The sequence below is a fragment of the Herminiimonas aquatilis genome, from assembly GCF_042665175.1.
Lineage (GTDB): Bacteria > Pseudomonadota > Gammaproteobacteria > Burkholderiales > Burkholderiaceae_D > Oxalicibacterium > Oxalicibacterium aquatilis.
The window spans coordinates 806632-1268004 of the sequence record NZ_JBHTCC010000001.1; the positions used below are offsets into that span (position 1 = coordinate 806632).

405 protein-coding genes, 8 tRNA genes, 6 rRNA genes, 3 pseudogenes and 1 riboswitch (2 of these 423 cut by a window edge) are annotated in these 461373 nt (G+C 52.4%); of the genes and pseudogenes, 193 read left to right on the forward strand and 229 right to left on the reverse strand.

What is annotated here, in order from left to right; genetic code table 11:
* Positions 1-631, reverse strand: the 5' portion of a protein-coding gene (gene alaS, locus ACFQO0_RS03700) for an alanine--tRNA ligase (RefSeq protein WP_382232682.1). The gene continues 2024 nt to the left of window position 1, outside the view; only the first 631 of its 2655 coding nucleotides appear in the window; the start codon lies at positions 629-631; the stop codon falls past the left edge of the window.
* Positions 632-825: 194 nt separating this feature from the next.
* A complete protein-coding gene (gene ugpQ / locus ACFQO0_RS03705; RefSeq protein ID WP_382232683.1) occupies positions 826-1596 on the reverse strand; it encodes a glycerophosphodiester phosphodiesterase in 771 nt (256 codons plus the stop codon).
* Positions 1597-1972: 376 nt separating this feature from the next.
* Between ugpQ and ACFQO0_RS03710 the strand changes: the two genes are divergently transcribed.
* The 6 genes from ACFQO0_RS03710 (at position 1973) to ACFQO0_RS03735 (ending at position 10133) form a co-directional block, all read left to right on the forward strand.
* The gene (locus tag ACFQO0_RS03710; protein ID WP_382232684.1) at positions 1973-3571 is read left to right on the forward strand and encodes a gamma-glutamyltransferase family protein; all 1599 of its coding nucleotides are present in this window, start codon (positions 1973-1975) and stop codon (positions 3569-3571) included.
* Positions 3572-3760: 189 nt separating this feature from the next.
* Entirely contained in the window at positions 3761-4306 is a 546-nt protein-coding gene (locus tag ACFQO0_RS03715; RefSeq protein ID WP_382232685.1) for a DUF2569 domain-containing protein, read from the forward strand.
* A 434-nt stretch (positions 4307-4740) separates the two neighbouring features.
* Complete coding sequence (locus ACFQO0_RS03720) at positions 4741-5460, forward strand: YoaK family protein (RefSeq protein WP_382232686.1); 720 nt, start codon at positions 4741-4743, stop codon at positions 5458-5460.
* A 319-nt stretch (positions 5461-5779) separates the two neighbouring features.
* A complete protein-coding gene (locus tag ACFQO0_RS03725) occupies positions 5780-7537 on the forward strand; it encodes a glutamine--tRNA ligase/YqeY domain fusion protein (protein WP_382232687.1) in 1758 nt (585 codons plus the stop codon).
* A 75-nt stretch (positions 7538-7612) separates the two neighbouring features.
* Positions 7613-9649: an AIPR family protein gene (locus ACFQO0_RS03730; RefSeq protein WP_382232688.1), complete on the forward strand. Its 2037-nt coding sequence runs from the start codon at positions 7613-7615 to the stop codon at positions 9647-9649.
* Positions 9650-9677: 28 nt separating this feature from the next.
* Positions 9678-10133 carry a DUF2214 family protein gene (locus tag ACFQO0_RS03735; protein WP_382232689.1) on the forward strand — a complete coding sequence of 152 codons (456 nt, stop codon included), beginning with the start codon at positions 9678-9680 and terminating at the stop codon, positions 10131-10133.
* 130 nt (positions 10134-10263) lie between these two features.
* Here ACFQO0_RS03735 and ACFQO0_RS03740 read toward each other — a convergent pair whose 3' ends face one another.
* On the reverse strand, positions 10264-10662 hold the full coding sequence (locus ACFQO0_RS03740) for a hypothetical protein (RefSeq protein WP_382232690.1): 399 nt from the start codon (positions 10660-10662) through the stop codon (positions 10264-10266).
* A 226-nt stretch (positions 10663-10888) separates the two neighbouring features.
* Between ACFQO0_RS03740 and ACFQO0_RS03745 the strand changes: the two genes are divergently transcribed.
* Positions 10889-11272 carry a glutaredoxin family protein gene (locus ACFQO0_RS03745; RefSeq protein WP_382232691.1) on the forward strand — a complete coding sequence of 128 codons (384 nt, stop codon included), beginning with the start codon at positions 10889-10891 and terminating at the stop codon, positions 11270-11272.
* A 158-nt stretch (positions 11273-11430) separates the two neighbouring features.
* Complete coding sequence (locus ACFQO0_RS03750) at positions 11431-11805, forward strand: VOC family protein (RefSeq protein WP_382232692.1); 375 nt, start codon at positions 11431-11433, stop codon at positions 11803-11805.
* Positions 11806-11870: 65 nt separating this feature from the next.
* On the opposite strand, the gene ACFQO0_RS03755 is transcribed toward ACFQO0_RS03750, so the two are convergent.
* Positions 11871-12071 (reverse strand): hypothetical protein, encoded by a 201-nt coding sequence (locus tag ACFQO0_RS03755; RefSeq protein ID WP_382232693.1) that lies wholly within the window; start codon positions 12069-12071, stop codon positions 11871-11873.
* A gap of 178 nt (positions 12072-12249) precedes the next feature.
* Entirely contained in the window at positions 12250-12564 is a 315-nt protein-coding gene (locus tag ACFQO0_RS03760; protein WP_382232694.1) for a hypothetical protein, read from the reverse strand.
* A 310-nt stretch (positions 12565-12874) separates the two neighbouring features.
* Between ACFQO0_RS03760 and ACFQO0_RS03765 the strand changes: the two genes are divergently transcribed.
* The 7 genes from ACFQO0_RS03765 to ACFQO0_RS03795 all read left to right on the forward strand — a co-directional run bounded on the left by ACFQO0_RS03765 (position 12875) and on the right by ACFQO0_RS03795 (position 28231).
* The gene (locus tag ACFQO0_RS03765; RefSeq protein WP_382232695.1) at positions 12875-13669 is read left to right on the forward strand and encodes a ParB N-terminal domain-containing protein; all 795 of its coding nucleotides are present in this window, start codon (positions 12875-12877) and stop codon (positions 13667-13669) included.
* A 770-nt stretch (positions 13670-14439) separates the two neighbouring features.
* Positions 14440-15144, forward strand: coding sequence for a PAS domain S-box protein (locus tag ACFQO0_RS03770; protein ID WP_382232696.1), 705 nt, complete (start codon positions 14440-14442; stop codon positions 15142-15144).
* Between the two features lie 320 nt (positions 15145-15464).
* On the forward strand, positions 15465-18281 hold the full coding sequence (locus tag ACFQO0_RS03775) for a jacalin-like lectin (RefSeq protein WP_382232697.1): 2817 nt from the start codon (positions 15465-15467) through the stop codon (positions 18279-18281).
* A gap of 255 nt (positions 18282-18536) precedes the next feature.
* A complete protein-coding gene (locus tag ACFQO0_RS03780; protein ID WP_382232698.1) occupies positions 18537-21374 on the forward strand; it encodes a jacalin-like lectin in 2838 nt (945 codons plus the stop codon).
* A gap of 277 nt (positions 21375-21651) precedes the next feature.
* Entirely contained in the window at positions 21652-24402 is a 2751-nt protein-coding gene (locus ACFQO0_RS03785; RefSeq protein ID WP_382232699.1) for a jacalin-like lectin, read from the forward strand.
* An 84-nt stretch (positions 24403-24486) separates the two neighbouring features.
* Positions 24487-26457, forward strand: coding sequence for a secretion protein (locus ACFQO0_RS03790; RefSeq protein WP_382232700.1), 1971 nt, complete (start codon positions 24487-24489; stop codon positions 26455-26457).
* A 397-nt stretch (positions 26458-26854) separates the two neighbouring features.
* Positions 26855-28231, forward strand: coding sequence for a putative bifunctional diguanylate cyclase/phosphodiesterase (locus ACFQO0_RS03795; RefSeq protein WP_382232701.1), 1377 nt, complete (start codon positions 26855-26857; stop codon positions 28229-28231).
* Between the two features lies 1 nt (position 28232).
* On the opposite strand, the gene ACFQO0_RS03800 is transcribed toward ACFQO0_RS03795, so the two are convergent.
* Positions 28233-29216 (reverse strand): LysR family transcriptional regulator, encoded by a 984-nt coding sequence (locus tag ACFQO0_RS03800; protein ID WP_382232702.1) that lies wholly within the window; start codon positions 29214-29216, stop codon positions 28233-28235.
* A gap of 122 nt (positions 29217-29338) precedes the next feature.
* Between ACFQO0_RS03800 and ACFQO0_RS03805 the strand changes: the two genes are divergently transcribed.
* The 8 genes from ACFQO0_RS03805 to ACFQO0_RS03840 all read left to right on the forward strand — a co-directional run bounded on the left by ACFQO0_RS03805 (position 29339) and on the right by ACFQO0_RS03840 (position 35988).
* Positions 29339-30550 carry an MFS transporter gene (locus ACFQO0_RS03805; RefSeq protein ID WP_382232703.1) on the forward strand — a complete coding sequence of 404 codons (1212 nt, stop codon included), beginning with the start codon at positions 29339-29341 and terminating at the stop codon, positions 30548-30550.
* A 175-nt stretch (positions 30551-30725) separates the two neighbouring features.
* Positions 30726-31118 carry a cupin domain-containing protein gene (locus ACFQO0_RS03810; RefSeq protein ID WP_382232704.1) on the forward strand — a complete coding sequence of 131 codons (393 nt, stop codon included), beginning with the start codon at positions 30726-30728 and terminating at the stop codon, positions 31116-31118.
* A gap of 46 nt (positions 31119-31164) precedes the next feature.
* Positions 31165-32058 (forward strand): class A beta-lactamase, encoded by an 894-nt coding sequence (gene bla, locus ACFQO0_RS03815; protein ID WP_382232705.1) that lies wholly within the window; start codon positions 31165-31167, stop codon positions 32056-32058.
* A gap of 226 nt (positions 32059-32284) precedes the next feature.
* Positions 32285-32662, forward strand: a complete 378-nt coding sequence (locus ACFQO0_RS03820; RefSeq protein ID WP_382232706.1) for a Rossmann-fold NAD(P)-binding domain-containing protein — start codon at positions 32285-32287, stop codon at positions 32660-32662.
* A 126-nt stretch (positions 32663-32788) separates the two neighbouring features.
* Complete coding sequence (locus ACFQO0_RS03825; RefSeq protein WP_382232707.1) at positions 32789-33346, forward strand: type VI secretion system tube protein Hcp; 558 nt, start codon at positions 32789-32791, stop codon at positions 33344-33346.
* A gap of 244 nt (positions 33347-33590) precedes the next feature.
* A complete protein-coding gene (locus ACFQO0_RS03830) occupies positions 33591-34727 on the forward strand; it encodes a mechanosensitive ion channel family protein (protein ID WP_382232708.1) in 1137 nt (378 codons plus the stop codon).
* Positions 34728-35049: 322 nt separating this feature from the next.
* Complete coding sequence (locus ACFQO0_RS03835) at positions 35050-35451, forward strand: DUF2721 domain-containing protein (protein ID WP_382232709.1); 402 nt, start codon at positions 35050-35052, stop codon at positions 35449-35451.
* Positions 35452-35592: 141 nt separating this feature from the next.
* Complete coding sequence (locus tag ACFQO0_RS03840; RefSeq protein ID WP_382232710.1) at positions 35593-35988, forward strand: DUF2237 family protein; 396 nt, start codon at positions 35593-35595, stop codon at positions 35986-35988.
* Between the two features lie 86 nt (positions 35989-36074).
* Here the strand turns inward: ACFQO0_RS03840 and ACFQO0_RS03845 are convergent, their stop codons facing one another.
* Positions 36075-36533, reverse strand: a complete 459-nt coding sequence (locus ACFQO0_RS03845; RefSeq protein ID WP_382232711.1) for a DUF3617 domain-containing protein — start codon at positions 36531-36533, stop codon at positions 36075-36077.
* Positions 36534-36822: 289 nt separating this feature from the next.
* Between ACFQO0_RS03845 and ACFQO0_RS03850 the strand changes: the two genes are divergently transcribed.
* From ACFQO0_RS03850 to ACFQO0_RS03885, 8 genes are all read left to right on the forward strand, one after another.
* Complete coding sequence (locus tag ACFQO0_RS03850) at positions 36823-37962, forward strand: GGDEF domain-containing protein (RefSeq protein ID WP_382232712.1); 1140 nt, start codon at positions 36823-36825, stop codon at positions 37960-37962.
* A 198-nt stretch (positions 37963-38160) separates the two neighbouring features.
* The gene (locus ACFQO0_RS03855) at positions 38161-38481 is read left to right on the forward strand and encodes a hypothetical protein (protein ID WP_382232713.1); all 321 of its coding nucleotides are present in this window, start codon (positions 38161-38163) and stop codon (positions 38479-38481) included.
* Positions 38478-39350: an HDOD domain-containing protein gene (locus ACFQO0_RS03860; protein ID WP_382232714.1), complete on the forward strand. Its 873-nt coding sequence runs from the start codon at positions 38478-38480 to the stop codon at positions 39348-39350. Before ACFQO0_RS03855 ends, ACFQO0_RS03860 begins: the two co-directional genes overlap by 4 nt.
* A gap of 13 nt (positions 39351-39363) precedes the next feature.
* On the forward strand, positions 39364-40332 hold the full coding sequence (locus ACFQO0_RS03865) for a GGDEF domain-containing protein (RefSeq protein ID WP_382232715.1): 969 nt from the start codon (positions 39364-39366) through the stop codon (positions 40330-40332).
* 74 nt (positions 40333-40406) lie between these two features.
* On the forward strand, positions 40407-41840 hold the full coding sequence (sbcB, locus tag ACFQO0_RS03870; RefSeq protein ID WP_382232716.1) for an exodeoxyribonuclease I: 1434 nt from the start codon (positions 40407-40409) through the stop codon (positions 41838-41840).
* A 180-nt stretch (positions 41841-42020) separates the two neighbouring features.
* A complete protein-coding gene (locus ACFQO0_RS03875) occupies positions 42021-42410 on the forward strand; it encodes an MAPEG family protein (protein WP_382232718.1) in 390 nt (129 codons plus the stop codon).
* Positions 42411-42447: 37 nt separating this feature from the next.
* Positions 42448-42717, forward strand: a complete 270-nt coding sequence (locus ACFQO0_RS03880; protein WP_382232719.1) for a hypothetical protein — start codon at positions 42448-42450, stop codon at positions 42715-42717.
* A gap of 74 nt (positions 42718-42791) precedes the next feature.
* Positions 42792-43013: an RNA-binding S4 domain-containing protein gene (locus tag ACFQO0_RS03885; RefSeq protein ID WP_382232720.1), complete on the forward strand. Its 222-nt coding sequence runs from the start codon at positions 42792-42794 to the stop codon at positions 43011-43013.
* 113 nt (positions 43014-43126) lie between these two features.
* On the opposite strand, the gene ACFQO0_RS03890 is transcribed toward ACFQO0_RS03885, so the two are convergent.
* Positions 43127-45226 (reverse strand): methyl-accepting chemotaxis protein, encoded by a 2100-nt coding sequence (locus ACFQO0_RS03890; RefSeq protein WP_382232721.1) that lies wholly within the window; start codon positions 45224-45226, stop codon positions 43127-43129.
* A 207-nt stretch (positions 45227-45433) separates the two neighbouring features.
* Between ACFQO0_RS03890 and ACFQO0_RS03895 the strand changes: the two genes are divergently transcribed.
* Both ACFQO0_RS03895 and ACFQO0_RS03900 read left to right on the forward strand, forming a co-directional pair.
* The gene (locus ACFQO0_RS03895) at positions 45434-46033 is read left to right on the forward strand and encodes a 3'-5' exonuclease (protein WP_382232722.1); all 600 of its coding nucleotides are present in this window, start codon (positions 45434-45436) and stop codon (positions 46031-46033) included.
* Positions 46034-46123: 90 nt separating this feature from the next.
* Positions 46124-46768: a DsbA family protein gene (locus tag ACFQO0_RS03900; protein WP_382232723.1), complete on the forward strand. Its 645-nt coding sequence runs from the start codon at positions 46124-46126 to the stop codon at positions 46766-46768.
* 40 nt (positions 46769-46808) lie between these two features.
* Here the strand turns inward: ACFQO0_RS03900 and phbB are convergent, their stop codons facing one another.
* From phbB to pepN, 9 genes are all read right to left on the reverse strand, one after another.
* Positions 46809-47549 (reverse strand): beta-ketoacyl-ACP reductase, encoded by a 741-nt coding sequence (phbB, locus tag ACFQO0_RS03905; RefSeq protein WP_382232724.1) that lies wholly within the window; start codon positions 47547-47549, stop codon positions 46809-46811.
* Between the two features lie 47 nt (positions 47550-47596).
* Positions 47597-48772 carry an acetyl-CoA C-acetyltransferase gene (locus tag ACFQO0_RS03910; protein ID WP_382232725.1) on the reverse strand — a complete coding sequence of 392 codons (1176 nt, stop codon included), beginning with the start codon at positions 48770-48772 and terminating at the stop codon, positions 47597-47599.
* A gap of 489 nt (positions 48773-49261) precedes the next feature.
* A 5S ribosomal RNA gene (rrf, locus tag ACFQO0_RS03915) occupies positions 49262-49374 on the reverse strand.
* Positions 49375-49543: 169 nt separating this feature from the next.
* Positions 49544-52418, reverse strand: a 23S ribosomal RNA gene (locus tag ACFQO0_RS03920).
* A gap of 301 nt (positions 52419-52719) precedes the next feature.
* A tRNA-Ala gene (locus ACFQO0_RS03925) sits at positions 52720-52795 on the reverse strand.
* A gap of 20 nt (positions 52796-52815) precedes the next feature.
* Positions 52816-52892 (reverse strand) — tRNA-Ile (locus tag ACFQO0_RS03930).
* A 116-nt stretch (positions 52893-53008) separates the two neighbouring features.
* Positions 53009-54541, reverse strand: a 16S ribosomal RNA gene (locus ACFQO0_RS03935).
* The 16S, 23S and 5S rRNA genes sit together here with 2 tRNA genes alongside, the layout of an rRNA operon.
* A 556-nt stretch (positions 54542-55097) precedes the next feature.
* A complete protein-coding gene (locus tag ACFQO0_RS03940) occupies positions 55098-56102 on the reverse strand; it encodes a class 1 fructose-bisphosphatase (protein ID WP_382232726.1) in 1005 nt (334 codons plus the stop codon).
* 115 nt (positions 56103-56217) lie between these two features.
* Entirely contained in the window at positions 56218-58866 is a 2649-nt protein-coding gene (gene pepN, locus ACFQO0_RS03945; RefSeq protein WP_382232727.1) for an aminopeptidase N, read from the reverse strand.
* 342 nt (positions 58867-59208) lie between these two features.
* On the opposite strand from pepN, the gene ACFQO0_RS03950 reads away from it, so the two are divergent.
* The gene (locus tag ACFQO0_RS03950) at positions 59209-59754 is read left to right on the forward strand and encodes a DUF4136 domain-containing protein (RefSeq protein WP_382232729.1); all 546 of its coding nucleotides are present in this window, start codon (positions 59209-59211) and stop codon (positions 59752-59754) included.
* A gap of 86 nt (positions 59755-59840) precedes the next feature.
* Here the strand turns inward: ACFQO0_RS03950 and ACFQO0_RS03955 are convergent, their stop codons facing one another.
* The 5 genes from ACFQO0_RS03955 to ACFQO0_RS03975 form a co-directional block, all read right to left on the reverse strand.
* Entirely contained in the window at positions 59841-60011 is a 171-nt protein-coding gene (locus ACFQO0_RS03955) for a hypothetical protein (protein WP_382232730.1), read from the reverse strand.
* Between the two features lie 9 nt (positions 60012-60020).
* Positions 60021-60995: a quinone oxidoreductase family protein gene (locus tag ACFQO0_RS03960; RefSeq protein ID WP_382232731.1), complete on the reverse strand. Its 975-nt coding sequence runs from the start codon at positions 60993-60995 to the stop codon at positions 60021-60023.
* Between the two features lie 115 nt (positions 60996-61110).
* Positions 61111-62022: a DMT family transporter gene (locus ACFQO0_RS03965; RefSeq protein WP_382232732.1), complete on the reverse strand. Its 912-nt coding sequence runs from the start codon at positions 62020-62022 to the stop codon at positions 61111-61113.
* A 138-nt stretch (positions 62023-62160) separates the two neighbouring features.
* Positions 62161-62799 carry a GTP cyclohydrolase II gene (gene ribA, locus ACFQO0_RS03970; RefSeq protein ID WP_382232733.1) on the reverse strand — a complete coding sequence of 213 codons (639 nt, stop codon included), beginning with the start codon at positions 62797-62799 and terminating at the stop codon, positions 62161-62163.
* Positions 62800-62884: 85 nt separating this feature from the next.
* Positions 62885-63499 (reverse strand): FMN-dependent NADH-azoreductase, encoded by a 615-nt coding sequence (locus ACFQO0_RS03975; RefSeq protein ID WP_382232734.1) that lies wholly within the window; start codon positions 63497-63499, stop codon positions 62885-62887.
* A 203-nt stretch (positions 63500-63702) separates the two neighbouring features.
* On the opposite strand from ACFQO0_RS03975, the gene ACFQO0_RS03980 reads away from it, so the two are divergent.
* Positions 63703-64602: a LysR family transcriptional regulator gene (locus tag ACFQO0_RS03980; RefSeq protein ID WP_382232735.1), complete on the forward strand. Its 900-nt coding sequence runs from the start codon at positions 63703-63705 to the stop codon at positions 64600-64602.
* A 184-nt stretch (positions 64603-64786) separates the two neighbouring features.
* Here ACFQO0_RS03980 and ACFQO0_RS03985 read toward each other — a convergent pair whose 3' ends face one another.
* Entirely contained in the window at positions 64787-66292 is a 1506-nt protein-coding gene (locus tag ACFQO0_RS03985) for a helicase HerA-like C-terminal domain-containing protein (protein ID WP_382232736.1), read from the reverse strand.
* A gap of 91 nt (positions 66293-66383) precedes the next feature.
* Between ACFQO0_RS03985 and ACFQO0_RS03990 the strand changes: the two genes are divergently transcribed.
* From ACFQO0_RS03990 to rng, 8 genes are all read left to right on the forward strand, one after another.
* Positions 66384-67112 (forward strand): YebC/PmpR family DNA-binding transcriptional regulator, encoded by a 729-nt coding sequence (locus tag ACFQO0_RS03990; RefSeq protein ID WP_382232737.1) that lies wholly within the window; start codon positions 66384-66386, stop codon positions 67110-67112.
* Between the two features lie 77 nt (positions 67113-67189).
* Positions 67190-68461, forward strand: a complete 1272-nt coding sequence (gene purD, locus ACFQO0_RS03995; RefSeq protein WP_382232738.1) for a phosphoribosylamine--glycine ligase — start codon at positions 67190-67192, stop codon at positions 68459-68461.
* A 160-nt stretch (positions 68462-68621) separates the two neighbouring features.
* On the forward strand, positions 68622-69527 hold the full coding sequence (hemF, locus tag ACFQO0_RS04000) for an oxygen-dependent coproporphyrinogen oxidase (RefSeq protein WP_382232739.1): 906 nt from the start codon (positions 68622-68624) through the stop codon (positions 69525-69527).
* A 7-nt stretch (positions 69528-69534) separates the two neighbouring features.
* Positions 69535-70212: a nicotinate-nucleotide adenylyltransferase gene (locus tag ACFQO0_RS04005; protein ID WP_382234003.1), complete on the forward strand. Its 678-nt coding sequence runs from the start codon at positions 69535-69537 to the stop codon at positions 70210-70212.
* Complete coding sequence (gene rsfS, locus ACFQO0_RS04010; protein WP_382232740.1) at positions 70212-70874, forward strand: ribosome silencing factor; 663 nt, start codon at positions 70212-70214, stop codon at positions 70872-70874. Before ACFQO0_RS04005 ends, rsfS begins: the two co-directional genes overlap by 1 nt.
* Before the next feature lie 28 nt (positions 70875-70902).
* On the forward strand, positions 70903-71373 hold the full coding sequence (gene rlmH, locus ACFQO0_RS04015; protein ID WP_382232741.1) for a 23S rRNA (pseudouridine(1915)-N(3))-methyltransferase RlmH: 471 nt from the start codon (positions 70903-70905) through the stop codon (positions 71371-71373).
* Positions 71374-71379: 6 nt separating this feature from the next.
* Positions 71380-72000 carry a Maf family protein gene (locus tag ACFQO0_RS04020; protein ID WP_382232742.1) on the forward strand — a complete coding sequence of 207 codons (621 nt, stop codon included), beginning with the start codon at positions 71380-71382 and terminating at the stop codon, positions 71998-72000.
* On the forward strand, positions 71997-73460 hold the full coding sequence (gene rng / locus ACFQO0_RS04025) for a ribonuclease G (protein WP_382232743.1): 1464 nt from the start codon (positions 71997-71999) through the stop codon (positions 73458-73460). The genes ACFQO0_RS04020 and rng overlap by 4 nt, the downstream gene beginning before the upstream one ends.
* 124 nt (positions 73461-73584) lie before the next feature.
* On the opposite strand, the gene ACFQO0_RS04030 is transcribed toward rng, so the two are convergent.
* From ACFQO0_RS04030 to dnaE, 4 genes are all read right to left on the reverse strand, one after another.
* Positions 73585-74349, reverse strand: coding sequence for a glycosyltransferase (locus tag ACFQO0_RS04030; protein WP_382232744.1), 765 nt, complete (start codon positions 74347-74349; stop codon positions 73585-73587).
* 76 nt (positions 74350-74425) lie between these two features.
* Positions 74426-75220, reverse strand: coding sequence for a glycosyltransferase family 2 protein (locus ACFQO0_RS04035; RefSeq protein ID WP_382232745.1), 795 nt, complete (start codon positions 75218-75220; stop codon positions 74426-74428).
* A 94-nt stretch (positions 75221-75314) separates the two neighbouring features.
* Positions 75315-77051: a lipid A export permease/ATP-binding protein MsbA gene (msbA, locus tag ACFQO0_RS04040; RefSeq protein ID WP_382232746.1), complete on the reverse strand. Its 1737-nt coding sequence runs from the start codon at positions 77049-77051 to the stop codon at positions 75315-75317.
* 74 nt (positions 77052-77125) lie between these two features.
* Positions 77126-80587, reverse strand: a complete 3462-nt coding sequence (gene dnaE, locus ACFQO0_RS04045) for a DNA polymerase III subunit alpha (protein ID WP_382232747.1) — start codon at positions 80585-80587, stop codon at positions 77126-77128.
* 230 nt (positions 80588-80817) lie between these two features.
* On the opposite strand from dnaE, the gene ACFQO0_RS04050 reads away from it, so the two are divergent.
* Together ACFQO0_RS04050 and kdsA are read left to right on the forward strand one after the other, a co-directional pair.
* Positions 80818-81699 (forward strand): sulfurtransferase, encoded by an 882-nt coding sequence (locus tag ACFQO0_RS04050; protein WP_382232748.1) that lies wholly within the window; start codon positions 80818-80820, stop codon positions 81697-81699.
* Positions 81700-81714: 15 nt separating this feature from the next.
* The gene (gene kdsA, locus ACFQO0_RS04055) at positions 81715-82560 is read left to right on the forward strand and encodes a 3-deoxy-8-phosphooctulonate synthase (RefSeq protein ID WP_382232749.1); all 846 of its coding nucleotides are present in this window, start codon (positions 81715-81717) and stop codon (positions 82558-82560) included.
* A 70-nt stretch (positions 82561-82630) separates the two neighbouring features.
* On the opposite strand, the gene ACFQO0_RS04060 is transcribed toward kdsA, so the two are convergent.
* Genes ACFQO0_RS04060 through ACFQO0_RS04090 form a run of 7 tightly spaced genes read right to left on the reverse strand, consistent with a single transcriptional unit; the run spans position 82631 to position 88911 of the window.
* Positions 82631-84037 (reverse strand): ATP-binding protein, encoded by a 1407-nt coding sequence (locus tag ACFQO0_RS04060; protein WP_382232750.1) that lies wholly within the window; start codon positions 84035-84037, stop codon positions 82631-82633.
* Positions 84034-84699, reverse strand: a complete 666-nt coding sequence (locus ACFQO0_RS04065; protein ID WP_382232751.1) for a response regulator — start codon at positions 84697-84699, stop codon at positions 84034-84036. The genes ACFQO0_RS04060 and ACFQO0_RS04065 overlap by 4 nt, the downstream gene beginning before the upstream one ends.
* A 15-nt stretch (positions 84700-84714) precedes the next feature.
* Positions 84715-85365 (reverse strand): tetratricopeptide repeat protein, encoded by a 651-nt coding sequence (locus ACFQO0_RS04070; protein WP_382232752.1) that lies wholly within the window; start codon positions 85363-85365, stop codon positions 84715-84717.
* A 20-nt stretch (positions 85366-85385) separates the two neighbouring features.
* The gene (locus tag ACFQO0_RS04075) at positions 85386-86171 is read right to left on the reverse strand and encodes an SDR family oxidoreductase (protein ID WP_382232753.1); all 786 of its coding nucleotides are present in this window, start codon (positions 86169-86171) and stop codon (positions 85386-85388) included.
* Positions 86168-86848 (reverse strand): TenA family transcriptional regulator, encoded by a 681-nt coding sequence (locus ACFQO0_RS04080; protein ID WP_382232754.1) that lies wholly within the window; start codon positions 86846-86848, stop codon positions 86168-86170. The genes ACFQO0_RS04075 and ACFQO0_RS04080 overlap by 4 nt, the downstream gene beginning before the upstream one ends.
* A 1-nt stretch (position 86849) precedes the next feature.
* Positions 86850-88313: an AMP-binding protein gene (locus ACFQO0_RS04085; RefSeq protein WP_382232755.1), complete on the reverse strand. Its 1464-nt coding sequence runs from the start codon at positions 88311-88313 to the stop codon at positions 86850-86852.
* The gene (locus tag ACFQO0_RS04090; protein ID WP_382232756.1) at positions 88297-88911 is read right to left on the reverse strand and encodes a thermostable hemolysin; all 615 of its coding nucleotides are present in this window, start codon (positions 88909-88911) and stop codon (positions 88297-88299) included. The genes ACFQO0_RS04085 and ACFQO0_RS04090 overlap by 17 nt, the downstream gene beginning before the upstream one ends.
* 191 nt (positions 88912-89102) lie before the next feature.
* On the opposite strand from ACFQO0_RS04090, the gene ACFQO0_RS04095 reads away from it, so the two are divergent.
* The gene (locus tag ACFQO0_RS04095) at positions 89103-89657 is read left to right on the forward strand and encodes a cytochrome b (RefSeq protein WP_382232757.1); all 555 of its coding nucleotides are present in this window, start codon (positions 89103-89105) and stop codon (positions 89655-89657) included.
* A 58-nt stretch (positions 89658-89715) separates the two neighbouring features.
* On the opposite strand, the gene ACFQO0_RS04100 is transcribed toward ACFQO0_RS04095, so the two are convergent.
* The gene (locus ACFQO0_RS04100) at positions 89716-90417 is read right to left on the reverse strand and encodes a pirin family protein (protein WP_382232758.1); all 702 of its coding nucleotides are present in this window, start codon (positions 90415-90417) and stop codon (positions 89716-89718) included.
* A gap of 136 nt (positions 90418-90553) precedes the next feature.
* Between ACFQO0_RS04100 and ACFQO0_RS04105 the strand changes: the two genes are divergently transcribed.
* Both ACFQO0_RS04105 and gluQRS read left to right on the forward strand, forming a co-directional pair.
* Entirely contained in the window at positions 90554-91471 is a 918-nt protein-coding gene (locus ACFQO0_RS04105) for a LysR family transcriptional regulator (protein ID WP_382232759.1), read from the forward strand.
* Between the two features lie 12 nt (positions 91472-91483).
* Complete coding sequence (gene gluQRS, locus ACFQO0_RS04110) at positions 91484-92362, forward strand: tRNA glutamyl-Q(34) synthetase GluQRS (RefSeq protein WP_382232760.1); 879 nt, start codon at positions 91484-91486, stop codon at positions 92360-92362.
* 61 nt (positions 92363-92423) lie between these two features.
* Here gluQRS and ACFQO0_RS04115 read toward each other — a convergent pair whose 3' ends face one another.
* Positions 92424-93992, reverse strand: a complete 1569-nt coding sequence (locus tag ACFQO0_RS04115) for a DEAD/DEAH box helicase (RefSeq protein ID WP_382232761.1) — start codon at positions 93990-93992, stop codon at positions 92424-92426.
* Positions 93993-94027: 35 nt separating this feature from the next.
* On the opposite strand from ACFQO0_RS04115, the gene ACFQO0_RS04120 reads away from it, so the two are divergent.
* The 4 genes from ACFQO0_RS04120 to ACFQO0_RS04135 all read left to right on the forward strand — a co-directional run bounded on the left by ACFQO0_RS04120 (position 94028) and on the right by ACFQO0_RS04135 (position 96992).
* Positions 94028-94249, forward strand: a complete 222-nt coding sequence (locus ACFQO0_RS04120) for a hypothetical protein (protein ID WP_382232762.1) — start codon at positions 94028-94030, stop codon at positions 94247-94249.
* Positions 94250-94397: 148 nt separating this feature from the next.
* Positions 94398-95048, forward strand: a complete 651-nt coding sequence (locus ACFQO0_RS04125; RefSeq protein ID WP_382232763.1) for a histidine phosphatase family protein — start codon at positions 94398-94400, stop codon at positions 95046-95048.
* 105 nt (positions 95049-95153) lie between these two features.
* The gene (locus ACFQO0_RS04130) at positions 95154-95531 is read left to right on the forward strand and encodes a hypothetical protein (protein WP_382232764.1); all 378 of its coding nucleotides are present in this window, start codon (positions 95154-95156) and stop codon (positions 95529-95531) included.
* A 111-nt stretch (positions 95532-95642) separates the two neighbouring features.
* Entirely contained in the window at positions 95643-96992 is a 1350-nt protein-coding gene (locus tag ACFQO0_RS04135) for an HD domain-containing phosphohydrolase (protein ID WP_382232765.1), read from the forward strand.
* A 30-nt stretch (positions 96993-97022) separates the two neighbouring features.
* On the opposite strand, the gene ACFQO0_RS04140 is transcribed toward ACFQO0_RS04135, so the two are convergent.
* The 20 genes from ACFQO0_RS04140 to nirB all read right to left on the reverse strand — a co-directional run bounded on the left by ACFQO0_RS04140 (position 97023) and on the right by nirB (position 121331).
* Positions 97023-98702 (reverse strand): methyl-accepting chemotaxis protein, encoded by a 1680-nt coding sequence (locus tag ACFQO0_RS04140; protein ID WP_382232766.1) that lies wholly within the window; start codon positions 98700-98702, stop codon positions 97023-97025.
* 296 nt (positions 98703-98998) lie between these two features.
* Positions 98999-99442 carry a cyanase gene (cynS, locus tag ACFQO0_RS04145; protein ID WP_382232767.1) on the reverse strand — a complete coding sequence of 148 codons (444 nt, stop codon included), beginning with the start codon at positions 99440-99442 and terminating at the stop codon, positions 98999-99001.
* 72 nt (positions 99443-99514) lie between these two features.
* Positions 99515-100378 carry an ABC transporter ATP-binding protein gene (locus tag ACFQO0_RS04150; RefSeq protein ID WP_382232768.1) on the reverse strand — a complete coding sequence of 288 codons (864 nt, stop codon included), beginning with the start codon at positions 100376-100378 and terminating at the stop codon, positions 99515-99517.
* 10 nt (positions 100379-100388) lie between these two features.
* Positions 100389-101252, reverse strand: coding sequence for a nitrate ABC transporter permease (gene ntrB / locus ACFQO0_RS04155; RefSeq protein WP_382232769.1), 864 nt, complete (start codon positions 101250-101252; stop codon positions 100389-100391).
* The gene (locus ACFQO0_RS04160) at positions 101252-102631 is read right to left on the reverse strand and encodes a CmpA/NrtA family ABC transporter substrate-binding protein (RefSeq protein ID WP_382232770.1); all 1380 of its coding nucleotides are present in this window, start codon (positions 102629-102631) and stop codon (positions 101252-101254) included. Before ACFQO0_RS04160 ends, ntrB (ACFQO0_RS04155) begins: the two co-directional genes overlap by 1 nt.
* A 194-nt stretch (positions 102632-102825) precedes the next feature.
* The gene (locus ACFQO0_RS04165; protein ID WP_382232771.1) at positions 102826-103461 is read right to left on the reverse strand and encodes a response regulator; all 636 of its coding nucleotides are present in this window, start codon (positions 103459-103461) and stop codon (positions 102826-102828) included.
* Positions 103458-104654, reverse strand: coding sequence for a sensor histidine kinase (locus ACFQO0_RS04170; protein WP_382232772.1), 1197 nt, complete (start codon positions 104652-104654; stop codon positions 103458-103460). The genes ACFQO0_RS04165 and ACFQO0_RS04170 overlap by 4 nt, the downstream gene beginning before the upstream one ends.
* 208 nt (positions 104655-104862) lie before the next feature.
* Positions 104863-106077, reverse strand: coding sequence for an HD-GYP domain-containing protein (locus ACFQO0_RS04175; protein WP_382232773.1), 1215 nt, complete (start codon positions 106075-106077; stop codon positions 104863-104865).
* Between the two features lie 190 nt (positions 106078-106267).
* Positions 106268-106346 (reverse strand) — tRNA-Ile (locus ACFQO0_RS04180).
* Positions 106347-106362: 16 nt separating this feature from the next.
* Positions 106363-108849, reverse strand: coding sequence for an RNA polymerase sigma factor RpoD (rpoD, locus tag ACFQO0_RS04185; RefSeq protein ID WP_382234005.1), 2487 nt, complete (start codon positions 108847-108849; stop codon positions 106363-106365).
* Positions 108850-109055: 206 nt separating this feature from the next.
* Entirely contained in the window at positions 109056-110864 is a 1809-nt protein-coding gene (dnaG, locus tag ACFQO0_RS04190) for a DNA primase (protein WP_382232774.1), read from the reverse strand.
* Between the two features lie 48 nt (positions 110865-110912).
* Positions 110913-111362 (reverse strand): GatB/YqeY domain-containing protein, encoded by a 450-nt coding sequence (locus ACFQO0_RS04195; RefSeq protein ID WP_382232775.1) that lies wholly within the window; start codon positions 111360-111362, stop codon positions 110913-110915.
* A 210-nt stretch (positions 111363-111572) separates the two neighbouring features.
* Positions 111573-111785, reverse strand: coding sequence for a 30S ribosomal protein S21 (rpsU, locus tag ACFQO0_RS04200; RefSeq protein WP_011870001.1), 213 nt, complete (start codon positions 111783-111785; stop codon positions 111573-111575).
* 142 nt (positions 111786-111927) lie between these two features.
* A complete protein-coding gene (locus tag ACFQO0_RS04205) occupies positions 111928-112341 on the reverse strand; it encodes a VOC family protein (RefSeq protein WP_382232776.1) in 414 nt (137 codons plus the stop codon).
* A 75-nt stretch (positions 112342-112416) separates the two neighbouring features.
* Entirely contained in the window at positions 112417-113613 is a 1197-nt protein-coding gene (locus ACFQO0_RS04210) for a BaiN/RdsA family NAD(P)/FAD-dependent oxidoreductase (protein ID WP_382232777.1), read from the reverse strand.
* A gap of 100 nt (positions 113614-113713) precedes the next feature.
* Positions 113714-114523 carry a uroporphyrinogen-III C-methyltransferase gene (gene cobA, locus ACFQO0_RS04215; protein ID WP_382232778.1) on the reverse strand — a complete coding sequence of 270 codons (810 nt, stop codon included), beginning with the start codon at positions 114521-114523 and terminating at the stop codon, positions 113714-113716.
* Positions 114507-115502 (reverse strand): DNA-binding protein YbiB, encoded by a 996-nt coding sequence (ybiB, locus tag ACFQO0_RS04220; RefSeq protein WP_382232779.1) that lies wholly within the window; start codon positions 115500-115502, stop codon positions 114507-114509. The genes cobA and ybiB overlap by 17 nt, the downstream gene beginning before the upstream one ends.
* 88 nt (positions 115503-115590) lie before the next feature.
* On the reverse strand, positions 115591-118440 hold the full coding sequence (locus ACFQO0_RS04225) for a nitrate reductase (RefSeq protein ID WP_382232780.1): 2850 nt from the start codon (positions 118438-118440) through the stop codon (positions 115591-115593).
* Positions 118437-118790 carry a nitrite reductase small subunit NirD gene (gene nirD, locus ACFQO0_RS04230; protein ID WP_382232781.1) on the reverse strand — a complete coding sequence of 118 codons (354 nt, stop codon included), beginning with the start codon at positions 118788-118790 and terminating at the stop codon, positions 118437-118439. The genes ACFQO0_RS04225 and nirD overlap by 4 nt, the downstream gene beginning before the upstream one ends.
* A 102-nt stretch (positions 118791-118892) precedes the next feature.
* On the reverse strand, positions 118893-121331 hold the full coding sequence (nirB, locus tag ACFQO0_RS04235; RefSeq protein ID WP_382232782.1) for a nitrite reductase large subunit NirB: 2439 nt from the start codon (positions 121329-121331) through the stop codon (positions 118893-118895).
* A 273-nt stretch (positions 121332-121604) separates the two neighbouring features.
* On the opposite strand from nirB, the gene ACFQO0_RS04240 reads away from it, so the two are divergent.
* Together ACFQO0_RS04240 and ACFQO0_RS04245 are read left to right on the forward strand one after the other, a co-directional pair.
* The gene (locus ACFQO0_RS04240) at positions 121605-122819 is read left to right on the forward strand and encodes a nitrate/nitrite transporter (protein WP_382232783.1); all 1215 of its coding nucleotides are present in this window, start codon (positions 121605-121607) and stop codon (positions 122817-122819) included.
* A 54-nt stretch (positions 122820-122873) separates the two neighbouring features.
* The gene (locus ACFQO0_RS04245; protein WP_382232784.1) at positions 122874-124589 is read left to right on the forward strand and encodes a protein kinase domain-containing protein; all 1716 of its coding nucleotides are present in this window, start codon (positions 122874-122876) and stop codon (positions 124587-124589) included.
* Positions 124590-124611: 22 nt separating this feature from the next.
* Here the strand turns inward: ACFQO0_RS04245 and ACFQO0_RS04250 are convergent, their stop codons facing one another.
* The 5 genes from ACFQO0_RS04250 to ACFQO0_RS04270 form a co-directional block, all read right to left on the reverse strand.
* Complete coding sequence (locus tag ACFQO0_RS04250) at positions 124612-125298, reverse strand: methyl-accepting chemotaxis protein (RefSeq protein WP_382234007.1); 687 nt, start codon at positions 125296-125298, stop codon at positions 124612-124614.
* Positions 125299-125433: 135 nt separating this feature from the next.
* Positions 125434-126243, reverse strand: a complete 810-nt coding sequence (locus ACFQO0_RS04255; protein WP_382232785.1) for an ABC transporter ATP-binding protein — start codon at positions 126241-126243, stop codon at positions 125434-125436.
* 86 nt (positions 126244-126329) lie between these two features.
* Positions 126330-127247 carry a nitrate ABC transporter permease gene (gene ntrB / locus ACFQO0_RS04260; RefSeq protein ID WP_382232786.1) on the reverse strand — a complete coding sequence of 306 codons (918 nt, stop codon included), beginning with the start codon at positions 127245-127247 and terminating at the stop codon, positions 126330-126332.
* A 9-nt stretch (positions 127248-127256) separates the two neighbouring features.
* Positions 127257-128480: a CmpA/NrtA family ABC transporter substrate-binding protein gene (locus tag ACFQO0_RS04265; protein WP_382232787.1), complete on the reverse strand. Its 1224-nt coding sequence runs from the start codon at positions 128478-128480 to the stop codon at positions 127257-127259.
* 324 nt (positions 128481-128804) lie between these two features.
* Positions 128805-129452, reverse strand: coding sequence for an ANTAR domain-containing response regulator (locus ACFQO0_RS04270; protein ID WP_382232788.1), 648 nt, complete (start codon positions 129450-129452; stop codon positions 128805-128807).
* A 150-nt stretch (positions 129453-129602) separates the two neighbouring features.
* On the opposite strand from ACFQO0_RS04270, the gene tsaD reads away from it, so the two are divergent.
* From tsaD to ACFQO0_RS04290, 4 genes are all read left to right on the forward strand, one after another.
* A complete protein-coding gene (gene tsaD, locus ACFQO0_RS04275) occupies positions 129603-130631 on the forward strand; it encodes a tRNA (adenosine(37)-N6)-threonylcarbamoyltransferase complex transferase subunit TsaD (RefSeq protein WP_382232789.1) in 1029 nt (342 codons plus the stop codon).
* A 778-nt stretch (positions 130632-131409) separates the two neighbouring features.
* On the forward strand, positions 131410-132786 hold the full coding sequence (locus tag ACFQO0_RS04280; protein WP_382232790.1) for an Nramp family divalent metal transporter: 1377 nt from the start codon (positions 131410-131412) through the stop codon (positions 132784-132786).
* Between the two features lie 162 nt (positions 132787-132948).
* Entirely contained in the window at positions 132949-134202 is a 1254-nt protein-coding gene (locus ACFQO0_RS04285) for a putative Na+/H+ antiporter (RefSeq protein ID WP_382232791.1), read from the forward strand.
* A gap of 104 nt (positions 134203-134306) precedes the next feature.
* The gene (locus ACFQO0_RS04290) at positions 134307-134840 is read left to right on the forward strand and encodes a hypothetical protein (protein WP_382232792.1); all 534 of its coding nucleotides are present in this window, start codon (positions 134307-134309) and stop codon (positions 134838-134840) included.
* A 351-nt stretch (positions 134841-135191) separates the two neighbouring features.
* Here the strand turns inward: ACFQO0_RS04290 and plsY are convergent, their stop codons facing one another.
* Positions 135192-135797 (reverse strand): glycerol-3-phosphate 1-O-acyltransferase PlsY, encoded by a 606-nt coding sequence (gene plsY / locus ACFQO0_RS04295; protein WP_382232793.1) that lies wholly within the window; start codon positions 135795-135797, stop codon positions 135192-135194.
* Positions 135798-135900: 103 nt separating this feature from the next.
* Entirely contained in the window at positions 135901-136392 is a 492-nt protein-coding gene (gene ybaK, locus ACFQO0_RS04300) for a Cys-tRNA(Pro) deacylase (RefSeq protein ID WP_382232794.1), read from the reverse strand.
* A gap of 35 nt (positions 136393-136427) precedes the next feature.
* Between ybaK and ACFQO0_RS04305 the strand changes: the two genes are divergently transcribed.
* Positions 136428-137438, forward strand: coding sequence for an endonuclease/exonuclease/phosphatase family protein (locus ACFQO0_RS04305; RefSeq protein ID WP_382232795.1), 1011 nt, complete (start codon positions 136428-136430; stop codon positions 137436-137438).
* Positions 137439-137476: 38 nt separating this feature from the next.
* Here the strand turns inward: ACFQO0_RS04305 and ACFQO0_RS04310 are convergent, their stop codons facing one another.
* The 7 genes from ACFQO0_RS04310 to ACFQO0_RS04340 form a co-directional block, all read right to left on the reverse strand.
* Complete coding sequence (locus ACFQO0_RS04310; protein ID WP_382232796.1) at positions 137477-137761, reverse strand: hypothetical protein; 285 nt, start codon at positions 137759-137761, stop codon at positions 137477-137479.
* Positions 137762-137907: 146 nt separating this feature from the next.
* A complete protein-coding gene (gene xerD, locus ACFQO0_RS04315; protein ID WP_382232797.1) occupies positions 137908-138906 on the reverse strand; it encodes a site-specific tyrosine recombinase XerD in 999 nt (332 codons plus the stop codon).
* A complete protein-coding gene (locus ACFQO0_RS04320; protein WP_382232798.1) occupies positions 138906-139403 on the reverse strand; it encodes a methylated-DNA--[protein]-cysteine S-methyltransferase in 498 nt (165 codons plus the stop codon). Before ACFQO0_RS04320 ends, xerD begins: the two co-directional genes overlap by 1 nt.
* A 548-nt stretch (positions 139404-139951) precedes the next feature.
* Positions 139952-141454 (reverse strand): tripartite tricarboxylate transporter permease, encoded by a 1503-nt coding sequence (locus ACFQO0_RS04325; RefSeq protein WP_382232799.1) that lies wholly within the window; start codon positions 141452-141454, stop codon positions 139952-139954.
* A gap of 13 nt (positions 141455-141467) precedes the next feature.
* Positions 141468-141968 (reverse strand): tripartite tricarboxylate transporter TctB family protein, encoded by a 501-nt coding sequence (locus ACFQO0_RS04330; protein ID WP_382232800.1) that lies wholly within the window; start codon positions 141966-141968, stop codon positions 141468-141470.
* A 144-nt stretch (positions 141969-142112) separates the two neighbouring features.
* Complete coding sequence (locus ACFQO0_RS04335; protein ID WP_382232801.1) at positions 142113-143090, reverse strand: tripartite tricarboxylate transporter substrate binding protein BugD; 978 nt, start codon at positions 143088-143090, stop codon at positions 142113-142115.
* A 412-nt stretch (positions 143091-143502) separates the two neighbouring features.
* On the reverse strand, positions 143503-144522 hold the full coding sequence (locus ACFQO0_RS04340; RefSeq protein WP_382232802.1) for a DctP family TRAP transporter solute-binding subunit: 1020 nt from the start codon (positions 144520-144522) through the stop codon (positions 143503-143505).
* A 146-nt stretch (positions 144523-144668) separates the two neighbouring features.
* On the opposite strand from ACFQO0_RS04340, the gene ACFQO0_RS04345 reads away from it, so the two are divergent.
* The 6 genes from ACFQO0_RS04345 to ACFQO0_RS04370 all read left to right on the forward strand — a co-directional run bounded on the left by ACFQO0_RS04345 (position 144669) and on the right by ACFQO0_RS04370 (position 150446).
* Entirely contained in the window at positions 144669-144860 is a 192-nt protein-coding gene (locus tag ACFQO0_RS04345; protein WP_382232803.1) for a hypothetical protein, read from the forward strand.
* The gene (locus ACFQO0_RS04350) at positions 144829-146763 is read left to right on the forward strand and encodes a sensor histidine kinase (RefSeq protein WP_382232804.1); all 1935 of its coding nucleotides are present in this window, start codon (positions 144829-144831) and stop codon (positions 146761-146763) included. Before ACFQO0_RS04345 ends, ACFQO0_RS04350 begins: the two co-directional genes overlap by 32 nt.
* A gap of 128 nt (positions 146764-146891) precedes the next feature.
* Positions 146892-147482, forward strand: coding sequence for a response regulator transcription factor (locus tag ACFQO0_RS04355; RefSeq protein WP_382232805.1), 591 nt, complete (start codon positions 146892-146894; stop codon positions 147480-147482).
* A 151-nt stretch (positions 147483-147633) separates the two neighbouring features.
* Positions 147634-148524 carry an AEC family transporter gene (locus ACFQO0_RS04360; protein ID WP_382232806.1) on the forward strand — a complete coding sequence of 297 codons (891 nt, stop codon included), beginning with the start codon at positions 147634-147636 and terminating at the stop codon, positions 148522-148524.
* 171 nt (positions 148525-148695) lie between these two features.
* Entirely contained in the window at positions 148696-149181 is a 486-nt protein-coding gene (gene tsaE, locus ACFQO0_RS04365; RefSeq protein WP_382232807.1) for a tRNA (adenosine(37)-N6)-threonylcarbamoyltransferase complex ATPase subunit type 1 TsaE, read from the forward strand.
* Positions 149145-150446, forward strand: a complete 1302-nt coding sequence (locus ACFQO0_RS04370; RefSeq protein WP_382232808.1) for an N-acetylmuramoyl-L-alanine amidase — start codon at positions 149145-149147, stop codon at positions 150444-150446. Before tsaE ends, ACFQO0_RS04370 begins: the two co-directional genes overlap by 37 nt.
* 74 nt (positions 150447-150520) lie before the next feature.
* Here ACFQO0_RS04370 and ACFQO0_RS04375 read toward each other — a convergent pair whose 3' ends face one another.
* Complete coding sequence (locus tag ACFQO0_RS04375) at positions 150521-151174, reverse strand: VTT domain-containing protein (RefSeq protein WP_382232809.1); 654 nt, start codon at positions 151172-151174, stop codon at positions 150521-150523.
* Positions 151175-151307: 133 nt separating this feature from the next.
* Between ACFQO0_RS04375 and mutL the strand changes: the two genes are divergently transcribed.
* From mutL to ACFQO0_RS04390, 3 genes are all read left to right on the forward strand, one after another.
* Positions 151308-153146 (forward strand): DNA mismatch repair endonuclease MutL, encoded by a 1839-nt coding sequence (mutL, locus tag ACFQO0_RS04380; protein WP_382232810.1) that lies wholly within the window; start codon positions 151308-151310, stop codon positions 153144-153146.
* Between the two features lie 60 nt (positions 153147-153206).
* The gene (gene miaA, locus ACFQO0_RS04385) at positions 153207-154157 is read left to right on the forward strand and encodes a tRNA (adenosine(37)-N6)-dimethylallyltransferase MiaA (protein ID WP_382232811.1); all 951 of its coding nucleotides are present in this window, start codon (positions 153207-153209) and stop codon (positions 154155-154157) included.
* 164 nt (positions 154158-154321) lie between these two features.
* Positions 154322-154398, forward strand: a tRNA-Met gene (locus ACFQO0_RS04390).
* Between the two features lie 92 nt (positions 154399-154490).
* On the opposite strand, the gene ACFQO0_RS04395 is transcribed toward ACFQO0_RS04390, so the two are convergent.
* The gene (locus ACFQO0_RS04395; protein ID WP_382232812.1) at positions 154491-154664 is read right to left on the reverse strand and encodes a hypothetical protein; all 174 of its coding nucleotides are present in this window, start codon (positions 154662-154664) and stop codon (positions 154491-154493) included.
* 198 nt (positions 154665-154862) lie between these two features.
* Complete coding sequence (locus tag ACFQO0_RS04400) at positions 154863-155381, reverse strand: Dps family protein (RefSeq protein ID WP_382232813.1); 519 nt, start codon at positions 155379-155381, stop codon at positions 154863-154865.
* A 320-nt stretch (positions 155382-155701) separates the two neighbouring features.
* On the opposite strand from ACFQO0_RS04400, the gene ACFQO0_RS04405 reads away from it, so the two are divergent.
* The 11 genes from ACFQO0_RS04405 to ACFQO0_RS04455 all read left to right on the forward strand — a co-directional run bounded on the left by ACFQO0_RS04405 (position 155702) and on the right by ACFQO0_RS04455 (position 167053).
* On the forward strand, positions 155702-156079 hold the full coding sequence (locus tag ACFQO0_RS04405; RefSeq protein ID WP_382232814.1) for a hypothetical protein: 378 nt from the start codon (positions 155702-155704) through the stop codon (positions 156077-156079).
* A gap of 27 nt (positions 156080-156106) precedes the next feature.
* Positions 156107-157459: a tRNA (N6-isopentenyl adenosine(37)-C2)-methylthiotransferase MiaB gene (miaB, locus tag ACFQO0_RS04410; protein WP_382232815.1), complete on the forward strand. Its 1353-nt coding sequence runs from the start codon at positions 156107-156109 to the stop codon at positions 157457-157459.
* Positions 157460-157499: 40 nt separating this feature from the next.
* Complete coding sequence (locus tag ACFQO0_RS04415) at positions 157500-158561, forward strand: PhoH family protein (RefSeq protein ID WP_382232816.1); 1062 nt, start codon at positions 157500-157502, stop codon at positions 158559-158561.
* Positions 158548-159018: an rRNA maturation RNase YbeY gene (ybeY, locus tag ACFQO0_RS04420; protein ID WP_382232817.1), complete on the forward strand. Its 471-nt coding sequence runs from the start codon at positions 158548-158550 to the stop codon at positions 159016-159018. The genes ACFQO0_RS04415 and ybeY overlap by 14 nt, the downstream gene beginning before the upstream one ends.
* A 128-nt stretch (positions 159019-159146) precedes the next feature.
* Positions 159147-160037: an HlyC/CorC family transporter gene (locus ACFQO0_RS04425; RefSeq protein WP_382232818.1), complete on the forward strand. Its 891-nt coding sequence runs from the start codon at positions 159147-159149 to the stop codon at positions 160035-160037.
* Between the two features lie 45 nt (positions 160038-160082).
* Positions 160083-161639, forward strand: coding sequence for an apolipoprotein N-acyltransferase (lnt, locus tag ACFQO0_RS04430; protein ID WP_382232819.1), 1557 nt, complete (start codon positions 160083-160085; stop codon positions 161637-161639).
* Between the two features lie 71 nt (positions 161640-161710).
* Positions 161711-162628: a glycine--tRNA ligase subunit alpha gene (gene glyQ / locus ACFQO0_RS04435; RefSeq protein WP_382232820.1), complete on the forward strand. Its 918-nt coding sequence runs from the start codon at positions 161711-161713 to the stop codon at positions 162626-162628.
* Between the two features lie 14 nt (positions 162629-162642).
* Entirely contained in the window at positions 162643-164757 is a 2115-nt protein-coding gene (gene glyS, locus ACFQO0_RS04440; protein ID WP_382232821.1) for a glycine--tRNA ligase subunit beta, read from the forward strand.
* 36 nt (positions 164758-164793) lie between these two features.
* Positions 164794-165351, forward strand: coding sequence for a D-glycero-beta-D-manno-heptose 1,7-bisphosphate 7-phosphatase (gmhB, locus tag ACFQO0_RS04445; RefSeq protein WP_382234009.1), 558 nt, complete (start codon positions 164794-164796; stop codon positions 165349-165351).
* A gap of 28 nt (positions 165352-165379) precedes the next feature.
* Positions 165380-166135 (forward strand): lysophospholipid acyltransferase family protein, encoded by a 756-nt coding sequence (locus ACFQO0_RS04450; protein WP_382232822.1) that lies wholly within the window; start codon positions 165380-165382, stop codon positions 166133-166135.
* 15 nt (positions 166136-166150) lie between these two features.
* On the forward strand, positions 166151-167053 hold the full coding sequence (locus tag ACFQO0_RS04455) for a M48 family metallopeptidase (RefSeq protein ID WP_382232823.1): 903 nt from the start codon (positions 166151-166153) through the stop codon (positions 167051-167053).
* A 107-nt stretch (positions 167054-167160) separates the two neighbouring features.
* Here the strand turns inward: ACFQO0_RS04455 and gloA are convergent, their stop codons facing one another.
* The 5 genes from gloA to ACFQO0_RS04480 form a co-directional block, all read right to left on the reverse strand.
* Positions 167161-167562, reverse strand: coding sequence for a lactoylglutathione lyase (gloA, locus tag ACFQO0_RS04460; RefSeq protein ID WP_382232824.1), 402 nt, complete (start codon positions 167560-167562; stop codon positions 167161-167163).
* Positions 167563-167650: 88 nt separating this feature from the next.
* Positions 167651-168418 (reverse strand): 16S rRNA (adenine(1518)-N(6)/adenine(1519)-N(6))-dimethyltransferase RsmA, encoded by a 768-nt coding sequence (gene rsmA / locus ACFQO0_RS04465; protein WP_382232825.1) that lies wholly within the window; start codon positions 168416-168418, stop codon positions 167651-167653.
* A 51-nt stretch (positions 168419-168469) separates the two neighbouring features.
* Positions 168470-169501, reverse strand: coding sequence for a 4-hydroxythreonine-4-phosphate dehydrogenase PdxA (pdxA, locus tag ACFQO0_RS04470; protein ID WP_382232826.1), 1032 nt, complete (start codon positions 169499-169501; stop codon positions 168470-168472).
* Between the two features lie 24 nt (positions 169502-169525).
* Positions 169526-170947, reverse strand: a complete 1422-nt coding sequence (locus ACFQO0_RS04475) for a peptidylprolyl isomerase (RefSeq protein ID WP_382232827.1) — start codon at positions 170945-170947, stop codon at positions 169526-169528.
* A 17-nt stretch (positions 170948-170964) separates the two neighbouring features.
* On the reverse strand, positions 170965-173187 hold the full coding sequence (locus tag ACFQO0_RS04480) for an LPS-assembly protein LptD (RefSeq protein WP_382232828.1): 2223 nt from the start codon (positions 173185-173187) through the stop codon (positions 170965-170967).
* Between the two features lie 100 nt (positions 173188-173287).
* On the opposite strand from ACFQO0_RS04480, the gene ACFQO0_RS04485 reads away from it, so the two are divergent.
* From ACFQO0_RS04485 to ACFQO0_RS04500, 4 genes are all read left to right on the forward strand, one after another.
* Positions 173288-174325 (forward strand): aminoglycoside phosphotransferase family protein, encoded by a 1038-nt coding sequence (locus ACFQO0_RS04485; RefSeq protein ID WP_382232829.1) that lies wholly within the window; start codon positions 173288-173290, stop codon positions 174323-174325.
* An 80-nt stretch (positions 174326-174405) separates the two neighbouring features.
* On the forward strand, positions 174406-175116 hold the full coding sequence (gene murU, locus ACFQO0_RS04490) for an N-acetylmuramate alpha-1-phosphate uridylyltransferase MurU (protein ID WP_382232830.1): 711 nt from the start codon (positions 174406-174408) through the stop codon (positions 175114-175116).
* A gap of 1 nt (position 175117) precedes the next feature.
* A complete protein-coding gene (locus tag ACFQO0_RS04495; protein ID WP_382232831.1) occupies positions 175118-176461 on the forward strand; it encodes an aminopeptidase P N-terminal domain-containing protein in 1344 nt (447 codons plus the stop codon).
* Positions 176462-176466: 5 nt separating this feature from the next.
* On the forward strand, positions 176467-177606 hold the full coding sequence (locus tag ACFQO0_RS04500) for an FAD-dependent monooxygenase (protein WP_382232832.1): 1140 nt from the start codon (positions 176467-176469) through the stop codon (positions 177604-177606).
* Between the two features lie 200 nt (positions 177607-177806).
* Here the strand turns inward: ACFQO0_RS04500 and ACFQO0_RS04505 are convergent, their stop codons facing one another.
* Positions 177807-178136 carry an HAD family hydrolase gene (locus tag ACFQO0_RS04505; protein WP_382232833.1) on the reverse strand — a complete coding sequence of 110 codons (330 nt, stop codon included), beginning with the start codon at positions 178134-178136 and terminating at the stop codon, positions 177807-177809.
* A 348-nt stretch (positions 178137-178484) separates the two neighbouring features.
* On the opposite strand from ACFQO0_RS04505, the gene ACFQO0_RS04510 reads away from it, so the two are divergent.
* Positions 178485-179813, forward strand: a complete 1329-nt coding sequence (locus ACFQO0_RS04510) for a D-amino acid dehydrogenase (RefSeq protein ID WP_382232834.1) — start codon at positions 178485-178487, stop codon at positions 179811-179813.
* Between the two features lie 20 nt (positions 179814-179833).
* Here the strand turns inward: ACFQO0_RS04510 and ACFQO0_RS04515 are convergent, their stop codons facing one another.
* The 7 genes from ACFQO0_RS04515 to oxc all read right to left on the reverse strand — a co-directional run bounded on the left by ACFQO0_RS04515 (position 179834) and on the right by oxc (position 192322).
* Positions 179834-180670: a formate dehydrogenase accessory sulfurtransferase FdhD gene (locus tag ACFQO0_RS04515; RefSeq protein ID WP_382232835.1), complete on the reverse strand. Its 837-nt coding sequence runs from the start codon at positions 180668-180670 to the stop codon at positions 179834-179836.
* A gap of 197 nt (positions 180671-180867) precedes the next feature.
* Positions 180868-183711: a formate dehydrogenase subunit alpha gene (gene fdhF, locus ACFQO0_RS04520; protein ID WP_382232836.1), complete on the reverse strand. Its 2844-nt coding sequence runs from the start codon at positions 183709-183711 to the stop codon at positions 180868-180870.
* A 31-nt stretch (positions 183712-183742) separates the two neighbouring features.
* Positions 183743-185446, reverse strand: coding sequence for an NADH-ubiquinone oxidoreductase-F iron-sulfur binding region domain-containing protein (locus ACFQO0_RS04525; protein ID WP_382232837.1), 1704 nt, complete (start codon positions 185444-185446; stop codon positions 183743-183745).
* 182 nt (positions 185447-185628) lie between these two features.
* Entirely contained in the window at positions 185629-186771 is a 1143-nt protein-coding gene (locus tag ACFQO0_RS04530) for an ABC transporter substrate-binding protein (RefSeq protein WP_382232838.1), read from the reverse strand.
* Between the two features lie 449 nt (positions 186772-187220).
* Positions 187221-188471: a formyl-CoA transferase gene (gene frc / locus ACFQO0_RS04535; RefSeq protein ID WP_382232839.1), complete on the reverse strand. Its 1251-nt coding sequence runs from the start codon at positions 188469-188471 to the stop codon at positions 187221-187223.
* Between the two features lie 616 nt (positions 188472-189087).
* Complete coding sequence (frc, locus tag ACFQO0_RS04540; protein ID WP_382232840.1) at positions 189088-190347, reverse strand: formyl-CoA transferase; 1260 nt, start codon at positions 190345-190347, stop codon at positions 189088-189090.
* 259 nt (positions 190348-190606) lie between these two features.
* Positions 190607-192322 carry an oxalyl-CoA decarboxylase gene (gene oxc, locus ACFQO0_RS04545; protein WP_382234011.1) on the reverse strand — a complete coding sequence of 572 codons (1716 nt, stop codon included), beginning with the start codon at positions 192320-192322 and terminating at the stop codon, positions 190607-190609.
* A gap of 270 nt (positions 192323-192592) precedes the next feature.
* On the opposite strand from oxc, the gene ACFQO0_RS04550 reads away from it, so the two are divergent.
* Positions 192593-193201 carry a Crp/Fnr family transcriptional regulator gene (locus ACFQO0_RS04550; RefSeq protein WP_382232841.1) on the forward strand — a complete coding sequence of 203 codons (609 nt, stop codon included), beginning with the start codon at positions 192593-192595 and terminating at the stop codon, positions 193199-193201.
* Positions 193202-193512: 311 nt separating this feature from the next.
* On the opposite strand, the gene ACFQO0_RS04555 is transcribed toward ACFQO0_RS04550, so the two are convergent.
* The 8 genes from ACFQO0_RS04555 to ACFQO0_RS04590 all read right to left on the reverse strand — a co-directional run bounded on the left by ACFQO0_RS04555 (position 193513) and on the right by ACFQO0_RS04590 (position 202190).
* The gene (locus ACFQO0_RS04555; RefSeq protein ID WP_382232842.1) at positions 193513-195042 is read right to left on the reverse strand and encodes a tripartite tricarboxylate transporter permease; all 1530 of its coding nucleotides are present in this window, start codon (positions 195040-195042) and stop codon (positions 193513-193515) included.
* A gap of 76 nt (positions 195043-195118) precedes the next feature.
* Complete coding sequence (locus tag ACFQO0_RS04560) at positions 195119-195640, reverse strand: tripartite tricarboxylate transporter TctB family protein (RefSeq protein ID WP_382232843.1); 522 nt, start codon at positions 195638-195640, stop codon at positions 195119-195121.
* Between the two features lie 110 nt (positions 195641-195750).
* Positions 195751-196776 (reverse strand): Bug family tripartite tricarboxylate transporter substrate binding protein, encoded by a 1026-nt coding sequence (locus ACFQO0_RS04565; RefSeq protein WP_382232844.1) that lies wholly within the window; start codon positions 196774-196776, stop codon positions 195751-195753.
* 609 nt (positions 196777-197385) lie between these two features.
* Positions 197386-198396, reverse strand: coding sequence for a 2-dehydropantoate 2-reductase (locus ACFQO0_RS04570; protein ID WP_382232845.1), 1011 nt, complete (start codon positions 198394-198396; stop codon positions 197386-197388).
* 18 nt (positions 198397-198414) lie between these two features.
* A complete protein-coding gene (locus tag ACFQO0_RS04575; RefSeq protein ID WP_382232846.1) occupies positions 198415-199182 on the reverse strand; it encodes a fumarylacetoacetate hydrolase family protein in 768 nt (255 codons plus the stop codon).
* Positions 199183-199377: 195 nt separating this feature from the next.
* Positions 199378-200253, reverse strand: a complete 876-nt coding sequence (sucD, locus tag ACFQO0_RS04580) for a succinate--CoA ligase subunit alpha (RefSeq protein ID WP_382232847.1) — start codon at positions 200251-200253, stop codon at positions 199378-199380.
* A gap of 2 nt (positions 200254-200255) precedes the next feature.
* Positions 200256-201422: an ADP-forming succinate--CoA ligase subunit beta gene (sucC, locus tag ACFQO0_RS04585; protein WP_382232848.1), complete on the reverse strand. Its 1167-nt coding sequence runs from the start codon at positions 201420-201422 to the stop codon at positions 200256-200258.
* 432 nt (positions 201423-201854) lie between these two features.
* A complete protein-coding gene (locus tag ACFQO0_RS04590) occupies positions 201855-202190 on the reverse strand; it encodes an HAD family hydrolase (protein ID WP_382232849.1) in 336 nt (111 codons plus the stop codon).
* A gap of 147 nt (positions 202191-202337) precedes the next feature.
* On the opposite strand from ACFQO0_RS04590, the gene ACFQO0_RS04595 reads away from it, so the two are divergent.
* The gene (locus tag ACFQO0_RS04595; RefSeq protein WP_382232850.1) at positions 202338-203309 is read left to right on the forward strand and encodes a LysR family transcriptional regulator; all 972 of its coding nucleotides are present in this window, start codon (positions 202338-202340) and stop codon (positions 203307-203309) included.
* Between the two features lie 78 nt (positions 203310-203387).
* Here the strand turns inward: ACFQO0_RS04595 and ACFQO0_RS04600 are convergent, their stop codons facing one another.
* The 9 genes from ACFQO0_RS04600 to gcl all read right to left on the reverse strand — a co-directional run bounded on the left by ACFQO0_RS04600 (position 203388) and on the right by gcl (position 214429).
* On the reverse strand, positions 203388-204365 hold the full coding sequence (locus ACFQO0_RS04600; protein WP_382232851.1) for an NAD(P)H-quinone oxidoreductase: 978 nt from the start codon (positions 204363-204365) through the stop codon (positions 203388-203390).
* 172 nt (positions 204366-204537) lie between these two features.
* Positions 204538-205338, reverse strand: a complete 801-nt coding sequence (locus ACFQO0_RS04605) for a thiazole synthase (protein WP_382232852.1) — start codon at positions 205336-205338, stop codon at positions 204538-204540.
* 76 nt (positions 205339-205414) lie between these two features.
* Positions 205415-205621 (reverse strand): sulfur carrier protein ThiS, encoded by a 207-nt coding sequence (gene thiS, locus ACFQO0_RS04610; protein WP_382232853.1) that lies wholly within the window; start codon positions 205619-205621, stop codon positions 205415-205417.
* Positions 205622-205629: 8 nt separating this feature from the next.
* Entirely contained in the window at positions 205630-207543 is a 1914-nt protein-coding gene (thiC, locus tag ACFQO0_RS04615) for a phosphomethylpyrimidine synthase ThiC (RefSeq protein ID WP_382232854.1), read from the reverse strand.
* 114 nt (positions 207544-207657) lie between these two features.
* Positions 207658-207765: riboswitch (TPP riboswitch) on the reverse strand.
* A gap of 195 nt (positions 207766-207960) precedes the next feature.
* Positions 207961-209376, reverse strand: a complete 1416-nt coding sequence (pyk, locus tag ACFQO0_RS04620) for a pyruvate kinase (RefSeq protein ID WP_382232855.1) — start codon at positions 209374-209376, stop codon at positions 207961-207963.
* A 76-nt stretch (positions 209377-209452) separates the two neighbouring features.
* Positions 209453-210718, reverse strand: a complete 1266-nt coding sequence (locus ACFQO0_RS04625) for a glycerate kinase type-2 family protein (RefSeq protein WP_382232856.1) — start codon at positions 210716-210718, stop codon at positions 209453-209455.
* Positions 210719-210879: 161 nt separating this feature from the next.
* Positions 210880-211767 carry a 2-hydroxy-3-oxopropionate reductase gene (gene glxR / locus ACFQO0_RS04630; protein WP_382232857.1) on the reverse strand — a complete coding sequence of 296 codons (888 nt, stop codon included), beginning with the start codon at positions 211765-211767 and terminating at the stop codon, positions 210880-210882.
* Between the two features lie 132 nt (positions 211768-211899).
* Positions 211900-212679 carry a hydroxypyruvate isomerase gene (hyi, locus tag ACFQO0_RS04635; RefSeq protein WP_382232858.1) on the reverse strand — a complete coding sequence of 260 codons (780 nt, stop codon included), beginning with the start codon at positions 212677-212679 and terminating at the stop codon, positions 211900-211902.
* A gap of 1 nt (position 212680) precedes the next feature.
* Entirely contained in the window at positions 212681-214429 is a 1749-nt protein-coding gene (gene gcl, locus ACFQO0_RS04640; protein ID WP_382232859.1) for a glyoxylate carboligase, read from the reverse strand.
* Positions 214430-214536: 107 nt separating this feature from the next.
* On the opposite strand from gcl, the gene ACFQO0_RS04645 reads away from it, so the two are divergent.
* The gene (locus ACFQO0_RS04645; RefSeq protein ID WP_382232860.1) at positions 214537-215442 is read left to right on the forward strand and encodes a LysR family transcriptional regulator; all 906 of its coding nucleotides are present in this window, start codon (positions 214537-214539) and stop codon (positions 215440-215442) included.
* A gap of 114 nt (positions 215443-215556) precedes the next feature.
* Here the strand turns inward: ACFQO0_RS04645 and pntB are convergent, their stop codons facing one another.
* The 3 genes from pntB to panD all read right to left on the reverse strand — a co-directional run bounded on the left by pntB (position 215557) and on the right by panD (position 219057).
* Positions 215557-216963: a Re/Si-specific NAD(P)(+) transhydrogenase subunit beta gene (gene pntB / locus ACFQO0_RS04650; RefSeq protein WP_382232861.1), complete on the reverse strand. Its 1407-nt coding sequence runs from the start codon at positions 216961-216963 to the stop codon at positions 215557-215559.
* Between the two features lie 10 nt (positions 216964-216973).
* On the reverse strand, positions 216974-218572 hold the full coding sequence (locus tag ACFQO0_RS04655) for a Re/Si-specific NAD(P)(+) transhydrogenase subunit alpha (protein ID WP_382232862.1): 1599 nt from the start codon (positions 218570-218572) through the stop codon (positions 216974-216976).
* Positions 218573-218697: 125 nt separating this feature from the next.
* Complete coding sequence (gene panD / locus ACFQO0_RS04660) at positions 218698-219057, reverse strand: aspartate 1-decarboxylase (protein WP_304934260.1); 360 nt, start codon at positions 219055-219057, stop codon at positions 218698-218700.
* A gap of 394 nt (positions 219058-219451) precedes the next feature.
* Here panD and ACFQO0_RS04665 point away from each other — a divergent pair, with 394 nt between their 5' ends.
* The 9 genes from ACFQO0_RS04665 to ACFQO0_RS04705 all read left to right on the forward strand — a co-directional run bounded on the left by ACFQO0_RS04665 (position 219452) and on the right by ACFQO0_RS04705 (position 225908).
* Positions 219452-219937 carry an NUDIX hydrolase gene (locus ACFQO0_RS04665; protein WP_382232863.1) on the forward strand — a complete coding sequence of 162 codons (486 nt, stop codon included), beginning with the start codon at positions 219452-219454 and terminating at the stop codon, positions 219935-219937.
* Positions 219930-221057 carry a tRNA 2-thiouridine(34) synthase MnmA gene (gene mnmA / locus ACFQO0_RS04670; protein ID WP_382232864.1) on the forward strand — a complete coding sequence of 376 codons (1128 nt, stop codon included), beginning with the start codon at positions 219930-219932 and terminating at the stop codon, positions 221055-221057. The genes ACFQO0_RS04665 and mnmA overlap by 8 nt, the downstream gene beginning before the upstream one ends.
* 189 nt (positions 221058-221246) lie before the next feature.
* Positions 221247-222875, forward strand: a complete 1629-nt coding sequence (locus ACFQO0_RS04675) for an FMN-binding glutamate synthase family protein (RefSeq protein ID WP_382232865.1) — start codon at positions 221247-221249, stop codon at positions 222873-222875.
* Positions 222876-223121: 246 nt separating this feature from the next.
* Positions 223122-223316, forward strand: coding sequence for a hemin uptake protein HemP (gene hemP / locus ACFQO0_RS04680; protein WP_382232866.1), 195 nt, complete (start codon positions 223122-223124; stop codon positions 223314-223316).
* A gap of 103 nt (positions 223317-223419) precedes the next feature.
* Entirely contained in the window at positions 223420-223746 is a 327-nt protein-coding gene (locus ACFQO0_RS04685) for a hypothetical protein (RefSeq protein WP_382232867.1), read from the forward strand.
* Between the two features lie 96 nt (positions 223747-223842).
* On the forward strand, positions 223843-224058 hold the full coding sequence (locus ACFQO0_RS04690; RefSeq protein WP_382232868.1) for a (2Fe-2S)-binding protein: 216 nt from the start codon (positions 223843-223845) through the stop codon (positions 224056-224058).
* A gap of 8 nt (positions 224059-224066) precedes the next feature.
* Positions 224067-224753 (forward strand): energy transducer TonB, encoded by a 687-nt coding sequence (locus ACFQO0_RS04695; RefSeq protein WP_382232869.1) that lies wholly within the window; start codon positions 224067-224069, stop codon positions 224751-224753.
* A 13-nt stretch (positions 224754-224766) separates the two neighbouring features.
* Positions 224767-225495, forward strand: a complete 729-nt coding sequence (locus tag ACFQO0_RS04700; protein WP_382232870.1) for a MotA/TolQ/ExbB proton channel family protein — start codon at positions 224767-224769, stop codon at positions 225493-225495.
* On the forward strand, positions 225495-225908 hold the full coding sequence (locus ACFQO0_RS04705) for an ExbD/TolR family protein (RefSeq protein WP_382232871.1): 414 nt from the start codon (positions 225495-225497) through the stop codon (positions 225906-225908). Before ACFQO0_RS04700 ends, ACFQO0_RS04705 begins: the two co-directional genes overlap by 1 nt.
* A 34-nt stretch (positions 225909-225942) precedes the next feature.
* Here ACFQO0_RS04705 and ACFQO0_RS04710 read toward each other — a convergent pair whose 3' ends face one another.
* Positions 225943-226113, reverse strand: coding sequence for a hypothetical protein (locus ACFQO0_RS04710; protein WP_382232872.1), 171 nt, complete (start codon positions 226111-226113; stop codon positions 225943-225945).
* 99 nt (positions 226114-226212) lie between these two features.
* Between ACFQO0_RS04710 and bfr the strand changes: the two genes are divergently transcribed.
* The gene (bfr, locus tag ACFQO0_RS04715) at positions 226213-226686 is read left to right on the forward strand and encodes a bacterioferritin (RefSeq protein WP_382232873.1); all 474 of its coding nucleotides are present in this window, start codon (positions 226213-226215) and stop codon (positions 226684-226686) included.
* 116 nt (positions 226687-226802) lie between these two features.
* Here bfr and ACFQO0_RS04720 read toward each other — a convergent pair whose 3' ends face one another.
* Positions 226803-227411 (reverse strand): glutathione S-transferase N-terminal domain-containing protein, encoded by a 609-nt coding sequence (locus ACFQO0_RS04720; RefSeq protein ID WP_382232874.1) that lies wholly within the window; start codon positions 227409-227411, stop codon positions 226803-226805.
* 202 nt (positions 227412-227613) lie between these two features.
* On the opposite strand from ACFQO0_RS04720, the gene purB reads away from it, so the two are divergent.
* The 5 genes from purB (at position 227614) to ACFQO0_RS04745 (ending at position 231506) form a co-directional block, all read left to right on the forward strand.
* Complete coding sequence (purB, locus tag ACFQO0_RS04725; RefSeq protein ID WP_382234013.1) at positions 227614-228981, forward strand: adenylosuccinate lyase; 1368 nt, start codon at positions 227614-227616, stop codon at positions 228979-228981.
* 140 nt (positions 228982-229121) lie between these two features.
* Positions 229122-229646 (forward strand): cytochrome b, encoded by a 525-nt coding sequence (locus ACFQO0_RS04730; RefSeq protein ID WP_382232875.1) that lies wholly within the window; start codon positions 229122-229124, stop codon positions 229644-229646.
* Positions 229647-229673: 27 nt separating this feature from the next.
* Positions 229674-230261, forward strand: coding sequence for a YceI family protein (locus ACFQO0_RS04735; RefSeq protein ID WP_382232876.1), 588 nt, complete (start codon positions 229674-229676; stop codon positions 230259-230261).
* Positions 230262-230375: 114 nt separating this feature from the next.
* The gene (locus ACFQO0_RS04740; protein ID WP_382232878.1) at positions 230376-230945 is read left to right on the forward strand and encodes a YceI family protein; all 570 of its coding nucleotides are present in this window, start codon (positions 230376-230378) and stop codon (positions 230943-230945) included.
* A gap of 111 nt (positions 230946-231056) precedes the next feature.
* The gene (locus tag ACFQO0_RS04745; protein ID WP_382232879.1) at positions 231057-231506 is read left to right on the forward strand and encodes a MarR family winged helix-turn-helix transcriptional regulator; all 450 of its coding nucleotides are present in this window, start codon (positions 231057-231059) and stop codon (positions 231504-231506) included.
* 71 nt (positions 231507-231577) lie between these two features.
* Here ACFQO0_RS04745 and secF read toward each other — a convergent pair whose 3' ends face one another.
* The 5 genes from secF to queA form a co-directional block, all read right to left on the reverse strand.
* Positions 231578-232522: a protein translocase subunit SecF gene (gene secF / locus ACFQO0_RS04750; protein ID WP_382232880.1), complete on the reverse strand. Its 945-nt coding sequence runs from the start codon at positions 232520-232522 to the stop codon at positions 231578-231580.
* 130 nt (positions 232523-232652) lie between these two features.
* Positions 232653-234512: a protein translocase subunit SecD gene (secD, locus tag ACFQO0_RS04755; protein ID WP_382232881.1), complete on the reverse strand. Its 1860-nt coding sequence runs from the start codon at positions 234510-234512 to the stop codon at positions 232653-232655.
* 81 nt (positions 234513-234593) lie between these two features.
* Positions 234594-234872: a preprotein translocase subunit YajC gene (gene yajC / locus ACFQO0_RS04760; RefSeq protein WP_382234015.1), complete on the reverse strand. Its 279-nt coding sequence runs from the start codon at positions 234870-234872 to the stop codon at positions 234594-234596.
* A 178-nt stretch (positions 234873-235050) separates the two neighbouring features.
* Positions 235051-236178 (reverse strand): tRNA guanosine(34) transglycosylase Tgt, encoded by a 1128-nt coding sequence (tgt, locus tag ACFQO0_RS04765; protein WP_382232882.1) that lies wholly within the window; start codon positions 236176-236178, stop codon positions 235051-235053.
* Positions 236172-237197 (reverse strand): tRNA preQ1(34) S-adenosylmethionine ribosyltransferase-isomerase QueA, encoded by a 1026-nt coding sequence (gene queA / locus ACFQO0_RS04770; RefSeq protein ID WP_382232883.1) that lies wholly within the window; start codon positions 237195-237197, stop codon positions 236172-236174. Before queA ends, tgt begins: the two co-directional genes overlap by 7 nt.
* An 8-nt stretch (positions 237198-237205) precedes the next feature.
* Between queA and ACFQO0_RS04775 the strand changes: the two genes are divergently transcribed.
* From ACFQO0_RS04775 to ACFQO0_RS04800, 6 genes are all read left to right on the forward strand, one after another.
* Positions 237206-237451 (forward strand): hypothetical protein, encoded by a 246-nt coding sequence (locus ACFQO0_RS04775; protein WP_382232884.1) that lies wholly within the window; start codon positions 237206-237208, stop codon positions 237449-237451.
* 1 nt (position 237452) lies between these two features.
* Positions 237453-239621: an ATP-dependent DNA helicase RecG gene (recG, locus tag ACFQO0_RS04780; protein ID WP_382232885.1), complete on the forward strand. Its 2169-nt coding sequence runs from the start codon at positions 237453-237455 to the stop codon at positions 239619-239621.
* A gap of 73 nt (positions 239622-239694) precedes the next feature.
* Complete coding sequence (locus ACFQO0_RS04785; RefSeq protein WP_382232886.1) at positions 239695-240642, forward strand: LysR substrate-binding domain-containing protein; 948 nt, start codon at positions 239695-239697, stop codon at positions 240640-240642.
* A 56-nt stretch (positions 240643-240698) separates the two neighbouring features.
* Entirely contained in the window at positions 240699-241553 is an 855-nt protein-coding gene (gene ubiA / locus ACFQO0_RS04790; protein WP_382232887.1) for a 4-hydroxybenzoate octaprenyltransferase, read from the forward strand.
* Between the two features lie 15 nt (positions 241554-241568).
* Entirely contained in the window at positions 241569-243044 is a 1476-nt protein-coding gene (locus ACFQO0_RS04795; RefSeq protein WP_382232888.1) for an MFS transporter, read from the forward strand.
* Positions 243045-243577: 533 nt separating this feature from the next.
* Entirely contained in the window at positions 243578-245194 is a 1617-nt protein-coding gene (locus tag ACFQO0_RS04800) for a putative bifunctional diguanylate cyclase/phosphodiesterase (RefSeq protein WP_382232889.1), read from the forward strand.
* An 11-nt stretch (positions 245195-245205) separates the two neighbouring features.
* Here ACFQO0_RS04800 and ACFQO0_RS04805 read toward each other — a convergent pair whose 3' ends face one another.
* The 3 genes from ACFQO0_RS04805 to ACFQO0_RS04815 all read right to left on the reverse strand — a co-directional run bounded on the left by ACFQO0_RS04805 (position 245206) and on the right by ACFQO0_RS04815 (position 248577).
* Entirely contained in the window at positions 245206-246648 is a 1443-nt protein-coding gene (locus ACFQO0_RS04805) for an RAD55 family ATPase (protein WP_382232890.1), read from the reverse strand.
* A complete protein-coding gene (locus ACFQO0_RS04810) occupies positions 246648-247064 on the reverse strand; it encodes a hypothetical protein (protein ID WP_382232892.1) in 417 nt (138 codons plus the stop codon). Before ACFQO0_RS04810 ends, ACFQO0_RS04805 begins: the two co-directional genes overlap by 1 nt.
* 103 nt (positions 247065-247167) lie before the next feature.
* Positions 247168-248577 (reverse strand): hybrid sensor histidine kinase/response regulator, encoded by a 1410-nt coding sequence (locus ACFQO0_RS04815; RefSeq protein ID WP_382232893.1) that lies wholly within the window; start codon positions 248575-248577, stop codon positions 247168-247170.
* 199 nt (positions 248578-248776) lie between these two features.
* Here ACFQO0_RS04815 and ACFQO0_RS04820 point away from each other — a divergent pair, with 199 nt between their 5' ends.
* The 3 genes from ACFQO0_RS04820 (at position 248777) to ACFQO0_RS04830 (ending at position 252341) form a co-directional block, all read left to right on the forward strand.
* Positions 248777-249739, forward strand: coding sequence for a TIGR01777 family oxidoreductase (locus ACFQO0_RS04820; RefSeq protein WP_382232894.1), 963 nt, complete (start codon positions 248777-248779; stop codon positions 249737-249739).
* 158 nt (positions 249740-249897) lie between these two features.
* Positions 249898-251700: a sensor domain-containing diguanylate cyclase gene (locus ACFQO0_RS04825; RefSeq protein ID WP_382232895.1), complete on the forward strand. Its 1803-nt coding sequence runs from the start codon at positions 249898-249900 to the stop codon at positions 251698-251700.
* A gap of 230 nt (positions 251701-251930) precedes the next feature.
* Entirely contained in the window at positions 251931-252341 is a 411-nt protein-coding gene (locus ACFQO0_RS04830; protein WP_382232896.1) for an RcnB family protein, read from the forward strand.
* A 192-nt stretch (positions 252342-252533) separates the two neighbouring features.
* Here the strand turns inward: ACFQO0_RS04830 and proC are convergent, their stop codons facing one another.
* On the reverse strand, positions 252534-253358 hold the full coding sequence (gene proC, locus ACFQO0_RS04835) for a pyrroline-5-carboxylate reductase (protein WP_382232897.1): 825 nt from the start codon (positions 253356-253358) through the stop codon (positions 252534-252536).
* Positions 253348-254052: a YggS family pyridoxal phosphate-dependent enzyme gene (locus ACFQO0_RS04840; protein WP_382232898.1), complete on the reverse strand. Its 705-nt coding sequence runs from the start codon at positions 254050-254052 to the stop codon at positions 253348-253350. Before ACFQO0_RS04840 ends, proC begins: the two co-directional genes overlap by 11 nt.
* Before the next feature lie 131 nt (positions 254053-254183).
* On the opposite strand from ACFQO0_RS04840, the gene ACFQO0_RS04845 reads away from it, so the two are divergent.
* The 3 genes from ACFQO0_RS04845 to ACFQO0_RS04855 all read left to right on the forward strand — a co-directional run bounded on the left by ACFQO0_RS04845 (position 254184) and on the right by ACFQO0_RS04855 (position 256961).
* The gene (locus ACFQO0_RS04845; RefSeq protein WP_382232899.1) at positions 254184-255227 is read left to right on the forward strand and encodes a type IV pilus twitching motility protein PilT; all 1044 of its coding nucleotides are present in this window, start codon (positions 254184-254186) and stop codon (positions 255225-255227) included.
* A 90-nt stretch (positions 255228-255317) separates the two neighbouring features.
* Complete coding sequence (locus ACFQO0_RS04850) at positions 255318-256454, forward strand: PilT/PilU family type 4a pilus ATPase (protein WP_382232900.1); 1137 nt, start codon at positions 255318-255320, stop codon at positions 256452-256454.
* A gap of 3 nt (positions 256455-256457) precedes the next feature.
* Positions 256458-256961 carry a glutathione peroxidase gene (locus tag ACFQO0_RS04855; RefSeq protein WP_382232901.1) on the forward strand — a complete coding sequence of 168 codons (504 nt, stop codon included), beginning with the start codon at positions 256458-256460 and terminating at the stop codon, positions 256959-256961.
* Between the two features lie 80 nt (positions 256962-257041).
* Here the strand turns inward: ACFQO0_RS04855 and glcF are convergent, their stop codons facing one another.
* The 4 genes from glcF to ACFQO0_RS04875 all read right to left on the reverse strand — a co-directional run bounded on the left by glcF (position 257042) and on the right by ACFQO0_RS04875 (position 262130).
* Complete coding sequence (glcF, locus tag ACFQO0_RS04860; protein ID WP_382232902.1) at positions 257042-258274, reverse strand: glycolate oxidase subunit GlcF; 1233 nt, start codon at positions 258272-258274, stop codon at positions 257042-257044.
* Positions 258275-258370: 96 nt separating this feature from the next.
* Entirely contained in the window at positions 258371-259432 is a 1062-nt protein-coding gene (gene glcE / locus ACFQO0_RS04865; RefSeq protein ID WP_382232903.1) for a glycolate oxidase subunit GlcE, read from the reverse strand.
* A 15-nt stretch (positions 259433-259447) separates the two neighbouring features.
* Entirely contained in the window at positions 259448-260998 is a 1551-nt protein-coding gene (locus ACFQO0_RS04870; RefSeq protein ID WP_382232904.1) for an FAD-linked oxidase C-terminal domain-containing protein, read from the reverse strand.
* Between the two features lie 238 nt (positions 260999-261236).
* A complete protein-coding gene (locus ACFQO0_RS04875; RefSeq protein WP_382232905.1) occupies positions 261237-262130 on the reverse strand; it encodes a LysR substrate-binding domain-containing protein in 894 nt (297 codons plus the stop codon).
* Positions 262131-262247: 117 nt separating this feature from the next.
* Between ACFQO0_RS04875 and ACFQO0_RS04880 the strand changes: the two genes are divergently transcribed.
* Positions 262248-262805 (forward strand): cob(I)yrinic acid a,c-diamide adenosyltransferase, encoded by a 558-nt coding sequence (locus ACFQO0_RS04880; protein ID WP_382232906.1) that lies wholly within the window; start codon positions 262248-262250, stop codon positions 262803-262805.
* A 176-nt stretch (positions 262806-262981) separates the two neighbouring features.
* Here the strand turns inward: ACFQO0_RS04880 and folE2 are convergent, their stop codons facing one another.
* The 5 genes from folE2 to ACFQO0_RS04905 form a co-directional block, all read right to left on the reverse strand.
* Positions 262982-263788 (reverse strand): GTP cyclohydrolase FolE2, encoded by an 807-nt coding sequence (gene folE2, locus ACFQO0_RS04885; protein WP_382232907.1) that lies wholly within the window; start codon positions 263786-263788, stop codon positions 262982-262984.
* A 75-nt stretch (positions 263789-263863) separates the two neighbouring features.
* A complete protein-coding gene (gene dxs / locus ACFQO0_RS04890) occupies positions 263864-265735 on the reverse strand; it encodes a 1-deoxy-D-xylulose-5-phosphate synthase (RefSeq protein ID WP_382232908.1) in 1872 nt (623 codons plus the stop codon).
* A 1-nt stretch (position 265736) separates the two neighbouring features.
* Complete coding sequence (locus tag ACFQO0_RS04895; protein ID WP_382232909.1) at positions 265737-266627, reverse strand: polyprenyl synthetase family protein; 891 nt, start codon at positions 266625-266627, stop codon at positions 265737-265739.
* Positions 266624-266875 (reverse strand): exodeoxyribonuclease VII small subunit, encoded by a 252-nt coding sequence (locus tag ACFQO0_RS04900; RefSeq protein WP_382232910.1) that lies wholly within the window; start codon positions 266873-266875, stop codon positions 266624-266626. The genes ACFQO0_RS04895 and ACFQO0_RS04900 overlap by 4 nt, the downstream gene beginning before the upstream one ends.
* 67 nt (positions 266876-266942) lie before the next feature.
* Positions 266943-267098 carry a hypothetical protein gene (locus ACFQO0_RS04905; RefSeq protein WP_382232911.1) on the reverse strand — a complete coding sequence of 52 codons (156 nt, stop codon included), beginning with the start codon at positions 267096-267098 and terminating at the stop codon, positions 266943-266945.
* A 143-nt stretch (positions 267099-267241) separates the two neighbouring features.
* Here ACFQO0_RS04905 and ACFQO0_RS04910 point away from each other — a divergent pair, with 143 nt between their 5' ends.
* From ACFQO0_RS04910 to ACFQO0_RS04920, 3 genes are all read left to right on the forward strand, one after another.
* The gene (locus tag ACFQO0_RS04910) at positions 267242-268342 is read left to right on the forward strand and encodes an aromatic ring-hydroxylating oxygenase subunit alpha (RefSeq protein ID WP_112992789.1); all 1101 of its coding nucleotides are present in this window, start codon (positions 267242-267244) and stop codon (positions 268340-268342) included.
* A gap of 87 nt (positions 268343-268429) precedes the next feature.
* Positions 268430-269359: a DMT family transporter gene (locus ACFQO0_RS04915; RefSeq protein WP_382232912.1), complete on the forward strand. Its 930-nt coding sequence runs from the start codon at positions 268430-268432 to the stop codon at positions 269357-269359.
* A gap of 40 nt (positions 269360-269399) precedes the next feature.
* Complete coding sequence (locus tag ACFQO0_RS04920; protein ID WP_382232913.1) at positions 269400-270254, forward strand: sulfurtransferase; 855 nt, start codon at positions 269400-269402, stop codon at positions 270252-270254.
* Positions 270255-270278: 24 nt separating this feature from the next.
* Here the strand turns inward: ACFQO0_RS04920 and ACFQO0_RS04925 are convergent, their stop codons facing one another.
* From ACFQO0_RS04925 to polA, 3 genes are all read right to left on the reverse strand, one after another.
* A complete protein-coding gene (locus ACFQO0_RS04925) occupies positions 270279-271073 on the reverse strand; it encodes a ZIP family metal transporter (RefSeq protein WP_382234017.1) in 795 nt (264 codons plus the stop codon).
* 145 nt (positions 271074-271218) lie between these two features.
* Entirely contained in the window at positions 271219-272103 is an 885-nt protein-coding gene (locus tag ACFQO0_RS04930; RefSeq protein ID WP_382232914.1) for a dienelactone hydrolase family protein, read from the reverse strand.
* Positions 272104-272211: 108 nt separating this feature from the next.
* Positions 272212-274971 (reverse strand): DNA polymerase I, encoded by a 2760-nt coding sequence (polA, locus tag ACFQO0_RS04935; protein ID WP_382232915.1) that lies wholly within the window; start codon positions 274969-274971, stop codon positions 272212-272214.
* A gap of 298 nt (positions 274972-275269) precedes the next feature.
* Here polA and ACFQO0_RS04940 point away from each other — a divergent pair, with 298 nt between their 5' ends.
* The 3 genes from ACFQO0_RS04940 (at position 275270) to ACFQO0_RS04950 (ending at position 277543) form a co-directional block, all read left to right on the forward strand.
* A complete protein-coding gene (locus tag ACFQO0_RS04940; RefSeq protein ID WP_382232916.1) occupies positions 275270-275677 on the forward strand; it encodes a DUF2782 domain-containing protein in 408 nt (135 codons plus the stop codon).
* Between the two features lie 121 nt (positions 275678-275798).
* Positions 275799-276767 carry a homoserine kinase gene (locus ACFQO0_RS04945; protein WP_382232917.1) on the forward strand — a complete coding sequence of 323 codons (969 nt, stop codon included), beginning with the start codon at positions 275799-275801 and terminating at the stop codon, positions 276765-276767.
* Positions 276767-277543, forward strand: a complete 777-nt coding sequence (locus ACFQO0_RS04950) for a BPSS1780 family membrane protein (protein ID WP_382234019.1) — start codon at positions 276767-276769, stop codon at positions 277541-277543. Before ACFQO0_RS04945 ends, ACFQO0_RS04950 begins: the two co-directional genes overlap by 1 nt.
* Before the next feature lie 55 nt (positions 277544-277598).
* Here ACFQO0_RS04950 and ACFQO0_RS04955 read toward each other — a convergent pair whose 3' ends face one another.
* From ACFQO0_RS04955 to thiS (ACFQO0_RS04970), 4 genes are all read right to left on the reverse strand, one after another.
* A complete protein-coding gene (locus ACFQO0_RS04955) occupies positions 277599-279887 on the reverse strand; it encodes a UvrD-helicase domain-containing protein (RefSeq protein WP_382232918.1) in 2289 nt (762 codons plus the stop codon).
* 218 nt (positions 279888-280105) lie between these two features.
* On the reverse strand, positions 280106-280717 hold the full coding sequence (gene thiE, locus ACFQO0_RS04960; RefSeq protein ID WP_382232919.1) for a thiamine phosphate synthase: 612 nt from the start codon (positions 280715-280717) through the stop codon (positions 280106-280108).
* 48 nt (positions 280718-280765) lie between these two features.
* Positions 280766-281566 carry a thiazole synthase gene (locus ACFQO0_RS04965; RefSeq protein WP_382232920.1) on the reverse strand — a complete coding sequence of 267 codons (801 nt, stop codon included), beginning with the start codon at positions 281564-281566 and terminating at the stop codon, positions 280766-280768.
* A gap of 78 nt (positions 281567-281644) precedes the next feature.
* On the reverse strand, positions 281645-281848 hold the full coding sequence (thiS, locus tag ACFQO0_RS04970; RefSeq protein ID WP_382232921.1) for a sulfur carrier protein ThiS: 204 nt from the start codon (positions 281846-281848) through the stop codon (positions 281645-281647).
* 322 nt (positions 281849-282170) lie between these two features.
* On the opposite strand from thiS (ACFQO0_RS04970), the gene ACFQO0_RS04975 reads away from it, so the two are divergent.
* Positions 282171-285080 (forward strand): valine--tRNA ligase, encoded by a 2910-nt coding sequence (locus tag ACFQO0_RS04975; protein ID WP_382232922.1) that lies wholly within the window; start codon positions 282171-282173, stop codon positions 285078-285080.
* 131 nt (positions 285081-285211) lie between these two features.
* Here the strand turns inward: ACFQO0_RS04975 and ACFQO0_RS04980 are convergent, their stop codons facing one another.
* The 12 genes from ACFQO0_RS04980 to tyrS form a co-directional block, all read right to left on the reverse strand.
* Positions 285212-286054, reverse strand: coding sequence for a 2-keto-4-pentenoate hydratase (locus ACFQO0_RS04980; protein ID WP_382234021.1), 843 nt, complete (start codon positions 286052-286054; stop codon positions 285212-285214).
* Positions 286055-286235: 181 nt separating this feature from the next.
* Entirely contained in the window at positions 286236-286691 is a 456-nt protein-coding gene (locus ACFQO0_RS04985) for a YaiI/YqxD family protein (protein ID WP_382232923.1), read from the reverse strand.
* Between the two features lie 60 nt (positions 286692-286751).
* On the reverse strand, positions 286752-287810 hold the full coding sequence (gene ruvB / locus ACFQO0_RS04990; RefSeq protein WP_382232924.1) for a Holliday junction branch migration DNA helicase RuvB: 1059 nt from the start codon (positions 287808-287810) through the stop codon (positions 286752-286754).
* A gap of 96 nt (positions 287811-287906) precedes the next feature.
* The gene (gene ruvA, locus ACFQO0_RS04995; protein ID WP_382232925.1) at positions 287907-288485 is read right to left on the reverse strand and encodes a Holliday junction branch migration protein RuvA; all 579 of its coding nucleotides are present in this window, start codon (positions 288483-288485) and stop codon (positions 287907-287909) included.
* A 76-nt stretch (positions 288486-288561) separates the two neighbouring features.
* Entirely contained in the window at positions 288562-289104 is a 543-nt protein-coding gene (ruvC, locus tag ACFQO0_RS05000) for a crossover junction endodeoxyribonuclease RuvC (protein WP_382232926.1), read from the reverse strand.
* Positions 289105-289161: 57 nt separating this feature from the next.
* On the reverse strand, positions 289162-290739 hold the full coding sequence (purH, locus tag ACFQO0_RS05005; RefSeq protein ID WP_382232927.1) for a bifunctional phosphoribosylaminoimidazolecarboxamide formyltransferase/IMP cyclohydrolase: 1578 nt from the start codon (positions 290737-290739) through the stop codon (positions 289162-289164).
* 223 nt (positions 290740-290962) lie between these two features.
* On the reverse strand, positions 290963-291196 hold the full coding sequence (locus ACFQO0_RS05010) for a Fis family transcriptional regulator (RefSeq protein ID WP_382232928.1): 234 nt from the start codon (positions 291194-291196) through the stop codon (positions 290963-290965).
* A gap of 98 nt (positions 291197-291294) precedes the next feature.
* Complete coding sequence (dusB, locus tag ACFQO0_RS05015) at positions 291295-292311, reverse strand: tRNA dihydrouridine synthase DusB (protein WP_382234023.1); 1017 nt, start codon at positions 292309-292311, stop codon at positions 291295-291297.
* A 163-nt stretch (positions 292312-292474) separates the two neighbouring features.
* Positions 292475-293119: a histidine phosphatase family protein gene (locus ACFQO0_RS05020; RefSeq protein ID WP_382232929.1), complete on the reverse strand. Its 645-nt coding sequence runs from the start codon at positions 293117-293119 to the stop codon at positions 292475-292477.
* A 12-nt stretch (positions 293120-293131) separates the two neighbouring features.
* Positions 293132-293785 (reverse strand): YbhB/YbcL family Raf kinase inhibitor-like protein, encoded by a 654-nt coding sequence (locus ACFQO0_RS05025; RefSeq protein ID WP_382234025.1) that lies wholly within the window; start codon positions 293783-293785, stop codon positions 293132-293134.
* 75 nt (positions 293786-293860) lie between these two features.
* Positions 293861-294310, reverse strand: coding sequence for a D-aminoacyl-tRNA deacylase (dtd, locus tag ACFQO0_RS05030; RefSeq protein ID WP_382232930.1), 450 nt, complete (start codon positions 294308-294310; stop codon positions 293861-293863).
* A 40-nt stretch (positions 294311-294350) separates the two neighbouring features.
* A complete protein-coding gene (gene tyrS / locus ACFQO0_RS05035) occupies positions 294351-295592 on the reverse strand; it encodes a tyrosine--tRNA ligase (RefSeq protein WP_382232931.1) in 1242 nt (413 codons plus the stop codon).
* A 170-nt stretch (positions 295593-295762) separates the two neighbouring features.
* On the opposite strand from tyrS, the gene ACFQO0_RS05040 reads away from it, so the two are divergent.
* A complete protein-coding gene (locus ACFQO0_RS05040) occupies positions 295763-297133 on the forward strand; it encodes a M23 family metallopeptidase (RefSeq protein WP_382232932.1) in 1371 nt (456 codons plus the stop codon).
* 108 nt (positions 297134-297241) lie between these two features.
* A complete protein-coding gene (locus tag ACFQO0_RS05045; RefSeq protein ID WP_382232933.1) occupies positions 297242-298375 on the forward strand; it encodes an anhydro-N-acetylmuramic acid kinase in 1134 nt (377 codons plus the stop codon).
* A 124-nt stretch (positions 298376-298499) separates the two neighbouring features.
* Here the strand turns inward: ACFQO0_RS05045 and erpA are convergent, their stop codons facing one another.
* The 6 genes from erpA to rplM all read right to left on the reverse strand — a co-directional run bounded on the left by erpA (position 298500) and on the right by rplM (position 302175).
* The gene (gene erpA / locus ACFQO0_RS05050; RefSeq protein ID WP_382232934.1) at positions 298500-298850 is read right to left on the reverse strand and encodes an iron-sulfur cluster insertion protein ErpA; all 351 of its coding nucleotides are present in this window, start codon (positions 298848-298850) and stop codon (positions 298500-298502) included.
* A gap of 52 nt (positions 298851-298902) precedes the next feature.
* On the reverse strand, positions 298903-299307 hold the full coding sequence (locus ACFQO0_RS05055) for a bactofilin family protein (RefSeq protein WP_382232935.1): 405 nt from the start codon (positions 299305-299307) through the stop codon (positions 298903-298905).
* 12 nt (positions 299308-299319) lie between these two features.
* Positions 299320-300078 carry a DUF6776 family protein gene (locus tag ACFQO0_RS05060; RefSeq protein ID WP_382232936.1) on the reverse strand — a complete coding sequence of 253 codons (759 nt, stop codon included), beginning with the start codon at positions 300076-300078 and terminating at the stop codon, positions 299320-299322.
* Between the two features lie 29 nt (positions 300079-300107).
* A complete protein-coding gene (argC, locus tag ACFQO0_RS05065) occupies positions 300108-301145 on the reverse strand; it encodes an N-acetyl-gamma-glutamyl-phosphate reductase (protein ID WP_382232937.1) in 1038 nt (345 codons plus the stop codon).
* A gap of 199 nt (positions 301146-301344) precedes the next feature.
* Complete coding sequence (rpsI, locus tag ACFQO0_RS05070; RefSeq protein ID WP_011869816.1) at positions 301345-301737, reverse strand: 30S ribosomal protein S9; 393 nt, start codon at positions 301735-301737, stop codon at positions 301345-301347.
* Between the two features lie 9 nt (positions 301738-301746).
* Positions 301747-302175 carry a 50S ribosomal protein L13 gene (gene rplM / locus ACFQO0_RS05075; protein WP_112992763.1) on the reverse strand — a complete coding sequence of 143 codons (429 nt, stop codon included), beginning with the start codon at positions 302173-302175 and terminating at the stop codon, positions 301747-301749.
* 285 nt (positions 302176-302460) lie between these two features.
* Between rplM and ACFQO0_RS05080 the strand changes: the two genes are divergently transcribed.
* Positions 302461-302907: an OsmC family protein gene (locus tag ACFQO0_RS05080; RefSeq protein WP_382234027.1), complete on the forward strand. Its 447-nt coding sequence runs from the start codon at positions 302461-302463 to the stop codon at positions 302905-302907.
* 162 nt (positions 302908-303069) lie between these two features.
* Here the strand turns inward: ACFQO0_RS05080 and coq7 are convergent, their stop codons facing one another.
* On the reverse strand, positions 303070-303696 hold the full coding sequence (gene coq7, locus ACFQO0_RS05085; protein WP_382232938.1) for a 2-polyprenyl-3-methyl-6-methoxy-1,4-benzoquinone monooxygenase: 627 nt from the start codon (positions 303694-303696) through the stop codon (positions 303070-303072).
* Between the two features lie 276 nt (positions 303697-303972).
* Between coq7 and ACFQO0_RS05090 the strand changes: the two genes are divergently transcribed.
* From ACFQO0_RS05090 to ACFQO0_RS05105, 4 genes and pseudogenes are all read left to right on the forward strand, one after another.
* Positions 303973-305070 carry a porin gene (locus ACFQO0_RS05090; protein WP_382232939.1) on the forward strand — a complete coding sequence of 366 codons (1098 nt, stop codon included), beginning with the start codon at positions 303973-303975 and terminating at the stop codon, positions 305068-305070.
* A gap of 376 nt (positions 305071-305446) precedes the next feature.
* Positions 305447-306577 (forward strand): porin, encoded by a 1131-nt coding sequence (locus tag ACFQO0_RS05095; protein WP_382232940.1) that lies wholly within the window; start codon positions 305447-305449, stop codon positions 306575-306577.
* Positions 306578-306752: 175 nt separating this feature from the next.
* A pseudogene (locus tag ACFQO0_RS05100) lies at positions 306753-306818 on the forward strand (SEC-C metal-binding domain-containing protein); the annotation flags it as partial.
* A 117-nt stretch (positions 306819-306935) separates the two neighbouring features.
* Positions 306936-307328, forward strand: a complete 393-nt coding sequence (locus tag ACFQO0_RS05105) for a hypothetical protein (RefSeq protein ID WP_382234103.1) — start codon at positions 306936-306938, stop codon at positions 307326-307328.
* Positions 307329-307387: 59 nt separating this feature from the next.
* Here the strand turns inward: ACFQO0_RS05105 and ACFQO0_RS05110 are convergent, their stop codons facing one another.
* The 7 genes from ACFQO0_RS05110 to ACFQO0_RS05140 all read right to left on the reverse strand — a co-directional run bounded on the left by ACFQO0_RS05110 (position 307388) and on the right by ACFQO0_RS05140 (position 314789).
* On the reverse strand, positions 307388-308182 hold the full coding sequence (locus ACFQO0_RS05110; protein WP_382232941.1) for a DUF3025 domain-containing protein: 795 nt from the start codon (positions 308180-308182) through the stop codon (positions 307388-307390).
* Between the two features lie 61 nt (positions 308183-308243).
* On the reverse strand, positions 308244-309296 hold the full coding sequence (gene pyrC, locus ACFQO0_RS05115; protein WP_382232942.1) for a dihydroorotase: 1053 nt from the start codon (positions 309294-309296) through the stop codon (positions 308244-308246).
* A gap of 214 nt (positions 309297-309510) precedes the next feature.
* Positions 309511-310236 (reverse strand): amino acid ABC transporter ATP-binding protein, encoded by a 726-nt coding sequence (locus ACFQO0_RS05120; protein ID WP_382232943.1) that lies wholly within the window; start codon positions 310234-310236, stop codon positions 309511-309513.
* Between the two features lie 11 nt (positions 310237-310247).
* On the reverse strand, positions 310248-310934 hold the full coding sequence (locus ACFQO0_RS05125; protein WP_382232944.1) for an amino acid ABC transporter permease: 687 nt from the start codon (positions 310932-310934) through the stop codon (positions 310248-310250).
* Complete coding sequence (locus ACFQO0_RS05130; protein WP_382232945.1) at positions 310927-311658, reverse strand: amino acid ABC transporter permease; 732 nt, start codon at positions 311656-311658, stop codon at positions 310927-310929. The genes ACFQO0_RS05125 and ACFQO0_RS05130 overlap by 8 nt, the downstream gene beginning before the upstream one ends.
* A 99-nt stretch (positions 311659-311757) precedes the next feature.
* Positions 311758-312675, reverse strand: a complete 918-nt coding sequence (locus tag ACFQO0_RS05135; RefSeq protein WP_382232946.1) for a transporter substrate-binding domain-containing protein — start codon at positions 312673-312675, stop codon at positions 311758-311760.
* 248 nt (positions 312676-312923) lie between these two features.
* Positions 312924-314789: an ABCB family ABC transporter ATP-binding protein/permease gene (locus ACFQO0_RS05140; RefSeq protein ID WP_382232947.1), complete on the reverse strand. Its 1866-nt coding sequence runs from the start codon at positions 314787-314789 to the stop codon at positions 312924-312926.
* A gap of 180 nt (positions 314790-314969) precedes the next feature.
* On the opposite strand from ACFQO0_RS05140, the gene ACFQO0_RS05145 reads away from it, so the two are divergent.
* Positions 314970-315386, forward strand: coding sequence for an acyl-CoA thioesterase (locus ACFQO0_RS05145; RefSeq protein ID WP_382232948.1), 417 nt, complete (start codon positions 314970-314972; stop codon positions 315384-315386).
* Between the two features lie 106 nt (positions 315387-315492).
* On the opposite strand, the gene ACFQO0_RS05150 is transcribed toward ACFQO0_RS05145, so the two are convergent.
* Together ACFQO0_RS05150 and ACFQO0_RS05155 are read right to left on the reverse strand one after the other, a co-directional pair.
* The gene (locus ACFQO0_RS05150) at positions 315493-317175 is read right to left on the reverse strand and encodes a long-chain-fatty-acid--CoA ligase (protein WP_382234029.1); all 1683 of its coding nucleotides are present in this window, start codon (positions 317173-317175) and stop codon (positions 315493-315495) included.
* A gap of 109 nt (positions 317176-317284) precedes the next feature.
* Complete coding sequence (locus ACFQO0_RS05155; RefSeq protein WP_382232949.1) at positions 317285-318430, reverse strand: aminopeptidase; 1146 nt, start codon at positions 318428-318430, stop codon at positions 317285-317287.
* A 231-nt stretch (positions 318431-318661) separates the two neighbouring features.
* Here ACFQO0_RS05155 and ACFQO0_RS05160 point away from each other — a divergent pair, with 231 nt between their 5' ends.
* Entirely contained in the window at positions 318662-319855 is a 1194-nt protein-coding gene (locus ACFQO0_RS05160) for a M20 aminoacylase family protein (RefSeq protein WP_382232950.1), read from the forward strand.
* 213 nt (positions 319856-320068) lie between these two features.
* On the opposite strand, the gene ACFQO0_RS05165 is transcribed toward ACFQO0_RS05160, so the two are convergent.
* The 3 genes from ACFQO0_RS05165 to ACFQO0_RS05175 all read right to left on the reverse strand — a co-directional run bounded on the left by ACFQO0_RS05165 (position 320069) and on the right by ACFQO0_RS05175 (position 323838).
* Entirely contained in the window at positions 320069-320824 is a 756-nt protein-coding gene (locus tag ACFQO0_RS05165) for a DUF3047 domain-containing protein (RefSeq protein ID WP_382232951.1), read from the reverse strand.
* 138 nt (positions 320825-320962) lie between these two features.
* Entirely contained in the window at positions 320963-322753 is a 1791-nt protein-coding gene (locus tag ACFQO0_RS05170; protein ID WP_382232952.1) for an ABC transporter ATP-binding protein/permease, read from the reverse strand.
* Positions 322754-322872: 119 nt separating this feature from the next.
* Entirely contained in the window at positions 322873-323838 is a 966-nt protein-coding gene (locus ACFQO0_RS05175) for an NAD(P)-dependent oxidoreductase (protein ID WP_382232953.1), read from the reverse strand.
* Positions 323839-323907: 69 nt separating this feature from the next.
* Between ACFQO0_RS05175 and ACFQO0_RS05180 the strand changes: the two genes are divergently transcribed.
* Complete coding sequence (locus ACFQO0_RS05180; RefSeq protein WP_382232954.1) at positions 323908-324798, forward strand: SMP-30/gluconolactonase/LRE family protein; 891 nt, start codon at positions 323908-323910, stop codon at positions 324796-324798.
* 16 nt (positions 324799-324814) lie between these two features.
* Positions 324815-326311 carry a glycerol kinase GlpK gene (gene glpK / locus ACFQO0_RS05185; RefSeq protein ID WP_382232955.1) on the forward strand — a complete coding sequence of 499 codons (1497 nt, stop codon included), beginning with the start codon at positions 324815-324817 and terminating at the stop codon, positions 326309-326311.
* A gap of 165 nt (positions 326312-326476) precedes the next feature.
* On the opposite strand, the gene ACFQO0_RS05190 is transcribed toward glpK, so the two are convergent.
* From ACFQO0_RS05190 to apaG, 11 genes are all read right to left on the reverse strand, one after another.
* Positions 326477-326980 (reverse strand): universal stress protein, encoded by a 504-nt coding sequence (locus tag ACFQO0_RS05190; RefSeq protein WP_382232956.1) that lies wholly within the window; start codon positions 326978-326980, stop codon positions 326477-326479.
* A 49-nt stretch (positions 326981-327029) separates the two neighbouring features.
* Entirely contained in the window at positions 327030-327740 is a 711-nt protein-coding gene (locus tag ACFQO0_RS05195; protein WP_382232957.1) for a TerC family protein, read from the reverse strand.
* 635 nt (positions 327741-328375) lie between these two features.
* Positions 328376-328451: transfer RNA gene (locus ACFQO0_RS05200), tRNA-Thr, on the reverse strand.
* Between the two features lie 401 nt (positions 328452-328852).
* Positions 328853-328965, reverse strand: a 5S ribosomal RNA gene (gene rrf, locus ACFQO0_RS05205).
* Positions 328966-329134: 169 nt separating this feature from the next.
* A 23S ribosomal RNA gene (locus ACFQO0_RS05210) occupies positions 329135-332009 on the reverse strand.
* Between the two features lie 301 nt (positions 332010-332310).
* Positions 332311-332386, reverse strand: a tRNA-Ala gene (locus tag ACFQO0_RS05215).
* 20 nt (positions 332387-332406) lie between these two features.
* Positions 332407-332483: transfer RNA gene (locus ACFQO0_RS05220), tRNA-Ile, on the reverse strand.
* A 116-nt stretch (positions 332484-332599) separates the two neighbouring features.
* A 16S ribosomal RNA gene (locus tag ACFQO0_RS05225) occupies positions 332600-334132 on the reverse strand.
* 534 nt (positions 334133-334666) lie between these two features.
* Complete coding sequence (locus tag ACFQO0_RS05230; protein WP_382232958.1) at positions 334667-335443, reverse strand: enoyl-CoA hydratase; 777 nt, start codon at positions 335441-335443, stop codon at positions 334667-334669.
* A 41-nt stretch (positions 335444-335484) separates the two neighbouring features.
* Complete coding sequence (gene mltA, locus ACFQO0_RS05235; RefSeq protein WP_382232959.1) at positions 335485-336693, reverse strand: murein transglycosylase A; 1209 nt, start codon at positions 336691-336693, stop codon at positions 335485-335487.
* Between the two features lie 164 nt (positions 336694-336857).
* Positions 336858-337232: a Co2+/Mg2+ efflux protein ApaG gene (gene apaG, locus ACFQO0_RS05240; protein WP_382232960.1), complete on the reverse strand. Its 375-nt coding sequence runs from the start codon at positions 337230-337232 to the stop codon at positions 336858-336860.
* Positions 337233-337436: 204 nt separating this feature from the next.
* On the opposite strand from apaG, the gene rpe reads away from it, so the two are divergent.
* The 6 genes from rpe to trpC all read left to right on the forward strand — a co-directional run bounded on the left by rpe (position 337437) and on the right by trpC (position 343006).
* On the forward strand, positions 337437-338102 hold the full coding sequence (gene rpe / locus ACFQO0_RS05245) for a ribulose-phosphate 3-epimerase (protein WP_382232961.1): 666 nt from the start codon (positions 337437-337439) through the stop codon (positions 338100-338102).
* Between the two features lie 29 nt (positions 338103-338131).
* Positions 338132-338806 (forward strand): phosphoglycolate phosphatase, encoded by a 675-nt coding sequence (locus tag ACFQO0_RS05250; protein ID WP_382234031.1) that lies wholly within the window; start codon positions 338132-338134, stop codon positions 338804-338806.
* Positions 338807-339020: 214 nt separating this feature from the next.
* Positions 339021-340517 carry an anthranilate synthase component I gene (gene trpE, locus ACFQO0_RS05255; protein ID WP_382232962.1) on the forward strand — a complete coding sequence of 499 codons (1497 nt, stop codon included), beginning with the start codon at positions 339021-339023 and terminating at the stop codon, positions 340515-340517.
* The gene (locus ACFQO0_RS05260) at positions 340518-341081 is read left to right on the forward strand and encodes an aminodeoxychorismate/anthranilate synthase component II (protein ID WP_382232963.1); all 564 of its coding nucleotides are present in this window, start codon (positions 340518-340520) and stop codon (positions 341079-341081) included.
* Between the two features lie 41 nt (positions 341082-341122).
* Positions 341123-342157, forward strand: a complete 1035-nt coding sequence (trpD, locus tag ACFQO0_RS05265; RefSeq protein ID WP_382232964.1) for an anthranilate phosphoribosyltransferase — start codon at positions 341123-341125, stop codon at positions 342155-342157.
* Between the two features lie 48 nt (positions 342158-342205).
* Positions 342206-343006 carry an indole-3-glycerol phosphate synthase TrpC gene (gene trpC, locus ACFQO0_RS05270; protein ID WP_382234033.1) on the forward strand — a complete coding sequence of 267 codons (801 nt, stop codon included), beginning with the start codon at positions 342206-342208 and terminating at the stop codon, positions 343004-343006.
* A gap of 67 nt (positions 343007-343073) precedes the next feature.
* On the opposite strand, the gene ACFQO0_RS05275 is transcribed toward trpC, so the two are convergent.
* The 3 genes from ACFQO0_RS05275 to ACFQO0_RS05285 all read right to left on the reverse strand — a co-directional run bounded on the left by ACFQO0_RS05275 (position 343074) and on the right by ACFQO0_RS05285 (position 347006).
* Positions 343074-344864 (reverse strand): M61 family metallopeptidase, encoded by a 1791-nt coding sequence (locus tag ACFQO0_RS05275; RefSeq protein WP_382232965.1) that lies wholly within the window; start codon positions 344862-344864, stop codon positions 343074-343076.
* A 133-nt stretch (positions 344865-344997) separates the two neighbouring features.
* Positions 344998-345717 (reverse strand): DsbC family protein, encoded by a 720-nt coding sequence (locus tag ACFQO0_RS05280; protein ID WP_382232966.1) that lies wholly within the window; start codon positions 345715-345717, stop codon positions 344998-345000.
* 86 nt (positions 345718-345803) lie between these two features.
* Positions 345804-347006: an FAD-dependent monooxygenase gene (locus ACFQO0_RS05285; RefSeq protein ID WP_382232967.1), complete on the reverse strand. Its 1203-nt coding sequence runs from the start codon at positions 347004-347006 to the stop codon at positions 345804-345806.
* A 157-nt stretch (positions 347007-347163) separates the two neighbouring features.
* Between ACFQO0_RS05285 and ACFQO0_RS05290 the strand changes: the two genes are divergently transcribed.
* Together ACFQO0_RS05290 and ACFQO0_RS05295 are read left to right on the forward strand one after the other, a co-directional pair.
* A tRNA-Phe gene (locus ACFQO0_RS05290) sits at positions 347164-347239 on the forward strand.
* Positions 347240-347580: 341 nt separating this feature from the next.
* Entirely contained in the window at positions 347581-347901 is a 321-nt protein-coding gene (locus ACFQO0_RS05295; RefSeq protein WP_382232968.1) for a PsiF family protein, read from the forward strand.
* Positions 347902-348085: 184 nt separating this feature from the next.
* Here the strand turns inward: ACFQO0_RS05295 and ACFQO0_RS05300 are convergent, their stop codons facing one another.
* A complete protein-coding gene (locus tag ACFQO0_RS05300; protein WP_382232969.1) occupies positions 348086-348262 on the reverse strand; it encodes a hypothetical protein in 177 nt (58 codons plus the stop codon).
* A gap of 406 nt (positions 348263-348668) precedes the next feature.
* Here ACFQO0_RS05300 and ACFQO0_RS05305 point away from each other — a divergent pair, with 406 nt between their 5' ends.
* From ACFQO0_RS05305 to prmC, 7 genes are all read left to right on the forward strand, one after another.
* Positions 348669-349358 (forward strand): response regulator transcription factor, encoded by a 690-nt coding sequence (locus ACFQO0_RS05305; RefSeq protein ID WP_382232970.1) that lies wholly within the window; start codon positions 348669-348671, stop codon positions 349356-349358.
* 31 nt (positions 349359-349389) lie between these two features.
* The gene (locus tag ACFQO0_RS05310; RefSeq protein WP_382232971.1) at positions 349390-350802 is read left to right on the forward strand and encodes a FecR family protein; all 1413 of its coding nucleotides are present in this window, start codon (positions 349390-349392) and stop codon (positions 350800-350802) included.
* Between the two features lie 19 nt (positions 350803-350821).
* The gene (locus ACFQO0_RS05315) at positions 350822-353212 is read left to right on the forward strand and encodes a CHASE2 domain-containing protein (protein ID WP_382232972.1); all 2391 of its coding nucleotides are present in this window, start codon (positions 350822-350824) and stop codon (positions 353210-353212) included.
* 102 nt (positions 353213-353314) lie between these two features.
* Positions 353315-354604, forward strand: coding sequence for a glutamyl-tRNA reductase (gene hemA / locus ACFQO0_RS05320; protein WP_382232973.1), 1290 nt, complete (start codon positions 353315-353317; stop codon positions 354602-354604).
* Between the two features lie 118 nt (positions 354605-354722).
* Positions 354723-355805, forward strand: coding sequence for a peptide chain release factor 1 (gene prfA / locus ACFQO0_RS05325; protein WP_382234035.1), 1083 nt, complete (start codon positions 354723-354725; stop codon positions 355803-355805).
* Positions 355806-355875: 70 nt separating this feature from the next.
* The gene (locus ACFQO0_RS05330; protein WP_382232974.1) at positions 355876-356352 is read left to right on the forward strand and encodes a disulfide bond formation protein B; all 477 of its coding nucleotides are present in this window, start codon (positions 355876-355878) and stop codon (positions 356350-356352) included.
* A 31-nt stretch (positions 356353-356383) separates the two neighbouring features.
* The gene (gene prmC / locus ACFQO0_RS05335) at positions 356384-357220 is read left to right on the forward strand and encodes a peptide chain release factor N(5)-glutamine methyltransferase (RefSeq protein ID WP_382232975.1); all 837 of its coding nucleotides are present in this window, start codon (positions 356384-356386) and stop codon (positions 357218-357220) included.
* 37 nt (positions 357221-357257) lie between these two features.
* Here the strand turns inward: prmC and ACFQO0_RS05340 are convergent, their stop codons facing one another.
* From ACFQO0_RS05340 to ACFQO0_RS05370, 7 genes are all read right to left on the reverse strand, one after another.
* Positions 357258-357791: a TlpA disulfide reductase family protein gene (locus ACFQO0_RS05340; RefSeq protein ID WP_382232976.1), complete on the reverse strand. Its 534-nt coding sequence runs from the start codon at positions 357789-357791 to the stop codon at positions 357258-357260.
* A gap of 115 nt (positions 357792-357906) precedes the next feature.
* On the reverse strand, positions 357907-359877 hold the full coding sequence (locus tag ACFQO0_RS05345; protein ID WP_382232977.1) for a M48 family metallopeptidase: 1971 nt from the start codon (positions 359875-359877) through the stop codon (positions 357907-357909).
* An 85-nt stretch (positions 359878-359962) separates the two neighbouring features.
* On the reverse strand, positions 359963-360553 hold the full coding sequence (locus tag ACFQO0_RS05350; protein ID WP_382232978.1) for a LemA family protein: 591 nt from the start codon (positions 360551-360553) through the stop codon (positions 359963-359965).
* A 98-nt stretch (positions 360554-360651) separates the two neighbouring features.
* Positions 360652-361305 (reverse strand): BON domain-containing protein, encoded by a 654-nt coding sequence (locus tag ACFQO0_RS05355; protein WP_382232979.1) that lies wholly within the window; start codon positions 361303-361305, stop codon positions 360652-360654.
* Entirely contained in the window at positions 361298-361894 is a 597-nt protein-coding gene (locus tag ACFQO0_RS05360; protein ID WP_382232980.1) for a phosphoheptose isomerase, read from the reverse strand. Before ACFQO0_RS05360 ends, ACFQO0_RS05355 begins: the two co-directional genes overlap by 8 nt.
* 55 nt (positions 361895-361949) lie before the next feature.
* The gene (locus ACFQO0_RS05365; RefSeq protein ID WP_382232981.1) at positions 361950-362324 is read right to left on the reverse strand and encodes a YraN family protein; all 375 of its coding nucleotides are present in this window, start codon (positions 362322-362324) and stop codon (positions 361950-361952) included.
* Between the two features lie 7 nt (positions 362325-362331).
* Positions 362332-363621: a penicillin-binding protein activator gene (locus ACFQO0_RS05370; protein WP_382232982.1), complete on the reverse strand. Its 1290-nt coding sequence runs from the start codon at positions 363619-363621 to the stop codon at positions 362332-362334.
* 12 nt (positions 363622-363633) lie between these two features.
* On the opposite strand from ACFQO0_RS05370, the gene rsmI reads away from it, so the two are divergent.
* Positions 363634-364605 carry a 16S rRNA (cytidine(1402)-2'-O)-methyltransferase gene (gene rsmI, locus ACFQO0_RS05375; RefSeq protein ID WP_382232983.1) on the forward strand — a complete coding sequence of 324 codons (972 nt, stop codon included), beginning with the start codon at positions 363634-363636 and terminating at the stop codon, positions 364603-364605.
* On the opposite strand, the gene ACFQO0_RS05380 is transcribed toward rsmI, so the two are convergent.
* The 6 genes from ACFQO0_RS05380 to ACFQO0_RS05405 form a co-directional block, all read right to left on the reverse strand.
* Positions 364602-365642, reverse strand: a complete 1041-nt coding sequence (locus tag ACFQO0_RS05380) for a septal ring lytic transglycosylase RlpA family protein (protein WP_382232984.1) — start codon at positions 365640-365642, stop codon at positions 364602-364604. The genes rsmI and ACFQO0_RS05380 overlap by 4 nt on opposite strands.
* A 61-nt stretch (positions 365643-365703) precedes the next feature.
* Positions 365704-366807 carry a rod shape-determining protein RodA gene (gene rodA, locus ACFQO0_RS05385; RefSeq protein ID WP_382232985.1) on the reverse strand — a complete coding sequence of 368 codons (1104 nt, stop codon included), beginning with the start codon at positions 366805-366807 and terminating at the stop codon, positions 365704-365706.
* Between the two features lie 117 nt (positions 366808-366924).
* Complete coding sequence (gene mrdA / locus ACFQO0_RS05390; RefSeq protein WP_382232986.1) at positions 366925-368832, reverse strand: penicillin-binding protein 2; 1908 nt, start codon at positions 368830-368832, stop codon at positions 366925-366927.
* A 33-nt stretch (positions 368833-368865) separates the two neighbouring features.
* Positions 368866-369381: a rod shape-determining protein MreD gene (gene mreD, locus ACFQO0_RS05395; protein ID WP_382232987.1), complete on the reverse strand. Its 516-nt coding sequence runs from the start codon at positions 369379-369381 to the stop codon at positions 368866-368868.
* Entirely contained in the window at positions 369378-370373 is a 996-nt protein-coding gene (gene mreC, locus ACFQO0_RS05400) for a rod shape-determining protein MreC (RefSeq protein WP_382232988.1), read from the reverse strand. The genes mreD and mreC overlap by 4 nt, the downstream gene beginning before the upstream one ends.
* A 150-nt stretch (positions 370374-370523) precedes the next feature.
* Positions 370524-371567, reverse strand: a complete 1044-nt coding sequence (locus ACFQO0_RS05405; protein WP_382232989.1) for a rod shape-determining protein — start codon at positions 371565-371567, stop codon at positions 370524-370526.
* Positions 371568-371877: 310 nt separating this feature from the next.
* Between ACFQO0_RS05405 and gatC the strand changes: the two genes are divergently transcribed.
* The 3 genes from gatC (at position 371878) to gatB (ending at position 375291) form a co-directional block, all read left to right on the forward strand.
* Positions 371878-372180: an Asp-tRNA(Asn)/Glu-tRNA(Gln) amidotransferase subunit GatC gene (gatC, locus tag ACFQO0_RS05410; protein WP_382232990.1), complete on the forward strand. Its 303-nt coding sequence runs from the start codon at positions 371878-371880 to the stop codon at positions 372178-372180.
* A gap of 104 nt (positions 372181-372284) precedes the next feature.
* Positions 372285-373739 carry an Asp-tRNA(Asn)/Glu-tRNA(Gln) amidotransferase subunit GatA gene (gatA, locus tag ACFQO0_RS05415; RefSeq protein WP_382232991.1) on the forward strand — a complete coding sequence of 485 codons (1455 nt, stop codon included), beginning with the start codon at positions 372285-372287 and terminating at the stop codon, positions 373737-373739.
* A gap of 91 nt (positions 373740-373830) precedes the next feature.
* A complete protein-coding gene (gene gatB / locus ACFQO0_RS05420) occupies positions 373831-375291 on the forward strand; it encodes an Asp-tRNA(Asn)/Glu-tRNA(Gln) amidotransferase subunit GatB (protein ID WP_382232992.1) in 1461 nt (486 codons plus the stop codon).
* Positions 375292-375395: 104 nt separating this feature from the next.
* On the opposite strand, the gene ACFQO0_RS05425 is transcribed toward gatB, so the two are convergent.
* On the reverse strand, positions 375396-376019 hold the full coding sequence (locus ACFQO0_RS05425) for a DUF4124 domain-containing protein (RefSeq protein WP_382232993.1): 624 nt from the start codon (positions 376017-376019) through the stop codon (positions 375396-375398).
* A 28-nt stretch (positions 376020-376047) separates the two neighbouring features.
* The gene (gene pyrE / locus ACFQO0_RS05430; RefSeq protein WP_382232994.1) at positions 376048-376713 is read right to left on the reverse strand and encodes an orotate phosphoribosyltransferase; all 666 of its coding nucleotides are present in this window, start codon (positions 376711-376713) and stop codon (positions 376048-376050) included.
* 177 nt (positions 376714-376890) lie between these two features.
* Between pyrE and ACFQO0_RS05435 the strand changes: the two genes are divergently transcribed.
* The 3 genes from ACFQO0_RS05435 to ACFQO0_RS05445 all read left to right on the forward strand — a co-directional run bounded on the left by ACFQO0_RS05435 (position 376891) and on the right by ACFQO0_RS05445 (position 381194).
* The gene (locus tag ACFQO0_RS05435) at positions 376891-377670 is read left to right on the forward strand and encodes an exodeoxyribonuclease III (RefSeq protein ID WP_382232995.1); all 780 of its coding nucleotides are present in this window, start codon (positions 376891-376893) and stop codon (positions 377668-377670) included.
* Between the two features lie 177 nt (positions 377671-377847).
* Complete coding sequence (locus ACFQO0_RS05440; RefSeq protein WP_382232996.1) at positions 377848-379830, forward strand: PhoX family protein; 1983 nt, start codon at positions 377848-377850, stop codon at positions 379828-379830.
* A 209-nt stretch (positions 379831-380039) separates the two neighbouring features.
* A complete protein-coding gene (locus tag ACFQO0_RS05445) occupies positions 380040-381194 on the forward strand; it encodes an MFS transporter (RefSeq protein ID WP_382232997.1) in 1155 nt (384 codons plus the stop codon).
* Between the two features lie 2 nt (positions 381195-381196).
* On the opposite strand, the gene ACFQO0_RS05450 is transcribed toward ACFQO0_RS05445, so the two are convergent.
* The 3 genes from ACFQO0_RS05450 to ACFQO0_RS05460 all read right to left on the reverse strand — a co-directional run bounded on the left by ACFQO0_RS05450 (position 381197) and on the right by ACFQO0_RS05460 (position 384150).
* On the reverse strand, positions 381197-382366 hold the full coding sequence (locus ACFQO0_RS05450) for a putative sulfate/molybdate transporter (protein ID WP_382232998.1): 1170 nt from the start codon (positions 382364-382366) through the stop codon (positions 381197-381199).
* A gap of 104 nt (positions 382367-382470) precedes the next feature.
* A complete protein-coding gene (locus tag ACFQO0_RS05455; RefSeq protein WP_382232999.1) occupies positions 382471-383493 on the reverse strand; it encodes a DUF6352 family protein in 1023 nt (340 codons plus the stop codon).
* Between the two features lie 12 nt (positions 383494-383505).
* Complete coding sequence (locus tag ACFQO0_RS05460) at positions 383506-384150, reverse strand: SAM-dependent methyltransferase (RefSeq protein WP_382233000.1); 645 nt, start codon at positions 384148-384150, stop codon at positions 383506-383508.
* A gap of 219 nt (positions 384151-384369) precedes the next feature.
* On the opposite strand from ACFQO0_RS05460, the gene ACFQO0_RS05465 reads away from it, so the two are divergent.
* Positions 384370-385338 (forward strand): chemotaxis protein, encoded by a 969-nt coding sequence (locus tag ACFQO0_RS05465; RefSeq protein ID WP_382233001.1) that lies wholly within the window; start codon positions 384370-384372, stop codon positions 385336-385338.
* Positions 385339-385525: 187 nt separating this feature from the next.
* Positions 385526-386884: an AmpG family muropeptide MFS transporter gene (locus ACFQO0_RS05470; protein ID WP_382233002.1), complete on the forward strand. Its 1359-nt coding sequence runs from the start codon at positions 385526-385528 to the stop codon at positions 386882-386884.
* Here ACFQO0_RS05470 and metW read toward each other — a convergent pair.
* Together metW and metX are read right to left on the reverse strand one after the other, a co-directional pair.
* Positions 386881-387492: a methionine biosynthesis protein MetW gene (gene metW / locus ACFQO0_RS05475; RefSeq protein WP_382233004.1), complete on the reverse strand. Its 612-nt coding sequence runs from the start codon at positions 387490-387492 to the stop codon at positions 386881-386883. The two genes, ACFQO0_RS05470 and metW, sit on opposite strands and share 4 nt — an antisense overlap.
* Positions 387489-388646, reverse strand: a complete 1158-nt coding sequence (gene metX, locus ACFQO0_RS05480) for a homoserine O-succinyltransferase MetX (RefSeq protein WP_382233005.1) — start codon at positions 388644-388646, stop codon at positions 387489-387491. The genes metW and metX overlap by 4 nt, the downstream gene beginning before the upstream one ends.
* A 546-nt stretch (positions 388647-389192) precedes the next feature.
* On the opposite strand from metX, the gene ACFQO0_RS05485 reads away from it, so the two are divergent.
* The 5 genes from ACFQO0_RS05485 (at position 389193) to ACFQO0_RS05505 (ending at position 393558) form a co-directional block, all read left to right on the forward strand.
* Positions 389193-390002, forward strand: a complete 810-nt coding sequence (locus ACFQO0_RS05485; protein ID WP_382234037.1) for a glycosyltransferase family 2 protein — start codon at positions 389193-389195, stop codon at positions 390000-390002.
* Complete coding sequence (locus ACFQO0_RS05490; protein ID WP_382233006.1) at positions 389989-391293, forward strand: O-antigen ligase family protein; 1305 nt, start codon at positions 389989-389991, stop codon at positions 391291-391293. The genes ACFQO0_RS05485 and ACFQO0_RS05490 overlap by 14 nt, the downstream gene beginning before the upstream one ends.
* 7 nt (positions 391294-391300) lie before the next feature.
* Positions 391301-392272, forward strand: a complete 972-nt coding sequence (locus ACFQO0_RS05495) for a glycosyltransferase (RefSeq protein ID WP_382233007.1) — start codon at positions 391301-391303, stop codon at positions 392270-392272.
* Positions 392273-392359: 87 nt separating this feature from the next.
* Positions 392360-392977: a chromate transporter gene (locus ACFQO0_RS05500; protein WP_382233008.1), complete on the forward strand. Its 618-nt coding sequence runs from the start codon at positions 392360-392362 to the stop codon at positions 392975-392977.
* Positions 392974-393558, forward strand: coding sequence for a chromate transporter (locus ACFQO0_RS05505; protein ID WP_382233009.1), 585 nt, complete (start codon positions 392974-392976; stop codon positions 393556-393558). Before ACFQO0_RS05500 ends, ACFQO0_RS05505 begins: the two co-directional genes overlap by 4 nt.
* A gap of 32 nt (positions 393559-393590) precedes the next feature.
* Here ACFQO0_RS05505 and ptsP read toward each other — a convergent pair whose 3' ends face one another.
* The 8 genes from ptsP to ACFQO0_RS05545 all read right to left on the reverse strand — a co-directional run bounded on the left by ptsP (position 393591) and on the right by ACFQO0_RS05545 (position 401450).
* A complete protein-coding gene (gene ptsP / locus ACFQO0_RS05510) occupies positions 393591-395339 on the reverse strand; it encodes a phosphoenolpyruvate--protein phosphotransferase (protein WP_382234039.1) in 1749 nt (582 codons plus the stop codon).
* Positions 395340-395445: 106 nt separating this feature from the next.
* Complete coding sequence (locus ACFQO0_RS05515; RefSeq protein WP_382233011.1) at positions 395446-395715, reverse strand: HPr family phosphocarrier protein; 270 nt, start codon at positions 395713-395715, stop codon at positions 395446-395448.
* A 32-nt stretch (positions 395716-395747) separates the two neighbouring features.
* On the reverse strand, positions 395748-396155 hold the full coding sequence (locus tag ACFQO0_RS05520) for a PTS sugar transporter subunit IIA (RefSeq protein ID WP_382233012.1): 408 nt from the start codon (positions 396153-396155) through the stop codon (positions 395748-395750).
* Between the two features lie 66 nt (positions 396156-396221).
* Positions 396222-397175 carry a glutathione synthase gene (gene gshB / locus ACFQO0_RS05525; protein ID WP_382233013.1) on the reverse strand — a complete coding sequence of 318 codons (954 nt, stop codon included), beginning with the start codon at positions 397173-397175 and terminating at the stop codon, positions 396222-396224.
* Between the two features lie 136 nt (positions 397176-397311).
* Entirely contained in the window at positions 397312-398610 is a 1299-nt protein-coding gene (gene gshA / locus ACFQO0_RS05530; protein WP_382233014.1) for a glutamate--cysteine ligase, read from the reverse strand.
* Between the two features lie 203 nt (positions 398611-398813).
* Positions 398814-400337: an ammonium transporter gene (locus ACFQO0_RS05535; RefSeq protein ID WP_382233015.1), complete on the reverse strand. Its 1524-nt coding sequence runs from the start codon at positions 400335-400337 to the stop codon at positions 398814-398816.
* Between the two features lie 10 nt (positions 400338-400347).
* Positions 400348-400686: a P-II family nitrogen regulator gene (locus ACFQO0_RS05540; RefSeq protein ID WP_112990278.1), complete on the reverse strand. Its 339-nt coding sequence runs from the start codon at positions 400684-400686 to the stop codon at positions 400348-400350.
* A gap of 26 nt (positions 400687-400712) precedes the next feature.
* Complete coding sequence (locus tag ACFQO0_RS05545; RefSeq protein WP_382233016.1) at positions 400713-401450, reverse strand: TorF family putative porin; 738 nt, start codon at positions 401448-401450, stop codon at positions 400713-400715.
* 232 nt (positions 401451-401682) lie between these two features.
* Between ACFQO0_RS05545 and ACFQO0_RS05550 the strand changes: the two genes are divergently transcribed.
* The 4 genes and pseudogenes from ACFQO0_RS05550 (at position 401683) to ACFQO0_RS05565 (ending at position 404734) form a co-directional block, all read left to right on the forward strand.
* On the forward strand, positions 401683-401937 hold the full coding sequence (locus tag ACFQO0_RS05550) for an accessory factor UbiK family protein (RefSeq protein ID WP_382233017.1): 255 nt from the start codon (positions 401683-401685) through the stop codon (positions 401935-401937).
* A gap of 149 nt (positions 401938-402086) precedes the next feature.
* Complete coding sequence (locus ACFQO0_RS05555; protein ID WP_382233018.1) at positions 402087-402440, forward strand: aminoacyl-tRNA synthetase; 354 nt, start codon at positions 402087-402089, stop codon at positions 402438-402440.
* A 40-nt stretch (positions 402441-402480) separates the two neighbouring features.
* Positions 402481-403627: pseudogene (locus ACFQO0_RS05560) on the forward strand (YifB family Mg chelatase-like AAA ATPase); the annotation flags it as partial.
* A 597-nt stretch (positions 403628-404224) separates the two neighbouring features.
* Positions 404225-404734, forward strand: a complete 510-nt coding sequence (locus ACFQO0_RS05565; protein ID WP_382233019.1) for an HAD domain-containing protein — start codon at positions 404225-404227, stop codon at positions 404732-404734.
* Between the two features lie 136 nt (positions 404735-404870).
* On the opposite strand, the gene ACFQO0_RS05570 is transcribed toward ACFQO0_RS05565, so the two are convergent.
* From ACFQO0_RS05570 to ACFQO0_RS05595, 6 genes are all read right to left on the reverse strand, one after another.
* A complete protein-coding gene (locus tag ACFQO0_RS05570) occupies positions 404871-405371 on the reverse strand; it encodes a hypothetical protein (protein WP_382233020.1) in 501 nt (166 codons plus the stop codon).
* A 142-nt stretch (positions 405372-405513) separates the two neighbouring features.
* Positions 405514-406506 (reverse strand): DUF4238 domain-containing protein, encoded by a 993-nt coding sequence (locus ACFQO0_RS05575; protein WP_382233021.1) that lies wholly within the window; start codon positions 406504-406506, stop codon positions 405514-405516.
* A gap of 501 nt (positions 406507-407007) precedes the next feature.
* Positions 407008-410718 (reverse strand): SIR2 family protein, encoded by a 3711-nt coding sequence (locus ACFQO0_RS05580; protein WP_382233022.1) that lies wholly within the window; start codon positions 410716-410718, stop codon positions 407008-407010.
* 292 nt (positions 410719-411010) lie between these two features.
* Complete coding sequence (locus ACFQO0_RS05585; protein ID WP_382233023.1) at positions 411011-411577, reverse strand: phospholipase D family nuclease; 567 nt, start codon at positions 411575-411577, stop codon at positions 411011-411013.
* Between the two features lie 16 nt (positions 411578-411593).
* On the reverse strand, positions 411594-412877 hold the full coding sequence (locus ACFQO0_RS05590; protein WP_382233024.1) for a Y-family DNA polymerase: 1284 nt from the start codon (positions 412875-412877) through the stop codon (positions 411594-411596).
* Positions 412858-413421 (reverse strand): LexA family protein, encoded by a 564-nt coding sequence (locus ACFQO0_RS05595; RefSeq protein ID WP_382233025.1) that lies wholly within the window; start codon positions 413419-413421, stop codon positions 412858-412860. Before ACFQO0_RS05595 ends, ACFQO0_RS05590 begins: the two co-directional genes overlap by 20 nt.
* 282 nt (positions 413422-413703) lie before the next feature.
* Here ACFQO0_RS05595 and ACFQO0_RS05600 point away from each other — a divergent pair, with 282 nt between their 5' ends.
* The 8 genes from ACFQO0_RS05600 to ACFQO0_RS05635 all read left to right on the forward strand — a co-directional run bounded on the left by ACFQO0_RS05600 (position 413704) and on the right by ACFQO0_RS05635 (position 424322).
* Positions 413704-414036, forward strand: coding sequence for a helix-turn-helix domain-containing protein (locus tag ACFQO0_RS05600; RefSeq protein ID WP_382234041.1), 333 nt, complete (start codon positions 413704-413706; stop codon positions 414034-414036).
* Positions 414037-414198: 162 nt separating this feature from the next.
* Entirely contained in the window at positions 414199-414951 is a 753-nt protein-coding gene (locus ACFQO0_RS05605; protein WP_382233026.1) for a hypothetical protein, read from the forward strand.
* A 21-nt stretch (positions 414952-414972) separates the two neighbouring features.
* Positions 414973-416964, forward strand: coding sequence for a Mu transposase C-terminal domain-containing protein (locus tag ACFQO0_RS05610; protein WP_382233027.1), 1992 nt, complete (start codon positions 414973-414975; stop codon positions 416962-416964).
* 4 nt (positions 416965-416968) lie between these two features.
* Positions 416969-417964, forward strand: coding sequence for a TniB family NTP-binding protein (locus ACFQO0_RS05615; RefSeq protein ID WP_382233028.1), 996 nt, complete (start codon positions 416969-416971; stop codon positions 417962-417964).
* Positions 417965-418410: 446 nt separating this feature from the next.
* Positions 418411-419385 (forward strand): hypothetical protein, encoded by a 975-nt coding sequence (locus tag ACFQO0_RS05620; protein WP_382233029.1) that lies wholly within the window; start codon positions 418411-418413, stop codon positions 419383-419385.
* 2 nt (positions 419386-419387) lie between these two features.
* A complete protein-coding gene (locus tag ACFQO0_RS05625; RefSeq protein WP_382233030.1) occupies positions 419388-420923 on the forward strand; it encodes a TniQ family protein in 1536 nt (511 codons plus the stop codon).
* A 236-nt stretch (positions 420924-421159) separates the two neighbouring features.
* Positions 421160-422779 (forward strand): ATP-dependent nuclease, encoded by a 1620-nt coding sequence (locus ACFQO0_RS05630; RefSeq protein ID WP_382233031.1) that lies wholly within the window; start codon positions 421160-421162, stop codon positions 422777-422779.
* 97 nt (positions 422780-422876) lie between these two features.
* Complete coding sequence (locus tag ACFQO0_RS05635) at positions 422877-424322, forward strand: S1 family peptidase (protein WP_382233032.1); 1446 nt, start codon at positions 422877-422879, stop codon at positions 424320-424322.
* 40 nt (positions 424323-424362) lie between these two features.
* Here the strand turns inward: ACFQO0_RS05635 and ACFQO0_RS05640 are convergent, their stop codons facing one another.
* The 5 genes from ACFQO0_RS05640 to ACFQO0_RS05660 form a co-directional block, all read right to left on the reverse strand.
* Positions 424363-426024 carry a non-canonical purine NTP pyrophosphatase gene (locus ACFQO0_RS05640; RefSeq protein WP_382233033.1) on the reverse strand — a complete coding sequence of 554 codons (1662 nt, stop codon included), beginning with the start codon at positions 426022-426024 and terminating at the stop codon, positions 424363-424365.
* Positions 426017-426991, reverse strand: a complete 975-nt coding sequence (locus ACFQO0_RS05645; protein WP_382233034.1) for a beta-ribofuranosylaminobenzene 5'-phosphate synthase family protein — start codon at positions 426989-426991, stop codon at positions 426017-426019. The genes ACFQO0_RS05640 and ACFQO0_RS05645 overlap by 8 nt, the downstream gene beginning before the upstream one ends.
* On the reverse strand, positions 426991-427632 hold the full coding sequence (locus ACFQO0_RS05650; protein WP_382233035.1) for a hypothetical protein: 642 nt from the start codon (positions 427630-427632) through the stop codon (positions 426991-426993). Before ACFQO0_RS05650 ends, ACFQO0_RS05645 begins: the two co-directional genes overlap by 1 nt.
* A gap of 102 nt (positions 427633-427734) precedes the next feature.
* Positions 427735-428943, reverse strand: coding sequence for a DNA adenine methylase (locus ACFQO0_RS05655; protein WP_382233036.1), 1209 nt, complete (start codon positions 428941-428943; stop codon positions 427735-427737).
* A gap of 248 nt (positions 428944-429191) precedes the next feature.
* Positions 429192-429887 carry a hypothetical protein gene (locus ACFQO0_RS05660; protein ID WP_382233037.1) on the reverse strand — a complete coding sequence of 232 codons (696 nt, stop codon included), beginning with the start codon at positions 429885-429887 and terminating at the stop codon, positions 429192-429194.
* A 137-nt stretch (positions 429888-430024) separates the two neighbouring features.
* On the opposite strand from ACFQO0_RS05660, the pseudogene ACFQO0_RS05665 reads away from it, so the two are divergent.
* A pseudogene (locus ACFQO0_RS05665) lies at positions 430025-430417 on the forward strand (magnesium chelatase subunit ChlI family protein); the annotation flags it as partial.
* A 97-nt stretch (positions 430418-430514) separates the two neighbouring features.
* Positions 430515-432071 carry an amidase family protein gene (locus ACFQO0_RS05670; protein WP_382233038.1) on the forward strand — a complete coding sequence of 519 codons (1557 nt, stop codon included), beginning with the start codon at positions 430515-430517 and terminating at the stop codon, positions 432069-432071.
* Positions 432072-432180: 109 nt separating this feature from the next.
* On the opposite strand, the gene ACFQO0_RS05675 is transcribed toward ACFQO0_RS05670, so the two are convergent.
* The 3 genes from ACFQO0_RS05675 to ACFQO0_RS05685 form a co-directional block, all read right to left on the reverse strand.
* Positions 432181-432480 (reverse strand): hypothetical protein, encoded by a 300-nt coding sequence (locus ACFQO0_RS05675; protein ID WP_382233039.1) that lies wholly within the window; start codon positions 432478-432480, stop codon positions 432181-432183.
* Between the two features lie 78 nt (positions 432481-432558).
* Entirely contained in the window at positions 432559-432804 is a 246-nt protein-coding gene (locus ACFQO0_RS05680; RefSeq protein WP_382233040.1) for a hypothetical protein, read from the reverse strand.
* 51 nt (positions 432805-432855) lie between these two features.
* Entirely contained in the window at positions 432856-433641 is a 786-nt protein-coding gene (locus ACFQO0_RS05685; protein WP_382233041.1) for a 5'-3' exonuclease, read from the reverse strand.
* A 158-nt stretch (positions 433642-433799) separates the two neighbouring features.
* Here ACFQO0_RS05685 and ACFQO0_RS05690 point away from each other — a divergent pair, with 158 nt between their 5' ends.
* From ACFQO0_RS05690 to trmB, 9 genes are all read left to right on the forward strand, one after another.
* The gene (locus tag ACFQO0_RS05690) at positions 433800-434348 is read left to right on the forward strand and encodes a hypothetical protein (protein WP_382233042.1); all 549 of its coding nucleotides are present in this window, start codon (positions 433800-433802) and stop codon (positions 434346-434348) included.
* 119 nt (positions 434349-434467) lie between these two features.
* Entirely contained in the window at positions 434468-434812 is a 345-nt protein-coding gene (locus ACFQO0_RS05695; protein ID WP_382233043.1) for a DUF1840 domain-containing protein, read from the forward strand.
* Positions 434813-435193: 381 nt separating this feature from the next.
* Positions 435194-436510, forward strand: a complete 1317-nt coding sequence (gene rsmB / locus ACFQO0_RS05700) for a 16S rRNA (cytosine(967)-C(5))-methyltransferase RsmB (RefSeq protein ID WP_382233044.1) — start codon at positions 435194-435196, stop codon at positions 436508-436510.
* A 51-nt stretch (positions 436511-436561) separates the two neighbouring features.
* Entirely contained in the window at positions 436562-437146 is a 585-nt protein-coding gene (locus tag ACFQO0_RS05705; RefSeq protein ID WP_382233045.1) for a DUF4390 domain-containing protein, read from the forward strand.
* Positions 437143-439446 carry a sensor histidine kinase gene (locus ACFQO0_RS05710; RefSeq protein WP_382233046.1) on the forward strand — a complete coding sequence of 768 codons (2304 nt, stop codon included), beginning with the start codon at positions 437143-437145 and terminating at the stop codon, positions 439444-439446. The genes ACFQO0_RS05705 and ACFQO0_RS05710 overlap by 4 nt, the downstream gene beginning before the upstream one ends.
* A gap of 59 nt (positions 439447-439505) precedes the next feature.
* Positions 439506-440222, forward strand: coding sequence for a response regulator (locus tag ACFQO0_RS05715; protein WP_382233047.1), 717 nt, complete (start codon positions 439506-439508; stop codon positions 440220-440222).
* Positions 440219-440584 (forward strand): GTPase, encoded by a 366-nt coding sequence (locus ACFQO0_RS05720; protein ID WP_382233048.1) that lies wholly within the window; start codon positions 440219-440221, stop codon positions 440582-440584. The genes ACFQO0_RS05715 and ACFQO0_RS05720 overlap by 4 nt, the downstream gene beginning before the upstream one ends.
* Before the next feature lie 193 nt (positions 440585-440777).
* Positions 440778-441035, forward strand: coding sequence for a BTH_I0359 family protein (locus ACFQO0_RS05725; RefSeq protein WP_382233049.1), 258 nt, complete (start codon positions 440778-440780; stop codon positions 441033-441035).
* 118 nt (positions 441036-441153) lie between these two features.
* A complete protein-coding gene (trmB, locus tag ACFQO0_RS05730) occupies positions 441154-441849 on the forward strand; it encodes a tRNA (guanine(46)-N(7))-methyltransferase TrmB (protein WP_382233050.1) in 696 nt (231 codons plus the stop codon).
* Between the two features lie 21 nt (positions 441850-441870).
* Here trmB and ACFQO0_RS05735 read toward each other — a convergent pair whose 3' ends face one another.
* Positions 441871-443082 (reverse strand): alpha-D-ribose 1-methylphosphonate 5-triphosphate diphosphatase, encoded by a 1212-nt coding sequence (locus ACFQO0_RS05735; RefSeq protein WP_382233051.1) that lies wholly within the window; start codon positions 443080-443082, stop codon positions 441871-441873.
* A 253-nt stretch (positions 443083-443335) separates the two neighbouring features.
* Here ACFQO0_RS05735 and ACFQO0_RS05740 point away from each other — a divergent pair, with 253 nt between their 5' ends.
* The gene (locus ACFQO0_RS05740) at positions 443336-444103 is read left to right on the forward strand and encodes a class II glutamine amidotransferase (protein ID WP_382233052.1); all 768 of its coding nucleotides are present in this window, start codon (positions 443336-443338) and stop codon (positions 444101-444103) included.
* Positions 444104-444222: 119 nt separating this feature from the next.
* Here ACFQO0_RS05740 and metH read toward each other — a convergent pair whose 3' ends face one another.
* The 3 genes from metH to def all read right to left on the reverse strand — a co-directional run bounded on the left by metH (position 444223) and on the right by def (position 449842).
* Positions 444223-447999 carry a methionine synthase gene (metH, locus tag ACFQO0_RS05745; protein ID WP_382233053.1) on the reverse strand — a complete coding sequence of 1259 codons (3777 nt, stop codon included), beginning with the start codon at positions 447997-447999 and terminating at the stop codon, positions 444223-444225.
* Between the two features lie 251 nt (positions 448000-448250).
* Positions 448251-449204: a methionyl-tRNA formyltransferase gene (fmt, locus tag ACFQO0_RS05750; protein WP_382233054.1), complete on the reverse strand. Its 954-nt coding sequence runs from the start codon at positions 449202-449204 to the stop codon at positions 448251-448253.
* A 104-nt stretch (positions 449205-449308) separates the two neighbouring features.
* On the reverse strand, positions 449309-449842 hold the full coding sequence (def, locus tag ACFQO0_RS05755) for a peptide deformylase (RefSeq protein WP_382233055.1): 534 nt from the start codon (positions 449840-449842) through the stop codon (positions 449309-449311).
* Between the two features lie 175 nt (positions 449843-450017).
* Between def and ACFQO0_RS05760 the strand changes: the two genes are divergently transcribed.
* From ACFQO0_RS05760 to ACFQO0_RS05785, 6 genes are all read left to right on the forward strand, one after another.
* Positions 450018-451118: a LysM peptidoglycan-binding domain-containing protein gene (locus tag ACFQO0_RS05760; RefSeq protein ID WP_382233056.1), complete on the forward strand. Its 1101-nt coding sequence runs from the start codon at positions 450018-450020 to the stop codon at positions 451116-451118.
* A gap of 122 nt (positions 451119-451240) precedes the next feature.
* Positions 451241-452359: a DNA-processing protein DprA gene (gene dprA / locus ACFQO0_RS05765; protein ID WP_382233057.1), complete on the forward strand. Its 1119-nt coding sequence runs from the start codon at positions 451241-451243 to the stop codon at positions 452357-452359.
* 264 nt (positions 452360-452623) lie between these two features.
* Complete coding sequence (locus ACFQO0_RS05770; RefSeq protein ID WP_382233058.1) at positions 452624-453100, forward strand: Smg family protein; 477 nt, start codon at positions 452624-452626, stop codon at positions 453098-453100.
* A gap of 275 nt (positions 453101-453375) precedes the next feature.
* On the forward strand, positions 453376-456027 hold the full coding sequence (locus ACFQO0_RS05775) for a DNA topoisomerase III (protein ID WP_382233059.1): 2652 nt from the start codon (positions 453376-453378) through the stop codon (positions 456025-456027).
* Between the two features lie 200 nt (positions 456028-456227).
* Positions 456228-456572, forward strand: a complete 345-nt coding sequence (locus ACFQO0_RS05780) for a DUF4870 domain-containing protein (RefSeq protein WP_382233060.1) — start codon at positions 456228-456230, stop codon at positions 456570-456572.
* A gap of 75 nt (positions 456573-456647) precedes the next feature.
* Entirely contained in the window at positions 456648-457445 is a 798-nt protein-coding gene (locus ACFQO0_RS05785; RefSeq protein WP_382233061.1) for an alpha/beta hydrolase, read from the forward strand.
* A 71-nt stretch (positions 457446-457516) separates the two neighbouring features.
* On the opposite strand, the gene ACFQO0_RS05790 is transcribed toward ACFQO0_RS05785, so the two are convergent.
* Positions 457517-458368 (reverse strand): NmrA family NAD(P)-binding protein, encoded by an 852-nt coding sequence (locus ACFQO0_RS05790; protein ID WP_382233062.1) that lies wholly within the window; start codon positions 458366-458368, stop codon positions 457517-457519.
* 117 nt (positions 458369-458485) lie between these two features.
* Here ACFQO0_RS05790 and ACFQO0_RS05795 point away from each other — a divergent pair, with 117 nt between their 5' ends.
* Complete coding sequence (locus ACFQO0_RS05795; RefSeq protein WP_382233063.1) at positions 458486-459397, forward strand: LysR family transcriptional regulator; 912 nt, start codon at positions 458486-458488, stop codon at positions 459395-459397.
* 158 nt (positions 459398-459555) lie between these two features.
* Here ACFQO0_RS05795 and ACFQO0_RS05800 read toward each other — a convergent pair whose 3' ends face one another.
* Positions 459556-460047, reverse strand: a complete 492-nt coding sequence (locus tag ACFQO0_RS05800; protein WP_382233064.1) for a methylated-DNA--[protein]-cysteine S-methyltransferase — start codon at positions 460045-460047, stop codon at positions 459556-459558.
* Positions 460048-460131: 84 nt separating this feature from the next.
* Positions 460132-461373 carry the 3' portion of a DNA-3-methyladenine glycosylase 2 family protein gene (locus ACFQO0_RS05805; RefSeq protein ID WP_382233065.1) on the reverse strand. The gene runs 261 nt beyond the window's last position, so 1242 of the gene's 1503 nt are visible here — the last part of the coding sequence; its start codon lies off the right edge, out of view — the gene reads right to left on this strand; it ends in the stop codon at positions 460132-460134.

Here is a 461373-nt window from a genome sequence, read left to right on the forward strand (position 1 = left end):
CGTTGTTCCAGATTTCGATGAAGCGATCGCCGTCTTCATCCGGGCTGCCCGGAGGACCGCCGGCGATATGCGGGCCGTGATCGTAGAAAATTTCCGAGCAAGGGCCGCAGGGGCCGGTGTCCGCCATCATCCAGAAATTGTCCGACTTGTAGCGTCCGCCCTTGTTGTCGCCGATGCGGATTACGCGTTCAGGCGGCAAGCCGATTTCCTTGGTCCAGATGTCGTAGGCTTCCTGATCTTCAATATAGACCGTGGCCAGCAGCTTCTCGCCCGGAAGGCCGTAGACCTTGGTCAACAGTTCCCACGACCACATCAGCGCGTCGCGCTTGAAGTAATCGCCGAAGGACCAGTTGCCCAGCATTTCGAAGAAAGTATGGTGACGCGCGGTATAGCCGACGTTTTCCAGATCGTTGTGTTTGCCGCCAGCGCGCAGGCAGGCTTGCACCGACGTCGCACGCACATACGGGCGCTTGTCTTCGCCCAGAAACACGTCCTTGAACTGGACCATGCCCGAGTTGGTGAACATCAGGGTCGGGTCGTTGCCAGGAACCAGCGGGCTGGACGGCACGATGGTGTGGCCTTTGGACTCAAAGAACTTCAGGAATTTTTCGCGGATTTCGGACGAGTTCATGTTGTGGCTAATGTAAGGAAATTGGCGTTGCAAAGCGGCGATTATACGGTATATGCGTCTGCGATAAGCGCATAACAAGCCCCGGCTTTGTGCTTGAAACAACAGTAAAACAGCAGCAGGGCCGGAGCAAAAGAGCAGGCAAATATGACCCGCTGCGCCAATTTTCAGATGGATTCAAACCGGGCAAGCGGGTTTCAGCGCAGCACCGTCGCTGCGCCGCTGAAGTTGGGGCCGATCACATCAATGCGATCGGTGCAAAAGCCATCCACGCCCCAAGACAGGATTTCCGTCGCGCGTGCCGCGTGGTTGACGGTATAGCAAAACAGCCCGAAACCGGCATCCTTCACCGCGCGTGCCAGCAGCGGCGTCAGGTTCTTGTGGCTGGTCATCAAGGCGATCGCACCCAGCGCCAGCAAGCGCTCGTGCCAATCGGGCGGAATTTCATCGACCAAAAACCCGCGTGGAATATCCGGCGCCGCCAGTTGCGCCGCCTGCAAAGCCTCAAACGAAAACGAAGATAGTAGCGGCAAGGTCGCGGATGACCTGTCCAGCACCGATTCAAACAAGCGCCGCGTCGTCTGCGCCACCACCCAGCCGGTCTGGTCCTCGAAGCCGGGGACAGGCTTGATCTCGATATCCATCCAGATCGCGTTGTGCATGCAAAAAGCGGCAACCTGCTCGAAGGTCGGCACCGGCTCGCCTATGAATTCTTCGCCAAACCACGCGCCCGCATCGCGCGCCGCCAGCTCCTGCGCCGTAAAGTCGGCGACACAGCCCTCGCCCGCAATCGTGCGGCCAAAGTTCGGATCGTGCATCACCACCGGCACGCCATCCTTTGCCAGCATCACGTCGAATTCAACCGCATGGAAGCCATGATTGAGTCCGCAGCGCATCGCCGCAATCGTGTTTTCCGGTGCCAGCACACCGCCACCGCGATGCGCCACAATTTTTGGATAAGGCCACATACATCGTTCCCGTCATCAAGTCTGTCTTCAGTTTATAACAGCGTGCGCGACTCGCTATAGAATGTGCAAGTCTTGCGCAGCCGTACCTCGTGTTACCTGTTGCGTCTGCCTGTGTTGCCGGTGTTGAATGATGGCGCTGCACATTACCCATATCACGCATATCAATGACAATATCCATCATCCGCATACATGACAGACACGCGCAAGCCGATTAAATTCATTCAGGTTGCCGTAAGCTTCCTGATAGTTAATACATGCTGACTTAAACATGCTGACTTAAATTCATGGCCGACTTGATACTCCGCCGCAAATAGAGAGCCGCCAGTACGACGCCGTGAGCCAATTCACTTTACCCATCACAGATCAGGACCACACCATGCCGTCATTTGACTGGAACAATCCCTACCCATCGATACGCCAACCCTTGTTCGCGCGCAATACTGTCGCGACCTCGCAACCGCTGGCGGCACAAGCCGGCCTGCGCATGCTGCTCAAGGGCGGCAATGCCGTTGATGCCGCCATCGCAGCAGCAGCGGCGCTGACCATCGTGGAGCCGGTATCGTGCGGTCTCGGCAGCGATGCCTTTGCGCTGGTGTGGGACGGCAATCAGTTGCACGGCTTGAACGGCTCCGGCACCTCACCTGCCGCATGGAACGTCGATTACTTCAAGCAAAAACACAATGGTGTATTCCCCGAACGCGGCTGGGATACGGTCACCGTTCCCGGTGCGATTGCGAGCTGGGTCGCGCTGTCGGATAAATTCGGCAAACTGCCTTTCGCCGATCTACTGGAACCGGCGATCGAGCTGGCTGCACGCGGTCACATGGTGTCGCCGGTGGTGCAAAAGAAATGGGGCAACGCGATCCCGATCTTGCAAAATCAACCTGGCTTCGCGCAAGCTTTCATGCCGCACGGCCGCGCCCCGCACGTCGGTGAAAACTTCGTCTTCGCCGATGCTGCAGAATCCCTGCGCAAAATTGCAGAAACCAAGGGCGAAGCCTTCTATCGCGGCGAACTGGCCCACGCCATCGTCAACTATGCGAAAGAACATGGTGGCGCAATGACCTTGGCTGACCTCGCCGGCTTCAAACCAGAATGGGTCACGCCTATCCAGAAAAATTACGCCGGCCACACCGTGCATGAGATCCCGCCTAACGGCCAGGGCATCGCCGCATTGATCGCGCTCGGCATCCTCGACAAGCTCGACGTCGCGCGCTTCCCGGCCGATTCGGTCGAAGCGCAGCACCTGCAAATCGAAGCGATGAAACTCGCCTTTGCCGACACCTATAAATGGGTCGCCGATGAAAAGTACATGACGCAAGTCAGCGTCAAGGATTTGCTCGACGATGCGTACCTGACCGAACGCGCAAAAATGATCGATCTGCAACAAGCCAATCGCTTCAGCTACGGCACGCCGCCAAAGGGCGGCACCATCTATTTAACAGCCGCCGATGAAAACGGCATGATGGTCAGCTTCATCCAGTCCAATTACATGGGCTTCGGCTCCGGCGTGGTGGTTCCCGGCACCGGCATCAGCTTGCAGAATCGCGGCCACAGCTTCAACCTCAGCGCCACGCATCCGAACTGCGTCGCACCGAACAAGCGTCCTTTCCACACCATCATCCCGGGCTTCCTGACTAAAGATGGTCAGCCGCAAATGAGCTTCGGCGTCATGGGCGGCAACATGCAACCGCAAGGCCATGTGCAAACCCTGATCCGCATGCTGTCGTATAACCAGCAGCCGCAAGCAGCCTGCGATGCACCGCGCTGGAAGGTCAACGTCGGCATGTCGGTCGATGTCGAAGAAGCGATGGCACCGGACGTGCGCGCCGCCCTGCTCGCACGCGGCCACAAGATAGAGAACATCGCCGACAGCTATATGGATTTCGGTTCCGGCCAGTTCATCTGGAAAACCGAAAACGGCTACATCGCTGCCAGTGATCAACGCCGCGACGGGCAGGCCGTCGGGTATTAGGTTCAGCATTAAATCCAGCATCAAGTACATTAGCAAGTTGGCTAGTCGCCGGGTATTTTTTGGCCACCAACATCGGCAGCGGCGACTAAAATAAACATGATGTCGCCGCACTGATATCCCATGTTTATGGGGGTGTCTGCGAAGAAACTTTGGGTTCTAATGGAAGCCGTCTTCCATGAAAGGATTCTTATGTCTGACGTCGCGGCATCCCCGGCATTATCTGAAGCCCCGCCATCCGAGCCATGCGGCATAGGCGGCTGGCTGCTGCTGCCGGCGCTGGCGATGGCGCTCAGCCCGCTGCGCATCGCCTACGACTTTTATCAAAACTTTTTCCCCATCCTCAGGCCCTCGCTATGGCTCGCGCTGCTGAGCACCAAGTCGGGCATGTACAACCCGCCTTTGGCCTTGCTGCTATCGTGGGAAATCATCGTTAATATCCTCCTCTTAGCTCTCACGCTGTGGCTTGCATTCCTGTTTTTCAAAAAGCAAAAACAGGTTCCAACACTGTATGTAGGCTGGCTGGTCCTTATCTGCATACTGCAAATGGCCGATATATTTTTCGCCTCGTTTGTCCCCGCGCTAGCGCAACAACAAAATGGCAGCTTATACGTCGAGCTGATAAAAACCTTGATCGCCAGCGCGATCTGGATACCTTATTTCCTCAAATCGAAGCGCGTCAAAAATACCTTTGTGAACGATGCTGAAATCAAGTGGCCGGGATCGACCTGGCCTTGATGCGATCATGGCGCACATCGCTAACTGAATAGCCTGCAGTCGCGCAGTTATTTCGCTTACTGCATAAGCGACATTCATCAAATGAATCTCTCGCCGACAAAGCGTTGTCGGCGCGTTGCAATCCTCCGACATCGCAAACGCATTCATCAGAATATTCCCGAATTCTTCGCGGAATTCACGTTCTGGTAACAACGCCGTCATGGCTTTGTGAGAACATCAATTTTGATGTGACCCGCGATGTGGTCCGCGATGTGACCGGCTATATGAACTGCAAGCGTCGTGCGCACGAATCCTGCTTATGCATGTTGTGCAATCGTTGTGCAATTTGTTCGGGTCCTCGTCCATCAAACATGGCGCTCATCCAGCAAGCTCATATAGCACGATGATGCAGCGCGGTCATGCAGGATTTTCATGCATCAGAAATTGGAGAATCAATGAAACGCAGTGAAGTTCGCCACAAGATCCAAAACACCAGTCTCGGCTTCCTCGCCGGTTATGTAGATACCCTCGGTTTCGTTGCACTGTTTGGATTATTTACTGCACACGTAACGGGCAACTTCGTACTCATCGGCGCAGAAATGGCGCATCCTCAGGGCGGCCCGCTGCTGCTCAAAATTCTCGCCTTCCCTGCCTTCATTTTCGGCGTCGTGTTCACGCGCCTGATGATTGCCGCGCTGCTCAAATATAACTTCCATGCGCTGTGGTACTGCTACATCCTCGAACTGCTGTTGCTGATCGCCTTCATGGTCGCCGGCATCAAGGCCAGCCCGATTGGTGCGGAGCCGACGCTGATGGCAGAAATCGCCGGCCTCATCGGTGCCACCGCGATGGGCTCGCACAGCGCCTGCGGTCGCTTGCTGCTGTCGCACCTGGCACCGACCGCCATGATGACCGGCAACGTCACGCAACTGGTCATCGACGCGGTCGATGTCGTACGCGGTGCCGCCGACAACATGGTCAAGCAGCGCTTTATCAAGTTTCTGTGGCCGGTCATTGCCTTTGCCGTTGGCGCAGTCGGCGCGGCGTTCGCCTATCAGTTCGCCGGTTTCTACGCGCTGTCGCTGCCTATCGTGATTCTGATGTTCCTGATGTACGTCGAGCGCGGCGCAATGCACAGGACCCAGAACATGCCCAAAGTCGTGCCCAAGGCCTAGTTCAGATCGGGGCAAAAACTGGCGGCGGATGCATTCCGCCGCCAGTTGCGCTCCTGACGCCTTGCTCTGAGCCGTTCCGTATCGCCTGCTGCGCCTTCTCCAGCACTGCCTATATGGCTGCTTAATCGCTGCCTAATCGCTGCCTACATCGCTGACGCCACCTCGCCGTCACCGCGCACAGCCGCCCGTTTCAACCCCGCTCGCCGTGCAATCCGGGATCATATCCAGACAGCCCGCATATAGTGCGCAAGCACAGCGGGCGCTACGGTAAAATGCCCGTTACTTCTTAATTTGCGCACCCAGCAAGGCACAAGCATCCATGAGCAACGATTCAAAAAACGGCAACAACACTGCATCGCCTAACCCGGCCAGCTCCAATTTCCTGCGCGGCATCATCGAAGCCGATCTCGCCGCCGGCAAACATGACAAACGCGTAGGCAAGGACGGCCAGCCGCTGCCTAGCGTCATCACCCGCTTCCCGCCGGAGCCTAACGGTTACCTGCACATCGGCCACGCCAAATCGATCTGTCTCAACTTCGGCCTGGCGCGCGATTACGCCGGCCGCTGCAACCTGCGCTTCGACGATACCAATCCGACCAAGGAAGAACAGGAATACGTAGACACCATCATCGACAGCGTCAAATGGCTGGGCTTCGACTGGAAGGAAGGCGACAAGGAATACCTGTACTTCGCCAGCGACTACTTCGACCAGTTGTATGCAATGGCCGAATACCTGATCACCGCCGGTCACGCCTACGTCGATAGCCAATCCGCTGAAGACATGCAGAAGAATCGCGGCAACTTTGGCGAACCGGGCAAGAACTCGCCGTTCCGCGATCGCCCTGCTGCAGAATCGCTGGACCTGTTCCGTCGCATGAAGGCGGGCGAATTCAAGGATGGCGAACACATCCTGCGCGCCAAGATCGACATGGCCTCACCGAACATGAACATGCGCGACCCTGCGATCTATCGCATCCGTCACGCACATCACCATCGCACCGGCGACAAATGGTGCGTCTACCCGATGTACGATTACGCGCATCCACTGGAAGACGCGATTGAAAACATCACGCACTCGATCTGCACGCTCGAATTCCAGGATCACCGTCCGTTCTACGACTGGATCCTGGAACGCACAGCCGAAGGCGGCTTCTTCAGCAAACCGCTGCCGCATCAATACGAATTCGCACGCCTCAACCTGACCTACGCCATCACCAGCAAACGCAAGCTGCTGCAACTGGTCGAAGAAAACATCGTCGACGGTTGGGACGATCCGCGCATGCCAACCATCGTCGGCATCCGTCGCCGCGGCTTTACGCCAGAATCAATTCAACTCTTCGCAGAACGCATAGGCGTCGCCAAGGTAGATAGCTGGATCGACATGAGCACGCTCGAAGGCGCACTGCGCGATGACCTCGACGAGAAGGCACCACGCGCCATCGCCGTCCTGCGTCCGCTCAAACTGATCATCGACAATTTCCCGGAAGGCGAAACAGTCGAATGCAGCGCGCCCGTCCATCCGCATCATCCGGAACGCGGCAACCGCACATTCCCGATCAGCAAAGAACTGTGGATAGAACAAGAAGACTTTATGGAAGTGCCAAGCAAAGGCTACTTCCGCCTCTTCCCCGGCAACAAGGTACGCCTGCGTTACGGCTACGTAGTTGAATGCGTGGGCGCGGACAAGGATGCAGACGGCAACATCACCGCCGTCCATTGCACCTATTTCCCCGACAGCAAATCCGGCACCGAAGGCTCCGCCAATTACAAAGTCAAAGGCAATCTGCACTGGGTCAGCGCCGCCCACGCGCTCGAAGCCGAAGTACGTTTATACGACCGTCTCTTCACCGACCCGCAACCCGATGCAGGCGGCAAGGACTTCAAGCTCGCATTGAATGCGAACTCAAAAGAAATCGTCAAAGCATTTGTAGAACCGGGCGTCACAGCGGTGCAGCCGGATGAGAAACTGCAGTTTGAACGTCACGGTTATTTTGTGGCGGATCGCATGGACAGCAAGGCTGGGAAGCCTGTGTTTAATCGGGTAGTGACGTTGAAGGATAGTTGGGGCAGCAAGTAATTCGAACATCTCTAAAAATAGGCACCGAAGGGTGCCTATTTTTTTCAATCTAGTTAATGGATAAAAGGAGAATATATGGCAAAGAATGATGCTGTTCTGCTAGATGGAATTATTCAAGATCGAATGGCTCTCGATATGTTGGATCGCGGAGAAGCATTTGAGATGTTCTCATTTCAACAAATTCTAAAAAGCTATGACTTAACAAGAGATGAAATTGAATCTGGTTGGGTAGACGGTAAAGATGACGGTGGGATTGACGGTTTCTATATTTTCGTAAATGGAGTTTTATTACGAAACCTAAACAATCAAGTATGGCCTAAGAAAAACGCCGAAATAGACATCTGGATTATTAGCTGCAAACATAAAGATTCATTCAAACAAGTTGCGCTAAATACTTTATTTCCTACAATTGAAGAGCTTTTAGACTTTAGTAAGGCTCCGTCCGAATTTGAAGGTCATTATTCAGAACGTCTACTCAAAGCACGGCAAACAGCGGTCCAAGCGTATCTTTCAACGGCAAGCGCTTTACCTTCATTAAATTTTTATTTTGCGTATGCGTCTAGAGGCGATTTAACCGAATTAAGCTCAAATATTGAGGCACGCGGAAAGCAGATTAAAAGAATCGTTAATGACTATTTCAGTGCAGCGACGGTCTCCATTGAATATTTTGGGGCCACAGAACTAATCGCACTTCATCGAAAAGCAAGAGTAATCCTTGAACTTCCCTTTATAAAAGAATTGAGTCAGGAACAAAATGCATATGTATTGCTAGTTCCCATCGACGTCTACGCAGATTTCGTCAGCGATGAACATGGTCAATTAAGAAGATATCTTTTTGATTCCAATGTCCGTGATTTCTTAGGTGACAATCGCGTTAATCAAGATATCGCAAACTCATTAGACAACAGCCAGTCTCCAGATTTTTGGTGGTTAAATAATGGCGTCACAATCTTGGCTACAAACGCGATGCCTCTCGGGCGGACAAAAGCAGGTAATGCTATTCAATTACATGATGTGCAAATTGTTAATGGTTTGCAGACTACGCAGTCAATTTTTAATTACTTTAAATCAGCCGAAGCCAATGCCAACGGGAGATGCGTTTTAGTTAAAGTAATTATTTCGGAAGATGACATCGTACGAGATTCGATTATTCAAGCAACCAATAATCAAAGTCTGGTGGAGTTGGCGGGTTTAAATGCTACAGACAAAATTCAAAGAGACATTGAAGAAATTTTGGAGAGAAACGATCTCTATTACGAGCGCCGCAAGAATCATTATAAAAACATAGGCAAACCGATAGAGAAGTTTGTTACCCCTCTGTTGTTAGCAGTTTCTGTTGTCGCATTAGTTAAAAAGTCACCAAGTAAAGCTGGTTTATTGAAAACTAGATTTATGAGAAACCCTACAAGTTACGAAGAGATTTTCTCGGAAAAATTTCCAATTGAACTTTGGCCCAAGCTTGCTGGAGTTATTAAGGCTGTGGAAAATGGAATGATTGCTACCGTTCCCAAATTAAAGGCGACAGGTAATCGTGTACTTGGAAATTGGAGAGGCGCAGTTGCTTTATGTGTAATGGCGAAACTACATGGAACTTTCAACTTCAACCAAAAACATATTTTGGAAACAGAAATTGATTCAATTTCGCAAGATTTTGTCGAGTCCGTTTTCGTTAGCCTACGTAAATTGCGCTCTTTTAAAGAAGATGAAATACGCGTCACAAACACCGACAAATTGTGTCAAATATTTTGTCGGCAAGAAGACCTTGCTGGCATAGAAGTTATCGGCTGCTGGAACATGCCTAGCGGCACAAAAAATCGCTGGCTGGAACGAAATACTCAACTTGCGAATGAAGCCCCCATAGACCCAGAGACGCTTATTCTTATAGGTAATTCTCTTCCTAAGCAGCCTTGGCCGCCAGGCGTTCACGTAGATATTTCAAGAAAATTAGATCTTGATAAAAAATTTATTCAGAAAGCAATTAATCAACTAATTAAAGCAGGAGTACTTGAGCATCAATACGACGGCGTCGTTGTGAACTCCAATGGCTATGTAACTGCGATAGACAAGAAGCGGGCCGATCCAAGATATAAAATCGGCGATAAATATGGTTGAGTACCAAATTCTTTGACAGGGCACTCCTATGGATGTTTTTATCGCACTCCTTCATCACCTCGCATTCGTAGCAATTATGTTGATTCTTTCGGCAGAAATGCTGACGCTCAAGCAACCACTAACACTAGCCTCCGCAAGAAAAATCCAGATCTACGACGCCATCTACGGCGTATCCGCCATCCTGATTTTGATCATCGGCGGTTTGCGCGTGATGTATTTTGAAAAAGGCGCGGACTACTATCTGCACAGCGCGCCCTTCATCGCGAAGATGATTCTGTTCGTGATCGTCGGCGTGATCTCCATCCATCCGACTGTCACCTTCATCAAATGGGGCAGGTCACTGAAGCAAGGCATGGTCCCTGAAGTGAGCGATGCGCAGAAACGCAAAATCCGCCTGATCATCCATGTGGAACTGACCTTGCTGGCGCTGATGATATTGTGCGCGGCCATGATGGCAAAAGGGATAGGTTATATGGGTAGCTAGCAGCGGCCACTAGCCACGCCGCTACTGACCTGTGCCATAAAAAAGCACGCAGACCGCCTGACGGTTGCGTGCTTTTTTCTTGCCGCTCGTTTTCTTTATTGGTGGTTCACCTGCCGCGCTGTGCCCGCGCTTACTTTATCTTGATGTTCAAGGTGTACTTGGCGACTTCATCGCGCCTTGCCGCGTTACGCATCATGTACACGCGTATCGTGTAGACGCCGCTGGATGGCATAACGCCTTGGTAATCATTGCCGGAAGTCGAGCCGATAAACATGGCTTGATCCGCACCGGCAGCGGTGACGTTGAAATAGCTGGAAGTGTTGCTGGTGTCTAGATGGACGGTCAGCGTCTGTCCCGCCGCCACTTGCACATTGTGGTCTGCACTTTGGTAGCCGGTGATCGTGCCCTGGATGGTTTGTGCGCTTGCGAGCTGGTTGGTCTGAACGGTGACGCTACGCACCTCGTCCGCCGCCATGACGGGCATGCTGAGCAGCAAGGCGATGAGGGGGGCAATAGATTGAGTCCGCATGATTTTTCTCACCTTTGCGTTGGACAATATGAACTGGGTTGGCCGATATTTTTGCGCTGCCACCATCATACCGAAACACAGGCGGGGCACGAATGGCTTACCATGCGCTTTCTGATATTGTGCCTGCCACTAGAAAGTGGCAAGGTACTCTCCCCCAACCCGACTGCCTGATTGAAGTTTTCAATCACCTTCTCAAGCCCGGCACTCGAACCACATGAAGGCATGCATGAAATATTTTTTTAGACTGGTACGCCTGATTCTTGGCCCTTTTATGCTCGCATATGAGCAGATGACCAAGCCGAAGGGCGTGGTGCGCGCCGCTGGTGATCAGGCGCGCGTCGATGCTGAATGCCGGCAACTGGCCTTGTATCAATTCCGCACCTGTCCGTTTTGCATCAAGGTGCGGCAAGAGATGCGCAGGCTGTCGCTGGAGGTGGAGCAACGCGATGCGCAGCATTCGACAGAGAATCGCCAGGCGCTGTTGACGCACGGCGGCAGCAGCAAGGTGCCGTGCCTGCAAATCACCGACGCGGACAGCAACAAACGCTGGCTGTACGGCTCGCGCGAAATCATTCCCTATCTGCAGCAGCGCTTTGCCGTCACCGCATAGGCGCTGATCCAGATTGCAGCAGCGTTGCAGGGCTGCATCGATTTGTATATGGACGGCGATGCGCTGAAGTTGGCCGGATAAAAACAATCGATGCTGCCCTCGCCTCACCAGCCTCACCCATCGCCGGCAAAGTCTGCCGTCAGCATTAAAATAGCCGCATGAAACTAGATCACGCCACCGTCGTCACGCCCGAGCTCGACGCCGTCAAACACTTCTTCTGCGACATCGTCGGCCTGACCGATGGCGAGCGCCCGCCTTTTCGCTTTGACGGTCACTGGCTGTATCACGATGGCAAAGCCATCATCCATTTAATCAAGGCCAATTCCAGTCATCCGTCGGCCAAGGTGTCGTCGCGCATCGATCACATTGCATTCAGGGTGGAGAGCGACGACGAATGGAAGCAGCTGATCGCCAAACTGCAGGCTGGCAATATTGCCTATCAAGCGTCGGAAGTACCTGCGACCGGCGAGCGACAATTGTTTGTCGCGCCGGTACCGGGTGTCATGATTGAATTTGTGACCTCGAGTTTGTGAGGTCGAGTCGTAAGGTAGAGTTGTAACGTCCCGTTGCGACGGCTGGTGACCTATCAGCCGTACAACTACTCTTGATCAGCGGTGTGAAACCCCTCAGTGGGATTCAACTTTCCGAGCATGGCCTTGGCTTCTTGCGCAGCGTTTTTGCTCAGGTCCGGGCCATCTCTTCCATACATGGCCTGGTAAGTATCTCTCGCCGTACTGGGACTGAAACCCGCATCGATCAAAGTGTTGATCCACTTGTCTCGCCATTCGATACGCATCATGTTGTTCACCTCCTTGATTTAACAAATTTTACATCATGCGTAACAATTTTCCAGCGCTATTCGCCGAGTATAAAAATTTTTTATTCTCAAAAATAGTTACAGTTTTCTATTGCCAACTTTTTTGTCACAAGAAAATGAAGGAGAGAATTTTGAATGTCGATGGGCATTACGCGCGCGGCTAGTTCGCGATGGATGCTGAAGGGACGCTTGCCGGTTTATCTGCAATGAGCGTCGCATAGGTTTCGCTGATGTGCTTCGCCAGGCTGCCTGCGTTCAACACAAGGTCTTTAATCAGGTGCGTGCCCATGTGAACATGGCGATACATTATTTCCACCATCTGTTGGTCAGCAGGCGTGACCTCTCCCGCGCTTTGCAAACAAGCGGTAACGTCTTGTTGCCCAAATCGGGAGTGAAGTAATTGCGGCCCGCAAATGAGGGACCATTTGTATTCCGTGCGTTGCTCTCGAACAATAGAAATCAGCGGTACTGACATAGGCGTTCTCCAAGTAATACTGTCGGAGTCAGCCAGAATAAAATGGTTCATTAAACAACTGTTACATCCATAAACAGTCGGGGATACAGTTGCTTGATGCGACGCTGCGGATGAATGCAATTGCCTTTGATTGGAATCGTGCTCAAGCCATCAATGCGCGTAGCAATTCGAGTAGCAAATCTTCGATCGTCCGGGGTATGACGCGAACGAGGCCGATTCGACGCGTCTTTCCAACAGTGTTTATTCAATCTGATGCGACATCACTGTGTACACTGTCGCCTTACTATTTTTCGCCTGACTTCCCTGACACATGACCATCACCATCAACCAAGAACTGCAAGCGTATATCGATCCACTGACCCCTGACGAACATGCAGCGCTGGAACGCAGCCTGCTCGCCGAAGGCTGCCGCGACGCGCTGGTGCTGTGGGGCGATCTGCTGATCGATGGACACAATCGCTACGGCATCTGCCAGAAGCACGACATCGCCTTCAACACGGTGCAGAACGAATCATTCAAGTCGATAGACGATGTGCACTTGTGGATGATCGACAATCATCTGGGGCGCCGCAGCGTGTCGGATTTTCAGCGTGGCGTGCTGGCGCTGCGCAAGAAAGAGATCCTGAGCGCGCGCACCGCGCAAGCGTCACCTGACACTTCGGAAGCAGCAGCCACTACGCAAGCGATGGAAGAACGCGCATTGACGCGTGACGTGATCGCGAAGGCAGCACGCGTGAGTCCGGTGACACTGGGCCAGATTGAAAAAATCCAAAAGACGGCTGCACCGGAACTGGTCAGCGCAGTGAAAGCGGGCATCGTCTCGATCAATGCGGCAGCGGCGATCTCGTCGCTGCCTAGCGACAAGCAGATTGAAGCGGTCGCCGGCGGCAAGAAGGAATTGCGCCAGGTCGCCCGTCAGGTGCGCGAAGCCAAACTGCCACCCAAGCCTGAGCCGGTTCCGCCGCCGGCCGATGCGACACCCGATCAAATCACGATTCACAAATTGAATCTGCTGATTACCGAACTCAATGAAGAACGTGATCAACTGAAAAAGAAAGTTCAGCACCTGACCATTGCACTGAGCGAGGCGCGCGCCGCGCAATAACAAGCCATGGCGAGCGCCGACCAGCGCTCGCAATTCATTGCGCTTGCTTGCTGATTTCTTGCGGGGTCATTGATTGCTGCTTGAATCTTGATTGAATCTTGATTAAATTTTGATTGAATTTTGCTTGGAGACTGCTTGATTGCGGCTGTGCCGGACTCTCAAGAATAGAGCGGAATAAAGCGAAAAATGGCGGCCCACAAACAAAAAAGCCTGCAACCAAAAGGTAGCAGGCTTGATATGAGGGTTTCGCCAGTCCTATAGTGGAAAGTGCAAAACCGAGGGCGAGTTACCTCACCGCGAACAGATAATGACTGCATTCGCCAAAATTTGCAAGCGTTTATTTTTACGGCCATTTCCTCCGCTTTTTCTTGCACCAGATTAAGTTGCTGCATCTTCAACATACGTGCAGTGTCGATCGATTACTCCATTGCAATTTAACCAAGCAGTTCCGCCAACACCAGCTTGTGCGCACTCTTTCGGCACGCGATTGCGCCACACAATGGCCTGCTCACCGCCAAGTTTTCTACTCTACGCATGACAAGTTGTAATGCTTGCTGCAAGCATCCGCGTGATTCCGTAAAATGCAGTGGTTTGCCCTATATGCGGCCACGACTCAAAACGAATCAATAAGGTTTGGGTCGGCCCGATATTTGCTCCTATCGACGCATCACTGGTCACACGCAGGCGGCAGTTTGACACCAGCCGATGTTTAAAACCAAATACCTTGCATGACGAACGACGCAGGACATATTTTGTTGAGAGAGCACTAGATGGAAAAAGAAAGCGCCACCCCGAAAAGCGATTACGGCGACTTCGTGCTTGATGCGATTTTTGCAGTAGACACACAAGGTATATGCGTATCGGTAACCGGAGCGTGCGAGCGCATCTTTGGCTATACCGCGGAAGAGATGGTCGGCAAATGCATGCTGGATATGGTGCATCCCGACGACCTGGGAAGAACCTTGCAATCGATAGATCGGGTAATGACCGGTTACCTGCAACGCTATTTTGAAAATCGCTATATCCGCAAGGATGGCAAGGTGGCTTACATCAGTTGGTCTGCAACGTGGTCCGAGGATCATCAATTGAGAATCGGCGTGGCACGCGACATCACTGAGCGCAAATACGATGATCATCAACTGGTCGCGCGCGAGCTGCTTCCTGAGGGGCCGTCCTACTGGCAACTATCCGCGTCGCCAAGGCGATTGATTGCACCGGATGGCGCGATCATCGCACTGTCGCACCAGGATCATATTGTTTTGCTGACGCTGATGACGGGCGGCGAAAGCGTTACGCGCAGAGCCATCGTTGAAGCACTGGGCGAAGACTTTCTTGAATATGATCAGCGTCGCCTGGACACGCAAATGCGTCGTTTGCGAAACAAGGTCAAGGAAGTGTGCAGCACCCCGCTGCCGGTCAGTACCTTGCGCAGCGTCGGTTATCGCTTTTACGAAGCCACCAAGATCCTGCGCTAAGCGCGCACATGCGCTCGCACAGGTCATGCCCTGTGCGAGCGGCCGGATAACAAACCCAACAAACATCACAAACACGCGGCGACGTGCATGATCAATGATGCTATTGAATCTTCGCTGTCGAATCAAGATACGAGCACCTGCATGCCGGTCACAAGCATTGCGTCACACAATTGCGCGCGGATTGATTGAGGCATTCATATTGGGCAAGTCGTATTGAGTAAGGTGCAATGCGCAATACGCCATTTGCTCAGATTTGCTCATGAAATTGCCCTCTGGAAATGTCTACACTCATAGCCTTCCAGGTGAATAGGGTTGTGAACATGATCTCTTCCGTATCTGCAGCGCGCTTTTCGGTTTCCGGCGCACTCAAGAAAACATTAATCCACGCGGGCTTTTTGCTGCTCGGCAGCATGGCACTCCATCAATCGGCACAAGCCAGCGACGCCCCCGATATCAAGCCCGCTCTGAAAAAAATGCTAGGCGGCCTGGCGCTGGACGCCAAGGATGAGCTGCAAAAGATGGTCGGCGACTTGAAAAAAACCACTTGCGGCGGCGGCCTGACCGGCTGCTACCAGACCAAGTCGGGACCACTCCAGCTGTATTTCTTCACCAGCAATAACGTTCAGCAAACCTTCATCATCGTGGTCGACAAGAAGATTGCCATGCCCAAGCTGTTCGGTAGCAAGGTGCAGAACGTGATGGGACAAACTTCGCTACGCTCGCTGATGATCTCGATTTCCACCAGCGACTTCGACTTGACCACCGCGAAAATGCCGCCTGACCTGAAGAAGGTTGTGAACGACAGTTACTTCGGCGTGGGTTCAATCAACTTCGTCGCCGGTGCACAGATGGCGGCACGCGCAGATTTGGGCGGCCCTATCAAACTGACGATGGAAGCCCTTGGCGTTCGCGGTGATCAACTGACGATGCGCGGCGCGGTCGTGGTACCGATTCCGATGGACATCTCCAGCGGCGCGGGTACCGCTACCGATATCGCGAGCGCTGCGGCCGATGGTGCGACGATGAAGAAAGCCAGCCTCGACGCATTGAAGCCGGAGGGCTTCATCGAATTCCAGTTCGCGCCCAACTCAAGACTGCCGATGCTGCTGCCGCCGGTCACACTGACGGACGCGACCTTCTTTATCAACAATAGCCTCACCTTCGGCTACAAGGGCAATGCCCAATTCCAGGGTGTGGGCGACAAGAAAATTCTGCTGCATTTCCAGACGCCGTTGACGCCAGCCGGCGCGATGGATTTCCTCGATTTTGAATTCCAGATGGCGACACCTGCTTCGTTCACGCTGGAAGATGCCGCGCGCGTCATGATCACTATGGCCTCACCAGATGCACGTCTGGCCAAATACGGCGGCGGTTTCATCAAAGGTATTGGTTCGTTCAAGGACCCGCTTTTGACGATGGTCAAACCGCTGTCGATGTTCAAGATGAAAAATCCTAATCCGCCGCCTGAATACAAGTTTGGCGATCCATTGCACCCATGGCCGGAAGACAAGAAGTACTACAACCTCGCGATCTATGGACCACTGGCATCAGGCGGGCCGTACTTCCACGGCGGCGGCCAGGTCGCGGCCTTTGGTCAGACCTTGGGCTGGACCGACGTGAGCGCCGGCATGGACGGCTTTTACAATGGCGCAGGTGCAGATGTATCTCTGAAGCTGGGCCCATTGGGCAAGGTGCCATTCAAGCTGTCGGCAGAAAACCGCATCGGCGTACTCCGTCAGGACATGACCTTCAAAGGCAATCTGGCCGGCCAAAAAATTTCCGTGACAATGGGCTATACCAAGATGGCGATCGAGGTGAATGCCAGCTGTATCAACCCGTTTGAAATCAAGGCTTCGGCCGAAATCACACCATCGCTCGATCTCGCCCAATTATTCGATGCACAAGGCGGCGTCAACGTTGATCCATCCAAAATCACCGGTTGTATCGGCAAGGAACTGGAAGCGGCTTATCGCAAGATTGCCGGCGAATACAAAAACCTGAGCGGCTACACCGCTGACATGGCCAACAAGGAATTGAAAAAGATTTCTGACGCGGCCTTGGTAGCAACAAAGGCAGCTGAAGATGCAGCGAACAAGGCCGCAGCTGAATCGAAGAAGGCAGCTGAAGATGCTGCCAAAGCCACACAAAAAGCTGCCGACGACGCGCGCAAGCAATACGAAAGCACCAAAAATGCTGCACGCAATGTCGCCAGCAAAGCGAGCAATGGCGCCAACAAAGCCTTCAATGACGCTGGCAACGCCTTCAAGAAAATAGGCAAGAAAAAGAAACACAAGAAAGGACCTGACCCGAAATTTGCGGCATCGGTATTTGACTGGGATTATTACTACGATCACGCCCCCGATGTTGTGAAGGCGCAAGTCGACCTTGCGACCCACTGGCAAAACAACGGATTCAATGAAGGCCGCCAAGGCAGTCCCGAATTCAGCGCCAGCTATTACTGGAACCGTTACACCGATGTGCAGGCGGCATGCCCGACTCCGTCTACCAAATTGCAATGCGCATTGCAGCATTGGCTGGATGATGGCTTCGAACTGGGCCGTCAAGGCAGCGCAGATGTCAGTATCGCGAGTTACCTCAATCGCTATCCCGACCTGCAAAACGCATTCGGTATTGATAACTACGATGCCGCATTCGACCACTGGATGAACAGCGGTGAAGACGAAGGTCGCAATGCACGTCCGGACAGCAATTTTGCCGGGCCTGTCAGTGGCCCGAAACGCGCAGGTGGCGGTGGCGGTGGCGGCTGGAGCGACGCGGCGCAATGCAAGAACCAGCATGTGGTCGCTTTCAACGTCAGCAGTGGCAAACGCCTGGATGGTATTCAGTTCCTGTATGCGAACGGCCAGTGGGGCGGCGTGCATGGCAAGCTGAAGAACCAGAAAACCTACGGGCTGCCGGCCGGACAGTACATCGTGCGCGTTGATTATCGCAGTGGCGGCAGCATGGATGCAGTAGGCTTTACGACGAATACGGGCCAGAGCTATGGCCCGTTTGGCGGCGGTGGCGGCTCGGCCGGCACCTACACGGTGACCCCAGGGCAGAAGCTGGGTTGCATGGCCGGACGTTCCGGCAGCGAGGTCGATCAACTGATCTTCTCGTCGACAGGACCACGCTAAGACCTGACTAAGACTTGACATGAATGGCCCCGAAAATTCGGGGCCATTTTTCGTTTATACCCACAGAACTATTGTCTGTTCTTTCGCATGCGTCATCACCACGAACACAATGCACAACCCTTTGCGTACCGCATCCGGGTACGCAAATCATTGACCGCATCGCGGCAAATAGTCCGATTTGCTCAGGTTTGCTCATGAAGTTGCTACCGGGAAATGCCTACACTCGGGACATTACCCGTGAACAAGGCAGTGAACATGAACTCGTCCATAACAGCAGCACGCCTTTCTGTCTTCAGAACCATCAAGAAAACCTTGATCCACGCGGGCTTTTTACTGCTCGGGAGCGTGGCGATCCAGCAATCGGCGTATGCCAGCGACATTCCTGATATCAAGCCTGCGCTGAAAAAAATGCTCGGCGGCCTGGCAATCGATGCCAAGGACGAGCTGCAAAAGATGGTCGGCGACTTGAAAAAAACCACTTGCGGCGGCGGCCTGACCGGCTGTTATCAAACCAAGTCGGGACCGATCCATCTGTATTTCTTCACCAGCAACAATACCCAGCAAACCTTCATCATCGTGGTCGACAAGAAAATAGCGATGCCCAAGCTGTTCGGCAGCAAGGTGCAGAACGTGATGGGACAGACCACGCTGCGTTCGCTGATGATCTCGATTTCCACGACCGACTTTGACCTGACCACCGCGAAAATGCCGCCCGATCTGAAGAAGGTTGTGAACGATAGCTACTTCGGCGTGAGTTCGATCAATTTCTCCAGCGGTGCACAGATGGCAGCACGCGCAGATCTGGGCGGCCTGATCAAGGGCACGATGGAAGCGTTCGGCGTGCGCGGTGATCAACTGACCATGCGTGCAGCGGTTGTGATGCCGATCCCGACGGATATTGCCGGCGGTGCCGGAGCCGGAGCCGGCATGGCGAGTGATGTAGCCGACGGCGCCACTATGAAAAAAGCCGGTGCTGATGCAACCAAACTCGAAACCTTCGTCGAATTTCAGTTCGCGCCGAACGCCAAGTTGCCGCTGTTGCTGCCGCCCATGAACCTCAGCGATGCGACTTTTTATATCAATAACAACCTCACTTTCGGTTACAAGGGCAATGCGCAATTCAAGGGTGTGGGCGACAAGAAAATCCTGATCCAGTTCAAGACGCCGCTGACGCCGCTCGGCGGCATGGATCTGCTTGATTTCGAATTCCGCATGGCGACACCGGCCTCGTTCACGCTGGAGGATGCCGCCAATGTCATTTTCGCGATGGCAACGCCGGATCCGCGGCTCGCCAAATACGGCGGCGGCTTCATTCGCAATATCAATTCCTTCAAGGATCCCCTGCTGACAATGGTGAAGCCGCTGGCCATGTTCAAGGTAAAGAATCCGAATCCGCCACCTGAATATCGCTTCGGTGATGCAACCAAACCATGGCCAGACGACAATAAGTACTACAACATTGCGCTGGTGGGACCACTGGGACAGGGAGGTCCGTATATGTCGTCCGCCGGTGAAGTCGCGATCTTCGGGCAGACGATGGGCTGGATGGAGATGTCCGCCGGCATGAACGGTTATTACTCTGGTGCGGGACGCGAGCTGACACTCAGATTAGGACCGTTGGGCAAGGTTCCCTTCAAGATGTCATCAGAAAACCGCATCGATCAGCGCGGTCAGAACATGACCATGATGGGGAATTTTGCCGGACAGAAGATCGCGGTTGTGATGGGGATGACTCAGATGAGTATTGAAGTCAATGCCAGCTGCGTCAATCCGTTTGAAATCAAGGCCTCTGCCCAAATCAATCCCACCACTGACCTAGCCAAGTTGTTTGAGTATGAGAGTGGCGTCAACGTCGATCCATCCAAAATCACCGGCTGCATCGGCAAGGAACTGGAAGCGGCTTACAAGAAAATTGCCGGCGAATACAAAAACCTCAAGGGCTATACGGCTGACATGGCCAACAAGGAATTGAAAAAGATTGCCGATACAGCGGCAGTAGCGGCGAAGGCTGCGGAAGACGCAGAGAAGGCAGCTGCGGCAGAAGCGAAAAAACAATATGAGAACACCAAGAATGCTGCGCGCGACATCGCAAACAAGACTAACAATGCCGCCAACAAAGCCTTCAACGACGCCGGCAACGCCTTCAAGCGCATAGGCAAGAAAAAGAAACACAAGAAAGGACCGGATCCGAAGTTTGCCGGCTCAGTGTTCGATTGGGATTACTACTACGACACCAATCCCGATTTGCAGCGTCCTGGCACTGACTTGACCGCGCACTGGAAAGACAGCGGCTTCCGGGAAGGTCGTCGCGGCAGCCTCGAATTCTCGGCCCAGTACTACTACAACCGGTATCCCGATGTGCAACAGCTGTGCAAAGGCAATATGGACTGCGCACTGCAACACTGGCTGGACAACGGCATCGAGTTGGGTCGTCAGGGTAGCCCGGACTTCAACGTGGTGGACTACATGAATCGTTACGGCGATGTGCCGCGTACCCTGGCACCGGAAGATGATCCTGACGCCCTGGAACATTGGCTCACCGTCGGTGCTGATGCCGGTCGCGACGGTAGCCCTGCATCGAATGCGACAGGTGCATTCTCTCCACCAACGCGGGCCGGCGGCGGTGGCGGGAAGCCCTGGAACGATGCGGCGCAATGCCAATGGAACTACGTCATCGGTTTTCGCATCAGTGTTGGCGATCGCCTGGACGGCGTGCAGTTCCTTTATTCCAATAATCAATGGGGAGCTGTCCACGGCACGATGAAAAACGCTACCGCGGATGTAACGCTGCCGGCAGGCCAGTACATCCAGCGTGTTGATTATCGCAGCGGCGAATCTGTAGACGCAGTGGGCTTTATTACCAACACTGGCAAGACCTACGGTACATCCGGTATCCCCAGCGCGTTTGGCAAGGTCGGCAAATCCAAAATGCCCGGCATGCCTAGCACGTCCAGCATGCCGGACCTGTATGGCGGCACTGGCGGCACTTTTGCCTCATACACCGTGACTCCAGGCGAAAAACTCGGCTGCATGACCGGGCGCTCCGGCAGTGAGATCGATCAGCTGATCTTCTCATCGACAGGGCCGCGCTAAGAGCGGACTAAAACTCGGCCTAATACCTGGTCTAAGTCCTGACAATAATGGTCCCGAATTTTCGGGGCCATTATTCGTTTACAGCCACAGAACTACTGTCCGTTCTCAGGCATGCCTCATCACCACGAACACAGCTTTGCGTACCGCATCCGGGCACGCAAATCATTGATCGCATCGCGGCAAATGGTCCGATTTGCTCAGATTTGCTCAGGTTTGCTCATGAAGTTTCTAGCTGGAAATGTCTACACTCGTAGCTTTCAGGCGAACAGCAATGACCATGAGCTCTTCACGCGTAGCGCCGTTATCGATTGCCCCTTTCAAAAAAATACTATGCAACGCCGGCATGCTATTGCTCGCCACCTGTGCGCTGCCGATGGCGGCGCAAGCAAACGCGCCGGAAATCACGCCCAGTCTTCAGAAGATGCTGGGCGGCCTGCCGATCGCCGGCATCAAGGACCAAGTACAAGGCATGGTCGGTGCGCTGCAGAAAACCAGTTGCAGCGGCAACCTGACCGGTTGTTATTCCGCGCAATCGGGGCCTTTGCAGTTGTACTTTTTCACCAGCGGACAAGCGCAGCAAACCTTGTTGCTGGTAGTCGACAAGAAGCTGACCATGCCGCGCTTGTTGGGCGACAAGGTGCAAAAAGTCATGGGCGACACTGCCTTGAGCTCACCGATCATCTCGCTCTCTACCACCGATTACGCGCTGGATATCATCCGGATGCCACCTGCGTTGCAGAAGGTCATACGCGACAGCTACTTCAACGTCAGCTCGCTCGCTTTCTCCAGCGGTGTGCAACTGGCGGCCCGCGCTGATCTGGGCGGCGCCATCAAGCTGGCAATGGAAGCCTTCGGCGTGCGCGGCAACGAGCTCACCATGCGTGCAGCCATCGTCATGCCTATCCCTACCGATCTGGCTGGCGCTGCGGGTGCCGGCGCCGGTGCAGCCGAGGCCGTGAGTCATGGCAACACGATTAAGAAGGCAGGCGCCGATGCCATGAAGCCCGAGGCTTTCGTGGAGTTTCAGTTCGCGCCGAATGCCAAGTTACCGTTGAAAATGCCGGCGATGAACCTGACGGACGCCACCTTCTTCCTCAACAATGCGCTGACGTTCGGCTACAAGGGCAACGCGGCTTACAAGGGTGTCAGCGACAAGAAAATCCTGGTTCACTTCCAGACCTTGCTCGATCCGGCCGGCGTGATGGATCTGGCAGATTTCACCTTCCGCATGGCCACGCCGGCCAACTTCACGATGGAAGATGCCGCCCATGTGATGGTGGCGATGGCCACGCCCGATGTGCGGCTGGCCAAATACGGCGGCGGCTTCATCAGTAACATCGAGTCGTACAAGAACGCTTTGCTCACTGCGACAAAACCGCTATCGGTATTACAATTCCGCAATCCTAATCCTGCACCGGAGTACCGCTTCGGCGACAGCAGCAAACCCTTCCCCGAGGATGGCAAGTACTTCAACATCAGCTTGCTGGGTCCGGCGGTCAAGGACGGCCCGTATATGCGGCTCGCCGGCGAAGCCAATATTCTGGGACAAAAAATGGGCTGGCTGGATGCCTCTGCCGGGCTGGACGGACTGCAAGGCACGGCGGGTGAAGCGATCAACCTCAAGCTAGGTCCGCTGGGCCGGGTCAAGATCAAGATGGCGGCTCAGGCCAATGTCGATCCTAAATCTCAAAACATCAGCCTCAAGGGCAACTTCGTCGGTCAGGTAGTCAATGTGATTTTGAACGGCAGTACGCTAACCATTGATGTGCCCGCCAGCTGCGCAAACCCGTTCGAGATCAAGACCTCGGTGGCGATCCAGGCCAGCACTAACATCGCCGATGTGTTCGAGGGCCAGGGCGGTGCCAACGTCGATCCTAGCAAGATAAGCGGCTGCATAGGCAAGGAACTCGAAGCCGCGTACAACAAGATTGCAGGCGAATACAAGAACCTCAGCGGTTATACCGCCAGCGCGGCCAATGCGGAGTTGAAGAAGATCGGCAACGCCGCAGCCGATGCGTCCGCTGCCGCTGCTGCCGAGGCAAAGAAGCAGGAAGAAGCCGCCCGCAAGCAATACGAAAAGACCAAGAACGCTGCGCGCAATGTTGCCAACCAATCGTCGAACGCCGCCAACAGTGCCTTGAAGGCGGCCGACAACGTATTCAAGGGCTTCGGCAAGAAGAAGCGACACAAGAAGGGACCGGACCCCAGGTTTGCGGCGTCGGTATTTGACTGGGACTATTACTACGACAACAGGCAGGACGTCGTGAAGCGAGGTATTGACCTGTCGACGCATTGGCGCGATACCGGCTTCCAATATGGTGGGCGCGGCAGTCCTGAGTTCGACGTCAAATATTACCGAGCCCGCTATCTGGACGTGCAAAAACTGTGCACTGTCGCCGATTACAACTGCGCGCTGCAGCACTGGCTGGATTATGGGATCGAGCAGGGCCGCCAGGGCAGCCCGGACTTCAGCGTAGCGAGTTACGTGAACCGCTATTCTGATCTGCGACGCCGTTATGGCACATCCGATTACATCGGCGCCTTCGAGCACTGGTTTGAAAACGGCGAAGAAGCAGGCCGCAATGGCCGTCCCGATTCGGCGTCGCCTGGCCCGATTGCGGGCACCCTGCACATCGGTGGCGGCGGTGGCGGCGCGTGGAGTGACGATGCGGTGTGTGCCGGACAGTATGTAATCGGCTGGCGAATAGCCGCCGGCCGTACAGTAGACCGGGTGCAATTCCTGTATCCGGACGGCTGGGCGCCTGTGCAGGGAGGTAGTGCCGACTTTACGTCCAGGATCGCGTTGGCGGCAGGCGAGTACATCGTGCAAGTTAACTATCGCAGCGGCGGCAGCGTCGACAGCCTGAGCTTCAAGACCAGCAAGGGTAGAACCTTTGGCCCGTATGGCGGCGATGGCGGCAGCCCCGGCACCTACAACGTGACGCCAGGCGAAAAACTGGGCTGCGTGAAGGGACGCTCAGGCAAGTCCACCGATCAACTGGTCTTTTCATCGACAGGGCCGCGCTAGTCTCTGACGCTGATGGTTTCTGCAGCAGGAAGCCAACAGCAGCTTACAACTTACATCAATATTTTTTGGAACATACCTTCGCTTATGAACAAGATTACCCACAGCATGCGCCTGAGCAAAATCGCGGCAGCCTTGACGATGGCGCTCTGCCTGACGTCACCCGCACACGCCGATGAAACTGCAAAATCTTTTGCCGAGATGTTGAAAGCTGTGCCGCTGATCCCGGCAGGATCATACGATTCAGAGATGCTGGCCAAGGTCACTAACGCCGTCAATTTCATCAAGCAACAGGACTTGCCGCAGGCGCAGTTGGCGATTAACGAAGCCTTGCAACTCGATGCACGTAACTCGCATCTGCATTTTCTGAATGGCTTTGTCTATCATCTGCAAGCGCGGCAAGGCGATACGCAAAAAGCGGAGATGGCGCTGGAAGGCTACCAGCAAGCACTGCGTATCGATCCGAGTAACTGGATCGCCAAAGAATTCCTGGGCCTGGCGTATATGGACCTGAAGCAGTTCGATAACGCCAAGCTGGCATTCTCGGACGTGTTGTTGCTGACGCCGGAAAGCTCGGTATCGATTTACGGCTTGATGGTGTCGTCGTATCTGACCGGCGACGCACGCACAGCGTGCGCAATGGCGGATCAGTTTCAGAAGACGTCAATGTCAACGACAGCAAATCGTGGCTTCATTCGCTCCAGTGTTTCGGTCTATGCATCGTGCGGAAATTTTGCGCAAGCCGACCGCATGCGTGACAACTTGAGCAAGCTCACCAACAGCGGGCCCGAGGTCGAACGTGTTGATCGACGACTGGCGCAATGGAAATCTTTTTATCTGAAGCAAGAGCAAACAACAGCCAATACGAAAACTCCTGCCGGCGGCATGATGAAAACAAGTTTGTCCGACTACCCGGTCAACGGCCGGCCTGTACAACTTGCACAGGCGTTTACGTCGTCTGCTCCCGCCTACAGACCGCCACCAAGACAAGAAGATCCGGTCGCTGATAACCAGGCATCTGCCGCTGAACCTTTAGCTGTACCAGTGGCGGCAACGCCTGTCGTTACAGCTGCCGCAGATGCGGCTGGCAGCGGCCCCCGCATGCTGCTCATCGATGTCGTGCTGCTGTCGACACAGGAGCTGATGGCCACATCCAAAGGCATCAATTTGCTCAATGCATTGACGTTGCAACTCGGCTCAGGGACTACTGCGGCCTATTCTCGCATCGTCACGTCGAACAGCCTCAACGGTGCAACACCAGATGTCAGCACCGCCATCACGCGCGCCGTGTCGATCCCGGCACTGTCTTATTCACTGAATATTGCCAACGCCAACAGCTCGGTGAATGAAGTATTGGCACGACCGACTCTGGCTGCGATAGAAGGTCTGCCCTCGGAATTTTTCTCAGGTACCAACCTGAGCGCGGGCCTGGTGTCGACCAGTCAGCAAGGCGGCACCACGATCGTGCCTTTGGACAAACGCTTTGGCATCAAGCTGTCTGTCACGCCGACATTCCTGCCGCAAGGGCGGGTGCAACTCAAGATCGAGGCGCAACGCACCGCGCTGAATGCCAGCTCAGAGACTTCAAGAGTGGCATATCAGATCGAGATTGGTGAACTGACCGCCAACGCGAACGTGGTCATGAATCTGGGTGAAACATTGCTCTTGAGTGGATTGAGCGAGAAGACCAGAACCAGCACACGTGACGGCGTACCAGGGCTGCAGGATGTGCCGGTAGTGCAGTATCTGTTTTCGAACAAGAAGACGAATGATCTGCAAAGATCAGCGCTGATTCTGATCACGCCGCGAGCGCCGATTCAGATTGCCGATGATGCCGCAAACGAAAGCCGTTCGATGGCACTGCGCATGAAAGAATTGCGTGAAAAGTTTGGCTTCGCCAACAACAATCCCGCCAATATCGAAGCGGTAATGACACAGCTTCAGTCGAACCAGTTCTTCCGCGAGTTTCGTCAAGGCGATGTCGCGATGGAACGTTGGGATCGCATGCGCACTACCGGTGATCGTCTGGAAGAAGCTCTGAGCTTTCTCTACTATTAAGTAGCGGAGCTGCATTAGTCGGGCTGCATTGAATAGCCGGCCTGCATATTGCAGCTGGTCCGCAACATCCTGATCATGCACGTCGCCTTGCCATCAGTCCTGCTGGCAAGGCGACGTAGTCATGTTGAATTAAGCACGCACCAGAGCCACCGTTTTTTGACGATGCCGTCACAAGCGGCGGGGCCATCCATATTGCGACCTTCGCGCATGAATCATGCAAAGTGTCATGCGACTCCGACGCGCCAATCAGCGCCCTTAGGTTCCTGCAGACCAGCTTCAACCACGGTTTATTTCTCCCCAGTACAGTTTTCCTTGCTGCGAATTAACCCTGAGCGTAGAATTTTTTTAACTCAAGGTAATTAAATTTGCTTGCTGGCACTGACTAAGGGCTATATCCATGGACATGGTGGCAAACCTGAATAGCAAGCAGTCGCTACGCATGCGCCGCGCCCTTCTGCTCAGCGCCATCGTGCTGGGAGCGACTTCCTTGTTCTGGGGTGTGTACTTCGTGGCCCAGGATAATTGGAGCATGTTCCCGATCAACCTGATCTCCATCATCGTTGCGGCAAGCACTGCCTGGCTGACAGTGCAGCGGCACATACGCGCTGCCTCTATCGTCCTTTTTTGGTACGTCTATCTGGTGTTGTGCATATTTTGTGCGCTACTGGATATCCCGACGCTGGAAGCACCGCGGTCCAATCACAATTATTTCTTGGTGATCGCGCTGTTCGCCTGGCTGGTGTTCAAGGGCGACAAACCCTGGCTCAGACACAGCCTGACGCTGGCCGCCCTGCTCGGCTTTATCTTCTTTTCCAGCACCACGTGGGCACTGAGCTCCAGCTATGCGCTGGGTGATGATGTGCGGGTGGTCGGCACATGGATACACAATATTATTGTGACCGTTCTTTTATGGACGCTGCTGTGGGTGATGCAAGCCAATCTGTCCGAGCGCAGCGTGATGGAATCCGACTTGCGCAAGGCGATGTCCGAGAATCAGTTGGTGCTGCATTACCAGGCGCAAACCGGTGATGACGGTCGCATCGCCGGCGCGGAGGCGCTGCTGCGCTGGCAGCATCCGGTCAAAGGCCTGGTGTCACCGGCGGATTTCATCCCGCTGGCAGAACAGACCGGCTTGATCATGCCGATAGGGCATTGGGTATTGGGTGCGGCGTGTGCGCAGTTGATGCTGTGGGCAAAAAATCCAGCCACCGCACACCTGAGTCTGGCGGTCAATGTCAGCGCACTCCAATTCAAGCAACCCGATTATGTGAGCCAGGTCATCTCGGTCCTGGATCGCTCGAACATCGACCCCACACTCCTCACGCTGGAACTGACAGAAAGCATGCTGGTCAATGACGTCAACGACATCATCAGCAAGATGAATGCGCTCAAGGCCAAGGGCGTGCGGCTGTCGCTGGACGACTTTGGCACCGGTTATTCGTCGCTCAACTATCTGAAGAAATTGCCGCTGGATCAGCTCAAGATAGACCAGTCCTTTGTACGTGACATGCTGACCGACTCGCACGACGTGACCATCGTGCGCACCGTGGTGGAACTGGCGCACGGCATGAAGTTGCATGTGATCGCAGAAGGCGTGGAAACAGAAGATCACCGGCAATTCCTGGCCGATCTGGGCTGCCATTCCTATCAAGGCTATTTGCTCAGCCGGCCCGTGCCGAATAGCGACTTTGAAGAGGTGGTCCGGGCGCACAACGCTGCGGCTGACGCCATCGAGGAAGTCGCCTGTGAGGCACTGCTGGCGACAACAACTTGACTTAGCGCGAACGCTTGTTCTTGCTGGCAAGCACCGCCGACGTCTTTTCATCTATCAGCGGCATCATGGAACGTATGGTTTCTATAAAGAAGCGCAATCGCGCCGGATAAAAACGCGCATACGGATAAACCAGATAAACCGGCAACGGTGCGGCCCGCCACTCGGGCGCAAGATGCAGCAAACGTCCCTGTGCAATATCATCAGCCACCATCCAAGCCGATACGATGCCGACGCCCAGACCGGACAATGCGGCATTACGCACCGCATACAAACTGTCGGTACTCATGCGCGGCTTGATCGCAAAGCGATGCTCCTCGCCATCCGATTGCCGCGTCAGTGTGACGTCATCGCGATAAAAGGTACGCAATGCAAGCCACGGCATATTGTGCAAATCGTCCACCTGTAAAGGTATTGATTTGCCTTCCACATGCTGCGGCGCGGCCACCACGATGCGCGGAATATCGAACAGTTTGATCGCAATCACGGAAAGATTGTCGACCGCACCAACCTGGATCGCGCAATCTATGCCCTCTGCAATAAAGTCCGGACGACGGTCGTGCAATAACCATTCGACCGCCACGCGCGGATAGCGATTCAGGTAATTGGTCAGCGGCGCGATCAACTGATCCTGCCCGAACGCATGCGGCACCAGCACGCGCAAAGTGCCTTCCGGCTCATCCTGCGTGCCGCGCAGGTCGGCCTCCATCGTCTTCCAGTTATCCAGCAAATCCTTGGCATGCGCGAAGCAGCGCTCGCCATCCTCCGTCAGCTTCATCACGTGCGTGGAGCGTTGCAGCAGACGCAAACCCAGCGTGCGTTCCAGTGTCTGCAGGCGTCGGCTGACTGTGGGCTGACTGGTTTTCAGCTGCTCCGCGGCGGCCGACAGGCTGCCCGTTTCGACGATACGCACGAAGGTTTCCATCAGCTCTATGCGGTCTACGCCGGGATTGCCGGATGGCTTATTGGCTTGTTTATTGGCTTGCATATTTTCTTGTTTAACTAGCTTCGTCATACGTTAAGCGTATAACAAATCTACGAACAAGGCCACTACCCAGCCTCAATCACCAAGAGGAAAATCCTATTCATCGTCAATACCGGAAATTCATCATGTTGGTTATTCAATCTACAAATACAAGCATCTCCAAACCCGCACTACCGGCCTCGCTCATCCTGCTGCTGGCAAGCGCAGCCGGCTTGAGCGTGGCTTCGCTTTATTACAGCCAGCCTATGCTGGCCGTGCTGGGTGCGGATATACATGCCAGCGATCGCATGATCGGGCTGGTGCCCACGCTGACGCAACTGGGTTATGCGCTGGGCATTCTGTTACTGGCACCTTTGGGCGATCGCTACGACAGGCGCACCATCATCCTGGTGAAAGCGAGTTTGCTGGCACTGGCCTTGTTGTTCAGCGGCCTCGCGCCTAATGTCACGTGGCTGCTTGCGACCAGCCTGGTCATCGGACTGACGGCAACGATGGCACAGGACATCGTGCCAGCAGCGGCAACGCTGGCACCCGACCAGCATCGCGGCAAAATTGTCGGAACCGTGATGACAGGCTTGTTACTCGGCATCCTGCTGTCGCGCGTGATCAGCGGCCTGGGCGCGGAAGAATTTGGCTGGCGCGCAGTCTATATTGCTGCCGCCGTCAGCGTTGCCTTGGTGGTCGTTGCCATATGGCGTGGATTGCCGCGCTTCCAGCCAACGACGCAGTTGGCATATGGCGCGCTGCTCGGCTCCATGATTGATCTGTGGCGCCGCCATGGCACGTTACGCCAGGCTGCATATGCACAAGGTTTGCTGGCGGTAGGCTTTAGCGCTTTCTGGTCAACCCTGGCTGTGATGTTGCACGGCGCGCCCTTTCATCTCGGCAGTGCTGCCGCTGGTGCATTCGGCCTGGCTGGCGCTGCCGGTGCACTCGCCGCACCGCTGGCCGGTCGCCTTGCCGACAAGCGCGGCCCCGAACTGGTGACACGTCTGGGTGCCGGCCTGGCGGCCATCTCGTTCGCCGCCATGTGGCTCGCACCACTGGTGCCTCCGCATGTGCAACTGGCCTTGATCGTGGTCAGCGCAATCGGTTTCGACTTTGGCATACAGGCGACCCTCGTCGCACATCAGACCGTCGTATTCGGCATCGATCCAGGTTCACGCAGTCGCTTGAATGCGCTGCTGTTCACGGGCATGTTTGTCGGTATGGCCAGTGGCGCAGCTTTGGGCAGCCTGATGTTGTCGCAATGGGGCTGGGCTGGTGTGGTGACGCTGGCAACGGCTTCTTCGTTGGGCGCATTGGCGGTGCGCATGCTGGGTAACAGAAAGCATTGAAGTTGCCGGTAGCCCACCTGCAGTGTCATGCACGGCTGAATGAAGTGAGCGTCACTATGCGTTAGGATAGCAGCTAAACCCTTGCAGTCGATATCGTCGCCAGCCGAATGTCTGCTATTGGAAAATAGTGACATTCGGCTTTTGCATACGCTGCCTACCCTTACTACACAACACCATGACCACATTCAAACACATCGTTCTCTACACCGACACCGACGGCTTCGCGAAATTTCGTGAAGAAGCGATTGCCTTGCCGGGCGGTTCGCCCAAGGCCTTGCTGTCCGAACTCTTGCCATCGAATGGCTTTCAGGTGCGGCAAAGTCCGCCGGGTGTGAGCAGCGATTTTCATTGCACGACCACGGCACAATGGCTGGTGGTATTAAGCGGCGAAATGGAAATTGGTTTGCGCGATGGCACGGCGCGCATCTTCAGGGCCGGCGAACATTTCTTCTCGAATGATTTGTTGCCGGAAGGCGCAGAGTTTGACCATCAATTGCATGGTCACCGCAGCCGCGTGGTTGGCGATGCGCCGCTGCAAACCTTGTTTGTCCGTACCGGCGGCTTATGATCTGCAGCGCCGTATTAAACTAACCATTCCATTTTCAAAGAGATTCATGCCCGATTTCGCACGCAGACGCACACTGGTACTCGCGACCATCGCCACTCCTTTTGCAGGTAACTATATGTCTGCCTTCGCAAGCAATCAACAGACTATTTCCGTCAATGCCACGCTGGCAAAACTGGAAGCCTCGGCGAACGGGCGTCTAGGTGTCGCAGCGATCGATACCGGCAAGGGTATGCGCGTGCAGTATCGCGCTGATGAGCGCTTTCCTTTTTGCAGCACATTCAAGACCATCGTTGCCGCAGCCATCTTGAAGCAATCGGAATCCGATCACGGACTGCTGGATAAACGCCTGCATTACAACAAGGATGACATCACGCAATCAGGCTACGCACCGGTTACACAAAAGCATATTGCCGACGGCATGACGATTGCAGAATTATGTGCCGCCACTTTGCAGTACAGCGACAACGCAGCCGTAAACTTCCTGATGAAGGAACTGGGCGGACCAGCGGCTGTCACCACTTATGCGCGTGCTATCGGCGACGATACCTTCCGTCTTGACCGCTGGGAACCGGAATTGAATTCCGCCATTCCTGGCGACGAGCGCGACACAACGACACCAGCAGCAATGGAACGGAGTTTGCAAAAATTGATGCTGGGCGACGCCCTGGCGTCGATGCAACGTGCACAACTGGTTGCGTGGCTGAAGGGAAATACGACCGGCGGCAAACGCATGCTGGCAGGTGTACCAACAGGCTGGATCGTAGGCGACAAGACCGGCACCGGCTCGTACGGCACGACTAACGATGCCGGCGTGCTGTGGCCCGTGCACGGCGCACCCATCGTTGCCGTCATCTACTTTACGCAAAATGACAACGAGGCTAAGCCTCGCGACGACGTCATTGCCGCAGCCACCCGCGTCGTGGTCCGCGCACTCAGCTGACCTGATTTCAGCCCTATTGTTTATGCCACAGCTGCCGTTCCGGATTGGCCGCTGATGCCCTCCCTTCTTGTCCGTATCTACAATCTGCAACACATGATTGATAAATCTCGTGCGCTCCGTAATTCGGCCCGACGTTTGGGCTTATAGTCATGTGCACCGGTGTTGCGGCATTCAAAGCTGACGGCACTGGATAAAAAAGAAATTACATAAAGACTATGGAGAAGACATGAGTAAACAAACGATTGCAATCGTCGGTCTGGGCAGAGTTGGTTCAGTCTTTCTGGCTGAATTGCTGCGTCGCCCCAACAAGGATATTGAAGTGGTCGCCGTGGCAGAGAATGGCGACACCAGCGGCAAAATCCTGGCCAAGTCGCAAGGCATCGCGGTTCTCGATACCGATGCCTTGATTGCAATGGGCGAAAAGATCGACATACTTTTCGACCTGACCGGCGTACCCGCTGTACGCAGGGATTTACGCGAAAAGCTGATGGCTGCCGATAATCGCCACACAATTATTGCGACCGAGACGATTGCCAAGTTGATCTGGTCATTGGTTGCCAGCGATGTTGCCTTGCCGAGTGTGCACGGAAAAACCGGTTACTGATACTGCGAAACATCAGACCTGCTTGCAGGATCAGCGATCTATTTGGGATAACAAAAACCGAGGGCGGGAAAAGTTGGCAACGCCAGCCTATCCTGCTCTCGGCGATTAGAAATGACGTAGGCATCCATGGATCTGATTCTGCTACAACCCGGCAACCCGACATTTTTCGACGAGGGCAATTGGAGTGCTGGCGGCACATTGATCAACAATCATCTGCAGGACGCACGCCTGAATGCCGGTCCTTGCATAGAATTGGTATCTCTGCATCAGGGCATGCTGCAATCCTTCACCACCAACAAAGCGGCACCGGGCACCAATCATCCGGTGATTACCGAACTGAGCTGCGTTAAATATGTGGATCAGATTTCCGGCAAGCTTCTAGACTATTGCCTGCGCACAGAACCACTGGGGCGCGGCAAGGATCAACCGACTATCCTTTACATCTTGCGCAACAGTGGCGATCAGCTCATCAATGTCATGACGATCACTTTGCGTGATGCCCTCATTACCGAGATGCAAATGCAAGCACATGCTGACGACATGCCGACGGAACAATTCAAACTCAACTTCACAGAAGTTTTGTGGAGCTACAGCGCGCAGCTCAGTGCCAGCCATGTAGCAGACAAGGTTGCAACCGGCTGGAACAAGGAGCGCCGTCACACCATCACCGCCTTTACTGATTGAGAGACTGAAATTTTTCTCTGAAATTATCTTGGTCGCGTTTTGATTGAAATTTACATTCATCAAAAACAAGAACGCAAGAATAGTGCTCTCCGGTCGCGTCAGAAGTTCTTCACTTTATCCATTCGCTCGATATTCTTCCCGCATATATCGCCCACACTTGCTTTCATGCAAGTACGGAGATTTGGCATTGCACGTCGATGAACGTAAAATGACGATTGATCAATGTCGGATGCTGGGAGAATAGATGTCTTTTGTAATTGAGTTACTGAATACATTCAAGGTGCAGTCCGAAGATATGCGCCTCTTCATACAAGTTTTTTCCATTGTCTTCTGTACCCTGCTGCTGAATTTCGTCAGCGCAGGAATTCTCAGGCGCCTCCACAAAAAATCCAAGCTCACCACCACTCCGTGGGACGAGGCCTTGATCGACGCGATACGCAAACCCGCGACGGTGTTGATCTGGGTTGTCGGCATTGCATTTGCGGCGAAGGTATTGCATCAGAATACCGAATCGGTAATTCTGGAATCCGTGCCCACGGTGCGCGACATCGCCATCATCCTGTGTGTCGGCTGGTTCTTGCAGCGCTTTATCGCGCGAGTCGAAGCAAATTTACTGAAACGCAGTCCGGAGAACGGCAAGCACGTCGATCAAACCACGATAAACGCAATCGGCAAGCTGCTGCGCATATCCGTGATGATCACGATAGGTTTGATTATCCTGCAGCAGCTGGGCTTCAGTATTTCCGGTGTACTGGCCTTTGGTGGCATAGGCGGTGTTGCTATCGGTTTTGCTGCCAAGGAGTTGCTGTCCAACTTCTTCGGCGCACTGATGATTTACATGGATAGGCCATTCGCTGTCGGCGACTGGATACGTTCGCCGGATCGCAATATCGAAGGGACTGTCGTCGATATAGGCTGGCGCATCACAACGATTACCACCTTCGACAAACGCCCTCTCTACGTGCCGAATGCCACGTTTACGTCTATCGCAGTCGAAAATCCATCGCGCATGTCGCATCGCCGCATCAATGAGGTTATCGGCGTACGTTACGACGACGGCAGCAGATTGCCGGCGATCGTGGCGGATGTGAAAGCAATGTTACTGGCGCATGAAGAAATCGATCAGGACGAAACGCTGATGGTCAACTTCGACAAGTTTGCCGCGTCTTCGCTCGACTTTTTTATCTATACGTTCACGCGCACAACCAACTGGGTACGCTATCACGAGGTCAAACAGGATGTCCTGTTCCAGATCATGCAGATTATCGAACAGCACGGCGCAGAAATCGCCTTCCCAACCTCGACCATTCATGTTCCTGGGTCCTTGCGCCTGGCTTCGGAAAATGGGCCAGACCCGGTGGAGATGCCGACATCTGCCTGAGACGGCCGTGCTGTCATTTCAACAATGGAGATGACAGCACACCCCGGATTAACGCCGCCAACGTTTTTTCATATCCCCTGCCGCGTAATCCTGTAGTCAGCCTTGGTCTTTACAATGGTGCCGCGACGACATCTTGCTTGATGCCGTCGCAAGCAACCCTGCTCCTCCTGACGCGCCTATCCTCGCATCCATTGTGGCCGTCGTACATAGCAGGCGCGCTTCTTGCGTTTTTCGCTTCTTGAATTTTTCTTGCACCATAGGCATGCCTGCGCCACAAGCGTAGTCATGCATTTTTCTAGCCCAACCCTTACTAGATGACATCATGGATCTGACCACACCCGCTTTACTCTTTCCCGCCATCTCTTTGCTGCTGCTGGCTTATACCAATCGCTTCCTGGTAACGGCACAATTGATACGGCAGTTGCACGTCAAATATCAGGACGGCGCGCGTGACGAAGTCACGCGACAGATATCCAATTTGCGCCAGCGCGTACTGCTGATCCAGCGCATGCAGGCAATGGGCGTAGTGTCATTTTTGCTGTGCGCACTATCGATGCTACTTGTTTTTATTGAGCTGATTTCGATCGCGAAAGTGATTTTCGGTCTGAGCATCTTCATGCTGGTCTTGTCCTTGCTGGTTTCCCTGCATGAGATCACCATCAGTACCAGGGCGATCGAAATCGAGATGGAAGATATGGAGCAGAGCCTGCAAAAACACGATTGAAGTCGTGCCGATGTTGCGAACTGAAATCATGTCTGCGAGCAAGCAAGGTTCGCAACATTCCAGCTGCCTTGCATGCAGATTTGGGCGTATAGTTGCATCCTCTGACGCAACGTTTTCACGCCTTTCTGGCGCACCTATCTTATGCCGCAAGTGACTCTTCCCATCGCAAAAAACGTATTCGGCGAACCGCTGGTACCGTGCTCTTTCAAACCCGTGACCGGCTACTTTCGCGATGGTTGTTGCAAGACCAATGAAGATGATGTGGGTACCCATATAGTCTGTACCGTGATGACGGCCACCTTCCTGGAGTTCAGTCGCGGCTGCGGCAACGACTTGTCAACCCCGCGTCCGGAATGGAATTTCCCGGGCTTGAAGCCGGGCGATCAATGGTGTTTGTGCGCAAATCGCTGGGTAGAAGCATGGCGCGCAGGCGTCGCGCCCAAGGTAGTACTGGAAAGCACCAACCAAAAGATTTTGGAAATCGTCAGTCTGGACGATTTGCGTGAGTACGCTTACGCCATGCCGGAAGAAGAATAGGATTTTCTGTAAAAGAACAGCGGACTATCGGTATGCTCCCACATCACCATCCTCGCAACGTCATTCACTCAATCGACTATCCTGCATTACTTGCCCGGTAGCGCCTCCGTAATCGGGCGCACCGATCCGCAGTCCGCGCTCAGCCATTTGCCACTGGTGTCGGTGCGATCGTTGACCTGCACGCCCTGCATCGTGCCCTTGAATTCGGAAGTCGTGCTAAAGCTGCGGTCGCTGGCAAGCACCGTCCTGACGGTACCCTTGCCCTTCATCTGTGCACCATCACAAACCATGCCCATCGTATAGCCGTCGCTGGTGCGCTGTTGATTCTTCATCTCGCAGCCGGATTCCTTGTGATTCATTTGCGGCAAACTTTCGCGAGCGGCCATTTCCTTCGTGATACAGATCCTGTTGACAATGGCGCCGCCCTGCAACTGCGACATATCAACACCCATTTTCCGCATTTTCTCGATCTGCTCGGGCGAAATCTTCGGCACGTTTTTCATCGAACTCGATTGCAGTGTCATTTCCCACAAACCGGGTTGCATGCTGCCAGCAGCAAAGGAAGGGGCTGCACACACAAGCGCGGCAGCAACGCAAAAAACAATAGATTTATACATGACAGATCTCCATCGAATATGGAACGCTCCTTGCATCGTACATTCGCTTTTTGCGCATCGCAATATGCAATCGGCGCTTTTCCGGATGGTCCGAATATAAATGCTTGATGAAGCCGAATAGTTAACAACATTTCCACAAAGAATCAACTAAACTTATAATTGAGCAACTAAATCCCCAACAGTTGCATTGATCGAGTCTCGTACTCATGGACTCCTCATGGATTCACTAACCGCCGGCATCATATTGATCCTGTTGCAATTTTGCATTGCACTGGTGATGGCGGGCGTTTTCTTTGCGGCTCCTACAGAAAATAGCACCCGCTACTGGGCCATAGCAGGAACCTCTATCGCGATAGGCGCGTTGATCGCGATACTAAATAATCGCGAACCACGCGTATTTGTGTTGCTGACCGGTTCAGGGCTGATCATTGGTGGACTGATTTATCAATGGTTCGGCGTCCTCGCCTTCTACAAAAAACCAAGGCCTGCATGGGCGTGGTCAATCTGCATAGCCTTTCTGTTGTCGCTGGCAATATTGATGAGTGCGGATGCACCGCAACCCACGCGCACGCTGCTATTTGGAATCACGACCATGCTGCTGCACGCATTGTGCATGCGATCGGTATGGCAAGGCCAAGAGGGTCCGCCCCAAACCTTTGTCCAGCGTCTGGTGCAGGGCGCCCTGCTGCTGCTGTTGATCGGTGATGTCCTGAAACTCTGGATCGCTGGCGCACACCTTATGGACGGTTCAACGATCAGTCGCTCGACTTTGGAAGTGGTCACAACCTATGTCATACCAACCGTGGGCACAGTGCTGTTTTCCATCGGCTTGCTGCTACTATATTTTGAACGGACGATAGAAGAAAATCGTCATCTTGCCACCCATGACGAGTTAAGCAAATTACTGAATCGACGCGCCATTGTGGCGGCAGGCGAGCGTGAGCTGGAGTTATCGGTGCGCTTGCAACGCCCGTTGACGCTGGCATTCATCGATATCGATCTGTTCAAGCGCTTCAACGATCAGTTCGGCCATGCTGCCGGTGACACCGTTCTGATAGAAGTCGCCGACATCCTGCAAAAAACCTGCCGTTCCATTGATCTGGTAGGCCGTTATGGCGGCGAGGAATTCCTGGTCGTATTGCCGGGCGTCGATATCAACGGTGCTGCAGTAATCGGCCAGCGACTGGTCAATGCCATTCGATCCTATCGCTTTCGCGGCGAACATCCGGTCACCATCAGCGTTGGACTGGCTACGCTGCCGCTGGATGGTAATTGCTCATGGGATCAACTGATACGTCGCGCGGATGCTGCGCTTTACGAAGCCAAGGATATGGGCCGCAATCGCTTTTGCGTATAAATCTGCGCACGCTGGGGTGCCAGGTTAGCAAGGAAGAATCTGCAGACATTGACGCAATTCGGTCCGCCTTCAATTCGTCTTGTTTCGACTGTTTTTCGACAAGACGCTTGCATATACAACATCCCTCTATTTCTCGATAGATACATCCTGCGCCCAGTGGTAAGCTAAGCTCACGAAAAATGAACAGAGAGGGCCCAGATGACCGCAATCAGCGCGCAATTTGCATTGACCGACGTCACGCCGGACATGGTCTTGTCAGATGACCTGCTTGATCCGCAAGGGCAGGTTCTGCTGCCCAAAGGCGCAACGCTGACCGAACATACGATCGAATCATTGCACAGACATAATGTGGTCTCCGTCAGAATAGCCATGGGCGAGCTGACACCTGAGGAAGATGCAATACAGCGCGCACATTTTCAAAACCGTCTGACACAACTTTTCCGCAAATCGGATGACGATAATGCAAACGGCCTGTTGCATCGCTACATTCGCCATTTCCGGCTGGGAGACGAAGCATGACCCATACCCTGCCCGAACCTAACATTACCAAAGTACATTTCGATCAAGTGCTGGAGCAAATCCGCGATTTGCCTGCATTGCCGGCCATCGTCCAGGATTTGATGGCGAGCGTCGGACCCGACGATATCGATATCAACGTCATTACCCGCAAAGTCATGCTCGATCAGGCACTTGCAGCCAAGACCCTGCGCTTTGCCAATTCATCTTTTTACGGCACGCAGACCAAGGTCACCACGATTCAACAGGCGATCACGCTGATAGGTGTGAACTCAGTGCGCCATGTGGTGACGGCCACAGCGCTGACTGGTTACTTCCCGGCCAATAGTTGCGCCGGACTCGATTTCATTTCACTGTGGCGCCACGCAATTGCGACCGCAGTCTGTGCTCGCGTGCTGGCACGCCATCTGCACGTGAATCAGGATTACGCATTTACGGCAGGGTTGTTGCACGACATAGGACGCCTGGTACTGGCGACCTATTTCAGGCGCGAATATGAGGCGGTCGTCGCGTATCGCAAGCTGCATGATTGCCAATGGCTGCAGGCCGAACGGGATGTCATGGGTGTGGATCATGCGATGGCGGGCGAAGCGCTGGCGGCGCATTGGCATTTTTCCGATACGATTCGGTTTGCGATTGCAGGTCATCACCAGCCGGAGGACCAGAAGGTGCATTCCCTCGCCTCGATCGTGCATGTCGCGAATGCGATCACGCATGCGCTGGATATGTCCGGCGTAGAGGATGATCTGGTGCCACCGGTTTCACCAGCGTCGTGGGAAGGACTGGGATTGAGCGAGGAAATTTATCAGCATGTATTCCTCGAAACAGAATTGCAATTCGATGAAGTTAGCCGCGTGCTGCTATCAGAATAATAGAAAGAAGAAGTTGAAAGAAATTGCGACCTTCGGGGAATCCGGACATACGATCAGCAAGCTGCATTTATTTGACGGCGTCACCGATGATGGTGTCGACGCCATGCTGGCTTCATGCACCGTGCTGCGCATTGCGGCGGAAGAAGAACTACCGAATATGCACGGCACGGAAGCCTGCGTCTATGTGGTATTGCGTGGTGCCCTGATCAATTTTCTGGTCGCCGACAATAGCCAGCAGCGACGCACCGACAAGATTCTGCCAGGCGAAAGCATAGGAGAATTGTCAGTACTCGACGAAGCCGTGCCTTCCAACACCATGACAGCCGTGGAAGAAACCGACCTGCTGATCATCCCGTCGCGCCTGATGTGGAAACTGATTGATGAAGTGGATGGCATCGCGCGCAACCTCCTGCGGCAATTGTCATTCCGCCTGCGCGCAGCGAATGCGCAATTGCGCCGGCGCGAAAAGGTCGGCGAATTTTATCGCCAGTTGTCACTGATTGACGGTCTGACCAGTTTGTATAATCGTGCCTGGATGAATGACAGGCTGCCGAACCTGATCGAAGAAGCACATGCAGCTGAGCGCCCGCTTTCATTGATCATGATCGATCTGGATTACTTCAAAAAATTCAACGATGAATACGGCCACGTGGTCGGCGACAATGCACTTCGCGTAGCTGCAGGTGTTTTGAGCGCTGCACTGCGCCCCAGCGATTTCGCGGTACGCTACGGCGGTGAAGAATTGACCGTCATCTTGCCGGACAGCGATGCCAGCGCAGGCAAGATGGTTGCGCAACGCCTGTGCGAGCGCATGCGCAACGCGATTGTATTTGAAGACATGCATCTTCCGCTGCCGCACGTCACTGCCTCGTTCGGCATTGCGACACTCGATGCACATCATGGCGCGGAAGACCTGATCACCAGAGCCGATGCCGCCCTGTATCGCGCCAAGGAAGCCGGACGCAATCAGATTTCATTCTAGGCTATCGATTCAATGCTGCGCCCTGTTTGCAAGCACTTTCGATTCAGTATTTCCTGACCTCACCATTTTGCACGATGTCCAACCACACCTTCCTCTGGCACGACTACGAAACCTTCGGCATCAATACGCGCCGCGATCGTCCGGCACAATTTGCCGCGATACGGACCGATGCAGAACTCAATGAAATCGGTGAGCCGGTCATGCTCTACTGCAAACCGGCCAACGATTTTTTACCTGATCCACAGTCATGCCTCATCACGCACATCACGCCGCAAGTCTGCCTCGAACGTGGCATACCCGAATATCAATTCGCGGCAGAAATCGAAAAGCTGCTGTCTGAAACCGGGACAATCGGCGTCGGTTACAACACCATACGCTTCGATGACGAAGTCACGCGCTTCATGTTCTGGCGCAATCTGATCGACCCGTATGCGCGCGAATGGCAAAACAGTTGCGGGCGCTGGGATATCCTTGATGTCGTGCGTACCGCCTATGCTTTGCGTCCGGAAGGAATCAACTGGCCGCGCCACCCGGATGGTCGCCCCAGCTTTAGACTGGAGCAACTGACCGCAGAAAACGGCATCGCCCATGAGGCAGCGCATGATGCCTTGTCCGATGTGCGCGCGACCATCGCCATGGCGCGCCTGATACGCGATCGCCAACCCAAGCTGTTCGATTTCTGTTTTGCCTTGCACAAGAAAGACAAGGTCGCGACGGAAATCGGCTTGCCCATGAAACGCCCTTTCCTGCACATCACCGGTATGTTCCCGGCCGAACGCGGTTGCATCGGTATTGTCTGGCCACTGGCCATACATCCGACCAACAAGAACGAAGTCATCGTATGGGATCTGGCTGCCGATCCGAGCGAACTCGCATCGCTGGATGCGGCGACGATACGCACGCGCATGTTCAGCAGAACGGACGCCTTGCCGGAAGGGGTCAGCCGCCTGCCGATCAAATCCATCCATTTGAACAAGTCGCCGATCGTCATCAACAACCTGAAAACCCTGTCTGCGGAAATGACGGAAAAGTGGGGCCTAGATATCGCCACCGCTTTGCGCCATGCAGATATCGCCGCCCTTACACCGGATATGACGGCGATCTGGCAAGATGTTTTTCATAGACCGCCAGAAGCGACGCCTGATGTGGATGAGGATTTATACGGTGGCTTTGTCGGCAACAACGATCGACGTTTGTTGCAAGAACTGCGGGCCTTGTCGCCGGAGGCATTGGCGAAGGCGCAACCGAGTTTTACAGATCTGCGTCTGGAAGAATTGGTATGGCGTTATCGTGCGCGTAATTTCCCGCACACGTTGTCCGCTGACGAAGCGCAACGCTGGGAAGAACATCGTGCAGCCAGACTGTTCGATGGCGAAGGCGGGGTCCGTACGATAGAACAGCTGTTTTCTGAAATCGACCAGTTATCAGAAACTACCGATGAGCATGGTGAAGAAATACTCGGCGCCTTGTATGATTATGCAGAATCGATCGCGCCAGTACGTGACTGAAGGATGGTATCGCTGAACGTCCTGCTCAGTGAATTAACAGTCAGATCATACGCGTCGATGCACATGCCGCAACCTGGAACAGGCTGGCACACATACTCCGTTGGAAGTGACAGTATAATTGTCGCGCATGTCTGTCCGTGCACTGAAAATCAATGACGTCGCTTTGCTACCGGAATCAACATGAATCTTTCTTATTGGTGCGTATTGGCGGCGGGCATCATGCCTGTGGCGACAATTGCGATTGCAAAATGGGGACGCCGCGATTTCGATAATTCGGAACCCCGGCGCTGGCTGGAACAGCAAAGCGGCATAAGACGCCGTGCCGACTCTGCACATCGCAATCACTTTGAGGCATTTCCATTTTTTGCTGCCGGTGTGCTGGTTGCGCAGCAATTACACGCCACGCAGGATTCAATTGATATGCTGGCAATCGCGTTCATCGCTTCGCGCATTGTCTACACCGGGCTTTATCTGTCGGATAGATCAACGCTACGCTCTGTCGCGTGGTTGATCGGCTATCTAGCCGTCATCGGCCTGTTTTTAATCGCGGCGTTTCCAGGCAGTCGATAAACGACGCGCAGCATTTTTATTTCACTTTTCATTGCTCATGTCACACGATCAAACATTTCAAATCCTGCACGACTCACTCAATGCCGTGCGTACAGACAAACTGGGCATTGCCGAGTTCTGCCAATTATGGCGTGCGCAATCGGCATTGCTGGCGTCACTTCCCTCTCGCTATAAAGAGGTCATGGAAGACTTGTTGAGCCGCCTGGAAGCAGGAAGTTTATTTACTGAAGAAAGCTGTTCGTTCAGTCAGATTGACCTGTTGGCGACTCTCGACGTCTGGCTGGAAACAGCGCGTCAGTCAAAATAAATTGATCTACTAAATAACGGCAAGCGAATTGATGACAACCGCAAGCTCTTCCTACTATTCACAAGCAGAATGCCATGCAACAACTTGAATTTGAATTGAACGACGACTATGTCGAATTGAACCAATTACTGAAACTGGTCGGTGTCTGCGATAGCGGAGGTGCCGGAAAAATGATCGTTGCCAGCGGCAAGGTCAAAGTGGATGGACAAACCGAATTGCGCAAGACCTGCAAGATTCGTTCTGGACAAGTCGTGGCGCTCGGCGATGTGCGGATCAAGGTTATCGCAGCTGCCTGAGTAGTTGGTCCTGCACGTCCTGTGTGCATGGCTCGCGCAGGACGTTCGGTCTTGCGCCATATATCATCGTTATCACGACAATTTGTGTCGCGCCGTGACGCCCTCTGCAACCATCATCGGCGACCGTTGGCAACCGCCAATACCTGCTTCGAAAAATGTCCCGGCAGGCTCGCTTTCATCTCATCATGTGATGCATTCATGACACGTCTGGGCAATGGCGTGACATTGTTGTGCGCACCATGATGCTCGACCAGAGCAATGCCAGCGCGACTGTCATCAGCTAATTTGAAAACAGCGACTGTCTCTGATAAGGCCAGCGTTTGTTCGCGCATGCTTTCGGCCGCCGCCGCAGCTTGCTCAACCAGTGCGGCATTCTGCTGCGTGATGTCATCCATCTGACCAAGCGCCTGATTGATATGTTCAATGCCGGTCTGCTGTTCGGAACTGGCCGTCGTAATTTCTTCCATGATGGTGGTCACGCGACTGATGGAATCGACGATTTGATCCATCGTTTTGCCGGCGCTATCCGCTTGTCTGCTGCCGATTTCCACTTTTTCAACAGAGTCGGCTATCAAGGCCTTGATTTCTTTCGCTGCCGTTGCGCTGCGTTGTGCCAGATTGCGCACTTCCGCCGCGACGACGGCAAATCCTTTGCCTTGCTCACCCGCCCGCGCCGCTTCCACCGCAGCATTCAAGGCCAGGATATTGGTCTGGAAAGCAATGCTGTCGACGACACCAATGATGTCGCTGATCTCGCGCGATGATTGCTGAATCGCCTGCATCGTATGCACGACTTGCGATACAGCATCGCCGCCCTGCTCTGCGATGCTGGATGCAGTCTGCGCCAATTTATTAGCATGCTGCGCATGCGCAGCATTCTGCCTGACAGTCGTGGTCAACTCTTCCATCGCGGCAGATGTCTGTTCCAGTGAACTAGCTTGTTCTTCGGTCCGTGTGGACAAATTGAAGTTGCCGGTGGCGATTTCGTTCGAAGCCAAGGCAATCGTGTCACTTCCCCTCCGTACTTGTGACACCAGATGCGTCAAGCCGTCGCTCATGCCGCCAAAGGCATTCAGCAGTTGCGCAATCTCATCCTTCCCATGCGAGCTGGTTTTCTTGCTCAAGTCACCGGATGCCGCACGCTTGACCGCTGCCCCAAGACGTTGCACTTCGTTCGAAAACGATACATAGAAGCCGAGCAGAAAATAGGCTGCGATAAGCAAAATGGAAAAGATCGCCAGCATGATCATATTGAGGTGGAAGGCGTCCCTCTCCAACCTCTGTTGCAGCAATTGCATCATCACATTTGCCGAAGTATCGGCCGCTGTATACAAACCATCGATGCTGGCATGCCCTGCATCGGAAAATGCGTTACCCGAAGTTTGATCGACCGAATTCAATATCTCATTCTTGGCCCGATCCAGATAGGTGATTGCAGAAGGAATCGCTGCCTGCGCGCTCGCCATTTCCCGCGCAAGTTGCGGGCTCTCTTGCAGCAGCATATCTATCTTGCCCGGAATCGCGGCCAGATCGCGACGTGCCAGCAATACCGTAGAACCCAGCAGCACTTCTTCATTTGCTTCCATCAACCCGCTATCGATGTAGGCTGCACCGCGCCCCGCAATTTCCGACAAGCCCTCTGTCAGGCGCGGAAAATCCTTGCCGAACAACTCGGCCAGATAATAGGTTGTGCCCTCCGGGTCATGCGTAAGTTTGCTGCGATCAGCAATCAATGCATTGAGTCGATACAACTGCGCGATCAGCGCCGTATGTTCATCGTAGATTTTTCTATCTTTTGTACCTACAAGTTTTCCTTGCAAGGCGGTCCAGCCAGTTTGAATTTCCTTCCATGCATCGCCCTTGTACAAGGCCGGTTCTGCGCTACGCATTGCATCAAGCGCTGCAATTTCATTATTGATATTCTTTTGCGTCTGCTGCGCCTTTAGCTCCGCACCGGCATTGCCCATAATGAACATATGCTGGAATGCCCGATGTTTTTGCGTCAGCTGAATAATGTTCTGGATCTTCCGTACATGGCTGACACCCAGACGTTCCTGCTTGGTGAAAGCGATGGATTTATCCAGTTCGCTCAATAACAAAAAAGTCGCCAGCAACAAGGGCGTGACAAAGATCGCCGTCAGTACAACAAACTTGGGCAACAGCCGCAGGCGCTGCATTAATTTGACGGCAGGTGTCAGCAAGACATTTTTCATTGTGCACTTTCAGATGGTGATACAAAGTCATGTGCGGAGCGTCAGGGTGCAGAGGCCCATCCACCATGACAGCGATGGAATCGTCGCGGATGTTTTCCCTGCGGCAATTTTGAACGCGAAATATGACTGCTTGATGAATTGTATTTTTGTCCAGATAGCTGCGGAATCACGCGTGCCGAAGGGCTTGGCCATGGGACAATGTCGGCTATGAAGCCTTATGAAAAATTGATATTCGTCGATCTCGAAACTACCGGCGCAAACCTGGTCAACGATCGCATCACTGAAATTGGAATCGTCGCAGTGCATCCCGATGGCGCAGTAGAACGCTGGTCCAGCTTTGTCAATCCCGGCCGACCGATACCGTCTTTCATCCAGGGGTTGACCGGCATCAGTGACGACATGGTTGAAGCCGCGCCCTCCTTCGATGCTCTGGCCAACGCAGTCCATGAACGGCTGGCAGACGGTCTCTTCATCGCGCATAATGCGCGCTTCGATTATGGCTTTTTACATCACGCGTTTGCACGCACTGGTCACGCCTTGCAGTCGGAAATGCTGTGTACAGTCAAACTATCACGCACACTCTTCCCTGAAGAAAAACGGCATAACCTGGACACCCTGATTGTGCGTCACGGCCTGATACCGGAAGCGCGCCATCGCGCCTTGGCTGATGCCGATTTATTGTGGCAGTTTTGGGGGAAATTGGTACGTGATATGCCACCAGATACAATCACACACGCGGTCAAAAAACTGCGGCAAAAATCTGGTTTTCTTTCCCCACCAGCCACTCCGCAGACAGAATCGAGTTAGCCCCGATTAGCGACGGAGTGCTATGCTTTGAACAGCAAAAGGTTGTGCCCCTCAACGACTGATTACAAGAAACAAGAAAGATTCGGACCAATGACAAAACTCATTTACATCGCCGACCCTATGTGTTCATGGTGTTACGGTTTCGGACCGGAGCTGAAGACACTGCTTGATGGCGTGCCCGAATTACGATTCGAAATTGTTCTTGGGGGCTTGCGTGCCTACAACAAGCAATTGATGGATGAGGCGTTAAAAACCACACTGCTATCCCATTGGGGAAAAGTGGAAGCGACAAGCGGCTTGCCTTTTTCCCAGGCGGCCTTGTCACACAAGGATTTTATTTACGATACCGAACCTGCCTGTCGCGCCGTCGTTGTCGCTCGTATGTTGGCACCAGAGACCGCACTCGATGTTTTTCACGCCATTCAGCATGGATTTTATGCAGAAGGCCTGGATACGACGCAAGGCGACGTACTGGCGAAGATCAGCGTAGCTGTTTTGAACAAAGCTGGAATAGACTTAAGTGCGCAGGATTTTTTGACGACGTGGTCATCGGAAGTAGCGATCACGACCACCAACGATGATTTCCTTCAGACGCAACGCTGGGGTGTAACCGGATTTCCTACGCTCGTTTTTGAGCGGGCCGGCGAACTGTATCTGGTGACTTCGGGTTTTGCACGCACCGAGGTGTTGGTGGAGCGCTTGCAGACATTGGTCGATCAGACTTCAGACTCATGATCAATGGATGGGCCGAGTCACACGGCCCATCCTGCCAAGCTCAATACATGTGTTGCCCGCCATTGATGGCGATATTGGCGCCTGTCAGAAATGCTGCTTCATCCGAAGCGAGATAGGCGACCAAACCGGCAATCTCTTCCGGCTTACCCAAACGCCCCATTGGAATTTGGGGGATGATTTTGGTATCCAATACTTCTTGCGGTATCGCCGTTACCATTTTCGTGCCGATGTAACCAGGTGAAATCGTATTGACTGTCACGGCTTTGCGCGCAACTTCAAGAGCTAGTGCCTTGGTAAAACCGTGCATGCCTGCCTTGGCCGCGGAATAATTGGTTTGACCGAATGCGCCCTTCTGGCCATTCACTGAAGAGATATTGATAATGCGGCCCCAGCCGCGTTCGACCATGCCGTCGCAAACCGGCTTGGTCATATTGAATACCGAATCCAGATTGGTCGCCATGACTTCATCCCAATCCAGCTTCTCCATCTTTTTGAAAGTGACATCGCGCGTAATGCCGGCATTGTTGACCAGTACGTCGACCGGCCCGATCTCTTTTTCGATGCTAGCAACGCATTGCCGTGCCGAATCGTAATCGGATACATCACAGGGATAAGCGTGAAAGTCGAAACCATTTTCCTTCATGCTTGCCAACCATTCGGAGGCTTTCTTGTTCCCCGGCGAATAAGTCGTTACGACATGATATCCAAGCGCTGCCAGCTTGATGCAAATCGCTTCTCCCAAACCACCCATACCGCCGGTTACCAGTGCGATGCGTGTCATTTTATTCTTCCTTGTCTCGTCTATTTTTGAGCCTGTTAAAACAGACTTCACCTCTCTACTGCAAGCGCTACCCCCATTCCACCACCTATACACAAACTGGCTAAGCCACGCTTCGCATCGCGTCGTATCATTTCATGTATGAGTGTCACCAGAATACGGCAGCCGGACGCACCGATAGGGTGACCAATCGCGATGGCACCGCCATTGACATTGATCTTGTTGGTATCCCAGCCCATTTCGCGATTTACAGCAATCGCCTGTGCGGCAAAGGCTTCATTGATTTCCAGCAGATCCAGATCCTGATGGGTCCAGCCGGCTTTTTTTAGACACAACTGTGCTGCAGGCACCGGCCCCATTCCCATCATCGCGGGATCTACCCCGGCAGAAGAATAAGCCTTGATTCTAACCAAGGGTTTCAGCCCGAGCTCTGTCGCTTTTTTTGCCGTCATCATGATGACGGCAGCTGCGCCATCGTTGATACCTGATGCATTACCCGCAGTGACTGTGCCGTCTTTTGAAAATGCCGGACGTAGTGCAGCAAGCGAATCCAGCGTGGTACCGTATTTGATGTATTCGTCAGCATCGACAATGACTGATGCTTTTTTGCCCGCAATTTCATAAGGAATGATTTCATCTTTGAACTTGCCAGCTTTTTGCGCGGCTTCAGCCTTATTTTGCGAAGCAAGCGCAAATTCATCCTGCTCCTGGCGTGAGATATTGAATTTTTTTGCGATGTTTTCTGCGGTTGTGCCCATGTGATACTGGTTGTACACGTCCCACAAGCCATCGACAATCATGGTATCGATCAGTTTCGCGTCACCCATGCGGAAACCTTCGCGCGAACCGTTCAGCACATGGGGTGAGGCACTCATGTTTTCCTGACCGCCGGCAATGATGATTTGTGCATCGCCACATCGTATGGATTGCGTGGCGAGATGCGTCGCCTTCAATCCACTTCCGCAGACTTTATTGATCGTGAACGCCGGAACCATATCCGGCAAACCGCCGCGAATGGATGCTTGCCGCGCTGGATTTTGTCCGCAACCTGCGGCCAACACCTGTCCAAGTATGACTTCGCTAATAGCATCGGGACTGATACCGCTACGTGTCAGCAGATTTTTAATTACATGCGCGCCTAAATCGGCAGCGGCTATTTTTGCAAAGGCGCCACCGAATTTTCCAACTGCAGTGCGCCCTGCAGCGACAATAACGACATCATCCATTTAACTCTCCATAAGGGATTGAAGAAACGAGTGTTGCGATATGCCAGAAAAATCAATGTCCTTGATTACTATTGAAGGACGTACGCAAATTCGCATTGACACGGCAAACATGTATTCACCCTATCCAAAATTTGTCAAAAATGCAATGACTCGCCGGTAAATTATCAAACTTTGTCGCAATGAGTTGATCTGCTTACGTACCAGCCTGGGAAATTAAGAGCGCGCACGCACATATTATCAAAGGCGTGAATAGTTAAGCATGCAAGGTCGAACAGAAACTGACTAGCGGCTATGCAGATAAGAGTTTTTCTGTTTTGAATTGATGCTGGTTGAAACGCCGGTATTAGCAGAAGCGATGTTAAGTTCAGTCGTTCGGTATTTGGCGGGTGTTTATGCGGAAGGGGATTTGAATTTATCGTGTGCGAGGAATATTTCGCGTAAAAGCAAAAACCCCCGACCAGATTACTGGAAGGGGGTTTTCTAATAAAAGCCTGACGATGACCTACTTTCACACTGGTTGCAGCACTATCATCGGCGCAAATTCGTTTCACGGTCCTGTTCGGGATGGGAAGGGGTGGTACCAAATCGCTATGGTCATCAGGCATAACTTGTAGCGTTCGCTGCCGTCGTCGTTATTCTGACGTCGTCAACAAACCAATCTGGAAGAAGTAAAGATCACACTGAGGTCATGGGTGATGACGACAGCGGTTTTGATTGCACGAATCAAATCGCACACACGTTACTTGTATGCCTATGACCTGCTAAGGTTATAGGGACAAGCCTTACGGGCAATTAGTACTGGTTAGCTTAATGCATTACTGCACTTCCACACCCAGCCTATCAACGTCCTGGTCTCGAACGACCCTTTAAAGAGCTCAAGGCTCTGGGAAATCTCATCTCAAGGCAAGTTTCCCGCTTAGATGCTTTCAGCGGTTATCTCTTCCGAACTTAGCTACCCGGCAATGCCACTGGCGTGACAACCGGTACACCAGAGGTTCGTCCACTCCGGTCCTCTCGTACTAGGAGCAGCCCCCTTCAAATTTCCAACGCCCACGGCAGATAGGGACCAAACTGTCTCACGACGTTTTAAACCCAGCTCACGTACCACTTTAAATGGCGAACAGCCATACCCTTGGGACCGGCTACAGCCCCAGGATGTGATGAGCCGACATCGAGGTGCCAAACTCCCCCGTCGATATGAACTCTTGGGAGGAATCAGCCTGTTATCCCCAGAGTACCTTTTATCCGTTGAGCGATGGCCCTTCCATACAGAACCACCGGATCACTATGTCCTACTTTCGTACCTGCTCGACTTGTCAGTCTCGCAGTTAAGCACGCTTATGCCATTGCACTATCATCACGATGTCCGACCGTAATTAGCGTACCTTCGAACTCCTCCGTTACACTTTGGGAGGAGACCGCCCCAGTCAAACTGCCTACCATGCACTGTCCCCGATCCGGATAACGGACCAAGGTTAGAACCTCAAACAAACCAGGGTGGTATTTCAAGGTTGGCTCCACGAGAACTAGCGTCCCCGCTTCAAAGCCTCCCACCTATCCTACACAGATTGGTTCAAAGTCCAATGCAAAGCTACAGTAAAGGTTCATGGGGTCTTTCCGTCTAGCCGCGGGTAGATTGCATCATCACAAACATTTCAACTTCGCTGAGTCTCGGGAGGAGACAGTGTGGCCATCGTTACTCCATTCGTGCAGGTCGGAACTTACCCGACAAGGAATTTCGCTACCTTAGGACCGTTATAGTTACGGCCGCCGTTTACTGGGACTTCAATCAAGAGCTTGCACCCCATCATTTAATCTTCCAGCACCGGGCAGGAGTCACACCATATACGTCCACTTTCGTGTTTGCATAGTGCTGTGTTTTTATTAAACAGTCGCAGCCACCAGTTTATTGCAACCCTTTCGTCCTCATGCAGTAAAGCAATCAAACTACAAGGGCGTACCTTATCCCGAAGTTACGGTACCAATTTGCCGAGTTCCTTCTCCCGAGTTCTCTCAAGCGCCTTAGAATACTCATCTCGCCCACCTGTGTCGGTTTGCGGTACGGTCTCGTATGACTGAAGCTTAGAGGCTTTTCTTGGAACCACTTCCGATTGCTTCGTGAACAAGTTCACTCGTCTCGACCCCTTGAATTACGCTACCGGATTTGCCTAATAGCCTTCTACAAGTCAAGAACAGGCTCTTCCAACCGCCTGACAACCTTCCGCGATCCGTCCCCCCATCGCATCATACGACGGTGCAGGAATATTAACCTGCTTCCCATCAGCTACGCATCTCTGCCTCGCCTTAGGGGCCGACTCACCCTGCTCCGATGAACGTTGAACAGGAAACCTTGGGCTTTCGGCGTGGAGGCTTTTCACCCCCATTATCGCTACTCATGTCAGCATTCGCACTTCTGATACCTCCAGCATCCTTTACAAGACACCTTCGCAGGCTTACAGAACGCTCTCCTACCATATGTGTAAACACATATCCGCAGCTTCGGTGACTGGCTTAGCCCCGTTACATCTTCCGCGCAGGACGACTCGATCAGTGAGCTATTACGCTTTCTTTAAAGGATGGCTGCTTCTAAGCCAACCTCCTGACTGTTTTAGCCTTCCCACTTCGTTTTCCACTTAGCCAATCTTTGGGACCTTAGCTGGCGGTCTGGGTTGTTTCCCTCTTGACGCCGGACGTTAGCACCCGACGTCTGTCTCCCAAGCTCGCACTCATCGGTATTCGGAGTTTGCAATGGTTTGGTAAGTCGCGATGACCCCCTAGCCATAACAGTGCTCTACCCCCGATGGTGATACTTGAGGCACTACCTAAATAGTTTTCGGAGAGAACCAGCTATTTCCAAGTTTGTTTAGCCTTTCACCCCTACCCACAGCTCATCCCCTAATTTTTCAACATTAGTGGGTTCGGTCCTCCAGTGCGTGTTACCGCACCTTCAACCTGGCCATGAGTAGATCACTTGGTTTCGGGTCTACACCCAGCGACTGAACGCCCTATTCGGACTCGATTTCTCTACGGCTTCCCTATACGGTTAACCTTGCCACTGAATGTAAGTCGCTGACCCATTATACAAAAGGTACGCAGTCACGGAACAAGTCCGCTCCTACTGTTTGTATGCACACGGTTTCAGGATCTATTTCACTCCCCTTCCGGGGTTCTTTTCGCCTTTCCCTCACGGTACTGGTTCACTATCGGTCGATATCGAGTATTTAGCCTTGGAGGATGGTCCCCCCATGTTCAGACAGGATTTCTCGTGTCCCGCCCTACTTGTTGCAAGCTTAGTTCCACACTGGTCATTTCGTGTAAGGGGCTATCACCCTCTATGGCTGCACTTTCCAGAGCATTCCACTATATCCAATGCTAAAACTTGCGGCTGCTCCCATTTCGCTCGCCACTACTTTGGGAATCTCGGTTGATTTCTTTTCCTGCAGCTACTTAGATGTTTCAGTTCGCCGCGTTCGCTTCACACACCTATGTATTCAGTGAGTGATGACCACAAGGGCCGGGTTTCCCCATTCGGAAATCTGCGGATCAAAGTGTGTTTGCTCACTCCCCGCAGCTTATCGCAAGCTACTACGTCCTTCATCGCCTGATATCGCCAAGGCATCCACCATGTGCACTTATTCGCTTGTCCCTATAACGTTAGCCTCTCAGTCGTTTGCACTTCCAAGAGACGGTCATAAGGCAAACAAGTACTACGTGTTTGCTTGTATTGGCACTAGATTGCTCTTTCGAACAACTGATCGCCAATACTATTTGATTTGATACAATCAAAACCCATCAGCGCATCTCAACAATGCTTGCGCATCATTGGTTTGCACCAATAAATCTTTACTTCTTCCAAATTGTTAAAGAACAAAAACAGCTAATGATCTATCTAAAAGATCAAACCTAAATTACGTCAGCTCTCACTGATCAACTTAGGTTTGACATCTTGGTGGAGGTTGACGGGATCGAACCGACGACCCCCTGCTTGCAAAGCAGGTGCTCTCCCAGCTGAGCTAAACCCCCGAAACCGGTCATACATATCTTGGTGGGTCTGGTTGGGCTCGAACCAACGACCCCCGCGTTATCAACACGGTGCTCTAACCAACTGAGCTACAGACCCGTTTGGATCAGTACCAACCAACCATACGCAAGCTTCTGCGTATCGCCGACATTCACTGTTCTTTTCTTATTAACTAGTCGATAAGTGTGGACGCTTAACTTTCACGCAAACTCTAGAAAGGAGGTGATCCAGCCGCACCTTCCGATACGGCTACCTTGTTACGACTTCACCCCAGTCACGAATCCCACCGTGGTAAGCGCCCTCCTTACGGTTAGGCTACCTACTTCTGGTGAAACCCGCTCCCATGGTGTGACGGGCGGTGTGTACAAGACCCGGGAACGTATTCACCGCGACATGCTGATCCGCGATTACTAGCGATTCCAACTTCATGTAGTCGAGTTGCAGACTACAATCCGGACTACGATACACTTTCTGGGATTAGCTCCCCCTCGCGGGTTGGCGGCCCTCTGTATGTACCATTGTATGACGTGTGAAGCCCTACCCATAAGGGCCATGAGGACTTGACGTCATCCCCACCTTCCTCCGGTTTGTCACCGGCAGTCTCATTAGAGTGCCCTTTCGTAGCAACTAATGACAAGGGTTGCGCTCGTTGCGGGACTTAACCCAACATCTCACGACACGAGCTGACGACAGCCATGCAGCACCTGTGTTACGGTTCTCTTTCGAGCACTCCCTGATCTCTCAAGGATTCCGTACATGTCAAGGGTAGGTAAGGTTTTTCGCGTTGCATCGAATTAATCCACATCATCCACCGCTTGTGCGGGTCCCCGTCAATTCCTTTGAGTTTTAATCTTGCGACCGTACTCCCCAGGCGGTCTACTTCACGCGTTAGCTGCGTTACCAAGACAATTAAGTCCCGACAACTAGTAGACATCGTTTAGGGCGTGGACTACCAGGGTATCTAATCCTGTTTGCTCCCCACGCTTTCGTGCATGAGCGTCAGTGTTATCCCAGGGGGCTGCCTTCGCCATCGGTATTCCTCCACATCTCTACGCATTTCACTGCTACACGTGGAATTCTACCCCCCTCTGACACACTCTAGCCGGGCAGTCACAAATGCAATTCCCAGGTTGAGCCCGGGGATTTCACATCTGTCTTACCAAACCGCCTGCGCACGCTTTACGCCCAGTAATTCCGATTAACGCTTGCACCCTACGTATTACCGCGGCTGCTGGCACGTAGTTAGCCGGTGCTTATTCTTCAGGTACCGTCATTAGTGATCTGTATTAGAGTCCACCGTTTCTTCCCTGACAAAAGAGCTTTACAACCCGAAGGCCTTCTTCACTCACGCGGCATTGCTGGATCAGGCTTTCGCCCATTGTCCAAAATTCCCCACTGCTGCCTCCCGTAGGAGTCTGGACCGTGTCTCAGTTCCAGTGTGGCTGGTCGTCCTCTCAGACCAGCTACTGATCGAAGCCTTGGTAGGCCTTTACCCCACCAACTAGCTAATCAGATATCGGCCGCTCCATGAGCATGAGGTCTTGCGATCCCCCACTTTCATCCGTAGATCGTATGCGGTATTAGCGCAACTTTCGCTGCGTTATCCCCCACTCTAGGGTACGTTCCGATATATTACTCACCCGTTCGCCACTCGCCACCAGGAGCAAGCTCCCGTGCTGCCGTTCGACTTGCATGTGTAAGGCATGCCGCCAGCGTTCAATCTGAGCCAGGATCAAACTCTTCAGTTCAATCTCTGTTTTATGTCATTGCTGACATGGTTCTTTCGAACCGGTCGCTCACTCAAAATACTGACAGGTACTTTCGTTTAACCGAAAGTATCTATATTTCTTTGTGAGCATTTAATATTTAAAGTTATGACAGCGAATAAATTCACTGCCGCGCTTCCATTAAACGCCCACACTTATCGACTGTTAATTTTTAAAGAACTTCTTGCCTGCTTCGCTGTTTCAGCGACGCTGCGAATCGTTTTGTTCGTCAGCAGCAGAGAGATGAGATTATGTGGCATGTCTTCGTTTTCGTCAACATCTTTTTAAGAAACTTTTTAAAAAGATTCGTTTTAAATTCCTTCAAAACGACTGACCAAAAACCCAACTACTACCACCTCTTCTACACCCCCATCACTTCTCAATTCAGCTCGCTACACTCTGCGTTTCGCTGCTTGTTCTGCGACGGGAGCCGAACTATAGCAAAGCATTTCAAACCTTGGCAAGTACTTTTGAGAAAATACTTTAAATCTTTTTAACAAGCGCTTTTATTAAAGCGATTTGCCTCTCTATAGAAGCCTTACTTTGCCTTGTGATAACTCGTTACCAGATCCACTTCATTCTTCGATCCTAGGAATACCGGCACACGTTGATGCAGCTTTTCCGGTTGAATATCCAATATGCGTTGCTGACCATCGGTTGCGGCACCACCAGCCTGCTCCACCAGGAATGCCATCGGGTTGGCCTCATACATAAGGCGTAGCTTGCCCGGCTTGTCCGGCTCGCGCGCATCCGCCGGATACATGAAAATACCGCCGCGATTAAGGATGCGATGTACATCTGCCACCATCGAAGCAATCCAGCGCATATTGAAATCCTTGCCGCGCGGACCTGTTGTACCGGCCAGCATTTCATCCACGTAGCGCTTGACCGGCGCATGCCAGTGGCGTGCGTTCGATGCATTAATCGCAAACTCCTTGGTGTCCGCTGGAATCTGCATATTCTTGTGCGTCATGACCCACGAACCCATTTCACGGTCTAGCGTGAAACATTGCACGCCATTACCGGTCGTCAGCACCAGCACCGTTTGTGGTCCATAGACAGCGTAACCGGCAACCACCTGCTTGCTACCCGGCTGCAGGAAATCCTGTTCTGTTGGTGCCTGCATGCCGTCGGCTGCCTTCAATACCGAAAAAATGGTACCGATTGATACGTTGACATCAATATTGCTGGAGCCATCCAGTGGATCGAACAACAAAAGGTATTCGCCCATAGGGTAGCGATTCGGAATCGGATGGATGGTTTCCATCTCTTCCGATGCCATGGCCGCCAGGTGACCGCCCCACTCATTAGCTTCCAGCAAAATATCGTTGGAAATAATATCTAGCTTCTTTTGCACTTCGCCCTGGACGTTTTCGCTTTCTGCCGACCCCATTACTTCACCGAGCTCACCTTTGCCCACCGCGTGGCTAATGGTTTTACAGGCGCGAGCGACGACTTCTATCAATAGGCGCAACTCAGCCGGGATAGTGTTGTGCAGCCGTTGCTCTTCAATCAGGTACTGGGTGAGACTGATGCGTTTCATGAGGTCCTTTAATCTTTTATTTGCTGACTTTAATCAAACTGCTAGGCCGTACTCTGCCGTTTTGACCGGCAATTGTAAGCTGCTCTATTACTTCTCTATCAATTAGCTCACTACATCAGGTGGCTGCGAGCGACTTTGTCACCACTTCCTTCGTGTCCTTCGACAACTTGGCAGCGGCCACCTGTTTCAGCGCTGCATGCATTTTTTCCTGCAATTCCGGCGCATATTTGCGCCAGCGATCCAGGCTGCGTGCCAACCGTGCTGCGACTTGAGGATTAATTGCGTCCAGTGCGATTACTTGCTCAGCCCAGAATACATAGCCACTCCCATCTAGGGCGTGGAAGCGTGACGGATTGCCATTACAGAAGCTGAATATCAGACTGCGCGCACGATTCGGGTTCTTGATAGAAAACGCCTTGTGCTGCATCAGCTTGCGTACGGCAGCCACATCGATAGTGCGTGCCATTGCCTGCAAGCTGAACCATTTATCAATAACCAAAGGCTCTTGCTCGAACTCGCTGTAAAACCTGGCCAGCGCCGCCACCTTGCCTGGGGCATGGCTGTTGGCCAATGCAGACAAGGACGCCATACGGTCGGTCATATTGTTAGCACTGTCATATTGGGCTTGCGCCAATGCATGCGCATCGGCGTCATCCAACTCCGCTATATAAGAGAGCGCCAGATTCTTCAACGCGCGCTTGCCGGACGATGTTGCATCCGGGCTGTAAGCACTTCCAGTTTGGTTGGCTTTATAAGCGGCCAGGAAATCGGCTCGCAAAGCCTGCGCCAAGGAATGACGCAAAAAGCGCCGCGCAGTGTGGATCGCCTGCGGATCAATGACATCCATTTGTTCTGCAATCACCGTTTCCGCCGGCAAAGTGAGCACCGTTTCGCGGAAAGCCGGATCGAGCTGCGCATCGTTCAATGTTGCGCGCAAACTGTCGCTCAATGCGGGATCGACGCTCAATGCATCGGATTGTTGCGAGGCCGAAGTCAATGCCAGCAAACGGCGCGTCGCCAGACGCTGGCCTGCCTCCCAACGATTAAATGGATCGCTGTCATGTGCCATCAGGAAAGCCAGCTCGTCTTCGCTGTAATCGTATTCCAGCACCACAGGCGCTGAGAAGTTACGCAACATCGACGGCACCGGCTTTTCATTGACTTCAGTGAAGCGGAAAGTTTGCTGCGCCGAAGTCAATTCCAGCACGACTGTACCTATCGCTGCCACTTCACCATCGAGCTTCAAAGTCATGTCTTTGCCGCTGCTATCGAGCAAACCCACCGCGACCGGGATATGGAAAGACAATTTCTTCGCCTGTCCCGGCGTTGCCGGACAAGATTGCGAAAGCGTGATGTCGTAGGTTTTGCTGGCGGCATCGTAAAATGTCTGGGCCGTGACGCGCGGCGTACCGGCCTGACTGTACCAGCGCTCGAACTGCGTCAGATCGCGACCATTGGCCGCCGACATCGCTGCACGGAAGTCATCGCACTCAACCGCTTGCCCGTCATGACGCTTGAAATACAGGTCCATGCCCTTGCGAAAACCATCGCGGCCCAGCAAGGTTTGGTACATACGCACGACTTCCGAGCCCTTCTCATAAATCGTGACTGTATAAAAGTTGCTGATCTCGACAAACGAGTCTGGTCGCACCGGATGCGCCATCGGGCCCGCATCTTCCGGAAATTGCGCCTGGCGCAATACGCGTACGTCATCAATACGTTTCACCGCGCGGCCGCTCTCAGTGCCCACCATGTCGGCCGAAAATTCCTGATCGCGGAAAACGGTCAGACCTTCTTTTAAAGATAATTGAAACCAGTCGCGACACGTCACGCGGTTGCCAGTCCAGTTATGAAAATACTCATGGCCGACCACGGCTTCGATATTGGCGTAATCGACATCAGTTGCGATGCGCGGATTGGCCAGCACATACTTGGTGTTGAAAATATTCAAACCCTTGTTTTCCATCGCGCCCATATTGAAGTCGCCGACGGCAACGATCATGAAGCGATCAAGATCCAGTTCCAGCCCAAAACGCTCTTCATCCCAGCGTATGCTGTTGATCAGCGAATCCATCGCGTGTTGCGTCTTGTCCAGATTGCCGTCTTCCACCCAAACCTGCAGCAAGGCATCGCGACCGGACTTGAGCTTGATCGTTTCTTGCTGGCAAACCAACTGACCAGCCACCAACGCAAACAGATAAGACGGCTTCTTAAAAGGATCTTCCCACAGCGCGTAATGACGACCGTCGCCCAGATCACCTTCTTCTATCAAGTTGCCGTTCGACAGCAACACCGGATATTTTTTCTTGTCGGCGCGCAGCATGACGGTGTACTTCGCCATCACATCCGGGCGATCCGGGAAATAAGTGATTTTGCGGAAGCCTTCGGCTTCGCATTGCGTGAAAAAATTCCCGTTCGATACGTACAAACCCATCAGGGACGTATTTTTGTCTGGCCGGATCAGCGTTTCAATGTCCAGCGTGATGGCATTTAAAGCCACAGGTATGCGCAATACGCCCGCTTTCACCGAGTAATCTCGCTTGGACAGGGCTTTGCCATTCAAGCGGATTTGCACCAGTTCCACTTCTTCGCCGTACAACACCACCACCTTTTCATTGCTGGCCGCATTGCGTTCCAGCGTAATGCGGGTCGCTACGCGGGTTGCAGACGGATCAAGGTCAAACCCCATCTGGACGGTGCGGACCCAATAGCTTGGTGGCGTGTAGTCTTTGCGATAAATCGCAGGGGAAGTGTCGGTGCGCATAAGAAGTGGCTTCGGTGGGAGTAAGGCAAAATACCATTTTACCAATCATGCGATTGAAAATGGTATCGACATGCAATCTGGACGCACAAGGCTGTTAACCGCAAGCAGGCGTGTAGTTGTTATACGGGAAAATCCAGCAAAACTCTTTCAACGCTGCACGCGGATCATATATGCAAGCGCAGGAAACAGCTTTGCTGCTTACAAAATGTAACTGCGCTTTTACGGATTACCGCTATCCTGTCTATGTCTACAAGGAGAATCAAATTGCGTCGCCGTTTATTGTTACTCATAGCCCTATCCAGCCTGTTTCTCAGTGGTTGCGCCTCATTTATACGAAATGACGTGATCGCATTTCATGAGTGGCCGGCTGATCTACAAAATAAAACCTATATTTTCGATCGTAAAACCGACCAGCAAAACGATCTTGAATATCGCAGTTATGAAAATCTGGTGCGCAATGAACTGGGCCGCCTCGGCTTTGCAGAAGCGCAAGATCCGCGCGGCGCCAATCTGAAGGTGGGTATCAACTACCGAATTGATATGCGCGATGTACAAACCGTACAACCTGTGATCGTCGACCCTTATTGGCCTTACTACCCGTATGGCCCTAGATGGCGTGGGTATTACGGCCCGTATTACGATCCGTTCTGGCACCCCGGACCCGTGACGCAGTATCAGGAAGTGCATTACCAGTTATTCCAGCGTCAACTCAACGTCCTGATTACGCGCAGCAAGGATGGAAAAAAACTGTATGACGTTACCGTCAACAGCGATGGTGCCAATGGTTCGCTGGCGTTCGCCATGCCGTATATGGTGCGCAGCGCTTTTTCAGATTTTCCGGGACCTAGCGGGGTGGCACGTCGCATGAAACTGGAAATCAAGGAATAAGCCGTTCGTTCCACATGCTCACGCAGCACTAACAAATAAAAACGGCGACCTGCAGGTCGCCGATTTTAATCCATCCTGGCTTGCCATCAAGGCATGTAATACGCTTGCGACCCAAACGTCAGCGCAACCACGATCGCCACGCCAAAGGCGAGCAATAGCAGCAAACGGCCAAATTTGGGATTGCCATCGGATTCCGCAGCGATATCCTCCACCTGCGGCTCGTCAGGCTTGATGCCATCTGTATTCAATTCTTGCATCACAACTCCTTAGGGAATCAAAATCGATGAACCTGTGGTTTTGCGGGACTCAAGATCGCGGTGCGCTTGTGCCACATTCTTCAGTGCATAACGCTGATTGATATCGATCTTGATCTTGCCGCTCTCCACCATGCCGAACAATTCTGCTGCCATGCTTTCCAGATCATCGCGCTTTGCCGTGTAATTGAACAGCGAAGGACGCGTGATAAATAAAGACCCCCGTGTCGCTAGCTCATTCAAGCCGAACGGCGGCACCGCGCCGGATGCACTGCCGAAATTGACCATCATCCCTAACGGTGAAAGGCAATCCAGCGAACCGATGAAAGTGTCTTTGCCAATCGAGTCATAAACTACCGGCACGCCTTTTCCGCCTGTGATTTCTTTCACGCGCTCAACAAAATTTTCCTTGTTGTAATTAATCGTATGTACGCAGCCGTTGGCTTTGGCCAAAGCAGCCTTTTCATCCGAACCTACCGTACCTATCATCGTCACGCCCAAAGCACGCGCCCATTGACAGGCAATCAGACCGACACCGCCTGCCGCTGCGTGGAACAGAATTGTTTCACCGCCCTGCAGACGGAATGTGCGGCGAAACAGATATTGCACGGTCAAACCCTGCAACATCATCGCGGCAGCCGTTTCAAAACTGATGGATTCCGGCAGCTTGACCAATATGTCTGCTGGCATCACGCGCGCTTCTGCGTAAGCACCGAGCGGTCGGCCGGCATACGCAACGCGATCGCCGACTTTGACATGCGAGACATTTGCCCCCACTGCCTCGATCACGCCCGCGCCTTCCATACCCAAAGCACCAGGTAAAGGCTGCGGATAGAGGCCGGTACGAAAATACACATCAATGAAGTTCAAGCCGCAAGCCATATGGCGTACCAGCACTTCGCCGGTACCTGGAGCGGGCAGATCGACGTCAATATATTCCATCACATCGGGAGCGCCGGTCTCTTTAATCCTGATTGCTTTTGTCATGCGTGGCTCGCTTATACATTTGGTTTATCGGTAGGGCAAATACCTAAGCGCAAGACGCCCACCTTCAGCACTTTTCTGCAATATCAAAGCGGGTGCCGGCTCTGCTGATACCTGCCTATGATTTCTTTTTGGACAAAAGATAAATTCCACACAATACCAATGCGGTGCCTGCCAATTGAATGCTGGTGATCGGCTCACCCAATATCCAGGCGGCCAGAAAAAGCGTGGATACCGGCCCGATCATACCCGCTTGCGATGCCGTCGCCGCGCCTATACGGTCCACCGCGATCATGGTCAAAAATACCGGCAGTACGGTACAAAAGAATGCATTGATCATCGACAGGCTGTATACATCCATAGGTTGTATCAACATCGACGCTGGACGCAAGACAAAAAATTGAGTTATGCAGGCAACACTGGATACGCACATTGCATAGGCGACCAGACGTAATGCGCCTACACGCCTGACCAGTTCACCAGAAGCCAGTAAATAGACCGCGTACGAAATCGCGCTACCCAGAACGAACAAGCCACCTATTGTGACATTCGCGCCCCCGATACGAACGTCATGCACGAAGACCAGCACTGTTCCAAGATAAGAAGTACCCAGCGCCGCCCATTCGATCGCCGTGATTTTTTTCTTCATCAAGAAAACGGAAATCAACAGCACGAACGAGGGTGTCAAAAATAAAATCAGGCGTTCCAGACCAGCAGAAATATATTGCAGGCCGAGGAAATCGAGAAAACTGGAAAGGTAGTAACCCAGCAAACCGAGTATCACGATCTGCCCTTTTTCCACCGTACTCAAAGACTGAGCCGTACGGGCTTTCCATATCGCGATCACGATGAAAAATGGCAGCGAAAACATCATGCGGAAAGCAATCAGCGTCACCGCATCAACGTTATAGCGGTAGATCAGTTTGGCGACTATGGCCTTGGTAGAGAACAGAACCGCGCCCACGATGGCGATCAGCAGACCAATCAGGAACAGCTTGCGCGGGGAGGAAGGTGAGGTTGCAACTGTCATGCCGCAATTGTAAAGGCTAAGCGCATTTCCGGCTTTCCGTCGCCGCAATCGTCATTGTGCATCGTTGCAGCGAGCATCCCAGATCGTATGCCCGCCTTGTCGGTTTGAGTAACCGGCTGCGGATAAATAGCAGGGAATTTAAAACAAGTGGCCGAGTTTGGCGGCCTTGGTCGTCAGGTAACGCTCGTTGAATGGATTGCGTGTAATCACCAGTGGTACGCGCTCCACTACTTTCAAACCGAGTTGTTCGAGTGCGGTGATCTTGCGCGGATTATTCGTCATCAGACGCAAGGTAGAAATCTGTAAATGCTGCAGCATCGGTTTGCACAATTTGTAATTACGTTGATCCGGCTTAAAGCCCAGTGCTTCGTTGGCTTCGACGGTATCAGCACCGGCATCCTGCAATTGATAGGCGCGGATTTTATTGACGAGACCGATGCCGCGACCTTCCTGCCGTAAATAAAACAAGGCGCCGCGACCTTCTTCCGCGATTTTTTGCAAAGCCGCTTCCAGTTGAGGACCGCAATCACAACGCAAGCTGAACAAAGCGTCCCCGGTTAGGCATTCAGAATGAATACGGGCCAACACCGGTTCGCCATTACCAACATCGCCCAAAGTGATGGCAACATGCTCCTTGCCGGTGGCCGGTTCGACAAACGCATGCAGGCGAAATGTCGCCCACGGCATAGGGAGTTCGCAAGAGGCGGCGTAATCGAGCTCAGATTCGGACGGGACAACCGCACTCACGGCGGTCGCAGTGGCAAGACTTGGATTCATGGTTTCAGCGCTAATCGATCAATCAACAAACGCAGCACATGTCTTTTTGACATGTACTGCGTTTTTTATCAGAAGACGAAGGATATCAGGCTGGGAGCAATTCGTTTATGGTGTTGCTCGTTTGCGCCAATGCTTTATCGACGCCGGCATCACCCATTGCCAGACCTTCACTATGAATAAAGGTTACATCGGTCAGACCGATGAAGCCCAATACTGCACGCAAATAAGTGCCGTGGAAGTCCATCGCTGCATAAGGGCCTTCGCTGTACACCCCACCGCGCGACGTGAAGACATAGACTTTTTTACCGGTCAATTGGCCGACTGGGCCCTTGTCCGTATATTTAAACGTCACGCCGGCACGTGCCACATGATCGATCCACGCTTTCAACCCAGAGGTGATCGAAAAGTTATACATAGGCGCGCCGATCACAATGACGTCTGCATCGAACAATTCCTGTACCAAGGTTTCAGACAGTTTGGCGATCTCTATCTGCTCTGGCGAGCGTTGTTCTGCAGGCGTAAAGAATGCGCCCAATGTTTGCTCGGTCAGATGTGGCAAGGGATGCGCCGCCAGGTCGCGATCGACAATCACGCTATTAGGCTCTTTGGCCTTCCATTTGGCCAGGAACTCGCTAGTTACCTTGCGCGAGATTGAATCACTGTTACGAACGCTGCTGTTGATATTGAGAATCTTGGTCATGATGAAGCTCGCTTTCTTGTCAATGTGGGGGCCGACCCGCGCGGCTACAGATTTCAGAGAATCCATGCGCGGGCATTCGACCTGACTGATTAATTAAAACTTGGGTTTTAAAATGTGTTTCTGTTTGCTTGCAATCATCATAGGAGAGGATTAGCATCAAGAAAACCCACATTGTTTAACTGATTAGCATCGATTTTTTAAATATGAGAGATCCCGGACTCCCTACGCTGGAGCAATTACGCGTATTTATCGCAGTCATAGACCAAGGCAGTTTTTCCAAGGCTGCGCGCGAATTACACCGTACACAATCGGTCGTCAGCTATACGATTGCCAATCTGGAGGCGCAGTTGAATGTCGCCTTGTTCGATCGCAGCAAACGCAAACCGACACTCACCGAAGCCGGTAAAGCCTTGCTGGCCGATGCGCGCACGGTGTCTATGAAAGTCGATGCGCTGCGGGCCCGCGCCAAGACCCTAGCGCAAGGTGTGGAAGCAGAGGTCTCGATCGCAGTCGATGTGATGTTCCCCAATTGTCGCCTGGTCGCGGCACTGCAGGCGTTCCAGCTTCAATTTCCAACGGTGGGATTGCGCTTGCGAATCGAGGCGTTGGGCGCCGTGATGCATTTGGTCAGCGAGCGCGTATGCCAGATCGGCATTACCGGACCGATGCTCGATTTTTCGGATGCTTTTCAAAGCCAGCCGGTCGGCTCCATCACGATGATTCCGGTTGCTGCACCTACGCATCCGCTGGCGCTGATAGACGGTATTATCTCCACCGAAATGGCGCGCGATTATACGCAACTGGTACTGACCGATCGTAGCCAGCTGACGGCGGGACAGAACTTCGGCGTGATCGCGGTGCGCGACTGGCGCCTGGGCGATCTGGGTGCCAAGCATATGCTGCTGCGCACAGGACTGGGCTGGGGCTCGATGCCGGAAGAAATGATTCGCGAAGATCTGGATCAAGGGAAACTGGTGCATCTGAAGCTGGCACACATGATCAGCCTCGAATATACGCTGCACATGATCAACCGGGTCGATGAGGCACCGGGACTGGCCGGGCGCTGGCTGATGCGGTATTTGCTGGATCACACACCGACATGATGCGACGGACCATTTTTATAGCCAGCTTGAAGCACACCGGTCGATATAAGAATGGCGCTCATATTTAACAAAAAAAAGCGCCTTAACAAAAAAGAGCGCCATTCGATTCAGCCGGAAGTGAAGGGAAAATTGAAGGGATCAGTCACCATCCGGGCCACATGGCAGCCGGATGATGCAAACCCATTTACTTTTTCATGATCGAGCCCAGCACGCCGCGTATGATTTCGCGGCCCACGGTAGAACCCATCGTGCGCACCGCAGATTTCATCATCGCTTCCACAATAGTGTCACTGCGCCGGCCGCTGGTTTTCTTGCCGCCGCCCAGTATGCTGCCCAGCACATCGGCAAAGCCGCCTTCGCTTTCCGCTTCGGCAGTCTTGGTAGCAGGCGCTTCCCTGGTCTGTGCTTTTTCTGTCACGCGCCCCTTGATTTTTTCGTAGGCTGACTCGCGATCGACGGTTTTTTCATATATGCCTGCCACTACCGAATTCGCCATCAAGGCCGAACGTTCGGCATCCGTGATCGGCCCGATTTGAGATGCCGGAGGCAAAACAAAGCCACGTTCAACAATCGTTGGCCGGCCTTTTTCATCCAGGAAGGACACCAGCGCCTCGCCCACACCCAGCTCGGTAATGACTTGCACGATATTCAGCGCGGGATTCGGGCGGAAGGTTTCTGCCGCTGCCTGCACCGCCTTTTGGTCGCGCGGCGTATAGGCACGCAAGGCGTGCTGCACGCGATTGCCAAGCTGGCCCAGCACGGTATCGGGAATATCCAGCGGATTCTGCGTGACAAAATACACCCCTACGCCTTTGGAACGAATCAGGCGCACCACTTGTTCGATTTTTTGCAGCAAAGGCTTAGGGGCTTCGGCAAACAACAGGTGCGCTTCATCAAAAAAGAAGGCCAGTTTCGGTTTATCCAGATCACCTACCTCGGGTAATTGTTCAAACAACTCGGACAACATCCACAGCAGGAAAGTCGAATACAGTCGCGGTGCATTCATCAGCTTGTCGGCCGCGAGTATATTGATGATGCCCTTGCCTCTGGCATCGGTTTGCAGCAAGTCCTCGATATTCAGCATGGGTTCGCCGAAGAACTGGTCGCCGCCCTGCTCCTCGATCCCGATCAAGCCGCGCTGAATGGCACCGATGCTGGCGGCGGAAATATTGCCGTATTCAGTCTGAAACGTCGCCGCATTGTCGCCAACCTGCTGCAGCATCGCGCGTAAATCCTTGATATCCAGCAGCAGCAAGCCCTGATCGTCGGCAATCTTGAATACCAGTTGCAGCACCCCTTGCTGCGTATCGTTCAAATTGAGCATACGCGCCAGCAAGAGCGGCCCCAGATCGGAAATCGTGGCCCGCACCGGATGGCCTTTTTCGCCATACACATCCCAGAAGGTCACGGGTGCGCCGGCCCAGACCGGCTCTGGTACTTCCAGCATGGCGTAGCGTTCCTTCACTTTGCCGCTCGATGTGCCAGCTTTAGCGATACCGGACAAATCCCCTTTGACATCCGCCATGAAAACCGGCACGCCGATATCCGACAAGGCTTGCGCAAATGTCTGCAATGTCACGGTTTTACCGGTACCGGTGGCGCCGGTAATACAACCATGCCGATTGGCAAGTTCAGGCAAGAGCCTGAGTTCGTGTTCTTTATTTTTTGCAATCAGCAGCGGATTCGGCATGTTTTATGTCCACAAAGGGTAAGGTTTGACGTGCAGGCGGTATGGTAAAATCCGCGCTTCATTATAGCTAACTCATCAGGAAAGATTCGTCATGGCAGGACATAGCAAATGGGCCAATATCCAGCATCGTAAAGGCCGTCAAGACGAAAAACGCGGCAAAATTTGGACCCGCCTGATCAAGGAAATCACCGTTGCTGCCCGCATGGGCGGCGGCGACATCGCAGCCAACCCGCGCCTGCGTCTGGCCGTCGACAAGGCAGCCGACGCCAATATGCCGAAAGACAATGTCACGCGCGCAGTACAACGCGGCAGCGGCGGTCTGGAAGGCGTCAACTATGAAGAAATTCGCTACGAAGGTTATGGCATCAACGGTGCCGCGATCCTCGTCGATTGCATGACTGACAATCGCGTGCGCACCGTGGCGGAAGTACGCCATGCGTTTTCCAAATTTGGCGGCAACATGGGTACCGAAGGCTCGGTCGCTTTCCTGTTCAAACACTGCGGCCAATTCTTTTTTGCACCCGGCACAGATGAAGACAAATTGATGGAAGCAGCACTCGAAGCCGGCGCCGAAGATGTCACGACGGATGAAGAAGGCGGTATAGAAGTGATTTGCCCGCCGCACGATTTTTCGGCCGTCAAGGATGCACTGGCAGCAGCTGGTTTCAAAGCCGAACTGGCGGAAGTCGTGATGAAGCCAGCAACCGAAACCGTGTTCGAAGGCGACGATGCAATCAAGATGCAAAAATTGCTGGATGCTTTGGAAAATCTCGACGACGTGCAGGAAATCTATACGAACGCCGTCATCAACCAGCAATAAATAAAGTAGCAACGATCACATAACCAGCGGCATCTGCTTCCTGATGGCGCGATTTTAGTAAAAGTAACGATACATCAATGAAAATTCTGGTAGTCGGCTCAGGCGGCCGCGAACATGCCCTGGCTTGGAAACTGGCGCAATCCGAACGGATACAAATGGTCTATGTCGCGCCGGGCAATGGCGGTACCGCACTCGACGATCGTCTGAAAAACGTCGCGATTACCGACCCGCGCGCATTGGCTGAATTTGCGCAGCAGGAAAACATCGCGCTGACCGTAGTCGGTCCGGAAACGCCGCTGGCGGCCGGCATCGTCAACATCTTCCGCGATCTGGGTTTGAAAATTTTTGGCCCGACCAAAGAAGCAGCGCAACTGGAAAGCTCGAAAGATTTCGCCAAATCCTTCATGCAGCGCCATGCCATTCCGACTGCTGAATACCAAACGTTTTCAGAAGTGAAAGCCGCACACGAATACATAGACCGCAAAGGTGCGCCTATCGTGATCAAGGCCGACGGCCTCGCGGCCGGCAAAGGCGTGGTGGTAGCGATGACGCTGGATGAAGCGCATCAGGCTGTCGACGCTATGCTCTCGGATAACAAGCTCGGCGATGCCGGCGCGCGCGTCGTGATCGAGGAATTCCTCGCTGGCGAAGAAGCCAGTTTCATCGTCATGGTCGATGGCAAAAACATCCTGCCGCTGGCCACCAGCCAGGATCACAAACGCCTGCTCGACAACGACGAAGGCCCGAACACCGGCGGCATGGGCGCGTATTCTCCCGCGCCTATCGTCACTCCTGCCTTGCATGCGCGCGTGATGCGCGAAATCATTCAACCTACCGTGCAAGGCATGGCCAAGGACGGCATCACATTTACCGGCTTCTTGTATGCAGGCCTGATGATTGACGAGCAAGGCAATCCAAAAACACTGGAATTCAACTGCCGCATGGGTGACCCGGAAACGCAACCTATCATGGCGCGCCTGAAAACCGATCTGGTGGGTGTGATGGAACATGCAGTCAACGGCACGCTCGACTCCATAGAGCTGGAATGGGACAGACGCACGGCATTGGGCGTCGTGCTGGCGGCAGCCGGCTACCCTGACGCGCCGCGCAAGGGCGATGTTATTACCGGCATCCCGGCGGAAACCGTAGACAGTGTCACCTTCCACGCGGGCACCACGCTGACCGGCACACAGCTCACCACATCCGGCGGCCGCGTCTTGAGCGTAGTTGGCTTGGGTGACAGCGTCAAAGTCGCACAAAAGAAAGCCTACGATGTCATCGATCATATCCGTTTCGACGGCGCACAATTCCGCCGCGATATCGGCTGGCGCGCATTGAAACGTCCTTAATGCACCGTCCTTGACACGTATTAAAGCTGCTTGCATCAGTTATAGAAGTGCCGGTTCCCGGGAGCCGGCACTTCTGCATTTGTGCTATCGGATCAAACTGGCGGCATCGCTTCATCTAAACTCGCAGCGTACAATCTATTAAACCCTTTTAGTATCGCGTATGACCACCACTCAACCATCTTCCGTCAAAGCTTATCTGCTTGACCTGCAACAACGCATCGTCTCGGCACTGGAAGAAGTCGACGGTCAGCCGTTCGGCACGGATAGCTGGCAACGCGCAGAAGGTGGTGGCGGCATTTCGCGCGTGATTGAAAACGGCAATGTTTTTGAGCGTGGCGGCGTCGGCTTTTCGCATGTGACCGGCAAAAACCTGCCTCCTTCAGCCGCAGCAAATCGACCTGAACTTGCTGGTCGTAGCTGGGAAGCGATGGGTGTATCGCTGGTGCTGCATCCGCGCAACCCCTACGCCCCGACTGTGCACATGAATGTGCGCTTTTTTACAGCAACGGCGGAAGGCCATGAGCCCATCTGGTGGTTCGGCGGCGGCATGGATTTGACACCGTATTACGGCTTTGAAGAAGATGCGCGGCACTTCCATCAAGTCTGTCGTGATTCCTTGCAGCCATTCGGCGACGATCTACACCCAAAATATAAAAAATGGTGTGATGAATATTTTTACCTGAAACACAGGCAGGAAGCGCGCGGCGTCGGTGGTATCTTTTTCGATGACTTGAATGAACTTGGCTTCGAAAAGTGCTTCGCATTACAGCAGAGCGTAGGCGATCACTTTATCGAGTCGTATGTACCGATACTAAAAAAACGCAAAGATACGCCCTACGGTGAACGCGAGCGCGACTTCCAAACCTACCGGCGCGGCCGTTACGTCGAATTCAACCTGGTATTTGATCGCGGCACGCTGTTTGGCCTGCAATCAGGCGGCCGCACCGAATCAATTCTGATGTCGATGCCACCAGTGGTAACATGGCGCTATAACTGGCAACCGGAAGCAGGCACCCCGGAAGCAAAACTGGCCACCGACTTCCTTGCTCATCGCGACTGGATTTGAAGTGACAGTGACCGGCAACGCGATCAACCGCTGCGTCGCCTTGCTCGGCGGCAGCTTCGACCCGGTGCATAATGGGCACGTCGCGCTGGCGAATTATTTCGTTGACCTCATCAAACCTGATGAATTGCGCATCATCCCAGCCGGCAATCCATGGCAAAAAGATGGTTTGCATGCATCCGGCGAAGATAGAGTCGCCATGGTGCGCAGTGCCTTTGGTGGCGCTCTCGGCGTAATGCAAGTACCCGTCAACATCGATCAGCAGGAAATCCTGCGTGCCAGCGCCACGTATACAATCGACACGCTACGCGCGGTTCGAAAAGAGCTCGGGCCGGATGTATCCATCGTTTTCCTGATGGGAGCTGATCAGTTGCAGCACTTGAATACATGGCAGGAATGGCAAAAGCTGTTTGACTATGCGCACGTATGTGCGGCTTCGCGCCCTGGTTTTGCGATGGATGCCGCACATATTCCAAGCGACGTTGCACAGGAATTAAACCGGCGAGAAGGCACGCCCGTACAAATACGCAGTACGGCCCAGGGTTTAGCGTGCCTTGCCCCCAATTTGGAGGTGGATATTTCCGCAACCGAAATTCGCGCTGCCTTGCAGCGCGGAGAACGACCGATTTCGCTGGTACCTCCCGGGGTGCTAGACTATATTGAACAACATCACCTATATAAAAGCTAATGGACATCAAAAAACTGCAATCCCTGGTCATCGACGCGCTGGAAGACGTCAAGGCGCAAGACATCAAGGTATTCGATACCATACATCTGACCAGTCTCTTTGACCGCATCGCGGTTGCATCTGGCACCTCCAATCGGCAAACCAAGGCACTTGCAGCATCCGTGCGTGACAAGGTCAAAGCCAATGGCGGCCACGTCCTCAGCGTCGAAGGTGAAGATACCGGCGAATGGGTACTGGTCGATCTGGGTGACATGATCGTCCACATTATGCAACCGGCAATCCGCGCCTACTATCGCCTGGAAGAAATCTGGGGCGAAAAAGAAGTCAAATTCGGCGCCGCCAAACGGACCACCAAGAAATCCACGGACGATGAAGAAGACGCACCTAAGAAAACTGCTGGCCGTCATTTGAGCGCAAGCCAAACAACTCTGGACGACGAACCGAAAAAACCGGCACGCAAAACAGCGGTCACAAGGTCGACTGCTGCGAAAGCACCGGCCAAGAAAACCACCGCCAAAAAAGCGGTAGGCAAAACCATCAAAGTCGCTACGACCAAGACGGCCGCTGCTTACAAAAAAGAGAAAGCCCCAGCTAAAAAAGCCCCGGCCAAGAAAGTAGCCAGCAAAACACGCGCGCCGGCAAAACCAAAATCTGCTGAATAAGCAGATCAGCTAACCTTAGACGCTTGTCATGCAGCTCGTCATTGCGGCCGTCGGTCACAAAATGCCCGCGTGGATAGAGAGCGGGTTTGGCGAATATGCCAAGCGCATGCCGCCCGACTGTCGCATTGTTTTAAAAGAAATCAAACCGGTCGAACGCTCAGGCAGCAAGACTGCCGAAACGGCGATGGCTTTGGAGCGCGCCAAGATCGAAGCTGCCGTGCCGAAAGGTGCGCGCATCATCGCGCTGGATGAACACGGCAAGGATCTGACGTCGGTGCAACTGTCGCAGCTATTGAAGCAATGGCAACAGGATGGCGGCGACGTCACCTTTGTCATTGGTGGGGCAGATGGACTCGATCCCGACTTCAAGAAAAACGCCGACATGCTGATCCGCATTTCCAGTCTGACACTGCCGCACGGTATGGTGCGCGTCATGCTGGCAGAGCAGTTGTACCGAGCCTGGTCGATCACGCAAAACCATCCTTATCATCGGGTGTGATTTCTAATGAAACCGCTGCCACAAAAAATCTACCTCGCATCCAAAAGCCCGCGCCGACGTGAATTGCTGCGGCAAATCGGCGTCGAATTTGAGTTGCTGCTGTTACGTGATCACACACCACGCGGGCCGGAAGTAACGGAGATCGTTTTACCCAACGAGCGTGCGGAAGATTATGTCGCCCGCGTCACACTCGAGAAAGCGACCTTCGCGCAAAAGACCATGTGGTGGCGTAAATTACCTTTGCGCCCGATACTTGCCGCCGATACCAGCGTGGTACTTGATGGTCGCATCCTCGGCAAACCGGCCAATGAGGCGGAAGCGATCGACATGATGCAAGCACTATCGGGACGCACCCATCAGGTGCTGACGCATGTCGCGATACTCCACAACGAACAGACGCTGCAAACCACGCAACGCTCTGACGTCGCGTTTGCTAAATTGTCGGACGAAGCGATACGCGCGTATTGCGCGACGGCAGAACCTTATGACAAGGCAGGCGGTTACGGCATACAGGGCCAGGCTGCATTGTTCATACAAGACATTGCGGGCAGCTATTCAGGCATCATGGGGCTGCCCTTATTTGAAACCGGAAAGTTACTGGAACAGGCAGGCTTGCGCATCCTATGAGCGAAGATATTCTCGTCAACGTCACACCGCAGGAAACCCGCGTTGCGCTGGTGTTGCAAGGCGCAGTGCAAGAGCTGCATGTCGAACGCACACTATCGCGCGGCATGGCCGGCAACATCTATCTCGGCAAAGTCGTACGCGTGCTGCCGGGCATGCAATCAGCATTCATCGATATCGGTCTGGAACGGGCAGCGTTTCTGCACGTCGCTGATATCTGGGATGCCCGTTCGCACGAAGGTCCTCCGACCACACCGATTCCGATCGAGCGCATGCTTTTCGATGGCCAATCGATTACCGTTCAAGTGATCAAGGATCCGATCGGCACCAAGGGCGCACGCCTGTCGACACAGATTTCCATTGCCGGGCGCATGCTGGTATATCTGCCGCAAGAGTCGCACATCGGCATTTCGCAGCGTATCGAAAATGAAGTTGAACGTGAACTGCTACGCGGCAAAGTTCAGAAGCTGATGCTGGAAGGCGAAAAAGGCGGCTTCATCATTCGCACGATGGCCGAAGATGCATCGGATGCGGATTTGCAGGCTGACGTCGATTATCTACGCAAGACTTGGAACAACATCACACAACTGGCAAAAACCAAACCTGCGCCGTCTTTGCTGTTTCAAGATCTCGATCTGGCACAACGGGTGATGCGCGACTTCGTCAATGATGAAACAGCCAGCATCCAGGTCGATTCACGCGAGAACTATCAAAAGCTGCAGCAGTTCGGCGAGTTGTACACGCCGTCTGTACTCACCAAACTCGCGCACTATCCAGGCGAACGCCCCCTGTTCGATCTGTACGGCGTGGAAGAGGAAATCCAGCGCGCACTCGGTCGTCGCGTCGATTTGAAATCCGGCGGCTATCTGATCGTTGATCAAACCGAAGCGATGACGACCATTGACGTCAACACCGGCAGTTTCGTCAATGGTCGCAATTTCGATGACACAATCTTCAAAACAAATCTGGAAGCATCGCATGCGATCGCCCGCCAATTACGCTTGCGGAATCTGGGCGGCATCGTGATCCTCGATTTTATCGACATGGAAAATGCCGATCACAAAACCGCCGTACTGAGTGAGTTGAATCGCGCCCTGTCGCGTGACAGAACAAAAGTGTCGGTCTCGGGTTTTTCAGCGCTGGGCCTAGTCGAGATGACCCGCAAGCGCACGCGTGAATCGCTGGCGCACATATTGTGCGAACCTTGCCCTGCCTGCAGCGGCAAGGGCCAGGTCAAAACCGCGCGTACCATTTGCTACGAAATCCTGCGCGAATTGACGCGCGAAGCGAAACAGTTCAATCCGCGTGAATTCCGCATTCTTGCATCGCAAGTCGTGATCGACATGTTTCTGGAAGAAGAGTCACAACATCTGGCGATGCTGGGCGACTTCCTTGGCAAACCCATCTCGCTGCAGGTCGAAGCGGTATATCACCAGGAACAATACGACGTCATCCTGATGTAGAACGGCATTTGTCTATTCACAAGGAAAAACGGAATCATGTGCAAACACATGATTCCGTTTTTTATTCAGCGATCCAATATTCAACGATCCTAAACAAGCTGCCGCCCAATATAATTCTTGCGGCTTACTCTTTCCAGTAATCGTTAATCCACGGCGCCTTGCGTACGAAACGCAGCGCACGATTGCGCCGGCCTTCCAGCGCATCCGGCGGATTCACCTCACCATGAAAAATCACAATCTTCGTGCCATCAGGTACAAAAGGCGCGCGCCAGTAATTTGTCGGCCAACGCGGAATGCAGTGATATTTATAGCTGCAGCACCACGACGCAGGCCAGTAACTGAGCTTGCCCTGCTTGTGCAGCACATCCGACAAGAATGCCTGTTCATTGCGGAACGCATTGCGTGCTTCTGCTCCTGTGCTGCGGAATTGCTGCAACACGTCTGCATGCGCACCCAACTGAAAACGATACACGGAAGAATTGCCCGTCACGCGCCAAGGCCGCTTCCAGTCGTGAATGATCAGAAATTCACCCGGATATTCAAAGAACGCATCAATGCTGTCGGTGATCACCACGTCGACATCGAGAAACAGTGCCGTACCCATCAAACCATGCAGATCGGCTTCAAAGGTCGTCAATTTCTTCCAGCCACGCTCAGGCAAGCCATCCGGCAACTTCAAATCCGGTATAGGAAAACATTCAACTTCAGCACGAATGCCGCTGCCGTCATCCGTCAGACAGACGAACCGAAAATCGCCTTTTAAGTTACGCCGCACCATCGCATACAAGCGATTCACATATTCCGGGCCATATTTGGTGCCCCATTTCATGCACAGGATGACGCGATCTTCCTGTGCCGCTTCGCTTGCTAGCTGAACGTTCTCTGACATTTATTTCCTCCCGCACGAAGTGCGTAAATTCTATTCTATGGAATGAATTGGCAACGATCATTACCACCAAATGAAATCAATTCCTGGTGATCCCATTCGGCGTTCTGGTTATTTTGTTTGCTTTTGTAAACGCCCGAATTTCACGATTTTTCTTCCAGGTCTCTTCAGAAACATAGCTTCTGGCATGATCAAGATGCACGCAGATCGCGCTGTATCGTATCTGCTTGGACGACAAACCCATGTTCACCAAACGTTCACCCAACTCTCTATCTTCACCACCGTATTGCATCTCTTCATTGAAGCCATTGCTTGCCAATAAATCCGCCTTCCAGCCGGAAGCATTGTGACCATTCCAGGTTGGTTTGGTGGGTGTCAGTGCGTTCAATGTCTTTGCAAAAAATCCCGAGGCCGTCAGCTTCCATATCTTGATGCTGTTCTTCAAGCCATGTGCCTTCAACCAGGCTGCGTTAAAACAGCGCTGGTTCAAGATGTCGTCTTTGGAAATCAGATTGGAAATATGCATGGGCAATTTAAAATATCCACCAGAAAGAAAGTAGCCCTTCTCGCGATACTTCAAATGTGTTTCCACAAAATCTTTTCTGGGAATGCAATCTCCATCTGTGAAAATCAGATAGTCGGAACTGGCAGCAAGAATTGCCTTGTTCAGTATCTTGGTTTTCTGAAATCCATTATCCTCTTGCCAGACATGAACTATCGGAATGTCTATCAACTGCCGCAGCGCATCTATGCGCTCTCTGGTCGCTGCTGTGGATCCGTCATCCGCAATGATGATTTCGAAATCACACGCCGTCTGCACGCTAAAACCCCATAGCACCTTTTCAAGCCACTCTATGGCATTGTAGGTACTCATAATTACCGATGCATTCATAAATATTCCAAACCCGTCGAACTCAATTGCACTCAAAGCAAACGGCAAATTGATATTGCACTTGCCACGGATGACCTTAGTTTACTTCCTTGGCAAACTGCAAGTGATACAGATTTGCATACACGCCATTCTTCTGCAGTAATTCTTGATGTGAACCCAGCTCAACCAGCTGGCCGTCAGCCAACACTGCGATACGGTCCGCACGCTCAATCGTTGACAGGCGATGGGCAATGACCAGCGTGGTACGACCCTTCATCAACTCATCCAGAGCCGCCTGCACCGCACGTTCTGATTCAGAATCGAGAGCGGATGTCGCCTCATCCAGAATCAGGATAGGCGCATCCTTGTAGATCGCACGTGCAATGGCCATGCGTTGCCGTTGCCCACCCGACAGGCGCGAACCGTTGTCACCTATCATGGTTTCCAGTCCTTCCGGCAAGCTGGCAATGACATCATCGAGATGTGCAGCCTTGGCCGCAGCAAGCACACGCATGCGATCCGGTTCTGCGTCGCCGTAGGCAATATTGGCAGCGATCGTGTCATCAAACAGGACCACATGCTGGCTCACCATTGCAATCTGCTTGCGCAAACTCGTCAGAGACACTTCTTCGATCGAGTCGCCGTCTATGCGAATCTCGCCGGTAGTCGGCGGATAGAATCCCGGCACCAGATTAACCAATGTCGATTTGCCGCCACCAGACATGCCTACAAATGCAATCGTTTCGCCCGGCATGACGGTGAGGTTTATATTTTGCAGTGCGATCGCCTGATGACCGGGATAGGAAAATCCAAGATTGATGAAATCAAGACGACCGGCAGCACGGCCTGGCAATGTTTTCCCGCTTGTACGTTCAGGGTTTGCATCGATCAATCCAAACACGGCCTCCGCCGCCGTCAAACCGCGTTGCAAAGGTCCATTTACTTCAGCGATACTTTTCAACGGTGCCAGCAGCATCAGCATTGCAGTAATAAAAGAAACAAAGCCGCCCACAGTAGTCTGGTTTTGCCCCGACTGGATCAATGCAATTACGATCACAATGGCTACCGCACATGCCGCCATGATTTGCGTGACCGGGGTAGTCGCCGCCAGCGTACTGGCCATCCGCATCGTATAACTGCGTAGCTTGTCGGCGCGCGCCTCGAAACGATCGCGTTCATACTGATGACCACCAAAAATCTTGATGACCTGATTCGCACGGGTCGTCTCTTCCAGTACTTGCGTCAGCTCTGCGTTGACTGCCTGGTATTCGCGCGTCAATCGACGCACGCGCTTACCTGTCATGCGTACAACGATCGCAATCAATGGCAATAGAACCAAAGCAACCAGTGTCAAACGCCAGTTCAACCACAACAGGAAACTCAACAAGACAATGACGGTCAGCGTATCGCGAATCAGCGACGTATAGACGCGAGTAACCATGTCGACAATCTGCTGCACTTCAAACATCATCGAGTTGATCACGCGCCCCACCGAATGCGTACTGTAAAAACCCAAAGGCACATCCAGAATGCGGGCAAACATTTTCTGCCGTAGCACATTCAACAAGCGCGACGACACCCAGGTCATCATATACGTCGTCGTATAAGTGGAAATCCCGCGCAAGACGAAAATACCTATGATGGCCAATGGCACCAGCCACAGTGAAAACGTCGGTTTTCCACCAAAGCCATGATCGAGTAGCAAGCGCATCACCGCCGGGAACATGGGTTCTGTCAATGCCGTCATGATCATGCCGCAAAAGGCAATGATCAGCCGCTTCTTATACGGGCCAAGCATGCCAAACAGGCGGCTCAAATGTGCAGGGAATTTCATCTATCTAGATTTCCATATTGTGAACAGCGACTATCGCGCACAGGGACTGCAATTGCATAAAATTCTGCAAGCGATCAGTCATACGCGATCTGTACATTTTTTTCCGAATATAAATCGATTAGTTTTTGTTTGGTGTTGTCATCAGGATTGATGCGCCACTGTTCTGCCAGACGCAGCTCAGACATGCCTTTCGGATTCTGGTACTGAATCACCACCGGGCTGCCATCTGCGCGTGCCGCAGCCTTCAATGTTGCAAGCAGCGTATTGATGTCGGCAGATGCCTGCAAGGACAGATAGATACCTTTCGCATACTGAATGCGTACGGCAGCGATATCCATGACTTTTTCAGCCGTAATCCGCAAGCCGCCGGAGAAACGGTCTTCGGAGATCTTGCCCGACACGGCGAGAAATTCATCTTCCTTGAACAGATTGCGATTCGCATCAAACACTTCGTTGTAGACGGTCACGTCCACTGTCGCGGTGCCATCGTCCAGTGTGACGATGATCATGCGCCCGCGCTGTGTCATTTGTGTGCGCACGCCGGAAATCACGCCGGCTATCGTGCGCGGTTCACGCGAGGGCTCCAGTTTGCTCAAACTGGTACGTGCAAAACGGCGCGCTTCTTCTGCATATGCATTGAACAAGTGGCCGGACAGGTAAAAACCCAATGCCGCTTTTTCTTCGGTCAGTTTCTGCTTGTCGCTCCACGGCGAGACCTTGACGTATTCAGGCGGCGTTTCCAGATCGCTGTCGTCGCCGCCGAACAGGCTAACTTGATTGGCTGCCGCCTCTGCTTGTTCTGCACATTCCATCGCAAAGCCGACCGATGCCAGCAAGATCGCACGATCAACGTTAAAGCAATCAAAAGCCCCGCCGCGTATCAGCGAATCGATGGTGCGACGATTGATCTGGCGTTTATCGACACGTTTGCAGAAATCGAACAGATCGGTAAAGGGCCGGCCTTGACGTGCTACCACTATCGCATCGATCGCGCTCTTGCCCGAACCTTTGACGGCACCCAGCCCGTACCGTATTTGCATGGCTTTTTTGCCAGGCACGCCGACTGGCGTAAAGCGATAGTCGGATTGATTGATATCCGGCGGCAGCAGCGTCAGGCCGCAGACATCAAGCGCATCCTCGACCAGAATCTTGATCTTGTCGGTATCGTCCATCGCCAGCGACAAGTTGGCGGCCATGAACGCGGCCGGATGATGCGCTTTTAAATATGCGGTGTGATACGACAGCAAGGCGTAGGCAGCAGCATGCGATTTATTGAAACCGTAGCCGGCAAATTTTTCCATCAAATCGAAAATCTCGTCGGCTTTTTCAGCGGAGAGATCATTCTTCGCAGCACCAGCGCGGAACAGCTCGCGATGCTGCGCCATTTCTTCGGCTTTCTTCTTACCCATCGCGCGACGCAACAGATCTGCGCCACCCAGCGAGTAACCGCCGATAACCTGCGCCATCTGCATAACCTGTTCCTGATACACCATGATGCCGTAGGTTTCCGACAAGATGGCTTCGGTACGCGGATCCGGATATTCGAAACGTTCACCGTGTTTGCGTCGGCAAAAATCCGGGATCAGATCCATAGGACCAGGACGGTACAAGGCGACCAGCGCAATAATGTCTTCGAAGCGATCGGGACGCGCATCCTTCAGCATGCCTTGCATGCCGCGGCTTTCCAGCTGGAACACAGCGACTGTTTTCGCCTTGGTCAACAAGTCATACGAAGGCCTGTCATTGAGCGGCAGTTTTTCCAAAGAAAAGTCTGCCATCGCCGGATCAAGATCCTTGATGTAACGGACGGCACGATCAAGGATCGTCAGCGTAGTCAAACCCAAAAAGTCGAACTTCACCAGACCGACCGCTTCCACGTCGTCTTTATCGTATTGGGATACGACGCCGGCATCGCCGCCCTGCGTATATAAAGGACAAAAGTCAGTCAGCTTGCCCGGCGCGATCAACACACCACCCGCATGCATGCCGATGTTACGGGCGATGCCTTCGACCTGTTGCGCCAGTTCCAGCAACTGCTTTACTTCTTCTTCATTTTCCAGACGCTCGGCCAGCAGCGGTTCTTCCTTGATTGCGTCGGCTATCGTGACCAGTTTGCCCGGCTTGAATGGAATCAGTTTGGAAATGCCATCGCAGAAGTTGTAGCCGAAATCCAGCACGCGACCAACGTCGCGCACTGCACCTTTGGCGGCCATCGTACCGAAGGTCGCGATCTGCGACACCGCATCCTTGCCGTACTGATCTTTTACATATTGAATGACGCGATCGCGCCCTTCCTGGCAAAAGTCGATATCGAAATCGGGCATGGAAACCCGTTCAGGATTCAGAAAGCGCTCGAACAGCAGGTTGTATTGCAACGGATCCAGATCCGTAATCAATAGCGAATACGCCACAAGTGAACCGGCACCTGAACCGCGACCCGGTCCGACCGGCACGCCATTATTTTTTGCCCACTTGATAAAGTCGGCCACGATCAGGAAGTAACCGGGGAAACCCATGTGAATGATGGTATCGGTCTCGAACTTCAGACGTGCCTGATAACGCTCGCGATTTTTTTCGCGTTGTTCAGGATCAGGATACAAATGCTGCAGCCGCGCTTCCAGGCCGCGCTGCGCTTCCTTGACAAGGAATTCATCGATGGATGAGCCGTCAGGTGTGGGGAAATTAGGCAGCTTCGGCTTGCCCAATTCCAGCACCAGATTGCAACGCTTGGCGATTTCAACCGAGTTCTGCAATGCGTTAGGCATGTCGGCGAACAATTCCGCCATTTCAGCCTGCGTCGTAAAACGCTGCCGCTCATTGAAGCGCTTGATGCGACGCGGATTCGCCAGCATTTCACCTTCAGAAATACAGGTGCGCGCTTCATGCGCAGTAAACTCGTTTTGATCGAGGAATTGCACCGGATGCGTCGCCACCAACGGCAGATTCAATTTGGCGGCAAGTACCGACGCCTGGCGCACATGCGCATCCATATTCGGTTGATCGGCCCGCTGCACTTCGATATAAAAATGTCCTGGGAACATGTCTGCCCAGCGCTTGGCATGGCGTTCGGCGCCCGCCAGATTGCCGTTGTCGATCGCCATGCCGACATCGCCGAAATGCGCGCCGGACAAAACGATCAAACCATTCGGCCCGCCTTCGGCAGCAAGCTGCGCCAGCCATTCAGGACGAATTTCGGCGCGGCCGCGATGCAGATTGGTCAGCCACGCTTTCGACAGCAGTTCGCACAATTGCAGATAACCGGTCTTGTTCTTGACCAGCAACAGCAGGCGCGACGGCTTGTCCTTGTCGTTATCATTGCTGATCCATACGTCGCAGCCAACAATCGGCTTGATGCCCTTGGAGCGAGCTTCTTTATAAAATTTGACCATGCCAAATAGGTTGGCAAGATCGGTAATTGCGAGCGAAGGCTGTGCATCGGCGGCAGCCGCCTGGATCACATCGTCGATACGGATCAAGCCATCGACGATCGAATATTCGGAATGCAAGCGGAGGTGAATAAATTGCGGAGAAATCATGGCGGTATTCTACCGCGACCACCCCTTTCAACAGACATTTCAGCATTCCCGAATGCGAAGTTTATAATGTCGGCTTGTTCATGCCTTGCTACATCCCGCTTCCGGCCTTATATAGCGCGATATTCGTCGAATACATCGCCCTATAAATCGTCCCCCGATAGCGGAAAAAGCTGGCCATGAGCAGTAGAACATTGTCCTCTTTGCAAGAGCAATCACCTCAAGAAGCCAGCATGCACTCCACATCATTCGTTAATATCGCCGCCTACAAATTCATCAGCTTTGACGATACGGCAGAGAAGCGCCCGGAATTTATCGCCAAGTGCACGCAATTATCGTTAAAAGGTACGGTTCTACTCAGCCCGGAAGGCATCAACCTTTTTCTGGCGGGAACGCGCGCGGATATCGACAACTTTCTCGCTTGGGTACGTGCAGATGCACGCTTCGCCGATCTGGAAGTCAAGGAAAGCTATTCCGAAGACCAGCCTTTCAAATACATGCTGGTCAAACTCAAGCGCGAAATCATCACGATGAAGCACCCACTGATCAAGCCAGAACTGGGTCGCGCACCCTCAGTCGGCGCCAGCACACTGAAGCGCTGGCTGGATCAGGGCCATGACGACAGCGGCAAACCGGTCGTGATGATGGATACGCGCAATGCGTTTGAAGTGGATGTCGGCACCTTCGATGACACCATCGATTACCGCATAGAAAAATTCAGCGAATTCCCCGACATCGTCGCCAAGAACAAGGATGCGCTGAACGATAAAACCATCGTCACGTTTTGCACCGGTGGCATCCGCTGCGAAAAAGCCGCTATTTATATGAAAGATGTCGGTTACAACAGCGTGTACCAGCTCGATGGCGGCATCTTGAAGTATTTTGAAGAGGTCGGCGGCGATCATTACACTGGCGACTGCTTCGTGTTCGACCATCGCACCGCGCTCAATCCGCGACTGGAACCTGCCTTGGCAACAACCTGCGCCGCATGTAATGCAACCGTATCGCCACGTGAACAATTGTCGCCATTATTCAGCGCGGGAAAATCCTGCCCACATTGCGCACCGTCTTCAAGCGAAAATTCGCAAGCTGCAGCGTCGCTCCACTCTCTTTAAGTCAAAGAAACCAACATGATCACTATCAACAGCACCATCAAGGTCGACAATGCAGCGCCCTTCGTCTTGTTCGGCGGCATCAACGTACTAGAGTCGCGCGACCTTGCCATGAAGTCTTGCGAAGAATATGTGCGCGTCACGCAAAAACTCGGCATTCCTTATGTATTCAAGGCTTCGTTCGACAAAGCCAACCGTTCATCTATCCATTCCTATCGCGGCCCCGGACTGGAAGAAGGCATGCGCATTTTTGAAGAAGTTAAAAAGACCTTCAATGTGCCGGTCATTACCGACGTCCATGAAGTGCACCAGGCTGCGATCGTGGCGGAAGTCGCCGACGTATTGCAGTTGCCGGCTTTCCTCGCGCGCCAAACCGATCTGGTAGTAGCACTGGCAAAAACCGGTCGCGTCATCAACATCAAGAAGCCGCAATTCCTCAGTCCGTCGCAGATGTTGAATATCGTTGAAAAATTCAAGGAAGCCGGCAATGAACAGTTGATCCTCTGTGATCGCGGTACCTGCTTCGGCTACGACAATCTGGTGGTCGACATGCTCGGCTTTGGCGTAATGAAAAAAGTCTGCCATAACCTGCCGATTATTTTTGACGTCACGCATGCTTTGCAACAACGCGATCCGGGGGGCGCCGCCTCAGGCGGTCGCCGCGAACAAGTGGCAGACCTGGCGCGCGCCGGCATGGGAGTCGGACTTGCCGGATTGTTTTTGGAAGCGCATCCGGATCCAAAATCTGCAAAATGCGATGGCCCTAGTGCCCTGCCGCTGGATAAACTAGAACCGTTTTTAGCTCAATTGAAACAGCTCGACGATTTGGTTAAATCGTTTGCGCCGCTGGATATCGAAGCCTGAGCGAGGACGCGTCGTTGAAATAAAAAACGCGGCTGTATGCCGCGTTTTTTATTTCAAGTTCAACAAGCCGTCACGCTGCGGTGGGAGCGCTCATGCACTTGAACATCACGGTGGCGACATTGCCTTGCCCGTCGGCTTTGCGCCGCATCTCGATATGCGCATGGTGTTGCTCTACAATTTCGTTGACGATGGCCAGCCCCAGACCGGAGCCGGGCGCATCCGTGCCGAGGATACGGTAGTAGGGCATGAAGATATTCTTCATTTCCTCGTCCGGAATCGGCGGCCCATCATTGGAAATACTCCACACCATGCCTTCGGGAGACTGCCGAATGTCGACCTGAATCTCGCCGTCTTTCTTGCCATACTGCGAAGCATTTTCGATCAGGTTTTGGAGCAGTCGCTGCAGCTTGTAGGGCTCGCCCCACACCGCCACCTCGCCATCTACATCCAGCCCTATCACCTGTCCGCGCCGCGTCAACAATGGCTCATGCACGGCAATGACTTCGCAACTGACTTGCGACAGCAATACAGGCTGAAAATTCTCTTTCGCTCCTTTCGCCGCAATACGACTCAGCACCAGTAATTGCTCGGCCAGTTTCGCCGTTCTTCGAACACCCTGCATCGCATCATTAAGGGATTTTTCGCGCTCCTCTGCCGTATTGGCGCGCTGCGCATTCTCTACATGCAGCTGCAGGGCGGCGATAGGCGTGCGGATTTCGTGTGCAGCAGCGTTAATGAAGCGTTGCTCACGCTCGAAAGTCGCCTTTACCCTGGTCAGCAAACTGTTCAGCTCTGTCACAATCGGTGCCAGTTCATCCGGCGTCCTGTCGAGGTGAATCAGTGCCAGGGACTCTGGTTCACGTTTGCCGATACGATCGGCCAGTTCACGCAAAGATCGCATATTGATCGTCAACACCACATTGACGGCAATCAGCATCAGCAGCCCACCTAGTACCAGCGGCAACAATATCGACAAGCCTATGCCGTTGGCCATCTCCTGTCGTACTTCATCTTTTTCTGCTGTGATAATCCATACGTCGCCCGAGCGCAACGCAAACAACTGCCATAAATCGTCATCGATTTTATTCGTGCCGAATCCAGCCTTCAAGGTGCCGAGCGGGATATCCGGCGCGGACGCGGATTTCGCAAGCAGAGGACCGCCATCGCGCCACACCTGAAAAGCGATCTTGGTTTCATAGGGATGACCGAACTCTTCTGGCGCATCGCCTTGCGGTTCTTCCAGCTGTTTCGGCAAGGCGATGATGATCGGGTTGGCGACACTGGCTTTTTCCAGCTGCCGCGCAACCAGCGCTTCCAGAACCCGGGCCGAGGTGGCAAGTCGCGCACTGAATAATTCTTTTGATTCATGAATGGCGAGTTCGCGCGCGGCAATGCTGATCCCGCCAAAAATAACGATCATCAGGATCAGGGTACCGCCGACGAGCCTGCGGCGTATCGAATAAGTCTTCTCGCTCATGCGTCGACCTGACCAATCCGGTAGCCGACGCCGCGTATGGTCTTGATCACATCAGGAGAGATTTTTTTGCGTATATGGTGCACATGCACATCGATGGTATTGCTTTCCACGCCCTCACCCCAGCCATAAAGAGATTCTTCAAGTTGCGCGCGATTAAATACTCTTTGCGGACTTTCGGCCAAATGTTTAAGCAGCATGAATTCTCTGCGCACCAATTCGACGGGCTGGCCGTCCCAGATTACCGAGAACCCGGCCAGATCCAATACCAGTTTACCGATCTGCAACTGATTCACTGTCCCACCGCTACGACGGCGCTCCAGAACACGCAGACGCGCCAGCAACTCGCCCAACTCGAAGGGCTTGACCAGATAATCATCGGCGCCGAGATCGAGTCCAAGTATGCGATCTTCGGTCGCATCACGGGCGGACAGTATCAAGACCGGCACCATGTGGCCGCTACTACGAAGAGTCTTGAGTACCTCGGTGCCATCCATCAAAGGCAAGCCGAGGTCGAGGATAACCAGATCGAAAGTATTGTCGCCGAGCGCACGTACCGCACTTTTACCGTCAGCGACGTGCTCCACTGTGTAGTGCGCTCTCTGCAGCGCCAATATCAAGCCTGAAACCAGCAGGGGATCATCTTCGACCAGTAATATCCGCAATTGCACTTCCTCAGGTTATTTTCGCTTGGCTGCAATCTTATCAAGTAATTGATTGATTTCGTTGCGACGACCTTCATCTGAAATCTTGCGTCCGGTACGCGGCGCCGCCTGCAAGGCTTTGCGCAAGACACGCTCGGCATTGTCCAGGTCGCCCGCACGGAACAAAAAGTCACCGTAAAAATAGTTTGGATCTATGCCGTCGGGATTGGCAGCCAAGCCTTTTTTCAAAAACGTCAGCGCTTTTTTATCGTCACCAAACCCGATAGGCCAACCAGGTACTTGATAGTACAGTGAACCCAGGCTCGTATACGCAGATCCACTCAGGGCATTGGGATCGATTTCCAGTGCATGCTCGAACGCGCTTTTGGCACTCTTTGCCAATGACAGCGCACCCAGCCCGCCTTTGGCACCGGCATAGCTCGCATCAATGATGCCATGCCAAATCAATGTTTCCGCACGATTCGGATTTTGTGCGACAGCCTTATCCGCTTCCTTGACCAATTGTTCATAGCCTTTCTCCTGCTCCGCCTGCGGCGTCTGATATTTGATGCGCTCCCACTCATGCTGCAGTTTGGCGACATCATCTTCGACTGCGGCAAAAGCAGGTGCGGCAAGCAAGGTCATGGACCAGGCAAAGGCTGCCAGAATTTTTGCGATATTTTTCATTGTTGTCTCTCTTTAGTAGATTACTTGGGAAGATGTTTGCGGATGATGCTCAATTGTCCGCGGATGGCGCGTTCCGGCAGTACCGGCAGCACCTTGTTGATGAATACAAAAAAGGATTCCTTCCTGCCCAGCGTGTGCTCGCGCGCGACACCGTTCAAGAAGACATTGAAAGCACGACCGACCGCTACCGGCGTATCTTCCGCCGTTTTCAGTTCACGATTCATCGATGCGGCCGCGCTGCTATTGATCGCCGTGCGTGTCGCACGGGGTGCAAAGTGACGTACATCAATCGGGGTATCGGCCAGTTCACGGCGCAAGGATTGCGTAAAGCCGCGCAATCCTGATTTACTCGCGCAGTAAGCCGCATATCCAGGAAAGCCGATGAAACCCATGATGGAACCGATATTGATGATTTGTGCGCGTGCTTCTTTTTTAAGCAAGGGAATCAATTGGCGGGAGAGCAGCATGGGTGCCAGCAAATTGATATTAATCATATTGCGTATTGCATCGCTGGACTGCGTTTCAAACGCATGAAAATCATTGCTGCCGGCATTGTTGATCAGCAAATTGATGCCGCCCAGCGCACGCGCCAGCTGCTCAATTTTATCCAGCGTTGCCTGCTGCGTAAGATCGCCATCTACGATATGCGTTTTGTCCGTGCCTAGCTTTTTTTGCAAAGTCTCCAGGGCATCCCGATTTCGACCGACCAGGATCAAATAATCTGACTGCGGCAACAGCTCCATGGCAATCGCCTGACCGATCCCGCCAGCGGCACCGGTCAATATGGCGCGATATGTTGTCGTCATGCGACTTCCCCGGTTAGCAACACCCTGCTTTTTGTCGGCAGACTTCTGAAAATATCGCCGTATAGTTTGTAGACCATGCTGGCGCAATGCACGACAGCCTGCTGATCGTCGGCATGCTCAAGACGGTTCATCAGGCTTTCGAAAAACTGCACGTGTGCGATATCCAGGCTGCCGTGAGAGTTCAGATAGCTGAAGGCTGCCGGTGGCAATGCCAGCGCGCCCTGTATGGTGGATGCCGCATTGGTCGCGAGTGCCGTGCTGGTTCCTTCAAGCACATGGACCATGCCGAAGAATCCGATCGGATTGCGCCTGTCAATTTGATGATAGGCATACGCAACCATGGTCTCGGTCGCCGCATGCGGTTGCGAGTGACGCACTTTATCAGCGTCGCCACCACAGGCGGCGATGTCCGAAAGCACCCACTCCTCATGACCCAGTTCTTCCTCTATATATTCGGCAATGGCGGTGCGCAGCCATTCATGCTTGCCGTCGAGACGACTGCCGCATGCCATCAACAGCGGCACGGTATGGCGTACGTGGTGATATGCCTGCGTCAGAAAAGCGATGTACTGCTCAATGACAATCTCGCCTTTGAGCGCATCCTGAATCACGGGTACGGCAAACAAGGCTTGCCGTTCATTGGTGGTTTGCTGCTGCAAGGTATCGAAAAAATTCAAATCATTCTCCTGACTGTCCGAATAAGGGTGAAGCCTGCTCTTGATAACGTTGCCAGATCAGTTGCCTACGCAAACGACCGTTTGCTGTGGCAAGACCGCTGGCAGAAGAAAAAGGTGCGACCACCAGCCAATGCCGGACACGTGCGTAGTCCGGCAAGGCACGATTGGCGGCATCGATTGCCGTCTGCATGGTTGATGCATCAATCGATCGCGACAGCGGCACCACCAGCGCAATCAGAAACGGTTGGGCATCGCCAAATACGATAGCTTGCGCAAAGACACCAGTGCCCAGCAACACGGATTCCGGCCATTCGGGCGAGATATTGCGGCCAAAGCCGGTAATCAGAATGTCCTTCTTGCGACCGTCGATAAACAGATAACCGTCGTCATCGAGATGTCCGATATCGCCGGTAGGCATCCATTCGGCGTGCGTGTCAACTTGGCCGAGATAGCGTGCGGACTGCATGCCACCAACTTCGATTTCATGGTCCGCCGCGATACGCACGCGGCGATTCGACAATGGCTTGCCTACACTACCGACACGATCGGCACCTGGAACATTCAGCGAAACCACCGAACTGCATTCGGACAAACCATAGCCTTCATAAACTGGAAAGCCCTTTTGGCGTGCGGCCTCAATCAGCGCATGCGGAGTTTTGGCACCGCCGACTGCAACAAATTTAAGCGTCGCAATGCGTGCATCATTCTGGCTGGCGACGGCAACCAGCGCCTGCAGCATCTGCGGCAGCAAGATGATGCTTTCAGCCTGATGATGCGCGATCGCATTCAGGCATCCATCAGGATCAAAGCCACTGGCACCATGCAAGCCGACTTCCGCCAGTGGCGGACAAATAACGGTCGCTCCGGCCAGCAACGCGGTATAGATTCCCGCGATGTTTTCGAGCAAAACAGCGAGCGGCAGCACGCTGAGATGACGTTGTATATTGAGTGAGGCGAGGCTGTTGTGCAGTGCATGTGCCACATCCCACTGCTGCTCGGTACTCAGGCATACGCCCTTGGGCTCCGCAGTCGTGCCTGAGGTGAATGTCACTTTCTGGATGCCGGCAAGTTCGGCAGAAACCTCCGCAGACTCGCGTTCGCACAAAGTCAGATTACCCAGACCACCAACGATGCCGGCAAAGCCAAGTTGCGCCGCCTGTTCGGGCTGTGCACAGTAGACCGCTTGTACCCCGCTGCTCGCAATCACATGCATCCATTGCCCCGGCGTGAAAAACAGCGGCAAGGGAATCAGCGTTATCCCTAGATTCTGCGTTGCCAGGTCAATTGCAATCCATTCCGGCGAATTATCGGCAAGAATCGCCACTGGTGCAGTTGGTACCTTCCTCGCCAGTAATGCCGCCTGCACCATGTCGATGTGCGTCTGCAAATCGCTGTGTGTCCATGCGGCGCCACTGCCCTCGACCTTTACCCCGGATGCGGGAATTTGTTCAAACCAGTTGTGCATAACCGGACCTGATGTCGCCAAACATGACGCGTGGCTTGGTTTCGTAATAGCTGCCCCAGCTTTTGCCGCCATCCGGCAGTCTGCCCGGATCGGCAACCTTGAGTACACTGGGATTCAAACGCAGGCGGGTAAATGAATTCAGCAAACCCGACGTCGCCGTGAATGCAACCCAACTCAATCCCTGCTGATGCAGATATCTGGTCATGCAGACGATGAGTTCCCGCGCCGCGCCGACATGGGTAGAAGCCAGATTGCCTACTTCAACGATGTGCGCACGCGAAACCGGGACACGTACATGGGCGGCAATTTCATTTTCCAGCGGGGCATCGAGATATTGTTCGAGAAAGGTCTTGCCGTTCTTAGCCAGGGAAAATCCTAGCGCTGCAATCCATACGCCATCTGCATCCTTGCAACCCACCAGGATGTCGCAAAAATTTCTAACGTGCGCGCCGTATGTTTTGAAAAAGGCGGCAGCAATGAAATCTTGTAGGCTGTCGCGCTCCGGATGATCGCGGGTAATCCAATCACTGCGTCTGGCCTGAGATGGACAGGGGGACGAACCCGTATGAGGTCCGGTTAGTGCAAGCTGCATCGCCATGAGACACTCCCACATTGTTAGTTTGGAAGCAGCTTATGCAGCGAACATTAACTGGACATTAATTAAGGGAAATCGTCTTGCCTGCTGCGTATATGGCATTTGAACAACAACTTCGCAAAATCTCCTTCGCTTAACAAGCCCTTAACTATTCGGATGGCACAGTTGCGCCTTCAATCTTTAAGGGACATTAGATGCGCTGGAAAAATACAACTACCGGATATGGCTATGTGACCATTTCCCTGCACTGGCTGTCCGTAATTCTGGTAGTCGTCACCTACGCAATCATGAATCTCAAATTCCTCGCTGCGCGAGGATCGATCCTGCGCAGCAACATGGCTGACTGGCACTATGCGGCTGGCCTGACCTTGTTTTTCCTGACCTGGCTGCGTTTGCTGCTGCGTGGTTTCGGCGATACCACGACCATCACCCCGCCGCCCACGCCACTGCAAAGATTGCTGGCAAAGGTGGTGAAAATCGCGCTGTACGGAATCTTGCTCGGCCTGCCTTTGCTGGGATGGCTAACGCTGAACGCAAACGGCAATCAAATCAACTATTTTGGTCTATCCCTGCCCATGCTGATAGGCAAAAACCTGGCATGGGCCAGAGACCTGAAAGAACTGCATGAAGGACTTGCAACGATAGGATATGTTTTGATCGCATTGCATACGCTCGCCGCATTGTTCCATTACTACATCCAACAAGACAACACGGTGCAAATGATGTGGTTCCGGCGTAAAAAATCCTAGCAAAAAAAAGCGCGGCATCTTGTGGATGCCACGCTTTTTTCTTACATTGATCTGCCACTTATGGAGCGAGATCAAACACCAGCACTTCTGCCTGTTGGCCACCGCTGATATCCACAGTCGCCACATCCGACAGTTTCAGCGCATCGCCATTTTTCAACGCAACACCATTCACTGTCACCGACCCGCGTGCTACGTGAATATAGGCAAGACGGCTGGCGGCAATCGCTAACGATGCCGTTTCAGCACCATCGAACAGACCTGCATACAGCTTGGCATCCTGATGAATCAACACGGAACCGCTTTCCCCATCCGGGCTGGCAATCAAACGCAGGCGGCCGCGTTTTTCTTCTGTCGAGAAATTTTTCTCTTCATAGCTCGGTGGGATGCCGGTCACATTCGGCTGGATCCAGATTTGCAGGAAATGCGTGGTCCGGTCTTTCGCGTGATTGAATTCCGAATGACGGACGCCGCTGCCGGCACTCATTCTTTGCACATCACCAGGACGAATCACGCTGCCGGTACCCATGCTGTCTTTGTGCGCCAGCTCGCCATCCAGCACATAGCTGATAATTTCCATATCGCGATGGCCATGGGTGCCGAACCCGCCGCCGGCATTGACGCGATCTTCATTGATCACGCGCAACGGACCGAATCCCATATGTTGTTCATCGTAGTATTCAGCGAACGAGAAGCTGTGATACGAATCCAGCCAGCCGTGATTTGCGTGACCGCGGTCTTCACTTTTGCGAACTTCAAGCATGATATCTTCCTTTCGGTGAGTTTTATTGTATGACTAGGTTTCAACCTATGAGTGCCACTATAGATGATCAAAACTGATTGAATAAGGGCATAATTGCGTACAAGTTGTTCAAATATTTTGAATATTGGATTTCACTATGAATCTGACGCTAGAAGCGATACGCATACTCGACACCATAGACCGCAAAGGCAGCTTCGGCGCGGCCGCGGTAGCGCTTGATCGGGTGCCCTCTGCTCTGACCTATAGCGTGCGCAAGCTGGAAGAAGACCTCGATGTGCTGTTGTTCGACAGACGCGGCCATCGCGCCAAATTGACGGCAGCCGGAATGGAATTGCTGACCGAAGGTCGGCATCTGCTGCGTGCCGCCGACGAACTGGAGCAACGCGTCAAGCGCACCGCCACCGGCTGGGAAGTCGAGTTGCGCATCGTGCTGGATGCCTTGATTCCATATGAAAAAATGATCCCCTTGATCAATGAATGCGATTTGCAAAGCTCCGGCACGCAACTGCGATTTTCGACGGAAGTCTTGTCAGGCACCTGGGAAAAACTGATCAACGGCGAAGCCGATCTGGCGATTGGAATTTCCTACGACGGCCCGGATCTGGTACGCGGCTCAGGCGGCTTTCGCGCCAAGCCTATGGGCGAAGTCGATTGGGTATTCGCCATCGCACCGACTCATCCACTGGCACAACTGGATGAACCGCTATCCGCAAGCATCGTGCAACAACATCGCGCGATTTCTGTCGGCGACAGTGGCCGCATGCTGCCCAGCGTCACGTCCGGCCTGCTGACCGGGCAATCGACATTGACGGTACCTACCGTGCGCGACAAACTGGCCGCACAAGTTGCCGGCCTGGGCTGCGGCCATCTGCCGCGCAAATGGGCGCAACCTTATCTCGACAGCGGCACACTGATCGAAAAACAAACCAGCGAAAGCAAACCCGACGGCGCCCTCCAGTATGCGTGGCGCACCGATGCGCGCGGTAAATGCCTGAAATGGTTTTTAAGCAAACTGGCCGACCCCGACGTACAGCGCAAGTTATTGGCGGAATAAGCAAGGCTGAACATGATGAATAAATACACAGGACGTTTTGCTCCGTCGCCCAGCGGCCCCTTGCACGCCGGCTCACTGGTCGCGGCAATGGCCAGTTATCTGGATGCGAAGGCGCATCAAGGGCAATGGCTGGTGCGCATAGAAGACATAGACGAGATGCGCACTGTAGCCGGCGCCAGCGATGCCATCATGCAGGCACTTACCATCTTCGGCATGCGGCACGATGGAGAAGTCGTCGTGCAGAGCCAGCGCAAACCGCTGTATCAAGCTGCATTCAAAAGACTGGCAGGACATACCTATGCCTGTGGCTGTACGCGCAAGGAAATTACCGATTCGCGTCTCGGCATTGCAGCAGATGGTGCAGCGATTTATCCGGGCACCTGTCGCGATGGCATCAGCGCAGGCAAGGTTGCGCGCACCTTGCGTTTACGCGTGCCTGACATTGGTCAAGAAAATGAAACTGTAACCTTCAACGATCGATGGCTAGGTCAGTTGACGCAACATCTGGCAACAGAAGTCGGCGATTTCGTTTTAAAGCGAGCCGACGGATACTGGGCTTATCAACTGGCAGTCGTTGTCGATGACGCTGACCAGGGCATCACGCATGTGGTACGCGGCACCGACTTGCTGGAATCCACCGGACGCCAGATCTACCTGCAGCGCCTACTCGATTTGCCTACACCTTCGTATATGCATGTGCCGGTCGTGCTGAATGAAGTCGGGGAGAAATTATCCAAGCAGACCGGTGCTGCTCCGCTTGACCTCAATAATCCCCTGACGGAATTATTACGCGCCGCGCGCTTCATGCAGTTACAGATAGATCATGCTGATTCGATTGCGGAATTCTGGCAAAAAGCTGTTGCAGACTGGACCAGACGATTCGGCAATTGAAACGATCAATAAAAAAGGACGCCTGAGCGTCCTTTTTTATTGATACAGCCATCATCTGAACTTAGCGCTTGGGCGCTCCGCCCAACAATGCTGCCATCTTGTGCTTCTGCGGCTTGGCAGCGGCTTGTTCTGCAGGCTTGTTTTCGCTCACTGCAGAAACCGAAGGTTCATACGGTTTGGTGAAGAAAGGATCGACCTTTTCCTTGCGTGGTGCAGCAGCGTAAGCACTACGACTGCCGTTGGACGCGGCACCGCCACTGCGTTCCGCTTCACGCGGTGGACGACTGGAAGATTCCTCGCGACGCGGAGTACGTTCTTGCGGCCTGCGTTCTTGGGGCCTACGGTCATTGCCGCGCTCACTGCCACGATCACTACTGCGCTCATTGCTACGTGCCGATGACGGTGCGAAGCCAACCAATTCCGCCGGCACAAACGTATGCTTGATCATCTTTTCAATATCAACCAGCAGACGCGCATCCTTGTCCGAGAACAGCGAAATTGCATCACCCGATGCACCAGCGCGGCCAGTACGACCTATGCGATGCACATAATCTTCGGCGTTGTAGGGCAAGTCAAAATTGATCACGCAAGGCAGTTCGGCGATGTCCAGACCACGTGCCGCGACATCGGTGGCGACCAGCACTTCTATCGTGCCGTTCTTGAATTGTTCCAGCGCCTGCATACGTTCTGATTGGGTTTTGTCGCCATGGATCGCCGACGCTTTCACGCCTTCATTTTCCAGCTGGCGCGCCAGACGCGATGCGCCGATTTTGGTATTCGAGAAAACGATCACCTGCTTCAAGCCGCGCTGACGAATGATGTACGACACAGCATCGCGCTTTGCTTCCTCTTCTACCTTGTAAATGATCTGCGTCACATTCTCAGCCGTCGCATTGCTGCGCGCGACTTCGATCGTGACGGGATCTTTCAGGAAAGTCGCCGCCAGCTTTTTGATTTCCGTTGAGAAGGTCGCAGAGAACATCAGGTTCTGGCGTTTCTTCGGCAGCAAGTTAATGATGCGTTGCAGGTCAGGCAAGAAACCCATGTCCAGCATGCGATCGGCTTCATCCATCACCAGGATTTGCGTCTGCGACAGGTTGATGGTTTTTTGCTGTACGTGATCGAGCAAGCGGCCCGGTGTGGCAATGACGATTTCCACACCATTACGCAACGCTGCTGTTTGCGGCGCCATATCCATGCCACCGAATACAACCAGCGAACGCAACGGTGTGTGACGGCAATACGCTTTGACGTTCGCTGCGACCTGATCCGCCAGTTCACGCGTAGGCGTCAGGATCAGCGCGCGCACCGGATGGCGTGCAGGCGAGGCGCTGGTGCTGGCATGCGCAAGCAATAACTGAATGATAGGCAGCGAGAAGCCAGCCGTTTTACCGGTACCGGTTTGTGCTGCGCCCATCAAATCAATACCCTTGAGTACGATAGGAATGGCCTCAGCCTGAATCGGCGTTGGGTGGACATAACCCTGATCGTTCAGCGCGCGCAAGATTTCTGGCGCAAGGCCCAAGTCTTCGAAGCGGATCGCAGGCGGCGCATCGGATGCAACAGTCACATGCACGGGCTGACTATCGGCTGGAACTTCGGACTGAATTTGGGATTGAATCTCGGACATGTTTTGTAGCAGGCCTTGCCTCAAGCGGAGGCAGCATGATCGGTGGCGATAGTGAAAACGAACCGCTCAACGAATCCGAAAAAGACCTGGCTCTTTCGATAAATTTGAATGTTTGCTTTGGTAATGAAACGAGGAGCATGCACAGACGCAGGACGCTATTGAAAATCGTGACCATCTCGACCGCCATTGCCACCTCGACAGTGACAGGCTGCATTATACGCCGGATGAAGAATTACCGTGATTTATCAATGGCTTGAGTGCGTACAGACGTAAAAAACGCCATCTTGCTGTTGCATTGCACAAACATTCTATACCGCTAAAATAGTACTGTACGGACAATTCAGCATCACGCGCCGCACGATCGGTGCAAAACAGCCCCCTCCATTCTCTGTGAAAAGGATTTACATGCCAACTTGTCTATCTATTTTTGCTAATTGTCGCGACATATTCTGGAAAAAATCGCTTATTTCTCAATGTTTCCTGATTACCGCAATTCTTGTCGCCGCACCGGTTTTCGCTGAAACGGTGACGCTAGCGCAGGCCTTGCAGGGACCTGATCATGTACTACTGATGCGCCATGCAGATGCGCCAGGAATAGGTGATCCAGCGGGTTATGTCCTGGGGAACTGCAAAACCCAAAGAAATTTGGGCGAACGTGGAAAACAGCAAGCACAACTACTAGGCGAATGGCTGCGCGCGCATGGCGTGACATCGGCGAAAGTTGTTTCCAGTCCTTGGTGCCGTTGCATCGATACCGCCACCGGCTTGAACTTCGGGGCCATCAATGTTGAGCCGTCATTAGGATCGTTTTTTAGCGATGTCGGCAGTTCCGCTGCGCAAACCAGAGAACTCGAAAAATTCATTGCGAATACCTTGCCGCACAAACAAGGCAAAGCATTGATTCTGGTGACGCATCAGGTAAATATCCTGGAATACTCGGGCGAGAATGTAGGCTCGGGTGACATGATCCTGGTAAAAGTGGACCGCCAGGGAAAGGTCATTTCCGCCAATCGTTATTCTGGCTCCCTTTCTAACTCCCTTAACAAACGACCTTGATCAACGATCCGCAATAAATTCAGTTATCTGCTCAAAGGTTCGCTACCGCACCGAGTTTTTCTACCAAAAATATAAGCTTCGCCATCATCGATAAGAGCAACGATCATGGCCAAACACTTACGCATTTCAAAGCTAGCAACAGCACTATCACTTATGAGTATCGCCACCCTGGCGTGCGCTGATGTGGTTCGCTGCGAAAATAATGAAGGCGATGTGACTTATACAGATAGTGTTTGCGGCGGTGTGCAGAGCACTCAATTTATTTTGCAGGAAAAACCACCCAGCACCGTGACATATCAGCAACCATCGAAACCCGTCGCAGTGCGCTCTCGCAGCTGGACCAACACGAATATCGTGCCACGCAAAGGGAAAGTGGATACGGAATCAGTGCGCTCGGCTCGTCTCAAAATGATTTCCATGGATAACAGGCCGCGTGATGGGAATCTGCCCAAGTATCAAGAAAACACGACAGCAAAAAACTGAAGCAAAACGCGGACCGAATCAGCCCCGTTTTTTCGCGTGATAGCAAGCTTGCCTCTGACTTTATACATTCAAAAATGTTATAAACCAACTATAAAGACGAGCGAGCCGAACATGCCCTTTGAAAATCAATCCCATCTGCCATCAACAACAAGTACAGGCTTGATGGCTGCTGACGTTGCCGAATTTTTCGAGGGCAGTCCAGTCCCGACATTCGCGATCAATGATGACCATGTCATTACGCACTGGAACCGTGCTTGCGAATTAATCAGCGGGCTGACTTCTGCTGAAATGGTTGGCACACGTGATCATTGGCGCTTGCTGTACACACACGAACGCCCCTTGCTGGTTGATTTGATCGTATCCGGCACGATCGAACAGAACGTCAATGTACTGTATCGCGACAAACCGCGGCGCTCCAGCGTAATCACAGGCACTTATCAGATTGAAGATTTCTTCCCTCATCTCGGAGAAAACGGTCGCTGGCTATCGTTCTCCGCAGCGGCATTACGCAATCGTAATGGACAGATAGTTGGCGCCATTGAAGTTCTGCAAGACATCACACAGCAGAAATCAGCCGAACTCGCTTTGCAGGCAGCGCACGACGATCTTGAGCGACAGGTGGAAGAGCGTACCGCCGAGCTGAAGGAAAGTAACAACAGCCTTAGCGCCGTCAATAAAAAACTCAATACCAATTTCCTGACCACGATCAAGATTTTTTCCAATCTGATCGAAATGCGCGCCAGCCATCTTGCCGGGCACTCGCGTCGCGTTGCAGAGTTGGCGCGTAAAATTGCGGTACGGATGAACGTCGGCTTCAACGATGCGCAAGATATTTTCGTCGCGGGCTTGTTGCACAACATTGGAAAGATTGGTTTTTCAGATGAGTTGCTGGCTACGTCGCTCAATCAAATGAGTGGTGACACGCTCGGCGCATATCAAAAATTCACGGTGCGAGGTGAGCAATTGCTGATGCCGCTGGAGGATATGGCAACCATCGCACACCTCATACGCTGGCAACAGGAGCGCTTCGACGGTGCCGGCTATCCTGATCGCCTTGCAGGAGAAAACATACCGATAGGTGCGCGCATACTTGCGATTGCCACCGACTACGAAAACCTGCAAAACGGCACTCTGTTACAGCGCCACTTGCGCGATGATCAAGCGTTTAACATGGTGCTGCGTGGCGATGGCAAGCGCTACGATCCTGCCGTCGTGCTCGCGTTCCAGCAAGTGATCACCGGCGTCATGAGTCCAACGGCCGAAGCACAGATAGAACTGTTCACGTCCCAGCTCAAGCCGGACATGATCCTCGCGCGCGACTTGATTGGCCAGGATAATTTCTTGTTATTGTCTGCCGATCACATTCTTGACGAACGGCTGATCAACAAGATCATCGCTTTTGAAAGCGCGTGGGGCGTGCGGATGACGATCTGGGTCAAGGCCCCGCATGCAGACGGCTAGCATTCTTCTTTTTTCAACAATTCCAGGCATTTAAGCGGACGCAGATAACTTCAGTCCAGAGTGTGCAATCAGTCTTGGCTTGTGCACGCCCGAGTGCTCATCTGCCGTCCCATATCTCTGCGCGGCACTCCCCACATCACCACGCCCGGTCTTGAATACGGCTATCGACTGCGTCAAGTGTATGGTTTGCTCGTCCAGGCTGGACGCCGCCATTGCAGCCTCTTCTACCAAGGCTGCATTTTGCTGGGTCACTTCATCCATATGCGTAATTGCCAGATTGACTTGCTCTATCCCTGTGCTTTGTTCACGACTTGCGACTGAAATTTCGTTCATGATTTCGGTCACGCTTTTTACTGAGTCGACGATGCCGTTCATGGTTGCCATCGCATCGCTGACCAGCTGATTTCCGATCTCGACCTTATCTACCGAGTCATCGATCAGCACTTTGATTTCCTTTGCTGCACTTGCCGAACGCTGCGCGAGACTGCGCACTTCTGCTGCAACCACCGCGAACCCCTTGCCCTGTTCGCCTGCGCGTGCCGCTTCCACAGCGGCATTCAATGCAAGGATATTGGTTTGAAACGCAATGCCATTAATCAGGCTGATGATGTCGACAATGCGCTTGGCAGAAGCACTGATCTCGTCCATTGTGGCGCCGACTCTTTCGACGACTGCACCGCCCTTACCTGCGATCTCGGATGCGGATTGCGCCAATCTGTTTGCCTCTATCGCATTAGCCGCATTTTGCTTCACGGTGGATGCAAACTGCTGCATGCTCGAAGCGGTTTGTTCCAGACTGGCGGCTTGTGCTTCGGTACGTCCTGACAAATCCATATTACCTACTGCAATTTCATGCGTGGCGACCGATATGGAATCAACATTACTGCGTATATCGCCCATGACGGAACGCAGATTCACCTTCATCTGTTGCAAAGCCTGTTGCAACTGTCCCATATCGTCATGCCTGTCTACTTTGAAGTCGACCGTAAAATCGCCACCGGCGATAACGCGCGTCTTGTCGATCAGACTGTTCAATGGACGCACGATGGAAAGGTACAAGCCCATCCACACCAGTCCAGCGATAGCCGTGCCGATCAGTGTTGCGCCGCCATACCAGTAAGAGACGGCGGCGTTTTGCGTAGCGCCTGTCGCCGCGCTACCCAAACCCAGAATGACGGCAATGATTGCGCCCATGCTCAAGCTTATCCGTGCGTTCAAACCTGTATTTTTCAGCGATGCCAGCTTGCCGAACAAGCCAGTCGCGACGACCGCTCCACGCCTGACCGCCAAACCTCGCGCCTGCCCCGCCTTGAAGCGTGCATAAATCGCTGCCGCGCCATCCACCTGCGCGCGGCTCGGTTTGCTGCGTACCGACATATAGGCGACAATTTGATTGTTCTCGCGTACCGGCGTGACGTTGGCATGAACCCAGTAGAATTCGCCATTCTTGCGACGATTCTTCACTACTCCGGTCCATGGCAAACCCGTCTTCAGCGTCTGCCACATATCGCCAAATGCCTGCTCCGGCATGTCAGGATGACGAATCAGATTATGCGGTTTGCCCATCAACTCTTCTTCAGCAAACCCGCTGGCTTCAATGAAAGCAGGGTTCACATAGGTGATGCGACCTTTGGTATCGGTCTTGGATACCAGCGACATATCATCCCTGAGCAGGAACTCGCTATCGAAAACGGGTAAATTGGTGCGCATATAAAGAGCTTCCGCGTAGTGTATGGAAAGAGGTGCCTCAGGTACGCACGAGGACATTTTCAGCACTATATTTCCGCTTGGAAACCGCATTCTTGCGCTAGATCAAATTTGCAGTTAATAGAAAATTTCTATGCGCTGCAGATAGCATTTAAGCAATGTCACATTCAGATAATTTTCGAAGGTCATGTCACGCATTAAACCTGATTTAAACGTTGGTCGAGCCAATGCGTGTGCGCACAAATAAAAAAAAGAGCCTGCAAACAAGGGCAGCCTCTTTTTATTTAATGGGACAAACCTTACCAGGTTTTATACGGCAGAAATTTACCCGACAACATGACATTCACGCGATCCCCTTTTGGATCCGCTTGACGTTGAATATCCATAGAAAAATCAATCGCGCTCATAATGCCATCGCCAAACTCTTCGCTGATCAACTCCTTGATGGTCGGACCGAACACATTGACGATTTCATACCAGCGATAGATCAAAGGATCGGACGGGGCACTGCATTCCAGTGAACCTTTGTAAGGCACGATTTGCAACCATGCGCATTCTTCATCTGTCAGCGCAAACAATTTTTGCGCAATCGCCGCTTGTGACTTGGTGAACGTCATTTGACCAAGGCAGGCAGCAGTAACCCACTCTTTGCTTTCTTCAAAATTACTGGCGATATCAGCCCATTTCATGCCTTGCGCAACTTTGGTATTGACGATTTTTTGGGTGACGGTATTGCGATCCATGGTATTTCCTTCAAGAGTTAAAGATAACAAAACAATTTCGTAAGTGTTTGGGCACGCAAGCTTTTTATTTGCTCAGGCACATTTGATCGCCACCACGGTTTCCAACCCCGGGGTAACGGTAATCGTGTCCTGCGTCTTTTCCGAACTGGCGCTGGCCTGTATTTGTTTGGAACGATGAACCAGAAAATCGACCAGGTAGTTACGTATGCGATAAAACTGCGGGTCGTGATGCATATCCGCGCGTGTGCGACTCTTGGGCATCGTATTTACGACGATCTCTGCGATCTGCGCATTCGGTCCGTTCGACATCAGGAATATCTTGTCGGCCAGCAGAATCGCTTCATCTACATCGTGGGTAATCATGAAAACAGTCTGATGCGTTTCGGCACAAATCTTCAGCAACTCGTCCTGAATCACCCCCCGCGTCAATGCATCGAGCGCACCGAAGGGCTCATCCAGCAACAGCATTTTTGGCTCGATTGAAAAAGCCCTGGCGATGCCGACGCGTTGCTTCATGCCACCGGATAATTCAGACGGTTTTTTCATCGCATGGACTTTGAGACCGACCATGTCAATGAAATGCAAGGCACGTTCTTCTATCCGCGCCCTGGACCAATCTGGATGGCGCGACTTGATGGCAAACGCAACGTTGGAGAGTACAGACAGCCATGGCATCAATGCATGCGTCTGGAATACCACGCCTCTATCCAGACTGGGCCCGCTGACTTCTCGGTTATCCATGAAGACATGCCCTGCACTGGCTTCTTCCAATCCAGCCAGCACATTCAGAATCGTCGATTTGCCGCAACCGGAATGGCCGATGATGCAGATGAACTCGCCCCGTTGAATCGTGAAAGAAATATTTTCAAATACCGGCGGCTTGTCTACTGCATAGCGCTTCGATAAACCTTCGACGCGTAAAAAATTGTTTTCCATGGCTGTTCCCTTATTCAACGTAAGTGACCAGCTTTTGCAAGCGTGCAAAGATCATGTCGAGCACCATGCCCACCAGACCTATCATCAGGATCGCGAACATCACGCTGGTCAGCGACAGGTTGTTCCATTCGTTCCAGACGAAGTAACCGATACCGGTACCGCCCACCAGCATTTCTGCTGCGACGATCACGAGCCATGCAATCCCCATCGAGATCCGCATCCCGGTCAAAATGGTAGGCGCGGCGGCCGGCAAGATCACCATGAAGGCTTTGCGTAATGGACTGACTTCCAGCGTCTTCGCGACATTCAACCAGTCACGTCTTACCGCAGAGACTCCAAACGCTGTGTTCATCAACATCGGCCACACAGAGCAAATGAAAATCACGAACACGCCCGAGATAGACGAATCCTTGATCGTGTATAACGCGATCGGCATCCAGGCCAGTGGTGACACCGGCTTCAAAATCTGGATGAAAGGATCGAGCGCGCGCTGCATCAACGGCGACATACCCAGCAAGAAGCCGAGTGGAATCGCCACCAATGCAGCCAGCAAAAATCCGATTGCAACCCGCGCAACGGAATAGCCAAGTTGAATACCGATACCCTTGTCGTTTGGGCCGTTGTCATAAAAAGGTGATGACAGCTGTTTGACGACGGTCTCGCCCATTTGCGCAGGTGTCGGGAAGCCACTGTTGCGCACCGTGGTCGCGCCCTTGCCCATCAACAGCGCATATTCATCCTGCGCTGCCGTCGCCGCTGCACCTGCCTTACTATTGGCGGCAGGTGGCAGTGTGGCGATGTGCCAACTCAACAGGAATACCAGCAATATCAATATCGATATCAGGCCGGCGCGAAAGCGTATGCCCTTGAACATCAGCTACTCCGCTTGATGGCAAAGCTGTTGACATAGGCGTCAGCTTTATTGGCATCGAACTCCTTGCCCATGACCTTGAATTTTTTGTATGCGCCATCCGGCACTGGCTGACCCAGTTCCTTCATGTATTTCTTCGCATCGGTTAGCAGGAACACTTGTTCGGTCAGCGCCTTGTAATTGATATCGCCCTTGATGTAGCCCCAGCGCTTCATCTGCGTCAGTACCCACACGCCCATAGAATGCCAAGGCACAGGATCGAAATCGACACGGGTGGGCACGCTGCGCACATTACCCAAACCATCGGCAAATTTTCCGGTCAGTACTTGCTCAATTACCGTAGTTGGCTGGTTCAGATATGCCGCAGGTGAAATTACTTTGGCAATCAAGGCACGATTATTAGGATCGCGCGCCATCGCAGCCGAGTTCAACACGGCGCGGAACAAAGCGGCAAAGGTATTCGGATTCTGTTTGATGAATTCATCCGAGGTACCGAAAGCGCAGCATGGATGACCGTTCCATATTTCATTCGACAGAATATGAATGAAACCGACTTCGTCATACACCGCGCGCTGATTGAACGGATCAGGTCCAAGGAAGCCGTCGATATTGCCGGCACGCAAATTGGCCACCATTTCCGGCGGCGGCGTGACGCGTATCTGAACATCGCGATCCGGGTCAATGCCGTTTTCTGCCAGGTAATAACGCAGCAAGTAATTGTGCATCGAGTGTTCAAACGGGACGGCGAACTTGAAGCCTTTCCACTGCTGCGGATCGCGCTTGTCTTTGTGCTTGTTGTGCAGTGTGATGGCCTGGCCATTGATGTTTTGAATGGTGGCGACGCGCATAGGCACTTGATTGGAACCGACGCCCATCGACATCGCCAACGGCATAGGCGACAGAAAATGACTGGCGTCATGCTCCTTGCTCAGCATCTTGTCGCGTATCAGCGCCCAACCGGCTGTCTTGTTCAGCGTGACATTCAAACCCTGTTTGCGATAGAAGCCGAGTGGATCAGCCATGATCAACGGTGCTGCGCAAGTGATCGCGATAAACCCGATTTTCAAATCTTTCTTTTCCAGCGGACCGGTTTTTTCCTGCGCCATCGCTTGCATCGCGCCAAACGGCAAGACTGATGCAATTGCGGCACGCGCGGTATTGACGCCAACGGCGCGCAAGAAATCGCGGCGCTGATTATTATCAGGGAACATCGCCCGCATGATCGCTTCTTCGACTACGTCATTGGTCAAATGCTCGACGTTGGTGGCGCGCTGCTGCAGCTGGCGAACTTCATCGGCATTGTGTTCCGCTTCGCTGTCATGCTGGCCGCATGAACAATTATGCAAAGGACGATCCGGATCGAAGGATTTGAAAATGGACATGCGTGGCTCCCTGGGGTTGGTTACGCCGAACATGTTGCAAACGGCGAGCCATGCAGGATTTTTTGTCGTAAGCCAGCGATACCTTGTAGTGGCAGCACTACAAGGGCGTTTCCCTTTCACAAGGAAAACCAGGGATTACTGCGGATTTTTGCCCTTGATGATTTGCTCTGGTCGCGTGGGCGTCACGATAAGTTCTAAGGCGTGATGAGTTGATGCTTGACCGCGTACATGGCAATGCCGACGTCATTGCTGGCACCGGTTTTTTCCAGGATGCGGCTGCGATAGGTGCTCACCGTATTGGGACTGACCCCGAGTTGTTCGGCAATATCCTTGACGCAGGTACCGCTGGCGATTGCCTTGAAAACCTGATATTCGCGCTGCGACAAGGTCTCGTGCGGCAGCTTGCTTGCATACTGGCCGAGGCTGATCGCCAGCGTCTCGGCCATGCTGCTGCTGACGTAGATACCGCCTTCGGCTGCCTTGCGCACTGCAATGATGAGCTGGTCGCTATCGACACTTTTATTCAGGTAACCGGAAGCGCCGAGACGGTAGCAGCGCGCTGCATATTGTTTCTCCGGATAGGTCGAAAGTATCAATACCGGCAGCCGCGGCATTTCCTTCTTCAGTTGCTGCAACACTTCCAAGCCATCGTGAATCGGGATCGCAATATCCAGCAAGACCACATCTATCGGCAGCACCCGCGCCTGCTGCAATGCTTCGGCACCATCGGCACATTCGCCGATCACGTGAATATCGCCCGCGTCGGCCAGGATTTGCTTCAGGCCCTCGCGCACCATGCGGTGGTCGTCACATAAAAGCAGGTTGATCATGCACCGCCTCCGTGCGAATGTTCAAAAGCCTTCACTATTTCGCACTTCTGCGGTGCAATCGGAATAGACAATCGCACCAGCGTCCCTTGACCTGGCGCGCTGATAATTTCCAGACTGCCACCAAAGTGCATCGCGCGTTCGCGCATACCCATGACGCCGTAGGAGCGACTATTGTCCAGATCGAAAGGCTGCGCCCCTATGCCATTATCTTGCACTTCCATCGACAGTAAATTTTCGTCCAGACGTATACGTATGTTTATTGCGCTGGCTTGCGCATGACGCGCGACATTGCTGAGTATTTCCTGAAAAATCCGGAAGATCGCAGTTGCCAGATTGCCGTCAGGTGCGCGCACCTCTTCAGCAACTTCTATGCTGGCGTTGCATGTCATTTCGGTCGTTTCTGTAAATTCCTGCAACTGCCATTCAAGTGCCGCGATCAAGCCCTGATGATCGAGTATGCTGGGGCGTAAATCAGTGATCATGCGGCCAACGTTCTCCACCGCCGATTCGATCAGGCGATTCATAGTCCGGCACTTGCCGGCTACTTCTGCGCGGTCGACGACACGCTTTTCCATCCAGTTCACATCCAGCTTGAGTGCCACCAACAAACTGCCCAATTCATCATGGATTTCGCGCGCAATACGACGCCGCTCTTCTTCTCTGGCCGAGTTAGCGTACGCAGATAACTCACGCATTTGCGCCAAGGCACCCGACAACTCAGCAGTGCGCTCAATGACGCGCAACTCCAGTTCACGATTGGTACGATGCAGTTGGCGCTCAGCCTGGCGGCGTTCAGAAATATCACTGAACAGCACTACGGCACCGCAAATTTTTCCCAGTTCGACGATCTGGTGCGATGAGTATTCAACGGCAAAAGACGAACCATCGGCGCGCCAGAAAACTTCCTTGTCTATCTTGCAGGTGCGACCAGCGCGAAATGCGCGATAGATGGGGCAATCCTGCTCCGGATAAGCGTGACCATGTTCATGCGAATGGTGCATCAAGCGGTGCATGTTTTTCCCCACTACCTGATCGACTGAGTAACCCAGCATTGCAGCACCAGCCGGATTGATGAAGGTGCATTGTCCGGACAGATCGATGCCATAGACGCCATCGCTGGTCAATTCCATCAGCAACATCAGCTTGTCACGCCACAAGGCGCGTTCTGCCTCTGCCGGCAATCTGCTCTTCATGTTTTAAGGCTCACTTGGTAGTCACTTTGCAAAGATTGATTGCTCAACTGTTTGCAATTGACGTGCCAGTGACGCGCTAAAGCGTGAGGGATTTTGATTTTCGATGAAAATCGGAACAGGAGGGGCTCGTTACGGCAGGCGCAGCAGAAAAGAATGGATGAAAATCAGGCGAAGATGAAAGATGCCCCAGACCAGCCAGAAACCGGTTCTAGGCAGCCCCAGCCCACATACCGTGCACACTCTTGAGACCGAGCTTTGCGCCGTCTTCCAGTCCCATGATTTTGTCGTGGCCTTCCATCTTCGCCAGATCCACTATTTCGGGAGGAATATAAGCGTTTGATTTGACCGAAAAGAATACTTTTACTTTAGGGGTCAACAGTGAGCTTTCTGACTGCTCCACCACCACCCCTACACGTCCGGTTTTTAATTTTACCAAGGCACCGGTCGGATAAATGCCGATGCATTTTACAAACGCCTGGAAGACAGACGGGTCAAAATGGCCATTCCACTCCGCCATCCTACGCAAGGATTCTGATGGTTCCCAACCGGCTTTATAAGCACGATTGGAGGTGATCGCATCGTACACGTCGCACACTGCCCCCATGCGTGCAAACAGACTGATTTGCGCGCCCACCAATTGATGCGGATAACCGTTTCCGTCAAAACGTTCGTGATGATGCAAACATACATCGAGAGCCGCCTCGCCGACATCAGGCGACTCCAATAATATTTTGTGTCCCTCGACCGGATGCTCCTTGACCGCCACAAATTCGTCATCCGTCAGTTTGCCCGGCTTATCCAGTATCGACTGCGACACCATCATTTTACCCACATCATGCAGGAGTCCGGCCAGGCCTGCCTCTCTGGTCTGATGTTCATCCAGCTTCATTTTTTTGGCGAGTGCAATCATCAACGCGCATACCGCGACCGAATGCATGTACGTGTAATCATCCTTGTTTTTCAGTCTGGCGAGACTGATAAACGCATCCGGATTGCGCATCACGGAGGATGAAATCTCGTCGACCAAAGCGTGAGCTTGCGCAGTGTTCAACGCGTTGCCCATTCTGGCTTCCTGAAACATCGTGGTGACTGCGGTCTTGCCGTCCGCGCATATTTTTTTGGCGCGCGCCATCTCATCATCGAAGGATGCGCGACGCGGAGCAACAACAGGGGGAGGAACACTCTTTTGTGGAGCAGGAGCAGCTTCAGCTTCTATTTTTTCGACTGCAACTTTCGCGACATCCAGGCCTTTCGAGACATCTATCCACACTTCTTCCACACCGCTGGCTTGAATCTTCTGCAAGTCCTTGGGATTGTCGAGCAATAAGGAGGTGCGCCAAAATGGCGACTCATCCCATGAGCTGCAAAACTTTTGAATAAACATTCCGGTACGGAGCTGTTCCACATTGATTCGTTTCAACATATGCGTGCTCGCGTCAGTATTGCCTGGCCCATTCAGTTGCTACCTAGCTGATTGTTTATAGTTGCTTTTATATCTACTATCGATATTTATATCGCCAGAATTATATTACCCCTATTCATCGCGAAAATACCCTGAATAAACATTTCCATAAAAAAAAGGGGTTACGAATGATCGTAACCCCTTCTGTTTGTGGTGGGCCTCCCGTGAGTCGAACACGGCACCAACGGATTATGAGTCCGCTGCTCTAACCAAGCATGAGCTAGAGGCCCGCAACCTGACTAAAGCTTAATTACCTTCTAGGAAGCTTTTCAGCTTATCCGAACGTGATGGATGGCGCAACTTACGCAATGCTTTGGCTTCTATTTGGCGAATACGCTCACGGGTGACGTCAAATTGTTTACCGACTTCTTCCAGTGTGTGATCGGTCGACATTTCGATACCGAAACGCATACGCAACACTTTTGCTTCGCGTGGAGTCAACGAATCCAATACATCCTTGACCACGCCGCGCATCGAAGCGTGCAACGCTGCATCAGCTGGCGCCAAGGTGTTGTTGTCTTCGATAAAATCGCCCAGATGTGAATCGTCGTCGTCGCCGATCGGTGTTTCCATCGAAATCGGTTCTTTCGCGATCTTCATGATCTTGCGGATTTTATCTTCCGGCATTTCCATTTTGATCGCGAGCGTTGCCGGATCCGGCTCGGCACCGGTTTCCTGCAAGATCTGACGCGAGATGCGGTTCATCTTGTTGATCGTTTCGATCATGTGCACAGGAATACGAATCGTGCGCGCCTGATCGGCGATCGAACGGGTGATCGCTTGGCGAATCCACCATGTTGCATACGTCGAGAATTTGAAGCCGCGACGATATTCAAACTTGTCAACTGCTTTCATCAAACCGATATTGCCTTCCTGGATCAGATCCAGAAATTGCAAACCACGGTTAGTGTATTTTTTCGCGATCGAAATAACCAGACGCAAGTTAGCCTCGGTCATTTCGCGTTTCGCTTTGCGTGCCTTCATTTCGCCAGCGGCCATCTTTTTGTTGATGGCGCGCAGATCTGGCAGCGGCAATACAACGCGTGCTTGCAAGTCGATCAGTTTTTGCTGCAATTCCTTGACGGTCGGCACATTACGCGCAAGCACAACGCTATATGCGTGATTGCCGTCAACTTCGCCATCAACCCAAACCAGATTGGTTTCATTGCCCGGGAAAACCTTGATGAAGTGACTGCGTGGCATGCCGCACTTATTAACCGCGACATCGAGAATCTGCTTCTCGATATGACGCACTTCGTCCACCTGGCTACGCAAGGTGTCGCACAATTTCTCAACGACTTTTGCGGTGAAGCGAATACTCAGCAATTCATTGGAAATAATTTCCTGCGCTTTGACGTAAGGCTTCGAGTTGTAGCCTTCTTTTTCAAATGCTTTACGCATTTTGTCGAATTGCAAAGCAATCGTCGCAAACTTGGCGAGCGATTCGCGCTTCAATTGTTCCATTTGTTCTGCAGTAAAACCAGCAGCACCGGAAGCGGCAGCAGGAGTTTCTTCTTCCTCTTCCTCCTCCTCTTCTTCCTCTTCCTCTTCCTCCTCATCGGAAGCAGCTGGAGCAGGTGGCGCGATAACTGGTTCAGCAGCATTCATATCGACCAGCCCGTCAACGATTTCGTCGATCTTGGCTTCGTCTTTTGAAATACGCTCTGCGGCAGCAATGATTTCTGCAATCGTGGTCGGGCATGCGGAGATCGCCTGGATCATGTCACGCAAGCCATCTTCAATCCGTTTTGCAATGCCGATCTCACCTTCGCGCGTCAGCAGCTCAACCGAACCCATTTCACGCATATACATGCGCACTGGGTCGGTGGTACGACCGAAATCGGAATCGACGGTAGACAGTGCAGCTTCAGCCGCAGCTTCAGCTTCATCATCGCTGGCAACGGTTGCAACGTTGTCGGACAACAGCAGTGTTTCTGCATCCGGTGCCTGTTCGTAGACCGCGATACCCATGTCGTTGAAGGTACCGATGATGCCTTCGATCGCTTCCGGATCGATGATGTTTTCTGGCAGGTGATCGTTGATCTCTGCGTATGTCAGGAAACCACGTTCCTTGCCGAACTTGATCAGCGTTTTCAGTTTTTGACGGCGCGCTTCGAGTTCTTCTTCGCTGGCTTCCGTGTCATTCGAGAACGCATCTTTCAACAATGCTTTTTCTTTGGCCTTGCGGTCTTTGGCTTTTGCCTTGTCGACGGCTTTGAGTTCTGCTCGTTCAACTGCATTCAATGCAGCAACTTCATCATTCTCAGGCTGGAATTCTTTTGGCTTGCGACCGCGGCGGCCAGGCACTTTGATCGACGGCAGGATATAGCCGGACGTATCAATTGCGGCGAGTGTCGCAGCATCAGTGGTTTGACTCACGGTCGGCGTGATCATGACGTTGACGCCAGGACGCGACTCGACTTTCGGTTCGATTTTGGCTGACTTGCTAGCGGACTTCACTTCGGATTTCTTATTTGTCACAGGGGCTTTCGATTGCACTGATACCGGCTTTGCAGCAACTTGGGATGAAGGTTTGGCTACCGTAGATTTCGCTACTACGGTAGCGGACTTCATCGGCAACTTTGCTGCTTTTACATTCGTCGGCGCAGCTTTGCCGACGGGCTGACTGGCCACTTTTTTTGCAACAGGTTTAGTCGACTTCGCCACAGCCGTTTTGGCTTTGCTCGCAGCAAGCGTCTGGTTTTTCGCGGGTTTCTTCATTGCGTTCGCCATTGGATCAACTACCAACTGGTTATGCTCCGGAAGACGGCAAAGCCGTACTCCACGAGCAGATTTGCGCATTCAACTCCGGCTTACGCCCGCGCAAGTTTATTGATTTTCTTTCCGACCCCTATAACACCTGCAACTCTAAGGCGTTGAATCGAAAGCCTTTAATTATAGCATATGGGGGCGCATTCCCCCTCTACACAAGAGCAAAATTAGTCTCTTTGCGCCTTTTCCGCCTGTGCCTGGCGTCTTAATTGTTCCTGTTGCAAGCTCAAATCGCGATATCGCGCTTGCGCCTCCTCGCCACGCAAACCCTCGGAAACCAACTTCTCTTTTTCGGTATCCAAAAATTTCATTTTGATCTGACGTATCGCACCCGCCAGTTCCACTCTTGCAATATCGACATCTGATTCACTCTCCGCCGCAATCTCCGCTATCAGCGGATCAAAATCGGACCCGGTTGAACGCAACAATTCGGCGAGCGTCGCAAAATTGGCGTGCGGGCCCATCTCACGACTCATTTCCACCAATTGTTCCAACATATCGGCACGATCCGGCGCAAAGTGCGTCGCCACATCCAAGGCCGCTTGATCGAGCTCGGCGGCAAGTACCGGATGCGCAACCAAGAGGCGCATAATTTGACGCTCCAATCCGACCGGTGCGGTGCGCTTGCCTTTCGGCGGCGCCGCACGCACACGTGAAATCGGCTGCGAGAGTTCAAACAAGGCCTCGATTTCTGCCGGCGTACTTTCTGTCACTTGCGCCAGACTGCGCACAATCTGCAAGCGCAATGATGAAGCTGGCAATGCCTGCAGCAAAGGCTTGGCGTCAAACTGCGCGCGCGCCCTGCCCTCCGGCGTACCAAGGTCGTTGTCGCCTACCGCTTCTTTCAACAGAAATTGCGACAAAGGCATTGCATCCTGCACCTGCTTTTCAAACGATGCAGTGCCCATTGCCCGGATATAGCTATCCGGATCATGCTCACTCGGCAGAAATAAAAACTTGATGACCTTATTGTCACCGGCGTACGGCAAACTGGCTTCCAGCGCGCGTCTTGCTGCACGCCGGCCCGCCTTGTCACCATCGAAACTGAAAATCACCTGATCAGTCTGACGCAATAATTTTTGCACATGAATCGGAGTACACGCAGTCCCGAGCGTTGCCACAACTTGCGGAAAACCCAGTTGTGCCAGCGCCACCACATCCATATACCCCTCGGTTACCAAGGCGTAACCGGCATCGCGTATGGCTTGCCGCGCCTCAAACAAACCATACAGTTCGCTACCCTTTTGAAATAAGGGCGTTTCGGGCGAATTCAAGTATTTGGGCTCACCATCGCCCATCACGCGACCGCCAAAACCGATCACCTGGCCTTTGGAATTTCGAATCGGGAACATGATGCGATCACGGAATCGATCGTAGCGTTTACGCTGCCCCCCGCTCGCACCGTCGTCTTCAGTCTTGTTGATCACCAGACCGGACTCGACCAGTGCATCCAGCTCATAGTCCGGAAACACCGCGCGCAAACCATCCCAGCCGTCAGGTGCATACCCCATGCCGTAACGTGCGGCGATTTCGCCGGTCAGCCCGCGCCCGATCAAATAGCTTTTTGCGCTCTCGGCATGGCGCAATTGCTGACGATAAAAGTCGCATGCGCGAGTCATCGCTTCCGACAATGCCATGCTCTTCGCTTGCTGTTCGGCGCGCTGCGCCGGCGGCAAACGATCCTCCGCTTCTGGCACGACCATGCCGACGTTCTGCGCCAGATCCTTGACCGCTTCGACGAAACCCATGCCGGAATACTCGATCAGGAAACCGATCGCCGTACCATGCGCACCGCAGCCAAAGCAGTGATAAAACTGCTTGGTCGGACTCACGGTAAAGCTGGGGGATTTTTCGTTGTGGAAGGGGCACAAGCCCATGAAATTAGCGCCGCCCTTCTTCAACTGCACATAGCGGCCCACCACATCGACAATGTCGACGCGGTTGAGCAGATCCTGGATAAACGACTGTGGAATCACGTCGAGATCAAGCTAATCGTAAATAGAAAGGGAGCGACAAAAAGGCGCTCAGCCTTTGGTCAATGCAGCCTTGACCAGACCGGATACGGCGGTCATATCGGCACGGCCGGCGAGTTTCGCCTTCAAAATAGCCATGACCTTGCCCATATCCTGTGGGCCGGCAGCACCGGAGGCAGCAATAGCTGCAGCAACTTCACCCTGCACTTCAGCATCGGACAATGCGCTCGGCATATATGTCGTCAAGACGGCGAGTTCCGCCTCTTCGATATCGACCAGATCCTGACGTCCACCAGCCTGGAATTGCGAAATCGAATCCTTGCGCTGCTTGATCATTTTTTCAATGATCGCCAGTACTTGCGTATCGTTGAGCTCGATGCGCTCATCGACTTCTTTTTGCTTGATCGCAGCGGTAATCAGACGAATCGTGCCGAGCTTGCCTGCTTCTTTGGCGCGCATTGCCGCTTTCATGTCTTCAGTAATCTGTTCTTTCAAGCTCATTACGCACTCCGGTATCTGGTAGTTGTTGATTAAAAGCGCTTAAAAACACTTCAAAAAGCATTTAAAAAGCAATTCCAAAAGGCGTTTTAACACAACCCGAAAAAACTCAGATCATTAAAAACGCCAAAACCCGCTGCGGACCAACACCGGAGCGGGTTTGCAACCAACTTCTTGAACCGCACGCACAAGAGGCGCGCAGCTTTCGAGAAATTAGTACAGCTTCTTAGGCAATTGCTGGCTGCGGATGCGCTTGTAATGGCGTTTCACAGCTGCAGCGAGCTTGCGCTTGCGTTCAGCAGTTGGCTTCTCGTAAAACTCGCGCGCACGCAAATCGGTCAGCAAACCGGTTTTTTCAATAGTGCGCTTGAAGCGACGCATAGCGACTTCGAACGGCTCGTTTTCTTTAAGGCGGATAGTGGTCATGTAAAGGTAAACCAATGTTGGGTAGTGAGTCGAAGAGTATAACAGCCTTGTCCGGCAAATGGAAGACTCTTTATTTGACGTTATTCAGTTTGCGGAGAAAAAACCACGCATTCAGTAATTCCCCGCACGCCAAATCAATGTCCTAAGGCGTCTGACTCCCGTCATCATTCCAATAAGCGGCTTCAATCTTGTGCCCATCCAGATCACGGACAAAGCAGCCGTAATAAGGCTCGCCATAGAGCGGACGCGGGCCAGGCGGCCCATCGCAGGTTGCGCCAGCAGCAATCGCCGCATCGTAAAACTTGTGCACCTGTTCTTTATCCGTCGCGATAAAGCCCATGTGAAAACCGTTACCTGAACTCGCTGGCTTGCCATCGTGCGGCACGCAGAGCCAGAATTCCGGATACTGACGGCCATAAGCGACGGCACCCGGATGCTCCATGATGGTGACGATATCCAGCGTCGCCAATACCGCGTCGTAAAATGCGCTGGCCTTGTCATACTGATTCGTGCCTATAGACACATGGGAAATAATGCTCGGATTTTGATTACTCATGAATGCCTCCTTCAGGAATCAGCATTCATCATAGCCTTTGCTACTAACAAACCAAGTCCGTCGTATTCACGTCCTTTATATAGCTTGCCCCGCCGCAACACCCGACGCCCACGCCCACTGAAAGTTATAACCGCCCAGCCAACCGGTCACATCGACCGACTCACCAATGAAATGCAAACCTGGCACCTTGTTTGCCATCATTGTCTGTTGCGACAACTCACGCGTATCGATGCCACCCAGCGTGACTTCTGCCTTGCGATACCCTTCCGATCCATTCGGAATAATGCTCCAGCGATTGATGGCAGCGCCTAACTGACGCAGTTGCTTGTCTTGCATGTCAGCGACACGCGCGTCGCCTTTTAGCCCGTTGACCACCAGCCATTCATCCGCCAGACGGGAAGGCAACCATTGCGCCAATTGATTCACGAGATTTTTCTTGCTGCTGGATTTGCCCGCTATCAGCGCTTCGGCTATATCGACTTCGGGCACCAGATTAATAATCAAAGGCGTGCCCGGCTCCCAAAAACTGGAAATTTGCAGAATCGCCGGGCCGGACAAGCCGCGATGCGTAAACAGCAAATCTTCCTTGAAATATCCGCGCGCTTTTTTGACGCCGGTTTCCACCTCTACCGGTAACGCGATGCCGGCTAGCGGCACGAATGGCTGCCAGCTCGCCAGATCAAACGTCAAAGGCACCAGGCCGGGACGCGGTTCCACCATTTTCAAATCGAATTGTTTGGCAATCCGGTAGGCAAAATCGGTAGCGCCAATTTTAGGAATCGACAAGCCGCCCGTCGCGATCACGACACTGCCTGCGAGGATCTCGCCGGCATCCGTTTCAATACGGAACAAATCGGCACTTTTGTTTATGGACTTTATATTGCAGGGCATGCGCCATGCCACATTACCGAGCGCACATTCCGCTTTCAGCATGTTGATGATGTCTTCGGCAGAATCGTCGCAGAACAACTGGCCTTTGTGTTTCTCGTGATACGCAATGCGATAGCGTTTCATCAAGGCAAGAAAGTCCTGCGGCGTATAACGTGACAAGGCGCTTTTGCAGAAATGGGGATTCTGCGACAGGAAGTTTTGCGGCGTGGCGTCGATGTTGGTGAAATTGCAGCGACCACCGCCGGAAATACGGATTTTTTCTGCAAGCTTGGCGGCATGATCGATCAGCACCACGCTTTTGCCGCGTTGTCCGGCAACCGCAGCGCACATCATGCCTGCAGCACCGGCGCCGATTACGGCAACATCAACTTGTTTTGTCATGACTTACTACCAGCGAGAAAAAGTAAGTCGTGATTGTAAGCGCAGGCGACTGTTAAGGCTTGGCTGATTTGCCGCCTGCTGTCGATCAAAAACAAAAAGCTTAGGCAGACCAACGCTCCAATACCGTCTCGCGCAAGGTCTTGCCGTTAGCCTGATTGGAAAATTTAGAAAATTCAGTTGCGCAACGCACTACATCGCCGATCACAATAATCGCCGGACTGCCGATCTTCGATGCGGCCAATGCTTGCGGCAATTCTGAAAGAGTCGTGATCAGTTGCGCTTGCGCCATGCCGGTTGCGGATTGAATCACCGCGACCGGCGTGCTGCCCACTTTGCCACCTTCCAGCAAGGCTGCCTGGATTTCTGTGCTGCGAGCGACACCCATATAAATTACCAGCGTCAGATTGAGTTTAGCCAGCGTATTCCAGTCAGGATTGGATTCTGCATTCTTTCCATGACCGGTAATAAAAATGGCGCCCTGGCTCCATTCACGATGCGTGAGCGGAACGCCTATCGATGCGGGCGCTGCGAGGCCGCTGCTGATGCCGTTGATCACTTCAACTTCAATACCTTCAGCTTGCAAATGGTCGCGCTCTTCGCCGCCACGACCGAAGATAAACGGGTCGCCGCCTTTCAGCCGGACGACGCACTGCCCGGCTTGCGCTTCGGACAACATCAGTCGTTCAATGAATTCTTGTGGGGTTTGTTTGCAGCCGCCGCGCTTGCCGACGTTGACCATACGTGCAGTGGCTGGCGCATATTGCAATACTTCAGGATTGACCAGATCGTCGATCAGGATCACATCTGCCTTGGCGATCGCCTTGACCGCCTTGATGGTCAGCAAATCCGGATCACCAGGACCTGCGCCGACCAAGAATACTTTACCGAATACCTTACTGAACTGCTCCATCTTGACCGCCATGTTTACTTTGTAGATGTTTAGCTACAAGCAAGCAGTGTTCCACCTGTTCCAGAATCGAGATAGGGATAGGTTCTTCGCCGCGTAGCGCGGCTTCTATCCATTTTGCGGTAGTAATCGCATCGCGTTCGGCCGGCAATGGCGGCAATTCGTCAGTCGGTTCCTGCTTTTGCACCAGAATCGTGCATTCACCATCATGCATCCAGCTTATTTGTTGTGCACGCTTGGCATTGGCGACCGTTTCGCCCTCGGTGCCGCGCATCAAAAATACTTCGCCGCGCTCAGCTGGCGCTGCGCTCGTAAAGTACGTAGTCAGCATCGCAAGATATTCCGGGTGCGTATACGAAGTCAGGCGCAAGGCCGGCGTTGCAAACGGTTGCATGATCTTGACCAGCGTATGGGTAGAGTTGCGCACGCCGAGTATGCGACGCATTGCCAGCAAGCGCGACATGCGTGGCGCCAGATCTTCAATCGGCATTAACACCGGCGCACGCAGCGCAAACTGTTCTGCAACTTGCTGCGCCGTGTGCGAAACCGGATAACCCAGTTCCTGCAAAATTTCCGCAGTCGTCACGCGACCTGGATCGCTGGTCACGCCATGAATAAATACCGGCGCGCCTTCACGCGCCAGCAGCAAAGCCATCAGCGGCAGCAAGTTCGGCATCTGACGCGCACCGTTATAACTCGGGATGACAATCGGCGCGTATTCGCTCACGGGCGCAGTCAAAGGCTCGAACGAGGCTTCCGCTGCGTCGATAAAACCGGCGATCTCATCGACCGATTCGCCCTTGATGCGCATCGCCAGCATGATGCCGCCCATTTCCAGATCGGATACACGTCCGTCCAGCATGGCTACGTATAGTTGATGGGCATCGTCGCGCGACAAACTGCGCGCACCTTTGACGCCACGCCCGATTTCCTTGATGAAACGAGCGGTGGCGAATGGTTCGGTAATAGAAGGATTTTGCATGCGGCAGAGGGTACACCGAAGCCCGGTTCTGCGAAAGTGCAGAACCGGAAATGAGATGTGTAAAAATTATAGTAAGTAAGTCAGGAGCTCAAGCAGCCTTGGCCGGCATCTGTTGGCTGACGATGATTTTTTTCAATTCCGGAATACATGATCCACAGTTGGTGCCGCACTTCAACTTCTGCTGCAAGTCAGCCAGTCGCACATCAACCTCACCACGCGTACCGATCAAGCCGTCGTTGATTTCTGTTTCAGATACGTTGAAACAGTTGCAGACGATACGACCACGTGACTTGAAGTTTTGCGGCGCCTTGTTCGACGGCATCAGCAACAAGCGACCCAAGGCAGCAACCGGCTGCTCGCTTTCCAGATATTCCCTCAACCAGCTTTCTGCAGAAATATCACCCGCAAGTGACACCGCCTGCAGCTTGCCATCGTCAATCAAAATGCGACGCGAGTTACCCCGCTTGCTATCGTCATAACGTAACACTTGTGCGCCAGCGATACTGAATTTTGCTTCTATCTCTGCCGTCAATGCAGGCTCCGCTGCGTAGTCATCTGCGGCACGGAACAACACGCCGACCTTATCGCGGCCAAACAAGGTACACGATGCATAGGCAAACTTGCGCATCATGGGCCGCAAAGCGGCTTGCAAATCAAGCAACCGGGATTCTTCTATCCAGCCAAATACAATGAAACGCCAGGGGAATTCTGCCTTCAGAATCTTGACGGCGGCATGCTTCAACTCAGGCTGCTTGGAAACCGGATCGAAGGCCGGTGACGTCAACGTGTTGACGCCGTAAGTGCCTTCGCCATCGCGGCCACGACCGGATACATATTCTTCACCCCAATGCATGCCGATGAAAGCCTGACCGGCACGCATGTCATCGCCCAATGCGACAGGGAAAATTTGCGAACCGCGCTTGCTGGTCACATGCACCAGATCACCGTCATTCAATAAACGACGTTCCATATCCACTTTGGACAACACAATGGACGGCTCCGATGCATGCGAAAACAATTGCGCAACGGTGCCGGTACGGCTCATGCCATGCCATTGATCGCGCAAGCGGCCGGTGGTTAAATGGAAGGGATACCGCGCATCGACCTTCTCAGCAACCGGCTGATAAACCGTATTGGCAAATTTCGCGCGGCCAGTCGCCGTCGGGAATACCCCGTCTTCATACAAACGCTTCTTGCCGCTAGTCGCGCCCTCGGGAAACGGCCACTGTTGCGGACCCTGCTCCTCCAAAAGCTTGAAACTCAAACCGGTAATATCGAGATCGCGACCGCGTGTCGATTCACGATGTTCATTCCAGATTTCTTCCGTAGTTTCAAACGGGAAGATAGACGATGTTTTACCAAGCGCGCCTTCCAGCCTGCGAGCAAAATCGACCGCGATTTCCCAATCGTGTCTGGTTTCGGCCAGCTTGGGCAAGACAGATTTGAAGCGCGTAATGCGGCGCTCGGAATTGGTAACCGTGCCTTCTTTTTCGCTCCACGTTGATGCCGGCAACAACACATCCGCGTAGTCGCAGCTTGCCGTCGTTTTGTAGGCTTCCTGCACGATCACCAGCTCAGCATTGCGCAAGGCTTCGCGGATCATCGCCTGCTCGGGCATCGATTGCGCCGGATTGGTACAGACGATCCAGATGATCTTGATCTCACCGGTACGCACTGCTTCAAACATTTCCACAGCGCTTTTTCCAGGTGTCGCAGGCACATCGGCCACACCCCATAATTTTGCGATTTCTGCACGATGCTGCGGATTCGCCAGATCGCGATGCGCCGACAGCATGGTGGCGAGGCCGCCCACTTCACGTCCACCCATCGCGTTCGGTTGGCCGGTCAGTGACAGCGGTCCCGCGCCGGGCTTGCCGATTTGATGCGTGGCCAGATGCAGGTTGATCAGAGCAGCATTTTTTGCGGTGCCGGATGAGGATTGATTCAAACCCTGGCAATACATGGATAACGATGCTTTCGACTTGCCGAACATGCGCGCAGCCTGCATCAAGTCTTCTTCCTTGATGCCGCAGATATCGGCAACGAATTGTGGCGTGTACTCGCGCACCGTTTGCTTCAGTTCGGCAAAACCTTCGGTATGCGCCGCGATGTAATCGAGATCGACCAGGTCTTCCCACAAACAGATATGCAGCATGCCGTTGAACAGCGCGACGTCAGTTCCCGGCAAAATCGGCAGGAACAAATCTGCCTCGCGTGCGGTGTCGGTACGGCGCGGATCCGCGACGATCACTTTCAACAGTGGATTAGCCTTGCGTGCATCTTCGATACGGCGATAGAGAATCGGATGTGCATAAGCCGTATTCGAGCCGACGATAAAAATGACTTGCGCCTGATCGATATCGTCATAGCAAGGCGGCGGCGCATCAGCGCCCAGCGTCTGCTTGTAACCGGCGACTGCACTCGACATGCACAAACGTGAATTGGTATCGACGTTATTGGTGCCGATCAAGCCTTTCGCTAGCTTGTTGAATACGTAGTAATCCTCGGTGAGTAATTGACCTGACAAATAGAAACCTACGCTGTCGGGGCCGTGATCACGGATCGTTGATGCAAATTTATTGACGATGAAATCCATCGTCGTCGCCCACGACGTGCGCTCACGTTCGTCAGTACGAGCCAGACGCATTTCCGGATACAGCGCACGCGACTGCTGTTGCAATGCCGGACGCGCGGTTAAATGCAAGGTGCTGCCCTTGGTGCACAAACGACCGAAATTGGCCGGATGGTCCGGATCGCCGCGCACGGCGATCACCTTCTCTCCATCACTTTGGATCAGGACACCGCAGCCCACGCCGCAATAACAGCAGGTGGCTTTGGTTTCGGTCGAAGGTGCTGCAACTGCAGATGCAATAGGTGATGCAATTGCAGCAGTAGTTGCAGAATCAGGCCGGGCAGCAGAAAGCAGTGATTCACTCATGCAGCAGCAGCCTCGCTGACCGGCGCATTCAATTCCACTACGTCGAGATAGACATCGCCGCTTTCCACCTTGACGCTGAATGTCCGCGTACAACCTTCATCCGGCGCCGCTGCGCAGCCATTGTCCAGGCCTATGCTCCAGTTGTGCAACGGGCAGGCGACGCGCTCGCCGAATACGATGCCTTGCGACAGAGGTCCGCCCTTGTGCGGGCAGCGATCCAGCAAGGCAAATACCTTGTCTTCGCTATTGCGGAAAATGGCGACGTTCGGCTTGTCTGCGCGATTGACGACGCGGGAACCGAGGACTGGAATGTCCGTTACCTTGCAGATGACTTTCCATTGGTTTGACATACATGACCTTGATAAAAATTGTTATAGATGTTGTGTGCCGCGGTGGTGTGCTGCACATTGATCGGGCTGGGTACTCGCACTTGAGTGCGAGTACCCTCCTGATTAAATCGACAATGGCTCGAACTGACGCGTATCGACCATCGCTTTCTCAGGCTCGTGCCACGGATCGGATTCGCCTTCCAGAGAGAACAGCAAGCGTTCGTATAAAGCCTTGCGATTCTCTGCATCCTCGATCACTTTCTGCTTCGCATGATCCAGACCCACACGAGCCAGGTAATGCACGGTCCGTTCCAGGTACCAGCCTTCTTCGCGATACAACTGCAGGAAGGCACCCGCATATTCCAGCACTTCTTCATGCGTTTTCAGTTTGACAAAGAATTCGGCGACTTCCGTCTTGATGCCACCGTTACCGCCGACATAGAGTTCCCAGCCGGAATCGACACCGATAATGCCGACGTCCTTGATGCCGGATTCTGCGCAGTTACGCGGGCAACCCGACACTGCCAGCTTGACCTTGTGCGGCGCATACATGCGGGCCAGTTGGCGCTCAAGTTGCTGCCCCATCTTGGTCGAATCCTGCGTACCGAAGCGGCACCATTCGGAACCGACGCAAGTCTTCACTGTACGCAAACCTTTGGCATAAGCAAGGCCGGATGGCATGCCGAGATCGTGCCAGACTTCACGCAAGTCTTCTTTTTTCACACCCAGCAAATCGATACGCTGACCGCCTGTAACCTTGACGGTAGGGATCTTGAACTTGTCGACCACATCAGCGATACGGCGCAATTCTGACGAGTTTGTTTCGCCGCCCCACATGCGTGGAATCACAGAGAAAGTACCGTCCTTTTGAATGTTCGCATGCGCGCGTTCGTTGATGTAACGCGATTGCGGATCATCCTTGGCTTCACGCGGCCAGGTCGAGATCAAGTAATAGTTGATACCCGGACGGCAGCTGGAGCAACCGTTAGGCGTGCGCCAGTTCATCTTTTGCTGCACTTCTGCGACCGACAACATCTTGTCTTTCTTGATCGCGTCGCGCACTTCCTGATGGGTGTGATCGGTGCAGCCGCACATCGGCTTGGCTTTGCTCGACACCGAGTAATCGCCACCGGCAGTTGCCATGATGATTTGCTCGACCAAGCCAGTACACGATCCGCACGATGCGGATGCCTTGGTATGTTTGCGCACGTCTTCGATCGTGAACAGACCTTTTTCCTTGATGGCCGTCACGATAGTGCCCTTGCAGACGCCGTTACAGCCGCAAACCTCTGCGCTATCCGGCATTGCAGCCGCCTTGCTGAAACCTTCGTGACCGGTATCGCCCGGACGCATGGTATTGGCTTCGCCGAACATCAGCGAATCGCGGATTTCGCTGATGTCCTTGCCTTCGCGCAACAGGCTGAAGTACCAGCTGCCATCAACGGTATCGCCATATAGACAGGCACCTACCAGTTTGTCGTCTTTCAAAACCAGTTTCTTGTACACGCCGCCGATAGGATCGGACAACATGATTTCTTCCGTGCCTTCGCCGCCGAGAAATTCACCGGCAGAGAATAAATCAATGCCGGTTACTTTCAATTTGGTTGACGTAACCGAACCTTGATAACGGCCGATGCCGAAGTTGGCCAGATGGTTGGCACAGACTTTTGCCATTTCAAACAGTGGCGCAACCAGACCGTATGCAGTGCCGCGATGGTTGACGCATTCGCCAACTGAATACACTTTCGGATCGTAGGTTTGCATCGTGTCGTTGACGACGATACCGCGATTGCAATAGATGCCGGTTTCTTCCGCGAGCTGCGTATTCGGGCGTATGCCGACCGCCATCACAACCAGTTGTGCCGGAATTTCTGTACCGTCGGTAAAGCGCAATGCCTTGACGCGGCCATTTTCGTCGCCGATGACCTCTTGCGTATTTTTACCAAGCAGGAAATTGAGACCGCGATCTTCCAGCGACTTTTGCAGCATCTTGCCGGCGACATTGTCGAGCTGACGCTCCATCAGCGTCTCCGGCAGATGCACCACCGTGACATTCATGCCGCGCAGTTTCAAACCATTTGCAGCTTCCAGACCCAAGAGGCCGCCACCGATGACAACTGCATCGGTATGCACTTTGGCCGCTTCGATCATCGCTTTGGTATCGTAAATGTCGCGATAGGAAATCACCCCTTCCAGATCCTTGCCGGGAATCGGCAGCATGAAAGGATTGGAACCGGTCGCCAGCAACAGGCGATCGTATTCTGCGGTAGTGCCGTCATCTGCAATCACCACGCGCTTAACGCGATCGATCTTGACGATCTTCTTACCCAGATGCAGCTTGATGTCGTTTTCGACATACCAGTCGACATCATTCAACATGATGTCCTGGATGGTTTGCTCGCCGGCCAACACCGGGGACAGCAAAATACGGTTGTAATTGGCATAAGGCTCGGCGCCAAATACCGTGATGTCATATAAGTCGGGTGCAATCTTGCGTAGTTCTTCCAAAGTACGCACGCCTGCCATACCGTTACCGACCATGACCAGTTTCATTTTTTTCATCGCTGCATCCCACAGATTTGTTGTTCGCGAATTCAAATAAGCAAAACAGATGCCAGTTTTACTTTTTGTGCACTTTTGTCAAAAAACGCTATTTCCGCACCAATAGGAAGTAATTTGCGCACTCAACAAGTGCAATTCGAAATTTATTTGGTGCGGCAGCAATATCCCTTTTCCATGAGCATGAAGCGCGCCCATTCGTGGACCGTGCCTGCACTAAAGTGGCATAACACTTGCATATTTGTCGCGCACTACTGTCTAACTCAGCGAGATCTCATGCAAAAATCGTCATTCTGGAAAGCGGGCCACACACCGACCCTGCTTGCTTCATTCTTTTACTTCGACCTGAGTTTCATGGTCTGGGTCATCCTCGGCCCACTTGCCGTTCAGATCGCTGGTGACCTGGCACTGACGCCGTCGCAAAAAGGCTTGATGGTTGCCACGCCGCTATTGTCAGGCGCCTTGTTGCGCATCGTCATGGGCGTACTGGTCGATCACTTAAAACCGAAAAAAGCCGGCATCATCGGGCAGGTCATCGTCATGAGCGGCATGTTGTGGGCATGGCTGGGGGATTTGAATTCTTATCACACGATGCTGGCATTCGGCGTGATCCTCGGTTTCGCCGGCGCTGCGTTTGCCGTCGCACTGCCGTTGGCTTCGCGCTGGTATCCGCCGGAACATCAAGGTACGGCGCTCGGCATCGCCGGTGCGGGCAACTCCGGCACCGCTTTCGCGGCATTGTTTGCGCCGACACTGGCCATCATCTTCGGCTGGCAAAACGTGTTCGGCCTGTGCCTGATCCCGCTCGGTATTGCCTTCATCGTCTATCTGGTATTCACCCGCGATGCGCCTAATGCACCGCCAGCAAAATCGCTGGTTGAATATCTGCATGTATTGAAAGACAAGGATGCCTGGTGGTTCATGTTCTTCTATAGCGTAACCTTCGGCGGCTTCTCCGGACTGGCGTCATCGCTGACGATTTACTTCAATGGTCAATACGGCTTGTCACCAGTGACCGCCGGATACTTCACCGCAGCATGCGTGTTTGCGGGATCTGCCGTGCGTCCATTGGGCGGCCGTCTCGCCGACCGTATCGGCGGCATCAAGACCTTGTCGATGATGTATATGCTGGCCGCAACCTTCATGCTGGTCGCCAGCTTCGGTTTATCATCGGCGATGGCTGCTGTCGCCATCTTCGTACTTGCGATGCTGGCGCTGGGAGTCGGCAATGGCGCGGTATTTCAGTTGGTGCCGCAACGCTTTCGCAAGGAGATCGGCGTGATGACAGGGCTGGTCGGCATGGCGGGCGGTATAGGTGGTTTCTACCTGGCGTCCAGTCTTGGGTATTCCAAGCAATTGACCGGCAGCTATCAAGGTGGCTTGATTGTGTTCGCTGCCTTGGCCATCGTTGCCTTGCTCGGTTTGTCGGCAGTGAAGAATCGCTGGCGTACAACCTGGGGCAGTGCTGCCATGACCAACGCAAAAATTTAAACCGCAATCACGAAACTACAGGCTCGTCATGTTTGCATATCTGCCATACCCACCATGCCACTGAAACTTGCGGCGGGTTATGCCACCCGCGCAGGGCTACGCGCGCGCAATGAAGATTTTGTCGGCATGGTCATGCCCGACGAACCTGAATTGTCGAGCAAGGGCATGATCGCGGCCATCGCCGACGGCGTATCCGGCAACGAGGGTGGACGTGAGGCATCCGAGTACACGATACGCGGCTTGCTCAGCGATTACTACGCAACCTCCGATACATGGCCAGTCACGCAATCACTGGATCGCGTACTCAAGGCGATCAACAGCTGGGTCCAGCATCAGGGCTCCATACGTGCAGAACTGGCCGGCATGGCGACGACGCTGACGTCGCTGGTATTGCGCGGCAATTTTTATTATTTCTCGCATGTCGGCGACACCCGCCTTTATCTCTTAAGGCAAGGTGGTTTGACGCGCCTCACTGCCGATCACGTGTGGGACAGGCCGGAGATGCAGCACGTGTTGACGCGCGCAATCGGACTCGACTCGCAACTGGCAATCGATCACGGCATGGGCGAATTGCATGAAGGCGATGCATTCCTGCTCGCTACTGACGGCGTATGGGCATCGATATCGGAATACGATCTGACCGATCATCTGAAGCGGCTGGTCAGCCAACGGCATGAAGCTGAAGCGGTCGCCAATGCCCTCATCGATAGCGCACTGGCTGCCGGCGCACAAGACAATGTCAGTGCACTGGTGGTGCGTGTCGATGCCTTGCCTGAAACAAATTTGCGTGATGCCTTGTCCGGCTCGCAGCAGCTGCCGGTGCCACCTAAACTGAAAGTCGGCCAGGTCATAGATGGTTATACCGTCGAAGAACAGATACACGCATCGACGACGACGCTGCTCTATCGCGTATCCGAACCGCGTAGCGGCTCACATACGCCACGCAAGCTGGTGCTGAAAACACTACATCCAGACCGCGCACAAGACATGCATGAGCGCTCGGCGTTTGCGCATGAAGAGTGGTTGGCCAAACGCGTGGTTGCACGTTTCTTTCCACAGGTTATTGCACCAGAACAAAAAACCTATCTTTACTATCTGACCACCTGGCACGAGGGCAATACGCTGCAACAGCATCTGGATGCAGGCGAACACTTCACAATTCCCGATGTGATCGCACACGGGACCAAACTGGTACGCGCCATCGGCGCCTTGCACCGACGCAGCATCATTCATAGAGACATCAAACCCGGCAATATTCATGTGGGCAGCGATGGGGAATTGCGCATCCTCGATTTGGGCGTCGCCCAATCAGGCCTGGAAGCGGAGGATGAAGTGCGAGCACCGCGCGCCGGTACGCCATCCTTCCTCGCGCCGGAACAATTCAACAATGCGCCAGCATCGCGTCAAACCGATTTGTACGCTACCGGTGTGACACTTTATTTATTGCTGACGCGGCATTTTCCTTACGGCGAAATCGAACCTTTCCAGACTCCGCGTTTTGGCGAAGCCGTGGTGCCCAGTCGTTATCGTCCCGATCTGCCTTTGTGGCTGGAGAATGTTGTGCTGAAGGCCGTGGCACGCGACCCTGCTGATCGCTTCGAAACTGCAGAAGAATTTTTGCTGGCGCTGGAGCGCGGCGCCAGTCGGCCGCTCGCAGCGATCTCAGCCAAGCCATTGGCGGAGCGTGATCCGCTTTCGCTGTGGCGCGCAGTGGCAGCCATCTCGATCGTAGTCAATCTTCTATTGCTGTATCTGCTGGTGGTTCGCTGAAGCAGCCTCAACTTCAAAAAATTCAGGCTGCCGACCCTTTGAGAGCGGCTTTCACCAGATCGTCGATCTCGTTCGTGATATTCGACAGCACACCGGCTACGACCGAGAATTCCTTACCGGCCTGTCCCGATCGCGCGGCCACAATACGGGCGTTTAGCGCCACCATATTTGCCTCGCGCGCAATCGTTTCAATCTCGGTCATGATGCCGCGCAACTGATTGCGCATCAGTCGCGCATGTCGTTTCGATTGCTCTTCGTAAACCGACGTGATCTGATTCAGGATGGCCAGCAATGTCGTGGTGCCCTGTACCAGCTCAGCCAATAATTCAGGTGCCGCCCTCAGCTTGTCTTCGATCGCATTCAGTGTGCGCTCGGCCACATCCATAAAGTGACGAATGTTGCGGTCGCCATCCAGTCTGCCGAAATATGCCTCCTCCAGCTCAGGACAAAACACGCCCGGCAAATCACCCGAACGCTTGAGCAGCGAAGTATGCGCACCGCGAAACAAGCCCAATGCTTCGCGTGCTATTGCAGCAGCATTGTCATGCCCTTGCGACGCCAGTACCGCATACAACACCAGTCGCTGTGAAGTGAAGCGACGACGTCCGGACAGATTAATCAGCATGCCGAAGACTTCGCCCGACAGCGGCACAACCGATGCATCTTCCGCAGCCTCTGCTGCTTCATTTTCTATTGCATTACTAGTCATTGTGGCGACTCTGCCGCCGCGCTCATCATTGACGGCAACCGGCAAGGCCGGCACCGCATTTTTTGTTTCGCGTAAAGCAGCCTGGGTCATCATGACTTATCTAACTCAGAGTGGATCAATAAAAACATTATCGGATCAGGCCGCTTCCTTGGCAGGATGCGATTGGCGATGGTATAAAAATTCCAGCACGGCCGTGCGATATTGCGAATACAAAGGATCCTGCGCCAATGCAACACGTTCGCGCGGACGTGCCAGCTTCACTTCCAGCACTTCACCTATCGTCGCCGAAGGACCATTGGTCAGCATCACAATCTTGTCCGACAATAGCACTGCTTCATCCACATCATGCGTCACCATCACCACGGTCGAATTGGTTGCTGCCACAATTTTCAGCAACTCATCCTGCAAATGGGCGCGGGTCAATGCATCTAGCGCACCGAAGGGTTCATCCATCAACAAGACCTTTGGTTCCATCGACAAGGCGCGCGCAATACCGACGCGTTGCTTCATGCCGCCGGAGATTTCGTTTGGACGTTTTTGTTCAGCATGCGTCAAACCCACCAGTGCCAATGCTGCCTTGGTGCGTGCGCGCAGTTTGGCCTTGCCTTCGAGCTTGCCGAATACGCGCTCCACTGCCAGATAGACGTTTTCGTAGCAAGTCAGCCACGGCAACAACGAATGGTTTTGAAACACGACTGCGCGTTCAGGCGACGGGCCGGCAATTTCGCGATTCGAGCACAACAACATGCCGTTGGTCGCATGCGTTAAACCGGCTATCAAATTAAGCAATGTCGATTTGCCGCAACCGGAATGTCCGATCAGCGTGATGAACTCGCCTTTCGCAACGCTCAGATTGACGTCGGTCAGCGCATTGAACACGCCTTTCTTGGTAGGAAAGGACATTTCCGCATTTTGAATATCGATGAACTTGCTGTTGTTATCCATGATGTTTTCCTTGTGCTTCGTTATTCGTTGCAATCCTGGGTGATCTGGCCGTTTTAATTCATTCAACGCAGATCAACACTTCACAATCAATTTTTGACATCTTCGTACGTAAAGATTCTGGCGATACCGACCAGGATCTGCTCCAGTACCAGGCCGACGATACCGATGACCACGATGGCAATAATGATGTGCGCGACATTCAGGTTGTTCCACTCATCCCAGACCCAGAAGCCGATCCCTACACCGCCGGTCAACATTTCTGCCGCAACGATCACCAGCCAGGCGGTACCGATCGCCAGACGCACGCCGGTCAACATGTAAGGCAATACCGATGGGAACAGAATCTTGGTAACGATTTTCCATTCCGACAGGTTCAATACCTTGGCAACGTTCATGTAATCCTGCGGTACACGCTGCACGCCGACTGCAGTATTGATGATCATTGGCCAGATCGAACAAATGAAGATAGACCAGATCGCAGCCGGATCAGCGGCCTTGAATACCAGCAAACCTATCGGCAACCATGCAAGCGGCGATACCGGTTTCAGCAAGCTGATAATCGGATTGAACATGCCGGACAAAAACTTGAAACGGCCAATCATGAAACCCAGTGGAATGCCGACCAGTGCAGCCAAACCGAAGCCGACACCAACACGCTGCAGAGATGCCAGGATGTTCCAGCCTATGCCCTGATCATTCGGGCCATTGCTGTAGAAAGGATCGGCAAATAATTCCATGGCCGATTTCAAGGTCACTGCCGGCGATGGAATGCCACTGTTTTTGACGGAGATGATTTCCCACACCAGGATCAGGAAAATCAAACCGAAAATCGGCGGCAATACTGCCAGGAAAAATGGACGCAAGGAAAACTTGCTGCCCTTGAATTTCGGCTTCTCAACAACGGTTGCTGATGCGGCCGCATTTTTCATGACACTCTCCGATTTTCCGGTTTCGACCGATGCAGCGATGGTCGTGTTTTCTGCCGTATGCATGATTGCGCTCATGATGACTCCTTATGCCTTGATCTTGAATGATTCAGCGTAAGCTTTTGGATTCTTGCCATCCCACACCACGCCATCGATCAGCTTGGAACTACGCATCACATTTTTCGGTACCGGGACGTTCGCCATGGTGGCCGCTTCCTTGTACAGATCAATGCGATTGATCGACTTGGCCGTACCCATGTAATCCGGTTCGCCCTTAGCCAGACCCCAGCGCTTGTGCTGTGTCATGAACCACATACCATCCGACAGGTAAGGGAAATTGGTCGCACCCTCGTTGTAGAACTTCATGTAGTTAGGGTCATCCCATGTTTTGCCCATGCCGTCTTGATAGCGACCGAGAATGCGTTGATTGATGACATCAACCGAAGTATTGACGTAGGACTTGGCAGCGATCGTTTCTGCCATCTTGTTTTTATTCGACAGCGATGCATCGATCCAGCGGCCGGCTTCCAGCACAGCTGCAGTCAAGGCGCGCGCAGTGTTTGGGTTTTTTGCCACCCAGTCAGACGTAGTGCCGAGTACTTTTTCCGGGTGATCTTTCCAGATGTCTTGTGTCGTCGCTGCGGTGATACCGATGCCGTCGACAATCGCGCGATGATTCCATGGTTCGCCAACGCAGAATCCATCCATATTGCCAACACGCATATTGGCCACCATTTGCGGTGGTGGCACGGTGATGACTTTGGCATCTTTCATCGGGTTGATGCCGTAAGTCGCGAGCCAGTAATACAACCACATCGCATGGGTGCCGGTAGGGAAGGTTTGCGCGAATGTGTATTCGCGTTTTTCCATCTGCATCAGCTTGGCCAGACCTGTGCCATTCACCGCACCTTTATCTGCCAGCTTCTTGGAAAGAGTGATCGCCTGGCCGTTATTGTTCAGGTTCATCAACACAGCCATGTCCTTTTTCGCGCCGCCTATGCCCTCGTGTACGCCGTAGACCAGGCCATACAAGACGTGTGCTGCATCCAGTTCGCCATTGACAAGCTTGTCGCGCACACCTGCCCATGACGATTCCTTGGTTGGAATAATCTTGATGCCGTATTTTTTATCAAATCCCATGACGGATGCCATGACAACAGATGCACAATCGGTCAAAGGAATGAAGCCGACTTTGACTTCTTCTTTTTCGGGCTTGTCAGAACCTGCAGCCCACACACCTTGAGTTGCCAGACCACCGAAGGCCGATGCCGTGATGGCCGTGCCTGCTTTCAAGACTGTGCGCCGTGTCATATTGAATTTCCTGTCGTTCGTTGTCATGGTTTTCCTCAAGGGTTTTCGCAATAAAAAAAGGACGTCCGGTCAGCAAGAGCAGCGCTCTTGCGACACGGACGTCCTTGTCCTGAACCATCCCGGCCATCGTTGGCCAAAACAGTTTTTAATTCTTTGTACCTTCGTTGGTACAACCCTACTTTAGCAATTGGTGTGCCAGCGCTTATTAGCTACTTTGGCGAAGATAATGTGCACTTGATAAGCAACTATCGCTCCTTTTTCGTGCGGCGCATTTATTTAGTGCGATAACCGAGAGAGCTTAGACTGCAATCTTCACGCCACGCATCAACCCAACAAGTCAGCCACATCTAATATGCGTTGTGCCAACTCTGACAACTTCAGATTCTTGTCCATCGCCATGCGACGCAACTTTGAATACGCTTCATCTTCGGAAATTTTATGGCGCTCCATCAGCAAACCCTTGGCGCGCTCTATCGTCTTGCGTTCCGCCAGCTTGAGTTTGGTATCAGATAGCTCGGTACGCAGTTTTTGCTCGGCATTGAAGCGCGCCAATGCGACATCCAGTACCGGCTTGATGCGCTCCGACTGCAACCCTGCGACCACATAAGCCGATACGCCAGCCGCCATTGCGGCTTCCATGCTCGATTTAGCATGATCCTCAGTAAACAAGACGATAGGCCGTCGCGCATCCCGCGTCGCCATCACCACATGCTCCAGCACATCGCGCGAATCGGATTCGGCATCGATGATAATCATGTCAGGCTGCAGTTGGGCGACGCGATCCGGCAAATGCATATCAGCAGGGAAAACCGCGATGATGTTATAGCCGGCTTCCAGCAAGCCTATGCGTAATGCGCGCGAGCGCTCTGCCTGCATCCAGGCGCTGTCATCCTGTTCGCCTTCAGGGGGCACGACGGTATTGACGACGACTATGCGTAGCGAACGAACATCGGAACGAACGTCGGCGCGCATATCAGCGCGCGCACTAGAAGTAGAATCGGGTTTTGGAGTTTCAATCATTGCAACATTCTAAAAGCAAGTGATACGGTGTGGTACCAGAATAAGCTACAATCCACGCAAGAATCACACCAACATGATGCATTTTTCCCGCATCTTTATCCCATGCTCGTTCTCGGTATCGAATCTTCCTGCGATGAAACTGGTCTCGCGTTGTATGACACGCAACGTGGTTTGCTCGCGCACGCGCTGTATTCCCAGGTAAAAATGCATGAAGAATACGGCGGCGTCGTGCCTGAGCTGGCCTCACGCGACCATATACGCCGTGCCATTCCCCTGCTGGAACAGGTCTTCGCCGAAAGCGGCGTAGCGCATGATGCGATCGATGCAATCGCGTATACACAAGGTCCCGGGCTAGCAGGTGCATTATTGGTCGGTGCCTCGGTCGCCTGCGGCCTCGGCCTGGCGCTGGATAAACCTGTATTAGGCGTACATCATCTGGAAGGCCATCTGCTGTCGCCCTTGCTGGCCAGCGAGCCGCCAGAATTCCCTTTCATTGCCCTGCTGGTTTCCGGCGGTCACACGCAATTGATGCGCGTCGACGGTGTCGGGCAATACACGATGCTGGGCGAAACGCTGGACGATGCGGCAGGCGAAGCATTCGACAAATCGGCCAAGTTGCTCGGTCTCGGTTATCCGGGCGGACCGGCAATTTCACGGATGGCCGAGTTTGGCGATCCGGCTGCATATAAATTGCCGCGCCCTATGCTGCATTCAAAAAATCTGGATTTCAGTTTTTCCGGATTGAAGACTGCCGTGCTGACCGTCGTCAAAAATCAAACCACCAATATCTGCGAGCAAGACAAGGCCAACATCGCACGCGCCTTTGTCGATGCCATCGTGGAAGTGCTGACTGCCAAATGCATGACCGCGCTCAAGCACACTGGCTTGAAGCGTCTGGTCATTGCCGGCGGCGTCGGCGCCAATCGCCAATTGCGCGAATCGCTGAACGCAGCGGCAGCGAAAAAGCATTTCAAGGTGTTTTATCCGGAACTGGAATTTTGCACCGACAACGGTGCGATGATTGCCTTCGCGGGGGCGATGCGTCTGGAGATTAATCCGGATGCGGCGAAAAAAGATTACGCGTTCAACGTCAAACCGCGCTGGCCGCTGGATAGCATCAAAGAGATATAAACAGCGCCGGTTCAACGGCGCTCGTTATTTCAAATTTGAGAACACAGTAACACCCCAATGATTACAGCGATCAACTGCGGAAACCAATACTCCCTCGTTCGTTGCCCATCAAAGAGACCATCAATAGGCACTCATTTCAGAATCCGGCAGATTCGGTTGCATCTACAGCCGGCGTCCTTTCGTCAAGGTAAATTTTTAATTGGATTTCGCTCATGAAAAATTCGCTCGAAAGATAAGCGGATATTGTAAATAATGCGCAACAAACCGAATAAAAACATCCACTTACATGTTAAGAAAATGTGAATTGCAGGTTGCGTATCAAGAAAAAAGTAGATACTATCAAAGCCAATGGGTGTTTGTAGCGCGTTGCTGCAAACAGGTTAATGCGCTGGTCGGGCCGCCGCGCGGAGTACTGACGCATGCCTACGCCCATTGCTATCTACAAGATCGTCTTTCTTTATCTGATTCCATTCTGCGAATCAGTAGTTCCTCCTACACAGCGATTACACCACCTGCCTTGAAGCAGGTCGTTTCTTAGTCGCATCTCACACTAAACATCACCTTTCAATCGCATTGACTGGGGATTTTCCTACGCTACGCGCTGCTTGAAATCATTCGTGTAGCGATCATATCAATTCAAATTGATATTGCTCGTTGATCTTTTATTAGAAAGGAGGTCCGTCTAATAAAAAACCTTGAATTAAAAAGAAGAAATTAGAAAGAAAAACTACAGAAAATTAGACCCTGTAGCAGCCTTTAGACACGGAGAGCAAGAGTAATGACTGATACAACCATAAACAATGTGGCCGGCGCATCCGCCGGCGGCAATAAGCAAACAATTCATTTGAAGGCGCCAGGTACCGGATTAATGGACACCTGGAAAGCGATGGGACCCGGTATTGCCGCTGCAATGACCGGGATTGGCGCAAGTCACATCATGCATGCACCGACTGCTGGTGCAAAATATGGTTACGAGTTACTGTGGGTAATTCTCGCTGCCTACATCCTCAAATACTGCGCATTCGAATTTGCCCACCGCTACACCATGGTGAAGGGCGAGTCCATCATCAATGCCTATCATCGAAACGGAAAATGGCCGTTGTATTTCATGATTTTCCAGGGATTTGCCAATACCGTCGGTATTGCGGGCCGCGCGCTGGGTTGCGCCGCCATGTTGTGGGCAGCATTCCCTTTCATGTCGCTGCAACTGTGGGCTGTCACCGTATTGGTTGGTACCGTCGCGATCTTGTGGGCAGGTAGTTACAAGGCCGTTGAGGGTGTTTGTAAAGTCCTGATCCTGGTGTTTGCCGGCTCCTGCTTTATTGCGTTTGCGTTACAGGCACCACCACCGATGGAGTATCTGTCGCGCTTGTTGCCTACCTTGCCGCCAATTGGCGCAATGATGCTGTTTGGTGCGATGTTCGGCTACTTCCCGACCACGCTGGAAGTGGCACCTATGCAATCGCTGTGGGCTGTGGAAAAGAAGGCCGGCATGGTCAAGGTCAAGGAATTACGCGCTGAGGGTCATACCGTCGAAATGGATAAAAACTACATGAAAAATAGTTTGATTCTGTTCAAGCGCGATATGAATATCACGTACCTGATTTCGATGTTGTCGGGCATGATCTTCCTGATCGTTGGCGCAGCTGTGCTGAATCCGCTTGGTCTGGTACCAAAGGGCAGCGAAATGGGTGCGACTATCGCACGTATTTACACAGACACCTTCGGGCAATGGATTTTCCCTATCATTATCTCGGGTGGCGTTGCAGCACTTTTCTCGACCGTGTTCACCTACTTCGATGGCCAGGCACGTATTACCGAGGAATGCTCGGTACGTCTGGTCAAGAAATGGGATACGCCACGTGCACGCAAGTTGATCTACCGCGGCATGCAAGTGATCTGGTTGATCGCAGGCATCTCGATCGTGTACGGCTTGCCTGAACCTATCTTTGTGACCCAGCTGGCATCTGTCATGGCACTGGTGTTCTCGCCGGTTCTGTATTGGCTCACCATCAGAGCGGTGAAAGATAACTTCACCACTGACTTTGAACGTGATCTGCTTCCTTCCAAGGCGATGTTTGCTCTGGCATGGACAGGCACGATCTCGCTGGTTCTCATCACCGGATATGTGATGTACATGCAGTTCTTGAATTAACGACCAATGCCTCCGTCGGATAAAGACGGAGGAATTCAATGAATCACGTCTTCCGGGAATGGATCCTTTTAATTTGTTCCCGGATTTTCATTCGGCTTCACGGCGGTCATGGTGTCCTGATGCCACCGTTTTTTAACGAGTACCCATAGCATGAATGATGAAATGAATCTCATCGCTGCCGCTTTGTTCGGTATCGCGCTTGTCCATACATTTGCAGCAAAATCTTTTGAAAAGCTTGCGCATCGCAGCAAGCACCATTCCGGCTTGCTCCACTTGCTCGGAGAAATCGAAGTCGTATTCGGCCTCTGGGCCTTCGTTCTCATCTGCACCATGGCTTTGGTTGTAGGCCCACAAAATGCGATCGAATATACCGAATCCAGACACTACACCGAACCCTTATTCGTGTTCGTGATCATGGTCATCGCAGCATCGCGCCCTGTACTGGAGACAGTCAAGGGACTTGTTGCCCTACTTGCGAAAGCCATGCCCATACGTACCGCAGTCGCACGTGTTTGGCTGTGTCTTTGCGCCGTCCCACTGATAGGATCATTGATTACCGAACCAGCAGCGATGACACTGGCTGCGTTGATGCTGGCACCTCTGGTCTTCCATGACGGCCTACCTGAGTGGAAAAAATATGCAGCGCTTGGCGTGCTCTTCGTGAATATTTCCATCGGCGGCACACTGACGTCCTTTGCTGCACCACCGGTACTGATGGTCGCTGCCACGTGGAATTGGGATAGCGCATTCATGGCGGCCACCTTCGGATGGAAAGCCGCAATAGCAGTATTCATCAACGCAACGGCGGTGACATTCTTAATTGCCAAGCATCTTGCAGACAAACCTTCGGATGCGGAGAAAGCCAGCAATGAATTGCCGATGCCGGTGACGGTTGCCGTTGTCCACCTTGTGGGGCTGGCCGCCGTGGTGTACTTCGCCCATCACCCCGTCATCTTTATGGCGATATTCCTGTTCTTCCTCGGCTTCACGAAAGCATATGAACCGTATCAAAATCCGCTGATCCTCAAGGAAGGTCTGCTGGTTGGCTTTTTCCTCGCCGGCCTGGTTGTCCTGGGTGGGATGCAGCAATGGTGGCTGCAACCAATAGTCTCCGGACTGGAACCGACAGCATTATTTTTCGGCGCCTTGTTCCTCACAGCCATTACCGATAATGCGGCGTTGACCTACCTAGGATCACTGATTGAAGGCATGAGCGATGCAGCGAAATACATGCTGATGGCTGGCGCAGTAGCCGGCGGCGGCCTGACTGTCATTGCAAATGCCCCGAATCCCGCTGGTGTCGCCTTGCTTCGCGGAGGATTTCGGGATGGAGCGATCAGTATCGGGGGACTGGTAGCGGGTGCAATAGCCCCCACTGCTGTCGCCGCTGCACTCTTCCTGATTTTTATTCCTTAACCAAGGTAATGCGCGATCGCATCCTGAACGTGATCGATCGCGCATTACATTTTCAGTGAACATTGCCCCAACATAATTTTAGTAACTAGATAAGGACGCTGTAAGTGCCTATTGAATACCCTGACGACGAAATGGTAAGTCTTGCCAAAAACTCGAGTTCATCGTTAGCTGCGGCTGAGCGCCTTCACGCCACGGCGGCTGTTAAGTATTCGAAAGACATTGAGAACATACTTGTGGAATCCTTTGGTGCAAGCGGCATAGGCCTGCACGAGAAAATATCAAGTGTTGAGCACGCATTACCACAAGGCATGAAGATCAAATTGCGCGCAGTCGCTACTATTCACTACGAAGTGGTACACGCAAAATACTTAGAGATATCTTATTCCGCCGCGCACGAAGCACAATGCCGTGAGGCTCTAACAGACCTGCGGGCATTATCGGGTGAAGGGAGGGGTTGGAAGCTTGGGGGCTTCATTTTCCTGGGTATATCAGGCCTGGCTGGGTTTTCGATTGGCGTTCGCAATTTTGGACTTGGCGCTGGCATTGCATTTGCCACTTTATTCACGCTGTATTGTGCGTGGATTTTGTGGCCTAAAGTGCTACGCGAAGCCTTCTGCAGCAAGCAAGAAAAACCATAAATAAATAAATAAGCGCAATCGCAAGGCAACAGCACCAAGGGACCCAATGTATTTCTCGAGACTTCTTTCGATTCCCTGCTCACGAAAATCCACCTGAAACTTTGTGAAGAGGATTAATAAATTCCATCATAGTGCAAAATCGAGCACGTTCTCGATGCTCGCTACTCATGAAAACTAAGCGGACCAGGTCACATGCAATCCGCCAATTCCCTGAATTAATTGAGGAGTGATTGCCTAAAGAAATATCCCATCTCCAACATGATGGTTACACCGGTTGAGTTCAAAGTCGAAAGCGGACGTTTCATATCCGCTATTGATTGCAAGACGCAACAAGAACAAAAAGGTGACTCATCATTTTTTTTTGCTGCCGAGCCGGCTTTCTTTCCCAGCCAGCAAATTACCGATGTTCTTTGCATGCCTGTAAACCAAAAGCACACTCATCGCCAATACCGCCAGCAAAATCACATCAGGACCGAATAGCAATCCGTAATAGAACGGGGCAAAAATGCTGGCTATCAACGCGGCCAGCGACGAATAGCGAAATGCATAGGCGATCACCAACCATGTAATCAGGGTTGCCAATCCGAGCCAGCCATTCAATGCGAGTAATACACCCAATGCGGTCGCGACGCCCTTGCCGCCAACGAAACGGAAAAAGACAGGCCACAGGTGGCCGAGGAAAACAGCGATCGCAACCAGAGCAACACCACTTTCCTGCACGCCATATTCCGGACCGACATATTTAGCCAGCCACACCGCGACAAAGCCTTTTGCGCCATCACCCAGCAAGGTCAATATCGCAGCCTTTTTATTCCCGCTACGTAGCACATTAGTCGCGCCCGGATTCTTGGAACCGTAGCTGCGCGGATCGGCCAGACGAAAACATTTGCTGACCACCACGGCAAACGAAATTGAACCCATCAGATACGCAGCGATTGCGAAAAGAACTGTATTCATATCAACCTTTAATTACCATTTTTACCTGCATTTTTTGTTATGTCTTACCGCGCACTTTGCCGCGTTATCCCTGTTTGCAAATCAGCGCTCTCAGCGTAGGACTTTACTCTTCCAGCGCGCACTGCACCGCGGTTGCCGACAATGCCTGCGTCAACACTTTTGGGTTTATACCTATCAGGTAGCCGCGCCGGCCACCATTGATATATATTTTTTCCAGCTCAAGAATACTCTGCTCGACATAGACGGGCATCGCCTTGCGCGTACCAAAAGGCGAAGTACCGCCGATCAAAAATCCGGAATGCCGGTTTGCCACTTCCGGCTTGCACGGCTCTACCGATTTGCAGCCTATCTGGCGCGCGAGATTCTTGGTCGAGACCTTGCGATCGCCGTGCATCAAGACGATCAAGGGTTTGGCCGCATCATCCTGCATCACCAGTGTCTTGACCACAGCATGTTCATCAACACCCAATTTACGTGCCGAAACGGTCGTGCCGCCGTGCTCTTCGTACTCGTAAGGGTGCTCGGAAAAAGCAATGTCCTTACGGCGCAAGAACTGGGTCGCGGGCGTTTCGGAAATATGCTCTTTTTTTGCCATGCGTGTTACGCTCATCTTAAAATTTGGAGCACATTATGCAACAAGAACTCCGCTTTGCGACCTTCAATGTCTGCAATCTGGCATTGCCGGGCGTGAAATATTATGACGACCAGATTCCTTACTCTGTCGCGGAGTACGATGCAAAGACCAGCTGGATTGCACAACAGCTGGACGCGCTTGATGCTGATGTCATCGGCCTGCAGGAAATCTTTTCACAGGCGGCGCTCAAGGACGTGCTGGCAAAAACCCAAGGATATCGCGACGCCCATCATGTCGGTTTCGATCCCGATCCGCTGGCCGACCATTTGACGCCCAATGTGGCCCTGATTTCTCGCTTGCCAGTAATGGCAGGCGCCACGACGTTTAAGCTATTACCCAACAATCTTGCCGTTAGCTTACCCGGCGTTGCCAATCCGGTTCAGCATTTTACGCGGCCGATACTGCATGCAAAAATCGAAGTCTTGCCCGACTTGTCGATCCACGTTTTTGTCTGCCATCTGAAATCGAAATTACCGGATTATCGTAACGACAACCACGATGATCAGCCGGATCAAACCGGAATCGCGATGTTGCGTTCGCTGATAAGACGCGGCACCGATGCACTGGGCTTGCGGTCGCTACTATCCAATTTAAACAAGGACGACCGTGCACCAATCATTGTCATGGGCGATTTTAACGACGTCGCGAATGCAATTCCAACCCAGATGGTAATGGGCCTGGGCAAGTATCCGATCAATGGCATCGACGATCGCTTATTCGAAAGTTATCGCATTCAATCGCGGCGAGATCCATTGCGCGATGTCGGCTACACACATATACACGATGGCAACTATGAAACGATCGATCACATTCTAGTTTCGGAAGAATTCCATCCGGCATCACGTGCGTCGATAGGTGAAGTAGTGGAAGTGATGTATTTGAATGACCACATGACTTTCAGGCAAGCACACGCTTCCGATCATGGTCTGGTGTTGGTACGCATACTGCTGCATGGAAAATCAGCCAATGGCGTTACGCCATCCAGCCCGGATGCAACACCGGTCTGAATGTATCAGCAATACATGCAAAAACCGGAACAAGAAAATTAGTTGGCGGCAGGACCAGTAGCGTCTGTATCTGTGCCATCTTCCGCATCATCTGCATCGACGTCAGAAGTGTCTGTGCCGTCGTCAGGCGCACTGCCTTTTTCAGCCTTGCGCTTCAGCTTTTCTTCTTTTTTGCGTTTCTTTTCCAACTCTTTTTGACGTTTCTCGTACTGAAAATTAGGTTTGGCCAAGTGAGTGCTCTTTGAGTAGGTATTCTGTTGAAGGAGGCAGATGGCCAGGGTCACGCTGCGACGAGGCACCATCAATGGGACGAATGCTAGCATGCCGCCATCCTTCGCGGCTGAAAACTGACAATACGCGCTGAATTCTCAAGTGCAAGCAAGTCGGCAAAAATCAGCTAAAATCAAACAACTTCACTCAATTCCGAGCATTAAATCGATAACTCTTTACGTGAGAGAAATCTACTGGTTCAGCCGCGCGGATGATGCATTTGATGCAAGCGTTTCAAGCGCTCTCGTGCCACATGCGTATAGATTTGCGTCGTCGAAATATCGGAATGCCCAAGGAGCAATTGCACAACCCGCAAATCGGCACCGTGATTAAGCAAATGCGTCGCAAAGGCATGGCGCAATGTGTGCGGTGACAGCGGTGCATTGATTTGTGCAATCGCCGCATGCTTCTTGATCAGCGTCCAAAACATCTGTCGCGTCATCGGTCCACCTCGTGCCGTTACAAACAAGGCGTCATCGATTTGCCCATCCAGTATGGCAGGACGCGCTTCTTTCAAATAGCGCTCTATCCAGGCGCGCGCCTCTTCACCAAACGGTATCAGGCGCGTCTTTCCACCTTTGCCTGTGACTCGCAATACCCCCTCATTCATGCCGACTTCCAGCGATTTCAGCAACACCAGCTCAGTCACCCGCAAGCCGCTGGCATACATCAATTCCAGCATCGTGCGATCGCGCAAACCCAGTGGCGTGGTCACATCTGGCGCAGCGAGCAAGGCCTCAACCTGCGCTTCCGACAACGTCTTGGGCATGCGCGGCGGCTGTTTGGCGGAACGCAATTTCAGGCATGGATCATCGCTGATGCGATTTTGTCTGAGCGCCAATTGATAAAACCGTTTGAGTACTGCCAATCGTCGATTCGACGAGGTAGCCTTGGTCGTTTCGTGTTTGGCAAAGAAATAGGCATTCAGATCATCGGCATGCGCTGCCAGCAAGGTCTTGCTGCGCTCCGCTTGCAGCCAGACTGCAAACAAGCGTAGATCGCGCCGGTACGCTTCCAGCGAATTTTTTGCGAGGCCATCTTCCAGCCAAAGCGTGTCGCAAAATTCATCGATCTGCCCCTGGCTTGCCAATGGCTGGGAAGCGGCGTCATTGGATTGTGTACGGCGCGGCGCCTTCAGCACCTTTTTGATGGGCTTCTTGATTGGTTTTGTGACTGCCTTGTCTGCTGCACCACTCATCAGTAACCCGCAACTTTTTCATGCGCGAGCAGCCAGCGTTTGACGCCGACATGGAATCCGGTTTCGTCATCCTGATGCGCGAACCCGCCTAAGCCGCCTGCCGCCGTGACACGATGACAGGGGATCACCAAGGGAAACCAGTTGGCACCGCAGGCTTGCCCAACGGCACGCGGCGCAGATTGCACCCGCCTGGCAATGTCGCCATAAGTGAGCACCTTGCCACGCGGAATTTCGGAAATCGCCGCCCAGACTTTTTGCTGAAAAGCCGTGCCTAGCGGCATCAACGGCAGATCGAATTGAAAATCCGGATCATCGAGATAACGCTCCACCTGCCGTGCCGCACGTTCAGATGTGGGGTCGATAGCATCCTTGCCTTGAAAATTTGCCGGCAGATAAACCAGTTCACGCACTAGATGATCTTCAGTACGTATGCCAATCGCACCAAACGATGTTTCGACAATCGCGGCAAACAGGGATGAGGAAGAAGTCTGCTTCATTGCATACAACCCAAAAGACATGCGCATAAACACAGAGCATAAAACAAAAAAGGCGCATCTCGCGATGCGCCCTCAAATACATCTACTGTACCCAAGCCGCGTATAGCAATGCTATCGCCGCAATTATTGATACAGGTCTCCCCTACTAGTCCGACATCAATGCCGTGTGTATGTATGCTCCCCTTAAACCATTCGGTCGCGCATAAAATACGCACCATTACAGGGCAGGCAGCAAAGTTGTCCCATTATAAAAATCAATCTCCGGGAAATCAAGCAATTATCCTTGGGCAGGCATTGGTGCAACAAATGGCAAAAGAAGTATTGTCGGTGACGCGAATTTACGGTACCGGCGCGCAGATAAAAGCCACTTATGCTGCGCTGCGTCTGGCACAAAATAAAAAAGGCGTGTCTTTCGACACGCCTTGAATTTTGCTTTTGTGCTCCCGGCCATTTGATGAGTTACCTCTCAACAGCTTCTGTGAAACACAGGTCTCCTCGGCCCAATGGTGCTATCGCCAACCCTGACTGAAAAGCGATATACCTAGCCTTTATTCTTCTTTGAATGCTTCCTCACGTTTTTTACGCAATGCCGGCAACAGCACAACGGCCAACGCCAACACTGCCATCGCCAACATCGTGGCACTGATCGGACGCGTCAAGAACACCATCGGATCGCTGCGCGACAACAATAATGCGCGACGCAAATATTCTTCCATCATCGGTCCGATAATAAAACCAAGCAGCATCGGAGCCGGCTCAGCATCGAGCTTTGCGCAAATATAACCGAACAATCCGAATAATGCCATCAGATAAATATCAAAATCACTATTATTCAAACTGAAGACGCCGATCGCACAGAACATCAGAATCGCTGGATACAAATGGTGGTAAGGAACGGTAATCATGCGTACCCACAAACCGATCATGGGCAGATTCAGAACCACGAGGAAGAAATTACCGATCCACATCGATGCAATCAAACCCCAGAACAGCGTTGGCTGTTCGGTCATCACCGCGGGGCCTGGCTGAATGCCTTGAATGATCATTGCGCCGATCATCAACGCCATCACAGGATTGGATGGAATGCCCAGCGTCAGCATGGGGATAAATGAGGTTTGAGCGCCGGCATTATTGGCCGCTTCCGGTGCGGCCACACCTTCAATCGCCCCCTTGCCGAATTGTGCAGAATTCTTCGATACTTTTTTCTCGATCGAATATGCAGCGAACGATGCCAGCATGGCACCGCCACCTGGCAAGATACCAAGCGCAGAACCCAAAGCCGTTCCACGCAAAACTGGCGCAATGATTCGTTTAAAATCTTCCTTGCTCAACATCAAGCCGGAGACTTTTTTCATCACCAGCGAACGGGTTTCTTCATGCTCCAGATTGCGGATGATTTCACCGATACCGAACATGCCCATCGCAACAATCACGAAGTTGATACCGTCTGCCAGTTCAGGCCTATCGAAGGTGTAACGTGCTGCACCGGAGTTGACATCGGAACCGATCAAACCCAGCAACAAACCAAGAATTACCATGCCGATTGCATTCAGCAAGGAGCCACTAGCCAGCACGACCGAGGCCACCAAACCCAGCACCATCAGCGAGAAATATTCAGCAGGGCCGAATTTCAAAGCAAGATCAGCGAGCGGTGGCGCAAACAGGGCAAGCAAAATAGTCGCTACCGTACCGGCAAAAAACGAACCGATCGCCGCAGTTGCCAGCGCCTTACCTGCATGCCCCTGTCGCGCCATCTGATAACCGTCGATTGCAGTGACCACAGAGGATGACTCGCCCGGCAAGTTCACCAGAATCGCAGTTGTCGAACCGCCGTATTGCGCGCCGTAATAAATACCAGCCAGCATGATCAATGCAGCGATGGGAGGTAATGCAAATGTCGCTGGCAACAGCATCGCGATCGTGGCAACTGGACCTAAGCCTGGCAATACGCCGACAGCTGTGCCCAGAAACACACCGATCAGGCAATACATCAAATTTTGCAGGGTCAAGGCGGTATCGAAACCGATGCCCAGATTAGTAAATAATTCCATTGTCAGTACCTTCTCAACCGCCAAACCATGGGCCAAAAATTGCAATCGGCAAACCGAGCAACTTGACGAAAACGACGACGGCAAAAATTGTCATCCCTGTGGCCAGCGCGACACCGTGTATCACCTTGAATTTGGCGCTGGCAAACGCACTGAACAACACGACCGCGAAAATTGCGGCTACCAACCCTGCGCCGCGAATAAGAAAACCAAACAGCAGTACACCAGCCAAAATAAGGATGGTTTCCTTGATGGCAAATCGTTCTAGAGCCTCACCTTCACGAAAGAATGACCGCACCGTGGCAGCCAATCCTATTAATGCGAGCAGACCGCCCAAAATCGTTGGAAAGTAAGCGGGACCCATTTTCCCTGCAGTACCCATAGAGTAGTCACGACCGATAATAATCGCGGCCAGTCCGACGCATAGAAAAATAATCCCGGTCCAGAAATCTTTGGGATGTCGAATAAATGATGGCAAGGTGCTCCCCTTCTCTTGAAACTTGATGATGCGGCCCATGGAATTTCGGGTGCTGCGCACACTGAATTACGATTACTGCAAACGTTGTCCGCCAATAAAATTGACCGGCCCATATTCAAAATGACGAGATGCCTGCGCACCTCGTCATTTATACATCCATCACTTCAACATCTCAAATTGTGATTAATCAGCGTAGACGCCAGCCTTCTTGATGATAGGGCTCCATTTCGCGATTTCTGTTTTCAGGAAAGCACGCAACGCTTCCGGTGTGGCACGCTCTGCAGAGACTGGCTCAGTGCCCAGATCAGAAAAGCGTTGTTTGACGACTGGATCTTTCAAGGCAACTTGCAACGCTGCTTCCACTTTATCGATGACTGGTTTTGGTGTGCCTTTTGGTGCATACAGACCATGCCATACCGCCACTTCAAAGCCAGGCAAACCTGCTTCATTTGCAGTTGGGATATTTGGCAGCGAAGGCACACGTGTCTTGGTCGTCACTGCGTACGCTTTGACTTTACCGCCTTTAATCTGGCTGGTCGTGTTGGTCGTTTGATCGCACATGAAATCAACCTGACCACCGAGCAAATCATTCATGGCAGGACCGGTTCCCTTGTATGGCACAGTGGTCAATTCAGTTTCAATCGCCGACATGAACAACATGCCGCACAAATGGGAGGCCGAACCAACACCGGCATTCGCATAAGTCACCTTGTTTTTATTTGCTTTAACGTATGCAACCAGCTCCTTGAAATCCTTGGCAGGAAAATCGCCACGTGCAATGAATGTCATCGGCACGTCGGTAATCAAACCAATCGGCTCGAAATCGTCAACTGCGTTGTAGCTCAGTTTGCGATACAGCGAAGGCGCAGTCGATTGACCAATGTGATGCAGGAACAAGGTGTAGCCATCCGGAGCGGCTTTGGCAACGCGCGCTGCACCGATCGTGCCACCGGCACCGCCAACATTTTCGACGATCACGGTTTGTTTCAATGATGTTGTCATCGATTGCGCAACCAGACGCGCAACCGTATCTGTCGGTCCACCTGCCGCGAACGGTACGATCATCGTGATGGTTTTGTTTGGATACGGATCTGCTGCATTAGCGAAGGCGCTGGCAAGCAATGCGAGTCCGGCAACCGATTTCAGGAATTTATTCTTCATTTGATTTGTCTCCAGATTTAATCATTATTGGAAAAACGAGGGCTGGGACATAAGCCCTTTCAAGCCAGTGCCTGTGCATCCTATCAAAACCGTAAAAAAAGGGATACCAGAAACATTGCAGGAAAATGGTGTTCAATAAGCAAAGCGCCAAATGCCTATCTTGAATTCAACTCAAGGCTCCTATTTTACTCATCGAACCTTTCACGAGCCTTGCGCGAATAAGACTAAACGATTTTATCTGATAGTCGCAATAAAGTTTGCAAGTCAGCCTGATGCTCAGACGAGTGGAAGGAAAGATGGATCTGATATGGCAGAACGACGCGACAAGAATTTTCAAAAGTACAACATCTAAAAATCCTGCGCACCGAAATAAGAGGAGCCGCGCAAGTAGGGCGGCGGCTTGAGAAAAGGATTAACGCTCGCTCAAGTGCCGTGCTTCGACTTCCTTGGTCGCGGCCATCACAATCGCTTTGCCTACCCTGCCCTCCAGCTGCTTGCGCACCGGCTGCAGGGCCTGACGCCATGCTGCATTTTCCTTTTCGGTCAGAAAGTGCACTGTCACCTTTTTGTTTTTCTTGATTGCCTCCAGCGCCGCATCGTTTTCCTTAGCCGCGAGGTTGTTGCCATAAACGGTAGCCTCGCGCATCGCATCTTCAATCACCTTGCGCAAATCGGAAGGCAAGCTATCCCAGAACTTCTTGTTCACGATGACAGCGTTGCCAAGGTAACCGTGATTCGATACGGTTACATGACTTTGCACTTCATATAATTTTTTTGCGTAGAAATTAACGGGCGAGCTTTCCACTCCATCGACTATCCGACTATGCAAGGCGAAATAAATTTCATTTCCATCCAGCATTTGCGGAATGGCACCCAAGGCCTCCATCTGGTCTTCGAGTACCGGCGAAGAATGGATGCGCATTCTTTGTCCAATAAAATCCGCCGGCATTTTCAATGGCTTGTTCGATGACATGATTTTGAAACCATTGTTCCAATAGGCCAGGCCGATCATGCCTTTGGATTCCAGCTTGCGCAGCATGGATTTTCCTATCGCCCCTTCGGTTACCCGAGAGACGGCGTCTTTATTGGCAAACAGATACGGCAAATCGAAAATTTCAAAATCCTGCACACCAAATTGCGCCAGCTTGGCCAACGAAGGCGCAACCATTTGCACCGCGCCGAGTTGCAGCGCTTCAAGCTCATCCGACTCTTTGTATAGTTGATTATTTGGATAGACATCGACGCGCACACGACGACGGCTGGCCTGCTCGGTCAATTCCTTGAAACGCAATGCCGCCTGCCCTTTCGGAGTATCGCTGGGTGCAACGTGACTGAACTTGATTACAGTCGTCGTTTGCGCAGATACAATTGTGGCGACAAGCGACAACGTCAGACCCAGCACAATCAAATGTATTTTTGTTGCTATTCTCATCGCGCGGTCAGAAGGTTCCAGATTTAATTTTGTTGGTACTATGCGCAGTCGTCCACGTCATCACAAGTGTGGATAACCACATTATCAGCACGGGTAAGCGAAGAGCCCGCCCCAAAATACAGCAGCATTGATCGTCATGCAATACCATGAACGCCCTACCAAAATCTCGCCAGGCGGTTTTATCGCGGCGCGGATTTTATATAAACACTTATGATATCAAACCAATCCCGCTCATCCAGCTTAGGCTTTCCCAGCCGCAAACAAGCCTGGCGCTGGCTCATTCCGTTGCTGCTGGCCCTGCTTTTTTTGACGACGCTAATTTGGCTTCCGCTGCATGAAAAACAACAGGAAGCCAGTGAACGGCAGGAACAACTGATTGCCGACTCATTGTGGGTGGAGCAAACAATACGCTTTCAACTTCAGCGCAACGAAGAGAGCCTGAACCTGATGGCATCGGAAATCATTGCCGGCTACTTGACTGGACCGCGCCTGCAAGAGCGCATGACCAACCTGATCCGCAACAATCATGAGATTCATCGCATCATCGAACTCGATGCAAACGGCAGGTTGATCACATCTACCGATGAAACGCTGATTACGAAAAATGAATTATCCGCGCCGTCGAAACGGGCGGATGAACGTGCCCGCGCCACCAGGACACCGATGTACAGCCAGCCTTCGGCAGATATCAGCGGACCGGTCATGTTCGACTATCACGTACCTTTGTATATCGGCGACAAATACACGGGCAGCGTCGTCGCCAGCTATCTCGCGTCCAGCATTCTGGATGACATGGTGCCGTGGTGGTTTGCACAGGACAATGAAATCGCATTGACTGACATCAACGACGTAATCATTCACAAACGTGCATCCGGCGGCGCCGGTCGCGGTGTCTATACGCACAGACGCGCGCTGAATCTGGCTGGCGTATCTTTAAAACTCAGCACGAATAGCACCAAGAGCGCGCCGAAGTTGTTGCCCAGCTTATTGGTCGATACCGTCATCCTGCTGGCGCTGGGCCTGGCCTGGAGCTTGACCGCACTTTGGCGCGACATCAATCGACGCCTTGCTGCGGAGATGGCTTTACGCGAACAAATTGCTTTTCGTACCGCAATGGAAAATTCCCTGATTACCGGTTTGCGCGCACGCGATCTGGATGGCCGCGTCACCTATGTGAATCCGGCTTTTTCGCAGATGGTCGGGATCGCAGCGGAAGATATCGTCGGACATCTGCCACCCATGCCGTACTGGGCACCAGAAGCCATGGGCGAATATCAACGGCGCTTTTCGCAAGTTGTCGCCGGTACGGTGACGCCACAGGGATTTGAAACCGTTTTCCAGCACGCCAATGGTGAGCGCATCCCGGTCCTAATTTTCGAATCGCCGCTGGTGGACGATACCGGCAAGCAAACCGGCTGGATGGGTTCCATTCTCGACATTTCGGATCGCAAGCGCGTGGAAGACTTGAACCGGCAGCAACAGGAGAAGCTACAGGCCAGTGCCCGCCTGGCGACCATGGGTGAAATCGCGTCTACCCTGGCGCATGAGTTGAACCAACCGCTGGCCGCGATCTCAAGTTACACCGCTGGCGCTCTGAATATCCTGGCGCGCGAACAACCGCGGGTGGCAGAAATCAATATCGACATGCTGACGCATGCACTGGAAAAGGCCAACGCGCAAGCTCAGCGCGCTGGCCAGATTATTCGCAGCGTGCACACCTTCGTGAAAAAACGTGAACCTATGCGCACCGCTATCACTCTTTCGGAATTGATAGAAAGCGTGGCTCCACTCGTCGAGTTGCAGGCGCAAAAATACTTTGTCGCCATCAAAGTCGATATTCCGCCAACCTTACCGACGATTCTGGCCGATCAGGTATTGCTGGAACAAGTCTTGTTGAATCTGACGCGTAATGCGATCGAGTCCATGCAAGGCGTGGCGCCGGAAAAACGCGTGTTGCTGATTGCCGCCAGCGTAGACCCGGCCACACCGCGCAATGTGGTGGTCGCCATCAGCGATCAGGGGCACGGTATTCCGCCGGAAGTGGCGGAACGACTGTATTCGCCATTTTTCTCCACCAAGGCAGACGGCATGGGCATGGGCCTGAGCATTTGCCGCACGGCGATTGAATTTCACGGCGGTACGCTGACGCATGTGGATAATCCGGGGGGTGGCACGATCTTCCGTTTTTCACTACCGGCGTTGCAAAATAAGTTGATCAACACGACAATGCCTGCAGATTGAAGGTGCAGTAATTAACTTTTTGACATTTGCTTGCAAAAAGCCGCAGTAGGGCACTGCAATCGACGTGATCTCCGAACCGAACCATGCAACACAGTTAAAGCGCTACAGGCAGGCTGACAGGACATTCAATGCTGCACATTATTGACGATGAAGAAGTAATCCGCGACTCGCTGATGTGGCTGGCGAAATCACGCGGCATTCCCGCTTCCGCTTACGACAGCGGCAAAGCTTTTCTCACCGCGCTGGACAACATGCCGCGTATCAATCTGCAGGGCCAATGCGTGTTGCTGGATGTACGCATGCCGGACCTCGGCGGTATTGCGCTGTTCGACCTTCTGTCTTCTCGCGGTCTGACACAGGTATTTCCTGTCATTTTTCTGACCGGTCATGGCGATGTGCCAATGGCTGTCGATACGCTCAAGCGTGGTGCTTTCGATTTTTTTGAAAAGCCGTTTAATGACAACAAACTAATGGATCGCGTGCAAGAAGCATTAGCGGCGTCCGAACAAGCTGCCGGCAGCGCCGCGATACACACGCGTTTGTCGGCCTTGTCTGCCCGTGAACGCGAAGTACTGGATTTGATCCTTGAAGGAAAAATGAACAAGGTGATCGCCGACAAGCTGGGTATCAGCATGCGGACGGTGGAAGTACATCGCGCACATATTTTCGACAAAATGAATGTCAAGACGGCAGTCGAACTGGCACGTTTGTTGAAATAAGATTTAGTAAAACTTATCAGCAAGACCATGCGCTGCGTGCGGCGGATGTCCGTCGCATCCTGGAAATTGCTGTGCGCTTCAAGCTGTATTTATTCCGTCACTAGTTCAATCCAGCTTCGGCCTGCGCGCCTTAGCGCATCGCTGCTTGCCTATGTATATCGTCAATATTCTGTTGCCTGATTTCATGCTGATCCTGTTCGGAGCCGTGCTCTTGCGCGTCACTAATTGGGGCCCTGAATTCTGGGCCGGCATGGAAAAAATCATTTACTACGTGTTGTTTCCGGCGCTACTGTTTTACTCCACCGCACGTTCGCCCATTAATTTCAGCGAGACTGGTCAATTCCTGCAAGTTGCCATCGCTGCGTGTGTTACCGGCATCCTGCTAGGCTGGCTCGCCAAGCCTCTGTTTAATCCCGGCCCCATGATTTTCGAATCAGGCGTGCAAACCGCGTTCCGTTTCAACTCTTACATCGCGTTGGCAATTGCCAGCCGACTCGGGGGCGATGTAGGCACCTCGTTGATGGGCCTAGTGATCGGCTTTGCCGTCCCGCTTTGCAATATGGCTGCAGTACACGCGCTGGTGAAAGATAAAGGCGGCCTGTTACTGGAACTGCTTAAAAATCCGCTGTTGATGGCGACCATGAGCGGGGTCACATTCAATCTGCTCGGTTTGCACTTACCCGATATCGCCAGCGCTTTTCTGTCGCGCCTGGGCAATGCGTCGATCGCGCTGGGCCTGATCATGGTCGGTGCCGGTTTGCGCCTGAACGGCTTGCACGCATCCAAAGGAATCGCCACTTACTTCCTGATGGTCAAACTGTTCGCGGTACCTGCCATAACCTACGGCTTGGGTCTGTGGGTAGGCTTGTCGCCTTTGCATTTGCAAATTGTGGTCATGTTTGCTGCGCTGCCGACTGCTTCCAGTGCGTATGTATTGGCCGTGCGCATGGGCGGCAACGGTCCTTTTGTCGCGTTCCTGATTTCGGCAGGCACGCTGATTTCGATGGCGACCTTGCCACTTTGGCTGGCACTGCTACAGTAATGGCAACGGTGTATGCAAAGTCGATGGAACTACGCTTCACCTGTGACATCGTAGTAAGTAGCGCATAGGGATGAAGCCACACAAACGAATCAAGCCCAGCAAACCGATGCGCATGCACCAGACCTTTTATTGAAGCCGTAAATGGCAAATACGAAGACAACGTTAAAGCTCATGCAAAATTTCACCGCCCATCTGCACGAAGAAGCCGGCACCATCGCCTTGGGTGCGGCATTGGCGCGAGCCATGCAGCCAGGACTGACAATTTATCTGCATGGCGATCTGGGTGCAGGGAAAACCGCGCTGACGCGTGCCATGCTGCATGCGCTGGGGTATGCCGGCCATGTAAAAAGTCCGACCTATACGCTAGCCGAGCCGTATGCAATCGATATTGATGGACAGAGCATCAATGTGATCCATTTCGATTTGTACCGGATGGCGAGCGCGGAAGAATTTCTCGATGCGGGCTTCCGCGAATATTTTAATCATCAAACAATTTGCATCATCGAATGGCCGGAAAAAGCCGAAACGGTGTTGCCTCCTCCCGACATCCACGTTTCCCTCAGCGTCGCAGGCGAAGGGCGTGATGTAGAATTACAAGCGTCGTCCGATCAAGGTATTGAATGTCTGAACCGACTGAAATTTGCTCCAAACCTGTAATCGCCAAGGTGCGCCGCACTGTCCTCAAGGCCGGCGGTACGCTGCTGATTTCGCTGCTTTCTCCGTTGCCGGCATTCGCCGCGCAAATTCTAGCCGTACGCGTTTGGCCCGCTGAAGATTACACGCGCGTCACGCTGGAAAACGATACCAATCTGAAGACTTCGCATTTCATCATCAAGAATCCCGAGCGGCTGGTGGTGGATGTCGAGGGTATCGATCTGGGACCAACGCTAAAGAGCCTGGTCGCGAAGATTCAATCCAACGATCCCTATATCAAACAGGTACGCGTCGGCCAGAACCGCCCGAATGTCGTACGCCTCGTGTTCGATCTAAAAGAAGAAATCAATCCGCAGGTATTCACGCTGGCCCCGGTCGGTGAATACAAGCACCGTTTGGTATTCGATCTGTATCCGGTCAATCCGCCGGATCCCATCGCAGCCCTGATCGAAAAAGGCCAGTGGTCGCTGGATGTACCGTCCGATACGATGCCGCCACCGACTGCCGAAGTCACACCACCGTATGTCGAACCGAAGGCAGGTCGCCCACCGCAAGTGACGCGCATGCTGACGATCGCCCTGGACCCCGGTCACGGCGGCGAAGATCCCGGTGCGGTCGGACGTGGCGGCAGCTATGAAAAAAATATTGTGCTGGCGATCGCCAAGCGCTTGAAAGCCAAACTCGAGCAGCATCCGAACATGCGCGTAATGCTGACCCGCGATGGCGATTACTTTGTCCCGCTACATGTCCGTGTACAAAAAGCGCGCAAGGTACAAGCCGATTTGTTCGTATCAATCCATGCGGATGCGTTTGTGCAGCCCACTGCCAACGGTTCGTCAGTATTTATCTTGTCTGAGAAAGGCGCTACCTCAACTGCAGCGCGCTGGCTGGCCAACAAGGAAAATGCGGCCGATCTGATAGGCGGCACTAACATCAAGGATCATGACAAACAATTGGCCAGCGTATTGCTCGATCTTTCCACCACCGCGCAAATCAACGACAGCATGAAACTGGGCAAGGCCGTCTTGAACGAAATCGGCGGCGTCAACCGCCTGCACAAAGGCTCTGTGGAACAAGCTGGATTTGCCGTATTGAAGGCGCCCGATATTCCGAGCATCCTCATTGAGACTGCGTTCATTTCAAATCCAGCGGAAGAAGCCAGGCTGAACGACGATGCCTATCAAGAACGCATGGCAGACGCAGTTACCCAAGGCATCAAGAAGTACTTTGCGAAAAACCCGCCGCTGGCAAAAAGCCGGATGATGTAAATCGAGCAGGCTAAATTAAAAGTGAATCAGAATAAAAAAACGCCGCGAATTTCGCGGCGTTTTTTGTATGCACATTAGGGCATTTTTGGTTTTCTGAAGCGCTGGGTAATTTTCCACAAAGCGCCCAACGCAACGGGAATCGCCGCCGCGCCCACACCTATCAACACAATGGTATTCAAATGATCGCGGATGATAGGGATGTTGCCAAACAGATAGCCACCGACTACCAGTAATGCCACCCACAAAATCGCGCCGGTGACATTGAAAAACTGAAAGCGCACGAAGGTCATCGTCGAGATGCCGGCAACAAACGGTGCAAACGTACGCACGATAGGAAGGAAGCGCGCGAGTATCAGCGTGATACCGCCATGCCTTTCATAAAAGGCATGCGTTTTTTGCAAGGCATCGCGATCCAGCCAGCGGTAGTCATGGGTGAAGACTTTCTCCCCTATGCGCCGCCCTATCCAGTAATTCACCGTATTGCCCAAAATCGCCGCCGCGATCAGCAAACCCAGCAGCAGCCAGAGATTCATCGCGCCGGATGCGCAAAATGCACCGGCGATGAAAAGCAGGGTGTCGCCCGGCAAGAAAGGAAAGATTACCAAACCTGTTTCACAAAAGATAATCGCAAACAGAACCAGATAAATCAGTGCGCCATATTGCGCGATAAAGGTACCGAGATACTTGTCGACATGCAAAATCATGTCGAAAAACTGCATGAAATCCATAATTCTCCTTGGTGGCGGCAGCATGATACACCACTGCATATCCGCAAGTGCGCGCGCCGCTCATGCAAACTGACCATGCAGCAGCGCATCGGTTCACTGCCGCTGGTGGGCTGGCGACGTTATAATCTTGCAGATGCACGCACCCGTTCAACCTGCCCGGCCGATACAGCCCCTCTCCGACCAACTCATTTCGCAAATCGCCGCCGGCGAGGTGGTCGAACGTCCGTCTGCCGTCGTCAAGGAATTGCTGGAAAATGCACTCGACGCTGGCGCAACGCAAATCAGCGTGCGGCTGGAACAAGGCGGCGTCAAGCGCATTGCCATTACCGATAATGGCCGCGGTATCGCACCGGAACAATTGCCGTTGGCTCTGGCGCGCCACGCGACATCGAAAATCAATTCACTGACAGAGCTCGAAAATGTCGCGACGCTGGGTTTCCGCGGCGAAGCACTCGCCTCGATTGCCTCGGTGTCACAATTGACCCTGACCTCCCGCACTGCCGATGCTGTACACGCCTGGGAAATCACGGGCGTACAAAACCTGGATCAAAAAAGCACCGTCGCGCCGTCGTCCGGGGCGCCAGGCACCACCGTCGATGTGCTGGATTTGTATTTCAATACGCCGGCACGCCGCAAATTTTTAAAGACCGAGCAAACCGAATTTGGCCACTGCGCAGAAGTCGTGCGCCGTATCGCGCTGTCGCGTCCAGATGTGTCATTTTCACTGACGCACAACGGCAAGACCATCGACCACTGGGCGATCAACGATATCGCCAAACGCAGTGCGCATATTCTCGGTCATGAATTTTCAGGTGCCCGTCTGCCACTGGAAGAAACAGCCGGTCCCTTGCACTTGCACGGCTTCATCGGCTTGCCGACAGCATCCAAGGCGCGTGGCGATGCGCAGTATTTTTATGTCAACGGGCGTTTCGTACGCGACAAATTATTGATGCATGCAGTACGCTCCGCATATCAGGATGTGCTGCACGGCGATCGTTATCCCTCGTATGTCATCAGCCTGGATCTCGACCCGGCGCTAGTCGATGTGAATGTGCATCCGTCGAAGATCGAAGTGCGCTTCCGCGACAGTCGCGCCGTGCATCAATTTGTTTTTCATGCAGTCAGTCGCGCACTGGCACAAACTTCGGCCACTGCATTCGGCGCCGTCCCATCGCCTACACCGGCACCGTCGGGCGCACTGCCATGGTTGCGCGAGCAACAGCAAACCACATTCGCGCCGCAATTCAATTCTGCCTATGGCGTAGCGCAAACGGCGGCCAACTATGGCGCACTGTTTGCCAACGGCCCAGCCTCAAATGACAGCAACAGCGATGCGCCGATCTTGCAAGCCGCAAATAGCATCAACGCGCAAACCGTGTCGGATGATGAATTCCCTCTGGGTTTCGCACTGGCACAGTTGCATGGCATTTTTATCCTCGCGCAAAATACCAAGGGCTTGGCGCTGGTCGACATGCATGCAGCGCACGAACGCATCTTGTACGAACAGTTGAAGCACGCGCTCGACGAGAACGCGATGCAAGTTCAGCCCTTGCTGATCCCGGTCACCTTCTACGCGGACGGCGTGGAAGTCGGCACAGCGGAGGACAGCAAGGAGATTCTGCTGTCGCTCGGTTTTGACATCGCCGCCTTGTCGCCGACCACACTCGCCGTGCGCGCCGTACCTGCGCTCCTGAAAAATGCCGATGCACAAAGCCTCGCGCGTGATGTGTTGCGCGACGTGCGCGAATACGGTGCATCCCGCGTACTGCTGGAACGCCGCAATGAATTGCTCGGCACGCTGGCTTGCCATACTGCAGTGCGCGCAAATCGCACATTGACCGTGCCGGAAATGAATGCGCTGCTGCGGCAGATGGAAGCGACAGAGAGAGCGGACCAGTGCAATCACGGTCGTCCTACCTGGGTGCAACTCGGCTTGTCGGATCTGGACAAGCTGTTTGAGCGCGGGCGCTGAAGTGACTGCATACGCGACGGCATTCAGTTTCATCGTACTTATTTCGCAATCGACAAGCGCATGACAGCTGCTCTTTCCAAACCGCTGGTGGTTTCCATCATGGGTCCGACTGCATCCGGCAAGACTGCGGCTGCCCTGGCGATCGCCGAACAGATTCCTTCTGAAATCATTTCCGTCGATTCCGCGCTGGTGTATCGCGAGATGAATATCGGCACCGCCAAGCCGACAGATGACGAGCGCGCACGCGCACCGCATCACCTGATCGATATTCTGGATCCGCTGGAGTCCTATTCGGTGATGCAATTCCGCCAGGATGCACTGCGCCTGAGCGCAGAAATCATCGCACGCGGCAAATTGCCGCTGCTGGTAGGTGGCACGATGCTGTACTTCAAGGGCTTGAAAGACGGCCTCGACACCTTGCCGCAGGCCGATGCGGCCCTGCGTGCAGAACTGGATGCAGAAGCCACGCTGATCGGCTCCCCAGCCATGCATGCAAAACTGGAAAAACTGGATCCTGTCACTTTTACACGCTTGAAACCGAATGACTCGCAACGCATACAACGTGCCCTGGAAATCATCGCCCTCACCGGCAAGCCTATGTCGGAATTATTGGCGCTGGCACCTAAAAGCGAATTACCTTTCAACTTGCTACCGATTGCATTGGAGCCATCGGATCGCAGCGTTCTGCATGCACGCATCGCCACACGTTTCGACGCCATGCTCAAGGACGGCGGCTTGATCAATGAAGTCAAAGCGCTACGCGCACGCGGCGACCTGCACCTTGGCTTGCCATCCATGCGTTGTGTCGGCTATCGCCAAAGCTGGGAATATCTGGACGGCGCCTACGGCTTGGCCGAATTACGCGAAAGAGGCATAGTCGCCACACGTCAACTGGCCAAACGACAACTGACGTGGTTACGCAGCATGCCGGAGCGTCACGCCATCGACTGCCTGACACCCGATGTTGCGAACCGCATTTTGCAGAAGATTAGTACTGCCAATAAGTCATAAGTCTGGATAGAAGCCACATCCGCACCACGCCGACACAAGAAGATTATTGCAATTTTCACTAATTAAATTGGCAAAAAAGACGACGGTTTCAAGGGATAAATCACCCTTCCGCGTAATTTCATATTGACTTAGCCTTCCGAAAACGTCATAATTTTCGGCTGTTTGGTGATATAGCTCAGTTGGTTAGAGCACAGCACTCATAATGCTGGGGTCGGTGGTTCAAATCCACCTATCACCACCAAGAACAAGTGGTAGAAGTACAAAACCCGCATCTGGCCTAGGCTGATGCGGGTTTTTTGTTGTTCGAGGGATATCTGCGATCACCAAAAGCAATCAGGACGACGGGTCCTTGCCGCGAGTACGAGAAACACCGGTCAGAATTCCGATGCCCAGCAGAATAACCGAGGCGATCACCACATACAAAATCGCTACGCCCGCAGTGATCAGGGCCCACGCCACACCGCCAAGAAAAATGGCAAAACCTATCAAATAAATCAGGAAAGACATTATTACCTCCGTGGCTTCAACAGAATTGAAGCAAACTCGAACAAAACAGCGCTAATACAGATTCAAATCAATCCATGATCCGGATCTTGCATCTGGGCACCATCTGAACACGCTTATCAAGTTAGCTCCGTACGCTGGGAAACATAAGGCGTACTAATATCCCTCCAATCAATACCGGTCTTTTGCCCTGATTGCAGATTATTCTTCCAGCAGGCTGCGCAACATCCACGCCGTTTTTTCATGGACGTCAAGGCGTTGTGTCAACAAGTCGGCGGTTGGCTCATCGCTGGCCTTGTCCACCACCTCAAACAGCGCGCGCGCAGTGCGAGCAGTCGCCTCGTGTGCATTGACCAGATGGCGAACCATGTCCATTGCTTTTGGCACGCCGTCGATTTCCTTGATGGATGCCAATTTGACGAATTCCTTGTAGGTGCCTGGTGCAGGATAACCCAGGGCGCGGATGCGTTCTGCGATCATATCCAGTGCATTCCATTGTTCCGTGTACTGCGTCATGAACATCGTGTGCAGGCTGGTGAACATCGGTCCCTTGACGTTCCAGTGGAAATTATGGGTCATCAGGTACAGCGTGTAGCTATCGGCCAGCAGACCCGACAGGCCTTGTGCGATTCTGGCGCGATCTTTTTCGGAGATACCAATATCGATTTTCGTAGCCGCCTGCGTTTTTTTCACTACTACTTGAGCTTTTTTCGTTGCCATGTAGATCTCCTAAAAGTTGAATAGCAATGTTACCGCCATTTCTTGCATGATGTGCAATGCAAAAGAAACACGACATGCACCCGATGAAACATGCTGGTCCATAAAATCGCAAATAGGCGGCGTGGTATGATGGCGCTGCAAAAAACCTGTCATTTACATTCGGCACAAGCAGAAGCAAGAACGTATTTTTAGCAGCAAATTATTCATGTAATTTGTACATATTGGTACGTGTTGTATGGTGAGATGGCACGTCAGCATGAAACTGCGGCATCGAGCTCACCTTTCCTTTGTCATCCTGATTACCTATTCACCTGTATCGAATGGAATTCACCATGTGGACACAACGCTTTTTGATTGGCTGTGCTTTTGCTGTCGCTACCATGTCTGCACAAGCATTCGATCGGCCGTTCCCGCCGACGGCGAAGCGCGGTGTGATGACGCCTGCTGTCTTTCCGACGATCATCATCGATAACAAGACGCGCATGCTGACTCCGGGCGCGCGCATTTGGAATCAGGACAACACGATAGAAATGCCGACTGCTCTGCGCGGGAGCGAAATATTTGTGAACTACACAGAAATAGATGGCGGCGAAATAGATCGTGTGTGGATACTGACCGCGGACGAAGCCAAACGGAAACTGCCGAAACCGCTGGAGTCAGCAACTCCTTTTCCCGCACCCGTTTCAAAATTTCAGTAAATCAAACTAGCCAACATTAAGTACGTCATGCAAAAAAAGATATACATCAAGACCTTCGGTTGCCAGATGAACGAGTACGACTCGGACAAGATGGCAGACGTCCTCAACGCTTCCGATGGCTTGATCAAAACCGATACACCAGAAGACGCAGATGTAATCCTGCTCAACACGTGCTCGGTGCGCGAAAAAGCGCAGGAAAAAGTTTTCTCCGATCTGGGCCGCCTGCGTGAACTGAAGTTGCTCAAACCCGATCTGATGATAGGCGTCGGCGGCTGCGTCGCTTCGCAGGAAGGCGACGCCATCGTCAAACGCGCGCCCTATGTGGATCTGGTGTTCGGTCCGCAAACCCTGCACCGCCTGCCAGAAATGTTGAAGCAGCGCCGTTCGACTGGCCGCTCGCAAGTCGATATCAGTTTTCCGGAAATCGAAAAATTCGATCACATGCCGCCAGCCAAGGTAGACGGCGCAACCGCTTTCGTATCAATCATGGAAGGTTGCAGCAAATATTGCAGTTATTGCGTCGTGCCTTACACGCGCGGCGAAGAAGTTTCGCGCAATTTTGACGACGTGCTGGCAGAAGTCGCCGGTCTCGAGGCGCAAGGCGTGAAAGAAATCACGCTGCTCGGGCAAAACGTCAATGCCTATCGCGGCAAGATGAGTCGTGATTCCGCCGATGGCGAGATCGCCGACTTCGCCTTGTTGATTGAATATATCGCCGAGATGGCAGGCATAGAGCGCATACGCTTCGTCACCAGCCATCCAAAAGAATTTACGCAACGTCTGATCGATGTTTACGCCAAAGTACCGAAGCTGGTCGATCATTTATACCTGCCAGCGCAACATGGCTCGGATCGTATTCTGGCAGCCATGAAACGCGGCTACACCGTGCTCGAATACAAATCGATCTTGCGCCGCCTGCGCGAAGTACGGCCTAATATTTCGATCTCGTCCGATTTCATCGTGGGTTTCCCTGGTGAAACCGACGCCGATTTTGAGGCGATGATGAAGTTGATCGACGACGTAGGCTACGACAACAGCTACAGCTTTATTTTCAGCCCACGCCCTGGTACACCAGCAGCCAATCTGGAAGATGACACGCCGCACGAGGTCAAGCTCGAGCGTCTGCAAAAGCTGCAAGCAGTCATCGATCAAAACACCCGTCGTTACAGCGACCAAATGGTCGGTAGCGTGCAGCGCATACTGGTCGAAGGGCCATCGAAGAAAGATGCGAACGAACTGCAAGGCCGCACCGAAAACAATCGCGTCGTCAATTTTTCCACCGGATCGCAAGGTCACCGCCTGATCGGCCAGATGGTTGATGTCAACATCACACAATCGTACGCGTACACCTTGCGCGGCGAAATCATCGTCAAGCAATGATTTTTCTTATTCAACGAACGTAAAACTTACTCAGCCAAAATTGAAAACAAAAACGGTCGCCCAACCCCTGTACTTCACTCCCGAACCGCTCGATAACAAGCGCTTGGCGCATCTGTGCGGCCCCATGGATGAAAACCTGCGACAGATTTCGGCAGCACTAGACGTAACGATTTTCCGGCGCGGCGAAAAATTTATCGTTGGCGGCAGCAATGGCGCGCGTGCGGTCGAAATTCTGGAGCAGTTTTATAAGCAGGCAGACAAGGTCGTGCCGCTGGAAGAAGTGCAACTGGCACTGGTTGAACAGCGCGCAGCGCTGGCAGAGCCGGAGTTGGTGCTGCAAACCAGCAAGAAGACGGCAAGCAAGAAGGTCGTTGAATCCGTCACCGATGCACCTGTGCTGAAAACCCGCCGTCACGATTTGCGCGGCCGCACACCGCATCAGTTGCAGTATCTGAAGTCCATCATGGATCACGACATCACGTTCGGCGTCGGCCCTGCAGGTACCGGCAAGACATATCTGGCCGTCGCCTGCGCCGTCGATGCGCTGGAACGGGATGCAGTCAAGCGCATCATCCTGACGCGTCCGGCAGTTGAAGCCGGCGAACGCCTGGGCTTTTTGCCGGGCGACTTATCGCAAAAGATCGATCCCTATCTGCGCCCTTTGTATGACGCGCTGTATGACTTGCTTGGCTTCGATCGCACGCAAAAAATGTTTGAAAAACAGGCGATTGAAATCGCGCCATTGGCCTATATGCGCGGTCGCACCCTGAACCACGCTTTCGTGATTCTGGATGAAGCGCAAAACACCACGCCTGAACAGATGAAAATGTTTTTGACGCGCATCGGTTTCGGCAGCAAGGCCGTCATCACCGGCGACATTACTCAAATTGATTTGCAGCAAAATCAAAAAAGCGGGCTGGTAGAAGCCATCGATGTACTCAGCGAAGTGCGCGGACTGGCCTTCACCCGCTTCAGCAGCGCCGACGTGGTACGACACCCACTGGTCGCCCGCATCGTCGACGCCTACGATGACGCCAGGCAACCCAAGAAACGCAGTCCCCGTCCTCCCTCCAAAACAGTCGCCAAACATGCAGCAAAATAAACTTTCATTGTCCGTGCAATATCCGGACACGCGTGTACAGGAAACATTAACTCGTCCGCTGTTGCGGCGCTGGGTCAAGGCGGCGCTACTGGCACCGGCACAAATCACCTTGCGCTTCGTCAACGCCGAAGAGGGGCAAAGTTTGAACCGCAGTTTTCGCGGCAAGGACTATGCGACGAATGTATTGACCTTTTCGTATAACGAGGGCGAGGCAGAACCGCTGGCTGACAACGACGTGACGCAGGCCGACATCATCCTGTGCACCGATGTCTTGCAACGCGAGGCGGCGGAACAGAATAAATCGCTGGAATTCCACGCCGCGCATCTGGTCATCCACGGCGTGCTGCATGCGCAGGGTTACGACCACGAGTCGGATGAGGAAGCCGAGGAAATGGAAACGCTGGAAATTGAAATGCTGGCATCACTAGGCTTTCCCAATCCCTATATCGAATCATGAATCCGTGCGCAGATAGCGGATCGGTTAGATTAAAAACCGAATTGAGATCGTGCACTTTTTTGGAATCGGGAATATTTGTTGTATCCTGAACCCTGTTGAAACCACCACCCGCAACGGCTTTTTGCCTTATGCAAGACATTCCCCCCCAAGAAAAATCCGGCGATGCCAAACCGCATCGTTCGTTATTCGAACGCCTGACCGCACTGATCGCTCCAGAACCGGAGAGCCGCGCCGAGCTGCTGACCATCCTGCAGGATGCCCACGAACGCAATCTGATCGATGCCGATGCCTTGGCCATGATCGAAGGCGTTTTTCAGGTTTCCGAATTATCGGCACGCGACATCATGGTGCCGCGCTCCCAGATGGAGGTCGTCGATATCACCCGGCCGATCGCTGAATGGATGCCTATGGTGCTGGAAACAGCGCACTCGCGCTTCCCTGCGGTCGAAGGTGAACGCGACAATGTAGTCGGCATTTTGATGGCCAAGGATTTGTTGCGTTACTACGCGGAAGAATCCTTTGATGTGCGCCAGATGCTGCGCAGCGCCGTCTTCATTCCGGAATCCAAACGCCTTAACGTGCTGCTTAGCGAGTTCCGTGCAAAGCACAATCATATGGCCGTGGTAGTCGATGAATACGGCGGCGTAGCAGGCTTGATCACGATCGAAGATGTGCTGGAACAAATCGTTGGTGACATCGAAGACGAATATGATTTCGATGAAGAGGAAGACAACATCCTCGCCATCAAGGCAGGTGAGTACGGCCCGCGCTGGCGCGTCAAGGCATTGACAGAAATCACGCAATTCAATGAAGAACTCGGCACGACACTCTTTAGCCAGGATGTCGATACGCTAGGCGGCTTTGTTACCGATCACCTGGCGCGCATGCCGCACAAGGGCGAGATCGTCGATATAGACGGTCTGCGATTTGAAGTCCTGCGTGCAGATGCCCGCCAGATTCACGTCTTGCTGGTGGAAAAGCTGCCGGCTTCCGCAGTTGACGAAACGCTTGATAGCTAAGCCAAGGACACGCGTGATATTCCCTCTTTTGGTTCCTGCCTGCTGATGCGCGTCAGCTCTCTTTTTTCCTTTCGCTTTACCGCTACGCAGGCGGCCGCAATTGCCTTGTTTTCCGGTGCGTTGAATGTATTGGCATTTGCGCCATTTGGCTGGTGGCCGCTACAAATCATCACGTTCGCGCTGCTGTTTCATTTGATACTGCAAGCCCCGTCCATCAAGTCCGCCACATTAACCGGCTGGGCTTATGGTTTCGGCTGGTCGGTATGCGGCGTGTACTGGCTCTACATCAGCATGCATCAATACGGTGGCATGCCCGCAGCAATGGCTGCTCTGGCGGTCGCGCTATTAGCGATGTTGCTGGGAGCATTTTCTGCTGCCGCTGCGGGTGCTGGCGCGTGGTTTCAACACCGCAGGCAAGCACCCGCAGCCGTATTGTTGTTGCTGGTTTTTCCTTCAGTATGGCTGCTGTCCGAATGGTTGCGTGGCTGGGTATTGACCGGATTTCCATGGGTCGCCTCCGGCTATGCGCACACTGGCAGCCCGCTCGCCGGTTACGCGCCACTGATAGGTGTGTACGGTGTGGGCTGGCTGGCTGCAGTATTGGCTGCCGGCCTGATCTTGTCGACCACAAAACGAGCTGCCTTGAGTTTGATCGTCGTCATACTCGTCAGCGGTTTGGGTTTGAAATCGGTCAACTGGACGATCCCGCAGGGCGAACCCATCTCAGTGCGTTTGTTGCAAGGCAATGTGCCGCAGGAAATCAAGTTCGACGCTCAACAAACAAATGTCACGCTCACGCTTTACGAAGATATGATCCGTGCTGCGCCGGCAGATTTGATTGCCACGCCGGAAACTGCTTTTCCTCTTTTGGCACATCAATTGCCTGCAGACTACTTACCGCGACTGGCCGAATTTGCGACCGCATCCAACAGTCACTTGGCAATCGGGATCGCGGTCAGCGACGGCCCGCAGCAATATGCAAATAGCGTGATCGGCATCGCGCCGGCAGCAGCTAATCGCACGCCACCAAAATTATACCGCTACGACAAACATCATCTGGTGCCATTCGGCGAATTCATTCCATTCGGCTTTCGCTGGTTTGTCGACATGATGCATATCCCGCTAGGCGACTTCACGCGCGGCGCACCATTACAGGAACCGTTCTCCGTCAAGGATCAATGGGTCTTGCCCAACATTTGCTACGAAGATTTGTTCGGTGAAGAAATTGCGGGCCAGTTACGCTCCGCCGATGCCCATGGCAAACCGGTGGCAACCATGCTGCTGAACGTTTCCAACATTGCCTGGTTTGGCGACTCGATCGCCTTGCCGCAACATCTGCAGATATCGCAAATGCGCGCGATCGAAACCGGACGCACGATGTTGCGCTCCACGAATACAGGCACCACCGCAGTCATAGACCCAAGCGGGAAAGTCATTGCGCAACTCAAACCTTTTGAGCGCGGCGTCTTGACTGCATCGGCCCAAGGTTACAGCGGCATCACACCTTATGTTTTCATCGGCAATACCTTCATCGTATTGCTGGCGTTTGCACTGCTGATCGCCGCTTGGCGTTGTACACGCAGAAACCCTAATTCGCTCTAAAACCCGGTAAAATCTGGGGTTTCGGCAAACCTGCCCTTACCCGCACCGGGTAATGCAAAAATTCAAACAAGATGCTCACATTTCAACAAATCATTCTCACGCTGCAAAAGTACTGGGACGCGCAAGGTTGCGCGCTGCTGCAACCCTACGATATGGAAGTCGGCGCTGGCACCTCGCACACTGCGACCTTCCTGCGTGCGATCGGCCCGGAGCCATGGAAAGCCGCCTACGTACAGCCGTCGCGTCGCCCGAAAGATGGCCGCTATGGCGAGAACCCGAATCGCTTGCAGCACTATTATCAATTCCAAGTCGTATTGAAACCTGCACCAGCGAATATTCTTGAGTTGTATCTGGGCTCGCTGGAAGCACTGGGCTTCGACCTCAAGCAAAACGATATTCGCTTCGTGGAAGACGACTGGGAAAACCCCACCCTGGGCGCATGGGGCCTGGGCTGGGAAGTCTGGCTCAACGGCATGGAAGTCACGCAGTTCACTTACTTCCAGCAAGTCGGCGGCATCAATTGCAAACCGATCACAGGCGAAATCACTTACGGTCTGGAACGTCTTGCGATGTATCTGCAAGGCGTAGATAACGTCTACGATTTGAAATGGACAGAAGGCTTGTCTTACGGCGACGTCTACAAGCAAAATGAAATTGAACAATCGACTTACAACTTCGAACATAGCGATGCCGATTTCCTGTTCGTCGCTTTCACCGCGCATGAAAAACAAGCGCTCAATCTGATTGAAAACAAATTGGCACTACCTGCTTACGAACAGGTATTGAAGGCTGCGCACACATTCAACTTGCTGGATGCGCGCGGCGCGATTTCCGTCACTGAACGTGCCGCTTATATTGGCCGTATCCGTAATCTGGCGCGCAGCGTCGCCAAGAGCTATTTTGACAGCCGCGCCCGCCTCGGTTTCCCTATGGCCAAACCCGAACACGCCGCCGAAGTGCTGGCTCAAATCGAAAAAGAAGCGGCATAAACATGAGCAACAGCATGAGCAACAGCTTGGATACCAAACATTTATTAGTCGAACTCTTCGTCGAAGAATTGCCGCCCAAGGCATTGAAGAAAATCGGTGATGCCTTTGCGCAAAATCTGCAAGCATCGTTAAAGGCACAAGGTCTGCTTGCAGACAATAGCGTGCTGACGCACTTCGCATCGCCACGCCGACTTGCCGTGCACCTGACGCACGTTCTGGTGCAGGCCAGTGACAAGCAAGTGATGCAAAAACTGATGCCTGCAAGCGTAGGCCTGACTGCCGATGGCAAGGCAACGCCGGCATTATTGAAAAAACTGACCGCTTTAGGCGCGAACGACTCTGCAGTCGCAGACTTGAAGCGTGAATCCGACGGCAAAGCTGAAGTACTGTTTTTCAATAGCATCGTTACCGGCGTGACATTGTCTGATGGCTTGCAAAAAGCCATGGACGACACCTTGGGCAAACTACCTATTCCTAAAGTCATGGGCTATCAATTGGCCGATGGCTGGAGCACGGTCAACTTCGTGCGCCCTGCGCACGGCTTGGTCGCGTTGTATGGCGCAGACGTCGTGCCTGTTTCAGTGCTGGGTCTGACTGCGGGCAACATCACGCGCGGTCATCGCTTTGAAGCCGGCCTTGATCCGCTTTATATCCGCGATGCGGACAGCTATGCAAAGCAACTCGTCAGCGAAGGTGCAGTGATCGCCAGCTTCGCAGAACGTCGCGCAGAAATCGTGCGCCAGCTCGCCTTGGCAGCCAGCGAAGCCGGTGACAAGCTGACACCGATTCATGATGATGATCTGCTGGATGAAGTCACTGGTCTGGTAGAACGTCCGAATGTATTAATAGGGCAGTTCGAAGAAGCCTTCCTCGAAGTGCCGCAGGAATGCCTGATTCTGACGATGAAGGCGAATCAGAAATACTTTCCGCTGCTCGATAGTCTGGGCAATTTGAGCAACAAGTTTTTGATCGTTTCCAACATTCGTCCGGCAGACCCCAGCACCGTCATCGGCGGTAATGAACGCGTCGTGCGCCCACGGCTGGCGGATGCAAAATTCTTCTTCGATCAAGATCGTAAAAAGACGTTGGCTTCGCGCGTTGCCGGTCTGGATAAAGTCGTTTATCACAACAAGCTCGGCACCCAAGGCGAACGCATTGCACGTGTGCGGGCGATTGCGCAAGCCATCGCCACCAAGCTAGGGATTGATCCGCAACAAGCGGATGTCGCCGCACAATTGGCCAAGGCCGATTTGCTGACAGACATGGTCGGCGAATTTCCTGAATTGCAAGGCATCATGGGCCGTTACTACGCCCTGCATGATGGTCTGGCGGCAGATGTAGCCGATGCGATTGAAGACCACTACAAACCGCGTTTTGCTGGCGACACATTGCCGCGCAATCCAGTCGGAATGGTGGTTGCGCTGGCAGACAAACTGGAAACCCTGGTTGGCTTGTTCAGCATCGGGCAGATCCCTACCGGCGACAAGGATCCTTTTGCGTTACGTCGTCACGCCCTCGGTGTGATTCGCATGCTAATCGAAAGCAAGCTCGATATCGGCATCAATGAATTGATCGCCGCCGCTGAAAAGCCATTCAATGCACTGAGCGATGAACATCGCACTGCCTTGCTGACATTTATCTTTGATCGACTTGCCAACGCATTACGCGAACAAGGTTATAGCGCACAGGAAATCGATGCCGTACTCTCTTTGCAACCGCAACGCCTGGCCGATATCGCCAGCCGCCTCGCTGCCGTCCGCGCATTTGCCGCGTTACCCGAAGCACCGGCACTGGCTGCTGCCAATAAACGCGTAGGCAACATCCTCAAGAAAGTGGAAGGTGAGGTAGTCGCTCAGGTTGATGCAACTCTGTTGAAAGAAGCCGCCGAAGTCGCCTTGAATCAAACATTGATCAGCGTCAAACCACAGGCCGACGCCGCATTTGCACGTGGCGACTACAGCGCTTCGCTGCAGACATTGGCTGCCTTGAAGACCCCGGTTGATGCATTCTTTGACAGCGTGATGGTGAATGCAGAAGACGCTGCTCTGCGTAGCAACCGACTTGGATTGCTGGCCACTTTGCATCAGGCCATGAACCAGGTTGCCGACTTGTCCAAGCTAGCCAGCTGATCGCCCGCCATGCCATCCATCCCGAAAGCCGACCCGATGAAGCTCGTCATTCTTGACCGCGACGGCGTGATCAATTTTGACTCCGACACCTTCATCAAGTCACCCGAAGAATGGATACCTATTCCGGGTTCGCTGGAAGCGATTGCGCGGCTGAATCAGGCTGACTATCGTGTAGTCGTCGCCACCAATCAATCGGGTATTGCACGCGGCATATTCAACATCATGGCGCTGAATGCCATTCATCAAAAAATGCATGCAGCAGCGCAATCGGTAGGTGCGGAAATCGATGCCGTATTCTTTTGTCCGCATGCAGCCGACGATAGCTGCGATTGTCGCAAGCCTCAGCCCGGCATGTTGCACACCATCGCCAAACGCTTTGATGTGAGCCTCAAGGGATTGCCGATGATAGGCGACTCGCTACGCGATTTGCAGGCAGGCTTTGTGGTCGGTTGCGCGCCTTATCTGGTACTAACCGGCAAAGGCGCAAAGACACTGGCCAAAGGTGGTTTGCCGCCCGGCACCACCAGCTATCCCGATCTTGCCGCCGTGGTCGATCATTTATTAAAAGCGCCCGCGCTCATTTACGCTGTTTGAATAGCGTTGCACTTAATCTGGAGTTTTAATGTCACGTGCCATTTTGTTTTTGCGTTCGTTGTTGTTTGCATTGATCATGCTGATCGCCACCTTGATATGGGCCCCTGTCTGTTTTCTGGCGGCACCTTTGCCCTATAACAAACGGTATTTCATTACGTCGCGCTGGAACGTCTTCATCATCTGGCTGGCAAAAGTCTTGTGCGGCATACGCTATGAAATCAAGGGTTATGAAAACCTGCCTGATCAACCTGTGATCCTGTTGTCGAAGCATCAGTCAGCCTGGGAAACCATTTTCCTGCTGTGCAAAATGACACGGCCACTGGTATTCGTATTCAAGAAGGAACTGCTCTACGTTCCTTTTTTTGGTTGGGCACTTGGTTTGTTGCGCATGATCCCTATCGATCGTAGCAGCGGCAAGGATGCATTTGCCCAGGTCGTCGTGCAAGGCAGACGACGTCTGGCAGATGGTCAATGGATCATCATGTTCCCTGAAGGGACACGCATTCCTGTCGGTCAAGGTGGACGGTACAAGGGTGGCGGTGCACGCCTCGCGGTGGAAACCAATACCGTAGTCGTTCCGATCGCCTTGAATCCGGGCAAATGCTGGCCGAAAAACTCCTTCATCAAACACCCGGGCTTGGTCACTGTGTCTATCGGCAAGCCAATTTCACCGGAAGGCAAGAATGCCGTTGATCTGATGCAGCAAGTCGAAAATTGGATAGAATCGGAAATGCGTGTGATTTCACCCGATGACTACCGCGCCGAGCCGTCGCAAAAACCTTAACGGACCTGCACATCCTTGAAGCTGCTTCGTCACACATCGCCTGATCCGCAACAGCTTGCGCTGCAACTCGATTTCTTTTCGTCCGATTTTTCATCGCAACCGAAAATCGATCATCCTGCTCCCAAGCATTCGCCGGGATCCTCGCTACCACCCAGCGCGGCCTCAAACGGCGATGCAGCCAAACCCGTAGCCATTGGCAAACGCCGCGTGCATGTAGGCGAGCATCATCTGGATTACACGCTGGTGCGTTCCAAGCGCCGCTCTATCGGCTTCATGATCGACGATGATGGCTTGCGTATCACGGCACCGAAATGGGTAACGCTGACCGAAATCGAAAATGCGATTTGCGAAAAACAACGCTGGATTTTCACCAAACTGAATGAACGCCGCGCACGTTCTGCACGGCGCTTGCAACCGCAAATGGAATGGCGCGATGGCGGCACCCTGCCCTATCTGGGCAATGACATCACCTTGCGCATACTGGCGACGCAGAGCGCCGGCATTCTGTACGATGCGGAGTCACAAGAATTGACCGTATGCCTGCCATCGGATGCAGCCGAACAGCAGTTAAAAGATCGTGTCCAGGGTTGGTTGCAACTGGAAGCCAAACGCATCTTTGCTGAACGCCTGCCGCTTTATGCAAAAAAACTCAGCGTCAGTTATCAATCGTTTGCATTGTCGTCAGCGATGACGCAATGGGGCTCTTGCACAGCGGATGGGAAAATTCGTTTGAACTGGCGCCTGATACACTTTGCATTGCCGTTGATCGACTACGTGATTGCGCACGAGTTATCGCATCTGCGCGAGATGAATCACAGCCCGCAATTCTGGGCAACCGTACAATCGGTATTCCCTGAATTTGCAGCAGCCAAAAAAGCCTTGCGCGAGCACGCGCCGGAGACGCTGCCCATCTTTTGAGCAATGCAGTCCATGCTGCATCGCTTCACGCATTACTTCACGTCGCGAGTTACACCAACATCTGGCTTGATAACTAATATTGAATGCATGCGCATGCATTCACCGGCTCAATGTGGCCGTTCGTTGTCTTTGCGTTCGATGAATTCGATCTTGTAACCGTCGGGGTCGGTAACGAATGCAATCACAGTGCTGCCGCCTTTGACCGGCCCCGCTTCACGCGTCACATTGCCGCCGGCTTTTTTTACATCGGCGCATGCCTTGTAGGCGTCATCGACTGAAATCGCGATATGCCCATATGCGGTACCCATCTCATAGCTGTGCTCGCCATGGTTATACGTCAACTCCAATTCTGCATGATCAGGATTACTGCCGTAACCAAGAAAGGCCAGCGTATATTTGTATTCAGGATTTTCAGTCTGACGCAGCACTTTCATGCCGAGCACCTGGGTATAAAAATCGATCGAGCGTTGCAAGTCGCCGACGCGAAGCATGGTGTGAAGAATGCGCATGAATCTCTCCGCAATATGAATTGAATGAAGCGCTTATTTTATGACTATCAGGCATTTCTTGCCGACAGCGTGTGCTTGCAAAGTCAGATTACAAGCGATTGGCGAGCGCAACGTAGTGTGCGAGAGGAATGGTTTCCGGACGCATTTTCGGATCGATGCCGACTTCGATCAAATCACTCTCGACAAACATGCCTGCCAGGCAGTTGCGGATCACCTTGCGGCGTTGCGAAAACGCTTTCAGCACAACTTGTTCCAGCTTGGTTTGATCGCAATACAGCGGGTTTGCGAGGGGAATCATGCGCACGATTGCTGACTCGACGCGCGGCGGCGGATCGAATGCCGTCGGCGGCACAATAAACATCAATTCCATTTGATAACGCCATTGCAGCATCACCGACAACCGACCATAAGTCTTGCTGCCTGGCTCGGCGACCATGCGTTCCACCACCTCCTTTTGCAGCATGAAATGCTGATCCTGTACATGCGGGGCCATCTCGGCGAGATGAAACAGCAAGGGGCTGGAAATGTTGTAAGGCAGATTGCCGACCACGCGTAATTTGCTGCCGGCAGGCACTGGAATTGTCGAAAAATCGAATTGCAAGGCATCGGCAGAATGGATGATCAGTTTTTTTGGATCAAAGTTCTTTTTCAGCCGCTCGACCAGATCCCTGTCCAGTTCCACTACATGCATCTGATCCACGCCCTCCAGCAACAGGCGCGTCATTGCCGCCAGTCCGGGGCCAATTTCCACCATCGTATCCTGCGGTTGCGGATCGATTGCACGAATGATGTTGTGCAGAACTCCATCGTCGGTCAGGAAATTCTGGCCGAAGCGTTTACGCGGAATATGTTTCATTGATTGTGCGTTTCAAGCCGAGATGAATCAGCGGGTTATTTGTTAGAAGGTTTAAACCGATGCTTTTGACGCGGCAGCCATTTGTGCGGCAACTCGTATCGCTTCCAGCATGCTGCCATGATCGGCCAGGCCCAAGCCGGCAGCAGCCAGATCGAGTGCAGTACCGTGATCGACCGAGGTGCGGACGATCGGCAAGCCCAATGTGATATTGACGCCCAGACCGAAGCTGGCGTACTTCAATACCGGCAAACCTTGATCATGGTACATCGCAAGTACGCAATCGGCATTGACCAGCAGCTTTTGTTGAAACAAGGTGTCGGCAGGATAAGGGCCGCTCACATCACAGCCCCTGGCCTGCGCTGCCTGCAAAGCCGGCGTGATGACATCGATTTCTTCCCGTCCCAGATAGCCGCCCTCACCTGCATGTGGATTCAAGCCGGTTACCAGTATGCGGGGCTGGGCAATGCCAAATTTATTCCGCAAATCCGCATGCACGATATCGATGATGGCGGACAGGCTTTCAAACGTAATCGCTGCGGCCACATCTTTCAACGCCAGATGCGTAGTCGCCAAGGCGACGCGCAAAGGCTGCGGCGTCGCATTGGTCGCCAGCATCATCACAACTTGTTTGGTGTCGGTTTTATCGGCCAGGTATTCGGTGTGACCGGTAAAGGGTACACCGGCATCATTGATCGTGCTTTTTTGCAGTGGCGCCGTGACGATGGCATCGAACCAGCCTCGTACTGCACCATCGATGGCGATATCCAGCGTTTGCAGCACATAACGGCCGTTACGTGCATCCAGCTTGCCGGGTACGACATGCGCCGCGAGCGGACAGTCGATGACAGCAATTTGATCACGTGGAAATGCAGGCAGGCCGCTGTTGCGTACGGCCTGCAAGGACAAGGCAGAAAGGTGAATATCCGGATTGATGGCGGCGGCGATCATGGATAAAAATGCTGCATCGCCTATCAATACGCTTTTTACATCAGCGCGTAGTTCCCAAGCCGCACGAATCGAAATCTCCGGACCTATCCCGGCTGGCTCACCACACGTAATCGCAATGGTTGGGCGCTTACTCACGACTTGTACAAACCTGGGCGAACATTATCTGTCTTCCGTCCGATATTCAACATAGGCGCGATCGCGAACCTGGCGCAACCACTCTTGCGTTGCCTCCTCTTGTTTCTGTTCGCGAATAGCCTGACGTGCAACCATGCGCTGACGCTCTTGCGACACGTCGTCAGCCTTGCGTTCTTTGACCAGAATCAAATGGTAGCCGAATGGCGATCGAATTGGTTCGCTGACTTCACCGATAGGCAAAGCATCCATGGCACGCTCGAATTCAGGCACGGTATCGCCAGGATAAATCCAGCCGAGATCGCCCCCCTTGGATGCCGAGAAATCATTCGAATAAAGACGCGCAAGTTCTTCAAATGTTGCGGCCTTGTTGTCCAGACGTTGTTTCAATTCAGTCAGCTTGCGACGCGCATCCGCTTCCGTCACCACCTGATTCACCTTGATCAGGATATGGCTTGCATGGGTTTGCTTGACGGTTGCCGCTGCTGCTGTGCTGCCGGCGCTCGGATCGGCACGCATGATGCTCTGTGTGCGCTTGCCCAGCAGCTTCAAGACGTGAAAGCCGTTACCGCTTTTTACCAAAGGCGCAATCTGTCCCTGCTGCAAATTGCCTACCGCATCGATAAACAATTGCGGCAAACGCTCCTGGCTACGCCAGCCCAATTCGCCTCCGGTCAATCCATCCGTACCGTCAGAGTATGCCGCGGCCAGCTTGGCAAAGTCGCCGCCTGCATTCAATTGCGCAATGACTTCTTCCGCGCGTCGCTTGCTTTCTGCCAGCTGTTGCGGCGAAGCGTTTTCAGGAACGCGAATCAGAATCTGGCCGATATTGAATTCCTGCGGTGCGGTCGTCGTCGCGGAACCGTCATGCGCGCCCATATAGGCATCTATTTCCGCATCCGATACCTGGATTTTGTTGTCGACTTCGCGCTCGCGCAAACGCTGCAAGATCATCTCGTTGCGAATCTCGTCACGAAATTGAGAGTAGACCATGCCATCTTGCTCCAGGCGTTTGCGAAACTCCGACATGGTCAATTTGTTCTGATCTGCGATACGGGCAACAGCACGATCCAGAGAAGTATCATCCACTTTGATGCCCGATTCCTTGGCCTGCTGCAATTGCGCGCGCTCTACGATCATGCGCTCGAGTAATTGACGCTGCAGTTGTTGCATCGGAGGCATTTGACCACCCTGGCTTTTCAGACGCCCTTCAATGACTTTGAGTCGCTCTAAAAATTCGTAGCGCGTAATCACGTCATTGTTAACCACGACGAGGATCGCGTCTGCCAGTCGCGGCTGCACAGCAGGCTTGGGCGCATTGCTCGGCTCCATGTTTTGCGCAATAGCGCCGCCCATCAAACCACAAGCCAAACTCAGCAAAACCAATGCGCTCTTGGCACACCGAACAGGATGTTGATTGGCAAACAAGGAGGAGAAGAAAATATTCATGATTTTTACGTACAAACTTAATATGTGACGTTAGAAGGTTTATTGATGACTTGATAGCCGGGAATACTGGTGCGTAACGCTTCCATCGGATCAGAGCCTAATTTTGTCAAACCGCTTAATTCAAGCTGGAAGAAAAGCGAAGAAGTCGATTTGCCGGTTGCGGTCGGGATTCTTTGTCCAACAACGCGGAAAATCCAGCAATCTGCCTTGTATTCCAAACCAAGCAAACCTTCCGATACCTTGCTATCCGGCAGCGAATAATTGACTCGCCCAACGCCATACCAGCGATCGGCAATCGGCCACTGTCCAGAAACGTCAACTTGCTTCAATGCATTCGGCACGTCGCGACGATAAGTCAGATTCAATACTTTCTTCGGCTCAGGCCGCCAACTGACACCAGCATTGGCACGACTGACACTTTTCTGTGTCGCGCTGTATTGCAGGTTGCCTTCCGTGCTGAGTGAATTGGATACACGCAACGTGCCGGATGCCAACCAGTCTGAACTGCTTTCATTACTAGGCACGCACGTACTCTGTCCACTCGCAGGCAAACACACGCGCTGATCATCGAAATACAATCTTTGTGCCAGTGCCACGCGCAGGCGTTCAGCACCTGTCGACTCAATATATCGTGAGACCATCGCAACCGTCAGCTGGTTCGCATCGCTGATACGATCATTGCCGATGAAACGATTTTCACTAAATATCTGCGAAAAACTCAAGTCCGCCAGTGCACTGTCAAATACAGGGAATTGGCTCTGATCTTTATACGGGGTTCGCACGTAGAACAGTCGAGGCTCCAGCGTCTGCGTCGCAGCATCACCGAAAATGCTGGTCTCGCGTTCAAATACCAAGCCGCTGTCTAAAGAAAAAGTCGGCAATACGCGGTTATAGTTTGAACTAATGTTGGTCGCAGGGTCTTGCACATTATAAGTCGTCGCGTGCATCGACACTCTAGGCGTCAGGAAATAGCCGGGACGAACGATGGGATAGGAAACACTGGGATTGATCACATAACGCTCGCCACGCACCAGATCCGGATGCCAAAAACGGGTCGCTTCGCCTACCGCACTCCAGTCGAAACCGTTCACATCCTGACGACCGCCTTGCAAGGTAAATTGCGGCAAACGATCATATGGCCGCGCAATAGGCGAAAGCGGGTCTTGCAGCACTTGATAATTGGATGCGCGCGCAGTCGCATTCCAGAAATTGCCGGCATAGTTGAAATACAGATCGCGCAACAACAGGCGTTCAGTACTCGTCGCCAGATTCCGTGAGAAATCGCTAGGGTAATTATCGTCGGATGCCGCTTTTACATTCCAGCCAAACGAAGCCTGTGGTGTAAAGCGCTGATTATGTATCGAAGCGATCGAATACCGATTTGTCTGGGTCTGCGCGTCATTGGCTAGATACTCAAGCTTGGTTTCGCCCGCGTAATTATTATCAAGATAACGCGCATCCGCACCCAGTTGAAAACCGCGACGCTCGATATATCGTGGCGTTAATGTCAAATCGCGGTTGGGCGCAATATTGAAATAATAAGGAACTGCAACTTCAAAACCGCCTGTACTGGTGGTTCCTATTGTGGGCAACAGCACGCCGGATTTGCGTGCTTCCGACAAGGGAAAAGACATGTACGGGGTGCCGATGATAGGTACGCCCTTGAAGTAAATCAATGTCGCGCTTGCAGTACCGATATCTCGTCCGTTATCGAGATGCATGGTATTCGACTTCAAGTACCAATCCGGATCGGGGCCTTCACAGGTGCTGTAAGTACCTTGTGTAATGAGCGCTCTATCCTCTGCCTCGAAGTCGATGCGATCGGCTTTGCCTTGCGCATTATTTGCCTTCATGTGATAGGTCGGGTTCAAGACATAGCCCTGACCTTCATCAATCTTGAAGCGCATCTTGTCGCCGGTGTAGCGATCGCCGAAACGGTTCATTTTCACATTGCCGCTGGCCTCAACTTCGTCTTCTTCTATCCAGTAGGTTGCGTGGTCGGCAGTGAGCGTCGTTCCGCCGCGAATGATTTCCACATCGCGTTCCAGCACGATCTCGCGATCCGGACGGCCGGTCATCTGCTCAGAACTGACCTGAGTTTCCGCTTCAGGCGTTTTTTCCTTTGCCGGTTTGACGCTGATTTGCGCGGAGGCGAACGTCGAGGTACAGACCGCAGCGACGAGGGCGGTCATCTTGGCAAGGGGACGTTGAATAGGACGATAAGAGAAAAGCCAGGTCATGAAAATAAATTTTTGAATACCATCTCTGGCGATTTTTCGAATGTAATCACTTATTATATGGGAACTCACTACTCACAAACCGAATTCCTAGGCTCGCTTCATGTCTTTACATACTGCATCAGATTCCTCCGGCGATCCACGTCTGACCCAACTTCAAAACTGGCTGGCCTCGTTGCCTGCTCCGTCGCTCCTGCTGGCATCGCTGAGACCGGCGTCCTCTGATGCAAGTTTTCGCCGCTATTTTCGCATTGATGGCACCGATGGCAACAGTTACATCGTGATGGATGCCCCGCCGCCCCAGGAAGACGTACGCCCTTTTATCCATGTCGCCGACGTTTTTGGCGCAACCGGTGTTTCTGTGCCAAGCATTCTGGCACAGGATATTGAATCGGGGTTTTTATTATTGTCCGATCTGGGGTCAACCACGTATCTGCAATTGTTAAATCCGGACAATGCGCACAAGCTCTACATCGATGCAATTGATGCCATGGTGCAGATTCAGCTGCATAGCACACCGGCGGTGCTGCCTGAATACGACCGCGCACTGCTGTTACGCGAACTGATGCTTTTCCCTGAATGGTATATCGGCAAGCATCTAGGCCTAACCATGACCGAGAAGCAAACTGCCACGCTGAACAAGGTATTCGATGCACTGCTCGCCAACAATCTGGCACAGGCGCAGGTCTATGTGCATCGCGATTATCACTCGCGCAATCTGATGGTGCTGCCGAACGGCAATCCCGGGATACTCGATTTTCAGGATGCCGTATACGGACCGATCACCTACGATCTGGCCTCGCTGCTGCGCGACGCTTATATCCAATGGGATGAAGAAATCGTGCTCGACTGGGCAATCCGTTATTGGGAACGTGCAAAACGCGCAGGCCTTCCTGTGAACTCCGATATCGATTCCTTCTATCGCGATTTTGAATACATGGGATTGCAGCGCCACCTGAAAGTGCTCGGTATCTTTGCCCGCCTGTATCACCGCGACGGCAAGGACGCTTATCTGAAGGATATGCCACTTGTGATGGAATACACACGCAAGGCTGCGCATCGCTACAAAGAGCTCGCCCCACTCGTCAGATTATTGGATGAGCTGGAAGACAAGGCACCGCAAGTCGGCTATACATTTTAATCGGCCATGCAAATGCGACGCGATATTGAACTGCTTCGTGCAGAGGAAATTTACTCATTTACACAAAGAATGCGACAACCATGAAAGCGATGATTTTCGCTGCTGGACGTGGCGAAAGAATGCGCCCGTTAACCGATACATGCCCCAAACCCTTGCTGAAGGTACGCGGTCGTCCGCTGATCGTCTGGCACGTCCTGAACCTGGTACGTGCCGACATCAAGGATATCGTCATCAACCATGCCCATCTCGGCCACATGATCGAAGAAACGTTAGGCAACGGTGAGCAGTTCGGTGCCAATATTGTTTACTCCGCAGAAGGCACCGCACTGGAAACCGCTGGCGGCATTGCAAAAGCACGGCATTTGCTGGGCGATGAGCCTTTTATCGCTCTTGCGGCAGACATCTACTGTCCCCACTTTGACTTTGAGCAGGTAAAAGGCGTGCTGGAAGATAATGACGTGTGGGGCAATCCACATCCGCTGGATAAGCGCGATGTTGCGTGGTTGTATCTGGTCAAGAATCCCGCGCACAATCCGCAAGGCGATTTTGCACTGAACAGTTTTTCCGTCATCAACGAAGGCGAACCGCGTTTAACCTTTTCCGGCATAGGCGTCTATCGCCCATCGATGTTTGATTCGATTAGTGCAGGAGAGCCTGCCAAACTGGCACCGCTATTGCGCGAATACGCGTCGCGCGGCCAGGTCGGCGGCGAGTTATATCGCGGCACCTGGAACGATGTCGGTACTGCAGAACGCCTGACTGAACTGAACGCACCTTTGACAGGAAAATAAAATGAAAAGCTACGTCGCCAGACGCGCGTCACTGATCGCTCAAATGCAGGCCAAAGGGGGCGGCATTGCCATCATCCCGACGGCACCTGAAGTCATGCGCAATCGCGATGCCGATTATCCATATCGGCACGACAGTTATTTTTATTACCTGTCCGGCTTTACCGAACCGGAGGCAGTGATCGTCTTGATTGCCGGCGTTGCCGGCGAAAAAAATCAAGCCATTTTGTTTTGCCGTGAAAAAAATCTGGAACGTGAAATCTGGGATGGCTTTCGCTACGGTCCGGAAGCAGCGCGCACCACATTCGGTTTCGATGCTGCCTATTCGATTGATGCCATCGATACTGAGTTGCCGAAGCTGATGGCGAATGCGCAGGCCTTGTTTTACGCACTCGGCAGCGACAGCAAACTTGATGGGCAAGTGCAACGCTGGCTGCAAGCAGTACGCGGACAGGCACGTGCTGGCGTGACACCACCCAGCACCGCCTTCGATGTACACGTGCTGCTGGATGAAATGCGCTTGAGCAAGGATGCAGCCGAGATAGACATCATGCAGCGCTCGGCCGATATCGCCGCCGCCGCGCACAGACGCGCTATGCGCATCGCCAAGCCCGGCCTGCGCGAGTATCATCTGGAAGCAGAAATCCTGCATGAATTCCGCAACAACGGTTCCCAATTTCCCGCCTACGGCTCGATTGTCGCCACTGGCGCAAATGCCTGCGTATTGCACTACCGCGCCAGCGATGCCGAATTGCACGATGGCGATCTGGTGCTCATCGATGCCGGCTGCGAACTGGACAGTTATGCGTCCGATATCACGCGCACGTTTCCCGCCAACGGAAAATTTTCCGGACCGCAAAAAGAATTGTATGAAATCGTGCTGGCATCGCAATATGCGGCGATAGCAGAAACACGTCCTGGCAAACGCTTCATGGATGGTCACGATGCAGCCGTCAAGGTACTCGCGCAAGGCATGCTGGATACCGGCCTGCTCGACAAGAACAAGGTCGGTACGCTGAGCGACGTCATCGAAAATCGCGCCTATAGCCAGTTCTACATGCACCGCACCGGGCACTGGCTGGGTATGGATGTGCATGACGTCGGTGAATATCGCGATGCGGCACCAAGCGGCACAGAAAAACCGTGGCGCACCCTGCAGGCCGGCATGGTCCTGACCGTTGAACCAGGCATCTATGTGCGCCCCGCAGAAGGCGTGCCCGAGCAATACTGGAATATCGGCATACGCATAGAAGACGATGCGCTGGTCACCGCTAACGGCTGTCACATCCTGAGCGCCGCGGCGCCGAAAACAGTCGCCGATATCGAAGCATTGATGCAGCACGATTAAACCGCATGCCAACCGATTTCGATATTGCTATCTGCGGCGCGGGCCCGGTCGGAGTGACACTGGCAGCATTGCTGGCCAAGCAGGGGATTGCGCCTGCACGTATCGCCTTGATCGATGCAAAAGCGATAGAGCAAACGTCGCGCGATCCGCGTTCGATTGCATTGTCTTATGGCAGTCGGCAGATTTTCGAATCGATCGCGTCCTGGCCCATCGCGGCAACGCAGATCAATCAGATACACGTTTCACGTCGCGGTCATTTCGGTCGCACGATGATAGAGCGTGAAGAATACAATTTGCCGGCGCTCGGCTATGTGACGCGCTATGGGGCAATGGTGACGGCATTGAATGCGCAGGCAGCGAGGATCGGCATTACCTTAATGCGTCCGGCCACCGTGACCGATCTGGTCGAAAACGATGATGTGGTGACCCTCGCCTTTGCTGACCGTGCATCGATTACCGCAAAAATTGTCGTGCAGGCAGAAGGTGGCATTTTTACCGAACAAGTAAAAAAATCCACGCATCGCGATTACGGCCAAACTGCCATCGTCGCGCATGTGACCGTCAGCGCACCGATTATGCACCGCGCATTCGAGCGCTTCACCGACGAAGGGCCGTTGGCGCTGTTGCCGCAGGATGAGGGTTACGCGCTGGTGTGGTGTGTGCAAGCCGAGACTGCGCAACGCTTGCTTGCTGTGAATGATGCAGTTTTCCTGCAAGAGTTGGGCAAAGCATTCGGCATGCGGCTGGGAAGTTTCACGGCAACGACGCAACGCAACGCGTTCCCGCTGGGTCTGAATGCGCAAGCCGCATCATCCAGCAGAACGGTAGCCATAGGTAATGCCGCACAAACCCTGCATCCGGTTGCGGGGCAGGGATTAAATCTCGGCCTGCGCGATGCCAGCGTATTGGCAAGATTGCTGGCCCGGCATATGAGTCCGGCGGCACTGCATGAGTTTTCTGCCAGCAGGATAGCGGATCGTAGTACCACGATTCGTATGACGGATATCATGGCGAGGATTTTCGCCAGTGCCTCTACTGGTGGACTGGGGCAAGCCTTGCTGGGATTTTCCCTAGGCCTGGTTGATGGAATAAAGCCGGCGAAAAAATTATTGGCAGAACAGATGATGTTTGGCAGGCGCTCCTGAGATTCAGCCGAAAAGCTTTTGCAGCAGCGTAGGAACATATCAAGCGCCCAACAAAAAAGCCGCCTCACTGTGATGGGAGCGGCTTTTTACTTCAGCGCCTAGCTTGCTGTTAGCGTACCTTCATTGCACGTCCGTACCACGCCATTTTTCACAAGGATGGAAAACCTGTGATCCCTGCCGCTAGTCAAACATGGCGGTGCTCAAACCCCGACTTCTGCGCGCTGGAATTCTGCCCAATTGACCTTCGCCGCTTTTTTGGCGCCATTCTCGGTCATCGTTTCAAAGCAACGTGCTTTAGTAGTTTGAATCGCATCGATCAAAAAATCGGCATCATACACTTTCAGCAAATGCGACTGATGCGTTTCCATGTATTTCTTGATGCGGTCACGTTCGCAAGGCAGACTTTGCAGCGCGTGGAATACGTCGCTGTCCCAGTGCCAACTCAGGCCGAGCTCATAAAATGCGGCGTTATATGCAGCCAGATGACATTCAACGGCATTGCCTATTGGACATTGTTCAAGTTCGACCATAGCACTTCTCCTTCGGTGTGTGCACGTCATTGCGGAAACCAGTCCGCGATCCCTTTTGCAGACTTCGAGGACATCGTAAAGGCTAAAAATGATTAGGTATAGTTAAAGTATTTAATAACAATCATTAGCGATAGATAATGATTAGCGTATCCCATCCCTTCATTTTTTATGAAAATGAAGGGATGAAAAAATAAAAGCTGCGCTTTATCGCAATTCTTGACAGTCGTCATAGGTGATTTTCCAGAGGACGCATTACTGTTTGGCGCTGGAGTTGAACACAAAGTGAACCGAGCTATCTGCCTCGTTCAAAGCTGGTATTTACAGAAATATTTCGGGATTGATTGCGTCATGAAAGTCATCGTTTTGGGCTCGGGCATTATCGGCACGGCATCCGCCTGGTTCCTGAACAAGGCGGGGCACGACGTCACCGTGATCGAACGGCAACCCGGTGCCGCGCAAGAAACCAGCTTTGCCAACGGCTGCCAGATCTCGGTATCGCATGCGACGCCATGGGCAAATAAGACAGCGCCGATGACGATCTTCAAGTCGCTAGGCAAGGAAGATGCGCCTTTGCTTTATCGCTTCCGTGCTGAATGGCTGCAGTGGAAATGGGGCATGAATTTTCTGCGTGAATGCACGCCCAAGCGTACCGTTCATAACATTCACCAGATTGTTGCGATCGCCGAATACAGCCGCCAGACGCTGCAAACCCTGCGTACCGAAGTCGATATCGATTACGACTGCCTGACGCGCGGCATCCTGCATTTTTATACCAATCAAAAAGACTTTGATGAATCGCTGGCATCCGCCGCTGTGATGCGCGATCTCGGCTGTCCGCGTGTCCCGATGAGCGCGGATGAAGCCATCAAACTGGAGCCTGCGCTGGCTCAGATACGCGCGCAAATTGTCGGCGCAGATTTCACTGAAACCGATGAATCCGGCGATATCTACAAGTTCACTACGGCACTGGCCGGTAAGGCGCAGGAACGCGGCGTGGATTTTCAGTTCAATACGACCGTCACTCGCCTGATAACCGAAGGCACAGGCGCAAGCGCGCGCATCACGGCGGTGGAAGTCATTGATGCAGCAGGTCGCCATCAAACCTTGCGCGCGGATGCGTTTGTGATGGCGATGGGAAGTTTTTCCGTCCAGGTCCTGAAGCCGCTAGGGATAGACTTGATGATCTATCCTGGCAAGGGGTATTCGGCGACCTACCCGATCTTGAATCCAGAACTGGCACCCACGGTATCGCTGATCGATGATGGCTACAAGCTGGTGTTATCGCGCTTGGGCGACAAGTTGCGCGTGGCCGGAACCTGCGAATTCAATGGCTATACGCGGGAATTGAATGCTACCCGTTGTGCAGCCATCACGCGCCGCACGCGCGAGTTATTCCCCGATGCCTGCGATTACGAGAACCCTGCTTATTGGGCCGGCTTGCGCCCATTGACGCCATCCAATGTGCCATACATAGGCAAGACCAGGTTCAGTAATCTATTCTTGAATACCGGCCATGGGTCGCTGGGTTGGACCATGGGTTGTGGTTCGGGACGTGCGATTGCAGATATTGTTTCAGGACTTCATCCTGATGTGGATTTCGCGTTTACCGGAATGACCGCGCGCAAGAGCAATGGCGCAAGAATATTATCTGCCAGCCCAGACAAACACATTGCTTGAAAAATGAGCACGGCCTGAGATTACTGGGTCGCGGCAGTCAGCACATCGTCAAAAATGATGCGATCCCCACCGCTCAGCAATAAAAAATGTTTGCCGCTGCAACGCGCTATCAGCGACATATTCAATCGTTCGGCCACCATGTGCCCCATTTGCGTTGCTCCCGAACGCGACAATAGGAATGGGATGCCCATCTGCGCCCCCTTCATTACCATCTCGGACGTCAGGCGTCCCGTCGTATAAAAAATCTTGTCTTCACCTTGCACGCCATCGAACCACATCTTGCCGGCAATCGCGTCGACAGCGTTGTGGCGACCAACGTCTTCGACGAAGTAAATCAATTCACCTTGCGCAGAAAACAGGGCGCAGCCATGTACCGAGCCGGCTTGCTTATACACAGATCGATGGGTGCGTATCGTATCGATGACTTTGTATAAGGTAGATTGCGCCATGCGCGCATCGGCAGGCAAGGAGATCGCATCGACTGCATCCATCAACCCCCCGAATACCGTACCCTCGCCGCCACCAGTCGTTACTGTGCGCTTGGCAGTACGTTCTTCTATATTTTCAATGCCGTTACGCGTGACCACGGCAACTGCATCGACATCCCAGTCGACTTGCACCGACAAGATGTCTTCTATATTTTTGATGAAGCGCTGATTACGCAGATAGCCGAGCGTCAATGCTTCAGGCGCACCGCCCAACGTCATCAACGTCACCAGCTCGCGTTTATCCACATAGATCGTCAGCGGCTGCTCAGCCGGGATAGCGATCATCGAAGTACGGCCGCGCTCATCCATGACTTCAACATCATGTGTCAGCTTGCGCACTGCATGGGATAAGGTCGGGCGAACACTCATATCTGGGATATTGAACAGGAAAAAATCAGGCAGAAACCGCTGGTCTCTGGCTCGCGAAAACGAGCGATACAAAACATGCCGCAATTATGCCATCACACGGCTTATCCAGATGCAAGGCTGAAGGCAAAAATAAAAACCGGCACTTGCTGCAAGAGCAAGTGCCGGTTTAATTACGAACAACTACAGACTGAGTCGTCTTAGTTAGCTGTTGCCATACTATTCGTCAAGTTGACCAAAGCCTGACCGCCACCGTAACTTGTTTGTACTGGTGCCGTACCGCCCATCGTGATACGGATTGCGCAGTATTTAAACTCTGGGATCTTGCCGAACGGATCAAGAGCAGAGTTCGTCAAACGGTTAATTGCCGCTTCGTAGTAGCAGAACGGTACGAACACCGCGCCACGTGGCGAACTATCATCAGCACGCGCATACAAGGTGACGTTACCGCGACGCGATTCCAGCGTGATCAAATCGCCAGGCTTGCCGCCCATTGCAAGCAGATCCAGCGGATGAATCAACGCGATTGGATCTGGTTCGATCGAATCGAGTACGGTTGCACGGCGCGTCATACTACCTGTGTGCCAGTGCTCCAGTTGACGACCAGTGATCAAGACCATTGGGTACTCAGTATCCGGACGTTCATCCGCAGGAATGATGTCAGCAGGGACGAATCGTGCACGACCACTTTCACGCGGGAATTCGTCCACAAACACGACTGGATCACCTGGATCACCTTCTTTCAGGCAAGGATAGGTAACCGCATCTTCGCGCTCCAAACGTTCCCAGGTAATTCCGGCAATGCTAGGCATGGTGTGACGCATTTCGTCAAACACTTCCGACACGTGTTTGTAGTTCCAGTCGCAACCGAGGCGATTCGCCATTTGCTGGATAATCCACAAATCTTGCTTGGCTTCACCAGGTGGATTGATCGCTTGGCGCCCCATCTGAACGGTACGATCAGTATTCGTGAACGTGCCATTTTTTTCCGGGAAGGCACTCGCCGGCAAGATCACGTCAGCCAGATAAGCGGTTTCGGTCAGGAAAATATCCTGCACGACCAGATGGTCCAAAGCTGCCAGTGCTTCACGTGCATGGTTCGCATCCGGATCCGACATCGCAGGATTTTCACCTTGGACATACAAGCCACGAATCTTGCCATCGGTAATCGCATGCATGATCTCAACCACGGTCAGGCCTGGTTCAGGATCGAGCAAATCGACCGACATATTCCATGCTTTTGCAAAATTGGCACGAATCTTAGGATCGGTAACGCTTTGATAATCCGGATACACCATAGGAATCAAACCAGCATCCGATGCACCTTGCACATTGTTTTGACCACGCAATGGGTGCAAGCCAGTACCTGGACGGCCAATCTGACCCGTCATCAGCGACAGCGCAATCAAGCAACGCGCATTGTCGGTACCGTGGATATGCTGCGATACGCCCATGCCCCACAAGATCATCGATGCTTTGGATGTCGCATACAGACGTGCAACGTAACGCAAGGTCTCTGCATCGATGCCGCAAATTGGCGCCATCAATTCAGGTGTGTAGCCTTCGACGTTTTTGCGCAGTTCTTCGTAACCGATGGTACGGCTTTCGATAAACTCTTTATCAACCAAGCCTTCAGTAACGATCACGTTCATCATCGCATTCAACATCGCGACGTCGGTATCCGCCTTGAATTGCATAAAGCGATGCGCAATACGCGACATATCTGTACGGCGTGGATCACAGACGATCAATTTGGTGCCGTTGCTGACTGCATTCTTGATCCAGGTTGCAGCAACCGGATGGTTCACGGTCGGGTTGGCACCAATGATGATGACGACTTCTGCCTTGGTCACGTCCATCACCGGATTCGATACCGCGCCTGAACCGATACCTTCGAGCAACGCCACAACTGACGATGCATGGCACAAACGTGTGCAGTGATCGACGTTGTTGCTACCGAAACCGGTACGCACCAATTTCTGGAACAGGTACGCTTCTTCGTTACTGCCTTTGGCTGAACCGAAACCGGCCAGCGAGCGTTTGCCGTGCGTATCGCGAATCTTGGCGAAAGTACCACCGGCAACTTCCAGCGCTTCTTCCCATGTCGCTTCGCGGAATACTTCCATCACGCGATCCGGATCCATGATGGCATCACCACGTTTAGGTGCATCAGCACGGCGAATCAAAGGCTTGGTCAAACGGTGCGGATGGTTTGCATAATCGAAACCGTAACGACCCTTGACGCACAGACGTTCGCGGTTGGCAGGACCATCGCGACCTTCAACATAAAGAATCTTGTTGTCTTTGATGTTGTAAGTCAGTTGGCAACCAACGCCGCAATATGGGCAAACGGATTCAACCTTCTTATCCGGCACGCTCATCGCAACATCACGGGCTGGCATCAGGGCGCCCGTTGGGCAAGCCTGCACGCATTCGCCGCAAGCAACGCAGGTCGATGCACCCATCGGGTCATCCATGTCGAACACGATTTGCGCATGGTCGCCACGGAAGGCCAAACCGATAACGTCGTTTTCCTGTTCGTCGCGGCAAGCACGTACGCAACGCGTACATTGAATACATGCGTCCAGATTGACTGTCATAGCTGGATGCGAAAAATCAGGGGCGACGCGTGCGCGCGCTTCGAAACGTGGTTTGCCCACTTCCATTTTCGCAGCCCACTCGTCCACTTCATTGTGGCGTGTGTAATCGGTTTCCGGCATGTCAGACTGCAACAGTTCCAACACCAGCTTTTGCGATTTTACTGCGCGTTCGCTTTCGGTATTTACTTTCATACCGTTAGTTGGATTGCGGCAGCATGAAGGAGCCAGGACGCGTTCGCCATTGATTTCGACGACGCATGCACGGCAGTTACCTGCAGTGTCCATGCCTTCTTTGTAGCAAAGATGCGGGATCTCGATGCCTTCGCGCTTGGCGATGGTCAACAGCGTATCAGTTGCGCGGCCGGTTACTTCACGACCGTTCAATTCAAACGTTACTGTCGGCACTTCGAGTTGTGCCATTTCGCTTCTGGTAATTGCGTTCATTATCTTTTCACCTTAATCCGGGGCTACGTACTTAAGCCAACTCATGCGGGAAGTACTTGACGACACAGTCGATAGGGTTAGGTGCAGCCTGACCCAAACCACAAATCGACGAATCGCGCATGACCAACGAGAGATCTTCCAGCAAACCAACATCCCATTTCGGTTTCTTGATCAATTCTGCTGCTTTCGCGGTACCGACACGGCACGGTGTGCATTGACCACACGATTCGTGTTTGAAGAAGTCCATCATGTTGCGTGCTGCTTGAACTGCGGTGTCTTTATCCGACATCACGATCACAGCTGCGGAACCGATGAAGCAGCCGTATGGTTGCAAGGTATCGAAATCGAGCGGAATGTCGTTCATCGATGCTGGCAAAATACCGCCCGATGCGCCACCTGGCAGATAGCCGTAGAAGGTTTGACCTTCCAGCATGCCGCCGCAATGTTCATCGATCAATTCTTGGATCGTGATACCCGCTGGCGCCAGTTTGACGCCAGGATTTTTGACGCGACCGGAAACCGAATACGAACGCAAGCCTTTGCGACCGTGACGACCGTGCGAAGTAAACCATTCGCCGCCTTTTTCCAGAATGTCGCGTACCCAGTACAGCGTTTCAAAGTTGTGTTCCAGCGTAGGACGGCCGAACAAACCAACTTGCGCCACGTAAGGTGGACGCAAACGTGGCATGCCGCGTTTGCCTTCGATCGATTCGATCATCGCGGATTCTTCACCGCAGATGTATGCTCCGGCGCCACGACGCAGGAAAATTTCCGGCATATTGGCGATAGGTGGATTGGCTTTCAGTTTAGCCAGTTCCGCTTCCAGCATGGTGCGGCAACCGTGGTATTCGTCACGCAGATAAATGTAAATAGTCTGGATGTCCACCGCCCATGCGGCGATCAGCATGCCTTCGAGGAAACGATGCGGATCTTTCTCGAGATAGACGCGATCCTTGAACGTACCTGGCTCGCCTTCATCGATATTAACAGCCATCAGACGCGGGCCTTTTTCGCCGCGTACGATGCGCCATTTGCGACCGGATGGGAAACCCGCACCACCCAGACCGCGCAAGCCGGAATCTTCCATCGTCTTGATGACAGATTCAACATCACGCTCACCGGAAACACATTTCTTCAACAGATCGTAGCCACCAGCACTTTGGTAGCCGGCAAGGTTGACGATGTCGCCAGCTGCTTGCGTAATTTGTTTGCTTTCAACCGTCGCCTGCACTGCTTCGCAGGTTGCGTGAATAACTGGATTCTGACCGACGACAGCGACTGGAGCCTGCTCGCAACGGCCAACGCAAGGTGCAGCGATAACGCGCACTTCTTTGCCCAGAAGTTTTGGCAGTTTAGCCAGCAAGTCACGGGCGCCCGCCATTTCACACGACAAGCCGTCGCAGACGCGAACGGTCAATGCCTGTGGCGCATCTTCGCCTTCTTTAACGATATCGAAGTGGTGATAGAAGCTTGCGACTTCATAAACTTCGGTTTGTGCCAAACGCATTTCTTGCGCCAGCGCTGCCAGATGAGTGGAAGCCAAATGACCGAATTTATCCTGGATTTTGTGCAGATGTTCAATCAGCAAATCAGGTTGACGCGACTCGTCACCCAATAATGCACGCACTTCTTCCAGCGCAACTGGATCAACGCGACGACCTTTCGGCGCCTGACGCTTACGCTCTTTCGTATTTACAACTTCCTGCACTGCAATTGGGATGACTTTGTGGTTCATGATAGTTCCTAATCAACTTACAAACACCGGACCGTTATCCGGGTTTTATCAACGTGCGCTTTATGCATTAGAGATCGCAGAAAATTAATTCTCTGCGATCGTTTCGCTACCAACATCTGTGCTGCCTGCATCTATATCTACTGCGAATACTTGTTACCAATATCTACTACTAGCGAACGATTTCAACGTACGTATCGCCCGTCTTTATTTATCAGGGTCAGCTCGACAAAATTGCTGCCTGTGTGATCCTTTTCGCTGTAGCTGAGCGAAACGCCGCCCATATCTACCCGCTGCATCGTTTCCAATCCGCGCACAAAACTGTCGCGCGTCAAATTACGTCCTGCACGGCGCAAACCTTCAACCATGACTTTCGCTGATAGATACCCTTCCAGCCCGGCATAAGAAACAGTTGCACCGCTTGCCTTGGCTGCCGCCTGAAACTCCTTGCCCAAACCGCTCGACGACAAATTCGGTGGCGGCGTCACTTGCGACAAAATCACGCCTGCAGCATCCCGTCCCAAATCCTTGATGAAATCCTGCGACGAATTATTCGACAGCGTCATGATCTGCATATGCCCGCCCTGCGCACGAATCGCCTTGATCACATCTACCGTATTCGAACCAGAACTCACAATAATCAGTGCATCCGGTTTTCCGCTTATCAGCTTGAGCGCGACCTCATTCACATTCGGTTTGATACGCGGAAAAATCTCAACAAAGGCCGGCTTCAACTTGAACTCAGCCATGCCCCTGTTAAATCCGTTGAGCCCATCGAGTCCTAGCGCATCGTCTTTCTCGTACGTCAGTAACCCAATGTTTTTAAATCCCAGCGTATTGAAATGCTCAATCGCTTTTACTACTTCATCCTGATACTTGGCCCGCACATTGAATACCCAGCGATTGACTGGCGTGTGCAGGCTTTCTGCTCCTGTACTGGGCGCTATCAAAGGTACTTTAGCGGCAGCAAGCTCAGGCAATATCGCAATGGTGTGCGGCGTACCGCGACTCTGAAACAATGCGAAAACTTTATCCTTTTCGATCAGCGCCTTGGCATTGACTAAAGCCTTTTCCGGCAGATACTGATCATCCAGCGTACGTATTTCTATCTTGCGGCCATTGACGCCGCCCTGCTTGTTGACCGCCGCGATATACGCCTGCGCGCCTTCATTCATTTCTTTTACCGTCCCGGCAACCGTGCCAGTGAGACCGATGGTTTGGCCAATCAGGATCGTGTTCTCTGTAACACCATCCTCAGCATGAACTGCTTGAAATACACCCGCCACCAACAACACGGCAGGCAGTATCTTTCTCCATCCCTTAACCATCAATCTTCTCCTCAGAAAACCATATATATGCTTTTTAAAGCACAACTTAGACTTCTTCGGTGCGCGTATCTTATCGACGCGTCACCCCCTTCAGCATTGACCGAGATCAATTTTTCACATGATCTTTAGTACATATGCGTATTGAACCGTCAAAAACAATTACAAAATCCGTCTTCTACCCGTATTTTCAATCAAAAAAGAATCATTCTCATTTGAGGGCGACATAAAAGCCCGTTCGCAATCCTATCTTAAATCGCTCAGAACACCAATTTTAGCAATCGTGCTTCAATCTGGTTGAATTAAGCATATACAACAGTCTCAGGCCAGTTCGTCAGGTCAGTTCAATAGCTATAGTCCAACCTGTAGCCACATAAAATTCTGCCCCAAATAAAAAGCCCCTACCTTTTCAGGCAGGGGCTCTTGAACCGCGAGTTACAGAGAGTATTTCTTTACGAAATAACGCCGTCTTTACGCAAGTCAGCGATTTGTTCCGCGCTATAACCTAGTTGGCCCAGCACTTCTTCTGTGTGCTCGCCAAGCAGAGGCGAACGCGTCACATCTGTCGGGCTGTCGGACAATTTGATCGGGTTACCGACTGTCAGGTATTTGCCACGTACTGGGTGATCAACTTCAACGATCGTGCCGGTTTCACGCAGCGATGGTTCTTCAGCGATTTCTTTCATGGACAAGATCGGGCCACAAGGGATGTCGAACTTGTTGAGAATGTCCATGGCTTCGAACTTGGTCTTGGTCTTGGTCCACTCTTCTACTGTTGCAAAGATGTGTTTCAAGTGCGGCAGACGCGACGCTGGTGTTGCGTACTCTGGATCTGTCAGCCACTCTTCTTTACCAATCACTTTGCAGATTGGTGCCCACACTGCACCTTGGGTGATGAAGTAAATGTATGCATTAGGATCGGTTTCCCAGCCCTTGCATTTCAGGATAGAACCAGGCTGACCGCCACCTGATGCATTGCCGGCGCGCGGCACGGAGTCACCAAATGGAGTATCCGGATATTGTGGATATTCCTTCATTACGCCCGTACGTTCCAGACGTTGCTGATCGCGCAGCTTGACTCGGCACAGATTCAACACGGCATCTTGCATAGGCGCCAGAACTTTTTGGCCACGGCCGCTTGAGTGACGCTGCAGCAATGCAGCGAGAATGCCAAGCGCCAAGTGGAGGCCGGTACCGCTGTCACCGATTTGCGCGCCGGTAACCATTGGTGGGCCGTCATCGAAACCGGTTGTTGATGCGGAACCGCCTGCACATTGCGCGACGTTTTCATATACTTTGCAATGTTCGTACGGACCAGGGCCAAAGCCTTTGACCGATGCAACGATCATTTTTGGATTGAGTTCGTTAATACGTTCCCAAGTGAAGCCCATGCGGTCGAGCGCGCCCGGCGCGAAGTTCTCTACCAGTACGTCGCACTCTTTGATCAATGTTTCGAGTACGGCTTTCCCTTTAGGGTTTTTTGTATCCAGCGTGATCGAACGCTTGTTGTGATTGAGCATCGTGAAGTAGAGACTGTCTGCTTCAGGAATGTCACGCAATTGACCACGTGTGGCATCACCTTCGCCAGCCCGTTCAACTTTGATCACATCCGCACCGAACCAAGCCAGCAGTTGGGTACATGTCGGGCCTGATTGCACGTGTGTGAAATCAAGAATGCGATAGCCGCTTAATGCCTTACTCATCAACTACTCCTATCTGTACAAAAAAAGCGCGAGCGGACACATGCCCGCTCGCGCCATGTTCAATAATTATGCATGGTTTGAGCCGTGGTATCTGGCGCATTTGCGTCCGGCGCTTCACCAAGGACGCTATGCATTTACTCATTTGACCAGTACCGAATTGCTACTTTATTCTTTACTTCCTTGCACTCGCAAGGCATCGAGAAAATCAGGTTCAGGATATAGAAAGAATCCCCGAAATATGCGCTTTTGCGCATGCTGATTCAAGTGGCCGTATCATATCGATCAGCTTGTGCTTCTATCATTGACCCCGGTCAATTTTCATCGCATGACACGGCGCAGATACAAGGGCGCGGCCTGCAATTTCGTGCTGCATGGCAGCATTCATAGACGTGCCTAATAGCCTGTGAATTATAAAGGCAATATCCAGATAATGCCTACTCGCGCAACGGTGAAAGCCTGCTTCTACGCAAACTATATTCGTCTTATGGCCAAACTAGATTACCCATAAAAACAGTAATCGCAAACGGCACTACCTAACACTGCAAAATGGAAGAAGCATAAAAAAACGGCGCCCTAAGGCGCCGTTTTTACAAAGCTGAAACAGCTCGCTGTTTGATTACACTGCTTTAGCAGTGTGCAATGCAGCGATTTGCTCTTTGGAATAACCCAAACCAGCCAACACTTCATCTGTATGCTCACCCAACAATGGGGAAGCAACGATGTTTGGTGTCATGTCGGAGAATTTGATTGGGCTACCAACGGTCAGGTATTTGTCACCACGGCCTTTGTGCTCAACTTCAACGATAGAACCGCTCTTACGCAGTGACTCATCATTTGCCAATTCTTTCATCGACAGCACTGGTGCGCATGGGATGTCGAATTTACGCAGGTAATCAACTGCTTCGAATTTGGTTTTGTCTTTGAGCCATTCTTCGATAGTCGCGAAAATATCGAAAATCTTGTCTTGGCGTGCGTCAGGTGTGTTGTACGCTGGATCATCGATCCACTCTTCACGACCCAATGCTTTACAGATTGGCGGCCATGCGTGATCTTGCACGGTGAAGTAGATGTACGCGTTAGGGTCGGTTTCCCAACCTTTACATTTCAGAACCCAACCTGGTTGACCGCCACCACCTGCGTTACCACCACGTGGTACTACGTCGGTGAATGTGCCGTGTGGATATTGTGGGTACTCTTTCAAGAAGCCCAGTTTGTCCAAACGTTGTTGATCGCGCAGTTTGACGCGGCACAGATTCAAAACAGCATCTTGCATCGACACAGCAACTTTTTGGCCTTTGCCAGTTTTTTGACGACCCATGATGGCTGTCAAGATACCGATTGCCAAATGCATACCTGTGTTGGAATCACCCAAAGCAGCTGCAGAAACAGTTGGTGGGCCGTCCCAGAAACCCGTTGTCGAAGCAGCACCACCGGCGCATTGGGCGACGTTTTCGTAGACTTTCAAGTCTTCGTAATGGTGACCATCGGAGAAGCCTTTAACCGATGCCAAGATCATGCCTGGGTTCAGTTCTTGGATACGCGCCCAAGAAAAGCCCATACGATCCAAAGCGCCAGGACCAAAGTTCTCAACCATAACGTCGGATTCTTTGATCATTTTTTCCAAAACTTCTTTACCTTGTGGAGTTTTGGTATCAAGTGTCAACGAACGTTTGTTGCTGTTCAGCATTGTGAAATACAGAGCATCAGCATCAGGGATGTCGCGCAATTGGCTACGTGTTACGTCGCCTGAACCTGGACGTTCAACTTTGATCACGTCAGCGCCGAACCATGCCAGCAACTGTGTACATGCTGGACCAGCTTGTACGTGTGTGAAATCGATAATCTTAATACCTGCTAATGGTAAATTTTGACTCATGATCGGTAGATTTCCTTATCAATCGTTTAACTTGATTCCTGAAACCAACATACTTGGGCCTCAGGAAGTAAAAAACCACCCAGACGAATCTTGGTGGAATTGCGCCATTTCTACATGGCTATATTCCAATACAACTTGGAGTTCTGAACACACTAGTCTAGTGCCGCAACTTGAGCAGGTCAAGTGCGTGGCACGATCGAAAACGCCTCGATCGTGCCACCAAGTTTGACCATGACTCACGTCATGATCTCACTTAGTATTACTTCTTCTTGCCGATCGTTGAGACGATGTTCAGGTTACCGATACGACCCGATTCAACACCAGCTGCTGGATCGATGATTGCATCGATGATGGTTGGCTTGCCTGATTTCAGGCCAGCTTCCAACGCTTTAGCCAGTTGTTCTGGAGTCTCAGCGCGAACGCCTTCGCCACCCAGAGCAATACTGAATTGGTCGTACTTGGTGTTCGGGTTGAACAACATGCATGAGAATTGATGATCTGGGTTAGCTTCGTCACCACGGTAGATACCACCGTTGTTCATGATGATGACAACGACTGGCAGGTTGTAACGGGTGATTGTTTCGTATTCCATTGCGCTGAAACCGAATGCGCTATCGCCGCAAATTGCAACGACTGGCTTGCCTGTTTCAACAGCTGCAGCAACAGCCGAACCCATACCGATACCCATCACGCCCCATGTACCTGTATCTACACGTTTACGTGGCAAGTATTGGTCGATGACCATACGTGCGTTGTCGAGGGTGTTTGCACCTTCGTTAACCAGAGTGATGTCTGGGTAGTTTTTCAACACGTCACGGATTGCGCCCAGCGAGTTGAAGTAGTTCATGACTGGTGTTGCTGTCGACAATTTGCTCGACAGTTTGCCTTTGGTGGTCGTAACGCGTTCAGCGATAGCGCCCATCCATTCTGTTGGCTTGGTCATGCCTTTCAGGCCAGCGCGCAATGCGTTGACACACGAAGCGACGTCACCAACCAATGGCGCAGCGATAGGTACGTTGCTGTCCATTTCGTTAGCTTGGATGTCGATTTGTACGAATTTCTTCGCGACGCCCCAAGTTTTACCTTTGCCGTGTGCCAGCAACCAGTTCAAACGTGCACCGATCAGGATAACAACGTCGGACTCTTGCAATACCATCGAACGAGCAGCAGCTGCGCATTGTGCGTGTGTATCGGAGATCAGACCTTTTGCCATCGACATAGGCGTGAAAGGGATACCTGTTTCTTCAACCAGCGCTTTGATGTCTGCGTCGCATTGAGCGTATGCTGCGCCTTTGCCCAACAAGATCAGTGGCTTTTTAGCGTTTTTGATCAGGTCAACAGCGCGAGCAACGGCCGATGGGCCTGGGATTTGTTCTGGAGCTGGGTCAACTGGGACGAACAAAGTTTTCGCGCCTTCTTCTGCGCTCATTACTGTGCTGAACAAACGTGCTGGGATGTCCAGATACACGCCGCCTGGGCGACCCGACAATGCGGTACGGATAGCGCGAACAACTGCAACGCCGATATCTTCAGTACGGTTGATACGGAAAGAAGCTTTGCAATGTGGACGAGCGATGTTCAACTGATCCATCTCTTCGTAATCGCCTTGTTGCAGATCGACGATTTCACGCTCGGACGAACCCGAGATCAAGATCATTGGGAAGCAGTTTGTAGTGGCGTTAGCCAGTGCGGTCAAGCCATTCAAGAAGCCTGGTGCGGAAACGGTCACGCAAACGCCAGGTTTTTTGGTCAAGTAACCAGCAACCGATGCTGCATAACCTGCATTTTGTTCGTTGCGGAAGCTGAAGAACTTGTTACCACGTGCTTGCCACATACGGCCGATTTCCGTAACTGGAATACCAAGCAAACCGTAGATGTTGGTGATGCCGTTCATTTCCAACGATTCCATTAAAAGATGGAAGCCGTCGGTCAGCTCTACGCCTTCTGGTATTACTGCTGCTGTCGCATTACTCATGATGAATTCTCTTTCGATTAAGGTCGAGCAACGTTGCTCAGTGCCATTCAATGCCGCACTTTTGACGGCCATTATTACTTGCAAGGCACCTCTAAAAATCAGATCGATTGATTTTTAGAGATACCCTTAGTCATACGCTTTTGCGCATACCTATTCAAGTGGGCGTATCATATCGATCTGTAAGCGCTTCTATCATTGACCCCGGTCAATTTTCATCGCATGATATCGACCCTATTCACCCTTCTATCTTTTATATTTTTACTCCTGTAAATGCCGACTGTCGATAACCATCCAGAACGAAATGTAATTCGTGTTCAGCTCAGGCAAAACGTTGTCTTAAAAGAAATGACGGACAGTGAATGGGCCGAACTGGAACCACTTCTGGTTGTCGTGGATTGCCCTAAGGGCGACTTCCTGCTGCACCAAGGCGTACATGAAATGGAGCAATATTTCATCCTTGATGGCATCCTGAAGCGAGTGGTTACCAACCAGCAAGCCAAGGAAATGATTCTACGCTTTGCTGACGAGCGCAGCATGGAAACAAGCTATGCCGCCTGGCGCCTCAAAACACCGACGCCTTACAGCATTATATGCGTAACCAAAGCGCGCGTAGTGAAGCTGCCCTTGATGCAATGGATCGCATTTATGGAAAAGCATGAACATGTCAAACAGGCATTTGAATATGATGTTATGCATTTGATGAGTGAAATCATGGCTCATACGATCACCCTGCATTTGCTTGATGCGCCGGGTCGTGTTCAACGTTTTGTGCGCAAACATCCTGAGCTGTTCGACCGCATTCCTAAAAAGGAGCTCGCCTCCTACCTCAATTTATCGCCAGAAACATTGAGCCGCTTGAAACATCAAGGAAAAATCTGATCTGCCCCTGTCAGGTCAGCATTGTCTTCGCTGCACTTCCACTTGCAATACCAATAATAACAATTAGCAAGTCACTCAAGTCAGGCGTCTGTGCCGAACCGTGCATGGGCTGCTACAAATCCCGCTAGTGCAAGCTGATTCAATTTTAGCCCCCCCCTCCACGCCACCTCATTTAGATTCACCTGCAATATCAATTGGTCGCGGCATGTCTTGTCAGTCGCAAAAAATGAAAATGCCCCACAAGGCGCAAACCTTGCAGGGCATCAGATTCGGGCGCTCCGCTTAAGAGCGCCACGACCAGGTTACATCAATTATTCTGCTTCGCGATGTTCAGCGAATTCATCCTTCTTAGGAGGACGTACCAGTGCGATCGCTTTAGAGATCAGAGGCCAGAACAACATGAGCAACGCCAGAGTGGTGATCGAACCAACCAAACCGTTGGAGAACATCACCGACACGTCACCTTGCGACGACAACATCGCTTGGCGGAACGAATCTTCTGCGTTACGACCAAGAACCAGAGCCAGAACCAGCGGAGCCAGTGGATAGTCCAGTTTCTTGAACAGGTAGCCAACTGCGCCGAATACCAGCATCAACCAGATATCGAACATTGCATTGCCGACGGTGTAAGCACCGATAGCGCAAATCACAACGATGACTGGTGCAATGATAGAGAACGGAATACGCAGAATCGAAGCAAACAGTGGAACGGTAGTCAGAACAACTGCCAGACCAACCAAGTTACCCAAATACATACTGGCGATCAGGCCCCAAACGAAGTCATGTTGTTCAGTGAACAGCAATGGACCAGGTTGCAGACCCCAGATCAACAGACCGCCGAGCAGAACAGCCGCTGTTGGCGAACCTGGGATACCGAGAGCGAGCATAGGCAACAGCGCTGCAGTACCAGCAGCATGCGCTGCAGTTTCTGGAGCAACCACGCCTTCAAGTTCACCAGTACCGAACTTAGAACCGTTCTTCGACATTTTCTTGGCAATACCGTAGGACATGAACGACGCTGGTGTGGCGCCGCCTGGTGTAACACCCATCCAGATACCAACCAATGCACTACGCAACGAAGTCGCCCAGTATTGCGGCAATTTTTTCCAAGTTGCAAACACAACTTTCGGATCTATTTTTGCCGATTTACCGGAGAAAGCGAGGCCCTCTTCCATCGACAACAAAATTTCACCAATACCGAACAAGCCGATAACTGCGATCAGGAAGTCGAAACCACGCATCAATTCTTCGAAACCGAAGGTCATACGCAATTGACCAGTAACCGTATCCATACCGACTGACGCCAAAGCAAAACCCAACATCATCGATGCGAGAATTTTCATCGGCGATCCTTTACCCATACCAACGAAGCTACAGAAGGTGAGCAGATAAACCGAGAAGAATTCTGGAGCGCCGAAACGCAACGCGAATTTAGCTACCAGCGGTGCCATGAAGGTGATCATGATGACGGCAATAAACGCACCAATAAACGACGAGGTGAAAGCACCGGTCAACGCTGCACCAGCCTCACCTTTTTGCGCCATTGGATAGCCGTCAAATGTAGTCGCAACTGACCACGGCTCACCTGGAATATTGAACAGGATGGAAGTAATCGCCCCGCCGAACAATGCACCCCAGTAGAGGCATGACAACATGATGATCGCTGAAGTCGGCGACATTGTGAAAGTCAGCGGCAACAGAATTGCCACGCCGTTTGCACCACCCAAACCAGGCAACACACCAATCAGCACACCCAGGGTGATACCGATGACCATTAACAACAGGTTCATTGGGGTCAAAATGACCGCGAACCCGTGAAATAATGAATTAATTTCGTCCATTTTACTAAAACTCCTTGAATACTAATCTGACTCGATAAAAACCAGCATGCAAGACCTTGCGGCCCGCTATACAGTTTTAATAACCGAGGAAGCTCAAAAGATCGAAATGCCCTTTAAACAGGGGAACTTTGAACCACACCTCAAACATCAAGAAAAACAAGGTGTTTACACCAAGGCCGATAAGAACCGACTTAACTGGCGAAAACTTACCCAAGAAGATCATGAACAATGCGATGTAGACGGCCGACGAGACGTAAATGCCAAATAGCTCAATCGCACCAACGTATATCAATGCCGGAATAAATACCTGCATAACACGTGTAATTTGTTCGCGATCAACAAAGACTTCCGTGTTTTTGTTTTTACCGAACAATGATTGAAACATTGTTACGGCGCCTGAAAGACAAATCATCAAACCAATACCAAACGGGAAGTAGCCTGAACCTGGGCCATCACTAGTCCATGTTGCGCCCAACTTCCAGCTTGCCACTACCACCGTAAGACCCAGCGCCAACAAGATAGCTGCAACTACCGCATCTACAATATTGGTGGCGGGGCCAGTGCGAACGCCATCGCCGGATTCCGAATTCTGATCCATGAGGAATGCTCCTGAAATTTTTTGTAATGAATTGGGGTGCGCGAGATCACTGGCGCTACCGAACGAGTCGGTAGCGCAGCCTCTCTTCTTATTTACCCCGGATTAGTCTATTACTTCTTTGCCATGAAGCCGGCTTCTTGCATCAAAGTAGCATGTGCTTTCTCTGCGCTTTCCAGCCATGTTTTGAAGTCGTTACCAGTTTTGAAGCTGGTATTGAAGGCGCCTTTTTCCATGTAGTCTTTCCACTCAGCTGTTGCACGAACCTTTGTGAACAGATCTACGTAGTAAGCCAATTGGTCAGGCGTTACACCTGCAGGCATAAAGATACCGCGCAACATGGTGTAGTCGGTAGGGATACCGGCTTCTTTACATGTTGGGATGTCATTCCAGGATTGGGTTTCGGTAATTTTCGCTTTGTAAGGCATACGTTCCGAATCGAACACGCATTGCGCCTTCAATTTACCAGCACGCCATTGCGAAACCGCTTCAATCGGATTGTTCACTGTCGAATCGATGTGATTACCAACCAATTGAACAGCAACTTCACCGCCGCCTTTGTATGGAATGTAGATGAACTTGGTGCCAGTAGCTTTTTCCAGACCAGCAGTAATGATCTGATCTTCTTGCTTGGAACCTGTACCGCCCATTTTCATTTTTCCTGGGCCTGCAGCCTTGACAGCGTCGATATATTCTTTAGCCGACTTGTATGGCTTTTCAGCATTCGTCCACAGAACGAATTGATCCAGCGCCAACATTGCAACTGGCGTCATTTCCTTCCAGTTGAATGGAACACCAGTTGCCATAGGCGTGGTGAACAAGTTCGACAAGGTGATGATGATTTTGTGTGGATCGCCTTTGGAACCTTTAACGTCCAGGAAGCCTTCAGCACCTGCGCCACCGGAACGGTTAACGACGATCAGTGGCTCTTTCATCAATTTGTTTTTGATGATGACGCCTTGGATCAGACGTGCCATTTGATCAGCACCACCGCCGGTGCCTGCTGGTACGACGAATTCAACTGGTTTGGTTGGTTCCCATGCTGCAAAGGCTGGGGTTGCAGTCAAGGCGACTGCTGCAAATGCGCCGGCGGTTGCCTTTGCGATACCGCTTGAGTGCGAAAAGAATTCCTTGATCATTGCTGTCTCCTATTGATATTAATTTTGACTACTTTTTTACTGCTTGCCGCGTCGAGGTGCCTTGTGAGCACTAGCATCGTGCGACTACGATGCCTTCAAACATAACTTATCGTTACTTTTAATTTTCAAAGATAGTGTGGCTTTTCCTTGAAAATTCTCTTGACCGGCGTCAAGTTTACGGGACTCCGGCCATTGTTTGATCGCACTACTTGATGTTTCGTTCGAGTAACTTTGTGTAAGTTATTGCGCTGCATTTGCGGTCTCCATTTCCCGCAGTTGCAAACCCAACGATCAAATTGCTGCGACGTGCCAATTTTTGTATGCGGCTATCATCGAACAACTTATCTTCTCAAACTTGAACATCACCTACGTATTCAGTATTTCTATCGCGTACTTCTTGCGCTTTTCGTGAGTGTGCCATCCTTACGAGGCAAATTGGGAAAAAATTCATCTAAATTGGCATACGTATTTATACGTAGTCGACAATTCTAAAAATGAAATATTTTGGAACAATTTTATTGGTGATCATGATCACCACTCATTTAATCCAAAAACATTTCGAAAAAAAGCCCATGAAAATAATTTTCATGGGCTTTCATTTTTGCGTGATTAAGCGACCTTTTGCAGCTTGACCTGACCGGATTCCTCATCCATGGTTTTTGCCAGCAACTTGACTAATGCATAAACCGTATCGATATGCGGTGTTGGCGTTTCGGTCAAACGACCAAGCTCAACCACCGAACCTACCAACGCATCGATCTCTGGATCGCGACCCGCTTCGACGTCTTGCAGCATCGACGTCTTGTGCTTACCGACTTTTTCCGCACCGGCGATACGCTTATCCAGCGTGACGCGGAATTCGATACCGAGTTTGTTTGCAACAGTTTGCGCTTCAGTCATCATTGCTGCTGCCAGCTCACGCGACAGCGGGAATTGGCAGATGTCTTGCAATGTCGAATGCGACAAGGCGCTGATTGGATTGAAAGTCAGGTTGCCCCACAATTTCAACCACATTTCCGAACGGATATTTTCCAGAACCGGGGCTTTGAAGCCGGCGTTTGTGAAGCATTCCGAAACGCGAGTTGCGCGTTCGCTGATCGAACCATCGAGTTCACCGATAGGGAAACGATCGCCTTCGATGTGCTTGATGACGCCTGGTGCGATCAATTCGGATGCCGGATAAACTACGCAACCCAATACGCGATCAGCAGGGATCTTGTCGGTGATAACACCGGTTGGATCAACGCTGTGTACGCGGCTACCAGCCAACTTGCCACCGTGCTTGTGGAAGTACCAGAAAGGAATCCCGTTTTGCATCGTGACGATGACGGTTTCCGGTCCGATCAATTTTGGCAAATCGTTGGCGATCGCTTCGAGTTGATGCGCCTTCATTGCCAAGACGATGATGTCTTGATGACCAGCTTCGTCGTAATTGTTGGTTGCCTTGACGTTCTTCGCGACGTGCTCCGAACCGTCATGCATGATCAACTTGGCGCCGTTTTTGCTGATGGCTTCCAGGTTTGCACCGCGCACGATGAACGTAACGTCTTCACCAGCCAAAGCCAGTTTTACGCCAACGTAACCACCGATCGCGCCTGCTCCGATAACTGCAATTTTCATACTCTAACCTCGCGACTATTATTTAAAATCGTTTGTGAGCTTGCCGATGCCGGCAATCTCGATCTCGATGACGCTGTTCGGCTTCATCGAGCCGACACCAACAGAGGTGCCGCACAGGATGATGTCGCCAGGATTCAGCGTCATGTCGGCGGAAATCAGACTCACCAATTGCTGGACCGAAAAGCGCATGTCGCTGATCGGATAGTCTTGACGGATATCGCCATTCAGAATTGTTTTGACAACCAATGTAGTCGGGTCGATGCCAGTTGCAACTACAGGGCCGAATGGGCAGAAGGTGTCCAGACCTTTTGCACGGACCCATTGTGCGAACGATGCATCGCGGTTCAGGATGTCGGCAACGGTGACGTCGTTGGCGACGGTGTAACCGAATACGTAATCCAAAGCATCGGCTTCCGAAACGCGCTTGGCAGTTTTTCCGATCACGATACCGAGTTCGCCTTCGAAGACGATTTTTTCGTCTGTAGGCGGCTTCTCGATTGTTTCACCTGGATTCAAATACGAGTTTGGCGATTTGATCAGGTACAAAGGTTCCGCAGGATCTGCCAGATTCAATTTTTTTGCCAGCGCGTGGAAGTTGTTCCACATCGCGATGATCTTGGTTGGCTGTGTAGGCATCAACACTTTGACGTCATTAAGTTTCAAGACGGTGTCGGTTTTGACAGGGTTGGCATACATATCGCCTGTGTAGACTTGAATGCTTTCGCCTTCGAGCGTACCGAATTGTGTATTACCTGCGTGACTAAAACGAATCCAGTGCTGTGACATTTTTCACTCTTTTCTTAAAATTTCGAAACTTGTATCGCTACTCAATGGCTAATGCAAGACGCTGCGCTTGATCGCAATCACTCCGGCGTGCGCAGTTGGCGCACTAGCATGTGTAACTATCTCTACAGAAAACACCTTGTATTTCCTGTAGGGATAACACTCCCCATGCAAGAGGAATGTTAAACCAACTATTTATTACAGAACCGATTTCAGCAAACGGCCCATTTCAGCTGGATTGCGTGTGACTTTGATGCCGCACGCTTCCATCACAGCCAGCTTCTCTTGCGCAGTACCTTTACCACCGGAAATAATCGCACCGGCATGACCCATGCGTTTGCCTTCTGGTGCGGTGACGCCCGCGATGAAACCGATCACTGGCTTCTTCATGTTGTCTTTGACCCAGCGCGCGCACATCTCTTCTGCATCGCCGCCAATTTCACCAACCATGATGACTGCATCGGTATCAGGATCGTCATTGAACATGCGCAGGATGTCGATGTGCTTCAAGCCAGAAACTGGGTCGCCGCCGATGCCGACCACGGTCGACTGACCGAGACCAAATTCAGCCAATTGACCAGCTGCTTCATAGGTCAAGGTACCCGAACGCGAAACGACGCCGATGCGACCTTTCTTGTGGATGTGCCCTGGCATAATGCCGATCTTGATTTCGTCTGGCGTAATCAAGCCTGGGCAGTTTGGTCCAAGCAGCAAGGTTTTTTTGCCTTCCATGCGTGCTTTGGTGCGAATCATGTCGCGCACTGGAATGCCTTCGGTGATGCAGATCACCAGATCCATGCCGGCATCAACTGCTTCGTCGATTGCGGCAGCAGCGAATGGAGGCGGAACATAGATAACCGAAACGGTTGCGCCTGTTTCAGCTGCGGCTTCCTTGACGGATGCGTAAATAGGTACGCCTTCAAACGATTCGCCAGGTTTTTTTGGATTCACGCCAGCAACGAAACAGTTCTTACCATTTGCGTATTCGATACACATTTTGGTGTGAAACTGACCGGTCTTGCCGGTGATGCCTTGGGTGATGACTTTGGTATCTTTATTGATCAGGATTGACATGCTTATTTCCCCTGTGCCGCGTTGACGACTTTTTCAGCCGCTTCAGCCATGTTGTTTGCCGTGATGATAGGAAGACCGGACTCAGCCAGAATCTTCTTGCCCAGTTCTTCGTTGGTGCCCGCCATGCGAACCACCAGTGGAACTGTCAGATCAACCTGTTTCGCTGCTGCGATCACGCCTTGTGCGATCACGTCGCACTTCATGATGCCGCCGAAGATGTTGACCAGAATCGCTTTGATGTCCGGGTTTTTCAACATGATCTTGAATGCTTCGGTGACTTTCTCAGTTGTCGCACCACCGCCGACGTCGAGGAAGTTGGCTGGCGAACCGCCGTACAACTTGATGACGTCCATAGTAGCCATTGCCAAACCAGCGCCGTTCACCAGGCAGCCGATATTGCCGTCAAGCGAGATGTAGGTCAGGTCGAATTTCGATGCTTCGATTTCAGCTGGATCTTCTTCGTCCAGATCGCGCATTTCTACGATTTCTGGATGACGGTACATTGCATTCGAATCGAAATTGAATTTCGCGTCGAGTGCAACGATACGGTCGTCGCCAGTAACGATCAATGGATTGATCTCAGCCAGCGATGCATCAGTTTCGTCGAATGCTTTGTACAGGCCTTGCATGAATGCACGAGCCTGGCCAATCGAACCTTCAGGTACGCCGATTTTGCGGGCGATATCATCAGCCTCGCTATCGAGCAAACCTTTGACTGGATCGATGAATACCTTGTGGATTTTTTCAGGAGTGTGTTCAGCGACGTGTTCGATGTCCATGCCGCCTTCGCTGGATGCCATCAAGGCAACGCGTTGGCTACCACGATCAACGACCATACCGACGTACAGTTCTTTCTTGATGTCGGCGCCTTCCTCGATCAGCAAGCGCTTGACCAAACGACCTTCTGGGCCGGTTTGATGCGTCACCAGCGTCATGCCGAGGATGTCGTCCGCGTATTTGCGTACTTCATCGAGAGATTTCGCAACTTTAACGCCGCCGCCTTTACCGCGACCACCAGCGTGAATCTGTGCTTTTACTACCCAGACTTTGCCGCCCAGAGTTTCAGCCGCCTTGACTGCCTCGTCTACGGAAAAACATGGAACGCCTTTTGGTGTCGTAACACCGTACTTACGCAGTATTTCTTTTCCTTGATACTCGTGGATATTCATGATCGTCCTTGTTGATAACCAATTTTTTGCAGCAATTCGCTACGATAAAATTATTTTTTGCATTAAATCCACGCAAAAACCACAGGTGTTTCCAGCAAAAAGACTGCTATTTTAACAGTTGCCAAATCGAATAGAAACGGTGACCGGGATTGTGCGAGAAGCGACTCCCGAACTCCTTGACCAAGGTTAAGATTCGATACTTGCCGACATATAAATCAACTTACTTGTTCAGTAATTGACTTAAGGGGCGACACCAGTGTAAACAACACCGGGGCAGCGATTCAAGAATCGCCTTTGAATACAACAAAATTTGAGTGAGCTCCTACTGTACGCGGCGCAACATCGAACCGATCGGTTGATGTACACAGTACAGTTGACTTGCATCAGAGAACAATTGCATCAGGTCATGATGAATTGCGCAGATGCATGTGCTCAAACGCCGACTTCGCCCCGCTGGATCTCCGCCCAATTTACCGGACGTGTCGCACGGGTGCCACTCGCTGTCATGGTTTCATAGCAGCGCGCTTTGGCAGCTTGTATTGCTTCTATCAGGAAATCAGCTTCATACACTTTCAGCAGATGCGCCTGGCAGGTCTCCAAATAATGTTGAAGACGCTTGCGTCCGCCTGCGATGCCAGCGAGATCGTCGCCTGTGTTCGCATCCCAGTACCAGCTCAAACCAAGTTCATAAAACGCCGCGTTATAGGCATTACGGTGCAGATCAGCTGCGTCATCTGCAGAATATTGATTCAACCCGGTAGTGAACATGGTAAGTCTCCTGTCTGTATTTTCATACTCGTTTAGTGTGTTTTTCCAAACTTGTATTGCATCTTAGGGCTTAAAAATGATTAGGCATAGTTAAAGTATTTAATCATAATGATTCCTTCTGACTTATACATTGAAGCATTCACCCCCATGAAAAACGCAACACTCAGGCAATTGAAGGTTTTTGAGACGGTCGCCCGTCATTTGAGTTTTTCGCGCGCAGCGGAAGAACTGCATCTGACCCAGCCCGCCGTCTCTACGCAGGTCAAGAAACTGGAAGAGCACGCCGGCCTCGCACTGTTCGAGCAATTAGGGAAGAAAATCTTCCTGACCCCGGGTGGCACCGAATTGCTGCACTACAGCCGCGCCATCATTCAGCAGTTCCAGGAGGCTGAAGATGCCATGACCCAGTTCAAGGGCATCACGGGCGGCAAATTGAATGTGGCGGTGATCAGCGCGGGCGATTACTTTTTCCCGCGTTTGCTGGTGGAATTTGCACGCAGCCATCAAGGTGTGACGCTGAATCTGTCTGTGCACAATCGCGAAGGTTTGTTGAATCAGCTCGCTAACAATCTGACCGACTTGGCGATTATGGTGCGGCCGCCTACCGACATGGATACGATCAACGAGCCGTTTGCACCGCATCCTTACGTGATTGTGGCCGCTCCCGATCATCATCTGGTGTCGCAAAAAAATATCCCGATGAGCACCTTGATGCAAGAACCTTTCGTCGTGAGAGAAAAAGGGTCGGATACATGGAATTCGATGGAAGACGGCTTCGGTGGTCGCGTCGACGACATCAACATCGCGATGGAAATCAAGAGTACCGAAACCATCAAGCAGGCCGTCATCGCCGGTATGGGCATCAGCTTCCTGTCGGCGCACACCATCAGCCTGGAACTGCAAGCCGGCAGCCTCGCCGTACTCGACGTCGAAGGCTTCCCTGTCATGTTGAACTGGTATGTCATCCACAGGAAAAACAAACGTCTGCCGCCCGTCGCACAGGCGTTCAGAAACTTCTTGCTCAATGAAGGACCGGCACTGATAGAACGCATCATTCGCTACAACCCCAAACCCGGGCGCCAGTTAAGCAATCTACCCGTCAAGCCCAAGCGGAAGTAAGTGCAACAAGCGTGCATGAAAAAAGCCCGATTGTCGTCAATGACAATCGGGCTTTTTTATTGAGCAAATTTGCTTCGCTTATACCTTCAACACAATCTTGCCGATATGCGTGCTGCTTTCCATCAAGGTATGCGCTTGCGCCGCATCTTCCAGTGCAAAGGTTTGATACACGACAGGTTTGATCTTGCCGGATTCGATCAGCGGCCACACCTTGGTGCGCAATTGATCAGCAATCGCTGCCTTGAACGCAACCGGACGCGCGCGCAGGGTCGAACCTGTGATCGTCAAACGACGCAACATGACCTGGCCCAGACTGAGTGTCGCTTTGTTGCCGCCAGCCAGCGCGATGAATACCAGGCGACCATCGTCAGCCAGGCAATTGATTTCACGCGCCACATAATCGCCACCGATGATGTCGAGAATGACGTCGACACCCTTGCCGTTGGTGGCTGCCTTGACGACTTCGACAAAATCTTCTCTCTTGTAATTGATGCCGCGCTCCGCGCCTAGCACTTCGCAGGCACGGCATTTTTCGTCGCTGCCGGCGGTCGCAAACACGCGATGACCGAGTGCGGTCGCGATCTGAATCGCTGTAACGCCGATACCCGATGTGCCACCCTGCACCAGCAAGGTTTCATTGCCGGTCAAACCAACGCGGTCAAAGACATTGCTCCAGACGGTGAAGAATGTTTCCGGCAAGGAGGCGGCTTCCACCACGTCCAAACCTTTTGGAATTGGCAAACATTGTTCGATAGGTGCCGTGCAATATTCTGCGTAACCACCACCTTGCGCCAGCGCGCACACCATGTCGCCTAATTTGAAGCCACTGTCGGCAAGATCGCCGCCGACCACTTCGCCGGCGATTTCCAGGCCCGGAATATCAGACGCGCCTTTTGGCACTGCATAACTACCGAGCCGCTGCCATACGTCAGGGCGATTGATACCTGCGGCATGCACCTTGATCAGCAATTCGCCGGCTTTAGGCTCAGGCATAGGGCGCTCGCAGAGTTGCAGTACATCTGGAGGGCCGGGCTGGGTAATCTCGATCGCGCGCATGGGTATCCTTTATTGTGAAGATATTGAAGGCAGCAAGGATATTCGATAATCACGTCCTCTGCCAGAGATCGAGATGCGATAGAGTTTAAGCAACGTGACATTCATCTACGATTTTGACTGCATTTTCACTCAATCAAGCGCTGGCTTATCTTTAGCTCATCTTCTTCTTGTTTTACTTCACCACACGCCCGGCCATAGGCGACGACGGCGATGCAGAGAACCGTTTGGCAATACGGCCAGCCAGATAAGCATTGCGACCGGCATCGATACCAAGCTTCATCGCATGCGCCATACGCACAGGATCTTGCGCTCCGGCTATCGCGGTATTCATCAAGACGCCATCGCAACCCAGTTCCATCGCAATGGCTGCGTCCGATGCGGTTCCTACACCTGCATCGACGATGACCGGGACCTTGGATTGTTCAATGATCAGCGACAGATTCCATGGATTCAAAATGCCCATGCCGGAGCCGATCAGGGAGGCCAGCGGCATGATGGCGGCGCAGCCAATGTCTTCCAGCATGCGCGCTTGAATCGGATCATCGCTGCAATAGACCATCACGTCGAAACCATCCTTGACCAGCGTTTCCGCCGCTTTCAGGGTTTGCGGCATGTTGGGGAATAAAGTCTTTTCATCGCCGAGAACTTCGAGCTTGCAGAGTTTGTGACCACCGAGAATTTCACGACCAAGTTGCAGCGTATAAACCGCATCGGCGGCGTTGTAGCAGCCTGCCGAGTTTGGCAACAAAGTGAATTCAGATGGCGGCAACACATCAAGCAGGCTCGGTGCATTCGGATCTTGGCCAATGTTCACACGGCGAATCGCGACGGTCACGATTTGTGCGCCGCTGGCCAGACTGGCTTCGCGTGTTTCCGTCAAATCCTTGTATTTGCCGCTGCCGACCAGCAGACGTGAACGGTAAGTGGTGCCGGCGATGACGAAGGGTTCGTCTGTAAATGTTGCTGTGCTCATAGTGGTCCTGTTTCTGTGAGGTGAAAAGTTAACACTCACAAGGCAGCTTGTGGCTGCCTTGTGGGTACTTCAATGGTTAACCGCCACCAATTGCGCGCACCACATCAACGTGGTCGGATGACTGCAATTGTCGTTGCGACCACTGGCTGCGCGGTACGATTTGGCGATTGATTGCAACCGCGACTGCCTTGCCGGATAGCGACAAGTCGGCAATCAACTCTTCCACGTTTTGATGTGCGGTGAGTCGATGGCTAGCGCCATTGAGTTCTATCGTTATTTCCATATAGCTCGTTACTGCTTTTGATAAATTTCGGAACCGCTTTTGACAAACTCGATCGCTTTCACTTCCATCCCTGCTTTCAGGGCCTGGATTTCCGTTATGCCTTGCTTGGCTGCGTAGTCGCGCACTTCCTGCGTGATTTTCATCGAGCAGAAATGCGGGCCACACATAGAGCAGAAATGCGCGACCTTGGCGGAATCCTTGGGTAAGGTTTCATCGTGGAATTCGCGCGCCTTGTCCGGATCGAGACCGATGTTGAACTGATCATCCCAACGGAATTCAAAACGCGCTTTCGACAATGCGTTGTCACGTATCTGCGCACCGATATGACCTTTGGCCAAGTCGGCTGCATGCGCAGCAATCTTGTACGTGATAATGCCGTCCTTGACGTCAACCTTATTCGGCAAGCCGAGATGTTCTTTCGGTGTGACGTAACACAGCATCGCGGTACCGTACCAACCAATTTGCGCAGCACCGATGCCGGATGTAATGTGGTCATAGCCAGGTGCAATGTCGGTCGTCAATGGTCCCAGTGTATAGAACGGCGCTTCGTGGCACTGCTCCAATTGCAGATCCATATTTTCCTTGATCAAATGCATAGGCACGTGACCCGGACCTTCGATCATCACTTGCACGTCATGCTTCCATGCGATCTGTGTCAGTTCACCCAGCGTTTTCAGTTCACCGAGTTGCGCTTCATCGTTGGCATCGTAAATCGAACCCGGACGCAAACCGTCACCCAGCGAGAACGACACGTCGTAGGCTTTCATGATTTCGCAGATGTCTTCGAAGTGTTCATGCAGAAAGGATTCCTTGTGATGCGCGAGACACCATTTCGCCATGATCGAACCACCGCGCGAAACGATGCCGGTCAGACGTTTTGCCGTCATCGGCACGTAGCGCAACAATACCCCGGCGTGGATCGTGAAGTAGTCGACGCCCTGCTCCGCCTGCTCGATCAAGGTGTCGCGGAAGATTTCCCAGGTCAAGTCTTCAGCCTTGCCGTTGACCTTTTCCAGCGCCTGATAGATCGGCACGGTGCCGATGGGCACAGGTGAATTGCGGATGATCCATTCACGCGTTTCATGTATGTGTTTGCCGGTCGACAAATCCATCACGTTATCGCCACCCCAGCGTATTGCCCAGGTCATTTTCTCGACTTCTTCGCCTATCGACGATGTCACAGCCGAATTGCCGATGTTGGCGTTGATCTTGACCAGAAAATTACGGCCGATGATCATCGGCTCGATTTCTGGATGGTTGATATTGGCCGGAATAATGGCGCGGCCGCGCGCGATTTCACTGCGCACGAATTCGGCGGTGATCTCTTGCGGAATCGAGGCACCAAACGATTGACCCGGATGTTGACGGCCCATCAGCTCGGCGAGTTTTTCGCCTTTCGGCCCGGATTGTTTCAACTCTTCCAGATATGCGCGGCGATTCATGTTTTCGCGAATCGCAACGAATTCCATTTCAGGCGTGATAATGCCCTGACGTGCGTAATGCATCTGACTGACATTCTTGCCAGCGAGTGCGCGGCGCGGTTTGCGATGCAGGTTGAAGCGCAGTTCTGCCAATTGCGGATCGTTCAAGCGCTCGATACCGTATTCGGATGTTGGGCCGGCGAGCTCTTCCGTGTCCTTGCGCTCGAGTATCCACGGCATGCGCGGTGTATCTAGGCCGGAACGGATATCGATCTTGGCTTCAGGATCGGTGTAAGGACCGGACGTATCGTAGACATAGATCGCCGGATTTTTTTCAAAGCCGAACGATGCGGCCGTATCGGATTGCGTGATCTTGCGCATAGGCACGCGTATATCAGGACGCGAACCCTGGATATAAACTTTGCTGGAATTTGGTAATGGTTGAATCGCTGCTTCATCTACCGTGGCGGTAGCGGACAGGAATTTCGGGTTGGCATTCATTTTGGCTCCTTGGCTAACTACAAATTGGCTTGGAGCCAGCTAAGGAGGTTTCGAGAACCTGTATTGTATTCAGCTTGGTATCGACGAAAACACAATTCGAATGCCGGATGCAATACACGTTCTCGGTAGCTTCCCTTCGCTGGCATTATCCAGATCAGGTTCAAGGGTTTTTCTCACCCGGCAAATGCGGAACGCATTTGCCTAGGACCCCTAGCTTTTTACTTCTGTAACAGGTGAATCAAACTACAACGCGAGTCTATGCAATAAAACTGCATAGTCAATTGACCCGGGTCAAATTTTTACATCTGACATGTATGGCTTACTGATGTGCAACTCAACAAACCATACATGTCAGTTCTGAAAAACGGCAAATACGCCGTCGTTCAGAAACTGTGTACAACTAAGTTCTTACTGCGATTACTTAACTGTTGCGATGTGCAACAGATTGGTAGTACCTGATTCGCCGAATGGCAAACCAGCCGAGATTGCAATGTATTCGCCTTTTTTGGCAAAGCCTTCGCGCACAGCTGAGGTCAATGCTTCGCTGACCATTTCATCTACTGAATGCACGTCCTTGCCGACGATCGAATGAATGCCCCAAACCCATGCCAAACGACGCGCCGTTTTGAGTTCTGACGCGATGCTGAGAATCGAGGTATTCGGACGAACACGTGCCGCACTCATGCTGGTGCTGCCGGACTTGGTGTAAGTCACGGTGCATGCAGCCTTGAGCGCTGTCGTTGTGTCGAGCAGGGCGATGCAGATCGCATCTTCTGGCGTTGCACGTGGTGCAACTTGTTGTGCATCCAGCAGGTTGCGGTAAACCGGATCGGATTCCACTTCCTTGATGATGGCGTCCATCATTTGCACTGCACGAACAGGATTTTTACCGCTAGCGGATTCAGCCGACAACATAACAGCATCAGCGCCTTCGTAGATCGCGGTAGCGACGTCCGAAGCTTCTGCACGTGTTGGCATTGGCGACTCAGTCATCGATTCCAGCATGTGCGTAGCAACGATGGTTGGGCGGCCATATTTGCGCGAAACACGGATGATTTCTTTTTGGGCACGTGGCACTTGCGAGATCGGCAGTTCAACACCAAGATCACCGCGAGCAACCATGACGGAATCAGATGCTTTGCAGATTGCATCGATGTCCAGCATTGCGGCTGGCTTCTCGATCTTCGATTGAATCAAAGCGCGATCGCCAATGATCTTGCGTGCATCTTCAATGTCGGAAACTTGTTGCACGAACGACAGCGCAACCCAATCCACGCCCAGTGACAAAGCGAATTCCAGATCAATCAGATCTTTCGGCGTCATGGCAGGAATAGGCAAGATTGCGTCGGGGACGTTGACACCTTTGCGGTTAGAAATCTTGCCGCCGGTGGTCACACGAGTGACGATGCGTTCACCAGAGTTGCTTTCGATCGTGACACGAATTTTGCCGTCGTCGAACAGCAGGTTCTGACCAGCTGCAACAGCAGCAAACAGTTCAGGATGTGGCAAGTACACGCGCGATGCGTCGCCTGGTGTTTCGTCGCGGTCCAGCACGAATTGCGAGCCTTCCGTCAGCACTGCGGAATCGCCTGTGAACGTGCCCAGACGAATCTTCGGACCTTGCAAGTCAGCGAGAATCGAAACAGGACGGCCGTACTTGGTTTCCAGGCCACGAACGATTTCGTGACGTGCGCGGTGATCTTCATGCGAACCATGGCTGAAGTTGAAGCGGAACATATCCACGCCAGCTTCAAACAGTGCGCTGATAGTTTCGACATCATTACTTGCTGGGCCAAGGGTAGCAACGATTTTTGCTTTGCGATTACGTCTCATGACAGGTCTTCTTCTTAAATGAAAATTAAAAAATCGATACCGCTATGCGTACACGGACAACATAGCAGCGAATAAATTACAAAATCAGGATGGCGCGGAAATCGTTCACGTTCGTGCGGGTCGGACCACTGACAATCAAATCGCCTACCGCACTGAAGAAACCATAACCGTCATTGTTTTCGAGCATCGCTTTCGCATTATGTCCTGCAGCTGCAGCGCGTGCGATCGAATCCGGCTGATAGCTCGCGCCGGCGTTATCTTCCGAACCATCGATACCGTCGGTGTCGCATGCCAATGCATAAATATCCGGTGCGCCGTTCAACGAAACCGCCAGACTCAACAGGAATTCTGCGTTACGACCGCCACGACCTTTGCCGCGCACTGTCACTGTGGTTTCGCCACCGGACAAGATAACGCAAGGTTTGGCGAATGGCTGGCCGTACTTCGCAACCTGTTTCGCCAACGCGGCATGGACGGAACCGACATCGCGCGATTCGCCTTCCAGATCGTTGGACAAAATGTAAGGCGTGATGCCAGCTGCTCGTGCTTTTTCTGCTGCCGCTTCCAGCGCGTGTTGCGCAGTCGCAATCACGTGGTGTTCGTTACGTGCGAAGCGCGCATCGCCTGGCTTCGGTGTTTCGCCGGCGCCGGACTCGAGGTGCTGCAAGATATTGTCTGGAATCTCGATCTTGTATTTTTTCAGGATGGCGAGCGATTCTGCGCAGGTAGTCGGATCAGGCAGCGTTGGACCGCTGGCAATGACGCCAGGATCATCGCCAGGCACGTCGGAGATCAGCAGCGTCACGACACGTGCCGGTGCGCAGGCCAGACCGAGGCGGCCACCTTTGATAGCTGAAAGGTGTTTGCGCACGCAGTTCATTTCAGAAATCGTTGCGCCGCTTTTCAGCAATGCCTTGTTCAAGGCCTGTTTTTGTTCCAGTGATATGCCTTCACCTGGCAAGCTCAGCAGAGCCGAACCACCACCGGTGATCAGACACAACACGAGGTCGTCTTCGGTCAAGCCTTTGACCAGTTCCAACATGCGACCGGCCGCTTGCCGACCGGCTTCATCCGGTACTGGATGGGCGGCTTCGACGACTTCAATTTGCTTGCAGTCGGCGCCATGGCCATAACGTGTGACGATCAAACCTTCGACTTTGCCTGGCCATGTATCTTCAACTACCTTGGCCATTGCAGCGGCACCTTTACCGGCACCGATCACCAATGTGCGGCCTTTGACCGATTGCTTGGGCAGATAAGCGGGCATGCACTTCTGTGCGCTCACGGCCTCTACCGCTGTTGCATACAGGTCGTTTAAAAATTGACGTGGGGCTATCGACATGTGGCGAGAATATTCCTAAGAATTGGGGAAGTGCGTATTAAATCTTGTGATGCAAACTATTTGATTCGTATTTGATTCACCCGCGTAAAACTCGCGAGGATCAAACCGGCATTGCAATCGATCGCAATGCCGGCTGAACAACTCATGCTATCGAAACGAAATTACGCTTTGGCGATTTCGTGGTTCGACATGATTTCAATCGCGCGGCACAGTGCCGAGTGATCGAGACCGCTCATGCCATTTGCTGCGCATGCATTCATCAGCTCTTGTGTAGCCGCTGTGTTTGGCAAGGAAACGCCCATTGCTTTTGCGCCTTGCAATGCAAGGTTCAAATCTTTCTGGTGCAATTCGATACGGAAGCCAGGGTTGAATGTACGTTTAACCATACGCTCGCCATGTACTTCCAAGATACGCGAATTAGCAAAGCCGCCCATCAATGCTTGACGAACTTTCGCTGGATCTGCGCCTGCTTTAGAAGCGAACAACAGTGCTTCTGCAACAGCTTGAATATTCAATGCAACGATGATTTGGTTAGCCACTTTAGTGGTTTGACCGTCGCCGTTACCGCCGACCAGAGTGATGTTTTTTCCCATCAATTCAAACAATGGTTTGACGGTTGCAAATGCTGCTTCCGAACCACCGATCATGATGGTCAACGAAGCGGCTTTAGCACCGACTTCACCACCGGATACTGGCGCATCCAGGTATTCGCAACCCAGAGCGTTGATTTTTTTAGCGAATTCTTTAGTAGCGATAGGCGAGATCGAGCTCATGTCAACCACGATTTTGCCTTTGGACAAACCAGCAGCAACGCCGTTTTCACCAAACAGAACAGCTTCCACGTGCGGGGTGTCCGGCACCATGGTGATGATGATGTCTGCGTTTTTAGCAACTTCAGCGCCTGATGCCAGGACTTTTACGCCGCCGTCGATCAGTTCTTGTGAAGGTGCTTTTTGATCGTGAACGTACAGTTCATGACCGCCTTTTAACAGGTTAAGCGCCATTGGTGCGCCCATGATGCCCAAACCAATAAATCCGACTTTTGCCATGTTAGTGACTCCTGAAATTTTTTAGTGAATCGCGACCGAGATGGTACGCGCTATGGTGTAGTGCTTTTGTGACGAGAACGTGAAAGTACGATAAAAGTCATGGGCAGCCCGCAAGCCGCCCATGATTTAATCTTACACGCCGTGCGCTGCGCGCCAGCCAAAACCTTCAACCGTACCGGCCTTCGGTTTGTATTCGCAACCGATCCAGCCTTGGTAGCCGATTTCGTCCAAGAACTTGAACAGGAAGGTGTAGTTGATTTCACCTGTGCCTGGTTCAAAACGACCTGGATTGTCAGCCAACTGCAGATGAGGGATAACCGCGAGGTTGTTCTTCATCGTGTTCGCCAATTCACCTTCCATGCGTTGCATGTGATAGATGTCGTATTGGAAGAACAGATTGTCCGAACCAACCTTGGCAATGATGTCCAGAGTCTGTTTGGTACCGGTCAGGAAGAAGCCAGGGATATCGAATGTGTTGATCGCTTCGATCAACAATGGGATACCTTCAGCTTTCAATTTAGCAGCTGCATATTTCAAGTTCGCGACCAGAGTCGCTTCTGCTTGTTCATGCGTTACGCCAGCAGGCACGATACCGGACAGGATATTGACCTGTTTGGTGCCGAGCACTTTGACGTATTCAATTGCCTTGTCTACGCCAGCCTTGAATTCTTCTACACGATCTGGATGGCAAGCGATACCGCGCTCACCACCAGCCCAGTTACCGGCCGGCAGATTGTGCAAAACCATTTCCAGGTTGTTCTCTTTCAATTTCGCTGCGACATCAGCCGCAGGGAAATCGTATGGGAACAAGAATTCAACGCCTTTGAAGCCATTCTTTGCGGCTTGTTCAAAGCGGTCCATGAATGGAACCTCGTTGAACAGCATCGTCAGATTAGCAGCAAGTTTCGTCATCTTAAGCACCCTTAACGTCGAGGATTTCTTCGAACTCATTAATCGCGTTGATCTCTGTACCCATCGCGATATTGGTTACGCGTTCAAGGATGATTTCAACAATGACTGGCACTTTGAATTCTTTGATCCACTCTTGCGCTTTGCGCAGAGCTGGCTGGATGTCTTCTGGGTTGTAGACGCGAATTGCTTTGCAGCCCAAACCTTCAGTAACTTTAACGTGATCAACACCGTACGAAGCATTTTCGGTCGAGTTGATGTTGTCGAACGCCAGCGATACGCAGTAGTCCATTGTGAACATACGTTGTGCTTGACGAATCAGACCCAGGTACGAGTTATTAACCAAGACGTGGATGTACGGCAAATTGAACTGCGCGCCGGCTGCCAATTCTTCGAGCAAGAACTGGAAGTCGTAATCGCCTGTGATTGCAACGATTTCGCTGGTTGGATCTGCAGCCCGGACACCCAGAGCAGCTGGGATAGTCCAGCCCAATGGGCCTGCTTGACCGCAGTTGATCCAGTTACGTTCTTTGTACACGTGCAGGAATTGACCCGCAGCGATTTGCGACAAACCAATGTTCGAAACATAGCGCGCGGTTTTGCCGAACACTGTGTTCATTTCTTGGTAAACACGTTGTGGTTTGATAGGCGTTACGTCGAAATCCGTTTTACGCAACATGGTGCGTTTGCGTTCTTGGCACTCGGCCAACCATGCATCACGGTTTTTCAGTTTGCCGGCAGCTTTCAATTCTTTCGCTACTTCGATCATCAATTTCAGTGCTGCGCCAGCGTCGGAAGTGATGCCGAGGTCTGGACCAAACACGCGACCGATTTGTGTCGGTTCGATGTCGATGTGTACGAATTTACGATCTTTGGTGAAAACGTCGATCGAACCGGTGAAACGGTTAGCCCAACGGTTACCGATACCAAACGCAAAGTCCGAAGCCAGCATCGTCGCGTTACCGTAACGGTGCGAAGTTTGCAGACCAACCATACCGACCATCAGTGGATGATCATCAGGTACCGTGCCCCAGCCCATCAGGGTTGGCACGACAGGAACGTTAACCAGCTCAGCAAATTCGAGCATCAATGGTGTTGCGTTTGCATTGATCACGCCGCCGCCAGAAATCAGCAATGGACGCTCTGCAGCATTCAACATCGCGATTGCAGCTTCGATTTGTTTGCGGGTCGCTGCTGGTTTGTAGACCGGCAATGGCTCGTACAGATCTGGATCGAATTCGATTTCAGCAACTTGCACGTCGAACGGCAAATCGATCAGCACTGGACCTGGACGGCCCGAACGCATGATGTGGAAAGCTTGTTGGAACACTTGTGGAACCAATGCTGGCTCACGAACCATGACCGACCATTTAGTCACTGGTTTCGAGATCGACTCGATATCAACAGCCTGGAAATCTTCTTTGTGCAAACGAGCACGTGGCGCTTGACCAGTAACGCACAAAATTGGAATCGAATCCGCAATTGCCGAGTACAGACCAGTGATCATGTCTGTGCCGCCTGGGCCCGAAGTCGCGAGGGCGACACCGATATTGCCAGCTTTGGCGCGGGTGTAACCCTCAGCCATGTGGGTCGCGCCTTCTACGTGGCGTGCCAGAATGTGTTTGATCGTGCCTTGCTTTTGCATGGCGGAGTAAAACGGGTTGATCGCTGCGCCTGGTACGCCGAACGCCTGATCAATGCCTTCTTTCTGCATTACCCAAACTGCTGCTTGGGCTGCTGTCATCTTTGCCATTACTGTATCTCCATTGAAATGAAATTTTCCTGATGTGTATAGTAATTCTAATGCTTTAATTTTAGAATAGGACTATTAATTAACCAATTAAATACTTAAAGTATCGAATGGATAAGCTAAAACAGATTGAAGCCTTCGTGATGGCGGTTGAGCACAATAGCTTTGCCGCCGCCGCACTGGCCTTGCAGGTAACGCCTGTGATGGTGGGGCGTCGTATTGATTCTTTAGAGAAACGACTCGGCGTTCGCCTGCTGCATCGCTCTACACGTAGGCTCGCTCTGACAGAAGAAGGTTCCGTCTATCTCGAACATTGCCGCAAAATGCTGGGAGAACTGGATCAAGCAGAAAGCGCTCTCTCAGCGGGGAACAACAAAGTCACCGGCCATTTGATCATTTCCGCCCCTGCGTCTTTCGGCCGGCAACACGTCGCGCCATACGCTCAAGAATTTCTGGAGCAACATCCCGGACTCAAAATGTCATTCAACCTGACCGATCGCGTCGTCGATCTGGTGCAAGAAGGGTATGACATGGGCATTCGTATCGGGGGCAACATCGAACCCAATTTCGTTGCCATTAAACTTGCTGCCAATAAACGCGTGGTGTGCGGTACGCGAGAATATTTCAAAAAACACGGCAAGCCAAAAACGCTGGACGATCTGGCTAATCATAATTGCCTATCCTTCAATCTTCAAGGTGGGCAGCAACGCGGCTGGTATTTCAAGTACCGCGGCAAAACCGTTTCAGTGCGCGCGCAAGGCAGTCTTGACTGCAACGACGGTGAATTGCTGCATCGCTGGATGACCGAAGGCCTCGGCATTGCATGGCGCTCTGTATGGGAGATACAAAGCCAGTTGGAAAGTGGCTTACTGGAAACCGTACTCGATGATTACGCCATTCCTGAATACGACATCATGGCGGTGTATCCGCAGCAAAGCAATGTACCGGCTAAAGTGCGGCTGTTTATCTCGCACTTGAAAACCATGTACAACCAACCGGGTTATTGGAGCAGGTGATAACCGAGAGTAGCGGTCACTTGTTCCCTCGCTAATCAGCTCAACATCTTGCACACAATTCGCACCCAATAAAAAAGCCCGCTTGCGCGGGCTTTTTTCAAACTACTTTTCAGCTTAGCCTTTGAGAGTTGCCAAGACTTCGTCCAGCATCTTCTTCGCATCGCCAAACAACATGCGATTGTTTTCTTTGTAGAAGAGCGGATTGTCGACACCAGCATAACCGGAAGCCATTGAACGCTTCATGACGATAGACGTTTCTGCCTTCCAAACCTCAAGCACTGGCATGCCAGCGATTGGGCTATCCGGATCTTCTTGCGCATCCGGGTTCACGATGTCGTTCGCACCAATGACCATGACGACGTCGGTATCAGGGAAGTCTTCATTGATTTCGTCCATTTCCATCACGATGTCGTAAGGTACTTTGGCTTCGGCCAGCAATACATTCATGTGGCCAGGCATACGCCCTGCAACAGGATGGATCGCGAAACGAACCTTGGTACCTTTGGCACGCAGGAACTTGGTGATGTCATTCACCGTATGCTGAGCTTGTGCCACTGCCATGCCGTAACCCGGCACGATAACAACGCTTTTTGCCTCGCGCAGCAGTTCTGCGGTTTCTTGAGCAGTAACTGGAGTCGCCTCGCCAACTTGCTCTTTAACAGCACCACCAGCCTTCGGTGCGCCGCCGCCAAAACCACCGGCGATCACGCTGAAGAAGTTGCGGTTCATCGCTTGGCACATGATGTACGACAGAATCGCACCTGAGGAACCAACCAAAGCACCCGTCACGATCAGCAAATCATTGCCGAGCATGAAGCCGGTAGCCGAAGCCGCCCAGCCGGAATAGCTATTCAACATCGATACGACGACCGGCATATCAGCACCACCGATTGCCATCACCATATGTATGCCGAACAACAGTGCGATCACAGTCATGATGATCAACGGAGTCATACCGCTGGCGACATCTGGTGCAATAGTGAACTCACGGCCGAACCAGATCACGAGTAGCAGACCGATCAGGTTGATGACGTGACGGCCTGGCAACAACAATGGCTTGCCGCCAATTTTGCCGTTCAGTTTGCCGAATGCGATCAGCGAACCAGAGAAAGTCACTGCACCGATAAAGATACCGACGTAGATTTCAACATGATGAATCGCTTTTTCAGCACCTACCAGCTGGATCGAGGGATCGATATAGCTGGCGAAACCAACCAGCGCTGCGGCCAGACCGACGAAACTGTGCATCAATGCAACCAGTTCCGGCATTTCGGTCATTTTGACCTTCTTGGCAGCGTACAGGCCAATCGAACCACCGACGACCAGTGCGGCGATGATCCAGGCATAACCTTCCGGCGATACACGTGGTCCAAAGATGGTGGCAAGGACAGCGATGCCCATACCGATCATGCCGTACAAATTACCGCGGCGTGATGTTTCTGGATGCGACAAGCCACCCAGGCTGAGGATAAAAAGAATGGTTGCTCCGATGTAGGAGACAGTGGCCAGATTTGCAGACATTGTGGTCTCCTTAATTCTTGCGGAACATATCAAGCATGCGACGGGTAACAGCAAACCCACCGAACATGTTGATTGCGGTCAAAGCGATAGCAGCAGCAGCGAGGCACTTGATCAGCAGCTCGGGACGCGTGATGCCATCAACCAGTGGTGGCGCAACCTGTACCAGCGCGCCGATCACGATGATCGACGAGATGGAGTTGGTAACGCTCATCAGAGGCGTATGCAATGCCGGTGTCACATTCCAGACCACCATGTAACCAATGAAGCAACCTAGTACGAATACAGTCAAATGGCCGAGGAAAGCCGTTGGTGCACCATAGCCAATCAAACCAAACAGCAGAACAGCGAATGCAAACATGGTCGCTACGCGAGTAGGCGATGACACTTTGCCGCTAGGACCATGACCATGCGCTGGCGCTGGCGCAACAGCTGGTTTAGCAGCCGGAGCAGCCACTTGTTTCGGCGGCGGAGGCGGCCAGGTGATGTTGCCTTCCTTGATGACTGTCAGCCCACGAATGGCTTCGTCTTCCATATTGACGTTGATGGTGCCATCAGTCGTCTTTTTACCTTCGGCGTCCTTGCACAGCTCTTCGGTCAGACGCAGCAGGTTGGTTGAGTACAGCGTACTCGCCTGCTTAGGCAGACGGCTCGGCAGGTCGGTGTAACCGACGATGGTCACGCCGTGCTTCACCACGACCTTGCCGGGTTCGGTCAGTTCGCAGTTGCCGCCCTGCTCGGCAGCCATATCGACAATCACGCTGCCGGGTTTCATGGACTGAACCATTTCGGCAGTAATCAGTTTAGGAGCCGGCTTGCCCGGGATCAGCGCGGTGGTGATGATGATGTCGCATTCCTTGGCCTGCTGAGCGTACATCTCACGCTGCGCAGCCTGGAAACCTTCGGACATGACCTTGGCATAGCCACCGCCACCCGAACCTTCTTCGTCATAATCGACCTTCACGAATTCGCCGCCCAGCGATACCACTTGATCGGCCACTTCTGCACGAGTATCGTTGGCACGAACGATGGCGCCTAGGCTGGCAGCCGTACCGATCGCAGCCAAACCGGCCACGCCAGCACCTGCGATAAAGACCTTGGCCGGAGGAACCTTGCCTGCAGCCGTGATCTGGCCGTTGAAGAAACGACCGAAAGCATTGGCAGCCTCGATGACAGCGCGATAGCCGCTGACACCGGCGGTAGAGGTCAAAGCATCCATCTTCTGCGCGCGCGACAGCGTGCGCGGCAGCGAGTCCAGCGCCAAAACGGTAACGCGCTTGGCGGCAAGCTGCTGCATCAATTCAGGATTTTGCGCCGGCCAGATGAAGCCGATCAGGGTACTACCTTCGCGAATCAGACCGATTTCCTCGGCACTTGGAGCACGCACCTTGAAGACGATATCGGACGCGGACCACAAGCTGGTAGCGCCTTGCACGATCTGTGCACCAGCGGCGCGGTAAGTATCGTCGCTGAAGTTGGCGTCGTCACCGGCGCCGGATTCTACGCTGACGGAAAAGCCGAGTTTGATCAGCTTTTCAACGACTTCTGGCACAGTCGCCACCCGTTTTTCCCCGGGGAATGACTCCCGCGGCACTCCTATAACTAAAGACATAATGCATCTCTCTTAGTTTGTTTAAATTCTTGGCTTGCCAACGACATATAAACACGCACACGACTAACCCGGTTCAAGCTGCACTGATGGCGCGACCGGGATTTTCTAGCGATAACGTTGGGTAATTAATCTTTCATTCCGGCGAAATGATTGTCTTCATCGACGAAAACAATCTTCGGAACATAGGTCGCGATTTCTTCATCGCTCATAGGACCATAGGTGCAAATAATCATCAAATCGCCGAGGTGCGCGCGACGTGCAGCAGCGCCGTTCAACGAGATCTCGCCACTACCTCTTACGCCTTGAATCGCATAAGTCGAGAAGCGCTCACCGTTATTGATGTTGTACAGCTCAATTCTTTCGCCGACCTTGATGTCGGCCGCATCCAGCAAATCCGCATCGATCCCGCATGAACCTTCATAGTGCAGGTCAGCCTGAGTCACCTTTGCGCGGTGAATTTTCGCTCTGAGCATAACGCGTTGCATGTTTCTTCCATTCCGTATTCAAACCTTTGCCTCAACGCCCGAACGTGGCGAAGGCAAATCAATTAATTTATGTATTTTCCCAAAACCGGCGGCTTCCACCGGCTTAAAGCAGGACTTCAGTCGTTCCTGTAACTGATGTTTTCACAGTCGCAGAAGAATTCGCGCCGATCCATCGGGCGATCGCGCTACCCGGCTTAACCAAAGTGCACGCGCTTTTCGTCGGCTTCCGTTAGAGCAACGAACCAATAAGCATAAAGCTAAATGTCCACCTTAGCAAAGGCAAAGATGCGCAATCTTGACCTGACTCATTTTTTACAACATTTTTGACAAGGGAAACATTGCGGGCAACTTTCTGCCGTGCGCGCTAAAATAGCAGGTTATTCCGAGAGCCCTTATGCCTGACGTCTGGAAACCATCTGTTACTGTTGCCGCCATCATCGAGCGTGATGGACTTTTCCTGCTGGTAGAAGAAGAAACCAGTGAGGGCGTCCGCTTTAATCAACCGGCCGGGCATCTCGACCCGCACGAATCGCTGGCGCAGGCTGTCGTCCGCGAAACCCTTGAAGAAACCGCCCACGACTTCACTCCCACCGCTCTGGTCGGCATGTATATGTCGCGCTATGTATCTGCACGTACCGGCCATGACGTCACTTATCTAAGTTTCAGCTTTTGTGGTGAAGTTGGCGCCAAACACGATCAGCCATTGGATGTCGGTATCCTGCGCGCGGTCTGGATGAGCTACGATGAATTGCTCGCCTGCCAGGACAAGCATCGCAGCCCTTCCGTATTGGCGCGCGTCGATGACTATCTGGCTGGGAAGCGTGCGCCATTGTCGCTGCTGCAAACCGATCCATCGGTCTACGAGGTGATCGGTGGCTAAAGGTTCGAGCAGGAAACGTGTCGTCATCGGCATGTCGGGCGGCGTCGATTCTTCGGTCTCTGCCTGGCTACTAAAGGAACAAGGCTACGAAGTCATAGGCCTGTTCATGAAGAACTGGGAAGATGACGATGATTCCGAATACTGTTCGACGCGCCAGGACTGGATCGATGCGGTCAGCGTAGCCGATGTGGTCGGCGTCGATATCGAAGCCGTCAATTTCGCCTCTGAATATAAAGACCGTGTATTCGCCGAGTTCCTGCGCGAATATCAAGCCGGCCGCACGCCCAACCCTGACGTGCTGTGCAATGCCGAAATCAAATTCAAAGCGTTCCTGGATCACGCCATGCATTTGGGCGCCGACATGATCGCGACCGGCCACTATGCGCGCGTGCGCGAAGTGACGTCAGGACCGAACGCCGGTCAAACCCAGCTATTAAAAGCCGTCGACGCCAGCAAGGATCAAAGCTATTTTTTGCATCGCTTGAACCAGGCGCAATTGGCTAAAACCCTATTCCCGCTAGGTGAAATCCACAAAACCGAAGTGCGCAAGATAGCCGAACAACTGAAGCTGCCAAACGCGGCAAAGAAAGATTCAACCGGCATCTGCTTCATCGGCGAACGTCCGTTTCGCGACTTCCTTAATCGCTATTTGTCATATCAGCCTGGCCCTATGAAAACCCCTGACGGCACCATCGTCGGCGAGCACGTAGGCTTGAGTTTTTATACTTTGGGACAACGCAAAGGGATAGGCTTGGGCGGCATGAAAACGCACAAGAATAGTGACGGCAATAGCGATCCCTGGTATGTCGCCCGCAAGGACGTAGCGACCAACACCTTATACATAGTGCAAGGCCACAATCATCCCTGGTTGCTGTCATCAGAATTAAGCGCGGGCCAGATGAGCTGGGTCGCGGGGACACCGCCTGATATTGAGCAATTGTCCGCCAAAACCCGGTATAGACAGGCCGATGTCGCCTGCACGCAGCACACCGGCAATGACAGCTTCTCGCTTAACTTTGCCGCACCGCAATGGGCCGTCACGCCAGGACAATCCGCCGTTCTTTACCAAGGTGATGTTTGTCTGGGCGGCGGCATCATCAATAGTTCTTCAATGGGATAGGCGGAACAATTTCTCTGTCGATTTACCGCCGACCACCAAGTGATGCCCGATAAGCCTGCTCGTTCACCTACGACGATATCGACAAGGGCTATATAAGTATCATCTAGCTATTCAAGAAACCCATGGCTGCCGTTGTACACTGTCCCGCGAATACTCCGCTCGTAGCCGGAGATTCTGTCTGGAGAAAAAATGCGTGATTTCCCTGTACGTTATCTAGCCTTGATAGGGGCTGGATTTGTTTTCGTGTCATCTTTGATCGTGGCGATATTGTTGCATGCAGGCTGGTGGCTGGTCGCCCTGTCCGGTGCACTGACTGCCGTCGGAATTGCCGATATCATTCAGACCAAGCGCGCCTTGCTGCGCAATTACCCTATCCTCGCGCATTTCCGCTATATGTTCGAATCGGTTCGTCCAGAAATACGCCAGTATTTTCTGGAGGATGACGCCGCACCGAATCCGTTCTCGCGCAACCAGCGTTCACTCGTATATCAGCGCGCAAAACAAGCCGTCGACAAACGTCCGTTCGGCACGCAAATGGATGTCTACCAAAGTGATTATGAATGGATCAATCATTCGATCATGCCGGCCAAAGTCGGCTCGCACGATTTCCGCATCACCATCGGCGCCGATCGTGCACAACCGTATTCAGCCAGCATCTTCAATATTTCGGCGATGAGTTTCGGCGCCTTGTCAGCCAATGCAATACGCGCCTTGAATCAGGGCGCGCAAAGAGGCCGCTTCATGCATGACACTGGCGAAGGTAGCATCAGTCGCTATCACCGTCCCGAAGACGACCGTGAGCCCGGTGGCGATCTGGTGTGGGAAATTGGTTCCGGCTATTTCGGTTGCCGCACCGAACACGGCAGCTTTTCTGCTGAAAAATTTGCCGCCAACGCGACGCTGCCGCAAGTGAAAATGATTGAGGTGAAACTGTCGCAAGGTGCCAAACCCGGACACGGCGGCATGCTGCCCGGCGCCAAGGTCTCGATAGAAATTGCGGACGCGCGCGGCGTACCACAAGGCATGGATTGCATCTCACCGTCTTCGCATTCCGCCTTCGATACACCGATAAGCTTGCTGCAATTTATAGATCAGTTACGCACACTATCGGGCGGCAAGCCGACCGGCTTCAAGCTGGCGATAGGCCATCCATGGGAGTTTTTCGGCATCGTAAAGGCCATGCTGCAAACAGGCATCACACCGGACTTCATCGTGATTGATGGCGGTGAAGGCGGCACTGGTGCCGCGCCAGTCGAATTTACAGATCATGTCGGCGTACCGTTGCAGGAGGCACTGCTACTCGTACACAACACCTTGGTTGGCGCCAAATTGCGCGACAAGATCAAGCTAGGCGCGTCCGGCAAAATCGTCACTGCTTTTGATATCGTGCGTACGCTCGCACTGGGTGCAGACTGGTGCAACTCGGCACGCGGCTTCATGTTCGCGCTTGGCTGCATTCAGTCGCAGAGTTGCCACACTGATCGCTGCCCAACCGGCATCGCTACGCAAGACGCCATGCGGCAGCGCGCTTTGGTTGTACCTGACAAAGCCGAGCGCGTTGCCAATTTCCATCAAAATACATTAAAGGCGTTAGCTGAACTAATTGCTGCCGCCGGCTTGAATCATCCATCGCAACTGAAGCCGCATCATTTGGTAAGACGCGTGTCAGCCAATCAGGTCAAGCTGGTTTCAGCCTTGCTTCCGTATCTGGAATCCGGCCAACTGCTGACTGAGGCCAATCCGGAAAAGGAATTACCCGAGGTCTTCGCCACCTACTGGCCGATTGCACAGGCAGAATCGTTTAACCCGATCCACTAGCTTTCCAGCTCCACATCCGTCTTTTAACAGGGCCAGGCTTGCCGACTATCGGCACCCTGGCTTTTGTCATTTCAGCACTGAATAAGCCAAAAACATAGCCGCCCGCCAACTTTCGGCGCCTGCGGCAGCAAAAACCCGAAAATATTTGCCTCCAAACGCCCGTCGCCAGCAAAAGGGCTTGCAATTGAAGTTCAAATCGCGAATAATCTAAACACGAATTGTTCTCATTTAGATAAAAGGTTGATCATGGCGATCTCAACAGAACGTGAAGCACAGGCAAATGTGCCCCTCGTGGCACGTCAGAATGAGGGAACGGAGCCGATAACCCGCATCAGCAGCCGTGATTTGTTCAGACAAATGCGGGAAGTGGAAATTGCACACGAAGGCAGAATTTACCGCCTCCGTTTGACACAGTTGAATAAATTGATTTTGACGGCATAAGTAATTTTAGAAGTGCAGATACAGAAATACCGATTCGCAAGCCAGCCACGCGCAACATTCAACGTTACGCCAGCAAGCCAAACCAACCGACAAGGAGAGTTTGATGGCTATCGACAAAACGGATCAGGCATTACAGGAACCAAACGCAGCGCCGGCACAACCAGAGTTACTCGTTTCCGCCGTCCTGCATTTGATGTCGCATTACACGGCGAATAATCAGGAAAGCAATGCGTGCCTCAAACTGGCCTCGGTGATAGAGCGACATTTGAAAGCGCTGGCGGACCTGCCAGATCTGGCGCCGGTATTACGCGCAACTTGTCAGCAATTATCGGAACAGTGGGGCATCGTGGTTGAACGGGCGATGCCACAACCAGAGAAATTTAGTTTGTTTACGCGTCTGGTTATCGGACAGCGCGTGGACAACGCGTGAATTGAAATGAAATCAGTCGCAACAAAGTAAGCAACCGGAAATTTTGGAACTACATTTTTATTTTTTCATCTACGAAGAAAGTAGCAAGAGGATTCGATGATTGTCTGCGTTTGCAACAATGTTTCCGAAAGGAAAATAAAACTGGCAGTTGATAACGGCATCACATCGATGTCGGAATTGCGCAATAATCTTGAAGTTGGCACTTGCTGTGGCAAATGCCATTCTTGTGCAAAACGTGTATTGCGTGAATGCCTTGCGGATGCGCGTCCACATCAACCTATAATGTTTCATCCAAACGCATTGGCCGCATAAGCAATTTTATGAACGCAATATCGATTCAATCGTCAGCACCGCGCTCTCCGCCGTACATGTCACAAGCTCTCAGAAAATACGCGCCGCTCCTCATCATCATCCTGCTGCACATTGCATTGTTCTATGCCTTGCGCAGCGGTTTGGTGCATCAGGTCGCGCAAGCATTGCCGAGAGAGATTTTCGCCACTTTCATTACCGAAGAACCAGCACCGCAACCGCGACCACAACCGGCCGAGCCCAAGACCGTGCCGGTCGTCAAGAAGCAGGTAACACGCCCAACGCCGCGTCCGGTTGTAGCCGAGGCGCCATCGCCACAAGCCATCACGGAGGCGCCGTCGCCACCGCAGGAATCGAAAGAGCCACCGGCCGTGGCGGCTCCGGCAGCACCATCTGCCCCTTCTGTACCCGCCCCCCCCAAACTGATTTCGGGTGTGTCTTACATCAATGCACCGCGTCCGGTATATCCGCCGCTGGATGCACGCATGGGCAATGAGGGAACTGTCACAATGCGCGTGCTGATCAATGAAAAAGGTCGCGCCGACAAGGTGGAAATCCAGAAATCATCAGGCTCTCTGCGCATGGATGACGCGGCACGCGATGCGGTGATGCGCGCATTGTTCAAGCCTTATCTGGAGGACGGCAGACCGACTCCGGCCTATGCCATCGTGCCAATTAATTTCACATTAAATAGATAAAGAAGGAATCATCATGGAAGTCAGTCCGTACGGTTTAGAGAGTTTGTGGGCGCAAGGTGACTTTGTCACCAAAGGGGTGGCCGTGTTGCTGGTCGCCATGTCGATCGCATCCTGGTACGTCATCGTGACCAAGGCACTGCAGCTGATGCAATATCGCCGCGCCGGCAATGCCGCCGGTCATGAGTTCTGGGACGCCACCAGCCTCGAACAAGGCACCGCAACGCTGGGTACCGGCAATCCGTTTGCTTCGATTGCAGAAGCTGGCGTCACCGCGATGCGCCATCACGAAGCACACAAAGGTCATTTGCACGATCAATTGTCGGTCAGCGACTGGGTTACCTTGTCCTTGCGCCAGGCGATTGATGAAACTTCGGCCAAGCTGCAGACCGGCATGGCGGTACTGGCATCGGTAGGCTCGACAGCACCCTTCGTCGGCCTGTTCGGCACGGTCTGGGGCATCTATCACGCGCTGGTAGCGATCGGCACTTCGGGACAAGCCAGTATCGACAAGGTTGCCGGTCCGGTAGGTGAGGCGCTGATCATGACGGCGCTCGGTCTGGCAGTGGCGATTCCTGCGACCTTCGGTTACAACGCGCTGGTGCGCGGCAATAAGTCGACGATTGCAAAGATGAATAAATTCGGCTTCGATCTGCACGCCTTGTTCGTCACCGGCGCACGCGCCAACGATGCCAGCACGCCGAGTGCCAACGGGACCAAGCTCACGGCAGTCGGAGGCAAATAATGGCGATGGGCTCCCTGTCGGACGAAGACGACTTCAATCCCGAGATCAATACCACGCCGCTGGTCGACGTGATGCTGGTGCTGCTGATCATCTTCATCATGACCATTCCGGTCATGAATCATGCGGTCAAGCTGGATCTTCCACGTGCGGCGAATCAGCCTAACGAAGTCAAACCTGAAACCGTGAACGTGTCGATTGATGCTGCCGGTCAGGTGTACTGGAACAATGAAGTGCTGGATGAAACACAGTTGGCGTCCCGCCTAGCGGACGCCGCCAAGGTGACACCACAGCCTGAGTTGCATTTGCGTGCAGAACGCACGACGCCTTATGAAAAGGTCGCGCAGGTGATGGCTGCGGCACAATCCGGCGGCTTGACCAAGATGGGGTTTGTGACGGAAGCACCGAAGAAATAAAACAAAACGGGCGAATTTTCAACCTTGCCTGTAGTCAAAAAAATGCGCGCTCAGCAAGCAGCTGTTGCGCGCATTTTCTTTTTCCGAGCAAACCATATCCCACATGCATTAAGCTGCGCAAACCCTTACCCACTCTCGCTTTTTCAATCGAAACACGAATGATTCCAGCTAACGAAATGAAGCTGAAATGATAGGAATCCGGCATTCCTGCGCTATCATGTGGACCTCTCGCTAGCCAAACCTGTTGACTACTATTGTCGCTCGTCTGCCAGCTCCTTATTCACACATCACTTTCGAGGCTCCCATGAAAGGTGACAGCAAAATCATCAAGCTGCTCAACGCGCAGCTTACCAACGAACTCAGCGCCATCAATCAATACTTCCTGCATGCACGCATGTACAAGCATTGGGGCTTTGAAAAAATCGCCAAGAAGGAATACGAAGAATCGATCGGCGAGATGAAACACGCCGACAAGCTGATCGATCGCATACTGATGCTCGATGGCCTGCCGAATGTGCAATTGCTGCACAAGCTGATGATCGGCGAGAACACGCACGAAATGTTGAACTGCGATTTGAAGCTGGAAGTCGCTGCGCAAAAAACCGTCAAAGAAGGCATCGCGGCATGTGAAGAAGTCGGCGATTATGTCTCGCGCGAATTATTCCAATACATCCTGGACGATACAGAAGAACATATCGACTGGCTGGAAACGCAACTCGACCTGATCGAAAAAGTCGGCATACAAAATTATCTGCAAACGCAGATGGCTGGCGAGTAATTTCTTCATGTCTACAAAGGCAATCGACAAGATTGCCGCTTGTTGGATCTGATCAAAATAAAAAAGGGACGCATCTGCGTCCCTTTTTTTACCTGCTATTGCCCGCCCAAGAAAAATTACTTCGGCAGCGTTTCCTTGAACGAAGGACGTTCTGACAATTTCTCCAGCAGTTTTTCCAGATTGGGGTATTCCGTACGCCATGAGATTTCGGGAAAACGGAACGTCAGCCAATCCAGCGTGCAGCCAACTGCCACATCAGCCAGCGTGTATTGATTGCCGGCACAAAACGCCGTGTCTTTCAAGCCGACCGACATCGCTTTCAAGCCCTGGTTTACCTTGGATGTTTGTCTATCGATCCAGCTCTGCGTGCGTTGCTCGGCCGGCCTCAATGTATGCTCCAAACGCAGCAGCATGGCAGCATCGCATACGCCGTCGGCCAGCGCTTCCCAGCACTTTACTTCCGCGCGTTCACGGCCATTAGGCGGAATTAATTTTCCTACCGGTGTCAGGGTATCGAGGTACTCGACGATCACGCGGGAGTCGAACATCGCGCCACCGTCTTCCATGATCAGGCAGGGCACTTTGCCCAGCGGATTTGATTCCTGAATCAAGGTATCGGCAGCCCAAACATTCTCCAGAGCAAAATCGTACTCAATTCTTTTTTCCAGCATCACTACACGCACTTTGCGTACGTAAGGGCTGGCGAGAGAACCAATTAGTTTCATAGATGCTTTAGGTCGAAAATTGGAAGGCGATTATAACATCGGCTCTCTGTGGAAGCCGCCTCTTTCAGCGCAGATTAGGCACTCCTATTTTGCACGCTTGGCGAGTGGTAAAATGTCGGATTCCGTATTTGCACCGAATTTGGACACACTGGCATTTCCGGCTGCTATTTCATTCACGTCATTGCGCTTGTCGCTCATCATCATGCCTCTTTCTACGCTCTCCGCCCTTTCCCCACTGGATGGCCGCTACGCCAGCAAAACCGATAAACTGCGCCCGATTCTGTCTGAATCCGGCTTCATGCATCACCGCGTGAAAGTAGAAATTTCTTGGCTGCAAGCCTTGTCGGAAGCCGGTTTTTCAGAGATTAAACCATTTTCGGCAAGTGCAAATGCATTGCTGAATAAATTGACGACCGACTTCACCGAAGCCGATGCAGAAAAAATCAAGGCGATTGAAGCAGTTACCAATCACGACGTAAAAGCCGTCGAGTACTGGCTCAAGGAACAAGTCAAGGATGTGCCGGAACTGGTCGCCGCAACCGAGTTCATCCACTTTGCCTGCACCTCGGAAGACATCAACAATACTTCGCACGGCATGATGTTGAAAGCAGCTCGCGATACCGTACTGCTGCCCGCACTGCAAGCACTGGTTGCCAAATTGACGCAACTGGCGCATGACAATGCCGCATTGCCGATGATGTCACGTACGCACGGCCAACCTGCCAGCCCGACCACGCTCGGCAAGGAAATGGCCAACGTCGTCGCACGTTTACAGCGCGCCATCAAACGCATCGCCGAAGTAGAAATTCTAGGCAAGATGAATGGCGCAGTTGGTAACTTCAATGCGCATTTGTCGGCTTACCCGAATACAGACTGGCAGGCATTTTCCAAAGACGTGATTGAAAAGCGTCTGGGCCTGACTTTCAATCCTTATACGATTCAAATTGAACCGCATGATTACATGGCTGAGTTGTTCGATGCGATTGCACGCACCAACACTATTCTGCTCGATTTGAATCGCGATATCTGGGGTTACATCTCGCTTGGCTATTTCAAGCAATCGACGAAGGCGGGTGAAATCGGTTCTTCGACGATGCCGCACAAGGTCAACCCGATTGATTTCGAAAACTCGGAAGGCAATCTCGGTATGGCCAACGCAGTGTTGAAACACATGGCAGAAAAATTGCCGGTCTCACGCTGGCAGCGCGACCTGACGGACTCAACCGTACTACGCAATATCGGTGTCGGCTTCGGCTACGCCTTGCTGGCCTATGACAGCTGCCTGCGCGGTTTGAACAAGCTGGAAGTCAATCCAGCACGTCTGGCTGCTGACCTGGATGACACTTGGGAGGTATTGGCAGAACCGGTGCAAACCGTGATGCGCCGTTACGGCATTGAAAATCCGTACGAGCAATTAAAGGATTTGACACGTGGCAAAGGCATTTCGAAAGAAGCGCTACAGGAGTTCATCGTGACATTGGCAATTCCACAGGAAGCCAAAGATTTGTTGTTGGCAATGACGCCAGCAAACTACATCGGCTACGCTACCAAGCTTGCCAAGGAAATCTGATCGCATTCAGCGCATCCCTAAGCACATACTGAATACCCGCTAAAGAAGTCTGCCGGCCTGCTGATTAAAGCAGTCGCCTGCAGACTTCTTTTTATTTTGTTATATTAGTCCTAGTTCGAACTAATTACCAAAATAAAACCATGCGACGCTACACGCTCACCGCAATTACGCTGCACTGGCTGATGGCGATACTGATCATTGCTGCCTTTCTACTCGGGCTGACGATGGTCGATATACCCGGCTTGACGCCGACCAAGCTCAGATATTTTTCCTGGCACAAATGGCTGGGCGTGACAGTATTCGGGCTCGCCTGCTTGCGCATATTGTGGCGCATGACGCACGCCGCGCCGCCTTACGCCGAGAGCATGCCTGGCTGGCAAAAAAAAGCGTCGCACATTTCTCACGCGCTGATGTATGTGTTGATCTTTGCGGTACCGTTATCCGGCTACTTTTACAGTCTTGCCGCGGGTGTTCCGGTCATGTATTTGGGCGTCCTGCCATTGCCGGTCTTGATCCCCCCTGATCAGGAATTGAAATTAGTGCTCAAACAAGTCCATTACGCTTTCAATGTTGTATTGCTGGGCGTGTTTTTCCTGCACATTCTCGCCGTACTCAAACATCAATTCATAGACCGGGACCGCACGCTGCAACGCATGCTTCCTTGATCTTCTTATCCTTGAAAGGATCTACCCATGTTCTTACGCTCCACTGTCAGCCGACCTTTTAACAGCGCGCATCGCTGGCTAGCCATCGCGGCTGTCTGCATTGCGGTGCCGGCCATTGCCGCCACCGCCTTGAAAACGGATGCGAGCAAAAGCAATGTCACGATCACCTTCAAGCAATTGAACGTACCTGTCGATGCCAAGTTCAAGAAATTCAATGCACAAATCACCTATGACGTCGCCAAGCCGGAGACATCGAAAGCCAATGTCGATATAGACATCACCAGCTTCGATCTGGGCGATGCCGATTACAACAAGGAAGTGATGAAAAAGGAATGGTTTAACGCTCCACAATTCCCCAAAGCCAGCTTCATCTCCAGCCAGATCAAGGCGGGAGCCGCAGGTAAGCTCGACGTCACCGGCAAACTCACAATCAAGGGCAAAACCACCGATGTCAGCTTTCCTATGAGCGTGAAAAAAGATGGTAGCAATCAAGTGTTTGAAGGCGTGCTGCCGATCAAACGTCTGACCTACAACATCGGCGAAGGCGAATGGAAAGACACCAGCATGGTGGCCGATGAAGTCACGATCAAGTTCCGCGTCGTTGCCGCGCAATAGCAGTACAAAATCGGTGTACCGATTGCAGCAAAACTTGCAGCACAAATTTGTATCGGTCATTGAGGCCGATACTCGATATAAATGCCTTACCTCAACCCATCCAGGAGTTATTGAATGAAATCAAAAATTGCACTGATCTGTTTGCTGGCCGCCAGCGCTACTTCCGCATTTGCACAAAACTATACGATCGATCCTAGCCATACCTACCCCAGCTTTGAAGCCGATCACATGGGCATCTCTTTCTGGCGCGGCAAGTTTGACAAAACCAGCGGCAATGTTGTGCTGGATCGTGCTGCGAAAACCGGCTCACTGGACATCACTATCGATGCCAGCTCTATCGATTTCGGTCACGCTAAAATGAATGAGCATGCAAAAGGCAAAGACATGTTCAACGTCGAGAAATTTCCGACTGCGACCTACAAAAGCAAGGCGATCAAGTTCGATGGCGACAAACCGGTTGCAGTGGATGGCGAGCTGACCCTGTTGGGCGTGACCAAACCTGTGACGCTGGCGATCAACAAATTCAAGTGCATTCAACATCCAATGTTGAAGCGCGAAGTCTGCGGTGCCGACGTATCGGCCACCTTCAATCGTGCCGACTTCGGCCTTACCTACGGCATGAACTACGGTTTCTCGCCTGAAGTCAAACTGGCGATCCAGGTTGAAGCAGTCAAGGCAGACTAAGCACATCTGACTACTCAAAAAAGCCGACGTCATCAGGCGTCGGCTTTTTACTTCGTACTGTTACTTTTGCTTTTATCGTGCACTTACATTTAGTGTGAGTTCTGGAATTTTATGACTGAACGCTACGTCCGCAGTATCCGCTTACTGGCTGAATGCTTTCATGCTTTCGAGCGCCAATCCGGTGCCAATATCCGCAGCCGAACCGGGCTCACACCCTCGCAGTTCGATATTGTGGCGACGCTCGGCAATACAGAGGGAATGACCTTTAAGGACCTGGGCGAGAGGACGCTGATCACCAAAGGCACGCTGACCGGCGTCATTGATAGGCTGCAGGAAAAAGGCTTGGTGGAGCGCGTCACGCAAGTGGAAGACAGACGCAGCACATTGGTACGCCTTACCAAACTAGGCGAGGCCGAATTCAACCGAGTATTCGCGCCGCAAATCGCATTCGGCAAGCAGTCCTTCGTCAATTATGCAGAACAGGATTTCGATGCGCTGGACAAGGAATTGACCAAGCTGCATGCCAATCTGACAGGCAAGCTGCCCAAAGCCAAGTACTGAGGCAGAAAGTCGTAATGAACATACGCAATAAAAAAGCCGGCAATTGCCGGCTTTTTTATTGCGTCAGGTGCTTACACTACAGCGCCGTCGTGCTCGTCCTTTTCCTTGATCGGCTTGATCAAGTCTTCACGTTTGACGCCCAGCCACATCGCCAATGCAGCCGCAACGAATACTGAAGAGTAAATACCGAAGCAGATACCAATCGTCAATGCGAGCGCGAAGTAATGCAGCGTCGGGCCGCCGAGGAACAACATCGACAGCACCATCAATTGTGTGGAACCGTGCGTAATCATCGTACGTGAAATGGTGCTGGTGATCGCGTGATTCATCACATCGGCGACCGCCATCTTGCCATGCTTGCGATCGCGGAAGGTTTCCCGCACACGATCGAACACGACCACCGATTCATTCACTGAATAACCGAGCACCGCCAGCACTGCAGCCAGAACGGTCAGGGAAAACTCCCACTGGAAGAAGGCAAAGAAACCAAGAATGATGACGACGTCATGCAAGTTCGCGAAAATGGCGGAGACGGCATATTTCCATTCGAAGCGGAACGCCAGGTAAATCATGATGCCGATAACAAGCATGGCAAGTGCCATCAAACCGTCATGCGTCAACTCTTCCCCAACCTGAGGACCGACGAACTCGACGCGCTTCAACACGACTGCACTGTCCTGCGCCGTCAAGGCACCCATCACGCGCTGACTGACCTGCGCCGTATCAGCATTTGCCTGCACCGGCAGACGGATCAACACGTCCTGCGCCGTACCGAAGCTCTGCACTTGCATATCGGTGTAACCGAGATCAGCGATCTTGGTACGTACGCCCTCGATGTCAGCAGCTTTAGGATAAGCAACTTCCATCACGGTACCGCCGGTAAATTCGATCGACAGGTGCAAGCCCTTGTGAAACAGGAAGAACACAGCAGCGACAAATGTCAGGATCGAAATCACGTTGAAAATCAACGCATGGCGCATGAACGGAATATCTTTTTTGATGCGGAAAAACTCCATCACTTTCCTCTCTTGGCGACTGCCTCGTGTTTCGCGATTTTCTTGGATGCGCGACGAATGTGCAGTCTGTCTAAATACGATTCAATCGGTCACAGCACGGCGCATTGAAAATGCGCGGTCATACTCATTTTCAGGTAGTTGGCTTCCAGACCTGGCCTATCGATACCGACGTCAGTTTTTTCTTGCGTCCGTACCAGAGATTCACGAAACCGCGCGAGACAAACACCGAAGAGAAAATCGAAGTCAAAATACCCAGGCAATGCACTACAGCAAAACCACGCACTGCGCCTGAACCGAAAATCAACAGTGCAAGACCAGCAATCAGCGTCGTCACGTTGGAATCGAGAATGGTTGCCCATGCCCGTTCAAAGCCTATCGAAATCGCCGTCTGTGGCGAATGTCCTGCCCGAAGCTCTTCTCGAATACGTTCATTAATCAGCACGTTCGCATCAATCGCCATACCCAGCGTCAACGCAATCGCGGCGATACCCGGCAGAGTCAGTGTCGCCTGCAGCAATGACAGGAGGGCAATCAGCAGCATGACGTTGACCCCCAGTGCAAATACGCTGAAGAACCCAAACATGCGGTAATACACAATCATGAATATCGCAATCGCGATAAAGCCATACAACGTAGCATGGAAACCCTTGCTGATGTTCTCTGCACCGAGTTGCGGTCCGATCGTACGTTCTTCTATGATTTCCATAGGTGCCGCCAGAGAGCCGGCGCGCAGCAGCAAAGCCAGGTCGCTGGCAGCTTCAGAAGAACCCATGCCGGTAATCTGGAAGCGTGCACCGAGTTCATCGCGTATTGTTGCCACGCTCAGGACTTCGCCCTTGTTCTTTTCAAACAGGACGATCGCCATCGATTTGCCGACACGCGAGCGGGTTGCCTCGCGCATGCGACGACCGCCGTCACCGTTCAAATCGATGCTGACGGACGGTTGATGATTCGAATCGAAGCTGGCGGATGCGCTGGAAATGTACTCGCCGGTAATGATCGTATCCTTGTACAGCACCACAGGCGCGTTCTTGCCGACCTTGAACAGTTCGGAGCCGAATGGAATGGCCGCAGTTTCTTCAGTACCGCGCGTTACTGTTTCATCGACCAGACGTATTTCCAGAGTCGCCGTCTTGCCGATGATGTCCTTGGCGCGCGACACATCTTGTACGCCGGGCAATTGCACAACGATACGGTCTGCGCCCTGACGCTGGATCAAAGGCTCGGCAACGCCCAGTTCATTGACGCGTTTCGACAAGGTCGTGATGTTTTGCTGAACCGCATCTTCTACAGTTTGCTTCAACGCGGCAGGCTGCAAAGCGCCCACCAGTTTCAAATCTTCGCCAGTACCGCTGTCGGTCAAGGCCAGCTCACGCAATTCATCGCCGAGAGCAGTACGTGCCTTGTCGCGGGTCGCGGCATCGCGGAAGGAAATTTCGATGTTGTCACCGCTGCGGGCGATACCGGAGTGACGCACATTCTTGTCGCGCAAAATAGCACGTGCGCTGGCTTGCAGGCCCAGCACCCGCTTGTTCATCACAGCCTTGGTATCAACCTGCATCAGGAAGTGAACGCCGCCGCGCAAATCGAGGCCCAGATACATAGGCGCAGCATGCAGGCTTTGCAGCCAGGACGGTGTGTTCGGCAACAGGTTGAATGCGACCAGATACGTAGGGTCGGCAGGGTCGAGATTCAAATCCCTTTCCAGCAAGCCTTTGGCTTTGAACTGGATATCGGTATTCGGGAAACGGACGCGCACAGTGCCTTGTGTACCCAAGGTTTCAAATACAATCCCGTCAGATTGGATACCCTCTTTCTTCAAGACTTGCTCAACCTGAGTCATCAGGGAACTGTCGACCTTGATCGTGGCTTTGGCACTGCTGATTTGCACGGCAGGCGACTCACCAAAGAAATTCGGGATCGTGTACAGCACGCCTATCAGCAATGCGACGGCGATCGTAATGTACTTCCAGAGGGGATAGCGATTCATATTGATTCAGGGTTCGGAATGGAACGTCAGACAAAAATCAACCCCACATCCGGCTAGCAGAGGTGGGGCGTTTAACCCGGATTACAGCGACTTGATCGTGCCTTTTGGCAGCAAGGTGGTGACTGCGCTCTTTTGCAAAATCAACTCCGTGCCTTCCTGGACTTCGATCGAAACATAGACGTCTGACACCTTGGTGACCTTGCCAAGAACGCCGCCGGATGTCACTACTTCATCGCCGCGCGTCACTGCTTCAATCATCGCCTTGTGTTCTTTTTGACGTTTCATTTGCGGACGAATCATCAGGAAGTACAGCGCGACGAACATCAACAGAATCGGTACGAATTGGGTCAAGCTACCCATGATGCCGCCAGCGGCTGGTGCGGCTGCGTATGCGTTGGAAATAAACACTGAATGCTCCAGGTTGTTATAGGGGATAAATAAGAGTCGGTTATTTTAGCACTGGAAGAATACTTTCCAGTGCTCTATGAAAATTAGCAAAACAAAGGTGAGAAGCAAACCGGCTTGCAACCCGCCCAAACTAGGTGCCGCGTGCTCTATCCGCATGAAATTGCGACACAAACAGCTGGAAACGCCCTTCACTAATGGCTTCACGCATTTCCCGCATCATATCCAGGTAATAGTGCAGGTTATGAATGGTATTCAGGCGCGCGCCGAGGATTTCGCCGGTTCGATGCAAATGATGCAAGTAAGCACGTGAAAAGTTGCGGCAGGCATAACAACCGCAAGTTTCATCCAGCGGCTTCTTATCATCTTTGTAACGCGCATTCTTGATTTTGATATCGCCAAAGCGTGTGAACAACCAGCCATTGCGCGCATTACGCGTAGGCATCACGCAATCGAACATATCGATGCCGTTGGCCACACCCTGCACCAAATCTTCCGGCGTGCCGACGCCCATCAGATAATGCGGCTTGTTGGCAGGCAAACGCGGACCGACATGTTGCAGCACGCGCAGCATGTCTTCCTTGGGCTCGCCCACAGACAAACCGCCGATGGCGACGCCATGGAAATTGATGTCTTCCAAGCCAGCCAGCGATTCGTCGCGCAAATGTTCGAACATGCCGCCCTGCACGATGCCGAACAAGGCATTCGGATTTTCTTCACGATTGAATTCATCGATAGAGCGCTGGGCCCAGCGCAAGGACATGCGCATCGATTTGGCCGCCTCATCGGCGGTGGCCGGACGGCCGTCGATTTCATACGGTGTGCATTCGTCGAACTGCATCACGATGTCGGAATTCAGCACGCGCTGAATCTGCATGGATACTTCCGGCGACAGGAACAATTTATCGCCATTGATAGGCGAAGAAAAATGCACGCCCTCTTCGGTAATCTTGCGCATTTCACCGAGTGAAAATACCTGGAAGCCGCCCGAGTCAGTCAGGATAGGTTTATCCCAGCCCATGAATTCATGCAAGCCACCGAACTTGGCGACGATGTCATTGCCCGGGCGCAGCCACAGATGAAAGGTATTGCCCAGAATGATCTGCGCATCGATCTCTTTCAATTCCAGTGGAGACATCGCCTTGACGGAACCGTAAGTGCCGACCGGCATGAAGATAGGTGTTTCGATGACGCCATGATTGACGGTAATCTGGCCGCGTCGCGCATTGCCATCGGTATTAAGTAATTTGAAATTCAGCATGGTGGCATTCTGGTTAAAAACATCGCATCGCCATAACTGAAGAAACGATAGCGTTGTGAAATGGCGTGTTGATAAGCGGCGCGAATTGCATCGTAACCGGCAAAGGCCGACACCAGCATCAACAGCGTGGACTTAGGCAAATGGAAATTAGTGATCAGGCGCGTCACCGTTTTAAAGGTGTAGCCGGGCGTGATGAAGAGACGTGTATCTGCGCTACCTGCCTGCAAACTACCACTTTGCGAAGCCGACTCCAGAGCGCGCATGCTGGTGGTGCCGACCGCAACAATATTGTGACCGGCAGCTTGGGTTGCTCGCACCGCATCGACAGTTTCCTGCGAGATGGTATACCACTCGCTATGCATATTGTGTTCGGCCAGGTTCTCATTGCGCACCGGCTGAAAAGTGCCCGCCCCGACATGCAGAGTCACATACGCAAACTGCACGCCTTTGGCCTTCAAGACATCGAGCAAGGCTTGATCGAAATGCAAACCCGCAGTCGGCGCTGCAACTGCGCCCGGCGTTTTCGCATACACGGTTTGATAACGTGTTTCGTCATATGCGTCAGCAGCGTGCTCGATATACGGCGGCAAAGGCAAACGACCGTGCGCCTCTATCAATTCAAATACATCATCTGGAAATTGCAGCTCGTAGAATTCACCAGCGCGTTCACCGACGATCACATCAAAGGCATCAGCCAAACGGATTTTCATTCCCGGCACTGGTGATTTCGATGCGCGTATCTGCGCATGCACATGACGCGAGTCGATCACGCGTTCAACCAATACTTCAACCTTGCCGCCGGTTTCCTTGATGCCAAAGAAGCGCGCCTTCAACACACGTGTGTCGTTGAATACCAGCAAATCACCAGGATTAAGCAAATCGACGATATCGGCAAATGCACGATCTATCATCTTGTCTGGGGCGACATGCAGCAGGCGCGATGCACTGCGCTCTGCCAGCGGCATTTGCGCAATCAGTTCTTGCGGAAGTTCGAAATCGAAATCGGAAAGTGAATACATACGGCTAAATGGTTAAGGATATTGTCAGCGCTGGCGAAAAATCACTAAGCATTGCTGTAATCGCAAGTACAAATTTTGCGGATTACATGCAATCACGCGCCATAACTGCTATGGTTGCAAAGCTTGTCGGAGTGGCCATATTTCATTCAATAGGTCACGCAAAAAATCGCGTCAAAAAAGACGCGCTACTTCTTGCGCATCCGGACTTCGCAAAACCCGCTATTTTACGCCCTGCCGCCTCATTTTCGGCCTGATATGCCTGCATTGAAGAAAAAGCCTGCTGAACTTGTAAAAAGCGCCGCGAAAACCGCCACCAAAACTGCTGCGAATTCGGCAACGAAATCGACAGCAAAAGCTGCTGCGCCCGCCGCAGCTACGCGTGCAGCCAAAATCGATGACAAGCTGATCAAGCTAGGACTGCGTTCAGACATGGACAAGGTCTTGCACCTGCCATTGCGCTACGAGGATGAAACCGAGGTCAAGAGCATCAGCGATGCAGGCTTCATCTTTGGTCGCTCGGTGCAAGTGGAAGGCATCGTCACCTCCTGCGAAGTCGCCTTCCGTCCGCGTCGCCAATTGGTGGTGACGATTTCGGACGACTCCGGCCTCCTCGTGATGCGCTTCCTGAATTTTTACGGCAGCCAGGTCAAGCAAATGGCGGAAGGCAATCGCGTACGTGCGCGCGGCGAAGTGCGGCACGGCTTCTTCGGCGCAGAGATGGTCCATCCTTCCTACAAGATGGTGATAGAGGGAGCACCACTGCCATCGGCATTGACACCCGTTTATCCGGCAGGCGAAGGCCTGTCGCAAACGCTGCTGCGCAAAACCATTCTGGATGCGATGGCACGCATAGAATGGCGCGATACGCTATCAGAAAAATTGCGCGCATCATTGGAGTTAATGCAGTTCGAGCCGGCAGTCCGTCTGCTGCACAATCCGCCCCCGGACGTAGACGAAAGCGCCTTGGCTGATCGTTCACACGCAGCCTGGGTACGCATGAAGTTCGATGAATTGCTGGCGCAGCAACTGTCGATGAAGCGCGCACAAATCGCGCGCCGCGAAAAAGGGGCGGCCGTATTGCCGACTGTCGGCAAACTATCCAAAGCGTTTCTCAATCAACTGCCGTTTTCACTGACCGGTGCACAGCAGCGCGTGCTGGAAGAAATTCGCGCCGACATCAGGCAATCATTTCCCATGCAGCGCCTGCTGCAAGGCGACGTTGGCAGCGGCAAAACCGTGGTTGCCGCGATTGCCGCCGCACAAGCCATAGACAATGGTTACCAGGCAGTGCTGATGGCTCCCACCGAAATCCTGGCGGACCAGCATTTCCGTAAAATCGCCGGATGGATGGAACCCTTGGGCGTCAACGTTGCATGGTTGACTGGCAGCCTGAAGAAAAAAGAAAAACTGGAAGCCAAGACACGCATCGAATCGGGCGAAGCGCAACTGATCATTGGCACGCATGCATTGATACAGGAAGACGTACAGTTTTCCCGACTGGGTCTGGTCATCGTCGATGAACAGCATCGTTTTGGCGTCGGTCAGCGCCTCGTGTTGCGCAATAAAGGTTTGGACAACAAGCTCGTATCCAGCCAGCAAAAAATCCCGCATCAACTGATGATGTCTGCGACGCCGATTCCACGCACGCTGGCAATGACCTACTACGCCGACCTGGAGGTGTCGGTCATCGACGAGCTGCCGCCGGGACGCACACCGATTGTCACGCGCGTGATCGATCAAAACCGGCGCGACGAAGTCATAGAACGCGTACACGCTGCCGCGCTGGAAGGGCGGCAAGCATACTGGGTCTGCCCGTTGATTGAAGAATCGGAAGCATTGCAATTGCAAACTGCGACCGATACGCATCTGGCACTTGTTGCCGCCTTACCTGACTTGCACGTCGGCCTGGTGCACGGTCGCATGAAACCCGCTGAAAAGCAGGAAGTCATGGACGCCTTCACGCGCGGCAACATCCATGTACTGGTCGCCACCACCGTCATCGAAGTCGGCGTCGATGTACCCAATGCTTCGCTGATGGTGATAGAACATGCAGAACGCTTCGGCCTGTCGCAATTGCATCAGTTGCGCGGACGCGTGGGCCGTGGTTCGGCCGCCAGCGTTTGTCTGTTGCTGTATCAGGGGCCCTTAGGCATGGTCGCCAAGCAGCGGCTGCGCATTATGCGCGAATCGACTGACGGTTTTGAAATTGCACGCAAAGATCTGGAGATACGCGGTCCGGGCGAATTCCTGGGCGCGCGTCAATCAGGACAAGCCATGCTGCGCTTCGCCGACCTGGAAACCGATCAGTGGCTGGTCGATAAAGCACGTGATATCGCGCAGGCTTTGTTGCGCGATGATCCGGCAACGGTGGAAGCACACCTGGCGCGCTGGCTGGGCGCGCGCGAGGATTATCTGAAGGTGTAGCGAAGGCATAGCTAAGGTATAGAATAAGTAAAACCCGGTCCGCCGCAAACACACGCATCACTGAAGAAAAAACATGACGCTCACCGAACTCAAATACATCGTCGCCGTCGCGCGTGAAAAGCATTTCGGTCACGCAGCCGAAGCCTGCTTTGTCGCCCAACCCACCTTATCCGTCGCCATCAAAAAACTGGAAGATGAGCTGGGTGTGACCTTGTTCGAACGCGGCGGCAGTGAAATTTCAATGACACCGCTAGGCGTGCAAATCGTCGCGCAAGCTGAACGCGTGCTGGAACAAACTGCCGCCATCAAGGAAATCGCCAAGCAGAACAAGGACCCGCTGGTCGGGCCTTTCCGCCTCGGCATCATTTACACCATTGCGCCCTATCTTTTGCCGCCGTTAGTCAAGGCGATGATAGATCGCGTGCCGCAAATGCCACTGGTGCTGCAGGAAAACTTCACCGTCAAACTGCTGGAGCAATTGCGCCAGGGCGAGATCGATGCGGCGATTGTTGCGCTGCCCTTCCCCGAACAAGGCTTGCTGGTACAGCCGGTATATGACGAGCCCTTCGTGGTTGCCGTGCCCAAGCATCATCCGTGGGCAGAACGCAGCAGCGTCACCACAGACGACTTGAAATCCGAAACCATGCTGCTGCTCGGCAATGGCCATTGCTTCCGCGATCAGGTGCTGGAAGTCTGCCCGGAAATGTCGCGCTTCTCTACCAGCGGTGATGGCATCGCACGCACATTCGAAGGCTCCTCGCTGGAAACCATACGTCACATGGTCGCATCCGGCATCGGCATCACCGTGTTGCCGCAAGCGTCAGTGCCAGACATGAAGGCAACCGACGGCATGTTGCGTTACATCCCTTTTGTGCAACCCGGCCCATCGCGTCGCGTCGTACTCGTATGGCGCAAGAGTTTTACGCGCGGTGTCGCCATCGAGGAAGTCCGACAAGCGTTGCTGTCCTGCGCATTACCTGGCGTGACCATGCTGCCGGATGAGCCGTCATCCGAAGCATGATCTGCATCGCTACGGCAATGACTGCCGTGGATACAAACCAATAACAACGCCGCACCATGAATCATCTTCAACTGTATTTCCGCCTGATCCGCCTCGACAAACCGATAGGCATCCTGCTTCTGCTTTGGCCCACCTTGTGGGCCTTGTGGTTCGCCTCTGATGGCAAGCCGGATTGGACACTGGTTGCCATCTTCACTTTAGGCACCGTGCTGATGCGTTCAGCCGGTTGTGCGATCAACGATTATGCCGATCGCGATTTCGACAAGCATGTACAACGCACGGTTGATCGTCCGATTACCAGCGGCAAGATCAAACCGAAGGAAGCGCTGCTGGTTGCGCTTGTACTCACATTGATGGCGTTTGCATTGATCCTGCCTTTGAATGCGCTCACCAAACAACTGTCGATCGCGGCAGTCATCATTGCTGCCAGCTATCCTTACTTCAAGCGATTTTTTGCGATCCCGCAAGCCTACCTTGGCATCGCATTCGGCTTCGGCATCCCCATGGGATTTGCCGCAGTGCAGAACGCGATACCCGCTGCCGCATGGTGGCTGCTCGTCGCGAATATTTTCTGGGCGGTGGCGTATGACACCGAATACGCGATGGTTGATCGTGAAGATGATTTGAAAATAGGCATGAAGACTTCGGCCATCACCTTCGGCAGTTATGATGTCGCCGCCGTGATGTTTTGTTATGCGGCGACCTTGCTGATCATTTTTGCCGTCGGTTGGCAGTTCGGCTTGCGCACCTGGTTCGTCACAGGCGTGCTGGTCGCAGCTGCTTGCGCCACCTATCACTACACCTTGATACGCGAACGTGAACGGGCTGGATGCTTTACTGCTTTCCGGCATAACAATTGGCTGGGCGCAGCAATTTTCTGCGGTGTCGCACTCGATTATCTGCTGCGTTAGATAACGGCCCAAGCAATGCCTACACCAGAGTCCGCAACCATCCAGGCCGATGACCCCAGGGTCAAACGATATTTGCCCTGGGTGGTAGCGATTGCGCTGTTCATGGAACAGCTGGACTCCACCATCATCAATACCGCCATCCCTTCGATGGCAGCCAGCCTCAATGTCACGCCATTAAGTCTGAAAGCGGTAGTCAGCTGCTACATCTTGAGCCTGGCGGTTTCCATTCCGATCAGCGGCTGGATGGCCGACCGCTTCGGCACCCGCCGCGTGTTCAGCACGGCGGTCGGCCTCTTCACTTTTTCATCCATCCTGTGCGGGCTGTCCGTCAATGTTCCCATGCTGGTTGCCGCGCGCATGCTGCAAGGATTCAGTGCGGCGATGATGATGCCGGTCGGACGATTGGCGGTGATTCGTACTTTCCAAAAATCGGAATTGCTGACCGCGATGAACTTCGTCATCATCCCCGCCTTGATAGGTCCTTTGCTGGGCCCGACCATAGGCGGTCTGATCGTGCACTGGTTACCGTGGCAGGCGATCTTTTTCGTCAACGTACCGATAGGTCTGGCTGCGCAATGGATGATCCATAGACATATGCCGGACTATCGTTCCGAGGTGCAGCGTCCGCTGGATGTCATTGGACTGGTGCTGTTCGGCGCTGGCGTCGCCCTGCTTTCATGGATACTAGAGATATTCGGCGATCACTATCTTGATGTCACCTCGACCGCCATCCTGTTCCTGCTCTCGCTGAGTTTGCTGGGTGCCTATGTCTTGCACGCACGGCATGCGCTGCATCCGTTACTGCAGCTTGCCTTGTTTAAAACGCGCACCTTCCGCATCTCCGTCGCCGGCGGTTTTGTCACGCGACTCGGTGTGGGTGGCCTGCCCTTTTTATTGCCGCTGCTGTATCAAATCGGATTAGGATTGCCCGCCTGGCAATCGGGATTGATGATGATGCCGACGGCTGCCGCAGCGATGATGATGAAACTGATCTCGGTCAGGGTCTTGCGACGCTTCGGTTACCGGCAGGTATTGATCGTCAATACTGTAATGATAGGCCTCACCATCAGCCTGTTTTCCATCATCACGCCAGCCACACCGATCTGGTTAATCCTGCTGCTCGGACTAGCGCAGGGATTTTTCAATTCGTTGCAATTTTCCAGCATGAACTCGATGGCTTATGCAGATATCAAGACTGAAGATTCCAGCATGGCCAGTACCATCGCCAGTTCGATGCAGCAAATGTCCATGAGCTTTGGCCTGGCCTTCGGCTCGATTGTCGCGGCATGGTATCTGGGCGATCTGCCGCAGTCTGATCGCGCGGCTGTGGTTGATGCATTGCATCACGCTTTCCTGACGCTGGGCGGATTGACCGTTTTATCCTCGCTGTCGTTCTGGACGTTGCGTCCCAATGATGGCGAAGCGGTCAGCAAGGGATACGTAGCACCCGTGCCGCAACAAACGTCGGATACGAATTCGCCACCTATCTAACTTCGTTCGCGCGGCGCCACGGCAAGGCTCTCGCTTGCGCAGATAACCGGGACATCTACTTTAGAGCACCTCTTCTATTCCCACAGCAACTCAGGTGCTTGTCTGATTAACATGACAAAGATAGATATTTACAATCGTCCTCTAATAGCAGGAGGATTCATTGACCAGCATTCACAGCGAGATCGGCGCAAGGCGCGAAAATAAATGCGCACAGAAAAATTCCAAGAAAGTCAGTGCCTTAAGTAGCCGTGGCAAGGCATCTGCGACCCCGCAGAATACTGAATTAAATATTGCCTCGCGTCACTTACGCCAACTGTTCACATGTTTTTCTTGAACGTTCCTCTCTGTCGAAAGACAGCCAGTGCATCAATTTATTTGCTGCCATCATGCGCTCTTGAAAAGACTTTTTTTGACAAGAAAGTTCAAAGATTACATCCCACTGCCTCGCGAACTAATTTTCCTGCCAGCCTAGCTATAAAAAATTCCCGTCGCCGATCAAACTGCTCCCTGCGCTCCGCTGGAATTGAGTCGCAATGAAATTTGATAAACGCCGTCTCCGCGCTCTGACGCCAGCGATATCGAAGGATATCCAGCGTCGGCAAGAACACACTCTGCGGATGCGAGAACACGAAGTTTCATTACGCGAAGAGTGGGCCACTGTGAGGGAGCGGGAAATTTCCGAAGCACAGACTCACGCAGCAACGTACGGCGACAGCAATCTGCAATTGAGAGCAGCCAATGAGCATCTGGTGATTGCATCGATTCAATCGCACATCATGGCCGAGATGCTTGAGAAATCCAGGGCGGAAATGAGTCATTTGGCAAATCATGATTTCTTGACTGATTTACCCAACCGCATGCAACTTTACGATCGAATCAGCCTGGCTATTGCGTCGGCAAAAAGAAACGGAATCAAGCTGACGATAATGTTTGTGGATCTGGATCGATTCAAAGTCGTCAACGATTCTTTCGGCCATGTCGTCGGCGATCAATTATTGCAAGCAGTCGCGCAACGCCTTACCAGCACGGTCCGCGATAGCGATACCGTAAGCCGGCCGGGTGGCGATGAGTTTGTGTTGTTGCTACCGGATGCAGGAGATGAGAACTTGCTCGTGCCCATCATAGAAAAAATACATGCGGCCATTACCGCCCCTTATACGATAGAGGGAAATGATGTGGATATCGGGGCCACGATAGGCGTCAGCATTTTCCCTGAAGATGGCAACGATGTAGAAACCTTGATCCACTGCGCAGATGCGGCGATGTATCACGCCAAGGAAGGCGGACGCAATACCTATCAATTTTTCAGAAAGGAAATGCGCGGCAGGAATACGAAGCTGCAAGACAAGGAAGAACAGCTGCTTGAGGCACTCGCGCGTCAACAATTCGTTCTTTTTTATCAGGCACAAATCAATCTGGAGAGCGGAGCCATCACCGGCGTAGAAGCACTGATACGATGGCGCCATCCGGAGCGCGGACTGCTGCTTCCCGAGTCATTCATACAAGATGCGGAAGATTGCGGGGCGATTGTGGCCATCGGCAGATGGGTGCTGCTGGAAGCGTGCAACCAAGCGCAAGCATGGCTGGATGAGGGACTTATCTTTAACATGATGGCAGTCAATGTCTCCGCGCACCAATTCGCAAATAACGACTTCCTTGAGAACGTTCAGTCGGTATTGCAACAAAGCGGCTGGACACCGAATCGACTTGAACTGGAACTCAACGAAAGCGTATTGCTGAAAAATATAGCAAGCGCCACGATAACGCTGCATGCCCTGCGTTCGATAGGCGTGAAGATAGCGATTGATGATTTTGGCACCGGCTGCTCAAGCATGATCTACTTGAAGCAACTCGCCGTCGACACGATGAAAATCGACCGCTCGTTTGTGCACGATATCTCCAGCAGTGAAGATGACATTCTGGTCAGGGCCATCATAGGCATCGGCAAGGGGTTTCGACATCGAATTATTGCCGAAGGCGTAGAGACGGCGGAGCAACTCGCCATCCTTCGCGATATTGATTGCTCAACGGCCCAAGGATATTATTTGAACAGGCCTATGATTGCGGAAGAGTTTGCAGATTTTCTCAAGGCCGGAGTCGCGGAACATCTGTTGAAACGCCAGGGAATGCCTGGCGATCCAGTTGAATAGAGAAGTATCACTTACGATGGCCGGCCCGATAAAATTCCCTGGTATTGGGTCAATGGCTCGCCGATCAAGATACTGTCTGCTTCAATATCAAAGAAGCGTATGTCTTTACTATGTTCACTGGCACGTACCTTCACCACGGAAATCACACGTTTGAGTTGTCCGGTAATTTCAACATAGCGTTGCATCACGATCGCATCGGCAAGGAAGGCATTGCCGTATGAACTGAAACGCAGAGCGGTATATTGATCTTCCAGTTCCGCCGTCATCAGTACCGTCACTCCCATGCCAGTCAACACGGCAACCAATCGATACAAGGCCTCGCGGAAATCTTCGCGAAACACCGACGCCAGCGCCAGTTCGAAACCCGATAGCGAATCGATTACTACCCGCTTGGCCTTCATGCGCGTGATCATCTCTATCAAGTCGTGCAGGATTTCGTCTATCGACAAATCAAGCATGCGCGTGTCGATCACACCCACATGACCGCTTTCAACCAGTTGGGTCAGTTTGCGACTGAGCAATTGATTGGGACTCTTTTCAAACGCAGCGATAACACCAGGTTCGCCCGCACGTACACCTTCAGCCAGGAACTGCGTCGCCAGTACACTTTTACCTGAACCGGACGGGCCGACCACCAGCAATGAATATCCTGCAGGCAAGCCGCCGCCCATCATTTCATCCAGCGCAGGCACGCCTAGCGAAAGACGCTTGTCTCCGGCAATCTGAATCGTGCCGTTCACACTCGAAGTGATCAATGCGCGCGGAAAAACTTCGACGCCCCCATCGTTGATGCGGAAGGTATGTACACCCGGGCTTTGTGCCTGACCACGCATCTTGACGACTTGTATCTTGCGTACCATCGCATCGCGATGCACCAGTTGCGACATCCAGATGATGCCGTCAGCGACGGTAAAGACTGGGCTGGACTCCGCCTCGGGAGTGAGATATTCACCGATCAGGAAAGTCGTCGCCTGCCAGCTCGTCATTTGCATGCCCAGTTGCTGCACGAAATGTTCGAGACCGGATACACCGGGCTCCTTGGCTCTGGCAGATTGCACAACTGAACGGAATGAGTCGACAAAAACCAGGCTAGGAGAAAAACTCTGCACTTCTTCGGTAATACGCGCCAATACTCGATCGAAATCCCCATCAAGCAAATCGGCTGCGAGATTGACGAACTTGATTGAGCTATTGATCTTGCCGATATCGAAAAATGGGAACTGCTGCTGGTAGCGCAGCATCTTCAATGGCGATTCGCCCAGCACCGTAAAGAACAATGCACGACGATCAGGATTCGCCAGCGAAAACATGATCTGATGCGCCAGCGTTGTTTTGCCGCTACCGGGGGTGCCAGCCAAGAGATTGAATGAAAATTCCGGGAGGCCGCCGCCCAGCAGATCGTCCAAACCAGGAACGCCAGTTGCCAAACGGCGTATGGTTACTTTGTTACTCATTATGGTAGTTCCTTCACAACTGTATCCAAAACATCATCACCCCAGGCCAACCGTAAAATACTGGAGGTCAAAAGTTCGCCGATTAACAAGGCTAGTATGTCGATGAAAGTTATCAGTAAAGCGGCACTCGCCTCACTGGCATTTGTAGAGTCTTGTCCTGCAAGACATTCCTTGAGATCAGCAAAACCGGAACTGTTTTGCGGCAACGAGGAGTTGATTTCCAGCCATGGAAAAGTCGCTCCGACTAGGTGCAAACTTCTGTTGTAGAGGGACTGAAAACCACCCTCGCCTATGATGGAAACCAGCTCGCGAGCCAGCTTCTCCCAAAGGTGAATGGAAACTTCAGCGATTGCGTCAGGCCGTTGCATGACGGCCGCTCTGATCATTTGGTCCCGTTGCGGGCGGATTGTTGTCATAGATAAATTGTGATCGCGGTACAACGACAATAATGAAGGGCCAATTTGTTTACTCTGACCAGACTCAGGTACATCGCTGAATTTGACCAGGGCAAACAGAACCCTACTGAATAAATTTTGGTGAAATAAGATTGTTCAAGGTAGCGATGGCAACCGGCTTGACCAGATAATGATCAAAGCCTGCACGTTCGGCACTGGTGCGATTTTTTTGCTGGCTATAGCCGCTAATGGCGATATACAGAGGGGCAGCTTTGAGCGTGTTCATCCTCAATTGTTTGACGACTTCATAACCATCGATGCCGGGCAAGCCGATATCGCACACGATGATGTCGTAAATATTCTCCTGAGCCATTGCCAGCCCTGAGGTTCCATCAAATGCGGATGTGACCGCATGTCCCTCCAAAGACAGTAACTCGCTCAATATTTCATTGGCACTGAGGTTGTCTTCTATCAACAGGATGCGACGACCATATACTGCGTCTACATTTTCTGCTTCGCTTTCGTCGTTCTCAATCAACTCGGTAGAAATTGGTAGCTCGACAGTAAATTCACTCCCTTTCCCCAGCCCATCGCTGTACACACTGACTGTACCGCCGTGCATTCCGATTACAGTGCGCACCAACGACAATCCGATGCCTAGCCCACCTTGCGAACGATCAAGCGAATGCGGACCTTGTCTGAACAGATCGAAAATAAAGGGCTGAATATCTGGTGAAATACCCACGCCGTTGTCCTTGATCACTACCTTGACAGTATCCGCCAAGCGTTCAACCGAGATATCAATATGTTCGTCTACCGGGGTGAACTTGGTCGCATTGATCAGCAGATTTGCAAAAGCCTGAGCAAGCCTGACCAGATCACCGTTGATCGTGATCGGCTCTTCGGGAATATGAATGCTTAACTGTTGGTTGCGCTTATCAATAAACGGCTGGCTGGTTTCAACCGCGCTATCGATGATTTCCGCTAGCAACAGCGAACGCCTATTCAGGGTGATGTTGCCGGTAGTGACGCGGGATGCATCGAGTAGGTCATCCACCAGATGCGCCATATGACCGACCTGACGGCTGATGATGCCATGTAGCTTGGGCAGCATGGGATGCGCTGTCGCAATCTTGCCTAGTAAGTCGGCAGCCATGGCAATCGGCGCCAGCGGATTGCGCAATTCGTGCGCCAGCATAGAGAGGAATTCTTCTTGTCGGTGATTGGCGGATTCGGCCTTCGCCTGCAAATCTTGCGCACCGAAAGTCGCCAATACCAGATGCTGATTTGCTTCTCGCAATTGCACAACCAGCGCTTCCAGCACTTGCTTGCTTTGGATAACCTCATCCAACTCGCCAACTCGCGTTAAAAGATCGGCGGTCTTGTTGCGAAGTTGCTCCGCTTCCTGGTCTACCCGCAGCAACAGGTCAGCGATCGTCTGCCGAAACTGATCTGCTTCTTGTGAAGGCAAAGTATCGTCTTTGTCGCCAACCGAGGGCGCAAGAATGACTGCTGTTTGATTGACATCGGTCATAAGAGAAACCACGCACCCTGTTTTGACTACTAGATTCTGTCAAATAACAGACTGTGAGCCTTGCCTCAACATACTCTGATTCGACTGAAATTGTTATCTTTAATTGGTGCTTCCCTCACAACAAATACCCTGCATTGGCTATATGCTGGAGCATATCTGTGTGAATAATGGATGCAATTAACGAAAAGTGAAAATTCAAATGACACCCTCTATCCCATTCGGTGCAACACCAGAGCATGTACTGGTGACCGGCGCTACCGGTTTTATCGGAAAACTGCTGGTACACGCTTTAGTCGAACATGGTCATCACGTCATCGTGCTCACACGAAACCGGGACAAGGCAGCAAGGCAATTTGACAAAGCCGTCACATCCATAGAAGACCTCAATGACTTGCCGACAACGCAACATATTGATGTGATCATCAATCTTGCCGGTGCGCGCATCCTAGGTTGGCGCTGGACCGCAGCGCGTAAACAGGTACTGCGTCAAAGCCGTATAGGCACAACACAAAACATTGTTAACTGGATCGCGCGCGCGGATCACAAACCCAGACTTTTTCTATCGGCGTCAGCCATCGGCTATTACGGCGTTCAAGCGAGGAAGGATACTGCGGCGCTGATAGAAGACAGTGAGCCGCAAGCAATATTCATGTCCAGGCTTTGCCAGGAATGGGAGATGGCTGCGCATCCCGCCGCACAGCACGGTGTGAAAGTCATGTGTATGCGCTTCGGCCTGGTGTTGGGCGATGAAGGGGCCTTACCTATGATGTTGTTGCCGATACGGCTAGGCTTGGGTGGACGTCTAGGCGATGGCAAGCAATCGCTATCCTGGATTCATATACACGATCTGCTGCGTGCCATCGCACATCTTTGGAATATCCCGCACGGCGGACAAGCAGAAATCGACACGTACAATTTCACCGCTCCGCAATACGTCACGCAAGAAGTATTTAGCCAAACGGCTGCAAAAGTTCTGCATCGCCCTTGTATTTTCCCCACACCGGCCATTTCGATGAAATTGCTGCTGGGCGAACAGGCTGACCTACTGCTGGAAGGGCAGCGCGTAAGCGCTGCAAAACTGCAGGCTAGCGGCTTTGAATTTTCTTTCCCTGACTTGCAAAGTGCATTGGAAAATATTATCCATAAAAACCATATTGGATAGCGGACAGCAAGATGAAAAAATACGTGAATGAAGCCGGCCACTGTAAATCTCAACAAAAAGAATTTGTCGCGACAACAAGAAAGCAGTTGTGGATACAATGTACGTAGCTTGAGGCAGCAAGCCCATCACGCATAAACAGTTTTCAAGTACCTATCACCATGGATTTTGATTTTTCTCATCACTCGCTAACCACAGACAATTTGACCTTGGCTCATCTCGCGCGCGGCGCGCCATTAGTACAAACGTTGATCAGCCTGATCAACGAGGTTGAAGTGAAAAATCACGAACTGATCCTGAGTCTCTTCCTCTCTGAAGAAAACCATTGCTTGCGGTTGCTTGCAACATCCAATCTCCCGCCCGCTTACTGCAGCGCAATCAATCAAATGATCGTCGATGGCGCGCAGCAATTTAGTGGGAGAGATATGGAGGCCAGCGGATTTTTTTCAAGCTTGCGCGACATGGCAAAAACATACGGCCTACACGTCGCTTCATCGGCTCCGATCCCCTACTGCATGCATGGCACGCACGGGTTGTTTATCGCGCATTTTCGACAGGCCCAGCACACGAGTGACGCCTGCCAACAGGCGATCAATAACGCCGCCGTATTGGCATCCATCGCCATCGCGCATCACGATGCTGAAGCAAGGATAAGAAAAGCAGAGGATGCCCTGCGCAATAACGAAACCATTATGGCGCTTGCAATCGATGGAAGCCAGACGGGGATTTGGGACCGGAATATTCAAACTAACCAGATTAATTATTCCAATGGCTGGAAAGCGATGCTGGGCTACAGTCCGCATGAGATAAGCAGCCACCTGGAAGAGAGTTACACGCGCATACATCCTGACGATCTGGCATCAGTCAAGGCGGCGATGCAGGCGCACTTCGATCACAAAACTGATAGCTACGTCGTGGAGCATCGCATACGTTGCAAGGACGGCAGTTACAAATGGATATCGAGTCGCGGCAAGATTGTGCAACACGATGCTTCCGGCCGGCCGTCGCGCATGGTCGGGACCACAACTGACATTACCGCAATACGCGCGTTATCAGAAGAGTTACAGCAGAACGTCAAGTTGATCACCTCCTTGACGAATGAAGTGCCGGGCCTGGTCTATCAATACACTCTAAAGCCTAACGGCGATGCGTTCTTTTCTTATGCCAGCGAAGGCATAAGAGATATTTATGAAATAGAAGCGGAACAGGTTGCCGAGAATATCGATGCGATCATTCAGTTGATTCATCCGGAAGATTTACCACGTTACCAAGACTCGCTGAGAGCATCCGCGATTAATCTGGCTCCCTGGCATCTCGAATATCGCGTTGTCCTGCCGCGGCAGGGATTGCGCTGGCGGCAAGTCGATGCGCGGCCGCGCAAGCTTGCTGACGGCAGCATACTTTGGCATGGATTCATTACCAATATCACCGAGCGCAAGCGCATAGAAATCGAACTGGAAGGATTTGCGACCATCGATTTTTTAACGCAAATACCAAATCGACGCTACTTCCTTGCCAGGATGGGAGAAGAATTAGCTCGCATACAACGGGTTGCTCATGCACGTGCAGCGGTTTTGATGTGCGACCTGGATCACTTCAAGGATGTCAACGACCGCCATGGTCATGCAGCGGGCGATTTGGTCCTCAAACATTTTGCTGTAATTTTACGCAACGCAACGCGCAAGATTGATACGGCAGGTCGTGTCGGCGGCGAAGAATTCGCGGTTGTTCTAGCTGATGCAGGCATCGCGGAAGCACGCATCTTTGCCGAACGCATAGCACACCAGATTGCGACCACGCCGGTGCTGGTTGGAGATCTGAGCATCTACGTCACCGTCAGTATCGGCATTTCTGTTATGCATGCAAATGATGTGAATACCGACGCAGCACTGTCACGCAGTGATAGCGCTTTGTATATGGCCAAGGACATGGGCCGTAATCGTATCGAGGTGAGTGACGTCTAGTCGCCACGAAAATATACGGCTGCGGCAGGCGGTTCATGCGTCAACCATCACGCGCAGGACGCTCGGATACAACTGGTAACAGGCCTTACTTTTGCGCCCTGTTCTTCAAGATAAAATTCGCTTTAAATGAACGCATGGTTCAGACGGCTGGTGAGCCACTCGCCTCGGCGAATGGAAGAATCCATATCCATTAAATAATAAACATCTGGCGCACACGAAAAGGAATAAAAATGAACAAGAAAATAATAGTTTCCGCGATGATGACAATACTTCTGACAGCGGGAAGCACAGCCTTTGCCGACAACGACAGGCATGACCGGGGACGCAATTCACATGGTCAGCATGACGACCGTGGGCGCGGGCACGACCATGATCGTTACGATCATGGAAAGAAGGATAAGCATGCGTACCGCCATGACAATGGCCATCACAATGGACGTGGTGCCGGTCCGCATCATAATTTCTACAAAGGCGGCTATATCCCGCGCGAATATCGTCACAACCAGTATGTAGTCAATGATTGGCGTGGTCGCCACTTGCATCAGCCACCACGTGGCTATCACTGGGTCCGGACCGGCCCCGACTATGTGTTGATCGCGATTTCAACCGGTATCATCGCGCAGATTGTGCTGAGCAATTAATACGCAGATAGTTTGATGGAAATATGAGATAGGTCGGACTTCATTTGCTGGCTGAATATCTTTATAGATATTCAGCCAGTTTCTATTTGGCTAGGCAACTAGACGCGCAGTTTTTCTCGCCCCTCAATGTATCAGTGTGTCAGGCTAATTAAATCTTGCATTTACGCGCTGCTCGCCCGGCGGCGGGAGGTATCAATCCTGGCCGAATTCTTCACCCAAAGCCTGTCCACGTGCGGCCGCTGCTTTCATAGCAGTGATGATGGATTGCTTGACCCGATTATCGTCCATGCTGGTCAACGCTGCGTAGGTGGTACCACCTTTAGAGGTGACACGTTCGCGCAATACGGCGATTGGATCAGTTGATTGTGCTGCCAGCTGGGCCGCGCCGACAAAGGTGGAAATCGCCAGGGTATTACCCTGTTCTACGGTCAACCCCATTTCCTGTGCAGCCTGTTGCATCGCTTCGATGAAATAAAACACGTAAGCCGGGCCGCTGCCGGAGACTGCCGTCACCGAGTCAATCAGCTTTTCATCATCCAGCCATACGGTTTCCCCGACTGCACGCATGATGGCGTCCGCTGCCGCATGCTGTTCTTTACTGACACCGTTACTCGCCACCATACCGGTCACGCCCTTGCCTATCAGCGCCGGCGTATTCGGCATGGTCCGCACGATGGCGTTATGACCACCCAGCCAGCGCGACAAATCGATGGCGCGAATGCCGGCAGCAATCGACAACACCAGTTGCGCTTTGATGTAAGGCAGCAATTGCGCAACCGCCGCCTTCATCTGCTGTGGTTTGACTGCCAGCACAATCACGTCGCTCGCAGCAACGCTTGCATCGATCTGCTCGGATGTCGTCACACCAAACTGGCGCTGCAATTTTTGCAGCGCATCAGCATTGATGTCGATGACATGAATATTGTTTGCCGCAGTCAGCTTGTCGGCCAGACCACCAATCAAGGCCGCCGCCATATTGCCGCCGCCGACGAACGTGATTTTCAAGTTATTTTGCATATTCCCTCGTTCCAAAAATGGCGGAGCCTATCCGCACGATGGTTGCGCCTTCGGCGATGGCAGCCGTCATGTCGGCCGACATCCCCATAGACAAAGTATCCAGTGGCAAACCCGCTGCACATAACTGGTCGAACAAGGCATGCAGTTGCCGGAATGGCGCGCGCTGTTGTGCCTCATCGCCTTCCGCCTCCGGAATCGCCATCAAGCCGCGCAAACGCAGGTGCGGCAATTGAGAAATGGTGCTGGCCACTGCAAGTGCATCGCCCGGCAAGACGCCGCTTTTGCTGGCTTCACCACTAATGTTGACTTGAAGGCAGATATTCAAAGGCGGCAAATTGGCCGGCCGCTGTTCGGAAAGCCTTTGCGCGATTTTTTCGCGATCGACCGAATGCACCCAGTCGAAGTTTTCGGCAATCGGTCGCGTCTTGTTGCTCTGGATAGGTCCGATGAAATGCCATTCCAGTGCCAAATCCGGGCGTTCCGCACGGATAGTGTTCATTTTATCCAACGCCTCCTGCAGATAATTTTCGCCAAAAGAGGTCTGCCCGGCCTCGGCCGCAGCGATCACCGCATCCGCATCGAAGGTCTTAGATACAGCCAGCAGGTCGATGCCGTGAACATCGCGTTGCGCGCTGTCCGCAGCGTCGGTAATCCTCTGACGCACAGCTTGCAAGTTTTGGCGTATTACAGACATAATCAAAGTTCTTTAAGGCATCATTTAACATTCGCGATGCTTTCAGGATCGCGGCGGGTGGGGCTGTATTTGCGGGGCCTCTTTGCTGGACCTCTTGCTTTACCTTTTATTTGCAGGCTCAGGGATTATAAATGGACATTTCAGAACTACTCGCGTTCTCCGTCAAGAATAAAGCTTCCGATTTACATTTGTCAGCTGGCCTGCCGCCGATGATTCGCGTGCATGGCGACGTACGCCGCATCAATTTACCGCCGCTGGAGCACAAAGATGTGCACGGCATGATCTATGACATCATGAACGACGGCCAGCGCAAGGCCTATGAAGAAAATCTGGAAATCGATTTTTCCTTCGCCATCCCCGGCCTGGCGCGCTTCCGTGTCAATGCATTCAACCAGGATAGAGGCGCGGCTGCCGTGCTGCGTACCATTCCCTCCAAGATACTGAGTCTGGAAGACTTGAATGCGCCGAAAATTTTTGCCGAACTGTCACTCAAGCCGCGCGGCCTGGTGCTGGTTACCGGCCCTACCGGTTCCGGCAAGTCAACCACGCTGGCGGCGATGGTCAATCATGTCAATGAAAATGAATACGCGCACATCCTGACCATCGAAGATCCGATCGAGTTCGTACACGATTCAAAAAAATGCCTGATCAATCAACGTGAAGTCGGACCGCACACGCATTCCTTCAGTAACGCGTTGCGTTCGGCGCTGCGCGAAGATCCTGACGTCGTGCTGGTCGGCGAGTTGCGCGACCTGGAAACCATCCGCCTGGCCTTGTCCGCGGCAGAAACCGGCCATCTGGTATTCGGAACGCTGCATACCTCGTCCGCTGCAAAAACCATCGACCGTATCATCGATGTATTCCCTGGCGACGAAAAAGAAATGGTGCGCGCAATGTTGTCCGAATCGCTGCAAGCCGTGATCTCGCAAACCCTGCTGAAAACCAAAGATGGCGGCGGACGCGTCGCCGCGCATGAAATCATGCTCGGCACCCCCGCGATCCGCAATTTGATCCGCGAAGCGAAGATTGCGCAGATGTACTCGGCGATACAAACCGGCTCCAACGTCGGCATGCAAACGCTGGACAGCAATCTGACCGAACTGGTGAAACGCAATGTCATTTCGAATAGCGCAGCACGTTCAGCAGCGAAGACCCCGGATAATTTCCCCGGCTGATTGAAAGTCATTTCAGCATTATTTTGCGAATACTCGGCGTGCGTTTGTCCATCACAAACGCCCTGCTGAATTCTTGAACCAAGGAAGATCATGGAACGCGATCAGGCTACCAAATTCATGTATGACTTGCTGCGCCTGATGCTCAGCAAAAACGGCTCCGATCTTTTCATCACCGCTGATTTCCCGCCGGCGTTCAAGATCGATGGCAAGATGACGCAAGTATCGAATCAGCCCTTGAACGCCACGCATACTGTCGAGCTGGCGCGTGCAATCATGGGTGACAAGCAGGCGGCGGAATTTGAAGCGACGAAAGAATCCAACTTCGCGATCAGCCCGGGCGGCATAGGGCGATTCCGTGTATCGGCGTTCGTACAGCAGGGCAAGGTCGGCATGGTGCTGCGTACTATCACCACCGCGATTCCAAAAATCGAGGACCTGGGTGTGCCGTCTACATTGAAAGACATCGTGATGACCAAGCGCGGCCTAGTCATCATGGTCGGCGCAACCGGCTCCGGCAAATCGACCACACTGGCTGCGATGCTCGGCTATCGCAATGAAAACAGCTACGGTCACATCATTACGATTGAAGATCCGGTCGAGTATGTGCATCCACATAAGAACTGCGTCATCACGCAACGCGAAATTGGCATTGATACCGATGGCTGGGGCGTCGCGCTGAAGAACACCTTGCGCCAGGCACCGGACGTCATTTTCATCGGCGAGATCCGTGATCGCGAAACCATGGATTACGCAATCGCCTTCGCCGAAACCGGCCATTTATGTCTGGCCACCATGCATGCCAACAGCTCCAATCAGGCGCTGGACCGCATCGTCAACTTCTTCCCGGAAGAACGTCGCCAGCAATTGCTGATGGATCTTTCATTGAATCTGAAAGCGATGATTTCGCAACGCCTGATTCCGTTGAAAGACACCAAGGGCCGCTGCGTGGCAGTCGAAATCATGCTGAACTCGCCGTTGATTTCTGATTTGATCTTCAAGGGCGACGTCCATGAGATCAAGGAAATTATGAAGAAGTCGCGCGAGCTGGGCATGCAGACGTTTGATCAGGCGCTGTTCGATTTATATGAAGGCGGCAAGATCACTTACGAAGATGCCTTGCGCAATGCCGACTCGGTCAACGATTTGCGGCTGTCGATCAAATTGCACGGCAAGGATGCCAAGGCACGCGATCTAAGCAAGGGCACCGAACATCTGGGCATCGTGTAACCCATGCGCACCACAATGAATGCGAACAATATTTACGGCTTTCAGGCAAGCAGCCTGAACGGCACAGCGATAGACCTTGCCCATTATCGCGGCAAGGTCTTGTTGATAGTCAATACTGCCAGCCAGTGCATGTTCACTTCGCAATACAAGGCGCTGGAAGAAGTGCATAGGCACTTGCATGACAAGGGGCTGGAAGTGCTGGGATTTCCCTGCGATCAATTCGGCAATCAGGAACCGGGTAACGAAGAGGAGATAGGAGAATTCTGCGAGCGCAATTACGGCGTGACATTTCCCCTGTTCGCGAAGATTCATGTCAACGGCGAACATGCCCACCCCCTATTCAATTACCTAAAACATGCGGCGCCCGGCTTGCTCGGCAGTGAAATGATCAAATGGAATTTCACTAAATTTTTGGTCAAGAAAGACGGTACGGTTTACAAACGCTACGCACCGCAAACCAACCCGCAAAGCCTAATCAGCGATATCGACAAACTGCTGGCGGAGTAAGGGATCCGTGCTTTATATGTGGAATAAAAAACGCCGGCAATGCCGGCGTTTTTTCTAAGTAATTTTCCCCTGCAATTCAATCAGTGTGCAGCTGTCAAGGCCTGGTCGATCAACTCTATCCAGTGCTTGACCGGCGTTGCCGTCCCCGACTGTATATGCGTCAGACAGCCAATGTTTGCAGAGACGATCATGTCAGGTTTGGTCGCTTGCAAATTCGCGATTTTCTTGTCGCGCAACTGATACGACAACTCCGGCTGCAGTACTGAATAAGTCCCGGCCGAGCCACAGCACAAATGGCTGTCTGCACACAGTTGCACGTCTACGCCGACGGCCCGTAACACGCCTTCTACCTTGCCGCGTATCTGCTGACCATGCTGCAATGTGCATGGTGGATGATACGCCACACGCTGGCTGATTTTTCCCTTCAGCTTGCTTTGCAATTCCGCTTCGAAGGCGGGCAAGATTTCGCTCAAGTCTTTCGTCAACGCAGAAATCCGCAATGCCTTTTCAGCATAAGTCGCGTCATGCGCGAGCAGATGTCCGTAATCCTTGACCGTTGCACCGCAACCGGATGCGGTCATCACAATCGATTCCGCCCCGGCCTGCACCAGCGGCCACCAGGCATCGATATTGCGGCGCATATCATTCAACGCGCCTTCATGATCGTTCAAGTGATGACGGATCGCGCCACAGCAACCGGCCTTGGGCGCCACCACCAATTGCACCCCCAAGACATCAAATACGCGTGCGGTGGCGGCATTGATATTCGGCGACATTGCAGGTTGTACACAACCGTCGAGCAACAGCATCTTGCGCGCATGCACATGGGTCGGCCACACACCCGCGTCCTGCTTGCGCGGCACCTTGTTTTGCAAGGATTTCGGCAACAAAGGACGCACCATCTGTCCGGCTTTCATTGCCGGCGTAAACAACCATTTGCGTGGCAGCACTTCCTTCAATACCGTGCGCGTCAGCTGCGTTGCAAAGGAATGCGGCACGCGATCCGCCACCACCTTGCGCCCGATATCGATCAGACGACCATATTGCACGCCGGACGGGCAAGTCGTTTCGCAATTACGGCAAGTCAGGCAGCGATCCAGATGCAGTTGCGTTTTCGCCGTCGGCGCCTTGCCTTCCAATACCTGCTTGATCAAGTAAATACGTCCGCGCGGGCCATCCAGTTCGTCGCCGAGTAACTGGTAAGTCGGGCAGGTCGCCGTACAAAATCCGCAATGGACACAACTACGCAAGATGGCATCCGCCTCCTGGCCTTCGCGTGTGTCTTTGATGAAGTCGGCTAAATTGGTTTGCATGGAATTCTCTGAAAATCTTTACTGCATGAGCCCACCATTGGCGATGCAAAGTCAGCGGACGTTGCACGCATCAGGTCTGCCAAAAATGACGCTTGTTCAAGATGTCTGGTAGTGCGCATACATGCGTCCCGGATTGAAGATGCCATCTGGATCAAATGCATGCTTCATGTTTTGATGAATCTTGCCGACGGCGGGTGCCAGCGGCTGGAACACGCCAACACTTTTATCGCCACCGCGGAACAAGGTTGCGTGGCCGCCCGCCTCGACCGCAGCCGCACGAATCACTGCAGCCGATGCATCAGAACGCAACCAGCGTTGCGCGCCGCCCCATTCAATCAGTTGCTCGCCCAAGCCAAGCGGCGGCACAGTGGATGGCACCGACAAACGCCACAAGGTCGATGACTGCGTGAAGAATTGATTACTTTGTTCACGCATCGCCAGCCAGAAATCATCACCAGAAATTTCTTCTCCACCTATAGCTTGTTGCGCTGCTGTAATCGCCGCTTTGGCACCGGACAAACGCAAAACCAAAGCGCCATCGCACCAGGCGCTGGCAGAAATCGGCAAAGGCTGGCCGCCCCATTGATTCAGTCTTCGTATCGCCTCGTCTTCCGTCATCTGCAAGCGCAGACTGGTTTCTGCATACGGTTTGGGCAGCACCTTCAGCGATACTTCCAGCAGCAAACCGAGAGTGCCGAGCGAACCTGTCAGCAGTCGCGACACATCGTAACCGGCCACGTTCTTCATCACCTGCCCACCGAAATGCAAGGCTTCGCCTTTGCTATCCATCAGCACGGCGCCCAGTACGAAATCGCGTACCGCACCGACAGCCGCACGGCGCGGTCCGGACAACCCACAAGCGACCATGCCGCCAACCGTTGCGTCAGGACCAAAATGCGGAGGCTCGAATGCAAATGTCTGGTTTTGTTCGGCCAATACTTTCTCTACTTCCGCCAAGCGGGTGCCGGCTCGCACGGTGATGACCAGCTCGGTCGGATCGTAGGCAACGATGCCCTGATAGGCGCGCGTATCCAGCACCTCACCCATTGGCGCCTGGCCATACCAATCCTTGCTACCTCCACCACGCAAACATAGCGGCTGCTTGTCGCGGCTGGCTGCGAGTATGCGTTCTTTAAACTGTTCGATTACTTGTTCCATGCGTGACCTGAAAGATTAAAAGCGTGGCAGATCGGGAAACTTCAGCATGCCGCGCTTGACGTGCATCTTGCCGTACTCGGCACAGCGCTGTAGCGTAGGAATCGCCTTGTTCGGATTGAGCAGCGAGACGGGGTCGAAGGCGCGTTTGACGCTGAGGAAGGCATCCATTTCCGCACGCGAAAACTGTACACACATCTGATTGATTTTTTCCATGCCAACCCCGTGTTCGCCGGTGATGGTGCCGCCGACGGCGACACACATTTCCAGGATCTCGGCGCCGAATAATTCGGCACGATGAAATTCACCTTCGGTATTGGCATCGAACAAAATCAGGGGGTGCAGATTGCCATCGCCGGCGTGAAATACATTGGCGCAGCGCAAGCCGTATTTGATTTCCATCTGCGCAATGCCGGTCAACACATCGGCCAGACTGCGACGTGGAATGGTGCCGTCGATGCAGTAATAATCGGGGGAAATGCGACCGGCTGCGGGGAAGGCATTCTTGCGACCGGACCAGAAGCGCAAGCGCTCGGCCTCGTCGCGCGACACGGCAATTGCAGTCGCACCCGAGTGTTTCAACACCTCGGTCATGCGCGCGATTTCTTCTTCGACTTCTTCCGGAATACCGTCTGATTCGCACAGCAAAATCGCCTCGGCATCCATGTCATAACCAGCTTTGACAAAGGGTTCAACCATGCGCGTGGACGTCTTGTCCATCATCTCCAGGCCAGCCGGAATGATGCCGGCGGCGATCACACTCGCCACCGCATTACCGCCTTTGACCACATCATCGAAGGAAGCCAGAATCACGCGTGCCAGCTTGGGTTTTGGAATCAGTTTGACCGTCACCTCGGTGACCATGCCGAGCATGCCTTCCGAGCCGACAAAGACCGACAGCAGATCAAGGCCGGGCGCGTCCAGCGCAGCGCCACCCAGCTCAATCACTTCGCCTTCTATCGTGACGACGCGCACACGCATCACATTGTGTACGGTCAAACCATATTTAAGGCAATGTACGCCGCCGGAATTTTCAGCAACGTTGCCGCCTATGGTGCAGGCGATTTGCGAAGAGGGATCAGGCGCGTAATACAAACCGAGAGGTGCGACCGCTTCGGAAATCGCCAGATTGCGTACCCCTGGCTGCACGATCGCAGTACGGGCATACGCATCGACCTTGACGATCTTGTTCATCCTGGCGGTCGACAACACGATGCCATCGGCAATCGGCAGTGCGCCGCCGGACAAACCGGTACCTGCGCCGCGCGGCACGATTTGCACTTTCAATGCATGGCATATTTTGAGAATCGCGATGACCTGCTCTTCCGTATTGGGCAAAACCACGACCATGGGTAGTTGCGCATACGCAGCCAGTCCGTCGCATTCATAGGGCCGCGTGTCTTCTTCGTTGAAGAGCACGCAATGTTCGGGCAACACGGCACGCAAGGCATCCACCACCCGGCGCTGATGCGCGACTGAAAATGCAGGCGCCAAAATGGAAGGAGGCGACACGGGCGCTGTGAGCGTGGGCTCCGCCGGAACCGGTGCTGCCGAAGTCATATTCATCATCAATCCCGCATCCATTACTCTATTGAATCACACCGATCTTGCTGCAAATTCTGTACTAACTTTGCTGATTACAGTGTAACGAATGCGGCTACAAACGGGCGGTTTGAAACGTGGAATTTGACTGAAAGCTTTCCTCGCCAAAGTGAAAAATATTCAACCCATACACAAAAGCGCACTATTGCCGCCAAGATAGCCGCAATAGTGCGCTTTTTTCAAAAATCAGAACTCGCGGTCAGCGTCAGGGAAGCGCCATGCTGAAGCGCGCTCTCATCCAATCCAGCAACAAGGCGACCTCAGGCCGTTCGCGCAGATTGCGTTCATAAACCAGGTAATACGCATGCTGCGGCGTAGTCAATTGCAAATCAAATAGAGGCACGATATCGCCGCGGGCAATCATCTCAGCGGCAAAATGTTGTCGCGTCAGCGCCACGCCATAGCCGTGTCGAACCGCCTCCAATAACAAACCCAAATCATCAATCCGCAAACCAGCGGCTGGCTCAGGCCAATCCAGTCCGGCCACTTCAAACCATGGCTGCCAAGGCTCCAGCGCCGAGCGCAGCAATTGCGCTTTCTGCAAATCTGCCGGTGAATTTAATCCGCCGATTTGCTCAAGGTAAGCCGGACTCACAACCGGAAACGCCGGTTCTTCAAACAGCTTTTCAGTTACCAGGTCAGGATACTTGCCGGCACCGAAACGGACTTCGATATCGGTTTCCGACAGGCTCATGTCATACAAGGGCACTGACAGATAAGTTTCGATCGTGATATCCGGATGCAAGCTCATGAACTCATGCAGATTCGGCAAAAACAGGTAACGCGCAAAAGTGGGCGGCACCGTCACCTTGACCTTTAACTGTCCTGTCGCATGACGATGCGGCAAAGGGAAGTCCGCCAGCGAACTCAACGCACCGCGCACCACATCCAGATAGCGACGGCCGAATTCAGTCAAGCTGACGCTGCGGCCATCACGCAAAAAAAGGCGCTCACCCACGAAATCTTCGAGCAGGCGAATCCGGTGCGAAAAGGCAGAAGGTGTAATGCACAACTCTTCCGCTGCCAGCGCAAACGAACCGTGGCGCGCCGCCGCCTCAAAGGCAGAAAGCGCATGTACAGGTGGGAGTCTAATTGCCATTGAATCCATCAATCGTCGGTTGCGAAGCAGTGATTTTACCGGGTTCACCGGGTCGCGACGACTAGATCGTTTTGCCGTATCCTCGCTACTTCTCTCTTACTCTCTTTTTTCTCTCCTATGGGCAATCGACTTTCAAAAATCACCACCCGCACCGGCGATAACGGCACCACAGGTTTGGGCGACGGCAGCCGCGTCGACAAGGACGCGCTACGCGTGCACGCGATGGGCGACGTCGACGAATTGAATTCGCATCTAGGCTTGCTGCTGTGCGAAGACATGGCGCCGGCATTGCGCGAAGAACTGATCTCCATCCAGCACGATCTGTTCGATATGGGCGGCGAGTTGTGCATCCCGGGCTATACCTTGATTCACGACGCACAAGTCGCGCGTCTGGACGCCTTGCTGGCGAAATACAATGCCGACCTGCCGTCGCTGCAGGAATTCATCCTGCCGGCCGGCTCACGCGCAGCCGCGCAGGCACATGTATGCCGCACCGTATGCCGTCGCGCAGAACGGGCGATTGTCAGCTTGGGCAAGGCGGAAAAGATGAATGACAATCCACGTCAGTACATGAATCGACTGTCGGATTTGCTGTTTGTTTTATCGCGAGTGTTGAATCGGTATGCGGGTGCGGGGGATGTTTTGTGGGAGAAGGAAAGAGTTCGAGATATTTGATTTTTATTGGTTTGGTTCGTTATGCGGTAATTGACGCTGACGTTTCTTCGTCGTTACTTGCCGGGAGTAGCCGGACAACTCAACGACGAAAAGAAACCATGCAAACACTCGCAATACGAAAAAAAAGCCGTTCAGCGCAAAACGCCGAACAGCTTTTCATCAAATCAAGCAAAAATTTATTTCACTCGCTTATCGCTCTCAATCAACGCATAAGCGGAATGATTATGAATCGACTCAAAATTTTCCGCTTCCAGCGTATAAGCCAAAACACGTTCTTCATTATTCAACATCACTGCAACATCGCGCACCAGATCTTCGACAAATTTCGGATTGTCGTAAGCACGTTCCGTCACGTACTTTTCATCAGGGCGCTTCAGCAAACCATATAGTTCACAAGATGCCTGTTCTTCAATCTTGGCGATCAAATCTTCCACCACCAGGTCACCATTCAACACTGCATGTACGGTGATGTGCGAACGCTGATTGTGCGCGCCGTAGGCAGAAATCTTTTTCGAGCATGGGCACAGACTGGTCACCGGCACCAACACCTTCAGGGTGACTTCCAGTGCGCCATTCTTGATTTCGCCGGTCAGACCCACTTCATAATCCATCAAGCTTTGTACGCCGGATACCGGTGCAGTCTTGTTGATGAAATACGGGAATGACACTTCAATCCGGCCCGCCTCTGCATCAAGCAAGGCCAGCATTTTATGCATCAATTCAGTAAAAACGGGGACGTCGAAAGGCTGGGTATTGTCTTCAAGCAGCGCGATGAAGCGCGACATATGCGTGCCTTTTTGCTCTTCTGCCAATTGCACATACATATTCCATGTACCGACAGAAGGTTGGACACCCGACGACGTTTTGATCGTGATCGGATAGCGCACGCCTTTGACGCCAACGCGTTGAATCGCAATATGCCGAGTATCCGGCGTGCTTTGTACATCAGGGATAGCGCTCATGCCGAGATCGCGAGTATTCATCACAGAACCTTAAAGTAGGCGACGCACTTGCAGCGCCGCACGGTAGCTAATTGCTAATTTCTTGTTACGTGTTGCTTATTTCTTGTTGTTCACAACCAGCCGCGGCTGGCCTTTGCCAAAACGCAAATTGATCGACGCCGCTATGCCCTTGGCATCCAAACCGCACGAAGCCAGCAACTGACCGACATCGCCATGATCGATAAATTGGTCGGGCAAGCCCAGATTCAATAGCGGCTTGACGATACCTTCTGCTGCCATTGCCTCTGCCACTGCCGCTCCCGCGCCGCCCATGATAGAACCCTCTTCCACCGTCACCAATGCATCATGCGTGGCAGCCAGGCGCTTGAGCAATTCGACATCCAGCGGCTTGACGAAACGCATATTCGCCACGGTGGCATCCAATTCCTCTGCGGCCTGCAAGCTAGGCGCCACCATCGTGCCAAATGCAAGGATCGCGATGCTTTTGCCTTCACGGCGGACTTCGCCAGTGCCGAGCGGGATCGTTTCCAGCGTATTGAGCACCTTGGCGCCTATGCCGCCGCCGCGTGGATAACGCACTGCTGCCGGCCCATTGTATTGGAAACCGGTGGAGAGCATCTGACGACACTCATTTTCGTCCGAAGCGGCCATCACGACCATGTTCGGAATGCAACGCAAATAGGCAATATCGTAGTTGCCGGCATGGGTCGCGCCATCAGCGCCGACCAGTCCGGCACGGTCCAGCGCGAAAGTCACATCCAGATTCTGCAGTGCAACGTCGTGGATCAATTGATCGTAGCCGCGCTGCAGGAAGGTCGAATAAATCGCAACAACCGGCTTCAAACCCTCGCACGCCATACCGGCGGCAAACGTCACTGCATGTTGCTCGGCAATGCCCACGTCGAAATATCGATCCGGGAAGCGGCGTTCGAATTCAACCATGCCTGAGCCTTCACGCATCGCCGGTGTAATCCCGATCAAGCGTTTATCGGCCGCAGCCATATCGCATAGCCAGTCACCGAAGACACTCGTGTAAGTCACTTTCTTGGCGCCGGTCGGTTTGATGCCTTCGGCAGGATCGAATTTGCCCGGGCCGTGATACAGCACCGGATCGGCTTCTGCCAATTTGTAGCCCTGGCCTTTCTTCGTCACAACGTGCAGGAATTGCGGGCCCTTCAAATGCTTCAGATTCTGCAAGGTCGGAATCAGGGAATCCAGATCATGACCGTCGATAGGACCGATGTAATTGAAGCCGAATTCTTCAAACATCGTGGCCGGCACGATCATTCCCTTTGCATGTTCTTCAAAGCGTTTTGCCAGTTCGCGCACAGGCGCCGGCAATACTGTCTTGCCGACGTTTTTCGCCGCAGCATAAAACTGGCCGGACATCAGGCGCGCCAGATAGCGATTCAAGGCGCCGACTGGCGGCGAGATCGACATATCGTTATCGTTCAACACGACCAGCAGGTTGATGTCGTCGTGGATGCCGGCGTTATTCATCGCCTCGAACGCCATCCCGGCCGTCATCGCACCGTCGCCAATCACGGCGATCGCATGCCTGTCTTCGCCTTTGGTTTTGGCGGCCAGCGCCATGCCCAGAGCAGCAGAAATCGAGGTCGATGAATGTGCGGTACCGAAAGTATCGTAAGGACTTTCATCACGGCGCGGGAAGCCGGAAATGCCATCGCGTTGACGCAACGAGTGCATCTGCTCACGACGTCCGGTCAATATCTTGTGCGGATAGGTTTGATGGCCGACGTCCCACACGATGCGATCTTCCGGAGTGTTGAATACATTATGCAGCGCGATCGTCAGTTCCACCGTACCAAGATTGGACGACAGGTGACCGCCAGTTTGCGCTACGGATTCAATGACGAACGCACGCAACTCGTCCGCCAGCTGCTTGAGCTGCGCTCGCGAGAGGTGCCGAATCTCGGCAGGATCATTTATTGTTTCAAGCAAATTCATACTAGGCCTTCCGCTGCACGATCAAGTCTGCGAGTTCTCGCAGGCGCCGTGCTTTGTCTCCGAACTGTTCCAGCGCCCGATATGCATCGGTGCGCAATTTTTCTGCCAGAGCCTGCGATTGTTGCAGGCCCAGAATTGATACATAGGTAGGCTTGTTATCGGCCGCATCCTTGCCGGCGGTTTTACCCAAAGTAGCCGAATCTGCCGTCGCATCCAGCACATCGTCGACTACCTGAAACGCCAAACCAATTGCGCTGGAATACTGATCCAGCGCTGCAACCTCACCATCAGACAGCGACTTGCCGGCGAGCGCACCCAGCAATACCGATACGCGCAATAACGCACCGGTTTTCAGCGTGTGCATCTGCTCCAGCTCTTCGAGTGACAAGGTCAAACCGACGCTCGCCAAATCGATTGCCTGGCCGCCACACATGCCGAGCGAGCCGGCCGCCTTTGCCAGCATGCGCAACATCGCGAGTTGACGCGCCGCATCAAGTCCACCTTCGGCCAATATTTCAAACGCTTGCGCTTGCAATGCATCGCCCACCAGCAGCGCGCACGCTTCATCGTATTTCACATGCACGGTTGGCTTGCCGCGACGTAGCGCGTCGTCATCCATGCACGGCATGTCGTCATGCACCAGCGAATACGCATGAATCATTTCAACAGCTGCCGCAGCGCGAGCCAACTCGGCGGCGTCTGCATCGAACAAGGCGCCGGCTGCATGTACCAGCAAGGGACGAACGCGCTTGCCGCCATCCAGCACCGCGTAATGCATCGCTTCATGTAAACGCGCTGGCTTTTGTGTCACTGGGGGTAAAAACTTCACCAACGCGGCTTCCATCTCGACCTGAATTGCTTTCATCCACCCATCAAAGGATTGTTCCGTCATTCATCCGCCTCAATACGCTCGGCGTTAAATGGCTTCAGCATATCGCCTTCCAGTACTTTGACTTGACTGTCGACTTTTTCCAGCTGAGCAGCGCAATATTTGACCAGTTCCGAACCGCGCTTGTAGGCAGCGACCGATGCTTCCAGCGGCAACTCGCCCGCCTCCATGCGGGCGACCAATTGATCAAGCTCTGCCATCGCTTCTTCAAATGACGAAGGCAGTGCAGCGGAAGTTAGTTTTTTTGACATAGGAATAGCGAAAAGGTTTAGCCCGTTATTTTAGAGCAATCCATCCAAAGCTGCGGATAAACGCAGCTTATGCAGCTGTTTCAAGCTGGAAAAACCGCTGTTTTTGCAGGAAATGGCACTTTATTTGTTTGAAAAACTCAAAACAGGCAACCCCGACATGGGCATTTCCAGGAGGTGCGGCCAAATCTTTTCTTTTTGCCAAGCGGTCGAAGCTGCTTGCCAAAAACCCGCCTGCATCTCCGCCCACGTTAATAGTCTCGGGTATAATCGTCGGTTCTGTCCAAAATTGCCTCTTTATCTCGTTTGATCTAAGGTTTTTGCGGATTCTTTCCTTCTAGGTTGGTGCAAATTAATTTGGGGGTGGGGATGTCCGATCTGGCTAATCTCGCCAAACTCGCGCGCTCTAACGCGCAACTTCCAGTCAACGTCTATTTTGACGAAGCGCTGTTGAAGCAGGAAATTCAGCAATTGTTCCGCGATGGTCCGCGTTATGCGGGTCATGAATTGATGGTGCCGAATGTCGGCGACTTTGCCACGCTCGCGTGGGAAAACGAAGGCCGCATGCTGGTACGCAATCCGCAAGGTATTGAATTGCTTTCCAACGTCTGCCGTCACCGCCAGGCGAAAATGTTCAATGGCCGTGGCCATGCCAACAATATTGTCTGCCCGCTGCATCGCTGGACGTACGATCTCAAGGGTGAATTGATAGGCGCGCCGCATTTCGGCGAAACGCCTTGCCTGAACCTGTCCAATACTCCGCTGCAAAACTGGAACGGATTGCTGTTCGAGCGAAATGGCGTCGACGTTGCCAAGATTCTGGGCAATCTTGGGGTCACCAAGGATCTCGATTTCAGCGGCTACATGCTGGATCATGTTGAAGTGCACGAATGCGATTACAACTGGAAAACCTTCATCGAAGTGTATCTGGAGGATTACCACGTAGAGCCCTTCCATCCGGGTCTCGGCAGCTTCGTCAGCTGCGATGATTTGAAATGGGAATTCGGCGACCAGTACAGCGTGCAAACCGTCGGCGTACACAACGCATTGGCCAAGCACGGTTCGCCGACTTATCAAAAGTGGCAAGAACAGATATTGCAATTCCGCGGCGGCGTAGCACCACCTTACGGCGCGATCTGGCTAACGCTCTATCCGAACATCATGGTTGAGTGGTACCCGCACGTACTGGTTGTCTCGACCGTGTGGCCTAACGGTCCGCAGAAAACGCGCAATGTGGTCGAGTTTTACTATCCGGAAGAAATCGTCCATTTCGAACGCGACTTCATCGCAGCCGAACGCGCCGCGTATATGGAAACCTGCGAAGAAGATGACGAAATCGCCTTGCGCATGGATGCCGGCCGCAAGATCCTGATGGATAGAGGCGTCAATGAAGTCGGGCCTTATCAATCACCGATGGAAGACGGCATGCAGCACTTCCATGAATGGTATCGCCGTCAGCTCGACGTCTAAATCAATTATCTTTTAGGGGCACATGCATCACTGCATGTGCCCCCTGCTTCACCCCTCTTTTTCACCTCACTTTTAGCAGCACCTCTCATGCAATCACTCTGGATGCTGTTCGCCACCTTCACCTTTGCCATCATGGGCGTGTGCGTAAAACTGGCGTCCGAAACTTATACCGTTGCCGAAATTCTGATGTATCGCGGCCTGGTCGGCGTGGTCTTCATTTATGCGTTGATCCTGCGTCAGAACGGCAGCCTGAAAACCACTTACGTCTGGCAACATGGATGGCGCTGCATAGTCGGCACAGTCGCGGTCTGGTTATGGTTTTATGCCATCAGCCTGCTGCCGCTGGCAACTGCGATGACACTCAATTACATGGCGCCGATCTGGATTTCCGGCATCCTGTTTTTTGCGGCATGGCGTATCGGCAAACGGCGCTTTGAATGGGGTCTGGTTAGCGCGATCATTGCCAGCTTCATCGGCGTGACCTTGCTGTTGCGGCCATCGATACATGACGATCAATGGCTGGGCGGCTTGATCGGATTGCGTTCCGGCGCGCTATCGGCGCTCGCTTACCTGCAGGTACGGCATCTCGGGCAACTGGGCGAACCCGAATCACGCGTGGTGTTTTATTTTTCTGCTACCGGTCTGCTGGCAGGTTTTCTCGGCTGCCTGTTCGGCCCCGGCTTGCACGAACAACCGGTGAGCATACTGCGCGCGCATTCTGCTTATGGCATTACGCTGCTGCTGAGCATAGGCGTGTTCGCCGCGATGGCGCAGATGGCAATGACGCGCGCCTACAGACTCGGCAACACGCTGGTGACAGCAAACCTGCAATACACGGGAATCGTCTTTTCAAGTTTGTGGGGCATCGTGGTCTGGAATGATGTACTGGGCATCTATGGCTGGCTGGGCATCGCCATCATTCTGATCAGCGGTCTGGTCGCGACGTTCTACAATATTCGCAGCACTGCGCAAAGCAAAGCGGCACCGCCGGTAGATCCAATCGCCGTAGAGCTCTGATCGCCACCTGTTTGCAACACACCTAACCGGAGAAACAAGAATGGCTTTTACGACACTGGTTTCCGCAACTGAACTGGCAGCACACCTCTTCGATCCTGCCTGGGTCGTACTCGATTGCCGCCATGATCTGGGCAATCCTGACTTCGGTCGCGACGCTTACGAAAACGGTCATATTCCGAATGCGCAATTTGTGCATCTGGATCGCGATCTGTCTGGCGAAAAAATTAGTGCCGACGGCACATTCCTCGGGCGCCACCCGCTGCCGGATCGTACTGCCTTCATACTGACACTCAGACGTTTGGGAATAAACGATGACACGCAAGTCGTTGCCTACGATGCACATGGCGGCATGTTCGCCGCACGGCTGTGGTGGATGCTGCGCTGGGTCGGACACAACGCTGTTGCGGTGCTGGATGGCGGCTTGCAGGCTTGGCAGGCATCGGACATGTTTTTATCGACCGAGCCATCGCCACGCACTTTGGGCACGTTGACGGTCCAACCATCACTCGTCACATCGGTCAGCGCCGATGACTTGCTGAAAGGTTTGTCAGCCTCTGTACATACCATCATCGACGCACGTGCACCAGATCGTTTCCGCGGCGAGAATGAAACCATCGATCCCGTAGGCGGACACATTCCAGGCGCGAAAAACCGCTTCTTCAAGGAAAATTTGCAAGATGATGGCCGCTTCAAATCTGCGGATCAATTGCGTAGCGAACTCAGTGAATTGATCAAGAACCCGGAAACCGCCGTCATGCAATGCGGCTCGGGTGTCACCGCCTGTCACAATCTGCTGGCACTGGAGGTTGCGGGACTGACCGGATCTGCACTGTATCCCGGTTCATGGAGTGAATGGTGCAGCGACCCGGCACGGCCAGTCGCTCAAACCGTCTAGATCCTGGATGCAGCGCACACTCGTTCAATGTGCGTGCGAATGCCCGGTCAAAAATAAAACGATGCCGACACCAAGTGCAATCAACAGCACTTGCGGCACGGTCTCACTCATCGATGCACGGCGCTGCATTTGTGGCATCAAATCGCTGACCGCGATGTAGATAAATCCGGACGAGGCGAACACCAGCACGTAGGGTATCCATGACTGCGCACTGTCCAGCAACAGATATCCGACCACGCCACCGACGACGGCCATCAAGCCGGAAATGATGTTGTATACGTAGGCGCGGGTGCGCGTAAAACCTGCGTTCAGCAACACGATGAAGTCGCCGATTTCCTGTGGGATCTCATGCGCGATAATCGCCAGCCCGGTCATGATACCCAGATGAGGATCGGCCAGGAAAGCTGCCGCAATCAAAATGCCATCGGTGAAATTGTGCAGGCTGTCACCCACCAGTATCATCCAGCCGGAAGCGCCAGCCTCATGCGCGTCATGGCCGTGATGATGGCCGTGACCGTCGTGTTCGTGGTGATGGGAGTGACGCAGGATCGCCATTTTCTCCAGCAGGAAAAAAGCCAGCAAACCACCGAGCAGCACCGCGAATAATGTGTGCGCATCGGCGTCTGATTCAAAAGCTTCCGGCAAGGCATGCAACAAGGATGTTGCCAGCAAAATTCCGACCGACAGGCTGACCATGCGATCAACCAGCTTCGACAACAGCGAAAAAGAAAACAGAGCCGCAGCGGAAATGCTGAATACGCCAGAGATGGCGGTGGTCAACAGGATGGAAACGAGCGTGGAATTAATTTTGAATCTCAGTAGATGCAACAAGGTTGCAAATTAGAACATATCCGGCCCATTTCAGCAAATGAAACTGCGGCATGACGCCAGAAACGCATGCCGCAGTTTTGATTGTCTGGGCCGGTTACAACCCGGTTAAGCGTGTAAGTGCAGTAACCTTACCTCAGGCAACGCCGTGAGTTTTGAGCCATGCGATGCACTGTGTCCAACCTTCTTTGGCGTCCGCCTCTACATAACTAGGACGATAATCCGCATGGAAGGCATGGCCGGCATTTTTAAACACGATGAATTCCGATTTGCTGCTGCCCTTGGCCAATGCATCCTTCATTTCCACTACGGTGGTGACAGGAATACCGCCATCTTGCGCGCCATACAAACCGAGTATCGGCGTTTTTAATTTAGCCGCGATATCGACAGGATGGGTAGGCGTCAGCGATGTGCTGTTACCGACCAGGCGGCCGTACCACGCAACACCCGCTTTGACCTTGGGATTATGTGCGGAGTACATCCACGTGATGCGCCCACCCCAGCAAAAACCTGTGATGCCTAGCTTCGCAGTGTTGCCGCCATTGGCCTTGGCCCATGCAACGACAGCATCCAGATCGGTCATGACTTGTGCGTCCGGCACTTTGGTAATGACTTCCTTCTGCAATTCGGCAATCGTTTTGTAGGCACCAGGATCGCCTTGTCGCACAAACAGACTCGGCGCCAACGCCAAATAACCCAGCTTCGCAAAGCGACGTGCGACGTCGGCGATATATTCATGCACGCCAAAAATTTCCGAGATAACCAGAATTACCGGCAGATTGGTTTTGCCTTCCGGTTGCGCGCGATAAACCGGCACCGCCTGACCATTGACCATCACAGTCACCTCACCAGTCATCAATCCAGTCGTATCGGTCTTGACTACACTTTGTGCGCACACAGGTAGCACCGCCGCTGCAAAGCCGGTACCCAGCGCAGCTTTCATGAAACCACGTCGATCTACACCATCGGACAAAGGGGTCTTGGCAACCAAGCTAGCGAAATCTTCTTTCAAATTTTCCATGGCAATCCTCCAGTAATTAAAGTGATGCAATCTTCCAGTTTGAAAAATATTTACTGCGGCGTACTTCCGCTACACATGCAACTTAAGTACGTCGAGCAAACGACAAAATCAGTGCGCCTGGTCCCAGTTTTTGCCTACGCCAACCTCAGCGATCAATGGCACTTTCAGTTGCGCGACGTTACGCATCAACTCCGGTAATTTTTCACGCACCAATGCGAGTTCCGTTTCCGGCACTTCGAGCACCAGTTCATCGTGCACCTGCATGATCATTTTTGACTGCAAATTTTCAGACTCCAGCCAGCCTTGCACTGCGATCATCGCCAATTTGATCAAGTCGGCAGCAGTACCCTGCATAGGCGCATTGATTGCCGCACGCTCTGCACCCTGGCGGCGCGGGCCGTTGGGAGAATTGATTTCGGGCAGCCACAGGCGACGGCCGAAAACCGTTTGCACATAGCCGCGCGCTTTTGCTTCCATGCGTGTTTCATCCATATAGCGTTTGACGCCGGAGAAACGGTAAAAGTATTTTTCGATATAACTCTGCGCCGCCGAACGCTCAATGCCGAGATTGCCTGCCAGACCGAATGCACTCATGCCGTAGATCAAACCAAAGTTGATGACTTTCGCATAACGCCGCTGTTCGCTGCTGACGTCGGTTGCCTGCACACCAAAAATTTCTGCCGCAGTGGCACGGTGAATATCTTCCCCTTCTGCAAACGCACGCAACATGTTTTCATCTTCCGAGATGTGCGCCATGATGCGTAATTCGATTTGTGAATAATCGGCAGATACGATCACGCTACCGGCGGGTGCAATGAATGCCTCGCGTATGCGGCGCCCTTCTGCATTGCGGATCGGGATGTTTTGCAGATTCGGTTCATTCGAAGACAAACGTCCGGTGACTGCGACCGCTTGCGCATAATTCGTATGCACGCGGCCGGTGGTTGGATCGATCATTTTCGGCAGTTTGTCGGTATAAGTCGACTTCAATTTTGCCAGACCGCGATATTCGAGCAAGGCCTTCGGCAGCGGATAATCCTCAGCCAGTTTTTGCAGCACTTCCTCATCCGTGGACGGCGTACCGGATGGCGTTTTTTTCACGACCGGCAGCTTCAATTTTTCAAAGAAAATTTCACCTATCTGCTTGGGTGAATTCAAGTTGAATGGCTGGCCGGCCAGTTCGTAAGCTGCCTGCTCGATCTCCATCATGCGCTTGCCAAGTTCATTCGATTGCGTTGCCAGCAGGGCAGGATCGATCAGCACACCGTTACGTTCTATTTTGTGCAATACAACGGCAGTCGGCAATTCGATTTTTTCATAAATAAAGGTCAAGCCCGGGTCGCCGCTCACATGCGGGAACATCCGTTGATGCAGCTGCAAGGTGATATCGGCATCCTCTGCCGCATAATCGGTCGCACGGGCAATCTCGACCTGATCGAAACAGATTTGCGATGCGCCCTTGCCGCAGACTTCCTGGAACGTGATCGTCTTGCGACTCAAATGACGCAAGGCGAGGCTATCCATGTCGTGGCTGCGATGCGATTCGAACACATAGGATTGCAGCAAAGTGTCATGCTGGATCCCGCGCAGGCTGATGCCATGATTCGCAAAAATATGGCTGTCGTACTTTAGATTTTGTCCAAGCTTGGCTTTGTGTTCATCTTCCAGCCAAGGGCGCAGCTTTTGCAGCACCAGGTCGCGCGACAATTGTTGCGGGGCATCCTGATAGCGATGCGCTACCGGGATATACGCGGCGACGCCCGGTTCACAGCACAATGAGATGCCAACCAGTTGTGCCTGCATGGGTTCCAGCGAAGTGGTCTCGGTATCAACCGCAGTCAATATTGCCGCATTGATTTTATCCAGCCAACGATCCAGGTCGGCTTCGGTCAACACGGTCTCGTAATGCTTTTCGACTTCCAGCAAATCTTCGCCAAACAAGGCGCCTTGCGGGGCAATTCCTGTGGCGGCACCGGTCGCAGTATTCTGGCCTGACGGCGAATCGGCATGCTCACTCAACTCGCGCAACCAGCTCTTGAAACCATTGCGCTTGAAGAAGGCAATCATGGCCTCGATATCTTCCGGCTTCTGCGTCAGGGATTCTGGAATCGATTGCATATGGGCGGACAGATCGCAATCAGTCTTCACCGTGATCAGGACTTTCGCCTGCGGCAACCAATCCAGTGCACGGCGCAGATTGTCGCCGACTACACCCTTGATCTCTGCCGCATGCGCGACGATGCCATCCAGCGTGTCATATTGTGTCAGCCATTTGACTGCAGTTTTGGGCCCGACTTTTTCTACGCCCGGCACGTTGTCGACTGTGTCGCCTATCAGGGTCAGGTAATCGACGATGCGTTCTGGCGGCACGCCAAATTTTGCAATCACGCCGTCCCGATCAAGCTTTTCATTGCTCATCGTGTTCACCAGCGTGACGTGTTCATTGACCAGCTGCGCCAAATCCTTGTCGCCGGTAGAAATCACTGTCGTCATGCCATGCTTGACTGCCTCGACCGAAAGGGTGGCGATCACGTCATCGGCTTCTATCCCTTCTATCATCAGGATCGGCCAGCCCATCGCGCGCACCGCTTCATGGATGGGCTCGATCTGGCGTACCAGGTCGTCCGGCATGGAAGCGCGCTGCGCCTTGTATTCAGCATATAAATCATCGCGAAAGGTTTTGCCTTTGGCATCGAATACGCACGCCATGTACGCGCTCGGATAATCCTTGCGCAGGCGGCGCAGCATATTGATCATCCCGTAGATGGCACCGGTAGGCGCCCCTTCCGGGCCGCGCAGATCCGGCATCGCGTGAAACGCACGATACAAATAGCTGGAGCCGTCGACTAATAACAAAGTTTTATTCATAGGGATTCGGTAATTCGGTAAGGAAGGCGACTGACTGGGGAGCATGCAAGGCATGGCAAACGGCTACGATTATGGCAGAGTTTGAGATCGCCGAATAATGCGATGCTCTGGCCTGTGCACGATCCTGGCGCAACAAGGGAAGCACGCAAAGATTGGCATTATGGAAAGCATTGCAATGAAAGACATCAGGCGGCTAACCATAAAGGAAACACAAACAGAACTATTTGCTGCAGGCAGGGGCCGGTTTGCTACAATGAACCATATTGGTTTCCTTTCAACGACGGCTCATACATACATCATGCGCACATCCAAATTTTGGTCCCTTATTACGATTTCCGTAGCGGCAATCGCAACACCGCTGATTGTCAGCGCGCAATCAACTGCGCCGACAAAGGATTTCGCGCCGGCACCGCCGCAAACGCAACGTCTGGAAGAAGGCGAAGCACCGGCAGTCACGATCCGTCAGCCTGACACACAAAAGAAAATTACCGAAAAAAGATCGCAGGGCAAAGTCACTGAAGTAAAAGTACAAACGGGTAAAACCACTTATTACGCAAAACCAAACGATACGCCGGGCGCGATGCGCGGCGATGGCCAAAGCGATACCAATCGCCCGGTGCAATTTGAAGTCGGCACCTTCGGTGGACCGAAAAGCGCCACTGCAGCAGAACCGGCACAGACATTGGCACCTGCACCAGTGAAATAAAGCAGCCGCAGCAAGGTTTGTCGGCAACCGTCAGATAACGCACTCCGGTGCGTTATTTTTTTCTTTTCGGATGACGCGTCTTTTTAATACGCATTTTTTTACATACTCATTAAATATCCTCATGGCAGTCTTTACTCCGGTCAGTCTCGACGACCTTTCCTCGTGGATCACGCAATTCGATCTGGGCAAAGCGCTCGCGATCAAGGGCATTTCATCCGGCATCGAGAACAGCAACTTTTTCATCACCACCGAGCGCGGCGAATACGTGCTGACCGTGTTTGAAAAACTCACGTTCGAACAACTGCCGTTCTATCTGAACCTGATGCGCCATTTGGCTGAAGGGGGCGTTTCTGTTCCTGCGCCCATCGCCAATCGCAAGGGTTCCATCATCAATGAATTACACGGCAAGCCAGCCTCGATTGTGACCAAACTGGCAGGTCATTGCGAACTGGCACCGCAACCTGTGCATTGCGCTGCTGTCGGCGCGATGCTGGCCTGCATGCATATGGCGGCCGAAGATTTCGAAATTCGCCAGCCGAATCTGCGCGGCATCAGCTGGTGGAATGAAACCACACCTGTCGTCTTGCCCTACCTTTTCGATAGCAACAAGCAATTGTTGACCGAGGAAATGGCTTTCCAGAATGCATTTGCAGCTTCCGATGTGTTCAAGGAATTGCCTAACGGTCCTATCCATGCCGACCTGTTCCGCAATAACGTGATGTTTGACGGCGATCAGCTGAGTGGTTTCTTCGATTTTTATTTTGCCGGTTGCGACACGTGGCTATTCGACGTCGCCGTCACCGTCAACGACTGGTGCATCGATATAGAAAGTGGTCTATTCGATCAGGCAAGGGTGCGGGCAATGCTGGATGCGTACCACGAGATACGCCCATTTACCGCAGAAGAACAAATTGCATGGCAACCAATGTTGCGTGCCAGCGCGCTACGCTTTTGGCTGTCGCGGCTGTATGATTTCCATATGCCGCGCGATGCTGAAATGTTGACACCGCACGATCCGGCACATTTTGAACGCATATTGCGTTTGCGTATCGAACAGGCAGCACCTGCACTTTTTACAACGGCGGGATGATGGAAAAATTACCTGCAAAAACCGGTTGGCTCTGGGTGACGGAAGGCTTTGCCTTGTTCCGCAAGCAGCCTGCTGAGCTATCGACATTGTTCTTCGGCTACATGTTTCTGATGCTGGCCCTCGGCATCATTCCCGTCATTGGCCAACTGATGCCGCTGATACTGGTGCCCTTGTTTTCGATGACCTTCATGCATGCCTGCGTACAGATAGAAGCCGGCAAAAAAGTGTATCCCAATCTACTGCTGGTCGGCTTTCGCTCGCCTTACGTGCGCAACCTGATCAAGCTCGGCTCACTGTATTTGTTGGCCGCGATCATCGCTATCGGCGCATCCGCGCTGATAGACGGCGGGGTATTTGTACAGGCGATTACAGGTCAGATCGCGATTGATGCCGAAACCGTGCGCAACTCCAACATGACGCTGGCGATGCTGTTTTCTGCCGTCGTGTATATACCGGCGGCGATGGCGTTCTGGTACGCGGCACCGCTGATTGCATGGCAGGGCATGGGCGTAGGCAAGGCGATTTTCTACAGCTTCTTCGCGGTACGTCGCGCCAGTAAAGCATTTTTGATTTACGGTTTGGCATGGGTCACGATAGGGATGATATTCCCGGTCATCGTGAGTTCGATTTTCGGCATGCTGCTGAACTCGCCAAATGCTTCCATCTTCATTCTGATGCCAGTTACGCTGGTGCTGACTGTCATCATGTATTGCTCGTTTTATCCGAGCTATACGCATCTGTTCGGGCCACCGCCGACACCGCTACCGTCGAAATAAAACAGTGCTGCACGCTTGATACGCGTGCAGCGCTATTCTGTTTTTCTTCGGTTTTTTAGCTGGCCAGCTTGTCGAGTTTGGCAATGCTCAAGTCCAGCAACTTCATCCCGTGCCGACCGAAATTGATATGCGCGCGCGCACTGCCGCCGCTGCCCTCGATATTCACGATCACGCCTTCGCCAAACTTTGCATGCGCAACTGATTCACCTATGCGCCAGCCGATGTCGGTCTTGGTAATCGCCTGCGCAATCTTGTTGGAACCGGCGCCTAACGCGTCTTCCCATGCAGCTTTTGGATGTGCATACCAGTGATGCTGTTGCGGCTGCATCTTGGGCGACAACCACTTCAATGATTCTTCCGGCAATTCGTCGAAGAAGCGTGATTTCATGTTGTAGCGTGTCTGCCCATGCAACATCCGCGTTTGCGAAAAACTGATATACAAACGACGTTTGGCGCGCGTGATTGCGACGTACATCAGGCGACGTTCTTCTTCGACGCCGCCTTCTTCCTTCTGCGAATTTTCGTGAGGAAACAAACCCTCTTCCAGGCCGGTGATAAACACGGCGTCGAACTCCAGTCCCTTGGCGGAATGTACCGTCATCAATTGCAAGGCGTCCTGCCCGGCCTGCGCCTGATTGTCGCCCGCTTCCAGCGAAGCATGGGACAGGAAAGCAGACAAGGGAGACATCACGGCAGGCAACGGTGCATCGGCATCCAGCACTTCCACCCCATCTTGCGTCGTAATCGCGGGACCCGCCATCTGTTCGCTACGTGGCCCAAGCATGGCGGGCGCATCGTGACCGAAACCTTCTTCAGAAACGAACAGCGTGGCCGCGCTGACCAGTTGCTCCAGATTCTCTATCCGATCTGCGCCTTCCTTTTCATTTTGGTAATGCGTGATCAAGCCACTCGCATCCAGCACGATCTGCACCATCTCCGGTAAAGGCAGATGCTGGGTTTCGAAACGCGCACCTTCTATCAGTTTGACAAAAGCGCCCAGCGTAGATCCCGCCTTGCCGGCCACATACGGCACTGCCGCGTACAGTGAAATGCCGTACTGCTTTGCTGCATCCTGCAACTGCTCCAGCGAACGCGCGCCTATGCCACGCGTAGGGAAATTCACCACACGCAAGAAAGCAGAGTCGTTATGCAGGTTATCCATCAATTGCAGATAGGCGATTGCATGCTTGACTTCGGCACGCTCAAAATAACGCTGGCCACCATAGACGCGATACGGGATGCCGGCCGAGAACAGCGCATGCTCGATCACGCGCGATTGTGCATTCGAACGGTACAGCACAGCGATTTCGCTGCGCGTGCCGCCTTCGGCAATCAGGCTTTTGGTCTCTTCGATGATCCACTGCGCTTCCTGCAAATCGCTGGTGGATTCATAAATCCTGACCTGTTCGCCATGACCGGCATCGGTATGCAGATTCTTGCCGAGGCGCTTGGTGTTATTCGCAATCAGCGTGTTGGCGGTATCGAGAATATGTCCGTGCGAGCGATAATTCTGCTCCAGCTTGATCAGATTCTCGACCTTGAACTCGCGCTCAAACGCCGACATATTGCCGACGTTGGCGCCGCGAAACGCATAAATACTTTGATCATCATCACCGACTGCAAACACCGCACCCTGGGTGCCGGCCATCAACTTCAACCAGTTGTATTGCAGGTTGTTGGTATCCTGGAATTCGTCGACCAGAATGTGCTTGAAACGCGATTGATAATGTTCACGCAACGGCTGATTGCGGCTCAACAATTCGTAAGTACGCAATAACAGTTCGGCAAAATCGACCACGCCTTCGCGCTGGCATTGTTGATCATAAATTTCATACAACTCAACCATCTTGCGGTTGTAGTCATCGAACGCTTCCACATCCTGCGCGCGCAAACCCTGATCCTTCGCGCCGTTGATGAAATACATCAAGGTACGCGGCGGATATTTTTCATCGTCGATATTGTTCGCTTTGAGCAAGCGCTTGATCATCGACAACTGATCCTGCGAATCCAGAATCTGGAAAGTCTGCGGCAGCGCTGCATCGCGATAGTGTGCACGCAACAGGCGGTTACACAATCCGTGAAACGTTCCTATCCACATGCCGCGCGTATTGATCGGCATCATCGCCGACAAGCGCGTCATCATTTCTTTCGCAGCCTTGTTGGTAAACGTCACCGCGAGTATGCCGCCCGGCGACACCTGCCCGGTCTGGATAAGCCACGCGATACGCGTCGTCAATACACGTGTTTTACCGGAACCGGCACCCGCCAGAATCAGCGCAGGTTGCGCCGGCAAAGTCACGGCAGCGAGTTGTTCGGGATTGAGATTATGAAGAAGATTTTGCATCTATCGATTATACCGGCACAGGGTCGCGATACCGCGCTGAATCCAAATTGAATGCCTGTGCATTCGCGGCAAATCTGCATCGATTGCCGAATGACATGGCAATACTAAACTTATAGATATCACAGGCAAAAAAATACCTGCATTTCATTCAACATATATGTCGATGAAATACAGGCATCTTTATTATCGCGCAGTCAAAACATGCGCACTAGAGTAAATTATTTTACGAAAAAATTGGCAAATGCACGCGCCGCTGCCTGCGGATCACCGGCCAGATAAACGCTACTGATTGCAGCGACCATGTCCGCCCCATTCTTGACCAGCGACGCGGAGTTTTCTTTGGTCATGCCGCCGATTACGCAGCTAGGCACCTTACCTTGTGCTTTCCAGTCTGCAACGATGTTTGGATCTGTCGTCACCGGATATTTTTTTACCTTCGACGGATAGAAGCCGCCAAATGCGACGTAGCTAGCGCCTGCCGCTTCTGCCGCGTGCGCCATCTCCAGGCTGCCGTAGCAGGATGCGCCGAGTATCTTGTCAGGGCCGATCGCCTTGCGCACTTCCGCAACAGCCATATCGGTGCCGCCGACATGAATGCCATCGGCATCAAGTTCCATGCAGAGCTCGATGTAGTCATTGATGATGAATGGGCATTGATAGCTGCGTGCCAGCGCCTGCAGACATTCAGCCTGTTCACGACGCAAGGCGGCATCTGCCGTTTTATGCCGATATTGCAGTAACGAGACACCGCCCTTCAATGCCAGTTCGGTAATTTCCAGTAACTTGCGGGTGTCGTCCCAATCCGGGGTAACGAGATACAAACCTTGCATGCTTTTCTTCCTGACTATTCTGTAACTACGACTGTAATTTTTTGAGTGTTACTTCACCACACGCCCGGCCATAGGCGACGACGGCGACGCAGAGAAACGTTTGGCGATACGGCCCGCCAGATAGGCGTTGCGACCGGCATCAATACCGAGTTTCATCGCATGCGCCATGCGCACTGGATCTTGCGCCCCGGCAATCGCGGTATTCATCAAGACGCCATCGCAACCCAGTTCCATCGCAATGGCTGCGTCCGATGCGGTGCCTACACCTGCATCGACGATGACCGGGACCTTGGATTGTTCAATGATCAGCGACAGATTCCACGGATTCAAGATGCCCATGCCGGAACCGATCAGCGAAGCCAGCGGCATGATGGCGGCGCAGCCGATGCCTTCCAGCATGCGCGCTTGAATCGGATCATCGCTGCAATAGACCATCACGTCGAAACCATCCTTGACCAGCGTTTCCGCCGCTTTCAGGGTTTCCGGCATGTTGGGGAATAAAGTCTTTTCATCGCCGAGTACTTCGAGCTTGCAAAGTTTGTGGCCACCGAGGATTTCACGACCAAGTTGCAGCGTATAAACCGCATCGGCGGCGTTGTAGCAGCCTGCCGAGTTTGGCAACAAGGTGAATTCAGATGGCGGCAACACATCAAGCAGGCTCGGTGCATTTGGATCTTGGCCGATATTCACGCGACGAATCGCGACGGTGACGATTTGTGCGCCGCTGGCCAGACTGGCTTCGCGCGTTTCGGTCAAATCCTTGTACTTGCCGCTACCGACCAGCAGACGTGAACGGTAAGTGGTGCCGGCGATGACGAAGGGTTCGTCTGTAAATGTTGCTGTGCTCATGGATGGTCCTGTTTCGGTATTCTATTTTTGCCATTGCAACTTATGCAGCGAGTTGCAGAAAGATATTCGGATGAAAGCTTAGCCGCCGCCGATTGCGCGCACGACATCAACCTGGTCGGCCGATTGCAATTGCCGCTGCTGCCATTGACTACGCGGCACAATTTGGCGATTGATCGCCACTGCGACTGCCTTGCCGGACAAGGACAATTTTTCAATCAACACTTCGACATTCTGATTTGGCTCAATTTCGTAGGCCGCGCCGTTTAATTCGATCTGGATCATTGCTTTACTATTTCACTGAGGCGCAGCGCCGATTAATCAATCTGAATTCCTCAAATCAAGAACATCGTGTTCTGCTGCTGGATCAACATCAGCAATGTGCGGCCGCAAGGGCCTTGCTGTTCATTCTGTCATTGCCGTCAATTTTTCTCGATCAAACCCGTGCACATAGGGCGAGCATCGGACAAAAATGCATTCTTGCCTAAAAATCAAGATCGATATCAATCAACGAAGACCAGAATTCTACCCGCATTTGCCTTATCAGCGGCAATGCAGAGCGCATCGTCACTTATAATGCTTGATTCGATTCAATTCTTTCAAAATCATGGAATTAGCAAAATCTTTCGATCCGGCCGACATTGAAGCTTTCTGGCGCACCGAATGGGAAAAACGCGGTTATTACGCCGCAACCACCGATGCCGACAAACCCGCATTCAGCATCCAATTGCCGCCGCCTAACGTCACCGGCACGCTGCATCTGGGTCACGGCTTCAACCAAACGATCATGGATGGCCTGACTCGCTATCACCGCATGCGCGGTTTCAATACGGCATGGATTCCAGGTACCGATCACGCTGGCATCGCTACGCAAATCGTGGTTGAACGCCAACTCGATGCGCAAAAAATCACGCGCCATGATATGGGCCGTGAAAAATTCATCGAAAAAGTCTGGGAGTGGAAAGAAAAATCCGGCTCCACCATCACCGGCCAGATGCGCCGCCTCGGCACCTCGCCAGACTGGAGCCGCGAATACTTCACGATGGATGAACCTCGCTCGAAAGTCGTCACCGAAGTCTTCGTGCGTCTGGTTGAACAAGGCCTGATCTATCGCGGCAAACGCCTGGTCAACTGGGACCCAGTACTCGGCACCGCCGTGTCCGACCTGGAAGTCGTTTCGGAAGAAGAAGACGGCCACATGTGGAACATCCGCTATCCATTGGCAGATGGTTCGAAATACAAGTTCCCGATTGCATTCGATGAAGAAGGCAAGGCTACAGAATGGGAAGAGCGCGACTTCATCGTCGTCGCCACCACGCGTCCGGAAACCATGTTGGGCGACGTCGCGGTTGCCGTTGATCCTAGCGATGAACGCTATCAACATCTGGTTGGAAAATTATTGACCTTGCCTTTGTGCGATCGCACGATTCCGATTATTGCCGACGACTACGTCGACAAGGAGTTCGGCACAGGCTGCGTCAAAATCACGCCTGCGCATGACTTCAACGATTACGCCGTTGGTCAACGCCACAACCTCGACAAGATCAGCATCCTGACACTCGATGCGAAGATCAATGAATTCGCACCAGTCGCTTATCAAGGCATGGATAGGTACGTAGCGCGTAAGCAGATCGTTGCAGATCTCGACGCACAAGGTTTGCTGGAACTGGTCAAGCCACACAAATTGATGGTGCCACGTGGCGATCGCACAAATGCCGTGATCGAACCGATGTTGACCGACCAATGGTTTGTAGCGATGAGTAAGCCAGCACCGGAAGGCACGCACTTCCCGGGCAAATCTATCACTGAAGTTGCATTGGAAAAAGTCGCAAGCGGCGAAGTAAAAATGCTGCCGGAAAACTGGACCAATACCTATAACCAGTGGCTGAACAATATCCAGGACTGGTGTATTTCGCGTCAACTTTGGTGGGGGCATCAAATCCCGGCGTGGTATGACAGCGAAGGAAAAGTCTACGTTGGTCGCAACGAAGAAGAAGCAAAAGCCAAGGCTGCAGCAGCTGGTTACAACGGAGTATTGACGCGCGATGAAGACGTGCTCGACACGTGGTTCTCGTCGGCGCTGGTTCCATTCTCGACACTAGGCTGGCCTGAAGAAACGCCTGATTTCAAAACCTTCCTGCCATCGTCTGTGCTGGTGACCGGTTTCGACATCATCTTCTTCTGGGTCGCACGCATGGTCATGATGACTACGCACTTCACCGGCAAGGTCCCATTCAACACGGTGTACGTTCATGGATTGATCCGCGACAGCAGCGGACAGAAAATGTCCAAGTCGAAGGGCAATACGCTGGATCCTATCGACTTGATCGATGGCATCAGTCTCGATGATCTGGTTGCCAAACGCACAGTCGGTCTGATGAATCCCAAGCAGGCTGCGAGTATTGAGAAAGCAACGCGCAAGGAATTCCCGTCAGGTATCGCTGCCTACGGCACCGACGCCTTGCGCTTCACGATGGCGAGCTATGCATCGCTGGGTCGCAACATCAATTTCGATCTGGCACGCGCCGAAGGCTATCGCAATTTCTGCAACAAGTTATGGAACGCGACGCGCTTTGTGTTGATGAATTGCGAAGGTCACGATTGCGGTTTCCGCGACGCGCCCTGCGCGGCCGGTGATTGTGATCCAGGTGGCTACACCGACTTTTCGCAAGCGGATCGCTGGATCGTTTCCAAGCTGCAGCGCACTGAAGCGGATATTGCCAAGGGCTTTGCCGACTATCGCTTCGACAATATTGCGTCGTCGCTGTATCAATTCATCTGGGATGAATATTGCGACTGGTATCTGGAAGTCGCCAAGATGCAAATCCAGACCGGTAGCGAAGCACAGCAACGTGCCACGCGTCGCACCTTGTTGCGCGTACTGGAAACCATCTTGCGTCTGGCGCATCCAGTGATTCCATTCATCACCGAGCAATTGTGGCAAACCGTTGCGCCATTGACGGGTTATAAAATGAAGGTCGCGGATGGAGCAGTGCACGATTCGATCATGATGCAGCCGTATCCGGAATCGCAAGCCGGCAAGATCGATGAAGAAGCCGAAGCGTGGATGCATGAGTTAAAAGCCATGACCGATGCATGCCGCAATCTGCGCGGTGAAATGCAGTTGTCGCCAGCTCTGCGCGTACCGCTGGCAATGGAAGCCACCGATGCGGCACAAACAGCGCGCCTGCAATCGTTTGCGCCCTATCTGCAAGCACTGGCCAAACTATCGGAAGTCAATGTTGCCGACACATTGCCAGAATCGCCGGCACCGGTTTCCATCGTCGGTACGGCGAAGCTGATGCTGCAAGTCGAAATCGATGTTGCCGCAGAACGCGAACGCCTGAGCAAGGAAATCACCCGCCTGGATGGCGAAATCACCAAGGCCAACAGCAAGCTTGGCAATGAAAGTTTTGTCGCACGCGCACCCGCGCAAGTCGTCGCGCAAGAGAAGGAACGCGTTGCCAACTTCTCTGCAACACTGGAAAAACTGCGCGAGCAATTTGCCAAGCTGTAACTCTACCGGCTGACATTCGGCACAGCATGTCTGTCGCATGCCGAGCCGATTAAAAAGCAGGCATCAACAAAAAAGCCTGACTTCAGTGATGAAGTCAGGCTTTTTCATTTCATGCACTGCTTAAAAATGCATCAGACGAAAGAGAGCGTCATTCCCGGCAAGGCCAAGCCGGAAAAAGCGGTAGTCCATGTTTGCCCAGGCTTGACTGGATACGCATCGGTCAGTGTACCGGTGGCAATGATTTCCCCGGTAGCCAGCGGCGCGAACTGCGGCTGCGTCTTCAGGGTTTCATGCAGATTCAATAGTGCGTGCAGGGGACTATCCAGCACATTGCTGCCAAAACCGGCGCTATGCAGAGTGAACTCTGCACCTTCGCTATAGGATAGCGACACGCTGGCTGCAGTCAGAATATCGGCCAGATGACGCCGCGTTGCCGATGACAGCATATGCGGTTCGCCGATGATCAGGCTGGCATGCAAACCAAACGCCGCGACGGCATCCGCCGCCTCGAACTTCCAGCCCGGGAAGGGACAAGCGACCAGTTCAAAACCATGCGCCATCCACTCTATGCAATCCGCCATATCGTCGAGTGTCGCGTTCTTCCTCGGCGTCTTGCCGAGCTTGAACACAATTTCCGGCTCTATACGCGGCTGGACGGAACCTGCCAGGCTTTGCACGCCATGATTATGGTCCGCATAGCGGACCGTATCATCGTACATATGCGACCAGATCGGTCCGGTAATTGGTTCACGCTCGCCATAATTCGGCCATATCTTGCGATTGGTAAAACCAATCTTGCGGCCTATAGGTGTCTCGCCCTGGGCAATACGGATATCGACGATGCACTTGGCAATGTCGTAGCCATCGGCAATCGATAAAGGGCCATCCTTGCTGATACAAGGGATTTGCTGCGAACGCGCTCGGGCGGCCAGTAATTGGTGCGCGTAGCGGTTGGCTTGGGTAGACATCAACATGGCATACTCGCGCAGAGAGGTAGGAAGCAAACAGATTGCTTTAGACGCAACATTCTTACATAAGGTTCATTTGCTGCAAAGATGCAAACTCTGTATGTCAGATGAAAATTATTAACGCGAAAAAACTGTTTGATTCATGCCGAAAAGATACTTTTCCGAGCATTTGCATATGATCGGACGCTCAACCTTGCTTGCGCAAGCGCGCCAGAAATCTGTCGAGTTGATTGGCAAATGCACGGATATCGCTCTGGCTAAATGCGGCGGGGCCGCCGGTTTCGACGCCGCTGCTGCGCAACTCATCCATGAAGGTACGCATCGTCAGAAACTGCTGAATATTGTCTTTGGTATAAAACTCGCCACGTGGATTGAGCGGATGGCCACCCTTTTCCAGCACGTCGGCCGCCAACGGAATATCGGCGGTGATGACCACATCTCCTTGCTCCACCAGGCGCACAATTTCATTGTCGGCCACATCAAATCCAGCGGGCACTTGCACCGCCTTGATAAAGCGGGATGGCGGCGTGCGTAATAATTTGTTGGCAACCAGCGTGACCTGCACTTCCAGCCGGTCAGCCACACGAAACAATACGTCCTTGATCACATTCGGACAGGCGTCGGCATCAACCCAGATTTGCATGGAATTCTTTCCGTTGAAATAAAGCGCGGTGCAATTCTTGCAACGCCAGCAGTGCGGCGCTTATTGTCCGCCCCACAACTCGCCGTTAGGGCCGGTTTGCGGTGCCGTAACCCCAAAGTGAGCGTATGCCACTGGTGTTGCAATGCGGCCGCGCGGCGTGCGCTGCAGGAAGCCTTGCTGAATCAAGTAAGGCTCCAGCACGTCTTCGATCGTGTCGCGCTCTTCGCCGATTGCAGCGGCAAGATTATCGAGTCCGACCGGGCCGCCATTGAATTTGAACAGCACGGCCTCCAGCAATTTTCTATCCATCACATCAAAGCCAACCGGGTCTACATCCAGCATCACCAATGCAGCATCGGCCATTTTCTTGGTAATTTCTCCATTGCCTTTGACTTCGGCATAATCGCGTACGCGGCGCAGCAGTCGATTCGCGATACGCGGCGTGCCGCGACTGCGCTTGGCAATTTCAAATGCGCCTTCTTCATCGATAGGCGCATTCAATAGCGACGAACTGCGTGTGACGATCTTGGTCAATTCGAGCGGCGTGTAAAACTCCAGCCGCGCCACGATGCCGAAGCGATCGCGCAAGGGATTGGTCAGCATGCCGGCGCGCGTGGTGGCGCCGACCAAGGTGAAAGGCTGCAAGTCCAACCGTACCGAACGCGCTGCGGGACCTTCACCGATCATGATATCGATCTGATAGTCCTCCAGCGCGGGGTAAAGAATTTCTTCAACCACAGGCGACAGCCTATGGATCTCATCGATGAACAAGACGTCATTGGCTTCGAGGTTGGTCAGCAACGCAGCCAGATCGCCGGCGCGCTCCAGCACCGGACCGGAGGTCTGGCGCAGATTGACACCCATTTCGCGCGCGATGATGTGCGCCAGCGTAGTCTTGCCCAAACCCGGCGGGCCGAACAATAAGGTGTGATCCAGTGCTTCGCGTCTTTGCTTGGCGGCGGTGATAAAAATTTCCAGTTGGCCGCGGATTTTTTCCTGGCCCACATATTCGTCCAGATGCTTGGGACGCAATGCGCGCTCGATCGCCTCTTCATTGGCAGAAGCAGGGGTGGCGGCAATAATGCGTTGTTCGCTGAAGTCGTCGGTTTGAATACTCATGGTCGCATTGTAGCGTGTGGGCTGCAGAATTTTATACAGGGGCTGATGCCACGCTGGATACACAGCGTGCGGAGTGAATGCCAAAGCAAACTACGTTCAGGCTTTAGACAAAGCCTTCAGCGCCAGCTTGATGCCATCAGAAACGCCAGTGCCGGCCGGCACCTGCTTCATCGCCAGCAAGGCTTCCTTGTCGGAATAACCCAGCGCCAGCAAGGCATTCAAAATATCCGATGTCGCGTCGCTGTGGATCGCGCCGCCTGCCGCGCCCAGATCAGCGCCGAGCTTGCCCTTCAATTCCAGCAGCAAGCGCTCGGCAGTTTTCTTTCCTATGCCTGGAATCTTGGTCAATCGCCCAGCTTCCTGCATCGTGATTGCCTGCGCCAGATCGGCAACCGACATGCCGGACAAAATCGACAAGGCCGTGCGGGCACCGATGCCGGTAATCTTCACCAGTTGCTTGAACACATTGCGCTCTTCTGCGGTGCCGAAGCCGAACAGGATATGCGCATCTTCACGCACGGTCAGATGTGTCAGCAAGACTATTTTTTCACCCAGGCCGGGCAAGTTGTAGAAGGTGCTCATCGGCACGTTGACTTCATAACCTACGCCATTGCAATCGACCAGCAATTGCGGCGGATTTTTCTCCAGCAGGTTTCCGGAAAGACGACCTATCATCGTGATGACCTTGAATAGAAATGATGGAATATTTTTTGTTCAGCTACAACACATAAGACAGGCAAAGAACTGGTCATTATCCAACCAGTCGGCCGCCACGTACGCGCAAACCTTTTTTCGCCAGCTCGGGCGCCAATGCGCCCAAGGCCGCCAATGCCTCGCCGCTATGCGCGTGACAAATCGCCACACCCAAGGCATCGGCCGCATCGGTGCCGGGTAAGCCGGACAATTTCAGCAGGCGCTGCACCATATCCTGCACCTGCGCCTTTTGCGCCTTGCCTTGTCCCACGACCGCTTGCTTGACCTGCAACGCAGTGTATTCAGCAACGAACAAGTCAGCGCTCACCAACGCGCAAATCGCAGCACCACGGGCTTGTCCGAGAAGCAGCGTCGATTGCGGATTGACATTAACGAAGACTTTTTCTATCGCAGCGCAATCCGGATTGTAGGTAGCAATGACTTCCGTAACACTGACGAGGATGGTTTTCAGACGTTGCGGAAGATCGGCATCAGGCGTCTTGATGGTGCCCGATGCGATGTAGGTGAGCTTGTTGCCATGCTTCTCGATCACACCGAAACCGGTCGTACGCAAGCCGGGATCGATGCCGAGAATTTTCATATGAGATATGTGGGCGGTATTAAGAGTGATGCGACCTTGGCCGCATCACTCCTTGAATTAATGACGGAAATGACGGGTGCCGGTCAACAACATCACGATGCCGTGCTCATCAGCGGCATCGATGACTTCCTGATCGCGCATCGAGCCGCCCGGATGAATTACCGAAGTCGCACCAGCTTCTACCACTACATCCAGACCATCGCGGAACGGGAAGAAAGCATCGGATGCGACGGCAGTGCCGACCAGCGACAAGCCAGCATTTTGCGCCTTGATCGATGCAATACGCGCTGAATCGATGCGGCTCATCTGGCCAGCACCTACGCCCATGGTCATGCCATTCGCACAGAACACGATGGCATTCGATTTGACGAACTTGGCAACGCGCCATGCAAACATCAAGTCTTGCAATTGCTGCGGCGTCGGTTGCTTCTTGCTGACGACTTTCAATTCGGCCAAAGTCACGTTTCTCGCATCAGGCGATTGCACCAGCAAGCCACCGCCTACGCGTTTGAAGTCGTTGCTATTGACTGCCGCATTACCAGTACTAGCAAGTGGAATTTCCAGCAAGCGCACGTTTTGTTTCGCTGCGAATATTTTCTTCGCTTGTTCGGTGAACGATGGCGCAATCAGCACTTCGACAAATTGTTTGGCAACTGCTTCTGCTGCATTGCCATCGACTTCGCGATTGAAGGCGATGATGCCGCCAAAGGCTGAAGTCGGATCAGTTTGCAATGCTTTGCTGTAAGCTTCGAACGGCGTAATGCCGATCGCGACGCCGCAAGGATTGGCGTGCTTGATAATCACGCAGGCTGATTCATCGAATGTCTTGACGCACTCCCATGCGGCATCCGCGTCGGCGATATTGTTGTACGACAGTTCCTTGCCTTGCAGTTGCGTGTAGTTCGCCAATGCGCCGACTTGCGGATTGCTCTCGCGATAGAAGGCTGCGGATTGATGCGGATTTTCGCCGTAACGCATTTCCTGCACTTTATCGAAATGCATATTCAAGGTCGTTGGGTACGCACTGCGTGTTGCATGTTTTTTATCGTCGCCCAGCGAAGTGAAATAATTCGTGATCGCGCCATCGTACTGCGCGGTATGCGCGAATACTTTTTTCGCCAAAGTGAATTTAGTCTCGAAAGTCACTTCGCCTTTGTTCGCATGCAACTCACGCAATACTTGTGCGTAGTCGGACGGGTCGCAAATGACGGTAACGTCTTTATGATTTTTAGCTGACGAACGCAACATCGCAGGGCCTCCGATATCGATGTTTTCAATCGCGTCTTCCAGTGAACATTCTGCGCGTGCAATCGTTTGCTGAAACGGATACAAATTCACGACCACCATATCGATGGTTGGAATGCCGTGCGTTTCCAGCGCAGCAACATGTTCAGGAAAATCGCGACGGGCAAGAATGCCGCCATGTACTTTCGGATGCAAAGTCTTGACGCGGCCGTCGAGCATTTCCGGGAAGCCTGTGTAGTCGGCCACTTCGGTCACCTTGATGCCGTTTTCAGCCATCAATTTTGCGGTGCCGCCGGTGGACAGGATGTTGACGCCCATCTCGGACAGTGCACGCGCAAAATCGAGTACACCGGTTTTGTCTGAAACGGAAATAAGAGCTTGTTTGATCATGATGGAAATATCTGGAGTAATTTAAATAAGATAAAGGCGCAATGTGATGCGCTCATACGCGGATCTTGGCGGTTTGTAGCCTTACGCCCTTAGCTTATTTGCTTCCGAAAAAATCGAAAAGCAAAAAATTACAGCGGGGTTTTACAACGATGTTTGAAACAATTTAAAACAATTCTTAAAGCGAAATCCACAGCGGCATTTACAAACCCACTTACAACGTCACTTACAGCATGTCGTGCTGCTGCAATTTCTTGCGCAGTGTATTACGATTGATTCCCAGCATATCGGCTGCGTGAGACTGATTGCCGTCGGCACGCTCCATCACCGCTTCGAGTATCGGCTTCTCGACAGTAAACACCACCATCTCGTAAACGTTGGATGGCATTTGCTCGCCGAGATCCTTGAAATACTTCTCCAGGCTTTTCTTGACGACGTCTTGAATATTATCTTTGCTCATGTGCTTGGTTGATTGCGCGTTTTTATAATCGTTTTTATAAATTCTCGAAACCTGACATCATCATTTCACCAGATCAATGACGACGCCGGCCCCGATTATCAGGCGGCCAACTTTTCTTCAGTCGGACGATATTGTAACCGTTCGCCGTGGCTCAACTGCAAATCAAAAAAGGTATTCACGGCGGCCAATTGCTGTTCGCAGTCTTCCAGGCGGTTCATTTGCTGGCGGAATTCTTCCCCGCCTATCAACTCGCGCACATACCAGCCTATGTGTTTACGGGCAGTACGCACCCCCAAATATTCACCGTAAAAAGCATAATGCGCGCGCAAATGTTCATCCATCAATGTGCGCACTTCAGAAATCATGGGCGCGGGCAAATATGTGCCGGTGCGCAAATAATGATCGATCTCGCGAAATATCCACGGCCGCCCCTGCGCGGCGCGGCCGATCATGATCGCATCAGCACCCGTGGTTTCCAGCACAAAGCGTGCTTTCTCAGGCGTCGTGATATCGCCATTGGCAACCACCGGAATCGCCACCGCCGCTTTGACTGCCTTGATCATTTCGTATTCTGCATCGCCGCTGTAACCATCGGCGCGTGTGCGGCCATGCAGGGTCAGCATCGCAATGCCGCTCTGCTCGGCGATATGCGCAATGTTCAGCGCATTCTTGTGCGCCCTATCCCAGCCGGTACGAAATTTCAGCGTTACAGGAACATCGACAGCGGACACCACCGTTTCGAGTATCTCGGCCACTAGCGATTCGTGTTGCAACAAAGCCGAACCGCACCAGCTGTTACACACCTTCTTGACCGGACACCCCATATTGATATCGATGATTTGCGCACCGCGATCGACATTGAACTTCGCGCACTCAGCCAGCATGACGGGATCAGCACCAGCGATCTGCACTGCCTTGGGTTCGACCTCGCCATCGTGATTTGTCCGGCGCGTGGATTTATCGGTCGCCCATAAACGCGGATTGGACGCCGCCATTTCCGACACTGCATAACCTGCGCCCAATTGCTTGCACAACTGGCGAAACGGTCTATCCGTCACCCCAGCCATCGGGGCGACAAATACATTGTTGGGTAGGGCATACGGGCCGATGTTCACGAGGCGGACTGGCAATAAGCAAAGCGCTATTTTAGCTGCATCCGCCAGCGCCTCAGACGTGTTTTGGTTTAAAAGCAAGCAAAGGAGATGAAATACGACACGACGCGGGGTTTCATCTCAAGCTTTCGCTGCCTTTTGTTATCAATTTATTTACTTCAGAGGGCTACGCGATGTTGTCGCTTTCATCCAGCGCGGCGTGTGAAAGATGCGCGACGTCTGCCCATGTCAATATATGAAAATTTGTACCGTCCCAGGTCACGCGGTTAATGCTGGCATTGAGCACATCAAAATCACGCGGATGCTCATAGCCCATGTTTTTCGCCCGTCTATACACAGAGTCGAGGACACCACCATGCGTCACCACCGCAATTTTGCGATGTCCCTGGGCCAATGCAGTAATCGTATCTATCGCGCGCGTTGAAAATTCACGCAAGGTTTCTGCGTGGAATTCGCCGGGCGGATAGCGCGCATCGATATCGCGTCTTTGCCATGCGGCATAATCGTCCGGGAAGCGGGCCTTGATCTCCGGATGTATCAATCCCTCCAAGCAGCCGAAGCAGCGTTCACGCAAACCCTGGTCTAGTTGAATACTCAAGCCGCGTGGAATCGCAATCCCTTGCGCCGTCCCTAATGCGCGTTTCAAGTCACTGGAAAAAATCGCATCCAGCGGCTCGTTCAATAGTGCAACGCCTAGCGCTGCCGCCTGACGCATACCTTCACGATTCAAATCGATATCGTGATGGCCTTGCAAACGCTTCTCGACATTCCAATCGGTTTCGCCATGGCGAATCAACAATATCTCAGTCATGTTCTTATCGTATTAAATCGGCACGCCGGGGTTCAATCCATACAGCCCGCAGATACTGGCCTGTTCCAGCACATGGCCGGCAATCGCATCCCGCACTTGCGCGCCGGTGAACTTGCCATCGACAGGCAGTTGCGCAATATCCAGCGCATAGAGGGTGAACACATAGCGATGCACTATGGAATCATTCCATGGCGGACAAGGGCCATCGTAACCAAAATAATCGCCGCTCATCTGCGCATCCTGCGCAAACCAGCCGGTGTAATCATTGATGCCGTGACGTGGCGCAACCTGTGCCGTCTTGATAGGCGAATCCGCAATTGCAGGACCGGATTTGCCACGCGCTGTCACGCTGGAGCAAAATGAAGCGGCAGCTATCTCAGTGGTATTTGCAGGCAAATCGACCAGCACCCAGTGGAAGAAATCGACACGCGGCAAATCGGCGGGAACGGTTTTACCCTCCTGATTGACATCATCGCCACGCGACGGCACATCAGGATCATGCACAATCAACGCCAATGATTGGGTGCCGGCAGGCACATCACTCCAGGCCAGATGCGGATTTTTGTTAGTCGACAAGGCAACATGCGTCACTGGATCGATCACGCAAAATGCGTATTCGCCTGAAATAGCGCGGCCGTCTTTGAAAGAATCACTCCATAGCTTCATCATGTGCTCCACTGTGATTGATGTCGGATGATTATGAATGCTGTATCAATGTTCTGTACACAATACAGGAGCATTTCAAATCGCCGGCTTGACCTGCAACCAGAAAGTTACCGGCCCATCATTCGTCAACGAGACTTGCATGTCGGCACCAAACTGACCGGTCGCCACGCGCGCCTGTTTCTTTCCGGCTTGTATGACAAAATAATCAAACAAGCGACGCGCCAACTCCGGGGCGGCAGCCGGCGTAAATGACGGGCGCGTGCCGCTTTGCGTATCTGCCGCCAAGGTAAATTGCGGCACCAGCAACAAACCACCTGCCACTTCCGTCACGCTGCGATTCATTTTCCCTGCCTCGTCGGAAAACACCCGATATGACAACAGCTTGCCCAGCAAAGCATCCGCTTCTTTTTCCGTATCGCCACGCTCGGCGCAGACCAGCACCAGCAAGCCTGCGTCAATCGCACCCACTGTCAGATCGTTGACGACGACGCTGGCGCACGTTACGCGCTGCAACAAGGCAATCACGCTGTGGCTTTAACAAAAAAAATTGTGGGCAAGAGCCGGATCACGACAAAGTTACGCGCGCAAATTTGCGCTTGCCAACTTGCACCACCACCGTACCCGCGTCCACTTTCAAGGCCTTGTCGCTCACGACGGCTCCGTCAATACGCACGCCACCCTGCTCCACCATGCGCAACGCTTCTGACGTCGATGGGCACAGATTTGCCTGCTTCAACAATTGACCGATACCGAGCGGTGCTCCGCTCAAGACAACTTCCGGAATCTCGTCAGGGATGCCACCTTTGGAGCGATTGACGAAATCCGCAAGCGCATCCTCTGCCGCTTGCACCGAATGGAAGCGCGCAACGATTTCCTGCGCCAACAAGACTTTGACATCGCGCGGATTGCGGCCACCTTCGATTTCTTTTTTGAATTGTGCGATTTCGGCCAGCGAACGGAAGGACAACAATTCGTAATAACGCCACATCATCACATCGGAAATACTCATCAGCTTGGCGAACATCGTATTGCCCGGCTCGGTGATGCCGATGTAGTTGCCTTTGGACTTCGACATTTTCTCTACGCCATCCAGACCTTCCAGCAAAGGCATAGTCAAAATACATTGCTGCTCCTGACCGTAACTCTTTTGCAATTCGCGGCCTACCAGCAGATTGAATTTCTGATCGGTGCCGCCCAGCTCCAGATCCGACTTCAACGCCACCGAATCGTAGCCCTGCATCAGCGGATACAGAAATTCATGCAGCGAAATTGGCGTATTCGAATGAAAGCGTTTGGTGAAATCTTCTCGCTCCAGTATCCGCGCCACCGTGTATTTGGCGGCTAGCTCGATCATCCCGCGCGCACCCAAGGGATCGCACCATTCAGAGTTGAAACGAATCTCGGTGCGCGATGGATCAAGCACCAGACTTGCTTGCGCAAAATAGGTCTTCGCGTTTTCGTCGATTTGCTCTTTCGTCAAGGGCGGACGCGTGATGTTGCGACCCGATGGATCGCCAATCATCGACGTAAAATCGCCGATCAAAAAGATCACCTGATGGCCCAAATCTTGCAGCTGACGCATCTTGTTTAATACGACGGTGTGGCCGAGGTGCAAATCCGGTGCAGTTGGGTCCAGCCCGAGTTTGATGCGCAAAGGTTTGCCGCTTTGTTCGGAGCGCGCCAGTTTTTGTGCAAATTCAGATTCGATTAACAATTCTTCAACGCCGCGCTTGGCGACCGTCAAGGCCTCTTGTACTGCGTCGGAGAGAGGCAATTGCACCGGTTTGTTGCTAGAAGAAACGTCCATATCGCGAATTTAAATTTGTAAAGTTTGTAAGAAACGGGAGTAACAAAAGCTGAAGTAGGTACAATGCTTTTTTTATTTTATTTTCAGATACTTTTTATCATTGCCGTGTATCAACGAATCACAGCTCTAAGAAAGAGAAACTGAACAAACGGCAGATTTTAACTTATTGCATGTTCACATTAAATAAATTACTGAGCGCAGGCTCACGCAGCAAAAAACTCTTACTCGGCTCATCTCGCAAAACACGCGTTGTCTCTGGCTCCGCACTATTGCTGGCAGTCTGCGCTTTCGGTGCGGCAGGTGTTGCGCCTATGGCTCCCGATGCAGACGACTTACCGATCAAATCCATCACGCAGGAATTAGCTCTGCCGGAACTGGCCGAGCAGATTGCCGCGCTTGAAAGCAGCCGCCAAAACTATATCAGCGAAGAGCGCGTGCGCTCCGGCGATACGCTGGCGACCTTGCTGAATCGTTTAGGCGTAGATGACAGTAATGCGGCGACTTTCATCAAGTCTGATCCGATTGCGCGCAATGTCATGCAGTTAAAAGCTGGCAAGCGTGTACAGGCACAAACCGATGAAGCCGGTGAATTGAATTGGCTGAGCAGTACGATTTCCAGCGGCCGCAACGACGCGATGCGCAATATCGTGATCACACGCGAAGGCAATCAGTTCAAGGCGGTGGAAACACCGGTCGCGATGGAGCGGCGTGTCGAGATGCGTTCGGGCACGATCAAGTCGTCCCTGTTTGCTGCGACCGATGCGGCACAAATCCCTGATAACGTCGCGTCGCAGATTGTCGATATGTTTTCTACCGACATCGACTTCGGCTCCGATCTGCGTCGCGGCGACCGCTTCAATGTCGTCTATGAAACCTTTTGGCAAAACGGCGAGTACGTGCATGCAGGTCGGGTGCTGGCGGGTGAATTCATGAATGGTCCGGCGACTTATCAGTCGGTATGGTTTGAAGATCCGGGCAGCGCACAAAGCGGCGGTTATTATGGGTTTGACGGAAAATCATTAAAGAAGGCCTTCCTCAAATCACCGCTGGAATTTTCCCGTATTTCGTCCGGCTTTTCCCTGCGCAAGCATCCGATTTCCGGCTTGTGGAAAGCGCATAAAGGCGTGGACTTCGCGGCAGCAACCGGCACGCCAATACGTGCTGCCGGCGATGGCACTATCGATTTCGCCGGCAAGCAAGGCGGCTACGGCAATGTGGTCGTCATCAAGCACTGGTCGAATTACTCGACCGCATATGCACATATGAGCCGCTTCGCCACCAATCTGCGCAAGGGGACAAAAGTCAGTCAAGGCCAGGTGATCGGCTACGTCGGTACCACTGGCTGGTCAACCGGCCCGCACTTGCATTACGAGTTCCGTGTCAACAATCAAGCGCGCGATCCGATGACGGTTGATATCCCGAACGCACAGCCTCTGGCTGCCGCTCAAATGCAGCGCTTCCGTGCTGTTGCAGGCGAAATGTCGCATCGCTTTGCGCTGTTGACACCAGAAAATAATAGTGTCCGTCTGGCGTCAAAATAATTGAGTCGAATTTAATAGCATCTGTTCAATTCAGGCTGCTCGCAGTAAAAACCGTTGGTTCAGCGCGTAGTGACTTAAAATCACTTAACTCTGACTAACGGTTTTTTTATGTCCACTATTCCTGCCTCCCTTTTTATCGGCTTGATGTCCGGCACCAGTCTCGACGGCGTGGATGGCGTACTGACGGCTTTTTCCAGTGATGGCACGCCGCAACAAACGTTGGGAGCAGCCTACGTTGAGTTCCCTGAGGCATTGCGAGCCGATTTGATGGCCCTGCAAACTGCCGGGCTGGATGAAATCCATCGTGAAGCGCTCGTAGCGCAACAGCTCGCCGAATACTATGCAGAATGCGTCGGTACTTTGCTGCGAGAAGCCAAGGTCGCGACCAGTGATGTAGTGGCCATCGGCGTACACGGGCAAACCATACGGCATCGCCCTGAAGCCGGCTATACACGTCAAACGAATAACCCGGCCTTGCTGGCTGAATGGACAGGCATTGATGTCGTCGCGGATTTTCGCAGCCGTGATATTGCGGCCGGCGGACAAGGGGCGCCCCTGGTTCCGGCATTTCATCGCGCGCTGTTCAGCAGCAGTACTGAAAATCGTGTCGTCGTGAATATAGGTGGTATCAGCAATATCAGCATCCTGCCGCAACAGGCAGATGCGCCCGTGATCGGCTTTGATACCGGCCCTGGCAATGTCTTGATGGATGCATGGATTGCGCAACACAATGGCTTGCCCTATGACGCCAATGGCGATTGGGCAAAAACCGGCAAGGTGCACACGGAATTACTGAAAGCCTTGCGCGATGAAGCATTTTTCAGTGCACCACCGCCTAAAAGCACAGGTCGCGATTTGTTTCATCCGGCGTGGCTGGCACAAAAGCTGGCGAATTTTCCCGGCATTCCCAGCGCCGACGTACAGGCGACGCTGACCGTATTTACCGCCGCTACGTTGAGCGATGCCATCAAACTGCATGCGCCGCAAACTGAGGCTGTGTATGTCTGCGGTGGCGGCGCATACAATAGTTATCTGACGACACTCATACACTTTGCATTGAAACTGCATAATCCGACGATACGGGTGGAGTCGACCGAAGCATTGGGCGTCGCCCCGAATCAAGTCGAAGCATTGGCTTTCGCATGGCTGGCACAGCGCTTTTATATGCGGGAACCGGCCAATCTTCCCTCGGTGACCGGCGCGCGTGGCTTGAGAATTTTGGGTGCCTTGTATCCAGCCTGAAATCGGCTGGAATCTACGTTCAGGCTCCTGAACCCATAAGCACACAAGGACCTTGCCATTCGCTTCAGGCATAAAAAAAGCGCAGATAAATCTGCGCTTTTTTTATAGAAACGGTTTGCCTGGATTATGCGGAGAAAGATGAACCGCAGCCGCAAGTCGTCGTAGCATTCGGATTCTTGATCACGAATTGCGCACCTTCAAGATCGTCTTTGTAATCGATTTCTGCGCCAACCAGATACTGGTAGCTCATTGAGTCGATCAATAATTGCACGCCATTTTTGGTCATCGTCGTGTCATCTTCATTGACGATTTCATCAAATGTAAAGCCGTATTGGAAGCCCGAGCAACCGCCACCTTGCACGAAGACCCGCAGTTTCAGATCCGGATTGCCTTCATCTTCGATCAGTTCGGCAACCTTGGCCGCAGCACTGTCGCTGAAGAGGATAGGGGATGGCATTTCGGCAATTGCATTCATTTCAGACTCCTGCTGGAAAACGGTACTTCACATTATAGACCTGTACCGGACTTTACGTATTATTGGCCGCAAGTATGGGTACGGCGAGTTTCAAAAGTGGCGTATCTATTGTGTCGTGAGTCAATTTACCCGATACCACGGCACCGCCATGCATTTCCAACGCTTTGTAATGCACATCACCAGTTATGCGGGCTTTCGGCTGCAATTCAAGCAATTCCGATGAAAATACCGGTCCGATAATAGTGCCATTGACTAGCAAATGCGCGACGCGTACTTCACCTTCGACTTTAGCGTGCTCGGAAATAACCAGCATACTGGTTTCATCTTCGTCGGCAATCACATCGCCTTTTACGTGCCCATCTATGCGCAAGCCACCTTTGAAGTGCACATTGCCGGTGATATTTGTCGCAGCGCCTATCAGACTATCAATCGTACTTTTGGTTTTACGGCCAAACATGATGATGCTCCTTTACAAATTTGCAGATTGCTGCGCACGCATCGCGCCTCTTTCCAGAACCTTGATCTGGACTGACTTTACAGTCGCGCCTTCTGGCAGAGCGATCACACCTTCGACGCGTTGATAATGCTTGAATGACAGCTTGAATTTATCGGGGGCATCCGATTTTGGGAAGGTCATCATAGCACTTTTACCCTCCTGCAACAGCGTCACAACAAGCTGATAATTCCCCGCAAAATCTGAAACGGATTTACCACCTTGCATTAATAACAACCGATAGCGCAACTGCGTCGGCTCGGCCATCTCCACCTTGAAACGACGGATGGTAATGCCGTCTGCTCCGGTATTGGTAGGCAGCAGACTTTCAAAAAAAGACAGGTCATCCTTGAGCTTGCTGTTTTCCGATTCCAGCGTCTTGATTTGCCGGTTTAATTGCGCCTGCAAGGAACGCTCTATATTCAACTGGCTTTCCGCCGCATTGACCGTGGTTTGAAAACGATCGCGCTCGGCACTGATTTCTGTCACCCGTTCTTGCAGTGAACTGAGCTGTTCCACCGTCGCAGCGGGCTTGAACCCTGTAAAACTCCGACCCAAATCATAAGTCCACATTGCAATCGCGCCGCTCAAACCTAATACGACGGTAATCAGCAGCACACGCAAAGGCCACGGCAGGTGATTCTTGATTGTCATCCGCGCAGGCGACACCGACCAGCGCTGCCACCAAAGTTTACGGCGCAGAGATTTGAATACCGGCTTTGGCTTGTTCGCCATGACGTCAGCTAGGTATCATTACGGGCGCATCAAGGCAAAATAGGCACATGCATCAAGCCAGTTTTTTCGTCAAGGCCAAACATCAGATTCATACACTGCACAGCCTGTCCGGATGCACCTTTGACCAGATTATCCTGCACCACCAGCACCACAACGGTGTCGCCGTCGTTCGGTCTGTGCAGCGCAATCCGCAGCATATTCGACGCACGGGTAGAGCGGGTTTCTGGATGTGAACCAAACGGCATCACATCAACAAACGGCTCATCCTTGTATGCATTTTCAAACAGGGCTTGCAGCGCCGTGTTATCAACTTCTTTCGTCAAACGCGCGTACAAGGTCGAATGCATGCCACGTATCATCGGCGTCAGATGCGGCGTAAACAACAATCCGACTTTATCTTTCGTCAGGGTATTCAGACGCTCCAGAGTTTCTGGCAAATGACGATGACCCGAAACACCATACGCCTTGAAATTATCGCCCGCTTCAGAGAACAAGGTGGCGACTTCAGCCTTGCGCCCTGCGCCCGATACGCCCGATTTGCAATCTGCGATCAAATGCGAAGCATCAATCACGCCGGCTTTAAGCAAGGGAGCCAAGCCGAGTTGCATGGTGGTTGGATAGCAGCCGGGATTACCAACGATGCGCGCCTTGCGGATCGCATCACGGTTCAATTCAACCAAGCCATATGCTGCCTCTTGCAACAACTCAGGGCAGCTGTGCGGCATCTTGTACCACTTCTCGAATGCTGCAATATCCTGCAAACGGAAGTCGGCAGCCAGATCGATGACCTTGACACCGGCCGCCAGCAACTCAGGCGCCTGCGCCATGGCGACGCCGTGCGGCGTGGCAAAAAAGACGACATCGCATTCAGTCAATTTGGCTTTGTCCGGCGAAGAAAATGCCAGATCCACGCGCCCGCGCAATGAGGGGAACATGTCAGCGACTGGCACACCATCTTCCTTGCGCGAAGTAATTGCGGTCAATGCGACGTCAGGGTGTGTCGCCAAAATACGCAGCAATTCAACCCCGGTATAACCCGTACCTCCAACGATACCAACCTTGATCATGTTTCTTCCTGGCAAAAATTACTTCGTTTTATTTTAACAGGCGATTCCGCCTCATAGTTTCACCCGCGCAGCGAAAAGATGTAACAGCGATGCAAACCCCAGCCGATCAAACACCATTATGCGAGCGCAGATGAAAAAAGCCGCCAAGCGTGAACCTGGCGGCTTTTCTGACGCGCAAACAATGCGCGCAGGATGCAGATTAACGCTTCGAGAATTGTTTTGCGCGACGAGCTTTGCGCAGACCAACTTTTTTACGTTCAACTTCACGTGCATCACGTGTAACAAAACCGGCTTTCGACAGTTCTGGTTTCAATGTTGCATCGTAGTCGATCAAAGCACGGGTGATACCGTGACGCACAGCGCCCGCTTGACCTGATTCGCCACCGCCATTGACGTTAACCATGATGTCGAAAGTTTCGACATTGTTGGTCAATTCCAAAGGTTGACGAATCACCATCAGACCGGTTTCGCGCGAAAAATACTCATTCGCTGGCTTGCCGTTGACGACGATCTGGCCGGAGCCCGATTTGATGAAAACGCGAGCCACTGCACTTTTGCGACGGCCGGTTCCGTAGTTGTAGTTACCGATCATGTCCGTTCCTTACAGTTCAAGTGCTTTTGGTTGCTGCGCGGCGTGCGGATGAGTTTCCTCAGCGTACACTTTGAGCTTCTTGATCATCGCGTAGCCGAGTGGGCCTTTAGGCAACATGCCCTTGACCGCTTTCTCGAGCGCACGACCTGGAAAACGCTCTTGCATTTTCTTGAAGTTTGTTTCATAGATACCGCCTGGGTAACCCGAGTGGCGATAGTATGTTTTTTCTGTTGCTTTGGTACCGGTCACGCGCAGTTTGCCTGCGTTGACGACGACAATGAAGTCGCCTGTATCGACGTGAGGGGTAAATTCCGGTTTGTGCTTGCCGCGCAGTCGGAGTGCCACTTCGCTGGCAACACGTCCGAGGACTTTGTCCGTCGCGTCAATCACGAACCAATCGCGCTGGACTTCGTGTCCTTTAGCGGAGAAGGTTTTCATGATGACTTCCTAAATAATTAAATCGCTCAAATGGTGGTTACGTGCAGTGATGCCACGTACTCGGCCTTGTTATCTCTTCCTGAGCAAACGAAAGAACCGCAGATTATAGTCTTTTCAATGACTTAGCGTCAAACTTAATCACAAAAACTCGCGCATTTGCTTGGCTGATTGAGTCGTTTTAGTCACTTTCAGTGGCGAATCTGTCTTTTCGCTCGTTTTTAGCGTTTATGACAGCAGCGCCAAACAGTTACAATGTCACAACTAATCGCAAATGAAGAGAAAATCATGGAATGCACAGTACGTTGGACCGGCTTGTCCGGCATGACTTTTTTAGCTGAAACCGGCTCCGGCCATGTCGTCGCGATGGATGGCGCGCCCGAAGGCGGAGGTCGCAATCTTGCACCACGTCCTATGGAAGTCGTCCTGCTCGGCACTGGCGGCTGTACCGCATACGACGTGGTGGTGATCTTGCGCAAAAGCGGCCAGGATGTGCGCGGTTGCGAAGTAACGCTCAAATCAGAGCGAGCAGAAACCGATCCTAAAGTATTCACAAAAGTACATTTCCACTTCACGGTCACTGGCCGTAACCTGAAGCCCAATGTCGTGGAGCGCGCGATTAAACTGTCGCATGACAAGTACTGCTCGGCATCCATCATGATGGAAAAAACCGCAAAAATTACGCATTCCTTCGAAATCGTGGATGACGCCGCATCGCCACCTGCCGCCGCCTGAGATCGAAATATCAACGGCCGCATATGCGTTAAAACATATGCGGCCGTTGGCTTTTAAATCAGTAACTCGCGCTGAGTGCGGCACGATCGCTGAACTGACAAGAGTCCCGCCACGTTTCGCTGCTTGCTTATCCAGCATTCGCGAACACACTAAACAATCGCACTAAATATAGTAAGCCGCAGAAGTCATTATTTTCGACATGGCTTTCATGCCTTTTTGCACCAGCGGTGACACCGCTTGCGCGCCCAATGCCTGCGCCGCTGCGCCATGTGCGACTTCATCCGCGCTCATTTGCGCGACCACAGCGAGCGACTTGGCATCGTGCGGCGGCAATTTCTGCAGATGCTCATTCAAATGCGCCTCGACCTGACGCTCGGTCTCCACCACAAACCCCAAACTACGCGCATCACCCAACTTGCCCGCCACCGCACCCAGCGCATATGCACCGGCATACCAAAGCGGATTAAGTAAGCTTGGATGTGAACCCAGCTCGCGCAGCCGCTGCGCCGTCCAGGCAAGGTGATCCTCTTCTTCCCGACCGGCGATCAAAAATTGCTGGCGAATTGCCTCCGTATGCGCGAACTGCGCTTGCGCCTGGTACAGGGCCTGAGCACACACCTCGCCCACGTGATTGACGCGCATCAAACCCGCGCTATGACGACGCTCGGCATCCGCCAATGCGCCATCAGCCAACCCTGCGGCAGGACTAGGGCGAGACGCTACAGAAACGCCACTGATGACACGCAAAGCGCCGTCAAAATGTTGAATAAGTTGATCAAAAGGTGTCATGAAACTCCAAACCACATCAAAACAAAAAGATTGTTGCATCCGAGCGACAGACTAGCACGACACATCCGCCTGATTTGGCGAATGCTAACCGATGTCAAAAGAAGATTATACGAATTGCGTTTAGCCTGTGCTTGCCATATAGAAATTGATTTACTGGACGTTAATACAAGAATGCAAAAAATAAAACGTTCTACCCCCGACATTCTGACATTGGCATACATCGCGGCCATTTTCGTAAGCGTCCTGACAACTTCAGCTTATGCGCAAGCGCCATCCATGACTATTTATGGAACGTTTGACCGTGATCCGCGCGCGCCTTCTGCTGAGCCGCAAGGTAGCCAGTTTCGCAAAGCCCCGCTCGCTCCTCAATCATCGATCAGCATCTACGGCACGATTGATGGCGGCGTGCGTCACTTGACGAATGCAACCGTGGCAGGTAGCACCACCAAGATCGGCTCGAACGGCGAGTACTATAACAATCGCCTGGGATTCAAGGGGACAGAAGATCTGGGCGGCGGCATGAATGCGCACTTCCATCTGGAAGGCGGCTTCAATACAGGAACCGGCGCCAGCGATAACAAGGACGGGCGCGCCTTCAACCGCATTTCCTCGGTTGGCATCGCCGGCCCCTTCGGCTCGATCGACTTCGGCCGCCAACCCTCGGTCGCATGCAAAGCGGTGTATGCCTATGAACCCTTCCAGTACCGCTACGTCCATATCATTCCGCTGGCTGGCGCAGTCGCCGGCAACAACGACGGCAAAGTCAGCCGACCGTTTGGGACGGTGGACGGCCCGCGCTTTAGCAATGCCATTCAGTATTTTGGGAAATTTGGCGGATGGACCGCCAGCGCGGAATATTCGATGGGCGAAGTCGCCGGCAGCAGCATTGCAGCAAGCGCCAAAGCCATCGGACTCGGATACACAGATGGCACATTTACCATCGGTAGCGCTTACACCAAACAAAATCCAAATGTCGCAGCAAGCGGCACCGCTGAAGATTACCGCGACCAAGATCAAATCACATTTGGCGGCGCATACAAGATAGGCGACATTCGGATTGCGGGCGGTTATATCAATACGAAGACCGAAACCACAGTCACCAGCCAAGCCAAAAACATCTGGTTGGGTGCGCGCTACGATGTCTCATCGATTGTCAGCCTCACCAGCGGCTACTACCGCACCACACTGGAAACCTCGAACCGCGAAATCGCTAGACGCAACTTCTTCATCGTCGGCGCAACCTATGCGCTTTCATCCAGAACCAGCCTATATGCAGATATCGACCAGGCAGTTTTGCATGGCATCGTTGCGTTAAAGCCGGGCCAGCAAACTAGACAAATCGGCACCTCGGTCGGCATTAATCATATGTTTTAATATTAGAAGCATCGGCTCGCGATACCTTAATCTAACTCAATACATGATCACCCTTGGCAATCCGCACAAGAAATTCAAACATGACGAACAACTAGAAAAATAACAAAAAGTCATCTCTCTTGCCTGCCGCAATGCATCAAGACAACACAGCAATGCCTCATTTTGGAATTTGAACGCACTATCCTGTTGCAAAAAAACGTCACTCGAACCGATTCATTCATACCCTTTTGATATTTTGGTTGTCAGTGCCCGCGTATTTTGTTTCAATCGATCTGTCGTCTTGCAATCAAGATCATGCAAGACAGGCAGCTACGCAGAATATGTACACTCTTATTAATAAGCGTGTATTTCTAAACAACATTTGAGGAACATCTAAATGAAAAAATCGCTTTTGGCTCTTGCCGTTTTGGGCGCATTCGCTGGTGCAGCATCGGCACAATCGTCGGTTACCGTCTACGGTATCGTTGACTTGGGATTTGACCACACAGACAACGGCGCTACAGCTGGCAGCGTGAACGGCATCAAATCCGGCGGCCAATCGGCTAGCCGTATCGGTTTCAAAGGTACTGAAGATCTGGGCGGCGGCTTGAATGCAGTGTTCCAATTGGAAGGCACAATTGCTGCTGATACCGGCACAATGGGCGCAACTTCAACAACAACAGCTGCTGGCACTCCTTTGGCTTACACAACAACAACAACCAGCAACGTATTTAACCGTATCGCTACTGTTGGTTTGCAAAGCGCTGCTTTCGGTACAGTTAATCTGGGCCGTCAAACTTCAGTAATCAAAGACGCTTACGATCAAATTGATCCGTTCGGCGACGGCGGCACAATCGCTCCACTCAGCACCGTGTTCTTCAACGGCGCATTGGCTGGCGACAACGGCCGTGTTTCGAACGCAGTTAAATATTCGACACCATCGTTCGGCGGCTTTAAATTCGCTGGTTCGTATGCATTCGGCGAAGCAGCTGGCGATACAGGTGCTAACAGCGCCTACGGTCTGGGTGCAGGCTATGCAAATGGCCCATTAAATGTTCAATTCGCTTACAACAACGTCGACATCAGCACTGGTTCGGCAACTGTTCCAGCCGTTCAAACTGGCGAAAACAAATTGATGTTCTTGGGCGCGACTTACAATTTCGGCGTAGTGAAATTGCACGGCGCATATGCTGACACCAAAAACGAAACAACTGCAACTGGCGCAGAAGTTAAATACCGTAACTACTTGGCTGGCGTAAGTGTCCCATTGGGCGCAGCAGGTAACCTGTTTGCTTCGTACTCGGTGAACGACAACCGTACAACAGCTAATGCTGATGCTAAAAAAGCTGCAATCATGTACACCTACGATTTGTCGAAACGTACAAACTTGTACACCGGCTACTCGCGTACATCGAATGATAGCGGTACTGGTGCCGCAGGTAGCGGTTCGCGTATCGGCTTGGCAGCTTCGGCTCCAGCAGGCGAAAGCGCATCTTCGTTCAACGTCGGCGTTCGTCACAAGTTCTAATTCCCGGCGAGCCTAGCTCGCTTGGTTTGAACTTCAGCAGAAAAAGGCACCTTCGGGTGCCTTTTTTATTTCCTAAAATCAGCAGCTAATTTATCGCGCCTTCGTCCCATACAAAGCAGCAAAAAAAATCTTCTCGCAGCATAATGATATCTTGCGATGAAAGGTAGCTAACGAAGTGAAACTCAGCAGAAACGATCCATGTCCTTGCGGTAGCGGTAAAAAACACAAGAAATGCTGCGGGCAAGTGATACAGATAGCACTTATCCACCCGCCACGCGCTGGCAATACTCCGCGCGAATGCGGAGATTGCACTGCTTGCTGCGACGGCTGGCTAAAGTCGACAATTTATGGCCATGAAATGAAACCCGGCGTGCGCTGCCATTTCGTGCGCGATAGCGGCTGCAGTATTTATGAAACAAGACCGGACTCCCCCTGTCGCCAATTCGAGTGCGGCTGGGTGGGTTCTGACAGCCCTTTCCCGGACTCCTTCAAGCCGACCAAGTTGGGTGTGATCGTCATCAAAACCACTTGGCGTGGCCAACTAGCCTATCGACTCGCATTTGGTGGGCGCGACCTTGATGCAGGAGAGTTGGAATGGATGATGAACTTCAGCCGTCAAACGGGACGTCCATTTTTCTATGAAAAGGCCGGCGAGACACTGGGATACGGGCCACAGGCTTTCATAGAAGACATGCAAACCAAAATTCAGCGCGGCATTCCTCTTTTTGAATCGCATGCCGCATCGCGCTAATATTGCAACAGGGATCGCAGCAATTAGCCTCCTGCCATGCTGCGAAAATACCTGGACTTTTACCGCCCACGTATCGGTCGAAATACCGTTACGTCTTGATAAAACGTCTGATCCTGATCCGGCCACCAGCCCGGCACACCCAATACCGGCACCGGTGAAAAATCAGCAGTACTCAAACCCTGCGCCAACTGTTGCGCAACGACTGCGTCGATCACATCGTACCGCTCTTCAAAAACCATAGTCGCGAGATCAGGCTCCAGCGGAACTATCCACGAATGTCCGGTAATCGCCTTGTAAGGCGCGACCAACTTCTCCATCAACGCATGACCGAATAACAAGACGCCACAATCCTGCACAAACTCCTGTCGACGCGTGACAAAAGCCTGCTCCCACTCATGCGCACGCAAAGCGCTGACCAACGTCTGATTCGAAGTCACCAGCAACACCGCATTTTCATCAAAGATGGTGGCTGCATCACGCAGCTTGCCGCGCGGGGCCTGTGCACTTTGCGCTGCCACACGCTCTATATCCAGCGCTTGCAATGCATTCAATTGGACTTTAATGCGTGGGAAGGTTAGCCAGGCGAGCGCATTGAAAAAATCGTGCAGATTGTCGCGCGTGGGGACGAAGCCGGTATTGCTGATGAAGGTTTCGTAAGCTGTTTCTGCAGGCAGATCGGCCTGAGGCACAAATTGAATGGGGAGGTTGCGATGATTGCGCAGATCCAGTTCCGCCAAGCGAAGATTCAATGCCTGACGCCAATCGGCGGCAACGGCTATCTGTTGTCCGATATCTCGGACATGCGCAAGCCAAGGCCTAGACCAGTCGACAATATCCAGGAATGCGGCGGTCATAACTTGCTCATTACAATATTTTGGCGGCAGGCGAAAATGCTGACACCTGCTGCTGACTGGCTCAGACGAATTTCCAGCCTATCGTCTCGCCGCCGTTCAGAGGCACCAAGGTTGTATTCCCTAAAGGCAGCTCGGCGGGCAATTGCCACTCTTCGCGTTTGAGCGTGATTGTCCCGGTATTGCGCGGCAGCTGATAGAAATCCGGGCCATTGAAGCTGGCAAACTGCTCAAGCTTGTCCAAGGCATTGGCTTGATCGAAAGCCTGCGTATAGAGCTCCATCGCGTGCAGCGCAGTATAGCAACCGGCACAACCGCAAGCGTGCTCTTTCAAGCCCTTCGGATGTGGCGCAGAGTCGGTACCGAGGAAGAACTTATTGCTGCCCGAGATTGCTGCAGCAACCAGGGCCTGACGATGTGTTTCACGCTTCAAGACCGGCAGACAATAGTAGTGCGGACGTATTCCGCCCTTGAAGATTTCGTTGCGGTTGTACAGTAAATGATGTGCGGTAATCGTTGCAGCTACGTGACCATCTGCTTCCGCGACGTACTGCACCGCGTCTTTGGTCGTGATGTGTTCGAACACAACCTTCAACTCCGGCATGTCGCGACGCAAAGGTTGCATCACGCGGTCTATGAAGACCGCCTCGCGGTCGAAGATATCGACTGCAGGATCGGTCACTTCACCATGCACCAGAAACGGCATGCCCAGCTTTTGCATCATTTCCAGCGTCTTGTAACATTTGGACAAATCGCTGACACCCGCGTCCGAATTGGTCGTCGCACCAGCCGGATAAAGTTTGACTGCATGCACGACACCACTATCCTTGGCGCGCCGGATTTCTTCCGGCGGCGTATTGTCGGTCAGGTACAAAACCATCAGCGGCTCGAATTGCATGCCAGCCGGCAAGGCGGCGAGAATACGATCCCGATATGCAATCGCTTGCTCCGTAGTGGTCACTGGCGGCTTGAGATTCGGCATCACGATCGCGCGTGCAAACTGGCGCGCCGTATCGGGCAAGACAGAGGCGATGGTGGCGCCGTCACGCAAATGCAGATGCCAATCGTCGGGACGTGTGATGGTGATGCTGGAAGGCTGAGCGAGTGTCGTGGTCATAGCAGTTCTTTCTTGGGATTGCCGCTATTTTACCCGCTCGCTTTCAAAAGAGAGGTATCTCGATCAGTTGAGGGAACGAAATTGCCGTGAGAAGCGCAGACACTCCTTACGCGCACATTATCTGCGTAGTCATCACTCCTTTATTACTTGGTCGCTGATTGCTGCATCAACGAATGCCTACGCGGCCAAAGAAGTGGATAAAGCAGCAGCTAACTCAGTGGATAATCTTCGCCAAAAAATCGCGTGCGCGATCAGAGCGCGTCGTACCAAAGAACTCATCTTTTGTGCAATCTTCAACTATCGAACCCTGGTCCATGAAGATCACGCGGTTCGCCACTTTTTTTGCAAACCCCATCTCATGTGTGACGACCATCATCGTCATGCCATCCTGCGCCAAGCCGACCATGACATCCAGCACTTCATTGATCATTTCCGGATCAAGTGCCGAAGTGGGCTCATCGAACAACATTGCTATCGGGTCCATCGACAAGGCGCGCGCAATCGCCACACGCTGCTGCTGCCCGCCGGATAATTGCCCTGGGAATTTATCCTTTTGCGCGATCAGGCCGACGCGATCCAGATATTTCAAACCCCGTTCAATCGCCTCATCCTTGCTGCGACCCAGCACTTTGATCTGGCCCAGCGTGAGATTTTCTCGTATCGATAAATGCGGAAACAATTCAAAATTCTGGAACACCATGCCGATGCGCGAGCGCAGTTTAGACATATCGGTGCCCGGGTCGCCGACAGCAATCCCGTCCACAGTGATGCGGCCTTTTTGAAAAGGCTCCAAGCCATTCACCGTCTTGATCAATGTCGATTTACCAGAACCGGAAGGCCCGCATACGACGACCACATCGCCTTTGGCGACCTGCGTCGAACATTCGGTCAGCACCTGGAAATTGCCATACCACTTGCTTACGTTTTCCATTTCGATCATCGGGTTTTCCTTTAGCGAATGATGGCGTAGCGTTTTTGTACCTGCCGCACTGCCATCGATAGCGCAAAGCTCAGCACAAAATACACAACGGCGACAAAGAGATACATCTCGACCACGCGACTGTCACGCTGCGCAATCTTGACGGATGCACCAACCAGATCCGTGACGTTCAGCAAGGACACCAGTGACACATCCTGAAACAGAATGATGGTCTGCGTCAGCAACAGCGGCAGCATATTGCGTACCGCTTGCGGCAACACGATAAGCCGCATCGATTGGCCATAAGTCAAACCCAGCGCAAAACCGGCATTGACCTGCCCTTTCGAAATACTTTGTATGCCGGCGCGCATGATTTCGCAAAAATACGCGGCCTCAAACAGGATGAAGGTAATGTAGGCAGAGCGATCGGCCCCGATTGCGATCGGCCACTCCGACCCCATCACGGATTGCAAGACTATCGGCATCAGGAAGTAAAACCAGAAGATCACCAGCAGCAACGGCACCGAACGCATCACATTGACATAGGCTGCGGCCAGCATGGACAAGGTCTTGTAATGCGAGAGACGCGCAATTGCCAGTAGCGTGCCCAGAATCACGCCGCCTATCGTGGCCACGACGGTCAACTGCAGCGTGTACTTGAGGCCTAGCCACAACAAGGGCCAGCTATCGAGAATAACCGCGAAGTCGAAATCAGACATGGCGGCCTCCCGCTGCCTGTCCCGGAATCGCCAGACGCCGCTCTATCAGGGCCATCACCCGATTCGCTGCCAGTGCAATCACCAGATACATCAAGGTCGCGGCAGCAAAGGCCTCGAAATAGCGGAAGGTCATCTCGCCCATTTCGCGTGTGCGGAAAAACAGCTCAACCAGACCGATGGAATATGCAACCGCAGTGTTCTTGATCAGGTTCATCAACTCCGACGTCAAGGGTGGAATGATCATCCGGTAAGCCATCGGCAGCAACACGTAACGATAGGTTTGCGCCTGTGTCAATCCCAGTGCGTAACCCGCATTGCGCTGACCACGCGGCAAAGCCTGAATGCCGGAACGCACTTGTTCGGCAATGCGGGCGGCAGTAAAGCACCCGAGGCAGATCACGGCCGTAATGAATTGCTGCTCGATAGGGTCAAGCTGAATCACAAGCGTCTTGACCGCCGGGATCACCCCCGGCACAACGAAATACCACAAGAAAAACTGCACCAACAGTGGAATGTTGCGGAACAATTCCACATATGCGCCGCTGAGGAAAAGCAGCCAGCGCCGCTCAGAAGTGCGCGCAATGCCTACCAGCGATCCCAGCACAAAAGCCCATATCCATGACAGCGCGGCGACCGCCAATGTCCAGCCCAGCCCCGACAACAGCATGGCGCCCCAAGTAGGATCGCCTGCGGACATCGGCTCAAAAAATATATTCAGGTCCATGCAGCATTCCTTTTCCGGCAAAAGTCTTTGCGTATTTCATGATGTCCGCGCACCCGAACAACTGACAAATGGTGATGCGAATAACGCACGCGACCAGATTCAAACGCCCTTGTCATTCGGATGCTTGAATGCCTCTTCCAGCGCAGCTGGCATAGGGAAATTCAAATTCAATTTCCTCGGCGGTATCGGTGCCATGAACCACTTTGCATAAATCTGATTGATCTCGCCGGAACGCATGACGTCGCCGACGGCCTTGTCCACCAATGCCTTGAACTGCGGATCATCCTTGCGCAACACCATGCTGTAAGGCTCCTGACGCAGGGACTCCGGCAATATTTTGTAGTTTCCCGGCCGCTTGGCGTTGGCAATCTGTCCGGCCAGCAAAATGTCATCCATCACAAATGCCGCGGCTCTGTCTTCCGCCATCAGCAGGAAGGATTCCGCATGATCCTTGCCGTAGATTTCCTTGACGCTTACTTCCTTGCCACTTGGATCCTTACCTTTCTGATAGCTGCGCAACAAAGGGACGGATGTCGTACCCGATGTCGTCGATACAGTCTTGCCATTCAGTTCTGCAATCGTATTGATGTTCGAGGTCTTTTTCACCGCGGCAGTGACATTGATCAGGAAATAAGTCGGGCCAAACGCAACCTGCTTTTGGCGCGCCACCGAATTGGTGGTAGAGCCACATTCCAGATCGATAGTGCCATTCTTGAGCAAGGGAATGCGGTTGCTGGATGTAACCGGCTGCATACGGACTTTCAAGCCGGGCATGTTGAGGTCATGCTTGACCGCGTCAACAATCTTCATGCAAAGATCCATTGCATAGCCTATCGGCTCTGCACGATTGTCCAGGTAAGAAAATGGAATCGAAGATTCGCGGTGACCGATGGTCATGGTGCCGGTCTGCTTGATCTTCCTCAAGGTACCGGTCAATTCCTGCGCTTGCACGACAGGCGCGGTGAATGCAAGCAGCATCCCGCTCATCAGCAGTGCAAATAATCTGGTTCGTTTCATGCTGCCTCCTCAAGGGTTGGCAAAACTGCGGAATCGGATGAGGTTTGCGGCCAGCCAGTGCGCGTGACGTGAGGGCTGCATTACATTGGGACTCGCGTCAATCAAGCACTGAAGCACTGAATCGAAGAATAACATTCGCGTGCAATTGCGCCAAGATGGCTTATCTATAGAAGAATAACGATCGCCATTATCGATAGATAGTTGCGACTTCCATATTCAAAGTTTCATGATATTTGACGAACTGCACGTTACCACGCATCCGTTTGAGCCGTGCCGTCGATGTCGTCGCGTTCAAGCGGCGAAGAAACCGGCACCTCCTGACGCGCTTGCTGCCGTTGCCACATCTGTGCATAAGCGCCGTCTGCCATCAGCAATTGCGCATGCGTGCCGCGCTCGACGATGCGACCGTGATCCAGCACCAGTATCTGCGCAGCATCCACTATCGTCGACAAACGATGCGCAATGACGAGCGTGGTTCTATCCCTCGCGATCTCCTTCAACTGCGCCTGAATTGCCTGCTCGGCTTTGGAATCGAGTGCCGAAGTCGCTTCGTCAAAAATCAAAATGGCCGGATGCTTCAACAGGGTGCGTGCAATGGCTACCCGCTGCTTTTCTCCACCGGATAACTTCAAGCCGCGTTCACCGACCATCGTGGCATATCCATCCGGCAGCGATTCTATGAAGTCGTGTATGTAAGCCGACTTGGCCGCCGCAACAATGTCGTCCTTGCTCGCACCTGGCTTGCCATACGCGATGTTGTATTCGATCGTATCGTTGAACAACACCGTATCCTGCGGCACGATCCCTATCGTCTGCCGCAAGGAAGCCTGCGTTACATCTCGCACATCCTGACCATCAATCAGAATTGCTCCTGCATTCACGTCGTAGAAGCGAAACAGCAAACGCGACAAGGTCGATTTGCCGGACCCGCTATGTCCAACCACAGCTGTGGTGGTCCCGGCCTCAATCGTGAAGTCGACATCGAACAATATCTGCCGCTTGGCTTCATAACTGAATTCGACATGCGAGAAGCGCACTTCTGCCCCCCGCACCACCACCGCTTTCGTATCCGGCTTGTCGGCAATTTCCCTGTTCTGGTCCAGCAGCGCAAACAGGCGTTCCATGTCCGCCAGACTCTGCTTGATCTCGCGGTAAATCACGCCAAGAAAATTCAAGGGAATATAGAGCTGGATCATGAATGCATTCACCAGTACCAGATCACCTAGCGTCATCGAGCCATCGATGACGCCGGCAGTAGCACGCCACAGAATCAGGGTGACAGCGACAGCGATAATGCTGGACTGGCCGGTATTCAATACCGACAGGGAAGTCTGCGATTTGACCGCCGCGCTTTCGTAATGTTTCAGACCTTCGTCGTAACGCCTGGCTTCGTAATCTTCATTGCCAAAATATTTGACCGTTTCATAATTGATCAGGGAATCGATGGCCTTGGTACTTGCCTTTGAATCCAGATCATTCATCGTGCGACGGAAATGCGTGCGCCATTCGGTCACAATCACTGTAAAGGCGATATAACTAACCAGCGCCACGGCCGTGATAATCGAAAACCACATGTCGTAATGCAGAATCAGATAACCCAACACCAAAACAATTTCCACCAGCGTCGGCAGAATGCTGAACAGCGTGTACGAAACCAGTGATGAAATGCCGCGTGTGCCGCGCTCTATATCGCGCGTCATGCCCCCGGTCTGGCGATTCAGATGGAAGCGCAACGACAACGAATGCAGATGGCGAAAGACCTGCAATGCAATCGTGCGCACCGCACGTTGCGTCACTCTCGCGAAAGTGTATTCACGCAACTCGGTGAACAGGGTCGTCGAAAGGCGCAGCAAACCGTAGGCGACCAACACCCCTAACGGCAATACCAGCAAGGCTTGCGGACTGGCGGGATTGATGGTCAGACTATCGATCAACCGCTTCAATACCAGCGGTACGCCAACGTTGGCAAATTTTGCGGCAATCAGAAACAATAGCGCCAATGCCACGCGCCACTTATACGTCCATAAATACGGAATCAAGGTCTTGAGCGTGGCCCAATCATTGCGATCAGTAGGTGGTGGAGCTGGCTCGGCAGAAGGCGAAGAACGGCGCATGAAGTGGAATTTCGTCAGAGGGTTATGCTTCAGATTCAGGATTGTAGCGGGAATCCCCCAAGCACCGCAGGTAGAAGACGATATCGCCTGCATTCGTATCCGTGCACCAGTTGGACCCAGAAACCCTGCGTAAGCACAGAGTAAGCATAAGCGACCAGAATCGTCTGAACGGGAGAACATATGGCCAGCGAACACCACACAAACCTGCCTGCGGGCAAGATTCCACAAATGCGCGTGGTACCCATGCCGCACGACTCCAATATGCATGGCGACGTGTTTGGCGGCTGGATCATGGCACAAGTCGATCTGGCCGGTGCCGTATGCGCGACACGTCGCGCAAATGGACGCGTCGTCACGATTGCGGTGAATTCGTTTTTATTCAAGCATCCGGTATTCGTCGGCGACCTGCTGTCCATCTATGCCGACATCGTCAAGGTCGGCCATACATCGATCACCGTGAATGTGGAGTGCTATGCGGAGCGCAATCGCCTGGAAGTCGAAATCGTCAAGGTCACCGAAGCGACGCTGACCTATGTTGCGACCAGCGATGACCGCAAACCACGGCCATTGCCACCGCCTATTACGACCACCGAGTAAGCGGCAATATCCGTCTCATCTGCAATCGCACAACAAGATTGCGGATGAAGGGAGCGTCATACCTTCATCCTATAAAAATATCGCCAGCACATACGGTGCAAGCTGATCAACTCAACTTCAACTCGTCACGCAGTTCACGACGCAATATTTTTCCGACATTCGATTTCGGCAATTCAGTACGAAACTCGACGGATCGCGGCCTCTTGTAACCAGTAAATTCTTCCTTGCAGTACGCCAGCAAATCTTCTTCCGTCAGATTCGGATCCTTGCGTACAACAAACAGCTTCACAGCCTCGCCCGTATGCTCATCCGGCACTCCTATGCAGGCGCACTCCAGCACACCGGGATGCGCTGCCACTACGCTTTCGATTTCGCTCGGGTAGACATTGAAGCCGGAGACCAGAATCATGTCTTTTTTGCGATCGACAATTTTGGTATAGCCGCGCGCATCCATGATGCCGATGTCGCCGGTTTTGAAAAAACCATCGGCCGTCATCGATTGCGCTGTTTCCACCGGATTATTCCAGTAGCCGGCCATCACCTGCGGCCCACGGATTGCAATCTCTCCGGCGACACCAAGGGCAACCTCATTATCGCTACCATCGATAATTTTTATTTCGGTAGAAGAGACCGGCAAACCAATGGTGCCGGAAAACTCGGTCGCGGCAGCAGGATTAGAGGCTGCGACCGGTGAGGTTTCCGACAAACCGTATCCTTCGATAATGGAAACGCCGGTAATTGCACGCCAGCGGTCATTGACCACCTTCTGCACTGCCATGCCGCCACCGTTGCAGAGCTTCAGTTCAGAAAAGTCGACTTTGGCAAAATCAGGATTATTCAGCAAGCCGTTGTATAGCGTATTCACCGCCGGCAGCAGGTTGATCTTGTACTTCATCAACTCTTTGACCAATCCTGGAATATCGCGCGGATTCGGAATCAGGATATTCATCACGCCGAGTCGCGTACCCAGCATGCAGCAGGCCGTCAGCGCGAAGATGTGATAAAGCGGCAGCGCGCATACGAAGTTGAAAGTTTTCCCCGGCGGCTCTTTGCTTAATACAGGCCAGATCCAGGCTTCGTTTTGCAATACATTCGCGACAATATTTCGATGCGTCAGGACCGCGCCTTTCGCCGTACCCGTCGTGCCGCCGGTGTATTGCAAGAAGGCGATGTCATATGCGCCCAGCACCGGTTTTTGCAAGCTCATGCCGGAAGCTTGCGCCAGTACCTCACTGAAGGCCACTGCTTGCGGCAGCGAAAACGCTGGCGCCATCTTCTTGACGTGTCGCACGACAAAATTGACGATAGCGCCTTTCACGCCGCCCAACATATCGCCCATCGTCGCAACCACTACATGCTTGACCTGCGTACTGCCGATGACTTTTTCCAGCGTGGTCGCGAAATTCTCCAGGATGATGATGGCCTCTGCGCCTGAATCTTCCAGTTGATGTTGCAGCTCGCGTGGCTTGTACAAAGGATTGACGTTGACCACTACATAACCCGCACGCAGAACCGCCGCAATCGCTATCGGGTATTGCAGAATGTTCGGCATCATCAACGCGACGCGCGCGCCTTTTTGCATGCCGGTACTCTGCAGCCATGCGCCCAGCTTCTGCGATAGCGCATCAACTTCACCGTACGTGATGCGCTTGTCCATGCAGACATAGGCATGACGATCGGCGTATTTGCGAAACGACTCTTCCAGCAACTGCACCAGTGAATCGTATTGAGTGAAATCAATCTCGGCGGGCACGCCTTCTGGATATGACTGCAACCAAAACTTGTCCATTTCCACCTCTGTCTCTGTTGTTTGAGTTGTCATTCGAGTTGGCCCGTGTTCGGCACTCTTGCTGCAAAGCGGCTCGTGCATTTATATATTACTCGTTGAAACAATCATGTCACGGCTGCGCAATGAATGCAAACCCCTGCCGGGGTTCATCAGGATTGCCATCCTCTGCCAAGGGCATGGTGATGGCCAAAGCCGCCAGCTGCTTGTGGCGGTCCGCTTTTTCGGTAAGCGTAAGCGCAATCACGGCGCGATAAAAATCAGTGAAATTTCCTTTTCCACGCAGTAGTGCGGCAAATCCTGGCACCAACTCATGATAAGTTGCGATCGACGCCAAATGCGCATTGGATAATGGTTCAGAAAACCAGCGATCATATCCGGCAAACCCATGCCATGAGGTTTTCAATATCTGATACTCGCGCTGCAGGTCGCTAAATATCTCTGCTTTGCGGCGACGTTTTTCATCGTCGCGGGTACCGCTGGCGTAATTGGCCACGAGCATGGCGCGATAGCGCAGCAATAAATCAAGGAATTCTGTTCGACGCGCTTTGAATTCAGCGTAAAGACGCATTGTATGGACATCCCCATGCAAGGCAAACCAGCGCTCAACGCCAGCCTCCTCTACCGCCGTTGCAAACGATTCATTGAATTGCGTATCGTCTTTTACGTAGACGACCTGATGTGCCAGCTCATGAAAGATCAAGCGCGCCAGCTCAGCATCGGGATACCGAATAAAGGTCGACAGAACAGGATCATTGAACCAGCCCAGTGTTGAATAAGTCGGCACGCCTATGACCTGCACATCATAACCATCGGCGCGCAGCCTGTCGGCAAACTGCTGTGCGTCGTCCTTGCTGTAATAGCCGCGATAGCTAACGCAACCTGCAACCGGAAAACACCACTGCAAGGGGTGCAATGACAACTCGGGAGTGGCGACGACATTCCATAGCGCAAACGAGCGCCCTAAATCGGCATAATTTTTATAACTTGGATTGTCGGGCAAGCCCAGCTCGCTAACTGCAAACTGGCGTATCTGCCTTACCTTTGTCAGGCGCCGCCTGAGCTTGTCATCCAGATCTGGCTCAAGCAAAAGCTCATCGATCGGTTTTGCCGAAGACAGGAGTGACAGCTGACCGTGCGTTGCTTGCGCGTAATAGCCCAATTGCGCGCAACCGCCAAGTAGCATTGAGCATAGACAAACTAGAACAGTACGCACAGCCGACATCGACAAACCAGTTAGTGCTGCGAATCGCATCATCAATTCCGCCCATCTGTTAAAAAATGACCTTGTGTGTTTGTGGCCAATTCATGTCGCCGCGAGCATTCTGGCATGACTTTTCCTCCACTCGCGCTTACAGGTCATATACCCATTCGCGCTAGATAAAGCCGGACAATAACATCAACGATTTGAGTTGGCGTAAGATAGACAACTACGCGCGCAATCGCGCAAACCCAGACATCCGGCACACGGTAACAATGTGGAGACAGTATGAAGTTGATCGACCCTCTCATCGAATTTCACCAAGAATTACAACGCATACGTCGCGAGATTCATGCCAATCCGGAACTGTGTTTTGAAGAGCGCGAAACTGCAAATCTGGTCGCAAAGAAACTGACTGAATGGGGCATCCCGATCTTGCGCGGCATGGGCGTTACCGGCGTCGTTGGCATCATCAAGAACGGCAGCAGTGACCGCGCGATTGGCTTGCGCGCAGATATGGACGCGCTCCCCATGCAGGAAATCAACACCTTCGCGCATGCATCGCGCAATGATGGAAAAATGCATGCGTGCGGACATGACGGCCATACCGCGATGTTGCTGGGCGCCGCACATTACTTATCCCGCAACAAGAGTTTCGACGGCACCGTATATGTAATTTTTCAACCGGCTGAAGAAGGTGGCGGCGGTGCGAAGCGCATGATAGATGACGGCTTGTTTACGCAATGCCCGATGCAGGCCGTGTTTGGCATGCATAACTGGCCCGGGATTCCGGTCGGTGAATTTGGCGTGACCACCGGTCCCATGATGGCATCCAGTAACGAGTTTGAAGTGATTGTCAGCGGCAAGGGATCGCACGCGGCACAGCCGCACAAAAGCGTAGATCCGATCATGGTCGCGGTACAGATTGCGCAAAGCTGGCAAACCATCATCACACGCAACAAGAGTCCTATTGATGCTGCCGTGTTATCGATCACACAAATCCATGCCGGTAGTGCGACCAATGTGATTCCGGACCATGCCTCGCTGATAGGCACCGTGCGCACCTTCGATCTGAAGGTGCTTGATTTGATCGAAACCCGCATGCGTGCAATTGCAGAGCACACGGCAGAAGCCTTTGATGCAACAGTCGATTTCCGCTTTCATCGCAACTACCCGCCACTGATCAATCATGCAAAAGAAACTGCATTTGCAGTTGAAGTATTGCAATCGATAGTGGGTGACGAAAAGGTCAATGCGAATGTTGAGCCGACCATGGGGGCCGAAGACTTTGCCTACATGTTGCAAGACAAACCCGGCTGCTATGTTTTTATCGGCAATGGCGAAGGTGATCACCGTTCGGCAGGACATGGACTCGGCCCCTGCAATCTGCACAACCCAAGTTATGATTTCAATGATGATTTGCTACCTATCGGCGCGACTTACTGGGTGCGCCTGGCGGAAACCTTCCTACGACAAAAATAGATTGCTATCGTCGGCATTGCTGCGTCCAACATTGCGCTGGCGCAGCAATGCATTAGCCTGGGTCCTTAGCACGACAATCTGCTTGTCCTAAGCAACTGGATATCCCCCTGCTGCCGATCCTGCGCAGTGCCTGTATCGACCGCCTTGCAAGCGTCAATATCGCGCTTGCAAGGCGGTCAGAAAAACGAAAATATCAGGATGGGGAAAGACGGCTTAGCGCGCATCGTCCAATGCCTGTAAATCGGACAGTTCTTCACTTGGCGTGAGTTGGATATCACGATACCAGGCCTCTACCGTTTCACCGGTATTATCCGTATCAGTCAACACACCGACCGCTATCAACCGACCCGGCTTTTCGCCGAACGCACGTTCGTAATCAGCCGCGATATCACGTGAAAATGCACGCCACTCACCCACCCCATCTTTGCCCGTCGCGACCACAATCATCTTTACGCGACCTGTACGCGCATTAGAAATGACTGTGTCCACCGGTGTCTTCCTGGCGCGGATGTACATCAACGTTGCATACGGAATTTCGCGGCCGGTAATGGCACGCGCGGTTTCAAACATGATTTGATCTGCAAACGGTAAATCATCCTTGTTGCCATCGAATCCGAGAATAATGCGGGCCGGGGCATCTTCACGAGCGCGATCATGATTATCGGCTGATTCAACCAGACGACTGATGCGCCACTCCCACGTCAGGCGCGAATCTCGCAGCGGATCAATGCTCAGTTGCTGCATCAAGCCGGAGGCGGCGTTAGCCGCGCGCGCATGCAAAACCTTCTTTCCTTGATCGGAAACCAGTGCGTATTCGGTACGCCGCTTGTTGCGATTGAAGAGCATGGGCTCCCACTCGGGCGACAAGACATCACTTTGATTTTCCGAGAAGGCGGCGATCTGCTCATCCTCTTCAATGACGCTCTCGTCGTCCAGTTCAGCCGCGCTCGCAGCCGTCGATGCAGGCATGTGCGTGCAAGCGGCAACCCCGGCCAGCATTGCAGCGCAAAAAATAGCCCGAAGAATTTTGGACTGTAACAGCCACTTCATTTTTTTGTATTCATAGTCATGATGGACATACGACAAACTCACTTAAGTTGTCCCGATTTATCGAACGCTCGACTTGCTCCCGATTTTGCTGCTTTGAATTGTATATTGTCTGTGCGTAGTTTCATGTACACCAAACGTGCTGGCATGCGCATTCGCAACAAACTGCCAGCGTATCTTGTGATGCTTCACCACACTCTCGCGGTGCGCAATACTGAGTATCAATGACTCTGGCAGTTCCTGCATGATTAATTGATAAACAAGTTCTTCTGCTTCCGTATCCAGTGCGCTGGTCGCCTCATCCAGGAACAGACCATCCGGGCGCGTCAACAATGCACGTACAAAAGCGACCCGTTGCTGCTCGCCCGGCGACAGGCGTTGCCCCCAGTTGTCGGCGTGATCCAGCAGCGGTTTCAAATGCGGCAAATTGCACAAGTCGAAGTAATGATGAATGGCCAAATCCGTATAGCTCATCTCACTTGCTGGATAGGCCACGGCCGCACGTAAAGAGCCGATGGGTAGATAACTTTTTTGCGGCAGGAAAAGCAGCTTCCAGTTTTGCGGGATTTCGATACTGCCGCTACCGTAAGGCCAGATACCGGCAATCGCGCGCACCAATGTCGATTTGCCGCAACCGGAAGGCCCGGTCACAATTATGTGCTGACCCATTTGAATATCCATCGCCGATACCGCAGCCAATGCATGTCCATCAGGCACACTCAACTGCAAGCGATCCAGCAGAATCGCACCGACGTTATTCACCGAAACGGCGATACCGTCGTCCTCGACATCGACATCATCCAACGCTGCATGAAAGCCTGCAAGACGATTGACGCTCGCCTTCCATTCCGCCAGATCGCTAAAGGCGGATACGAACCATGACAATGCGCCTTGCACCTGGCCGAAGGCAGAACTGATCTGCATCAATCCACCGAGGGTAATCGCACCGGAAAAATAGCGCGGTGCGGCCATCAGGAAAGGGAAGATAACGGCGAACTGCGAATAAAAAGTCGACACCAGATTCAACATCTTGGTGGTACGCATAATGCCCCACCAATTGTCGCGTATGCGCTGGAAACGCCCATGCAACTGCGCTTTCTCTTGCGCTTCGCCGTGATATAGAGCGACTGCTTCTGCATTTTCCCGTACACGTATCAGATCAAAACGGAAATCCGCTTCAAAGCGCTGCTGCATGAAGTTCTTTGCAACCAGGGGCCGACCTACCCAGCCAACTGCCAACGATCCCGCCAATGCATAGGCAACTGCAAACCAGACCATGTAGCCGGGAATCGTGATTTCCTGAGAGGACAGCATGAAAGAAATAGGTCCGCTGACCGACCACAGTATGCCCACGAAGGACAGCAAGGTCACCACGCTGGACAACAAACCAAGTGACAGCGACAAGGCACCGCTACACAGCAGATTCAAATCCTCGGCTATGCGCTGATCAGGATTATCTGCAGATTGCTTTTGCTCAATCCTGTAATACGCTTGATGCTTTAGCCAGCGCGCCATGTACTGCGTCGTCATCCACTCGCGCCAGCGCATCTGCAAAGACTGCGTCAGATAAATACGGTAGACGGCAATCGCGATGAAAGAAAATGCCAGGTAGGAAAAGCGCCAAAGCTGGTCCTTGAAAACCGTATAGTTCTTGGTCTCCAGTGCGTTATAGAAATCGCGATTCCAAGCATTGAACAGTACTTCCAGATATACCATCCCCAATGCGAGCGCGACGATTGCCAGCAGCAGGCCGCGGGCTTTCCATTTTTCTTCAGAAACCCAATACGGTTGAATCAAGCGCCAGACCTGGCGTCTATGGATACGTTCTTGCGGCAGAGGAGTCGTGTGCATGCGTGGATCGCGTGAAGAAAAGGAATGAAGGAAAACGCATGAGAAAAACGCACAGGCAATCTGTGCGTTTTCACTGACGGTTCACGATTTCAAACTTTATTTCAAATCTCGTTTCAAGTTTATCCCGGCAATTGATCCTCAATGCTGCCGAGGCGCTGGCCAGGATTGTTTTGTTCAAGTGCCAACAGGACCGCAGATTGATCTGCCTGAGGTGCCTGCTGCAATACACGTTGATAATTTTCCGTTACCAGTTCTGTCACCGGCAAACGCAATCCGGCATTGGCAGCCGCGATCAACACATTTTCCAGATCCTTGAACTGGCTCTTGACCTGACCGCCAGGCATGAAGTTGCGTTCCAGCATACGCTGGCCATGAACTTCCAGAATACGGCTTTCTGCAAAACCGCCACGGATTGCCGCACGTACCGCAGTAGGATCAGCGCCACCGGCTTGCGCCAACAACAAAGCCTCGGCCACAATATTCAAGGTGCCGCCTACGATCAATTGATTGCACAGTTTGGCAATCTGGCCGCAACCGGCAGGACCGACCAGCGTAGGACGTCCCATCACTGTCAATACGGCTTCCACCTCGGCAAAATCTTCCGCACGGCCGCCAGCCATGATGGCCAGCGATCCGGCTTGCGCACCGACCACACCACCAGAAACTGGCGCATCGATAAAGCGCGCGCCATGTTGGGCGAGTAAAGCATGCGCATCCTGTGCTTCGGACTGCCGTGTGGAGCTCATGTCAATCAGCAATGCGCCGGGGCGCAAACCCGGCAATGCTGCGGCAATCACTTGCGCAACGATAGGGCCAGCTTCCAGCATCGTGATAACGATATCTGCAGCGGATACCGCATCGGCAACGTGTTCTTCCACTTTTGCGCCCAGCGACACGAGCTCATCTGCCTTGCTGCGCGTGCGATTCCATGCGATGACCGTGTAGCCCGCCTGCAGCAAACGGCTAGCCATGGGCTTGCCCATCAAGCCTATGCCAAGAAAGGCAACTACTGGTTTCGTGGTCAGCTCGGTTGCAAGCTCCGTTTTCGGCTCCGTTGGAGACCGATGTAAATCAAACTGCGTCATGCTTCAAACTCCTTATTGCTCATATTTTCACTGCATAATGGCGCATTCTCCCCACAAAAAGCAACAGCCATGTCGACGGAAAAGATACGCGCCATCCTGAACACACCCATGCAGTTAGGCGAATGCCCACTTTGGCATGTGCAGGAAGCCGCGTTGTACTGGATAGACATCGATGGCTGCTCGGTACATCGCTACGATCCAGTCAGCGGCGCGCATCGCAATTGGCCCATGCCATCCGAACCCGGGTGTATCGCAATCAATGCGACAGGCGGCCTGATCGTTGCGTTGCGCTCTGGTATGGCGTTGCTGGATACGGTTAGCGGTGAGCTCAGCAAACTGGCCGATGCGCCGTATGATCAAGCAAGCACGCGTTTTAACGATGGCCGTTGCGATGCTGCCGGGCGTTTGTGGGTGGGCAGTATTTACGAGCCACGCGATCATCCGCATGCTGCCTTGTATTGCATAGAGCATGGCGCGATCCGCGATAGCGGAAAACGAGCAACCGTGTCGAACGGTGTTGCATTCAGCCCGGACAACAAAACCTTGTATCACGCTGACACCACTTCACATCGCATCCACGCCTATGAATTCGATGTTGCGACAGGCGTGCTGGGCGGCAGCCGATTGCTGAAGCAATTCTCAACCGACAAAACCCATAATTACGGCGGTCGGCCCGATGGCGCTGCGGTTGATAGCGAAGGCGCGTATTGGTCTGCGATGTATGAAGGCGGCCGGCTCGTGCGTCTTGCACCCACCGGCGAGTTGCTCGCGGAAATTGCATTGCCGGTGCGCTGCCCGACCATGATGGCGTTTGGTGGCGAGGATATGCGCACTTTGTACATCACCACAGTCAGCAAGAACCGGTCTGCTGCCGAACTACAACAGTACCCGCTGTCCGGCTGTGTCTTGAGCATGCGCGTCGATGTGCCGGGGCTAGCCGAACACGTCTATCTTCCGTGAGATATCCGCTCCAATAATGCGCAAATTCATACTCGCCATCGATCAGGGCACGACCAGTTCCCGCGCGATTTTATTCAATCACGCAGGTCAGATTCACGGCACTGCGCAGCAAGAGTACGCGCAGATATTTCCCGAGCCGGGCTGGGTCGAACACAACGCCAATGACATCTGGCATAGCCAGCTCGCTGTCGCAAGACAGGTATTAAAGGAGCACGATCTCAATGCGACTGACATCGCCGCGATCGGCATCACCAATCAACGCGAGACTACGGTGTTATGGGATCGCAAAACAGGTGAACCGCTAGCCAATGCAATCGTCTGGCAAGACAGGCGCACGGCTGCGCTGTGCGACCAATTGCGAGCTGAAGGCAAGGCGGCTTTGTTTCAACATAAGACAGGCTTGGTATTGGATTCGTATTTTTCAGGGACCAAGCTGAATTGGCTGTTGAAAAATGTGCCGGGCGCGCGTGCGAAAGCAGAGCGCGGCGAGCTGGCGTTCGGCACTATCGATAGCTGGCTGATTTTCAAATTGAGTGGCAAGCATGTCACCGATACCAGCAATGCATCACGCACCTTGCTCTTTAATATCCACAGCAAGCAATGGGATGATGAGCTGCTCGGTTTGCTGGATATCCCGCGCACCTTATTGCCGGAAGTCGTCGCCAGCAGCGGCGTCGCTGCATATACCTATGACGCATTATTCGGCGCACCAATTCCGATTGCGGGCATTGCCGGCGATCAGCAAGCCGCCACTTTTGGACAGGCTTGCCATCAGGCAGGAATGGCAAAGAATACATATGGTACTGGCTGCTTCATGCTACTCAATACTGGCACACAGGCGATCACCTCAAATAACAATCTGCTGACAACTGTAGGTTGGACGCTGGACAGCGGCAAGGAGTTGCGCACCGATTACATGCTCGAAGGCAGTGTGTTCATGGCCGGCGCCATTATCCAGTGGTTGCGCGACGGCTTGGGGATCATCAGTAGCTCAAATGAAGTAGAAGCTCTCGCCGCCAGTGTTCCGGACAATGGCGGCGTCGTTTTTGTGCCTGCGTTCAGCGGCCTGGGGGCGCCGTACTGGGACGCTTATGCACGCGGCATGATTATCGGCATGACGCGCGGCAGCAGCAAGGCGCACATTGCACGCGCAGCACTGGAGAGTATTGCCTATCAGTCGGCAGACCTGCTACAGGCAATGCAAAAAGACGCGGGGATTGCTTTGCACGAGTTGCGTGTCGATGGCGGCGCGGCGCGTAACGACTTGCTGATGCAATTCCAGGCTGACATTTTGAACGTGCCGGTGATCCGGCCTGTCGTTACCGAAACCACTGCCTTGGGTGCGGCGTATCTTGCGGGCCTGGCGGTATCATTCTGGTCCTCTACGGAAGAAATTTCTGCGCAATGGCAGATGGATAAATGCTTTGTGCCACGTATGCGACAAGACGAACGTGAGCATAGAATGAACACTTGGCACAAAGCAGTGCAACGCTCCCAAGCGTGGGACGAATAGATTTCATAACGTTCAACACCCATCAACGCGCATCAATCCGCCAATTAAAAAGGGCCGACATGCATGTCGGCCCTTTTACAAGACTGCGATTTTTTATCTCCTGTTCTGCATCGAATTAGTTTGCCGAATGCGTCAACTATCAGGATGCGTTCACAGTCTATTTACTCACTCAACAGCCAGCCACAAGAACGTCAGACCTACACCGATTGGAATGCCAAAGCGTTGCAGCTTGCTTGCATTTTCCTTGGCAACCACCTCCACCGGCAAATCCGTTAATGCCATCACCTTGGCAACGACCGAACCTTCGAAAAATCTCGACAGTGCATTCTTCCGGGTTGTCCCCATAACGATTTTTTGTGACTGAGTCTTTTGAGCGCAGGCGACAATAGCTTCTGCGGCATCACCTCTGTCCATATGAACCACATGGTCTACGCCGGCCTTGGACAGCAGATCAACCGCACCTTTCAGTGCCTCTTCCGCGCGTTCTTGCTGGAACAGCCGGACATTGTGCGAAGGCACAAAGCGCGTCAGATATTTCGATAGACGGGGTTGAACATTGGTCAGGTTCACGTTGATCAACTCGTCATGCAAAGCACGATATTGAATAACGTATTCCACTGCCCGCAATGCATTCCTTGAGCCGTCGACAGGTATGAGAATGTTTAGCATGATGATCTCCTCGCAATGTATAAACGTTAGTAATTTTTGTGAACGTCTTTCATGGATGTCTTGGCTTCCCCTCCCTGTGGTTCGGTTTTATAGGTACATCTCTAAGCACACCACTTAGTACGACCCCACTTATAAGAAGGCCGTAGAGCAACCAGCTTACAATCGGATTTTGTGTAAAAAATCCATTCAGGACAGGCTCTTGCACAATCATCTTGGCGGCAGTCCATGCGAGTACTGCTGCGCCCACATAAATAATGACCGGGTATCGTTCCACCCATTTCAAAATCAAGGTGCTACCCACAATCATGATCGGCACACTGATCAACAAGCCTGTGATCACCAACATGAATTCGCCTTGCGCCGCACCAGCCACACCGAGCATGTTGTCCATTCCCATCACTGCATCTGCAATCACAATGGTACGAATCGCAGCCCACAATCCGATTCGAGTGCCCGATATGCCAGGCTCCTTCTTTTTCTCATGCACCGGACCGAGCAACTTGTAGGCTATCCACACCAATAAAACGCCGCCGACAAGCAAAAGGCCAGGCACATTCAACAACCATACGATGGCTAGCGTCATGACGATGCGTATGACCACGGCTCCTATCGTGCCGCCAAGAATCGTAATGCGTTGCAAGTGTTGCGGCAATTTACGTGCAACCAATGCGATGACGATCGCGTTATCCCCCGCCAGCACAAGATCGATAACGATGATCGCCAGCAGCGCGGAAAAAAATTCGGCCGAGAATAGATCCATTTTCTCCTCCAGCACCGTCATCGCTCGCTTACGGACATCACAAAACTTCTGAGCGAAAAAAAACCTTTACCTGTACTCGGTAAAGGTCTCGCCACAACATACTGTTGTCTGCAGGCCGGGGAATTTCCCGTAATGACGGCTTTTGCAGTGAGGCTACTCCCCTTTAAGGGAACTACTTGTTTTCAACATAGGCCACTGGATACCGCCTGTCAATATATTTATTAAGATAACGTTAAATATTAATTAATGAAATCTTAATTAAATTGCAGATTTGAAAGGTGACGGCGCTATTTAAGACAAGTTTCACCTGGTGCTAGCGAATTTTATATGTCGGCTCTTAATTGGCCGCACCGCAACTGCAAGAGTGCGCAACCTAGGCTCCACATGACTGCAGGCCAACACAATTGTGAGTAAGTCCCACCATCGGCTATTTCGGCTTGAGCGAGCAACGCGTGTTGACGCAAAATGGTATGCGATGGCGCGTACACAGTCGGCACCCGAACAGCGTAGATGATTTTTTGGAGGAGCTTGGTGAGTAACTTTCGTTCTGCGTTTCTCAGTTTCAGCCTGCGCGTATTCTTCTTTCACACAAATGAAAAATGCCTTGCACGAAACCGCGCAAGGCATTTAATTTTTGGTGCTGATGAGGCGAATCGAACACCCGACCTACTGATTACGAATCAGTTGCTCTACCAACTGAGCTACATCAGCGAAGCCGAGTATTCTACCAATAAATCAGACATAGCTGTTAGTGCAAAAGCTGTTTCGTCTGGATTTCATTGGCACTCTACTTAAAAAGCAACCTTTGAGCGGGGCGATAAATCAAAGCCCACAGAATCTACCGGCATGACTTGAGGCCTGAATCAATGCTACGTCATCTCGGTTGAAGCCTGTTTACCCTAGAGGATTAAGATTATTGTGACGCCTGATCTGATCGAGTCCGACCTGAAATGAGGTGATTAAGCTAGTAAAAGCACATCCCGATCTGAGGGTCTTCTATTTCTGCAGGGTGTTTATGCGGAAGGGGATTTGAATTTATCGTGTGCGAGGAATATTTCGCGTAAAAGCAAAAACCCCCGACCAGATTACTGGAAGGGGGTTTTCTAATAAAAGCCTGACGATGACCTACTTTCACACTGGTTGCAGCACTATCATCGGCGCAAATTCGTTTCACGGTCCTGTTCGGGATGGGAAGGGGTGGTACCAAATCGCTATGGTCATCAGGCATAACTTGTAGCGTTCGCTGCCGTCGTCGTTATTCTGACGTCGTCAACAAACCAATCTGGAAGAAGTAAAGATCACACTGAGGTCATGGGTGATGACGACAGCGGTTTTGATTGCACGAATCAAATCGCACACACGTTACTTGTATGCCTATGACCTGCTAAGGTTATAGGGACAAGCCTTACGGGCAATTAGTACTGGTTAGCTTAATGCATTACTGCACTTCCACACCCAGCCTATCAACGTCCTGGTCTCGAACGACCCTTTAAAGAGCTCAAGGCTCTGGGAAATCTCATCTCAAGGCAAGTTTCCCGCTTAGATGCTTTCAGCGGTTATCTCTTCCGAACTTAGCTACCCGGCAATGCCACTGGCGTGACAACCGGTACACCAGAGGTTCGTCCACTCCGGTCCTCTCGTACTAGGAGCAGCCCCCTTCAAATTTCCAACGCCCACGGCAGATAGGGACCAAACTGTCTCACGACGTTTTAAACCCAGCTCACGTACCACTTTAAATGGCGAACAGCCATACCCTTGGGACCGGCTACAGCCCCAGGATGTGATGAGCCGACATCGAGGTGCCAAACTCCCCCGTCGATATGAACTCTTGGGAGGAATCAGCCTGTTATCCCCAGAGTACCTTTTATCCGTTGAGCGATGGCCCTTCCATACAGAACCACCGGATCACTATGTCCTACTTTCGTACCTGCTCGACTTGTCAGTCTCGCAGTTAAGCACGCTTATGCCATTGCACTATCATCACGATGTCCGACCGTAATTAGCGTACCTTCGAACTCCTCCGTTACACTTTGGGAGGAGACCGCCCCAGTCAAACTGCCTACCATGCACTGTCCCCGATCCGGATAACGGACCAAGGTTAGAACCTCAAACAAACCAGGGTGGTATTTCAAGGTTGGCTCCACGAGAACTAGCGTCCCCGCTTCAAAGCCTCCCACCTATCCTACACAGATTGGTTCAAAGTCCAATGCAAAGCTACAGTAAAGGTTCATGGGGTCTTTCCGTCTAGCCGCGGGTAGATTGCATCATCACAAACATTTCAACTTCGCTGAGTCTCGGGAGGAGACAGTGTGGCCATCGTTACTCCATTCGTGCAGGTCGGAACTTACCCGACAAGGAATTTCGCTACCTTAGGACCGTTATAGTTACGGCCGCCGTTTACTGGGACTTCAATCAAGAGCTTGCACCCCATCATTTAATCTTCCAGCACCGGGCAGGAGTCACACCATATACGTCCACTTTCGTGTTTGCATAGTGCTGTGTTTTTATTAAACAGTCGCAGCCACCAGTTTATTGCAACCCTTTCGTCCTCATGCAGTAAAGCAATCAAACTACAAGGGCGTACCTTATCCCGAAGTTACGGTACCAATTTGCCGAGTTCCTTCTCCCGAGTTCTCTCAAGCGCCTTAGAATACTCATCTCGCCCACCTGTGTCGGTTTGCGGTACGGTCTCGTATGACTGAAGCTTAGAGGCTTTTCTTGGAACCACTTCCGATTGCTTCGTGAACAAGTTCACTCGTCTCGACCCCTTGAATTACGCTACCGGATTTGCCTAATAGCCTTCTACAAGTCAAGAACAGGCTCTTCCAACCGCCTGACAACCTTCCGCGATCCGTCCCCCCATCGCATCATACGACGGTGCAGGAATATTAACCTGCTTCCCATCAGCTACGCATCTCTGCCTCGCCTTAGGGGCCGACTCACCCTGCTCCGATGAACGTTGAACAGGAAACCTTGGGCTTTCGGCGTGGAGGCTTTTCACCCCCATTATCGCTACTCATGTCAGCATTCGCACTTCTGATACCTCCAGCATCCTTTACAAGACACCTTCGCAGGCTTACAGAACGCTCTCCTACCATATGTGTAAACACATATCCGCAGCTTCGGTGACTGGCTTAGCCCCGTTACATCTTCCGCGCAGGACGACTCGATCAGTGAGCTATTACGCTTTCTTTAAAGGATGGCTGCTTCTAAGCCAACCTCCTGACTGTTTTAGCCTTCCCACTTCGTTTTCCACTTAGCCAATCTTTGGGACCTTAGCTGGCGGTCTGGGTTGTTTCCCTCTTGACGCCGGACGTTAGCACCCGACGTCTGTCTCCCAAGCTCGCACTCATCGGTATTCGGAGTTTGCAATGGTTTGGTAAGTCGCGATGACCCCCTAGCCATAACAGTGCTCTACCCCCGATGGTGATACTTGAGGCACTACCTAAATAGTTTTCGGAGAGAACCAGCTATTTCCAAGTTTGTTTAGCCTTTCACCCCTACCCACAGCTCATCCCCTAATTTTTCAACATTAGTGGGTTCGGTCCTCCAGTGCGTGTTACCGCACCTTCAACCTGGCCATGAGTAGATCACTTGGTTTCGGGTCTACACCCAGCGACTGAACGCCCTATTCGGACTCGATTTCTCTACGGCTTCCCTATACGGTTAACCTTGCCACTGAATGTAAGTCGCTGACCCATTATACAAAAGGTACGCAGTCACGGAACAAGTCCGCTCCTACTGTTTGTATGCACACGGTTTCAGGATCTATTTCACTCCCCTTCCGGGGTTCTTTTCGCCTTTCCCTCACGGTACTGGTTCACTATCGGTCGATATCGAGTATTTAGCCTTGGAGGATGGTCCCCCCATGTTCAGACAGGATTTCTCGTGTCCCGCCCTACTTGTTGCAAGCTTAGTTCCACACTGGTCATTTCGTGTAAGGGGCTATCACCCTCTATGGCTGCACTTTCCAGAGCATTCCACTATATCCAATGCTAAAACTTGCGGCTGCTCCCATTTCGCTCGCCACTACTTTGGGAATCTCGGTTGATTTCTTTTCCTGCAGCTACTTAGATGTTTCAGTTCGCCGCGTTCGCTTCACACACCTATGTATTCAGTGAGTGATGACCACAAGGGCCGGGTTTCCCCATTCGGAAATCTGCGGATCAAAGTGTGTTTGCTCACTCCCCGCAGCTTATCGCAAGCTACTACGTCCTTCATCGCCTGATATCGCCAAGGCATCCACCATGTGCACTTATTCGCTTGTCCCTATAACGTTAGCCTCTCAGTCGTTTGCACTTCCAAGAGACGGTCATAAGGCAAACAAGTACTACGTGTTTGCTTGTATTGGCACTAGATTGCTCTTTCGAACAACTGATCGCCAATACTATTTGATTTGATACAATCAAAACCCATCAGCGCATCTCAACAATGCTTGCGCATCATTGGTTTGCACCAATAAATCTTTACTTCTTCCAAATTGTTAAAGAACAAAAACAGCTAATGATCTATCTAAAAGATCAAACCTAAATTACGTCAGCTCTCACTGATCAACTTAGGTTTGACATCTTGGTGGAGGTTGACGGGATCGAACCGACGACCCCCTGCTTGCAAAGCAGGTGCTCTCCCAGCTGAGCTAAACCCCCGAAACCGGTCATACATATCTTGGTGGGTCTGGTTGGGCTCGAACCAACGACCCCCGCGTTATCAACACGGTGCTCTAACCAACTGAGCTACAGACCCGTTTGGATCAGTACCAACCAACCATACGCAAGCTTCTGCGTATCGCCGACATTCACTGTTCTTTTCTTATTAACTAGTCGATAAGTGTGGACGCTTAACTTTCACGCAAACTCTAGAAAGGAGGTGATCCAGCCGCACCTTCCGATACGGCTACCTTGTTACGACTTCACCCCAGTCACGAATCCCACCGTGGTAAGCGCCCTCCTTACGGTTAGGCTACCTACTTCTGGTGAAACCCGCTCCCATGGTGTGACGGGCGGTGTGTACAAGACCCGGGAACGTATTCACCGCGACATGCTGATCCGCGATTACTAGCGATTCCAACTTCATGTAGTCGAGTTGCAGACTACAATCCGGACTACGATACACTTTCTGGGATTAGCTCCCCCTCGCGGGTTGGCGGCCCTCTGTATGTACCATTGTATGACGTGTGAAGCCCTACCCATAAGGGCCATGAGGACTTGACGTCATCCCCACCTTCCTCCGGTTTGTCACCGGCAGTCTCATTAGAGTGCCCTTTCGTAGCAACTAATGACAAGGGTTGCGCTCGTTGCGGGACTTAACCCAACATCTCACGACACGAGCTGACGACAGCCATGCAGCACCTGTGTTACGGTTCTCTTTCGAGCACTCCCTGATCTCTCAAGGATTCCGTACATGTCAAGGGTAGGTAAGGTTTTTCGCGTTGCATCGAATTAATCCACATCATCCACCGCTTGTGCGGGTCCCCGTCAATTCCTTTGAGTTTTAATCTTGCGACCGTACTCCCCAGGCGGTCTACTTCACGCGTTAGCTGCGTTACCAAGACAATTAAGTCCCGACAACTAGTAGACATCGTTTAGGGCGTGGACTACCAGGGTATCTAATCCTGTTTGCTCCCCACGCTTTCGTGCATGAGCGTCAGTGTTATCCCAGGGGGCTGCCTTCGCCATCGGTATTCCTCCACATCTCTACGCATTTCACTGCTACACGTGGAATTCTACCCCCCTCTGACACACTCTAGCCGGGCAGTCACAAATGCAATTCCCAGGTTGAGCCCGGGGATTTCACATCTGTCTTACCAAACCGCCTGCGCACGCTTTACGCCCAGTAATTCCGATTAACGCTTGCACCCTACGTATTACCGCGGCTGCTGGCACGTAGTTAGCCGGTGCTTATTCTTCAGGTACCGTCATTAGTGATCTGTATTAGAGTCCACCGTTTCTTCCCTGACAAAAGAGCTTTACAACCCGAAGGCCTTCTTCACTCACGCGGCATTGCTGGATCAGGCTTTCGCCCATTGTCCAAAATTCCCCACTGCTGCCTCCCGTAGGAGTCTGGACCGTGTCTCAGTTCCAGTGTGGCTGGTCGTCCTCTCAGACCAGCTACTGATCGAAGCCTTGGTAGGCCTTTACCCCACCAACTAGCTAATCAGATATCGGCCGCTCCATGAGCATGAGGTCTTGCGATCCCCCACTTTCATCCGTAGATCGTATGCGGTATTAGCGCAACTTTCGCTGCGTTATCCCCCACTCTAGGGTACGTTCCGATATATTACTCACCCGTTCGCCACTCGCCACCAGGAGCAAGCTCCCGTGCTGCCGTTCGACTTGCATGTGTAAGGCATGCCGCCAGCGTTCAATCTGAGCCAGGATCAAACTCTTCAGTTCAATCTCTGTTTTATGTCATTGCTGACATGGTTCTTTCGAACCGGTCGCTCACTCAAAATACTGACAGGTACTTTCGTTTAACCGAAAGTATCTATATTTCTTTGTGAGCATTTAATATTTAAAGTTATGACAGCGAATAAATTCACTGCCGCGCTTCCATTAAACGCCCACACTTATCGACTGTTAATTTTTAAAGAACTTCTTGCCTGCTTCGCTGTTTCAGCGACGCTGCGAATCGTTTTGTTCGTCAGCAGCAGAGAGATGAGATTATGTGGCATGTCTTCGTTTTCGTCAACATCTTTTTAAGAAACTTTTTAAAAAGATTCGTTTTAAATTCCTTCAAAACGACTGACCAAAAACCCAACTACTACCACCTCTTCTACACCCCCATCACTTCTCAATTCAGCTCGCTACACTCTGCGTTTCGCTGCTTGTTCTGCGACGGGAGCCGAACTATAGCAAAGCATTTCAAACCTTGGCAAGTACTTTCGCGTAAATAGTTTATTTCTTTTGAAATTACTTTTTACACAGGCCTCAGACGTTCTTGAATTTCGCTGCGCGCTTCTCTACAAACGCACGCATTCCTTCTTTCTGATCTTCTGTTGCGAAGGTGCTATGAAAGAGTCTGCGCTCAAATTGCACGCCTTCGGCGAGCGTGGTTTCATAGGCGCGATTGATGGATTCCTTAATCATCATGACCATAGGCAGGGACATATTGGCAATGACCGTTGCAGCAGCCAATGCTTCTTCTTGCAACTTGTCCGCAACAACTACGCGCGATACCAAACCAGCACGCTCCGCTTCTGCTGCATCCATCATCCGCGCCGTCAAACACATATCCATCGCCTTGGATTTCGACACCGAACGTGGCAAACGCTGCGTACCGCCTGCTCCCGGAATGATGCCGAGCTTGATTTCAGGCTGGCCGAACTTCGCAGTATCCGCCGCAATAATAAAGTCACACATCATGGCCAGCTCACAACCACCACCCAGCGCATAGCCGGCAACTGCCGCGATCACCGGCTTGCGCACACTGCGGATCTGCTCCCAGTTACGCGTAATGTAATCGCCCTTATATACATCCATATAAGAGTAGGTCGCCATAGCGCCAATATCGGCACCGGCAGCAAAGGCTTTATCACTACCGGTGATGATCATGCAACCGATGTCATCGTCAGCATCGAACGATTGCAGGGCCAAACCCAATTCATCCATCAACTTGTCATTGAGTGCATTCAATGCCGCCGGACGATTAAGGGTGATAAGGCCGACCTTGCCATGAATCTCAACGAGAATATTTTCGTATTGCATGAATAACTCCTGAAAAACCTGCACTCAATATAAGCAAGACATCATTTCGGCAACAATACCCACATCTCGCCGCGCTGCTTCATACGACCTGCCTGCTCACCGGCTTCGGCACCAAACCCCCAGAAATAATCAGCACGCACTGGGTTCTTGATTGCACTACCGGTATCCTGCGCCATGACGAGGCGACGCAATGGCGTTTTGCTGGCCGGCAGCGTCGCCACCAGAAAGACTGGCGCGCCCAGCGGTATGAATTGCGGATCAACCGCAATCGACCGCTGCGGCGTCAAAGCCACCCCCATGGCGCCTTTAGGCCCGACATTGGGATCCGTTACTTTCTCTTCCTTGAAAAAGACATAGCTGGGATTGGCGTTCAGTAATTCTTGCTGGCGCTTGGGATTGGCCTTTAACCAACCCTTGATGCCCTGCGCAGATGCCTGATCCAGGGTCAGCTCGCCTTTATCTATCAGATAGCGGCCAATCGATTTGTATGGGTGGCCGTTCTGATCTGCATAGGCAATCCGTACCTGTTCTTTGCCATCGTCCAGCTGCACCCGGCCCGAACCCTGCACTTGAAGGAAAAAAGCATCAATAGGATCATCGACCCACACAATTTCTTTGCCTAACAAGGCATTTGACTGACTCAACTCCCCACGAGATGGATAAGCGACGACTTTATTACCAACCAAGCGACCGCGCACACGCTGACCTTTCAATTCCGGGAAAACACTGGTCAGATCGATCGTCAGGATATCGTCCGGTGCGCGATGCAAAGGCGTTTGATACTTGCCGCCACGTTTACGCGAACCTTGCAACAAGGGCTCGTAATAGCCAGTCACCGTGCCATACAAGGAGCCGTCCGGATTCGATACGCGATAAGGCTGGAAGTAATTCTCGAAAAATTGGCGCACCGCGTTCTCGTCATTCCCGTCTAAATTTGCTGCAATCGCGCACGCAGACTTCCAATCGGGGCGTCGTATCATCACTGCGCAAGAAGATAAAAAAGCGGGTAAGGCCTCGCGCTGATCGTCATTTTTCCATCCGGGCAAAGCTGCAAACGTCACGGGGCGCAATGCAGGATTGATCTCCGTGCGCGGCAAGCCGGGCAGATCGCCCGGCGGGATGGCCGGCTTGGCTGGCTTCACCGGGGCAGACGGCTCCACGACAATCGGCTGCTCAGGAGGACGCACGGCAGAACATGAAACAAGAACAAACAAAATGGATGCGAGTAAACTAAGGCGAATAAATGACATGGGAGTAATTGGCAATGTGGCTATTATTTGTTGAAGCGGGAATCGCGCTGTTCTTGTTGATCTTTATCGTATGGTGGACGATGTTTTCGGGCAAAAAACCAACTCAGCCCCCGGCGAAAAAGTCAGCGCCACCAAAACACGACAAGAACGAATAGACCAGAGACTTAATGCAAAGTGCGCGGCAATGACAAAACAAATTCAGGAATTTTTGTCACGAACTGCTCACCGTCCTCCGCTACGCAGAAATACTCACCGGTCATGGTGCCCTGCGGCGTCGCCATCGACATCCCGCTGGTGTATTCGTAGTGTTCACCGGGCTGCAGCAAAGGCTGATTGCCGACTACACCCAGCCCCCGCACTTCTTCAATATGGTTATTGGCATCCGTAATCACCCAATGCCGCGAGATCAGTTGCGCGGCGACCCGCCCCGTGTTTTTGATCCTTATCGCGTACGCGAACACATAATGGGAATGATCGGGGTCTGATTGCTCTTCCAGATATTGCGTGGTTACGGTAACCGTAAATTCGTAAGGTGCCATGTGATTCCTATAGTGCCGCGCAATTCCTGGCGCGTTTCTCATTCAATATATATGCAACCCGCATGATAGCGCGTACGGCAACTATATATAGCAGACCCCAGACGTCTCCGAAAATCGCAAGCATCCATCCTCTGTCGACATCTTGCAAACCGCAGTCTCAGAGCCACAGGGTAAAATAGCGGCTTCATCTACAAAGTCACGACCATGGCCAACTACCGCATCGCTCCCAGCATTCTTTCCGCCGATTTCGCCCGCCTTGGGGAAGAAGTACGCAACGTCGTCACCGCCGGCGCCGACATCATTCACTTCGACGTGATGGATAACCATTACGTTCCGAACCTCACGATAGGTCCTTTGGTATGTGAAGCAATACGCCCGCATGTGCAAGTGCCTATCGATGTGCACCTGATGGTCAAGCCGGTCGATCGGATCATCCCTGATTTTGCCAAAGCAGGCGCCAACATCATTACCTTCCACCCGGAAGCATCAGAGCATGTAGATCGCACGCTGCAATTGATACGCGATAACGGCTGCAAAGCCGGACTGGTATTCAACCCTGCGACACCATTGCACTATCTAGAACACGTGATGGACAAGCTCGACATCATTCTGTTGATGTCGGTCAATCCCGGCTTCGGCGGTCAATCCTTCATCCCGCATACGCTGAAAAAAATCGCAGCCGTGCGCAAACTGATCGATGAGTCCGGTCGCGACATCATGCTGGAAGTCGATGGCGGCATCAAAATCGACAATATCGAAGCAGCAGCCCGTGCCGGCGCAGACACCTTTGTCGCTGGTTCCGCCATTTTCGGCAAACCAGACTACAAAGCCGTCATCGATGCGATGCGCAGCGAACTGGCAAAGGTCTGAATTTGACTTCCAGCGCAATTGAAAACCAGATGCTGCAAGACATACGCGGCGTCATTGTCGATCTCGACGGCACCATGCTGCATACCGCACAGGATTTGCACATCACACTAAATCGCATGCGCGCCGACCTGGACTTGGGGCCGCTCACGCTGGACACCGCGATCAGCTTCGTCGGCAAGGGTGCCGAAAATCTGGTGCGGCAAAGCATAGGGGTGGATTTTTCCGCTGACGAGGTCGAATTGCGCTTCAAAGAAGCGATGGCGCTGTTCGAAAAACACTATTTCGACGTCAACGGCGAATTCGCAAGCGCTTACCCGGGTGTGCACGAAGGCTTGCAAGCCATGCAAGCAAAAGGTTTGCGCATGGCTTGCGTCACCAACAAGCCGATGGTATTTGCCCTGCCTTTGCTGCAAAAAACCGGCTTGAGCATTTATTTCGAAATTGTTTATGGCGGCGATTCTTTCGCCAAAAAGAAACCCGATCCGATGCAGTTATTGCAGGTGTGTGCGGATTTTGGCTTGAACCCAGCGCAAGTCGTGGCGATCGGCGACTCGATCAACGACTCGCAAGCCGCGCGCGCCGCAGGTTGCAAGGTTCTCAACGTCCCTTACGGCTACAACCACGGGCAGTCTATACAAGACGTTGATACCGATGGTATAGTTTCTTCGCTGCTAGAAGCGGCACATCTTATTTCAACAACATAAATCATCATGTCTCTCGACAAAAAACGACTCACGACACCAGGCGCCCATGAGGCCTGGCTATGGCGAGGCTGGCAAAACTGGTGCTAAGCACCACTTGCCGCTGATCGTTCGCACGTTTTGCAGTTTCTACATTCGCGCGCGATCAGCAACGTTTTTTGAAGTACTTACTAAAGTACTAAACCGCTCGTCTACAATAGCGGTCCGGAGAGAACCCATGACTGAACTCGAATTCAAATCGCTGGCCACGCAAGGCTACAACCGTATTCCACTGGTCGCTGAAGCATTTGCCGATCTGGAAACACCACTTTCGCTGTACCTCAAGCTGGCGCAAACCGAGGACTGCGGCAAAAACACCTTTTTGCTGGAATCCGTCGTTGGTGGCGAGCGCTTTGGCCGCTATTCCTTCATCGGTCTGCCTGCCAACACCTTGATGCGCAGCTTCGGCACGCGCGTTGAAGTCGTGCGCAACGGCACCGTCATCGAAACCTTTGAAGGCAATCCGCTGGAGTTCATCGCGGAATTCCAGGCGCGTTACAAAGTCGCGATCATGCCCGGGATGCCACGGTTTTGCGGGGGGCTTGCCGGCTATTTTGGCTATGACGCTGTGCGCCATGTCGAAAAACGGCTGGCGCACTCGACGCCAAAGGACGATCTCGGCTTGCCGGAAATCCAGTTGTTGCTGACGGAAGAACTGGCCGTCATCGACAATCTGTCGGGCAAGCTTTACCTGATTGTGTATGTCGATCCGGCGCAGCCGGAGGCGTATGCCAACGGCCGTCAGCGGCTGAAAGACTTACGCGCCAAACTGCACCGTGCGGTCGAAGCACCGGTCACCAGCGCCTCAGTCCGCACCGATACGATCCGCGAATTCGACAAAAAAGATTATCTGGCCGCTGTTGCCAAAGCCAAGGAATACGTGATGGCCGGCGACTTGATGCAGGTACAGATCGGCCAGCGCATCAAGAAATCGTATGTCGATGCGCCGCTGACCCTGTACCGTGCCTTGCGTTCATTGAATCCGTCGCCGTATATGTATTTCTACAATTTCGGCGACATGCAAATCGTCGGTGCGTCGCCGGAAATTCTGGTGCGCAACGAAACCATGCCGAGCGGCAAAAAGAAAATCACGATCCGTCCTTTGGCCGGCACACGCCCACGTGGCGACACTCCCGAAAGAGATGCGATCCTCGCGAAAGAATTGCTGGCCGATCCAAAAGAAATCGCCGAACACGTGATGCTGATCGACCTCGCGCGCAACGATATCGGCCGCATTGCAGAAACCGGCAGCGTATTAGTTACCGACAAACTGGTGATCGAAAAATATTCGCACGTGCAGCACATCGTCTCGAATGTCGAAGGTACATTGAAAGATGGCTTGTCGAATCTCGACGTATTGAAAGCGACTTTTCCTGCGGGCACATTGTCTGGAGCACCGAAGGTTCGTGCGATGGAAATAATCGACGAACTGGAACCGACCAAGCGCGGCATCTACGGCGGCGCCTGCGGCTACCTGTCGTTCGGTGGCGAAATGGATCTGGCCATCGCGATCCGCACCGGCGTCATCAAGGATGGCATGTTGTATGTACAAGCTGCCGCCGGCATCGTGGCCGACTCGGTACCCGAGATGGAATGGCAGGAAACCGAGAACAAGGCCCGCGCCGTATTACGTGCAGCGGAACAAGTACAAGATGGTTTGGACGGGGAGATTTAAATGTTACTGATGATCGATAACTACGACTCCTTCACCTATAACCTGGTGCAGTATTTCGGTGAACTGGGCGAAGATGTCCACACCGTGCGTAACGACGAAATCACGCTGGAGCAAATCGCAGCATTGAAACCGGAACGCATCTGCATATCACCCGGCCCGTGCACCCCGCACGAAGCGGGCGTCTCCGTACCTATCCTGCAGCAGTTCGCCGGCAAGTTGCCGATTCTCGGTGTGTGCCTAGGCCATCAAGCGATAGGTGCCGCCTTCGGTGGCAAGGTCGTGCGTGCGCAGCAAGTCATGCATGGCAAGACGTCGCAGATCACGCACACCGGCGTCGGCGTATTCAAAGACTTGCCTAGCCCGTACACGGTGATCCGCTACCATTCACTGGCGATAGAACGTGCATCACTGCCAGATTGCCTGGAAGTGACGGCGTGGACCGATGATGGAGAAATCATGGGCGTGCGCCACAAGGATTTCGATATCCAAGGGGTGCAATTCCATCCCGAATCCATCCTGTCCGAACACGGTCACGCGCTGTTGCAAAACTTCCTTGTCCGCTAATGGATAGTGCTGGTCGCCATTTGAATACAGAAAGCCTTGCCATGCCGATTACTGACCAAGAAGCCCTGTTGCGCTGCATCGATCATCGTGAAATTTTCCACGACGAGATGCTGCACCTGTTCCGCAAAATCATGTCCGGTGAAATGTCGCCCGTGATGATTGCCGCGCTGACGATGGGCTTGCGTGTGAAGAAGGAAAGCATAGGCGAGATCGCTGCTGCCGCGCAGGTCATGCGCGAGTTTTCTACCAAAGTACCATTAGCTGACACCACCAATCTGCTCGACATCGTCGGCACCGGTGGTGATGGCGCGAACACTTTCAATATTTCTACCGCATCGATGTTTGTTGCCGCAGCGGCCGGCGCAAGAATTGCCAAGCATGGCGGTCGTAGCGTGTCATCGTCTTCAGGTAGCGCCGATGTACTGGAATCGCTGGGCGCAAATATCAACTTGAAGCCGGAACTGGTGGCGGAATCGATCGCACAAACCGGCATCGGCTTCATGTTCGCGCCAAATCACCACGCGGCGATGAAACATGCAGCACCGGTACGCAAGGAACTCGGCGTACGGACCATCTTCAATATTCTTGGCCCGCTGACCAATCCGGCTGGCGCTCCGAATATCTTGATGGGCGTATTCCATCCCGATCTGGTCGGCATACAAGTACGCGTGTTGCAACGCTTGGGTGCGCAACATGCGATCGTGGTCTGGGGCCGCGACAATATGGATGAAGTCTCGCTGGGTGCTGCGACCATGGTCGGCGAACTGATCAATGGCGAGATTCGCGAGTATGAAATTCATCCCGAAGATTTCGGTTTACAGATGATCGCCAGCCGCAATCTGAAAGTGGCCGATTCGCTGGAATCAAAAGTAAAGATTTTCGAAGCACTCGACAACGTCAATGGCGCAGCGCGCGACATCGTTGCATTGAATGCTGGCACCGCCTTGTACGCGGCAGGCGTTGCGATCTCTATCGCAGATGGCTTGAAACGGGCGCGCGAAGCTATTGCATCAGGCGCAGCGCGTGCCAAGCTGGAACAGTTTGTTAGCGTCACGCAAGCGTTAGGCAAAATCTGACGCATCCGCAAGTCTGCTGACTTGCACCCCTATATGAATCAAATCACCATGTCCGACATACTGAATAAAATCCTGGCCGTCAAAGCCGATGAAGTCGCTGCTGCGAAGAAGTATCGCAGCCTGGCCAGCTTGCGTAGCGAAGTTGAAGCAGATAAAGAAGCACGCGCAGCAATACGCGGCTTTGAAAATTCATTGCGTCAGAAAATTGCGGCGGGCAACGCGGGCATCATTGCCGAGATCAAAAAAGCATCACCATCCAAAGGCGTGATTCGACCTGACTTTCATCCGGCAGAAATCGCTCTCAGCTACGAACAGCATGGTGCGGCTTGCCTGTCCGTACTGACGGATGTGCAATTCTTCCAGGGCGCACCGGAATACCTGAAGCAGGCACGTGCTGCGTGCTCCCTGCCGGTATTGCGCAAGGATTTCATGATTGATCCGTATCAGCTGTATGAAGCACGTTCTTGGGGTGCGGATTGCATCCTGTTGATCGTGGCAGGACTGGATCACGGCTTGATGGCAGAACTGGAAGCTTGCGCCCATGAACTCGGCATGAACGTGCTGGTGGAAGTGCACAACGCTGAAGAACTCACAGCTGCCTTGCGCTTGGAAACGGCCTTGCTGGGCGTGAACAACCGCAACCTGCGCACGTTTGAAACTTCACTGCAAACCACACTGGATTTGCTGCCACGCATTTCACCGGACAAGTTGGTGATTACCGAATCCGCGATCGTCACCCCGGATGATGTGAAAAAAATGCGCGATGCCGATGTGCACGCATTTTTGGTAGGCGAAGCTTTCATGCGCGCACCTGAACCGGGCGTGGAACTGAACCGCCTCTTCCACTAAAACATTGAAGCTGCGGTAGCAATTGCTATCGCAGCTTCAATGCCTATCTAGCTATTTCAAATGGCCGTTACTTAAGCCATGCATCACGCAGTCGCACTGCGCTAGTCGGCTTCGCTTCCGCAGTCAGCATCACATTCGGCGCATCGGATGCTTGTACTTTCGCCTTCAGATTCAATAATTCGTCACGGCGGAATACGTGCATAACGATCGCATCACCGGCGCGATAACGACTGAGCATGCCATCCAGATTCGTCCCTGTTACGCGCAAACCATCGATCGCCACCAGCACGTCGCCCGCTGATATTCCCGCCTTGTGCGCGGCACCATTCTCATACACATTCGCCACCTTGCAATCGGTGCCATCGCGCACTGTGCGGCAGCCCAAACCCGGCTTGCCGTTCTTGCGCTCATCGGTAAATGCGACTCCAAACGGTGTCAGCAGTTTTTCCAACGGCAAGTCGTCCGTTCCGCGCACCCAGCGCTCCAGCACGCGCTTCAGCTTCAAACCTGTCACGCTATCGAACAACTCATCGACTTCTGCATCAGTGACGCCGCGTCCCTCCTTGCCGTCCTGATAAAAATCGTGGCCGTACTGCCGCCACAAGGCCAGCATCACATCGTCCAGCGATTTCTTGCCTTTCGTTGCGGCGCGTATCGTCAAGTCGAGTGCGAGACCGAGCAGCGAACCTTTGGTGTAATAGCTGACGATGGAATTAGTCGCACTTTCATCCTGCCGATAGTATTTAACCCACGCATCGAAACTCGACTCGGCCACACTTTGTTTATGCCGGCCACTGCCGCGCAATACGCTGTTGATGGTTTTTGAAACCAGTTTCAGATAAGCCGGTTCATCAATCACGCCGCTACGGACCAGCATCAGATCATCGTAATAACTGGTGAAACCTTCGAACAACCAAAGCAAGGATGTGTAATTCTCGGTCGCCAAATCGTAGGGAACAAATGCGGCAGGCTTGATGCGCTTGACGTTCCATGTATGAAAATATTCATGGCTGCACAAACCAAGGAAGGTACGATAACCGTCACTCATTTCCTTTTGACCTTTGACCGGTAGATCGGCGCGCGAGCAAATCAATGCCGTCGACGCGCGATGTTCGAGCCCGCCGTAACCATCACCCACCACCATCGTCATGAAAACATAGCGATCGACAGGCGCACGTTTGCTGTGGGGCTCGAAGAATGCAATCTGCGTTTCGCATATCTTCTTCAAGTCAGTCGTCAGGCGCGGCAAATCAAGGTTCGGCACATTGCCCGTAAAGACCACATCGTGTTGCACATCGTGCGCCCTGAACGTCGCCAAGGAAAACGTCCCCAACTCCACCGGATGATCGATCAACTCATCGTAGTTCGATGCGATGTAGGTCCCGAAACCATAGCGCTTGGCGTCCAGTTGGCGCATCGCGGTAGCGACACGCCATGCATCGACTTCATCGCCTTGCGGCTTTTGAATATCGACGATATGCACGCTGTCTTCGCGATCCTCGACACGCAGAAAGACGCTGCTGCCATTGAAAAATCCGTGGGTTTGATCCAGATGCGCAGTGCGCACCGACAAGTCCCATGCGTACACCTCATACCGCAAGATCAGTGTGCCGCTGCACTCATCCGCTATCCAGGTCTGTTTGTCGAGCTTGCTCAAGCCAATTTTTTTACCGTCAGATTCAGCGCTGATCTGCACGATGTTCTTGGCAAACTCGCGAATCATGTAACTGCCAGGTATCCACGCGGGGAGAGAGAAGCATTGTCCGATCGGATCGGGTTGATTTACCGTCACGGTGACTGCAAAAAGATGTGCGGCCAGATCTTTGGGAACGATGGTGTAGTGAATTGCTTTTTTCATGCTGTGCCATGTAATAAATACGATGGCGCTAGTTTAGCTGCATCCGCCTGCATGCGCATGCAAGCACCAAGTTAAAGCCCAATTGAAAACGGCCACGCAAGCGTGGCCGTTCAGACAAACCTTATCGGGTTTCTTATTTAACTGAGGCCAGCTTCGCTTCCAGCGCCTTGGCATCGATCGCGCCCGGGATACGCGAGCCATCGGTGAATATGATGGTCGGCGTACCAGTCACTTTCATGCTGCGTCCCAGCGCCAGTACTTTTTCATGCGGTGCAACACAGTTATCTGATGCGGTCGCAGGATTTTTCCCGCTCAACATCCAGTCATCCCACGCCTTGTTGCGATCGGCGGAACACCATATGTTGCGGGAACGGGTAATCGAATCCGGCGACAAAATGTTGTACATGAACGTATACACAGTGATGTTATTGATCTGCTCCAGCGTCTGGCGGAATTGTTTGCAATAACCGCAGTTTGGATCCTCGAACACTGCAATCGCGCGCTTGCCATTGCCTTTGACATGTTTCATCGCTGCCTCTAGCGGCAAATCGCTGAACGCAACCTTGTTGATCTCATCCAGACGCGCCTTGGTGTAATCCTGATAGGTTTTGGTATCCACCACACGACCGACGAACAGATACTGCGCCTTCGCATCGGTATAAATGATGTCGCCATTCACCTGCACTTCAAACAAGCCGGAATACGGCGTCTTGGTCACGGAAGCGACTTTGGCTTCTTCACCCAGACGCGGTTCAATCGCCTTTCTTACGGCTGTTTCCTGTGCCGTTTCCGCGAATGCCGCAGAAAAAGTCAAACCCAGTAATACTGCAAACGCAGCCTTCATCATTTTCATTATTCATTTCCGATTAAATTTTTGAGCAGAAGCTGATGCGTCCTGCCAGACAAAACGTGACTTGCTCTTGCAGCAAGCGCCTGTTGCTAATTCTTGCTACCGAGTGCGTGGCCAATCAACCGCCTTTTTAAGACCGGCAACTTGTTCACCAAGTTCAATCCCAAGTTACGCACGATGCGCAATGGTTCGAATGCGGTGCCAAACAAGCGCGCCAGGCCATCGGTTGCCAATTGCATCAGCAGTATATCTTCCTTGCGCGAACGCGCGTAACGCGCCAACACGCGCGCATCGCCGCAATCGCGATGTGCGCCGCGCTCCACTACCGCCTTGATCAAACCGGCGACATCGGCAAACCCCAGATTCATGCCATGCCCGGCCAGCGGATGCACGACATGCGCCGCATCGCCGATCAAGGCCACCCGCGGCGCGGTAATCGCATGCGGGCGTATCAAGGAGAGCGGGAATGATTTGACTATTTCCGGCTGCAATGGCGTCAAGCTACCGAGTTCAGTCGCGGCCAATGCGCTCAAGCGCGCTGCTAGTTGCGTCAGCGATTCCTGCGCCAAGGTATCGGCCAAAGCATCCGGTGCCGACCATACGAGTGACACTTGATTACCCGGCAACGGCAGCAAGGCAATGATGCCTTCCGACACCGAAAACCATTGATGCGCGATGCCGTGATGTGCTTTCTCACATGTGAAATTGCTGACAATCGCGCGCTGGCCGTAAGGGCGATAATCAAAATCGATATTGCATTGCGTGCGCACCCACGATTGCCCGCCATCCGCACCCACTATCAGCTCGGCGCCCAGCGTATCGCCGTTTTCCAGTTGCACGCGGGCGGCTGTATCGTCTGCCTTTAAATCAACCGCGCGACCATGGACGGTCCGCACATTCGACGCAAACTTCAAGGCCGCATCCAGTGCCTGGTTCAAATTACGATCTTCCACGATCCATGCCAAAGTGCCGACGCGCGCGCCATAGGCATCGAACGCCAGTGCACCGGCCGCATCGCCATTCGCCACCATGGAATCAACCGGCGCCACACGTGTAGCATCCAGCGCCTCCCACACTTTCACGGATGACAATAAATCATGCGCAACGTGATTGACGGCGTACACACGTACATCCCACGCCTCTATTGCAACAGGCGATTGCGGCGTTCTTATAGCAGATGCGGCTAGCGGACTGAGCAAGGTCACTTTCAATCCTGCCTGCGCAAACCCCAGCGCAGCCACTTTGCCAATGGCACCATTCCCGATAATGCAAACATCGCTTTGTATATGCATAAAGCCGAACCTGTGAAAATGATGAAAAATTATTCAGTAAGTACAACGCCAAATACTGCGGCAAGAACACGATCAATCGCATTATAGCGGCTGCGATCAATTCAAATTGCAGGAAACCCTTGCATATTCCAATAGCTTTGCTATACTTGCGCGCCTTGGCCTGGTAGCTCAGTCGGTAGAGCAGAGGATTGAAAATCCTTGTGTCGGTGGTTCGATTCCGCCCCGGGCCACCAAGATTAAAACCCGCGCAAATCATTGATTTGCGCGGGTTTTTCAATTCCGGGCTGCTGAATTCTTCGGCTCATCCCCTGGCGATTCAGGCGCGATGCGCCGCACATGCGCACAAAACCAGACGCACTGCATTTCCCGTACGGGGATTTTTTATTTTCCTTGTTGCCGTCAAATATACATTTGACAAATAAGTAGCAACAGATCATCTTCATCCGTGCCGCAGCAATCACATCACGGGATCTGCAGGCGTCTGTCAACGCGAGTCAACTTGCAACCGTTTTGATCCTGCAAGCCTGCATCGCACCAAGCCAGCAATTCTTCACCTTTTACTTGAGAGGCTCCAATGAATAAATTCCTAGCACTTTTGGTTTCCAGCGCCTTTGCAACGTGTGCCTTCGCCGCCGATCCTGCTCCGGCCAAAACGCCCAGCCCGGCGCAGCTTGCCCAGCAAGAAAAAATGGCCAATTGCAATAAGAGCGCCGAAGGTAAAAAAGGGGATGAGCGTAAAGCATTCATGAAGTCTTGCCTGAGCGGTGGGGATGACAAGGTCACGCCAGCCCAACAAGCTCAGCGCGACAGAATGAAGGCTTGCAATGAAGATGCAGCGGCCATGAAGGGCGAAGAACGCAAAAAATTCATGAAAACTTGCCTATCCAAGAAATAAAGCAATTACCGGGGGCATTGCTGACTTTTGTTCGTGCCCTCATAAAAACGCGCAGTCACTTAAAAGTGCCCTGCGCGTTTTTTATTGCTGCGAAAGCTTGCGCCAGCAGCGATCATACATATCAAGATTCAACGTGTAATACACGTTAGGGCGTCGTCTGACGCAGCCCTCCATCAACGAATATTTAAAGCAAGGTCCAGCCAAACAACATTTGCATCAGCGACAAACCTCCAAGAACAAGCAAGGGCACGCCGATCGAAAATGCCAGCAAGGTCAGGATGTCGAACTCATCCTCTTTTAATTCATCCTTGGAGTGCGTGAAATGCGGGAGATGCCAGGAATCAAATAGATGCACTTTCATGATTACCTCCGGTCAGTTCCAACCTTCTCGGTTTCTGCAATTTGATTATAGAAAATGTCACAAAACTATCAATGTCTTTTGGGCAACTTTCTCCAAAGAATAGTAATGAGTCGCCCATCGTTGGGGTCATGGAGCGTGAAAATACAACAAACTGAGGCATCTACAGAGTTAAAAACGGAACAGGAAGGGGCGGGATTTCGTTGAAACAGCCAATATATGGGAGTACATTAAATCGTAGTCATCAGTCAGAAAAAGACTGACATGAGGCAAAAAAACCATAAATGACAGGTATTCACCCTCGTATTTTGTGAAATATTGTCACATCGGAACAGTAGCAGACCCAGTGTGGGAATACTTTGTTAAATTAGGGAAACGAAATATAACTCGCTTTCCAAGCGCCAAAAATATGCGAATTGCCGTACTCGATGATGACCGCAGCCAGACGGATTTAGTCTGTCAGGTTCTCAATGCCGCTGGTCACTTCTGCCACCCTTTCCAAAGTGGCAAGGAATTGTTGAATCAGTTGCGTCGGGAAAGTTTTGACATGCTGATTATTGACTGGCAGGTGCCCGACCTGAGCGGAGCCGACGTATTGCGCTGGGCGCGAGAAAAGCTGCCAGCTAATTTGCCGGTACTCTTCATGACCAGTCGCTCCGGCGAAGATGACATCGTGGCCGGATTGGCTGCTGGCGCCGACGACTACATGATCAAGCCAATTCGCCGTGGCGAATTGCTGGCGCGCGTACAAGCCTTGCTGCGTCGGGCTTATCCAAGTCAGAATCCGATCGAGCAGATCCAATTTGGTAATTTTGTATTTGAGGCGCGTACCGGACGCCTGACCGTGTCGGGCACACCGATCGAAGTTACGCAAAAAGAATTTGATCTGGCTTTGCTGTTCTTCCGCAATCTGGGCCGTCCGTTGTCGCGCGCCTACATTTTGGAGGCAGTCTGGGCCCGCGATGTAGAAATTCCATCGCGAACCATGGACACACATGTGTCTAGAGTGCGGAGCAAGCTACAATTGCGGCCAGAACATGGTTTTCGATTGGCTCCGGTATATAGCTACGGCTATCGTCTGGAACAAATGACTGGCTAGCTAGCGCACATGGTTTGCGCGGAAAGATAAGATGCGCATTCCCCTTCAAAAATTGATGCTGATTGCCGCACTGACGATAGGCTCACTGCTCTTCGTCAGTCTTCCTGTTTCCGCGCAGACGCCAGGCAGCATCAAAGTCAATCTCTCCAGCATTACGTATTACGCGCAGTCAGGCGATACCCTGATATCCATCGCGCAGCGCTTGACGACTCGCAGCGGCAACTGGATCGCGATCGGGCAAGCAAATAAAATCAATAAAGACAGCAACATCCCTATCGGCACAGCCATCATCATTCCGGCCGAACTATTGGCAGACGAACCAAGTGAAGCAACCGTGATCGCCCGCAATGGTTCGATCTCTGCAACGGCAGCGGATGGCAGTTCAACCATCCTGAACATCGGCAGCCGCATCACTGAAGGTATGCGCATCACGACTGAAGCCAATAGTTTCCTGACGATGTCGCTGGCCGATGAATCACGCGTGTCGCTGCCATCGAATAGCAGCGTACTGGTTACCAAATTACGCAAATCCCTTTACACCGGCAGCCCGCGTACCGAAGTCAAATTGATGCGCGGTCGCGTGGTATCGCGTGTGTCCCCACTGGATGTGAATCGCGGGCGCTTCGAAGTCCATACGCCAATGTCAGTAGCTGGCGTACGCGGCACTTATTTCCGCGTCAGTATCAACAACCAAAAAGTCGCAACGGAAGTATTGGAAGGGCGCGTTGCCGTGGGTTCGCAGCAAGCGCCGGAAACCCGCCTTTTGCCAATCGCCAAAGGCAATATCATCACGCGTGAGGTGGTCGGTCCCGCGATCGATCTGCTGCCACCACCGCAATTGGCAGACAAGCCTTATCGACAAGACGAAGCGGCGAAATTCAGGATAGAACCCAGCGCCGATGCGCGTGCCTATCACGTGCAAATCGCACAGGATGGCGAGATGCTGAATCTGCTGGCAGAAGCCGGTAGCAACTCCAGTGAAGTCGTTGTCAACAATATCCAGGAAGGCAATTACTTCATCCGGATTGCCGCGATTGATAAATTCGGCCTGGAAGGGATGCCGCGCACGATGGCTGCCAATATCAGAAATCGCACCGACTCTATCAAAGCATTGCCGACCCAGGCAGCACCGTCAGTAGCCGATGGCGGCTTCAAGGAACTGGTATTACGCTGGCCGGGCTCCGTCAATCAAAAGTACAACGTGCAAGTAGCACGCGATCTGGAATTCAGCTGGCTGCTGTTTACCACCAGCGTTACCGGCAATGAAATCAAACTCCCTCGTCCATCTTTCGGCACTTACTTCGCCCGCGTGCAAAGCGTGAATGCAGATGGCAGCAGCAATCCCTACTCGCTGGCGCAGACCTTGATCGTGACGGATCAATGGATCATAAACGACGGACATCCTTTGCGTACGAAAGAAGTCTCGCGCAATACGCCCCGCTAAGCCGCTCCTCACACAATTGATGAAACCTCGATGGCTTTCCCCCCTCAGGCAGCGTCTTGCGCTGCGTGAGTGGCTGGCATTGCTCCTCATCCTGATGACCATTGCGGCAATCGCCAGTTGGCAAAATGGCTTGAGTCGATTGGATCAATCGCGCTACGACCTATTCTTGTCTACTGCCAGCAAACCGACGCCAGACGACATCATCATTGTGGCAATAGACGACTATAGTCTGGCGCAACTCGGACGTTGGCCATGGCCGCGCAGCACGCATGCAGAGCTGATCACCAAACTGAATCAGGCAAAACCGCGTGCGATCGGGCTCGACGTCATTCTGTCAGAGCAGGAACCGCCACAAGCTGGTGGCTCCGCATCCGGTGATCGCCAATTGGCGGCTGCGCTGTCACAAAACGGTCGCACTGTTTTGCCAGTGACGCTGACCAACGCAGGTCACGGTCTGACCGCCAGCCTGCCGACGCAAGAATTAATAAAGGCAGCTGGTGCACTGGGCCACATCAACTTGACACACGATAACGATGGCGTAGTACGCAGCGTCTTTTTACGTGAGGGTCAAAACGGCACATGGTGGCAGAATTTCTCGGCCGCACTCCTGACTCTCGGCGAATCCGGAGCGGTCATGCCCGTACTTCCCGCCGGCGACGTACAAACCAAGGCTGCCGGCGTCGACAGCTGGCAACGCGCCGACCAAATGTATATCCCGTTCGCCGGCAACGTCGGCTATATCCAATCGATTCCGTATGTTGCGGTTTTGCGTGGTGAGGTTCCCGCCGAATTCTTCGCCGACAAATATGTGCTGATAGGCGCAACTGCGCCCGGCATGACGGATTCGTATCCGACGCCGGTTTCCGGCAATACAGGAGCGATGCCAGGAATTGAAATCCACGCGCAAATTCTCAGCAACCTGATGCAGGAAAAAAGCATACATGTGGCCACGCCACTGGAGACGATTTTGTTTGCCATCGTTCCGATATTCATGGCGATGCTAGGTTATCTACTGCTGTCGCCACGTCTGGCCTTGTTCGCGGCAGGCATGTGGTTATTGATGACGGTTTTCACCAGCTATATTGGTTTGCGTTTCATGAATATATGGTTGCCACCCTCGGTCGCCATCATTGGGATCGTGATTTCTTATCCTTTGTGGAGTTGGCGCCGACTAGAAGCAGCCATCAACTATCTGGGCCAGGAATTCACACGCCTGGACCGGGAACCGCATCTACTGCCGGAAGAAAAAATTGCACCGCCAGCCGAAGATGCGACCGATATTCTGGAGCAGCGCATCGCCGCCATGAAGAATGCCGCGCGCCGGGTTCGCGATCTGCGCCAGTTCGTGTCGGACAATCTGGATAACCTGCCGGATGCCACACTCGTAACTTCTGTCGACGGACTCATCCTGCTCGCGAACCGCCATGCAAAAGATTATTACTGGAGTCTGGGGCGCAACGATGTACGAGGAAGCTCGGTCATTGAATTACTTGCGCAACTCAAGATGCCGGTACCGGTAGACCAGGCGGTCAATCTGTCTTTTGAATGGCAGCATCTACTCGATCTCAACCATGCTCAAGCCCTGCTAAATGGCGTCTCGGCGCAAGATCACACTGGGCGTGATCTGCTGGTTAAAAGCGGCCCTTGTTATTCGGCGACGAATTTATTAACAGGCTGGATCGTCAGTATTCTCGACATCTCCACGATACGTGCAATTGAACGCAGCCGCGATGAAACCTTGCGCTTTCTGTCGCATGACATGCGCGCACCACAGGCATCGATTCTGGCCTTGCTGGAATTGCAGCATGAAAGCTCGTCCGAACTGCCACAGGCGGAACTCTTTGCTCGAATAGAAAAAGCCTGCCGTAAAACATTAGGCCTGGCAGACAATTTTGTGCAATTGGCGCGCGCGGAATCCCAAGAATATCGTCTGGAGGAAGTCGACTTCCAGGATCTGTTGTTTGATGCTGCGGATGAAATGTGGTCACTGGCAAAAAGTCGGCACATACATTTACAAGTCGAGATCAAGGATGGCGAATATCCGGTCAATGCCGATCGTACCTTGCTGACGCGCGCGCTGAGCAATCTGATGTCGAATGCCATCAATTACAGCCCGGACCACACCAGCATTCTGTGTACCTTATGGCTGACAGAAGTTGGCGAACAAACACGCATCATGTGCGGCATTTGCGATCATGGTTATGGCATTGCCGAAACCGATCAAAGCAAGCTCTTCCAGCGCTTCCAGCGTGTCGATTTACCTGACCAGCCGCGTCACGATGGCGTCGGTCTGGGACTGGTATTCGTGAAAACCGTGATCGAACGTCACCTCGGCGAAATCAGCTTCATCAGTGTTGCGGGCCAGGGCACGACCTTTACACTCAGCCTGCCTCTCTGTCGCAGCATTTAGCATTCTGAAAACACCGCGCTGTATGCCCAGCGGCAAGAGCCTCGTGCCATATTGCAACAGGCTATAATATGCTTCGATTCAATCCGAATGTTGGTGTCCTATATGCAACTGCTGGCCGTCGGCCTCAACCACACTACCGCGCCTGTTTCACTGCGCGAAAAGGTAGCCTTTCCTGCTGACCAGCTCGGTCAAGCGGTGGCTTCCGCACGGGAGTGGTATGGCCGCAGCAACAGCAAAATCATTTCCGATGAAGCCGCGATCCTCTCCACCTGCAATCGCACAGAGTTGTATGCGGCGAGTCAATTGCCCGGCGGCGTGAATGAAGCAATCGATCTGACCGCGCATTTCCTCGCCGATTATCACAAGCTGCCTTATTCCGAATTACGCCCCTTCCTGTACGCACTCCCGCAAGACAATGCAGTACGCCATGCATTCCGCGTCGCATCAGGGCTGGACTCGATGGTGTTGGGCGAGCCCCAGATTCTCGGCCAAATGAAGGATGCCGTGCGCCAGGCAGAAGCGGCCGGCGGTCTCGGCACTTATTTGCATCAAATGTTCCAACGCACGTTCGCCGTCGCCAAGGAAGTGCGCAGCACGACTGAAATCGGCGCACATAGTGTGTCCATGGCCGCCGCTTCGGTGCGCATGTCACAACGTATTTTCGACAAGCTCTCGGAACAGAATGTACTGTTCATCGGCGCCGGTGAAATGATCGAATTGTGCGCCACTCATTTCGCGGCACAAAATCCACAATCTCTGACCATCGCCAACCGCACGCTGGAACGCGGCGAAGTGCTGGCCCATCGCTTCAATGGTCGCGCCATCCGCCTTGCCGATTTGCCTGACCAGCTGGCGACTTACGACATCGTGATTTCATCGACCGCGTCATCGCTCCCTATCATCGGCCTCGGCATGGTCGAGCGCGCGATCAAGGCGCGTCGTCACAAACCGATGTTCATGGTCGATCTGGCAGTGCCGCGCGATATCGAACCGGAGATCGGCCGCCTCGATGACGTGTTCCTGTACACCGTCGATGATCTGGGCAATTTTGTTCAAACCGGCGTGGAAAATCGCCAGGCTGCAGTCGCGCAGGCAGAAGCCATCATCGAGACACGCGTGCAATCCTTCATGCACTGGATGGATACGCGCGCCGTCGTTCCCGTGATTCAAGACTTGCATGAATCCAGCGAAACCATGCGCATGCTGGAGCTGGAACGTGCACGCAAGCTATTGGCCAAAGGTGAGGACATTGATATCGTACTGGAAGCGCTATCCAAAGGCTTGACCGCAAAATTCCTGCACGGCCCGCAACAGGCATTGAATAATGCACAAGGGGACGAGCGTGCTCGCCTGGTCGCCTTGTTGCCACAACTCTTCCGCACCAAGCGCTAGCGACGCTCTTTCGCTACCCTGCACGCTGCTACAGCCTGATTGCAGAACACTTGTTTGCGGCACGTTAAAACTGCGCAAGCCACCAGAATCAAACCCCGATACAAGACTGAATATCATGATGAAACCATCCATGCTCGCCAAGCTCGATCAATTGACCGAACGATTGGCAGAACTGAATGTGCTGCTGATGCAGGAAGACGCGACCTCCAATATGGATACGTATCGCAAGATGACGCGCGAACATGCCGAGCTCGGCCCGCTGGTGGCCTTGTACGCCAATTACACGCAAGCCGATAACGACATCAAGGATGCACAAGGCATGCTGTCCGATCCAGACATGAAGGAATTTGCCCAGGAAGAAATAGCCGGCGCCAAGGCCCGCATGGAGCAACTGGAAATTGACCTGCAAAAAATGCTGCTCCCGAAAGATCCTAACGACGAGCGCAATATTTTTCTGGAAATCCGGGCCGGCACTGGCGGCGACGAATCGGCCTTGTTTGCCGGCGACCTGTTGCGCATGTATACGCGCTTCGCCGAACGCAATCGCTGGCAGATAGAAATGGTGTCGGAATCCGCTTCTGAAGTCGGCGGCTACAAGGAAGTGATCGTGCGCGTGGTCGGCAATGGCGCGTACTCAAAACTGAAATTCGAGTCCGGCGGCCATCGCGTACAACGCGTACCAGCGACAGAAACCCAGGGCCGCATTCACACCTCGGCATGCACCGTCGCCGTGATGCCGGAAGCCGATGAGCTGGAAGACGTCAACATCAATCCCGCCGACTTGCGCATCGATACCTATCGCGCCTCTGGTGCCGGCGGCCAGCACATCAACAAGACCGATTCCGCCGTACGCATTACGCATCTTCCGACTGGCATCGTGGTCGAATGTCAGGACGATCGCAGCCAGCACAAGAACAAGGCCTCCGCATTGAAAGTGCTGGCGGCGCGTATCAAGGATGTGCAGTTGCGCGAACAGCAATCAAAGGAAGCGGCAACCCGCAAATCGCTGATTGGCTCAGGTGACCGCAGCGAACGCATACGCACGTATAATTTCCCGCAAGGCCGCATGACCGATCACCGCATCAACCTGACTTTGTACAAACTCGATTTCATCATGGACGGCGATCTGGCTGAATTGACCAATGCACTAGCGGCAGAGCATCAAGCCGATTTGCTGGCAGCGCTGGCCGACGCCACCTGATACGAGATTTTGCTGAACCTTATTCGATAGCTGTGACTCATACCGTGCACTTTTTTTCCAGGATCCAACCATGAAAAAATCCAAACCCGTTTTACTCGCTGTTGCTTTCGTGTCGATGGCATTGCTGGCCGTCGCGCTCTATCTGCAGCACGTGGAAAAAATGCAGCCGTGCCCACTGTGCGTGATCCAGCGCTATGCCTTTGCAGTCGTCGCAATCATCTGCCTGATCGCCGCATTTTGTAAAGAAGCCACGGCCCGGGTCGGTGCCGCATTGGCGGCCCTGGCCTCTCTGGCTGGCGCCGGCGTCGCTGGCTGGCACATTTACATCAAGGCCAACCCAACGGTATCTTGCGGCATAGACCCATTGGAAACGTCGTTGAACACGATTCCTACTGCCAAGCTGCTGCCTTTCCTGTTTCAAGCTGACGGTTTATGTACAACCGCATATGCGCCAATCATGGGTCTGTCCTTGCCGCAATGGGCGCTGGTATGGTTTATCGTGATCGCCCTCTTCCTGCTGCGCACGGCCTTCCAGAAAAAATATTGATGCAACACGCATCGGCATATTGGGGCGCGTGATGGACGTCAGGGTCGGCGATACGATAGCGACCGTCATGCGCAACACGCCAGTTGACCAACTGGAAACACGCATGCTGATTGGCCAAGTCACGGAATTGACGCGCGTGCAGCTGATTACCCATGCCGAACGCACATTCAGTGCAGACGAGGCAGCTCGCCTCAATGATTTATTTCAACGTCGTATCGCAGGCGAACCCGTCGCCTACCTGCTTGGGGAGCGTGAATTTTTCGGCCTCAGGTTTCAGGTCGATCCTGCCGTCCTGATCCCGCGGCCGGATACCGAGTTATTAGTTGAACTGGCATTGCAGCATCTGCCGCAACACGGTCGCGTACTGGATATGGGCACCGGCTCCGGCGCGATTGCCGTTGCGATTGCCCATACGCGAAGCGATGTAAAAGTTACGGCACTGGATGTCAGCGATAAGGCCTTGCTGGTTGCGCAAGCCAATGCAAAGCACAATCAGGTCGACGTCGAATTTTTGCGTAGCGACTGGTTTGCAGCGCTAGGTGGACAGCAGTTTGATTTGATCGTTTCCAATCCGCCGTATATCGTCGCCGGTGATCGCCATTTATCGGAAGGGGATTTGCGCTTTGAACCGATAGATGCGTTAACCGATCACGCGGATGGCTTATCGGCCTTGCGCACCATCAGCCAGCACGCTCACCAGCATCTGGCGGATGGAGGCTGGTTATTGATGGAACACGGTTACGACCAGGCTGAGGACGTACGCGATTTACTAGTGGCAAATGATTTTACGGAAGTACAAAGCTGGCGCGACCTGGCAAACATTGAGCGTGTGAGTGGCGGCAAGAAATCGCACGCCGAAAACAGATAATTTAAAACAACTCACCCATCACCCACAGACAGGCACCTCAGGCAGCCAAAGCCTTTTCCAGCAATTTGTGCAAGGCTGCAAAATCCGGTTCGCCTACATATTTCTTGATGATGTGACCATCCTTGTCGACCACCAATGTAGTTGGCGTCAATTTAATATCGCCAAAAGACTTGGCCAATTCACCTTGTGTGTCTAGCGCCACGGTGAATGGCAACTTGCGCGTCTCGACGAAATTCAACACATAGTTCGGCGGGTCGTAAGCCATGGCAACCGCAACAAATTCCAGACCTTGCGCATTGTATTTCTTGAACGTCTCTATCATCTCCGGCATCTCTTTGACGCACGTCACGCATGAGGTCGCCCAGAAGTTGATCATCACAACCTTGCCGCGCAAATCCTGCGAAGTGATTTTCTTTCCCTGCAAATTGACGAAAGTTACATCAGGTATCGCTTCTTTACTCGACACGGACAGGTAACCGACAACTGCCAGCGCGGCGATCACGAGCAAGACCAGGCCCTTGAGCCAATTGCGGTTTTTACTTGCGGGAGTAACAGAAACTGGTTTTTGCATAATAGACAATCCGGGATGCCGCACCTGTATGGTGGAGGCTATGTAGTTGCAGTCATTATAGTCAGGTCCGACTATTGGTGTTGAGTCGAAAAACGTGTCCGCATCCGATCTGATTTCATGACAAGGATGCATCCGACCAACCCGAAGCCGTGTAAACAGCGGCAACAACGGGGGGCATAGGCGCTTCGATCGCGGCGCAGATGGCGCGCAACAAATCCGCAAGCGGCAACGGTAGCGGCGACTGCTCACCGGCGATTGCCAGCAATGACTTGATCAATGCTGGATTTGCCAAAGGTGCCAACTGATTCGTTTTATCCAATGCAATTTTTATCCTGCCATAACTCAGCTCGGCGATCCCGATCAAATCCTTTTCCGATAAAAAGAGATGCGGAGAGAAATCCGCCGCTCTCATCAACAATGATGTCGCAGGCTGTTTTAAAAGCGGCGCGGCAACATGTGCCACCAGAGAAAATAGAATGTGGCATTCCTGCTTCAATTCAGTCACCGAAGAATACTTGACTCGCACTGCACGATTTGCCTGCGCCGCCAGGCGTCGCACCAAGACGGTTTGCAGAACGAATTCGCTCAAGCTCACATGACGATCACTCGCGATCATCCGTTCAATGTGCGCCAGCATTGCATCGCGATCCACCATCGGCAATTGCCGTAGCGCCGGCATCATCAGATCAAGCAAAGGCAAACGCGCATTGACTGGCAAACTCTTGATCGCTGTCGCCAGTTGCATTACTTGTGCGGCTTGGCCAGGCAGATGTTCAATCAGGTACTGATGCTGTGGACTGTTTTCCTGTGCAGAATCAAGCAACAAGGCGTAGACCAGCAATGGAGCAACGTAAGGGTTATGCACTGCTTGATCAATCTGTGTACACAGCCTGATTTTGACGAGCGTGCTGCCGCCGTAAGCCTGCCTGGCAACAGCCACGATGTCGGCGCTAATGGCATCGGCGTTTGCGACTGCATCGACGAAGGGCGTCGCGGCATACGCAATGTCTGCCCGCATGGTTTGCGATGCTGCAACATCGCTTTTACGGATGCTGGGCGCGTCCAGCATATCCATATTGCGACCATAGATGCGATGCAAACGTTCGAATAGCGATGGATGGGTCGCAAACAATCCTTCCAGCAGACCAGGACGTACCGCTGTCAGGAAGAAATGCGACAACTGCTCTGCATTCCTGTGCTGGATCTGCGAAACGGCGCGCCCGGTTTGCATCAGACCACCTATCTTGCGCAAGGCATTGCCAAGGCCATCGGGATTGCGGGTAAATTGAATGGCGCTGGCATCCGCCAGAAATTCACGGTGACGGGAAACTGCTGATTTAATGATTCGCCCAAAGAACAAGCCTATATAACCAATCGCGAACAGCGTGGCGCCAACCACAAATAAAATGACATGCAGCGGAGTACGTCGCTTGCTCAGCGTGTCCTCCTCCGTCGCCAGCACACCGGATTCCATGATCTGCCTGCCGAAATCCGCAAACATCTGTATCCCGAACAGCACGCCGACCAAGCGAATGTTCAAGCGCATGTCGCCATTCAAAATATGGCTGAACTCATGCCCCACTACGCCTTGCAATTCATCACGCGTCAATCTGTCCAGCGAACCACGCGTCATAACAATCACCGCCTCGTTCGGGTTATAACCGGCGGCGAATGCGTTGATCGAGTCTTCCCTGTCCATCAGATATACCTTGGGACAAGCAATGCCTGATGCAAGCGCCATCTCTTCCACCACATTCAGCAAACGCCGTTCAAACGTATCGCGCGTATTGAGCGCCACCATGCGTGCACCGGCCATGCGTGCAATCGCATCGCCTCCGTCACGCAGATTGAACATTTCAAGCAAGGTGCCACCGCCGATTAATATCAGCGTGATCAAGGTATTGGTGGCAAAAAATCCGCGCGGATAGTCATGATGCCCCGAGAACGACCCGCCTTGCGCGTAGATGCAAATCAAGGCCATCGCAAAATTGACGGCCAGCACAATAGCGATTACGGCGAGCGCAAACAACAGCAGCAACACCCTGGTCTGCCGTCTCGCGTGATCCTGCTGTTCGAAAAAGTTCATGTCGCGGCATGCGAAGTCAGGACGTGCGCATCAGGCCTGCTGCGATTCGTATGGCAGGCCGGCAGAAAAAGCGCTTGCACAACCATCAAAACGCGACTTTGATCGCTTTGCGTTCTTCCGGCGTTTCTGTCGACTCCAGCAATTCTGCTGTTTTGAATCCAAAGGAATTGGCAATCACGGAACCAGGGAACTGCTGGATCGCGACGTTATAGGACATCACGCTGTCGTTGTAACCCTGGCGCGCAAAAGCGATGCGATTTTCGGTGCTGCTGAGTTCTTCGCCCAACTGCATCATGGTTTGATTTGCCTGCAGGTCTGGATAGGCTTCCGACAGCGCGAAGAACCTGCCCAGCGATGCGTCCAGCACGCCATCAGCGGCGACCATCTGTTTAAACGCGCTGGAATCGGCAGGATGGCCTGCGACTTTTTTATTGGCATCGACAGCCTGGTTGCGCGCAGCAATCACTGCTTCCAGTGTTTCGCGCTCATGGGCCATATAGGCCTTGGCGGTTTCGACCAGATTTGGAATCAGATCGTAACGACGTTTGAGCTGTACATCAATTTGAGAAAATGCATTCTCGAAGTAGTTGCGCAAGGCGATGATGCGGTTGTAGACGCCGACACCCCAGAACACAACAACTGCAACGATGGCCAATAAAACGAGCACTGCTGTCATGGTTTCTCCCAATGAAAAAGCCGCGCGACAGTTTGTCGCGCGGCTTCAATATAGCATTCCAAAACCGCAACTTGTTGAGCGGCAACGATTATTAACCGCTATTTTTTCTGCACCGTATCCGGTGTTGTACTCAACATACGATATTCCTCGTCAGTGATATATTCAAATACCTTGACGACCTTGATGACGCCACTCACACCGCGCGTTATTTCAGCAGCCAGGTTGCCTTCACTCTGGGTTACACGTCCCATCAGAAACACCTCGCCACGTTCAGTTACAACCTTGACCGAATTGGCAGACAGGGTTTTGTTATCAACAAACGATGCCTTCACCTTGCCTGTAATCACCGCATCGTTCGAGCGTGATGTGTAGCTGGCCGGACCACCGATGCCTAATTCATTGACGACCGATTGCACGCCTTCGATAGCGGCAGCTTCCCGCCCGGCTGCTGCCTTGGCAGCTTCATCGCGCACTTCGCCGGTCAACAACACCTTGCGGTTAAAGCTGGTCACATTGACGTGAGCGTCAGGACCGGCCACGTTCGGAATCCGGGTTTCGCCCTTGACCGCGATGGCCTTGTCTTCAGTTTGCGCGCCGAGTGTACGTCTGTCAGTTGCTGCCAGCGTGCCGACAACGGCACCGCCGACCATGATGCCGACACAACCTTGCAGGCTGACCAACACTGCGCCGCAAATCAGCGCTGCCGCCATCGGACGTCGTACTGCTTTCAAACCACGATTCAAATTAATCATTCTCATCCCCTCCAAATAGTGCAACGTCAATGCCGTCACACAAACAATGTATCGTTAATAAATGCACTTCCTGTATCCGTGCCGTGCGGTCGTGCGGGACACAGATGTGGACATCTGCATCGGTAATCAGTTTTGCCATCGCGCCGCCGCCTTTGCCCGTCATCACCACTACCCGCATATCGCGTTCAAGTGCTGCTTCGATGGCGGCAATCACGTTGGCAGAATTACCGGAAGTCGACAATGCAAGCAAGACGTCGCCGGACTGTCCGAACGCCTGCACCTGCTTGCTGAAAATCTCCTGGTAACTGTAGTCATTGCCGATGGCTGTCAGGATCGAGGTATCGGTTGTCAACGCCATGACCGGCAGCGGCAAGCGCTCTCTTTCGAAACGCCCGACAAGTTGCGCAGAAAAATGCTGGCAGTCAGCCGCAGAACCGCCATTGCCGCACGCCAGAATCTTGTTCCCGTTAGACAAGGCGCCGAACATTAGTTCCACCGCCTGCTCGATAGGACGCGCCAGCAGGGAAGCCGCTTGAATTTTCAGCTCTGCACTTTCATGGAAGTGACTAAGTATGCGTTGAGTAATCATGGTGTCGTGAATTATAGAGCAGTCCATCGCGATGAGGCGCGTGGCTGGGGAGGATTCAGGATTCGATTGCGTTTTTCAACCAGCTCATCTCGATACCATCGATCGCAATGACGTCGAAGCGGCAGGCCGGTGGCATCTTGTAACGTTGCAGAAAAATATGCGCGGCGACAATCAGGCGCTTCTGCTTGGCGGGTGTGACGCTGGCCGCGGCACCACCATGATTTTTATCAGCACGCTTCCTGACTTCAATAAAAATCAGTGTGTCTTTGGCTTGCATGATCAAATCGATTTCCCCGCCTTTGCAGCGGAAATTGCGTTCAACCAGGGTCAAGCCCTGCATTTGCAAGTAAGCGAGCGCCTGATCTTCACCGATTTGTCCGCTGATCTGCCTGGCAGTACGGGGGCGGCTAAGAAAGGCGGGAATGCGCATCAGCGAATCAAGGCGCTTCCAGCGGCTGCACCACGCCATCGCGATAAATCGCCGGCTGCATGAGACGATCAAAATGCGGCGCGCCCTGGCCGAAGCGAATTGCCAGTTTACCGGTCACGCCATCAAGCTTGAATTCATTCTGCTTGATGGCTATGTTGTGCGCGACGCGATAAGCGTCGACACCCAGCGCATACAGCCGTTCGATATCAGGACTGATGCGCTGCTCGCCGTTTTTGGCAAGATGCGGATAGGCCATCACCGCAGCATGATCGGCCTGCAACTGCCACGGCATGTCGAGGAGGCGTACACCTTCCAGATCGAGTAACTTATCGGCCCCGCTCCAATCGGCGAGCGCCAGAGGATTCAACTGCGATGTGCCGACCAGAGGCACATCGCTACCGATCGCCAGACGCAGCTGAATGGTTTGTGCTGCATCGAGGCCGACAAATATCAGCGCCGGCTTTTCAGCTTGAATGCGCTTCTTCAATTGCACCAGTGCGGTCGCGTTAATGAAGCTGCCAGTCATGCCGAGCTCCATCATTTCAGATGTCAGTCCTAGGTGGCGCCACTCGGTGGAAAAAGCTTTGATGGCACGTCGCTGCCATGACGCATTGGTGGAAATTGCAAAAGCCTTGAGGCCGACCTGGCGTGCACCCAGCCAGTCGGCGATCTGGCGCGCCTCATCTTCTATCGATAAACCCATCACCAGCATATTGGTCGGAACCCGCATTTCAGTACCGTCTGCAGTATCCAGCTGCGTCAGGGCGATAGTCGGCTTCGTGATGTTGCCGTTTTGTACAATCGCGGTGGCGCCGCTGCGCGTCAGCGGCCCGACCACAATGTCATTGCGCATCGCAGCGTCCAGATAACCGGAGAGCACGTCCTGTGCAGAATCCCCGGTTTCCACCAGATTGACGGTAATGTTGGCCGGCTCGTATTGATAAGCCGCCATGAAACCGGAGCGCACTGCATCGGCCACTTGCGCCAGCGATTCGGACCGGCGCGGCAACAACAACGCTATGCGTACCGGCGGGAGACGAGTGACAACGACAGGCATGTCAACCGCCTCGATAATCGGGCCGTTGCTCAGGTCATCATTTTCATCGCGCGGCAACGCCAGATCGGTCTGCGCGAGCTGCAACTTGTCCAACACGGAATACTCGGCCTGAATGCCGGTTAGACTGCTAGCTCCACTGACAGCACCACCGATAACAGCAGTTGTATTTGCCTGTGCAGGCGCGCACAATCCGCTGATGGCCGCAGCCAGCACAAACATTCTCGCTAAATTTCCCAACATCCGACTCTCCCAATGACTGAACCAACCGACAACGCATCCACGATCTTGCCGCTTATGCAAGACACCTTGCAGGATGCATTACCGAATTTATTGCATGAAGTATTACGTGACGTCGAGCGGCAGACTTATCCTTCGGCGACATTATATGTGGTGGCCACACCGATCGGGAACGCAGGTGACATATCGTTGCGCGCTTTGCACACTTTATCGATAGTCGATGCTATCGCTTGCGAAGATACGCGTAATACCGGCCATCTTTTGACCCGTTACGGCCTGTCAAAAAAATTGATCGCAGCGCACCAGCACAATGAACGCGAAGTAGCAGACACCTTGATCCGTCGCTTGCAGGCGGGCGAGCGCATTGCACTGGTATCCGATGCGGGCACGCCAGCCGTGTCCGATCCAGGCGCGCGCATCGTCGATGCGGTGCGTAATGCAGGCCTGCGTGTGGTGCCATTGCCAGGCGCATCGGCAGCAGTAGCCGCTTTGTCCGCCAGCGGCTTGTTGAATGACCAATTTTATTTCGTCGGCTTTTTGCCGGCCAAAGCCAAGCAGCGCGAGACGGTTTTATTCAATCTGAAAAGTGTCGCAGCGACCCTGGTGTTTTACGAAGCGCCGCATCGCATCGTCGAAGCCGTTGAAGCGCTAGCGACCAGCTTCGAACCGACCAGGCATATCGTGTTTGCACGCGAACTGACCAAGATGTTTGAAGAAATACATCGCTGCACCCTGGCCGAGGCCGGTGCCTGGATCAATGCCGACGCAAACCGGCAAAAAGGGGAGTTTGTGGTACTGCTGGAAGGTACGCCAGCGGCCGGCGATCAGGACGAAATGGAAGCCGAACGCATCCTGAAAATCCTGCTGCAGGAATGTTCGGTAAAGCAGGCGGCGACGCTGGCGTCACACATCACAGGACAAAAGAAAAACGCCCTGTATGATCGCGCCCTGCAAATGAAAGCAGGCAGCGAGTCGGGGCAAGCTTAACGCTGCACGATAAACGGCTTGGCGCCCATCGTTCCCTGCACTTGCGTAGCCGCCGCTGCGGCCTCTTCGCGAGTAGCAAATGGGCCGCCATAGAGCCGATACAAATTATTCGAAGGCTCAACCGTCAATTGCCGTAGCACGCCGCCCGTATCCTGCAGCAGTCGAGTACGCACACTTTCTGCATTGGCCGCCTGCGAGTACGCACCGAGTTGCAGATAAAAGCCGCTGGCTGTAGATGCGGCACCCTGGGTTGGCATTGATGTCGCTATTACTGACACATTTCCATTCGGCGCAAAATCGACTGGCTGAATCGCTGCTGGAGCCAATTGCGTAGACTCTATGGTCGGCATAACCACCGCTTCCGTCGCGACAACAGGCGTAGCGGGACTCTCTTTGGTCGCCAATATTTGCTCTATGTCTGCCGGCAGCAATCGTTCGACTTGCAGCTCCGCGCTGCCGTGTCCGATATAACCCAGTTTCAATGCGGCGGTATACGATAGATCGATGACGCGACTCGAATGAAACGGACCGCGATCATTGACGCGCACGATCACCTGTTTGCCATTGCTTAAATTGGTCACCCGAGCATACGAAGGGATCGGTAAAGTCGGATGGGCGGCCGACATCTTGTACATATCGTACAGCTCGCCTGACGAGGTTTTCTGCCCGTGGAATTTCTTGCCGTACCAGCTGCCGCGCCCAGTCTGTTTGAACGGCCGCGCATCACTAATCGGAATATACCGTTTGCCGAAAACAACGTAAGGTTTGTTTCCACTTTTCGAATACGGCTCGATGCGCGGCTCTGCATCCGGCACATCCAGCAAGCCTTCCGGCGTCACGTCGCCCGGACCGTCATCCTTGTAATAGCCGCCGCGACCGGAGCCGGCAGGTGGCAAGCTCGGCTGTGCCGCACTTGCCGCACGCGCAGTCTGTGTCTTGCCGGCAGAAGAAGTGTCTAACGGTACGCTGCTGCAAGCGGCCAGCGCCAGAATTGGCAGCAAGACCAGAAGACGTGATGTGGAAGAATTCAATTGCATTGCTTGCTCCTGATGAAGGCTGCTTGCCGATACAACTACGACAAACAGTGAACGAGCGATATCAGCTTTGCATCAATTTTCTGTGGCGCTGTATGCTCATCAAAATACCCACGCCCAAACCGAGCGTGACAAATGCGGTGCCGCCATAGCTGACAAAAGGCAAGGGCACGCCAACCACCGGCAAGATGCCGCTAACCATTCCCATATTCACGAATGCATAAGTAAAGAAAATCATCGTGATCGCACCGGCCAGCAAGCGGCTGAACAAGGTTGGTGCATTCGCTGCAATGATCATGCTGCGCCCGATCAGGAGCAGGTAGAGCGTCAGCAAAATACAGTTGCCTATCAATCCGAACTCTTCCGAAAAAACAGCAAAGATAAAATCGGTAGTGCGCTCGGGAATAAATTCCAGATGGGCCTGGGTGCCATTCAGCCAGCCTTTGCCGGTCAGGCCTCCCGAACCAATCGCAATCGTCGATTGAATAATATGAAATCCCTTGCCCAGCGGATCAGTAGTCGGATCTATCAGTGTCAGCACCCGACCTCTTTGATAGTCATGCAGCATCGACCATACAACAGGCAGACTGGCCAGCATCGTAATCACGGCAGCCACGATCACTTTCCATGAAAGGCCAGCAAAGAAGATGACATAAAAACCGGCAGCCAATACCAGCAGAGACGTACCCAGATCCGGCTGACGCATGATCAGACCGACCGGTGCCACCAGCAACAAACCCGCCACCAAAAACTCGCGCCAGCGTGTCATGCCTTCGCGTTTCTGGAAGAACCATGCCAGCATCATCGGCATCGCGATCTTCATGATCTCGGACGGCTGAATGATCATGCCGACATTGATCCAGCGTCTTGCGCCATTCCTGATCAAGCCGAACATCGCCACCCCAACCAGCAAGGTCACGCCCACGATATACAAGGGCACGGCGAAGCGCATCAAGGTTTGTGGTGGAATGATGGCCGCAATCCACATCACCATCAGTGCAATCAGAATGTTGCGCACATGATCTTCCACCCGTCCCGGAAAATCGATGCCGGCAGAATAAAGTGTGACCGTTCCCAGCGCAAGAATCAGGCCCACAATCACAATCAGCGGGCCGTCGAATACCTGGACATACGGCCTAACGATTTGCCATGGCGAACGCTTGTTCATGCGCGCTCCGATCGCGAAGGCGGAAGTTGCCTTGCGCAGTTAATGGATATCGTTGAATGCGGCATCAGTCGTGCGCGTCGGTTCTGGAAAAGAGAGCGTAGGGATGTCGTCATGGATTTAATCTGTGAGCTCATCTTCAGGAATCGGCGCAGCTTTGACAGGCGTTTTCGCATCAGGCCGCTTTCCCAGCAAATAGAAATCCATCGCCGCCTTGGCAATCGGCGCAGCCGAAGCGGCACCGAAACCGCCATTTTCAACGATGAGCGCGATCGCGATACGCGGATTGTCGGCCGGCGCAAATGCTGTGTACAAAGCGTGATCATGATGACGATCCGAAATTTTACTGGCGTCGTATTTTTCGCCTTTCTTGATCGCAATCACCTGCGCCGTACCTGTCTTGCCTGCCGACACGTACTCTGCTTTTGAGAACGCGCGCGCGCCGGTTCCTTCCTTGTTGACGCCCACCATCGCATGTTTGATGACGTCAATGTTTTCCTGCTTCAATGGAATGCGATAACTTTCTTTGGGCACCGTCAATGTGCGTTGACGCGTCACACCATTTTCAATTTCCCTGACCAGGTGAGGCTTCATGACGATACCGTTGTTGGCAAGGGTCGCGGTCGCATGTGCCAGCTGCAACGGGGTGAAAGAGTTATAACCTTGACCGATGCCGATGGAAATGGTTTCACCCGCGTACCATCTTTTTTGCTCGGGCTTTTTATATGCTGCTGCCTTCCATGCAGTCGACGGCAATACGCCGGTGCGTTCGTATTTGAGATCAATACCGGTCTTTTGGCCAAAGCCGAACGGCTTCATGAAATCGTGTATCGTATCGACGCCAAGGTCGTTGGCCAGCAGGTAGTAATACGTATCGCAGGATTGCACGATCGATTTGTACATGTCGACCATGCCGTGCCCGCCTTCCTTGTCATCGCGAAACTTGTGATTGCCGAACCAGAAGTAACCCGGATCTGAAATCGCATCCGATGGTTTGCGCTTACCCAACTCCAAGGCGGCCAAGGCCATGAACGGTTTGTAAGTTGAGCCTGGCGGATAGGCGCCGGACAAAGGGCGATTCAACAGCGGATGATCGGGTGAGTTATTCAGCAAATCCCAGCTCTGCTGATCAATGCCTTCGACAAACAGATTGGGATCGAAAGTCGGCATAGACACATATGCCAGCACGTCACCGGTGGCAGGCTCAATTGCGATGAATGCGCCACGCCGATCGCCAAATGCCTGCTCCACCACTTTCTGCAATTCGATATCGATAGACAGAATCAGATTGTCGCCTGGCGTGGCAGCTGTGCGCGACAAGGTCCGGATAGGACGACCGCCAGCAGAGACTTCGACTTCTTCGTAACCGGTACGACCGTGCAATTTGTCTTCGTAATTTTTTTCCAGGCCTTCCTTGCCGATGTGCTCTGTGCCGCGATAGTTGGTCGCGTCGTCACCTGCATCGATTTCCTTCGCCTCACGCGTATTGATACGACCGATATAGCCAATCACATGTGAGGCAACCGAACCGAGTGGGTACTGGCGGAATAAACGGGCCTGAATCTCAACGCCGGGGAAGCGGTAACGCTGCGCCGAGAATCGCGCAACTTCTTCGTCGGACAGACGCACGCGTATCGGCGAACTGGCCAGATTGCGTGATTCTTCCTGCAGCTTCTTGAAGCGCTTGCGATCTTTCGGCTGGATGTCGACCAATGTTGCGAGTTCATCGATCAGGGTTTCAAGATCGCCATCGATTTTTGAGGGTGTAATTTCCAGTGTATAGGCTGAGTAATTACGCGCCAGCACCACACCATTTCTATCCAGAATCAAACCGCGATTCGGCACTACAGGCACGACTGAAATCCGGTTTTCCTCTGCCTGCGCGACATAATCGTTATGTTTATACACCTGCAACCAGATGAAGCGTGAGAGCAAACAGGCAAATAGAATGAACACCAAGCCACCCGCCACGGACAAGCGCAGGCGAAAGAGATGTAATTCGCGTTCGGTATTTTTTAATTCAGTCATGCGGGATCAATACCGGTTGTCGGTTGTAGCAAATCAAATCGGACGCGTATCGTCACGATTGATCGCCCGGCGCTGCGGTGCAAGTAATATCCACGCCACAATCGGCCACGCCAAAGCCGCCACCACGCTCTCAACGAAGTACAACCAACCCGGAAATCTGCCGCCGACCAGCAACCTGACAATTAGCTCTACGACTTGAGCGACCAGCAACAGCACAAATACGTGCAATGCTTGTACGCCGGCAGGGAACCACAACACGCGTCTGTGTATCATGATGGCGAAGTAAGACAGTAGCGTGTAAGCCAGCGCATTCTCGCCTAGCACCGCCGCATCATGCACATCCATTAACAAACCCATGAAAAACGCGACGCCTATCCCGACCTTGCGCGGCTGATGCATGCTCCAGAACACCAGGATCAGCGCAACAAAATCTGGAATACCTATCCACTGCCCCCACGGCAGCAGGTTCAGCAAGAATGCCACGATCAGACTGACCGCTATAAAAAGCGGGCTGGCTGGCAACAAAATGTAGTGTGGCTGATGATTCATCGTGTTGATGTCGCTGGCGGTTTGGAAGATGCAGGAACGGGCGGCGTTTCAACAATGCCTTTGCCTGACGTACCGTTAGTCCGGCTGGCAGCATGCCGCAAGATGCCCGTCATTTTTGCATTCTTGTCTTTCGCGTCATCTGCCGGACGCGGTTCGGCTTTATTTGCCGTCAACAGAATCAGCAACTGGCGATTGCGGTCTATGCCCGCGGAAGGCTGGCAGACGATACGTGCGAAAGAATCAGACGACTTGTTTTCCACCTGAAAAACCGTCGCAACCGCCAGACCGGCAGGATATATACCATCAATGCCCGAAGTCACCAGCACATCGCCTTTTTGGATGTCTGCATTGGTCGGCATGAAACGTAAATCCAGTACATTCGATTGGCCGCGACCATAGGCAACGCTACGCAATCCATTGCGCACCACCTGCACCGGAATCGCCTGATTTTTGTCCGTCAACAAAGTGACTTCCGACGTAAAAGGAAACACACGCGTCACCTGCCCGACCACACCGATGTGATCGATCACCGGCTGCCCGCGCTCAACGCCGTGCTGAATGCCGCGATCCAGCACGATCTTGCGGGTGAACGCATCCCGCGTGTCATACAGAATTTCGCCCATCACCGACTTCACAGGCAGACGCTCACTGGTACCCAGCAAATGACGCAGTTGCGCATTTTCTGCCAGCAGTTGCTGACCTTGCTGCAAGGTGCGTGCATTGACAGTTTGTTGCAGTTTGAGTTTTTCATTCTCCGACTTGATATCGGAAAGGGAGGTGAAATAATCGCCGATAAAATACATCGCATCGCGCGGTGCGAGTGCGACAACCTGCAACGGATACAAGGCGGTAGAAATCACCTGACGCACCACAGCAAGCGAGCGCATATGCGAATCGACACCCAATAGCACCAGTGCGATCAGGGCGAAGAACACCATCTTTGCGCGTGCCGAGGCACCTTGTTTGAAGAGTGGTGGCGGGCTGTATTCCATTTAATGCTTGTTGGCGAACCTGCCGAAGTACATCTGTACAGGCTGCGCCGCCAGAACATTGCGTCCTGCAGCCACAGCGTGCGTTACAAAAAATGGTGCTTTCATGACAGTGTGCATGTCAGCCCGCCAAAGAAAAACAATGTGGTCGGATTATTCGTAGGAGAAAATCGAACCCAGTTTATCCATGCGCTCCAGCGCCATGCCCGAGCCGCGCACCACGCAAGTCAGCGGGTCTTCGGCCACGATCACCGGTAAACCGGTTTCTTCCATCATCAGACGATCCAGATCGCGCAGCAATGCGCCGCCGCCAGTCAGCATCATGCCTTTTTCAGCAATGTCGGCGCCCAGTTCTGGCGGCGTTTGTTCCAGCGCATTTTTAACGGCGGAAACGATGTTGTTCAGCGGATCGGTCAGCGCTTCGAGAATCTCGTTGCTGGAAATTGTGAATGAACGTGGGATACCTTCGGACAGATTGCGCCCCTTGACTTCCATCTCGCGCACTTCGGAACCTGGGAAAGCCGAACCGATTTCTTTCTTGATTGCTTCAGCGGTTTGTTCGCCGATCAGCATGCCGTAGTTACGGCGGATGTAATTGACGATCGCTTCGTCGAACTTGTCGCCACCGACGCGGATCGAGCCTTTGTAGACCATGCCACCCAGCGAGATGATGCCGACTTCAGTCGTGCCACCGCCGATATCGACGACCATGGAACCGGTTGCATCCGACACCGGCAGGCCGGCACCGATTGCAGCAGCCATCGGCTCTTCAATCAGATATACCTGCGCTGCGCCGGCACCGAGTGCCGATTCGCGGATCGCGCGACGCTCGACTTGGGTAGAACCGCAAGGAACGCAGATGATGATACGCGGGGAAGGTCTGAAGAGCTTGGTGTCATGCACCATGCGGATGAACTGCTTCAGCATTTGTTCGGTAACGGTGAAGTCGGCGATCACGCCGTCTTTCATCGGGCGGATCGCCTCGATGTTGCCCGGCACTTTGCCTAGCATCTGTTTGGCTTCCTTGCCGACTGCCATGATGGTTTTTTTGCCGTTCGGGCCGCCTTGCTGGCGAATCGCCACGACCGATGGCTCATCCAGCACAATGCCCAGGCTACGGACATAGATCAGGGTGTTAGCTGTACCCAGGTCGATTGCCAGATCATTCGAAAAATAACTACGTAAAAATCCAAACATGAATTGTCCCGGTGCGCAAAAAAAGTGCGCCTAATAAGGTAAATAAGAAATTAACTACGAGAGTAATTACGTGTGCAAAGAGCAAATAAGCAAGATTTATTACCGGCGGCAGCCCAATATCAGCGCCAGCAAGGCATTAACCCGATATTCTACCTTATAATTTACATTAAATTAGTCGCCCAAAATGCCAAAAATGTAAGCGGAATGATTCATTTTGCGAAGCATTTGCCAGCACAAGCAGTCTTTTGCACGCCGCGATTCTTTTCTGATTCTTTTAACATTACATACGCGGCCAGACCGCGAACCAACCATGTCCCTCGAACTTTCCGATGTCAAACGTTTATCAATGCTCGCGCAAATCGACCTCACCGAGGAGCAATCCGCTCAAACACTGGATAAATTGAACGGCATCTTCGCATTGGTCGAACAATTGAGCGCCGTCGATACCAAGGGCGTAGAACCGCTGAATCATCCGATCGCCATGCTGCTGCCCGATCTATCGTTGCGTCTGCGCGAAGACACCGTCAGCGAGCCAAATCGTCGCGACGAATACCAGCAAGTTGCACCGGCCACGCAAGACGGCTTGTATCTGGTGCCGCAAGTCATCGAATAACTGCATCGCCTACCCTTGCGCTGTCCGACCTTGCTGTTAACTATTATTTGGCGGCGCGCAACCGGAACATCTCCATGTTCTGCAACCGAACACCGATATTGACTATGCATACCAAAACAATCAAAGAACTATCCGCCTTGCTGCAGGCAAAAAAAATCTCTGCGACAGAATTGTCCGAGCTGTTTTTGGCTCGCATCAAGGCAAGCGACCTGAATGCATTTTTACACGTCGACGAAGCGTTGACGCTGCAACAAGCTGCCGCTGCCGACCAACGCATCGCCAGTGGTGACAACACGGTATTGACCGGTGTGCCGATCGCGCACAAGGACATCTTCGTCACGCGCGGCTGGCGCTCAACGGCCGGCTCCAAGATGCTGGAAAACTATGTCAGCCCCTTCGATGCAACCGTCGTCCAAAATTTCAATCAGGCCGGCATGGTCACGCTGGGAAAATTGAACTGCGATGAGTTTGCAATGGGTTCATCAAATGAAAACTCCTACTTCGGCGCAGTCAAAAATCCGTGGGACAAGACCGCCATTCCGGGAGGCTCATCCGGCGGCTCGGCCGCCGCAATTGCAGCACGCCTGACACCGGCATCCACCGCGACCGACACCGGCGGCTCGATCCGCCAGCCGGCAGCATTGTGTGGCGTCACCGGCATCAAGCCAACCTATGGCCGCGTCTCGCGCTTCGGCATGATCGCATTTGCATCCTCACTGGATCAAGGCGGCCCGATTGCAAAAACAGCAGAAGACTGCGGCTTGTTACTGAATGCGATGGCAGGTTTCGATGAACGCGATTCGACCAGCATAGAACACGACAAGGAAGATTACACACGCGACTTGAATGTCAGTTTGCAAGGCTTGAAAATCGGTATCCCGCGTGAATATTTCGGCGCCGGTTTATCGGCCGACGTCGAACAGGCAGTACGCGCAGCACTCAAGGAGTATGAAAAACTCGGTGCCACGCTGGTCGATATCTCGCTGCCAAAAACCGAGTTGTCGATTCCAACCTATTACGTGATTGCACCGGCAGAAGCATCGTCCAATCTGAGTCGTTTCGATGGTGTGCGTTACGGCTTCCGCGCCGACGGTTACACCGATTTGTCCGACATGTATCGCAAGACGCGTGCGCAAGGTTTTGGCGATGAAGTCAAACGCCGCATCCTCGTCGGCGCCTATGTGCTCTCGCATGGTTATTACGACGCCTACTATCTGCAAGCGCAAAAAATTCGCCGCTTGATCGCGCAGGATTTTCAGGAGGCGTTTAAAAAGTGTGACGTCATCATGGGCCCGGTTGCACCTACCGTCGCCTGGGATCTGGGCGACAAGGCCGACGATCCGATCGCCAATTACCTGGCCGATATTTTTACACTCTCAACCAGTCTGGCCGGCTTGCCGGGCATGTCGATTCCATGCGGCTTTGGTCAGGGCGAAAAAAATGCAAAGCGTCCGGTCGGACTGCAAATCATCGGCAACTATTTTGCCGAAGCAAAATTGCTGAACGTCGCCCATCAATATCAGCAGGCGACCGACTGGCATTTGCGCGCACCGGCGTAACGGCAATTTCATACATGGATTCGCCTATCGCTTCTTAAAAGAAGCAGCGAACAACACCGTAGAACAACGCTAACAAGCGAGCGAGGAAATTATGCAGTGGGAAGTGGTAATCGGTCTGGAAACGCATACGCAGTTGACGACCAAGACAAAAATTTTTAGCGGCTCGCCTACACAGTTTGGCGCAGCACCCAACACGCAAACATCGCCTGTCGATCTGGCTTTGCCGGGCGCATTGCCGGTGATGAATCGCGGTGCAGTCGAGCGCGCGATCCAGTTTGGTCTGGCGATTGGTGCAACGATCGCACCGCACTCGGTGTTCGCACGCAAGAATTATTTCTATCCCGATCTGCCCAAGGGCTATCAGATCAGCCAGATGGATCTGCCGATCGTGCAGGGTGGTCGCGTCTCGTTTGCAATGGAAGTCGATGGCAAAACCGAGATTCGCTCCGTCCAGCTGACACGCGCACATCTGGAAGAAGATGCCGGAAAATCACTGCACGAAGACTATCAAGGCATGACCGGCATCGACTTGAATCGCGCAGGTACACCATTGCTTGAAATTGTTACCGAACCTGACATGCGCAGTGCAACCGAAGCCGTTGCTTATGCCAAAGCACTGCACACACTGGTGACCTGGATAGGCATCTGCGACGGCAATATGCAGGAAGGCTCGTTCCGTTGCGATGCCAACGTGTCAGTGCGGCCGTTCGGACAAAAAGAATACGGCACACGTTGTGAGATCAAGAACTTGAACTCCTTCCGTTTCCTGGAAGAAGCGATCAACTACGAAGTGCGTCGCCAGATCGAGTTGATCGAAGATGGCGGCCGCGTCGTGCAAGCAACACGTCTCTACGATCCAGACAAAAAAGAAACACGCGAAATGCGCAGCAAGGAAGACGCGCACGACTACCGCTACTTCCCCGATCCGGATTTGCCACCGCTGGTTGTCAGCGCGGAATGGATCGCACGCGTGCAAGCCTCGATGCCGGAATTGCCAGGCGTGATGCGCGAACGCTTTGTGCGCGATTACAACCTCTCTGAATACGATGCTGCGGTATTGACGCAATCGAAAGCGATGGCCTATTACTTCGAAGCAGTCACCGCGATCACCGGCAAGGAGCAAGCCAAACCTGCGGCCAACTGGTTGATGGGCGACGTCGCCTCTACGCTGAATCGCGAAGGCATAGAGATCACCGCAGCACCAGTCAGTGCTGCGCAATTCGCCCTGCTATTGCAACGTATTGCTGACGGCACGATATCCAACAAGATCGCCAAGGAAGTATTCGGCGCGATGTGGGAAGCCAAATCGGACAAAGCAGCGCTCGCTGATGAAGTGATCGAAGCCAAAGGTTTGAAGCAAATTTCGGACAGCGGCGCACTGGAAAAAATTGTCGATGACGTGATCGCCGCTAATGCAAAATCTGTAGAGGAATACCGTGCCGGCAAGGAGCAGGCGATCAATGCTCTGATGGGACAAGCGATGAAAGCCAGCAAGGGAAAAGCCAACCCTGCGCAGCTTACCGAGCTCTTGAAGAAAAAACTGACGGCTTGATCAAGCAAGCCAAAAACAAAAAGCGCGCTCCGTAAAACGAGCGCGCTTTTTTTTTGCTCTTGAGGCTGATATAAATCAGCCCAAAATTATCTTTCCGGACGCTTTTAACGAGTTGAGGCCGTTGCGATCTCGCGAAACCGCTGCAGCGTCGCATCGTATTTGGCATGTACTTGTGCCAGTTCGACCTCACTCTCGTTCACGCGAGTCGTCAGAGCACGCACGCTTTGTTCGGCTCTATCAAGTTTGTATTGCATGCCAGCGGGGACCACGCCTTTTTTCTTTTGTGCTGTCACGGCCGCTTGCGTATCTTTCCATTCCTGATCCGCACTGGATAATGCCTTTTTTTGCTGAGCAATTTGATCGCTGACGACAGTCGTGTCGCGTTTGCGTGCGGCAGTGATGTCGTCTTCACTGCGGTAGCGGGCGGTGAGGGCGCGATCGGCTTTTTTTTGCTCCTCGGCCGCAAGCTGTTCGACTTTTTTCTGGTCGTCCTGCTGCTGTTTTTCGCGCTTCTGGTCAGCAGTAAGGGGGGCGGCAATATCTCTTTTTTTGGCGCCGTTATTGCCATATTCGCGCACCGCACGGTCCGCACATTCAGGGATGAGCCTGTCAGCAGTGAGAGTGCGGCCGGATGCATCCTTGCACATAAAAATGGCAGCGTGTGCACCCGACGTGATGCATATCGAGAGAAAAAACAGTGTCTTCAGTGTCTTTACTGCACCTTTCATTTCACTCCCCAGAATAAAACGATGGCTGCTACATCACGCCGTACCTCTTGCGATAAGCGGCGACGGCATCCTTGTACTGCGCCTGTTCCGAATTGGCTCCCGCATTCGACAGGTATTCAAACAAATCTGACAAATTGCCTATCGACACCACTGGCATATCGTAGGTCTTGCTGACTTCCTGCACAGCCGAGTGTTCAGACAATGCATTGTCCGCACCCGAGCGCTCCATCCGGTCCAGCGCAATCAAGACTGCGCAAGGCGTTGCCCCTGCTGCGCGGATCATGTCGACTGACTCACGCACCGAGGTACCGGCGGAAATCACATCGTCGATGATCACTACGCGGCCCTGAAGCTTCGCGCCGACCATGGTGCCGCCTTCGCCATGATCCTTGGCTTCCTTGCGGTTGAATGCAAACGGCACATCGCGTCCCTTGTTCGCCAGCGCCACTGCAGTCGCCGAAGCGAGCGTGATGCCTTTGTACGCCGGGCCAAACAGCATATCGAATTCGACGCCGGAATCGATCAGCGTCTGCGCATAAAACTCTGCCAGCCTTGCCAGTGTGCCGCCCTGATTGAACAGCCCTGCATTAAAAAAATACGGCGAGGTGCGACCTGCCTTGGTAACGAATTCGCCGAAACGCAATACGCCGGTATCAACCGAAAACTTAATGAATTCTTGCCGTAAATTGTTCAAAACAACTCCATAACGGGTAAAAGTGACGAAAATTGTCGCTATTTACGCGACCAAAGCCACATTTTAAATCGTTATCGGATACACATGCCGGTAAATGCAAAGGGCATGCCTGCCCGCCTGCAGACCAGCCGCATTGAATCGGTTATCCTGAGCGCCTCATTTTTTAAACGACTCGCCATGTTAAAAATTATCTCTGCCAATCTGAATGGCATACGCTCGGCCGCCAGAAAGGGCTTCTTTCCGTGGATGGCCAAACACGCGGCCGACTTTGTCTGCGTGCAGGAACTGAAGGCGCAGGCGGCCGACATGACGCCGGAGTTTTTGGCGCCGGAAGGGTATGTCGGCTATTTCCACTACGCTGAGAAAAAAGGCTACTCCGGCGCCGGTGTGTATTGCAACACCACACCGGACAACGTGCAAATCGGTTTCGGCTGCAGCGAATTCGATGCAGAAGGCCGCTATGTGCAATGCGACTTCGGCAACCTGAGCGTGATTTCGGTCTACTGCCCATCCGGCTCGTCCAGCGCAGAAAGGCAACTGGCGAAGTTCCGCTTCATGGACGTATTCCTGCCGCACTTGCTGGCACTGAAAGCACAGGGACGCGAATTCGTCATCTGCGGCGACTGGAATATCGCACACAATGAAATCGACCTGAAAAACTTCAAGGGCAACCGCAAGAATTCAGGATTCCTGCCGGAAGAACGTGCGTGGCTGAGCCGCGTATTCGAGGAAGTCGAACTGGTAGACGTCTACCGTCACCTGCATCCGGCGACGACAGACGAATGCTATACATGGTGGAGTAATCGCGGCCAGGCATGGGCCAAGAACGTCGGATGGCGCATCGATTATCAGGTGGCAACGCGCGATCTGGCTGTCACGGCAAAGACCACATCTGTCTACAAGGATGAGCGCTTCAGCGATCACGCACCGCTCACCGTTGATTACGACTGGAAATAAATTCTGGTGCTGGCCAGGCACTAGAGGTCGCTCGCTCAGCACGCCTTTGTGGTTGTTTTTCACGAAGCCGTCATAAAGCGTTTTTATAATCGTTTGGACGCGGGGATCGCACGACACAATTCCATATGCAGGCTTGCGGCCACCGGCGCATCGCAACTCATCCACATTGGAAAACATATGTCAGATCATTCTTCGCGCTCTGCACCCCCTTCTGTATCCCGCCGTGACGTTCTCAAATTTTTTGCCAGCGCGCCGCTGCTGCCCTTGGGTGCATCGTCCGCATTGCTCACTGCCTGCGGCGGCATCACCACCAAATCGCCATCAGCCGAATACCTTGCCACCAGTTTCACGGCGATGGCAGCATCCACACTGGCAGATGCAGCGGCTATGGCCACCACCGCAGTAGGTGCCACGCTCAATGTCCACTACGGCGACAACTCGACGCAAGCATACAAACTCGCTTACCAGCCCTTCTTTATTACCGGTGAGCAGGTACCGGATGGCAAAGGTGGCACTGTATTAAGCGGCGGCTACTTCGACATTCATAGCCATCCCATCATCGATAGATCGGTTGCAGGCAAAGAGCGCCAATTCTTTTCGGATGCCCCCGACGGCACATCCTTGCTGGCACTGTCGAATCCGGCCGTTGCCGGAATCAAGGGCAAGGCGGTCTTTGCGGTCGTGCAGTTTGAATACCTGACACGTGATCAGCTGGGTGCCGCGACCGACAAGAAAAATGCCTATGGCACCTTGCCGTCGCCGATTGCCGTGTTGACGCTGGACCAGGATCAGCAGACCGGCAAGCTCAACCTGATTAAATATCACAACGTCGATACAGCGAGCGCGCACGGCTTGTGGATCACCTGCGGTGCCAGCCTCTCGCCGTGGAACACGCATTTGTCGAGCGAAGAATACGAGCCCGATGCGCAGTTCATCGCCGACAATGCCCTCTTCAAAAAATACAGCAAAAACCTGTTCGGCGATGAGCGCAAAGCCAATCCGTATCACTATGGCCACCTGCCGGAAGTGACGGTCAATCCGGACGGCAGCGGCACGATCAAGAAGCATTACTGCATGGGCCGCATCTCGCACGAGTTGATACAAGTAATGCCGGACAATCGCACCGTGTTGATGGGTGACGATTACATCAACGGTGGCTTCTTCATGTTTGTCGCCGATAGAGAAAAGGATTTGTCCGCCGGCACCTTGTATGTCGCGAAAGTCGGCGCAGGATTTTGCGTTGATCCCTATGCCTTAGGCGCAACACTGAGCTGGATCAAACTGGGTCATGCGACCAGCGCGGAGATCGAACACCTGGCTGACACCCTGAAGCCGGCCGACATCATGCACTGCGTCAAGACCGATCCACTCGATGCCAGCTATACCAAGATTTTTGCCGATGGGATTGCCAACTGGGCCAAGCTGAAACCAGGCATGGAAAAAGCCGCAGCCTTTCTCGAAACTCACCGCTATGCCAACCTGGTTGATGCCAGCATGGGGTTCACCAAGATGGAAGGCACGACCGTCAACATCAAGGACAAGATCGCGTATTCGGCCTTGCAAAACATCCAGCATTCGATGGTCAGAAACGATCCGGCATGGCGCGCCTCTACCGGCATCACGATCAACAAGGCGATCGTGGCTGGCGGTGTATTTGCACACAATCTGACTGGCGACCAAAAGGATACGACCGGTGTTGCGATTAAAAGCGAGTGGGTACCCGTCAAAACCAGGGCCTTGCTGATAGGCGAAGATATTCCTCCAGATGCATTAGGCAACTTGGCAAATCCGGACAGGATCGCCAACCCCGACAACCTGAAGTTCTCGGAAAAAATGCGCACGCTCTTCATCGGTGAAGACAGCAGCATGCACGTGAATAATTTTTTGTGGGCCTACAACGTCGATACGAAAAAACTGTCGCGCATCATGTCGATGCCTGCGGGTGCAGAAGCAACCGGTTTGCATGCCGTCGATGAAATCAATGGCTGGACTTACATCATGAGCAACTTCCAGCATGCCGGCGACTGGAGCGGAAAGTTGCACAGCAAGGTGAAGGATCAACTCGATCCATTGATCAAGGCAAACTACAACGATCGATTCGGCGCGGCAGTCGGTTATCTGACGGCGGAACCAGCGCAGTTCAGCTTGTCCAAAAAGTGAGCGGCAAGAAATTTCGCTGACTTTAGTTAGAGATATTCGGTAGAAGCGCCCGCGGATTGGCGATTCAATCGCGATAACAAAGCGGAGCCGAGTGCTCCGCTTTGTTTGCTTCGGTCACCTGCCCGCTTATATGCGCTGCCATTTGCTACGCGCAGATGTCGCTAAGCCACTACAATTCAGCCTTGAATCAGTTCGCCGCATCCACACCCATGTCTACCGAATCCCTGTCACCAGCAATCTCACGCTACTCTCGCTTTCAATTCGTCGCCACCCCGTTTCTTTTTATTTTGCTCGGCGTGATCTACGCATCGTGGGCAGCACGCATTCCGGCGATACGCGATGCATTGCAATTGAGCCCTGCGCAACTGGGCATTGTCTTGCTGGGTGGTGGCCTGGGCGCAGTCGGATCGTTTCCACTGGCAGCGTGGATGGTCAACAAATTCGGTGGGCGCCGCGCAGCATGGTATTCAGGCTTGGGATTGATCGTGGTCTTGCCAAGTCTGGCGCTCGCACCCAGCATGATGTGGCTGGCTATCGTCGCCATCGCCCTCGGTGCGGCATCCGGCTGCTTTGACGTGGCCATTAATGCGATCGGCACCGCCCATGAAAAAACGGCAGGACGCTCAACCATGTCCTTGTTGCACGCATGGTTCAGCCTGGGCGCGGTATCCGGCGCCTTGCTCGGCAGTGCGATGGCGGGATTTGCGATTACTCCGCTGATGCATTTCAGCACTACCTCGCTTCTTTTATTACTCCCTTTGTATATCGCATATCAGGCGCTGCCGCATGACGAGATTGTGCATGCTGAAAGCAAAGCGCTGTTCGCGATCGCCCACGGCCCTTTGGTCGCCCTCGGCATCATCGGTTTTTGCGGTGCAGTGGCAGAAGGTTCGATTGCCGACTGGAGCGGCGTCTTCATGAAAGATGAAATGGGCGCGCACGATGGCGTCGCCCCGTTGGCTTATGCCGGCTTCGCTGCATTGATGCTGTTGGCGCGTTTGGTGTGCGATCGCTTGAAGGATAGATTCGGCGCACGTAATGTCGTGGCATGCGGCGCATTGTTTGCCGCGTTCGGCATCTTCGTGGCGATCGCTGCACTCAACATTCCACTGACGATTCTCGGTTTTGCACTGGCTGGCGCAGGCTTTGCTGCGGTATTTCCATTTGTCTTCAGCGCGGCCGGCCGACATGGTTCAACTGCATTGGCAGCAGTAGCGACCTTCAGCTACAGCGGCGGCTTGATCGGGCCGCCAGTGATAGGCTTTCTGGCCCAAGGCTGGGGCATGCAGGTTGCAGTCGGATTGATAGGCGTGATGGCGATTGCCATTGCGATCGCAGCCAGTCGTGCGCGCTGGCTGGAATAAATCTACATCTTCAACCAGCCGCGCTGATGTGCATGATGCAAGGCGATGCCTGCGACAAATCCGGCACCGACATTCCACATGCAGAGCGCGGCCGTCAACAATACGACTGCGCGCGCACCACGGTCGACCGGGAAAGCACTACAACCCAATGCCAGTTGCGCGCCGGTTAAAAATAGAATCACGCCCAGCACCGCTGCCGGAAAAAGTTTGAACAGCAGATCGACAGAATCGCTGAAGAAGAAAGCCAGTACCAGCAATACGCCCCCAAGAATCACGACCGAGCCGCCGGTTCTGGCACCGAATGCAATGTGGCCGGCCATGCCGCCAGCACCATGACACATAGGCACACCGCCCACCGATGCACTGAACACATTCATGATGCCGGTTGAAATCGAAATTCTGCCTTCGGTTACTTTGCGTTGCGGGAACAGCCGATTGTTTTCTTCCTTGATCGCGATGACGGCATTGCCTAGAGTGAGCGGCAATTGCGGTAGTGCGAGCAAAACAGCACCGACAAAAAACTGATTCCATGTCAGCTCGCTTAATGCGAATGTCGGTACATGAAAAGCGATGCCGGTTTTTGACAGCGCATCCAGCAGCGCAGGATTCCGAACCATGCCCACCAGCGCGCCAAATGCCAGCAGCACGAACATCGCAGGGATTTTTTTATTCCCCATCAACAGCAAGGTACCCGCGCCTGCGATGACGGCGATCAGACTATCGCCCTGCATCATCTTGATACCCTGCAGCATGAAGCCGAAACCCAGCCCGAACACAATGCCTATCACCACCGTCGGCGGCACCATCTTGGCCAAGCGCGTAGCCAGACCCGTTAGCCCAAGAAATAGCCATGCGACACCTGTGACCAGCGCAGCACTATAGACTGCGGCTGGCGTGACGATGGCGGTTTGCACTGCCTGCAATGCGGCGACAGCGCCGATCGCCTTCATCGGCTGCACCGGAATCGGCGTCTTGTAATACAAACCCGCGACCAGCATCGCCATACCAAACGCAAACAATACGCCGAACGGATCCATCTTCAGCACGCCGATATAGGCGGCAATAAACGGAATCAGGGTCCCCAGATCGCCAAACGCACCGGCCCATTCCATGCGGTCATAACGATTGCCGCTGGTTGCTTCTGCAGGATTAGGAACAGCTGGATCGCTCATGTTTTGCCGGAAATTAATAACGAATATTTTCTTGTTCGCTGCAACATTCGGTATCAAATGAAAACTAATGGAAACGCCGAAGCAAATAGCCAGCTAGCACGCTGTCAGGAAATCGAAGCTAGCGGCAAATTCAGCAACAGGTTTTGCGGCTTGATGCGCAATATATCTGCTGTGTTCATCGCACACGCCAGATAAACCGGGCGGCCTGCAACATCCGGACGCACTACCGATGGATCGACAAAATCGAGCTGGAACAACGACAGGATGCGACGATTGCGCGCCTCGTCCAATTCCACCCCGGCATATAGATCATTAAGGATGCCTGTCGCTTCTGCATCCAGCCCGATATGCCAGGCCCAGTGCTTGGCTTCGATCGCACGCAGAGGTCTGACCACAACGGCAACGCCATAGAAATGCGCTATCCATTTTTCGATGACGCGGCAAAAAGCCGTCAAGGCTGCACGACCATAAGCAAAACTGACAACGGTATCGTGACGCTCGTTACGTGCCCAGTAAGTCACAGCATTTTCTTGATCGATGACGTCGAGCTCGACACGGCGTGGCTTGGTATTGGCTTCGATCAGCAGTCTGCCAATGTCGCCGTAATTGCCACCGCTCGCATGCAGGTCCACCGTTGCGGCATCGGCCAGCATGACTGCACCGTCTTCGATCGCCACTTTTTGCGGGCGGAAAAATAATTCGGCGGCGCGTACTTGCAATGCTTCTTCGGCACCGTCCAGCATGCCGTGCACAATGATCTGCGCCAGCTGGTCGATGAAAGCGGGCGGAGCCGTGACCGTCCCCGCGCGAAAAATATCGAGATAAGCCGCTTCCAACGAAGTTGCCGCCAGCAGGCGATCGCGCCACGCCAGCAACACGCGATAGTTGTCGCGCGCATCGGCATCCTCAAATACCGCAAGCTCGGCCTCGCTTACCGCGAGACGCGGTTTGGCCAACAATGCCGCATGTACCGCCAATTCGTGCGTGCAAGATTCGGCAACCGGCGCCACTTCCGGCCTGTGCCACCAGGCACGCAACAAATCGTCGGTCAGCACCAGGCGAGCGTCAGAATCACGTTGCGTCAGAGAGAAACCGGAATGCGGCCAAAAATCGCTGGATGTCGGCATTATTTGGAAAGCTTACTTAAAAAATTTCTTGTCGCCGGTTTTCAGATCAAGCGCATAGCGCACGCCGTTTTCCGTCAATATCATTTCATCCGGCGGTTCATCACCGGCAAGCACGCCGTAATTTACTGGCAAGCCTTCACCTTTGCGTATCAATTCATCAGCACGTTCATAGACGTTGGGACAACCGGTTTCCGCCATCAGCGATTGCACAATGGCGACCTTCCATGCATCGACACCGGCCGACTGGAATTCGCAAATCAGGAAGCCGCTGCGATCGCCGTACCAATCTACGATCAAGCCCGAGAGTTCATCTTCATCGCCTATGATCAAGGGCAGTCGTTTGGCAGCGCCTATTCTTTTTCCTTTGGCCGCATCAATACGCTTGTGCACGGCAGTTTTGACACGACGCTTGATCAAGGCATGATCGATAGGCTCGTTTTGATCGAAGCTCCAGACCCGTGCGCGTATCTGCGATTTGGGCGCATGCGCCGCACGCGCCAGGAATTTTCCCGATGACGAATGAATCAATGCGGTGGCGCCCGACTTCATGCGCTCTGCCGGCTTGCCATCGACGCGTTCGACCGCCGACGCATAAATCCACGGTTGATGTTCGAGCAGGCTTTTTTCCTTGCCTTGTTTAATTGTAATGATCAGCATAAAAGCGGGCTCACGATAGTACGAATTGATGAAAACTGTGCATGAAAGATACAGCTTGAAGGCGTCCATCATAAACTGCAACGCTCACGAAAGAAAATTTAACCTTTGTTTAACCTATTTGGGAGCAGAATGAGAGATGCACTGCCAAGGGGTACTCTCCCGGCGGGCAAGAAGGCACTGCGGTAAAAATCGCGGGCCCATAAAAACACTGGAGACACCATGGATGCGACACAAAAAGAGATAGACGAACGTTCTGGCCTGACCGCAAATAACAAATTCGAATTAATGCTGTTCCGCCTCGGAATCTCCCCGCATTCAGAGCAGAGCGAAGTCTATGGCATCAACGTATTCAAATTGCGCGAACTGATGGCGATGCCAACCGTGAACTCGATTGCCAATTCACCGCCCCACGTTTTAGGTATGGCTAACATCCGCGGACAACTGATACCGGTCATCAATTTGCCGGCCGCGCTCGGATGCACGCCGGCCACCGGCTTGAACATCCTGATGGTGACTGAATTTGCACGCACGACCCAGGCATTCGCAGTCGAAGAAGTCGATGAAATCGTACGTCTGAACTGGAGCCAGGTGCGCGCAGCCGAAGGTGCAGCGGCCGGCGGCGGCACCATCACCAGCATCGCACAACTCGATGCAGACCTGAACAACACGCGGCTCGCGCAAGTGCTGGATGTAGAGCAAATCCTGCGCAATGTGATGCCATCCAACACACCGGATATCGATCCGGAAACCATAGACAACAGTACAAGACTGCAGCCAGGCGCAGTGATTCTTGCCGCCGACGATTCAGCTTCGGCACGCATGCTGATCAGCGGCTGCCTGGATGCGATGGGGCTGCCCTTCGTCATGGCAAAGACCGGACTGGAGGCATGGAATATGCTGAACGAACTGAGTAATACCGCCAGCAAGGAAGGGAAAAGTGCAGCGGATAAAGTTGCGCTGGTGCTCACCGATCTGGAAATGCCGGAAATGGATGGCTTCACGCTGACCAAAAAAATCAAGGGCGATGCGCGCTTCAACAAGATTCCAGTCGTCATACATTCATCGCTGTCAGGCGCAACGAATGAAGTGCATGTCAAAAGCGTGGGCGCCGATGCCTACACGGCGAAATTCAAGGCGGAGGAATTGGCAGCCACTCTGCTCGATGTGCTGGCCAAGACGCGTAAATAGTTACAAGCCCTTTTTCTGCTGCAAGGTGATGGGTGCTCACCCATCACCACAAGTTACAACCCAATCAACTCGCAATCAATTTCCACGTTACCACTGCATACTGCGGCTTGCCGCTTGCGCGCTCTTGTGTCAGCATCTGTGACTGCCGACTATCTGTCGGTCAGCACACTCAATCAAGGTAAGCAGAATGATTTTCCGCAATGGCGATGCGTCACCGCATTCATGGTCTGACACGCTCAAGGTCTACCTCGAACCGGCTACCGCGCGCATGTTGCTGCTGGGATTTTCCGCCGGGCTGCCATTGATGCTGGTATTAGGCACGCTCAGTTTCTGGTTACGCGAAGCGGGCATAGATCGCAGCACCATCGGTTATTTGAGCTGGGTCGGCCTGGCGTATGCATTCAAATGGGTATGGGCACCCTTGGTCGATCGCATGCCGATTCCATTTTTGACACGCTGGCTGGGACGCCGTCGTAGTTGGCTATTACTCTCCCAAAGCGCCATCATCGCCGGTCTGATCGGTATGGCGCTCAACGATCCTCACATCGCCTTGCAGCCTGTCGTATGGTGCGCCCTCGCGGTCGCCTTCGGCTCAGCCACGCAAGATATTGCACTGGACGCCTTTCGCATCGAATCAGCTGACATTGATAGACAGGCAGCGCTCGCTGCCGGTTACCAGACCGGCTATCGACTGGCAATGATATGGGCCGGTGCAGGCGTGCTATGGATAGCAGCACGCGCGGAAATAGTAGACGGCGGCAGCTATCAACCCGGTGCGTGGCATGTTGCCTACCTGGCAATGGCAGCATCGATGCTGGTCGGTGTCTTGACGGTATTGGTTTCGAAAGAGCCGATACGACGTGAATTGCCGCCCGCCAGAAACGCTGCCGCCTGGCTGGATGATGTAGTGGTTGGGCCATTCCGCGACTTCATTCTGCGCTATCGTTGGCAGGCCGTATTGATCCTCGCATTGATCGCCACCTACCGCATCAGCGATGTCGTGATGGGTATCATGGCGAATCCGTTCTATGTCGATATGGGTTACAGCAAGGATGAAGTGGCGGCGATCACTAAAATCTTTGGTGTGATCATGACCTTGGTTGGGGCATTTATCGGCGGTGCGCTATCGATGCGTTTCGGCATGATGCGCATTCTGGCTTTGGGCGCCATCCTGAGTTCGGCCAGCAATCTGCTGTTTGCATGGCTGGCCGGTCACGGTCACGATGTGACGATGCTGGTACTGGTCATCTCGGGCGACAATCTTGCAAGTGGCATCGCCAGCGCTGCGTTTATCGCCTATTTATCCAGTTTGACCAACGTTAATTATTCGGCGACGCAATACGCGCTGTTGAGTTCTATGATGCTGCTGCTGCCGAAATTCCTTGCAGGATATTCCGGCACTTATGTCGACGCATATGGTTACAGTAATTTTTTCACTGCGACTGCGCTTCTGGGTGTGCCGGTCATCATATTGCTGTGGTTTTCCGCCAGAGCGAATAAAACAGCAAGCGAGGGCACGCAAACCTCGGTTCCGACCGAAATTTAAACTGTTCGTTTTTTACGCAAACGGAATACCGCAAGACTGCCGCGCCAGTTCGGCAGGAACGACACGGGATGGCCATCCTGCAGTGCGACGCACTCGACCACTTCCAGTCCGACTTCATTCGCCAGCTCTTCAAAATCCTTGATCGTTGCGCACCGCAAGTTCGGTGTGTCATACCATTCATACGGCAGACTTTTCGACACCGGCATACGACCGCGCAAAAGCGCAATCCGATGTGGCCAGTAGGCGAAGTTGGGGAAGGACACGATCGCATCACGACCCACGCGAGAAATATCGCGCAGCACGCCCTCAACATTCTTCATCATTTGCAGTGCCGACAAACACAGCACCGTATCGAAGGCATTGTCAGCAAAGATCGCCAGACCTGCCTCCAGATCGCGCTGGATGACCGACACGCCGCGTTGTACGCATTCCGGAATTTTGTCGTCGTCGATTTCAATGCCATAGCCGCTGCATTGCTTATCGGTTTGCAAATAGTCGAGCATCACACCGTCGCCACAGCCCAGATCGAGTACCTGGGTACCATTGCCAATCCAATGCGCGATGAAAGCGAGATCCGGACGCAGCACGCTTAATTGTTCAAAGTTCATGCGCTTGCTCCTGCTTTCAAACTGCCGCCATCGATTTCCTTATAGGCGCGCGCAAAATACGCACGCACCACATTCATGTAACGCTGATCGTCAAGCAGGAAGGCATCGTGTCCATGCGGCGCATCGATTTCTGCATACGTGACCGTGCGCTTGTTGTTCACTAGCGCCTGCACCATTTCATGGCTACGCTCGGGCGCGAAACGCCAATCAGTCGAGAATGACACCAGCAGGAATTCTGCACGGGTATTCGACAAGGTCTTGGTCAGGTCGCCGCCGAAGTCTTTCGCCGGATCAAAATAATCGAGCGCCTTGGTAATCAATAGATAGGTATTGGCGTCAAAGTATTCGGAGAATTTGTCGCCCTGATAGCGCAGATAGGATTCGATTTCAAAATCGATGCCAAATCCGAATTGATATGCGCCCGAGCGCAAATCGCGACCGAACTTCACCGCCATGTCATCGTCGGATAAATAAGTGATGTGACCCAGCATGCGCGCAACGCGCAAGCCATTCTTCGGCACCACGCCATGCTCGTAAAAATCACCGCCGTGGTAATCGGGGTCGGTCAGAATCGCTTGCCGTGCCACATCGTCGAATGCGATATTTTGCGCAGTCAATTTAGGCGTCGATGCAATCACTACACAATGACGCAAGCGTTCAGGGAACAAGATACTCCATGCTAACGCCTGCATGCCGCCGAGGGACCCGCCCATCACAGCAGCAAATTGCTGTATACCCAAAGCGTCGGCCAGACGCGCCTGAGATTGCACCCAATCTTCTACCGTCACCACTGGGAAATGTGCGCCATACGGCTTGCCTGTCGCCGGATTGGTGTGCATAGGCCCGGTCGAGCCGAAACAGGAACCCAGATTATTGACGCCAATGACGAAGTACTTATCGGTATCCAGCGCTTTGCCGGGACCGACCATATTGTCCCACCAGCCCTTGGTACCCGCATCGTCGCTGTAACTGCCGGCGACATGATGCGAGGCATTCAGCGCATGGCAAACCAGCACCGCATTCGAATGATCTGCATTCAAGGTGCCGTAGGTTTCGTAGACCAGCGTGTAGTCGCCAATGGTCGCGCCGCTCTGCAGGGACAGGGGCGTCGAAAAAAACATGGATTGCGGTGCAACGATTCCGAGAGAGGTCATGTTATCTATTCATGAGAAGTGTACTAATGCGGGAAATTGACGCAGCACTGGTTTTCTCTGGTATTCCAAAAAACAAAAAGCCCGAAAAGCAGTCAGCTTAGCGGGCTAAATTCGAAACTCGGTTGCGAGCACGCTTTAGCCGTATTTATTATGCGCCCGCAAGCTGATGTCAAATCGGCGCCATGTCGTAAGAATAAACAAGTCGCCCGTTGCCGTCAAACGAACACGGGTGACTGCCGTGCAAGAACTACTGCTACACCACGATCAAATCCTGTTTTTACGACATTCCTGCACATCACCCCGGAAGAATACGCGTCGCACAAACCAATAGGTTATGACTAGCCGCGGCGATTGGCAGCCAAGTGAGCAAAAGTTAAAATGCAGATGCCACAATGGCAATTGCTTGAATCGACTACTACCTGATACTGCGTACACTCCAAGAGCAATATTAATTAGCAGCCAAACGCATTAAAATGCCACACCGGAAATAGAAAACGGATTTAGAGGGACAGAATGATAGACAAAGCAGCGCCATCCCCCTTAGCCATGGCTGAAGAGCGGCAACATATCTCGACCACCACCTTGCCCACGCTGACCATTGCCGTCTTGACAAAAAATGAGGCGCGTCGCATCAGTGGCTGCCTGCAGAGTGCTGCATTTGCCGACCAATTAATCGTCGTCGATAGTGGCAGCACCGACAATACTCGTGAGCTTGCTCAAGCACACGGCGCAGAGGTTTTTAATTATCCGGACTGGCAAGGTTTCGGCATACAACGCAACCGTTTGCTCGCGCACGCCAAGAGCGACTATATATTCTTTCTGGATGCCGACGAAGTCATCACTCCTGAGCTGCAAGCGGCATTGCAGGCTGCAGTACGCTCAGAAACCCGCGCTGTCTGGAAAATTCGCTGGCGCCAGGTCGCATTCGGCCGCGAATTAACGTATTTCAGATCACAAGCAACGCTAGAGCGCCTGTTTCGCCGCGATATGTTGCGCGAGTATGTCGGCATCGTCCACGAACAGGCTATTTTGACGCACGAACCTACACCGCGCGCCGTATTGAACGGAAAGCTGCTGCACTACTCGCGGGAAACGGTGCGCGGCAGTCTCGAAAAACTCTTGCAGTATTCCATGCTAGGCGCTGCCAAACGCGCTGAAAAAGGGAAACGTGGCGGCATACTGCGCGGCGCGGCATCAGGACTTTCCTTATTCTTTAGACTCTATATCGTGCAACTCGGATTTCTATGTGGTGGCCCCGGCTTTCTCCATTGTTTTTTTGTCGGACTGGAGGGTTTCTTCCGCTATGTGGCGCTTAAATATGATTACGACAGCTTGACTTCCAATGTCGCACGTTGAACACAGCCATAGCGTAGAAATCAGTGCTTCCAGACTACGTAAAAAAAACATGATGCGAACTGCCGGACTTTGCCTGCTGGGCATTCTTTTCGCGCTAGGTTCGCTGCACACAAAAACTCTTGGCGCGGCCTGGCTAGGACTCTGCATCTGGGGATTTTGGGGAGCTTTTAATCTACGTGATATCGCCACCAACAAACTGATATCCAGAGTCGCATTTACCTGGCTTACTTACTGCGGTATCGCGCTGGTACTTGCCAGCATTTGTGTCTTTATCTGGGCGGAAGATGGCGACATTCTCAACCCTCAGTTACGTTTATTGTTCCCGGCTGTGGCAGCTTTATTCCTCATCCGCCGCAACAGCATATCGACGCCTATACGCATCGGCATGACACACGCCGTTGCGGCGGCAAGCATTTTAGGTTTCCTTTGGTCGGCATTCTGGGTCGCGCAAGGCGCAGATGTACGCGCATCTTTGGCCAGCAATGCCATTCCATGGGCCGTCGCTATCAGTTTCAACGCCTGCCTTCTACTTCCTTGCGCCTTGGCAGAAGATAAATCAGCTGCACAACGATGGTTCTGGCTTTTCGGAGTCGCATGTGCAATAGGCGCCGTATTGCTATCACAATCACGCGGCGCCTTCTTGGTGATACCTTGGTGCGGCTTAGTATATGCGTGGTTCTGGCACCAAAAAAAGTATGTGTCCCACACGGGATTTCATCGTACGTTAATTGGACTCTTATGTGCGGTAGCCATATTACTTGCTGGCGCTTGGTGGGGACCAGGTGATGTCCTCCGCATACGTCAAGCCGTGCAAAACATCCAAGAGTTCAAGAGTGTTGAGAATTACAATTCTTCGGGTGGCGCGCGTCTTTATCTTTGGAGTCTCGCCTGGGACGGCATCAAGCGATCTCCTTGGGTCGGTATAGGCAGCGTAGAACGTATGCGACTCATCCAGCATGCAGGAGACGGCGGCAACGATGACGAGTTGGCTAAATTAAGTACCGTACGGCAATTGGGGCACGTGCATAATCAATATCTGAACGCAGCTTTAGATGGGGGGGCAATCGGACTGGCGGCCTTGCTGGCACTTCTGGCGGGCATGGCTATCGCTACCAGACAACTGGCACGGATTGATCCTGTCGCATCCTGGCAGCTGGGTGGCGTGCTGTTCATGCATGCGACTGCCAGTGTGACTAACGTCAATTTCCTACACAATTACTACGTGATGGCGTTATCACTGGCCGCTGTAATTCCCCTCCTTATTGCGCGCAACGCATCTTCATCCCAATAAGGCGGCCATGCACATTTTGATCGTCAACCACAGCCCCATACCGGTATTCGCCTACGGCGGTACCGAACGCGTCGTCTGGGATTTGGGCCGCGCACTTGTGCGGGCTGGGCATCGGGTGAGTTATCTGGTGCCGGAAGGCTCTCACTGCGATTTCGCTGAAGTTTTACCGCTACAAAGAGATGTGCCATGGGAAGCACAAATACCGGAAGGGGTCGATGTAGCACATTTTCAATTTAACCCTAACGTGCCACTGAATTTTCCTCATGTCGTGACGCAACATGGTAATTCTTCCGAGAGTGTTCCGCTTCCACGCAATACTGTCTTCGTTTCAAAAAACCATGCCCAACGTCACGGATCAGATGCTTTTGTCTATAACGGACTGGACTGGTCGACCTATGGTCCAGTCAATTGGAAAACAGATCGTACCTATTTCCACTTCCTCGGCAAAGCCGCATGGCGTGTCAAAAATGTGCAAGGCGCGATTGATATAGCCCGTGCTGGGCATGTTCCGCTAGAAGTCTTGGGTGGCGATCGCATCAATCTTAAACGTGGCTTTCGGTTTACATTGTCGCGCAACGTCAAGTTTCACGGCATGGTCGGTGGCGACAAAAAAATTCAACTTCTTAACGCGTCACGCGGCTTGATCTTCCCCACCTTATGGCATGAACCGTTCGGCTTGGCCGTCATCGAGAGTTTGTATTTTGGCGCTCCGGTATTCGCAACGCCTTACGGCGCATTAGCAGAGATAGTCACATCTGAATGCGGCGTACTTTCGTCGAAGCGGGCAACACTGGCTGAAGCGGTATCGTGCAAGCAGTTTGATCTGCAAGCCTGCCATGAACGCGCTCTTGTTTTCAACTCGGATAAGATGGCCAGCAATTATCTATCTGTCTATAAAAAGGTACTCCGCGGAGAATCTTTAAATCTTGCATCACCTGTACTGCAGGGCGATATTAAACATCTACCTTGGATGAGATGAACAGCCAGCGAGCAAATGTAACCATTTGCGTGATCCGCCTGCGTGTGATTACCGCAGTCGGCACTGACTTTTTCACTCAGGAATTTAATGAGCATCTCGCCAAATAAATTTCCTTCTACTCCAGGCTGCGATCCTGAAGGCGCTGCGCCTTGCAAAGCAAGACCGGATTCTCGGCTTGACCTTTTCTTATCATTTACGCTGCTCGCGCTACAGGGGTTTGGCGGCGTCATGACTATCGTGCAACGTGAACTGGTCGAAAAAAAGAAGTGGCTGACACAAGAAGAATTCATTGAAGACTGGGCTGTCGCGCAGGTCATGCCGGGGCCGAACGTCGTCAATCTATCGATCATCATCGGCGGACGTTACTTCGGCTTGCCTGGCGCGCTATCGGCATGCGCTGGCATGTTAGTCATGCCACTCGCCCTGATTTTGCTGATTGCAATCCTGTACGCACCCTATGCCAACCATCCTGGCGTCGCCCGTGCCTTGCGGGCGATGGGCGCGGTCGCCGCCGGATTGATTCTGGCAACCGGCTTCAGATTGAGCGGTGCGCTCAAGCGAAATACGATGGGCTTGCGCATCTGTATAGGCTTGGGCTTACTGTGCTTTATCGCCGTTGCCTTGTTGCGACTACCTTTGGCCTATCCTTTGTTTGGCCTGGGCATTGTCGGCTGTGTACTTGCTTATCGAAAGCTGACGGCATGAGCGAGTCGATTCATTTGTCTTTGCAAGCAAGCGACTGGCTGCATATATTTCTGCATTACATGTCGCTATCACTGCTTTCAATCGGAGGTGCGCTTGCTACGGCACCCGAGATGCACCGCTATCTGGTTGCGGATCAGCACTGGTTGAGTGAAGCGCAATTCAGCTCATCGATCACGATTGCGCAGGCGGCACCTGGTCCAAATATCTTGTTCGTTGCGTTAATGGGATGGAATATCGGCCTGAATACAGGCAGCATGGCAAGCGGACTGCTTGGAATGGTACTCAGCATGGTCGGCATTCTTTTACCGAGCACTGCCTTCACTTTTTTGGCGACGCGTTGGGTACATCGCAATCGGGATATGCGTGCGGTACGCGCGTTCAAATCAGGAATGGGGCCGATCGTCGTCGGTCTGATGTTTGCCACCGGCTGGATACTGGCAAGCATACATGACGTGCCATCCACAGACTGGCCGCTATGGCTACTGACGGCAGCAACGATCGTGCTGATATTGAAAACCCGGATTCACATTCTGTGGTTGCTGGCTGCCGCTGCGTTACTGGGATGGCTGGGAGTCGTGTAAGACGGCCTGAAAAAACTTCTGGACGCGACGACTTACAACAATCGTAAACGTTCGACTGCCTCGGTAATTGCCTGCGGCTCAAACAGACGCGTAATTTTGCGCGTAGCCGGTATCAACACATTCAAATCACTATTCAATATTTCATTCTTCACTGCGAGCAATTGCGATGGGTGCATGGAAAATTCACGCAAGCCCATGCCCAGCAATAAACGCGTCATCTGTATATCACCGGCCATTTCACCGCAAACCGAAATCTCGATTCCGGCTTTTTCGGCGATCGCAATCGTGGTCGAGAGCAGATACAACACGGCCGGGTGCAAAGGGTTGTAGAGATGCGCAACCTCATGGTCGACCCGATCGATGGCCAGTGTGTACTGGATCAAGTCGTTGGTACCAATAGACAGAAAATCGAGCCGCTTGATGAACAAGGGAAGCGTCAGCGCAGCAGCGGGAATTTCAATCATCGCGCCGATCGGCAGGATCGGGTCAAACTTGATTTTTTCTTCACGCAATTGTGCTTTTGCCTGCGCAATCATCAACAAGGTTTGATCGATTTCAAACGCATGTGCCAGCATAGGTACCAGTAACTTGATCGGGCCAAATGCGGATGCGCGCAAGATCGCGCGCAATTGCGTCATGAACATTTGCGGTTCGGACAGGCAGAAGCGAATAGCGCGCAAACCCAGTGCCGGATTGAGCGCGGTCTGCTCCGCAAAATCCATCGGCTTGTCGGCACCGATATCCAGCGTACGTATCGTGACCGGACGCCCTTTCATCGCGATCACTGCTTTTTTATAGGATTCGAATTGTTCATCTTCGGACGGCAGTTTGTGCGCGTGTCCAGTGCGGCCCATGAACAAAAATTCGGAGCGGAACAAGCCGATGCCATGCGCACCCGCATCCATTGCATGCGCACAGTCGTCAGGAAATTCAATGTTAGCCAGCAGAGTGATCGCCGTGCCATCCAAGGTCAGCGACGGCATTTTCTTCAACTTGCCGAGTTTTTTCCGCTCGCGTATCTGGCGCGCCTGCTTTTCACGATACTGGTCAAGCACCACCGAGGTGGGTGCGACCACCACCACACCGGCATCGCCATCAATGATCAGCCAGTCACCTTGCTCTATCAATGTTGATGCATTGGATACGCCCACCGTCGCCGGAATATCGAGGCTGCGCGCAACGATGGCTGTATGTGAGTTCTGTCCACCAACGTCAGTGATAAATCCGCTGAAGGCACGATCACGAAACTGCAGCATATCGGCAGGCGAAATATCGTGCGCCACGACGATCATGCTGGCGACACCTTCCGCAGTATCGACTTTCGGCAGGAAGTTCGCACTACCGGTCAGTGCTTTCAGTACACGTTCACCGACCTGTTGAATATCGGCTTTGCGTTCACGCAAATAAGTGTCTTCAATTTCTTCGAACTGCGATGACAATTCTTCAATTTGTGTAACCAGTGCCCATTCGGCGTTGTAATTACGCGAGCGAATGATATCGAGCGGCATTTCGGAAATCATCGGATCCGACAGGATCAATGCATGTACGTCGATGAATGCACCCAATTCTGCCGGGGCGTCTTTCGGCAAATCATTCCAGATGGTTTGCAGCTCGGCATGTACGGTAGTTATCGCGCATTGCAGGCGGGCGACTTCGGCTTCTACCTGATCATCCGCGATCAGGTAATGCTGCACATCGAGCGCGGCAGGGGCCAAGATGTGCGCGCGACCGATCGCGATACCGCGGGATACCGGGATGCCATGTAGCGTAAAGGAAGTCATCAAAATCAGGTCCAGTCCGTGTCAGTAAAACTGAAGGCAATGTGAAAAACAGACCAGTGCAGACACGCAAGACGCGTGTCATTTGCTCCGGCTTGATTATTCTTGATTACTCGCCTTCACCGAACTTGTCTTGAATCAGCAATTCGAGCGCGTCGAAGCATTCTTTTTCATCCGGGCCATTGGTTTCCAGCATGACCCTGGAGCCCTTGCCGGCCGCCAGCATCATCACGCCCATTATGGACTTGGCATTAACGCGACGCTTGTTCCGCGTCATCCAGACTTCGCTTTGGTATTTTGCGGCGAGCTGTGTCAGTTTGGCAGAAGCGCGTGCGTGCAGACCCAGCTTGTTGATAATCTCGATTTCTTGTTCGATCATTTTTCTTATAAGAATTATTTACATCAAATTAATCAATTCGCCGAGAGTCGTACACGGTTATCTACCCTGACCGCGCCTCCTTGACCACCGGCCAATGCCATTTCCACCACAACATCCAAAGTATCGTTCCGATACGTAATCGCACGCAACAACATCGGCAAGCTGATTCCGGCTATCACGGCGACATTTTCAACATTGCACAAACCCAGTGTGCAGTTCGATGGTGTGCCCCCCATGACATCGGTGATCACCAGTACGCCGGAGCCATCATTCAGTCCAACAATAGCTTGCTTGGCTAATTGTTCGACCTCGCAGGTATCCTGATCGGCCGTGACGTCTATTGCCTCCAGCCTTTCCGGGCGCGAACGGAACACATGGGTAGCCGCAGAGATAAAGGCTTGCCCCAACGGTGCGTGCGTCAATAACAGGATACCAACCATCAGCTTTATTTCACCCGAATATTTGCATCAGCTTGCGCAAATTTTGCAGCAAGGCATTTGATTGTCTTACGAATTCCACGAGTCTATCTGCTGCTCCAGCGCATTGACAAACATGGCGGCAACATCAAAGCCGGTTTGTTGCTTGATTTCCTGGAAACACGTCGGGCTGGTAACATTCAATTCCGTCATGTAGTCGCCAATCGCGTCCAATCCTACCAGTAACAAGCCTCTTTTTAACAGGACGGGGGCCAAGGCTTCGCCGATTTCACGATCGCGTGCCGATATTTCGCGCGCTACGCCGACACCGCCGACCGCAAGATTACCGCGAATTTCGGTTCCTTGCGGAATGCGCGCCAGGCAGTAAGGTACGACTTGACCACCGATCAGCAAAATCCGTTTGTCGCCCTGTGTAATCTCTGGAATATAGCGCTGCACCATGATGGTTTGACGACCATTATCAGTGAGCGTCTCTATAATGGAACCGAGATTCAACGCATCGTCCATGACACGGAAAATTCCGGCACCACCCATGCCATCCAAGGGCTTCAGGATGATATCGCGATGCTCATCATGAAACGCCCGCACCCGCGCAGCTTCGCTAGTCACCAAGGTCGGCGTGATGTAATGCGGGAACTGCGCAATCGCGAGTTTCTCATTGAAGCTGCGTATGGCTTCCGGCTTGTTGAATATACGTGCGCCTTGCTGTTGTGCCAGCTCAAGCAGGTAAGTCGCGTATATGTATTCCATATTAAATGGCGGATCCGTACGTTCCAGGATCGCATCGAAATCGGTCAGATCCTGCGCCTGCGGCACATCTAGCCGGTACCAGTTAACAGGGTCGCCGGTCAGCGTCACGCGCGCACTATTGGCCACCAACTTGCCGCCGTCAAACGCCATATCCTTGTGCTGAAATACATGGATGGCATGACCGCGCCGCGCCGCTTCAGCCATCATTGCGTACGTGCTGTCCTTGTAAATCTTGAAACCATCCAGTGGGTCACATATGAAAGCTATTTTCATCCGGCATGCCTCGAAAAATCATCCTGCCCTGCCATTCTGGCAGACAGTTATTTAAATGTAAGAAAACTGCTGCGACATGCGTTGCCTGCCAACTTCTTGTAAGGCCTAGCGACGCGAGAGCGACAAGCATGAAGCATTAATACACTTCCGGATTCGGATCGGTTTTTTCCATTTCCAGCGAAGCCGCCAGCAAAGCCAGGCGCGCAACGACACCGTACATGTAAAAACGATTCGGCGCAGCCGTGCCCGGCTTGGCCTGATAATCCGGCAAGGCATGTTGATGTGCAAATGCCAGTGGCACGAAATGTGCGCCTGGCGCATTCAGGCTTTCATCATTCCCGCGCTCGGCATGAACACGATAGAAGCCGCCCACCACGTAGCGATCGATCATGTAGACGACGGGCTCCGCGACTGATTCATTGATATGCTCGAAAGTCGGTACGCCCTCCTGGATCATCACGTCCGTGACTTCCAGTCCATCCTTGACGACAGCCATCTTGTTGCGCTGCTTGCGGTTTAAATCCTTTAACTCGCTCGCATCGTGTACGGTCATGATTCCCATGCCGTAGGTACCCGCATCGGCCTTGACGATCACAAATGGTTTTTCCTTGATGCCGTATTCCTTGTACTTCTTGCGCATCTTTGCGAGCAGAGTATCGACATTCGAGGCGAGGCAATCCGCACCGACATTTTCATTGAAGTTGACGCCTTCGCACTTCATGAAATACGGATTCAGCATCCATGGATCGACATCGATCATCTTGGCAAATTTCTTCACCACTTCATCATATGCCGCAAAGTGATTGCTCTTGCGTCGCACCGCCCAACCGGCATGCAGGGGCGGCAGCAGGTTTTGTTCGTTGATGTTTTCCAGTATGGAAGGCAACCCTGAAGACAAATCGTTATTCAACAAAATTGTGCAGGGATCGAAATTTTTGAGGCCGACGCGACGACCATTATGCGAGCGCTCCAGCGGCTCCAGCGTCAAGGTCGTACCATCCGGCAGTTCGATCGGCGTCGGTCCGGTCACATCCGGATTAAGCGAACCCAGACGCACGTTCAAACCGGTTTGGCGGAAGATTTGCATCAGACGGGCGACGTTTTGCAAATAAAAGGTGTTACGCGTATGGCCTTCTGGAATCAGCAATAGATTCTTGGCGTCAGGACAATATTTTTCAATCGCGGCCATCGCGGCCTGCACCGCCAAAGGCAGCATTTCCGGAGAAAGGTTGTTAAAACCACCAGGAAACAGATTGGTATCAACCGGAGCCAGCTTGAAACCGGCATTGCGCAAATCGACCGAACAATAAAAAGGCGGCGTATGTTCCTGCCACTCCATCCGAAACCAGCGCTCGATGGCTGGAGTAGCCGTGAGAATTTTTTTCTCAAGGTCGAGCAACGGACCGTTCAAGGCCGTGACGAGATGCGGAACCATATAAACCTTTTTGCTGAACTATCGTTAATTGACGCTGATTTTAAACGGGAAACAGTCTTCGCGCCTTGGACTCGATCGCCATATCCGCTCAATTTGGCATTCTTAGATTAGGGCTGAAGTGCAATTTTAAAGCCCCAAACAAAAAAAGCGCCCCGCAAGGAGGCGCTTTTGCATGCCCGCTTGCGCGGGCCGCGAGAAACAGATTACGAGTGGTAAGCGGACTCACCGTGGCTGGTGATGTCCAGACCTTCGCGCTCTTCTTCTTCAGGAACGCGCAAGCCAATTACCAGATCAACCAGTTTGAAGGCGATGAAGGCAACTACAGCGGACCAGATTACTGTGGTGATCACGCCCTGGGTTTGAATCCAGACTTGACCCATGATCGAGTAATCAGGAGCGACAGCGTTCGCAACATAGTCGTACACGCCAGAGCCGCCAAGTGATGGCGCTGCAAATACACCGGTCAGGATCGCACCGAGAATACCGCCCACGCCATGCACACCGAACACGTCGAGCGAGTCATCTGCGCCCAACAAGCGTTTCAGACCATTCACACCCCACAAGCAGACGATACCAGCCAGCAGACCGATTACCAGTGCACCCATTGGGCCGACAAAGCCTGCAGCAGGTGTAATCGCAACCAGACCAGCAACCGCACCGGATGCGGCACCCAGCATTGAAGGTTTGCCTTTAGCCATCCATTCGCCGAAGGTCCAGGTGCAAACTGCAGCAGCTGTAGCCAACAGAGTATTGACGATTGCCAAAGCCGACAGGCCGTTTGCTTCCAGACCTGAGCCTGCGTTGAAACCGAACCAGCCCACCCACAGCAACGAAGCACCGATCATGGTCATGGTCAGCGAATGAGGAGCCATTGCTTCTTTACCGTAACCAACACGTTTGCCGATAACGTATGCACCAACCAAGCCTGCGATAGCAGCATTGATGTGAACCACGGTACCGCCAGCGAAGTCGAGTGCGCCTTTTGCGAACAACCAGCCGGAGACAGCAGTTGCAGCTTCAGCAGCAGCAGCATCTGTGTAAGCATCAGGACCAGGCCAGAACCAGACCATGTGAGCCATAGGCAGGTACGAGAACGTGAACCACAGGACCATGAACAACAGGACTGCAGAGAATTTCACGCGTTCTGCGAACGCACCGACGATCAGGCCGCAAGTAATCGCTGCAAACGTAGCCTGGAAAGCGACAAAGCTGAACTCAGGAATCACGACGCCTTTGCTGAAGGTAGCAGCAACGGTTTCAGCCGTAATGCCCTTCAGGAACAAGCGATCGAATCCGCCAATGAACGCGCCACCTTGTGTAAATGCCAGCGAGTAGCCGTACACGCACCACAACACCACGATCACCGAGAACACCATGAAGACTTGCATCAACACGGATAGCATGTTTTTCGAGCGAACCAAACCTCCGTAGAACAATGCCAAGCCAGGGATCGACATCATGATCACGAGGATGGTTGCAATCGACATCCATGCCACATCGCCTTTATTCGGCACAGGTGCCGGTGCGGCGGCTGGCGCTTCTGCTGGAGCAGTTGCGGCCGCGGCCGGAGCAGGTGCGGCTGCCGGAGCTGCAACGGCTGGTGCCGCCACTGCTTCAGTTGCAGCCGGAGCGGCCGCTTCTTCAGCAATTACCGGCGCCGAAAAACCCACGGCAACCAACAAAGCACCAGTAGCCAGGGCGCTTGCGAATATTTTTTTGATACTCATCTCATTCCCCTTAAAGTGCTTCTTTACCGGTTTCACCGGTGCGGATGCGGACGACTTGCTGCAGGTCATAGACGAAAATCTTGCCATCGCCAATTTTGCCGGTTCTTGCCGCGGTTTCGATTGCCTCGATCGCACGATCAACGATCGTGTCATCTACGGCAGCTTCGATTTTCGTTTTAGGCAAGAAATCCACTACGTATTCCGCACCGCGATACAACTCGGTATGACCTTTTTGGCGACCGAAGCCTTTGACTTCAGTCACGGTAATGCCTTGAACGCCGATCGCAGACAAGGCTTCCCGCACTTCATCCAACTTAAAGGGCTTGATAATGGCGGTAATCAGTTTCATTTGAACCTCTTACGTTATTTTTTAAATTAGAAAGCTTTGGAAATCGACAATACGGCCGATGTATCACCCAGCTTTTTCGATTTTCCGCTTGGGGCCGTCGTCAAGAGATCACCATCAATGTCTGTAGCAACAACTGCCAGACCAATCGTTGCGAATCCGAAATCACGGGAAAGGGAAATTTTATAATCTTGGTAATCTGACGCGCTGTTGTTCTTTACTGTTGTCTTGCCGATATGCAAACCCAATGTGGTTTTATCTGCAACTTCAAAGTTGGCGTTCAATTCAAGATAGTCGGAACCATCACTATTAGCGACGCCGAAAGCATCACTGATCGCGTAGCTGTATTTTGCGGTGAACCATTTATAGGTGCCTGCAACGTACAGTTCGGTTGTATCGTATTTTTCGCCACCAGTAACTTGCGCACCTGGATAGTAGTAATACAAAGCGCCTACATCAGCAGTGAAGTCTGGGGTGATCGCGAATTTGTAACCTGCATACAGATCCATTTCAATCGAACCATCTGTGTATGAATTGCCGCTAACATTCGAGTTCCAGTTGCCGACATAGAAGCCGCTCGAATGCGCGTAGTCAAAGCCGCCTTGAACGGTTGGCTGTTTAAATGTTTGCGAAATACCACGGAAACGGTAATCTGTTGCTACAGTCAGGTTGCCTGTGAAGGTATGTTCTGGTGTTGCAGCTTCTTGTGCGTTAGCAACGCCAGCAAATGCACCCATTACAGCGACTGCAAGAATCAGTTTTTTCATGATATTCCCTTTAAGAGTTAAATATAGAAACCAAACGTTGGTTGTCCTCAGGTCTACATTTAGCAGGACTCATGCCAGCTTTATTCAGTGAAATGTATTATCATTTTTACTATTAATCCTTACCCGATACTATTTTCTTAAACAGTCCAAACATATATGCGCACCTTTATGGAGCATATGAACACGAATCGCACTTCAATGGTGCCAAATTAAACACTCTTTGCGAGGAAAAATGGAAAAGCCTAATTTTTTTAACGATATGCAAGACAAGATCAATCAGGTTTTAGAGAACTCGCCTGTCAAAGACATTGAAAAAAATGTAAAAGCGATGATGAATCAGGGGTTTTCCAAGCTGGATCTGGTTACGCGCGAAGAATTCGATGTGCAAGCGCAAGTACTTGCCACTACTCGCGCCAAGCTGGAAGCGCTTGAGGCACAAGTCACCGCGCTGGAAACCCAATTGAAAAACAAGGGGCCACTGGCTTAAATTGCATCAAATGCGCGTTCGGCATCTGTATTTATATACTTGCCGAACGGCGGGCCTTATTTCGCTCCGCATTACCTTCCATTCACTCGTTTTTTATTTTTTGCAAAAACGAATAGGGTTATAAAAACTGCAAGGAGCGCGTCATGCGCATGAGCGACGAAGAGTATTTTCGCAGTTGTGTAGCCCAGGAACGTCATTTGGCGCAATTACGCGGGCACCACAACATAGAAGAATTCTATGAAAGCGCGGGCTCATTGTGGGAAGACAACCAGGTCTTACCCAAATGGACGCGCGACTGGAAAGCTTGCGGTCCGCTTATTGCAGAATACGAACTCGTCATCTGTTATCAAGACCTGCCCGGCGATCCGCACGGCAAGGCTATTCATATCGGCACCACAGTTGTGCACTATTCCGATCATCCGAGTAACGATCAGGCAATGAGATACGCAATCGTCAAAGCGGCCATTGCCCATCTGGAACACACCAGGCATTGCAAACACTGATTACAGCATCCACTGAACCGCAGTAATTTCAAGGAGTGTCATGAGCCTAGCCGTTTTGACGAGCCGTGCGCTGGCAGGAATGCAAGCGCCAGAAGTAACGGTAGAGGTTCATCTTGCCAATGGTTTACCTTCATTTACGATCGTTGGCTTGCCGGAAACCGAGGTCAAGGAATCGAAAGATCGCGTGCGGGCCGCTTTGCAGAATGCAGGATTTGAATTCCCCGCGAGACGGATCACGGTCAATCTGGCGCCAGCCGACTTGCCAAAGGAAAGCGGCCGCTTTGATTTGCCGATCGCCCTCGGCATACTGGCAGCATCTGGCCAAATGCCTGCAGAGACGCTAAGCCAATATGAATTTGCTGGTGAGCTTTCTCTGTCCGGCGAATTACGTCCGATCCGCGGCGCACTGGCGATGACGTTTGCGATGCATCGCAGCGGTGACAAGAACGGCAAGCAACGCGCTTTTATCCTGCCGCGCATGAATGCAGATGAAGCGGCATTGGTGCGCGACGTAACGATCTTTCCTGCTGATTCTTTATTGCAGGTTTGCGCACATTTCGCCGCAATGGATCCGGATGCTCGTTTGACACGCCACATCGCAACGCCAGTAAGTGAACGCCCACATTATCCCGACCTGTCGGATGTAAAAGGGCAGGCACAAGCAAAGCGCGCATTGGAAGTCGCGGCGGCCGGTGCGCATAGCTTACTGATGGTAGGACCTCCAGGCACCGGCAAGTCAATGTTGGCGGCACGTTTTGCCGGCATCCTGCCACCGATGACCGATGATGAAGCATTGGAATCTGCGGCGGTGCAATCGCTGACCAGTGGCTTTACCACCGCGCGCTGGAAAGTGCGACCCTTTCGTTCCCCGCATCACACGGCATCCGGCGTTGCGCTGGTAGGCGGAGGGGGAACACCACGACCGGGAGAAATTTCGCTGGCGCATCGTGGCGTCCTGTTTCTCGACGAATTACATATTAGGTAGCCGGACTGTACTGGAAGTTTTACGCGAACCCTTGGAGTCCGGACACATCACTATTTCACGCGCTGCGCGACAGGCAGATTTCCCCGCGCGCTTCCAGTTGATTGCGGCGATGAATCCCTGCCCTTGCGGTTACTTCGGCCACCCATCCAACAAATGTCGGTGCACGCCTGATGTAATTGCGCGTTATCAGTGCGCATCATCAAAGATAAGCCAAATAGAGATGCCAATATAATCAATCAATTAGCGACGTTTGGCTTTATGAACTTTATCTTCATTTCATCTAAGTTAAGCCAAAAAATGTAAGTGCTTTTGTCGCACTAGTTTGGAACGTCTCTTTATCCAAATGAAAGCGGTATGCACCACTGCATTACCAATGCCGTATGTCAAAAATTGGCAAACTTGCGGATTGCAAGTTCCTCGCTATAACACTCTCATTTTCTACAAATCCATTGTAACTACCAATTGGCCTGATTTTCAGTTGTCTCATAACCTTGGACAAATTTTGAAATTGTGGGAGACGATGTCAGATTTTCACGTTCCAGGAGAAGCCTATGCCGACATGGCGCACACGCTTAGTAACCCAACAAGATGACCTGAAAACTTTACTAATAACGACAAGTACAGCCCTTTTCTATTTACTGAGTGGTGCCCCCAGACATAATTCAGACTCCATGTATGTATGGGAACAATGGATAAAAATATATTCAACCCAATCTTGGAGTCACGTTACTGCTTCGGTCAGGAATGAGCATCTTGTTCTACGGCTTAACACATCGGCTTGAACGCTGGAACTCAATAAATGAATGCCCATCCATACTTCCGTCGTTTCATCTATCTGGATTTCGATTCAGTACTTCATCATGACTCTGTTTATATCCACCCTACAAAAGGTATTTACATACGTGAGCCAGGTTTCGCGTTATTTGAATGGATGCCAATCCTTGAGGAACTCCTGAAAGCTCATCCAAACGTAGGAATTATTTTGTCAACATCGTGGGTGCGAATGAAAAGCTTCAGCTATGCAAAAAGCAGGCTCAGCCCAGAACTACAGAAACGCGTGATAGGCGCTACCTTCCACAAAGGTCATATGAACAAAGAGCTATTTGCTCAGCTCACGCGAGCAAGCCAAATCCTTGGTGATGTATCTCGCCGTGGCTTGGGAGAGGACTGGATAGCTATTGATGACGAAGCAGAAGGATGGCCATTCATGTACGCCAGGAATCTCATACGTACCGGATGGGCAGGCATTAGTGACCCTGAGGTCCGAACCGAGATAGACACATGGCTGAACAAAAGGAACACAGTTTGATTTATAAGCGCATGTGTTTACGCGGTCATCGCTGGTTCATCCTCGGCAGTTGGAGCTACTGTTTCCTAATTGGTCTTGAAGCCTTCGCAACTGCGTAGCTTGGAAATCGGTTTCGCGTTTGACTTTAGATTTTTTGTCATTCTTGCTCCTCAACCACTTTTTTGATATTCCAATGATATTGAAGCAAAGCAAAAATATGTGATGGGCCCTTCTTATCCAACCACCCAATTATTGCGCACAATAAGAAATAGAACACCGCAAAAAACACTGGTTTAAACAATGCATCCGTAATTCCATCTCCACCCAATACGCCTGGCTTGCCCTTTCCAAAATGAATGGTGCCACACACATCAGGGATGATTAAGCTAATAAAACAAAGTGTAAGAATTACTCCAGCTGGCATTGCCCGCGACTGACCCCCGCTCCTTTTAATCAAATAAAAGAATAGTGCAAAGGCATAAAAAGGTATTAACTTTACTGAGTTATCAATAAATTCTGCTGTGTATAAAGTAAGACTTGTAGCTATAAATAAAATTACTGAATCGACATATCCGATGTTGTCCGATGTGCGATGAAGATAAAGAAAAGCGAGTACTGCCGGAATGTAAAAGCCATAACTTAACGAGATGTTTTCCACAGAATTTTCTATTTTGATGAATGTGACGTTGAATTATTTGGAAGGTTTGCTCACATTCCACTACGGGCAAGACAAAAACTACAAGAACAGTCTTCTTCATAGGTCGTCTTTAACAGAGTTCGTATTGCACGATGCCTCAGTCTTAAAAAGTCTGAATTTGATTATTATTTTTCTTAGATTTTTTGTTCATATTCCAAGTTGGCGGTTTTAGATAATTACAAATAAGATTTTCGCTATTATCGTCGCATGCCCAGACAAATTTGTTTGCGTGTGAAATGGATTCAATGTTCATTCTGCGAACAAGTGTTGTTTGCGATTCATTACGCAAAACAGACAAGATTTTAGGTTCATTTGTGGCGCAGAAAAGTAAGCGTGGCAAAAGGGGGATAGACATAAAGAAAATATCATTTAGCGCGCCTTCAACGTGCAATGGATGGTCACCTACGACAAGGCTTATTTCAGAGTCTGCCAATTCTATAAGACACCATGAAGAGTCAAAGATAGTTTTCGTGAGTTGCTCTGATTGAATGACGGTAGGAAGTGCCTGCCTTGCTGTATTACGACCGATTTGTTTCATACTGTCTAATACTGCTTGAGCATTCACCGCACTTGCATGTTTTTCATATTCAGTCTGAGGCGCTGGTTGCTGAGAAATTTTATCGACTTGCGCCTTAATGAAATCTTCGGTCGCTCTTTCGGATAACCGATGTAGGATATTTGGTACGCGCACCCATTGAGCAATAAGCCACCTCGTCCAGAGCATTTTTTGCTCTAGCGTCAGATGTTCGAAGCTCTTTTTTTCTCTCAGTAACTTGAAGACGACGCCGACGGGGTCATCGATAAACTTAGTAAAGAATTGAACCTCAAGAGAATTATCAAAGACTTCTTCATATGCGGCTTTGTTTCTATCAATTCCGTCTTGTGTCTTGTGCGGTACGCTGAGTTCGAGGGAATAGAAATTCGGAAGAAAGCCCGTGCTGCCTGCACCTACTGATTTGGAGTTTAGTTTGTTAGGAAGCCAGCTGTATTCGATTAACTGAGATGAATCCGGCTTGTGCCAAGCTGCTAAGTAAGCCCGGGCGACGATATGGTGCGCAACATGTGTTTGTTTTTTGACCAAAGCTACTATCCTCATTAATGCTTTTCGCGATGTATTCCCATCGTATCGGACCTACGTCACACGCACCGTCATAAATACATATTCTCGGCGAGTTTCTTATCAGCCCACAGGGCATCGACAACGACCAAAATGGGGTTAATCATGCTCGTTTATAACGACGTCATAAGAAAATTCAGTAGGAAGCTTATTACATTAGCTAATTAATTCCCAAGTACTCCTGCCAATCTCGCGAAGGAATATGCCTCCAGTTTCTCGCTGTATAACCTGAACATGTAGCCTGAACTTTGTTCCTAATGGATATGCATGTCGCATGGCTTTTGAGCATTGGACTCTAATAGTTTGTGGAAAAGTTTGTCCTTCAATAGGACGAACTCGAAATGATGCTGATGATTGCTCTCCGATATTCAAAAATGTTTCAACAATTATTTCCATATCGTTTCGCGTATAAGCACAACAAAGCAGCATCAATCGTGGTAATGGCCTTAAAGAGTTAATGCAACAGTTGTGGTTCTCGACTCAATATGGATGATGGTCAAGGTGTTCTCGAAGTCGCCGCATTCTATTGTTGTTTGAAAATTCAGGATTCACTTCCTCAATTTTTTTCAAAATAGAGGCGACTTGTGTTGATGAACCTATCGTCTCATCACCGATAGCGGCATTAACCAGCGACAGCATTTCCGACGGATGATTTGTGGACATCCGTATGAAAGCATCCGTCAAAGAATAAAAGCTCGAATCACCGTGCGTCAAATTAGTCATAAATGGAAGAATAGTTGATACGCATTCAGAAAAGTTTTCTTCATTTTCAATTGCTATTTTCACCAAAGCTGAAGATACACGTGGGCTCTTATATTTCAGCTCTCTTGGCCAGATGTTACGTAAGAATCTTTTTTGGAACCCCTTCCAGCTGCCGCCGTCAGATAGTCGATAGAGTACGTTCACCCGACCATTGTCATCAGTCTTCTGAAGTATTTCTCGCGCCTCAGCTTCCGTCAGATATTTGCCTTCTTTAGCTTTTCCATTGCAGTAATGGAGGAAGTGGCTGTGCAACTTGTTACTCAAGTCTTTACCCCATGGCCATTTGGAGAAATGCCCAAATATAGCCAAAAAGTCTGGTTTCACCATAGCGAAAAGACTTGGAGTCAGAGTGTAGGGGAGATACATGAATCCATTCCATGCCGCTTCATGGTTTTCATCGTCGCCGCGTAAACTAATAACGAGATTTTCTTTGGTCCATTTGGGGAAACGATAGTTAAACCAAAGGAGTTCAGTAATGCCTAAGTTGATGAGAATTTTTCGAGATTCAGCAGTCGCGTTCAGTGCCTTATCCAACTTTTTTACATATGCAAGTTTGAGCGACTTATTTGCTGCCATTCGTTCGTCAGAATAAATCGTAATCAGCGTTTTCAATATGTTCCCTAGCGGGGCGTTCGATATATATCCACGCAATCCTTGACGCTTGTTCTGCAGAGTATTTATTTCTCCGCAAGAGATGGTGACGAAATGTTCAAATGCTTTGTCCCAAATGGCCATTGCTTTGACAAGGTCAGCTTTAGCGATAACGGGAAGTGTTTTACCCAAGAAAATTGCAATTGAATGTCGTAATTGATGAAAGACGTTCTCCGGCATCCGAAAAGCTCGCTCTATTACGCACAAGCACAGACGATGCGGAGTATCTTGAGTAAGGAGGCCAAACAAGTCTTCCCATAGTTCGATGGGATATTTATCCCTTTTCATCGCATAAGCCAATGCCAGATAAGCACGCGCGCATCTAGCATTAATCAAGCCTTCAAATGGCTTATTGATAATTAATGAAAAATTTCCGGAGGTTTTTGAATTTTCTAAAATGTTGACGATTTCGGAAATTGGAGCATTTAAGAGAAGGTCGGGCTTTGTATCTTTGGTTCTTCGCATGACTCTGGAAGTCGAATAGACGTTTCTCTCTGATAGAGGAGCCCAGTGCTCACTAGATTGCGCTCGTTTTATCAATGATTTGAAGGGAGCATCTAAATCGCAACCAGCCTCCTGCAATGCCAATAGAAAAGGACCAGAATATGCGACTTCATTCGATTTATTGTTCTCATCAGTTAAGCTAACATCTTCGTTGTGACCTCTACGGACAAATGCAAGTAGTTTGTTCCTGTCTTCATTAGAAACGCGGCCCCAATAGGTGGCAACAACCGGCACTACATACTGTGTATTCCTCCAGAAAAAAATTACGGGAAGTTTTTGGATGTTTTCGAGCACAGTATGTGGTTCCCATATTTCTTGGTGCCCCCACGCGTGTAAACGCAGCGGTGCGAAAAAATGCGGGTCTTCAAGCGACCAAAAGTTTACTTCGTTACGAGCATTTTCAGGACGGTACTGTGCAAGCCTTGTGTAAAGCTTCCTAAACCAATCGACATAGTTATAAAGTTTGTCATTTAACTGATGCGTACCGTAGCCGAGAAAGTCTGGATAATAATTAGACGAAGAATCGTCGGTGAGCGTTAGATATTCTTCGATGCACGAACGAAAAACGCGAACCACGTCCACTAGATTTTCATCAGGAATATCTATTTTTAATCCCGTCATATCAGGGAGGCGCACTGCTGTTTCGATAACCTTACTTCCGTCGGTCGGAGGCACTGCGTCGTAGCGTTTGACGATGGATACGGGCTTCAATGCAGCTTCGAATGAGCGTATCGTGCGTGAATTCCAGCCTTGAACATTAACTGCGTCTCTGAACCAAAAAAGTCGAACATCAAAATTTGATGGCTCGTCTTTACTTCTCTCTAAATAAGAACGCCATGCATCGAGTTGCTTATTTTCGCTAGAATCAAGATGTCTTAAACGGTTCTCAATCATGCCTTTCAATTGACTAGATAGGTTGTTTTTCCCAGCTAGCCACCATAAAGAAATGGGTTGGTCCAAAACTTGGACAAACCAAGCACTTAAGTATGCAAGGCGTACCGGCAGGGACGTATGTGACTCTGTGAGCCCTGTGGAGACGATTCGTCGTTCATCGCCGGATAACTCAGAAAGATAGTCTCTACCAGAAATAATAGTTTCTTCGGAGTCTTTCGCAAGATACACGTCGTCATCTAGGGCATAATTTTCCTGAGATGAATAGAGTTCGTCTTCAGATGAATATGGCTTCTTAAATGGTTTCCGATTACGAACTGAAGAATCAAAGACACAAAGCCATTCAGCGGGCGGCGGTGGCTTAGATTCAAAAAACATCTTAGCGCCTTCCACTGTGCTGATTGTGAACGCGACTTGTCCACGCTGATATGGTTTCAGCAGCGTTGGGGACTGCTGCGACATTTTAATTATTTCGCGCTGCCAGTCTTTGGGCTCTTCGGAATAATTAGCCCACGTTTTCAGTGTCTTCCAAAGAGCTGAGAATTCATCGAACGCAACTCCAGTTACCCCACGATGTAGCCAGTTATGGCTCACCTCTTCTGCAGAACCACGGTCGAAAGAATAGATTTTTGGCTTTACGCTGACTCCTCGCGCATGAAGACCTTCTAAGAGGTATCGTACCGGTGGGTCCTCAGCACTGTATCCGAGAAGGACAATTACATATTGCTGAGCAAGGTTTTTTATAAATGTGCTTGCCCAGCCATCCGCCAAGTACGCACGTCCGAAGTCAGCGCTACTAATAACTAAATTATCGGCTGCATGGGGATTGTTTGCGGTATCGTGCCACTTCCCATGCAAATAGACTACGCCATTAATTTGTTCGCCATTAAGCACTGATGGTAGCGTGGGCGGAACATAGCTTTTTACTTTACTGTCTGCTTGCTGAAATAGTAGGTCGAAGTTCGTAGTAACGACTTGAGGATTGCCGTCACGATTTCTGGACAGACGTAATATGTCTGCGTGGCCATCTACTTGTGCGTGCTTAGAAACAGTCACGGCACTCAAAACTTCATGCGCAACCGCTGATTTCCCATACTCTTGTTGCAGCAGGTAAAACGTCTGGTCTAGCGAAAAAGGTAGCTTAATTTTTTTGTCTCGAGGCGCATTTATTAATTGTTCGATTTGTTCGAGTTGTATACCCAAGGTGAGATTTGACGTCTTTGATACTCCAAATGTCCGCATGACATCGCGAGCTAGCTCCAAAAAACCCGGAAGTTTTGCTGGTACTGACACACCCGCTCCACAAAAAAATATCACTTCTCCTCGACGCTGCGACGAAATCAATTCATCAGGAACGTTTGGACCATTCTCATGAAAACGCATACTCCGACCTCTCGTTATTTTTCAATTGTTTTTATAGAGACAGGTTTTTATTTTACGCGTTGGCTGGGTTTGAAAAGGAATTTCGCGATGAGAAGCCAAATTAAGCAAGTTTTAAACTTCAATCTCAATTGTATGAAAACAGAGTTTTTTAGTTAGTGATGTATACATTGGTCTAAGTCAAACGATGCACAAATTAAACCGACCTCTAGGGTCGGTTTAATCGTTCGTCACGATTTCGATGTTCATCATTAAAATAGCGCATCACAAAAGCGCTCCGTACGGCAGTTGGCTTTTAATATATCGATTTATAAGGAGCTCCTTGACTCCACCTGCTGTTCCAATGCTTTTCGTATGAGGCAGCGACTTCGTTTCGATTCCAAATGACAATTACATTCTCACTATTGGATTTTGCAGCCGCAGCACTGTAATTGAAACTACCAGTTTGCACGTTCATACCGTCGGAGATTAGGTACTTATCATGGTGGATGGCATAACGTGAAATGGTCTTAGTCGGTATCTCTGAATTAACAAGCAAATTTAGTGCTGCCTGATTTGCCTTACCCTTGTTAGCTTTTTCATCAACAAGCACTTCAACATCGACTCCTCTTCGCTTTGCTTTTATTAAGGCGCGAACGATATTTGCGGAAGTAAATGAATATGCGGCGACTCTTAAACGCAGTTCAGAATTGTCGATGACCTTGATAACGAGTTTTTCAGCATCACCATCTGGGGAAAATGCAGTTTCAATTTGCCCTGACTTCGATTGCAAAGCGGAATTGAAATCACCTAATAAACTAGAAGTGTCGGCAAAAGCGCCGGTAGAAAACCACAAGCAAATAACTACAAATATTTTCGTCATTGATATTTCATTCGATTCATTTACAAGTCGCAATCTCATCCCAATTTGTCGTGTAATGCGGGCTCTTGTTATCAGCACGCATTCCCCACGCATTCCTGGCACCATCGTTTGAAATTTTGAGTGTGCCGCGACCATACTTTGCATTGATTTCATCCATAGTCGCCATGATGGATGCGCTGCACCCATCCTCCTGGGCAGCAAAAAGGTCTGTTTGAATAATGTGTTCTGGTCCAATATCACCAAGGATAACGCCGGCTTTTTTATACTGAAAGCCTTCCTTGAAAATTTGCTGTAGACCCTGCATAGCGTAGCCGGCGATTTTCATCGTGTCCGCTGTCGCAACTGGTAGTGGAATTGCGACTGTTGGATTGTATTGAGGCCGGTCTTCTCTAAATCGGTCGGTCATGATGAAAACCTGAAGAAGGCCAGCAATTGAATTTTGCGCGCGAAGCTTACCGGCAGCATTCGTCACAAAATGCGCAATCGCATCCGCCAAGTCCGCTATCAACACAACTGGATTGCCAAATGAGCGACTGGATACAATCTGTTGCTTGGCCGGAGCAACTTCTTCAATTCCGATGCATTCTTCCCCGCGTAACTCACGAATAGTCTTTTCCATCACGACGCCGAACTTAGCTCGCATAGAAGCAGGGTCTGCATCTCGCAATTGCAAAACAGTCTCGATACCCATCGCATAGAGTTTGACTGACTGCCTGCGACCAATGCCCCATACATCGCCCACTTCTAAATGAGACAGCACATTGGATTCTTGAGCAGCGGAGAGGGCATTAAAATTAAAGACGCCTTTGGACTTCGGATGCTTCTTCGCGACATGGTTCGCGAGCTTCGCTAATGTCTTGGTTGGCCCTACACCTACACAGACAACCAGACCGGTCCATTTGCTGACTTGGGCACGCATAGCGTATGCGCGTTCTTTAATGTCGGTGAATCCAGTCAAGTCTAAAAAGCATTCGTCAATTGAGTAAACTTCCTGGATAGGCGAGAAGGTACCCAGGATGCTCATAAGGCGATTGCTCATGTCGGCGTAGAGTGCGTAATTAGAAGAGAACGCAACTATTCCGTGTTTCGAAGCGAGTTCTTTTAATTCGAACCATGGCGCACCCATCTTGATACCGAGCGTTTTTGCTTCGGCCGACCTGGCGACGACACATCCGTCATTATTCGATAGAACAACAATGACTTTCTTGTCCCGTTCTAGGTCTGGGCGAAATATTTGTTGGCACCGGCAGTAGAAGTTATTGGCATCTATGAGTGCAATGTTACGTCGCCACTTTTGCATTGCGCTTCTTCTTGGGTTTAAAGTGGTTTCTAAAACTCTCGGTTACGACACCCCAAATAGTTACCTCTTGGCCTTCGGCGAACTCGATAGGTTCGTAAGCGTCGTTTTCTGGCAGGAGCTTGACGATTTTTCCGCGCTTATAAAGACGTTTACAAGTGAATTCGCCATCTACGACCGCTAAAACAATAAGGTCATGGGCGGCTTCAATCGCACGGTCGACCAATACTGCATCTCCATCAAAAATTCCTGCATTAATCATCGAGTCGCCCGTTATGCGAAACAAGAACGTGGCCTCTGGATGAAGAATGAGCTCATCCGTCAGGTTTATACGTTTTTGAGTATGGTCCGTTGCTGGGCTCGGGAAACCAGCCGATATAGCGCACGAAAATAGCACGACGGGCAAAGGACATAGCGATAAAGGGATTGGAAAGCTCATAATATGAATACTGTATATATATACAGCATTCATATCAAGGCCAATTGAAAACAAAAGTCCAGCAGATGGAAGTCCGCAAGGAGTTCTAGTTCGAATAATCCACGGCATCTGACTGCATCAGAGCCCACGTTGACAATATAAAACATCCTGCTTGTTAGCTCTTAACTTGACGAATGACGAGTTGCACGATATACCAAAATATCCTTTGTAATCAATGACTTATATTTGCCATGAATATATTCGTAGAGTAATCTCTCGATATTATCAAGATGAAAAATCCAAATGCGACGGCTTCATTACGCGAAAATTGTTTCTCTAAGGCAGTGCTCCAATTTGGGAGTGGGGGAAGAGTTGGATTGCGCAAATGGGTTCGGAGCAGAACTTTACAAGATGAGAACAAATGCTGGGTTCTCGCAAATCAGAGTTGCGCGTGACTCAAGCTTAGCCCGCGGATATTACGGCCAAATAGAAAACTCAAAAAAACCGCCACCGCCGGTTTCAACTTTAAGGCGCATAACGGCGGCGCTGCGTTTATCAGATGTAGATACCCAGCGATTGATTGATTTAGCGGCAACCGAACGAGGCGCCTCTTTGGTCATCCCAGACGAACTTCCTAAGGATATCGTTCAAGTATTGAGGCAGATTGCACAAAAGGCTTACCGACTTTCACCGAGCCAACTGCGTCGCATAGAAGCCGCAATAGCGGAGGAGCCACTTATGTAAAAGAAAAGCGACGAACCCCTTATTCAGAAGTCCGCCGCCTGTTGGCTTAGGAAGATAACCCAAGACCCGCAATCTAAGGTTATCTCCCGAAAGCACGCTGGTCAAGGGCTGTTTTCCTCGAAAAGCTGCATTCCGCTCACATAGAGCAGGAAGGGAGATGTCATGCCAAAAATTTCATCAGTAATGGGTAGTGCTAGCTGGGCCAGCGAGGTATTTAGTAGCGCGCCGGCCCGACGCTTAAAAGGTCATTCCAGAAGAACCCAAGCTCACCGATTTTATTCGACGAAGCTGCAGCAAATTATGGAAGTTCAGGGGCGAAATGAATGTTGCACAGCATTCGCTATTGAATACCTAATAGGTTTAGGACTTCTGAGAAGAGCTAAGCCGCAGCCCTTTAAAACTGACCGCACGGCGTTCGGCTCAGAAATATGCCCCGATTTTTTGGTTGAAAGCACAGATGACGTTCGTCAACTCTATGTGATTGAGACAAAGTCAAACAGATTCCTAACCCGCAAAGTTAACCTACAACTCGATGAGTACAGGAATCGATTCAAAGAGTTTGGAATTGAGTACCTCGTATGGACGGATAATTGTCCTCTCAATCACGCAGTTCGACATCATCTCCAACTCATGAGAGTGAGCTCCAATAGAGCCGTCGCAGTGAGTCAGCGAGAAAGCTTACGTAAGTGGTTAGCTTCCGCGCCCCAAACCACGCTAGACCACTTCTACGCAGCAGGATACGACCTCGATTGTCTGTATGCCTCAGCGTGGGATGGTGAAGTATTCATTCCAATTACGCTTCCACTCTCTCCAACTACTCCAATCTCATTATCGCCACTAAATAATTTCAAGGCGTTATTTCTAAGTTGCGAGAACAGTTCGGATGACTGGTGGAAAAGCCTTCAAACAGTCTAGGGGAATGTCATGGCAAGCGACGTGCAATGGGCAGCAATGGATTCGAACTTCACTTTTGAGATTGGGCAATGCTTTCGGCGAGGGGCAACTGTTTTTCGAATCACCGAGGAGAAAATGCCGTTTTTGACGCTTCAAAGTGTAGAAACAAACCAATCTAAAAACATCAGATATCAAGAGCTTGTATCTCAGTTCATGGCTGGGGAGCTATTACCAGTAGGCGCAGAAATCGAAATAAGGGCACTTCGTGGAGATGGTTTTCTGGAAGATGACCAACCTGTCGCGTTACACAATGTACTGCTGGGGATGAGTGATGCAGCAAAAGCAGTAGGTTTGAAAAAAATTAAATACATTACCGAATTGCGAAAGCTTGGATATGAATCTCTTAGACCAACCCCCATTCTTGAAATGGACATTGCACGGCTAAGGGCAAGGTTTGGCGATGGCGACTCTCCTAAAGCCAGCACTATTTATTCAACCGCCCTCAAAATTGAAAAAAATGGCGGCGACCTGCGAAGCGCATTCCCGAACTTTAGTGATAAAGGAGGACGGGGACAGTCGAGAATAGATAACAGAGGACTAGAGGCACTACATCGATGCATACAAAAATTGAAAGACACTAAAGGAGCGCGAATTAATTATTCTAGACTAAGGGAAGACGTTTTCAGCGAACTAATAATCAACAATAAGTCTGATATTGCAATAAATTTGTTACCAGGGATATCAACCGTCTCTCGACAAGCGAAGAAGGAATTTACTGCATATGAATTGAGAAGTAGGTCAGTAGGAAAAAAAGCAGCAAATATCGAATTTCGCAATCATCGCCCCAGAGACAGAGCTATTCGACCGTTAGAAGTTGTCGAGTTTGACGATAAAGATACGCGCGTCTTTGGTATTGATGAGCGTTCAGGCCTGCCGATTGGACGGATTCATATTACAGCCGGTGTTGACCAAAACACGACAGTTCCCCTGGGATTCTCTATAAGTAATCAACCACGCAACACCTGGTCGGCACTCAATGCTTTTGCCAACTGCGTGCTGCCCAAGGATTTGTCACGCGCTGAGTGGAGTGACGTTATTGACGATATCCCGTACATGGGCATCTTTGGAATCGCGGTGTTTGACAATGCATTGTACAACCACGCGAAGTTGCTCGAAGAAAGCGCAATTGAAATCTCTAATGCTGTCGTTGCGTGGGCCAAGCCATACACACCGACAGAGAAGTCGGCAGTAGAAGACTTCTGGGGACGAGTGGACCAAGACCTCTTGCATATGCTTCCCGGATACCTTGGGCGGAAAAATACAAAGGACAGAATTCAAGAGGGAATGGCTGCTGCGAACATGAACATCTTTGAATTTAAAAAAAGCTTTTTTACATGGACCTACAACGAGTTTTGCAATAGGCAGCGCGAGCGCGGAAGTCCGCGGGAACTTTGGCAAACGGGTATGCAAGGTTTCAAGCCGGCTATTCCAGCTGACCTCCAGCGTATCCGGCTTGCGACCATGCTGCGACACGAGGTTCGATTGAGGCCTGAATTGATAATGTTTAAAGGGCTCAATTATCAAAGCGAGCATCTACAAGTGATGAGAAAGAAATATGGAAGCAATGCTCAAGTGTGCATTCGATATAACCCAAATAATCTAAGAGAAATATTTGTTCAAGACCTCAGCGATAGGAGTTGGTTTCTTGTCCCAAGTGTTCATCCAGAATACACGAGCGGTCTGTCGATGTTCCAACATGACTTGATACGAAAAAAGGCAAGAGAAGAAGGTGCAAGGAATTACAGTATCTCCGCACTGCATACTCATAAGGCAAGCGTTAAAAAGCTGGTTGAGCAAGCTCGATTTTCGCCAAAACTAAGAGAGCGGAAAGTGGCTAATCGTGCACTAGGTGAGCACGGTTTTAGTAGTGTGCCACCCGCGATGATAACTGTCGTAATGACAGACTTGGAAGCTCAGATAGCGCAAATTGAAGCCGTAGAAATGGAGGACGGCGTCGATGGGTGGGAATGGTAATAGCATGAAAGATTTAAGACAAAAGAATGATTGGAAAGGTGTGCCTTGGCCATTGAGACAGCGTTATATGGCTAATGAGCTTCACGTCCCACATCCTCCATTGATGAGAATCGTCAAACGCATTTACGAAGTTGCAACTGATTGCAAAAATACTGGTGTTGGTGATGCCATGATAATTGTGGGTGGAAGCGGAAGTGGAAAGTCGCATTTGATAAAAATAATCCGTCTGCAAAGGCCGGTGGACCATTCTGGTGACATAAGTGTAGTACCCGTGGTGAGTTTCTCTATTCCATCCTCTCCAACTCAACGTTCTATGAGTTCGGCCTTACTTGCTGCGCTTGAACACCCTAAAAGCAATCGGGGAAACGCGACCGAAATGTTCAATCGTGCAATCACACAATTGAAGGCGGTAGGTACCGAAATTATCATGATTGACAACCTTCATGACATTCCGGAGCGGAGGAGGGCTGGCGGTGTAATGCAGGTTGGAAACTGGATAAGGGATTTAATAGACCAATCTGGATGTTTAATTGTTTTACTTGGCACGCCTTTGGCAAAAATGGTTACAGAGGCAAATTCGCAGTTAAGAAGAAGAGTCGCAAAACAGCTGGTTATTGACTACTTTGATATCTCAACTGAGAAAAACATTGGAGTTCTTAAGCGCTTTCTTCGTGAGCTAGATGCTCGTATTCCGTTGGCGGAGGATTCGTGTTTCTCGGACTCTTCAGTGGTGCTTAAGTTGTATTGGGCTACTTTGGGTGTCGCTGACTATATATTCCGAATAATAAAAGAAGCGACTGGTCTTGCAGTAGCGACAGGCGAAGAAAAAATTTCGCTCCAAAATTTAGAAGAAGCATTTGTATTAGTTTTTCAAGATTCCGCAAAAGGAATTAATCCGTTTGCGCTCAGTGGGCCGGAACGTCTCTTAGATGGACCTGGGGAGCCCTTTCATAATTGGTTCGATGAATCGAATCCACGAATGAGTGGACGCGCACATTGAGAGAATATAAAACTGGCTCCGTAAAAGGCGTTCGCCTACTGGTTAGATTTGACGCGACCAAGAATCTAAACAGACAAGACTATCTTATGAGACTTTCGCACGCTAATGGGTTAGCCGGGATAAAGGATTTATGTAGTCTTACCAAGATTACATACTCAGAGTTGGTGCGGTCAGAGGCGAACCAGTTGAATAGGTTTATTTCAGGTGAATGTGCCGATTTGGGAGCGGCAACAAATGGAACTTTGCTATTGCGTTTAGGTTTAGGCCTCAAAGCTAGGGTGTGTCCAGCCTGCGTTAAAGAGGGATTACCACAGCCACAAATTTTTAACTCGTACGTCCCCACTTCATGCCCACTACATTGCATTATGCCGTTGGATTTTTGTCCTAAATGTCGGCGAGAATTCAGTTATCTAAGAGCCCTTATTGATAGCTGCGATTGTGGATTTGTGATTTCAACCGCAGATGGGTTAGCAAGGCCAAGCTGGTTGAGTAAATTCTACGAAGTTTTCGCTCCATGGCATTCATCCCAATTGGTTCTAAAAAATTACGAAGAAGTTACTGTTCAAGATTACAGTGCCGTACAAATAGTGCGGCGATTGTGGGACAAAAAGACGTCGCTGCGCAGCGCAAAGCGCTTAACTATCCAAGACCACGCATGGATGCGCGAATTTATGACCCATTGGCAAAAATATTTATTCCAAAAAACTGACATCTATTGCAAGCCTTCGAGGAGTGACGTTCACTTCTTCAAAATGATGTCTCAACACAGTGAGCCTTTAAGGCTAGCTATTGATGAATTGAAGAAAAAGTTAACTGTGCGTAGAAAGTATGGGCAATCAGGGTATCTAGTTAGCGAGCTTCGAAGTGTTGCAGGTTTAGATGCCGAAGCTCTTAAAACTTATCTCTCAAGTATTCACCCTCAACACATTACTGAAAAGGCAGTAAATGGGCGGGTTCTAAACCGCCACATCGATGCCAATGCTCTTGGCGTCTTACAGCAATATTTGGAGGGCACTTTGCACTTAATGGATGCTGCCGAACACATGTGTTGTCCAAGCTTACTCTTGCTAGCTCTCACGAGAATTGAGGTCATTCCTTGTGAGCGACTAGCTGTAAAGCCGCGGTCACCTCGTTTTCATAAAGCAATTTTGGATGAGTGGATGGGCGTTATTAGAAACAACGCATTGACGGTAAAGCTTCAACCAAGAAATGTGAGAGCGCTGTCAGTAATTGCGGCTCATCGAACGGATGGAGTATTGCGGCCTCCTTGGATTAAATTAATGAGGAGCATACAGGCTAGAAATGTGGTTTTGTATGCGTTGGATTCAAAAGCAGGTTTGTCTGGGATATTTGTTTGCAAAAGTGATTTAAAAGAATTTGGATTCCGCACGTCAGACTTTGCCGGATTGAAGAGAAGATAAACGTGTTTCTTATTCGTCCGCAGCCGTTGAGTGGTGAATCACTTTCATCGTGGCGGCAGCGCTCAGGCATCGCAAATGGGTTTCGTAGATTTCCAAGCTTTAAAGATAGCGACGGATACAAAACAGACTATGACCGAATGCCAAAAGAAGCTGAGTTAAATTGGCTTGTGGAGCAATTCAGAATTAGCTCAATAGTTTTGTCAGGCCTGACATTAGAATCTTTAGGTGGAAAAATATCTGACGAATTTGATAAAAGTCACAAGCTCAGGTGGGTGATTCCTATAATGGCTAATGATGGTCGGGCTAGAGGAGTTTATTGTCCAGTTTGCATAGCAGAAGATGACGAACCTTACTTCCGGCTTTCGTGGCGATTCGCTTTTCTTACTTCTTGCCCAAAGCATCAATGTGTACTTCAAGATAGATGTCCGTCCTGTCATAAAGGAATCTGGCCGTTCAATCTTAAAAGTACTCGGAGCATGAGTATGGAACGTCTATCCATATGTTTCTGGTGCGGACACGATTTATCTGTCCTCAGCGTTACGAAAAGTGCCGAGCTATTTTCACTCCCGCTCTGGACATGCGCAAACCACGGAAAAGTACCGAAAGAGATTTCGCAGGCACAAAATGTCCATGATGTATTTTCGGGCCTTTGGGCGCTGTGCCAATTGATGATAAGGAGTTCGTCTTCAAAAATTATTAAGCAACTACCCGCAAGAATGATATTTACATTGAACTGTAAAAGCTCGGTAATAGAACTAAGTTCTTTAAAAGATAGAGCGCAGATTCTAGATGCGGCTTATTGGCTAATGCAAGATTGGCCGGAACGATTTGTTTGCGTAGCAAAGAAAGCTGAGATATCGCTTCATCATTTCACATCAAGCGGCATAGTAATGCCAGGATGGTTAAATGAAGTTGTCAATGATAGCTTGGTGCGACGCCAATCATGGGTTGTTCAAAACGACGTAAATGCCGCGATAGACGAGTTGAGTAAGTCAGGTCAGAAAATCTCAAAAAAATCCGTTAGAAGAATTCTTGAAATATCTGAATCGAAAGTTCTGAATGAGATGCTGTCACAGCGACGGCAAGCAAGCTGGCAAGAATTCAAAACATTAATTTTTAATTTTGAGGATAAGCTCCAACATACCCCTTCCTCAAGGAGTCAACAGGCTACGCTGTTGCGTGACTATCTAATATTCTTAGCTTCAGTCATCAGCAATAAGTCTATCGAGGAGGTATGTAAATTGAGTAAATTGGAGACTCAGCTAATTCTTGCGGCGCAAGCCGGAGATAATGAAAAAAGCCAATATATTCGGGCGCGCGCATTGGACTTAAATTGCAGTTATGCGACCAAAGAACGTATAGAGCTAAGCCCTTTATTTCTAGACAATGGAATATGGTTTGTGAGCAGATTCGGAGGTGTTTTAGCTGGTCACACTGTGAGAGACCGAGTGACGAAGTTGATGCTTTCAGGGTTTCCAAATAACTTATGGAAAAGTGCTGATGTGTTTCGGAACCTTGCTGAGATGACCCGGAAATAGAAGTCTCCGCACAAGTTGCCTGACTTTCGCGCGAGTAGTTTGTGTGGTGCGAATTTATTCCAAGGGTATTAAATCTATGCGGCAGTCTTCATCTGCGGCAAGCAGCTTGGTCATAAAATTCTTGTCTCTAAATTTTTTTAAGCCGCTTGTGGAGCAATTTCAACTATTAAAAAGTGCTGCTTTTATCTCCACGCAGCGTTCGAATTGATAATTGGCCATTTTATAAAGCGCAGTAAATGACACATGTAACGCGACTCTCCTTTTGTGGTGTTCGAAGACTTAATACATTCAAAGCTACTAGTCCGGATATGCTCCAAGAATGGATGGCTAAACGATGCTGGTACAACTTCAAGACAATAAATCTCTTTATTGGCGTCAACGGTGGTGGAAAATCAACCATCCTAGAGTTGATTGATATTCTTCGTGAGCCCCGTCGGGCAATTTCTCTACCCCGCGAAAATAGAAAAAATAACCGACTAACCGCTTTTCACATCGAGTTCAGCGGAGACAAACATCTTATAGCCATGTCATACCCGCACGCCATAAAGCAAGCAACGAGCGCTACCAATATTCGTAAGAATTCTACGGATATTCAGTCTTTGGACCTTATCTCATTCTGTAAAGGGAAGCAGCTGTTTTCGTTCATTAAGAACATCAGCAAAACTGAATTAGACCCTGAATCGTGGACCAGATTAAAGGGTGAATTCGCCAAATTAAAATGCAACGTGGCATATTGGAATATAGAAACCGAAGTAAGCATACCGATGTTGGTTGCTCTCCTCAACAGAGCTGCATCACATCTACCCGGTATTCTTTCCCCCCTATTTTTGCCTAAGGATGAATTCGAAAAGTCTTTCATTTCGGACGGCAAGAAATCCAATCCCTTCCACGCGATTGACGAGCAACGTGTTGGCATTCTATTGTCTGACGATATTACTCAGCCAAATAAGGTTCATGTGTCGGCGCTCCCCTCCGGATGGCGCCGGCTGGCATCGATTATTTCTTGGATGGAAGGAGTCCCAGAAGGGTCTGTATGCTTACTTGAAGAGCCGGAGACGCATCTACACCCTCGGCTCCAGCGTTATCTTGCAAAGGAGATGGAAGTCGTCGCACTAAGGCGAAAACTTCAACTATTCATCTCAACACACTCTACTGTATTTCAGCAGTCGAACCTCTGGCAGAAGCAGCCAGGTATGTTCGCAGCTAATGCGGAAACCATTGAAGAATATTCGTCGGCGTGGCAAGTCATGGACGCTTTGGGAATTCGTGGCTCTGATATTTCGCAAAGCAATGGTGTGGTCTGGGTAGAAGGACCGTCTGACCGCATCTACATTAAGCATTGGCTGAGCCTGTACTGTAAGGAAAATGGTAAGACGGAGCCCAAAGAAAACGTGGACTATTCCTTCAATCTCTATGGAGGTGCGATGTTGTCGCACATGAGTCTAAATGAACAAGAATCTTTCATCTCAATGTTGAGCATGAATAGAAATCTAGTATTAGTCATGGACCGCGACACTGACTTCATAGAGGATGCGGATGGGAAACTCACCTGCATTAAACCGAATTCAGCCAAAGCGAGAGTACTTGCCGAACTGGAGGCAATCAAACACGGTCGGTGCAAGATTTGGGTAACGGACAAGTACACGATTGAATCCTACCTTCCGTTGGAATATCTAGCTAAATATTTCACTGTAGACGCAAATGGTCGGTTGAAATTAGATAATGGAAGCAAAGTTGAAATCGCAAGGGCGTATTGTGAGACTTACCTGCAGTTGGACACTGCTTCGAGTCTCCCGGTGAATTTGAGAGCTCATATCCACGACATCTTCTGTTCAATCGAGCGATGGAATACCTAGTTAGAAGCGATATTTATAGAAGGCATAGAAGCTCAGAAGTAAGGGGGCAGGTGGTGAAAAGTTGGCTATCCCCCTGGGCTGAAAATGATGCACACAAATGAATAACTTAGAAAAAATAAAACCCAGTACTAGTGGCGCCTGCATCACCGTGCCGGACCTAGGTCCCCTTCAAATGCAGTTAATCTGGGACCGTCCAGTATTTACTGCAATAGATGGTATTGGAGAACAAGAGGGACTCAATATAAGCAAAGGCCAAGTGCTTGCAATTGGATATATTTCAGAGCACGGCCCTCGATGTGTCGGCAGCGGAATCATGGTGGGTGCAGGCCTACTGATAACTGCGACACATGTGCTTGATGAACTGCAAGGAAAAAACATCTTTGCGTTTTCATTTGTGGAGCATAAACATGTACGAATATGGGCCCTGCGAGATACAAATGCATTTCGAGGACATATTGAAACGATTCCAAGCCAACTTCCAAGAACTCGTCGCTCCGATGTAGCCGTCGCTTCGTGTGTCCCTGTTTCTGAAGATGCAAATAAATGGCCGCTCGCAATGGGTGTAGTTGAAATGGCTATTCCGCGAGTTGGAGAAAGACTCTGGGCTGTTGGATTTCGCGAAGAGACCACGCCAGATGGAGAAATAAATTTAACAAGTTTATGTTCATCTGGTTGTGTTATTTCCTATCTTCTGAACGGGCGTGGCAATCACCTTCCCGGTCCGATAGTGGAAATAAACATGGATACGTATGGCGGCATGAGCGGCGGGCCTGTCTTTAATGAAGCTGGGCACGTAGTGGGAGTGGTCTCTGCCTCTTTGGAGTGGGAAGGTGGCAACGGCCCAACTTATGTCTCTCTTATTTGGTCCGCTGCGTTAGAGAAGGTCTACGCACCCTGGCCAAAAAATTATTGGCCAACTGAATATGCCGTTCTTCAGGGTGGGGCCGAGCAATCCCGTACCCAACTTCGTGGGAGTGCGAAATCGGTAAATGGCATCCTCAGCATTCAATTTGATGGTACGAAACCTGATTATATTCTTGAGCGCTTAGGCGATAATTATAAAAAAATATTGGAAGATAATCGTCAGCGCTTAGCGGATGAGGGGGATAACGATTTTTATACTTTCCTTGAAGAGGAAGGCGAAGATGCACTCCGAACGTTACCACCTAAAACGGTTGTCGATGGCTTTACCGAAAATGAGTCATTGTTTGCTGGAGCGTTAAAGATTCAGACCTCGTGTCTTGAGGGTATCGAAGATACCGAAATTCATACCATTGAAATTTTAGAGGATGGCAATCTTAATCTAGATGTTACGTATAACCTGCGTGGATTTGTTATAACTGTAACGATTAATCGATTTGATTTTGAAGAGCGGCGCGAAGATTTCGAAGCAGCTCAATGGTGCTGGAATATTCAGGAGTATCAAGATACCGTTGATGTTGAATGCGGAGTAAGACCTTATTTTAGGGCAGGTTTTACTCTCTCTCCTTCAGACAAAGCATGCTCTGATTACACGGTTTACTCTATAAGAATAAAAATTTGATATCTGTTAGGTGTAGCGATTGTTCTGTTTTAAAAATCAATCATGAATGGCTACCGAATTTAAAAGAAGTTTGATGACTTTGAGTTAGTAATTGAATTTTTCTTTGAGGATTTGGGGCCATGGATGTTTGGACAAGAATTTTCGCCTCGCTAATACCTGTTGGCGAAAGTCTGTATTCAACTGTTTGGGTTTTTCGTCCATTCGATACTCTTATGCGAGCCTCAAAGTAAGGGTGAAAACCCTGATTAAAGTAGCGACTGACATTATTCTTTGATTTTTCAAGCATAAATTTTAAATTGAGCTTTACTGAAATTTCAGTTGTAGTTAGCCATACTCCGTTGTCTCGTTGGTCAAGAAGCGTTAATAAAATCAATGGTTCTAGATTGCCATCAGTTTTAGTTTGCCTCGGAAACTCAGCATGCATTCGAAAGGCAGAATCATATTTATGCCGAAGACGGCGAAAAAAATTTGAAAGGGTGCCACTATTATCAATGTGACGAGCGATATCCTCAGCTGCAATTCGACCTAGGCCCATTTGGGCTTCTTGTGCTTCACGAGCAGCAAATTTTTCTGGAGTAACTTCATCACGATTTCTTTTTATGGCTCGGGCCAATCTCACGTCTACTGGAGCATCTAGATAAATTAATTCAAGCTTTTTTTCTCTTGAGATTTCTCGACTAAAAATTTCTACCTCCTCCCACGCTCTAAATCCAGTAACGATAACTGAGCCAAATTGTTTATCGGCAATGTGTTGCGCTAGCGGGAGTGCAACAATCCCTGGCTGTGTTTTTAAAGCTGCTTCAGCAAAATCGCCAATCCGAATTGAAGACTTGAGTCCATGTCTATCCCAGAACGCCTTGTACATAAAATCACTGGCTTCGATATGGGGAATTCCGTATGTATCTGTAATCCAACCCGCAGAGGTAGTTTTGCCCACACACGTTTGCCCACAAATTACAAAAACTGAAGGGGGCGTGCTTACGCGAGGAAGCTCAAGTTGAATTGGAGAAGCTATTCTGGGAGATTGAATAAGTTGCAAACGATTAAGAACAGCAATAATTTTTTCAAATGCGTGCAATCGGAAATCGTTTACGTCTGCATCTTCAATGTTTAATGCGCCGACAGGCTTATCTTCACCGGCAGGAACAAACCAACGATTGAATGAGATATTGTCCAACCATGGGTAAACTGGGTTGGGACTAAAGTATTCTTCGGTGTTTACTACCGCCCCCTTAACTTCGCCAAATACCCATAGAAATTCTTCTTTGATGCCTAGTAGTTCGCGCCATTTTTGAGGAAGGTGCATAACAATATCTGAACGAACCGTGGCTCTTCTATCGTTGCCATTATTTTTAAGTAATGCATCTAACTTCTCGAAGGTCATATCTTCCATCCAGAATTTCACATTCACTCCGGGCGTTTCGATATCTTGACTTAGAGATTCAATACGAACAGACGTATCTTCAAAGAAGAATGTTCCTGTCTCATCATCTATTTTTTTATGGCGTCTTTGCCACTGCTTTAATGCACTGATATAGCTTAGCCGGAGCAACTCATGTCGGTCATTTATCACGGGCTCGTCATAACTTGCGTAGTAACTAGCTTCCCTGAAACTTTTAACGCCGACGCCAAATTTTTCTCCTAAATGGCGGAAATGCGACAACTTCGCTCTATTAGTGGAAAAGAATACGAGATTAAACATGCGACATGGTCCGCCCAGTATTGTTTGGCATGGTCTTGATTACATGTGCGTCGGGATATTTTTCTGAAATCCGGGATGCAACGTTAGTGAAATCACTAGCAAAAAAATAGATGAGGGGACCAACGCTACTCATGCCTACTGCATCACACCCGAGTTCTTTTAAAGATTCCATATAAAACGGCACAAGCGGGGCGTGCAGATTTATTTCGTGCTGTTTCCAGGCACAGCTTTGTAAAGCATTTACGGAGATACAGAATGATTGGAAATTCGAATCTGCTACTGCTGTAAGTGCACCGAAAACCGAATGATATGCGATTTTGGAGACATCCTCGTCTCCGAGTGGAAGGGCATTTTTGAATAAAGTCGATTCAGTATTCCTACTAACTGCTGAACAATCTGGAGGAAAAAATAATCCAATGGGCCAAGCAGGCATATCAATATTGGACAGTACTAAAGGCACTGAGGTAGGCGACGCAATGTCATCGGATGGAAGTATCGGGGCGGCATCGAAGGGCCGACCAGCGTCTAATAGGAAACCACCGTTAAAATAAGTATGTACGCCTATCCCGGATGTCCCTCCTCGCCCAGAGCTTTTAATAAGAGATTTGATATCAATTTGAATTTCATTTAAAACTGCAGCAGCCTCTATGCAAGCGAGCGCAGTCGTTGTTCCAGTTCCAACACCAATATGTCTATTGGAAATTTTGCATTTGGTAAGTTTGATTCCTTGATAAGAACCATTGGATACAAGAATTTTGGTAATTTTTTGTGTCAATTCCAAAATTTCGTGCTGGCTAAAGCCTGCATTTTTAAGTTCAGAAATATCTACCGTCGTGTGCTTAGCGAAGTCAAATTCGGCGCCTGGAAGGTTGATGCAAAAACCAATCCCGCCGTTTCGTCTATAGCCGGCTTCCCCTAGGTCGATAAGGGTCATGTGTATTCTTGCAGGAGCGAGAATTTTCAGCATTAAGATTGTTGCTGAAATGGCGTGGCCGCATTCCATTCAATTTTAAAATGTTCAAGATAACTTTGAGAAAGAACGCTGCTGCATTGAGCATGTATCGCTGGTGTGTGCCTACTTTCAACATTGTCAAAAACCGGTCCAAAAAGTGCATCATCGTCTACTCTCACCAACGCCGTATAAGCTTTATGGTCAAAATATCTGAGCATCAAATTTGGGTATTTCTGGCTAAGACTTCCAAAAACCCTTTCTGAAATTGGAAATTTCTCTGTCCTATCTCTTGCAGATAGATGATTAGATGTAGGTACTAAAATGCGAACCTTTACTCCACGTTCAAGTGCTCGAATTAGTACCTTCTTATCTTCTCGAGTCGAATTTTCATTAGAAAAATCTGATGCAAATCTCGAAGCAGTTACGCCCAAAACATCTATTTTAGATTGGGCGGCTGTGATTAAATCTCGATAGTATTCTTCTTCATCTCTAGTGTTTAAAACCCCCTTGATTTTCATACTGGTAAATTTTGAAATTTGACTGAATTCTGCCCAACTCAAAATAAACTGAATCAATGCAACAGCAAGGCCAGGAACAAGTCCAATCGCAAATATCCACAGAGGGCCCTCATTGTCAGTGAATTTTTTGTCGGTCATTCTAAGGGCTATGTAACTGAATACACCGAGCAAAATTACTGTGCAGCCTAGGATTATGTACGGGAGTGATAAAACGTATTTGCGATTGTAGATTGTCACAGATTATTGTCCTATTAGAAGGATTTCAAATGACTGCTTTTTGGATAACGCCCTTGTAAATGAACGGCGGGATAACTGAACTCTATCGAAATTTATTCTAAATAAATCAAATAATTCTTGTTCTGTAGGTTCTTCATTAGCAACGTAAGACATGACAAATTTGCTCCCCACATGTTTGTTAAACATGTGCCGCAGGTTATCCATCAAGTCGTTTTTATTTGTCCATTCTTTACTGAATGGTTGAAGAATTACTTTTTGTGGCGAAGTGGGGTCGATAAGACTTCCCCATTCGTCATATCTCGCTAAGCCTTCTAAAAAGTGATAGCGCGCGAGATAAGTCTCTGTATTTTTTTTTGCTTTTTTAAAATAAGGGGGGTCTATATATATCAAATCAAATTTGGTATCAATTGACGTCGCACATCCAGCATCTATGACTTTCACGGGATTTTTTATACGCTGATGTGCGAATTCCACCTCTGTATATGTGGCGACGATATGTTCAGTAAATGACTTGTTCCACGTAGACCTATTACCAAACTTAACCGGAACGGTGGATTGTCTAAGGTCTAAATTAGCACGATGGAAAAGGTTAAATGGTCTTTTCTTAAGGCATGCCTGAAAGACACAAAATAGAATTAATTCGCGAATATCATTTCTTTGATTTTTGATACTCATCATGCAGCCATCTAGCCACATGTTTTCTTCGCGGGTAAAGTAAATTCCCTCAAAGGTTTTTGATATAAAGCCTTCTTGAGGTTGAATGGATTTTAAGAATTCAACGAGTTTAAATTTGGAGAATTTAGATGTTGCCCCGGAAAATAACGCGCGTGCCGAAATAGTATTAAATTGAAACACATCGTTGTATGTTGTGTGCCAACCTAAGTCTTGCAATAAGTGAGAAACCGCTCCAGTACCTCCGAACGCATCTAAAGCAGTTTCGCCTTTGATGGATGCAAACTCATTGCGTAACCAGCTTAATTGCTTTCTCTTACTCCCGTAATAGCGAGTTGTAGGGAAGTCTGTCTTCGAAGGGAGGTCTGGTTTATTTTCATCAACTTCATTTTTGCCTATTCCATCCCCTTTTTTCTCTAATCCGAATGGATAAGGGCGAAAAAAACCCTCGGGGCTTCCCTCGATAGTCGTTTTTGCTTGGGCGCATTCTTGCTGTTCTTGGTTATCAGTAACAATAGAAGCCGGCCACTCCCTCCACATAGTCAGTCCTTATTTGTATTCGACGGGTTCGACTTCGATGATTTTTATAGTCGCGGATGTGCGAGCGCGAATGCATGTAATTATCACGAACATTTGTGTCAGTTTTATATTTTTAACTGCGTTGAGATATAGATATATTTAAGTTCAAGGTTGAATACTTAGCGACTGGTCGATTTTGAGCTCTTTACTGGAGGGGCATCGCGACGATTGGCGCTACCAAACTAATATAGACAAATGCAATTGTAAAGCTAATAACTTTTGGTTTTGCCAAAAGGTTCTTTGTATTGTTCTTCGTCCGGGTTGGCCCAAGCGAACAGCGCCATCTCAATATCAGCGGAACGCCACCCAGTTTTGCCGTTCGCTCTTGGAAGTGCGCACTCTGGTCTATTGATGCTGGCGTCCTCTAAATTTATTTTTAATGAATTGACGTATGAGTTAAATGCTATATACCCCGTGCTCATACTCTTAGCATTCCCGTCATATATTTTGGGTATCCTATTATGGTTTATTTGTTGGAGCAAAGCGTTTCGAACGCGGGTATCGAGCGCCCCATACCGCTCCGGGTGTAAAAATCGGAGTAGTTTCGACGCATACGTTAAGCCCAAGCCAGGCAAAGTAAGTGCGACATCAATTGCCAGCTTAGGGTCGTGAAGATTGTTAACGATGGCTTGTATTACAGCTTGTAGATTTGTTTCGCCCAATTGGTCTTCAAATTTCTGAAGAACCCCGTTTTGACTTCCCCCCCACTGAATCATTTCTCGAAATAAGTAAATTGAAGCTGTTGGCTTATTCGTGCCGTGATGTTTTAACCATTCAAATCTTCTTTCCAAAGACAATATCCATTCAAATTTTTCGAAATTATCCGGAGGATAGCCATACAAATGGTGCTTTTTGTCCCATGAATAAGAGCGAAAATATTCTGGAAAGCTATTGAGGTTTAGCATGGGTGACCTAGTAATCCCGTAATTTATATTTGTCTGCAAAAGAGCTTCATGCTTTTTTGATTTTGCCAGCGTATTAAAACGTCAAAGTTAAACTCTAACTGTGATTACATGTGAGCTTAATTTTGACGATGGGCAATCAGGGAAAAATCTCGGGTCCCTTGCTGGATCGCATAGACATGCAGATTCAAGTCGGTGCACTCGCGCATGAAGACTTGCTCAAACAATCGACCGGCGAATCTTCCGAACATGTCGCAGCGCGCGTTGCGCACGCATCAACCCGACAACTCTCACGGCAAGGCAAACACAATAACTTATTGGCGGGCAATGAGATGGACAGTCATTGCAAGCCGGATGAAGCAGGCGAGCAGTTATTGCGCACTGCAATGACACGCCTGAACTGGTCGGCGCGCGCCTATCATCGCGTCTTGAAAGTCGCCCGCACGATTGCCGACCTGGGTGATGCAGCAACGATCAGTCAAGCTCACGTGGCTGAAGCGATTCAATACCGACGCGCATTACGCGAACAATAGTCAAAATATCATTATTGTTTTCTAAATGCACCAAAATCTGACATGTCACAGGCATGGTAATTGCGTACGCCTTGCATTCCTCAACTAAGGACATGCCATGAAACTCAAAGCCCTCGCCTTTTCCCTTACCGCTCTGTTGCAGCTTGGCGCCCAAGCGGCCCAGCCATTCCCCATTGAAGAAACGTCAATCAGTAAAATTCAAGCTGCCTTGAAAAGCGGCAAACTGAGTTGCACCGATTTGGTAGACGCCTATTTGGCACGCGTCGCCGCTTACGACAAACAAGGGCCTGTGCTGAACGCGGTCTTGACGCTCAATCCTGCTGCGCACGAGCTCGCGCTGGCCAAGGATGCCGAATTCAAAAAGACGGGGAAATTGAGCGGCCCCCTGCACTGCGTCCCAATCGCCGCCAAAGACAATTACAACACGCTGGACATGCCGACCACCGGAGGCTCAGAGGCATTGAAAGGTGTGCGTCCGGCGGTCGAAAGTACTGTCACGCGCAAATTGCGTGAAGCAGGCGCCATCATCTTGATGAAAACGAATATGCATGAACTGGCCTTGTCGGGCACGACCGTCAGCTCGCTGGGCGGCCAAACCCGCAATCCCTACGATTTGACTCGCACACCAGGCGGCTCAAGCGGCGGCACAGGCGTCGCCATCGCGGCTAACTTTGCCGCCGCTGGTTTAGGCAGCGATACAGTCAATTCGATACGCTCACCGGCATCAGCCAACGCACTGGTCGGTTTTCGCTCGACGCTGGGCCTGGTCAGCCGCGCCGGCGTGATGCCTGTGTCGGACACGCAAGACGTGGCTGGGCCGATTACACGCTCGGTCGCTGATGCCGCGATCATGCTTGATGTCATAGCTGGCTTCGACGCCGCTGATATACCGACCGCACGCGGTGCCAGCCATATTCCCAAAACTTATACTGCTTATCTTGATCCGCATGGTTTGAAGGGCGCACGCATCGCTGTACTGAAAAGCTTTTTGGGCACCAAGCCTGAACATGAGGAAGTCAACCTGGCAATGGCAAATGCAGTCGCTGCATTAAAAAAAGCGGGCGCAACTGTAGTCGAAATTGATGATCCGATGTTCGATGCCGGCGCGATCAATAATGACTACGACGTGCAAAAATGGGAATTCAAACCGCTATTCAATGCCTACCTGCAAAGTCTGGGGGATGCGACACCAGTGAAGACACTGAGCGAATTCATCGCGGCTGGCAAGTTTAACAAACCGACCCTCGAAAAATTCCTGAGCGCATCGAATGCAATTGAAACACCACGTGAGCAAAAGGAATACTTGCTGCGCTTGTCAAAGCTGGATGGCCTGCGTGATCGCTTGCTGATGCGCATGAAGGAACAGAACGTCGAGACCATCATCTATCCATTGCAGAAACGTTTGGTCGTCCCGATCGGCGAATTGAATCAGGCTGACCGCAACGGCATTCTGGCGGCGATGACCGGCTTCCCTGCATTCACCGTTCCCATCGGCTTTTCCAAACCAAGTGCCAACGCACCGATAGGTGTTCCGATTGGCATGGATATCATGGGTAAGCCATTTGACGAAGCGACACTGGTGAAAGTGGCTTATGCATTTGAGCAGGCAACCAAAGTTCGCAAACCGCCTAGCACAACTCCCGCCTTGAAATAGGCAGACGTACTAATGCTGTTGCGTATAACGATGAAAATACATCGTTGGCGCAACAGCACTTTTCAAACAATGGAAGTCAATCGACGAATCGCAGTACCAGGACGCTCAATCAAGGTGCATCAACTATTTCAGGCGCCCCAGTTGGGTAGGGATGGGAGCAATACACTTTGCCCGTTTTACCCTTCATATGTGCCTGCGGCCACGTACCCTTGATCTTGTAAAGTATCGCATTGGAAAACAACACCGGCCCTTCCACCACCTTGGGCTTTTTCAAGCCGCTTTGCTTCAAACAGGCATCGGCCGTTGTCTCGTATAAGACTTTCCACGCATCGGGGGATGAGGCAGATGCAATCCCCACCGCACTCCATCCCGCACAAGCAATAGCACCGCTAGTGATAATACGTCGCATCGTTAAGCGCATACCTGCCCTTTCACAGAGATCATAAAAATCTTTAACATGATGCGCCAACAAGCAAGTCGCACCTCTTTATCCCGCAGGAATAATGCTGGTTTCATACAAGCCCGCCAGCGGCTTTTTCTTCTTGGCCCACGCCACCGCTTCTTGCGCTTCTGCCAGTGTCATGATGGACGCTTTATCCCGATTGCGAATAAAAGATACACCTTCAAAAACACCTTCCTTGCTTCGCATTGCCTTGGCAAAAACAGGCAATTCTTTTTCGCCCGCATTGGTTTTGCATTGCTGGACGATATAGCGTTGATTGAGTTCAGTCATAAAAGTTCGATTTCAAAAAGTGTATGGTAACTAACGTGCTGTCATTGCACATCAAGTAGTTTGCATCGCGTCGAATGCCAGCATGTTCCACGTCACGCCCATCCTCACATCGGATTTCAACTCAACCAGTTTTCGCGATACCGCCAGCTGCGCACTATCCTTGCGCAAACGCTCGCCCAAGCTATCTTTCAAAATACCGGCACCTGCCATGATGCGGTCGATATCGCCGTAACTTTGCAACAACTTGGCGGCAGTCTTCACGCCAACTTTGGACACGCCGGGAATGCTATCTGATACATCGCCCATCAAGGCTAAAAGATCGGTCAATTTTTCTGGCGGTACGCCGAACTTATCTTCCACCCATTTGCTGTCGTGCCATTCGCTTTTGAAGTGATCCCACAACACCGCGCCGTGCGCAATCAGCACATGCAAATCCTTGTCGGTTGACGCGACGACTGCATCGCCGCGACCTTCTGCCAGCCAGCGCATCACAGCGGTCGCGATCACGTCATCGGCCTCCACCTCGGGCACCGACACCACCTTCAGTCCGAGTGTCGCCAGTTGGACGTAAAAATCCGGCAAGCGCTCGCGCAATACGTCTGGCATCGCTTCGCGCTTTTCACGATATTGCGGATACAAATCGTGACGCCACGTGTGGCCGCCAAAATCAAAGGCCGGCAATACATGCGTAGGCTGATGCATCGCCAGAAGTTTTTTAAACGAGGCGATCGAATGGCGCAGTGCCGACTCGGCCTTGGCTGATGAGTCGGGCTCCACATTTGCTTCATACACACGCCGCACGATGTTTAAACCATCGATCGCCAGCAGTTTTCCCATGAGATTGCCTTATGATAGGTTTGCAGAACTTTTCATTTTTGGAAGATTTTACTCGCCTTGCCGGAGCGGGCATCACCCGCTCCGCTTGCAAGAACGAGAATTGCAGCCCGATAGAGTGCAGGGTGTAACATAGCTGTCCCGCATACGCCTTCATCGCCATGATTTTTTCACCTACCCACTTGCGCAATACGGTTTTCATCGCCAGCCTTCTCTTGCTAAGTGCGTGTTCGCCCAAGTTCGATTGGCGCGAAGTGCGCAGCGAAACAGCATCTTATATCGTCGCGCTGCCAACCAAACCCACAACATACACCCGGAAAATCGATCTGAAAGGTATACCCGTCTCGATGACGATGATCGCATCCGAGGTCGATGGCATAACTTTCGCTGTAGGCAGTGCCGCGTTGCCGGACGCAGTGCAAGCGCAGGTTTCACTGATGGCAATGAAGACTGCGATGGTCAACAATATCGGCGGCAATATCAAGCAGGAAAAAGTGCTGACCATGCCGCAATCGATGAATAATCCGGGCACCGTGGCATTCACCGAGATTGAAGCCATCGGCGCGACAGCGAACGGTCAGAATCGCGTTTTGTTTGCGCGCTTTCTGGCAAAAGAGACGCACGTGTATCAACTGATCGTGATCGGTCCCGAGAAATCGGTCAGCCGCGATGTGGTGACGACATTTTTCTCTTCTTTCAAATTGAACTAGCGCACAAGCATTTCTGTCTTTACAGGTATATGCTGTTCACAAGATGCGACTGAACGGCGCTAGAAGCCATTTTGAAATCGTGCTATCGTTTTATCAGGCTCACAACAAGGAGGATGCTCATGTTAATTACGTTTAAATCCAAAGCGGCTGCCGAGGTCATGATGTATGAAGAACATGCCAAACGTATTCTCGATCTTCTGCATAAAGACCATAAACGCGGCGTCATTACCGCAGCAGAAACAGCCAATGCGATCAAATTACTGGAAAACGAAATAACCGAAAGCAAGGCCCATTACGCATCCGAAGCGGTACAACGCGATGTCGTCGCCCATCATGGCGAACAAGGCGACGACAATGAACACGAACAACCGGAGGCGGTGCATTTTTCATCTCGCGCCTACCCGCTGCTTGAAATGCTGCGCGCCGCACGAGAAGAAAACAAAGATGTGATGTGGGGCGTTTAATGTTCAAGTAACACCGCTGATACAGTCACACAGCAGGCGATACATGCATGTGTTTGCCTCGCGTCAATGAGGAAAGCGGGAGCAGTTTGCTGTTACGAAACTGACTTCCGCTTGAATCAAGCCTTCCCTTCGCAGTTCGATCATGACGCTTGCCGGTCGCATTTCGGTTAAATCATTGTCCTTATCCGGCAGGACACGCAAACCATAAACTTCCGCAATTTATCGCGCATAATGCGCGCGGACAGTCCGCTCCCGTTACAATCACGTCATTGAAAATCACGAGCATTGCATGATCATTCTTGCAAGTTGGCTCAGGCAGGAAGCCGCCCTGGACGATCATTGCATCGTGCTCGGCCTCACCCGCCCTAACGAAAACATAATGTGGCGACCATTCATTTAAAACCCGATTCACTTTCCTTTACTCTGCATGGTGCCGCACAGGCTGTCGCCGATGTCGGACGTGGCATCGCATTACCGCAATCGCTGGCGCGCATTTTTGCGCAAACCAATGCAACCCCACAAGCGCGCGGTGCCATTCAGGATATTTCGTATCACTGCATGCGCCATATCGGCCGTGCCGAAGCCTTGCTCAATGCAATGACGACCAAGCAAACCGACCCGGCCATTTTGCATGGCCTGTTGTGTTGTTCGCTCGCGCTGATTTCCGATCCTGAAGCAGCCACCTCGGGTGCGCGTTACAGTGATTTCACCGTGGTCGATCAGGCAGTGACAGCGGCCGCCGCAGATCCGGACATGGCGCATGCCAAAGGCATGGTGAACGCCATCTTGCGGCGCTTTTTGCGCGAGCGTGATGCGCTAATGAAAAGTGCAGCCGGCACGCAAATGGCAGTCTGGAATTATCCGGACTGGTGGATAGACCGGATGCGCTCGGCGTATCCACAAGACTGGCAATCAATACTGCAAGCCGGCAACGCCTCGCCACCACTGACCCTGCGTGTCAATCAGCGCAAAATCAGCGTAGCGGATTACCTTGCCATGCTCGCGCAACAAGACATCGTTGCCACACACATAGGTCCGGTTGCCGTGCGGCTCGCGCAAGCAACGCCAGTGAGTCAAATTCCGGGCTTCATCGACGGCCTGGTTTCGGTGCAGGATGCAGCCGCTCAGATGGCCGCACCTTTACTCGATGTACAAGATGGCATGCGTGTGCTGGATGCATGCGCAGCCCCGGGTGGAAAAACCGGCCACATTCTCGAAACAGCGCAAGTCGAACTGATCGCACTGGACAGCGATGAGCGTCGCATGTCACGCATCACTGAAAATTTGGAGCGCCTGCAGTTGCAGGCATCCTTGCTGACCGGAGATGCCAGCGATAACAGTTGGTGGGATGGCAAACCTTTCGACCGCATCCTGGCCGATGTGCCATGTACTGCATCCGGCATCGTACGCCGGCATCCAGATATACGCTGGCTGAGACGTAAAAGCGATACTGCACAGCTTGCAACAATTTCCGGCGAAATTCTCGACAACCTTTGGCAGATGCTGCGACCGGATGGTAAATTGCTATTTGTAACGTGCTCATTGTGGCCGCAGGAATCAGAAGCGCAGGCAGCTGCGTTTGCAGTGCGTAATAATGCGACGAGATTAACTGCTCCCGGCCAGTTGTTGCCGACCTCCAGTTTGGACAACGACCATGATGGCCTGTTTTACGCATTGTTTCAAAAATCCGGGATCTGACCTTTTTATGCAGCCTATACAATCCGCCATACGATTGCACTGTCATCACGCGTGAAACTACACTCTCCCACTTTCCTCTATTGGCTTTGCACCACCTTGCTGCTGGCGTTTTCGCTGCAGTTTGTGAATGCACGGGCAGCAGACGGCATCGAGATTGAGCAAGCACACCTGGAAGACAGCAGCGAAGGTTATCGACTATCGTCGACCTTTGCTTTCGATTTGAATCGTGGACTGGAAGATGCGCTGAATCGCGGCATCCCCTTATACTTTACGACCGAGATAGAAATCACCAAACCACGCTGGTACTGGTTTGACACAAAAGAAATCGTGGAATCGCAAACCATACGTATTTCCTACAACGTCCTCACGCGGCAATATCACGCCGCCATTACCGGACGGCTGCAGCAAAGCTTTCCGACGCTGGACGATGCCCTCTCTCTTGTTCGTCGTCCGAATCGCTGGGTAGTCGCCGACCGAAATGCATTAAAGGTTGGCCAGACTTATTCCGTGTCGGTCCGTATGCAACTCGATGTTGCCCAGCTTCCCAAGCCGTTTCAGGTCCATGCGCTCAATAGCAGCGACTGGCGCCTGACTTCGAACTGGAAGCACTTTCTCTATACGGCGGAACGGCAGTGACCAGGTTACTTCGGTATTTGCTGATAGTTGGCGGCGCCGTTATCAGTATCCTTCTATTCCTGCTGGCCTCCGCGTCAGAAAACTCCAACCTGTTCGAACGCAATTACCCGTGGCTGCTGATTCTCAATGCAGTCGTTGCCGCGGCATTGCTGATGCTGGTTACATTGTTGCTGATACGTTTATACAAGCGCTATCGGCGCGGCAAGTTTGGCTCCAGGTTGATGGCAAAATTGGTGCTGCTGTTTGCCATGATCGGCATCTTGCCAGGCGCAGTGATTTATACCGTCTCCGTGCAATTTGTTTCGCGCTCGATAGAATCATGGTTTGACGTACGGGTTGAATCCGCACTGGAAGCCGGTCTCAATCTAGGTCGTGCCGCACTCGATTCTTCTCTGGATGAATTACGCGTCAGGGCGCGCAACATGGCGCTGGAATTATCCGATTCATCCGAAGCCAACCAGATCACCCAGTTGTCGCGCATACGCGACCAAAACCTGTCGCAGGAAGCTGTCATCGTGACCGGCAACGGCCAGATGGTGGCAAGCTCCGGCTCACAGCTCAGCGCCTTCCTGCCCGACTTGCCTACTGCGGCGATGTTGCGCCAGGCCAGGCTGACGCGTGGATACGCAGTTATCGAAGGTAATACCGATTTTCAGGACAACAGCCCGGCTGTCAGCAACGCAACGACCAATACAATCACCACCCCTGCAGCCAACCCAGGCAACAGTTTGCGTTTGCGCGTTGTCGTCGCGATTCCGAGTGCAAGCAGGACCTTATCCTTTCAAACCGAGCCACGTTATCTGCAACTGCTGCAACCAGTGCCGGAACAACTGGCAACCAATGCAGAAGCGCTACGCGTGGCCTACAGTGAATATCAGGAACGCTATATTGCGCGCACAGGACTGCGCAAAATCTATATCGTGACCTTGACGCTCACCCTACTGCTGGCCATCTTCGGCGCGATTGCCGGTGCATTTTTGATCGCCAGCGATCTGGCCAAACCACTGCTGTTGCTGGCGGAGGGCACCAAAGCTGTGGCCGAAGGCAATCTGTCGCCCAGACCTATTATTGCAACCTCGGATGAGCTCGGCACCCTGACACAATCCTTCAACACCATGACACGCCAGTTGTTCGACGCGCGCGCATCGGTAGAAAAAAACCGCAACGAACTGGAAAACGCCAAAGGTTATCTGGAATCCGTACTCGCCAATATGTCGGCGGGTGTGATGGTGCTCGACCGCAATTTCAGACTCGTTACCTGCAATGAATCGGTGGAACGCATTCTGGAGCATGACTTCGCCCAGCATATCGGCAAACCCATCAAGGAGATTGATGGCTTGAGCGCATTCGCGCACGTAATCACGCAATCGTTTTCCGAACAAAGTGCGCAGTCGGCAGCGGGCGGCGTCGGTGCCGAGAATCTGCATTGGCAACATCAGATCGATGTGCCGCGCCGAATGGGCGGGCCGGAAGCGGAAAACGATATTTCATTGCTGGCACGCGGATCGCGCCTGCCGGCCGCGAGGGACAGCGGTTATGTGGTGGTATTCGATGACATCTCCGACGTGATTTCTGCGCAGCGCTCGATTGCATGGGGCGAAGTAGCGCGACGCCTCGCGCATGAAATCAAGAACCCGCTGACCCCGATACAACTGTCGGCCGAACGCCTGCAGATGAAACTCGAAGGCAAGTTGAGCGAGCCGGATGCCAAAATACTGGAGCGCAGCACTGCGACTATCGTCAATCAGGTTACTGCGATGAAGCGCATGGTCGACGATTTCCGTGACTATGCAAAGACACCGCCAGCAGTGCTGTCCGAACTCGATCTGAATGCACTGATAGAAGAAATTCTGCATCTGTATCTCGCTGGCGATGAGCGCGATATCATTTACGCCAATTTAGGTGATGGCTTGCCGCATGTAATGGGCGACCCTACACAATTGCGCCAGGTCATACACAATCTGCTGCAGAATGCGCAAGACGCGGTCAGTGACCGCCCAAACAAAGACACCCCTGCCCGTATTGATATTATTACGGAAGAAATTCATTATCGCAGTTCGGATGGCACTGTCAGTAACGCAGTGCAACTGTCCATTACCGATAATGGCCCGGGTTTCTCTCCGAAAATTCTGGCACATGCATTTGAACCCTACATTACGTCCAAACCACGCGGCACTGGCCTGGGCCTTGCTATGGTGAAGAAAATTATTGAAGAACACGGCGGCCGTATCGATGTCAAAAATCGAACTACCACGAATGGTGCAAAAGTGGCAATTTTGCTGTTAAAGTTAGCCTCTTGAAAAAGTCCGAACTACAAGGCTTGGATAGAGGGTGACACTACGTTGAGGGAGGTGAACAGATGGCAAACATTCTAGTTGTTGACGACGAAATGGGAATACGCGAATTGCTCTCCGAAATTCTGGGGGACGAAGGTCATGTCGTGGCAACAGCCGAGAACGCCCAGCAAGCACGAGAACTGCGCGCTGCAGCAAAACCTGATCTGGTTTTGCTTGATATCTGGATGCCAGACACGGACGGCGTCACTCTGCTCAAGGAATGGCAGCGCGATGGTTTGCTGACGATGCCTGTGATCATGATGTCGGGACATGCGACCATCGATACTGCAGTCGAAGCAACCCGCATCGGTGCGCTCAACTTCCTCGAAAAGCCTATCTCGTTGCAAAAGCTTTTGAAAGCTGTGCAACAAGGTATTTCGCGCGGACAGGAAGTCACCCGCGTAGCAGCCATCCCCGTGCGTGCGCCTATCGCCTCAATCGACCCCCACCATCTGGCTAATGATAAAAATCTGCCGCCAGCAACCGGCATCGCTTACCAGCAAAGTATTCCGGCATCGCTAATGTCGGCCGATACCCAATTTTTTACTGCCTCGTTTGAATTGCCCTTGCGCGAAGCACGCGATGCTTTCGAGCGCGCCTACTTCGAACATCATCTGGGACAGGAAGGCGGCAGCATGACGCGCGTAGCGGAAAAAACCGGACTGGAACGTACACACCTGTATCGCAAGCTCAAGCAGTTGGGTGTAGAGCCGGGCAAGATTGCAAAAAAAGGAATATGACACTGACATCCCTGGTGATGGGCGCGCGCGCCAAAGACCGCGAAGCCGTCATTCTCAGCAACCTCAATCCCAGCCTGCAGACCGCGATTATTCTCGAAGGCCTGCCAGACGGCAACAGTGCAATCGATACTCTGGCGTCCAGCCCCAATCTGACCATTGTCCGCATTGCGCCAGGCTGCATGTGCTGCGTTGGCAACATGATCATGCGCGTACATTTGAATCGCATGTTGCGCACCCAGCCAGAACGACTTTACATCAGCGTTGCCAATAGCGAACACATAGACCAACTTCGCCTCTTTCTCTCAGAAGCACCTTACGACAGCTTGATGTCGCTCACAGATGACATAGTGTGTAATGCATAACTAAACAACAATGAAAATAACCATGTTGTTTTAGTCACATTGTTAATCATCGTTAGTTCTGCTCAATATTTGCTGTTACAAGCCGTTACCAAGTTATGAACCAGCGATTTGGTTCAGGGCTTGAAATTTTTCCAATCTGCGCCATTTCTCTATCAACGCAATGATTTCATTGCATTGGCAACAGGAGATTCATATGAACGTTATCTACAACAGCGATCAGTACAGCGTAGTGGAATTCGGTGCGGATGCCGATCAGGATGCATTGCGTTTCGGCGGTTATGAAATCATGGATAAACCATCCAAGCGAGAAGTATTCATCGCGGGTGCACTGGCAGAATCGTTTCGCCGCGAAGTGAAGGATTTGATCGCCACCGAACCAAGCGTGGAAGAGATTGATGATTTTCTCGGCAACTATGATCCATTCATGAGCCAGGCTGTCGTCTTTCACTAAGCATGCTTTATGTCAGCAAAAGCGATCCGCAGGGGTCGCTTTTTTATTGCCTGACTTTCATTTATCATTCGACATCCCAAAAGCATAACCCCTCGATTTTCTTTACCGTGCTATCGCGATGCATGCGAACTCCCATCAAATAAGCAGCAGTCAAAGCAACGTGCACAAAGACTTGAACGCACTGCTGCTCAAGCACCTGACACACCCGTTTCAAAAACCCGTTACTGATTACAATCGCGCTGCGTTCGAACGCAGCATTGATGCCTGGCGGGCTGCTGGCGCAAAGCCGTTGATACTGGATGCCGCTTGCGGCGTGGGCTTGTCAACCTTGCATCTGGCAACGCAATTCCCCGATCATTTTGTAATCGGCGTCGATCAATCCGCAGATCGGATCGCTCGCAATACGCAATGGCCGCAAGCGCTGCCACACAATTTCACGCGTGTGCGAGCCGATCTGGTTGATTACTGGCGGCTGCTATTGCACAGCGGGATACGACTGGAGCGACATTACATCCTGTATCCCAATCCGTGGCCGAAGATAGGGCATCTGGCGCGGCGCTGGCATGGGCACGCCATTTTTCCAACGATTATTGCGCTGGGTGGCACGCTGGAATGTCGCAGCAACTGGCGCATCTATATTGAAGAATTCCGTACGGCATTGGCGCTGGTAACGCAGCAGCAAGTTGCTTGCCTGCCTTACGTACCGCAACAGGCGATTACGCCGTTCGAGCAAAAGTATCAGGCATCAGGACATGACATATGGCGTTGCCGGATAGAACTTGCGCAAAACACCGCTACAAGACTTGCCGACTAAGACAAGGAGCTACGCGCGCCCTCAGGCCGCCAACTCATGCGACTGCGGCATGTGCAAACGCGCAGGATCTGCACAGTAGGCGATTTTGCCAGCCGCAATCGTCGCTACCAGACGCGCGCTGCCTGCCGCTGACACATCCACCATCAGCATATCGGCACGGCCGCCATCACGTATGTGTCCGCGATCTTCCAGACCCAAGGCACGGGCCGGATTTTGCGCCACCAGACACCATGCCTGCGCCAGTGTGCACAAGCCAAGATGTGCCAGCTTGAAGGGCGCATGCAACATCGCCGGATAATAATAATCGGAAGCCAGCATGTCGCACATGCCGCTCCTCACGGCATCTTCGGTCGCCAAGCCACCGCAATGGCTGCCGCTTAACAAGACATTCGGTGCGCCCATGACCACCTGATTATCCAACCCCATCGCCGTCAAAATTGCCTCCTGCGTGCGGGGGAATTCGCTGATGGTCACGCCTAATTCCTGATAGCGCTCCCTTTGCAGGAACGTCTGGTCGCCGTGCGAAGCCATAGGCACGCCCCGAGCACGACAGGCTTTGGCAAGAGTGGCGACGACATACGGCACTTGATCAGAGCGCTCCTGTGCTTTTTTCAAGCGACGCAGATAGGTCTGCGTATCGCAACGTGCGCGCTCGCTATAAGTAGCCAATTTTTCCGGTGACAGGGATTTTTCCGCAATCGCAGGCAGATGCTCATTAAAGGCGAGGAAATCAATGCGCCCCTGATGTATCCATTGCAAGGCATCGGCCAGGCCATCGATATGATGATTTTCAAAACGTAAATGAATGCGGTGATCGGCATGGTTCATCTTGCGTTGCCGAGCGACTTGTTCCAGCAGAGCGATCGCGGATTCCCGTCCGCGCAAGCCGCCTTCCCACGAATACGTCAGCCCATGGCAGGCCGTCGTAATACCGTTGGCGACTAACTGACGATCCGTATCAGCCAGCGCGATCTCATGGGAAAAGAAGGCATCTGCCCTCGGTTGCAATTGCCGCTCGAAGGCATCGCCATGAATATCCACCATCCCGGGCAACACCAGCAAGCCACCGGCATCAAATACCGTCGGTGGGCGAGCTGCATGGTTCGGCGTCGCTGCAATGCTGTCAATGCAGGTATGCGAAGTGGCGATTGCCCTAGTGCTCCAGTTCGTTACGCCCTGCGCATTTTGTACAAGACTGGTACCACCCTGGATCAGTAAATTTCGCACGCTCATGAGTCACCCGATAGATAAATTGATAGGGCTCATGCTAGTTGTCGATTATGACCGGACTTTGACATTCCAATTCCGACTCGACAAGTGATCGATATTTCAATGTTTTATGCGGAAAACACCACAGATCGGCCGTGGTCAAAACCTCGCAGAAATTCCGGACCAACGTTGAGCATGAGGCGAGTCGTGATACTGTGTTGAAAAACCTGCGCAACAAAAGCCAGCCGCTTTACATCACAAATAATTACGGAAATACATGTGTCAGCTTCTTGGAATGAATTGCAATGTTCCCACCGATATCGTGTTCAGCTTCACCGGCTTTGCCACACGCGGCGGCCGCACCGATAATCACAACGACGGGTGGGGCATTGCCTTTTTTGAGGGCGCAGGCGTGCGTCATTTTGTCGACTACCAATCCGCCACCGAATCACCGGTTGCCGAACTGATACGACGCTGCCCGATTAAATCAAAAAATGTCATCGCCCATATCCGCAAGGCGACGCAAGGCCGCATCGCGCTTGAGAACTGCCATCCATTCGTGCGCGAATTATGGGGTCGCTATTTCGTCTTCGCCCACAACGGCGACCTGAAGGATTTCAATCCGGAATTGAATGGTCCATACCAGCCGGTAGGCAGCACCGATAGTGAAGCGGCGTTCTGCTACATCCTGCAGGAACTGCGCCGCCGTTTTGACGATGCCTTGCCGACACTGCCGCAACTGACCGCCGCAATCGAAGCACTATGCAGCAAGATTGCCGTGCACGGCACCTTCAACATGATGCTGTCGGATGGCTCGGCGCTATTTGCGCATTGCTCGACAAATCTGCATTACATCGTGCGGCAATATCCGTTTGCCGAAGCCGTGTTGTGCGATGAAGACATGAAAGTGGATTTCTCGGAAGTAACCACGCCGAATGATCGCGTCGCCATCATCGTTACCGAACCATTAACGACGAATGAAACATGGGTGGCATTCAAGAGCGGTGAATTAAAAGTATTCATCGACGGTTTGCCGCTGGCTTAAGCGCGGCCTCTTGCCCTGTTGGCAATCAAACCCGACAAGACATAAAAAAAGCTGCAAACTTTTTGCAGCTTTTTTGTTGGGCGACTGTTGGGCCACCGCGTGTCGTGCGATGAGTCGGATTACGACAAGTTGGGCGCCAACCAGCGTTCCACATCCTCTTTCGACGCACCTCGACGTTTCACCATATCGCTGACTTGATCGTTGCCGACTTTGCCGACGACAAAGTATTTCGCTTCCGGATGGGCAAAGTAGAAACCTGATACCGCGGCGCCCGGGAACATCGCAAACGAATCGGTCAGCATCATGCCGATTTCTTCCGCCTGCAAGATGTTGAACATATCGGCCTTGACCGTATGTTCGGGACAAGCCGGATAGCCGGGAGCAGGACGTATGCCGGAATATTCTTCCTTGATCAAGGCTTCATTACTCAATTGCTCGTCGCTGGCGTAGCCCCACAAATCCTTGCGCACGCGCTCATGCAAATGCTCGGCAAATGCCTCGGCCAGACGATCGGCCAGCGACTTCAGCATGATCGATGAGTAATCGTCATGCGCATCTTCAAAGCGCTTTTCGTACTTCTCGATGCCGAGGCCGGCAGTCACGGCAAACAAGCCGATGTAATCCGCCACGCCGGATGATTTCGGCGCAATGAAATCGGCCAGACATTGATTCGGGCGGGCCACGCCGTCGATCACCGGCTTGACGGTCTGCTGACGCAAGCCGTAATAGGTAAACGCAACCTTGGTCCGCGTTTCATCGGTGTAGACTTCAATGTCATCATCATTGACGCTGTTGGCAGGCAGAAGGGCGATCACACCATTGGCGGTCAGCCAGCGTCCGTCAATGACCTTCTTCAGCAAGGCCTGACCTTCGACAAAAACCTTGGTCGCCGCATCGCCGACCACCTCATCGTTCAGAATCGCGGGGTAAGGGCCGGCGAGGTCCCAGGTCTGAAAGAACGGACCCCAATCGATGTATTGTGCAATCGTCGCAAGATCAACGTTCTTGAATACGCGACGACCTATGAATTTCGGTTTGATGGGTGCGAACTTGCCGGTGAAATCGAGTTTTGTTTTATTCGCACGCGCATCCGCCAGACTCAACATGGGCACCGCTTTTTTATTGGCGTGCTGCTCGCGTATGCGTTCGTAATCAGTCGCGATTTCGGCAATGTAGGCATCGCGATGCTCGGGCGTCAGCAATGATTGGGCGACCGAGACCGAGCGCGATGCGTCCGGCACATAGACCACCGGACCGTCATAGTTATGCGCGATCTTGACTGCGGTATGCGCCCGACTGGTGGTCGCGCCACCGATCAGCAGGGGCACTTTCAGACCACGGAAATATTCGTCGCGCTGCATTTCCTTGGCAACGTAAGCCATTTCTTCCAGAGAAGGCGTAATCAAACCCGACAGACCGATGATGTCGGCATTCTCTTCCTTGGCCTTCGCCAGGATTTCCGAACACGGTACCATCACGCCCATGTTAACGACTTCGAAGTTATTGCATTGCAGGACGACCGACACGATATTCTTGCCGATGTCATGCACGTCGCCTTTGACAGTGGCGATCACGATCTTGCCTTTCGGCTTGCTGACGATGCCGGTCTGCTCTTGCAGCAAGCGCTTCTCTTCTTCAATGAATGGAATCAGATGGGCGACTGCCTGTTTCATCACACGTGCGGACTTCACCACCTGCGGCAAGAACATTTTGCCCTGGCCGAACAAGTCGCCGACGATGTTCATGCCGTCCATCAATGGACCTTCGATCACATGAATAGGCCGCCCGCCATTGCCCAGTAATTCCTGCCGCGCTTCTTCGGTGTCTTCGACTATCCATTGCGTGATGCCTTGTACCAGCGCATGCGCCAGACGCTGCTGCACGGTGCCGCTGCGCCATTCGAGCGTGGCTTCTTCTTTCTTGTCGCCGGCCTTCAGCGTCGACGCGATTTCGATCATGCGTTCGGTCGCATCTTCGCGACGATTCAGTACTACGTCTTCGACACGTTCTTTCAACTCTGGCGACAGGTTGTCGTACACGCCCACCATGCCGGCGTTGACGATGCCCATCGTCATGCCGGCCTTGATCGCGTGATACAGGAACACGGTGTGGATTGCTTCGCGCGCCGGATCGTTGCCGCGGAAGCTGAAGCTGACGTTGGAGACACCGCCGCTGATTTTTGCGTGCGGCAGATTCTCCTTGATCCAGCGTACCGAATTGATGAAGTCGACCGCGTAGTTATTGTGTTCTTCAATGCCGGTCGCGATCGCGAAAATATTCGGATCGAAGATGATGTCTTCCGGCGGGAAATCCACTTCCTTGATCAGCAAGTTGTATGCGCGTTCGCAGATTTCGATCTTGCGTTCGAAGGTATCGGCCTGACCTTTTTCATCGAAGGCCATCACGATCACGGCCGCGCCATAACGACGACACAGCTTCGCTTCATGCAGGAATTTCTCCTCGCCCTCTTTCATCGAGATCGAATTGACGATCGCCTTGCCCTGCACGCACTTCAAGCCGGCTTCGATCACCGACCATTTAGACGAATCGATCATGATAGGTACGCGTGCGATGTCCGGTTCGGACGCCACCAGATTCAAAAAGCGCGACATCGCCGCTTGCGAATCGAGCATCGCTTCATCCATGTTTATGTCGATGACCTGCGCGCCGTTTTCAACTTGCTGGCGTGCGACCGCCAATGCTTCATCGTATTGCTCGTTGATGATCAGACGTGCAAATGCTTTCGAGCCGGTAACGTTGGTGCGCTCACCGACGTTGACGAACAACGATTGATCATCGATCACAAACGGCTCGAGGCCGGACAATTTCATGGTCGGCGCAACCGATGGCACCAGCCGCGGCTCGATCGTCTTGACCGTTTCTGCGATCGCCCGGATATGGTCAGGCGTGGTACCGCAGCAGCCACCAGCGATATTGACGAAGCCGCTTTCGGCGAAGTCCTTCAGCAGCGACGACGTCACATCCGGCGTCTCGTCGAAACCGGTATCGCTCATTGGATTCGGCAAGCCCGCATTCGGATAAATGCAGACATAGGTATCGGCGATCTTCGACAATTCTTCCGCATACGGACGCATCAACGCCGCACCAAGGGCGCAATTCAAACCCACTGTAAGCGGCCGCGCATGACGAATCGAATGCCAGAATGCAGGCACCGTCTGGCCTGACAGAATGCGGCCCGATGCATCGGTCACGGTGCCGGAAATCATGATCGGCAAACGCTTGCCAGACTCCTCGAAAAACTGATCGATCGCGAACAGTGCGGCCTTGCAGTTCAGCGTATCGAAAATGGTTTCAACCAGCAGCACATCGGCACCGCCTTCAACCAGCGCGCGCGTCTGATCCAGATACGCAGTGACCAGTTGATCGAAAGTCACATTGCGTGCGGCAGGATCGTTGACGTCCGGCGAGATCGATGCCGTCTTCGGGGTCGGCCCCAATGCACCGGCGACAAAGCGCGGCTTGTCCGGCGTCGAATACTTGTCGCAAGCTGCGCGCGCCAGGCGCGCCGATGCGACGTTCATTTCATAAGCGAGATGACCCATGTGGTAATCGTCTTGCGCCACGGTGGTCGCACCGAAGGTATTGCTTTCGATCAGATCGGCACCTGCCGCCAGATACTTTTCATGAATTTCGCTGATGACATGCGGCTGCGTCAGCGACAGCAATTCGTTATTGCCTTTGACGAACAGTTCACGACCGGCTGGCACATGCACACCAGCCGCAGCCAGATCTGCAAAACGCGTGCCGCGATAATCCTCTTCCGTCAGCTTGTATTGCTGAATCATGGTTCCCATCGCGCCATCCAGAATCAGGATGCGGCGCGCCATCAGGTCGCGCAAGAGAGTTTCGGTCGGGGAGATAGCGTCGCGTTTCATTGTGAATTCTTTATTGATCGTTAACGTTTCTATGCATAAATGCAAAAACCCGGTCTGCAGAACGGGACCGGGTTACCAAGCGCCGCTTTAGCAGTATTTTTAGAGTAAATTCTCAGGGAATTTATTCTGGCGCCCGCAAGCTGGTTTTGACTTGTTCAATCAAATCGGCGCAGTAAAAATTATACGTGAAATCAAGGGTTTGCGGAAAGGTGCAACCACCGCGTAAGTCAGCTGAAAGTAGTCAACGAACTTCAGTCGAAACACTGATCCTGCAAAGGAAATCCCTTGATGAACTCGGCGGCCGACAAGCGCTTGCCGCCCGGCTTTTGCAGTTCACTGACGCGCAGGGCACCCTCGCCGCACGCAATCACCACGCCGTCATGCGCATTGGCCGAGATGACCTGGCCAACTTGCCATTGATTTGAAGATTCCACTGCTTCAGCCTGCCAAAATTTGACTGGCGTGCCATTGCAGATACCCATCGCACCGGGGAAAGGATTGAATGCGCGTATCTTGCGTGCCAGCTCGGTTGCCGATTGCGCGAGGTCCAGAGTTGCCTCGTCCTTCGCAATTTTCGCTGCATAGTTCGCGCCTGCTTCCGGCTGCGGCGTTGCAGTCAGGCCGCCTTGCTCCAGCTTGCGCAAGGCCTCGACGATCATCTCGCCTCCGAGCTTGGCCAGCTTGTCGTGCAGACTCGCGGTCGTGTCGTCGGCTGCGATCGGCAGACTTTGCATCAACAGCATGGGCCCGGTATCCAGACCCAGTTCCATCTGCATGATGGTGACACCGGTTTCCACATCGCCGACTTCAATTGCCCTGTGAATGGGGGCGGCGCCGCGCCAGCGTGGCAGCAATGACGCGTGAATGTTCAGGCAGCCGAGCGGCGGAATATCCAGCACCGATTGCGGCAGGATCAAACCATACGCAGCCACCACCATGACGTCGTGCGGGGTGGCACGCAGCAAGTCGTGCGCTTGTTGCGCAATCTCCGGAAATTTACCATCCAGACGCAGCGACACCGGTTGCGCCACTGGAATGTTATGTGCCAATGCGAACTGTTTGACAGCGGATGCATGCAATTGCATGCCGCGACCGGCAGGGCGATCCGGCTGCGTCAACACCAGCGGAATCTCGAACCCGGCCGCGTGCAGGGTTGCCAACGCGACCGCCGCGAATTCCGGCGTACCGGCAAATATGATTTTCATGGAAGGGATTGTAGTACGACAGACGGCGGATGCGAACCCTTGCATGCATTTTCAGCAAGGGAACACAGGTCTTCGCTGCGGCAACGCTGCCGCAGCCCGGTGAATCAGTGTTGCGCTACCTTGTTGCTATGGCGATTCAATTCGCGCTCTTCCTTCAGCATCTTGGTCTTGATGCGATTGCGCTTCAGCGGCGACAGGTATTCGACAAATACCTTACCCTTCAAGTGATCCATTTCATGCTGTATACATACCGCCAGCAAGCCCTCGGCTTCCAGCTCGAACTGCTTGCCATCGACGTCATAGGCGCGCACCTTGACCTTCGCATGGCGTTCGACGCCGTCATACACGCCGGGTACAGACAGACAACCCTCATCGTAAATTTGCATTTCCGGACTGACCCAGATCAGCTCCGGATTGATGTAGGCACGCAATTCCGAATGGGTTTCCGACGTGTCGATGACGATCACTTGCTCATGCACATCGACTTGCGACGCGGCCAGACCGACACCAGGCGCGTCATACATGGTTTCGGCCATATCGGCGACCAGCGTCTTGATGCGCGCATCGAATACGGTAACTGGCTTGGCAATTTTATGCAGCCGTGAATCGGGGTAACGCAGAATATTTAATATGGACATACGGCTTTTGCGCAACAAGGCGGCAGGTTAACAGCGTGGTTTTCTTGCTACTTCAAGGATTTATGTGCAGAATTTGATTCAATTTAGCAAGTTTTTTGACGAATGTGTTATTTCACTCATAACATGCTGCAGCACAGTAATGGCGTCACAATTGGTCAAGCTCACCGGACAAACCATGAAAAATTTTAGCACAGCTGCACTCTTTCTCGCTTTCACTTCCGTCGTTTTACCCATTAGCACCTACGCCCAGACCCCGGCAAAAGCAGTCGCCAGCAAAACAAATTGCGCATTTTTGCCTAACGCACCGGATCAGCACATAGTCGTGCGCGGCGATACCTTGTGGGATATTTCGGGCAAATTTCTGCAGCGCCCATGGTGCTGGCCGCAGGTGTGGGACATGAATCGCGAGCAAATACACAACCCTCACTGGATCTATCCGGGACAGGTTGTTTATTTCGATCGCGTCGCTGGCAAATTGCGCCTGGGCCGAGGTGCCGGCAGCGATAGCGGCGACATGTCTACCGTGCGCCTGTCGCCACAAGTACGCTCCAGCGACGCCCCTAACGATGCGATTTCTACCGTGACGCTGGCAGCCATTCAAGCGTTTCTGACCAAACCGCTGATTGTCGAAGAAAATGAATTAAACACCGCACCGCGTATCGTTGCAGTACAAGAAGGCCATGTCTACCTCGGCAATGGCGACAAAGCCTATGTGCGTGGTGAATTGAACGGCCATACTGAATTTGAAGCGTTCCGCCCGGGCAAACCATTGAAGGACCCCGCGACCAAAAAGATCATCGGTTATGAATCGGTCTATCTCGGCACCTTGAAACTGCAGCGTTTGAGCAGAGCGCAAAATGAGCCGCACACGTTCACCGTAACCAACGTCAAGGAAGAAATGGGCGTGCGCGATCGCCTGATCGCGGTGGAACCCAAGCCCTTCATGAATAGCGTGCCACATGCACCTGAACAGCAAGTGGATGCACAAATCGTGGCCGTATACGGCGGCGTCTCGCAAGCCGGCCAGAATCAAATCGTATCAATCAATCGCGGTAGCAAGGATGGTCTCGATATCGGCACCGTACTGGAACTGCAACGCTTGGGGATATTGACGGCAGACCGCACTGAAGGCAATGGCCGTGGCCTCATCAAGCTGCCGGACGAAACGTATGGCACGCTGCTGATCTTCCGCGTCTTCAACAATATCTCGTACGGGTTGGTCATGCAGGTTACCGATACCGTACAAATTGCGGACGTTGCCAGATCACCTGAGTAAGCCAGACACTCACCCTCCGGCCCTGACATGCTCTTCATGCGCTTATCCCTGAGCGACTTGATGCCTAGCATGCAGGGCCGGTTTTTATTTGAGCCCAAGATTCTTTTGCCTGTGTCTGCATAATGCCGGCGCCCGACGATCTCGCAAGCTGGTTGCGGCTCGAGCAAACTGCTGGCGTCGGACCGGATACGGCGCGCAAGCTGCTCGGCGCCTTCGGGCTGCCACACAATATATTCAACACCGAATTATCCGCGCTGCAGAAAGTCGTCCCTGATCGCATCGCGCGCGCACTGCTTGCGCCTGTTTCTGAAACCGTCAGCCTGCTGACAGAACAAACGCAAGCCTGGGCTGAGCAGCCGGGCAATCACGTGTTGACACTGGCCGATGCTGCTTATCCACTCGCACTGCTGGAAATTTCTGATCCGCCCATCGTTTTGTACGCAAAGGGGCGCATCGATTTGCTATCGAGACCATCGCTGGCTGTCGTCGGCAGCCGCAACGCCACCACCCAAGGCATAGTCAATGCAGAGAAGTTTTCTGAAGCATTGAGTCTGGCCGGCTTGAGCATCGTCTCCGGCATGGCGCTCGGCATAGACACTGCAGCGCATCAAGGCGGCTTGCTGGCTATCAAACATGCACAACATGCCGGCTCGACGATTGCCGTCATAGGCACCGGCGCCGATCTGGTTTATCCGGCGCGCAATCGTGCACTCGCTCATCGGATTGCGGAAGCAGGCTGCATACTCAGCGAGTATCCGCTCGGCATGCCGGCGATCGCATCCAACTTCCCGCGCCGCAATCGCATCATCAGTGGTTTGGCACGCGGCGTCCTGGTAGTCGAAGCTGCATTGCAATCCGGCTCGCTGATCACTGCGCGCATGGCGGCAGAACAGGGGCGCGATATGTTTGCGATTCCCGGCTCGATCCATTCGCCCTTGTCTAAGGGTTGTCATCTGCTGATCAAGCAAGGGGCGAAGCTGGTCGAGTCGGCACAGGACATACTGGAAGAATTGCAATATATCCCGGCCACCACATCGCTGGCACCCACATCTACAAACAGCGAGCCCGACGAGCAATCGGCGCAACTGTTGCACGCATTGGGGTTCGATCCGGTGGATGCCGACACGCTGGCCGCACGCTGCGAGCTCGACATCGCCACCTTGAATGGGCAACTTCTCACACTAGAGTTGAACGGCTTGCTCGAAATGTTACCGGGTGGCTTGTATCGTCGCCTGGGTTGAGTCGCTCACCACCGCGCGATTATCAAACTCACATCATTCGGAAATATCATTTCACTTTGACATGGCATCTGCGCCAAAAAATTTTGTTCCGCTGTTGGCATAGGCATTTTTAGGGTATCCTTGAAAACAGTAAGCGCTGTCTTTGATCTGCCGCTGTCGTAACACCTCTTTGTAATGTTTTAGCTAAAGAGCGTGATTCATACGCATCCGATCCTGACGACACTCGCGATGGTGTCGTCTTAACCCAAGCGCTACGGTGACGCCATGTTTGATGTTCTAGTTTATCTGTACGAAACCTACTACCGGCCCGATGCCTGCCCGGACTCTGATGCGCTGACAAAAAAATTGTCCGCCATCGGCTTTGAGGAAGAAGAGATCTCCAAAGCGCTGGGTTGGCTGACTGCGTTAGCCGAAACCACCAACGAATTTTCCGATTCCTATCCGCATCAGACCGCGTTTTCTTTCGGCATCCGCATTTATGCCGACCGTGAAATCGATGTGATCGGCACCCCGGCGATCGGCTTCATTCAATTTCTGGAATCAGCCAAGCTGATCAATCCCATCCAGCGCGAAATCGTGATTGAACGCGCACTGGCTGCCGGCGAATCGCCGATCTCGCTCGACAAGCTCAAAGTCATTGTCTTGATGGTGTTGTGGAGCCAGGGCAAGGAGCCGGATGGTTTGATCTTCGACGAACTCTTTCTCGACGACGACGACGCCACACCGCGGATGTTGCACTAATATAAGTGGCTGTAAAACATGTCCGGACGGGCGCCATGCTGCCGGACATGTCTCTTCAACAACAACCCCGCCTCGTTTTCACGTTTCTTTTCACCACTCTTTTGTCGCAAGCTTGCGGATTTCGCCGCAACGCGCTTATCATTGGCCGCTTGACGGCTATGCAACTCTTATATTAGCGCGGGTCTTTCTTGAAAAAAGCCGCCCTCGCCATAAGCTGTATGCCTCAACCTGCACCCAGCCATGGATGCCGGCACCTTTATTAGAGAACAAAAATCATGACCAAAACCCTCATCATTGCCGAGAAGCCATCAGTCGCGAACGATATCGCGAAGACGCTCGGCGGCTTTACCAAGCACGATGAGTACTTTGAATCCGACGAATACGTGCTGTCTTCCGCCGTCGGTCACCTGCTGGAAATCGCGGTGCCAGAAGAATACGACGTCAAGCGCGGCAAATGGACCTTCACACATTTGCCCATGATTCCACCGCACTTTGCGCTGAACCCGATCGCCAAGACCGAATCGCGGCTCAAAGTGCTCAACAAGCTGATCAAGCGCAAGGACGTCACCGGCCTGATCAACGCATGCGATGCCGGGCGAGAAGGCGAACTGATTTTCCGCCTGATCGCGCAACATACCAAAGCCAAGCAACCTATCCAGCGTTTGTGGCTGCAATCGATGACGCCCACCGCGATACGCGAGGCATTCAAGAACCTGCGCAGCGATAGCGAAATGACGCCACTGGCAGATGCCGCACGCTGCCGCAGTGAAGCCGACTGGCTGATAGGCATCAACGGTACGCGTGCGATGACCGCATTCAACTCCAAAGAAGGCGGTTTCTACCTGACCACTGTTGGTCGTGTGCAAACACCGACCTTGTCGATCGTGGTCGAGCGTGAAGAGAAGATCAAAAAATTCGTTTCACGCGATTACTGGGAAGTGCGCGCTGAATTCATTTGTGCCGCCGGCATTTATGAAGGCCGCTGGCTGGACACCAAATTCAAGAAAGACGAAGTCGATCCTGAACGCCGTGCCGAACGCCTGTGGAGCAAAGCCGCTGCAGAATCGATCGTCACCGCCTGCCGCGGCGGCAAGCAAGGCAACGTCACCGAAGAATCCAAGCCCACCACTTCGATGGCGCCTGCATTGTTCGACCTGACCAGCTTGCAGCGCGAAGCGAATGCACGTTTCGGTTTCTCCGCAAAGAACACCCTCGGCCTGGCGCAAGCCTTGTATGAACGCCATAAAGTATTGACCTATCCGCGTACCGATTCGCGCCACCTGCCGGAAGATTATTTGCCGACCGTGCTGGAAACGCTGGAAGTCGTCGCCGAGAACAACAACTATCACCAGTTTGCCAAGCATATCCTGAACAACAAATGGGTCAAGCCGAACAAACGGATTTTCGATAACACGAAAATCAGTGATCACTTTGCAATCATCCCGACCACGCAAGCGCCCAAGAATTTGTCCGAGCCAGAACAGAAGTTGTATGACCTGGTGACACGCCGCTTCATGTCGATCTTCTTCCCGGCGGCAGAATTCCAGGTCACCACGCGCTTCACCGAAGTCTCCGGCCATCAGTTCAAGACTGAAGGCAAGGTCATGACCAATCCGGGCTGGCTCGCGGTGTACGGCAAGGAAGTCATAGACGAAAAAGATCCGGAAAACAGCGGTACGCTGGTACCAGTCGCCAAAGGCGAGAAGGTAAAAACCGAATCCGTCGTCGCCAACGGCCTCGTCACAAAGCCGCCGGCCCGCTATTCAGAGGCGACACTGTTGTCCGCGATGGAAGGTGCCGGCAAACTAATCGACGACGAAGGCTTGCGCGAAGCAATGTCTGGCAAAGGCCTGGGTACGCCAGCGACACGCGCCGCCATCATCGAAGGTTTGCTGAACGAAAAGTACTTGCTGCGCGAAGGTCGCGAGATGATTCCGACCGCCAAGGCATTCCAGTTAATGACTTTGCTGCGCGGCCTGGGCGTCAATGAATTAACCGCGCCGGAACTGACAGGCGAATGGGAATACAAGCTGTCGGAAATGGAACGCGGCAAGATCAGTCGCGAAGAATTCATGCGCGAGATCGCGCAAATGACGCAGATCATCGTCAAACGCGCCAAGGAATACGACAACGACACGATACCCGGCGACTACGCGACACTGACCACGCCGTGCCCGAATTGTGGGGGCGTGGTGAAAGAAAACTACCGTCGCTTCGCTTGCACCAAATGCGAATTCTCGATGAGCAAGACACCAGGCAGCCGTCAGTTTGAAGTCGCCGAAGTGGAAGAGCTGTTGCAGAATAAAACCATTGGTCCGCTGCAAGGTTTCCGCTCCAAGATGGGCCGTCCATTCGCTGCCGTGCTGAAAATTTCACGCGACGAAGAAATCAAGAACTTCAAACTTGAATTCGACTTCGGTCAGAACGACGACGAAAATGCGGAGCCGGTCGATTTCACAGGCCAGACCGCACTCGGCCCTTGCCCGAAATGTGCTGGCAATGTGTACGAAATGCCGCTCTCCTATGTATGTGAAAACTCTGTCGCCAAGCCCAAGACCTGTGACTTCCGCAGCGGTCGCATCATCCTGCAACAGGAAATCCTGCCCGAGCAAATGAGCAAGCTGCTCAACGAAGGAAAGACAGATTTGTTGCCGGGATTCGTCTCGCAACGCACGCGTCGCGCCTTCAAGGCCTATCTGGTGCGAGGCAAGGATGGCAAAACCAGCTTTGAGTTTGAACCGCGCAAAGAGAAAGTGCCAGGCAAAGGCAAGGCAGCAGCAGTAGCGGACGATGCAGAAGAAACCGCAACGGATGCAGTACCAGCCAAAGCCGCCAAGAAAGTAGCGGCGAAAAAGCCTGCTGCAAAAAAAGCCCCGGCTAAAAAAGCTGCCGCCAAGAAACCGGCAGCGAAAAAGGCCGCTGCATAAGCAAGATTCTTCACATCACATCGGGGGCGCATCAAGCGCCCCCGATGTTTTGCGGCAACGATCTATCTTTGTGGCACAGCCGCTGACTGCTGCTTGCTAAAGCGGCCTGTGTCGTCTTATCCTGTTATCAGTCCCGAGTATTCCGCACTGCAACGTCATACGGCAACACCTTTCGACGCACACTTGTACAGGGAGTTTTCATGGACCAAATCGAAGTAGGCAGTCCAGGCAAAGACGATTGCAATCTCGCTATGCTCGCGCATTTGCTGGGAATTTTCACCGGCTTTATCGGTGCGCTGATTATCTGGATACTCAAGAAAGACAGCCCGGGCTTTGCCAATTCGCAAGCCAAGGAAGCCTTGAATTTTCAGATCACCATGACGATAGGATTCTTGATTGCGTGGGTGCTGGCATTCATCCTGATCGGTTTTGTTCTGGTGCCGGTTCTGTATATCGCCAATCTTATCTTTTGCATACTCGGTGCGATAGCGGCATCCAAGGGACAAGAGTATCGCTATCCATTTGCAATTCGTCTGGTTCAGTAAGAACCGTCGATCGGCCAGTGCCTACTGGTACTGGCTCCTCTTTGGCAAAAATTCCTTAACTGACCAAGGCGACGAATGAAACATTTCTTTGCACTGCTTGCCGCTGCGTTGGTGAGCATAACGACCTTTGCCGCCAACGATGCCGGATCAACGCCTAAAATCGGCATCGTGGTCATGCACGGCAAGGGCGGCGCACCCACTCGGCATGTAGCGGAACTGGCCTCCGCGCTGGAAACAAAAGGGTATCTCGTGGCGAATCTGGACATGCCCTGGTCGGCCCGGCGCGAGTACGACGCCAGCGTGAGTGCCGCCGAGGCTGAAGTCGAATCTGCCCTTGCTACTTTGCGCAGCAAGGGAGCGAATCGGCTGTTCGTGGCAGGTCATAGCCAGGGCGGTTTATTCACGCTCTATTTTGCAAACAAACATGTGATCGACGGCATTGTCGCGATTGCGCCTGGCGGCAATGTCGGCAGTCCCGTTTTTCAGGACAAGCTCGGTGGCGAAGTTGCCAACGCGCGCAAGATGATTGCCGATGGCAAGGGCAATGAAAAAACCCGCTTTGCAGATTACGAAGGTGCCAAGGGCGTCACACCGCTGAACACTACGGCAGCATGGTATTTCGACTGGTTTAATCCGGATGGTGCGATGAACCAGTCGATGGCAACGAAGAATGTCAATCCGCGCGTACCTGTATTGTTCATCGCACCCAAAGCCGACCACCCGGGCTTGATCAAGGTCAAACAAGACATGTTCAATGCATTGCCTGTCAATCCGCTCACCGTCCTGTACGAGCCGGACGCCACACATGTGGGGGCACCTTCTGCCTCCATTACCGAGATAGTGCGCTGGACTACGGAGATCAGCGCACGATAGGCAATAGCCAACTGCCGGGACAGCTGGCTATTGCTTCGGTCCGCTATCGGCGGCGCTTTCAATCTTTCCGCTTAGGACAATTCACCCAGCACTGCATCGATTGAAGTTATCCCGTTACGTTTTTCTGCGCCGTTCCCCTCAAAATCGATCCAGCCTTCATTGAAGCCATCGAGCATCCGAATGCGCGGCATCGGGAATTGCATACCCTGAGACTGGAAGAGTGTCTCCCAAGTATCGCGCGGCACCGGATTAATGCTTACTGGGTGACCGAGCGCTTTGGCAAAGGCGGCGGCAACATCATTGGCGGAATATCGTTGAGGTCCCTCGAGCTCAATTACCCGCGTGCCGCTCCACGTCTCGCGTAATAGATCGGCGATCGTGTGCCCGATATCCTGCGTGGAAACCATTGGGATCTTATGATCGAGCGGCTGCAGGAAGCTGTGAATGACGCCATTTCTGGCCGCAGCCACATCCCATGCAGCGTTTTCCATGAACCAGGCGGCGCGCAGCAAGGCGACCGGCACCGATACCTTGCGCAAACCTTCTTCAGTCAGCTTGGAGTTATTTAGCAAATTGGGTTCCGCAACGTGTGCACCAACCGTTGACAGGAATACCACCTTGCCCGGTTTGGCCTGTTCGATCGCGACGGCAACAGCAGTGACAATCTTGACGCTTTCCGGAAAGCCCGGCTCCGGGTCAAAATTAGGCGGCGTCATAAAGAACACGCCGGCAGTACCGGCAAATGCCTTGGCCATCGCGTGGGCATCGGCGCTGGAGGCGATCGCGACTTCGCAGCCTTTTGCCGCCCATGCTTTACCTTTTTCCGCATCACGCACAACGGCACGCACTGGCAGACCTGCTGCGAGCAATGTATTGGCAACAATGCTACCGACTTTTCCTGTGATTCCAGTGATGGCATACATAGTGTTCTCCTAAGCGATTAGCGACAAAGGCGTCGCGATGGAAAGCATTTTGACCGCAGCGGACACATTTCGCGATAGCATGAGTGTCATTTGATAAATGACATAAAGGCATACATCATGGCGTTTGATGAACGCATCTTAAATGGCATGGGCGTCCTGTCCGCGATTGTGGATAGCGGTAGCTTTGCCGGCGCCGGTGACATTCTCGATATGTCGCAATCCGGCGTCAGTCGCTCGATTGCCCGGCTTGAGGCACGGCTAGGGATACGGCTGTTTGATCGCACCACGCGATCAGTCGCGTTGACTGACGAAGGACGGCGATTCTACGAGCAAATCATGCCGTTGTTATCCGGATTGGAAGAAGCGGCATCGTCTGCCGCGCAAGGGACAACCACGGTGCGTGGACGATTGCGTGTGACAGTTGATCCATTCTTTTCGCGTTGGGTATTGGGCCCGCAACTCGGCGCGTTTCTGAAAAAATATCCTGAACTGAAACTGGAGCTGATTACTCGCGATCAGCTGGGTGACATGATTGCCGACGGCTTCGATCTTGCCGTGCGTTTTGGGCCACCGCCGGTGTCAACGCTGGTGGCACGCAAGCTGATGGATACGCGCATTTTGACGGTCGCGTCACCGGCATACATCAAGCGCTTTGGCCGGCCACTGTCGCCGAAGGAATTGGCAAACGGTCAGCATGCTTGCCTGCAATATCGCAATCCGGTGACTGGTCGAGCATTTGACTGGGAATTTCACAAGGGTAAAAAGCGCATGACGGTTGAGACGAGCGGGCAATTAATGGTGAACGACGTAGGCACATTGCACAGCATTTGCCTGGCTGGTCATGCGATCGCACAGGCGATGGAATTCGGCGTACGGCAGTTGGTAGATGATGGCAAGCTGATCAATCTCTTTCCCGATTGGCCGGATGAGCGCTTCCCGTTATATGCACTGTACCCGTCGCGGCATCATGTCCCCGCCAAGACACGCGCATTTCTGGATTTTGTCAGCATGTTGAGCGACTCAAAATAATAAATATCCGCTTTGGATGACGGATTCAAACGGTGGACGCAACAGATTGATGAAATCGGTCGACGGATCTCGGCTAGCTGGATTTGCTATGGAATGACTGAAAGGCGGGCAATTCTCAGGCTCCTTACAGTCATCTTTTATTGGCGCCGCAATCGTATTCAGTTCACCGCCACATTTTCCAGCGCGAGCAAGAAGCGCTTGCGTTCCAGACCGCCGGCATAACCGGTCACCGCGCCGGATGAACCGATTACGCGATGGCAGGGCACGATGATGGAAACCGGATTTTTTCCTATGGCCGAGCCGACTGCGCGCACAGCTCTGGGTTTGCCCAATGCTTCTGCATGCTGCGTGTAACTGACGCTGCTGCCGAACGGGATCGCAGTCAGGGCTGTCCACACGTCACGCTGAAATTCCGTGCCGGTCATGTCCAGCCTTACATCAAACCCGGTACGCTTGGCGGCAAAATATTCATCCAGCTGTTTGGCTGCGTGCTTTAAATGCAGGGCAGCGGATGGCGTCGCAGTTGGTGACCAATTATCCTTGCCCCTGAAATGTTTGTGCTCTTCAAAATACACTCCGCAAATGCCAGCGTCGCTTGCCGCGAGCAGCAATATGCCTAGCGGGCTTGGATGTTCTATATATGAAATCATGATGTCTCCTTTTACCGGTCAGCGCCGGTCCAGCTACTTTTAAATCGTTGATCAGAATTCTTGCTGAGCAATCACATCAGCAAATCACCCCAGCGCATGCCATAACAACAGCGCTGCATACCCGCGCCACGGTGACCACTTGGCGGCGCGCAGCAGCAACTGCTTTTCCGTCAGTCGCAGTCCGTCCACCGATTCGGTCGCGGCCTTTTGCAAACCCAGGTCGCCCGCCGGGAAGGCATCGGAGAAGCGCAAGGCACGCATCGCAATGTATTGCGCCGTCCATTCACCTATGCCGCGTACGGTCTTCAAATGTGCAATCACTTCCGTCAGGGATGCGCCCGGCCTGATCTGCAGCCCACCTTGCACTGCAAACTGTGCGAGATTGCCTATCGCCTCGGCACGCGCGACAGGCAAGCCAATGGCAGCGATCTCTGCCGCGCTCGCTATAGCCAGGCATTCCGGCGTCGGAAAGTGGTGGGTTACGCCGGCGAAAGGCGTGGCTGTCGCGACACCAAACTTGTGCACCATGCGTGCCGACAAGGTAGTCGCACCCGCCACACTGACTTGCTGCCCCAACACCGCGCGGACTGCCAGCTCAAATACATCGAAAGCACCCGGCACACGCAAACCCGGCGTCTTATCAATTTGCCTGGCCAACAATGGATCGTGCGCCAAATGTGCTGCAACAATTTGCGGATTGGCATCGAGATCGAACTGACTGCGCAGACGTGCCAGCAAGGGCATCAAGGCATGCGCGAGCGTGCTCGACACCGACACTTCCAGTTGATGTTTTTCAGGAAGATGCTGCACATGCAACCAGCCACTGGCGCCGTCCAGACGTACGGTACGCGCATACGAAACGTCGCCCGGCACATTGTCGATTACCGCTTCAACGCCGGCGATGGCACGACCTGACAAATAATGCAGCATGTCGGACCACGCAAATGGCGGGCGATAAGCCAGACGCAAGGTGATGGCATCCGCGTCATAGGCGGATGATTTTTCTGCAGCACGTCGTATGCTGGTCGGTGCCATGCCGTAACGTGCAAGGAACAAGGCATTGAATCGGCGTACGCTGCCGAAGCCGGCTGAGTACGCCACGTCGCTCATGGGAAAACGTGTTTCCTGCAATAATTTTTTCGCAAACAGCAGCCGTTGTGTTTGCGCAAGCTCTATAGGCGTGACGCCAAAATGCTGCTGCAGTACACGCCGCAATTGGCGCGAAGACAAACCCACTTCTGCTGCCAGTTTTTCGGCATCGCCATCATTCAATGCGCCTGCGGCGATACGCTGCCACACTGCATACGCAAGATTTTGCTGCAAGGC

Excerpts from the sequence above, each read along its gene's own strand:
- ugpQ (WP_382232683.1), bottom strand. The coding sequence starts at position 1,596 with ATGTGGCCTTATCCAAAAATTGTGGCGCATCGCGGTGGCGGTGTGCTG.
- ACFQO0_RS03710 (WP_382232684.1), top strand. The coding sequence starts at position 1,973 with ATGCCGTCATTTGACTGGAACAATCCCTACCCATCGATACGCCAACCC.
- ACFQO0_RS03715 (WP_382232685.1), top strand. The coding sequence starts at position 3,761 with ATGTCTGACGTCGCGGCATCCCCGGCATTATCTGAAGCCCCGCCATCC.
- ACFQO0_RS03720 (WP_382232686.1), top strand. The coding sequence starts at position 4,741 with ATGAAACGCAGTGAAGTTCGCCACAAGATCCAAAACACCAGTCTCGGC.
- ACFQO0_RS03725 (WP_382232687.1), top strand. The coding sequence starts at position 5,780 with ATGAGCAACGATTCAAAAAACGGCAACAACACTGCATCGCCTAACCCG.
- ACFQO0_RS03730 (WP_382232688.1), top strand. The coding sequence starts at position 7,613 with ATGGCAAAGAATGATGCTGTTCTGCTAGATGGAATTATTCAAGATCGA.
- ACFQO0_RS03735 (WP_382232689.1), top strand. The coding sequence starts at position 9,678 with ATGGATGTTTTTATCGCACTCCTTCATCACCTCGCATTCGTAGCAATT.
- ACFQO0_RS03740 (WP_382232690.1), bottom strand. The coding sequence starts at position 10,662 with ATGCGGACTCAATCTATTGCCCCCCTCATCGCCTTGCTGCTCAGCATG.
- ACFQO0_RS03745 (WP_382232691.1), top strand. The coding sequence starts at position 10,889 with ATGAAATATTTTTTTAGACTGGTACGCCTGATTCTTGGCCCTTTTATG.
- ACFQO0_RS03750 (WP_382232692.1), top strand. The coding sequence starts at position 11,431 with ATGAAACTAGATCACGCCACCGTCGTCACGCCCGAGCTCGACGCCGTC.
- ACFQO0_RS03755 (WP_382232693.1), bottom strand. The coding sequence starts at position 12,071 with ATGATGCGTATCGAATGGCGAGACAAGTGGATCAACACTTTGATCGAT.
- ACFQO0_RS03760 (WP_382232694.1), bottom strand. The coding sequence starts at position 12,564 with ATGTCAGTACCGCTGATTTCTATTGTTCGAGAGCAACGCACGGAATAC.
- ACFQO0_RS03765 (WP_382232695.1), top strand. The coding sequence starts at position 12,875 with ATGACCATCACCATCAACCAAGAACTGCAAGCGTATATCGATCCACTG.
- ACFQO0_RS03770 (WP_382232696.1), top strand. The coding sequence starts at position 14,440 with ATGGAAAAAGAAAGCGCCACCCCGAAAAGCGATTACGGCGACTTCGTG.
- ACFQO0_RS03775 (WP_382232697.1), top strand. The coding sequence starts at position 15,465 with ATGATCTCTTCCGTATCTGCAGCGCGCTTTTCGGTTTCCGGCGCACTC.
- ACFQO0_RS03780 (WP_382232698.1), top strand. The coding sequence starts at position 18,537 with ATGAACTCGTCCATAACAGCAGCACGCCTTTCTGTCTTCAGAACCATC.
- ACFQO0_RS03785 (WP_382232699.1), top strand. The coding sequence starts at position 21,652 with ATGAGCTCTTCACGCGTAGCGCCGTTATCGATTGCCCCTTTCAAAAAA.
- ACFQO0_RS03790 (WP_382232700.1), top strand. The coding sequence starts at position 24,487 with ATGAACAAGATTACCCACAGCATGCGCCTGAGCAAAATCGCGGCAGCC.
- ACFQO0_RS03795 (WP_382232701.1), top strand. The coding sequence starts at position 26,855 with ATGGACATGGTGGCAAACCTGAATAGCAAGCAGTCGCTACGCATGCGC.
- ACFQO0_RS03800 (WP_382232702.1), bottom strand. The coding sequence starts at position 29,216 with ATGCAAGCCAATAAACAAGCCAATAAGCCATCCGGCAATCCCGGCGTA.
- ACFQO0_RS03805 (WP_382232703.1), top strand. The coding sequence starts at position 29,339 with ATGTTGGTTATTCAATCTACAAATACAAGCATCTCCAAACCCGCACTA.
- ACFQO0_RS03810 (WP_382232704.1), top strand. The coding sequence starts at position 30,726 with ATGACCACATTCAAACACATCGTTCTCTACACCGACACCGACGGCTTC.
- bla (WP_382232705.1), top strand. The coding sequence starts at position 31,165 with ATGCCCGATTTCGCACGCAGACGCACACTGGTACTCGCGACCATCGCC.
- ACFQO0_RS03820 (WP_382232706.1), top strand. The coding sequence starts at position 32,285 with ATGAGTAAACAAACGATTGCAATCGTCGGTCTGGGCAGAGTTGGTTCA.
- ACFQO0_RS03825 (WP_382232707.1), top strand. The coding sequence starts at position 32,789 with ATGGATCTGATTCTGCTACAACCCGGCAACCCGACATTTTTCGACGAG.
- ACFQO0_RS03830 (WP_382232708.1), top strand. The coding sequence starts at position 33,591 with ATGTCTTTTGTAATTGAGTTACTGAATACATTCAAGGTGCAGTCCGAA.
- ACFQO0_RS03835 (WP_382232709.1), top strand. The coding sequence starts at position 35,050 with ATGGATCTGACCACACCCGCTTTACTCTTTCCCGCCATCTCTTTGCTG.
- ACFQO0_RS03840 (WP_382232710.1), top strand. The coding sequence starts at position 35,593 with ATGCCGCAAGTGACTCTTCCCATCGCAAAAAACGTATTCGGCGAACCG.
- ACFQO0_RS03845 (WP_382232711.1), bottom strand. The coding sequence starts at position 36,533 with ATGCAACCCGGTTTGTGGGAAATGACACTGCAATCGAGTTCGATGAAA.
- ACFQO0_RS03850 (WP_382232712.1), top strand. The coding sequence starts at position 36,823 with ATGGATTCACTAACCGCCGGCATCATATTGATCCTGTTGCAATTTTGC.
- ACFQO0_RS03855 (WP_382232713.1), top strand. The coding sequence starts at position 38,161 with ATGACCGCAATCAGCGCGCAATTTGCATTGACCGACGTCACGCCGGAC.
- ACFQO0_RS03860 (WP_382232714.1), top strand. The coding sequence starts at position 38,478 with ATGACCCATACCCTGCCCGAACCTAACATTACCAAAGTACATTTCGAT.
- sbcB (WP_382232716.1), top strand. The coding sequence starts at position 40,407 with ATGTCCAACCACACCTTCCTCTGGCACGACTACGAAACCTTCGGCATC.
- ACFQO0_RS03875 (WP_382232718.1), top strand. The coding sequence starts at position 42,021 with ATGAATCTTTCTTATTGGTGCGTATTGGCGGCGGGCATCATGCCTGTG.
- ACFQO0_RS03880 (WP_382232719.1), top strand. The coding sequence starts at position 42,448 with ATGTCACACGATCAAACATTTCAAATCCTGCACGACTCACTCAATGCC.
- ACFQO0_RS03885 (WP_382232720.1), top strand. The coding sequence starts at position 42,792 with ATGCAACAACTTGAATTTGAATTGAACGACGACTATGTCGAATTGAAC.
- ACFQO0_RS03890 (WP_382232721.1), bottom strand. The coding sequence starts at position 45,226 with ATGAAAAATGTCTTGCTGACACCTGCCGTCAAATTAATGCAGCGCCTG.
- ACFQO0_RS03895 (WP_382232722.1), top strand. The coding sequence starts at position 45,434 with ATGAAGCCTTATGAAAAATTGATATTCGTCGATCTCGAAACTACCGGC.
- ACFQO0_RS03900 (WP_382232723.1), top strand. The coding sequence starts at position 46,124 with ATGACAAAACTCATTTACATCGCCGACCCTATGTGTTCATGGTGTTAC.
- phbB (WP_382232724.1), bottom strand. The coding sequence starts at position 47,549 with ATGACACGCATCGCACTGGTAACCGGCGGTATGGGTGGTTTGGGAGAA.
- ACFQO0_RS03910 (WP_382232725.1), bottom strand. The coding sequence starts at position 48,772 with ATGGATGATGTCGTTATTGTCGCTGCAGGGCGCACTGCAGTTGGAAAA.
- ACFQO0_RS03940 (WP_382232726.1), bottom strand. The coding sequence starts at position 56,102 with ATGAAACGCATCAGTCTCACCCAGTACCTGATTGAAGAGCAACGGCTG.
- pepN (WP_382232727.1), bottom strand. The coding sequence starts at position 58,866 with ATGCGCACCGACACTTCCCCTGCGATTTATCGCAAAGACTACACGCCA.
- ACFQO0_RS03955 (WP_382232730.1), bottom strand. The coding sequence starts at position 60,011 with ATGCAAGAATTGAATACAGATGGCATCAAGCCTGACGAGCCGCAGGTG.
- ACFQO0_RS03960 (WP_382232731.1), bottom strand. The coding sequence starts at position 60,995 with ATGACAAAAGCAATCAGGATTAAAGAGACCGGCGCTCCCGATGTGATG.
- ACFQO0_RS03965 (WP_382232732.1), bottom strand. The coding sequence starts at position 62,022 with ATGACAGTTGCAACCTCACCTTCCTCCCCGCGCAAGCTGTTCCTGATT.
- ribA (WP_382232733.1), bottom strand. The coding sequence starts at position 62,799 with ATGAATCCAAGTCTTGCCACTGCGACCGCCGTGAGTGCGGTTGTCCCG.
- ACFQO0_RS03975 (WP_382232734.1), bottom strand. The coding sequence starts at position 63,499 with ATGACCAAGATTCTCAATATCAACAGCAGCGTTCGTAACAGTGATTCA.
- ACFQO0_RS03980 (WP_382232735.1), top strand. The coding sequence starts at position 63,703 with ATGAGAGATCCCGGACTCCCTACGCTGGAGCAATTACGCGTATTTATC.
- ACFQO0_RS03985 (WP_382232736.1), bottom strand. The coding sequence starts at position 66,292 with ATGCCGAATCCGCTGCTGATTGCAAAAAATAAAGAACACGAACTCAGG.
- ACFQO0_RS03990 (WP_382232737.1), top strand. The coding sequence starts at position 66,384 with ATGGCAGGACATAGCAAATGGGCCAATATCCAGCATCGTAAAGGCCGT.
- purD (WP_382232738.1), top strand. The coding sequence starts at position 67,190 with ATGAAAATTCTGGTAGTCGGCTCAGGCGGCCGCGAACATGCCCTGGCT.
- hemF (WP_382232739.1), top strand. The coding sequence starts at position 68,622 with ATGACCACCACTCAACCATCTTCCGTCAAAGCTTATCTGCTTGACCTG.
- rsfS (WP_382232740.1), top strand. The coding sequence starts at position 70,212 with ATGGACATCAAAAAACTGCAATCCCTGGTCATCGACGCGCTGGAAGAC.
- rlmH (WP_382232741.1), top strand. The coding sequence starts at position 70,903 with ATGCAGCTCGTCATTGCGGCCGTCGGTCACAAAATGCCCGCGTGGATA.
- ACFQO0_RS04020 (WP_382232742.1), top strand. The coding sequence starts at position 71,380 with ATGAAACCGCTGCCACAAAAAATCTACCTCGCATCCAAAAGCCCGCGC.
- rng (WP_382232743.1), top strand. The coding sequence starts at position 71,997 with ATGAGCGAAGATATTCTCGTCAACGTCACACCGCAGGAAACCCGCGTT.
- ACFQO0_RS04030 (WP_382232744.1), bottom strand. The coding sequence starts at position 74,349 with ATGTCAGAGAACGTTCAGCTAGCAAGCGAAGCGGCACAGGAAGATCGC.
- ACFQO0_RS04035 (WP_382232745.1), bottom strand. The coding sequence starts at position 75,220 with ATGAGTACCTACAATGCCATAGAGTGGCTTGAAAAGGTGCTATGGGGT.
- msbA (WP_382232746.1), bottom strand. The coding sequence starts at position 77,051 with ATGAAATTCCCTGCACATTTGAGCCGCCTGTTTGGCATGCTTGGCCCG.
- dnaE (WP_382232747.1), bottom strand. The coding sequence starts at position 80,587 with ATGATTTCTCCGCAATTTATTCACCTCCGCTTGCATTCCGAATATTCG.
- ACFQO0_RS04050 (WP_382232748.1), top strand. The coding sequence starts at position 80,818 with ATGCACTCCACATCATTCGTTAATATCGCCGCCTACAAATTCATCAGC.
- kdsA (WP_382232749.1), top strand. The coding sequence starts at position 81,715 with ATGATCACTATCAACAGCACCATCAAGGTCGACAATGCAGCGCCCTTC.
- ACFQO0_RS04060 (WP_382232750.1), bottom strand. The coding sequence starts at position 84,037 with ATGAGCGAGAAGACTTATTCGATACGCCGCAGGCTCGTCGGCGGTACC.
- ACFQO0_RS04070 (WP_382232752.1), bottom strand. The coding sequence starts at position 85,365 with ATGAAAAATATCGCAAAAATTCTGGCAGCCTTTGCCTGGTCCATGACC.
- ACFQO0_RS04075 (WP_382232753.1), bottom strand. The coding sequence starts at position 86,171 with ATGACGACAACATATCGCGCCATATTGACCGGTGCCGCTGGCGGGATC.
- ACFQO0_RS04085 (WP_382232755.1), bottom strand. The coding sequence starts at position 88,313 with ATGCACAACTGGTTTGAACAAATTCCCGCATCCGGGGTAAAGGTCGAG.
- ACFQO0_RS04090 (WP_382232756.1), bottom strand. The coding sequence starts at position 88,911 with ATGGCGATGCAGCTTGCACTAACCGGACCTCATACGGGTTCGTCCCCC.
- ACFQO0_RS04095 (WP_382232757.1), top strand. The coding sequence starts at position 89,103 with ATGCGCTGGAAAAATACAACTACCGGATATGGCTATGTGACCATTTCC.
- ACFQO0_RS04100 (WP_382232758.1), bottom strand. The coding sequence starts at position 90,417 with ATGCTTGAAGTTCGCAAAAGTGAAGACCGCGGTCACGCAAATCACGGC.
- ACFQO0_RS04105 (WP_382232759.1), top strand. The coding sequence starts at position 90,554 with ATGAATCTGACGCTAGAAGCGATACGCATACTCGACACCATAGACCGC.
- gluQRS (WP_382232760.1), top strand. The coding sequence starts at position 91,484 with ATGATGAATAAATACACAGGACGTTTTGCTCCGTCGCCCAGCGGCCCC.
- ACFQO0_RS04115 (WP_382232761.1), bottom strand. The coding sequence starts at position 93,992 with ATGTCCGAGATTCAATCCCAAATTCAGTCCGAAGTTCCAGCCGATAGT.
- ACFQO0_RS04120 (WP_382232762.1), top strand. The coding sequence starts at position 94,028 with ATGATCGGTGGCGATAGTGAAAACGAACCGCTCAACGAATCCGAAAAA.
- ACFQO0_RS04125 (WP_382232763.1), top strand. The coding sequence starts at position 94,398 with ATGCCAACTTGTCTATCTATTTTTGCTAATTGTCGCGACATATTCTGG.
- ACFQO0_RS04130 (WP_382232764.1), top strand. The coding sequence starts at position 95,154 with ATGGCCAAACACTTACGCATTTCAAAGCTAGCAACAGCACTATCACTT.
- ACFQO0_RS04135 (WP_382232765.1), top strand. The coding sequence starts at position 95,643 with ATGCCCTTTGAAAATCAATCCCATCTGCCATCAACAACAAGTACAGGC.
- ACFQO0_RS04140 (WP_382232766.1), bottom strand. The coding sequence starts at position 98,702 with ATGCGCACCAATTTACCCGTTTTCGATAGCGAGTTCCTGCTCAGGGAT.
- cynS (WP_382232767.1), bottom strand. The coding sequence starts at position 99,442 with ATGGATCGCAATACCGTCACCCAAAAAATCGTCAATACCAAAGTTGCG.
- ACFQO0_RS04150 (WP_382232768.1), bottom strand. The coding sequence starts at position 100,378 with ATGGAAAACAATTTTTTACGCGTCGAAGGTTTATCGAAGCGCTATGCA.
- ntrB (WP_382232769.1), bottom strand. The coding sequence starts at position 101,252 with ATGTTCAAGGGCATACGCTTTCGCGCCGGCCTGATATCGATATTGATA.
- ACFQO0_RS04160 (WP_382232770.1), bottom strand. The coding sequence starts at position 102,631 with ATGTCCATTTTCAAATCCTTCGATCCGGATCGTCCTTTGCATAATTGT.
- ACFQO0_RS04165 (WP_382232771.1), bottom strand. The coding sequence starts at position 103,461 with ATGATCAACCTGCTTTTATGTGACGACCACCGCATGGTGCGCGAGGGC.
- ACFQO0_RS04170 (WP_382232772.1), bottom strand. The coding sequence starts at position 104,654 with ATGAAGAGCAGATTGCCGGCAGAGGCAGAACGCGCCTTGTGGCGTGAC.
- ACFQO0_RS04175 (WP_382232773.1), bottom strand. The coding sequence starts at position 106,077 with ATGTTGAAACGAATCAATGTGGAACAGCTCCGTACCGGAATGTTTATT.
- rpoD (WP_382234005.1), bottom strand. The coding sequence starts at position 108,849 with ATGGCGAACGCAATGAAGAAACCCGCGAAAAACCAGACGCTTGCTGCG.
- ACFQO0_RS04195 (WP_382232775.1), bottom strand. The coding sequence starts at position 111,362 with ATGAGCTTGAAAGAACAGATTACTGAAGACATGAAAGCGGCAATGCGC.
- rpsU (WP_011870001.1), bottom strand. The coding sequence starts at position 111,785 with ATGACCACTATCCGCCTTAAAGAAAACGAGCCGTTCGAAGTCGCTATG.
- ACFQO0_RS04205 (WP_382232776.1), bottom strand. The coding sequence starts at position 112,341 with ATGAGTAATCAAAATCCGAGCATTATTTCCCATGTGTCTATAGGCACG.
- ACFQO0_RS04210 (WP_382232777.1), bottom strand. The coding sequence starts at position 113,613 with ATGACAAAACAAGTTGATGTTGCCGTAATCGGCGCCGGTGCTGCAGGC.
- cobA (WP_382232778.1), bottom strand. The coding sequence starts at position 114,523 with ATGGAGCAGTTCAGTAAGGTATTCGGTAAAGTATTCTTGGTCGGCGCA.
- ybiB (WP_382232779.1), bottom strand. The coding sequence starts at position 115,502 with ATGCAAAATCCTTCTATTACCGAACCATTCGCCACCGCTCGTTTCATC.
- ACFQO0_RS04225 (WP_382232780.1), bottom strand. The coding sequence starts at position 118,440 with ATGAGTGAATCACTGCTTTCTGCTGCCCGGCCTGATTCTGCAACTACT.
- nirD (WP_382232781.1), bottom strand. The coding sequence starts at position 118,790 with ATGTCAAACCAATGGAAAGTCATCTGCAAGGTAACGGACATTCCAGTC.
- nirB (WP_382232782.1), bottom strand. The coding sequence starts at position 121,331 with ATGAAAAAAATGAAACTGGTCATGGTCGGTAACGGTATGGCAGGCGTG.
- ACFQO0_RS04240 (WP_382232783.1), top strand. The coding sequence starts at position 121,605 with ATGCAAAAATCGTCATTCTGGAAAGCGGGCCACACACCGACCCTGCTT.
- ACFQO0_RS04245 (WP_382232784.1), top strand. The coding sequence starts at position 122,874 with ATGCCACTGAAACTTGCGGCGGGTTATGCCACCCGCGCAGGGCTACGC.
- ACFQO0_RS04250 (WP_382234007.1), bottom strand. The coding sequence starts at position 125,298 with ATGACTAGTAATGCAATAGAAAATGAAGCAGCAGAGGCTGCGGAAGAT.
- ACFQO0_RS04255 (WP_382232785.1), bottom strand. The coding sequence starts at position 126,243 with ATGGATAACAACAGCAAGTTCATCGATATTCAAAATGCGGAAATGTCC.
- ntrB (WP_382232786.1), bottom strand. The coding sequence starts at position 127,247 with ATGAGCGCAATCATGCATACGGCAGAAAACACGACCATCGCTGCATCG.
- ACFQO0_RS04265 (WP_382232787.1), bottom strand. The coding sequence starts at position 128,480 with ATGACACGGCGCACAGTCTTGAAAGCAGGCACGGCCATCACGGCATCG.
- ACFQO0_RS04270 (WP_382232788.1), bottom strand. The coding sequence starts at position 129,452 with ATGCGCGCCGACGTTCGTTCCGATGTTCGTTCGCTACGCATAGTCGTC.
- tsaD (WP_382232789.1), top strand. The coding sequence starts at position 129,603 with ATGCTCGTTCTCGGTATCGAATCTTCCTGCGATGAAACTGGTCTCGCG.
- ACFQO0_RS04280 (WP_382232790.1), top strand. The coding sequence starts at position 131,410 with ATGACTGATACAACCATAAACAATGTGGCCGGCGCATCCGCCGGCGGC.
- ACFQO0_RS04285 (WP_382232791.1), top strand. The coding sequence starts at position 132,949 with ATGAATCTCATCGCTGCCGCTTTGTTCGGTATCGCGCTTGTCCATACA.
- plsY (WP_382232793.1), bottom strand. The coding sequence starts at position 135,797 with ATGAATACAGTTCTTTTCGCAATCGCTGCGTATCTGATGGGTTCAATT.
- ybaK (WP_382232794.1), bottom strand. The coding sequence starts at position 136,392 with ATGGCAAAAAAAGAGCATATTTCCGAAACGCCCGCGACCCAGTTCTTG.
- ACFQO0_RS04305 (WP_382232795.1), top strand. The coding sequence starts at position 136,428 with ATGCAACAAGAACTCCGCTTTGCGACCTTCAATGTCTGCAATCTGGCA.
- ACFQO0_RS04310 (WP_382232796.1), bottom strand. The coding sequence starts at position 137,761 with ATGCTAGCATTCGTCCCATTGATGGTGCCTCGTCGCAGCGTGACCCTG.
- xerD (WP_382232797.1), bottom strand. The coding sequence starts at position 138,906 with ATGAGTGGTGCAGCAGACAAGGCAGTCACAAAACCAATCAAGAAGCCC.
- ACFQO0_RS04320 (WP_382232798.1), bottom strand. The coding sequence starts at position 139,403 with ATGAAGCAGACTTCTTCCTCATCCCTGTTTGCCGCGATTGTCGAAACA.
- ACFQO0_RS04325 (WP_382232799.1), bottom strand. The coding sequence starts at position 141,454 with ATGGAATTATTTACTAATCTGGGCATCGGTTTCGATACCGCCTTGACC.
- ACFQO0_RS04330 (WP_382232800.1), bottom strand. The coding sequence starts at position 141,968 with ATGGGCCGCATCATCAAGTTTCAAGAGAAGGGGAGCACCTTGCCATCA.
- ACFQO0_RS04335 (WP_382232801.1), bottom strand. The coding sequence starts at position 143,090 with ATGAAGAATAAATTCCTGAAATCGGTTGCCGGACTCGCATTGCTTGCC.
- ACFQO0_RS04340 (WP_382232802.1), bottom strand. The coding sequence starts at position 144,522 with ATGAGAATAGCAACAAAAATACATTTGATTGTGCTGGGTCTGACGTTG.
- ACFQO0_RS04345 (WP_382232803.1), top strand. The coding sequence starts at position 144,669 with ATGAACGCCCTACCAAAATCTCGCCAGGCGGTTTTATCGCGGCGCGGA.
- ACFQO0_RS04355 (WP_382232805.1), top strand. The coding sequence starts at position 146,892 with ATGCTGCACATTATTGACGATGAAGAAGTAATCCGCGACTCGCTGATG.
- ACFQO0_RS04360 (WP_382232806.1), top strand. The coding sequence starts at position 147,634 with ATGTATATCGTCAATATTCTGTTGCCTGATTTCATGCTGATCCTGTTC.
- tsaE (WP_382232807.1), top strand. The coding sequence starts at position 148,696 with ATGCAAAATTTCACCGCCCATCTGCACGAAGAAGCCGGCACCATCGCC.
- ACFQO0_RS04370 (WP_382232808.1), top strand. The coding sequence starts at position 149,145 with ATGTCTGAACCGACTGAAATTTGCTCCAAACCTGTAATCGCCAAGGTG.
- ACFQO0_RS04375 (WP_382232809.1), bottom strand. The coding sequence starts at position 151,174 with ATGGATTTCATGCAGTTTTTCGACATGATTTTGCATGTCGACAAGTAT.
- mutL (WP_382232810.1), top strand. The coding sequence starts at position 151,308 with ATGCACGCACCCGTTCAACCTGCCCGGCCGATACAGCCCCTCTCCGAC.
- miaA (WP_382232811.1), top strand. The coding sequence starts at position 153,207 with ATGACAGCTGCTCTTTCCAAACCGCTGGTGGTTTCCATCATGGGTCCG.
- ACFQO0_RS04395 (WP_382232812.1), bottom strand. The coding sequence starts at position 154,664 with ATGTCTTTCCTGATTTATTTGATAGGTTTTGCCATTTTTCTTGGCGGT.
- ACFQO0_RS04400 (WP_382232813.1), bottom strand. The coding sequence starts at position 155,381 with ATGGCAACGAAAAAAGCTCAAGTAGTAGTGAAAAAAACGCAGGCGGCT.
- ACFQO0_RS04405 (WP_382232814.1), top strand. The coding sequence starts at position 155,702 with ATGGAATTCACCATGTGGACACAACGCTTTTTGATTGGCTGTGCTTTT.
- miaB (WP_382232815.1), top strand. The coding sequence starts at position 156,107 with ATGCAAAAAAAGATATACATCAAGACCTTCGGTTGCCAGATGAACGAG.
- ybeY (WP_382232817.1), top strand. The coding sequence starts at position 158,548 with ATGCAGCAAAATAAACTTTCATTGTCCGTGCAATATCCGGACACGCGT.
- ACFQO0_RS04425 (WP_382232818.1), top strand. The coding sequence starts at position 159,147 with ATGCAAGACATTCCCCCCCAAGAAAAATCCGGCGATGCCAAACCGCAT.
- lnt (WP_382232819.1), top strand. The coding sequence starts at position 160,083 with ATGCGCGTCAGCTCTCTTTTTTCCTTTCGCTTTACCGCTACGCAGGCG.
- glyQ (WP_382232820.1), top strand. The coding sequence starts at position 161,711 with ATGCTCACATTTCAACAAATCATTCTCACGCTGCAAAAGTACTGGGAC.
- glyS (WP_382232821.1), top strand. The coding sequence starts at position 162,643 with ATGAGCAACAGCTTGGATACCAAACATTTATTAGTCGAACTCTTCGTC.
- gmhB (WP_382234009.1), top strand. The coding sequence starts at position 164,794 with ATGAAGCTCGTCATTCTTGACCGCGACGGCGTGATCAATTTTGACTCC.
- ACFQO0_RS04450 (WP_382232822.1), top strand. The coding sequence starts at position 165,380 with ATGTCACGTGCCATTTTGTTTTTGCGTTCGTTGTTGTTTGCATTGATC.
- gloA (WP_382232824.1), bottom strand. The coding sequence starts at position 167,562 with ATGCGCATTCTTCACACCATGCTTCGCGTCGGCGACTTGCAACGCTCG.
- rsmA (WP_382232825.1), bottom strand. The coding sequence starts at position 168,418 with ATGAAACATATTCCGCGTAAACGCTTCGGCCAGAATTTCCTGACCGAC.
- ACFQO0_RS04475 (WP_382232827.1), bottom strand. The coding sequence starts at position 170,947 with ATGAATATTTTCTTCTCCTCCTTGTTTGCCAATCAACATCCTGTTCGG.
- ACFQO0_RS04480 (WP_382232828.1), bottom strand. The coding sequence starts at position 173,187 with ATGACCTGGCTTTTCTCTTATCGTCCTATTCAACGTCCCCTTGCCAAG.
- ACFQO0_RS04485 (WP_382232829.1), top strand. The coding sequence starts at position 173,288 with ATGTCTTTACATACTGCATCAGATTCCTCCGGCGATCCACGTCTGACC.
- murU (WP_382232830.1), top strand. The coding sequence starts at position 174,406 with ATGAAAGCGATGATTTTCGCTGCTGGACGTGGCGAAAGAATGCGCCCG.
- ACFQO0_RS04495 (WP_382232831.1), top strand. The coding sequence starts at position 175,118 with ATGAAAAGCTACGTCGCCAGACGCGCGTCACTGATCGCTCAAATGCAG.
- ACFQO0_RS04500 (WP_382232832.1), top strand. The coding sequence starts at position 176,467 with ATGCCAACCGATTTCGATATTGCTATCTGCGGCGCGGGCCCGGTCGGA.
- ACFQO0_RS04505 (WP_382232833.1), bottom strand. The coding sequence starts at position 178,136 with ATGGTCGAACTTGAACAATGTCCAATAGGCAATGCCGTTGAATGTCAT.
- ACFQO0_RS04510 (WP_382232834.1), top strand. The coding sequence starts at position 178,485 with ATGAAAGTCATCGTTTTGGGCTCGGGCATTATCGGCACGGCATCCGCC.
- ACFQO0_RS04515 (WP_382232835.1), bottom strand. The coding sequence starts at position 180,670 with ATGAGTGTTCGCCCGACCTTATCCCATGCAGTGCGCAAGCTGACACAT.
- fdhF (WP_382232836.1), bottom strand. The coding sequence starts at position 183,711 with ATGAACGCAATTACCAGAAGCGAAATGGCACAACTCGAAGTGCCGACA.
- ACFQO0_RS04525 (WP_382232837.1), bottom strand. The coding sequence starts at position 185,446 with ATGAACCACAAAGTCATCCCAATTGCAGTGCAGGAAGTTGTAAATACG.
- ACFQO0_RS04530 (WP_382232838.1), bottom strand. The coding sequence starts at position 186,771 with ATGGTTAAGGGATGGAGAAAGATACTGCCTGCCGTGTTGTTGGTGGCG.
- frc (WP_382232839.1), bottom strand. The coding sequence starts at position 188,471 with ATGAGTAAGGCATTAAGCGGCTATCGCATTCTTGATTTCACACACGTG.
- frc (WP_382232840.1), bottom strand. The coding sequence starts at position 190,347 with ATGAGTCAAAATTTACCATTAGCAGGTATTAAGATTATCGATTTCACA.
- oxc (WP_382234011.1), bottom strand. The coding sequence starts at position 192,322 with ATGAGTAATGCGACAGCAGCAGTAATACCAGAAGGCGTAGAGCTGACC.
- ACFQO0_RS04550 (WP_382232841.1), top strand. The coding sequence starts at position 192,593 with ATGCCGACTGTCGATAACCATCCAGAACGAAATGTAATTCGTGTTCAG.
- ACFQO0_RS04555 (WP_382232842.1), bottom strand. The coding sequence starts at position 195,042 with ATGGACGAAATTAATTCATTATTTCACGGGTTCGCGGTCATTTTGACC.
- ACFQO0_RS04560 (WP_382232843.1), bottom strand. The coding sequence starts at position 195,640 with ATGGATCAGAATTCGGAATCCGGCGATGGCGTTCGCACTGGCCCCGCC.
- ACFQO0_RS04565 (WP_382232844.1), bottom strand. The coding sequence starts at position 196,776 with ATGATCAAGGAATTCTTTTCGCACTCAAGCGGTATCGCAAAGGCAACC.
- ACFQO0_RS04570 (WP_382232845.1), bottom strand. The coding sequence starts at position 198,396 with ATGAAAATTGCAGTTATCGGAGCAGGCGCGATCGGTGGTTACGTTGGC.
- ACFQO0_RS04575 (WP_382232846.1), bottom strand. The coding sequence starts at position 199,182 with ATGTCACAGCACTGGATTCGTTTTAGTCACGCAGGTAATACACAATTC.
- sucD (WP_382232847.1), bottom strand. The coding sequence starts at position 200,253 with ATGTCAATCCTGATCAATAAAGATACCAAAGTCATCACCCAAGGCATC.
- sucC (WP_382232848.1), bottom strand. The coding sequence starts at position 201,422 with ATGAATATCCACGAGTATCAAGGAAAAGAAATACTGCGTAAGTACGGT.
- ACFQO0_RS04590 (WP_382232849.1), bottom strand. The coding sequence starts at position 202,190 with ATGTTCACTACCGGGTTGAATCAATATTCTGCAGATGACGCAGCTGAT.
- ACFQO0_RS04595 (WP_382232850.1), top strand. The coding sequence starts at position 202,338 with ATGAAAAACGCAACACTCAGGCAATTGAAGGTTTTTGAGACGGTCGCC.
- ACFQO0_RS04600 (WP_382232851.1), bottom strand. The coding sequence starts at position 204,365 with ATGCGCGCGATCGAGATTACCCAGCCCGGCCCTCCAGATGTACTGCAA.
- ACFQO0_RS04605 (WP_382232852.1), bottom strand. The coding sequence starts at position 205,338 with ATGAGCACAGCAACATTTACAGACGAACCCTTCGTCATCGCCGGCACC.
- thiS (WP_382232853.1), bottom strand. The coding sequence starts at position 205,621 with ATGGAAATAACGATAGAACTCAATGGCGCTAGCCATCGACTCACCGCA.
- thiC (WP_382232854.1), bottom strand. The coding sequence starts at position 207,543 with ATGAATGCCAACCCGAAATTCCTGTCCGCTACCGCCACGGTAGATGAA.
- pyk (WP_382232855.1), bottom strand. The coding sequence starts at position 209,376 with ATGAGACGTAATCGCAAAGCAAAAATCGTTGCTACCCTTGGCCCAGCA.
- ACFQO0_RS04625 (WP_382232856.1), bottom strand. The coding sequence starts at position 210,718 with ATGTCGATAGCCCCACGTCAATTTTTAAACGACCTGTATGCAACAGCG.
- glxR (WP_382232857.1), bottom strand. The coding sequence starts at position 211,767 with ATGGCAAAAGTCGGATTTATTGGTTTGGGCATCATGGGCGCACCAATG.
- hyi (WP_382232858.1), bottom strand. The coding sequence starts at position 212,679 with ATGACGAAACTTGCTGCTAATCTGACGATGCTGTTCAACGAGGTTCCA.
- gcl (WP_382232859.1), bottom strand. The coding sequence starts at position 214,429 with ATGGCAAAGATGACAGCAGCCCAAGCAGCAGTTTGGGTAATGCAGAAA.
- ACFQO0_RS04645 (WP_382232860.1), top strand. The coding sequence starts at position 214,537 with ATGGATAAGCTAAAACAGATTGAAGCCTTCGTGATGGCGGTTGAGCAC.
- pntB (WP_382232861.1), bottom strand. The coding sequence starts at position 216,963 with ATGTCTGCAAATCTGGCCACTGTCTCCTACATCGGAGCAACCATTCTT.
- ACFQO0_RS04655 (WP_382232862.1), bottom strand. The coding sequence starts at position 218,572 with ATGTCTTTAGTTATAGGAGTGCCGCGGGAGTCATTCCCCGGGGAAAAA.
- panD (WP_304934260.1), bottom strand. The coding sequence starts at position 219,057 with ATGCAACGCGTTATGCTCAGAGCGAAAATTCACCGCGCAAAGGTGACT.
- ACFQO0_RS04665 (WP_382232863.1), top strand. The coding sequence starts at position 219,452 with ATGCCTGACGTCTGGAAACCATCTGTTACTGTTGCCGCCATCATCGAG.
- ACFQO0_RS04675 (WP_382232865.1), top strand. The coding sequence starts at position 221,247 with ATGCGTGATTTCCCTGTACGTTATCTAGCCTTGATAGGGGCTGGATTT.
- hemP (WP_382232866.1), top strand. The coding sequence starts at position 223,122 with ATGGCGATCTCAACAGAACGTGAAGCACAGGCAAATGTGCCCCTCGTG.
- ACFQO0_RS04685 (WP_382232867.1), top strand. The coding sequence starts at position 223,420 with ATGGCTATCGACAAAACGGATCAGGCATTACAGGAACCAAACGCAGCG.
- ACFQO0_RS04690 (WP_382232868.1), top strand. The coding sequence starts at position 223,843 with ATGATTGTCTGCGTTTGCAACAATGTTTCCGAAAGGAAAATAAAACTG.
- ACFQO0_RS04695 (WP_382232869.1), top strand. The coding sequence starts at position 224,067 with ATGAACGCAATATCGATTCAATCGTCAGCACCGCGCTCTCCGCCGTAC.
- ACFQO0_RS04700 (WP_382232870.1), top strand. The coding sequence starts at position 224,767 with ATGGAAGTCAGTCCGTACGGTTTAGAGAGTTTGTGGGCGCAAGGTGAC.
- ACFQO0_RS04705 (WP_382232871.1), top strand. The coding sequence starts at position 225,495 with ATGGCGATGGGCTCCCTGTCGGACGAAGACGACTTCAATCCCGAGATC.
- ACFQO0_RS04710 (WP_382232872.1), bottom strand. The coding sequence starts at position 226,113 with ATGCCGGATTCCTATCATTTCAGCTTCATTTCGTTAGCTGGAATCATT.
- bfr (WP_382232873.1), top strand. The coding sequence starts at position 226,213 with ATGAAAGGTGACAGCAAAATCATCAAGCTGCTCAACGCGCAGCTTACC.
- ACFQO0_RS04720 (WP_382232874.1), bottom strand. The coding sequence starts at position 227,411 with ATGAAACTAATTGGTTCTCTCGCCAGCCCTTACGTACGCAAAGTGCGT.
- purB (WP_382234013.1), top strand. The coding sequence starts at position 227,614 with ATGCCTCTTTCTACGCTCTCCGCCCTTTCCCCACTGGATGGCCGCTAC.
- ACFQO0_RS04730 (WP_382232875.1), top strand. The coding sequence starts at position 229,122 with ATGCGACGCTACACGCTCACCGCAATTACGCTGCACTGGCTGATGGCG.
- ACFQO0_RS04735 (WP_382232876.1), top strand. The coding sequence starts at position 229,674 with ATGTTCTTACGCTCCACTGTCAGCCGACCTTTTAACAGCGCGCATCGC.
- ACFQO0_RS04740 (WP_382232878.1), top strand. The coding sequence starts at position 230,376 with ATGAAATCAAAAATTGCACTGATCTGTTTGCTGGCCGCCAGCGCTACT.
- ACFQO0_RS04745 (WP_382232879.1), top strand. The coding sequence starts at position 231,057 with ATGACTGAACGCTACGTCCGCAGTATCCGCTTACTGGCTGAATGCTTT.
- secF (WP_382232880.1), bottom strand. The coding sequence starts at position 232,522 with ATGGAGTTTTTCCGCATCAAAAAAGATATTCCGTTCATGCGCCATGCG.
- secD (WP_382232881.1), bottom strand. The coding sequence starts at position 234,512 with ATGAATCGCTATCCCCTCTGGAAGTACATTACGATCGCCGTCGCATTG.
- yajC (WP_382234015.1), bottom strand. The coding sequence starts at position 234,872 with ATGGGTAGCTTGACCCAATTCGTACCGATTCTGTTGATGTTCGTCGCG.
- tgt (WP_382232882.1), bottom strand. The coding sequence starts at position 236,178 with ATGCTGAATTTCAAATTACTTAATACCGATGGCAATGCGCGACGCGGC.
- queA (WP_382232883.1), bottom strand. The coding sequence starts at position 237,197 with ATGTATTCACTTTCCGATTTCGATTTCGAACTTCCGCAAGAACTGATT.
- ACFQO0_RS04775 (WP_382232884.1), top strand. The coding sequence starts at position 237,206 with ATGGTTAAGGATATTGTCAGCGCTGGCGAAAAATCACTAAGCATTGCT.
- recG (WP_382232885.1), top strand. The coding sequence starts at position 237,453 with ATGCCTGCATTGAAGAAAAAGCCTGCTGAACTTGTAAAAAGCGCCGCG.
- ACFQO0_RS04785 (WP_382232886.1), top strand. The coding sequence starts at position 239,695 with ATGACGCTCACCGAACTCAAATACATCGTCGCCGTCGCGCGTGAAAAG.
- ubiA (WP_382232887.1), top strand. The coding sequence starts at position 240,699 with ATGAATCATCTTCAACTGTATTTCCGCCTGATCCGCCTCGACAAACCG.
- ACFQO0_RS04795 (WP_382232888.1), top strand. The coding sequence starts at position 241,569 with ATGCCTACACCAGAGTCCGCAACCATCCAGGCCGATGACCCCAGGGTC.
- ACFQO0_RS04800 (WP_382232889.1), top strand. The coding sequence starts at position 243,578 with ATGAAATTTGATAAACGCCGTCTCCGCGCTCTGACGCCAGCGATATCG.
- ACFQO0_RS04805 (WP_382232890.1), bottom strand. The coding sequence starts at position 246,648 with ATGAGTAACAAAGTAACCATACGCCGTTTGGCAACTGGCGTTCCTGGT.
- ACFQO0_RS04810 (WP_382232892.1), bottom strand. The coding sequence starts at position 247,064 with ATGACAACAATCCGCCCGCAACGGGACCAAATGATCAGAGCGGCCGTC.
- ACFQO0_RS04815 (WP_382232893.1), bottom strand. The coding sequence starts at position 248,577 with ATGACCGATGTCAATCAAACAGCAGTCATTCTTGCGCCCTCGGTTGGC.
- ACFQO0_RS04820 (WP_382232894.1), top strand. The coding sequence starts at position 248,777 with ATGACACCCTCTATCCCATTCGGTGCAACACCAGAGCATGTACTGGTG.
- ACFQO0_RS04825 (WP_382232895.1), top strand. The coding sequence starts at position 249,898 with ATGGATTTTGATTTTTCTCATCACTCGCTAACCACAGACAATTTGACC.
- ACFQO0_RS04830 (WP_382232896.1), top strand. The coding sequence starts at position 251,931 with ATGAACAAGAAAATAATAGTTTCCGCGATGATGACAATACTTCTGACA.
- proC (WP_382232897.1), bottom strand. The coding sequence starts at position 253,358 with ATGCAAAATAACTTGAAAATCACGTTCGTCGGCGGCGGCAATATGGCG.
- ACFQO0_RS04840 (WP_382232898.1), bottom strand. The coding sequence starts at position 254,052 with ATGTCTGTAATACGCCAAAACTTGCAAGCTGTGCGTCAGAGGATTACC.
- ACFQO0_RS04845 (WP_382232899.1), top strand. The coding sequence starts at position 254,184 with ATGGACATTTCAGAACTACTCGCGTTCTCCGTCAAGAATAAAGCTTCC.
- ACFQO0_RS04850 (WP_382232900.1), top strand. The coding sequence starts at position 255,318 with ATGGAACGCGATCAGGCTACCAAATTCATGTATGACTTGCTGCGCCTG.
- ACFQO0_RS04855 (WP_382232901.1), top strand. The coding sequence starts at position 256,458 with ATGCGCACCACAATGAATGCGAACAATATTTACGGCTTTCAGGCAAGC.
- glcF (WP_382232902.1), bottom strand. The coding sequence starts at position 258,274 with ATGCAAACCAATTTAGCCGACTTCATCAAAGACACACGCGAAGGCCAG.
- glcE (WP_382232903.1), bottom strand. The coding sequence starts at position 259,432 with ATGGAACAAGTAATCGAACAGTTTAAAGAACGCATACTCGCAGCCAGC.
- ACFQO0_RS04870 (WP_382232904.1), bottom strand. The coding sequence starts at position 260,998 with ATGATGAATATGACTTCGGCAGCACCGGTTCCGGCGGAGCCCACGCTC.
- ACFQO0_RS04875 (WP_382232905.1), bottom strand. The coding sequence starts at position 262,130 with ATGGCAATTAGACTCCCACCTGTACATGCGCTTTCTGCCTTTGAGGCG.
- ACFQO0_RS04880 (WP_382232906.1), top strand. The coding sequence starts at position 262,248 with ATGGGCAATCGACTTTCAAAAATCACCACCCGCACCGGCGATAACGGC.
- folE2 (WP_382232907.1), bottom strand. The coding sequence starts at position 263,788 with ATGAATACTCGCGATCTCGGCATGAGCGCTATCCCTGATGTACAAAGC.
- dxs (WP_382232908.1), bottom strand. The coding sequence starts at position 265,735 with ATGAATTTGCTTGAAACAATAAATGATCCTGCCGAGATTCGGCACCTC.
- ACFQO0_RS04895 (WP_382232909.1), bottom strand. The coding sequence starts at position 266,627 with ATGACGGAACAATCCTTTGATGGGTGGATGAAAGCAATTCAGGTCGAG.
- ACFQO0_RS04900 (WP_382232910.1), bottom strand. The coding sequence starts at position 266,875 with ATGTCAAAAAAACTAACTTCCGCTGCACTGCCTTCGTCATTTGAAGAA.
- ACFQO0_RS04910 (WP_112992789.1), top strand. The coding sequence starts at position 267,242 with ATGTCCGATCTGGCTAATCTCGCCAAACTCGCGCGCTCTAACGCGCAA.
- ACFQO0_RS04915 (WP_382232912.1), top strand. The coding sequence starts at position 268,430 with ATGCAATCACTCTGGATGCTGTTCGCCACCTTCACCTTTGCCATCATG.
- ACFQO0_RS04920 (WP_382232913.1), top strand. The coding sequence starts at position 269,400 with ATGGCTTTTACGACACTGGTTTCCGCAACTGAACTGGCAGCACACCTC.
- ACFQO0_RS04930 (WP_382232914.1), bottom strand. The coding sequence starts at position 272,103 with ATGGAAAATTTGAAAGAAGATTTCGCTAGCTTGGTTGCCAAGACCCCT.
- polA (WP_382232915.1), bottom strand. The coding sequence starts at position 274,971 with ATGAATAAAACTTTGTTATTAGTCGACGGCTCCAGCTATTTGTATCGT.
- ACFQO0_RS04940 (WP_382232916.1), top strand. The coding sequence starts at position 275,270 with ATGCGCACATCCAAATTTTGGTCCCTTATTACGATTTCCGTAGCGGCA.
- ACFQO0_RS04945 (WP_382232917.1), top strand. The coding sequence starts at position 275,799 with ATGGCAGTCTTTACTCCGGTCAGTCTCGACGACCTTTCCTCGTGGATC.
- ACFQO0_RS04950 (WP_382234019.1), top strand. The coding sequence starts at position 276,767 with ATGGAAAAATTACCTGCAAAAACCGGTTGGCTCTGGGTGACGGAAGGC.
- ACFQO0_RS04955 (WP_382232918.1), bottom strand. The coding sequence starts at position 279,887 with ATGCAAAATCTTCTTCATAATCTCAATCCCGAACAACTCGCTGCCGTG.
- thiE (WP_382232919.1), bottom strand. The coding sequence starts at position 280,717 with ATGCAAGGTTTGTATCTCGTTACCCCGGATTGGGACGACACCCGCAAG.
- ACFQO0_RS04965 (WP_382232920.1), bottom strand. The coding sequence starts at position 281,566 with ATGAGCACAGCAACATTTACAGACGAACCCTTCGTCATCGCCGGCACC.
- thiS (WP_382232921.1), bottom strand. The coding sequence starts at position 281,848 with ATGATCCAGATCGAATTAAACGGCGCGGCCTACGAAATTGAGCCAAAT.
- ACFQO0_RS04975 (WP_382232922.1), top strand. The coding sequence starts at position 282,171 with ATGGAATTAGCAAAATCTTTCGATCCGGCCGACATTGAAGCTTTCTGG.
- ACFQO0_RS04980 (WP_382234021.1), bottom strand. The coding sequence starts at position 286,054 with ATGTTGATGTCTACCCAAGCCAACCGCTACGCGCACCAATTACTGGCC.
- ACFQO0_RS04985 (WP_382232923.1), bottom strand. The coding sequence starts at position 286,691 with ATGCAAATCTGGGTTGATGCCGACGCCTGTCCGAATGTGATCAAGGAC.
- ruvB (WP_382232924.1), bottom strand. The coding sequence starts at position 287,810 with ATGAGTATTCAAACCGACGACTTCAGCGAACAACGCATTATTGCCGCC.
- ruvA (WP_382232925.1), bottom strand. The coding sequence starts at position 288,485 with ATGATAGGTCGTCTTTCCGGAAACCTGCTGGAGAAAAATCCGCCGCAA.
- ruvC (WP_382232926.1), bottom strand. The coding sequence starts at position 289,104 with ATGAAAATTCTCGGCATCGATCCCGGCTTGCGTACGACCGGTTTCGGT.
- purH (WP_382232927.1), bottom strand. The coding sequence starts at position 290,739 with ATGATCAAACAAGCTCTTATTTCCGTTTCAGACAAAACCGGTGTACTC.
- ACFQO0_RS05010 (WP_382232928.1), bottom strand. The coding sequence starts at position 291,196 with ATGAGCAAAGATAATATTCAAGACGTCGTCAAGAAAAGCCTGGAGAAG.
- ACFQO0_RS05020 (WP_382232929.1), bottom strand. The coding sequence starts at position 293,119 with ATGACTGAGATATTGTTGATTCGCCATGGCGAAACCGATTGGAATGTC.
- ACFQO0_RS05025 (WP_382234025.1), bottom strand. The coding sequence starts at position 293,785 with ATGAAGCTATGGAGTGATTCTTTCAAAGACGGCCGCGCTATTTCAGGC.
- tyrS (WP_382232931.1), bottom strand. The coding sequence starts at position 295,592 with ATGGACGTTTCTTCTAGCAACAAACCGGTGCAATTGCCTCTCTCCGAC.
- ACFQO0_RS05040 (WP_382232932.1), top strand. The coding sequence starts at position 295,763 with ATGTTCACATTAAATAAATTACTGAGCGCAGGCTCACGCAGCAAAAAA.
- ACFQO0_RS05045 (WP_382232933.1), top strand. The coding sequence starts at position 297,242 with ATGTCCACTATTCCTGCCTCCCTTTTTATCGGCTTGATGTCCGGCACC.
- erpA (WP_382232934.1), bottom strand. The coding sequence starts at position 298,850 with ATGAATGCAATTGCCGAAATGCCATCCCCTATCCTCTTCAGCGACAGT.
- ACFQO0_RS05055 (WP_382232935.1), bottom strand. The coding sequence starts at position 299,307 with ATGTTTGGCCGTAAAACCAAAAGTACGATTGATAGTCTGATAGGCGCT.
- ACFQO0_RS05060 (WP_382232936.1), bottom strand. The coding sequence starts at position 300,078 with ATGGCGAACAAGCCAAAGCCGGTATTCAAATCTCTGCGCCGTAAACTT.
- argC (WP_382232937.1), bottom strand. The coding sequence starts at position 301,145 with ATGATCAAGGTTGGTATCGTTGGAGGTACGGGTTATACCGGGGTTGAA.
- rpsI (WP_011869816.1), bottom strand. The coding sequence starts at position 301,737 with ATGATCGGTAACTACAACTACGGAACCGGCCGTCGCAAAAGTGCAGTG.
- rplM (WP_112992763.1), bottom strand. The coding sequence starts at position 302,175 with ATGAAAACCTTCTCCGCTAAAGGACACGAAGTCCAGCGCGATTGGTTC.
- ACFQO0_RS05080 (WP_382234027.1), top strand. The coding sequence starts at position 302,461 with ATGGAATGCACAGTACGTTGGACCGGCTTGTCCGGCATGACTTTTTTA.
- coq7 (WP_382232938.1), bottom strand. The coding sequence starts at position 303,696 with ATGACACCTTTTGATCAACTTATTCAACATTTTGACGGCGCTTTGCGT.
- ACFQO0_RS05090 (WP_382232939.1), top strand. The coding sequence starts at position 303,973 with ATGACTATTTATGGAACGTTTGACCGTGATCCGCGCGCGCCTTCTGCT.
- ACFQO0_RS05095 (WP_382232940.1), top strand. The coding sequence starts at position 305,447 with ATGAAAAAATCGCTTTTGGCTCTTGCCGTTTTGGGCGCATTCGCTGGT.
- ACFQO0_RS05105 (WP_382234103.1), top strand. The coding sequence starts at position 306,936 with ATGAAACCCGGCGTGCGCTGCCATTTCGTGCGCGATAGCGGCTGCAGT.
- ACFQO0_RS05110 (WP_382232941.1), bottom strand. The coding sequence starts at position 308,182 with ATGACCGCCGCATTCCTGGATATTGTCGACTGGTCTAGGCCTTGGCTT.
- pyrC (WP_382232942.1), bottom strand. The coding sequence starts at position 309,296 with ATGACCACGACACTCGCTCAGCCTTCCAGCATCACCATCACACGTCCC.
- ACFQO0_RS05120 (WP_382232943.1), bottom strand. The coding sequence starts at position 310,236 with ATGATCGAAATGGAAAACGTAAGCAAGTGGTATGGCAATTTCCAGGTG.
- ACFQO0_RS05125 (WP_382232944.1), bottom strand. The coding sequence starts at position 310,934 with ATGTCTGATTTCGACTTCGCGGTTATTCTCGATAGCTGGCCCTTGTTG.
- ACFQO0_RS05130 (WP_382232945.1), bottom strand. The coding sequence starts at position 311,658 with ATGGACCTGAATATATTTTTTGAGCCGATGTCCGCAGGCGATCCTACT.
- ACFQO0_RS05135 (WP_382232946.1), bottom strand. The coding sequence starts at position 312,675 with ATGAAACGAACCAGATTATTTGCACTGCTGATGAGCGGGATGCTGCTT.
- ACFQO0_RS05140 (WP_382232947.1), bottom strand. The coding sequence starts at position 314,789 with ATGCGCCGTTCTTCGCCTTCTGCCGAGCCAGCTCCACCACCTACTGAT.
- ACFQO0_RS05145 (WP_382232948.1), top strand. The coding sequence starts at position 314,970 with ATGGCCAGCGAACACCACACAAACCTGCCTGCGGGCAAGATTCCACAA.
- ACFQO0_RS05150 (WP_382234029.1), bottom strand. The coding sequence starts at position 317,175 with ATGGACAAGTTTTGGTTGCAGTCATATCCAGAAGGCGTGCCCGCCGAG.
- ACFQO0_RS05155 (WP_382232949.1), bottom strand. The coding sequence starts at position 318,430 with ATGATGCGATTCGCAGCACTAACTGGTTTGTCGATGTCGGCTGTGCGT.
- ACFQO0_RS05160 (WP_382232950.1), top strand. The coding sequence starts at position 318,662 with ATGAAGTTGATCGACCCTCTCATCGAATTTCACCAAGAATTACAACGC.
- ACFQO0_RS05165 (WP_382232951.1), bottom strand. The coding sequence starts at position 320,824 with ATGCCTGCATCGACGGCTGCGAGCGCGGCTGAACTGGACGACGAGAGC.
- ACFQO0_RS05170 (WP_382232952.1), bottom strand. The coding sequence starts at position 322,753 with ATGCACACGACTCCTCTGCCGCAAGAACGTATCCATAGACGCCAGGTC.
- ACFQO0_RS05175 (WP_382232953.1), bottom strand. The coding sequence starts at position 323,838 with ATGACGCAGTTTGATTTACATCGGTCTCCAACGGAGCCGAAAACGGAG.
- ACFQO0_RS05180 (WP_382232954.1), top strand. The coding sequence starts at position 323,908 with ATGTCGACGGAAAAGATACGCGCCATCCTGAACACACCCATGCAGTTA.
- glpK (WP_382232955.1), top strand. The coding sequence starts at position 324,815 with ATGCGCAAATTCATACTCGCCATCGATCAGGGCACGACCAGTTCCCGC.
- ACFQO0_RS05190 (WP_382232956.1), bottom strand. The coding sequence starts at position 326,980 with ATGCTAAACATTCTCATACCTGTCGACGGCTCAAGGAATGCATTGCGG.
- ACFQO0_RS05195 (WP_382232957.1), bottom strand. The coding sequence starts at position 327,740 with ATGGATCTATTCTCGGCCGAATTTTTTTCCGCGCTGCTGGCGATCATC.
- ACFQO0_RS05230 (WP_382232958.1), bottom strand. The coding sequence starts at position 335,443 with ATGCAATACGAAAATATTCTCGTTGAGATTCATGGCAAGGTCGGCCTT.
- mltA (WP_382232959.1), bottom strand. The coding sequence starts at position 336,693 with ATGTCATTTATTCGCCTTAGTTTACTCGCATCCATTTTGTTTGTTCTT.
- apaG (WP_382232960.1), bottom strand. The coding sequence starts at position 337,232 with ATGGCACCTTACGAATTTACGGTTACCGTAACCACGCAATATCTGGAA.
- rpe (WP_382232961.1), top strand. The coding sequence starts at position 337,437 with ATGGCCAACTACCGCATCGCTCCCAGCATTCTTTCCGCCGATTTCGCC.
- ACFQO0_RS05250 (WP_382234031.1), top strand. The coding sequence starts at position 338,132 with ATGCTGCAAGACATACGCGGCGTCATTGTCGATCTCGACGGCACCATG.
- trpE (WP_382232962.1), top strand. The coding sequence starts at position 339,021 with ATGACTGAACTCGAATTCAAATCGCTGGCCACGCAAGGCTACAACCGT.
- ACFQO0_RS05260 (WP_382232963.1), top strand. The coding sequence starts at position 340,518 with ATGTTACTGATGATCGATAACTACGACTCCTTCACCTATAACCTGGTG.
- trpD (WP_382232964.1), top strand. The coding sequence starts at position 341,123 with ATGCCGATTACTGACCAAGAAGCCCTGTTGCGCTGCATCGATCATCGT.
- trpC (WP_382234033.1), top strand. The coding sequence starts at position 342,206 with ATGTCCGACATACTGAATAAAATCCTGGCCGTCAAAGCCGATGAAGTC.
- ACFQO0_RS05275 (WP_382232965.1), bottom strand. The coding sequence starts at position 344,864 with ATGAAAAAAGCAATTCACTACACCATCGTTCCCAAAGATCTGGCCGCA.
- ACFQO0_RS05280 (WP_382232966.1), bottom strand. The coding sequence starts at position 345,717 with ATGAAAATGATGAAGGCTGCGTTTGCAGTATTACTGGGTTTGACTTTT.
- ACFQO0_RS05285 (WP_382232967.1), bottom strand. The coding sequence starts at position 347,006 with ATGCATATACAAAGCGATGTTTGCATTATCGGGAATGGTGCCATTGGC.
- ACFQO0_RS05295 (WP_382232968.1), top strand. The coding sequence starts at position 347,581 with ATGAATAAATTCCTAGCACTTTTGGTTTCCAGCGCCTTTGCAACGTGT.
- ACFQO0_RS05300 (WP_382232969.1), bottom strand. The coding sequence starts at position 348,262 with ATGAAAGTGCATCTATTTGATTCCTGGCATCTCCCGCATTTCACGCAC.
- ACFQO0_RS05305 (WP_382232970.1), top strand. The coding sequence starts at position 348,669 with ATGCGAATTGCCGTACTCGATGATGACCGCAGCCAGACGGATTTAGTC.
- ACFQO0_RS05310 (WP_382232971.1), top strand. The coding sequence starts at position 349,390 with ATGCGCATTCCCCTTCAAAAATTGATGCTGATTGCCGCACTGACGATA.
- ACFQO0_RS05315 (WP_382232972.1), top strand. The coding sequence starts at position 350,822 with ATGAAACCTCGATGGCTTTCCCCCCTCAGGCAGCGTCTTGCGCTGCGT.
- hemA (WP_382232973.1), top strand. The coding sequence starts at position 353,315 with ATGCAACTGCTGGCCGTCGGCCTCAACCACACTACCGCGCCTGTTTCA.
- prfA (WP_382234035.1), top strand. The coding sequence starts at position 354,723 with ATGAAACCATCCATGCTCGCCAAGCTCGATCAATTGACCGAACGATTG.
- ACFQO0_RS05330 (WP_382232974.1), top strand. The coding sequence starts at position 355,876 with ATGAAAAAATCCAAACCCGTTTTACTCGCTGTTGCTTTCGTGTCGATG.
- prmC (WP_382232975.1), top strand. The coding sequence starts at position 356,384 with ATGGACGTCAGGGTCGGCGATACGATAGCGACCGTCATGCGCAACACG.
- ACFQO0_RS05340 (WP_382232976.1), bottom strand. The coding sequence starts at position 357,791 with ATGCAAAAACCAGTTTCTGTTACTCCCGCAAGTAAAAACCGCAATTGG.
- ACFQO0_RS05345 (WP_382232977.1), bottom strand. The coding sequence starts at position 359,877 with ATGAACTTTTTCGAACAGCAGGATCACGCGAGACGGCAGACCAGGGTG.
- ACFQO0_RS05350 (WP_382232978.1), bottom strand. The coding sequence starts at position 360,553 with ATGACAGCAGTGCTCGTTTTATTGGCCATCGTTGCAGTTGTTGTGTTC.
- ACFQO0_RS05355 (WP_382232979.1), bottom strand. The coding sequence starts at position 361,305 with ATGATTAATTTGAATCGTGGTTTGAAAGCAGTACGACGTCCGATGGCG.
- ACFQO0_RS05360 (WP_382232980.1), bottom strand. The coding sequence starts at position 361,894 with ATGATTACTCAACGCATACTTAGTCACTTCCATGAAAGTGCAGAGCTG.
- ACFQO0_RS05365 (WP_382232981.1), bottom strand. The coding sequence starts at position 362,324 with ATGCGCATTCCCGCCTTTCTTAGCCGCCCCCGTACTGCCAGGCAGATC.
- ACFQO0_RS05370 (WP_382232982.1), bottom strand. The coding sequence starts at position 363,621 with ATGTTGGGAAATTTAGCGAGAATGTTTGTGCTGGCTGCGGCCATCAGC.
- rsmI (WP_382232983.1), top strand. The coding sequence starts at position 363,634 with ATGACTGAACCAACCGACAACGCATCCACGATCTTGCCGCTTATGCAA.
- ACFQO0_RS05380 (WP_382232984.1), bottom strand. The coding sequence starts at position 365,642 with ATGCAATTGAATTCTTCCACATCACGTCTTCTGGTCTTGCTGCCAATT.
- rodA (WP_382232985.1), bottom strand. The coding sequence starts at position 366,807 with ATGAACAAGCGTTCGCCATGGCAAATCGTTAGGCCGTATGTCCAGGTA.
- mrdA (WP_382232986.1), bottom strand. The coding sequence starts at position 368,832 with ATGACTGAATTAAAAAATACCGAACGCGAATTACATCTCTTTCGCCTG.
- mreD (WP_382232987.1), bottom strand. The coding sequence starts at position 369,381 with ATGAATCATCAGCCACACTACATTTTGTTGCCAGCCAGCCCGCTTTTT.
- mreC (WP_382232988.1), bottom strand. The coding sequence starts at position 370,373 with ATGGAATACAGCCCGCCACCACTCTTCAAACAAGGTGCCTCGGCACGC.
- ACFQO0_RS05405 (WP_382232989.1), bottom strand. The coding sequence starts at position 371,567 with ATGTTTGGATTTTTACGTAGTTATTTTTCGAATGATCTGGCAATCGAC.
- gatC (WP_382232990.1), top strand. The coding sequence starts at position 371,878 with ATGTCCCTCGAACTTTCCGATGTCAAACGTTTATCAATGCTCGCGCAA.
- gatA (WP_382232991.1), top strand. The coding sequence starts at position 372,285 with ATGCATACCAAAACAATCAAAGAACTATCCGCCTTGCTGCAGGCAAAA.
- gatB (WP_382232992.1), top strand. The coding sequence starts at position 373,831 with ATGCAGTGGGAAGTGGTAATCGGTCTGGAAACGCATACGCAGTTGACG.
- ACFQO0_RS05425 (WP_382232993.1), bottom strand. The coding sequence starts at position 376,019 with ATGAAAGGTGCAGTAAAGACACTGAAGACACTGTTTTTTCTCTCGATA.
- ACFQO0_RS05435 (WP_382232995.1), top strand. The coding sequence starts at position 376,891 with ATGTTAAAAATTATCTCTGCCAATCTGAATGGCATACGCTCGGCCGCC.
- ACFQO0_RS05440 (WP_382232996.1), top strand. The coding sequence starts at position 377,848 with ATGTCAGATCATTCTTCGCGCTCTGCACCCCCTTCTGTATCCCGCCGT.
- ACFQO0_RS05445 (WP_382232997.1), top strand. The coding sequence starts at position 380,040 with ATGTCTACCGAATCCCTGTCACCAGCAATCTCACGCTACTCTCGCTTT.
- ACFQO0_RS05450 (WP_382232998.1), bottom strand. The coding sequence starts at position 382,366 with ATGAGCGATCCAGCTGTTCCTAATCCTGCAGAAGCAACCAGCGGCAAT.
- ACFQO0_RS05455 (WP_382232999.1), bottom strand. The coding sequence starts at position 383,493 with ATGCCGACATCCAGCGATTTTTGGCCGCATTCCGGTTTCTCTCTGACG.
- ACFQO0_RS05460 (WP_382233000.1), bottom strand. The coding sequence starts at position 384,150 with ATGCTGATCATTACAATTAAACAAGGCAAGGAAAAAAGCCTGCTCGAA.
- ACFQO0_RS05465 (WP_382233001.1), top strand. The coding sequence starts at position 384,370 with ATGGATGCGACACAAAAAGAGATAGACGAACGTTCTGGCCTGACCGCA.
- ACFQO0_RS05470 (WP_382233002.1), top strand. The coding sequence starts at position 385,526 with ATGATTTTCCGCAATGGCGATGCGTCACCGCATTCATGGTCTGACACG.
- metW (WP_382233004.1), bottom strand. The coding sequence starts at position 387,492 with ATGAACTTTGAACAATTAAGCGTGCTGCGTCCGGATCTCGCTTTCATC.
- metX (WP_382233005.1), bottom strand. The coding sequence starts at position 388,646 with ATGACCTCTCTCGGAATCGTTGCACCGCAATCCATGTTTTTTTCGACG.
- ACFQO0_RS05485 (WP_382234037.1), top strand. The coding sequence starts at position 389,193 with ATGGCTGAAGAGCGGCAACATATCTCGACCACCACCTTGCCCACGCTG.
- ACFQO0_RS05490 (WP_382233006.1), top strand. The coding sequence starts at position 389,989 with ATGTCGCACGTTGAACACAGCCATAGCGTAGAAATCAGTGCTTCCAGA.
- ACFQO0_RS05495 (WP_382233007.1), top strand. The coding sequence starts at position 391,301 with ATGCACATTTTGATCGTCAACCACAGCCCCATACCGGTATTCGCCTAC.
- ACFQO0_RS05500 (WP_382233008.1), top strand. The coding sequence starts at position 392,360 with ATGAGCATCTCGCCAAATAAATTTCCTTCTACTCCAGGCTGCGATCCT.
- ACFQO0_RS05505 (WP_382233009.1), top strand. The coding sequence starts at position 392,974 with ATGAGCGAGTCGATTCATTTGTCTTTGCAAGCAAGCGACTGGCTGCAT.
- ptsP (WP_382234039.1), bottom strand. The coding sequence starts at position 395,339 with ATGACTTCCTTTACGCTACATGGCATCCCGGTATCCCGCGGTATCGCG.
- ACFQO0_RS05515 (WP_382233011.1), bottom strand. The coding sequence starts at position 395,715 with ATGATCGAACAAGAAATCGAGATTATCAACAAGCTGGGTCTGCACGCA.
- ACFQO0_RS05520 (WP_382233012.1), bottom strand. The coding sequence starts at position 396,155 with ATGGTTGGTATCCTGTTATTGACGCACGCACCGTTGGGGCAAGCCTTT.
- gshB (WP_382233013.1), bottom strand. The coding sequence starts at position 397,175 with ATGAAAATAGCTTTCATATGTGACCCACTGGATGGTTTCAAGATTTAC.
- gshA (WP_382233014.1), bottom strand. The coding sequence starts at position 398,610 with ATGGTTCCGCATCTCGTCACGGCCTTGAACGGTCCGTTGCTCGACCTT.
- ACFQO0_RS05535 (WP_382233015.1), bottom strand. The coding sequence starts at position 400,337 with ATGAGTATCAAAAAAATATTCGCAAGCGCCCTGGCTACTGGTGCTTTG.
- ACFQO0_RS05540 (WP_112990278.1), bottom strand. The coding sequence starts at position 400,686 with ATGAAACTGATTACCGCCATTATCAAGCCCTTTAAGTTGGATGAAGTG.
- ACFQO0_RS05545 (WP_382233016.1), bottom strand. The coding sequence starts at position 401,450 with ATGAAAAAACTGATTCTTGCAGTCGCTGTAATGGGTGCATTTGCTGGC.
- ACFQO0_RS05550 (WP_382233017.1), top strand. The coding sequence starts at position 401,683 with ATGGAAAAGCCTAATTTTTTTAACGATATGCAAGACAAGATCAATCAG.
- ACFQO0_RS05555 (WP_382233018.1), top strand. The coding sequence starts at position 402,087 with ATGAGCGACGAAGAGTATTTTCGCAGTTGTGTAGCCCAGGAACGTCAT.
- ACFQO0_RS05565 (WP_382233019.1), top strand. The coding sequence starts at position 404,225 with ATGAATGCCCATCCATACTTCCGTCGTTTCATCTATCTGGATTTCGAT.
- ACFQO0_RS05575 (WP_382233021.1), bottom strand. The coding sequence starts at position 406,506 with ATGAGGATAGTAGCTTTGGTCAAAAAACAAACACATGTTGCGCACCAT.
- ACFQO0_RS05580 (WP_382233022.1), bottom strand. The coding sequence starts at position 410,718 with ATGCGTTTTCATGAGAATGGTCCAAACGTTCCTGATGAATTGATTTCG.
- ACFQO0_RS05585 (WP_382233023.1), bottom strand. The coding sequence starts at position 411,577 with ATGACGAAAATATTTGTAGTTATTTGCTTGTGGTTTTCTACCGGCGCT.
- ACFQO0_RS05590 (WP_382233024.1), bottom strand. The coding sequence starts at position 412,877 with ATGCAAAAGTGGCGACGTAACATTGCACTCATAGATGCCAATAACTTC.
- ACFQO0_RS05595 (WP_382233025.1), bottom strand. The coding sequence starts at position 413,421 with ATGCCGTGGATTATTCGAACTAGAACTCCTTGCGGACTTCCATCTGCT.
- ACFQO0_RS05600 (WP_382234041.1), top strand. The coding sequence starts at position 413,704 with ATGAGAACAAATGCTGGGTTCTCGCAAATCAGAGTTGCGCGTGACTCA.
- ACFQO0_RS05605 (WP_382233026.1), top strand. The coding sequence starts at position 414,199 with ATGCCAAAAATTTCATCAGTAATGGGTAGTGCTAGCTGGGCCAGCGAG.
- ACFQO0_RS05615 (WP_382233028.1), top strand. The coding sequence starts at position 416,969 with ATGAAAGATTTAAGACAAAAGAATGATTGGAAAGGTGTGCCTTGGCCA.
- ACFQO0_RS05630 (WP_382233031.1), top strand. The coding sequence starts at position 421,160 with ATGACACATGTAACGCGACTCTCCTTTTGTGGTGTTCGAAGACTTAAT.
- ACFQO0_RS05635 (WP_382233032.1), top strand. The coding sequence starts at position 422,877 with ATGAATAACTTAGAAAAAATAAAACCCAGTACTAGTGGCGCCTGCATC.
- ACFQO0_RS05640 (WP_382233033.1), bottom strand. The coding sequence starts at position 426,024 with ATGTTTAATCTCGTATTCTTTTCCACTAATAGAGCGAAGTTGTCGCAT.
- ACFQO0_RS05645 (WP_382233034.1), bottom strand. The coding sequence starts at position 426,991 with ATGCTGAAAATTCTCGCTCCTGCAAGAATACACATGACCCTTATCGAC.
- ACFQO0_RS05650 (WP_382233035.1), bottom strand. The coding sequence starts at position 427,632 with ATGACCGACAAAAAATTCACTGACAATGAGGGCCCTCTGTGGATATTT.
- ACFQO0_RS05655 (WP_382233036.1), bottom strand. The coding sequence starts at position 428,943 with ATGTGGAGGGAGTGGCCGGCTTCTATTGTTACTGATAACCAAGAACAG.
- ACFQO0_RS05660 (WP_382233037.1), bottom strand. The coding sequence starts at position 429,887 with ATGCTAAACCTCAATAGCTTTCCAGAATATTTTCGCTCTTATTCATGG.
- ACFQO0_RS05670 (WP_382233038.1), top strand. The coding sequence starts at position 430,515 with ATGAAACTCAAAGCCCTCGCCTTTTCCCTTACCGCTCTGTTGCAGCTT.
- ACFQO0_RS05675 (WP_382233039.1), bottom strand. The coding sequence starts at position 432,480 with ATGCGACGTATTATCACTAGCGGTGCTATTGCTTGTGCGGGATGGAGT.
- ACFQO0_RS05680 (WP_382233040.1), bottom strand. The coding sequence starts at position 432,804 with ATGACTGAACTCAATCAACGCTATATCGTCCAGCAATGCAAAACCAAT.
- ACFQO0_RS05685 (WP_382233041.1), bottom strand. The coding sequence starts at position 433,641 with ATGGGAAAACTGCTGGCGATCGATGGTTTAAACATCGTGCGGCGTGTG.
- ACFQO0_RS05690 (WP_382233042.1), top strand. The coding sequence starts at position 433,800 with ATGATTTTTTCACCTACCCACTTGCGCAATACGGTTTTCATCGCCAGC.
- ACFQO0_RS05695 (WP_382233043.1), top strand. The coding sequence starts at position 434,468 with ATGTTAATTACGTTTAAATCCAAAGCGGCTGCCGAGGTCATGATGTAT.
- ACFQO0_RS05715 (WP_382233047.1), top strand. The coding sequence starts at position 439,506 with ATGGCAAACATTCTAGTTGTTGACGACGAAATGGGAATACGCGAATTG.
- ACFQO0_RS05720 (WP_382233048.1), top strand. The coding sequence starts at position 440,219 with ATGACACTGACATCCCTGGTGATGGGCGCGCGCGCCAAAGACCGCGAA.
- ACFQO0_RS05725 (WP_382233049.1), top strand. The coding sequence starts at position 440,778 with ATGAACGTTATCTACAACAGCGATCAGTACAGCGTAGTGGAATTCGGT.
- trmB (WP_382233050.1), top strand. The coding sequence starts at position 441,154 with ATGCATGCGAACTCCCATCAAATAAGCAGCAGTCAAAGCAACGTGCAC.
- ACFQO0_RS05735 (WP_382233051.1), bottom strand. The coding sequence starts at position 443,082 with ATGAGCGTGCGAAATTTACTGATCCAGGGTGGTACCAGTCTTGTACAA.
- ACFQO0_RS05740 (WP_382233052.1), top strand. The coding sequence starts at position 443,336 with ATGTGTCAGCTTCTTGGAATGAATTGCAATGTTCCCACCGATATCGTG.
- metH (WP_382233053.1), bottom strand. The coding sequence starts at position 447,999 with ATGAAACGCGACGCTATCTCCCCGACCGAAACTCTCTTGCGCGACCTG.
- fmt (WP_382233054.1), bottom strand. The coding sequence starts at position 449,204 with ATGAAAATCATATTTGCCGGTACGCCGGAATTCGCGGCGGTCGCGTTG.
- def (WP_382233055.1), bottom strand. The coding sequence starts at position 449,842 with ATGTCCATATTAAATATTCTGCGTTACCCCGATTCACGGCTGCATAAA.
- ACFQO0_RS05760 (WP_382233056.1), top strand. The coding sequence starts at position 450,018 with ATGAAAAATTTTAGCACAGCTGCACTCTTTCTCGCTTTCACTTCCGTC.
- dprA (WP_382233057.1), top strand. The coding sequence starts at position 451,241 with ATGCCGGCGCCCGACGATCTCGCAAGCTGGTTGCGGCTCGAGCAAACT.
- ACFQO0_RS05770 (WP_382233058.1), top strand. The coding sequence starts at position 452,624 with ATGTTTGATGTTCTAGTTTATCTGTACGAAACCTACTACCGGCCCGAT.
- ACFQO0_RS05775 (WP_382233059.1), top strand. The coding sequence starts at position 453,376 with ATGACCAAAACCCTCATCATTGCCGAGAAGCCATCAGTCGCGAACGAT.
- ACFQO0_RS05780 (WP_382233060.1), top strand. The coding sequence starts at position 456,228 with ATGGACCAAATCGAAGTAGGCAGTCCAGGCAAAGACGATTGCAATCTC.
- ACFQO0_RS05785 (WP_382233061.1), top strand. The coding sequence starts at position 456,648 with ATGAAACATTTCTTTGCACTGCTTGCCGCTGCGTTGGTGAGCATAACG.
- ACFQO0_RS05790 (WP_382233062.1), bottom strand. The coding sequence starts at position 458,368 with ATGTATGCCATCACTGGAATCACAGGAAAAGTCGGTAGCATTGTTGCC.
- ACFQO0_RS05795 (WP_382233063.1), top strand. The coding sequence starts at position 458,486 with ATGGCGTTTGATGAACGCATCTTAAATGGCATGGGCGTCCTGTCCGCG.
- ACFQO0_RS05800 (WP_382233064.1), bottom strand. The coding sequence starts at position 460,047 with ATGATTTCATATATAGAACATCCAAGCCCGCTAGGCATATTGCTGCTC.